At 37.7% G+C, this 461,373-nt stretch carries 400 protein-coding genes, 41 tRNA genes, 4 rRNA genes, 1 other RNA gene, 5 pseudogenes, 3 riboswitches and 8 other annotated features (2 of these 462 only partly in view); of the genes and pseudogenes, 349 read left to right on the top strand and 102 right to left on the bottom strand.

The window, feature by feature from the left end; all coding sequences use genetic code 11:
• On the top strand, nt 1–98 hold the 3' portion of the coding sequence (locus MHB40_RS19485) for a DUF5366 family protein (protein ID WP_342441363.1). The gene continues 466 nt to the left of window position 1, outside the view; only the last 98 of its 564 coding nucleotides appear in the window; the start codon falls outside the window, past its left edge; it ends in the stop codon at nt 96–98.
• Between the two features lie 482 nt (nt 99–580).
• Here MHB40_RS19485 and MHB40_RS19480 read toward each other — a convergent pair whose 3' ends face one another.
• Nucleotides 581–2,431 (bottom strand): transglycosylase domain-containing protein, encoded by a 1,851-nt coding sequence (locus MHB40_RS19480; RefSeq protein ID WP_342441362.1) that lies wholly within the window; start codon nt 2,429–2,431, stop codon nt 581–583.
• A gap of 237 nt (nt 2,432–2,668) precedes the next feature.
• Here MHB40_RS19480 and MHB40_RS19475 point away from each other — a divergent pair, with 237 nt between their 5' ends.
• Together MHB40_RS19475 and MHB40_RS19470 are read left to right on the top strand one after the other, a co-directional pair.
• The gene (locus MHB40_RS19475) at nt 2,669–3,256 is read left to right on the top strand and encodes a peptidylprolyl isomerase (RefSeq protein ID WP_205445186.1); all 588 of its coding nucleotides are present in this window, start codon (nt 2,669–2,671) and stop codon (nt 3,254–3,256) included.
• A gap of 22 nt (nt 3,257–3,278) precedes the next feature.
• A complete protein-coding gene (locus MHB40_RS19470) occupies nt 3,279–3,491 on the top strand; it encodes a hypothetical protein (protein WP_205445184.1) in 213 nt (70 codons plus the stop codon).
• A 48-nt stretch (nt 3,492–3,539) separates the two neighbouring features.
• Here the strand turns inward: MHB40_RS19470 and MHB40_RS19465 are convergent, their stop codons facing one another.
• Together MHB40_RS19465 and MHB40_RS19460 are read right to left on the bottom strand one after the other, a co-directional pair.
• Complete coding sequence (locus MHB40_RS19465; RefSeq protein WP_342441361.1) at nt 3,540–4,964, bottom strand: hypothetical protein; 1,425 nt, start codon at nt 4,962–4,964, stop codon at nt 3,540–3,542.
• Between the two features lie 108 nt (nt 4,965–5,072).
• Nucleotides 5,073–6,245 carry a MalY/PatB family protein gene (locus tag MHB40_RS19460; RefSeq protein ID WP_342441360.1) on the bottom strand — a complete coding sequence of 391 codons (1,173 nt, stop codon included), beginning with the start codon at nt 6,243–6,245 and terminating at the stop codon, nt 5,073–5,075.
• A gap of 72 nt (nt 6,246–6,317) precedes the next feature.
• Here MHB40_RS19460 and MHB40_RS19455 point away from each other — a divergent pair, with 72 nt between their 5' ends.
• The gene (locus MHB40_RS19455) at nt 6,318–6,578 is read left to right on the top strand and encodes a DUF1871 family protein (protein ID WP_004228396.1); all 261 of its coding nucleotides are present in this window, start codon (nt 6,318–6,320) and stop codon (nt 6,576–6,578) included.
• Between the two features lie 79 nt (nt 6,579–6,657).
• On the opposite strand, the gene MHB40_RS19450 is transcribed toward MHB40_RS19455, so the two are convergent.
• The gene (locus tag MHB40_RS19450) at nt 6,658–7,998 is read right to left on the bottom strand and encodes a sodium-dependent transporter (protein WP_342441359.1); all 1,341 of its coding nucleotides are present in this window, start codon (nt 7,996–7,998) and stop codon (nt 6,658–6,660) included.
• A 200-nt stretch (nt 7,999–8,198) separates the two neighbouring features.
• Between MHB40_RS19450 and MHB40_RS19445 the strand changes: the two genes are divergently transcribed.
• From MHB40_RS19445 to yugI, 3 genes are all read left to right on the top strand, one after another.
• Entirely contained in the window at nt 8,199–8,747 is a 549-nt protein-coding gene (locus tag MHB40_RS19445; RefSeq protein WP_205445177.1) for a sigma-70 family RNA polymerase sigma factor, read from the top strand.
• On the top strand, nt 8,740–10,380 hold the full coding sequence (locus MHB40_RS19440) for a hypothetical protein (protein ID WP_342533224.1): 1,641 nt from the start codon (nt 8,740–8,742) through the stop codon (nt 10,378–10,380). The genes MHB40_RS19445 and MHB40_RS19440 overlap by 8 nt, the downstream gene beginning before the upstream one ends.
• An 84-nt stretch (nt 10,381–10,464) precedes the next feature.
• A complete protein-coding gene (gene yugI / locus MHB40_RS19435) occupies nt 10,465–10,842 on the top strand; it encodes a S1 domain-containing post-transcriptional regulator GSP13 (protein WP_004228409.1) in 378 nt (125 codons plus the stop codon).
• A 42-nt stretch (nt 10,843–10,884) separates the two neighbouring features.
• Here the strand turns inward: yugI and MHB40_RS19430 are convergent, their stop codons facing one another.
• A complete protein-coding gene (locus MHB40_RS19430) occupies nt 10,885–12,192 on the bottom strand; it encodes a sigma 54-interacting transcriptional regulator (RefSeq protein WP_342441357.1) in 1,308 nt (435 codons plus the stop codon).
• Nucleotides 12,193–12,337: 145 nt separating this feature from the next.
• Here MHB40_RS19430 and pruA point away from each other — a divergent pair, with 145 nt between their 5' ends.
• From pruA to MHB40_RS19405, 5 genes are all read left to right on the top strand, one after another.
• Nucleotides 12,338–13,882, top strand: coding sequence for an L-glutamate gamma-semialdehyde dehydrogenase (gene pruA / locus MHB40_RS19425; RefSeq protein ID WP_069480049.1), 1,545 nt, complete (start codon nt 12,338–12,340; stop codon nt 13,880–13,882).
• A gap of 250 nt (nt 13,883–14,132) precedes the next feature.
• A complete protein-coding gene (locus MHB40_RS19420; RefSeq protein ID WP_205445172.1) occupies nt 14,133–15,326 on the top strand; it encodes an ornithine--oxo-acid transaminase in 1,194 nt (397 codons plus the stop codon).
• An 83-nt stretch (nt 15,327–15,409) separates the two neighbouring features.
• The gene (locus MHB40_RS19415) at nt 15,410–16,654 is read left to right on the top strand and encodes a Glu/Leu/Phe/Val dehydrogenase (protein ID WP_004233781.1); all 1,245 of its coding nucleotides are present in this window, start codon (nt 15,410–15,412) and stop codon (nt 16,652–16,654) included.
• Between the two features lie 370 nt (nt 16,655–17,024).
• Entirely contained in the window at nt 17,025–18,188 is a 1,164-nt protein-coding gene (locus tag MHB40_RS19410) for an iron-containing alcohol dehydrogenase (RefSeq protein ID WP_342441356.1), read from the top strand.
• A gap of 357 nt (nt 18,189–18,545) precedes the next feature.
• Nucleotides 18,546–19,283 carry a hypothetical protein gene (locus tag MHB40_RS19405; protein WP_205445169.1) on the top strand — a complete coding sequence of 246 codons (738 nt, stop codon included), beginning with the start codon at nt 18,546–18,548 and terminating at the stop codon, nt 19,281–19,283.
• A 53-nt stretch (nt 19,284–19,336) separates the two neighbouring features.
• Here MHB40_RS19405 and MHB40_RS19400 read toward each other — a convergent pair whose 3' ends face one another.
• Both MHB40_RS19400 and MHB40_RS19395 read right to left on the bottom strand, forming a co-directional pair.
• The gene (locus MHB40_RS19400; protein WP_342441355.1) at nt 19,337–20,320 is read right to left on the bottom strand and encodes a cation diffusion facilitator family transporter; all 984 of its coding nucleotides are present in this window, start codon (nt 20,318–20,320) and stop codon (nt 19,337–19,339) included.
• A 14-nt stretch (nt 20,321–20,334) separates the two neighbouring features.
• On the bottom strand, nt 20,335–21,057 hold the full coding sequence (locus tag MHB40_RS19395; RefSeq protein ID WP_205445165.1) for an MgtC/SapB family protein: 723 nt from the start codon (nt 21,055–21,057) through the stop codon (nt 20,335–20,337).
• A gap of 132 nt (nt 21,058–21,189) precedes the next feature.
• Here MHB40_RS19395 and MHB40_RS19390 point away from each other — a divergent pair, with 132 nt between their 5' ends.
• From MHB40_RS19390 to MHB40_RS19275, 24 genes are all read left to right on the top strand, one after another.
• Complete coding sequence (locus MHB40_RS19390; RefSeq protein ID WP_205445163.1) at nt 21,190–22,089, top strand: DMT family transporter; 900 nt, start codon at nt 21,190–21,192, stop codon at nt 22,087–22,089.
• A gap of 271 nt (nt 22,090–22,360) precedes the next feature.
• A 16S ribosomal RNA gene (locus tag MHB40_RS19385) occupies nt 22,361–23,912 on the top strand.
• 181 nt (nt 23,913–24,093) lie between these two features.
• Nucleotides 24,094–27,021, top strand: a 23S ribosomal RNA gene (locus MHB40_RS19380).
• A 160-nt stretch (nt 27,022–27,181) separates the two neighbouring features.
• Nucleotides 27,182–27,297: ribosomal RNA gene (gene rrf / locus MHB40_RS19375) — 5S ribosomal RNA — on the top strand.
• Together the 16S, 23S and 5S rRNA genes with 20 tRNA genes alongside form the textbook arrangement of a ribosomal RNA operon.
• Nucleotides 27,298–27,307: 10 nt before the next feature.
• Nucleotides 27,308–27,383, top strand: a tRNA-Val gene (locus MHB40_RS19370).
• A gap of 3 nt (nt 27,384–27,386) precedes the next feature.
• Nucleotides 27,387–27,462, top strand: a tRNA-Thr gene (locus tag MHB40_RS19365).
• 7 nt (nt 27,463–27,469) lie between these two features.
• Nucleotides 27,470–27,545, top strand: a tRNA-Lys gene (locus MHB40_RS19360).
• 18 nt (nt 27,546–27,563) lie between these two features.
• Nucleotides 27,564–27,648, top strand: a tRNA-Leu gene (locus tag MHB40_RS19355).
• A 36-nt stretch (nt 27,649–27,684) separates the two neighbouring features.
• Nucleotides 27,685–27,759: transfer RNA gene (locus tag MHB40_RS19350), tRNA-Gly, on the top strand.
• A 5-nt stretch (nt 27,760–27,764) separates the two neighbouring features.
• Nucleotides 27,765–27,853, top strand: a tRNA-Leu gene (locus tag MHB40_RS19345).
• 8 nt (nt 27,854–27,861) lie between these two features.
• Nucleotides 27,862–27,938 (top strand) — tRNA-Arg (locus MHB40_RS19340).
• Between the two features lie 9 nt (nt 27,939–27,947).
• A tRNA-Pro gene (locus tag MHB40_RS19335) sits at nt 27,948–28,024 on the top strand.
• Between the two features lie 16 nt (nt 28,025–28,040).
• Nucleotides 28,041–28,116, top strand: a tRNA-Ala gene (locus MHB40_RS19330).
• Between the two features lie 28 nt (nt 28,117–28,144).
• Nucleotides 28,145–28,218, top strand: a tRNA-Met gene (locus MHB40_RS19325).
• 6 nt (nt 28,219–28,224) lie between these two features.
• A tRNA-Ile gene (locus MHB40_RS19320) sits at nt 28,225–28,301 on the top strand.
• A 15-nt stretch (nt 28,302–28,316) separates the two neighbouring features.
• A tRNA-Ser gene (locus tag MHB40_RS19315) sits at nt 28,317–28,409 on the top strand.
• Between the two features lie 53 nt (nt 28,410–28,462).
• Nucleotides 28,463–28,537: transfer RNA gene (locus MHB40_RS19310), tRNA-Met, on the top strand.
• A 3-nt stretch (nt 28,538–28,540) separates the two neighbouring features.
• Nucleotides 28,541–28,616 (top strand) — tRNA-Asp (locus tag MHB40_RS19305).
• 58 nt (nt 28,617–28,674) lie between these two features.
• A tRNA-Phe gene (locus tag MHB40_RS19300) sits at nt 28,675–28,750 on the top strand.
• Nucleotides 28,751–28,755: 5 nt separating this feature from the next.
• Nucleotides 28,756–28,829 (top strand) — tRNA-Gly (locus MHB40_RS19295).
• A gap of 1 nt (nt 28,830) precedes the next feature.
• Nucleotides 28,831–28,907 (top strand) — tRNA-Ile (locus MHB40_RS19290).
• A 4-nt stretch (nt 28,908–28,911) separates the two neighbouring features.
• A tRNA-Asn gene (locus MHB40_RS19285) sits at nt 28,912–28,988 on the top strand.
• Between the two features lie 10 nt (nt 28,989–28,998).
• A tRNA-Ser gene (locus MHB40_RS19280) sits at nt 28,999–29,089 on the top strand.
• A gap of 2 nt (nt 29,090–29,091) precedes the next feature.
• Nucleotides 29,092–29,163: transfer RNA gene (locus MHB40_RS19275), tRNA-Glu, on the top strand.
• Between the two features lie 59 nt (nt 29,164–29,222).
• On the opposite strand, the gene MHB40_RS19270 is transcribed toward MHB40_RS19275, so the two are convergent.
• The 4 genes from MHB40_RS19270 to nadB form a co-directional block, all read right to left on the bottom strand.
• Nucleotides 29,223–29,639: a VOC family protein gene (locus MHB40_RS19270; protein WP_342441354.1), complete on the bottom strand. Its 417-nt coding sequence runs from the start codon at nt 29,637–29,639 to the stop codon at nt 29,223–29,225.
• Between the two features lie 166 nt (nt 29,640–29,805).
• Nucleotides 29,806–30,909, bottom strand: a complete 1,104-nt coding sequence (gene nadA / locus MHB40_RS19265) for a quinolinate synthase NadA (protein WP_342441353.1) — start codon at nt 30,907–30,909, stop codon at nt 29,806–29,808.
• Nucleotides 30,896–31,756: a carboxylating nicotinate-nucleotide diphosphorylase gene (gene nadC, locus MHB40_RS19260; protein ID WP_342441352.1), complete on the bottom strand. Its 861-nt coding sequence runs from the start codon at nt 31,754–31,756 to the stop codon at nt 30,896–30,898. The genes nadA and nadC overlap by 14 nt, the downstream gene beginning before the upstream one ends.
• On the bottom strand, nt 31,713–33,299 hold the full coding sequence (gene nadB, locus MHB40_RS19255; RefSeq protein ID WP_342441351.1) for an L-aspartate oxidase: 1,587 nt from the start codon (nt 33,297–33,299) through the stop codon (nt 31,713–31,715). Before nadB ends, nadC begins: the two co-directional genes overlap by 44 nt.
• Before the next feature lie 100 nt (nt 33,300–33,399).
• Between nadB and MHB40_RS19250 the strand changes: the two genes are divergently transcribed.
• The 23 genes from MHB40_RS19250 to MHB40_RS19140 all read left to right on the top strand — a co-directional run bounded on the left by MHB40_RS19250 (nt 33,400) and on the right by MHB40_RS19140 (nt 38,203).
• Nucleotides 33,400–34,470 carry a cysteine desulfurase family protein gene (locus MHB40_RS19250; RefSeq protein WP_342443770.1) on the top strand — a complete coding sequence of 357 codons (1,071 nt, stop codon included), beginning with the start codon at nt 33,400–33,402 and terminating at the stop codon, nt 34,468–34,470.
• 279 nt (nt 34,471–34,749) lie between these two features.
• Nucleotides 34,750–34,865 (top strand): 5S ribosomal RNA (gene rrf, locus MHB40_RS19245).
• A 10-nt stretch (nt 34,866–34,875) separates the two neighbouring features.
• Nucleotides 34,876–34,951: transfer RNA gene (locus tag MHB40_RS19240), tRNA-Val, on the top strand.
• Between the two features lie 3 nt (nt 34,952–34,954).
• A tRNA-Thr gene (locus MHB40_RS19235) sits at nt 34,955–35,030 on the top strand.
• Between the two features lie 7 nt (nt 35,031–35,037).
• Nucleotides 35,038–35,113: transfer RNA gene (locus MHB40_RS19230), tRNA-Lys, on the top strand.
• Between the two features lie 18 nt (nt 35,114–35,131).
• Nucleotides 35,132–35,216 (top strand) — tRNA-Leu (locus tag MHB40_RS19225).
• 36 nt (nt 35,217–35,252) lie between these two features.
• Nucleotides 35,253–35,327 (top strand) — tRNA-Gly (locus tag MHB40_RS19220).
• 5 nt (nt 35,328–35,332) lie between these two features.
• A tRNA-Leu gene (locus MHB40_RS19215) sits at nt 35,333–35,421 on the top strand.
• Nucleotides 35,422–35,429: 8 nt separating this feature from the next.
• Nucleotides 35,430–35,506: transfer RNA gene (locus MHB40_RS19210), tRNA-Arg, on the top strand.
• Between the two features lie 9 nt (nt 35,507–35,515).
• Nucleotides 35,516–35,592, top strand: a tRNA-Pro gene (locus MHB40_RS19205).
• A 16-nt stretch (nt 35,593–35,608) separates the two neighbouring features.
• Nucleotides 35,609–35,684: transfer RNA gene (locus MHB40_RS19200), tRNA-Ala, on the top strand.
• A 28-nt stretch (nt 35,685–35,712) separates the two neighbouring features.
• Nucleotides 35,713–35,786 (top strand) — tRNA-Met (locus tag MHB40_RS19195).
• A 6-nt stretch (nt 35,787–35,792) separates the two neighbouring features.
• Nucleotides 35,793–35,869: transfer RNA gene (locus MHB40_RS19190), tRNA-Ile, on the top strand.
• 15 nt (nt 35,870–35,884) lie between these two features.
• Nucleotides 35,885–35,977 (top strand) — tRNA-Ser (locus tag MHB40_RS19185).
• 53 nt (nt 35,978–36,030) lie between these two features.
• A tRNA-Met gene (locus MHB40_RS19180) sits at nt 36,031–36,105 on the top strand.
• A 3-nt stretch (nt 36,106–36,108) separates the two neighbouring features.
• Nucleotides 36,109–36,184: transfer RNA gene (locus MHB40_RS19175), tRNA-Asp, on the top strand.
• Between the two features lie 58 nt (nt 36,185–36,242).
• Nucleotides 36,243–36,318 (top strand) — tRNA-Phe (locus MHB40_RS19170).
• Between the two features lie 5 nt (nt 36,319–36,323).
• Nucleotides 36,324–36,397: transfer RNA gene (locus MHB40_RS19165), tRNA-Gly, on the top strand.
• A gap of 1 nt (nt 36,398) precedes the next feature.
• A tRNA-Ile gene (locus MHB40_RS19160) sits at nt 36,399–36,475 on the top strand.
• Nucleotides 36,476–36,479: 4 nt separating this feature from the next.
• Nucleotides 36,480–36,556, top strand: a tRNA-Asn gene (locus MHB40_RS19155).
• A 10-nt stretch (nt 36,557–36,566) separates the two neighbouring features.
• Nucleotides 36,567–36,657 (top strand) — tRNA-Ser (locus MHB40_RS19150).
• Nucleotides 36,658–36,659: 2 nt separating this feature from the next.
• A tRNA-Glu gene (locus tag MHB40_RS19145) sits at nt 36,660–36,731 on the top strand.
• A gap of 269 nt (nt 36,732–37,000) precedes the next feature.
• Entirely contained in the window at nt 37,001–38,203 is a 1,203-nt protein-coding gene (locus tag MHB40_RS19140) for a diaminopropionate ammonia-lyase (RefSeq protein ID WP_342441350.1), read from the top strand.
• A gap of 45 nt (nt 38,204–38,248) precedes the next feature.
• Here MHB40_RS19140 and MHB40_RS19135 read toward each other — a convergent pair whose 3' ends face one another.
• The gene (locus MHB40_RS19135; RefSeq protein WP_342441349.1) at nt 38,249–39,568 is read right to left on the bottom strand and encodes a trypsin-like peptidase domain-containing protein; all 1,320 of its coding nucleotides are present in this window, start codon (nt 39,566–39,568) and stop codon (nt 38,249–38,251) included.
• 176 nt (nt 39,569–39,744) lie between these two features.
• Here MHB40_RS19135 and MHB40_RS19130 point away from each other — a divergent pair, with 176 nt between their 5' ends.
• From MHB40_RS19130 to MHB40_RS19120, 3 genes are all read left to right on the top strand, one after another.
• Entirely contained in the window at nt 39,745–40,506 is a 762-nt protein-coding gene (locus tag MHB40_RS19130) for a MerR family transcriptional regulator (RefSeq protein ID WP_342441348.1), read from the top strand.
• Between the two features lie 75 nt (nt 40,507–40,581).
• Nucleotides 40,582–41,031, top strand: a complete 450-nt coding sequence (locus tag MHB40_RS19125; RefSeq protein WP_342441347.1) for a TraR/DksA C4-type zinc finger protein — start codon at nt 40,582–40,584, stop codon at nt 41,029–41,031.
• Nucleotides 41,032–41,078: 47 nt separating this feature from the next.
• A complete protein-coding gene (locus MHB40_RS19120; protein ID WP_342441346.1) occupies nt 41,079–42,005 on the top strand; it encodes a dipeptidase in 927 nt (308 codons plus the stop codon).
• A 13-nt stretch (nt 42,006–42,018) separates the two neighbouring features.
• On the opposite strand, the gene MHB40_RS19115 is transcribed toward MHB40_RS19120, so the two are convergent.
• Nucleotides 42,019–42,939 carry a 1,4-dihydroxy-2-naphthoate polyprenyltransferase gene (locus MHB40_RS19115; RefSeq protein ID WP_205445146.1) on the bottom strand — a complete coding sequence of 307 codons (921 nt, stop codon included), beginning with the start codon at nt 42,937–42,939 and terminating at the stop codon, nt 42,019–42,021.
• Between the two features lie 247 nt (nt 42,940–43,186).
• Between MHB40_RS19115 and MHB40_RS19110 the strand changes: the two genes are divergently transcribed.
• The 6 genes from MHB40_RS19110 (at nt 43,187) to MHB40_RS19085 (ending at nt 51,404) form a co-directional block, all read left to right on the top strand.
• Nucleotides 43,187–44,572, top strand: a complete 1,386-nt coding sequence (locus tag MHB40_RS19110) for an isochorismate synthase (protein WP_342441345.1) — start codon at nt 43,187–43,189, stop codon at nt 44,570–44,572.
• A complete protein-coding gene (gene menD, locus MHB40_RS19105) occupies nt 44,565–46,280 on the top strand; it encodes a 2-succinyl-5-enolpyruvyl-6-hydroxy-3-cyclohexene-1-carboxylic-acid synthase (protein WP_342441344.1) in 1,716 nt (571 codons plus the stop codon). The genes MHB40_RS19110 and menD overlap by 8 nt, the downstream gene beginning before the upstream one ends.
• Nucleotides 46,277–47,086, top strand: coding sequence for a 2-succinyl-6-hydroxy-2,4-cyclohexadiene-1-carboxylate synthase (gene menH / locus MHB40_RS19100; RefSeq protein WP_342533223.1), 810 nt, complete (start codon nt 46,277–46,279; stop codon nt 47,084–47,086). The genes menD and menH overlap by 4 nt, the downstream gene beginning before the upstream one ends.
• A gap of 64 nt (nt 47,087–47,150) precedes the next feature.
• On the top strand, nt 47,151–47,969 hold the full coding sequence (gene menB, locus MHB40_RS19095) for a 1,4-dihydroxy-2-naphthoyl-CoA synthase (protein ID WP_205445140.1): 819 nt from the start codon (nt 47,151–47,153) through the stop codon (nt 47,967–47,969).
• 687 nt (nt 47,970–48,656) lie between these two features.
• Nucleotides 48,657–50,081, top strand: coding sequence for an o-succinylbenzoate--CoA ligase (locus MHB40_RS19090; RefSeq protein WP_342443769.1), 1,425 nt, complete (start codon nt 48,657–48,659; stop codon nt 50,079–50,081).
• Nucleotides 50,082–50,213: 132 nt separating this feature from the next.
• On the top strand, nt 50,214–51,404 hold the full coding sequence (locus MHB40_RS19085) for a transglutaminase domain-containing protein (RefSeq protein WP_342441342.1): 1,191 nt from the start codon (nt 50,214–50,216) through the stop codon (nt 51,402–51,404).
• Here the strand turns inward: MHB40_RS19085 and MHB40_RS19080 are convergent.
• From MHB40_RS19080 to ytzI, 4 genes are all read right to left on the bottom strand, one after another.
• A complete protein-coding gene (locus tag MHB40_RS19080; RefSeq protein ID WP_342441341.1) occupies nt 51,390–52,442 on the bottom strand; it encodes a zinc ABC transporter substrate-binding protein in 1,053 nt (350 codons plus the stop codon). The genes MHB40_RS19085 and MHB40_RS19080 overlap by 15 nt on opposite strands.
• 109 nt (nt 52,443–52,551) lie before the next feature.
• Nucleotides 52,552–52,785, bottom strand: coding sequence for a membrane protein insertion efficiency factor YidD (gene yidD / locus MHB40_RS19075; RefSeq protein WP_205445135.1), 234 nt, complete (start codon nt 52,783–52,785; stop codon nt 52,552–52,554).
• Nucleotides 52,782–52,943 (bottom strand): hypothetical protein, encoded by a 162-nt coding sequence (locus MHB40_RS19070; RefSeq protein ID WP_342441340.1) that lies wholly within the window; start codon nt 52,941–52,943, stop codon nt 52,782–52,784. The genes yidD and MHB40_RS19070 overlap by 4 nt, the downstream gene beginning before the upstream one ends.
• A 30-nt stretch (nt 52,944–52,973) precedes the next feature.
• The gene (gene ytzI, locus MHB40_RS19065) at nt 52,974–53,120 is read right to left on the bottom strand and encodes a YtzI protein (protein WP_205445131.1); all 147 of its coding nucleotides are present in this window, start codon (nt 53,118–53,120) and stop codon (nt 52,974–52,976) included.
• A gap of 137 nt (nt 53,121–53,257) precedes the next feature.
• Here ytzI and MHB40_RS19060 point away from each other — a divergent pair, with 137 nt between their 5' ends.
• A complete protein-coding gene (locus MHB40_RS19060) occupies nt 53,258–53,575 on the top strand; it encodes a hypothetical protein (protein WP_016992524.1) in 318 nt (105 codons plus the stop codon).
• Between the two features lie 46 nt (nt 53,576–53,621).
• Here MHB40_RS19060 and MHB40_RS19055 read toward each other — a convergent pair whose 3' ends face one another.
• The 4 genes from MHB40_RS19055 to MHB40_RS19040 all read right to left on the bottom strand — a co-directional run bounded on the left by MHB40_RS19055 (nt 53,622) and on the right by MHB40_RS19040 (nt 58,173).
• Nucleotides 53,622–54,293 carry an AroM family protein gene (locus tag MHB40_RS19055; RefSeq protein WP_342441339.1) on the bottom strand — a complete coding sequence of 224 codons (672 nt, stop codon included), beginning with the start codon at nt 54,291–54,293 and terminating at the stop codon, nt 53,622–53,624.
• A 5-nt stretch (nt 54,294–54,298) separates the two neighbouring features.
• Entirely contained in the window at nt 54,299–55,441 is a 1,143-nt protein-coding gene (locus tag MHB40_RS19050) for an amidohydrolase (RefSeq protein ID WP_205445128.1), read from the bottom strand.
• The gene (locus MHB40_RS19045; protein WP_342441338.1) at nt 55,438–56,508 is read right to left on the bottom strand and encodes an amidohydrolase family protein; all 1,071 of its coding nucleotides are present in this window, start codon (nt 56,506–56,508) and stop codon (nt 55,438–55,440) included. Before MHB40_RS19045 ends, MHB40_RS19050 begins: the two co-directional genes overlap by 4 nt.
• Before the next feature lie 63 nt (nt 56,509–56,571).
• Nucleotides 56,572–58,173, bottom strand: coding sequence for an ABC transporter substrate-binding protein (locus tag MHB40_RS19040; protein WP_342441337.1), 1,602 nt, complete (start codon nt 58,171–58,173; stop codon nt 56,572–56,574).
• Nucleotides 58,174–58,391: 218 nt separating this feature from the next.
• On the opposite strand from MHB40_RS19040, the gene MHB40_RS19035 reads away from it, so the two are divergent.
• From MHB40_RS19035 to MHB40_RS18980, 12 genes are all read left to right on the top strand, one after another.
• Nucleotides 58,392–59,354 (top strand): ABC transporter permease, encoded by a 963-nt coding sequence (locus MHB40_RS19035; RefSeq protein ID WP_205445124.1) that lies wholly within the window; start codon nt 58,392–58,394, stop codon nt 59,352–59,354.
• A gap of 2 nt (nt 59,355–59,356) precedes the next feature.
• Nucleotides 59,357–60,223: an ABC transporter permease gene (locus tag MHB40_RS19030; protein WP_205445122.1), complete on the top strand. Its 867-nt coding sequence runs from the start codon at nt 59,357–59,359 to the stop codon at nt 60,221–60,223.
• A 17-nt stretch (nt 60,224–60,240) separates the two neighbouring features.
• Nucleotides 60,241–61,263: an ABC transporter ATP-binding protein gene (locus tag MHB40_RS19025; protein WP_205445120.1), complete on the top strand. Its 1,023-nt coding sequence runs from the start codon at nt 60,241–60,243 to the stop codon at nt 61,261–61,263.
• Nucleotides 61,247–62,254 carry a dipeptide ABC transporter ATP-binding protein gene (locus tag MHB40_RS19020; RefSeq protein WP_342441336.1) on the top strand — a complete coding sequence of 336 codons (1,008 nt, stop codon included), beginning with the start codon at nt 61,247–61,249 and terminating at the stop codon, nt 62,252–62,254. Before MHB40_RS19025 ends, MHB40_RS19020 begins: the two co-directional genes overlap by 17 nt.
• Before the next feature lie 44 nt (nt 62,255–62,298).
• A complete protein-coding gene (locus MHB40_RS19015; protein WP_205445117.1) occupies nt 62,299–63,252 on the top strand; it encodes a DUF1177 domain-containing protein in 954 nt (317 codons plus the stop codon).
• Complete coding sequence (locus tag MHB40_RS19010; protein WP_205445116.1) at nt 63,245–64,513, top strand: ArgE/DapE family deacylase; 1,269 nt, start codon at nt 63,245–63,247, stop codon at nt 64,511–64,513. The genes MHB40_RS19015 and MHB40_RS19010 overlap by 8 nt, the downstream gene beginning before the upstream one ends.
• A gap of 134 nt (nt 64,514–64,647) precedes the next feature.
• Entirely contained in the window at nt 64,648–65,409 is a 762-nt protein-coding gene (locus tag MHB40_RS19005; RefSeq protein ID WP_205445114.1) for an IclR family transcriptional regulator, read from the top strand.
• 11 nt (nt 65,410–65,420) lie between these two features.
• Entirely contained in the window at nt 65,421–66,344 is a 924-nt protein-coding gene (locus MHB40_RS19000) for an aminopeptidase (protein ID WP_342441335.1), read from the top strand.
• A 507-nt stretch (nt 66,345–66,851) separates the two neighbouring features.
• The gene (locus tag MHB40_RS18995) at nt 66,852–67,358 is read left to right on the top strand and encodes a helix-turn-helix domain-containing protein (protein WP_342440642.1); all 507 of its coding nucleotides are present in this window, start codon (nt 66,852–66,854) and stop codon (nt 67,356–67,358) included.
• Nucleotides 67,355–68,197 (top strand): IS3 family transposase, encoded by an 843-nt coding sequence (locus tag MHB40_RS18990; protein ID WP_342440641.1) that lies wholly within the window; start codon nt 67,355–67,357, stop codon nt 68,195–68,197. Before MHB40_RS18995 ends, MHB40_RS18990 begins: the two co-directional genes overlap by 4 nt.
• Nucleotides 68,198–68,592: 395 nt before the next feature.
• Entirely contained in the window at nt 68,593–69,060 is a 468-nt protein-coding gene (locus MHB40_RS18985; protein ID WP_342533222.1) for an NUDIX domain-containing protein, read from the top strand.
• Nucleotides 69,044–69,820 carry a prolyl oligopeptidase family serine peptidase gene (locus MHB40_RS18980; RefSeq protein WP_342533221.1) on the top strand — a complete coding sequence of 259 codons (777 nt, stop codon included), beginning with the start codon at nt 69,044–69,046 and terminating at the stop codon, nt 69,818–69,820. Before MHB40_RS18985 ends, MHB40_RS18980 begins: the two co-directional genes overlap by 17 nt.
• A 66-nt stretch (nt 69,821–69,886) precedes the next feature.
• On the opposite strand, the gene pckA is transcribed toward MHB40_RS18980, so the two are convergent.
• Nucleotides 69,887–71,473: a phosphoenolpyruvate carboxykinase (ATP) gene (gene pckA / locus MHB40_RS18975; RefSeq protein WP_205445109.1), complete on the bottom strand. Its 1,587-nt coding sequence runs from the start codon at nt 71,471–71,473 to the stop codon at nt 69,887–69,889.
• Nucleotides 71,474–71,862: 389 nt separating this feature from the next.
• A riboswitch (SAM riboswitch) is annotated at nt 71,863–71,981 on the top strand.
• A gap of 258 nt (nt 71,982–72,239) precedes the next feature.
• Between pckA and metK the strand changes: the two genes are divergently transcribed.
• Nucleotides 72,240–73,436 carry a methionine adenosyltransferase gene (gene metK, locus MHB40_RS18970; RefSeq protein ID WP_205445107.1) on the top strand — a complete coding sequence of 399 codons (1,197 nt, stop codon included), beginning with the start codon at nt 72,240–72,242 and terminating at the stop codon, nt 73,434–73,436.
• Between the two features lie 179 nt (nt 73,437–73,615).
• Here metK and MHB40_RS18965 read toward each other — a convergent pair whose 3' ends face one another.
• Nucleotides 73,616–74,128: a gamma carbonic anhydrase family protein gene (locus tag MHB40_RS18965; RefSeq protein WP_342441334.1), complete on the bottom strand. Its 513-nt coding sequence runs from the start codon at nt 74,126–74,128 to the stop codon at nt 73,616–73,618.
• A gap of 134 nt (nt 74,129–74,262) precedes the next feature.
• On the opposite strand from MHB40_RS18965, the gene MHB40_RS18960 reads away from it, so the two are divergent.
• Both MHB40_RS18960 and MHB40_RS18955 read left to right on the top strand, forming a co-directional pair.
• On the top strand, nt 74,263–75,069 hold the full coding sequence (locus MHB40_RS18960; RefSeq protein ID WP_205445104.1) for an alpha/beta hydrolase: 807 nt from the start codon (nt 74,263–74,265) through the stop codon (nt 75,067–75,069).
• A gap of 127 nt (nt 75,070–75,196) precedes the next feature.
• Nucleotides 75,197–76,705 (top strand): alanine/glycine:cation symporter family protein, encoded by a 1,509-nt coding sequence (locus tag MHB40_RS18955; protein ID WP_342441333.1) that lies wholly within the window; start codon nt 75,197–75,199, stop codon nt 76,703–76,705.
• A gap of 70 nt (nt 76,706–76,775) precedes the next feature.
• Here the strand turns inward: MHB40_RS18955 and MHB40_RS18950 are convergent, their stop codons facing one another.
• Together MHB40_RS18950 and MHB40_RS18945 are read right to left on the bottom strand one after the other, a co-directional pair.
• A complete protein-coding gene (locus MHB40_RS18950) occupies nt 76,776–77,351 on the bottom strand; it encodes a class I SAM-dependent methyltransferase (RefSeq protein ID WP_342441332.1) in 576 nt (191 codons plus the stop codon).
• Entirely contained in the window at nt 77,348–78,304 is a 957-nt protein-coding gene (locus MHB40_RS18945; protein ID WP_205445098.1) for a TIGR01212 family radical SAM protein, read from the bottom strand. Before MHB40_RS18945 ends, MHB40_RS18950 begins: the two co-directional genes overlap by 4 nt.
• A gap of 236 nt (nt 78,305–78,540) precedes the next feature.
• On the opposite strand from MHB40_RS18945, the gene MHB40_RS18940 reads away from it, so the two are divergent.
• The 4 genes from MHB40_RS18940 (at nt 78,541) to leuS (ending at nt 84,792) form a co-directional block, all read left to right on the top strand.
• Entirely contained in the window at nt 78,541–79,719 is a 1,179-nt protein-coding gene (locus tag MHB40_RS18940; protein WP_342533220.1) for an MFS transporter, read from the top strand.
• Nucleotides 79,720–79,865: 146 nt separating this feature from the next.
• Complete coding sequence (locus MHB40_RS18935) at nt 79,866–80,213, top strand: metalloregulator ArsR/SmtB family transcription factor (protein ID WP_205445095.1); 348 nt, start codon at nt 79,866–79,868, stop codon at nt 80,211–80,213.
• 56 nt (nt 80,214–80,269) lie between these two features.
• Nucleotides 80,270–82,012, top strand: coding sequence for a sulfate permease (sulP, locus tag MHB40_RS18930; protein ID WP_342533219.1), 1,743 nt, complete (start codon nt 80,270–80,272; stop codon nt 82,010–82,012).
• Nucleotides 82,013–82,077: 65 nt separating this feature from the next.
• Nucleotides 82,078–82,288, top strand: a binding site (T-box leader).
• 86 nt (nt 82,289–82,374) lie between these two features.
• Nucleotides 82,375–84,792, top strand: coding sequence for a leucine--tRNA ligase (leuS, locus tag MHB40_RS18925; RefSeq protein ID WP_342533218.1), 2,418 nt, complete (start codon nt 82,375–82,377; stop codon nt 84,790–84,792).
• 145 nt (nt 84,793–84,937) lie between these two features.
• Here the strand turns inward: leuS and MHB40_RS18920 are convergent, their stop codons facing one another.
• The gene (locus MHB40_RS18920; protein WP_279381303.1) at nt 84,938–86,119 is read right to left on the bottom strand and encodes a nucleoside transporter C-terminal domain-containing protein; all 1,182 of its coding nucleotides are present in this window, start codon (nt 86,117–86,119) and stop codon (nt 84,938–84,940) included.
• Nucleotides 86,120–86,495: 376 nt separating this feature from the next.
• Between MHB40_RS18920 and MHB40_RS18915 the strand changes: the two genes are divergently transcribed.
• Nucleotides 86,496–87,017 (top strand): sigma-70 family RNA polymerase sigma factor, encoded by a 522-nt coding sequence (locus tag MHB40_RS18915; protein ID WP_342533217.1) that lies wholly within the window; start codon nt 86,496–86,498, stop codon nt 87,015–87,017.
• Nucleotides 87,004–87,939 (top strand): hypothetical protein, encoded by a 936-nt coding sequence (locus tag MHB40_RS18910; protein ID WP_342533216.1) that lies wholly within the window; start codon nt 87,004–87,006, stop codon nt 87,937–87,939. Before MHB40_RS18915 ends, MHB40_RS18910 begins: the two co-directional genes overlap by 14 nt.
• 36 nt (nt 87,940–87,975) lie before the next feature.
• On the opposite strand, the gene MHB40_RS18905 is transcribed toward MHB40_RS18910, so the two are convergent.
• Genes MHB40_RS18905 through MHB40_RS18875 form a run of 7 tightly spaced genes read right to left on the bottom strand, consistent with a single transcriptional unit; the run spans nt 87,976 to nt 94,620 of the window.
• Entirely contained in the window at nt 87,976–89,232 is a 1,257-nt protein-coding gene (locus MHB40_RS18905) for a permease (RefSeq protein WP_342441325.1), read from the bottom strand.
• A 4-nt stretch (nt 89,233–89,236) separates the two neighbouring features.
• Nucleotides 89,237–89,935, bottom strand: a complete 699-nt coding sequence (locus MHB40_RS18900) for a response regulator (protein ID WP_342441324.1) — start codon at nt 89,933–89,935, stop codon at nt 89,237–89,239.
• Nucleotides 89,936–89,973: 38 nt separating this feature from the next.
• The gene (locus MHB40_RS18895) at nt 89,974–90,729 is read right to left on the bottom strand and encodes a histidine kinase (RefSeq protein ID WP_342533215.1); all 756 of its coding nucleotides are present in this window, start codon (nt 90,727–90,729) and stop codon (nt 89,974–89,976) included.
• Between the two features lie 34 nt (nt 90,730–90,763).
• Nucleotides 90,764–91,756 carry a dipeptide ABC transporter ATP-binding protein gene (locus MHB40_RS18890; protein WP_342533214.1) on the bottom strand — a complete coding sequence of 331 codons (993 nt, stop codon included), beginning with the start codon at nt 91,754–91,756 and terminating at the stop codon, nt 90,764–90,766.
• Nucleotides 91,753–92,766, bottom strand: coding sequence for an ABC transporter ATP-binding protein (locus MHB40_RS18885; protein WP_342441323.1), 1,014 nt, complete (start codon nt 92,764–92,766; stop codon nt 91,753–91,755). Before MHB40_RS18885 ends, MHB40_RS18890 begins: the two co-directional genes overlap by 4 nt.
• 16 nt (nt 92,767–92,782) lie before the next feature.
• Nucleotides 92,783–93,703, bottom strand: a complete 921-nt coding sequence (locus tag MHB40_RS18880) for an ABC transporter permease (protein WP_205445076.1) — start codon at nt 93,701–93,703, stop codon at nt 92,783–92,785.
• A 14-nt stretch (nt 93,704–93,717) separates the two neighbouring features.
• Nucleotides 93,718–94,620, bottom strand: a complete 903-nt coding sequence (locus MHB40_RS18875) for an ABC transporter permease (protein WP_342533213.1) — start codon at nt 94,618–94,620, stop codon at nt 93,718–93,720.
• Between the two features lie 182 nt (nt 94,621–94,802).
• Here MHB40_RS18875 and MHB40_RS18870 point away from each other — a divergent pair, with 182 nt between their 5' ends.
• Genes MHB40_RS18870 through MHB40_RS18860 form a run of 3 tightly spaced genes read left to right on the top strand, consistent with a single transcriptional unit; the run spans nt 94,803 to nt 98,864 of the window.
• A complete protein-coding gene (locus tag MHB40_RS18870; protein WP_342533212.1) occupies nt 94,803–96,362 on the top strand; it encodes a glutathione ABC transporter substrate-binding protein in 1,560 nt (519 codons plus the stop codon).
• Nucleotides 96,363–96,405: 43 nt separating this feature from the next.
• A complete protein-coding gene (locus MHB40_RS18865; protein ID WP_342533211.1) occupies nt 96,406–97,656 on the top strand; it encodes an amidohydrolase family protein in 1,251 nt (416 codons plus the stop codon).
• Nucleotides 97,653–98,864, top strand: coding sequence for an amidohydrolase (locus MHB40_RS18860; protein WP_342533210.1), 1,212 nt, complete (start codon nt 97,653–97,655; stop codon nt 98,862–98,864). The genes MHB40_RS18865 and MHB40_RS18860 overlap by 4 nt, the downstream gene beginning before the upstream one ends.
• Before the next feature lie 222 nt (nt 98,865–99,086).
• Here MHB40_RS18860 and MHB40_RS18855 read toward each other — a convergent pair.
• Nucleotides 99,087–100,222 (bottom strand): IS3 family transposase gene (locus MHB40_RS18855; RefSeq protein ID WP_342532494.1). Its coding sequence is split into 2 segments (ribosomal slippage): nt 99,087–100,000 and nt 100,000–100,222, totalling 1,137 coding nucleotides; the frame shifts between segments, so codons are not numbered across the junction.
• A gap of 225 nt (nt 100,223–100,447) precedes the next feature.
• On the opposite strand from MHB40_RS18855, the gene MHB40_RS18850 reads away from it, so the two are divergent.
• From MHB40_RS18850 to MHB40_RS18840, 3 genes are all read left to right on the top strand, one after another.
• Nucleotides 100,448–101,353, top strand: a complete 906-nt coding sequence (locus MHB40_RS18850; RefSeq protein WP_342533209.1) for a DMT family transporter — start codon at nt 100,448–100,450, stop codon at nt 101,351–101,353.
• A gap of 767 nt (nt 101,354–102,120) precedes the next feature.
• Entirely contained in the window at nt 102,121–103,389 is a 1,269-nt protein-coding gene (locus MHB40_RS18845; protein ID WP_342533208.1) for an OFA family MFS transporter, read from the top strand.
• Between the two features lie 259 nt (nt 103,390–103,648).
• Nucleotides 103,649–104,341 carry an AIM24 family protein gene (locus MHB40_RS18840; protein WP_342533207.1) on the top strand — a complete coding sequence of 231 codons (693 nt, stop codon included), beginning with the start codon at nt 103,649–103,651 and terminating at the stop codon, nt 104,339–104,341.
• A 40-nt stretch (nt 104,342–104,381) separates the two neighbouring features.
• Here MHB40_RS18840 and MHB40_RS18835 read toward each other — a convergent pair whose 3' ends face one another.
• A complete protein-coding gene (locus tag MHB40_RS18835) occupies nt 104,382–105,632 on the bottom strand; it encodes an NAD(P)/FAD-dependent oxidoreductase (RefSeq protein ID WP_342533206.1) in 1,251 nt (416 codons plus the stop codon).
• A gap of 287 nt (nt 105,633–105,919) precedes the next feature.
• On the opposite strand from MHB40_RS18835, the gene asnB reads away from it, so the two are divergent.
• The 4 genes from asnB to MHB40_RS18815 all read left to right on the top strand — a co-directional run bounded on the left by asnB (nt 105,920) and on the right by MHB40_RS18815 (nt 112,057).
• Entirely contained in the window at nt 105,920–107,770 is a 1,851-nt protein-coding gene (gene asnB, locus MHB40_RS18830; protein ID WP_205445051.1) for an asparagine synthase (glutamine-hydrolyzing), read from the top strand.
• Nucleotides 107,771–108,036: 266 nt separating this feature from the next.
• Nucleotides 108,037–109,650 (top strand): polysaccharide biosynthesis protein, encoded by a 1,614-nt coding sequence (locus MHB40_RS18825; protein WP_205445050.1) that lies wholly within the window; start codon nt 108,037–108,039, stop codon nt 109,648–109,650.
• A gap of 10 nt (nt 109,651–109,660) precedes the next feature.
• Nucleotides 109,661–110,374, top strand: a complete 714-nt coding sequence (locus MHB40_RS18820; RefSeq protein ID WP_342533205.1) for a pseudouridine synthase — start codon at nt 109,661–109,663, stop codon at nt 110,372–110,374.
• 165 nt (nt 110,375–110,539) lie between these two features.
• Nucleotides 110,540–112,057 (top strand): GGDEF domain-containing protein, encoded by a 1,518-nt coding sequence (locus MHB40_RS18815; RefSeq protein WP_342533204.1) that lies wholly within the window; start codon nt 110,540–110,542, stop codon nt 112,055–112,057.
• Nucleotides 112,058–112,095: 38 nt separating this feature from the next.
• Here the strand turns inward: MHB40_RS18815 and MHB40_RS18810 are convergent, their stop codons facing one another.
• Nucleotides 112,096–113,265 carry an MFS transporter gene (locus MHB40_RS18810; protein ID WP_342533203.1) on the bottom strand — a complete coding sequence of 390 codons (1,170 nt, stop codon included), beginning with the start codon at nt 113,263–113,265 and terminating at the stop codon, nt 112,096–112,098.
• A gap of 483 nt (nt 113,266–113,748) precedes the next feature.
• A complete protein-coding gene (locus MHB40_RS18805; protein WP_004226074.1) occupies nt 113,749–113,970 on the bottom strand; it encodes a DeoR family transcriptional regulator in 222 nt (73 codons plus the stop codon).
• 357 nt (nt 113,971–114,327) lie between these two features.
• Here MHB40_RS18805 and pepV point away from each other — a divergent pair, with 357 nt between their 5' ends.
• The 7 genes from pepV (at nt 114,328) to MHB40_RS18770 (ending at nt 121,754) form a co-directional block, all read left to right on the top strand.
• Nucleotides 114,328–115,734, top strand: a complete 1,407-nt coding sequence (gene pepV / locus MHB40_RS18800) for a dipeptidase PepV (protein ID WP_342533202.1) — start codon at nt 114,328–114,330, stop codon at nt 115,732–115,734.
• A 27-nt stretch (nt 115,735–115,761) separates the two neighbouring features.
• Nucleotides 115,762–116,616 carry a D-amino-acid transaminase gene (gene dat, locus MHB40_RS18795; protein ID WP_205445041.1) on the top strand — a complete coding sequence of 285 codons (855 nt, stop codon included), beginning with the start codon at nt 115,762–115,764 and terminating at the stop codon, nt 116,614–116,616.
• 223 nt (nt 116,617–116,839) lie between these two features.
• Nucleotides 116,840–117,844 (top strand): NERD domain-containing protein, encoded by a 1,005-nt coding sequence (locus MHB40_RS18790; RefSeq protein ID WP_205445038.1) that lies wholly within the window; start codon nt 116,840–116,842, stop codon nt 117,842–117,844.
• 3 nt (nt 117,845–117,847) lie between these two features.
• Entirely contained in the window at nt 117,848–118,777 is a 930-nt protein-coding gene (locus MHB40_RS18785) for a diacylglycerol kinase family protein (RefSeq protein WP_342533201.1), read from the top strand.
• Nucleotides 118,778–118,874: 97 nt separating this feature from the next.
• The gene (gene trmB / locus MHB40_RS18780) at nt 118,875–119,525 is read left to right on the top strand and encodes a tRNA (guanosine(46)-N7)-methyltransferase TrmB (RefSeq protein WP_205445035.1); all 651 of its coding nucleotides are present in this window, start codon (nt 118,875–118,877) and stop codon (nt 119,523–119,525) included.
• An 11-nt stretch (nt 119,526–119,536) separates the two neighbouring features.
• Nucleotides 119,537–120,400 carry an MBL fold metallo-hydrolase gene (locus tag MHB40_RS18775; RefSeq protein ID WP_205445033.1) on the top strand — a complete coding sequence of 288 codons (864 nt, stop codon included), beginning with the start codon at nt 119,537–119,539 and terminating at the stop codon, nt 120,398–120,400.
• A 127-nt stretch (nt 120,401–120,527) separates the two neighbouring features.
• The gene (locus MHB40_RS18770; protein ID WP_337976850.1) at nt 120,528–121,754 is read left to right on the top strand and encodes an ATP-grasp domain-containing protein; all 1,227 of its coding nucleotides are present in this window, start codon (nt 120,528–120,530) and stop codon (nt 121,752–121,754) included.
• Nucleotides 121,755–122,011: 257 nt separating this feature from the next.
• On the opposite strand, the gene MHB40_RS18765 is transcribed toward MHB40_RS18770, so the two are convergent.
• Nucleotides 122,012–122,326, bottom strand: coding sequence for a hypothetical protein (locus MHB40_RS18765; protein ID WP_205445030.1), 315 nt, complete (start codon nt 122,324–122,326; stop codon nt 122,012–122,014).
• Nucleotides 122,327–122,491: 165 nt separating this feature from the next.
• Between MHB40_RS18765 and MHB40_RS18760 the strand changes: the two genes are divergently transcribed.
• The 9 genes from MHB40_RS18760 (at nt 122,492) to MHB40_RS18720 (ending at nt 132,518) form a co-directional block, all read left to right on the top strand.
• On the top strand, nt 122,492–123,568 hold the full coding sequence (locus MHB40_RS18760) for a M42 family metallopeptidase (RefSeq protein WP_342533200.1): 1,077 nt from the start codon (nt 122,492–122,494) through the stop codon (nt 123,566–123,568).
• Between the two features lie 59 nt (nt 123,569–123,627).
• Nucleotides 123,628–124,149: a DUF84 family protein gene (locus tag MHB40_RS18755; protein WP_342441310.1), complete on the top strand. Its 522-nt coding sequence runs from the start codon at nt 123,628–123,630 to the stop codon at nt 124,147–124,149.
• A 94-nt stretch (nt 124,150–124,243) separates the two neighbouring features.
• Entirely contained in the window at nt 124,244–124,762 is a 519-nt protein-coding gene (locus MHB40_RS18750) for a hypothetical protein (protein WP_205445025.1), read from the top strand.
• A gap of 70 nt (nt 124,763–124,832) precedes the next feature.
• Nucleotides 124,833–125,651, top strand: a complete 819-nt coding sequence (locus MHB40_RS18745) for a DUF1444 domain-containing protein (RefSeq protein ID WP_205445023.1) — start codon at nt 124,833–124,835, stop codon at nt 125,649–125,651.
• A gap of 2 nt (nt 125,652–125,653) precedes the next feature.
• Complete coding sequence (gene ytpR / locus MHB40_RS18740; protein WP_342533199.1) at nt 125,654–126,268, top strand: YtpR family tRNA-binding protein; 615 nt, start codon at nt 125,654–125,656, stop codon at nt 126,266–126,268.
• A gap of 262 nt (nt 126,269–126,530) precedes the next feature.
• Complete coding sequence (locus MHB40_RS18735; RefSeq protein WP_342533198.1) at nt 126,531–129,728, top strand: DNA translocase FtsK; 3,198 nt, start codon at nt 126,531–126,533, stop codon at nt 129,726–129,728.
• Between the two features lie 229 nt (nt 129,729–129,957).
• Nucleotides 129,958–131,271, top strand: a complete 1,314-nt coding sequence (gene murC / locus MHB40_RS18730; RefSeq protein WP_205445019.1) for a UDP-N-acetylmuramate--L-alanine ligase — start codon at nt 129,958–129,960, stop codon at nt 131,269–131,271.
• A 109-nt stretch (nt 131,272–131,380) separates the two neighbouring features.
• On the top strand, nt 131,381–131,884 hold the full coding sequence (locus tag MHB40_RS18725) for a DUF948 domain-containing protein (RefSeq protein WP_004226103.1): 504 nt from the start codon (nt 131,381–131,383) through the stop codon (nt 131,882–131,884).
• A 133-nt stretch (nt 131,885–132,017) separates the two neighbouring features.
• Nucleotides 132,018–132,518 (top strand): YtxH domain-containing protein, encoded by a 501-nt coding sequence (locus MHB40_RS18720; RefSeq protein WP_205445017.1) that lies wholly within the window; start codon nt 132,018–132,020, stop codon nt 132,516–132,518.
• Nucleotides 132,519–132,570: 52 nt separating this feature from the next.
• On the opposite strand, the gene pilM is transcribed toward MHB40_RS18720, so the two are convergent.
• Nucleotides 132,571–134,724 (bottom strand): pilus assembly protein PilM, encoded by a 2,154-nt coding sequence (gene pilM, locus MHB40_RS18715; protein ID WP_205445015.1) that lies wholly within the window; start codon nt 134,722–134,724, stop codon nt 132,571–132,573.
• Nucleotides 134,725–134,897: 173 nt separating this feature from the next.
• On the opposite strand from pilM, the gene MHB40_RS18710 reads away from it, so the two are divergent.
• On the top strand, nt 134,898–135,983 hold the full coding sequence (locus MHB40_RS18710) for a bifunctional 3-deoxy-7-phosphoheptulonate synthase/chorismate mutase (protein ID WP_004226108.1): 1,086 nt from the start codon (nt 134,898–134,900) through the stop codon (nt 135,981–135,983).
• 174 nt (nt 135,984–136,157) lie between these two features.
• On the top strand, nt 136,158–137,162 hold the full coding sequence (gene ccpA / locus MHB40_RS18705) for a catabolite control protein A (protein ID WP_342441303.1): 1,005 nt from the start codon (nt 136,158–136,160) through the stop codon (nt 137,160–137,162).
• 194 nt (nt 137,163–137,356) lie between these two features.
• Here the strand turns inward: ccpA and MHB40_RS18700 are convergent, their stop codons facing one another.
• The 3 genes from MHB40_RS18700 to MHB40_RS18690 are packed head-to-tail and all read right to left on the bottom strand — an operon-like array spanning nt 137,357 to nt 139,821.
• Nucleotides 137,357–138,517, bottom strand: coding sequence for an acetoin utilization protein AcuC (locus tag MHB40_RS18700; protein WP_205445012.1), 1,161 nt, complete (start codon nt 138,515–138,517; stop codon nt 137,357–137,359).
• Nucleotides 138,517–139,164 (bottom strand): acetoin utilization AcuB family protein, encoded by a 648-nt coding sequence (locus MHB40_RS18695; protein ID WP_205445010.1) that lies wholly within the window; start codon nt 139,162–139,164, stop codon nt 138,517–138,519. The genes MHB40_RS18700 and MHB40_RS18695 overlap by 1 nt, the downstream gene beginning before the upstream one ends.
• A 24-nt stretch (nt 139,165–139,188) precedes the next feature.
• Nucleotides 139,189–139,821 (bottom strand): GNAT family N-acetyltransferase, encoded by a 633-nt coding sequence (locus tag MHB40_RS18690; RefSeq protein WP_036078398.1) that lies wholly within the window; start codon nt 139,819–139,821, stop codon nt 139,189–139,191.
• Nucleotides 139,822–140,148: 327 nt separating this feature from the next.
• On the opposite strand from MHB40_RS18690, the gene acsA reads away from it, so the two are divergent.
• The 5 genes from acsA (at nt 140,149) to MHB40_RS18665 (ending at nt 146,373) form a co-directional block, all read left to right on the top strand.
• Complete coding sequence (acsA, locus tag MHB40_RS18685) at nt 140,149–141,870, top strand: acetate--CoA ligase (protein ID WP_342534802.1); 1,722 nt, start codon at nt 140,149–140,151, stop codon at nt 141,868–141,870.
• A gap of 228 nt (nt 141,871–142,098) precedes the next feature.
• On the top strand, nt 142,099–143,133 hold the full coding sequence (argC, locus tag MHB40_RS18680) for an N-acetyl-gamma-glutamyl-phosphate reductase (RefSeq protein ID WP_342533197.1): 1,035 nt from the start codon (nt 142,099–142,101) through the stop codon (nt 143,131–143,133).
• Between the two features lie 56 nt (nt 143,134–143,189).
• Entirely contained in the window at nt 143,190–144,422 is a 1,233-nt protein-coding gene (gene argJ, locus MHB40_RS18675) for a bifunctional glutamate N-acetyltransferase/amino-acid acetyltransferase ArgJ (protein ID WP_342533196.1), read from the top strand.
• Nucleotides 144,385–145,170 carry an acetylglutamate kinase gene (gene argB, locus MHB40_RS18670; RefSeq protein ID WP_342441299.1) on the top strand — a complete coding sequence of 262 codons (786 nt, stop codon included), beginning with the start codon at nt 144,385–144,387 and terminating at the stop codon, nt 145,168–145,170. The genes argJ and argB overlap by 38 nt, the downstream gene beginning before the upstream one ends.
• 72 nt (nt 145,171–145,242) lie before the next feature.
• Complete coding sequence (locus tag MHB40_RS18665; RefSeq protein ID WP_205447050.1) at nt 145,243–146,373, top strand: acetylornithine transaminase; 1,131 nt, start codon at nt 145,243–145,245, stop codon at nt 146,371–146,373.
• A 110-nt stretch (nt 146,374–146,483) separates the two neighbouring features.
• Here the strand turns inward: MHB40_RS18665 and MHB40_RS18660 are convergent, their stop codons facing one another.
• The gene (locus MHB40_RS18660) at nt 146,484–147,365 is read right to left on the bottom strand and encodes an NAD-dependent epimerase/dehydratase family protein (RefSeq protein ID WP_342533195.1); all 882 of its coding nucleotides are present in this window, start codon (nt 147,363–147,365) and stop codon (nt 146,484–146,486) included.
• 135 nt (nt 147,366–147,500) lie between these two features.
• Complete coding sequence (locus MHB40_RS18655) at nt 147,501–150,548, bottom strand: transglycosylase domain-containing protein (protein ID WP_342533194.1); 3,048 nt, start codon at nt 150,546–150,548, stop codon at nt 147,501–147,503.
• A gap of 102 nt (nt 150,549–150,650) precedes the next feature.
• Nucleotides 150,651–150,859, top strand: a binding site (T-box leader).
• Nucleotides 150,860–150,942: 83 nt separating this feature from the next.
• On the opposite strand from MHB40_RS18655, the gene tyrS reads away from it, so the two are divergent.
• Nucleotides 150,943–152,211: a tyrosine--tRNA ligase gene (gene tyrS / locus MHB40_RS18650; protein ID WP_342533193.1), complete on the top strand. Its 1,269-nt coding sequence runs from the start codon at nt 150,943–150,945 to the stop codon at nt 152,209–152,211.
• Nucleotides 152,212–152,262: 51 nt separating this feature from the next.
• Here the strand turns inward: tyrS and MHB40_RS18645 are convergent, their stop codons facing one another.
• Together MHB40_RS18645 and MHB40_RS18640 are read right to left on the bottom strand one after the other, a co-directional pair.
• A complete protein-coding gene (locus MHB40_RS18645; protein WP_342533192.1) occupies nt 152,263–153,066 on the bottom strand; it encodes a cobalamin-binding protein in 804 nt (267 codons plus the stop codon).
• A gap of 133 nt (nt 153,067–153,199) precedes the next feature.
• Nucleotides 153,200–154,405: an iron-containing alcohol dehydrogenase gene (locus MHB40_RS18640; protein WP_036078383.1), complete on the bottom strand. Its 1,206-nt coding sequence runs from the start codon at nt 154,403–154,405 to the stop codon at nt 153,200–153,202.
• 544 nt (nt 154,406–154,949) lie between these two features.
• Between MHB40_RS18640 and MHB40_RS18635 the strand changes: the two genes are divergently transcribed.
• Both MHB40_RS18635 and MHB40_RS18630 read left to right on the top strand, forming a co-directional pair.
• On the top strand, nt 154,950–155,498 hold the full coding sequence (locus MHB40_RS18635) for a MarR family transcriptional regulator (protein ID WP_342533191.1): 549 nt from the start codon (nt 154,950–154,952) through the stop codon (nt 155,496–155,498).
• Between the two features lie 91 nt (nt 155,499–155,589).
• Nucleotides 155,590–156,786 (top strand): MFS transporter, encoded by a 1,197-nt coding sequence (locus MHB40_RS18630; protein WP_342533190.1) that lies wholly within the window; start codon nt 155,590–155,592, stop codon nt 156,784–156,786.
• Nucleotides 156,787–156,874: 88 nt separating this feature from the next.
• Here MHB40_RS18630 and rpsD read toward each other — a convergent pair whose 3' ends face one another.
• Nucleotides 156,875–157,477, bottom strand: a complete 603-nt coding sequence (gene rpsD / locus MHB40_RS18625) for a 30S ribosomal protein S4 (RefSeq protein WP_205444994.1) — start codon at nt 157,475–157,477, stop codon at nt 156,875–156,877.
• Between the two features lie 469 nt (nt 157,478–157,946).
• Here rpsD and MHB40_RS18620 point away from each other — a divergent pair, with 469 nt between their 5' ends.
• Complete coding sequence (locus tag MHB40_RS18620) at nt 157,947–159,830, top strand: GGDEF domain-containing protein (RefSeq protein ID WP_205444992.1); 1,884 nt, start codon at nt 157,947–157,949, stop codon at nt 159,828–159,830.
• Nucleotides 159,831–159,918: 88 nt separating this feature from the next.
• On the opposite strand, the gene MHB40_RS18615 is transcribed toward MHB40_RS18620, so the two are convergent.
• Nucleotides 159,919–160,398, bottom strand: a complete 480-nt coding sequence (locus MHB40_RS18615; protein WP_342533189.1) for a GAF domain-containing protein — start codon at nt 160,396–160,398, stop codon at nt 159,919–159,921.
• 24 nt (nt 160,399–160,422) lie between these two features.
• Nucleotides 160,423–161,217, bottom strand: a complete 795-nt coding sequence (hisJ, locus tag MHB40_RS18610; RefSeq protein WP_342533188.1) for a histidinol-phosphatase HisJ — start codon at nt 161,215–161,217, stop codon at nt 160,423–160,425.
• A gap of 163 nt (nt 161,218–161,380) precedes the next feature.
• Between hisJ and ezrA the strand changes: the two genes are divergently transcribed.
• The 5 genes from ezrA to MHB40_RS18585 all read left to right on the top strand — a co-directional run bounded on the left by ezrA (nt 161,381) and on the right by MHB40_RS18585 (nt 166,470).
• Nucleotides 161,381–163,081, top strand: a complete 1,701-nt coding sequence (gene ezrA, locus MHB40_RS18605) for a septation ring formation regulator EzrA (RefSeq protein WP_342441211.1) — start codon at nt 161,381–161,383, stop codon at nt 163,079–163,081.
• 90 nt (nt 163,082–163,171) lie between these two features.
• On the top strand, nt 163,172–163,639 hold the full coding sequence (locus MHB40_RS18600) for a GNAT family N-acetyltransferase (RefSeq protein ID WP_342533187.1): 468 nt from the start codon (nt 163,172–163,174) through the stop codon (nt 163,637–163,639).
• Nucleotides 163,640–163,745: 106 nt separating this feature from the next.
• On the top strand, nt 163,746–164,897 hold the full coding sequence (locus MHB40_RS18595; protein WP_342533186.1) for a cysteine desulfurase family protein: 1,152 nt from the start codon (nt 163,746–163,748) through the stop codon (nt 164,895–164,897).
• Nucleotides 164,898–166,109, top strand: a complete 1,212-nt coding sequence (thiI, locus tag MHB40_RS18590; RefSeq protein WP_342533185.1) for a tRNA uracil 4-sulfurtransferase ThiI — start codon at nt 164,898–164,900, stop codon at nt 166,107–166,109.
• Between the two features lie 145 nt (nt 166,110–166,254).
• Nucleotides 166,255–166,470 (top strand): alpha/beta-type small acid-soluble spore protein, encoded by a 216-nt coding sequence (locus MHB40_RS18585; protein ID WP_036118875.1) that lies wholly within the window; start codon nt 166,255–166,257, stop codon nt 166,468–166,470.
• 70 nt (nt 166,471–166,540) lie between these two features.
• Here the strand turns inward: MHB40_RS18585 and thiE are convergent, their stop codons facing one another.
• Genes thiE through thiM form a run of 3 tightly spaced genes read right to left on the bottom strand, consistent with a single transcriptional unit; the run spans nt 166,541 to nt 168,754 of the window.
• The gene (gene thiE, locus MHB40_RS18580) at nt 166,541–167,185 is read right to left on the bottom strand and encodes a thiamine phosphate synthase (protein ID WP_342533184.1); all 645 of its coding nucleotides are present in this window, start codon (nt 167,183–167,185) and stop codon (nt 166,541–166,543) included.
• Nucleotides 167,175–167,999, bottom strand: coding sequence for a bifunctional hydroxymethylpyrimidine kinase/phosphomethylpyrimidine kinase (gene thiD, locus MHB40_RS18575; protein ID WP_342533183.1), 825 nt, complete (start codon nt 167,997–167,999; stop codon nt 167,175–167,177). The genes thiE and thiD overlap by 11 nt, the downstream gene beginning before the upstream one ends.
• Nucleotides 167,987–168,754: a hydroxyethylthiazole kinase gene (thiM, locus tag MHB40_RS18570; protein ID WP_342441205.1), complete on the bottom strand. Its 768-nt coding sequence runs from the start codon at nt 168,752–168,754 to the stop codon at nt 167,987–167,989. Before thiM ends, thiD begins: the two co-directional genes overlap by 13 nt.
• A gap of 87 nt (nt 168,755–168,841) precedes the next feature.
• A riboswitch (TPP riboswitch) is annotated at nt 168,842–168,939 on the bottom strand.
• A gap of 190 nt (nt 168,940–169,129) precedes the next feature.
• Between thiM and MHB40_RS18565 the strand changes: the two genes are divergently transcribed.
• From MHB40_RS18565 to MHB40_RS18545, 5 genes are all read left to right on the top strand, one after another.
• The gene (locus MHB40_RS18565; protein ID WP_342441204.1) at nt 169,130–170,713 is read left to right on the top strand and encodes an acyl--CoA ligase; all 1,584 of its coding nucleotides are present in this window, start codon (nt 169,130–169,132) and stop codon (nt 170,711–170,713) included.
• Nucleotides 170,714–170,901: 188 nt separating this feature from the next.
• The gene (gene sppA, locus MHB40_RS18560) at nt 170,902–171,915 is read left to right on the top strand and encodes a signal peptide peptidase SppA (RefSeq protein WP_342533182.1); all 1,014 of its coding nucleotides are present in this window, start codon (nt 170,902–170,904) and stop codon (nt 171,913–171,915) included.
• 12 nt (nt 171,916–171,927) lie between these two features.
• On the top strand, nt 171,928–172,554 hold the full coding sequence (locus MHB40_RS18555) for an RDD family protein (RefSeq protein WP_342533181.1): 627 nt from the start codon (nt 171,928–171,930) through the stop codon (nt 172,552–172,554).
• Between the two features lie 124 nt (nt 172,555–172,678).
• Nucleotides 172,679–173,182 (top strand): thiol peroxidase, encoded by a 504-nt coding sequence (gene tpx / locus MHB40_RS18550; protein ID WP_004226187.1) that lies wholly within the window; start codon nt 172,679–172,681, stop codon nt 173,180–173,182.
• A gap of 89 nt (nt 173,183–173,271) precedes the next feature.
• Nucleotides 173,272–174,201 (top strand): class I SAM-dependent methyltransferase, encoded by a 930-nt coding sequence (locus MHB40_RS18545; RefSeq protein WP_342533180.1) that lies wholly within the window; start codon nt 173,272–173,274, stop codon nt 174,199–174,201.
• Between the two features lie 66 nt (nt 174,202–174,267).
• Here MHB40_RS18545 and MHB40_RS18540 read toward each other — a convergent pair whose 3' ends face one another.
• Nucleotides 174,268–174,717: a universal stress protein gene (locus MHB40_RS18540; protein WP_205444968.1), complete on the bottom strand. Its 450-nt coding sequence runs from the start codon at nt 174,715–174,717 to the stop codon at nt 174,268–174,270.
• Between the two features lie 421 nt (nt 174,718–175,138).
• On the opposite strand from MHB40_RS18540, the gene ald reads away from it, so the two are divergent.
• The gene (gene ald / locus MHB40_RS18535) at nt 175,139–176,254 is read left to right on the top strand and encodes an alanine dehydrogenase (RefSeq protein ID WP_342441202.1); all 1,116 of its coding nucleotides are present in this window, start codon (nt 175,139–175,141) and stop codon (nt 176,252–176,254) included.
• 52 nt (nt 176,255–176,306) lie between these two features.
• Here the strand turns inward: ald and MHB40_RS18530 are convergent, their stop codons facing one another.
• The gene (locus MHB40_RS18530) at nt 176,307–177,395 is read right to left on the bottom strand and encodes a Xaa-Pro peptidase family protein (protein ID WP_342533179.1); all 1,089 of its coding nucleotides are present in this window, start codon (nt 177,393–177,395) and stop codon (nt 176,307–176,309) included.
• Between the two features lie 232 nt (nt 177,396–177,627).
• On the opposite strand from MHB40_RS18530, the gene MHB40_RS18525 reads away from it, so the two are divergent.
• Nucleotides 177,628–178,311, top strand: a complete 684-nt coding sequence (locus MHB40_RS18525) for a metal-dependent hydrolase (protein WP_205444963.1) — start codon at nt 177,628–177,630, stop codon at nt 178,309–178,311.
• Nucleotides 178,312–178,463: 152 nt separating this feature from the next.
• The gene (locus tag MHB40_RS18520) at nt 178,464–179,771 is read left to right on the top strand and encodes a DRTGG domain-containing protein (protein WP_205444962.1); all 1,308 of its coding nucleotides are present in this window, start codon (nt 178,464–178,466) and stop codon (nt 179,769–179,771) included.
• 55 nt (nt 179,772–179,826) lie between these two features.
• On the opposite strand, the gene MHB40_RS18515 is transcribed toward MHB40_RS18520, so the two are convergent.
• Nucleotides 179,827–180,132: a YtpI family protein gene (locus MHB40_RS18515; protein ID WP_205444960.1), complete on the bottom strand. Its 306-nt coding sequence runs from the start codon at nt 180,130–180,132 to the stop codon at nt 179,827–179,829.
• A 90-nt stretch (nt 180,133–180,222) separates the two neighbouring features.
• On the opposite strand from MHB40_RS18515, the gene MHB40_RS18510 reads away from it, so the two are divergent.
• From MHB40_RS18510 to MHB40_RS18475, 8 genes are all read left to right on the top strand, one after another.
• The gene (locus MHB40_RS18510; RefSeq protein WP_342533178.1) at nt 180,223–181,167 is read left to right on the top strand and encodes a bifunctional oligoribonuclease/PAP phosphatase NrnA; all 945 of its coding nucleotides are present in this window, start codon (nt 180,223–180,225) and stop codon (nt 181,165–181,167) included.
• Between the two features lie 22 nt (nt 181,168–181,189).
• On the top strand, nt 181,190–184,273 hold the full coding sequence (dnaE, locus tag MHB40_RS18505; protein ID WP_342533177.1) for a DNA polymerase III subunit alpha: 3,084 nt from the start codon (nt 181,190–181,192) through the stop codon (nt 184,271–184,273).
• Nucleotides 184,274–184,405: 132 nt separating this feature from the next.
• Complete coding sequence (locus tag MHB40_RS18500) at nt 184,406–185,047, top strand: GntR family transcriptional regulator (protein WP_342533176.1); 642 nt, start codon at nt 184,406–184,408, stop codon at nt 185,045–185,047.
• A gap of 24 nt (nt 185,048–185,071) precedes the next feature.
• A complete protein-coding gene (accD, locus tag MHB40_RS18495) occupies nt 185,072–185,929 on the top strand; it encodes an acetyl-CoA carboxylase, carboxyltransferase subunit beta (protein ID WP_342441199.1) in 858 nt (285 codons plus the stop codon).
• Nucleotides 185,922–186,878 carry an acetyl-CoA carboxylase carboxyltransferase subunit alpha gene (locus tag MHB40_RS18490; RefSeq protein ID WP_205444952.1) on the top strand — a complete coding sequence of 319 codons (957 nt, stop codon included), beginning with the start codon at nt 185,922–185,924 and terminating at the stop codon, nt 186,876–186,878. The genes accD and MHB40_RS18490 overlap by 8 nt, the downstream gene beginning before the upstream one ends.
• Before the next feature lie 324 nt (nt 186,879–187,202).
• Entirely contained in the window at nt 187,203–188,162 is a 960-nt protein-coding gene (pfkA, locus tag MHB40_RS18485; protein WP_205444950.1) for a 6-phosphofructokinase, read from the top strand.
• A gap of 26 nt (nt 188,163–188,188) precedes the next feature.
• The gene (gene pyk / locus MHB40_RS18480; RefSeq protein WP_205444948.1) at nt 188,189–189,949 is read left to right on the top strand and encodes a pyruvate kinase; all 1,761 of its coding nucleotides are present in this window, start codon (nt 188,189–188,191) and stop codon (nt 189,947–189,949) included.
• A gap of 202 nt (nt 189,950–190,151) precedes the next feature.
• Entirely contained in the window at nt 190,152–190,541 is a 390-nt protein-coding gene (locus tag MHB40_RS18475; RefSeq protein WP_205444946.1) for an FxsA family protein, read from the top strand.
• On the opposite strand, the gene MHB40_RS18470 is transcribed toward MHB40_RS18475, so the two are convergent.
• Nucleotides 190,525–191,490 (bottom strand): AI-2E family transporter, encoded by a 966-nt coding sequence (locus MHB40_RS18470; protein ID WP_342533175.1) that lies wholly within the window; start codon nt 191,488–191,490, stop codon nt 190,525–190,527. The genes MHB40_RS18475 and MHB40_RS18470 overlap by 17 nt on opposite strands.
• 250 nt (nt 191,491–191,740) lie before the next feature.
• Here MHB40_RS18470 and citZ point away from each other — a divergent pair, with 250 nt between their 5' ends.
• The 23 genes from citZ to rplT all read left to right on the top strand — a co-directional run bounded on the left by citZ (nt 191,741) and on the right by rplT (nt 215,699).
• The gene (gene citZ, locus MHB40_RS18465) at nt 191,741–192,856 is read left to right on the top strand and encodes a citrate synthase (protein WP_004226238.1); all 1,116 of its coding nucleotides are present in this window, start codon (nt 191,741–191,743) and stop codon (nt 192,854–192,856) included.
• 79 nt (nt 192,857–192,935) lie between these two features.
• Nucleotides 192,936–194,198 (top strand): NADP-dependent isocitrate dehydrogenase, encoded by a 1,263-nt coding sequence (gene icd / locus MHB40_RS18460; RefSeq protein WP_342533174.1) that lies wholly within the window; start codon nt 192,936–192,938, stop codon nt 194,196–194,198.
• A 179-nt stretch (nt 194,199–194,377) separates the two neighbouring features.
• The gene (gene mdh, locus MHB40_RS18455; RefSeq protein ID WP_205444942.1) at nt 194,378–195,316 is read left to right on the top strand and encodes a malate dehydrogenase; all 939 of its coding nucleotides are present in this window, start codon (nt 194,378–194,380) and stop codon (nt 195,314–195,316) included.
• 158 nt (nt 195,317–195,474) lie between these two features.
• Nucleotides 195,475–195,915 (top strand): MaoC/PaaZ C-terminal domain-containing protein, encoded by a 441-nt coding sequence (locus MHB40_RS18450; protein WP_004226245.1) that lies wholly within the window; start codon nt 195,475–195,477, stop codon nt 195,913–195,915.
• 52 nt (nt 195,916–195,967) lie between these two features.
• Nucleotides 195,968–196,684 (top strand): response regulator transcription factor, encoded by a 717-nt coding sequence (locus tag MHB40_RS18445; protein ID WP_205444940.1) that lies wholly within the window; start codon nt 195,968–195,970, stop codon nt 196,682–196,684.
• Nucleotides 196,681–198,216, top strand: a complete 1,536-nt coding sequence (locus tag MHB40_RS18440; protein WP_342533173.1) for an ATP-binding protein — start codon at nt 196,681–196,683, stop codon at nt 198,214–198,216. Before MHB40_RS18445 ends, MHB40_RS18440 begins: the two co-directional genes overlap by 4 nt.
• Nucleotides 198,217–198,574: 358 nt before the next feature.
• Nucleotides 198,575–198,943 carry a CidA/LrgA family holin-like protein gene (locus MHB40_RS18435; protein ID WP_016993213.1) on the top strand — a complete coding sequence of 123 codons (369 nt, stop codon included), beginning with the start codon at nt 198,575–198,577 and terminating at the stop codon, nt 198,941–198,943.
• Nucleotides 198,940–199,653: an LrgB family protein gene (locus MHB40_RS18430; protein ID WP_342533172.1), complete on the top strand. Its 714-nt coding sequence runs from the start codon at nt 198,940–198,942 to the stop codon at nt 199,651–199,653. The genes MHB40_RS18435 and MHB40_RS18430 overlap by 4 nt, the downstream gene beginning before the upstream one ends.
• 156 nt (nt 199,654–199,809) lie before the next feature.
• Nucleotides 199,810–200,772: an FtsH protease activity modulator HflK gene (hflK, locus tag MHB40_RS18425; protein ID WP_205444934.1), complete on the top strand. Its 963-nt coding sequence runs from the start codon at nt 199,810–199,812 to the stop codon at nt 200,770–200,772.
• Nucleotides 200,772–201,782, top strand: a complete 1,011-nt coding sequence (locus MHB40_RS18420) for a protease modulator HflC (RefSeq protein WP_342533171.1) — start codon at nt 200,772–200,774, stop codon at nt 201,780–201,782. The genes hflK and MHB40_RS18420 overlap by 1 nt, the downstream gene beginning before the upstream one ends.
• A gap of 186 nt (nt 201,783–201,968) precedes the next feature.
• The gene (locus tag MHB40_RS18415) at nt 201,969–202,385 is read left to right on the top strand and encodes a DNA polymerase I (protein WP_205444930.1); all 417 of its coding nucleotides are present in this window, start codon (nt 201,969–201,971) and stop codon (nt 202,383–202,385) included.
• A gap of 196 nt (nt 202,386–202,581) precedes the next feature.
• Nucleotides 202,582–203,055 (top strand): hypothetical protein, encoded by a 474-nt coding sequence (locus MHB40_RS18410; protein WP_205444929.1) that lies wholly within the window; start codon nt 202,582–202,584, stop codon nt 203,053–203,055.
• A 234-nt stretch (nt 203,056–203,289) separates the two neighbouring features.
• Nucleotides 203,290–205,917: a DNA polymerase I gene (polA, locus tag MHB40_RS18405; RefSeq protein ID WP_342533170.1), complete on the top strand. Its 2,628-nt coding sequence runs from the start codon at nt 203,290–203,292 to the stop codon at nt 205,915–205,917.
• A gap of 12 nt (nt 205,918–205,929) precedes the next feature.
• Nucleotides 205,930–206,802 carry a bifunctional DNA-formamidopyrimidine glycosylase/DNA-(apurinic or apyrimidinic site) lyase gene (gene mutM, locus MHB40_RS18400; RefSeq protein ID WP_342533169.1) on the top strand — a complete coding sequence of 291 codons (873 nt, stop codon included), beginning with the start codon at nt 205,930–205,932 and terminating at the stop codon, nt 206,800–206,802.
• 13 nt (nt 206,803–206,815) lie between these two features.
• Entirely contained in the window at nt 206,816–207,409 is a 594-nt protein-coding gene (coaE, locus tag MHB40_RS18395) for a dephospho-CoA kinase (protein WP_205444923.1), read from the top strand.
• 206 nt (nt 207,410–207,615) lie between these two features.
• Complete coding sequence (locus MHB40_RS18390; RefSeq protein ID WP_342441194.1) at nt 207,616–208,638, top strand: glyceraldehyde-3-phosphate dehydrogenase; 1,023 nt, start codon at nt 207,616–207,618, stop codon at nt 208,636–208,638.
• 187 nt (nt 208,639–208,825) lie between these two features.
• The gene (gene nrdR, locus MHB40_RS18385) at nt 208,826–209,296 is read left to right on the top strand and encodes a transcriptional regulator NrdR (RefSeq protein WP_205444920.1); all 471 of its coding nucleotides are present in this window, start codon (nt 208,826–208,828) and stop codon (nt 209,294–209,296) included.
• Between the two features lie 16 nt (nt 209,297–209,312).
• Nucleotides 209,313–210,677: a DnaD domain protein gene (locus MHB40_RS18380; protein ID WP_342533168.1), complete on the top strand. Its 1,365-nt coding sequence runs from the start codon at nt 209,313–209,315 to the stop codon at nt 210,675–210,677.
• Between the two features lie 27 nt (nt 210,678–210,704).
• Entirely contained in the window at nt 210,705–211,634 is a 930-nt protein-coding gene (gene dnaI, locus MHB40_RS18375) for a primosomal protein DnaI (protein WP_342534801.1), read from the top strand.
• A gap of 565 nt (nt 211,635–212,199) precedes the next feature.
• Nucleotides 212,200–214,131 carry a threonine--tRNA ligase gene (gene thrS, locus MHB40_RS18370; protein ID WP_342533167.1) on the top strand — a complete coding sequence of 644 codons (1,932 nt, stop codon included), beginning with the start codon at nt 212,200–212,202 and terminating at the stop codon, nt 214,129–214,131.
• Between the two features lie 171 nt (nt 214,132–214,302).
• Nucleotides 214,303–214,451: a sequence feature (ribosomal protein L20 leader region), on the top strand.
• Nucleotides 214,452–214,546: 95 nt separating this feature from the next.
• Nucleotides 214,547–215,050 (top strand): translation initiation factor IF-3, encoded by a 504-nt coding sequence (gene infC, locus MHB40_RS18365; protein WP_012295602.1) that lies wholly within the window; start codon nt 214,547–214,549, stop codon nt 215,048–215,050.
• Between the two features lie 31 nt (nt 215,051–215,081).
• Nucleotides 215,082–215,282 carry a 50S ribosomal protein L35 gene (rpmI, locus tag MHB40_RS18360; RefSeq protein ID WP_004226312.1) on the top strand — a complete coding sequence of 67 codons (201 nt, stop codon included), beginning with the start codon at nt 215,082–215,084 and terminating at the stop codon, nt 215,280–215,282.
• Between the two features lie 57 nt (nt 215,283–215,339).
• A complete protein-coding gene (gene rplT / locus MHB40_RS18355) occupies nt 215,340–215,699 on the top strand; it encodes a 50S ribosomal protein L20 (RefSeq protein ID WP_205444915.1) in 360 nt (119 codons plus the stop codon).
• 19 nt (nt 215,700–215,718) lie between these two features.
• On the opposite strand, the gene MHB40_RS18350 is transcribed toward rplT, so the two are convergent.
• A complete protein-coding gene (locus MHB40_RS18350; protein WP_342533166.1) occupies nt 215,719–215,904 on the bottom strand; it encodes a hypothetical protein in 186 nt (61 codons plus the stop codon).
• Nucleotides 215,905–216,348: 444 nt separating this feature from the next.
• Between MHB40_RS18350 and MHB40_RS18345 the strand changes: the two genes are divergently transcribed.
• Complete coding sequence (locus MHB40_RS18345; RefSeq protein WP_016994854.1) at nt 216,349–216,612, top strand: DUF1294 domain-containing protein; 264 nt, start codon at nt 216,349–216,351, stop codon at nt 216,610–216,612.
• A 24-nt stretch (nt 216,613–216,636) separates the two neighbouring features.
• Here MHB40_RS18345 and MHB40_RS18340 read toward each other — a convergent pair whose 3' ends face one another.
• A complete protein-coding gene (locus MHB40_RS18340; RefSeq protein WP_004226335.1) occupies nt 216,637–217,032 on the bottom strand; it encodes a hypothetical protein in 396 nt (131 codons plus the stop codon).
• Between the two features lie 105 nt (nt 217,033–217,137).
• Between MHB40_RS18340 and MHB40_RS18335 the strand changes: the two genes are divergently transcribed.
• The 16 genes from MHB40_RS18335 to MHB40_RS18260 all read left to right on the top strand — a co-directional run bounded on the left by MHB40_RS18335 (nt 217,138) and on the right by MHB40_RS18260 (nt 233,628).
• Nucleotides 217,138–217,623, top strand: coding sequence for a dUTP diphosphatase (locus MHB40_RS18335; RefSeq protein ID WP_205444910.1), 486 nt, complete (start codon nt 217,138–217,140; stop codon nt 217,621–217,623).
• A 94-nt stretch (nt 217,624–217,717) separates the two neighbouring features.
• Complete coding sequence (locus MHB40_RS18330; protein WP_342533165.1) at nt 217,718–218,806, top strand: M42 family metallopeptidase; 1,089 nt, start codon at nt 217,718–217,720, stop codon at nt 218,804–218,806.
• 337 nt (nt 218,807–219,143) lie between these two features.
• Nucleotides 219,144–220,109 (top strand): ornithine carbamoyltransferase, encoded by a 966-nt coding sequence (argF, locus tag MHB40_RS18325; protein WP_205444906.1) that lies wholly within the window; start codon nt 219,144–219,146, stop codon nt 220,107–220,109.
• A gap of 294 nt (nt 220,110–220,403) precedes the next feature.
• On the top strand, nt 220,404–221,300 hold the full coding sequence (locus MHB40_RS18320; RefSeq protein WP_342533164.1) for a LysR family transcriptional regulator: 897 nt from the start codon (nt 220,404–220,406) through the stop codon (nt 221,298–221,300).
• Between the two features lie 142 nt (nt 221,301–221,442).
• Complete coding sequence (locus MHB40_RS18315; protein ID WP_342533163.1) at nt 221,443–222,771, top strand: LLM class flavin-dependent oxidoreductase; 1,329 nt, start codon at nt 221,443–221,445, stop codon at nt 222,769–222,771.
• A 45-nt stretch (nt 222,772–222,816) separates the two neighbouring features.
• Nucleotides 222,817–223,824, top strand: coding sequence for an LLM class flavin-dependent oxidoreductase (locus MHB40_RS18310; RefSeq protein WP_342533162.1), 1,008 nt, complete (start codon nt 222,817–222,819; stop codon nt 223,822–223,824).
• Between the two features lie 13 nt (nt 223,825–223,837).
• Entirely contained in the window at nt 223,838–224,113 is a 276-nt protein-coding gene (locus tag MHB40_RS18305) for a glutaredoxin family protein (RefSeq protein ID WP_205444900.1), read from the top strand.
• A gap of 27 nt (nt 224,114–224,140) precedes the next feature.
• Nucleotides 224,141–225,079 carry an ABC transporter permease gene (locus MHB40_RS18300; protein WP_342533161.1) on the top strand — a complete coding sequence of 313 codons (939 nt, stop codon included), beginning with the start codon at nt 224,141–224,143 and terminating at the stop codon, nt 225,077–225,079.
• 2 nt (nt 225,080–225,081) lie between these two features.
• Nucleotides 225,082–225,969 carry an ABC transporter permease gene (locus tag MHB40_RS18295; RefSeq protein WP_342533160.1) on the top strand — a complete coding sequence of 296 codons (888 nt, stop codon included), beginning with the start codon at nt 225,082–225,084 and terminating at the stop codon, nt 225,967–225,969.
• A 13-nt stretch (nt 225,970–225,982) separates the two neighbouring features.
• Nucleotides 225,983–227,980: a dipeptide ABC transporter ATP-binding protein gene (locus tag MHB40_RS18290; RefSeq protein WP_342533159.1), complete on the top strand. Its 1,998-nt coding sequence runs from the start codon at nt 225,983–225,985 to the stop codon at nt 227,978–227,980.
• Nucleotides 227,981–228,017: 37 nt separating this feature from the next.
• The gene (locus tag MHB40_RS18285) at nt 228,018–229,679 is read left to right on the top strand and encodes an ABC transporter substrate-binding protein (RefSeq protein WP_342533158.1); all 1,662 of its coding nucleotides are present in this window, start codon (nt 228,018–228,020) and stop codon (nt 229,677–229,679) included.
• Between the two features lie 11 nt (nt 229,680–229,690).
• Nucleotides 229,691–230,749 carry an LLM class flavin-dependent oxidoreductase gene (locus tag MHB40_RS18280; protein WP_342533157.1) on the top strand — a complete coding sequence of 353 codons (1,059 nt, stop codon included), beginning with the start codon at nt 229,691–229,693 and terminating at the stop codon, nt 230,747–230,749.
• Between the two features lie 46 nt (nt 230,750–230,795).
• Nucleotides 230,796–231,620, top strand: a complete 825-nt coding sequence (locus tag MHB40_RS18275; RefSeq protein ID WP_342441182.1) for a transporter substrate-binding domain-containing protein — start codon at nt 230,796–230,798, stop codon at nt 231,618–231,620.
• A gap of 24 nt (nt 231,621–231,644) precedes the next feature.
• Entirely contained in the window at nt 231,645–232,349 is a 705-nt protein-coding gene (locus MHB40_RS18270; protein WP_342441181.1) for an amino acid ABC transporter permease, read from the top strand.
• A 12-nt stretch (nt 232,350–232,361) separates the two neighbouring features.
• Nucleotides 232,362–233,069 (top strand): amino acid ABC transporter permease, encoded by a 708-nt coding sequence (locus tag MHB40_RS18265; RefSeq protein WP_342533156.1) that lies wholly within the window; start codon nt 232,362–232,364, stop codon nt 233,067–233,069.
• Nucleotides 233,070–233,115: 46 nt separating this feature from the next.
• Nucleotides 233,116–233,628 carry a GNAT family N-acetyltransferase gene (locus MHB40_RS18260; RefSeq protein WP_342533155.1) on the top strand — a complete coding sequence of 171 codons (513 nt, stop codon included), beginning with the start codon at nt 233,116–233,118 and terminating at the stop codon, nt 233,626–233,628.
• 381 nt (nt 233,629–234,009) lie between these two features.
• Here the strand turns inward: MHB40_RS18260 and MHB40_RS18255 are convergent, their stop codons facing one another.
• The gene (locus tag MHB40_RS18255) at nt 234,010–235,389 is read right to left on the bottom strand and encodes an FAD-linked oxidase C-terminal domain-containing protein (RefSeq protein WP_342533154.1); all 1,380 of its coding nucleotides are present in this window, start codon (nt 235,387–235,389) and stop codon (nt 234,010–234,012) included.
• 78 nt (nt 235,390–235,467) lie between these two features.
• On the bottom strand, nt 235,468–235,677 hold the full coding sequence (gene sspI, locus MHB40_RS18250; protein ID WP_004226361.1) for a small acid-soluble spore protein SspI: 210 nt from the start codon (nt 235,675–235,677) through the stop codon (nt 235,468–235,470).
• 236 nt (nt 235,678–235,913) lie between these two features.
• Between sspI and MHB40_RS18245 the strand changes: the two genes are divergently transcribed.
• A complete protein-coding gene (locus MHB40_RS18245) occupies nt 235,914–236,441 on the top strand; it encodes a sigma-70 family RNA polymerase sigma factor (RefSeq protein ID WP_342533153.1) in 528 nt (175 codons plus the stop codon).
• A gap of 198 nt (nt 236,442–236,639) precedes the next feature.
• The gene (locus MHB40_RS18240; RefSeq protein WP_342533152.1) at nt 236,640–238,772 is read left to right on the top strand and encodes an EAL domain-containing protein; all 2,133 of its coding nucleotides are present in this window, start codon (nt 236,640–236,642) and stop codon (nt 238,770–238,772) included.
• A 43-nt stretch (nt 238,773–238,815) separates the two neighbouring features.
• Here the strand turns inward: MHB40_RS18240 and MHB40_RS18235 are convergent, their stop codons facing one another.
• The 3 genes from MHB40_RS18235 to MHB40_RS18225 form a co-directional block, all read right to left on the bottom strand.
• Nucleotides 238,816–239,007, bottom strand: coding sequence for an H-type small acid-soluble spore protein (locus tag MHB40_RS18235; protein WP_004226369.1), 192 nt, complete (start codon nt 239,005–239,007; stop codon nt 238,816–238,818).
• Nucleotides 239,008–239,019: 12 nt separating this feature from the next.
• The gene (locus tag MHB40_RS18230) at nt 239,020–239,184 is read right to left on the bottom strand and encodes a YfhD family protein (protein ID WP_004226371.1); all 165 of its coding nucleotides are present in this window, start codon (nt 239,182–239,184) and stop codon (nt 239,020–239,022) included.
• A gap of 130 nt (nt 239,185–239,314) precedes the next feature.
• On the bottom strand, nt 239,315–240,724 hold the full coding sequence (locus tag MHB40_RS18225) for a LysM peptidoglycan-binding domain-containing protein (protein ID WP_342533151.1): 1,410 nt from the start codon (nt 240,722–240,724) through the stop codon (nt 239,315–239,317).
• A gap of 152 nt (nt 240,725–240,876) precedes the next feature.
• On the opposite strand from MHB40_RS18225, the gene MHB40_RS18220 reads away from it, so the two are divergent.
• The 3 genes from MHB40_RS18220 to MHB40_RS18210 all read left to right on the top strand — a co-directional run bounded on the left by MHB40_RS18220 (nt 240,877) and on the right by MHB40_RS18210 (nt 244,146).
• On the top strand, nt 240,877–242,226 hold the full coding sequence (locus MHB40_RS18220; protein ID WP_342533150.1) for an FAD-binding oxidoreductase: 1,350 nt from the start codon (nt 240,877–240,879) through the stop codon (nt 242,224–242,226).
• Nucleotides 242,227–242,352: 126 nt separating this feature from the next.
• Nucleotides 242,353–243,144, top strand: coding sequence for an alpha/beta hydrolase (locus MHB40_RS18215; protein WP_205444881.1), 792 nt, complete (start codon nt 242,353–242,355; stop codon nt 243,142–243,144).
• 24 nt (nt 243,145–243,168) lie between these two features.
• A complete protein-coding gene (locus MHB40_RS18210; protein WP_342533149.1) occupies nt 243,169–244,146 on the top strand; it encodes a diguanylate cyclase in 978 nt (325 codons plus the stop codon).
• Between the two features lie 7 nt (nt 244,147–244,153).
• On the opposite strand, the pseudogene MHB40_RS18205 reads toward MHB40_RS18210, so the two are convergent.
• Nucleotides 244,154–244,549, bottom strand: a pseudogene (locus MHB40_RS18205) ((deoxy)nucleoside triphosphate pyrophosphohydrolase).
• 172 nt (nt 244,550–244,721) lie between these two features.
• Between MHB40_RS18205 and MHB40_RS18200 the strand changes: the two are divergent.
• From MHB40_RS18200 to MHB40_RS18185, 4 genes are all read left to right on the top strand, one after another.
• Nucleotides 244,722–245,486, top strand: coding sequence for an RNA methyltransferase (locus tag MHB40_RS18200; protein ID WP_342533148.1), 765 nt, complete (start codon nt 244,722–244,724; stop codon nt 245,484–245,486).
• Nucleotides 245,487–245,877: 391 nt separating this feature from the next.
• The gene (gene pheS, locus MHB40_RS18195; protein ID WP_205444872.1) at nt 245,878–246,915 is read left to right on the top strand and encodes a phenylalanine--tRNA ligase subunit alpha; all 1,038 of its coding nucleotides are present in this window, start codon (nt 245,878–245,880) and stop codon (nt 246,913–246,915) included.
• Nucleotides 246,916–246,927: 12 nt separating this feature from the next.
• Nucleotides 246,928–249,345, top strand: coding sequence for a phenylalanine--tRNA ligase subunit beta (pheT, locus tag MHB40_RS18190; RefSeq protein WP_342533147.1), 2,418 nt, complete (start codon nt 246,928–246,930; stop codon nt 249,343–249,345).
• A 435-nt stretch (nt 249,346–249,780) separates the two neighbouring features.
• Nucleotides 249,781–250,719, top strand: coding sequence for a nuclease-related domain-containing protein (locus MHB40_RS18185; RefSeq protein WP_342441170.1), 939 nt, complete (start codon nt 249,781–249,783; stop codon nt 250,717–250,719).
• A gap of 627 nt (nt 250,720–251,346) precedes the next feature.
• Here the strand turns inward: MHB40_RS18185 and rnhC are convergent.
• Nucleotides 251,347–252,273: a ribonuclease HIII gene (rnhC, locus tag MHB40_RS18180; protein ID WP_205444865.1), complete on the bottom strand. Its 927-nt coding sequence runs from the start codon at nt 252,271–252,273 to the stop codon at nt 251,347–251,349.
• Between the two features lie 135 nt (nt 252,274–252,408).
• On the opposite strand from rnhC, the gene zapA reads away from it, so the two are divergent.
• The 14 genes from zapA to MHB40_RS18110 all read left to right on the top strand — a co-directional run bounded on the left by zapA (nt 252,409) and on the right by MHB40_RS18110 (nt 269,150).
• Complete coding sequence (zapA, locus tag MHB40_RS18175) at nt 252,409–252,669, top strand: cell division protein ZapA (RefSeq protein WP_036128254.1); 261 nt, start codon at nt 252,409–252,411, stop codon at nt 252,667–252,669.
• Between the two features lie 5 nt (nt 252,670–252,674).
• Nucleotides 252,675–253,214 (top strand): CvpA family protein, encoded by a 540-nt coding sequence (locus MHB40_RS18170; protein ID WP_342533146.1) that lies wholly within the window; start codon nt 252,675–252,677, stop codon nt 253,212–253,214.
• Nucleotides 253,215–253,272: 58 nt separating this feature from the next.
• The gene (polX, locus tag MHB40_RS18165; RefSeq protein ID WP_342533145.1) at nt 253,273–254,982 is read left to right on the top strand and encodes a DNA polymerase/3'-5' exonuclease PolX; all 1,710 of its coding nucleotides are present in this window, start codon (nt 253,273–253,275) and stop codon (nt 254,980–254,982) included.
• Nucleotides 254,983–255,000: 18 nt separating this feature from the next.
• The gene (locus MHB40_RS18160) at nt 255,001–257,367 is read left to right on the top strand and encodes an endonuclease MutS2 (protein ID WP_342533144.1); all 2,367 of its coding nucleotides are present in this window, start codon (nt 255,001–255,003) and stop codon (nt 257,365–257,367) included.
• A gap of 22 nt (nt 257,368–257,389) precedes the next feature.
• Nucleotides 257,390–257,803, top strand: coding sequence for a DUF350 domain-containing protein (locus MHB40_RS18155; RefSeq protein WP_008179180.1), 414 nt, complete (start codon nt 257,390–257,392; stop codon nt 257,801–257,803).
• Between the two features lie 447 nt (nt 257,804–258,250).
• On the top strand, nt 258,251–259,945 hold the full coding sequence (locus MHB40_RS18150) for an AMP-binding protein (RefSeq protein WP_205444858.1): 1,695 nt from the start codon (nt 258,251–258,253) through the stop codon (nt 259,943–259,945).
• A gap of 147 nt (nt 259,946–260,092) precedes the next feature.
• Nucleotides 260,093–260,674, top strand: a complete 582-nt coding sequence (locus tag MHB40_RS18145; RefSeq protein WP_016991551.1) for a TetR/AcrR family transcriptional regulator — start codon at nt 260,093–260,095, stop codon at nt 260,672–260,674.
• A 14-nt stretch (nt 260,675–260,688) separates the two neighbouring features.
• Nucleotides 260,689–261,462 carry an enoyl-CoA hydratase gene (locus MHB40_RS18140; protein WP_205444856.1) on the top strand — a complete coding sequence of 258 codons (774 nt, stop codon included), beginning with the start codon at nt 260,689–260,691 and terminating at the stop codon, nt 261,460–261,462.
• A 114-nt stretch (nt 261,463–261,576) separates the two neighbouring features.
• Nucleotides 261,577–262,350, top strand: coding sequence for an electron transfer flavoprotein subunit beta/FixA family protein (locus tag MHB40_RS18135; RefSeq protein WP_131521384.1), 774 nt, complete (start codon nt 261,577–261,579; stop codon nt 262,348–262,350).
• Between the two features lie 47 nt (nt 262,351–262,397).
• Nucleotides 262,398–263,375: an electron transfer flavoprotein subunit alpha/FixB family protein gene (locus MHB40_RS18130; RefSeq protein WP_342441163.1), complete on the top strand. Its 978-nt coding sequence runs from the start codon at nt 262,398–262,400 to the stop codon at nt 263,373–263,375.
• A 138-nt stretch (nt 263,376–263,513) separates the two neighbouring features.
• Nucleotides 263,514–263,746: a binding site (T-box leader), on the top strand.
• A 58-nt stretch (nt 263,747–263,804) separates the two neighbouring features.
• Entirely contained in the window at nt 263,805–265,154 is a 1,350-nt protein-coding gene (locus tag MHB40_RS18125) for an amino acid permease (RefSeq protein ID WP_205444853.1), read from the top strand.
• A gap of 121 nt (nt 265,155–265,275) precedes the next feature.
• Nucleotides 265,276–265,587: a thioredoxin gene (gene trxA, locus MHB40_RS18120; protein WP_004226420.1), complete on the top strand. Its 312-nt coding sequence runs from the start codon at nt 265,276–265,278 to the stop codon at nt 265,585–265,587.
• A gap of 124 nt (nt 265,588–265,711) precedes the next feature.
• Nucleotides 265,712–267,502 (top strand): excinuclease ABC subunit UvrC, encoded by a 1,791-nt coding sequence (uvrC, locus tag MHB40_RS18115; RefSeq protein WP_342533143.1) that lies wholly within the window; start codon nt 265,712–265,714, stop codon nt 267,500–267,502.
• A gap of 108 nt (nt 267,503–267,610) precedes the next feature.
• Nucleotides 267,611–267,789, top strand: a riboswitch (Lysine riboswitch).
• Nucleotides 267,790–267,923: 134 nt separating this feature from the next.
• A complete protein-coding gene (locus MHB40_RS18110; RefSeq protein ID WP_342533142.1) occupies nt 267,924–269,150 on the top strand; it encodes an aspartate kinase in 1,227 nt (408 codons plus the stop codon).
• A 93-nt stretch (nt 269,151–269,243) separates the two neighbouring features.
• On the opposite strand, the gene MHB40_RS18105 is transcribed toward MHB40_RS18110, so the two are convergent.
• Nucleotides 269,244–269,678, bottom strand: a complete 435-nt coding sequence (locus MHB40_RS18105) for a YslB family protein (RefSeq protein WP_205444847.1) — start codon at nt 269,676–269,678, stop codon at nt 269,244–269,246.
• 272 nt (nt 269,679–269,950) lie between these two features.
• On the opposite strand from MHB40_RS18105, the gene MHB40_RS18100 reads away from it, so the two are divergent.
• The 13 genes from MHB40_RS18100 (at nt 269,951) to MHB40_RS18040 (ending at nt 280,195) form a co-directional block, all read left to right on the top strand.
• Nucleotides 269,951–270,559: a succinate dehydrogenase cytochrome b558 subunit gene (locus MHB40_RS18100; protein ID WP_141904737.1), complete on the top strand. Its 609-nt coding sequence runs from the start codon at nt 269,951–269,953 to the stop codon at nt 270,557–270,559.
• A 66-nt stretch (nt 270,560–270,625) separates the two neighbouring features.
• The gene (gene sdhA, locus MHB40_RS18095; protein ID WP_205444846.1) at nt 270,626–272,380 is read left to right on the top strand and encodes a succinate dehydrogenase flavoprotein subunit; all 1,755 of its coding nucleotides are present in this window, start codon (nt 270,626–270,628) and stop codon (nt 272,378–272,380) included.
• Between the two features lie 5 nt (nt 272,381–272,385).
• Nucleotides 272,386–273,165 (top strand): succinate dehydrogenase iron-sulfur subunit, encoded by a 780-nt coding sequence (gene sdhB / locus MHB40_RS18090; protein ID WP_205444844.1) that lies wholly within the window; start codon nt 272,386–272,388, stop codon nt 273,163–273,165.
• Between the two features lie 207 nt (nt 273,166–273,372).
• Nucleotides 273,373–273,834 carry a thioesterase family protein gene (locus tag MHB40_RS18085; protein ID WP_342533141.1) on the top strand — a complete coding sequence of 154 codons (462 nt, stop codon included), beginning with the start codon at nt 273,373–273,375 and terminating at the stop codon, nt 273,832–273,834.
• 187 nt (nt 273,835–274,021) lie between these two features.
• Nucleotides 274,022–274,243 carry a LuxR C-terminal-related transcriptional regulator gene (locus MHB40_RS18080; RefSeq protein ID WP_004226437.1) on the top strand — a complete coding sequence of 74 codons (222 nt, stop codon included), beginning with the start codon at nt 274,022–274,024 and terminating at the stop codon, nt 274,241–274,243.
• Nucleotides 274,244–274,317: 74 nt separating this feature from the next.
• On the top strand, nt 274,318–274,770 hold the full coding sequence (locus tag MHB40_RS18075) for a MarR family transcriptional regulator (RefSeq protein WP_016991542.1): 453 nt from the start codon (nt 274,318–274,320) through the stop codon (nt 274,768–274,770).
• 10 nt (nt 274,771–274,780) lie between these two features.
• Complete coding sequence (gene racE, locus MHB40_RS18070; RefSeq protein ID WP_342533140.1) at nt 274,781–275,578, top strand: glutamate racemase; 798 nt, start codon at nt 274,781–274,783, stop codon at nt 275,576–275,578.
• Nucleotides 275,579–275,713: 135 nt separating this feature from the next.
• On the top strand, nt 275,714–276,463 hold the full coding sequence (rph, locus tag MHB40_RS18065) for a ribonuclease PH (RefSeq protein ID WP_342533139.1): 750 nt from the start codon (nt 275,714–275,716) through the stop codon (nt 276,461–276,463).
• Nucleotide 276,464: 1 nt separating this feature from the next.
• Complete coding sequence (locus tag MHB40_RS18060) at nt 276,465–277,058, top strand: XTP/dITP diphosphatase (protein ID WP_342533138.1); 594 nt, start codon at nt 276,465–276,467, stop codon at nt 277,056–277,058.
• Between the two features lie 12 nt (nt 277,059–277,070).
• Nucleotides 277,071–277,574 (top strand): metallophosphoesterase, encoded by a 504-nt coding sequence (locus tag MHB40_RS18055; protein WP_342533137.1) that lies wholly within the window; start codon nt 277,071–277,073, stop codon nt 277,572–277,574.
• 129 nt (nt 277,575–277,703) lie between these two features.
• Complete coding sequence (locus MHB40_RS18050) at nt 277,704–279,164, top strand: YdiU family protein (RefSeq protein ID WP_342533136.1); 1,461 nt, start codon at nt 277,704–277,706, stop codon at nt 279,162–279,164.
• Between the two features lie 111 nt (nt 279,165–279,275).
• Nucleotides 279,276–279,437: a DUF2639 domain-containing protein gene (locus MHB40_RS18045; protein WP_342533135.1), complete on the top strand. Its 162-nt coding sequence runs from the start codon at nt 279,276–279,278 to the stop codon at nt 279,435–279,437.
• A gap of 59 nt (nt 279,438–279,496) precedes the next feature.
• Nucleotides 279,497–280,195, top strand: a complete 699-nt coding sequence (locus tag MHB40_RS18040; protein WP_342533134.1) for a DUF2071 domain-containing protein — start codon at nt 279,497–279,499, stop codon at nt 280,193–280,195.
• Here MHB40_RS18040 and MHB40_RS18035 read toward each other — a convergent pair.
• Nucleotides 280,192–280,845, bottom strand: a complete 654-nt coding sequence (locus MHB40_RS18035) for a hypothetical protein (protein ID WP_342533133.1) — start codon at nt 280,843–280,845, stop codon at nt 280,192–280,194. The genes MHB40_RS18040 and MHB40_RS18035 overlap by 4 nt on opposite strands.
• A gap of 93 nt (nt 280,846–280,938) precedes the next feature.
• The gene (locus MHB40_RS18030; RefSeq protein WP_342533132.1) at nt 280,939–281,685 is read right to left on the bottom strand and encodes a glucose 1-dehydrogenase; all 747 of its coding nucleotides are present in this window, start codon (nt 281,683–281,685) and stop codon (nt 280,939–280,941) included.
• 221 nt (nt 281,686–281,906) lie between these two features.
• On the opposite strand from MHB40_RS18030, the gene MHB40_RS18025 reads away from it, so the two are divergent.
• The 4 genes from MHB40_RS18025 to MHB40_RS18010 all read left to right on the top strand — a co-directional run bounded on the left by MHB40_RS18025 (nt 281,907) and on the right by MHB40_RS18010 (nt 285,530).
• A tRNA-Arg gene (locus MHB40_RS18025) sits at nt 281,907–281,980 on the top strand.
• A 163-nt stretch (nt 281,981–282,143) separates the two neighbouring features.
• Entirely contained in the window at nt 282,144–283,121 is a 978-nt protein-coding gene (locus tag MHB40_RS18020) for a site-specific integrase (protein WP_342533131.1), read from the top strand.
• Nucleotides 283,122–283,673: 552 nt separating this feature from the next.
• Nucleotides 283,674–283,817, top strand: coding sequence for a hypothetical protein (locus tag MHB40_RS18015; RefSeq protein ID WP_339259362.1), 144 nt, complete (start codon nt 283,674–283,676; stop codon nt 283,815–283,817).
• Between the two features lie 201 nt (nt 283,818–284,018).
• Nucleotides 284,019–285,530: a PIN domain-containing protein gene (locus MHB40_RS18010; RefSeq protein WP_342533130.1), complete on the top strand. Its 1,512-nt coding sequence runs from the start codon at nt 284,019–284,021 to the stop codon at nt 285,528–285,530.
• Between the two features lie 281 nt (nt 285,531–285,811).
• Here the strand turns inward: MHB40_RS18010 and MHB40_RS18005 are convergent, their stop codons facing one another.
• The 5 genes from MHB40_RS18005 to MHB40_RS17985 form a co-directional block, all read right to left on the bottom strand.
• The gene (locus MHB40_RS18005; RefSeq protein WP_342533129.1) at nt 285,812–286,318 is read right to left on the bottom strand and encodes a hypothetical protein; all 507 of its coding nucleotides are present in this window, start codon (nt 286,316–286,318) and stop codon (nt 285,812–285,814) included.
• 27 nt (nt 286,319–286,345) lie between these two features.
• On the bottom strand, nt 286,346–286,900 hold the full coding sequence (locus MHB40_RS18000; protein ID WP_339259356.1) for a hypothetical protein: 555 nt from the start codon (nt 286,898–286,900) through the stop codon (nt 286,346–286,348).
• Nucleotides 286,901–287,881: 981 nt separating this feature from the next.
• A complete protein-coding gene (locus tag MHB40_RS17995; protein ID WP_342533128.1) occupies nt 287,882–289,858 on the bottom strand; it encodes a DEAD/DEAH box helicase in 1,977 nt (658 codons plus the stop codon).
• 445 nt (nt 289,859–290,303) lie between these two features.
• Complete coding sequence (locus MHB40_RS17990; RefSeq protein WP_342533127.1) at nt 290,304–290,906, bottom strand: hypothetical protein; 603 nt, start codon at nt 290,904–290,906, stop codon at nt 290,304–290,306.
• 407 nt (nt 290,907–291,313) lie between these two features.
• Nucleotides 291,314–291,670 carry a helix-turn-helix transcriptional regulator gene (locus tag MHB40_RS17985; protein WP_339259350.1) on the bottom strand — a complete coding sequence of 119 codons (357 nt, stop codon included), beginning with the start codon at nt 291,668–291,670 and terminating at the stop codon, nt 291,314–291,316.
• Nucleotides 291,671–292,046: 376 nt separating this feature from the next.
• On the opposite strand from MHB40_RS17985, the gene MHB40_RS17980 reads away from it, so the two are divergent.
• Nucleotides 292,047–292,664 (top strand): DUF6241 domain-containing protein, encoded by a 618-nt coding sequence (locus tag MHB40_RS17980; protein WP_342533126.1) that lies wholly within the window; start codon nt 292,047–292,049, stop codon nt 292,662–292,664.
• A 518-nt stretch (nt 292,665–293,182) separates the two neighbouring features.
• On the opposite strand, the gene MHB40_RS17975 is transcribed toward MHB40_RS17980, so the two are convergent.
• Both MHB40_RS17975 and MHB40_RS17970 read right to left on the bottom strand, forming a co-directional pair.
• A complete protein-coding gene (locus tag MHB40_RS17975) occupies nt 293,183–294,142 on the bottom strand; it encodes a hypothetical protein (RefSeq protein ID WP_342533125.1) in 960 nt (319 codons plus the stop codon).
• On the bottom strand, nt 294,139–294,741 hold the full coding sequence (locus MHB40_RS17970; protein WP_342533124.1) for a hypothetical protein: 603 nt from the start codon (nt 294,739–294,741) through the stop codon (nt 294,139–294,141). Before MHB40_RS17970 ends, MHB40_RS17975 begins: the two co-directional genes overlap by 4 nt.
• Nucleotides 294,742–295,031: 290 nt before the next feature.
• Between MHB40_RS17970 and MHB40_RS17965 the strand changes: the two genes are divergently transcribed.
• From MHB40_RS17965 to MHB40_RS17920, 10 genes are all read left to right on the top strand, one after another.
• A complete protein-coding gene (locus MHB40_RS17965; RefSeq protein WP_342533123.1) occupies nt 295,032–295,505 on the top strand; it encodes a hypothetical protein in 474 nt (157 codons plus the stop codon).
• Nucleotides 295,506–295,726: 221 nt separating this feature from the next.
• On the top strand, nt 295,727–296,566 hold the full coding sequence (locus MHB40_RS17960; protein WP_342533122.1) for a hypothetical protein: 840 nt from the start codon (nt 295,727–295,729) through the stop codon (nt 296,564–296,566).
• Complete coding sequence (locus MHB40_RS17955) at nt 296,563–296,778, top strand: hypothetical protein (protein WP_342533121.1); 216 nt, start codon at nt 296,563–296,565, stop codon at nt 296,776–296,778. The genes MHB40_RS17960 and MHB40_RS17955 overlap by 4 nt, the downstream gene beginning before the upstream one ends.
• A 112-nt stretch (nt 296,779–296,890) precedes the next feature.
• Nucleotides 296,891–298,026 (top strand): IS3 family transposase gene (locus MHB40_RS17950; protein ID WP_342532494.1). Its coding sequence is split into 2 segments (ribosomal slippage): nt 296,891–297,113 and nt 297,113–298,026, totalling 1,137 coding nucleotides; the frame shifts between segments, so codons are not numbered across the junction.
• Nucleotides 298,027–298,627: 601 nt separating this feature from the next.
• The gene (locus tag MHB40_RS17945) at nt 298,628–300,040 is read left to right on the top strand and encodes a Wadjet anti-phage system protein JetA family protein (RefSeq protein WP_342534800.1); all 1,413 of its coding nucleotides are present in this window, start codon (nt 298,628–298,630) and stop codon (nt 300,038–300,040) included.
• Nucleotide 300,041: 1 nt separating this feature from the next.
• Nucleotides 300,042–300,671: a DUF4194 domain-containing protein gene (locus tag MHB40_RS17940; RefSeq protein WP_339259334.1), complete on the top strand. Its 630-nt coding sequence runs from the start codon at nt 300,042–300,044 to the stop codon at nt 300,669–300,671.
• On the top strand, nt 300,664–304,014 hold the full coding sequence (locus tag MHB40_RS17935; protein ID WP_342533120.1) for an SbcC/MukB-like Walker B domain-containing protein: 3,351 nt from the start codon (nt 300,664–300,666) through the stop codon (nt 304,012–304,014). The genes MHB40_RS17940 and MHB40_RS17935 overlap by 8 nt, the downstream gene beginning before the upstream one ends.
• Nucleotides 303,977–305,251 carry a Wadjet anti-phage system protein JetD domain-containing protein gene (locus MHB40_RS17930; protein WP_342533119.1) on the top strand — a complete coding sequence of 425 codons (1,275 nt, stop codon included), beginning with the start codon at nt 303,977–303,979 and terminating at the stop codon, nt 305,249–305,251. The genes MHB40_RS17935 and MHB40_RS17930 overlap by 38 nt, the downstream gene beginning before the upstream one ends.
• A 188-nt stretch (nt 305,252–305,439) precedes the next feature.
• Nucleotides 305,440–306,636: a hypothetical protein gene (locus MHB40_RS17925; protein ID WP_342533118.1), complete on the top strand. Its 1,197-nt coding sequence runs from the start codon at nt 305,440–305,442 to the stop codon at nt 306,634–306,636.
• Between the two features lie 195 nt (nt 306,637–306,831).
• The gene (locus MHB40_RS17920; protein WP_342533117.1) at nt 306,832–307,239 is read left to right on the top strand and encodes a four helix bundle protein; all 408 of its coding nucleotides are present in this window, start codon (nt 306,832–306,834) and stop codon (nt 307,237–307,239) included.
• A 148-nt stretch (nt 307,240–307,387) separates the two neighbouring features.
• Here MHB40_RS17920 and MHB40_RS17915 read toward each other — a convergent pair whose 3' ends face one another.
• The gene (locus tag MHB40_RS17915) at nt 307,388–309,136 is read right to left on the bottom strand and encodes a DUF262 domain-containing HNH endonuclease family protein (RefSeq protein WP_342533116.1); all 1,749 of its coding nucleotides are present in this window, start codon (nt 309,134–309,136) and stop codon (nt 307,388–307,390) included.
• 218 nt (nt 309,137–309,354) lie between these two features.
• Here MHB40_RS17915 and MHB40_RS17910 point away from each other — a divergent pair, with 218 nt between their 5' ends.
• The 7 genes from MHB40_RS17910 to MHB40_RS17880 all read left to right on the top strand — a co-directional run bounded on the left by MHB40_RS17910 (nt 309,355) and on the right by MHB40_RS17880 (nt 321,329).
• Nucleotides 309,355–309,921, top strand: a complete 567-nt coding sequence (locus MHB40_RS17910; protein WP_342533115.1) for a recombinase family protein — start codon at nt 309,355–309,357, stop codon at nt 309,919–309,921.
• A gap of 190 nt (nt 309,922–310,111) precedes the next feature.
• Nucleotides 310,112–311,842 (top strand): AAA family ATPase, encoded by a 1,731-nt coding sequence (locus tag MHB40_RS17905; RefSeq protein ID WP_342533114.1) that lies wholly within the window; start codon nt 310,112–310,114, stop codon nt 311,840–311,842.
• A 323-nt stretch (nt 311,843–312,165) separates the two neighbouring features.
• A complete protein-coding gene (locus MHB40_RS17900; RefSeq protein WP_342533113.1) occupies nt 312,166–313,101 on the top strand; it encodes a hypothetical protein in 936 nt (311 codons plus the stop codon).
• 305 nt (nt 313,102–313,406) lie between these two features.
• On the top strand, nt 313,407–315,386 hold the full coding sequence (locus tag MHB40_RS17895; RefSeq protein WP_342533112.1) for a restriction endonuclease: 1,980 nt from the start codon (nt 313,407–313,409) through the stop codon (nt 315,384–315,386).
• A gap of 35 nt (nt 315,387–315,421) precedes the next feature.
• Nucleotides 315,422–316,557, top strand: a protein-coding gene (locus tag MHB40_RS17890) for an IS3 family transposase (protein WP_342532494.1) whose coding sequence is annotated in 2 segments (ribosomal slippage) — nt 315,422–315,644 and nt 315,644–316,557 — 1,137 coding nt in all. Because the reading frame shifts where the segments join, the coding sequence is not laid out codon by codon here.
• A 709-nt stretch (nt 316,558–317,266) separates the two neighbouring features.
• Complete coding sequence (locus tag MHB40_RS17885) at nt 317,267–318,115, top strand: Hachiman antiphage defense system protein HamA (protein WP_342533111.1); 849 nt, start codon at nt 317,267–317,269, stop codon at nt 318,113–318,115.
• The gene (locus MHB40_RS17880) at nt 318,108–321,329 is read left to right on the top strand and encodes a DEAD/DEAH box helicase (RefSeq protein WP_342533110.1); all 3,222 of its coding nucleotides are present in this window, start codon (nt 318,108–318,110) and stop codon (nt 321,327–321,329) included. The genes MHB40_RS17885 and MHB40_RS17880 overlap by 8 nt, the downstream gene beginning before the upstream one ends.
• 1,002 nt (nt 321,330–322,331) lie before the next feature.
• Here MHB40_RS17880 and MHB40_RS17875 read toward each other — a convergent pair.
• Nucleotides 322,332–323,000, bottom strand: coding sequence for a VWA domain-containing protein (locus MHB40_RS17875; protein ID WP_257960592.1), 669 nt, complete (start codon nt 322,998–323,000; stop codon nt 322,332–322,334).
• Between the two features lie 291 nt (nt 323,001–323,291).
• On the opposite strand from MHB40_RS17875, the gene MHB40_RS17870 reads away from it, so the two are divergent.
• A complete protein-coding gene (locus MHB40_RS17870) occupies nt 323,292–323,429 on the top strand; it encodes a hypothetical protein (RefSeq protein WP_342533109.1) in 138 nt (45 codons plus the stop codon).
• A 627-nt stretch (nt 323,430–324,056) separates the two neighbouring features.
• Here the strand turns inward: MHB40_RS17870 and MHB40_RS17865 are convergent.
• Nucleotides 324,057–324,611: a hypothetical protein gene (locus MHB40_RS17865; protein ID WP_342441133.1), complete on the bottom strand. Its 555-nt coding sequence runs from the start codon at nt 324,609–324,611 to the stop codon at nt 324,057–324,059.
• Between the two features lie 325 nt (nt 324,612–324,936).
• Entirely contained in the window at nt 324,937–325,116 is a 180-nt protein-coding gene (locus MHB40_RS17860) for a hypothetical protein (protein WP_342441132.1), read from the bottom strand.
• Between the two features lie 284 nt (nt 325,117–325,400).
• On the opposite strand from MHB40_RS17860, the gene MHB40_RS17855 reads away from it, so the two are divergent.
• From MHB40_RS17855 to MHB40_RS17840, 4 genes are all read left to right on the top strand, one after another.
• Entirely contained in the window at nt 325,401–325,622 is a 222-nt protein-coding gene (locus MHB40_RS17855; protein WP_342533107.1) for a hypothetical protein, read from the top strand.
• Nucleotides 325,623–325,770: 148 nt separating this feature from the next.
• Nucleotides 325,771–326,292, top strand: coding sequence for a DinB family protein (locus MHB40_RS17850; protein WP_342533105.1), 522 nt, complete (start codon nt 325,771–325,773; stop codon nt 326,290–326,292).
• A gap of 434 nt (nt 326,293–326,726) precedes the next feature.
• Entirely contained in the window at nt 326,727–328,685 is a 1,959-nt protein-coding gene (locus MHB40_RS17845; RefSeq protein WP_342533103.1) for an LTA synthase family protein, read from the top strand.
• 335 nt (nt 328,686–329,020) lie between these two features.
• Entirely contained in the window at nt 329,021–329,233 is a 213-nt protein-coding gene (locus MHB40_RS17840; RefSeq protein ID WP_342533102.1) for a hypothetical protein, read from the top strand.
• Nucleotides 329,234–329,447: 214 nt separating this feature from the next.
• Here the strand turns inward: MHB40_RS17840 and MHB40_RS17835 are convergent, their stop codons facing one another.
• Nucleotides 329,448–330,359 (bottom strand): LysR family transcriptional regulator, encoded by a 912-nt coding sequence (locus MHB40_RS17835; RefSeq protein WP_342441129.1) that lies wholly within the window; start codon nt 330,357–330,359, stop codon nt 329,448–329,450.
• 334 nt (nt 330,360–330,693) lie between these two features.
• Between MHB40_RS17835 and MHB40_RS17830 the strand changes: the two genes are divergently transcribed.
• From MHB40_RS17830 to MHB40_RS17805, 6 genes are all read left to right on the top strand, one after another.
• Nucleotides 330,694–331,671, top strand: a complete 978-nt coding sequence (locus tag MHB40_RS17830; RefSeq protein WP_342533101.1) for a carbon-nitrogen hydrolase family protein — start codon at nt 330,694–330,696, stop codon at nt 331,669–331,671.
• A gap of 93 nt (nt 331,672–331,764) precedes the next feature.
• Nucleotides 331,765–332,640, top strand: coding sequence for a LysR family transcriptional regulator (locus MHB40_RS17825; RefSeq protein ID WP_342533099.1), 876 nt, complete (start codon nt 331,765–331,767; stop codon nt 332,638–332,640).
• A gap of 466 nt (nt 332,641–333,106) precedes the next feature.
• On the top strand, nt 333,107–334,186 hold the full coding sequence (locus MHB40_RS17820) for a hypothetical protein (RefSeq protein WP_342533098.1): 1,080 nt from the start codon (nt 333,107–333,109) through the stop codon (nt 334,184–334,186).
• 219 nt (nt 334,187–334,405) lie between these two features.
• Nucleotides 334,406–335,119 (top strand): amino acid racemase, encoded by a 714-nt coding sequence (locus tag MHB40_RS17815; RefSeq protein ID WP_342533096.1) that lies wholly within the window; start codon nt 334,406–334,408, stop codon nt 335,117–335,119.
• Nucleotides 335,120–335,360: 241 nt separating this feature from the next.
• Nucleotides 335,361–336,797 (top strand): aspartate ammonia-lyase, encoded by a 1,437-nt coding sequence (gene aspA, locus MHB40_RS17810; protein WP_342533095.1) that lies wholly within the window; start codon nt 335,361–335,363, stop codon nt 336,795–336,797.
• 60 nt (nt 336,798–336,857) lie between these two features.
• Complete coding sequence (locus MHB40_RS17805) at nt 336,858–337,661, top strand: fumarylacetoacetate hydrolase family protein (RefSeq protein WP_342441123.1); 804 nt, start codon at nt 336,858–336,860, stop codon at nt 337,659–337,661.
• Between the two features lie 197 nt (nt 337,662–337,858).
• On the opposite strand, the gene MHB40_RS17800 is transcribed toward MHB40_RS17805, so the two are convergent.
• Both MHB40_RS17800 and MHB40_RS17795 read right to left on the bottom strand, forming a co-directional pair.
• Complete coding sequence (locus tag MHB40_RS17800) at nt 337,859–338,047, bottom strand: hypothetical protein (protein WP_342533093.1); 189 nt, start codon at nt 338,045–338,047, stop codon at nt 337,859–337,861.
• Between the two features lie 343 nt (nt 338,048–338,390).
• The gene (locus tag MHB40_RS17795; protein ID WP_225341045.1) at nt 338,391–338,495 is read right to left on the bottom strand and encodes a YjcZ family sporulation protein; all 105 of its coding nucleotides are present in this window, start codon (nt 338,493–338,495) and stop codon (nt 338,391–338,393) included.
• Nucleotides 338,496–339,054: 559 nt separating this feature from the next.
• Here MHB40_RS17795 and MHB40_RS17790 point away from each other — a divergent pair.
• Nucleotides 339,055–339,585, top strand: a complete 531-nt coding sequence (locus MHB40_RS17790; RefSeq protein WP_342533092.1) for a sigma-70 family RNA polymerase sigma factor — start codon at nt 339,055–339,057, stop codon at nt 339,583–339,585.
• Nucleotides 339,586–340,581 (top strand): DUF4179 domain-containing protein, encoded by a 996-nt coding sequence (locus tag MHB40_RS17785; RefSeq protein WP_342533090.1) that lies wholly within the window; start codon nt 339,586–339,588, stop codon nt 340,579–340,581. It begins immediately after the preceding gene.
• Between the two features lie 94 nt (nt 340,582–340,675).
• Here the strand turns inward: MHB40_RS17785 and MHB40_RS17780 are convergent, their stop codons facing one another.
• Nucleotides 340,676–341,803, bottom strand: coding sequence for a hypothetical protein (locus MHB40_RS17780; RefSeq protein ID WP_342533089.1), 1,128 nt, complete (start codon nt 341,801–341,803; stop codon nt 340,676–340,678).
• A 384-nt stretch (nt 341,804–342,187) separates the two neighbouring features.
• On the opposite strand from MHB40_RS17780, the gene MHB40_RS17775 reads away from it, so the two are divergent.
• Nucleotides 342,188–343,729: a xanthine permease gene (locus tag MHB40_RS17775; protein ID WP_342533087.1), complete on the top strand. Its 1,542-nt coding sequence runs from the start codon at nt 342,188–342,190 to the stop codon at nt 343,727–343,729.
• Between the two features lie 626 nt (nt 343,730–344,355).
• Here MHB40_RS17775 and MHB40_RS17770 read toward each other — a convergent pair.
• Nucleotides 344,356–345,801, bottom strand: coding sequence for a M20 family metallopeptidase (locus tag MHB40_RS17770; protein WP_342533086.1), 1,446 nt, complete (start codon nt 345,799–345,801; stop codon nt 344,356–344,358).
• Nucleotides 345,802–345,814: 13 nt separating this feature from the next.
• A complete protein-coding gene (locus MHB40_RS17765) occupies nt 345,815–347,056 on the bottom strand; it encodes an MFS transporter (RefSeq protein ID WP_342533085.1) in 1,242 nt (413 codons plus the stop codon).
• Nucleotides 347,057–347,194: 138 nt separating this feature from the next.
• Between MHB40_RS17765 and MHB40_RS17760 the strand changes: the two genes are divergently transcribed.
• Nucleotides 347,195–349,216 (top strand): helix-turn-helix domain-containing protein, encoded by a 2,022-nt coding sequence (locus tag MHB40_RS17760; protein WP_342533084.1) that lies wholly within the window; start codon nt 347,195–347,197, stop codon nt 349,214–349,216.
• A 230-nt stretch (nt 349,217–349,446) separates the two neighbouring features.
• Here the strand turns inward: MHB40_RS17760 and MHB40_RS17755 are convergent, their stop codons facing one another.
• On the bottom strand, nt 349,447–350,451 hold the full coding sequence (locus MHB40_RS17755) for a hypothetical protein (protein WP_205444730.1): 1,005 nt from the start codon (nt 350,449–350,451) through the stop codon (nt 349,447–349,449).
• Nucleotides 350,452–350,677: 226 nt separating this feature from the next.
• Here MHB40_RS17755 and MHB40_RS17750 point away from each other — a divergent pair, with 226 nt between their 5' ends.
• The 4 genes from MHB40_RS17750 to MHB40_RS17735 all read left to right on the top strand — a co-directional run bounded on the left by MHB40_RS17750 (nt 350,678) and on the right by MHB40_RS17735 (nt 355,204).
• A complete protein-coding gene (locus tag MHB40_RS17750; protein WP_342533083.1) occupies nt 350,678–352,345 on the top strand; it encodes a spore germination protein in 1,668 nt (555 codons plus the stop codon).
• Between the two features lie 21 nt (nt 352,346–352,366).
• Nucleotides 352,367–353,464, top strand: a complete 1,098-nt coding sequence (locus tag MHB40_RS17745; protein WP_205444727.1) for a spore germination protein — start codon at nt 352,367–352,369, stop codon at nt 353,462–353,464.
• Entirely contained in the window at nt 353,461–354,651 is a 1,191-nt protein-coding gene (locus MHB40_RS17740) for a Ger(x)C family spore germination protein (RefSeq protein WP_342441113.1), read from the top strand. The genes MHB40_RS17745 and MHB40_RS17740 overlap by 4 nt, the downstream gene beginning before the upstream one ends.
• 91 nt (nt 354,652–354,742) lie before the next feature.
• Nucleotides 354,743–355,204, top strand: a complete 462-nt coding sequence (locus MHB40_RS17735) for an SAM-dependent methyltransferase (RefSeq protein ID WP_342533081.1) — start codon at nt 354,743–354,745, stop codon at nt 355,202–355,204.
• 67 nt (nt 355,205–355,271) lie between these two features.
• On the opposite strand, the gene MHB40_RS17730 is transcribed toward MHB40_RS17735, so the two are convergent.
• Nucleotides 355,272–355,967, bottom strand: coding sequence for a LuxR C-terminal-related transcriptional regulator (locus MHB40_RS17730; protein WP_342441111.1), 696 nt, complete (start codon nt 355,965–355,967; stop codon nt 355,272–355,274).
• 126 nt (nt 355,968–356,093) lie between these two features.
• On the opposite strand from MHB40_RS17730, the gene MHB40_RS17725 reads away from it, so the two are divergent.
• From MHB40_RS17725 to MHB40_RS17695, 7 genes are all read left to right on the top strand, one after another.
• Nucleotides 356,094–357,719: an NAD(P)/FAD-dependent oxidoreductase gene (locus tag MHB40_RS17725; RefSeq protein WP_342533080.1), complete on the top strand. Its 1,626-nt coding sequence runs from the start codon at nt 356,094–356,096 to the stop codon at nt 357,717–357,719.
• A gap of 20 nt (nt 357,720–357,739) precedes the next feature.
• Nucleotides 357,740–358,471, top strand: coding sequence for an SDR family NAD(P)-dependent oxidoreductase (locus MHB40_RS17720; protein ID WP_342534799.1), 732 nt, complete (start codon nt 357,740–357,742; stop codon nt 358,469–358,471).
• 32 nt (nt 358,472–358,503) lie between these two features.
• Nucleotides 358,504–359,457: an alpha/beta hydrolase gene (locus MHB40_RS17715; protein ID WP_342533079.1), complete on the top strand. Its 954-nt coding sequence runs from the start codon at nt 358,504–358,506 to the stop codon at nt 359,455–359,457.
• 137 nt (nt 359,458–359,594) lie between these two features.
• Nucleotides 359,595–360,011, top strand: coding sequence for a YugN family protein (locus MHB40_RS17710; protein WP_016991855.1), 417 nt, complete (start codon nt 359,595–359,597; stop codon nt 360,009–360,011).
• 151 nt (nt 360,012–360,162) lie between these two features.
• Nucleotides 360,163–360,324 (top strand): hypothetical protein, encoded by a 162-nt coding sequence (locus MHB40_RS17705; RefSeq protein WP_342533078.1) that lies wholly within the window; start codon nt 360,163–360,165, stop codon nt 360,322–360,324.
• A 44-nt stretch (nt 360,325–360,368) separates the two neighbouring features.
• Nucleotides 360,369–361,445, top strand: coding sequence for a PQQ-dependent sugar dehydrogenase (locus MHB40_RS17700; protein ID WP_342533077.1), 1,077 nt, complete (start codon nt 360,369–360,371; stop codon nt 361,443–361,445).
• A gap of 50 nt (nt 361,446–361,495) precedes the next feature.
• Nucleotides 361,496–361,915: a universal stress protein gene (locus MHB40_RS17695; RefSeq protein ID WP_205444713.1), complete on the top strand. Its 420-nt coding sequence runs from the start codon at nt 361,496–361,498 to the stop codon at nt 361,913–361,915.
• A gap of 582 nt (nt 361,916–362,497) precedes the next feature.
• On the opposite strand, the gene MHB40_RS17690 is transcribed toward MHB40_RS17695, so the two are convergent.
• From MHB40_RS17690 to MHB40_RS17660, 7 genes are all read right to left on the bottom strand, one after another.
• Nucleotides 362,498–363,355 carry a DUF6612 family protein gene (locus tag MHB40_RS17690; RefSeq protein ID WP_342441106.1) on the bottom strand — a complete coding sequence of 286 codons (858 nt, stop codon included), beginning with the start codon at nt 363,353–363,355 and terminating at the stop codon, nt 362,498–362,500.
• A gap of 247 nt (nt 363,356–363,602) precedes the next feature.
• A complete protein-coding gene (qoxD, locus tag MHB40_RS17685; RefSeq protein ID WP_205444710.1) occupies nt 363,603–363,887 on the bottom strand; it encodes a cytochrome aa3 quinol oxidase subunit IV in 285 nt (94 codons plus the stop codon).
• Nucleotides 363,887–364,486: a cytochrome aa3 quinol oxidase subunit III gene (qoxC, locus tag MHB40_RS17680; RefSeq protein WP_342533076.1), complete on the bottom strand. Its 600-nt coding sequence runs from the start codon at nt 364,484–364,486 to the stop codon at nt 363,887–363,889. Before qoxC ends, qoxD begins: the two co-directional genes overlap by 1 nt.
• A gap of 1 nt (nt 364,487) precedes the next feature.
• Nucleotides 364,488–366,431, bottom strand: a complete 1,944-nt coding sequence (gene qoxB, locus MHB40_RS17675) for a cytochrome aa3 quinol oxidase subunit I (RefSeq protein ID WP_205444708.1) — start codon at nt 366,429–366,431, stop codon at nt 364,488–364,490.
• 60 nt (nt 366,432–366,491) lie between these two features.
• Nucleotides 366,492–367,397 (bottom strand): cytochrome aa3 quinol oxidase subunit II, encoded by a 906-nt coding sequence (qoxA, locus tag MHB40_RS17670; RefSeq protein ID WP_342441105.1) that lies wholly within the window; start codon nt 367,395–367,397, stop codon nt 366,492–366,494.
• Nucleotides 367,398–368,225: 828 nt separating this feature from the next.
• A complete protein-coding gene (locus MHB40_RS17665; RefSeq protein ID WP_342533075.1) occupies nt 368,226–369,122 on the bottom strand; it encodes a DUF2785 domain-containing protein in 897 nt (298 codons plus the stop codon).
• A 758-nt stretch (nt 369,123–369,880) separates the two neighbouring features.
• Nucleotides 369,881–370,345, bottom strand: coding sequence for a hypothetical protein (locus tag MHB40_RS17660; protein WP_205444703.1), 465 nt, complete (start codon nt 370,343–370,345; stop codon nt 369,881–369,883).
• 213 nt (nt 370,346–370,558) lie between these two features.
• On the opposite strand from MHB40_RS17660, the gene MHB40_RS17655 reads away from it, so the two are divergent.
• The 18 genes from MHB40_RS17655 (at nt 370,559) to MHB40_RS17570 (ending at nt 393,575) form a co-directional block, all read left to right on the top strand.
• Nucleotides 370,559–371,542, top strand: a complete 984-nt coding sequence (locus tag MHB40_RS17655) for a CDC27 family protein (protein WP_342533074.1) — start codon at nt 370,559–370,561, stop codon at nt 371,540–371,542.
• A gap of 119 nt (nt 371,543–371,661) precedes the next feature.
• The gene (gene tig, locus MHB40_RS17650) at nt 371,662–372,951 is read left to right on the top strand and encodes a trigger factor (protein WP_205444700.1); all 1,290 of its coding nucleotides are present in this window, start codon (nt 371,662–371,664) and stop codon (nt 372,949–372,951) included.
• Nucleotides 372,952–373,629: 678 nt separating this feature from the next.
• Entirely contained in the window at nt 373,630–374,901 is a 1,272-nt protein-coding gene (gene clpX / locus MHB40_RS17645; protein ID WP_205444698.1) for an ATP-dependent protease ATP-binding subunit ClpX, read from the top strand.
• Nucleotides 374,902–375,131: 230 nt separating this feature from the next.
• Entirely contained in the window at nt 375,132–377,456 is a 2,325-nt protein-coding gene (lon, locus tag MHB40_RS17640) for an endopeptidase La (protein WP_342443761.1), read from the top strand.
• Between the two features lie 4 nt (nt 377,457–377,460).
• Nucleotides 377,461–378,042 (top strand): ribosome biogenesis GTP-binding protein YihA/YsxC, encoded by a 582-nt coding sequence (gene yihA, locus MHB40_RS17635; RefSeq protein ID WP_205444696.1) that lies wholly within the window; start codon nt 377,461–377,463, stop codon nt 378,040–378,042.
• Between the two features lie 137 nt (nt 378,043–378,179).
• Nucleotides 378,180–378,353, top strand: a complete 174-nt coding sequence (locus MHB40_RS17630; protein WP_081011007.1) for a YjfB family protein — start codon at nt 378,180–378,182, stop codon at nt 378,351–378,353.
• Nucleotides 378,354–378,496: 143 nt separating this feature from the next.
• The gene (locus MHB40_RS17625) at nt 378,497–380,158 is read left to right on the top strand and encodes a hypothetical protein (RefSeq protein WP_205444695.1); all 1,662 of its coding nucleotides are present in this window, start codon (nt 378,497–378,499) and stop codon (nt 380,156–380,158) included.
• Between the two features lie 201 nt (nt 380,159–380,359).
• A complete protein-coding gene (locus tag MHB40_RS17620) occupies nt 380,360–381,808 on the top strand; it encodes an S-layer homology domain-containing protein (RefSeq protein ID WP_342441103.1) in 1,449 nt (482 codons plus the stop codon).
• A gap of 18 nt (nt 381,809–381,826) precedes the next feature.
• Nucleotides 381,827–384,754, top strand: coding sequence for a VWA domain-containing protein (locus MHB40_RS17615; protein ID WP_342441102.1), 2,928 nt, complete (start codon nt 381,827–381,829; stop codon nt 384,752–384,754).
• 199 nt (nt 384,755–384,953) lie between these two features.
• Nucleotides 384,954–386,318, top strand: a complete 1,365-nt coding sequence (gene hemA / locus MHB40_RS17610; RefSeq protein ID WP_205444690.1) for a glutamyl-tRNA reductase — start codon at nt 384,954–384,956, stop codon at nt 386,316–386,318.
• Nucleotides 386,319–386,501: 183 nt separating this feature from the next.
• A complete protein-coding gene (gene ccsA / locus MHB40_RS17605; RefSeq protein ID WP_205444689.1) occupies nt 386,502–387,329 on the top strand; it encodes a cytochrome c biogenesis protein CcsA in 828 nt (275 codons plus the stop codon).
• 18 nt (nt 387,330–387,347) lie between these two features.
• Nucleotides 387,348–388,280, top strand: a complete 933-nt coding sequence (hemC, locus tag MHB40_RS17600; protein WP_205444687.1) for a hydroxymethylbilane synthase — start codon at nt 387,348–387,350, stop codon at nt 388,278–388,280.
• A complete protein-coding gene (locus tag MHB40_RS17595; RefSeq protein ID WP_342441101.1) occupies nt 388,270–389,031 on the top strand; it encodes a uroporphyrinogen-III synthase in 762 nt (253 codons plus the stop codon). Before hemC ends, MHB40_RS17595 begins: the two co-directional genes overlap by 11 nt.
• A complete protein-coding gene (gene hemB / locus MHB40_RS17590) occupies nt 389,028–390,008 on the top strand; it encodes a porphobilinogen synthase (RefSeq protein WP_342441100.1) in 981 nt (326 codons plus the stop codon). Before MHB40_RS17595 ends, hemB begins: the two co-directional genes overlap by 4 nt.
• Complete coding sequence (gene hemL / locus MHB40_RS17585) at nt 390,009–391,301, top strand: glutamate-1-semialdehyde 2,1-aminomutase (RefSeq protein WP_342441099.1); 1,293 nt, start codon at nt 390,009–390,011, stop codon at nt 391,299–391,301. It abuts the gene before it with no gap.
• A gap of 174 nt (nt 391,302–391,475) precedes the next feature.
• Entirely contained in the window at nt 391,476–391,949 is a 474-nt protein-coding gene (gene tnpA, locus MHB40_RS17580) for an IS200/IS605 family transposase (RefSeq protein WP_036129052.1), read from the top strand.
• 333 nt (nt 391,950–392,282) lie between these two features.
• Nucleotides 392,283–392,729 carry an SRPBCC family protein gene (locus tag MHB40_RS17575; protein WP_342441098.1) on the top strand — a complete coding sequence of 149 codons (447 nt, stop codon included), beginning with the start codon at nt 392,283–392,285 and terminating at the stop codon, nt 392,727–392,729.
• Nucleotides 392,730–392,900: 171 nt separating this feature from the next.
• Nucleotides 392,901–393,575 carry a valyl-tRNA synthetase gene (locus MHB40_RS17570; RefSeq protein ID WP_205444680.1) on the top strand — a complete coding sequence of 225 codons (675 nt, stop codon included), beginning with the start codon at nt 392,901–392,903 and terminating at the stop codon, nt 393,573–393,575.
• Here MHB40_RS17570 and MHB40_RS17565 read toward each other — a convergent pair.
• Nucleotides 393,552–393,746, bottom strand: coding sequence for a hypothetical protein (locus tag MHB40_RS17565; protein WP_036124009.1), 195 nt, complete (start codon nt 393,744–393,746; stop codon nt 393,552–393,554). The two genes, MHB40_RS17570 and MHB40_RS17565, sit on opposite strands and share 24 nt — an antisense overlap.
• A 102-nt stretch (nt 393,747–393,848) precedes the next feature.
• Nucleotides 393,849–394,107 (top strand) — a binding site (T-box leader).
• 81 nt (nt 394,108–394,188) lie between these two features.
• Here MHB40_RS17565 and MHB40_RS17560 point away from each other — a divergent pair.
• The 24 genes and pseudogenes from MHB40_RS17560 (at nt 394,189) to MHB40_RS17445 (ending at nt 415,778) form a co-directional block, all read left to right on the top strand.
• Nucleotides 394,189–396,834: a valine--tRNA ligase gene (locus tag MHB40_RS17560; RefSeq protein WP_342441097.1), complete on the top strand. Its 2,646-nt coding sequence runs from the start codon at nt 394,189–394,191 to the stop codon at nt 396,832–396,834.
• Nucleotides 396,835–397,101: 267 nt separating this feature from the next.
• On the top strand, nt 397,102–397,500 hold the full coding sequence (locus MHB40_RS17555) for a hypothetical protein (protein ID WP_205444677.1): 399 nt from the start codon (nt 397,102–397,104) through the stop codon (nt 397,498–397,500).
• Between the two features lie 134 nt (nt 397,501–397,634).
• Nucleotides 397,635–398,915 carry a folylpolyglutamate synthase/dihydrofolate synthase family protein gene (locus tag MHB40_RS17550; RefSeq protein ID WP_342443760.1) on the top strand — a complete coding sequence of 427 codons (1,281 nt, stop codon included), beginning with the start codon at nt 397,635–397,637 and terminating at the stop codon, nt 398,913–398,915.
• Complete coding sequence (locus MHB40_RS17545) at nt 398,912–400,162, top strand: folylpolyglutamate synthase/dihydrofolate synthase family protein (protein WP_342441096.1); 1,251 nt, start codon at nt 398,912–398,914, stop codon at nt 400,160–400,162. The genes MHB40_RS17550 and MHB40_RS17545 overlap by 4 nt, the downstream gene beginning before the upstream one ends.
• Nucleotides 400,163–400,346: 184 nt before the next feature.
• A complete protein-coding gene (locus tag MHB40_RS17540) occupies nt 400,347–400,991 on the top strand; it encodes a hypothetical protein (protein WP_205444674.1) in 645 nt (214 codons plus the stop codon).
• 98 nt (nt 400,992–401,089) lie between these two features.
• A complete protein-coding gene (locus tag MHB40_RS17535) occupies nt 401,090–401,683 on the top strand; it encodes a Maf family protein (RefSeq protein ID WP_342441095.1) in 594 nt (197 codons plus the stop codon).
• A gap of 33 nt (nt 401,684–401,716) precedes the next feature.
• Nucleotides 401,717–402,250 (top strand): annotated as a pseudogene (gene radC, locus MHB40_RS17530) (DNA repair protein RadC); the annotation flags it as partial.
• A 568-nt stretch (nt 402,251–402,818) separates the two neighbouring features.
• Nucleotides 402,819–404,702, top strand: coding sequence for a reverse transcriptase domain-containing protein (locus tag MHB40_RS17525; RefSeq protein ID WP_342441094.1), 1,884 nt, complete (start codon nt 402,819–402,821; stop codon nt 404,700–404,702).
• Nucleotides 404,703–404,769: 67 nt separating this feature from the next.
• Nucleotides 404,770–404,922 (top strand): annotated as a pseudogene (locus tag MHB40_RS17520) (JAB domain-containing protein); the annotation flags it as partial.
• Between the two features lie 580 nt (nt 404,923–405,502).
• A complete protein-coding gene (locus MHB40_RS17515; protein ID WP_205444671.1) occupies nt 405,503–406,522 on the top strand; it encodes a rod shape-determining protein in 1,020 nt (339 codons plus the stop codon).
• 13 nt (nt 406,523–406,535) lie between these two features.
• Nucleotides 406,536–407,450 (top strand): rod shape-determining protein MreC, encoded by a 915-nt coding sequence (mreC, locus tag MHB40_RS17510; RefSeq protein ID WP_205444669.1) that lies wholly within the window; start codon nt 406,536–406,538, stop codon nt 407,448–407,450.
• On the top strand, nt 407,450–407,974 hold the full coding sequence (gene mreD, locus MHB40_RS17505; RefSeq protein WP_004226656.1) for a rod shape-determining protein MreD: 525 nt from the start codon (nt 407,450–407,452) through the stop codon (nt 407,972–407,974). The genes mreC and mreD overlap by 1 nt, the downstream gene beginning before the upstream one ends.
• Before the next feature lie 27 nt (nt 407,975–408,001).
• A complete protein-coding gene (gene minC / locus MHB40_RS17500) occupies nt 408,002–408,670 on the top strand; it encodes a septum site-determining protein MinC (RefSeq protein WP_205444667.1) in 669 nt (222 codons plus the stop codon).
• Nucleotide 408,671: 1 nt separating this feature from the next.
• The gene (minD, locus tag MHB40_RS17495; RefSeq protein ID WP_205444666.1) at nt 408,672–409,469 is read left to right on the top strand and encodes a septum site-determining protein MinD; all 798 of its coding nucleotides are present in this window, start codon (nt 408,672–408,674) and stop codon (nt 409,467–409,469) included.
• Between the two features lie 93 nt (nt 409,470–409,562).
• Nucleotides 409,563–410,117, top strand: a complete 555-nt coding sequence (locus MHB40_RS17490) for a peptidoglycan DD-metalloendopeptidase family protein (RefSeq protein ID WP_205444665.1) — start codon at nt 409,563–409,565, stop codon at nt 410,115–410,117.
• A complete protein-coding gene (locus MHB40_RS17485) occupies nt 410,107–410,718 on the top strand; it encodes a stage IV sporulation protein FB (RefSeq protein ID WP_342441093.1) in 612 nt (203 codons plus the stop codon). The genes MHB40_RS17490 and MHB40_RS17485 overlap by 11 nt, the downstream gene beginning before the upstream one ends.
• A gap of 45 nt (nt 410,719–410,763) precedes the next feature.
• Nucleotides 410,764–410,841: a sequence feature (ribosomal protein L21 leader region), on the top strand.
• Nucleotides 410,842–410,855: 14 nt separating this feature from the next.
• Nucleotides 410,856–411,164, top strand: coding sequence for a 50S ribosomal protein L21 (rplU, locus tag MHB40_RS17480; protein ID WP_205444661.1), 309 nt, complete (start codon nt 410,856–410,858; stop codon nt 411,162–411,164).
• 16 nt (nt 411,165–411,180) lie between these two features.
• Entirely contained in the window at nt 411,181–411,537 is a 357-nt protein-coding gene (locus tag MHB40_RS17475; protein WP_205444660.1) for a ribosomal-processing cysteine protease Prp, read from the top strand.
• Nucleotides 411,534–411,833 carry a 50S ribosomal protein L27 gene (rpmA, locus tag MHB40_RS17470; protein WP_205444658.1) on the top strand — a complete coding sequence of 100 codons (300 nt, stop codon included), beginning with the start codon at nt 411,534–411,536 and terminating at the stop codon, nt 411,831–411,833. Before MHB40_RS17475 ends, rpmA begins: the two co-directional genes overlap by 4 nt.
• Before the next feature lie 179 nt (nt 411,834–412,012).
• On the top strand, nt 412,013–412,540 hold the full coding sequence (locus MHB40_RS17465; protein ID WP_205444656.1) for a Spo0B domain-containing protein: 528 nt from the start codon (nt 412,013–412,015) through the stop codon (nt 412,538–412,540).
• Between the two features lie 5 nt (nt 412,541–412,545).
• Complete coding sequence (gene obgE / locus MHB40_RS17460; RefSeq protein ID WP_205444655.1) at nt 412,546–413,835, top strand: GTPase ObgE; 1,290 nt, start codon at nt 412,546–412,548, stop codon at nt 413,833–413,835.
• Nucleotides 413,836–413,859: 24 nt separating this feature from the next.
• On the top strand, nt 413,860–414,315 hold the full coding sequence (locus tag MHB40_RS17455; RefSeq protein ID WP_004226679.1) for an ACT domain-containing protein: 456 nt from the start codon (nt 413,860–413,862) through the stop codon (nt 414,313–414,315).
• A gap of 167 nt (nt 414,316–414,482) precedes the next feature.
• Nucleotides 414,483–415,361, top strand: a complete 879-nt coding sequence (gene pheA / locus MHB40_RS17450; protein WP_205444653.1) for a prephenate dehydratase — start codon at nt 414,483–414,485, stop codon at nt 415,359–415,361.
• Between the two features lie 24 nt (nt 415,362–415,385).
• The gene (locus MHB40_RS17445; protein ID WP_342534798.1) at nt 415,386–415,778 is read left to right on the top strand and encodes a thiol-disulfide oxidoreductase DCC family protein; all 393 of its coding nucleotides are present in this window, start codon (nt 415,386–415,388) and stop codon (nt 415,776–415,778) included.
• A gap of 161 nt (nt 415,779–415,939) precedes the next feature.
• Here the strand turns inward: MHB40_RS17445 and MHB40_RS17440 are convergent, their stop codons facing one another.
• Entirely contained in the window at nt 415,940–416,473 is a 534-nt protein-coding gene (locus tag MHB40_RS17440; protein ID WP_205444650.1) for a transcription repressor NadR, read from the bottom strand.
• Nucleotides 416,474–416,614: 141 nt separating this feature from the next.
• Here MHB40_RS17440 and MHB40_RS17435 point away from each other — a divergent pair, with 141 nt between their 5' ends.
• The 7 genes from MHB40_RS17435 to yajC all read left to right on the top strand — a co-directional run bounded on the left by MHB40_RS17435 (nt 416,615) and on the right by yajC (nt 423,068).
• Entirely contained in the window at nt 416,615–417,658 is a 1,044-nt protein-coding gene (locus tag MHB40_RS17435; protein ID WP_342441092.1) for a LysM domain-containing protein, read from the top strand.
• Nucleotides 417,648–418,526, top strand: coding sequence for a phosphotransferase (locus tag MHB40_RS17430; RefSeq protein ID WP_342534797.1), 879 nt, complete (start codon nt 417,648–417,650; stop codon nt 418,524–418,526). Before MHB40_RS17435 ends, MHB40_RS17430 begins: the two co-directional genes overlap by 11 nt.
• A gap of 112 nt (nt 418,527–418,638) precedes the next feature.
• Nucleotides 418,639–419,259 (top strand): Holliday junction branch migration protein RuvA, encoded by a 621-nt coding sequence (ruvA, locus tag MHB40_RS17425; RefSeq protein ID WP_342533067.1) that lies wholly within the window; start codon nt 418,639–418,641, stop codon nt 419,257–419,259.
• Between the two features lie 18 nt (nt 419,260–419,277).
• On the top strand, nt 419,278–420,282 hold the full coding sequence (ruvB, locus tag MHB40_RS17420) for a Holliday junction branch migration DNA helicase RuvB (RefSeq protein ID WP_205444644.1): 1,005 nt from the start codon (nt 419,278–419,280) through the stop codon (nt 420,280–420,282).
• A gap of 17 nt (nt 420,283–420,299) precedes the next feature.
• Nucleotides 420,300–421,340 (top strand): tRNA preQ1(34) S-adenosylmethionine ribosyltransferase-isomerase QueA, encoded by a 1,041-nt coding sequence (queA, locus tag MHB40_RS17415; protein WP_342441089.1) that lies wholly within the window; start codon nt 420,300–420,302, stop codon nt 421,338–421,340.
• 57 nt (nt 421,341–421,397) lie between these two features.
• On the top strand, nt 421,398–422,543 hold the full coding sequence (gene tgt / locus MHB40_RS17410; protein ID WP_036075815.1) for a tRNA guanosine(34) transglycosylase Tgt: 1,146 nt from the start codon (nt 421,398–421,400) through the stop codon (nt 422,541–422,543).
• A 258-nt stretch (nt 422,544–422,801) separates the two neighbouring features.
• Nucleotides 422,802–423,068 (top strand): preprotein translocase subunit YajC, encoded by a 267-nt coding sequence (yajC, locus tag MHB40_RS17405; protein ID WP_205444640.1) that lies wholly within the window; start codon nt 422,802–422,804, stop codon nt 423,066–423,068.
• Between the two features lie 74 nt (nt 423,069–423,142).
• Here yajC and MHB40_RS17400 read toward each other — a convergent pair whose 3' ends face one another.
• Entirely contained in the window at nt 423,143–424,006 is an 864-nt protein-coding gene (locus tag MHB40_RS17400) for a polysaccharide deacetylase family protein (protein ID WP_342533065.1), read from the bottom strand.
• 139 nt (nt 424,007–424,145) lie between these two features.
• Here MHB40_RS17400 and MHB40_RS17395 point away from each other — a divergent pair, with 139 nt between their 5' ends.
• Nucleotides 424,146–424,781: a DUF421 domain-containing protein gene (locus MHB40_RS17395; RefSeq protein WP_205444636.1), complete on the top strand. Its 636-nt coding sequence runs from the start codon at nt 424,146–424,148 to the stop codon at nt 424,779–424,781.
• Here the strand turns inward: MHB40_RS17395 and MHB40_RS17390 are convergent.
• Nucleotides 424,778–426,295: an oligosaccharide flippase family protein gene (locus MHB40_RS17390; protein ID WP_205444635.1), complete on the bottom strand. Its 1,518-nt coding sequence runs from the start codon at nt 426,293–426,295 to the stop codon at nt 424,778–424,780. The two genes, MHB40_RS17395 and MHB40_RS17390, sit on opposite strands and share 4 nt — an antisense overlap.
• A gap of 93 nt (nt 426,296–426,388) precedes the next feature.
• On the opposite strand from MHB40_RS17390, the gene MHB40_RS17385 reads away from it, so the two are divergent.
• The gene (locus MHB40_RS17385; RefSeq protein WP_205444633.1) at nt 426,389–426,697 is read left to right on the top strand and encodes a post-transcriptional regulator; all 309 of its coding nucleotides are present in this window, start codon (nt 426,389–426,391) and stop codon (nt 426,695–426,697) included.
• 346 nt (nt 426,698–427,043) lie between these two features.
• The gene (gene secDF / locus MHB40_RS17380; RefSeq protein WP_342533062.1) at nt 427,044–429,311 is read left to right on the top strand and encodes a protein translocase subunit SecDF; all 2,268 of its coding nucleotides are present in this window, start codon (nt 427,044–427,046) and stop codon (nt 429,309–429,311) included.
• A gap of 107 nt (nt 429,312–429,418) precedes the next feature.
• Here the strand turns inward: secDF and MHB40_RS17375 are convergent, their stop codons facing one another.
• Complete coding sequence (locus MHB40_RS17375; protein ID WP_342533061.1) at nt 429,419–431,107, bottom strand: methyl-accepting chemotaxis protein; 1,689 nt, start codon at nt 431,105–431,107, stop codon at nt 429,419–429,421.
• Between the two features lie 320 nt (nt 431,108–431,427).
• Nucleotides 431,428–431,668 (top strand) — a binding site (T-box leader).
• 100 nt (nt 431,669–431,768) lie between these two features.
• Between MHB40_RS17375 and MHB40_RS17370 the strand changes: the two genes are divergently transcribed.
• From MHB40_RS17370 to MHB40_RS17335, 8 genes are all read left to right on the top strand, one after another.
• Nucleotides 431,769–433,097, top strand: a complete 1,329-nt coding sequence (locus MHB40_RS17370) for a chorismate-binding protein (RefSeq protein ID WP_342533060.1) — start codon at nt 431,769–431,771, stop codon at nt 433,095–433,097.
• A complete protein-coding gene (gene trpD / locus MHB40_RS17365) occupies nt 433,097–434,125 on the top strand; it encodes an anthranilate phosphoribosyltransferase (protein WP_342533058.1) in 1,029 nt (342 codons plus the stop codon). The genes MHB40_RS17370 and trpD overlap by 1 nt, the downstream gene beginning before the upstream one ends.
• Nucleotides 434,125–434,916: an indole-3-glycerol phosphate synthase TrpC gene (gene trpC / locus MHB40_RS17360; RefSeq protein WP_342533057.1), complete on the top strand. Its 792-nt coding sequence runs from the start codon at nt 434,125–434,127 to the stop codon at nt 434,914–434,916. Before trpD ends, trpC begins: the two co-directional genes overlap by 1 nt.
• A complete protein-coding gene (locus MHB40_RS17355; protein WP_342533056.1) occupies nt 434,913–435,527 on the top strand; it encodes a phosphoribosylanthranilate isomerase in 615 nt (204 codons plus the stop codon). Before trpC ends, MHB40_RS17355 begins: the two co-directional genes overlap by 4 nt.
• Complete coding sequence (gene trpB / locus MHB40_RS17350) at nt 435,527–436,738, top strand: tryptophan synthase subunit beta (protein ID WP_342534796.1); 1,212 nt, start codon at nt 435,527–435,529, stop codon at nt 436,736–436,738. The genes MHB40_RS17355 and trpB overlap by 1 nt, the downstream gene beginning before the upstream one ends.
• Nucleotides 436,735–437,526, top strand: coding sequence for a tryptophan synthase subunit alpha (gene trpA, locus MHB40_RS17345; RefSeq protein ID WP_342533055.1), 792 nt, complete (start codon nt 436,735–436,737; stop codon nt 437,524–437,526). The genes trpB and trpA overlap by 4 nt, the downstream gene beginning before the upstream one ends.
• A 168-nt stretch (nt 437,527–437,694) precedes the next feature.
• Nucleotides 437,695–440,013, top strand: coding sequence for a single-stranded-DNA-specific exonuclease RecJ (gene recJ / locus MHB40_RS17340; protein WP_342533053.1), 2,319 nt, complete (start codon nt 437,695–437,697; stop codon nt 440,011–440,013).
• A 35-nt stretch (nt 440,014–440,048) separates the two neighbouring features.
• A complete protein-coding gene (locus MHB40_RS17335) occupies nt 440,049–440,561 on the top strand; it encodes an adenine phosphoribosyltransferase (RefSeq protein ID WP_205444616.1) in 513 nt (170 codons plus the stop codon).
• A 38-nt stretch (nt 440,562–440,599) separates the two neighbouring features.
• Here MHB40_RS17335 and MHB40_RS17330 read toward each other — a convergent pair whose 3' ends face one another.
• Complete coding sequence (locus MHB40_RS17330) at nt 440,600–441,058, bottom strand: MarR family winged helix-turn-helix transcriptional regulator (RefSeq protein WP_205444614.1); 459 nt, start codon at nt 441,056–441,058, stop codon at nt 440,600–440,602.
• 185 nt (nt 441,059–441,243) lie between these two features.
• On the opposite strand from MHB40_RS17330, the gene MHB40_RS17325 reads away from it, so the two are divergent.
• From MHB40_RS17325 to MHB40_RS17300, 6 genes are all read left to right on the top strand, one after another.
• Complete coding sequence (locus MHB40_RS17325; RefSeq protein ID WP_342533052.1) at nt 441,244–442,494, top strand: MFS transporter; 1,251 nt, start codon at nt 441,244–441,246, stop codon at nt 442,492–442,494.
• 114 nt (nt 442,495–442,608) lie between these two features.
• The gene (locus MHB40_RS17320) at nt 442,609–443,700 is read left to right on the top strand and encodes a carbohydrate kinase (protein ID WP_205444610.1); all 1,092 of its coding nucleotides are present in this window, start codon (nt 442,609–442,611) and stop codon (nt 443,698–443,700) included.
• Between the two features lie 4 nt (nt 443,701–443,704).
• Nucleotides 443,705–444,619, top strand: a complete 915-nt coding sequence (locus MHB40_RS17315; protein ID WP_205444609.1) for a pseudouridine-5'-phosphate glycosidase — start codon at nt 443,705–443,707, stop codon at nt 444,617–444,619.
• Nucleotides 444,620–444,824: 205 nt separating this feature from the next.
• Nucleotides 444,825–447,020: a bifunctional (p)ppGpp synthetase/guanosine-3',5'-bis(diphosphate) 3'-pyrophosphohydrolase gene (locus MHB40_RS17310; protein WP_342441078.1), complete on the top strand. Its 2,196-nt coding sequence runs from the start codon at nt 444,825–444,827 to the stop codon at nt 447,018–447,020.
• A 33-nt stretch (nt 447,021–447,053) separates the two neighbouring features.
• On the top strand, nt 447,054–447,494 hold the full coding sequence (gene dtd, locus MHB40_RS17305) for a D-aminoacyl-tRNA deacylase (protein WP_342533051.1): 441 nt from the start codon (nt 447,054–447,056) through the stop codon (nt 447,492–447,494).
• 72 nt (nt 447,495–447,566) lie between these two features.
• On the top strand, nt 447,567–447,782 hold the full coding sequence (locus MHB40_RS17300; RefSeq protein ID WP_342441076.1) for a DUF2642 domain-containing protein: 216 nt from the start codon (nt 447,567–447,569) through the stop codon (nt 447,780–447,782).
• Nucleotides 447,783–447,977: 195 nt separating this feature from the next.
• Here the strand turns inward: MHB40_RS17300 and MHB40_RS17295 are convergent, their stop codons facing one another.
• Nucleotides 447,978–448,154: a hypothetical protein gene (locus MHB40_RS17295; protein ID WP_342533050.1), complete on the bottom strand. Its 177-nt coding sequence runs from the start codon at nt 448,152–448,154 to the stop codon at nt 447,978–447,980.
• Nucleotides 448,155–448,489: 335 nt separating this feature from the next.
• On the opposite strand from MHB40_RS17295, the gene MHB40_RS17290 reads away from it, so the two are divergent.
• On the top strand, nt 448,490–449,896 hold the full coding sequence (locus tag MHB40_RS17290; protein ID WP_205444602.1) for an AbgT family transporter: 1,407 nt from the start codon (nt 448,490–448,492) through the stop codon (nt 449,894–449,896).
• Nucleotides 449,897–450,089: 193 nt separating this feature from the next.
• Here the strand turns inward: MHB40_RS17290 and MHB40_RS17285 are convergent, their stop codons facing one another.
• Nucleotides 450,090–451,676, bottom strand: coding sequence for an SH3 domain-containing protein (locus tag MHB40_RS17285; RefSeq protein WP_342533049.1), 1,587 nt, complete (start codon nt 451,674–451,676; stop codon nt 450,090–450,092).
• Nucleotides 451,677–451,840: 164 nt separating this feature from the next.
• Nucleotides 451,841–452,083 (top strand) — a binding site (T-box leader).
• Nucleotides 452,084–452,336: 253 nt separating this feature from the next.
• Between MHB40_RS17285 and hisS the strand changes: the two genes are divergently transcribed.
• From hisS to MHB40_RS17235, 10 genes and pseudogenes are all read left to right on the top strand, one after another.
• Nucleotides 452,337–453,605, top strand: coding sequence for a histidine--tRNA ligase (hisS, locus tag MHB40_RS17280; RefSeq protein WP_205444599.1), 1,269 nt, complete (start codon nt 452,337–452,339; stop codon nt 453,603–453,605).
• Nucleotides 453,606–453,671: 66 nt separating this feature from the next.
• Entirely contained in the window at nt 453,672–455,441 is a 1,770-nt protein-coding gene (gene aspS / locus MHB40_RS17275; RefSeq protein WP_205444597.1) for an aspartate--tRNA ligase, read from the top strand.
• 139 nt (nt 455,442–455,580) lie between these two features.
• Nucleotides 455,581–455,780, top strand: a non-coding RNA gene (gene ssrS / locus MHB40_RS17270) — 6S RNA.
• A 739-nt stretch (nt 455,781–456,519) separates the two neighbouring features.
• Nucleotides 456,520–457,242 carry a GntR family transcriptional regulator gene (locus MHB40_RS17265; RefSeq protein ID WP_205444596.1) on the top strand — a complete coding sequence of 241 codons (723 nt, stop codon included), beginning with the start codon at nt 456,520–456,522 and terminating at the stop codon, nt 457,240–457,242.
• A 4-nt stretch (nt 457,243–457,246) separates the two neighbouring features.
• Entirely contained in the window at nt 457,247–457,966 is a 720-nt protein-coding gene (locus MHB40_RS17260) for an SIS domain-containing protein (RefSeq protein WP_342533048.1), read from the top strand.
• 86 nt (nt 457,967–458,052) lie between these two features.
• A pseudogene (locus tag MHB40_RS17255) lies at nt 458,053–458,502 on the top strand (PTS transporter subunit EIIC); the annotation flags it as partial.
• A pseudogene (locus MHB40_RS17250) lies at nt 458,441–459,253 on the top strand (MupG family TIM beta-alpha barrel fold protein); the annotation flags it as partial. The pseudogenes MHB40_RS17255 and MHB40_RS17250, both read left to right, overlap by 62 nt.
• 330 nt (nt 459,254–459,583) lie before the next feature.
• On the top strand, nt 459,584–460,345 hold the full coding sequence (locus MHB40_RS17245) for a tRNA threonylcarbamoyladenosine dehydratase (protein ID WP_342533047.1): 762 nt from the start codon (nt 459,584–459,586) through the stop codon (nt 460,343–460,345).
• Nucleotides 460,346–460,485: 140 nt separating this feature from the next.
• Nucleotides 460,486–460,872, top strand: coding sequence for a hypothetical protein (locus MHB40_RS17240; RefSeq protein WP_342441071.1), 387 nt, complete (start codon nt 460,486–460,488; stop codon nt 460,870–460,872).
• Nucleotides 460,873–461,081: 209 nt separating this feature from the next.
• Nucleotides 461,082–461,373, top strand: partial view of a hypothetical protein gene (locus MHB40_RS17235; RefSeq protein WP_205444584.1) — the 5' portion only. The gene runs 227 nt beyond the window's last position; only the first 292 of its 519 coding nucleotides appear in the window; its start codon is at nt 461,082–461,084; its stop codon lies beyond the right edge, outside the window.

Genomic DNA, 461,373 nt, shown 5'->3' with positions numbered 1-461,373 from the left:
TTGAGCTATTTATGTGGACGATTCTTTTAACGCTTGTTATTTATGTTGTGTTGAAACTATACAATGGTATTTTGGCAAGTTTGCCGTTTGCAAATTAATACATACTATTAAAAAGGTGATGTCAACAACGGCAGAAAAAGCAAGTTTGAAAGGCGAGAGGTTGATTTCCGTTCCACCAGCGTCCTTTCCAGAGGGCGTCAGCTGAACCGCTTCACTCACTAACGTTGGTTCCAGGGCCCCATCTGTGACGCTGTTTCCACTCCAATTAACCATTCTGCAAAAGTGTTTTTTCCTTTTCTTTCATACTAACAGTAGTGAAAAATGTGGAGAAGTGATTCGTGACATCACCTCTCCATAAAATGAGTAGTGAATATCTTCACTTTATTTGAAAACCTTTGCTAAATTTGTGGGGAGGAGTGGAGCGGTAGCGGAGGAAGCGGCTCGGCGCTCGCCCACAGGAAAGCAAGTAGCCTGCAACGGAAACCATTTTCACCTTTCACAAAAATTCTATTGATGGTTTTGTTTTTCAACACTATGAAAAGGTAGTAGTCTCAGCGACTACTACCTTTTAGTTGTTTCACTACTCAAGCAAAACATTAAATAATTGATGGTGGATTTTGTATTCCTCTAATTGCTGCATCGACTGAGGTTTATCATATCCTAGCCAAACGGCGGCAGTATAATCATCATTGAGCCCCGCAAGCCAGTAGTCTCGATAGTCATTCGTTGTCCCTGTTTTTGCACCAACGTAGCTGCTGTTACTATAGACACCTTGACCCGTACCGTTTGCTACAACATCTGCAAGGAGTTCACGCATGTATTTTACTGTTTTAGGAGACCAGATCTGATCACGCTGTGTATCCCAACTATAAAGCTCTGTTCCATCTAAAGCTGTAACTTTTCGTATACTATGTGCAAGAACATAAGAGCCATCAATAAAGCTTGTATAAGCATCTGCTAGTTCTAATGCTGTCACACCATAGGTTAATCCTCCTAATGATGCTGCATAGTTATGATCTTTCTCTACAATGGAGCGGAAGTGAAAGCGATTAAGGTAGTCAAAGGCTGTTTCAACGCCAACTGTTTGAAAGAGACGCAGTGCAGATGTATTATAGCTGTGTCGAAAAGCAGTACGAATAGTAACATCACCATACGTATAGCCTCCATAGTTTTGGGGGCAAAAGGAGCCCACACAATAACGACCACCATTGACAATCGAATCAGGTGTATGGGATGTCGTTTCGAAAAATGGTGCATAGACTGCCAGTGGCTTAAAGGCAGACCCTGGCTGCCGTGTTCCTTGGAATGCACGATGAAAATCAAATTTTTCATAGTTCTTTCCTGCATACAGACTGACTATTTCTCTTGATTGGTTTTCAATGACCGCACCTGCTGCTTGCAATGGGCTAGCCTCAAGAATAGCTGACATTTTTTCCTCATCATGCTGCTGTTTAGTTGGATCAAGCGTCGTTTGAATGATGAGTCCATTTTGAAATAATGTATGAAGTCGATTATCTAATTGTACTTTAATGTTTTTCTTCTCTTCCTCATTAACTGTAATGCTTAGTCGATCCGCATAACCTTCTTTTTCTGCAACTAGCCATTTTAGCTCTTGAAGAACATAAGTGCTATACATTGGATAACTTTGAATTTTATCTTTCACATTTAATGTAATGGGAGTAGCCTTATTTTTTTTTGCCTCTTCCTCTGTAATCGCCCCATTTGCTGCAAGGGTATCTAACAATCGTTCCTGCCTCGCTTTAGTTTGATCAAAATTTTTTAAAGGATTGTAAAGGGAGGGGTTATTTGGGATAGCAGCAATGAAAGCTATTTCAGCAATAGATAATTCTTGGAGTGGCTTTTGAAAATAATAAGTGGCTGCTCCGCCAATGCCATAAACTTGATTGCTAAAATAGGATTCATTCAGGTACATTGTTAAAATGGCATCTTTATCAAATTCTTTTTCTAATTCATATGCATAAAAAAGCTCTGTCAATTTCCGTTCATATGTTTTTTCCTCAGATAAATAACGCATTCGAACAAGCTGTTGTGTGATGGTACTACCACCTTGAGAGGTGGTGTTACTATTTGAATTAGCTACAACCGCACGAATAATCGCACTTAAATCAAAGCCGATATGCTCATAAAAATCAGCATCCTCACTTGTGATGAATATTTCCTGGGCAATTTGTGGAATTTCTTGTAAACTTAGTGGCTGCCGCCATTCGACATATTCCTCACTAAATGTTTGCCCATTTCGATCAATAAGGGTAACAGGTAGCTGGGCCTCTACCTCAGGTAAATGTATAGCATTTGTCATTTGTTCCTCATGTGCTTGTGCTATATTGATTTCTGTTTTAATGTTTGTGCTAATCCACCATAAAGCAGGAAGGGATAGAACGATAATAAAAAAACCAAAAGCCTTTTTCATGTGTGCCTCCACTCTTTCTATAAATCCTTCATCAGAATAACATATTTTGGATTGATTCCAAATACTCGCTCGGACCTATTTACTTCGTTTTAAAAATGAATAGTAAAAGTGCAAAAATCGTCAATACTTTGAGGGAGAAAACCAATAAGAAGTATGTTAGACTAAAATGAGGTCAGAAAGGATGCACAGGCATCTTTTTTATTGAAACTGAAATTTATCATTAAAGGAGAGACTTCCATGTTTCCACAATTAACAACAGACGTACAAGCAGGCGAAGTGCTTGTAGAAATGAACACAACATTAGGTGCTGTCAAAATTAAATTATTCCCTGAGCACGCACCAAAAACGGTTGAGAACTTTTTAGGGCATGCTAAATCAGGCTACTATAACGGCATTGTTTTCCACCGTGTTATTCAAGACTTCATGATTCAGGGTGGCGACCCAACTGGTACTGGTATGGGCGGAGAATCAATTTGGGGTAATTCCTTTGAAGATGAGTTCTCAGATCAATTGTTTAACCTACGTGGAGCGCTTTCAATGGCAAATGCAGGTCCAAATACAAATGGTTCTCAATTCTTTATTGTACAAATGAAGCACCTTCCAAGTGATATGCTTCGTCAATTACAAGGGGCAGGCTTCCCAGAAGAGATCATCGAAGCTTATGCTCAAAATGGTGGTACACCTTGGTTAGACCATAAACACACAGTATTCGGTCATGTTGTAGAAGGTATGGACATTGTGGATAAAATTGCGGATGTGGAAAAAGATTTCCGTGATAAACCATTAGAAGATGTGAAAATTGAGTCAATTACAGTCTTTGAATAATACTTATAAGGACGTGTAGAACATGCAAAACTTTATGTATCAATTTTTATATTTCCCAGAAGACAAATCAGGTTATATTCCAGCAGCATTTGAATTTTTAATTATGCTTATTTTATGTATTATCGTGTTTACGCTTTTCAGAAAAATTTCTAAGAAACAAGAATTGAAATCAAAAGAAATTGAAGCACGTATTCTAGCGGATAAGAAAAACACAAACAATCAACAGAATATCTAAAAAAAGGAATCTGCTTGCCACGGAGGGCGAGCAGATTCTTTCTTTGTATCATTTTTTAAAGCGGCGAATACTATTTTGCAGTGTTTTGAGGACAGTGAAACAAACCAGTACGAGTGATAAGCCAATCCCACTCAATGCAGTAATAAAGGCTACCCATTCAAAGAGTGTATAACTACCGATGCTATCGAAATCACTGCTATCTTTCCAACCTTCAATGACTAAGTTCATACCGTAAATACCGGATACAACAGTAAAAACTGTTAAAATAAACAGTAAATTATTACTTCGATTATCAGATTGGTCTTCTTGTATACGATACAAACTGTCCAATGTTGCTTTAGTTTCCAGATAATGTTCATTTATACGGAAATACTTTCGCAGCATTTGAGAAATTTCTCTGCCTTCTGTTCTTACGATGACTTCTTCAAAATAATAGCGTGCAGAGAACTTTGTAATCAGCTCGATTAGTTCATTGATAACCTGCTTATCTTTGCCCCATTTTATTTCACTATACTCATAGGAAAGCTTTAAGAGCATCATTTTATAAAAATAATGAATGAACAAGTTGTAATAGTGCGTACCCATAAATTCTTGAATACTATGAGTACATTTATCAAACGGCCTATTTGTAATTGTCATCTGTGCCTGTGACGAGGTGATAATATAACTATTAGGTGCCCAGCGTGTATGGGCGTGCTCTTGTACATAATTAGAGATATAGTGAGGATTCGTGCTAGAAATAAAGGGCTTGCCATCTGGTGTCCTACCATCAACTTGCCCTAATCGAAATAAATGCTCAGGTAATAGTTTAGCCTCTTCCTCAGCAATGAAATAAGCTGAGGCAAACATTCGCTCATCTTCAAAGAACGGTAAGCCTTCGTAGCTGTGGTCTTGTTGATGTAATAGAAAAGGCTGTAAATAAGGTATAAAATACTTAAATAATAATTCACTTGTAGAAGAACAATGACCAAATGAAAAATGATGACTGGCACCTTTCTCCTCTCGTAGCTTAGCCTCTAATACTCTAAAATAATGAACAAAATTTAATATATCACTTAGATCATGTGATTGATCTGTAATATTTGTTCTTACTGTTATAATGCCATTCCCAAAAGGACATAATGTCACATCGATACTCATCACTTCGTAATTATAATTGATTTGACTTTCTTGAAGATGTAAGGAGCCTTGTGTATAAAATGCTTTCGAAAAACGAATAAAGTCAGGGCTATTCATTTCGTTTGGAAATAGTTTATCCTCCAGAAAAGGATAGAAAAATTGAGCAAGCTCCTCATGTATAATCGTCATGTCACTGTAAAAGGCGTCTTCAAGAGATGTGTTTTTCAAGGTGAAAAAAGAAAAACCTTCCTTTAGTAGTACATCACCAATTTTTTGACGATTTTTTGTGGAATAGGCGAAAGGAAATAGGAATGTCATATAGGCACGTTTAATCGTTAATGGAACGATGTCCATGTAAAACACCTCTTTTAAAATCCAACTGATAAGAAACTTTTCCACAAAATTATGATTTTAAACATAAAAAGGCTATCTCCAAAAGTAGAGATAACCTTTCAACCATTTTTATTCTGCAAAGACCTTTTTAAAACGCTCGACTCCATCTTTCACAGTATCAAATGAACAAGCCAAATTCATTCGTAGGAAGCCACGACCTTCTTCTCCGTATTTTGTCCCTGGTTCTAGTGCCAGCTTGCCGATTTCTAGTAAGCGATTCATGATATCCTTCTCTTCAAGCGCTAGCTCTCGGTAATCAATCCAGATTAGATAAGTGGATTGAGGAATCGTAACACGAATGCCTGGAATCTGTTCTAATTCAGCTTTCACATAATCCATGTTAGCAGAAATATAAGAAAGTAATTCATCTAACCAAGGAGCCCCTTCTGTATAAGCAGCATGAAGGGCAACAGAGGCAAATGTATTTAATGAGCCTTGTCCACTTGCCATATTGATGGCCTCTAGCTGCAGGCGTTTTTTCTTATCTGTTACGATCATATATGACACTTGAATGCCTGCTAAGTTAAATGTTTTAGTAGGAGCCATACACGTAACAATGCGATTGATTTCATCCCCTGCAACTTTAGCTAAAGGTATATGCTTATCCCCATTGATCATTAAATCAGCATGGATTTCATCAGAAATAATGATGACATCGTATTTAGCACAAAGTCGTACAATTTCCTTTAAAGTAGCTTCATCCCATACATAGCCTCCTGGATTATGAGGGTTACAGAATATGTAGGCTTTCACATCTTGTGCTAAAGCCTGCTCGAAGGCTTCAAAATCATAGACAAACATTCCATCTTCTTCAACTAATGGGCAGCTTACAACTTCACGACCATTACTTTTTGGTATGTTAAAGAATGGCGGATAAACTGGTGGTGAAATGAGTACTTTGTCACCAGGATTAGTTAGTGCTACAATGCTGTTAGCTAATGCAGCGACCACGCCATTACAGAATAGGATGGCTTCTTTCTCAATGTGCCAGTCATGGCGAGTACTTTGCCAGTCTACAATGGACTGGATCGCTTCTTCGCTCATAAAACTATAGCCAAAAATAGTTTGTTCAGCATGTTGTTGTAAAGCCTTTGAAACAGCTGTAGGTGCAGCAAAATCCATATCAGCTACCCACATTGGCAAGATATCTGCCGCATCGTTTAGGCCATAAACCTTTTCCATTGCGTCCCATTTTACAGAGTTTGTACATCGACGTTTGATAGTTTGATCAAAAATAGACAAGCAAATCACTCTTTTCTTTTTTTTTTACTATGGTATCATACGAGTATGATCAAAGGATAATAGGTGAGTATTTTGGAAAATATTAAGATGAATCAAGCAGCTGTCCATCTGCTAGAGGAGTGGGATCCATTCCACTTAGGTCCAGACCATTATGATACAGAAACAGCAGATGTAGTAGCAGCCTTGCAAGGAATTGATGATCCATCGACACTTGCAAAAGTTATTCAAGAAACATATGAGCATTCGTTTGAACAATGGATACCGTTTGAAGATTGTGTAGCCATTTCTTACAAACTAATTGCCATTAAATTTGAAGCGAAATGTATTATTTAAAATATTTTGCATATTCCTTATAAAAAAAGGGGTTGTCAATGGACAACCTCTTTTTTAATGGAGTGATTGAGGTTAATACTTATTTAAATAAAGGTAAAATCCCCTGAATGAAAATGACCAAAATGGCGAGTGGGGAGACGTAGCGAATTAAAATGTACCAAATATTAAACAGTAAGCTAGATGCAGCTAATTCCTTACGTGAAATATCCTTAGTATAATAATAACCTGCAAAAATTGAAATCAACAAAGCTCCTATCGGCATACCGATGCTATTGGTCATAAAATCAACAAAGTCAAAAATAGAGCGATCTAATATTTTTACATCGGATAATATACCAAATGAAAGGGCACTTGGAATACCAACGATGAAAATAATGATTCCACCAATCCAAGCAATCTTTCTACGTTTTTCTGATTTATCACCAATGGCGATAGCCACGACAATTTCTAACATGGAAATGGAAGAAGTCACTGTAGCAAAAAGTAACAGAATGAAGAAGATTGTTAAGAATAAGCCCCCAAGAGGTAACTGTTCGAATACAGCTGGCAAAATAATGAATACTAAGCCAGGCCCTTGATCGGGTGTATAGCCAAGTGCAAATACTGCTGGGAAAATAACAAGGCCCGCCAGTAAAGAAATAATAATATTCATGGATGCTACATTTATCGCAGAGTTACCAATCTTCTCTTTTTTAGACAAATAGGAAGCATATGTAATCATAACGGCAATACCTACACTTAATGAGAAGAAAGCTTGTCCTAAAGCCATTAAAAATGTTTCAGCATTAAAATAGGACCAATCAGGTAAAAACATAAATTTAACGCCTTCCATGGCCCCGTCTAAAGTTAAAGAGCGGATAACTAGGACAATAAAGAATATAAAGAGGAGAGGCATCATCCATGTGCTGGCTTTTTCAATACCACCCTTAATACCTGCTGACACAATGACTACTGTTAATAACATAAATAGTCCCTGTACAAGAATGGCTTCAAATGGACTTGAAATAATCTTGCTAAATAAATCGGTGTAGTTGATGTCAGAGCCAGCATTCGTTAGCTTAAATGTAAGGGCACGACCCAAGTAGCTTAAAATCCATCCACCAACAACGCTATAGAATGATAAGATAAGGCCGGCAATCACCATACCACCCCAACCAATCAAATACCATGGCTTTCCTGGCGCTTGTTCCTTAAAGGAAGTGACAGCATCCTTTTGACCTCGGCGACCAATCATAAACTCAGCAATGAGCACTGGTAAACCAATAAAAAATGTACATAAAATAAATAATAAAATAAAGACACTACCGCCATTCGTACCTGCCATATAGGGAAATTTCCAAATGGCTCCCAGCCCTATAGCACTTCCTGCGGCAGCTAAAATAAACCCAATTTTAGTTGTAAATTGATCCCTCGATGACACGAAAATAAATCCTCCTTATACTAAAGTTTTATTTTACCTCAATATTCTCATAACACAAGCAAATATCAGAAAATTGATGATAGATCGGAAGACATTTGATGGAGTAAAAATATAGAATGATGACATATAAGGAAAGACATCTAATTTATGTAACAATTAGGCAGATTGCATCGTTCCATTAACAAAAAGGGGGGATAGCCATGATGGAGGTTGAATTAATAGCAAGGGCACAGCAAGGAGATAAAGAGGCCTATATCGAGCTTATCCGCAATCATCAACGAACCGTTGAAAAGTTTGCCTTTCAATGTGGTGTACATACGAATGATTTAGCTGATGTTTCGCAGGAGGTATTTGTCAAACTGTATCGCTTTTTACATCAATTTAAACAGGATCGATTTACAACGTGGCTCTATAAAATCACATTAAATGCTACTCGTGATTATTATCGTAAGGAACAGCGACAGCAGGCAAAAGAGGACAAGCTACATGCCCAGCAGCAAAAGACCTATTCATCTGCAGAAGAGAATGTTCTTTTGTTTGAAGAGGACAGGCATCTACACAGTGCCATTCAGGCCCTTGATGAAAAATACCGTTATCCTCTCGTGTTGTATTATTTCCACGAATTAAAATACGAAGAAATCGCTGAAGTCTTAAATATTTCACTATCGACGGTGAAAGTGCGATTATTACGTGCGAAGGAAAAGCTAAAGGCAGCATTAATGCAAGATGGGAGTGTTGAAAATGGATGATAAGCAATTTAATCAACGTATGGCACTACTAAAAAAATCCTATGATCGAATGGAATCACAGCTAGACCCACAACGAGTTCTTCAGCAAATTGAAGCTGAGGATAATGTAAGAGAGTCTCTAGAAAGTATGAATACGGTGCGAAAGCCTTCTGCAAGATGGCAAAAATCGGCTGTATGGATCGCAAGTATTGCCAGTGTGCTTTTGGTAGGTATTCTAATTTCGTCTTATATGTTCCATCCTTCAGCACTCGTTCATTCAGATGAAGAAAAGGAGATAGAAAGCAACTATGAAGATTGGTTTTCTAGATTTCAAAAGAAGTATCATGAAAAACGTGAAAAAACACGCCTTGAGCTCAATATACCTGAGGAAAACTTTAAGAAACTAACATTTGTTGTATCTGCTGATTATCTATACAATGATAAAGCTAAAAATAAAAAAATAGTTTTAAACAGAATGGCTGATGATCCAAAATATTTAACACAATTAGAGCAAGAAATAATAGACCGTTTGCAAACACCTCGAGAACTGATAGAGCAAATTGAAACCTACGAAAACCCGATGTCATTTGCCGAATCTAGATATTTCTTTAGCATATATTACTACGCAACGAAAGATGTTTTGACATATTATACAAATGAACTTTCCCAGTTTAATACCGTACTTCCACAAGCAAAGAAAGATTATCCTAAAGAACTAAAAGAATTGATTGAGACGACCAAAAAACAATATTTCGAGTTGTCACATGATGGGAATATCTATAGTTTTAAAACAAATCCTCTATTTATGAAAGATGCACCAGCCTCTATTGACCGTCTTCATCCGGATATCTTAGGCTATTTTAAATATTTGGCTACAGGCTCTTTATTCAATGGTGAGGATTTACGATTTTCTGCGGAAGAATCTGCTCGTATTTTAAAATTATACGAAAGAACATTAATAAATGACCTATCAACATCAGGACTCGATTTCCAATCACGCAATTTAAAGAAAGAGTTTGAAAATGCGTGGCTTGCACTATTAAAAGGTATTGATGATAAAAGTAGATACTCACCCGAACATATAAAGCTATTAAATGATACGGCAAATGGAAAGTATGGAGAATCGATGCGCTTAACCGCACAATTCATCCTCGAAGAATTTAAGGGAAAAGGAACATCCAAAACAATAGACAAACTGACAAGACAGGATATGGGGATAGAGCTTTCATATTTAACTAACGAAGTCTATATAGAATCAGAAGATGGTTCGACAAGCTTACAAATTGATTACCGCTGGATTATCCAAACGGAAGGCCTATACAATGCGTATACGTCAAGCAAAGCTGATACCATCCTAGATTCATTAAATCCAATGAACGTTGTAAGCCTCTTCTTATATGCGCAAGGAAAAGGAGATCAAGAAACAGCTAAACGGTTATTGTCTCAAGATGTAGATTTGAATAAAGTGGTTCAATTTGATGGGATGGAACATTTTATAGTTCTTTATGCCATAGATGCCTCCCAAACAACCATTAAAGCAGGTGTTAAGCCAGAATCAGTTCAGATGATTGGGCAGCATTTAACCTTCCAGTTAGGTACAGTGACTACAGGAAAAGGTGAAAAACGTTACATCATTACAGCCATTTCCGAGTAAGGAGATTTTTTGCCCCGTATTTACACGTATGTTATAATTTAAGCGATATATACGTAGCAAACAAAAAGAAAGTGGGCAAAGGTTATGGTAAAAAAATATGAATTAGGAGACGTGTTGACCGGAAAAGTTACAGGTATTCAACCATATGGTGCATTTGTTGCGCTAGATGACAATACGCAAGGCCTTGTGCATATTTCGGAAATAACATACGGCTTTGTGAAGGACGTTAGTGAATTTTTAGCGGTTGGGCAAGAAGTAGAAGTCAAGATTCTTGAAATCGATGAAGAGGCCGAAAAAATTAGTTTATCGATGAGAGCGCTACAGGATCGCCCAGCAACAGTAAGAAAAAAAGATGCACCACCACGAAAATCATTGCAGGACCGTGTAGATGAATCGGATGCGAATGGTTTTAATTCCTTAAAAGATAAATTACAGGACTGGATTGAACAATCTGGTCAATAAAAAAACGAGGATGCTTTCGAATGAAGGTATCCTCGTTTTTTGCTATTGTTTTTTTATTTTGCGGATTCGATATTGTAGGTTTTGTCTGCTCATACCAAGTGCATTCGCTGCCTTTGTAATATTGCCCTCATATAAATTTAAGACATTTTGCACATAATATGATTCGGCTTCACGCAAATAGGCATCGAGTGGCATGACATTGTGATTTTGATGGAACATAAAAAATTCTGGTTCACGATTGTTTGTATCTTGCTGCTGCACTTTGAAGCGGAAATGTAAAGGTAATAAATCTGAAGTAACAGTGGACTCCGTAGTCATAAATGAAACAATCTCATCCAGTAGTAGCTCAAGTTCCTTTAAATTCCCTGGCCAATCATATTGTAAAAATAATTCCTGTACATCTGGTGCAAGTTCAGTGACTTGGGAGGCAAAGCGTTCTCGATGTCGACTAAAATAATCATCGACAAATGGAAGAATATCTTCTTTTCGATCCGTTAAATTGGGAATGGTAATAGCCATTGTTGCAAAAAAATAATAAAGAGATTTAGACAGCTTTTTTTCGGCAATCAATGTAATAGGGTCACTGCCCACACTTCCAATTAGCATATATTTGGACTGTGGAAGCGAATGCAGTATATCTAAAAGCTGCTCTTGAATGTCTAAGCTTAAAAAATCGATACGTTCAAAGAAAAAGGTATAATCTTTATCTTCTTCTAATAGCTGTTGTAATTTATCAAGCACCGATTGAGCTGAACGGCGACTAACGAGTGTCACAAAGGCGTCAGGGTCGGGGGAAGCTGCGTGGTGAATTCCTTCAGCTACTAGATCTTTCCCTGTGCCAGATTCGCCAATTAATAATACTGGTAATTTTACAGCGGCTGCTTTTTTAGCGTTTTCGATAACCTGCTTCATTGATTCAGAATCAGCTTTAATCATATCAAATGTTAATGGTTCATCGTAACGACGAAGGGGTTGATAAACAAGCTTTTCCAGTGAGGTAATATCACGTGCAAATTCGATTGCGCCAATTAGTTTACCTTCAACAAAAAGTGGAAAAGTATCATTGATTGTTGTAATTTCATGGCCATTTTTATTCCAGTAGGATTGTTTAACATTAATTTCTTTTTTTCCTGTTTGTAAAACACGCATTAATGTACTTTCGTGTTGTCGGAAGGAAAACATTTCAATAATGGAACGATCCGCAAGTTCATCAAAATGAAATCCTTCAATTTCTTTCATTTTTGTATTATAAATAATCGTTTTGCCAGAGAGGTCTACTGCATGAATACCAACGGATACATTTGTTGCAATAAACTCATAAAAAGGTAGTAAAGGTTCAGAATTTTTCATAAAAATGTGCACCTCAAAAATTTTTTACTTGAAATATGCAACGAAATTTTGCATTATAATAAGTGTAAGGATATTTTATACGCAAAGATATTTTGCGTCAATGTTTTTTGCATACCCAAATACATTTCACAAGGGAGGATTAAGTATGATTCCATACAAACACGAACCATTCACAGATTTTTCACAAGAGGCAAACTACAATGCTTATGTAGAGGCTTTAAATAAAGTTGAAGGTTACTTAGGTCAAGACTACCCACTAATTATTGGTGGCGAGCGCATTACAACGGAAGATAAAATCGTTTCGTACAATCCTGCAAAGAAAACAGAAGTCATTGGTCGCGTTTCGAAAGCAAGCAAAGATTTAGCTGAAAAAGCAATGCAAGCGGCAGATGAAACATTTAAAACTTGGAAAAAAGTTGATCCAGCGATTCGTGCAGACGTTTTATTCAAAGCAGCAGCGATCATCCGTCGTCGTAAACATGAATTCTCTGCTTTATTAACAAAAGAAGCTGGGAAACCATGGGCAGAGGCAGATGCAGATACAGCGGAAGCAATCGACTTCTTGGAATACTATGGTCGCCAAATGCTACGCATTAAAAACGGTCAACCAGTAGAAAGCCGTCCAGGTGAGTACAACCGTTATGACTATATTCCACTAGGAATTGGTATCGTCATTTCTCCTTGGAACTTCCCATTTGCAATCATGGCTGGTACAACAGTAGCTGCTTTAGTAACAGGGAACACAGTTTTATTAAAACCAGCTTCAACAACTCCAGTTGTAGCGTATAAATTTATCGAAGTATTAGAAGAAGCAGGTCTTCCAGCAGGAGCTGTTAACTTTGTACCAGGTTCTGGTGCTGAAGTGGGCGACTATTTAGTTGATCATCCAAAAACTCGTTTCATCAGCTTCACAGGTTCACGTGATGTTGGCTTACGTATTAACCAACGTGCATCTGTGTTAAATGACGGTCAAATTTGGATTAAACGCGTTATCGCTGAAATGGGCGGTAAAGATACAATCGTAGTCGATAAAGAAGCAGATTTAGAATTAGCTGCACAATCGATCGTGAAATCAGCATTTGGCTTCTCTGGTCAAAAATGTTCAGCATGTTCTCGTGCTGTTATCGTAGAAGATGTGTATGACCAAGTGGTGAACCGTGTAGAAGAGTTAACAAACGCTTTAACAGTGGGAGATCCAACTGATTTCAGCAACTTTATGGCAACGGTTATTGACCAAGCGGCATTCAATAAAATTACGGAATACATCGAAATCGGTAAAGGCGAAGGTCGTCTAGTAGCTGGTGGTACAGCGGATGATTCAGTCGGTTACTTCGTACAACCAACTGTCTTCGCGGACGTAGAGCCTTCTGCACGTATTATGAAAGAAGAAATCTTCGGACCAGTCGTAGCGATCGCAAAAGCAAAAGATTTCGACCACGCGATTGAAATTGCAAACGATACAGAATACGGTTTAACAGGCGCTGTTATCACAACTAACCGTGTGAACCTAGAAAAAGCGCGTGAAGAATTCCATGTAGGAAACCTTTACTTCAACCGTGGCTGTACAGGTGCAATCGTTGGTTACCAACCATTCGGTGGCTTCAACATGTCAGGTACAGATTCAAAAGCAGGTGGCCCAGACTACCTACAACTGCATATGCAAGCAAAAACAACTTCAGAAATGCTTTAATTTTCACATTGACGTGAGGGCTGTTCAAAGTAAGTAGAAATTGAGGCATTTTGAATGAATTTGTGACACTTCTCTAGGTAACGCTACCCTGGCTATAACCGTAGACATCCATGACGTAGTTTACCTTGGAGAAGTTAGCAAATTTATCGTTTGAATTGTTGTTAAATTCTTAATCATTCTACTTATAGTGATACATAGTCCCTTTCTATTAAAAGTTTTTCATCATGATTTAGTAAGGAGAGAATAGGATATGACAAAAACTCAACAAGTTATTGAACAAACACAAAATTTTGGTGCAGCAAACTATCATCCACTGCCAATCGTTATTTCAGAGGCTGAGGGTGCTTGGGTTAAAGATCCAGAAGGCAACAAATATTTAGATATGTTATCAGCTTATTCAGCTGTTAACCAAGGACACCGTCACCCAAAAATTATCGCTGCTTTAAAAGAGCAAGCTGATAAAGTAACATTAACTTCACGTGCTTTCTACAGTGAAAACCTTGGAGAATGGTATGAGCTAGTAGGGAAATTAACAAATAAAGAAATGGTATTACCAATGAATACTGGTGCTGAAGCAGTAGAAACTGCGTTTAAAGCAGCTCGCCGTTGGGCATACGATGTAAAAGGCGTAGAAGAGGGTAAGGCTGAAGTTATTGCATGTAATGGTAACTTCCATGGTCGTACAATGCTAGCTGTATCTCTATCTTCTGATGAAGAATACCGTCGTGGTTTTGGTCCAATGCTACCAAACGTTAAATTAGTAGATTACGGTAATCTTGAAGCTTTAAAAGCTGCTATTACACCAAACACTGCTGCATTTTTAATTGAACCAATTCAAGGCGAAGCTGGTATCGTAATTCCAACAGAAGGCTTCTTAAAAGCAGCTCGTGAACTTTGCCGTGAAAACAATGTACTATTCATTGCTGACGAAATTCAAGCTGGTTTAGCACGTACAGGTAAAATGTTTGCTTGTGATTGGGAAGAAGTAGAACCAGATATGTATATCTTAGGTAAAGCACTAGGTGGCGGCGTATTCCCAATTTCTTGTGTGGCTGCAAACCGTAGCATTTTAGGTGTATTCAACCCAGGTTCACATGGTTCAACTTTCGGAGGTAATCCTTTAGCTTGTGCAGTTTCAATTGCATCTATTAAAGTTTTATTAGATGAAAAATTAGCAGAGCGTTCACACGAACTTGGTGAATACTTCAAAGGTAAATTAAAAGAAATTAACAACCCTGTTATTAAGGATGTACGTGGTCGCGGTTTATTTATCGGTATGGAGCTAACAGAAGCAGCTCGTCCATACTGTGAAAAACTTAAAGAATTAGGTCTATTATGTAAAGAAACACATGATACAGTAATTCGTTTTGCCCCACCACTTGTTATTTCTCAAGAGGATTTAGATTGGTCAATTGAACAAATTGAAAAAGTATTTAAACTTTAACAAAATGTTCACATTTTAATTCGGAAGTATGTTACAATGATGCCGATAACTATCATTAAAAAAAACAAAGAGGCGATTTAATAATGTCTGAAAACTTAAATCTTTTCACATCAACTCAAGATGTCATTCAAGATGCTCTAAATAAACTTGGCTATGATGAAGCAATGTATGAATTACTAAAGGAACCGCTTCGCATGCTACAAGTACGCATTCCAGTGAAAATGGATGATGGTACAACAAAAGTATTTACAGGTTACCGCGCACAACATAATGATGCTGTAGGACCAACTAAAGGTGGGGTTCGTTTCCACCCGCAAGTGTCTGAGGAGGAAGTTAAAGCGCTTTCAATGTGGATGACATTGAAATGTGGTATTGTCGATCTACCTTACGGTGGTGGTAAAGGCGGTGTCATTTGTGATCCTCGTCAAATGTCTATGGGCGAAATTGAACGCTTAAGCCGTGGTTATGTACGTGCAGTAAGTCAAATCGTGGGGCCAACAAAAGATATTCCTGCGCCAGACGTATTTACAAATGCACAAATTATGGCATGGATGATGGATGAATACAGCCGCATGGATGAATTCAACTCCCCAGGCTTCATCACTGGGAAGCCACTAGTACTTGGTGGTTCTCAAGGTCGTGACCGTGCGACTGCACAAGGTGTTACAATCGTAATCGAAGAAGCAGCTAAAAAACGTGGTATTGATATTAAAGGTGCTCGTGTTGTTATTCAAGGATTTGGTAACGCAGGTAGCTTCCTTGCGAAATTCATGCATGACTTAGGTGCAAAAGTAATCGGTATTTCAGATGCTTATGGTGCCCTTCATGATCCTGAAGGTTTAGATATCGACTATTTATTAGATCGTCGTGATAGCTTCGGAACAGTAACTACTTTATTTGAAAACACAATTTCAAACAAAGAATTATTAGAGCTTGATTGTGACATTTTAGTGCCAGCTGCTATTGAAAATCAAATTACAGCTGACAATGCACACAATGTTAAAGCAAATATCGTAGTAGAAGCAGCAAACGGTCCTACAACTGCTGAAGCAACTAAAATCTTAACAGAGCGTGGCATTTTACTTGTACCAGACGTATTAGCCTCTGCTGGTGGTGTGACAGTTTCTTACTTCGAATGGGTACAAAATAACCAAGGTTATTATTGGACAGAAGAAGAAGTGGAAGAACGTCTATACAAAAAAATGGTTGAAGCATTTGACAATGTTTATACAACAGCTACAACACGTAACATCAACATGCGCTTAGCGGCTTACATGGTAGGTGTTCGCCGTACTGCAGAAGCTTCACGCTTCCGTGGATGGGTTTAAGTAATCAAAAGATAAGATAATGAGTCATTCCTAAATTAATGGGATGACTCATTTTTTTCATTTTTATTCGATTGAATAAGGTGATCTAGGCGCTGTTCTAGTAGCATCTTTTTTTCTTTCCTTATTTTTTGGATTTTGAAAAATCTTAGCAGAAAAAAGCCCAAAATAATGGTTACAGCAGCAATTATAATAATAAGCATGTGCAAAATTTCCTTTTATTTTATGTATTAAATAGTACTATACAACTATTATCTGAACAAAATCTGAACAGTTTGATAAAACCTTTAGAAATAGCAAAGTGTTGCAGCGTTTAATCTTTGCTTTCTCTAGCGCAATTATGAGAAAATCCAACTAGAAAGGGGCGAATTAGATGGATTCATTTACTTTTTTTAACCCAGTGAAACTACATTTTGGTGAGGACGCACTGGAAAAATTACCGAAAGAATTAGAGCAATTTGGGAACAAGGTTTTAGTTGTATATGGTGGCGGAAGCATTAAAGCGAATGGTGTATACAATGCTGTTATAGAGAAATTACAACAGGCGGATAAAACGATTTTTGAATTAAGCGGTGTAGAGCCAAATCCACGAGTAGAAACAGCTAGACGTGGTATTGAACTATGTAAAACAGAAGGAATTGACTTAGTTCTGGCTGTTGGTGGTGGTTCAGTAATCGATTGTTCTAAATTAATCGTTGCTGGTGCAAAATATGATGGCGATGCTTGGGATATCGTGACACGTAAAGTGTTAGTAGAACAGGCCTTACCACTAGGAACAGTGTTAACACTTGCTGCTACAGGGTCTGAAATGAATGCTGGATCGGTGATTACAAATGCTGCTACAGAAGAAAAACTAAGTTGGGGTAGCCCAGCAGCCTTCCCAAAATTTTCAATACTAAATCCAGCATATACAGTGACTGTACCTAAAAACCACACTGTCTATGGAATTGTTGATATGATGTCACATGTATTTGAGCAATATTTCCATAACACAACGAATACCCCAATTACAGACGAAATGTGTGAAGGTGTATTGCGAACGGTTATTACGACAGCTCCAAAATTAGTAGAGGACCTAGAAAATACGCAGTTACGTGAAACCATTCTATTAGCAGGGACAATTGGTTTAAATGGATTCTTATCCATTGGTTCTCGCGGGGATTGGGCATCCCATAATATTGAACATGCTGTATCGGCTGTATATGATATTCCACATGCGGGTGGTTTAGCAATTCTTCAACCACATTGGATGCGTCTAAGTGTACCAGTAAATCCTGCGCGTTTTGCAGGTATAGCAACACGTGTATTTGGAGTCGATGCAACTGGTAAGACAGTTGAAGAGGTTGCTTACGAGGGAATTGATTGTTTATCTGCATTTTGGACATCATTAGGAGCGCCTAATCGTTTAGCTGATTACGATATTGATGATTCGAAATTCCAACAGATTATTGATCATGCTATGCAAAATGGACCTTTTGGAAACTTTAATAAATTGCAAGAGCAAGATGTAAGAACTATTTTACAAAATTCTCTTTAAACATAAAGTATGAGGCTATGTTGATAGCCTCATACTTTTTTATTGCAAGGTTAAGAAAAATTAACGATAAATGTTGAATTTTGTCGTAGAAGTTTCTTTAGTCCTGCAATATAATAAAATAGATAGATAATAAAAGGGTTAAAAATATATTTTTCTTTGTTTTAAGTGAGAAAAGTCACGTTTTTTATTGAGTCATTCAACCTATATTGTCGGTTGTTTTACTATAAGGCGATTTTTGAATGATAGAAATGAACAGTTTTTTGTCGTAATCACTCAACTAATATGTCGATGTTCAGAAGTTGTTCAGTCACCTTTATTAAAATAATTACAATATTAAACAAAGAGGAGAGGGATCAAATGTTGAAACAATTGCTAGAGGACCGTATTGTTACATTAAGTTGTGTAGAAATGCCATTTCAGCAGCATGTATATAAAATGCAGAATTGTGTAGAAGTATTGGGAATTGAAGCGAAATCATTGCAGATTGAAAATGATAAAATAATCACTGGATACATTGTAGATCAAAGTATATTTTTTAAAAGCTTACGTTTTGGGCAAACGAATATTATTTTTTCGGATGGTGTAAATAAAGCAATTGTACAATTATTTGTTCGTCCTTCTGGAGAAATTGTTGTAGAAGTTAAGCCGTATTTGGGGGGTGCTGAAATTGTTCCTGTTTATTATCGAACGATTTTAGCAGATACAGCTATTGCAATTGATTTAAAAGGTGCTTTAAAACATTATTTGGTAGCCCATCAATTCATGAATATAGAAGATTCAATTGCTGAAGTACATTATCAATCCATGCATCCGAATGTATTAAAGGATTCTTTTGCAGGGAATTTCGTGTTGGGTTGTCATGTGGATGGCAGAAACATTCTAAATGCCGAAGAATATGCGTTAGCCAACCGTCAAGCTTCTCTACAATTTTCAAAAATCGTTATTCAACAGAATGGTAAAAGAAAAACGATTGCTTGTAACAAATTACTTACGTTTATGATTACAAACCATGTCTTTGTAGGTTATGAGGATATTCCTAATTATCTAAATGAAGTAAAAATTAATGACGGACGAGATTATTTAAAACTAGTATAATAAATAGCCAACTGCCTGGAATACGGCAATTGGCTATTTATCTTTATAAAGTATTAAATGGAGTTATTTGGCTTTTCACCAACATGTATCCAGCTTGTTTTACCATCATCTTCGTCGAATAATATAGCTACTTTCGATACCCCTTTTTGGCTTAAGATGACTTCTGTTAAATGATCTCGAACATCGTCTAAAAAAGCTAGCGATAAAAGGGGATCAGCTTCAGCTACTAGTTCTACATGTAAAAACTCCCCTTCTTTAACCACTTCAAGGCGCACAATATCTTTAATGTTCGGATCATCCATTACAAGGTGAGCGATATGGTTTAACATTTCCTCATCTGTCTCACCAATGACGCCACGTGCATTATCGAGGAACACTTTACCAACTACATAAAACATCATGGCTCCGATTATCATCGAAACTAGTCCTTCTATTCGACCCCAACCTGTAAAATAAGCAATTAAAATAGCTGCAAAGGCTAAGAAGTTACCCGCAGTAGCAACTAAATCTTCCATAAAAACTAATTTTGTTGCCGGTTTTGCTCGATTTAAATAAGAGAATGCTTTTGGAATCGCTGTGATACCTGCCTTTTCTTGACCTGCTTCATGTAGTACCTCTGCAGCCGCTTTAGCTAGCACGGTTCCTTCTAAAACAATCCCTATGAATAGTACTCCTAGGGCAATCAGTATCCCACTAGACTCACCAGCAGGATGAATAAAATGATGCCAACCTTCTTTTATTGTTTCATAAGAAAGTATAGCTACAATAATAACAGCAAAGAGGCATACTAAGTTGACAATACGGCCAAAGCCACTGGGAAATTGTTTTGTAGGTGCCTTTTTAGAAAGAGCTGAGCCTATATACACAAATAATTGGTTAGCTGCATCCCCTAGAGAGTGCATCATTTCTGCAAACATGGCAACATTACCTGTAAAGAAAAAGGCGATCCCTTTAATAATCCCTAAAAAGGCATTTACACATGCAGCCATTAGAGAGGGTTTATTGCCGTCTTTTAGTAGTTTTAATAGTTCTGCCATAAAAAATCCTCCAACTAGTTTAAAATTTCCATTTCGATTTTTTCTATATAAGATAGTGCTCGTAATGAACGATAAAATGACAACAAATTATCAGAGACAATTAAGGATAGACGTAAATCTAATTCATGTAAAACACTATCATTTTTTAAAGGTACATCTTTGATGCGTATGTTTTCGATGATAATGTTGTTGTCCTTTAAAAATAATAGAAATGATTCTGTATGATTGTCATCATCAATTTGAACTTTTAATAAAATTTCTCGCATACGAATTCGCTTTGGCCCGATTTTCATAAGGAAAGGCGAGAGTACTTCAATACCAAAAACAATGATCACAACAGCTAATGTTGCATCCATGTAAAATCCCGCACCAACTGCAATACCGATACCAGCGGCTCCCCAAATCATGGCAGCAGTTGTTAAACCCGTAATACTGTCATTACCGCGTCTTAGAATGACTCCTGCACCAAGAAAGCCAATTCCGCTAACAATTTGTGCAGCTAAACGAAGAGGGTCCATCGTAATATTGATATCTTCTCTAGCAGGGGTTGAGTAGGCTGTCTCAATGGAGATGATCGTTAATAAGCAACTGAAAGTAGCAATAACTAAACTTGTTTTTAATCCCACTGGTTTTTTCTTTAATTCCCTTTCGATACCGATTACTAAACTTAATGTGGCTGCAATAACTAATTTTATGCCAACTTCATATGTAATCATATTTTCCAATAGTGTTTCCATACACAACCCTCCATTGATATTTCGTATTGCTAAGAGATATGCAAACTGTCATTATTATATGTGCATCACTTTTTTGTATTGTACAACATGAAGTGAGGACATATAAGTATTTTTTCAGGGAGGTGGGGTTTTATGGAGCAGCCTAAAATTCATCCATACATCCCGATAGTTATTGGTGTAATTTCAGTATCTATGTCAGCTATTTTTGTGAAACTAGCATCGGCGGAAGCGGGCATTATCGCATTTTATCGCATGTTATTTTCTGTTTTAATAATGGCACCATTGTTTTTGAGAGGATATACAAAGGAGTTAACTACTTTAAATAGACGTGATTGGCTATTTTCTTCAGTTGCGGGGATTTTTTTAGCATTTCATTTTATATTATGGTTTGAATCACTCAACTATACTTCAGTAGCAAGTTCTACAGTTTTAGTAACACTACAACCCTTGTTTGCATTTGTGGGAACATACTTTTTCTTTAAAGAGAAAATAACGATGAAAACAATCGTTGCAGGATCAATTGCCATAATAGGAAGTGTTTTAATTAGTTGGGGTGATTTTAAAGTAAGTGGAACAGCCTTTTATGGAGATATACTAGCACTCATTGCTTGTGCCCTAGCGACAGCATATTTTCTATTAGGACAGGATGTACGAAAGAGATTATCTTTAGTGACCTATACAATGGTTGTATATGTTGTGAGTACCATTACTTTATTTATATATGTATTGGTTAAAGGGGAATCTTTTGGTCCATACTCTTCGATGGATTGGTTATGGTTTATTTTATTAGCATTAATACCAAACTTACTTGGTCATACTTTGTTTAATTGGTCTATTAAATATGTTAGTACGAATGTTGTTTCAATTGCTATATTATTCGAGCCTGTAGGAGCCGCTCTTTTAGCCTTGTTGATATTTAAAGAGTATTTAATCATGACACAAATCATCGGTGGATTGATTGTATTAGCAGGAATTCTATTGTTTGTAATAGATATTAAAAAGATTTTTAATTTTTTTACGAAAAATGCTTGATTTTTAAAATGCTATATTATATATTATTACTTGTCCTTAACAAGAAGGAACGCTTGAAAAGAAAGTTTTAAAAAAGTTGTTGACTTCTTGTTGTGAATGAGATATGATAATAAAGTCGCTGAAAACGACTTGAAAAAATGAACCTTGAAAACTGAACAAGCAAAACGTAATCAATAAAGTTTTAAGTAGCTAGCTTCGGCGAGTGAACGAAACAAAAATTTTGGACATCAAAATTGATGCCAGCAAAACAATTTGAGCTAATCAAATTTCTTTTATGGAGAGTTTGATCCTGGCTCAGGACGAACGCTGGCGGCGTGCCTAATACATGCAAGTCGAGCGAACAGAGAAGGAGCTTGCTCCTTCGACGTTAGCGGCGGACGGGTGAGTAACACGTGGGCAACCTACCCTATAGTTTGGGATAACTCCGGGAAACCGGGGCTAATACCGAATAATTTGTTTCACCTCATGGTGAAACACTGAAAGACGGTTTCGGCTGTCGCTATAGGATGGGCCCGCGGCGCATTAGCTAGTTGGTGAGGTAACGGCTCACCAAGGCGACGATGCGTAGCCGACCTGAGAGGGTGATCGGCCACACTGGGACTGAGACACGGCCCAGACTCCTACGGGAGGCAGCAGTAGGGAATCTTCCACAATGGGCGAAAGCCTGATGGAGCAACGCCGCGTGAGTGAAGAAGGATTTCGGTTCGTAAAACTCTGTTGTAAGGGAAGAACAAGTACAGTAGTAACTGGCTGTACCTTGACGGTACCTTATTAGAAAGCCACGGCTAACTACGTGCCAGCAGCCGCGGTAATACGTAGGTGGCAAGCGTTGTCCGGAATTATTGGGCGTAAAGCGCGCGCAGGTGGTTTCTTAAGTCTGATGTGAAAGCCCACGGCTCAACCGTGGAGGGTCATTGGAAACTGGGAGACTTGAGTGCAGAAGAGGATAGTGGAATTCCAAGTGTAGCGGTGAAATGCGTAGAGATTTGGAGGAACACCAGTGGCGAAGGCGACTATCTGGTCTGTAACTGACACTGAGGCGCGAAAGCGTGGGGAGCAAACAGGATTAGATACCCTGGTAGTCCACGCCGTAAACGATGAGTGCTAAGTGTTAGGGGGTTTCCGCCCCTTAGTGCTGCAGCTAACGCATTAAGCACTCCGCCTGGGGAGTACGGTCGCAAGACTGAAACTCAAAGGAATTGACGGGGGCCCGCACAAGCGGTGGAGCATGTGGTTTAATTCGAAGCAACGCGAAGAACCTTACCAGGTCTTGACATCCCGTTGACCACTGTAGAGATATAGTTTCCCCTTCGGGGGCAACGGTGACAGGTGGTGCATGGTTGTCGTCAGCTCGTGTCGTGAGATGTTGGGTTAAGTCCCGCAACGAGCGCAACCCTTGATCTTAGTTGCCATCATTTAGTTGGGCACTCTAAGGTGACTGCCGGTGACAAACCGGAGGAAGGTGGGGATGACGTCAAATCATCATGCCCCTTATGACCTGGGCTACACACGTGCTACAATGGACGATACAAACGGTTGCCAACTCGCGAGAGGGAGCTAATCCGATAAAGTCGTTCTCAGTTCGGATTGTAGGCTGCAACTCGCCTACATGAAGCCGGAATCGCTAGTAATCGCGGATCAGCATGCCGCGGTGAATACGTTCCCGGGCCTTGTACACACCGCCCGTCACACCACGAGAGTTTGTAACACCCGAAGTCGGTGAGGTAACCTTTTGGAGCCAGCCGCCGAAGGTGGGATAGATGATTGGGGTGAAGTCGTAACAAGGTAGCCGTATCGGAAGGTGCGGCTGGATCACCTCCTTTCTAAGGATTATTTCGGAATACAAACCTTGGGTTTGTAAGATTACGTTTTGCGTTCAGTTTTGAAGGTTCATTCTTTTGAATGAAACACTTCAAAACTTGTTCTTTGAAAACTGGATAAAACGACATTGAAATTGTAACAAACACATTTATTTTTTTAAGTTTTTTATAGGCTTAATAACTTGGTTAAGTTATTAAGGGCGCACGGCGAATGCCTTGGCACTAGGAGCCGAAGAAGGACGGCACTAACACCGATATGCTTCGGGGAGCTGTAAGTGAGCTTTGATCCGGAGATTTCCGAATGGGGGAACCCACTACGTTTAATCGCGTAGTATCTTGACGTGAATACATAGCGTCTTGAAGGCAGACCCAGGGAACTGAAACATCTAAGTACCTGGAGGAAGAGAAAGAAAAATCGATTCCCTGAGTAGCGGCGAGCGAAACGGGAAGAGCCCAAACCAAGAGGCTTGCCTCTTGGGGTTGTAGGACACTCAATACGGAGTTACAAAAGAGCGAGTTAGATGAAGCGACTTGGAAAGGTCCGCCAGAGCAGGTAAAAGCCCTGTAGTCGAAAGTTCGTTCTCTCCTGAGTGGATCCTGAGTACGGCGGAACACGTGAAATTCCGTCGGAATCCGGGAGGACCATCTCCCAAGGCTAAATACTACCTAGTGACCGATAGTGAACCAGTACCGTGAGGGAAAGGTGAAAAGCACCCCGGAAGGGGAGTGAAAGAGATCCTGAAACCGTGTGCCTACAAGTAGTTAGAGCCCGTTAATGGGTGATAGCGTGCCTTTTGTAGAATGAACCGGCGAGTTACGATTACGTGCGAGGTTAAGCTTTAGAAGGCGGAGCCGCAGCGAAAGCGAGTCTGAATAGGGCGAAATAGTACGTGGTCGTAGACCCGAAACCAGGTGATCTACCCATGTCCAGGGTGAAGGTGAGGTAACACTTACTGGAGGCCCGAACCCACGCACGTTGAAAAGTGCGGGGATGAGGTGTGGGTAGCGGAGAAATTCCAATCGAACTTGGAGATAGCTGGTTCTCTCCGAAATAGCTTTAGGGCTAGCCTCGTGATGAGAATACTGGAGGTAGAGCACTGTTTGGACTAGGGGGCCATCCCGGTTTACCGAATTCAGACAAACTCCGAATGCCAGATATTTATACACGGGAGTCAGACTGCGAGTGATAAGATCCGTAGTCAAAAGGGAAACAGCCCAGACCACCAGCTAAGGTCCCAAAGTAATCGTTAAGTGGAAAAGGATGTGGCGTTGCACAGACAACCAGGATGTTGGCTTAGAAGCAGCCATCATTTAAAGAGTGCGTAATAGCTCACTGGTCGAGTGACGCTGCGCCGAAAATGTATCGGGGCTAAACGATTCACCGAAGCTGTGGATTGACATCTACGATGTCAGTGGTAGGAGAGCGTTCTAAGTGCGTTGAAGTCAGACCGGAAGGACTGGTGGAGCGCTTAGAAGTGAGAATGCCGGTATGAGTAGCGAAAGACGGGTGAGAATCCCGTCCACCGTATGACTAAGGTTTCCTGAGGAAGGCTCGTCCGCTCAGGGTTAGTCGGGACCTAAGCCGAGGCCGATAGGCGTAGGCGATGGACAACAGGTTGATATTCCTGTACCACCTCCTCACCGTTTGAGAAATGGGGGGACGCAGTAGGATAGGGTAAGCGCGCTGTTGGATATGCGCGTCCAAGCAGTAAGGCGTGTGTGTAGGCAAATCCGCACACTGTAACGTTGAGCTGTGATGGCGAGTCCGTATGGACGAAGTTCCTGATTTCACACTGCCAAGAAAAGCCTCTATCGAGGTGAGAGGTGCCCGTACCGCAAACCGACACAGGTAGTCGAGGAGAGAATCCTAAGGTGTGCGAGAGAACTCTCGTTAAGGAACTCGGCAAAATGACCCCGTAACTTCGGGAGAAGGGGTGCTCTTGAGCGTGCAAGCGCATGAGAGCCGCAGTGAATAGGCCCAGGCGACTGTTTAGCAAAAACACAGGTCTCTGCAAAACCGTAAGGTGACGTATAGGGGCTGACGCCTGCCCGGTGCTGGAAGGTTAAGAGGAGTGGTTAGCGCAAGCGAAGCTGCGAATTGAAGCCCCAGTAAACGGCGGCCGTAACTATAACGGTCCTAAGGTAGCGAAATTCCTTGTCGGGTAAGTTCCGACCCGCACGAAAGGCGTAACGATCTGGGCACTGTCTCAACGAGAGACTCGGTGAAATTATAGTACCTGTGAAGATGCAGGTTACCCGCGACAGGACGGAAAGACCCCGTGGAGCTTTACTGTAGCCTGATATTGAATTTTGGTACAACTTGTACAGGATAGGTAGGAGCCAGAGATCTCGGAGCGCCAGCTTCGAAGGAGGCGTCGGTGGGATACTACCCTGGTTGTATTGAAATTCTAACCCATGCCCCTTAGCGGGGCAGGAGACAGTGTCAGGCGGACAGTTTGACTGGGGCGGTCGCCTCCTAAAAGGTAACGGAGGCGCCCAAAGGTTCCCTCAGAATGGTTGGAAATCATTCGTAGAGTGTAAAGGCACAAGGGAGCTTGACTGCGAGACCTACAAGTCGAGCAGGGTCGAAAGACGGGCTTAGTGATCCGGTGGTTCCGCATGGAAGGGCCATCGCTCAACGGATAAAAGCTACCCCGGGGATAACAGGCTTATCTCCCCCAAGAGTCCACATCGACGGGGAGGTTTGGCACCTCGATGTCGGCTCATCGCATCCTGGGGCTGTAGTCGGTCCCAAGGGTTGGGCTGTTCGCCCATTAAAGCGGTACGCGAGCTGGGTTCAGAACGTCGTGAGACAGTTCGGTCCCTATCCGTCGTGGGCGTAGGAAATTTGAGAGGAGCTGTCCTTAGTACGAGAGGACCGGGATGGACACACCGCTGGTGTACCAGTTGTCTTGCCAAAGGCATCGCTGGGTAGCTATGTGTGGACGGGATAAGTGCTGAAAGCATCTAAGCATGAAGCCCCCCTCAAGATGAGATTTCCCATTACGCAAGTAAGTAAGATCCCTCAAAGACGATGAGGTAGATAGGTTCGAGGTGGAAGTGTGGTGACACATGGAGCTGACGAATACTAATCGATCGAGGACTTAACCAAAACGTTTGAACCATTCAATGTATCGTTTATCCAGTTTTGAAAGAACAACACTTTCAACAAGTTTTTAAGATACTATGTATTTTGAAGCTTTTAAAAGGAACTTCTGCTAAGAACGCAACATCCGTGTTGCAACGCAGAAGCCAGCACATCCATGTGCAAGTCTAGTGATGATGGCAAAGAGGTCACACCCGTTCCCATACCGAACACGGAAGTTAAGCTCTTTAGCGCCGATGGTAGTTGGGGGCTTCCCCCTGTGAGAGTAGGACGTCGCTAGGCATAGTACCCAGGAGGATTAGCTCAGCTGGGAGAGCATCTGCCTTACAAGCAGAGGGTCGGCGGTTCGAGCCCGTCATCCTCCACCATATGCCGGTTTAGCTCAGCAGGTAGAGCAACTGACTTGTAATCAGTAGGTCGTGGGTTCGATTCCTATAGCCGGCACCATTTTTTCGAGCCATTAGCTCAGTTGGTAGAGCATCTGACTTTTAATCAGAGGGTCGAAGGTTCGAGTCCTTCATGGCTCACCATTTTTGAAATAATAATAAGCGGGTGTGGCGGAATTGGCAGACGCACTAGACTTAGGATCTAGCGCCGCAAGGCGTGGGGGTTCGACTCCCTTCACCCGCACCATTATTTTCATTGCCAGATAAAAAAACTTATGCACATGCGGAAGTAGTTCAGTGGTAGAACACCACCTTGCCAAGGTGGGGGTCGCGAGTTCGAACCTCGTCTTCCGCTCCAAATGTGCCGGGGTGGCGGAACTGGCAGACGCACAGGACTTAAAATCCTGCGGTAGGTGACTACCGTACCGGTTCGATTCCGGTCCTCGGCACCATCTTAAATGCGCCCGTAGCTCAATTGGATAGAGCGTCTGACTACGGATCAGAAGGTTATGGGTTCGACTCCTGTCGGGCGCGCCAAAAGAACAACGGGAAGTAGCTCAGCTTGGTAGAGCACTTGGTTTGGGACCAAGGGGTCGCAGGTTCGAATCCTGTCTTCCCGACCATTTCCTAAAAATTTATGGGGCCTTAGCTCAGCTGGGAGAGCGCCTGCCTTGCACGCAGGAGGTCAGCGGTTCGATCCCGCTAGGCTCCACCATAAGTAAATTAACCAGTATAAAGATCCTGGCGGCGTAGCTCAGCTGGCTAGAGCGTACGGTTCATACCCGTAAGGTCGGGGGTTCGATCCCCTCTGCCGCCATCTTAAGGACCTTTAGCTCAGTTGGTTAGAGCAGACGGCTCATAACCGTCCGGTCGCAGGTTCGAGTCCTGCAAGGTCCACCATTTATATATTGTAACGGAGGTATACCCAAGTCTGGCTGAAGGGATCGGTCTTGAAAACCGACAGGCGGGTAACACCGCGCGGGGGTTCGAATCCCTCTACCTCCTCCAGTTTTAAATTTTTATAAATGGTGCTTTAAAAACTCGAAACAGCATAAAATTATCGCGGGGTGGAGCAGTGGTAGCTCGTCGGGCTCATAACCCGAAGGTCGTTGGTTCAAATCCGGCCCCCGCAACCAAAAGGTCCCGTGGTGTAGCGGTTAACATGCCTGCCTGTCACGCAGGAGATCGCCGGTTCGATCCCGGTCGGGACCGCCATTTTTAAAATAAAAGTCATGAGAAGCAAAAGAGTGAGCAAGCTTAGCATGGACGAAATGGGTCAGTAGCTCAGTTGGTAGAGCATTAGATTGAAGCTCTAAGTGTCGGCGGTTCGATTCCGTCCTGACCCACCATTTATGCGGGTGTAGTTTAATGGTAAAACCTCAGCCTTCCAAGCTGATGTCGTGGGTTCGATTCCCATCACCCGCTCCAAGGGCCTATAGCTCAGCTGGTTAGAGCGCACGCCTGATAAGCGTGAGGTCGATGGTTCGAGTCCATTTAGGCCCACCATTATTCCGAAGTAGCTCAGTTGGTAGTAGCACCTGACTGTTAATCAGGTTGTCGCAGGTTCGAGTCCTGCCTTCGGAGCCATTTTTATTTTGGGGAAGTACTCAAGAGGCTGAAGAGGCGCCCCTGCTAAGGGTGTAGGTCGGGTAACCGGCGCGAGGGTTCAAATCCCTCCTTCTCCGCCATGGGCCCGTTGGTCAAGTGGTTAAGACACCGCCCTTTCACGGCGGTAACACGGGTTCGAATCCCGTACGGGTCATACTAAAAACAGTAGATGCAGTTGCATCTACTGTTTTTTTATATTCATAGATATAAATTTTACGCTTGATTCAATGCATTTTCGTCCATATAAACTACTTCCCAGATATGCCCGTCTACATCTTGAAAACCCCAACCATACATAAATCCGTGATCTTGTGGTTCACTATAAGGTTTACCACCAGAGGCAAGTGCCTTATTCACTAATTGATCTACTTGTTCTCGATTTTCGACAGAAAGGCATAAGATTGCTTCTGCAGAAGTAGTAGTATCTGTAACTTCTTTCTTACTAAACCCTTTAAATCGTTCTTCCACCATTATTAATACAAAGATATTTTCACTAATAATCATTGAGGCCGTTGTTTCATCACTGAATTGTTGATTGAACTCAAAACCTAATTCCTTAAAAAAGTTGATAGATTTGTTTAGATCTTTCACTGGTAAATTGATAAAGATATTTTTCGATTGAAAAGCCATTTAGTATCACCTCCAAATCGACAGTATCATAGCGCCTTAAGTCATGTCAATTTTAGCATTGTGGGCAAAAATGGCAGACATTTAAATTATTTAAAGCAGATGTTATATCACCATAAAAAACAGAAAGGTTATTTATACAACCTTTCTGTTGATAAAGCCTATCTATTTATCCTCTAGCTAGCATTCTTTCAAGTGAGCTAAGTGCTTCAGCAGTAGTATGTTCATCTACTTGTATACGGTTATGAGGTTGCCCCTGCTCAATACTTTCGAGGCTCCATAACAAATGCGGCAGGTCAATACGATTCATTGTTAAGCAAGGACAAAAGTTTTCATTTAAAGAGACAATATGTTTATCTGGATGCTGCTTAATAATGCGATTGACTAAGTTCATTTCTGTTCCAATGGCCCATGAAGATCCGCTCGGAGCGCGATTGATTGTGTCAATAATGTATTTTGTGGAGCCTGCATCATCAGCTGCTGCTACAACTTCACGACTGCACTCAGGGTGAACAATAATTCTCATAGTTGGGTGTGCTTTGCGAATAATCTCTGTATGTTGAACTGTGAAACCTTCGTGCACAGAGCAGTGACCCTTCCAAAGAATAACCTGAATATTTTCAAGGGGCTCTGTTGTTTCGAGCATGTTCTTATGAGGATTCCAAACAGCCATATTTTCAAGAGGAATACCTAAGTCATAGGCAGTATTTCTTCCTAAATGTTGGTCAGGTAAAAAGAAGATACGCTGTTTTTGTGTAAATGCCCATTGAACAAGCTCCTTAGCATTCGATGAAGTGACACAAGCACCACCATGTCTTCCAGTAAAGGCTTTAATAGCTGCAGTTGAATTGACATAGGTTAGAGGGATAATCGTATCACCAAAGAGTTCTTGAAGAATCGGCCAAGCTTGTTCAGTTTGATAAATGTCTGCCATATCAGCCATTGAACAACCAGCACGCATATCTGGCAAATAGACATATTGTTGTTTCGTTGTCAGCATATCAGCAGTCTCTGCCATAAAATGCACGCCGCAAAATACGATGTGTTCAGCTTCCTTATTTGCTGCGGATAATTGAGCTAACTGTAAAGAATCTCCAGTTGCATCAGCAAATTGAATGACCTCATCTTTTTGATAATGGTGCCCAGGAATAAATAATTTAGGACCTAATTTTTTCTTTATTGATAAAATACGAGATTCCATTTCCTTTACGGATAGTGCCCGATAATGCTCAGGAAGTAGTGTCGTTTGTTGTAATAAACTAGTGATGGACAAGGGAATGATCTCCTTTCATTTGAACGAGTGCACTAATGTCAAAAGCTTTAACTGAATGTGTTAAGGAGCCAAGTGAAATCCACTGAATACCCGATTGGGCATATGCCTTTAAATTTTCAAGTGTGATGCCCCCAGATGCTTCAGTTGCAATAGAAGGAGGGACAGTAGGAAGCCATGCACGTATCTCTTCTGGACTACGGTTATCAAACATAATAATATCTGCTCCAGCGTTGATAGCTTCTTCTAGCTGTTCTTTTGTTTCAATTTCAACTTCGATTTTTACAGTATGACCAACCTTCGCTCTAGCGGATTGAACTGCATTTGTTATGCTACCAGCAAAGGCAATATGATTATCCTTTAGCATGATTGCATCATACAGACCATTACGATGATTAAAAGCACCACCGATTCGAACAGCATATTTATCCAGCATACGCAGTCCAGGTATTGTTTTACGGGTATCGCATATTTTTGCATGCGTACCTACGGTTTCTTGAACGGCAAGATGGGTCGCCGTTGCAATAGCAGACATACGCTGAATAAGATTTAAAATGACACGCTCACCTATTAATAACTTTTGTAAGGGCCCTTTAATCACAGCAAGCACATCACCTGACTGAACCATCTCTCCATCTTTTTTATGAAGAGTGACTTCGATTGATCGATCGAGTAGGAAAAAGCCATGCTCAATAATGAGAGCTCCACAAAAAATCCCGTTTTCTTTAGCATAAAAGGAAAAAGACCCCTGCTGTTCGGCTGAAAAGATAAATTCACTCGATAAATCCCCATCTCCTAAATCCTCATTAAAAAATTGCTTGAGCATTTCCTCGAGTTTGATGATATTCATACAATGAGTTCCTCACTTTCATTTGTCCTTGCGAAAAAATAATCCATCGACTTGCCCATTGTGCATCCATTTCGGATTTATCCGTACGAATGTGGGCACCACGTGTTTCCGTTCGTGTAATGGCTGCATGTGCCATTAATGTTGCGACTACGTGCATCATAAATAATTCCAACTTAGCTTGGTCTAGCCCTTCTAAATTAACGTGAAGAAGAGATTGCATGGAAGGTAATTGCTGAGCAAAACGCTGCAAATCATCAATATTCCTGACAATACCTAAGAACTGCATCATGTGCTGCTGTAATTGCGGTTTGCTAAATAAAGGTGGCATCATATCGGTACATTGTTGGTTTTCAAGTAAAAAGTTTTTTTGATGACACCCTTTTTGAATAATGAATTGCGCCATTTTTTGACCAAATGTAATACCTTCCAATAGTGAGTTACTTGCTAAACGATTCGCACCATGTACACCTGTACAGGCAACCTCACCAACTGCATATAAGTTTGGTATAGTAGTTCTTCCTTTGTCATCAGCAATAACACCACCCATTAAGAAATGACTTCCTGGAGCCACGGGGATTAGGCGATCTTGTAAATGAACTTGATTGTCATGACAAAGCTGAGCAATTGTTGGAAATTTTGCTTCAAAGTCTTGTATGTTTGCAATATCAATGAACGTTTCTTCACCTGCAGCCCGTTTTGTAAATAGTGCTAGTGCCGTAATATGTCTTGGAGCTAAGTCAAGTTGGGCATGCAAGCCCGTCATAATCGGCTGACGTTGTGCATCGACAAAGATACCGCCAGCTCCCCGGACAGCTTCAGAAACTAATCCCTTTGCTTCATTTTTGCACCAAAGCAGACTTGGGTGAAATTGCATAAATTCCATATCACTGATGGCAGCACCTGCTCGAAATGCTAATGCGATCCCATCGCCTGTATTGGTTGGAAAGTTAGATGTACTTGAATAGAGGGCACCTGCACCGCCTGTCGCTAAAATCACATGATGTGCCCAATAGCGTTTTGTACCTTTTTCTCCTTTAGTGAGTACTCCCACACAGTCACCATCTGTATTACGTAAAAGCTCATAAGCCATTTCATAGCAATTTATCTTCGTTTTTGGTGAAAGTTGATGAAGCAAGTAATCTATGAAAACCTGACCTGTACGATCACCACCTGCATGTAGAATACGATGGTGACTATGTGCTCCCTCAAGTCCTAGAGCAGGTTTTCCGTCAACCTGCCGATCAACTGGGAGCCCATTCTTTAGATATTTCTGCATAATTGCAGTGCCGTTTTTTATAAGTGTTTCAACATGTCTTTTCTCATGATGATACTCTCCAGCTTTTAATGTATCAGCAATGTGGTGTTGAATATGATCTTCCTCACTTGTAACAGCAGCAATGCCACCTTGTGCACGATAAGAGCTACTCATATATATAGATGATTTTGTAACAATTTGTATTTGAAAATGTTTTTCAAGCAGTAAAGCAGCCTGAAGTGCAGCAATACCACTACCAATGATAAGGACGTCTGTCTTTACATCCATAGTTATACCTTCTTTACAGTTGTCTTGACACCTATCTTTACATAAAATAAAAAAGAAAACAAGACCTGATGAACTAGAGAGGAAGAAGACAATGATTTATATGGATTATGCTGCAACGTCACCTATGACAAGGAATTCTCTTGAGGCATATGTAGAGGTTGCACAACGTTATTATGGAAACAGTGCAAGTCTGCATGATCTAGGGGGACAAGCCCTTTATTTTGTCCAGCAGTCAAGAAATGTTGTAGCCCATGCTCTAGGCGTAAATAGTGATGGTGTAATTTTTACAGGGAGCGGAACTGAAGGAAATCTCATAGCCATCTTGTCATTAGCGCTAGCCTCTAAAAAAGGAAAACACATTATTTCATCTCAAGCCGAACATACGTCTGTGCATGCAGCTTTGAATACACTTGAGAAAAAGGGCTTTGTTGTAACGAAATTACCATTGCAGAAGGATGGTTGCGTTGATCTGGTCCAATTGCAACAAACAATTCGTGAAGATACAGCTTTGATTACCATTCAACATGTCAATTCTGAAATTGGTTCTATCCAGCCTGTGAAGAAAATTGTAGAGATGGCAAGAAAGTCAAATATTTTCTGTCATGTTGATTGTGTGCAATCATTTGGCAAACTACCTATACCAAAAGGAGCAGATGCGATTACCATCTCAGCTCATAAAATAGGTGGACCAAAGGGGTGTGGTGCTGTTTATCTGAATCCCGCAATTCGTGTACCTTCATTAACACCAGGTGTAACCCATGAGAGAGGGCTAAGAGGGGGAACATTAGATACTCCTGCAATTGTGGCCTTTGCGGCGGCAATTGAAAACTATCAATATGAATTGCAACATTACGAGACTTTAAGAAATTTTTTCAAAAATGATTTATCTGAAACATGTCAACTTGTTGAGTGTAAACAGCAACTACCTAATATTTGTGGGGTAATGATGGAGAAAGTAGAGGGGCAATATGTTCTTTTAAAGTTAAATGAAGCAGGAATTTGTATTTCTACGGGTAGTGCATGTGATATTCATAGTGAATCTGGAACAAAGGCCATTTTATCAATGGGTTTCTCTTTAGAAGCGGCACGCCAATTTTTTAGAATATCTTTTGGTCCTTCCACCACACTTGATGATATTACAAAATTAAAAATAGAGCTTTCAAATATTTAATGAAAAGACGAGTGGAGGATTTTCTATGTTCTTCACTTGTTTTCAAATAGATTATAAGTTAAGAAAATATACAAAATAAAATAATTGTTTTCTTTTGAAACAACAATTGCTATAATATTTTGCAGGGCAATAATTTCTCTTACTTAACAAAAATATCTTCAAAACGTAATAATTTCTTTTTTTTTATAAAAAAGTATTGCATAATGTTAGAAAACGTTATACAATAATTCTTGTCTTGAAGGACAGGTAAACAACTTCAAAACGAGATACATAACAAAGTCTAGTGATGATGGCAAAGAGGTCACACCCGTTCCCATACCGAACACGGAAGTTAAGCTCTTTAGCGCCGATGGTAGTTGGGGGCTTCCCCCTGTGAGAGTAGGACGTCGCTAGGCATAGTACCCAGGAGGATTAGCTCAGCTGGGAGAGCATCTGCCTTACAAGCAGAGGGTCGGCGGTTCGAGCCCGTCATCCTCCACCATATGCCGGTTTAGCTCAGCAGGTAGAGCAACTGACTTGTAATCAGTAGGTCGTGGGTTCGATTCCTATAGCCGGCACCATTTTTTCGAGCCATTAGCTCAGTTGGTAGAGCATCTGACTTTTAATCAGAGGGTCGAAGGTTCGAGTCCTTCATGGCTCACCATTTTTGAAATAATAATAAGCGGGTGTGGCGGAATTGGCAGACGCACTAGACTTAGGATCTAGCGCCGCAAGGCGTGGGGGTTCGACTCCCTTCACCCGCACCATTATTTTCATTGCCAGATAAAAAAACTTATGCACATGCGGAAGTAGTTCAGTGGTAGAACACCACCTTGCCAAGGTGGGGGTCGCGAGTTCGAACCTCGTCTTCCGCTCCAAATGTGCCGGGGTGGCGGAACTGGCAGACGCACAGGACTTAAAATCCTGCGGTAGGTGACTACCGTACCGGTTCGATTCCGGTCCTCGGCACCATTTTAAATGCGCCCGTAGCTCAATTGGATAGAGCGTCTGACTACGGATCAGAAGGTTATGGGTTCGACTCCTGTCGGGCGCGCCAAAAGAACAACGGGAAGTAGCTCAGCTTGGTAGAGCACTTGGTTTGGGACCAAGGGGTCGCAGGTTCGAATCCTGTCTTCCCGACCATTTCCTAAAAATTTATGGGGCCTTAGCTCAGCTGGGAGAGCGCCTGCCTTGCACGCAGGAGGTCAGCGGTTCGATCCCGCTAGGCTCCACCATAAGTAAATTAACCAGTATAAAGATCCTGGCGGCGTAGCTCAGCTGGCTAGAGCGTACGGTTCATACCCGTAAGGTCGGGGGTTCGATCCCCTCTGCCGCCATCTTAAGGACCTTTAGCTCAGTTGGTTAGAGCAGACGGCTCATAACCGTCCGGTCGCAGGTTCGAGTCCTGCAAGGTCCACCATTTATATATTGTAACGGAGGTATACCCAAGTCTGGCTGAAGGGATCGGTCTTGAAAACCGACAGGCGGGTAACACCGCGCGGGGGTTCGAATCCCTCTACCTCCTCCAGTTTTAAATTTTTATAAATGGTGCTTTAAAAACTCGAAACAGCATAAAATTATCGCGGGGTGGAGCAGTGGTAGCTCGTCGGGCTCATAACCCGAAGGTCGTTGGTTCAAATCCGGCCCCCGCAACCAAAAGGTCCCGTGGTGTAGCGGTTAACATGCCTGCCTGTCACGCAGGAGATCGCCGGTTCGATCCCGGTCGGGACCGCCATTTTTAAAATAAAAGTCATGAGAAGCAAAAGAGTGAGCAAGCTTAGCATGGACGAAATGGGTCAGTAGCTCAGTTGGTAGAGCATTAGATTGAAGCTCTAAGTGTCGGCGGTTCGATTCCGTCCTGACCCACCATTTATGCGGGTGTAGTTTAATGGTAAAACCTCAGCCTTCCAAGCTGATGTCGTGGGTTCGATTCCCATCACCCGCTCCAAGGGCCTATAGCTCAGCTGGTTAGAGCGCACGCCTGATAAGCGTGAGGTCGATGGTTCGAGTCCATTTAGGCCCACCATTATTCCGAAGTAGCTCAGTTGGTAGTAGCACCTGACTGTTAATCAGGTTGTCGCAGGTTCGAGTCCTGCCTTCGGAGCCATTTTTATTTTGGGGAAGTACTCAAGAGGCTGAAGAGGCGCCCCTGCTAAGGGTGTAGGTCGGGTAACCGGCGCGAGGGTTCAAATCCCTCCTTCTCCGCCATGGGCCCGTTGGTCAAGTGGTTAAGACACCGCCCTTTCACGGCGGTAACACGGGTTCGAATCCCGTACGGGTCATACTAAGTGCAGTAGATGAATTTACATCTACTGCACTTTTTAATTTACTTAAAAATAGCTAGATAATAATAAACCTTTACAGAAATTAGATCCTGTAAGGGTTTATTGTTTTTCTGGAGGTTTAGATTGGAATTCTCGGTGTTTGTAGGTCCAAAACCAATGTATAACTGATATATTTGCTTGCTCTGACTACCCCTGTTTAATTTTGGTAATAAATTTTGTATTTTAAAGCTAGATCGACTAAGCTATTGGTAAAGGGGGAGATAGGTATGAAGGAAAAATTAAAGTGGGTGCACAATCAGCTAGACAACACAAACCAAGGCTCACCATTACTATCATATTTTACACTGGAACAAGTAAAGAAGGTTGGTCAATTTCAGCGTACATATGAGCGATTTGAGCAGACACCTCTCCATCATCTTGAGGCACTTGCTTCATATATGGGTGTAGAAAAAATCATGGTTAAAGATGAATCTTATCGATTTGGTTTAAATGCCTTTAAAGTATTAGGCGGTATTTATGCAATTGCGCAATATATTGCCAATAAGCTTGGGAGGAATATAAAGGAGCTATCGTTTGAACAGTTAAAATCTCCGGAAGTAAAAGCAGAAGTAGGCGATTTAACATTTATTTCAACGACAGATGGTAATCATGGTCGTGGTGTTGCATGGGCAGCTAGAGAACTGGGTTTTCAAGCGCGAATATATATGCCAGCTGGCAGCGCGGCTGAGCGTTTACAGCATATTAAAAGTGAAGGGGCTTTTGCTGAAATTACGACAATGAATTATGACGATACTGTTCGTTATACCTCACAGCTTGCACAAAAAAATGGCTGGGTTCTGGTTCAGGATACAATGTGGGATGGCTATGAAGAAATTCCATTATGGATTATGCAAGGTTACACAACCATTGTGCAGGAGATTGTTGAACAGATACAGCTAGCCCCGACACATGTATTTTTGCAAGCGGGTGTAGGATCCTTTGCAGGAGCAGTAGTTGCGTTTTTACAGCAATACTATGAGCAGGAAGTTACTTTTGTATTGGTTGAGCCTCATGTCGCTAATTGCTATTATGAAAGCTTTAAAAAAAATACGGATCAATTTGTCTCTGTTGGCGGGGAGATGCAAACGATTATGGCAGGGCTTGCTTGCGGTGAACCGAATCCACAGGCTTGGCAAATCTTAAAAGCCTCCACAAAAATAAGTATCTCCTGCGAGGAAGAAATAGCAGCTACAGGTATGCGCGTTCTTGGCAATCCATTAGACACAGACACTCGCATTATAGCTGGTGAATCAGGAGCGGCGCCATTTGGTTGCTTTTATGAAATAATGACAAATGAACAATATAAGGAATTAAAAAATGCCTTACACCTAAATGAACATGCGAGGGTGCTGTTTATTAATACAGAGGGTGACACAGATAAAGAGAACTATCGACAAATAGTATGGCATGGGAAATATGCGAACCAATAGCAAACTAGTGATGAACTAGCTTGCTATTTTACTTTGTAAAAGGTTTTATTGGTGTATCTTAATGTTGGCAATTTTATAAGCACCATAATCATCCGTAATAACTGTATAAGTTTTATAGCGATCATAGAATTGGTAATTACCTTGTGCATCATAAAAATCAAAAGTTTCATTCATGTCAACATAATATTGACCATTTGAGTATTGTACATCTAGCACATCATTGTTTGTAAAATAGAAGTAATGACCCTGGTAGGCAATCTCATTAATGTATTTCTCCAATTCTTGATATGCTGTACTGCCAGGTGAAAGCATATCAGCTATCCAATAAAAATCACCATCATTGAGTGCCATTTCATAATAGAGACGGAATGCTTGCACGAATTGACCTGCTAGTAAGGCGTCTGTTTCGTTGGTGGGTTTTGTTTCAATAGTAGATTGTTGACTACCTTCATAAACATTCGCAATAGCCCGAACCTCATTTGCAGAAAGTGGTTTAGCAATCCATCCATCAAATTGATCAAGCATACTATAAAGGGGAATGGAAAAGGCAAAGTTAGTACTTGTATCAGTTGTATAAAGTAGTGAGTTAATTCCAATTACTTTGCCTGTATTAACATCAACTAATGGGCCACCGCTGCTACCTTTATCAATTTGTGCATCTACCTGATAAATTTGCTTATAAATAAAATTTTCAAGTTTCATATCACGTTTATTACCTGTTATATAGCCAATAGAAGCCGAATTTTCAAAACCTTGTGGACTACCAAATGCAATGACTTCTAGACCTATAGGTGATTCTGCAGTCTCCATGCCTAATGGCTCTGTGTCTTGGTAGTTAGGCACCTTTATTAAAGCAATATCATAGTGATCAGATATACCGATAACAGTACCTGGAGATTCTTGACCATTTACATTACGAATCATTACATCAACTTCACCTTGGATAACATGAGCATTTGTAATAACATATCCACCCTTTTTATATAGGAAGCCAGAGCCTTGACTATTGTTAGTTAGGACAGTGAAGACTTTTTGTTGTATTTCCTTTATAAGGGTGACACGATCAACCTGCTGTGCATGAGCTTCTTGTTTTTTGGTGAGTTCTTCTGAAGAAACTTGTTGTGCATTTATCTTTTGATTATCGTTAATTTCCGAGTAAGCGGTGGTATAGCTCTTTTTATCATTAAAAAAATCCCAATATGCATAACCTAGACCGCCTATTGCAATAAAACAGATTGAAAGTACGATAATTGCCCATGTTGGGATACCTTGTTTTGGAAATGATGGATTTATGAGCTTATTACCACAATCCGAGCAAAATTTACTGTCTATAAGATTTTCATGCTGACAATTAGGACACTTCACCTTATCACACCCCTGTGAAATATTTACTATTCATATCGGCTTGAAAATATAGCTTTATAGGTATTTATGGAATTATATTAATTCGAAGGGTGTATATGGAATAAAAAAATTTTTCATTCTGCTCTTGACCTTAACGTTGCGTCAAAGCTTACAGTAGCATTAATGGAGGTGATTACATGGAATATACCATTCAGGAGCTTGCTCAGTTGTCAGGTATTAGTACAAGAACATTGCGCTATTACGATGAAATTGGGTTGCTGAAACCAGCAAGAACCAATGAGGCGGGCTATCGATTTTATGGCCAATGGGAGGTCGATATGTTGCAGCAGATTTTATTTTACCGCGCATTAGACATGAAGTTAGTGACGATTCAGGCTATTATTCAGGCACCTAATTTTCAGCATGCCGAGGCGCTTAAAACACATAGAGCAGAGTTGCTTCAACGCAAGGAACAGTTGGAAACAATCTTACAGACAGTAGAAAAAACAATACAATCCATTGAGGAGGAACAACCAATGTCAAATGAAGAAAAATTTAAAGGTTTTAAAGAAAAGTTAATCGAGGATAACGAAAAGCAGTACGGCCAAGAAATCCGTGAGAAATATGGGGATGAAACAGTGGATGCATCTAATGCTAAGCTTATGAATATGACAGAGCAACAATATCAGGCGATGCAACAGTTAGAGCAGCAAATGTTTGAGCGTTTAGCAGAAGCAATGGAGCTTGGAGATACTACAAGTGACATTGCGATGGAAGTAGCAGAGTTGCATAAACGTTGGCTGAGTTTTACGTGGAAAGAATATTCCAAAGAGGCACATGCTGGGCTGGCACAAATGTATATAGCTGATGAACGTTTTACGGCTTATTATGATGAGCGAGGGGCAACAGGAGCAGCGCAATTTTTACATGACGCCATTATAGCTTATACAAGTAAATAAATAGGTCTTCCTTATGCTGACATGTTTTAGAAATCGTAAATTAGGAAAAAATAAAAGCATGAGGAGGAGATTTTTGTGGATCAACAAGTAATGCAACAATTAAAAAGACAACTCGAGCAAGAATTACAAGAAATAGAACAGCGACTTGAGGAATCTGAGCGTCCTCAAGCGACAGAGCTATCTAATTATGATAATCACCCCGCTGATAATGCCAGTGATTTAACGGATCAGTTGACAGAAATGGCTATGGATGAGCATCGTGAAGACACTGTGGAGGAAATTAAAAAGGCCCTTCAAGCAATGGCAGACGGAACATACGGTAAATGTGTTGTCTGCGGTGAAGAGATTCCATTAGGACGCTTAGAGGCTATGCCTAAAGCTCTGACCTGCGTGGAGCATGCAGAGCAGAAAGAAGAAAATTTACGACCAGTGGAAGAAGATGTGCTATCCTCAACCCCAAAATCAGATGATTTCATTGAGCTTGAGGAATTTGGCTCTTCTGATACACCACAAGATAAAATTTAGTAAGTTTTTCCTCACGAAAGCAGTATAATAACTGTAGAGGTGAGGATATGAAGATCATTGATTTACACTGTGATGCACTTTTAAAATTAACTACTCTTGAAACGGCGAATTTTGCTGAGGATGTGCGTATACATGCCAATCAAAAAAGATTGCAATTAGGGCAAGTAGAGACTCAAGTGTTCGCCATCTTTATTGACCCAAAAATCCCGCAAAATTTGCAATTTCTTGAGGTCATGCGTCAAATCGAAGCATTCCATACTCATGTTTTACAAACAGAGGGCATGGTGCATATTACAGATTGGGCACAGTTAGACCAATTAGCTCCACATGAAATAGGAGCTGTTTTAAGCTTAGAGGGCTGTAGTGCCATTGGCGAAGATTTAACGAAGCTAACAGCTGTACTGGATGCGGGCGTGAAATTAGTAGGTTTAACGTGGAATGAAGAAAATGCTGTAGCTCATGGTGCTGAACAGGATGCAACCCTTGGATTAAAGCCATTTGGTAAAGAAGTTATACAATTATTAAATGAGCGCGATATGATTATTGATGTCTCCCATCTAAATGAGCAAAGCTTTTGGGATGTCTTGCCGTTAGCGAAGCATATTATTGCAAGCCATAGTAATGCACGTGCACTATGTGACCATCCACGCAATTTAACAGATGCGCAGGCAAAGGCACTTGTAGAGCATGGAGGACATATCCATGTTGTTTATTTCCCACTCTTTATTGGAAAAGATGCAACACTAGACCATTTAGTGGAGCATGTGGAGCATTTAGCGGAACTAGTAGGTGTAGAGCATATAGGGTTAGGCTCCGATTTTGATGGGATTGATAGGACTGTTAGTGGCTTAGCACATGCAGGAGAAGCGCAAAATTTACTAGAGGCATTACGCACACGTTTTTCAGATGAAGAAGTGTATGGTATTGCAAGTCTAAATTTCCGACGCTATGTAAAAAAAGCAGCAACCCGTTAAGGCTGCTGCATCTTTAATAAAAGAAATAATGAAATAATAAACCGATTCCTAATAGGAAGCCAAAGAATGTATTTGTTTGCGCTGTATATTTCATCGCAGGCATTACCTCTTTGGCTTCTTTTTTGTCTCGGAAAATTTGAATGGCACGTAATGGTTTTGGAATACTTAGGAAGATGATTAAAGCCCAAAATGTAATACCATCAACTGCTACAAGAGCGATCACCCATAAATAGGAGACGATAAAAAAGCCTGATAACACGGAAATTGCATTATCACGTCCTACCAAAATAGCCAAGGTCTTTCGTCCGCCCTCTGTATCACCAACAATATCACGAATATTGTTTGATAGCATAATGGCACCGACTAAAATCATGCTTGGTACAGAAAGCAACACAGCATCCAGTGTTACTGTAAGCGTTTGAATATAAAAGGCAATTAATACAATGCCCATACCCATTACTGCGCCAGAGACAATTTCACCAAATGGAGAATAGGCGATTGGGTACGGTCCACCTGTATATAAGAAGCCAATAAGCATACAAACAAGTCCGACAGCTGCTAACCACCAAGACGTTGAGGCACATATGTAAATGCCAAGAAGCATGGCAATAGCATAAAAGCTTAATGCAATCATCATAATTGTTTTTGGCTGTACACCATGACGGACAATCGTACCGCCAATCCCAACAGAATGCTCGTTATCTAATCCTAATTTGTAATCATAATATTCATTGAACATATTCGTTGCTGCTTGGATAAGCATACTTGCAATAAGCATAGCAAAAAATAGTCCAAAATCAATTGTTTCTTTATCAATTGATAAGGCAATAGCTGTTCCTAGGAATACTGGAACAAATGAAGCGGTTAAAGTATGTGGACGTGTTAAATGCCACCAAACTTTAAAACCCCTATCAGCTTCAATGACTTTGGTCATAAGGTCTTTCTCTCCTTCAAATGTTGTCGACTCTTCTTATTTTAAACGAAGATTGAGAAAATGGGTAGGTTCACAGCTTATTACATACTGTTTAATGAAAAAAAGTGATACAATAGAACATGCATTTATGATCTGAAAATAAAAAAAGAGCGGTTAGCAACAGTACGAATAACTGCGTTGTCGACCAAAATATGATGTGTTTTAACCATCATTCATTATGTACATTGCAACAACGGAGGTAATTTTCATGCAACAGAAGTGGTACCAAGCCACAGAAGTAGAAGTGGACTCTTTGGGCCAAAGCCTTCATTTTTATATGGAAACAATTGAAGTAAGTCGCCTTTCTGCACTGGCGTTCTATGCAGCAGGCGAAGAATGTTATAAAGGTGAACGATTTTATTGGCAAAATAGAGAAAAAACAATGACATTAGTTGGACTAGGACATGCTCATACCATTCAAAACAACGCTAAAGATGACCGCTTTGATGCTGTAGAAGCGGAATGGAAAAAATTAACGAAAAACTGTCTAAAAGGTCAAAGAGAGCTACAACCTATTTTGTTTGGTGGCTTTACATTTGATCCTCAAAATAATGTGGATGGGGAATGGACGGATTTCCCAGAGGCTTATTTTGCATTAGCAACGTTTCAGCTTGTGATACGTGATGATAAAGCATACGTGAGTATTCATCTTTTGACACAAGATCAGCAGGCTGAGGAGCAGTTCGAAGCTCTAAGAAAAGAGCGAGATCATTTAATTCATGCGGCTCAGGTTAAAGAAGTGAAAACGTATACAAAACCTGAAATCACAAGTTATTTTGAGCCATATAAGGAACCTTATCTAGCCTCAATTGATCAAGTGACGGCATTAATTAAGGAGAAAAAGGCAGATAAAGTGGTCATTGCACGCTCGCTTGCTTTGCAATTTAAAGAGTATGTAACTGCACCACAAGTGCTTTCCCAAATTATTCATGAGCAACCAGAAAGCTATTTATTCGGCTTAGAGCATAGAAATTTATTGTTTTTTGGAGCATCACCCGAACGGCTTGTGAAAGTAGAAGAGGGTCGTGCATTTTCTTCTTGTATTGCTGGCTCGATTAAACGAGGTAAAACAGCTGAGGAAGATGAGGCTTATGGACAAAGTTTATTAAATGATCCTAAAAATGGCGGAGAACACCAGTATGTTGTCGATATGATTGCGGATACATTCCGTAAAAATTGCATGGACATGACGGTGCCAGATAGACCACGCTTATTAAAAATACGGGATATTCAACATTTATATACACCTATAGAAGGTCAGTTAAATCAGGACGCAACAATCCTACAACTGACTAAATCATTACATCCAACACCCGCTTTAGGTGGTGTACCACGCACAGAAGCATTGGCGGCCATTCGCAAATATGAGCCGATGAATCGAGGGCTGTATGCTGCGCCAATAGGCTGGCTAGATGCAGAGGGTAACGGTGAATTTGCAGTTGCCATACGTTCAGCTGCCTTACTAAGTGATAAAGCTTATTTATATGCGGGCGGTGGGATCGTCGCAGATTCAGAACCACAATCTGAATATGAAGAAACATTAGTCAAATTCCGTCCAATGCTTCGTGCGCTAGGGGGACAATTGCATGAGTGAACGAAAAATACTAACAGATTATGTTTATAAAATGGTCGCATCGCTAGTGCAGGCTGGTGTAGAAAATGTTGTCGCCAGCCCAGGCTCACGTTCAACACCGCTTGCTTATGCGGTTGCTTCCACTAAACAGGTAAAAATGTATCGGCAGGTAGATGAACGCTCAGCTGCGTTCTTTGCGCTAGGGCTGGCTAAGGCAACTGCTAAACCAGTAGTTCTCTTATGTACATCTGGTACTGCGGCAGCAAATTATTTTCCTGCAATTGTGGAGGCAAGCTATGCACGAGTACCATTGATTATCATAACAGCTGATCGCCCACATGAATTACGTGAGGTAGGCGCTCCGCAGGCTATCAATCAACCTAATTTATATGGTTCACATGTGAAATGGAGTGTTGATTTTCCGTTAGCAGATGGTGCAGAACCAACATTGCCTTTTATTGAGCGTCATCTTGCTCGTGCGGTAGCCATTGCAACGAGTGCACCTTTTGGACCAGTACATATCAATGTACCTTTCCGTGAGCCTTTATTAATTGATTTACAGCAGGATCTACCAGCAGTGACGTTTAAGCACAGCAGTATGGGACAATTAACCCCTACGACTACTGATCAGCAGGAACTTTCCTCTATTCTACAATCAACTAAAAGAGGCTTTATGATTATTGGTGAGTTAGCTCTTGGTACAGATTTATCCATTGTTTGGCAATTTATGCGTCAGCTGAAGTGGCCTGTCATTGTGGAAAGTTTATCGAATATGCGTACATCCGTACCAGAGGATTGTTTACCATATATCGTGACAACCTATGATGCCATTATGAAGAGTGATGACTTCAAAGCACTGGTGCAACCAGATACAGTAATCCGAATAGGAGCACAGCCTGTTTCGAAATTTATTATGCAATTCATAACAAAAACACAGCCCAATGCCTATGTGATTATTGATGAAGACCCTATGTTTAGAGATGCTACGGGCGTATCTACGCATTTTATTCATGCGAATATCGATCAGTGGCTGACAGAATTAGCGATTACTGAAACAGCTATTGAGGAAACCTACTTAGCTGAATGGCAAAAAGCGAATCAGCTCGCTACAATGCATATTGAGCAATACTCAGAGGTAGAAAAAGATGAAGGAGCCATAGTCAGTCGTTTACTCAAAATGATTCCTGACGGTAGTGATATTTTCGTTAGCAGTAGTATGCCAGTACGTGATATCGATACATTTTTATTGGCTACACCGAAAGATCTACGTGTTTTTGCCAATCGAGGCACGAACGGAATCGATGGGGTAGTATCAACAGCTATCGGTTTCAGTCAAGGAAATAATCGAGAAAGTTATTTACTGATTGGTGATCTAGCCTTTTTACATGATGTCAATGGACTGATTGCTTCCAGATATCAGGAATGTAACTTAACGATTATTGTGATGAATAATGATGGTGGAGGTATTTTTTCTTACTTACCACAGTCAACTGTTGAAGATCATTATGAGGATTTATTTGGCACACCAACAGCCCTTGAATTCCGTGATATTGCCCATATGTATGATATGGACTATGTACGTGTGGAATCAATTGACGAGCTTTCCGAGAAATTTTCAACAAGTAAGAAACGTTCTTTACGGTTGGTTGAAATATTTACAGATAGAACCGAGAATGTGAATGCACATCGAGGACTTTGGAATCGAATTAATGCGGAGTTAAAAGCATGACAAAATGGATGATTCGGGGGCTTGAAACCCATGTTGACATATGGAATGAAAATGGTGAACACACGCTCGTTGCGTTGCATGGATTTACAGGTAGTACGGCAACATGGCATAGTCTAGCACAAGCTCTTCCTCATGTTCGTGTTATTGCCATTGATTTAATTGGGCATGGTCAAACAGCTATTCCACAGCACGTACAGCGTTTTTCTATGGAGGAGCAATTACAGGATTTAGAAGAACTATTTTGCCAACTCAGTTTAGAGAAATTTACGCTGTTAGGCTATTCGATGGGTGGAAGAATCGCTTTATCCTATGCCATTACGTATCCAGGTCGCATTCATCAGCTCATTTTAGAAAGTGCTTCTCCTGGCTTACGAACAATCGAAGAGCAAAATGAACGTTGTAAGCGAGATGAAGCACTGGCACAAAAAATAATGACAAATGGTATACGGTCATTTGTCAATGCATGGGAAAACATACCGCTTTTTGCTTCACAGCAACGTCTATCTAAAAGTGTAAGAGAAGCCATTCGAGTCGAAAGGCTTTCACAGAAAGAAGAGGGACTCGCAGGAAGCTTGAGAGGTATTGGGACAGGAGTTCAACCTTCAAACTGGGATAGACTGGAGCAACTAGAAATGCCTGTCCTGTTAATTACCGGGGCATTGGATGAGAAATTTTGTAAAATTGCACTAGAAATGAAAGCGCTCTTAAATACTGTTAAGCATTTAACAGTAAATGACGCTGGACATGCAATTCATGTGGAAAATCCCGCTGAGTTTGCTACAATAGTAGAGGAGTATTTAACGTAATATAACGATTACGTTAGCGCCTCGCTAGAAACGAGACGAATTTAATGCTATAGGAGGCAATTCAATGACACGTCAATGGACTACACTACATACTTATGAAGACATTAAGTATGAGTTCTATAACGGTATCGCAAAAATTACGATTAACCGTCCAGAAGTGCGTAATGCATTCCGCCCAAAAACGGTTATGGAAATGATTGACGCATTCTCACGTGCACGCGATGATAAAAATATCGGTGTTATTATTCTAACTGGTGAAGGTGAACATGCTTTCTGCTCAGGCGGAGACCAAAAAGTTCGCGGTCACGGTGGCTACGTAGGGGATGATGAAATCCCACGTCTAAACGTTCTTGATTTACAACGTTTAATCCGTGTGATTCCAAAACCTGTAGTGGCAATGGTTGCAGGCTATGCAATTGGTGGAGGACATGTTTTACATGTTGTCTGTGACTTAACAATTGCTGCGGACAATGCTCGCTTTGGACAAACTGGACCAAAAGTAGGTTCATTCGATGCTGGTTATGGCTCAGGCTATCTTGCTCGTATTATTGGTCATAAAAAGGCACGCGAAATTTGGTACCTTTGCCGTCAATACGATGCACAACAAGCACTTGATATGGGCTTAGTCAATACAGTTGTGCCTTATGCGCAATTGGAAGATGAAACAGTTCAATGGTGTGAAGAAATGCTTCAAATGTCACCAACTGCACTACGCTTCTTAAAAGCAGCGATGAATGCAGATACAGACGGTTTAGCAGGTCTTCAACAAATGGCTGGTGACGCTACACTTCTTTACTACACAACTGATGAAGCAAAAGAAGGTCGCGACGCATTCAAAGAAAAACGTCAACCAGATTTCGGTCAATTCCCAAGATTCCCTTGATTAGTAAAGGGTGTAAAGCTCGTATCTTTTTGGAGATACGAGCTTTTTGTATGTGCTGGAGGAGGATTGGTGGATAGAAAGCTAAAAGTTGCGGATAGAAGCGGCTAAGCAGTGGTTAAAATGCTCAAAGTAGCGGATAGCATCTGAAATGTGAAGGATAGAGTAGGGTTGTAATAAGAGTGTTGGATAGAAAGCTAAAAGTAGCGGTTAGAAGCAGCTAAGAGGTGGTTAAAAAGCTCAAAGTAGCGGAAGCATCTGAAATGTGAAGGATAGGGTAGGGTTGTAATAAGAATGGAGGATAGAAAATTAAAAGAAGCGGTTAGAAGCAGTTAAGAGGTGGTTAAAAAGCTAAAAGTAGCGGATAGCATCTGAAATGTGAAGGATAGGGTAGGACTTGTAATAAGAGTGTTGGATAGAAAGTTAAAAGAAGTGGTTAGAAGTAGTTAAGAGGTGGTTAAAAAGCTCAAAGTAGGGGATAGCACGTTAAAATGTAAAGGATAGAGTAGGGTTGTAATAAAAGTGTTGGTTAGAAAGCTAAAAGTAGGGGATAGCACGTTAATATGTGAAGGATAGAGTGACTTGTAATAAGGGTGATAGATAGACACACTAAAGTGGTAGATACCCCGTGGATTAATAGACAAACTAGACAGGAAAGCGTTAAGATGTAGGGTGATTGGAGTGACAAAGATGTATCCTAATTGGATTTTACAACGAGCTTATTTAACACCATTACGCAAGGCACTGACTTTTAAAAAGCGAAGCTGGACTTTTCAAGAATTAAATGATGAATCGATAAAACGTGCTCGACAATTAGTGGCACTCGGTATTCAACAGGGTGATCGAATTGCGATCATGGGGCCAAGTAAGCCTGCGCTTGTGATCATGATGTATGCCTGCATGCATTTGCAATGTGAGATGGTGATGCTTAATCGCAGACTATCACAGGAAGAGCTGGCTTATCAGCTAGAGGATTCAGAGGCTGTGGCAGTGTTGATTGCAGATGAGGATGTAGAAAAGCTGCCATCTGAAACAGCCTATCATTTATTTTCAGCGATTGAAGAAGGGGCAGAGGGTGCACTAGAGATAGCCAAGGAATGGCCTCTTCATCAAACAACAACGATTATGTATACTTCGGGTACAACGGGCTTTCCAAAAGGTGTTCGCCAAACGGTTGGAAATCATCAGGCTAGTGCGACTGCCTCCGTTTTAAATATTGGGCTGCAGGCTCAGGATGTTTGGTTATGTGCTGTACCTTTATTTCATATTAGTGGATTTTCCATATTAGTGCGGTCGCTGCTATATGGCAATCAAGTCGTTTTATATGATCAATTTGATGTGGAAGCTATCGCGCAAAATATTATGGATGGGGATGTTACCCATATGTCTGTTGTAGCGGTGACCTTGGAACGTATTCTACATACACTAGAGCAATGCAATGCGAAAGCTTCACCTCATTTTAAGCTGATGCTAGCTGGAGGTGGGCCTGTACCCGTGGATTACTTAGCGAGAGCGCATGCGTTAAATTTAGCTGTCGCACAAACATATGGGATGACAGAAACCTCCTCACAAACAGCCACATTGGCAAGTGAAGACGCTATGCGGAAAATTGGTTCTGCTGGAAAGCCTTTATTTTTTAATCAAATAAAGATTGCTGAGCCAAATGCTAAAGGTGAAGGGGAAATTTGCATTCGAGGTCCTCATGTCACACCTGGCTATATTGGACGTTTTGCACAAAAAAATGCAACGATGGCTGGCTGGCTTCATACTGGAGATATTGGTTATTTAGATGAGGAAGGTTACTTATTTGTCATTGATCGAAGGGCAGATTTAATTATTTCTGGAGGAGAAAATATTTATCCTGCAGAAATAGAAAATGTGCTACTCACACATCCAGCAGTCAAAGAAGCGGGTGTATGTGGTATGCCTGATGAGCAATGGGGACAGGTACCTATTGCATTTATCGTGTTAAATGAGCAGGTATCTGTTGAGCAATTACAAGCCTTTTGTATACAGAAACTTGCTAAATATAAAGTACCTAAAGAAATGATTATCACAGACAGTCTTCCACGCAATGGCGCGGATAAATTACTGAGACGAAAATTATTACAATAAAAATCTTGTGAAAGAAGTCTTCTTACAAAGGAAGGCTTCTTTTTTATTTGAACTTTTAGCATGAAATTAATCATTTATTAACATAATAAAAAAAGAGAGGCATAAACTATTTAGTAAAGGAGAATGACTCATATGAGGAAATATATATATAATGTTGTCATTATATTATTTGTTCTACAAATGAGTCATGTGCAAGTATTTGCAAACTATGAAAAAGAAGATGTAGCAACAGCTCATACAATTGAAACACTACAATCTCTCATTAATAAAGAAGTTATGCAACTATCGTCCGAATTCTCGATTCGTTATACTGGTGATATAGCCGAGATAAAAGATGAACTAACGGAAATTACTAAAAATGCGATTGAAAACTCTTATATTTATACTAATATTTCAAGTTTCCAATGGAAGTACGAAGGGTATAGCAATAATATTGTCATTGCATTTGCATTTACGTACCATCTATCACAAACGGAGGCGGTATTTGTAGAGCAAACCTTGGCGAATATTATTGCGCCTATGCATGGATTAAGTGACGTAGAAAAACTACAGGCTGCACATGATTTTATTGTCTTATCTGCGGAATACTCCAAGGAAACAGAAGGAAGTCAATATTCTCCTTATACATTATTAACGGAGAATAAGGGCGTCTGCCAGGCATATGCTTTAGTGTTATATCGAATGTTAGAAATGCTGGGCTTTGAGGTACAATATGTACCTGGAAAAGTAGGAGAACAGCTACATGCCTGGGTATTAGTGAAGCTTGATCATGCTTGGTATCATATTGATGTGACATGGGATGACCCTTTGCCAGATCGGAAAGGGGAAGTTCGCTATCAATATTTTTTAGTGTCGGATCGCCAATTAGCACAAGATCATACCTGGGACTATGCAAGCTTCCCTGCTGCAACAAGCGAGAAATATACGGAATTGCAGGAAGAAACGAAAAGACAAAGTTTAGCAATGCCAATACAACATCGTTTCAATCAAAATATGGGATTATCAATTATTGGCGAAAATAGGTTAGCAGTACAACAATTAGTGGAACAGCCGATGAAGCTTGTTACACAAAAAAACAATAAGCAAGACACTTTAGTTCAGTTTGACTTTATTGAATGGGCACCGATGCTAGTAGAAAGTAGTATAACGGCCTATGTTGCAATTCAGCCAAAAGCGAAGCATATGACTAAGCAAAAAACAACAAAGTGGCTAGCGTCTTTTTATCGAGCGGAGAAACGAATGCCACAAGAAAAATATGTCATAATAAAGGAGGTGTCCCATCCATTGCGGGGCACCTCCTTACTCATATTATTGAACGCTTAAAGCTTTTTCTAATGTTTGAATATTTTTTTGCATCAATGTGAAATAGGTTTCCTCATTTTTTTCATCATCAGCTGTTAATACACTTAAATTATGCAAGACAAGAGATTCTGCACCTACTTCTTTTTGAATAACCTCTGCTAATTTTGAAGAGACATTTTGTTCAAATAAAATATAGTGAATATGCAATTCATTTGCTTTGTCTACAATCTTTGTTAATTCCTTTTGGGATGGCTCATTTTGTGAATTCAAGCCAGCAATCGGCACTTGAGTTAAGCCGTATTGACCTGCAATATAGCCAAATGCAGCATGTGATACAAAGAATGTTTTATTTTGTGCTTTGTCAGTCATTGCTTTAAAATCTTGATCTAAATCCTGTAACTCTTTTACTAATGCATCATAATTTGTGTTAAAAGTTGCCTCCTGCGCCGGCATTTTTTCAACTAATGTGTTTTTAATAGCCAGTGCTAAATCTTGACTAATTGTAGGAGATAACCAAACATGTGGGTCGATATCGCCATGCTCATGCTCGTCATGTCCATGCTCTTCACCTTCATGTTCGTGCTCATGCTCTTCCTCTGTGGCACCGTGCTCATGCTCGTCATGTGTGTCTGCTTCATGTTCTTCATCTTCCGCATGCACATGCCCTGTGCTGACAGCTAATTTTTCATCTGAAACTTCATCAGCAGTTGCCACCATTGTAACATCTTCGTTCTCTAATGTTTTTTTAGCGTTTTCTACAAAGCCTTCAAGTCCTAATCCAATATAGAAAAAGATATCAGCATCTGCTAATTTCATCATATCTTTTTGTGTTGGCTCGAAGGTATGTTCATTTGCACCAGCTGGATAAATAGAAGATACTTCAACATAATCGCCACCAATGCGCTGTGCAAAATAGCTTAACGGATAAACCGTTGTATAAATACTTAACTTATCTTTTTCCTCAGTCTTTTGGGCTGTGGACGATTTGTCTCCACCTCCACAGGCGGCAGTAAATAAAGCAAGAACTGCGACTAGCAATACTAAATACAGTTTTTTCATATAATAAGATACCTCTCTTAAATAGTAATCATTACGATTTATTTTTTAGAACAGTTATTATGATAACGCACAACTTAAAAAAGTACAAGAAAAAAATGCCCTGCGAAAATTAATTCTTTTTCGAAGGCCATTTTTCAGGCACAGGATCAAAGCCACCAGGATGAAATGGATGGCATTTGGATATACGTGTAATCGTTAAAAGGAAGCCTTTGAATGCACCGTGCTTTTGAAAAGCTTCGAGGCCATAAGAAGAACAGGTAGGATGAAAACGACAAGTCGGTGGCGTCATAGGTGAAATGAATTTTCTATAAAACCGAATGAGCCAAATAAAGGGGTATTTCATCGCTGCTCTTCCTTTTGCTGAGCTGTGATTTGTTCAGGCTTTGGATCAATTGTTTGTGTAAAGATATTATTTTTTTTCTTCATAATGATAATGACGGAAACGCCAAACATTAGCATCATCATGGCAATCATAATGATAATTGGTAAAGGTACGCCCATTGCTTTCACTCCAAATTCAAGTAATGATAATTAATTCTCCTCTTGATGATAGCTTTGCTTCGGTTTTTCATCAACAGTATGTTTAAAGGCATAGGCACGGTTGACACTGATAATCGTCGCAAGGGTGATAAAGATAACGATGATAACTGCGACTATTAAGAGCGTAGTTAAACTCATAGTATTCACTCCGTTCTTTATTCATCATACCTATTATAAATTATCTGGTCCTATTAATTGTGAAGGAAGTTTGACATAAAAGCGAATAAAACAACACCTATCACTCCATACTATGGAAAAAGGAGTGAATCATAAAGATGGATCGTCAGCGCGTATATTTTTCACTTGCCAATAGAACTTATTATACAAATCCATATGCAGGACCATGGAATTTTGAACTGAATGTAGATCGACAAGCATTAGATGTTTTTGAGAGGATCTTTCAGCAAATGCAGCTGTTGGAAATTTCGAATGCATGGCGTGCACAGTTACCGTATATACAGTATCACCTAGATAGGGAAAATGATGAAATAGATAAAAGATTAATGAAAATCTATGCACTTGTTCATGAATATGGGGATGATGATACGAAGGCATTCGTTGAGCAGCTTCCTTATTTTAATAAACGTGTCTAGCGAATAAGGGAAAAGGTCACTAATTCAGAAGTGACCTTTTCTTCTATTAACAAATGGCTTTTAAAATTGTAAAAACCGCCTCTCGAGGGACGATGATGGGGATAGTGAGTTGATCTTTAATCATGTTTTTCATCGTTGTGGAATAGCCCATACAATCAAGGATAAGCAAATCCGCTCCTCGCTCTTCTAATCGTTGTGCATTTGCCAATAAATGTTGCTGATCAAAGTGGTATGGGGAGCTAGCTGAAAAGGTTACATCGAACTGTGCTTTTTGCCATTTCTCTGCAACTGTTCGTTGTTGTTCTGGTTCAGGACCTATTAAACCAATGGCTAATTCTGTATGTAACCCTTTCACTAAATTCGTCATCATACGATCAGGCAGTAAAAGATTTTTATAGGATAATTTATTCGAAAAATCTCCTGTACACATAAGTAGTATCCAAGTGAATTCATGTAGATCATCAATGCATCTCTGAATATAGGGCATAAGCTTTTGTTTACTGAGCTTTACTTGTTGACCATTGGTAAGAAGTGTCACTAACACATCAGTATCTTCACGAGAAGGAGAAAGGGTAGCAATTTCCTCTAAGGAAAGTGAATCCAGTACACCGAATTCATGAACATGTAAACCTGCTTCTCTTAATTGCTGTATATCCTCTGCCATATCTTTGCGTGGTGCCTGACCAATTGTTACAACGGCAATTTTCGAATGTTGCATTGTGCTCACTCCGCTTCGTAATATTTTTGTCCATTTACATAAGTTTGTAAAACCTTTGCTTCTGTTTCAAAAATAGGATGTGACCAAACAACAAAATCAGCATCTTTGCCTTCCTCAAGACTACCAATGCGATGATCTAGCTGTACGAGCTTAGCTGCATTGATCGTAATACTTTTGAGGGCTGTGTCTTCATCTAAACCATAACGAATCGCTTCTGTGGCACAATATTTTAAGTATTGAATTGGTACGAATGGATGATCTGTCATGATGGCGAACGGAATATTATGCTCTTTAAAAATGGCTGCAATTGCTGGAGTAGAATGACGCGTTTCATATTTAGATGGTGTTAACATATAAGGGCCAAGCGTTGCATGAAACCCACTATTTTTAACGGCATCGACAATGAGATAGCCTTCTGTGCAATGCTCTAAATGAAGCTGCACATTAAATTCTTTGGCAATTCTTATAGCTGTCATAATGTCATCTGCTCTATGACAGTGAAGGCGAAGGGGCATGTCGCCTCGAAGTACCTCAATAAATGGGCGTAACTCAGCATTTTGTTTAATTTGTTCTGCTCGTTGTTGTTCATTGAGTTGACTGGCACGTTGGAAACCATCCCGTAAAAGCTGTGCAATGGCCATGCGAGTCATTGGCTTGCGTTTATACTGATTGCCAAAGACGTTTTTCGGATTTTCCCCTAGGGCGCCCTTTAAACCACTTCGTTCTACTAAAACTCGAGAGGCAAGGGTAGGTCCTGCTGTTTTAAGAATACTCCAAATGCCACCAATGACATTGGCACTACCTGGACCGGTTTGTACAGTGGTTACGCCACCTTCTAACGCATGTTGAAAGGAAAAGTGTCGGATATCTACACTATCTAAAGCGTGCATAAGAGGTGTAAAGGGTTCGCTATATTCATTGGCATCATTAATGTCTTCAGTAACTTCAGCCCACGTTCCAACATGGGCATGAATATCAATTAACCCTGGTGTGACATAAGCTCCCTGTAGATCAACTAGCTCTGCTTGTGGGGGGATTTCTTTCGCTGGACCAATATAGACAATACGCCCATCTTCGATCCATAACTGCTCACAAGTATCGTTTTGTTCATTGACTGTAAGAAACTTTGCATGATGATAAATAATCATTGTGTAAACCCTTCTTCCCGTGCATAAACTTTTGTTCCTTTAATATAGGTTGCGACAACCTGTGCATCTAAATCTAATGGATGCTTATCCCAAATCACAAAATCAGCAAAAAGACCATTACAAATAGCGCCTGTTTTGTGGGCGATACCAAGGAAATTTGCAGCTCCTGTTGTTAGAGCATATAGCACGTCCTGACGTGTCATACCTTCTCTTACAGCCAAACAACCTTCTAACGTTAGATGAGAGGTGCTACTAACAGGATGATCTGTACAAAAAACAAATGGAATATTGTGTTTGGACAGCTGGTTATACAGTTTTGGTGATAGCGCCATCATCTCATTATGCTCGATATATCGAAATGTTGGACCAGCAATAATTGTATTGAAGGATGTCTCCTGAAGGAGCGGAACTTCAGTGCCATGGATAATATGAAAATCAAAGATCGAAGCAAATTCTTGTTGAAGGCGGCTAATGAATTCAAGATCAACGGCTTTGTGTGCTCGAATAACGATTTTTTTAATCGACGGTTCTTGCCGCTGAATTTGTTGTAATGTTTCTCTTAAAATTTTGGCGATGCCCATGCGAGTGAGTGGTTTTTTCTTTTCAGCGAAAAATGTACTTTTTGCCTGATGTCCAATAGAGAAGGAATACGCCACATCTTTTGAAATGACCATTTCATCAACGGTTGTATGTGTATGATGAATAATAGCCGTTTTTGCACCGATCAAGCTTTTAGGAGAGGGAACAATATGAGAGGCTGTCACCCCATGAGATATGGCTTTTTGAAATGCAGTATCAAATGGATAAATACCATCAACTACAGAATATTGCAGATGTGAATCAAATTCATAGCTATCATCACCCTCCCAACGAATTCCTATTTCGGCTAAACCGATTTGTGAACAGCTATCGATAAAGCCAGGTGTAATATAGTAGCCATCTAAATCCAATTCTGTTTCGGCTAGGCTAGTAGCGGATTCAAAGTATTGCCCTTGTACTTGAAACGATTGTTTAGTAAAGCTACGAGTCTCGGAATTAAAAACAAGTCCATTTATATATCGAGTCATTGGATCAGATCTCTCCTTATGAAGAGAAAAGCGGAGACGATCATCTCCACTTTTCCAGTTTAATTATTTAGTAATGGATACGTTTGTACCATTCGGATGTACAATTTGTACGGAGTTATCAGCAGAAACCTCAAAGCCCTGTACTTTTTTGTTTACACCTGCAACCGTTTGTGTCGCCTCTAATTCAATACGTGGCACATCAGCTAAAATCAGCTTTAATGCTTCTTGGTATAATTTTGCACGCTCTTCTTGCACCACTGTTTCAGATACGGCACGCTCTAATAATTTATCCACTTCTGGGTTGCTGTAACCTTTACCATTTCCTAACGCACCAATTTGATTTGTATGGAATAACTGATAAAGGAAGAAATATGGATCTGGATACCAAGTCCAGCCACCAATATTCATTGGCGCATTACCCTTTGCGACAGTATCACTGTAAGTACCCCATTCAAGCACTTTAATTTCCACATCAATGTTTAAGTTTTTCTTTAACTGACTTTGGAAAATCGTTGCGTAAGGAACACGTGCTTCTGATACGAAAATGTCTGTCTTGAAGCCATCAGGATAGCCTGCATCAGCTAGTAATTTTTTTGCTTCTTCTGGATTATATTTTGGTACTAAATCAACTAACGATTTATCATACCCCCATGAACCAGGTGGTAATGGTAAGTATGAAACATCACCGCCACCCCATTGGTTAACGCCAGAAATGATTTCCTCTACATTTGTTGCCATATAAATAGCTTCACGAACGCGTTTGTCAGCAGTCGGACCTACTTTGTTATTAAGATCAAGGTAAACAATGGATAGACCTGGATTTGTTAAAAGCTCAAGGTTGCTATCTTGGTTGATGATTTCACGGTTTTGGCCTTTGACATCCATGGCGATATCAATATCTCCAGAACGTAATGCATTCGTCATCATATTTTGATCGGAGATAAACTTCATTGTTAAGTTATCGATATTCGGCTTATCACCCCAATAATTTTCGTGACGAACTAATTTTACCTCTTGATCTTTTTTCCACTCTGTTAATTGGAATGGACCTGTACCAATAAAGTGTTCAGAAAAATTATCGCCCCAGCCTTCAATCTCTTCTTTTGGAATAATGATATTCCCTGCATCCGTTAGCATAGCAAGTAGGGCAGCATTCGGTGTGGCTAAGTGAACCTCTACTTCATAATCAGATAGCACTTTCACCTCTGTCACACCACTTAAACGATTCATAGCGGATTCTTTGGCAGAGCGTTCTAAAGAGTATTTCACATCTTCAGCTGTCATTTCACGGCCATCTTGATATTGACCTTTTTGGAATTTTACACCTTCGCGTAATTTGAACGTGTAAACTAACATATCCTCTGAAACATTCCATTCTGTTGCTAATGAAGGGATGATATCGGATAGATCTTTGTTATAAACAACTAACGTATCACCCATTTGACGCATTACCTGTGATTCATAAACCCCCGTGTATTTGATAGGGTCAAATGTTTTGGCATTGGCTGACAGACCGACATTTAATGTGCCGCCTGAAGTAGCTTCTCCGTCTTTTTCATCTGTTGAAGTACTTTTTTCATTGTTCCCACCACAAGCAGCTAAAACACCAATTAGTAAAGTTAAAAAGAGAAGTAGTAAAGACTTTCTTACGTTTAATTTCTTCATATGCACTAGCCTCCTTAGTTTTTGTTTCACAATATGAACCGTTGATTCAAAAATGGTAGGTTCGAGAATAAAATTAGCACACTTGTAAACAGAAAGTAAATAAAAAATTACAAAGATTCAGAAAAAATATATTTACAAACAATTATTAAGTGGTGTAGTATGTGGTTATTCACAATATGAACCACTGATTCTAATAATGAAAAGGAGGTCTTGCTAAGATGGGCTCATTTATTTTAAAAAGGTTAGTTAACCTCATCCCCACACTGCTAGTAGTAGGGATTATCGTCTTTATTATTACGCGAATGATTCCTGGTGACCCGGCTTCAGTCATGCTTGGACCACAAGCTAGTGTAGAAGATGTAGAGAATTTAAGAGAAGAGCTAGGATTAAATAAATCCATGCCTTCGCAATTTATTTCATATGTAGGAGATCTAGCACAGTTAAATTTAGGATATTCCTATTCTTATAGTGAGTCTGTCATCGGGCTTATTCTCGAAAGGTTCCCTAACACAGTGATACTGGCATTGGCAGCATTGTTAATAGCAGTCGTGATTGGTATTCCAGCAGGAATATTTGCAGCGAGAAAGCAAAATACAATGATTGATTATGTTGTTATGCTTGTGTCATTAGTTGGTGTATCCATGCCAATTTTCTGGTTGGGCATCATGCTTGTTTTATTCTTTAGTGTTAACCTTGGTTGGTTTCCTGCGACTGGGATGGGGAATATCAGCGATGGCCTATGGACCTATTTGAAGCATTTAATTTTGCCAGCATTTGCTTTAGCAACAATTCCAATGGCGACATTTGCACGGATTACCCGTTCAAGTATGTTAGAGGTTATTTCGCAAGATTATATTAAAACAGCTCGGTCTAAAGGTATTAAAGAATATTTAGTGATTGGTAAACACGCATTTAAAAATGCCCTAACACCGATTTTAACGGTGCTAGGAATGCAAATTTCTAATTTACTGGGCGGGGCGGTATTAACAGAAACGATTTTTAGTTGGCCTGGTATGGGTCGATTAATTGTAGATGCCATTGATAAACGTGACTTTGTAGTCGTACAAGGTACTGTTATTTTCATTGCGTTTATCTTTGTGCTTGTTAATTTAGTAGTTGATGTGCTTTATAAAGTGGTCAATCCTAAGGTCAATTTAGAATCGGATGGAGGGAAAAAATAACAATGACTCAAGCAATCGTCAATGAAACGAGAAAAAGAAATACGTTATTGCGCAAGTTGCTAAAAAATAAATTAGCGACAATTGGGTTAATCATTGTCACCTTAATGGGCATTGTTGCTATTTTTGCCCCATTGATTGCTACCCATCCACCGAATGAAATGATTGTCGGTAAATCATTTTTACCAATGAATACAGAGGGACATTTGCTAGGAACAGATAACTATGGCCGTGATCTGTTTAGTCGCTTAGTTTACGGTACACGCATATCGATGATTGTTGGGATTGCAGCGGTGCTATTTGGTGCTGTATTTGGCACACTGTTAGGTTTAGTAGCAGGGTATTTTGGTGGTCGCATTGATTCGATCATCATGCGCACAATGGATGGTCTTTTCGCATTTCCGTTTATTTTACTAGCTATTACGTTAATGACGGTTTTAGGGCAAGGACTTGTCAACGTTATTGTTGCGATTGGTATTGCTAATATTCCAGGTTTCGCACGACTTGTTCGTGGACAGGTTTTAAGTGTAAAAGAGGAAGAATTCGTTGAAGTGACGCATTCTTTAGGTGCTACACATACGAGAATCATTTTTAGCCATATATTACCGAACTGTTTAGCTCCTTTAATTGTCTATGGAACGATGAGTACAGCTGGCGCTATTATTTCAGAGGCTGCCCTTAGCTTTTTAGGATTAGGCGTTCAACCACCGACAGCTTCATGGGGCAGTATTTTAAAAGATGGTAAAGACTTTTTAGTATTAAATCCCCAAATGGCGACATTTTCAGGCATCTGTATTTTATTAACAGTTCTTGGGATTAACCTTTTAGGGGATGGATTGCGCGATGCATTAGATCCGAAAATGAAAGTTTAATGGAAGGGGGTGGAGTCATGACTGAACGTTTACTAGATGTAGAAAACTTAACAGTAGAATTTAAAAGTGGCGGCTCTACAATGAAAGCTGTTAATGGAGTAAATTTACAATTAAATAAGAAGGAAACACTAGGTATTGTGGGAGAGTCAGGATCAGGAAAAAGTGTGACAGCCACTGCTCTCATGCGTTTAATTCCATCTCCGCCAGGAAAAATAACGAATGGAAAAATTCTATTTAATGGCCGCGATTTAATAGGAATTTCTGAAAAGGAAATGCGCAATGTGCGAGGCAATGACATATCAATGATTTTCCAAGATCCAATTACAAGTTTGAATCCTGTATTAACGGTGGGCAATCAAATTATTGAAGTCATTCAAGCACATGAAACAATATCGAAGAAAGATGCAGCTATCAAAGCCGTTGATATGTTAAAAATGGTTGGTATTCCTGAGCCAGAGAAACGATTAAAAATGTATCCTCACGAATTTTCAGGAGGAATGCGTCAGCGTGTCATGATTGCTATTGCCCTTGCTTGTAACCCGAAACTACTCATTGCCGATGAGCCAACAACTGCACTGGATGTCACTGTACAAGCTCAAATTCTTGATTTAATGAAAAAGTTACAACAAGAACACGATACAGCCATCATTATGATTACGCACGATTTAGGTGTGGTTTGGGAACTATGTGACAAAGTAAATGTTATGTATGCAGGTCGTACAGTAGAGTCTACTACAACAAGACAGCTCTATGAAAAACCGTTACATCCCTATACGTGGGGATTATTAGAGTCTCAAATTACAATGGGGACACAAGAGCAACAAAGGTTGCCAGCCATTCCAGGTAGCCCGCCAGATTTAACGATGCCACATAGTGGTTGTCACTTCTCAGCACGCTGCCCTTTAGCAACAGATATTTGTCGTAGTACGGTGCCTGATTTAGTGGAAGTACAGGACAACCATTTTGTAGCCTGTCATTTACAAGCAAAAGATCGAATTGTCGCAAGGAAGGAGGGAATTTTTAATGCAACAGCACAATGAACTTGTCTTAAAGGTAAGTAATTTAAAAAAGCACTTTCCCATTAAAAGTTCAATTCCTTTTAAAAAATCAACACAATTTGTGAAAGCGGTAGATGGTGTAAGTTTTGAATTATATAAAGGGGAGACACTGGGGATTGTGGGCGAATCGGGTTGTGGTAAATCGACGGTTGCTCGTTTAATCAACCAGCTAATCTCACCAACAGAGGGAATGGTTGAATTTAAGGGGACAGATTTAGCAAGCTTAAATACAAAAGATATCCGCGTTGCTCGAAAATCCATACAAATGGTTTTCCAAAATCCTTATGCATCACTCGATCCTCGGAAAACGATTGAATACCTTATTGCTGAGCCACTAGTTATCCATGGTATTGGTGATGAGGCATCACGTAAAAAGCGTGTTATTGAATTACTTGAAACAGTTGGATTAAGTGCATACCATGCAAAGCGCCATCCACATGAGTTTTCTGGTGGACAAAGACAACGCATTAATATTGCTCGGGCCCTTGCACTCAATCCAGATATTGTTGTATGTGATGAACCTGTTTCAGCATTAGATGTCTCTGTACAGGCACAGGTGATCAATCTATTAAAAGATTTACAGAAAGAATTCGGCTTAACCTATATTTTTATTTCACATGATTTAAATGTCGTGAACTACATGTGTGATCGGATTGCCGTCATGTATTTAGGGAAAATAGTGGAAATTGGCACATACAAGGAAATATATGAAAACCCTCAACATCCCTATACACAAGCCTTGTTATCAGCCATTCCTAAGGAAAATCCTTTTGATAAAAAGGAACGCATTATTTTATCTGGCGATGTTCCAAGCCCAGTAAATCCTCCTAGTGGCTGTGCATTCCATAAGCGTTGTCGTTTCGCTACAGAAAAATGTGCAGACGTTCAACCGACACTTGATACAGTAACAGCTACACATCAAGTATCATGTCATTTATTTACGTCAATACAGCAAGAAGTATCATCGATTTAACGAAATGTAAATTTTATTGAAGCAGAAAAAGGAGCGGACTGATTATGTCATTGAAGCATGTTATTGAATTATACGAGGTAATGGATAGTATTTATGTAAACGGAGCCACGATTAAAGAATATTTACACAATATTGATTCCACAGCAGATGTCAAGGTAAAAACTATTCAAGGCGAAAGCGGCTCAACTGATTTTGTTCGCGTCCTCGTGAAAGGAAAGAACGGCAAATCCTCAGGCGGGAATGCACCTACATTAGGAATTATTGGACGCTTAGGTGGTATTGGGGCGCGTCCTGAAATGACAGGCTTTGTATCAGATGGAGATGGCGCACTGGCATGTTTGGCAGGGGCAGCAAAAGCTATTGATATGGCCTTAAAGGGTGATCAATTAGAGGGTGACGTTATTTTCTCCACACATATTTGTCCAACAGCTCCAACCTTACCACATGAGCCAGTGCCATTTATGAACTCTCCAGTGGATATTAGTGTCATGAACGAAAATGAAGTAGAAGATACAATGGATGCTATTCTATCCATTGATACAACAAAAGGCAATCAAGTATGTAACCATAAAGGATTTGCTATTACGCCAACAGTCAAAGAAGGTTACATATTAAAAATTAGTGATGATTTATTGCAAGTGTATACACAATCAGCTGGCATTTCTCCAGTTGTTCTACCGATTACGATGCAAGACATTACACCATATGGTAATGGTTTATTCCATATCAATAGTATTTTACAACCGGCTGTTGCAACATCTAGCCCTGTTGTAGGTGTAGCGATTACAACTGAATCTGTTGTGGCAGGCTGTGCAACAGGTGCAACGCATGTCACGGATGTAGAAAATGTTGTGCGATTTGTATTAGAGGTAGCAAAAACTTATGGTGCTAATAAATGCTCTTTCTTTGATGAAACACAATTTACACATATGAAAGGCTTATATGGTAGCATGAGTCACTTACAAACGAAAGGAAACGAGGTACACACACATGAATGATTTACAAGCACTTAAAGCTCAATTAGTAGATGCAGTTGAAAATCATCAAGATGAATTGATAGCGTTTTGCTCGAAACTTATTCAAATTCCTAGTGTCAATCCTCCGGGGGATACGACTGAAATAACAGCTTTTATCGAAAACTATTTAAATGATGTTGGCATTACTTATCAAAAATATGAAGCTGCAGATAAAATGTTTAATTTAGTAGCTTCCATTGGGAATGGTGAAGGAAAGGAACTCGTTTATTGTGGTCATACAGATGTTGTTCCTGTCGGTGATTTATCAAAATGGGATTTTGATCCGTTTTCAGGAGAAGTGAAGGATGGCTGGATGCTTGGCCGTGGAGCAAGTGATATGAAAGCCGGTTTAGCGGGTATTATTTTTGCAACAAAGCTATTAAAGAAACTGAACATTGAACTACCAGGGAAATTAACTTTGGCGATTGTACCAGATGAAGAAACGGGCGGCGAGTTTGGTGTTCCTTGGCTGTTAGAGCGCGGCTATGTGCAGGGAGATGGTTGTTTAATCGCTGAGCCATCTTCACCTTTAAATCCAACAATTGGACAAAAGGGCTCCTACTGGTTTGAATTAGAAGTGCGTGGGGAACCTGGACATGGAAGTCTATCACCTTTGGCTGGACGAAATGCCATTGTCGATGCTATTCGAGCTATTCAAGAGATTCGTACACTATGGGATGTAGAAATTACGATTCCAGAAGAGGTACAGCCACTTATCGAGGTATCAAAAAAATACATGCGTGAAGTGGAGAAAGATCGCTTGAAATATCAAGAAGTTTTAGAGAAAATTACTGTAAATATTGGTACAATTGAGGGAGGTACGAAGTCCAACGTAATCCCAGATTACTGTAAGGTTCAAGTCGATTGTCGCTTACCATTTGGTATTACACAAGAAGAGGTAACAGAAATCTTGACAAATAAACTAGATGGTTTGGCTATCGATTATTCGATCCAACGTTTTGGCTTCAAAAGTGTAGCCAATTATACGCCTGCTGAAAATCCTGTGTGCCAATCGATAGTGGAAAATATTTCGTACGTCACAGGGCAAGAGGCATATGGTGTCATGCAATGGGCAAGCAGTGATGCTCGTCATTTCAGACAATACGATATTCCTGTATTGCAATACGGCCCAGCTTATTTACCAAGTATTCATGGTTATAATGAAAAAGTGCGTGTTGAGGATATCGTACGCTGTGCAAAAGTTTATATAACTGCTGCTGTTGATTTCCTATATCAAAAGTAAGAGATTAGCTACTCTCTTACTTTTGATAAAGTGATATCAGGTGCTGACGGCTGCTAAATCTGTCGATTATTTCCCCCTTAAGAGAGAGATTTGCAGCCGTTTGTACAGATAAATAGATCAGAAGGATGAGAGATATGCTAAAGACATTAAATTTATCAATTGCGGTTTTAAAAATGTTTACAAAGGAAAAGCCAACATGGGGTGGACGAGAGTTAGCACTGGCGATGAATATGAATCATACAAATTTATATCGCATTCTTGAAACCTTCGAAAATAATGGGTTTATTACAAAAGATCCTATAACGAAAAAATATTCACTTGGTATAGCATTATGGGAAATAGGTATGAATATGTATGATTCATTAAACATAGATCAGCTATGTATGCCAGTTCTTGATAAATTAAAGGATGTCACTGGCGAAACAGCCATTTTTACCGTACTGAATGGACTGGAAGCGTTAACTTTACTAAAAGCAGAACCTGTAAATAAGGTGAAATTTACAGTTTCAAGAGGAAGTAGATCGCCACTTTATGTAGGAGCATCTTATCGTTCGATGCTTGCTTTTTTAAATGAAGAGCAAATTGCAAAGGTCATAGATGAACCGTTAACAGCTTATACGAATAATACGATGACAGATGCTACAGAAATACGGGCAGAGCTAGAAAAAATTCGATCATGCGGCTATGCCCTTAGTAATAGTGAGTATTCTGTTGATGTATTGGCGCTAGCTATGCCTATATTCAATAGTGAAGAACAGGTCGTAGCATCTATTACCGTTTCTGGACCAATCTATCGTTTTACAGAGCAACGTGTTCCAGAGTTTTTGGGACCTCTGACGGAAGCTAGAAATGAAATAGAAGGAATTATTCGTAGATATCATTTGAATTTTAATTAAGGAGTCCTATTATGCAGCATTTACATGACATTGCACTAAATGTTTTAAAAGGCAATTTAAATGTTCAATCATCAGAGTCACTATTAATTTTGACAGATAGTCACAAACAAGACATCGCAAAAATCTTTTATGAAGCTGGACTGTCAATTACAGCAAATACAATGCTCATGGTGATGCCCCTGTTAGACAAATCTGGACAGGAGCCCATCCATGCAGTTTCTGAGCTTATGGCGAATGCGGATGTTACACTTTGTATTACCTCCCACTCCTTAACACATACAATGGCTCGTAAATATGCCTGTGAAAAGGGCGGACGTGTAGCGACAATGCCAGGTGTGACATTGGAGATGCTGGAGCAAGGTGCCCTTCATGCAGATGCACAGGAGATTGAAGCCATGGTAGAAAAATATGTCCTTTTACTTGATACGGCAAAAGATATTCGCATTGTCAAGGATGGCCATGAGCTGACATTTAGTGTAGAAGGCCGTTTAGGAATTCGATCCACAGGTGTTATTCGTCAACCTGGTGAGTACGGGAACATTCCTTCAGGAGAATCATATATTGCGCCAATTGAAACATCTGCAAATGGAGAGATTTTAGTAGATGGTTCTATTGCTAATATCGGTGTCTTAAAGGAGCCATTATTATTAAAAATTAAGAATGGTCGTTTAGAAGAAGCAATTGGTCCTGATGGTCCACGTCTACTGGCCTTACTTGGTGAAGGAAATGGTAGAATCATTGCAGAGTTTGGCATCGGAGCCAATAAAAGTGCCATCCTATGTGGCAATGTATTAGAGGATGAGAAGGTATATGGGACAATCCATATTGCTTTTGGCAGTAATGCGCCATTCGGTGGAGCCAATGCGTCAGATGTTCATATCGACTGTGTTGTGAAAAGCCCTATCGTCTACTTTGACGGTCAGCAAGTAATTTAAAGAAAAGCGTGTCTTCCTAGGAAGCACGCTTTTCTATGTTGTTGAAAAAAGATCATGTCACTAGCAGAAAAAGACCTTTTAGCAAGGTGAGGGGTTGATTTCCGTTCCGCCAGCGTCCTTTCCAGGGGGCGTCCGATGAGCCGCTTCACTCACTTCCGTTCGCTCCAGGGTCTCATCAGTGACGCAAAATCCCCTAGGAGTAACGCTGGCTCCACTCCAATCAACCATTCTGCAAAGTGTCTTTACTATTTTTCATACTAGCATAGCAATCAAATAGCCCAATACCTGTATTCTTAGGGGGATAGGATTTTTATTTTCAATGTGGAGAAGTGATGTATGACAACACCCCTCAATAAAGAGTAGGGAACACCTTTACTTTATCTGAAAACCTTTGCTAAAAAGTTAAATATTTATGGGATTGGAGTGGAAGGCTACTTGACTCCCGTGGGATAGTGAACTGCACCCAAAATATTGGACTTGAAAAATTTAATATAGGGGGTGCAGTTAGTGATTTCTGATGAACAAAAGTTAGCCGCAGTTCTAGCTTACATTGAAGAAAAGGAAAGTACGTATCAGATTGCCAATCGATTAAAGAGGGATCGACAGTACATTCGATTATGGATTGAATTATATCGCTATCATGGCATTGAAGGAATTATTCGTCCTCAAGGGTTCACGAATTACGAAGATTCTTTTAAAATAAAAGTAATTCAACACCTGATAGAGACGGGCGATTCGCTCCTTCAGACTGCTGCGAAGTTTAATATTCCTTCTCGTGAAACCATTCGGAGATGGAAAAAACAATGGATGTCTAAGGCTGGAGAGGTGCTCTATCAAATAGAAAAGGAGCACCGATCAATGCCAAAAAAACAACCACCTTCGTCCGATTTAAATGAAAAAACAACGGAAGAGTTAAAAGCGGAAATTGAGTATTTACGGATGGAAAATGCCTATTTAAAAAAGTTGAAAGCCTTAGTTCAAGAAAAGGAAGCCTTCAAACCAAAGAAAAAGTGAGAGCTGTGTATGAGCTAAGGCTGGAATTTCCACTTCAAGCTCTATTAAAAGTCGCGAAACTTAAGAAAAGTACGTATTATTATCATCTTCAAAAATGGGTAAAACCAGATAAATATCAGGCGATTAAAGAACGAATCCAGATACTTTTTCATCACCATAAGGGGCGTTATGGCTATCGTCGTATTTGTCTTGCCCTCCGAAATGAAGGGATTTTCATCAACCATAAAACGGTCCAACGATTGATGAAAGAATTGGGCTTAAAAGGGACAGTACGCCCTAAAAAATATCGTTCGTATAAAGGAACAGTCGGCTATGTCGCAGAGAATGTCTTCCAACGTGATTTTGAAGCCTCTGCACCCAATCAGAAATGGGTAACCGATGTCACAGAGTTTAAAATAAACGGTCAAAAAATCTACGTATCGGCTGTATTAGATTTATTCAATCGAGAGATCGTTGGATATGAGGTATCAAAATCACCTAATTTTGAGTTAGTTCAACAGTCTTTTAAAAAGGCGTTTATGTATACAAAGTTATCGAAAAAGAGTGGCTTAATCATTCATTCTGATCAAGGATGGTTATATCAAATACCACGTTTTAAAGCGTTATTGGCAACACATGAAATCAAGCAAAGTATGTCACGGAAAGGAAATTGTTTAGATAATGCCGTGATAGAAAGCTTTTTTGGTATTCTGAAATCAGAATTTCTGTACACAACTACGTTTAAAAACTATGTAGAATTTACAAAAGCATTAGCAGAGTATATTTACTATTACAATCATGAGCGGATTAAAAGAAAACTCAACGGAAAAAGTCCCGTTGAGTATCGAAAAGCTTCGTAAAAAAGTTTATATTTTTGGGGTCAGATCATAGCGAGACAGGTGAGCCCCTGCACGGAGCGGTAGCAGAGGAAGCAGCTCGGCGCTCGCCCACAGGAAAGCAAGTAGCCTGCAACGGAAATCCATTTCTACCTTTCAATCGACTGTTTTGTTTTTCAACACTATGGAAAAGCGTGTCTTCCTAGGAAGCACGCTTTTTTACATGCTTTACCAGACTGTAGTTTAGAGTTGCTTGTCTTTGTAGAATTACACTATAGTTATTATAGATAGGAATAGGAATAGGAATAGGAATAGGAATAGGAATAGGAATGATGATTAAATTCTGTCCATAAATATAGAAGTAATGAAGAAGAGAGTAACTTTTGTTTTGCAACAAGAAAGAACGTGAGGTTGAAGAGATGTTAACATTTACAGATTTACATGGCCTACAAGTAGATTTGAGTTTTACAAGAGGCGAATTTAAAGTAGAACCTAAACACGTCCTTGTCCTTTTAAAGCATGAAAATAAATGGTTATGTACGGTTCATAAACGACGTGGTGTAGAAGTACCAGGGGGGAAATTAGAAGAAGGCGAAACATTAGAGGAGGCGGCGATTCGAGAAGTTTTTGAAGAAACGGGTGTTCATGTGAAAAATCTTCAATGGTTCGCAGAGTATGCAGTGCATGATGAAATCGTTTTTTGTAAAACCGTTTTCACTGCACAATTTTTAGCGCAAGAGGACATCGAATTTGATTTAGAAACGTCAGGCATGCTTTGGTTAACAGATGAAGAATTTACCCAGCATCCTAACTTGAGTTTTCATATGAAGGATGAGGGAATGAAGAAAATGCTGGAGGAGTTGAAAGACCGTGACATACAAGGGTGAAATTGTGGAAAAACGTGCCTATCCCTCACCCAATCCAGCCATACGACTAACAGAAATAACCTATCTATCACAGGGCTTACGTATAAAAGGATTATTAGCGGAACCAAAGACAGAAGGTACATATGATGGCTTTTTATATTTAAGAGGTGGCATGCAAAGCATTGGAATGGTAAGACCCTCTCGTATTGCTCAATTTGCGGCGCAGGGCTTTATCGTCTTTGCCCCATACTATCGTGGAAATCGTGGTGGAGAGGGTCGCGACGAGTTTGCAGGGGCAGATCGTTATGATGCTGTCTATGCCGTAGATGTACTCAAGCAATACTGTAATGACAATATCCATGTTTTTGGCTTTTCTCGTGGGGGAATTATGGCTCTTTGGACAGCCATTTTAAGAAAAGATATTACCTCGGTTGTCACATGGGCAGGTGTTTCGGATGCAACGGCCACTTATTGGGAACGCACAGATATGCGAAGGATGATGAAACGCATTATTGGAGGAACACCGAATCGTGTCCCAGAAGCGTATGATGCGCGAACGCCACTATTTGAGATAGAGCAGATAACAGCTCCTGTACTGATCATTCATGGCTATCGTGATGAAAATGTGGATATAGAACATGCCAGACAGTTGGCATTTTTTTTAGAGGATGCAAATAAATCATTCGAAACGTGGTATGATCTTAACTACGCACATCAATATCCACCAGCAAAAAATCGTGAAACTGTTCGTGCTCTTTGCAAGTGGATGAAACAACAATAAAGCATAGAAGAAAACAAAAAGACAAAGGGAACGAATAATTTGTTCCCTTTGTCTTTTATTTAGTCGTTATTTTAATGGGCCACCAAGTGTAGTGATAGCTTCAGAAACGTTTGAGAATTTCTTGAAGTTTTCGTTGAATAAGCCTGCAAGCTCAGCAGCTTTTGCATCGTATGCAGCTTTATCTGCCCAAGCTTCACGAGGGTTTAACACTTCTGAAGGTACACCTTCAACCGCTGTTGGAATGTGTAAACCAAACACAGCATCTTGTGTCGTTTCAACACCTGCTAATTTACCATCGATTGCTGCACGTACCATTGTACGTGTGTAAGAAAGTTTCATACGGCTACCTGTACCATATTCGCCACCAGTCCAACCAGTGTTCACTAGGAATACTTGTGCGCCGTGCTCGTCAATTTTTTGTCCTAACATTTCTGCGTATACTGTTGCAGGAAGTGGAAGGAATGGTGAACCGAAGCAAGTAGAGAATACTGGTTCTGGCTCAGTAACACCACGTTCAGTTCCAGCAAGTTTAGAAGTGAAACCGCTTAGGAAGTGATACATTGCTTGCTCTTTTGTTAATTTACTGATTGGAGGTAACACGCCAAATGCATCAGCTGTTAGGAAGATGATTGTTTTTGGATGACCTGCAACAGAAGGATCAACAATATTTTCGATGTATTGGATTGGATAAGCTACACGTGTATTTTCTGTTAGTGAACCATCATCATAGTCACAAATACGAGTTTCTGGATCAACAGCTACGTTTTCTAAAACAGAGCCGAAGCGGATTGCATTGTAGATTTCTGGTTCTTTTTCAGCAGAAAGGTTGATTGTTTTTGCATAGCAACCACCTTCAATGTTGAACACACCATTAGCAGACCAACCATGTTCATCGTCACCGATTAGCTTACGATCTGGATCAGCTGATAATGTCGTTTTACCAGTACCAGATAGACCGAAGAATAATGCCACATCGCCAGCTTCACCAACGTTTGCTGAGCAGTGCATGGAAAGAATACCTTGTTGTGGTAATAAGTAGTTCATGATACCGAAGATAGATTTTTTCATTTCACCAGCATATTCAGTACCACCAATTAAGATAATTTTCTTTTCAAGTGATACGATGATGAATGTTTCAGAAGCAGTACCATCAACCGCAGGATCTGCTTTAAAGTTAGGAGCTGAGATGACAGTGAAGTCGGCAACATGAGAAGCTAATTCATCTGCTGTTGGACGGATAAATAATTGATGAGCAAAAAGATTGTGCCAAGCGTATTCATTAATGACTTGAATGCTTAATTGTGAATCTTTGTCAGCACCTGCAAAGCCTTTGAATACGAATAACTCGTCACGTTCTTTTAAATATTTTATTACTTTTACGTATAGGTTATCGAACACTTCAGAGGAGATTGGTTGGTTGACTTTACCCCAGTCAATTTGATCTTTTGTGCTTTCTTCTTCTACCGTATATTTATCTTTAGGTGAACGACCAGTGTATTTGCCAGTTTCTGCACGAACTGCGCCATCTACTGTTAACATTGCTTCACCACGAGAGGTAGCTTTTTCTGCTAATTGTGGTACTGAAAGTTGAACATTAATGTTACCGCCGTTTAATAATTCCTTCAGTTCGTTTGCAATTTCTACTGAATTCATCGATTAAATACCATCCTTTTTTATAGTATTCCCTTGATTTAGAGGGATTTTTTCTTAATTTCAAAAATAGTATAACACAATTGCTTAAATAATCTATACTAATTAAGAAATTATTTTAGAGTTTTTATCACTTTTCAATAAACTGACAAAAAATAATGTTTTTCGAGTAGAATACCATCAATCCTACAGTAATTAGGCGCGAAAATTGAGCCACACATATGTTACCACAAGTAGCTAGGTATGTTGTAGGGATTAATTTGCTTCTATTTACATCATCATCCAAGTATGAAAAGTTTTTGTTTAATCTGTTCTTTCCTTTTTATACAGTAATACATAAGAAAATATTTGACAACGTTCGACCTTTTCAGTAACATGAGATTGAACGGATACTCTTATCCCGAGCTGGTGGAGGGTCAGGCCCTGTGAAACCCGGCAACCTGCATGAACTATTTCACGACATGCGTTGGTGCCAACCTGATGCAAGGGAACATCCCTTGAACGATAAGAGTGAAAGGTTACGCAGTCATTATTCCTTTCCTCATGTAAAGTAACGTGAGAAAAGGATTTTTTTATTGTTAAAAATCAATGTAAAGGTAAGTATATGTAGTTCTTTCCTTATTATAATGACGGATCTTTCGAAATCCTCGTGTTAAAAGCAGCAGTAACGGCTTGAGAGTTCAATCCTTAGGAGCGGACTTGACATGGGTAATGAGTACCGTATTCATACACAACTACTTATTGTAAGAGTATTTAGGAGGAAAACCAAATGACAAACCGTCGACTGTTTACATCAGAGAGTGTAACAGAAGGACATCCAGATAAGATTTGTGACCAAATCTCGGATGCCATTTTAGATGCTATTTTAGCAGAAGATCCAAATGCACGTGTAGCGTGTGAAACAACTGTAACAACAGGGTTAGTATTAGTAGCAGGAGAAATTACTACCTCTACTTACGTAGATATTAAAGGTATTGTTCGTGACACTGTAGCAGAAATAGGCTACACACGAGGTAAATATGGCTTTGATGCTGAAAACTTAGCGGTGCTTGTGGCGATTGGTGAACAATCACCTGATATTGCACAAGGTGTTGATCAAGCATTAGAGGCACGTGAAGGCTCTATGACAGATGCGGATATTGAAGCAATAGGTGCTGGTGACCAAGGCTTAATGTTTGGCTATGCATGTAATGAAACACCAGAGCTAATGCCATTACCAATTAGCTTAGCACACAAATTAGCACGCCGTTTAACAGAAGTACGTAAATCAGGTGAACTTGCCTATTTACGTCCTGATGGGAAAACGCAAGTAACGATTGAATATGATGACAATAATGTACCCGTTCGCGTGGATACAATTGTTATTTCAACACAGCATGATGAAGAAGCAACACTTGAACAAATTCAAGCGGATTTAAAAGAATTTGTTATTGCTCCAGTCGTGCCAAGTGAATTATTAGATGCTAACACGAAATACTTCATCAACCCAACTGGCCGTTTCGTAATCGGTGGGCCAAAAGGAGATGCTGGTTTAACAGGACGTAAAATCATTGTTGATACATACGGTGGTTATGCACGTCACGGTGGTGGTGCATTCTCTGGTAAGGATGCAACAAAGGTAGACCGTTCAGCGGCATATGCGGCACGTTATGTAGCGAAAAATATCGTAGCAGCGGGCTTAGCAGAACGTGCTGAAGTACAACTTGCCTATGCAATTGGCGTAGCTCAGCCTGTTTCTATTGCGGTAGATACATTTGGTACAGGTAAAGCGAAAGAAAGTGAGATCGTAGAATGGGTACGCGAGCTATTCGATTTACGCCCAGCAGGTATCATTAAAATGCTTGATTTACGTCGTCCAATTTATAAACAAACGGCTGCGTATGGACATTTTGGTCGTACAGATTTAAATGTACCATGGGAACAAATTGATAAAGCAGATGCACTACGAGAAAAAGCACGTTTATAAACTATTGAACTAAAGTAATGAAGTCGTTAGAAAATTATTCTAATGTATTAATAAGAAAAGGGGCAACATTGCCCCTTTTGTTTTTTTACAAAAAATGCCTCGCTAGGATTCGTGAACAAATTCGTTACACGGAAACGCGAGGGATTTTTTCGTTAGTATTGATTTTTTGTGTATGTTAGTTATTTCTGAAGCGATTTATAGTATTGACCTTTTTCTGCGTATTCTCGTACGATGCGTTCCATATCCTCTTTATCTTCTGCATTTAATTCACGGACAACTTTTGCTGGACGGCCTAATGCTAAACTATTCGGAGGAATGACTTTACCAGGAGGTACTAGGCTTCCTGCTCCAATAAATGCACCTTCTCCAATCTCAGCTCCGTCTAAAATAATGGAACCCATACCAATTAAGGCATTTTTGCGAATTGTACAACTATGTAAAGTGACTTGGTGTCCAACTGTTACCTCATCTTCAATAATGAGCGGATACTTTGGGCTTTGGTGTAAGCAGCAAAGATCCTGGATACTGACACGTTTACCAATAATCGTTGAGGAAACATCACCACGAATAACCGTATTAAACCAAATGGTTGTTTCGGCACCAATTGTTACATCGCCCGTAACAGTTGCGTAATCAGCAATGAAAACGGACGGATCGATCTTTGGCATTTTATCTTTAAATGGATAAATCATGAAAATCGCCTCTTTTCTTTCTATAATGTAGTATTATCGTATCAAATACGCAACTTTATGGAAATATAAAATTAAAATGTGCTATTTATTTCGCTATAATTAAAGTGTAATTATTTTTTAGGAGGACTATGTAAATGTGGAAATGGGAAGCTGATGGACAAGCAAAAGCTGTGATTGCTATTCTTCATGGTGCTTATGAAAATCACCGTTGGTACGCATGGCTGATAGAAAAATTAAGATTGGAAGGCTTCCACATAGTCATGGGAGATTTACCGAATCATGGGGTGGATGCAAGGTTTGCCCGTGTCCATGATGAGGACTTCAAATTGTACAATAAATATACAAGAAATCTGATTGAGAATGCTTTTTCATATAATTTACCAACTTTTGTAATAGGGCATGGGCTAGGCGCAACATTAATTCTCCATACAATGCAAAAGAGGCAATATGAATGTGCGGGTATTATTTTAACATCACCTTGGTTGCAACTAAAGCTATTACCAGGTAAATTAACAAATGCTTTAACGAGTTTAAGTGCATTAACAGCCAATGTCAAATTGACACATGACATTACTTTAGAGAAATTAACGCGTAATGTTGAAGGTAGAGAAGAAATGAAAGATGATGTACCGCTCATGTCTGTTGTTTCTGTGAAATGGTATCGAGAGCTTCAGCAGATGATGAAAAATTTAGTGATGCTGCCTAAAGGTGAAATGCCAAATATGCCTATGCTCATTATGACGGCTGAGAAAGATAAAATTACGGACACACGCCAAACTCGAAACTGGCTACATCAACAAGAATTTACGGAATTTCAGTTTAAAGAATGGGAAAATTGTTATCATAATTTATTTCATGAGGGAGAGCGTGAAGAGATTTTTATGTATATACGTGATTTTATTAATAATGCTCTTCGAAGAATTGGTTATATAATTAAATAGTTTTATACCCTTCCATTTACTAGGTTACTTACTTAAATATTGTTACTTGAAAATAATATTGTAATTTTCTGAAAAGTGTAATACTATAATGACTTAAAGTAAGGTATTTCAAAATTGGAGGGGTAAAATGGATGTAATTGTGGAGAAATTGAATGGGATTTTATGGGGACCATGGTTTATTTACGGTATTTTATTGATTGGGTTATTTTTCTCAATCATCACGAGGTTCCTACAAGTACGACACATCAAAGATATGTTTGTTTTAATGTTTAAAGGGGAAAAATCGGAAAAGGGAATCTCTTCATTCCAAGCAATGTCTATCGCATTATCAGGACGTGTAGGTACAGGTAATATTGCTGGTACTGCGACAGCGATTGGAATGGGAGGACCTGGTGCTGTCTTTTGGATGTGGGCAATTGCTTTCATTGGTGCGGCAACTGCGTATGTAGAGTCAACATTAGCTCAAATCTATAAAGAAGAGAAAGATACAGAATATCGTGGTGGACCGGCCTTTTACATAGAAAAAGGAATGGGCCAAAAATGGTTTGCAGTAATTTTTGCTGTGGCTGCTTTAATTGCAATGTTAGTTTTGATGCCTGGTGTGCAGTCTAATGCCATTGCAGGTGCTGTTGAAAACGCTTTCGGTTTGGATACATGGATCACAGGACTTATTATTGTTGTTTTATTAGGTGCCATTATCATCGGGGGTGTTAAATCAATCGCAAATGCGGCCCAGATTATTGTACCGTTTATGGCATTAGCTTATATCATTATGGCAATTGTCATTATCTTTATGAATATTTCACAAGTACCAACAGTTTTTGGTTTAATTTTTTCTAGTGCCTTTGGGGCTCAAGAAATTTTTGGCGGCATTATTGGTTCAGCGATTGCTTGGGGTGTGAAACGGGGAATTTACTCCAATGAAGCTGGTCAAGGAACGGGGGCTCACCCTGCAGCAGCTGCGGAAGTATCGCATCCTGCTAAGCAAGGAATTGTACAAGCAGCATCTGTGTATATTGATACATTATTAATTTGTTCTGCTACGGCATTTATGATTTTATTTACTGGTATGTACAATGTACACGATGAGAAGGCAGCTGAAGGAGCAGATCCATTTATTCATGTTGGAGAATTTAATAGTGGTGGATTAGCAGGCGATGAGCAAATGACTTTTGCAAAAAGTATTGAAGCAGGTGCAGCGTATACACAATATGCAGTTGACTCATCATTACCTGGCTTTGGCGCTCCATTTGTAGCCATTGCGTTATTCTTCTTTGCCTTTACAACAATCATGGCTTACTACTATATTGCAGAAACCAATGTCGCTTATTTATTTAGAGGTAGTACAGAAAAGATTTTCATTTGGATTGCGAAGATTGCCATTTTAGTTGCAGCCTTCTATGGTACAATCCGTACGTCTGGTTTAGCGTGGGCAATGGGCGATGTAGGGCTTGGTCTGATGGTTTGGATTAACGTTATAGCTATTTTAATTATTATGAAACCAGCTATTGTCGCATTGAAAGATTACGAGAAACAGAAAAAAGAAGGAAAAGATCCAGTCTTTGATCCTCGTAAACTAGGAATTAAAGGTGCAGATTTCTGGATTGACTATAATGAAAAACGTAATAACAAGTAGATAAAGATAAAGAGCAAGGCGATCAACTAGTTTCTATAAAACTAGTTGATCGCCTTTTAGCATGTCATCATTAAATAGGATATTCTTTCATTTTCTCTAATGCAATGACGAATGGTGGATCATTTTGTTGATTAAGAAATGCATATTTTAAGACATGGACATATTTTTGTGGAAGCTGACTTACATATTCAATGACCTTATCACGTTCTTCTTTTCCACCTGGATGACCATGATAAATAACAAGAACAATCAAACCGCCCACTTTCAAGAGCTTCAATAAATTTTCAATTGCTTGGATTGTTGTATTAGGTCTTGTAATAATATCATGGTTGCTTCCAGGTAAATAGCCAAGATTAAAAATAGCCGCAGTTACTGGCTTGTGTACAAACTGTGTGACTTCTTCATGACCTTTATTTAAAACGAGTGCGCGGTGTTCTAAACCATGATCTAAAAGTCGAAGGAGTGTCGCATCAACCGCCTCTTTTTGGACGTCAAAGGCATACACTTGTCCTTCATCCCCAACAAGTTGTGCTAGAAACAACGTGTCATGACCGTTTCCTGCAGTCGCATCAACAACCGTATCTCCTTCTTCTATACTATCCGTTAGTAGCTGCTGGGCATATTGTAAAACGCGTTGTAGTTTCATTTCGTAACCTCAGCCTTATAAAACTTCCCTTGCCAACTACCACGTCGTTCAAGCTCAGCGTCAATGCCATTCAAAACTTCCCATTTATTGACACTCCACATCGGTCCAATCATTAAATCAATTGGTCCATCACCCGTAATACGATGAATGACCATCTCTGGTGGTAAAATTTCTAATTGATCTGCTACTAGTTTTGTATACACATCTTGATCTAAAAATTCTAGCATACCTTTTTCATATTGCTTCACCATGGGCGTCCCTTTTAATAGATGAAGTAAGTGAATTTTAATGCCTTGGACATCTAATTGTGCGACTGCTCGTGCCGTTTCCATCATCATGTCATAGTCTTCAAGAGGCAAACCATTAATGATATGTGAGCAAACACGAATGCCATGCTTACGCAATTTTTCAACGCCTTCTACATAGGTTGCATAATCATGGGCGCGATTAATAAGATTGGCCGTTTTCTCATGCACCGTTTGAAGACCAAGCTCAATCCATAAATACGTTCGCTCATTTAACTCTGCTAAATATTCCACAACATCATCAGGTAAACAGTCCGGACGGGTAGCAATAGAAAGACCTACAACACCTTCTTGCGCTAAAGCAGCTTCAAATTTTTCTTTTAAAACCGGCAATGGAGCATGTGTATTTGTGTAAGCTTGGAAGTAAGCCATGTATTGGCCATCCTTCCATTTCTGATGCATTTTGTCTCGGATTTCAGCAAATTGAACATCGATTGGGTCTACCTTATTGCCAGCAAAATCACCAGAACCTGCAGCACTGCAAAATGTACAGCCACCAAAAGCGACTGTACCATCACGGTTAGGGCAATCAAAGCCTGCGTCTAATGCCACTTTAAATACTTTATGACCAAATTGATTACGTAAATAGCGATTCCATGTATAGTATCTTTTCCCCTCTGAAGGAAAAGGAAAATTCATCTCTGTCATTTATTTCACTCCTCTAACGCTCTATTCTATCATGTGCTTTTCGTTCCGTCATGGGGGAAGGGTATTATCATGATTTGGATGAAGAAAAATGGGAAGGAACAAGAGCAGGGGGCAACTAAATACGAATGAAAATAGGATGGAAGTCTTGTAAAAAAGGTAAAATTATTTTCCTTGTGCTTTTAAGTATTTCAGCATACACTAACTATTTAGAGAAGCGAAATAATGGAGGTCATCCTATGCCAAAACGTGTTTGGTTTTTAATTATCGGAATGCTTGTGAACACAACAGGCAACTCTTTTTTATGGCCTTTGAATGCCATTTATATGCATGATTATTTAGGCAAATCTTTAGCAATGGCTGGTTTTGTCTTAATGCTGAATTCTGCTGCTGGAGTACTAGGCAATCTATTAGGTGGCTATTTATTTGATAGAATTGGTGGCTATAAAGCTATTATGCTTGGCATCCTGTTAACGATTGCTTCATTAGTTGGCTTAACAATTTGGCATGGCTGGCCACATTATGTGTGGTTTTTAACGATACTAGGCTTTAGTGGGGGCATTGTTTTCCCAGGAATGTTTGCCTTGGCTGGAGCTGCTTGGCCAGAAGGTGGACGTAAAGCTTTTAATACTATCTATTTAGCACAAAATGTCGGTGTTGCAGTAGGGCCAGCACTTGCAGGTATAGTGGCAGATTATCAATTTGACTATGTGTTTAAAGTTAATTTAGGCATGTATATTTTATTCTTTTTTATTGCCTTATTTACATTTAAGCGTTTGGAGGCAGGCAGTATTGCACCTAAAAATGTCTTGAGCGAAAGTAAACGAATCGTAAACAAGGCACCTTTCTATGCTTTGTTAATAATTAGTGCATCCTCCGTTTTATGCTGGCTAGCGTATTCTCAATGGAGTGCAACCATTTCATCTTATACACAAGATTTAGGATTAGGATTAAAACAATATAGCCTACTCTGGACAATAAATGGCCTGCTGATTGTCATTGGGCAACCACTCATTGCACCGCTCGTAAAGCGTTGGGAAAACAATTTAAAGCGTCAGTTAGTATTTGGCGTAACGCTGATTGCTTTTTCCTTCGGCATTATTGCCTTTGCGAGTGATTTTAAAATGTTTGGAGTAGCGATGCTTGTCTTAACATTTGGCGAAATGTTTTATACCCCGGCATTACCAACGATAGCTAATCAACTGGCACCAAAGGGTCGACAAGGGTTCTATCAAGGCATTATCAATAGTGCTGCCACTGGAGGACGGATGATTGGTCCACTATTTGGCGGTATTATGGTGGATCAATTTGGCATGATTCCTCTTGTTTTAACATTAGTGGTCATTGTACTATTGGCAATTATTCCATGTCTAACTTACGATTACCCTTTAAAGAAGAACAAAATAGTAACAGATTAATCGTGTCGCAATGAAAAGAGCAAAAACGAGTGTTAAGCACTTGGTTTTGCTCTTTTTTTAATAGTAGATATTGAAAAATTCTTGTGACAGGATTACAATCATACATATTCAAATATTTGAATATGTAGTTATGTGGAGGGGTTTTTATGGAAGAGGGCTTACAACAGTTTAAGGCGGATTTTTTTAAAGCATTAGCACATCCGTTACGCATCAGAATACTTGAACTCCTTGTGGATGGTCATAAAAGTGTCAATGAGATTCAAGATTGCTTAGAGAAGGAGGGTTCCGCAGTTTCTCAGCAATTAAGTGTATTACGTGCCAAAAATATCGTTTATGGCGTGAAGGAAGGAAAAAAAGTTTATTATTCTTTAAGTGACCCAATGATTGGTGCATTACTTGGGGTGGCAAAGGATATTTTTAATAACCATTTGGTTCATACCATTTCGAGATTAGAGGAAATGACAAGTAATGAAGGTGACGAAGAGAATAAGTAAATCAATGATGATGAAAAATTGGGCTTTGCTTATTATTTCGAAGGGAAGATTTATCTATGAAGTCACTGTTTACAGGACGCTTTGAAGGGTATTCAGTTCATCATGTAAAGAAGGATTTATTGTCAGGAATTATTGTCGGAATCGTTGCTATTCCACTTGCCATGTCCTTTGCCATCGCATCGGGTGTGAAACCTGAATATGGGATCTATACGGCATGTATTGCAGGTATTATTATTTCTCTTTTTGGTGGATCCAAATATCAAATAGGAGGGCCAACTGGGGCGTTTGTGCCAATTCTATTGGGCATTGTTCTTACTTATGGCTATGAAGATTTATTGCTTGCGGGTTTAATGGCAGGGATTATGCTTTGTGTCATGGGCTTTTTTAAGCTAGGGACTTTAATTAAGTTTATTCCACGTCCTGTAACAGTTGGCTTTACAGCAGGTATAGCTGTGATTATTTTTACAGGTCAAATTGCCAACTTTTTAGGACTATCAAATGTTAAAAGGCACGAGTATTTTATCGCCAATATTCAGGAAATCATGAAGCAGCTTGGTACGACAAATATGTATAGTATTCTTACTGCCGTCCTATGCTTGGTGACAATATTGATCACACCAAAATTTTTTCCAAAGGTTCCTGGTGCATTAGCGGGTATCGTTGTCTCTACACTTGTGGCAACTTTCTTCTTTTCAGGACAAGTTGCTACCATTGCAACAGCTTATGGTCAAATTCCTAATACATTACCTCATTTTGCCTTACCGAACATCACGCTTGAACGATTACAACAACTTATTGGTCCAGCGTTTGTCATTGCGATGCTAGGTGGCATTGAGTCTCTATTATCCGCAGTTGTTGCGGATGGGATGACAAATAGTAAGCATAACAGTAATCGTGAGCTAATTGGTCAAGGGATTGCTAATATTGTGACGCCCTTGTTCGGTGGTATTCCAGCAACAGGGGCCATCGCACGCACAGCAACCAATATAAAAACAGGGGCAGTATCTCCTATGTCGGGTATCATACATGGTGTGTTTGTTTTAGTCACATTATTGTTATTAGCTCCATATGCATCTCATATTCCGTTAGCAAGTATGGCTCCGGTTTTGATGGTCGTAGCTTGGAATATGAGTGAACGACATCATTTTGCACATATCGTAAAATTAAAATCAGGCGATTCACTGGTGTTATTGATTACCTTTTTATTAACGGTATTCACTAGTCTCACATTAGCAGTTGAAGTGGGGCTTGTGCTGGCTGTGCTATTATTTGCGAAACGCATGAGTGAAAAGCTTGTTGTCACGAAGGTACTTCCAGACCATTCGAATAAAAGTGAGAAGGTACAGCCACATGTTGTGCATCAGCAGCATGATTGCCCGCAAATTAGTATGTACACAATTGAAGGGCCGTTGTTCTTTGGTGCTGCACAAATGTTTGAACAAACAATTGAAAGTACTTTGCATCAGCAACCAAGAGTTTTGATATTACGAATGGGGAAAGTGCCCTTTATGGATTCTACTGGAGAGGCATATTTTAGCAATATCATTGAAAACTATAAGGCACAGGGCGGTACTATTTTGGTAACGGGTGTGCAAGGTGATTTAAAGGATGCTCTTCAGCACAATGGTCTTTACGATAAAATAGGTGCGCAACATTTTTATCAACATACTGGAGAAGCGATTACAAAGGCTTTCAATTATTTAAACGCAAATCAATGTATCGGATGTCAACATTTTGCATTTCATGAATGCAAGGATTTATCAAAGCCTAAGGAAAAAAAGGAATTAATTGTTCAGTAATGGGTAAGCTGTAAACAAAGGCTTGTGCTTTTCAATACTTTCCATTAGAATAAATGCAATATCATGTAAAGACTGTGATGAGGAATAGTAGATTTGTGGTTCTTTTTAGAGAGCTAGCGGTTGGTGGGAGCTAGTAAGAAAGCAAGTTGAACTCGCCTTCTGAGTCTGCCCGCGTGAAACAGCGTGTGTCGTTTCTTCCGCGTTAAGGAAGCTTGAGCCGAGTGTAATCACTAATCTGGGTGGTACCGCGGGAGTACAAATTCTCTCGTCCCTTCTTTAAGAATGGGGCGAGTTTTTTTATTTTTTAAATATTTTGTCAATTATGATGGAGAGCAGCATGATCAATCGAAGGAGGAAAAAGAATGAGTTTTAATCATGAACAAATTGAAAAAAAGTGGCAGCAATATTGGGCTGATAACAAAACATTCAAAACTGAAAATGAAATAGAGAAGCCTAAATTTTACGCATTAGATATGTTCCCATATCCGTCTGGCGCAGGACTCCATGTAGGCCATCCAGAAGGGTATACGGCAACTGATATTCTATCGCGCTTTAAACGTATGCAAGGCTACAATGTACTACATCCAATGGGCTGGGATGCTTTCGGTTTACCAGCTGAGCAATATGCGCTTGATACAGGGAATGATCCAGCTGAATTTACAGCTAAAAATATTGCGACATTTAAACGTCAAATTCAAGAGCTAGGCTTCAGCTATGATTGGGATCGTGAAATTAACACGACTGATCCAGAGTATTATAAATGGACACAATGGATTTTTATCCAGCTTTATAAGAAAGGTTTAGCTTATGTGGATGAAGTGGCTGTTAACTGGTGTCCAGCACTTGGCACGGTCTTAGCTAACGAAGAAGTGATTGATGGGAAATCAGAGCGTGGTGGTCATCCAGTAGAACGCCGACCAATGAAGCAATGGATGCTTAAAATTACAGCCTATGCTGATCGTTTAATCGATGACTTAGAAGAAGTTGATTGGCCTGAGTCTATTAAAGATATGCAGCGCAATTGGATTGGCCGTTCAGAAGGGGCAGAAGTGACATTTACCATTGACGGTTCAGATCAAAACTTCACCGTTTTCACAACACGCCCTGATACATTATTTGGTGCTACATACTGTGTGCTTGCACCAGAGCATAAATTAGTGGAACAAATTACAACAGCTGACCAACGCCAAACTGTTGAGACTTATTTAGAGAAAGTTAAAATGAAATCTGACCTAGAGCGTACAGATTTAGCGAAAGAAAAAACAGGCGTATTTACAGGTGCTTATGCAGTGAATCCGATTAACGGTAAAAAAGTGCCGATTTGGATTGCTGACTATGTGTTAGTGTCTTATGGTACAGGTGCTATTATGGCGGTGCCAGCACATGACGAGCGTGACTATGAATTTGCGACTGAATTTGGCTTAGACATCGTTCCTGTACTTGAAGGTGGAGACATTAGTAAAGAAGCGTTTACAGGTGATGGTCAACATATTAACTCTGAATTCCTTAATGGCTTAAATAAAACAGATGGCATTGCAAAAGCCATTGAATGGTTAGAGGAAAAAGGTGTAGGAGAGAAGAAAACTTCTTATCGTCTACGTGACTGGTTATTCTCTCGTCAGCGTTATTGGGGTGAACCAATTCCAATGATTCATTGGGAAGATGGCACGATTACGCCAGTTCCAGAATCAGAATTACCATTAATGCTGCCAAAAACAGATAATATTCGTCCATCGGGTACTGGTGAATCACCGCTAGCTAATATTGCTGAATGGGTGAATGTTGTCGATCCAGAAACAGGCAAAAAAGGACGTCGTGAAACAAATACAATGCCACAGTGGGCAGGTTCTAGCTGGTACTTCTTACGCTATATCGATCCTACAAATACAGAAGCCATTGCAGATCCAGCGTTACTAAAACGATGGTTACCAGTTGATATTTATATTGGTGGCGCGGAGCATGCCGTATTGCATTTACTTTACGCTCGCTTCTGGCATAAAGTTCTGTATGATTTAGGCGTTGTTCATACGAAAGAGCCATTCCAAAAATTATTTAACCAAGGAATGATTCTAGGTGAAGGTAACGAGAAAATGTCTAAATCGAAAGGCAATGTCGTCAACCCAGATGAAATCATTACGTCACATGGTGCTGATACATTACGTTTATATGAAATGTTCATGGGACCACTTGAGGCATCTGTTGCATGGTCTACAAATGGTTTAGATGGAGCACGCCGCTTCTTAGACCGTATCTGGCGTCTATTTGTCAATGAAGAAGATGGCGCAATGTCAGCAAAAATCCAAGTGTCTAACGATCAATCACTTGAAAAAGCATACCACCAAACAGTGAAAAAAGTGACAGAGGATTATGAAGGCATCCGCTTTAACACAGCTATTTCACAAATGATGGTCTTTATCAATGATTGCTATAAAGCAGATGTGATTCCAACGGCTTATGCTGAAGGCTTTGTTAAAATGATAGCACCAATCGCTCCGCATATTGCAGAAGAACTATGGCAACGATTAGGGCATAAATCAACACTTTCATACGAGCAATGGCCAACATATGATGAAACGAAACTTGTAGATGATGAAGTGGAAATTGCCGTGCAAGTGGCTGGTAAAGTACGTGCGAAAATTGTTGTAGCGAAAGAAGCGTCAAAAGAGGATATCGAAAAAGTAGCGCTTGCTGATGAAAAAGTTCAAGAATACATGGCAGGAAAGAACTTAGTGAAAATCATCGTTATTCCAGGCAAACTTGTCAATATTGTCGTGAAATAAAGAAATATAAATTAAAAATGTACATTACTAAATTCAATTTTAGTGATGTACATTTTTTAATTTGGAGTAACCTTATAGCGATAAATGAGGAAAAAACTACACCCAGCTATCTGAGTGCAGTTCAAATAATAGTTCCTTATTCAATTTAAATAATCAATCCAACAATAATAGCTGTTAGGATACTTACAAGTGTAGCGCCGTACAATAATTTTAAACCAAACCGAGCAACGACATTTCCTTGCCTTTCATTCAAACCTTTTACAGCTCCTGAAATAATACCAATTGATGAAAAGTTGGCAAAGGATACGAGGAATACAGAAATAATGCCTAGTGTACGTTCACTCATGGATTCAGCAACGTCACCAAGGTTGATCATAGCAACAAATTCGTTTGTCACCAATTTGGTTGCCATAATACCGCCAGCAGCAACAGCATCTGCCCATGGGATACCCATTAGGAAAGCGACTGGTGCAAAGATATAGCCTAATATTTCTTGGAACGATATACCAATTATCATATCGAATAGTGAATTGATTAAATCCATTAATGCTACGAAACCAATCAGCATAGCACCAACAATGATGGCTACTTTGAAGCCATCCATAATATATTCACCAATCATTTGAAAGAACGCTTGCTTATGCTCATCTTCAATTGTTAAGATATCTTCTTTTTCATCAACAGTATAGGGATTAATGATGGAAACAATGATAAAACCACCAAACAGGTTTAACACAATGGCTGTTACGACATACTTTGGCTCAATCATCGTCATATAAGCTCCAACAACTGACATCGACACAGTCGACATAGCTGAAGCACATAGTGTATACATACGTTGTGGTGCAATTTTATCTAATTGTTTTTTTACAGTAATGAACACTTCAGATTGGCCAACCATAGCAGAAGCAACAGCATTATAGGATTCCAATTTCCCCATGCCACTTACCTTGCTTAAAAATAATCCTACCCATTTCATTAGGAAAGGAAGAATTTTGAAATGTTGCAAGATTCCAATCAGGACGGATATAAAGACGATTGGTAATAAAACAGCTAAAAAGAAGGGAGATTCTCCTTCATTTGCTAAGCCACCAAACACAAAGGATATACCCGCATTTGCATAAGACAATAAGTGATCAAATACTTTGGTGATTCCTTTGATTAGAACATAACCAACTGTTGTATTGAGTAGTAAAGCTGCCAATAAAAATTGGATGATCAACATAATCACTATATATTTATATTTTATTTCTTTTTTGTTTTTACTCATTAATAAAGCTAAGGCAAAAACAAGTAACAATCCACAAAGGGATATTAAGTATCTCATAAGTTCCTCCATAAGTATCTGTGATATTTTGTCCTGATGTTCCAATTTCAGAAGAACAGCTAAAGATCTTAATTAGTCAGACGTCAGACAAACAATCTCACTATAACAGTTTTTTCGCTAGTTATTCAATAGATAATAGAAAAAAAGTATGCGACATGGCATACGAATAAATTCAGTGTAAAAAATGTTCGTTCTATCTTTGGTAGTGGCTATCCATATTTATGGTTGCCAGAACAATTCAAGATAAAATACCCTTTTATTGTGTGAAGATTTTTTCATTTTATGACCATCGTGTTAATGAAACTTTTTGGTTTTTTTTGAAACCAACTAAGATTGGGTTACGACTATAGAGTGAATGTGAATAGGAGGTGTTTGGGTGAGTGAGCATTTAGCGGCCATTATGGAAGAACACGGAGAATATTGCTTACGAGTAGCTTATCTTTATGTAAAGGACTGGGCAATAGCTGAAGAAATAGTCCAGGATGTCTTTTTTTCTTATTATCGGCAACAGGATCGCTTTGAACAAAGAGCATCCCTAAAGACCTATTTAGTTAAAATCACGGTACATAAAAGTCATGATTATCTGCGAAGTTGGAAAAATAAACGCCATCTACTGTTGGAAAAATTACATATTGGTGCAAGTAAACAAACACCAGAAACGATGTTACTAGCCCAGGATGAGCGGGCAACCATAACGAAAGCGTTATTTGAGCTACCTATTACTTATAGAGAAGTCGTCATTCTTTATTATTATCAGGAATTGAAGGTTAAGGAAATTGCAGATATTCTTCCATGTGCAGAAAATACGGTTAAAACCAGATTGCATCGGGCGAGGAAAATGTTACAGGAACGATTAGCGAATAGTGAGTGGGAGGTGTTAGTGGATGACAGCTTTTAAAGAGAAGTTGGATCAAGAGCTTGGCGAAGCACCACGATTTACGAAGTCCTTACAGGAGGATATTTTACGGCAAGTGCGGCAAACAAAAAAGACAAGACGCTGGTCTTATCCATTGATCATCATAGGCACGATTGTCATGCTTCTATTGTTAATAGAAATGGGTCCGTTAGGGCAGATGGAGCAAACGAAACAGGCTTCAATTGTTCAATTAGCACAGCAGGAGACCATAAAAAAATATACAATGATTTTCAATTCGGATGAGGAAATTTTTAAGGCTGGAAGACCTGGGTGGGTCATTGGTCAACAAGTGATTAAGCAAAGTTCAGAAAAAGCGCTGCTACAACAACTATTACAGCAAGCTACAGTGACACAAACGAATGAGCGCACTTTTTTTAGATTACAGCGTGATGTCTGGGTAGAATTTGAAAAAGGGCAGGTTATTAAGCTGAAGATGTTCATAAACGAGGAGGATATCGGAATTGTTGATTATGACAACCATTCATTTTATAAAGTAGATAATAGAGATTTGGCAAAGGCTTATTTAGATCTTGCTCTCAAAGATGAGGCTAAATTTGGCATGACAGGTTTAATCGTTATGCTAGTTATTCTCTTAGCTAGCCAACTACTTGTCGATAAACTAATGAGGATAAAGTTTAATATACCAAAGGACTACGTCAATAGAGGACATCGACGTGCTGTTTGGGCTATTAAAATTTTGAATATCATTATGCTTCCGCTACTTATGTTAAAAGGATGGATTTTATTTACTGTTATCATCGGAGGATATTTAGCTGTTATCCTTTTCAGCTCTATTTTTATCGACTATTACTACGGTCGAGAGGAAAAAAGACATTATCTTTCCATTAGTTCAGCCTTTATCGGAGTGCTATTCCTAATCCTATTCATTTATTATAGCAGTTAAATAAACGAATAAGCCTGAACCCGAATAATCGCGAGTTCAGGCATTTTTTTCTATAGTTTCAGTCTGAAGCATTAATTGATAAATACTCGAAATCATAAAGCTGGCAGCTAATCCGTATAGCGCATTGAAGCTTATACCAACGCCAATTCCAATGATGATGGATAGCAGGATGACAAGCCAACTATGTTTATGAATACGGCGATTCGTAAATAAAAGGATTAACATAAACGGTAGCAAGGTAATGTGCAGGAAGGCAAAAGAATAAATAACACCTAAAATTGTTAGATCTATAGATAAGAAGCAGGTAAATAAAATCACCATAAGGCCAATCAAATAGAAATAATAGGGTCTTTTCTTTACAAAAAAACGTTTCGTTGCCCGCATGTCTACAAGCAAGGTTGTGATAATGGCTAATAGGACAATGACGAGAAAAGCAAATGTAAGAAATCCAGGCTGTACTTCATATAAAAACGTGAAAATCAGCACTTGAAACTGACCAAAGGATCCGCTATATAAGGCAATCATTAAAATCGCAGTAAATGATAGTGTTAATAACGCTAAAATCACACCTGAGGAAAACAGGCTACGTCGTACTTTTTTGGGCTTAATAAATGCAATTAAATACCATGTTGATTTATCAAAAAATACTTGTCCTAAAACGGCTAGTTGAATAATGACATAGAACAGCAGGATTTCGCTATTTTTAAAATAAAATAAATAAGGGTGGTATAAGCGAATCCCCTCATATACGGTGCTTGCTCCATTTTGTACAAAGTAATAAATGGGGATAAAAATAAGTAACGAAAAAAGAGCAATAATAAATAAAATTTCCAGCCATAGTATACTTTTCACAGACATGATGCGATCAAGAAGTAACATGCCAATTAAAAAGAAGAAAAGGGTAATGGGTACTGGGATATTTAACATAATTTCAGACAATACACTAATACTTATTAATTGAATGAGCCAAAGTTCAATACCTGTCAGCAGGTAAAATAGCCGTATAACCTTTAAATTCATACCAGATAATTTTCGCTGTATGGTAAAGAGCAAAAAACTTTGGGTATGCTGGTGTTGCGTATAATCACTCTTATTCAACAATGAGCCAAGTACGATAAATGAAATAGCTGTTGCTAATGTATAACAAATGCCTGCCATAAAACCAAAAGAAATAAGGGCTGAAGGAGAAGACAATAATAAGTTACCATTAATCCATCTTGCTAAAAGAATAATGACACCTGCTGCTGTGCTTAAACTTGCAAATGGTACGAGCAATGAAAATTTCCTTAGCATACAATCAAATCCCTTTACTCATTTTAGAGGATTTATATTGTCGCGGTGATTGATTATATTTTTTCTTAAACGCTACACTAAAATAGTGTTGACTATTAAAACCACAGCTCTCAGCAATCGCAGACATACTTGCATCCAGATTTTCATTGATTTTCTTTACGGCCATTTCTAGGCGATAATTATTAATATACTCATTAATTCCGATAGACTGCTCCTCCAAAAATTTACGACTTAAATAGCTTGGATTCAAATGAATTTTTTCAGCAATGATATTTAGACTCAATTTTTCATGATAGTTTTCATGGATATAGGAAAGCGCGCTTTGAATCGCATCATGGTTAGAACTCCATACTTTATATTTCTCCACAATCGCATCTAATTCACTTGCAATGACAGGTTTTGTAAGATAATCTTTTACCCCAATCCGCAATGCTTGTTGGGCATATTCAAAGGTCTGATAAGCGGTTACCATAATGATATCTACCTCATAAAGCGCTTTTAATTCCTTGCTCAACGTGATTCCATCTTTCCCAGGCATTTGAATATCCAAAAAGGCGATAGTCATACGGTGCTTTTTAGCTAATTGCAGGGCCTGTGAGGCATCTTGAGCAGTATGGAATGTCCAATTCGGAAAATGTGGCTTTAATAAATAAATCATTTGCTCAAGCTCTAATGGCTCATCATCTGCGATTAAAATATTCATGGTGAGATTCTCCTTTCTTATTCAAATTGATAGAAAGCCTAAGCGGGAACATGGATGGTAACAGTGTAATGCTGTTCATTGTTTTGAATCGAGAATAAAATATTTTCGAGACCATAAATGAGCTCAAGTCGTTTTCTAATATTTTCGAGACCATAACCTTGCTGCAATTCGTCTACTACCTGCTCAGTAGTCATTTCTATTTTTTCTAATGGTTGTGTATTTTTTATTTCTATTAATAAGACATTCTCCATTTTTTTAATTGTAATGGATAGCTCTGCAGCTCCTATATGTTTTTCAAAGCTATGTTTATATGCATTTTCAATAATGGTCTGCAGAATAAATGGAGGTATTTGAACAGATAGCGCTTCATCATCAACATATTTATTTACAGTCAAACGATGTCCAAATCGTAACTGTTGAATATTTAAATAACTATCAACAAATTGTACCTCGTTCTTTAACGCAATTAAAACCTCATGATTATTGTATTTAAATTTAAAGAATGTTGCCAAAGCCTCAATGCCCGCAACCAAATCTTCCTTTCGATTGATGCGGGCTAGGCTAAGTAATGAATTTAATGCGTTAAAAAAGAAATGTGGCTGTATTTGCTGATTTAACTGGAGAATATTCGCTCTTTGTAAATCCTGCTCAAGCTCTAAGTTTCTTTTTTCCTCCTCAAGGCTATCGATTTGTTTTTCGAAAATAAATATAAAAGTAAGCAGAAAAGCTCCAATAATTGGAGCAATTACACATAGGAGAATATATATGTTGAAGGTTTCTAGTTGTAACATCATGACCTCTCCGTTTATTTTATAAGTGTATGATACATTAAACTAAATTTTCTGCGAAATGGCAAGCTACCTTATGTGTTGAAGAGATTTCTCGTAATGCTGGCACTTCTGCTTTACATTTATCTGTTGCGAATGGGCAACGTGTGTGAAAGCTACAGCCAGTAGGAGGATTAAGAGGGGATGGTAGGTCACCTTTTAAAATTATACGCTCCTTACGATGCTGCTTATCAATAACTGGTATAGAAGAAAACAGTGCTTTGGTATAAGGATGATGTGGCTGTGTGAAAAGGGAATGCTTATCAGCAATTTCTACTACTTTTCCGAGATACATCACCATAATACGGTCTGAAATATGTCTAACAACACTTAAATCGTGTGAGATAAATAAAAAGGTTAAATCTAAATCTCTTTGTAGTTGCTTCAGTAAATTGAGTATTTGAGCTTGAATGGAAACATCTAGGGCAGAAACGGACTCATCACAAATAATAATTTTAGGATTAACAGCAAGGGCTCTTGCAATGCCAATACGCTGACGCTGCCCACCAGAAAATTCATGTGGATAACGCTCTAAATACTCAGGACGTAACCCAACAAGGGACATTAATTCAATCATGCGTGCTTCTTGTTGCTCAGGCGGTACAATTTTTTGAATAGACATGGCTTCTGTTAGCATTTTACGAATCGTTCTTCGTGGGTTAAGGGACGCATAGGGATCTTGGAAAATTATTTGAATGTCCTTACGCGCAGCACGAAGCTCTTTTTTGTTCATATTCACTAAATTTTTACCTAATAACAATACCTCCCCAGCAGTAGGCTCATCTAATCTTAAAATAGAACGACCTGTCGTTGATTTTCCACAGCCAGATTCTCCAACAATGCTGAGTGTCTCACCAGGCATAATATCGAAAGACACACCATCCACAGCTTTTACAACTTGCTGTGGACCGAAGAGCTTTTCTTTTTTTAAGAAAAAATGCTGCTTTAAATCATTTACTTCTAATAGTGGTTGTGTGTGTTGCGCAGTTGTCATACTGTCAGCTCCTTCATAAGTGTTTCTCCTTGCCATTCATTACTGTACATCCAGCATCTTACTTTTTTTCCTTGCTCAACAGTCAGAAGTTCAGGCTGTTGTTCACGACATAAATCTGTAGCAAATGGGCAGCGTTCTGCATAACGGCAGCCAATCGGGTAATTATAGGGACTTGGGACAGTCCCATGAATAGTAGATAATTCTTCTTGGTCCTCATATAGCTTTGGTAGTGATTGAATTAATCCATTTGTATAAGGGTGTAACGGTTTTTCAAAGAGACTTTCTGTTGAGCTTTCTTCTACAACCTGCCCTGCATACATAACAGCAATCTTATCGCAGATTTCTGCTACAACACCAAGATCGTGGGTAATGAAGATAATGCTCATGCCTAATTGTTTTTGCAGGTTTTGAATAATATCAATAATTTGAGCTTGAATGGTTACATCTAATGCTGTCGTCGGTTCGTCAGCAATTAACACATCTGGTGTACACGCTAGTGCCATGGCAATCATTATGCGTTGTCGCATCCCACCACTTAACTGATAAGGCTCCTGCTTCGCTCTTTTTTCTGGTGCAGGAATCCCAACGAGGCGAATCATATCGACAGCCTTTTGCCATGCTTCTTTCCGTGACAAGCCTTGGTGCAAACGAATGGATTCAGCAATTTGCTCTCCAACGGATAATACAGGATTTAAGCTTGTCATAGGCTCTTGGAAAATCATCGATATTTTATTGCCTCGAATTTTACGTAGCTCTTCATCTGATAGTTTCAGGATGTCCGTATTATTTAATAAAATTTCACCATTGATGATTTTACCAGGAGGAGATGGTACTAAACGAAGTAATGACAGGGAAGTCATTGATTTCCCACAACCAGATTCACCAACAATGCCTAGTGTTTCTCCTTTTTGAAGAGTAAAGGACACCCCATCCACAGCTTTGGCAACACCTTCACTCGAATAAAAATAGGTTTGTAAATTTTTTACTTCCAACACGGTTTCTTGTTTCATCCGATTTTCCCCCTCCTTAGTTTAAATCCATTCGTTTATTAAAGATTCGGTACAAAATGTCTACAAAAAGATTAATGAAAACAAATATTAATGAGGCAACAAGCACGCCACCTTGAACGACAGGTATATCACGTGTCCGAATGGCATCTACAATCATTCGTCCTAATCCATTCACAGCGAAAACAGATTCAACTAAAACTGTTCCACCAAGTAAACTACCAAATTGTAAGCCTACTACTGTAATAACTGGAATCAAGGCATTGCGTAATGCGTGCTTTAAAATGATAATGTATCCTTTTAAGCCTTTTGCTTTCGCTGTTCGAATATAGTCTTGGTTTACAACCTCTAACATACTAGAGCGAGTCATACGTGCTACGATGGCAGCTCCACCAGCACCAAGTGTGACAGCAGGAAGAATAATATGCTTGGCACTATCCCAACCTGCTACAGGAAGCCAATGTAACTGTACGGAGAATACATACATTAATAAAATACCTAACCAGAAACTTGGAAGGGAGATCCCTAATAAAGCGACAACCATTAATCCTACATCCATAAACGAATAAGGACGGATAGCGGAGATAATACCAGCAATAAGCCCTAAAACAATGGTGATTAAAATACTATAAAAGGCAAGCTCTATTGTAATCGGTAAACGAGACGTAATTTCCCCAAAGACAGGTTGGTTATTTTTTAATGAATGACCCATATCTCCTTGTAGAAGATTTTTAATATACTCTGTATATTGAACGGCTAATGGTTTATTGAGCCCTAAATTTTCACGTAATTCTGCAACCGTTTCTTGAGAAGCTCCTTCTCCTGCTAAAATGATCGCTGGGTCTCCAGGAATCATCTGCATAATTAGAAAAACAACAAGCGTTACACCAAGTGTCACAGGAATAATTTGAGCTAGTCGTTTTAAGATAAATAACGTCATATGTCTTCTCTCCTTTAATTTTTCATTCTTGGATCTAGCGCATCGCGTAAACCATCACCAAATAAGTTAAAGCCTAATACAAGTATGGAAATCATAATACCTGGGAATAGCGCCATATAAGGAGCGGTAAATAGGAAATCACGTCCGTTAGATAGCATGGCACCCCATTCAGGAGATGGTGGCTGAGCACCTAAACCTAAGAATGATAGACCGGCTGCAGATAGAATAGCCGTTGCTAAGCGCATAGACGCTTGTACAATAATAGGTGACAAAATGTTTGGAAAAATATGCTTAATTAGAATTGTCATATCATTTGCTCCAAGTGTTTTGACAGCATCGATATATTCTAATTTTTTTACTTCCATTGTTGAGCCACGTACAATACGAGCAAACATAGGAATAGAGAAAAAACCAACAGCAATTGTGACATTGATAAGGCTTGGCCCTAATGCACTAACAATAGCTAAAGCTAGCAAGATACCTGGGAAGGCAAGCATGATATCTAAAATTCGACTAATAATAGAATCAACCCATTTGCCATAATAGCCAGCAATAAGTCCTAAGAAAGTGCCGATTGTACCACCGAATAAAACAGCTGAAATACCAACACCAATTGATAAACGTGATCCATATAAAATTCGACTTAAAATATCTCGCCCTTTGTCATCTGTTCCCATTAGATGATCTAAGCTGGGTCCTTGTAATTTTTGATCTAACTGCACGTCGTATGGATCATAAGGGGCTAAAATGGGCCCGATAAGAAACATCATTATACATAGAAGAATGATGATGCCTCCTGCGACAGCTGCTTTATTTTTCTTAATTTTGTTTAGGAAAGAAACAAGATTCTTTTTTCTAGATGCCTTGCGTGCATTCACTAAAACAGAATGATCGATAGTAGTTGTTACTTTATTCATATCGAATACTCCTTTTCTATTTGATTTGATTTCAATTTAGTGAAAAGCGTAAAGAATGTAAATATTTTATGGCTTATTAGTCAGAAAATTTAAAAAACACGTAAAGATTTTAAAAAACAAGTGAAATTTATTTCTTTATAATTCGAAATGTAAGGAACAAATCACACAAGGAGGAAATGTTGATGAAGAAAATGAAGTTGTTTTTATTCATGGCACTAATGATAGTACTTATTCTGCAAGCATGTTCTACTGCTAGCAATAATAGTACGGAAGGTTCCAAAGAGGGATCGAAAAGTGTAGGGGGAGAATTAGTCGTTCTAAGAGCAGCAGATGCGACAAGCCTAGATCCTCATTTTATTACAGATATTCCATCAGCGAATATTATTCATGGCAAGGTATATGAAACACTTGTTGCTTTTGATAGAGATCGTAAAATTGTTCCACTACTTGCAAAAGAATGGGAGCAAAAAGATGATGTCACTTGGACATTTACATTGAATGAAGGTATTAAATTCCATGATGGTGCAGATTTTAATGCAGAGGCTGTTAAAGCTACATTCGATCGTATTTTAGATCCTGCAACTGGTTCACCGCAGCGTGATAAATTATCAATGATTAGTGAAGTAGTAGTAGATGATACGTATATTGTTACATTGAAATTAAAAGAACCGTATGCCCCGCTGCTATCTATTTTAGCAAGTCAAGAAGGTAGTATGATGAGTCCAAAAGCTATTGCTGAAGCGGCTGACGAATTAGCAACACATCCAGTAGGGACAGGCCCATTTGTATTTGAATCTTGGAAATCAGGTCAAGAAATTACATTAAATTCGAATAAAGATTATTGGGGAACTGTACCGAAAGTAGATAAAGTAACATTTAAAGTTGTACCAGAGGATTCTACGCGTCTAGCAATGATTGAAAGTGGAGAAGCGCATATTGCTGAACAAGTACCTGTAACAGAGATTGATCGTATTGAAAATTCTTCAACGATGACTTTATTCCGTGCAGAAGGACTTGCAGTAGAATTTATCGGATTCAATGTGAAAGATACCCTATTATCAGATGTAAAAGTACGTCAAGCAATTAGCTATGCTGTTGACCGCGAAGCGATTATCAGCGGTATTTATGATAATGTAGGAACACTTGCGAATTCGGCAATGAGTCCAAAAATTATTGGTTATTCTAGTGAAACGAAACCATATGACTATGATGTAGTGAAGGCAAAAGAATTATTAAAAGAAGCTGGCGTGAAAGAAGGAACAAAAGTTAAATTACTGACAAGTGACCGTAAAGAGCGTATCAATATGGCTGAGGTGATTCAATCTCAATTAAAAGGAATCGGATTAGATGTTGAAATTCAAGTAATGGAATATGGTGCATTTATTTCTGAAATCACGAAAGAACAGCACCAAATATTTATTAGTGGCTGGGGTAATGCTACTGGGGATGCTGATTATAACCAATTTAATCTATTCCACACTGCTTCTATGGGACCTCCAGGAAACCATTTCTACTATTCAAATCCAGAAGTTGACAAACTAATTGAGCAAGGACGCTCTGAAGCAAACCAAGAGGCACGTAATGAAATCTACAAAAAAGCAATGCAAATCGAGTTAGATGAAGCTGTGTATATCCCAGTGCGTAACTATGAGCATTTAGCAGTCCATAGCAATGCTGTAAAAGGTTTCTGGTTAGATGCATCTAACTACACGATGATTAGTGGCGTTGAAATTGTAGAATAATCGAATTTGGTGATAGACGGAAAATACCAATTGGGAGGAAACTATGAGTAAACTATTGCTGAAAAATGTGAGATTAGAAGAAGCATATGAGCGCGAAAATGAACACATTGTTGCAACTCGTACAGGTATTTATGATGTCCTAATCGAAGATGGGCATGTTCAACAAGTGGATAAGAATATAGTGGCTGATGGAGATGTAGAAGTAGTAGATGCGCAACAGCAACTATTAGTCCCTTCATTCCGAGAGATGCATATTCATATCGATAAAACGTATTTTGGTGGAGAATGGCAGGCGCCAAGACCCATTACTAAAGGGATTTTAACACGTATTGAAGAAGAAAGAACGCTACTACCAAAGCAATTACCGACAGCTGCTTATCGAGCTGAGGAAATGGTGAAGTGGCTTATTTCACAAGGACACACACATATTCGTTCACATTGTAATGTTGACCCGCAAATTGGGACAAAACATATTGAAATTACAAAACACGTTTTAGAAAAATATCAAGATCAAATCACCTATGATATTGTGGCCTTTCCACAGCATGGCTTATTACGCTCCAATGTAGAGGGACTAATCCGTGAGGCAATGGCAATGGGAGCAACGCTTGTTGGGGGCGTTGACCCATCCATTGTAGATCGCAATATCGAAAAGTCATTACAAACAACAATGGGCATTGCTCAAGACTATAATGCAGGGATAGATATTCATATTCACACTGCTAACACACTAGGTGAATTTGAATTTTACAAGCTGATAGCGTTAACGAAACAGGCAAAAAAAGAAGGACAAGTCACAATTAGCCATGCGATGGCACTTGCTGATTTAGAACAGTCACGCTTAGAAAATTTAGTTCAAGCAATGGCTGAGGTACAAATAGATGTAACAACAACTGTACCAATAGATTTGAACCGTTCGACGATACCAATTCCTTATCTTTATAACAATGGTGTAAAGGTATCTGTGGGGCATGATAGTTTAACAGATCATTGGTCACCATATGGTACGGGTAATACCATCATGAAATTAAATGTGATGGCGGAGAGATTCCGTTTTATTGATGAATATTCATTAAGTCGAGCTTGGAAATACGCTTCTGGTGGTATCACACCGTTGAATGATGCTGGAGAACGTGTTTGGCCACAAGTTGGTGATAAAGCCAATATGCTGTTAGTGGATGGCGTGAGCACTGCTCATGTGATAGCAAGAAGATGCCCAATTACTACGGTCATTTCACAAGGCAAAATGATTCACCAACAGGATGTAGGAGAGTTGAAAGGAGAATTCAGATGAAGCAATGGCTTACAAATGTTCTACTTGAAACAGGAGAATATCTAAAGGAAAATGACACAGTTGGTACGAAAGTGGAGCTTTTTCACCTTGAAATTATAGATGGCTTTATTTCTCAAATTGTACCTGCAACACAGGCAATCGATTCACCAAATGAAGTTACAGATATGAATGGAAAGCTGCTATTACCTGCCTTTAAGGAAATGCATAATCATTTAGATAAAACATACTTATCTTTACCATGGAAGGCTTGTGTTCCCGTAAAGAATTTAAAGGAACGACTTGATCGTGAAGCACAAGAGTTATCCGTTCTTGCTACAACTGGTAAACAACGTGCAGCTGCAATGATTGAAAAAATCCTTAAGAATGGTGCAAATCATATTCGTACACATGTTAATATCGATCCATACATTGGATTAAAAAATTTAGAAGGTGTACTAGCGGCATTGGACGATTATAAAGATGTCGTGACATCCGAAGTTATTGCCTTTCCACAGCATGGCCTATTAAGAGATGATGTCCCTAAATTATTGCGTGAAGCTTTACGCAATGGAGCGACGATGATTGGTGGCCTAGATCCAGCTGGCATTGATAACTCGATTGAGCCTTCTCTATATGAAGTGATGGATATCGCACAGGAATTTAATGTAGATGTCGATATTCACCTACATGATGGTGGCCACGTTGGGTATTATACAATCGATAAATGGATTGATATCGTGGAGGATGCCAAGTATCAGGGTAGAACGGCAATAAGTCATGCCTTTTCACTTGGTGATGTATCGGTCATGGAACAACATAAAATTGCAGATCGTTTAGCGCAACAACAAGTAAAAATAATGTCAACTGTGCCATTTGATTTGCGACGATTAATTCCACCAATTGAATTACTGACTGAGCACGGCGTGGATGTCCACTTTGGTTGCGATGGCTTTTATGATTCCTGGAGTCCCAATGGCTCAGGAGATATATTAGAAAAAGCGACTACTTTTGCAGACATTTCTCGCAAGCTTGATGAACGTTCGATTCGACAAACATTAAAATATATTACAAATGGTGTCACACCATTGGATGCGAATGGTCAGAAGGTTTGGCCGAATGTGAAAGATGAAGCTAGTTTTGTATTCTTTGACGCAGTATCAAGCGCTGAAGTCATAGCGCGTAAACCATCCAACCGAGTGGTTATGTCTAAAGGTAAGTTTATCAACTAAGTATTAATCTAAATCCCCCTTATGGATCTAAGTCAAGATTCCGGACACATTAAAGTTAAGTTTTTGTTTTGTAGCAACCACCATTTATGGAGTGTTCCACATCCCGAGTAGCCAGTCAAAGTGAAAAGAGCCTTTGACAGACTACTCGGGATGTAGAGCGAGAAATCCATGGAGGTTGCGCATCAAAAATGTGAAGGGGAACATTTCTTGTATTCCAAAATGTTACGCCATAGCTCGGCACATATCTTCACATTCATCAGGCGTTAGAAAGCCTATAGCACCGTGAATTCGTTTGCGATTGTACCAACCTTCAATGTATTGAAATAGTGCCACTCTAGCTGTTTCATAATTTTCATAGCGTGTTCGATAGACTTCTTCTTTTTTCAATGTCGCATGAAAAGACTCGATACATGCGTTATCATACGGGCATCCTTTACGGCTGAACGACGGAATCATTTCGTGTTTTTTTAGTTTTTCTTGAAATGTTTCACTCGTATATTGCGTACCTAAATCGGTATGGATGATTAATCCTGAGGATGGATTTTGAGCTTGTACAGCGTAATCCAATGCTTCAACGACCAAATCTACGGTCATTTTTCGTCCGAATTTATACCCTACAATTTTCTTCGAATGTAAATCAAGAACCGACGCCAAGTAGCACCATCCATCTCGGATTGTATGGATATACGTAATATCAGCTACCCATTTTTCATTAATCGTCGTTGTATGGAAATCTTGTTCAAGTATATTTTCACGTTCTTCCACGGGCTTTTGTGTTGGCGTCGGACGGTACTTTTTTGTGATGTTTGAGCGAATACCAGCTTTTTTCATGAGTCGTTGTACGCGTTTAATACTAACTTTCACGCCTTCTTTGAGTAACTGTGCATGTATTTTCGGCGCACCGTATCGTCCATCACTTTCTTTGTGAATGGCACAAATACGTACTGTAATTTTTTTGTTTTCAACTTCGTACACGCTTGGTTTCTTGTGGAAAGACTGATAATACGTACTTTTGGGTACCTTTAAAACGCGACACATTAATTGAATAGGATAATGTTCGCTTTCGTTTTCAATATGGTCAATGAGTTCTTGTTCTGTTACTTTTTCGCGAATATGGTCATAGCCTTTTTTAAGATTTCAATCTCCTGCTTTAACCGAAGATTTTCTTTTTGAATCGAAGAAACTTCCGCTGCAGTTAATTCTTCTGCACCTTCGATTGGAGAATGTAACTTAATCCATTTATAAATAGTTACTTCAGAAACGCCATATTCGCTAGACAGTTGACTGACTGGTGTACCAGAGTGATAAAGCTCCACAACAGTTTGTTTAAATTCTTTATTAAATCTTTTTTGACTCATAAAAAAGACACGTCCTCTCTTGGTTATAATAATACTTACTTAACCAGGATGTGTCCATGACTCCATTCTACATTCATTATTTAGATAACATAGCAAACTAGAAAATTTCTAGTTTGCTATACTTATGTTTTAATAGAAAAGATGAATAAAGGAAAGGGAAGTAGATTTTTATTAGTTGATCCATAACTTATATAGAAGTCTCTTTATATGCAGGTGCGATAAAATATGAAGCAACTTACAATCTATATGATTTTATTTAGCTGTGTATTTTTTTGGGCCAGTAACTTCATTATTGGCTCTATTTTAATTGAACATTGGGACCCTTTAACGGTCGCCATCTTTAGATTGATTGTCATAGTTCTGTTTTTAGGGGGGATTAGTTGGAAAGCAATTAGCAGAACAACATTTACGCGCAATGAGCTATTGTTGTTGATCCTTGCAGGAATACTGGGTGTTTCCATTAATCACTATAGCTTTTATGCTAGTCTCCAGCACACTTCTCCTATTACTGCGGCTTTAATATTAGCCTGTGCACCGATTGTCACTTCTCTACTGAATAAAATGATTTATCATGAATCACGTAACGGCATATTTTGGTTAGGTGCGATAATTTCATTTGTTGGTGTTGGTCTCATCATTACAAAAGGAGCACTTATCACCATTTCCATCGGTAAGGGTGAGGTGCTGAGCTTAATTACAATGCTAAGCTTTGCTTTGTTCCTCATTATTGTCAATCATCTTAGTTTGAAAATGTCAGCCCAGTCGATTACGTTTTATACAAATTTAATTGGTTTACTAGTGCTTGTCCCATTTTCTTTTACTATTTTGCCACAGACGAATTGGCATGTTGCAATGCCCTACTGGTTTTTGCTCATTTTATCAGCGATTATTATTCACGGGGTAAGTAATTTAATGTGGAATCAAAAAATGAAGGAAATCGGCTCGACGAATGCGTCACTGTTGTTAAACTTTGAGCCGGCTATAGCTATGCTATTGAGTGCGGTATTTTTAAAACAATTCCCTACAAGTGTTCAAATATATGGCTCTTTATTAATTTTAGTAGGAATTTTGCTCTGTATTTATTATAAAGAAATTAAAATGTTGCTTTTGCTGAAAAGAAAAATAAATTAAAAAATGCACTTTTCTGTACAGTATGTTAGAAATGATTTCTAACATGCTGTTTTTTTGTAGGTTGTATGTATTGTTTTTCTGAAAAAATAATATTACTTCAAAAATATCCACTTTTAGAATATTTCTATCATGTAGAAGCAATTGATACTGAATTAATAGAATTTTACCTATAATTTTTTGTATTAAAAATATATATTTGGATAATAAAAATCTTGAGGTATTGAAAGCGTTTTATAAAATATACATCCACTGTATTGTGAAAAATTTGTTTTTTTATTAATTTAAGTAAAAATATATTTGTTTATAAAAAATGCGAACCATTTCTAAATATAAAAATTTCGTCTATTACATTTGTAAAATGCTCTTTTGTTCTATAAATTTCTATATACTATTGATTTACTGTGCTTCTTCTTATGAGAGATACACATAATAATCCTGCTGGCAAAATAAGACGTATACATTTGATGAATGTGAAAATATGCACAAATTTAATTATATCAATATAATTAAATGTTGTTTGTGTAATAGAGCAGAAAAGTAATATTAGCTAAAAGGTGTTATGTTTTCTGTAAGATAAACGTAGTTATACTTAGAGGCTGTAAGGTTTTCTGGATAGAACGTAATAATAAAAAAGAGAAATACTTTTTGGAGAAATAATATTTTTTAGAAAAACATCTTGCATTTGAATAATTCTAAGTGGTAAATTGTTTAACATGGACGTTCATAGAATTTTCACAGGTAGCAAATGAGGGGAGAAATGAGAATTTATGAATAAAAATAGATGGTTAATTGCATTATCTGCAATCGCTATTCACCTTTCAATCGGTGGAGCCTATGCATACAGTGTATACAAGCTACCGATTGTCACAGAAATGGGATGGAGTGAAACAAAGGTAACGATTGCCTTTACCATTATGATGGGGTTAGCTGGTTTCTCAGCCGCATTATTTGGTAGTTTAGTAGAAAAAATGGGACCACGTAAATCGGCGATGGTAGCAGCTGTCTTATTTGGAGCAGGACAAGCTGGTGCTGGTGTAGCCATTTCAATGGATTCTGTTGTCATGTACTGGTTAACATATGGTGTTCTTAGTGGATTAGGAATGGGGATTGGCTATATTGCACCTGTATCAACACTTGTAAAATGGTTCCCAGACCGTCGTGGACTAGCAACAGGTATGGCCGTACTTGGTTTTGGATCGGGTGCACTTATTACAGCACCAGTCGCAGCCAACTTAATGGAGGCAGTTGGCATTTCTACAACATACTTTATTCTAGGGGCAAGTTATTTCACGTTAATGATTTTAGGGGCTTCATATATAGCACCACCTAAGCCAGGTTATATGCCTGCTAATATGAAAGCAGCTGCCAATAATGGCAAGGATGTAGTGAAGAAAGATTTAGCTGTTATGTCAGCACGAGAAGCTGTTAAAACAAAGCATTTCTGGATGCTTTGGTCAATGCATTTAGTTAATGTAACGGCAGGGATTATGATGATTTCTGTTGCTTCACCAATGGCACAGGAGATTGTCGGTCTATCTGTTGCAGGTGCTGCAGCAATGGTAGGAATTATGGGGTTATTTAATGGTGGTGGCCGTTTAATTTGGGCTGCTGTGTCTGATTATATCGGTCGTTCAAATGTTTTCGTTATTTTCTTTACAGCACAGCTAATCACATTTATCGTTTTACCACATACAACTAACGAGATTATTTTCCAAGCACTTATTTTCTTAGTTGTTAGTTGCTATGGTGGTGGGTTCTCAAATCTACCTGCTTTTGCAAGTGATTTATTTGGAACAAAGCAACTTGGTGTTATTCATGGTTATTTATTAACAACGTGGTCATTGGGTGGAGTTTTCGGACCATTGTTAGTAAGCGCAATCAAAAATGCTTATGGAAGCTATATTCCTGTATTCTATGTATTTGCTGGGTTAATCGCAGCTTCGTTAATTATTTCCTTAACGTTACGTGCAGATGTACGTAAGCAAACAGCTTTAAAAGCAGCGCAAAATGTTGGAGACGTTTCCGCTACGCAATAATTTGAACTTTCAATTTACTATATAGGTGTCATTTCGTACATGGCACTTATATAGTTATTTTTTTGAAGTGATTGTTATATAACAATTATGATTTCTTTGTTTAATGTATAACAGCACATGTCTGATGTCAATAACATTACTGGAAATAAAGTGATTTCGTAATTAAAAGAGAAATTTTGTAACGAAATGCACAATCCGTTAAAATTTGAATCTTTTCTCATAGACTAACGTATATAAAGTAACTAGGGAGGGATCAATCATGGGGAAATTTTCTTTAGATGAATTTGTTCATAAAACACAGCAGGATGATAATGAGAATGATTATTTTGAATTGGAAACTGAACGCGTATTAGAGGTTAATCTAAACGGTGAAGTATGGTCAAAAATGGGCGCTATGATTTCCTATACAGGTAATATTAAATTTGAACGTGAGCGCGTGTTGGAACATGGCCTTGGCAAAATGTTTAAAAAGGCTTTAACAGGTGAAGGTACGCAATTAATGAAAGCCAGCGGAAAGGGCCGACTCTATTTAGCTGACCAAGGAAAAAAAGTAACGGTTTTTGATTTGAAAAACGACAGTATTTGTGTCAACGGCAATGATTTACTTGCCTTTGAGCCTAGCATCGAATGGGATATCCGTTTAATGCGGAAAATGGCTGGCATCATGTCAGGTGGTTTATTTAATGTAACACTTCAAGGAACAGGCAAAGTTGCGATTACAACTCATTTTGAACCATTGACATTATTAGTGAAACCAGGTGAAACAGTATATACCGATCCACATGCTACTGTCGCATGGTCAGGCAACTTAACACCTGAATTTAAAACAGATATTAGCTTCCGTACATTTATCGGTCGAGGCAGTGGAGAATCCATCCAAATGGCGTTTTCTGGTGAGGGCTTTGTCATTATCCAGCCATTTGAAGAAGTTTATATGTCTAGTGAAAGCTAAAAAAGCGTGTCCGTCTTCCACGGATACGCTTTTTCTTCTATTATAATGCAGCATGCATTCCTGCAATTCGTCCCGTTACGAGGGCTGAAGTGATGTTATAGCCACCTGTATAGCCATGAATGTCAAGAATTTCTCCACAGAAGAACAGTCCCTCTTTTTTCTTTGAGGCCATTGTTTTGGGCTCGATTTCTTTTACAGAGACACCACCACCTGTAACAAATGCTTTGTCAAGTGACTGTGTGCCGCTCACTGTTAATGTGAAGTTTACTAATAAACGTGCAAGCTGACGGATTTTCTCTTGGGATAATTCCGCACCCGTCAATTGAACATCAATCTGTGCTCGCTCACATAAGAACAAGAGCCATCGTTCAGGGGCTATGCCTTTCCAAACATTTTTCACAGCCTTTTTCGGATCTTCCTTCATTAATTTATTTAAATATTGCAGACATGTTTCTTCATTATAATGAACCAGTGTTTGAATACGCATTGTTACAGGCTCATAGCCAGTCTTCATTAATTCTTTCACAACGAATTGACTACAACGCAAAATAGCAGGACCGCTTAAACCAAAATGGGTAAAGAGCATATCCATTTGATGGGTGACGAGTGTCTTGCCTTTTTTATTTAGCACAGAGACAGCAACATCACGTAACGCTAGCCCTTGAAGTTCACGGTCTTGAATAAAGTCCTCTTTTGAAATAACCGGTACTTCTGTTGGGAATAAGGTTGTGATTGTATGACCGGCACGCTCAGCCCAAGGATAGCCATCACCTGTTGAACCAGTTTGTGGGACTGCCTTGCCACCAACGGCTACAACGACTGCTTGACTACGGACTTCGGAGCCGTCTGCAAGACGTACACCCAAAATTTTATCTTCGTCCATCAGAAGCTTGCTAGCAGCTGTGTGTAAACGAACTTCAATATGAAGACGTTGAAGCTGTCTAATCAGCGCATCAACCACATCTTGGGCGCGATTGGATACAGGGAACATTCTGCCATGGTCCTCTTCCTTTAGGGCGACACCAAGCCCTTCAAAAAATGCGATGATATCTTCATTATTATAAACGGTAAAAGGACTATAGAGAAAACGACCATTACCAGGTATATGCTTCACGATTTCTTCAACAGGCAAACGATTTGTCACATTACAGCGTCCTCCGCCAGAAATGGCCAATTTCTTGCCTAGTTTTGTGCCTTTTTCTAACAATAACACTTTCTTTTTACGCTCTCCAGCAGCAATCGCCGCCATTAAACCAGATGGGCCACCACCAATCACGATTACATCATACATAGTTAGAAACTCACTTTCTGTTCAAATTAGGAATCTTTCCTATTATACATGAAGTCTATATAGAGAGGGGCTTTCTTTGACGTTGAAAATAATAGAAAAGTGTTTTATAATTCTTTATCTCATCTTTCAGGATGAAAGGCATTTCTAGTAGAATGAAACACAATATTCTTTGTTATACAATTGCATTAATGAAAGTTTTCCTTTATTAGCATTGTCGGCATGAAATGAATGTCTTTTCGTGCTATTATGGTAAAGGTTATGCACTAAATTATGAGGTGAAAAATAGAATGTGCGGATTTATAGGTTATATTAATGGAACAAATGTGATTGATCATCATCAAACAATAGAAAATATGATGAATACAATTATTCACCGTGGACCAGATAGCGGTGGTATTCATAGTGACGATAAAGTGACGTTAGGTTTCCGTCGATTAAGTATTATTGACTTATCTGACGTAGCGAATCAACCATTGTATAGTGCAGATGGCAATATTGTGCTTGTATTTAATGGTGAAATTTTTAACTTCCAAGAGCTGCGTGCAGATCTTATTGAAAAGGGTCATACGTTTAAAACTCAGTCAGATAGTGAAGTCATTATTTATGGCTATGTAGAATATGGCGTAGATTTTGTGAAGAAACTGCGTGGGATGTTTGCTTTCTGTATTTGGGATAAAAAGAATGATTTACAATTCATTGCGCGCGATGGCTTTGGAATCAAACCATTGTACTACTCTGAGCATACAACAGACGGTACGTTTATTTTTGGCTCTGAGATTAAATCGTTTTTACCACACCCTTCATTTATTAAAGAGTTAAATAAACAGGCACTACGCCCCTATTTAACGTTCCAATATTCATCTATGGATGAAACATTCTTTAAAGGTGTCTTTAAATTACCACCAGCTCACTATATGCTGATTCAAAATGGACAAAAGCAAATCGTGCAATATTGGGATAAAAAATTCCATGCAAAAGAAGCGCCGATTGAAAAATATATCGAAGAAATTCGTTCAACTGTTAAAGAATCGGTAGAGGCTCATCAAATCAGTGATGTAAAAGTGGGTTCATTCTTATCAGGTGGTATTGACTCTAGTTATATTACATCTTTATTACGCCCAGATAAATCCTTCTCAGTTGGGTTTGCTGACTATGAAGATATGTTCAATGAAACAAATCTTGCAAAAGACTTATCAGATACGTTGAATATTCAAAATGAACGTAGATATATTACTGCGGATGAGTGTTTTGAAGCTCTTCCTAAAATTCAATGGCATATGGATGAGCCACAATCCAATCCATCTTCAGTGCCACTTTACTTCCTATCCGAGCTTGCTTCAAAAGATGTAACGGTTGTCCTATCAGGTGAAGGTGCCGATGAAATTTTTGGTGGCTATGCTTGGTATCAAAACTCAGGAAGAATGCAAAAATACGAAAAATTACCATTAGGTCTACGTAAAACATTACGTGGAATGGCAGAAGCCCTACCGAAAAATCAATACACGAACTTCCTTATTAAAGGTGCTCAAACAGTAGAAGAGCGTTTTATTGGGGAAGCGGTAGTATGGGATGAAGTAGATGCCATTAATGTTTTGAAGCCAGCTTATAAAAATGCGCCATCTGTAAAATCGATTACAAAACGTATATATGATGAAGTGCCTGGCGATGATGATGTGACAAAAATGCAGTATCTAGATTTAAATCTTTGGATGCCTGGTGACATTTTATTAAAGGCAGATAAAATGAGTATGGCGCACTCAATCGAATTACGTGTACCATTTTTAGATAAAGAAGTAATGGAGTTAGCGAAAGAGATTCCATCAAGATACCGTGTGAATGATATCGATACAAAATATGTTCTACGTCAAGCTGCACATCAGGAACTGCCAGAAGAATGGGCAAAGCGTCCGAAACTTGGGTTCCCAGTGCCGATTCGTCACTGGTTACGTGAAGAAAAGTATTACAGCATGGTAAAAGAAATGTTTACAACTGACTTTGCGAATGAATTCTTTGATACAAAACAATTAGTTGGTTATCTAGATGAGCACTATGAAGGGAAAGCAAATCGTGGTCGTTATATTTGGACTGCTTATGTATTCCTAGTATGGTATAAAAAGTTCTTTGTGGACATGGTATAAAGAAATACTTGAATCGGTGGGGATGTTCCATTCCTCACCGATTATTTTAAGGTCTTTTTTCATCAGATTTTCTTTTGAATGAACTTTTTGATGTATTTATGCGTCTCATTTCCTATAAATATGTTAAGATTACAGATGGTTTACTTTTATTGCTCTTAGGGTGACAGCGCTTGCATATATATTAATTTAAAACGAAAAAAGTTTTATAAGTATCCTTTGAAGTGTTACGATAATAATATTGATTTTACAATGAATGGATGGGTATGATGTCCAATTTAATGAAAGGTACTGCGATATTAACAATGGGGATGTTTTTATCGAAGGTACTCGGATTAATTTATATTTTTCCGTTTTATGCAATTGTCGGCGAGAAGAACATTGCGCTTTACCAATATGCATATATTCCCTATTCAATTATGTTGGCAATCGCCATTTCGGGTGCGCCAATTGCCGTCTCTAAATTTGTCTCTAAATACAATGCAATGGGGGATTATCAATCAGGTCGCAAGCTGATGAAATCCGGCATTCTGATTATGATGGTGACAGGTTTCGCAGCATTTATTGCCCTTTTTCTACTTGCAACGCCAATTGCAGGGCTAGTTATTAAGAGTGAGGAACAGGTCTTTACAGTTGAACAGATTGCTTCAGTAATACGATGGGTTAGTTTTGCCTTAATCGTTGTACCATTTATGAGTTTATGGCGTGGCTTCTTCCAAGGCTATGACAAAATGGAACCTACCGCCGTTTCACAATTGGTGGAACAAATTGTGCGAATTGTTGTATTACTTGGTGGTTCGTTCTTAGTGGTTATTGTGTTTAAAGGGAAACCAGAGACAGCCATCTCCTTTGCTGTGTTTGCTGCATTTATCGGGGCAATCGGTGGATTAGGTGTTCTTTACTATTACTGGAAAAAATATCAGCCTGAATTTAACCTATTACGTAGTCAAAGTGTGACTTCCACACAGCTACCGATGTCCAATATTTATAAAGAAGTGATTACCTATTCCATCCCAATGGTGTTTGTAGGGGTAGCCAATCCGTTATTCCAATTAGTCGATATGCTTACGTTTAATGGAGCAATGACGTCCATTGGTTTAGCAGGAGTAACAGATACTTATTTATCGATGATTAACTTTATGACACATAAGGTTGTCATTATTCCCGTTATGCTAGCGACTGGATTCTCAATGGCGCTTGTACCAACGATTACAAAGTATTTTACACAGGGTGAGTATTTAGCGCTACGCCATGCAATGGATAAGACCTATCAAATTTTAATCTTTATTACATTGCCAGCTGTGGTTGGTATTTCTCTATTAGCCAATGAAATTTACTTTATGCTATATTCTGAAAGTGAAATGGGGGCAACCATTTTAGCGCATTATGCACCTGTTGCGATTTTATTTGCGTTATTCCAAGTTACAGCAGCCTTACTTCAAGGAATTGATTTTCAAAAGTGGATTGTTTTCAGCTTATTATCAGGGATTTTCGTGAAGCTAGCATTAAATATTCCATTAATTCGTTGGTTAGAGGCAGATGGTGCTATAGTGGCAACAGCTATTGGTTATAGTGTTTCGATTATCATTAATATGCTTGTGTTACGAAAAACGTTGAATTATCGATCAGAAATGGTTGTGCGTCGTGTCATGCTAATTGCTTTATTGACAATGGCAATGGCCATTAGCGTGCTGATTGTGCATAAATTATTGGAATTACTAATGGGTCCAGTTGATAGTAAATTCTCAGCATTACTATTCTCAATTATTTGTGCGGGTGTCGGTGCGGCTGTCTATGGCTTTTTATCATTACGCCTAGGTTTAGCACAAAAGCTATTGGGTGAACGATTAACCCGTATGATGAGTAAACTGGGATTGAAATAGGAGTGGAACGATGCGTTTAGATAAATTACTAGCAAATATGGGGTACGGTTCTCGTAAGGAAGTGAAGCAGCTATTAAAGCAAAAAGCTGTCACAGTAGACGGTGCTTATGTCAAGGACGCAGCTTTACACGTAGACCCAGAGCAGCAAATGGTATCAGTGTTTGGAGAGCGCGTTGTTTATACAGAATTTGTTTATCTTATGATGAATAAACCGCCTGGTGTTATTTCTGCCACTGAGGATTTAAGAGATGAAACAGTTATTGATTTATTAGAGCCATTACAGCAGCATTTTCAACCGTTTCCTGTTGGTCGACTAGATAAAGACACAGAAGGCTTGCTTTTATTAACAAATGATGGTGTATTGGCTCACAATTTATTGTCTCCCAAAAAACATGTGCCAAAAGTTTATTACGCTCAGATTGAAGGGGTTGTGACAGAAGAAGATGTCGAGAAATTCGCAAATGGTGTTGAACTCGATGATGGCTATGTTACCAAGCCTGGAAAGCTTGTGATTTTAAAGTCTGCACAGCAATCTGAAATAGAGCTAATGATTCAAGAAGGAAAGTTTCATCAGGTAAAGCGAATGTTTGAGGCTGTAGGTAAACGTGTAACATATTTAAAGCGAATTTCTATGGGAAGCCTGACATTAGATGAAAATCTAGCGTTAGGTGAATATCGCGAGCTAACTACAGAAGAGCTAAACGGTTTACAAAACAATCATTAAACATAGTATTCCTCGATGCCTCACATAGCATCGGGGATTTTTATATACAGTAATATAACAGTAACTGTATAATATGAAATGAGTTATTGTGATATAGTCAAAGAACGTATCATGTTCTAAATGTTTACGAAAAGACGATGGTATAAATAAGTAGAGGACAATTAAATGAAGAACCTGCGTATTAAATTATTACTATCTTTAATAGCTTTTGCAGTCATACTCGTTGCTGTTATTTCATATGTGAACCGACAAATATTGATAGCAGAAATTGAAAAGCAAGTGAGTATGAATAAAGTTTTAATTGAAAACCATATTCTTACAGATATGCAAACTGTCGATAATGCCCATTTTTATTTTGATAATAATATTTCAGACAAAATGGAACAGGAGCTTAGACAGTTAAAAAACTATTATCTTGAAAACCCTGCTGTAGCTACTTGGGATTTGCAGCAATTGAAAAAGAAACATGGTATGGATATTTACATAGTGGATCAATCCAATACAGTGGTTTACACGACTTTTGCCAAAGATATTGGCTTGGATTTCTCGCGTTGCTGTCAACGTTTTTCTGCTTTATTAGATGAACGGCGAGCTAGTGGCGAATTTTTTACAGATGGAATTGATATTTCAACATCGACAGGAGAATACCGGAAATTTGGCTATCTGGCAACAGAGGATAAAAAATATCTGCTTGAGTTAGGTTTAGACTTACTGAATGATCCTGTTTTTCAAACCTTTAATTTTGAAAAAACTGCACAGTACTTGATTGGTAAATATGCTGATTTAGTAGAAGTGCAGACGATTAATGCAGGGGGAGTTTTCTTTGATGATTCGTCATTAAAGAAGATTACTGTAAAAGATCAATCCAAACAGTTCCAAAAATACTTTGAGCTGGCAAAGAAAACAATGGAGCCAGTTGAGTATCAAAAGGCTTTAGCCAATGGTTATCTAGAAACACATCGTTTTCTGCCATATGAAGCAGAGACAGTGAGAGGGGAGTCTTCAAAAAGAATTGTCTATGTGAAATTTATCAATTTCACTAAAATGGAAGCACTCCAAAAAAATACGAAACAATTTTGGAGCTTACTGTTCATCGCCTTACTAACATCCTTTATTATGCTGCTCGTCATTAATAAAATTTTATCTAAAACAATACAGCTAGCTACTTTCGATCCGTTAACTGGTGTCTATAACCGTGCTACCTATATTAGAAAGATTGATAATTTATTAAGGAAAAGAAAAATGAATGTGCCAGGTTTATTGTTAATCGATTTGGATAACTTTAAACAAGTGAATGATCAATTTGGGCATGTAGAAGGAGATCACATCCTGATTGAAACAGCGAGAATTTTAAAGCATGTTGTGAAACAAAGTGGTTTTGTCGTACGCTTCGGTGGGGATGAATTTGCCATTGTTTTATACGATACAACAGAGCAACAGATGCAGCACATGGCAGAGGCCATTTTGGCTCAAATAAGGTCCGTTGAATATGATGGCCATGCTAGCGAGAAATGGTCTGTACTATCTGTGAGCATGGGCGGAGCCATTTATAACCATGATGAAGATACAGAAATGAGCTTATTTGAACGGGCCGATAAAGCGCTTTATCAATCGAAAAATGCTGGTAAGGATCAATACTCTAGTTATGCAGAGGTTGCTGCTGACGAAGGTTATAATAGTTAAAAAAACGCCCCATTATATCGATAGCAATGGGGCGTTTATTAATGAGCCGCTGTTTTGGTTCTATAAAAGATACAACTACATAAAACAAGAACAGCGATGACAGGAAACATAGCATTCATATAATGAGTCAATAGCCAACCGCCTATTATGGGGCCAATAAAACCACCTAAATTTTTAAATTGCGCAGCACCTAAGTAGGTTGCCTTTTGAGTATCTGGCGCAATTTCATCAATCATGACATTCATCGTAGGGAAGGCAAAGATTTCACCTATGGTAAAAATAATCATGGCAATGATATAGAGCGTATAATTAGTGGAGAATCCAAACATAAATAGTCCAATAGCAAAGAACAGTACGCCTACTAATAATGTTGCTGTGGATGAAAAGCGCTCTGATACTATACTAATTGGTAATTGTAGTAGTAACACAACCGCTGCATTGAGAGAGATTAATAACGAATAAAGTTTCGCACCTTCATCAATTTTTAATTCGATAATTTGTGGTAGCGTTGAGTCAAATTGCGAGTAGCCGATATTGATTAAAATGGCGCCCAAAATAAAGCTAAGCAGCACACGATTTGTCAAAAGAATCGTGAATGTACTGAGTATCTTTGTTTGAGTGACAGCTTTAGGTTGCTGCATTTGATAGCGATTTAACACAAAAAATAAAAAGACAGCGTAAATAATATACATAATCCCTGTCAGCATAAAAGGGATACTTGGACTGGATAGCTGTGAGATATACACGCCAATAATAGGACCAATAACCGCTGCAATATTGATGGCCGTATAACGTAAGGAAAATAGTCTTTTTCGTTTTTCAGCAGGTGTAAAATCAATCATTAACGCCTGTGTGGAAGGTTCAAAAAATGAACGACAAAGCCCATTCAAAGCATTGAATAGGACAAAAAGCCAAACAACATGAACCGTTGCAAAGCCAAAGAACACAAGACTCCAAACAATAATCGTTAATAGAATAACGCTTTTTCTACCAAAACGATCGGTTAGATAGCCACCAAAAAATCCACCAACTGTGGAAATGAGTGGTGCAATACCAATGGTCAATCCAATTTGTAATGGAGAGGCTTGAATTTCATTATGTAAATAAATAGCTAAAAAGGGCATTGCCATAAAGCTTGCAATACGTGTGAATATTGTTCCACCTAAAATGATCCATACTAATGGATGAAACAACTTTGATAATGTCATATCAAATCCTCCTCTCAACATTTAGAATGTTTCGAGTTTAACGGATTGTTAAGCAACTGTAAATAGTCAAAATTATCTTGAACGAGAACAATGCACCCTTTTTCAGTGTGAACGGTAAAGATAATGGCGCAAATATTTATGTTTCAATGCTACGGAAGTGAGGCACAGATTGAAGAACAGAAGAGTATGATCGCTTTGCGCGGATAGATGAGCGGAAGAGAGAAGAGTATGATCGCTTTGGCCAGATAGATGAGCGGAAGAGAGAAGGGTATGATCGCTTTGCACGGATAGATGAGCGGAACACAGAAAAAAATGATCACATTGCCCAAATAGATGAATGGTAGCGAGCTGAAGAAGGCAGTAAATACGTCTCTTCTTCCAAATAGGGAAAAAATCTAATAATCTTCTAACGACAAAAAAGAATGACCCCGACGAAAGGTCATTCTTTTTCCATACACAATGCTTTACGTACAAGACGTAAAACTAAGACGTCAATTTTACTTTTTTCTTCGTCGTTGTCCATCTGCCTCGACTTGGACTTGTCACCAAATCGTTAAAGGCTAACACGTTCAAATCTCTTTGAACGGTGCGAGGAGTGATACTAAACTCTTCGACTAAATCCTGTGTAGACACGGTTCCTTTGTCTAAAATAAACATGTACACGTCTTTAATACGATTAAGCATTCGATCAGTAGTTGGTTTCATTAAATGAACCACTCCTTCATCTTAATTCTCTTGGCAAAGACTAGCGGACGACAATATGTGCGGAGTGCACTTAGGCTAATAAGTAGCTGCCTTAGACATCCCCTTTTCTAATTTTATAGTCAGAACAATTATTCTGATAACTTTATTATATAGAAAAACGACTTGATTTTCTAGTGAATGCAATAGAAATTTACAATTGACATATAAATTTTATACTGTATTTTGTGGGAATACGTGAAAAACATGCTATATATGGTAGTGACAGTAGAAGTTACTGAAAATAGTTGTCAGAAAGCTGATTGTCATATATGTTGTAAGGTGTAGAATAATGTTAATACTTTGAAGGAGGTACATGGTATGGATTGGTTACAAGCTGCAAAAGAAAGGCAAGATGAATTAATACAAGAGTTACAGGAGCTTGTGCAAATTAATAGTGTGCTCGATGAGGATACAACAACTACTGAAGTACCTTTTGGAGAGGGTCCACTTCAAGCACTGAAATGGTTACTAGCAAAAGGTCAGAATGAAGGCTTGCTCACGAAAAACGTTGATAATTATGCTGGACATATTGAAATGGGTACAGGTGAAGAGTTATTAGGTATTTTATGTCATGTTGATGTTGTTCCAATTGGAGAGGAAGCGGATTGGACATACCCTCCATTCAGCGGCACAGTAGCAGATGGTAAATTATTTGCACGTGGTGCGATTGACGATAAAGGACCTACGATTGCGGCATGGATGGCCATGAAGCTTGTGAAAGATGCAGGTATTCCATTAGAAAAAAGAGTACGGATGATTATTGGTACGGACGAAGAAACAGGATTCCGCTGTGTCGACCACTATTTTAAACAGGAGGAAATGCCGACAATTGGTTTTGCACCAGATGCGGATTTCCCGCTCATCAATGCAGAAAAAGGCATTGCAGAGCTTGTGTTCTCTCAAAATAAAGTTGGTGATGCAACGAAAGAACAACTACTACTATTTAATGCAGGAAAACGCCCAAATATGGTACCTGATTTTGCAAAAGCAACGATTCAGCATGTATCAGCATCATTCGAACAGAATTTTCAAACATTTTTAAGCAAAAATCAGCTAGAAGGCTCTTTATTAATGGAGGACTCTCGCTATATAATAACTATCAAAGGTAAAGCAGCCCATGCAATGGAACCAGATAAAGGTGTCAATGCAGCTGTTTATCTTGCAGCATTTTTACAACAAGAGTTGACGACAGAAGCAAGTAAACAATTTGCCGACTTTATTGCAGATGTTTTTTATCAGGATCATTATGGCAGTCAGCTCGACCTACAGTTTGAGGATGCAATGTCAGGACAAACGACATTAAACCCAGGGATCGTCAGCTATGATGTTCATAAAGGTGGCAGTTTAGTAATTAGTATGCGCTATTCTGTTTCCTATCCATTCGATGAAAAAATAACGGCAGCACAACGCTTAACGGTAGAAAAAGGGTTTTCTCTTGATATTCAAGACGACTCGAAACCACATTATGTCAGGGAGGATGATCCATTTATCCAGACATTAGCAGCTATCTATAGACGTCAAACGGGAGATACAGAAACACCTTTATTATCAACTGGTGGTGGAACGTACGCACGTGTGATGAAAAAAGGCGTGGCATTTGGCATGCTGTTCCCAGGAGAGCCAGATGTAGCGCATCGAGCGGATGAGTTTGTTGTCGTTGAAAACCTCGTGAAAGCAGCGGCAATTTATGCTGAAGCAATTGTTGAACTTGCAGGAAAAAAATAACTCAAAGACGAAAAGGATGAACAAAACATGGCATATTCATTATGGAATGATCAAATTGTGGAAGAAGGATCCATTGCGGTATCACCAGAAGATAGAGGCTATCAATTTGGTGACGGCATTTATGAAGTAATCAAAGTTTATAACGGAAATATGTTTACAGCACAAGAGCATATTGATCGTTTCTATGCAAGCGCCGAAAAAATTCGTCTTGTTATTCCTTATACAAAAGACGTTTTACACAAATTATTACATGAGCTAATTGAAAAAAATAATCTAGATACAGGGCATGTTTATTTCCAAATCACACGTGGTGCCAATTCACGTAATCACGTTTTCCCAGATGCAAGTGTTCCAGCTGTATTAACAGGTAATGTAAAAGCGGGTGAACGTGCATATGAGAACTTTGAAAAAGGGGTAAAGGCTACGTTTGTAGAGGATATTCGTTGGTTACGCTGTGATATCAAATCGTTAAACTTACTTGGTGCAGTATTAGCAAAACAAGAGGCTGCTGAAAAGGGCTGCTATGAAGCAATTTTACATCGTGGGGATATCGTAACAGAATGCTCATCAGCAAATGTTTATGGGATTAAAGACGGTAAGCTTTATACACATCCAGCAAATAACTTCATTTTAAACGGTATTACTCGTCAAGTGATTTTGAAATGTGCAGAGGAGATTAGTTTACCTGTCGTGGAAGAACCAATGACAAAAGCTGATTTATTAACAATGGATGAAATCATTGTATCATCTGTATCTTCTGAAGTTACACCTGTTATTGATGTGGATGGTAACCAAATTGGTGCAGGAGTGCCAGGTGAATGGACGCGTAAATTGCAACAAGCTTTTGAGGCGAAATTACCACTTTCTTTGAATACAAAATAAAAGAATCGTTTAAGAGAACTATCGATAAGGGTAGTTCTCTTTTTTATGGATGTAATGTTTGGTGTCGTCATGTAAAATAAAAAGGATAGTAATGAATAATTTTACAGATTGAAATTTGTAGAATAATTGTCGATGTATTGAATACAATGCCTCTTTTCTACCAAAGCAATCAAGATAAAAAGAGAACTATAGATATGGTGAGTAAGAATGGAGTGACCTTTACATGGCACAATTGGTGAAATTACAAGATTATATTTCACGCTATCAAATTGATTTAGCGAGATACCCAACACAGTTTGTGCGCCTAAAGAAAAACCAATGGGAGCGCATTAAGCGACAGTGGGAATTGGGAGAAGATATTAGCGAGTGGCAACATGTCGACAATGAGGCAGAAGCGGAGGCTTACGAGGAAAAAGAACGATTTTCCTTCATAAAAAAATGGTTTGCTGGACGGCAAAAGGAAATAACAGAGGATGTTGAAGAAGTAGAGATATCAAATGAGCTTGTCAGTGATGAGGATATCATTCCAGAAGAAGAAACGACGCTCACATTTGAACCTAAAATTGTGTATGCACCACAATCCATCCATGAGCTGAAACGAATGTTTATTGATCAATTTTTTCATTTTCAAATGAAATGGGCCAGTTCAACATTACGAGAAAAATCATATGTAGATCCTCGTTTTATGCGTGACTCATTGCTTCGTATGTTATTGCAAACATTACCAGATAATTATCTATTGTTTTATTATCCGATACTACAAATTAGAAAAGCCCCTATAGAGCTGGATGTAGTGTTAATGTCCCCAACTGAGTGTATTTGTATTACGGTCTTAGAGGCTGACAATCAAGCTGTTTACGTAGGTGGCAGTGATCGCTTCTGGATTAAAAAAGTAGGGACGAAGGATTCTAAGGTTTTGAATCCAACGATTAATTTAGGTCGGATGGAATCGGTACTGTCGCAGTTATTTAAACAAGAGGATATTGATATGCCTATCCGTAAGGTTGTGCTAACTCGTAATGGATATTTTGATTATCCTGGTTCACCATTTGGGGTTCGCTTTGTTGATCGTCGAAATTACCATGAATGGATAGAGCATTTAAGAAAAGTTTCCTCTCCTATGAAGCACATGCAAATCCGAGCTGCACAGACAATTTTAAATACAGTCCAAACGACTTCCTTTAACCGAGATATTTGGCAGCAAGCTCCTCAGCCAACAGAGGACTGATGTATGAACATTCTATTTATTGTCAATGAGGCTGCAGGAAATGGAAAAGGAAAAAAAGTTTGGCTCCAACTTCAACAGCAACTAACGATTCCCTATCAAGTGGCTTTTACAGAATATGAAGGACATGGACAGGAAATCGCGCAACAATGGGCACATCAGCAGCAAGATAAAAAGTTACTTGTCGTTGTTGGTGGTGATGGTACCATCCATGAAGTGGCTAGTGGCGTTGTACATAATGAATACATCATAATTGGTGTTGTTCGTGCTGGCTCAGGTAATGACTTTGCACGCTATTTTCACTCATTTTCCAATGCTCAGCAAATCGAGGACTATGTAAAGACTACCTTGGCCAATGTGAGGATGGATGCAGGAATCGTTCAGCTTGGGAATAGAAGAAAAGAAATATTTGTCAATAATGCTGGCATAGGCTTCGATGCCTATGTGACAAAATCAATTAATACTTCTCGTCTTAAGTTTTATCTCAATAAGATTGGACTTGGAAAACTTTCGTATGCTGTCGCTGTTATTAGAGGGCTATTTCGTTTTGAACGTTTTGACATAACGATACGCTCAGGGGAACAGGAATGGCAATTTCAGCAGACATGGTTTGTGGCAATGAGTAATCAACCTTATTTTGGGGGAGGCATGAAAATATCACCTGCCGCAAAAGCAGATGATGGCCAAGTGGATATAACGATTGTACATGGGATTTCACGTATCAAATTATTAGTTGTATTTGTCACTGTGTTTTTTGAAAAGCATACAAAATTTAAGGAAGTTACTTTTTTACAGGGACAGGATTTTGATCTTATCGCAGCAGATAAGGTTGATTGCCATGCGGATGGTAATTATATTGGCATTGTCAATCAAGGGACCAATATCCACTGTACAATACAACAAAATGCTTGGCAGGTTATTAGCAAGGATTCATAAAAAATATCATTGTGCAATAATTTCATGCGAATTATAAGGGAATACGTTATACTATAAAAAAATCAATAATTTCACAAGAAAGAAATGAGGAACAACATTGAGATTAAGAAATAAGCCTTGGGCAGAGGAAATGATTACAGATCATCCAGAGGTGATTATTCCAAATCCTGAAGACTTTAAAGGAAATTGGCAGGCCGTTTTCGGCAATGATAACCCTATCCATATTGAAGTAGGCTCTGGAAAAGGGCAATTTGTGACAGGTATGGCTTTGCAAAATCCTACGATCAATTATATTGGTATTGAACTTTACGATAGTGTGATTGTTTGTGCATTAGAAAAAGTACTAGAGGCAAAATCTCCAGCGAATTTACGTTTACTAAAAGTAAATGGCGCAGATTTATATAAATTCTTTGACAAAAATGATGTATCACGAGTATACCTGAATTTCTCAGATCCTTGGCCAAAAACACGCCATGCAAAAAGACGTTTAACGCACGGGGATTTTTTGAAATTATATGAGTCGATTTTAGTGGATAATGGGGAAGTCCATTTTAAAACGGATAACCGTGGTCTGTTCGAGTATTCTTTAATCAGTGTGTCTGAATATGGGATGTTATTAAAGTATGTATCTCTCGACCTACATGCAAATATGCCAGAGGATAATGTGATGACAGAATATGAAGAGAAGTTTTCTGCGAAGGGGCAGCCGATTTATCGCTTAGAATCGCAATTTATCACTAAATTGTAGGGGGAGTATGGATGGATCAGTTACAGTTTCACAATATGTCATTATCATGGCTAAACGGGGGTGTCACGTGCCTAGATGGTGGTGCGATGTTTGGCGTTGTACCAAAGCCACTTTGGTCTCGCAAATATCCAGTCAATGAAAAAAACCAAATTGAATTACCAACAGAACCGATCCTCATTCAATATGAGGGCAAAAACTACCTCATTGATACGGGTGTTGGTTTCAACAAATTAAATGAAAAGCAGTTACGAAACTTTGGTGTAACAGAAGAATCTTCGTTAGTAGATAGCTTACAAGAGTTAGGCTTAACGACAGCAGATATTGATGTAGTGTTAATGACGCATTTACATTTTGATCATGCTGGTGGTTTAACGCAATGGGAAGGGGATGTACTTGTACCAACTTTCCCGAATGCTAAGATTTTTGTAACGAAAATTGAATGGGATGAAATGCGTAACCCAAATATTCGCTCTAAAAATACCTATTGGAAAGAAAATTGGGAGCCCGTACAGCATTTAGTTGAAACTTACGAAGGATCGTTGGAAGTAGTACCTGGAATCGAAATGATTCATACGGGTGGTCATAGTGAGGGACATGCCGTAATCAAGCTAACGCAAAATGATGAAGTGTTATTGCACATGGCAGATATTATGCCGACCCATGCTCACCAAAATCCACTATGGGTATTAGCCTATGACGATTATCCAATGACAAGTGTATTTGCAAAAGAGCGACTGATGAAAGAAGCTCTAGCGAATAACTATGGCTTTATTTTCTATCACGATGCTTATTACCGTATGATTAGATGGGATGAATCAGGCAAAGAGATGGTGGATAAACTAGAGCGTAGTAGACAAGCTGTTATTACATTTTAATAGAGCAAGCAAAGACGAGGTATTTGGCACATAAAATGTCAATGCCTCGCGTTTTTGTTCGTGAACAAGATAGAAAATATGATACACTTAACACGATACTAAAATACAAAAGAGAGTTGAAATAAACATGGCAACTGAACAACCATTTTTACCAGTTTTACTAGGATCAGATATGAATGCATATGGTATGGCACGTTCGTTTTATGAAGCATATGGTATTAAACCACTTGTCTTAGGACGTTCTCATTTAACAGCAACACAAGATAGCCATATCCTACAATTTCAAGAAATAGACCGTTTAAATGAACAGGATGTTTTTGCACCTGCTCTTGCAGAAGTTGCAAAAAAATATGCTGATAAAAAACTATTATTGTTAGCATGTGGGGACGATTATGCCAAGCTGATCATCAAAAATAAGCCAGCGTTACAAGAGCACTTTACCGTACCTTATATCGATGAATCGTTGATGGATGAAATTTTATTGAAAGAAAATTTCTATAAAATGTGTGATCAATATAATTTTAAATATCCAGGTACAACAACGGTGACAGCTGACAACTATGAAAACTTTACACCACCATTTGCTTACCCTATTATTTTAAAGGCTTCAAACTCTGTAGAATATTGGGCATGTAAATTTCCAGGGAAGAAAAAAGTATTTGTTGCACATGATGAAGCGGAAAAAACGGCTATATTAAAAGCAATTTATAGCTCGTCTTATCAGGATACAATGATTATTCAAGAATTTATTCCTGGGGATGATTCCTATATGCGCGTGTTAAATGCTTATGTAGGGAAAGATGGAAAAGTGAAGCTGATGTGTCTAGGTAATCCTATTCTAGAAGAACATTCTCCTGAAGGGATCGGAAGTTACGCAGCCATCGTGACAACCTATGATAAAGAATTAATGGATCAAGTACGATTCTTCCTAGAGGATATTGGCTATACAGGCTTTGCGAATTTCGATATGAAATATGATATTCGGGACAAGCAATATAAGCTATTTGAAATTAATTTACGTAATGGTCGATCTAGCTACTATGTAACGGCAAGTGGTCATAATTTAATGAAGTATGTTGCGGATGATCATATGTTAAATATCGAGCAAGAAGTCACATATGTGCAGGACAAGCATTTATGGATGATTATTCCGAAAGGTGTATTATTCAAATATGCATCGAATGAAAAGCTCAAACTAGAGGCGAAAAAATTAATTAGTGAGGGCAAATACACAAATTCTCTTTATTATAATGAGGATATGAATGCGAAGCGTTGGGTGAAGTTAACGCTTAATAACTTAAATTATTATCGTAAGTATAAAAAATACTTTAACAATAAAGGTTTATCCGAATAACATAGAGAAGCCATCTCCAATTCGTGAGATGGCTTCTTATGTTGTTGAAATAGATAGTATCACTAGCAGAAAAAGACCTTTTCATAAGGCGAGAGGTTGATTTCCGTTCCGCCAGTGTCCTTTCCAGGGGTCGCCCACAGGAAAGCAAGTAGCCTGCAACGGAAATCCCTTTTCACCTTTCACAAAAATATTTTGTTTTTCTACATTATAAGAAGCCATCTCCAATAAATGAGATGGCTTCTATTGTCTATACATGATTAAACTTCTATTAGTTCCACGACAACACCAGAGCGTGCATCGGCAGCAAATTCGAATGTCTGCATCTCACCTTCATGCATACGCGAGATCCCCCCGCGATATACTGGGATGGTAATAATACCATTTGAGAAATCTTCAGTTTTCATAAAAATCCAAGAACCATCAATCGGCGAATCCTTTTTAAATTCTCTTTTTATGTTTTCAAGTACTTGTCCTGCAGGTACGAACGGAGAAACTTTTTCACTAGCTTCTTTAATAATGACTGCGGCAGCTAAGCCAGTTGCGACACCAATTAAAAAATCACGTAATTTCATACTTTTTTCCTCCTTTTTCTATACCCTTATTTTAGCATAGCCTATGGAGTGAATGCACGTTCACAATTTAGCGGATTTAGGAAATGTATCAATATTTCGAATTCGGAAATAATTGTGTTACAATAGGCAAGGAAGAATATTCTACTTCGTGGGGAGAGAGTCATCATGAATGAGGAAACATTACAATTATTTAAAACATTAACAGAATTACCAGGCGCTCCGGGTAATGAACACGCTGTACGTGCGTTCATGCGTTCTGAGTTAGAAAAATACTCGGATGAAATTGTTCAAGATAATTTAGGTGGTATTTTTGGTGTTAAGCACAGTGATGTTGCGGATGCACCGAAAGTTTTGGTTGCTGGTCATATGGATGAGGTAGCATTTATGGTTACGTCTATCACAGATAATGGGATGATCCGTTTTCAAACATTGGGCGGCTGGTGGAACCAGGTTATGCTTGCACAGCGTGTAGAAGTATATGCGAAAAATGGTGCAATTCCTGGTGTTGTTTCATCCATCCCACCACATTTATTAACAGATGCAGAACGTGCGAAGCCAATGGATATAAAAAATATGCTCATCGATGTTGGTGCTGACAATAAAGAAGATGCAATGGCTATGGGTGTTCGTCCTGGACAATCCATCATACCAATTTGTCCATTCACACAAATGGCAAATCCGAAAAAAATTATGGCCAAGGCTTGGGATAACCGCTATGGCTGTGGTCTAGCGATTGAATTAATGAAAGAAGTACAACACGAAAAACTAGGTTCGCATTTATATTCAGGTGCAAATGTAATGGAGGAAGTTGGCTTGCGTGGTGCACAAGTATCAGCAAACATGATTAAACCAGATTTATTCTTTGCGCTAGATGCTTCTCCTGCCAACGATATGTCAGGAGAAAAAAGTCAATTTGGACAACTTGGCAAAGGAACTTTACTCCGTATTTTAGATCGTACAATGGTTACACATCGTGGTATACGGGAATTTATTTTAGATACTGCCGAATCAAATCATATCCCTTACCAGTATTTTGTCTCCCAAGGTGGAACAGACGCTGGACGAGTGCATACAGCGAATGATGGTGTTCCAAGTGCAGTTATCGGCGTATGCTCACGTTATATTCATACTTCAGCGTCTATTATTCATATTGATGATTATGCGGCTGCCAAAGCGTTAGTTGTTGAATTAGTGAAAAAAGCAGATCGTTCGACATTAGAGACAATTCGCGCTAATGTATAAGAAGTTAGGAAGATGCCTTTTAGGGGCATCTTTTTCTATGGAAAGAAAGTAGGGATTAGATGAAGATAGCAATTGGCACAACCAATAAAGCCAAAACAGAAGCAGTTGAAGTAATTGCTCGAAACTACTTTGAGGGTTCTATCTTTACTCATGTGAAAGCTGCTTCTGAAGTATCAGATCAACCAATAAGTAATGAAGAAACCCGATTAGGGGCAATGAATCGTGCTAAAAATGCTTTGATTTTAACAGGTGCAGAATTATCATTCGGTTTAGAAGGTGGCGTAACTGAAATCGATGGTGACATGTATGTTTGTAACTGGGGTGCCTTAACGGTGTCAGACGGGACAATGTTTACAGCTGCTGGTGCACAAATTATACTACCAAAAGAAATTGCCCGGGAAATAAGAACTGGGGGAGAACTTGGCCCTATTATGGAACAATATACAAAACGCCGAGATATTCGTCAAGGTGCAGGTGCTGTAGGTATTTTTACGCAAGGTTTAGTGAGTAGACAGATGATGTTTGAGCATATTGTATCACTTTTGATCGGACAATATTTGTTCACATTTTCACAAAAATAGTTAAATAGAATTAGTGATAACAGGATAGTTAGGTTGCATCTTATGAATAATTTTTTTAAAATAGAAAAAAGTTCGTAGTGAAAGGAAGAGAGACATGTCGTTTTCATGGCTAAGAGCTATTGGCCTAATGCTTTTACTTCTTGTCCTTTCTGGCTGCAATCAATCTATAGATGATCAAATTGCTAATGGCCTCCAATTAACGGAGACGGTTTTTGCTGAAGAGCCAGAAGAACATACAGTGGAAATTGGGGATATTAAATTATACTTACCTTCAAACTTTAAAGTTGAAGACAGTTCAGATGCTTATAATATTGTGATTTCAAAAGGAAAAGAAAGCTATATTCTTTTTATCAATGATCGTGAAGCACAAGACAGTAAGCTTTATTATAGTCTTTTAAAAGAAAATGAAGCTGACAAAATTATCGAAGAGTCAACTTATGATAAGGACGGTCGTTTTGGCTTCACTGCGGTTCTAAAAACAGACGAAGAAAATGAAATGGAGCTCATTGTTAGTAGTGGTGGTGTGAAGATGACAACCATTTCAAAGGCTAAACAAATTGAAAATAATTTGCGTGAGATGACGAAAATCGTTCATTCGGTTAAGATGAAGTAAATAGAAGGATTGAACAGAACGGTTCACAAACATGTGAGCCGTTTCATTTTGAAGTTAGGATGTGAAAAAGATGAAACAAATGAAGTCCGAACAACTAGTCGAGCTATTAAAAAAGCAATTAACGGAAGAGAAATATGAATTTCATTTTGATAAAAAGCATGATAAATTACGTTTGAATCATAAGACGATTGAAAAAGGAATGGAGCTTTCCTTGCCTGGAATCTTAGCAAAATATAATGAGAAGCAAGAGGCGGCGATTAAAGAAGTCGTATACACGATTGAGCAAACCTTTAATGCGATGGAGCGAGAAAAAGAACAGGGTTTCCAAACGACTACACATATTTATCCAGTTATTCGTGCCACTTCTTATCCCCAAGCATCGAAAGAAGGACATGCCTTTATAACAACTGAGCATACAGCTGAAACACGTATATTTTATGCACTCGATTTAGGTAAAACCTATCGCTTTATTGATGAATCCATGCTAGAAACATTACAATTAACTGTCGAGCAAATTAGAGAAATGGCACGCTTTTCGGTGAAGCAATTACCAACCGCTTATAAAAAAGATGAGGTAGCAGGTAATATTTTTTATTTTGTCAATGTGAATGATGGCTATGATGCTAGCCGTATTTTAAATGATAGCTTTTTGAAAGAAATGCATGCACTAGTGGAAGGTGATATGACATTATCTGTGCCACATCAAGATGTATTAATTATAGGTGATATTCGCAATGAAACAGGGTATGATGTATTAGCACAGATGACGATGCATTTCTTTGCTGTCGGTACGGTACCGATTACGTCATTATCTTTTATTTATGAAGATGGGGAACTAGAACCGATCTTTATCTTAGCCAAAAACAGAGTGAAAAAGGAGCAAGAATAACAATGAACGTATTTTACAACAAAGAGCATGTAGGAGATGTCTTACTAGTTCAACTAGCAACGGAGGCTATTGTGAAAACAGTAGTAGAACGCGCTGGAGATATTGCTATTTTAAAGGAAGCTCAAACAGGAGAAATTAAAGCCTTTAATTTATTTAATGCAAGCAGTTACATCCAAACAGAAGCAAAAGGCTTAGTGGAAGTGACACCAGAATTAGTAGCGCAGCTAACAGCAGCAATCGAAAAAAATGGAGCTAGTATCAATCTTGATGTTGATTTTTCTCCAAAGTTTGTTGTTGGTTATGTAGAGACAAAGGACAAGCATCCTAATGCTGATAAATTGAGTATCTGTTCAGTGAATGTAGGAGATGAGACATTACAAATTGTTTGTGGTGCTCCGAATGTAGAAGCAGGTCAGAAGGTAGTTGTTGCGAAAATTGGTGCCGTAATGCCTTCAGGAATGCTTATTAAAGAAGGAAATTTACGTGGTGTTGATTCTTACGGCATGCTTTGTTCAGCACGTGAATTAGCGATTCCTAACGCACCATCTGAAAAAGGAATTTTAGTATTACCAGAGGATGCTATTGTTGGTAGTGCTTTTGAAGCACCAACTAAATAAAAATTCCTCTATTTTAAAAAGAAATTATTAAAATTTAAATGTTTTATCATGATATTATTCCTTGTATCAAGGTGAAATGCCCTAAATCGTTATGTTACTAATATGCTAGTAGCATAACGATTTTTTTGTTTAGAATGAGCCTCTAAATGCAAGTTTCAAGACCGTTTTTATGGTATGCTTTTTCATGTAGACATTGAGCTATGGAATAATAGAAAACTAGACAATGCTATAAATGAAGTGTAAGAGAAATGAGTGAAACGAAGTGAACTGGTTTAAAAAACAAATTAGTAAATTTATTAATAAAGAAGACGAAGATTATGAGTATGAAGAATATTATGAGGACTATGGAGAAGTACAGTCAGAGCAATTACATACACATAAAGAACCACCAATGGCTAAGCAAAAGACTTTCCGTTTCCCTTTGATTGACGATGATGAAGGTGGGACATCATACACGCCATCAAAAGAAATGTTTGACCAAATGGATGAGGATGATTATGGACAAATTGGAGATTTATCGTTACCAAAGCATTTAAATCATCATATTGTCGACTCTAGTGTTTATGATGTAGAGGTTTCAGGGATTCGGGATTTACTAGCAAACCGCTCTAAACGAACAGGTAGAAAAACAATGATGAAAAGTCAGCCTTTAGAACAGGAATATCGTTCAAGAGCAAGCTTAGTGTTTCGAGATGCACAAAATGAGACTGCTAATATAAACCCTACACCTGCACCAAAAGAAAAGAGTCAGCGGAAAGAACAAAAAGTTGAAAATATTTTACCTGAGAATCGTAAGCGTTTTGTGCCAACAGATGTGCCTTCACCCGTCTATGGTTTTGCAAAACCAAGTCCAATCAAAGAATTATTAGATAAAAGAAAAGAAGAATATGAGAAGCAAGAAACTGATGTACAGGCAGTTGAAAAGATAACTGCTGTAAAGCCTTTAAAAGAAGCGACAACAAATGAGGTAAATGAAAATATACTAGAAGAAAAAGAGCCGGCTAGCACAATCCAAACGGTTGTTACAGAGCATCATGAAATCATTCAACCGAAAGAGCTATCGACAGTAAATGAACCCATTATTTTTGAGGACGAAGTGTTGGTTGAGCATAAAGATGAAATGGATAATTTGTCATCAAATGCAGCTGTACCTCAAACGTCTTCTTTTGCAATGGATTTTGAAGATCAAGTGAAGGAAGCTGTTGTGCAAGGTCAAACTGTTCAACAACTTTCTGCAGATTCATCTGAAATCCATGTCAAGGAAATGATTGTGGAACAAGTACAAATCGAAAATTCTACGATCCATATTGGAGAAGTTACAGTCGTTCAACCGTCAATGGATGACCAATCTCCTGATACTGCATCGAGGGAAGAAAAAAGTCGAATCCCATTTAATGTACTCATGTTAAAAACAGATAAAGAAAGATGGAGAATTCAACAGCAATTAAAGGTGGCCCAGCAGCCTATCCGTGTAGAAAGCAAGCCTGAAGCAGTGAAAAATAGGCTAGTGGGTGTGACGACAGAAGAATCATCTTCCTTAGACAGCATTACAACAAATGAAACTTGCGTAACAAAGCCAGAAGAGGACATTGATTTGCTTATGACAGAGAATGTTCAATCACAAGCAGATTTTCCAGTCCAACTTGATATAAAAGATGATGTAGAAAGTGTCACTTCAAAATACAGTGCTGAAGAGCCTGTAGCTGTGATTACAATGGCCCCTGTTACATCAATGTCAGGTATCTCCACGAAAGAAAGAATAGCAGTCGAAAAAGCAACCGCTGATGAAATTTCAGCAACGATTGAGCTAGAGCCTGAACCTGAGCTAGAACCAGAACCAGAACTAGATTCGGAACTGGAACAAGAGCCAGAACTTAAGCTAGATATGGAACTTGAGGTAGAGCCAGAACTTGAGCTAGAGCCAGATCTTGAACCAGTACCAGCTCCCGACATTGAAGTAGTTTCAGAAATTGTAGAGGCTGTTCCAGTAGAATCGGTTGAGGATCAAGTAGTAGAAATGGAAGCTGTAATAACTGCGAAGCCAGTTCATGTCTATCAAAAGCCAACGGATGAATACCTAGAGCCACCAGAGGAAAAAACACAGGATACGGATTGGATGGAGCAACAGGGCGATACATTAGTCGAAGCATTATCTTATTTCCAAGTTTCTGCTCAAATTGAATCGATTATGCAAGGCCCAGCTGTTACTCAATTTGAAATAACGGTGAGTCATGGTACGAAGGTTAGTAAAATTCGAAACTTGGCAGATGATTTAAAACTTGCCTTAGCAGCAAAAGATATTCGTATTCAGGCACCAATTCCTGGGAAAAGCTCAATAGGTATTGAGATTCCAAATCGAGTATCTCGAGCTGTTCGATTATCTGAGGTAACAAATAGTGCCTCTTTCGTTGAGTCGGATTCGCCATTAGAGGCAGCTTTAGGTCTTGATTTAACTGGAAAGCCTGTTACGTTAGATTTACGAAAAATGCCTCATGGCTTAATTGCTGGTGCAACGGGTTCGGGTAAATCGGTTTGTATTAATTCTATTTTGGTTAGTTTATTATATAAAGCTGCACCTCACGAGTTAAAACTCATGCTGATCGACCCTAAAATGGTGGAGCTGGCGCCATTTAACCATATTCCACATTTAGTTAGTCCAGTCATTACCGATGTAAAGGCTGCAACGGCTGCACTGAAATGGGCTGTAGAGGAAATGGAGCGTCGCTATCAACTATTTGCACATGCAGGTGCACGTGATATTACACGTTATAACGCAATAGCGGATAAAAATAATGAACATAGTCTGAAGTTGCCTTATATTTTAATTGTCATTGATGAGTTAGCTGATTTAATGATGATGTCTCCAGCAGATGTAGAGGAAGCTATTTGCCGTATTGCCCAAAAGGCGCGTGCATGTGGTATTCATTTAATTGTTGCAACGCAAAGACCTTCTGTGGATGTTATTACAGGGTTAATCAAATCAAATATCCCTACACGTATTGCCTTTGCTGTTTCCTCTCAAATTGATTCCCGTACCATTTTAGATGGGCAGGGAGCAGAAAGGTTACTTGGTCGAGGGGATATGTTATATTTAGGTAATGGTATGTCAGCGCCAGTGCGCCTACAGGGAACATTTGTTACAGACGATGAAATTGAAGCGATTATTGAGCATGTTCGTGAACAAGGAGAGCCTGATTATATTTTCGATCAAGAGGAATTATTGAAGAAAACAGAGGTGTCCGCAGAACAGGACGATTTGTTTGAAGATGTTTGCCGATTTGTCTATGAGCAAGGGGGCGCTTCTACTTCATTGATTCAACGAAAGTATCATATTGGCTATAATCGTGCTGCTCGTTTAATTGATATGTTAGAATCACATGGTTTTGTTTCGGAAGCGAGAGGAAGTAAGCCGCGTGAAAGTTACATTACAGAAGAAGATTTAATTACTATGTTTGAATAAGAATTGCATTGTTTTCGTCTAGATTATCTAATTTACGTCGAATTTAGTTTTTTTAGAAAAGTTACACATCTATCCTTATGCATAAAAAGTGCTATAATAGACAAGATGTGTTGAATAGTACGTATTTTTTAACACTTGTGAAGGTATTAATACCTAACCATTCGTAAAATAATACGATACACCTAATAGATGATAGATGGGATATTGAAATTCCCGGGGGGTTTAATTAATGACAGTTTTTCATTTCACAGGCATTAAAGGTTCTGGCATGAGTTCGCTAGCGCAAATCTTATTTGATGCTGGTGAACAAGTACAAGGCTCAGATGTCGATAAATATTTCTTCACGGAGCAACCGTTACGTGAACGTAATATTCCAATTTTTACATTTAATGCAGATAATATTAAAGAAGGTATGACAGTGATTGCAGGAAATGCATTTTCCGACGATCATCCTGAATTAGTACGTGCTCGAGAAATCGGTGTAGAAGTCATTCGTTACCATAAATTTTTAGGTGAATATATTGGCAACTATACATCCATTGCTATCACAGGTGCACATGGTAAAACATCTACGACTGGCTTAATGGCACATGTGGTAGGTGGTTATAAACCAACATCTTATTTAATTGGTGATGGTACTGGTGCAGGTCATGAAAATTCGGATTTCTTTGTCATGGAGGCATGTGAATACCGCCGTCACTTCTTAGCCTATAATCCTGATTATGCTGTGATGACGAACATCGATTTTGATCATCCAGACTACTTTGCTAATATAGAGGACGTATATTCTGCCTTTCAATCATTAGCATTACAAGTGAAAAAAGCAATTATAGCATGTGGCGATGATGAACAGCTTCAGCGTATTCAAGCAAAAGTGCCAGTTGTGTATTATGGATTTGGTGCTGAAAATGATTTTGAAGCTCGTAATGTAGAAAAAACAACTGAGGGTACAAAATTTGATGTTTTTGTACGTAATGAATTTTATAGCACTTTCTTTATCCCGTTATTTGGAGATCATGCTGTTTTAAATACATTGGCGGTGATTACGCTATGTGAATATGAAGGCATTTCACCAGACATTATTCAGGATCGCTTACACACGTATAAAGGTGTAAAGAGACGTTTTACTGAGACCGATATAGGGGATAATGTTTTAATAGATGACTATGCACACCATCCAACGGAAATTCGTGCGACAATTCAATCAGCACGACAAAAATTCCCTGAACGTGAGCTAGTTGCAATTTTCCAACCACATACATTTACACGTACACAAGCTTTTTTACAAGATTTTGCGGATAGTTTGAGCCTTGCGGATACAGCCTATTTATGTGATATATTTGGCTCTGCGAGAGAAACGCAAGGTGCGCTTTCTATTCATGATTTAGCATCACTTATTGAAGGCAGTGCAGTGATTACCACTGAAGGAATTGATATATTAACAAAACATAATGGCGCGGTATTCCTATTTATGGGCGCTGGTGATGTTCACAAGTTCCAAGATGCTTTTGAAGACGTGCTTAAAAACAATGAAACAGCTTAGTCCGTAGGGGTTAAGCTGTTTTTTCTCAAATTTAAGCAGGAATTCCGTTTTTTTTGTCGAAGATAGGGAAAGTAATAGTAAAGACAATTTACTAGCAGGAGGTCAACTTATGGAAGTGATTTTGTATATTGCAGCCATTATTGCTGCAATCGGTTTTTTAATTTTATGTGTGAGCGTGGGCATGACTTTATTCTCACTCAAGTCCATTCTAAACAGCTTAGCTGGGACTTTATCTGGGATTGAAGGCCAGATGGAAGGCATTACACGCGAAACAACGTCTTTATTATCAAAAACAAATAGCTTAGCAGAGGATATTCAACATAAATCTGAACAATTAAATTCAGTTGTTCAAGCTGTTAAAGGTATTGGTGACTCCGTGAATGGTTTAAATAATTCTGTTCAGCAGATTACTTCTTCTGTTTCTAAAAGCGTAGAACAGAACGAAGAAAAAATTGCACAAGTTGTACAATGGAGTAATGTTGCGATGGGTATTGCAGATAAATGGAAAAAACGCAAAATCATTGAGCAAGAATCGGTATCACCTGATGCCTATGCATTTGAGACTGTGCAAGTAGAAGAAACACCAAAAAGAAAATGGGGTCGTAAAAAATGATGATTATTCAGTGAGTATTCCATGCTGACTGAATAAAAATAAAGTCTTAGACATAAGTTGAAGATGCATCTGTGAAAGTAGATGGACAACCAGTCTAGACAAATTTGATAATTAGATGGGGAGGAATTGTTGCATGACAACTCAAAAGCCAAATTTTAACGAAGTAAAGGAACAACAGCTTGAAAGTTCATTGCCTCAGCTTTATCATCCGCAAGACTCGATTTATGAAGAGGAGCGTGTAAACATGAAGGATTTTGTGATTGGCGCATTAGTTGGAGGAATCGTAGGTGCTGCTGCAGGTCTACTGTTAGCTCCAAAATCAGGAAAAGATTTACGGAGTGATGTGGCTGTACAAGCTGTTCAGTTAAAAGATAAGAGTGCAGACTTCTCGACAACTGCAAAAGATAAAACAGTGCAACTTTCTAAACAAATTCAAGAGCAATCTACACAATTAGTGGAGAAAGTAAAAACACTAAAAACGGCAAAAGCACCAACTGTTTTTGATGATGGTACGGTTTCCTTTGAAGGGGAAGAACCGCTAGAGGATTTTCTTCCAAGTGAGGAACCAAAAGCCGAAGAGACGACAGAAGAAACAGAACAAAAAGAAGAGACAAATGAAGAAGTTCGTGCTTAGTGCATAATATAAAGGGATACGTTACAAGATAAAGTTGTAACGTATCCCTTTTTTAAATGATTGGTGAAGTTTCTAATAGTATTTCTAATTGATCACCACCGAATATTTCTGTATCAAAGCTTGCTGGCTGACCATTTCTTAAAATCGTAAAATTCCCCTTAAAGGCGCTTGGTAGCTGCCAATTAGAGAAACGGAAAACATCTTGATAAATCCAACGACTGCGATCCTTTTCTTTAAATACTAAAGTCGCCCCATTTGGTACAGTGGACTGTGGTGACACAACCATTTTATTGACAATCGCTTCATTTGCTGTTTTCCTTAGTTCCAAAACTTCTTGTTGAAAATGAATGATGATTTTATCCTCTAGCAAAAGGTTCATTTGGTCTGCTATATGTTGTACGGTTGGTAAAGATGGTTGTTGGAAGCTAATCACATCTCCATTTTGTACAGCATAGCTCAGTTTGGCTACTTTTCCATTAATCATTAGCTGTGATGAAAATTCTGGTAAATACAAAGGTTGTCCATCAACTTGAATCGTATAGGATTCAAATTGCTTTAATAAATGCCAATTATTTGTGATTTTAAATACATCCTCGATTGTTTCGGCTATGTCAAAAACGACAATATCACGATCGTTTAAAACCGTTTCAAGAGATGCTGAAGAGGTATTCACAGTAATTTTCGGCTCAATCACATATTTGGTATTTTGAATAGTCACCGTCTTTATTGCTGCTTCATCTATAAGATCTCTTACTGTAGCCGTTGCCTGTTGCCCATCTAGCCCTTCTATTAGCTGAATGGCATCTCCAGTTTTAATCAGGCTTTTTGTTGATGCCTGTTGCCCGTTTACAAATATTTCTGCTGGCTGGCCATGCCCACCTGGTATAAAAATATCCTGTCCGTTGACACTGATAGAAAGCCCATGACCTGGTTTTCCATATAATTGCTTTGCGCGAATATTGGCAGCTAAAAAAGCATCTGCCACAGTCATTTCTTTTAGTTCAAAAAGGCGAACCACTTGATTATTGACCGTTAAACTCATATATTGAATCGGCATTTTTTTAGCAGCAATGGCAATACCGATTGGCGTGACTAATTCAGGTGAGGCTTTGATATGTTCTTCCTTTGTTAAGTTTTGAATAGCATCAATACCTCGAACAGCAATACGATTTGCTGGTAAATCCAGAACTTGGCCAAGTTCTGTAGTTAGATTTGGTGTTAAGCTACCTCCACCAACGAGCATAACGGCTTTGGGTGCTACTCGGTTATTGAGTCGTAAAATTTCTTCTCCGATAGACTTTGCCAACTGTTTCACTGCAGGCTCAATCGCTAAAAAAACTTCCTCCTTGGGATAGAACTGATCAAAGCCTAGTATATCTTGAATCAGTATCTCCTCTGCTGTTTGTAGTTGACGTTTTGCCTCTTCAGCTACAGGGAAGTCTAGCAAATAGTGATCGCTTAAAGCTTCTGTTATTTCATCGCCAGCTGTTGGTACCATGCCATAAGCCACAACTGTACTTTTATCCGTAATGGCAATATCCGATGTCCCAGCTCCTATATCAACAAGTGCCACGTTTAAGCGACGCATCGTTGGAGGAATTAGCACATTAATGGCAGCAATCGGCTCTAATGTCAATGCTTCCATTTCTAAATCCGCCCGTTTAAGAGCGGCAATCAGTGATTCCACCACTACCCGAGGTAGAAACGTTGCAATCACTTCGATTTGGGCTTCATCACCCTGTTGATCTAAGAGGCTGCCAATTTCCTCGCCATCCAAGCGATAATAGAGGACTGAGTAGCCTACACAATAATAGTGGCTAATTTTTGCATCCTCTTTTTGTTGCAAGAGTTGTTGCTGTGCTTGTTGCACAGCCTGAAGTTCCAAGCGACTAATATCTTCTTCAGTAAAAATTGGTCGATTACGTATATTGATGGTCACACTAGCCTGTTCCGTTTTCAAAGATCGACCTGCTGCAGCAACACTTACCTTTGTGAGAGGCCCGTGTTTCTCTTCAAGTTCACGTTTTATTTCATTAATTAAATCTGCCACATACATGACATTATGTATTTGTCCATCTACCATGGCACGTTCTTTATGCTCTTTTACTAGAATATCTTCCACATGAAAATGGTCATTTTCTTCTTGTAGAATAATCCCGACCACTGAGCGTGTGCCAATATCAAGTGCGAATAGTTTAGAACTCAATGTAATCGCTTCCTTTCGCGTCATACTTGAAAATAATTTAGCGAGTTGAAGCGCTAAATTAAAAATGCGTGACATTCTGAACAACATTGATTATAATAATGCTATTATCTAAAAATGTAACATACATTTCAGAGTTCTGAAAGTGTCTGTCATGAGGAGAGGAGCAAGAAAGCATGAGCCAAAAAGATTTAGAAAGCTTACGTAGTCAAATAGACGGTTTAAACTTAGAAATTCTTCGTCTAATTAACGAACGTGCAGCTGTAGTTGATGAAATCGGTAAAATTAAAGAAAAACAAGGTGTGAATCGCTATGATCCACTGCGTGAAAGACACATGCTTGATCTTATTAAAGAACACAATCAAGGTCCATTAAACCAAATGACGGTTGATTATATATTTAAGCAAATCTTTAAAACAGCTTTAAAACAACTTGAAGCTGATAAGAAGAAAGAGTTGCTTGTATCTCGTAAGAAGAAATCAGAAGATACAATTATTAATATCAATGGTGAATTAATTGGACAAGGAAAACCATCTTTCGTATTCGGTCCTTGTGCGGTTGAGTCGTATGAGCAGGTAGCAGCTGTTGCCGCTTCTATTAAAGCAAAAGGTGAAAAGTTAATTCGTGGTGGTGCTTATAAACCACGTACTTCTCCATATGACTTCCAAGGTCTTGGGTTAGAAGGTCTGAAAATTTTAAAACGTGTGTCAGAGGAATATGGTTTAGGTGTTATTACTGAAATCGTGACACCAGGTCATTTAGAGGAAGCATTAGATTATATTGATGTTATCCAAATCGGTGCACGTAATATGCAAAACTTTGAATTATTAAAAGCAGCAGGTGCAACAAATAAACCTGTCCTATTAAAACGAGGTTTAGCTGCAACAATTGATGAGTTTATTCATGCGGCAGAGTACATTATGTCTAAAGGAAATGAAAACATTATCCTTTGCGAACGTGGTATTCGTACTTATGAAAAAGCAACTCGTAATACATTAGATATTTCAGCCGTACCAGTTTTAAAACAAGAAACGCATTTGCCAGTATTCGTAGATGTTACACATTCAACAGGGCGTCGTGACTTATTATTACCATGTGCGAAAGCAGCTATTGCTATCGGTGCTGATGGCGTCATGGCAGAAGTACATCCAGATCCATCTGTTGCATTGTCTGACTCACAACAACAAATGGATATCCCAACATTTGACGCATTCTATGAAACACTACAAAAATTCATGAAAAATCATGAAATTCATGCGTAATTGTTAACAGCGAACACCGCTTGCTTATTTCGGCAGGCGGTGTTTGTTATATCGTGACAAAATAATGTCTAGAATAGGACTATTAGTACTTGGTTTTTACGTAGTTCTTCTTGAAAATAATATGAAAATTATCGTATGATAAGGCTATAATAGGAAAAAAGGGAGGCACGTACGATGACTGTTACAATTTATGATGTTGCAAGAGAAGCAAATGTTTCCATGGCAACGGTCTCTCGTGTAGTCAATGGTAATCAAAACGTAAAACCAGCAACACGAAAAAAAGTACTAGAAGTAATTGAACGATTAGAATACCGTCCGAACGCAGTAGCGCGAGGTTTAGCAAGTAAGAAAACAACAACAGTTGGCGTGATTATCCCAGATATTGCAAACAATGTTTATGCGGAGCTGGCTCGTGGTGTAGAGGATATTGCCACAATGTACCGTTATAATATTATTTTAGCCAACTCGGATCAACATGAAGATAAAGAGTTACAGCTACTGGATACAATGCTTGGAAAACAGGTTGATGGTATTGTCATGATGAGTGACGAGGTCACAGAAAAAATGCAGCAAACGATGGATCATTCGCCAGTACCGATTGTGCTTGCAGGCTCTGTGGATGAATCCCAAACAATTGCAACTGTGAATATCGATTATTTTCAGGCAGCTTATGAAGCAATTTCATTACTTATTCAAAATGGACATACACGGATTGGTTTCGTGACTGGCCCACTTTCGTATACAATTAACGGAAAATTCAAGCTAGCAGCCTATAAGAAAGCATTGCAGGATGCTGGTTTACCAATAGATGAAGCATTAATTGCCGCAGAAGAGTCCAGTTATGATATGGGCTTAGAGGCTTGGGAGATTTTATCTACTCTTGAACAGCCGCCAACAGCTTATTTTGCAGGTAGTGACGAGTTGGCCATCGGTTTAATTCATGGTGCACAAGACGCTGGAAAAAATGTTCCAGAGGATATTGAAGTTATCAGCTTTGAGAACTCAAAGCTAGCACGAATGGTTCGCCCACAGCTAACAAGTGTCGCACTACCGCTTTACGATATTGGTGCTGTTGCTATGCGCCTGCTGACAAAGTTAATGAGCAAGGAAGCAGTCGAGGATGAGGCGGTAATTTTACCACACCGTATTGAGCATCGACAATCTGTCAAAAGTAAATAATGATTCCTAACACGTAAATCGCTTCTGAAGGATTTGCGTGTTTTTTATTGATTGATGGAAAGAACATCAGAAATAGAGGATAGCAGTTCAAAAGTGCTGGATAGAACGCAAGAATGGATGAATACACCACCAAAAGCGGTGGATAGCTCTCCGATTCAAAGAAAAAACCCCACGAATATCGTGAGGCAAAGAGGTTAATCTCGTTTTTCATTCCGAATAATATGTAGCGACTTTGCTAACATTTGAGCATTCTTTTCCTCTATTTCCGCTTTACGAGGAATGTGTTCATATAAAGGAATTGGGTCCTCCCATGTTGGAATAAAAGGAACAGGTGCTTCTGGTTGCCAGCGATCAAGCCATGCTTGAGGGAGTGGTCCTGTTGGTAACGCTTGTTCAGTCATTTCCAACCATAACATGGACCAGGCACGAGGCACCACTCGCCAAATATCATAGCCACCGCCACCAACAGCAATCCATCTACCATCACAATACTCATGTGCTAATTGATGAGCAAGCTTTGGAATTTCACGATAAATATTCATGGTTCCATGTAAATGTGTTAATGGATCAAAGTAATGGGCATCAGCACCATTTTGCGTTAATACTACATCTGGCTTGAAAAATTCAAAAATCTCTCGCATGGACTGTTCATAGATTTCTAGAAAGCTTTCATCCTCTGTAAAAGCATCCATTGGAAAATTAAACGAGGTACCATAGCCTTGGCCATTACCACGCTCGGTAATATTACCTGTTCCAGGGAATAGATAACGACCTGTTTCATGAATGGACAGTGTACAAACATTAGGGTCCTCATAAAAGCTCCATTGGACACCGTCTCCATGATGAGCATCTGTATCTACATAAAGTACACGAGCATTGTACTTTTCCTGCAAGTAACGAATAGCAACCGTGCTATCGTTGTAAATACAAAAACCGGACGCACGACCACGGAAACCATGATGGAGTCCACCGCCAAGGTTAAGGGCGTGTTCGGCTTTCCCTTCCATTACATAATCAACAGCCGTTAAAGTTCCACCAACTAGCTGTGCACTTGCTTCATGCATATTTTCAAAAATGGGGGTATCTTCAGTGCCAATACCATAACTTTCACATTGAGCTTCTGATAATTCACCATGTCCTGCTTTTTTCACGATGTCTATATATTTTGGATCATGTGCTAGCAACAATTCTTCTTCCGTTGCAACGCGTGCTGGCACAATATCTACATCATCGAGAGCATTAATATTTTTTAGTAAATCCATAGTTAGCGTTAAGCGTTTATGATTGAAAGGGTGTGTATCTGAAAATTTATATCCGAGTTGTTCCGGCGAGTATACGAATACGGCCTTTTTCATTATAGCGAAACACCTGGTAAATTAGGCCATAGGACATCGAAGCCCTCTTTACGTAGATCTTCAATCATTGCTAAAGGATTTAGTGTTTTTACTCGGACACTTAAAATTTTGTTTTGTGTATTTTCAGAGTCAGGATAAACTAAGACGCTTTGGACATTGGCATGATGTTGGTGAAATATTTTCGTGATTTCAAATAAAACTCCCGGTGTATCTGATACTCGAATTTCGATTTTGGACCCAGGCTCTGTAGCACCAGTCAGCTCTATATAGGTATAGAGTAAATCTGTTGTCGTAACAATGCCTACCAATTTTCCGCCAGAGACAATAGGTAAACAGCCTACTTTTGACTCATAAAACGTAAGTGCTACCTCTTCAACAAAATCTAGTGGATGACCTATAAGAGGGTCTTTCACCATAATTTCCTCTACTTTTGCATTAAAAACAGGAGAGTTTGGTTCATCCTGTAAAGATGAAGGCAAGACCTCTTTAATATCTCGTTCAGTAATTACACCTAAAACGTGGCGTTCGTCATCTACAACTGGTAAATGACGAACCTTTTTTTCACGCATTAACTTCAGAGCCTCATGCACTGTATTGGTAGGAGCTAATGTGTAAGGCTCATCATTCATAATTTCTTCTACAATCATATATGCATCCCCTTTGTATTGGTTTTAATACATGAAACGATTTCTAAAACGAAGCCTATCAAATCTTTCCATTGTCTCAGGAGGCACACGTTTTCCTTCGCGCGCCATAAGGCAATTGGCTGGATGTGATGTAATTTCGGGATCATCCGTGGCAAAATATTCGAAACCAGCGGAGCTCATCATTTTCTCCATCATTTTGCGGTAATCCCAAACATTTAAACCAGTTCCTTTTAAATCCCAATGCCAATAGTACTCGGTAGTAATCACAAGATAATCTTCCATTTCATCTCCCATAAATGAAACGGCTAGTAGTGCCTTACCAGCACCAGTTCCACGGTAGTCTGGTATGACTTCAATGGCGCCTAATTCAATCATGTCATCGATACGATCTTCTGCCCATCGTTCAAGTGGATCAGGATAAAGATAGGTAACATAGCCTACGATAATATCTTCGTTTCGAATAATAATAATTCGGCCTTCAGGAAGTCCTGCAATTTCTATAATGGCCTGCTGCTGTTGTTTTGGAGGTCTGAAGGCAACCAGGCCTTCATGGAATGAATATGTAGCTAATTTTTCTGGAGGCACAGGTCCTTCCACATACACAGTACCATGCTTTGTTTCCTTTGTGACAGAAAAAAAAGTTTTTTTATGTTCCATAATTACACCACCTGAGTTTAATAATTCCATTATAGCTGATTTCTTGCGTAAAAACGCTTATTTTTGCAAAATATACCTGTATTTTTGGAAAAATAAAAATATTGAGACAATCTATCTGAATTCGTGTAAAATAAGATTATATTGCTTCTGTTATTCAACAGATAAAAGTAGTGCTGTTGGGAATTCGAACATTATTACTATGGCTAACTGTTATATAACAAGAGCTACATATCAATTTTGCTTTTGAAATATTTTCTGAATTTCAACAGGGGGGATTGTTGAAATTTAGTCAAAAACAAAAGCGAAGAAAGGGGTATTTTCATGGGGATGAAAATGAAGGAGAAGTTAATGGCTTTACCTGGTCAACACCATTTAATGAATTATGAAGAAGTGGCAGAGTCTCATAATTGGGCAGATACGGAAAAGGCATTTAGCTGGTTCGAAACAGGTTTAGTGAATATGGCGTATGAGGCTATCGATCGTCATACAGAAACACATCGTAAAAATAAGGTGGCACTTTATTTTAATGATGGTAAACGGAAAGAGGCATACTCATTTAATGAAATGAAAAGGTTAACAAACAAAGCTGCGAACGTTTTTAAAACGGCTACTAATTTGCAAAAGGGTGACCGTTTATTTATTTTTATGCCACGTTCACCTGAGCTTTACTTTTCATTATTAGGTGCGTTGAAAATGGGTGTTATTGTTGGACCGTTGTTTGAAGCTTTTATGGAAGGTGCTGTGTATGATCGACTTGCTGATAGTGAGGCAAAAGTATTAGTCACGACACCAGCGTTACTTGAACGTGTACCTTTAGCTAAATTGCCTAAATTGGAGCATATCTTTTTAGTAGGGGAGGATGTTGAGGAAACAGCTCAAATCCTAGACTTTACTAAACATTTAAAAGAAGCTTCAGCTCATTTTGAAATAGAGTGGGTAGACAGAGAAGATGGGATGATTCTTCACTATACTTCAGGTTCAACAGGTGCTCCAAAGGGGGTATTGCATGTCCATAATGCGATGGTTCAGCAATATCAATCGACACAATGGGTACTTGATTTACGCGAAGATGATATTTATTGGTGTACAGCCGATCCTGGGTGGGTTACAGGAACAGCTTATGGCATCTTTGGCCCGTGGTTAAACGGTGTAACAATGCTAATTGTTGGGGGAAGATTCTCACCACAAGCATGGTATCAAGCTATTGAAGATTATAGTGTGACAGTTTGGTACAGTGCACCAACTGCGTTCCGTATGCTGATGGGTGCAGGAAGTGGCTTGCTTGAAAGCTATGATCTAACGTCTTTACGCCATGTACTATCTGTTGGTGAGCCTTTGAATCCAGAAGTTATTCGCTGGGGAGTAGAGGAACTAGGACATCGTATACATGATACATGGTGGATGACAGAGACAGGAGCCCATATGATTTGTAATTATCCTTCGATGGATATTAAGCCAGGTTCAATGGGGAAACCTATCCCTGGTATTCATGCGACAATTGTAGATGATGCAGGTAATGAGGTGCCACCTTTTACAATGGGCAATCTTGCCATTCGTCGTGGTTGGCCTGCCATGATGCGCCAAATTTGGGGCAATCCAGAGCGCTATGAATCTTATTTCTTAAAAGGAGAATGGTATGTTTCTGGTGATTCAGCCTATATGGATGATGAAGGTTACTTCTGGTTCCAAGGACGTGTGGATGATGTCATTATGACGGCTGGTGAGCGCGTTGGGCCATTTGAAGTGGAAAGTAAACTGCTTGAGCATCCAGATGTAATTGAAGCAGGAGTTATAGGGAAACCAGATCCGGTGCGAGGGGAAATCATTAAAGCCTTTGTATCCTTACGAGAAGGTGTTGAACCTTCTGATGCATTAATTGACGATATACGTGATTTTGTTAAGAAAGGTTTATCTGCACATGCAGCACCACGTGAAATTGAATTTAAAGATAAATTGCCAAAAACACGTAGTGGTAAAATTATGCGTCGCGTATTGAAAGCTTGGGAATTAAATTTACCGACTGGTGATTTATCAACGATGGAAGATTAATCATCTCTACTAAGACAACAATTGATATTTATACAACATGTGCATAAAAAGAAGGCAGGGATTCATTCGATGAGCGAAGGGATTCTTGCCTTCTTTTTTCTGAATTTACAAGTGGTGTGAAGGTGAAATAATGTCTATTTAAAAAAACAGGTAATTAAATAAAAATTCAGTTGACTTAATAAATATGCAGACGTATACTATTTTTAACTTATTTCAGAGGTGAGTGCAGTGAAAGTAGGTATTGTTGGAGCAACTGGATATGGTGGACTAGAGCTTATTCGGTTTTTACATAATCATCCAGCTGTAGATCAGATTGATTTATTTACTTCTTCAGAAGAGGGTGTTCTTTTTTCTTCGAAATTTGGTCATCTTGTTAGGATAGCTGATACACCGTTACAAAAGATAACGTATGACACTTTAGAAAAATTTGATGTTGTTTTTACGAGTACACCATCCGGGGTAACAAGTGAGCTTTTACCGCCTTTGGTTGGGAAAGGACCAAAAATAATCGATTTATCTGGTGATTTTCGGTTAAAAGATCTCGCAAGCTATGAAACCTGGTATGGCAAAAAAGCGGCACCGTTCCATAGTGTTCAACAGAGTGTATATGGTTTAACAGAGTGGAATGCAGAGCTTATACGTCAAGCACCACTCATTGCTAACCCGGGTTGTTACCCGACAGCGGTCTTATTATCCTTACTACCACTGGTAAAAGAACGCTTAATTGATCCTAGCTTTCTAGTGATTGATGCAAAGAGTGGCATTTCAGGAGCTGGCAATAAACCTTCACAAACTACCCATTTTAGTGAGACAAATGAGAATTTCTCAATCTATAAAGTAAATACACATCAGCATATACCAGAAATTGAACAGGCACTTTCCATGTTTGCTCAAGTAGAGACAACGCTTACTTTTAATACACATTTGGTTCCCATGACACGGGGAATTTTGGCGACATCTTATGCCCCTATAATGCCGGGTATTACAGAATCGCAATTGATCACTTGTTTACAGGCAACCTATGAAAATCATCCATTTGTTCGGATCGTGACTGATGCATCAAGTTTAGGGACAAATCGTGTCAAAGGATCAAATTATTGCGATATTTTAGTGAAAGTAGATTCCCGTACAAATCGGGCCACAATTGTTAGTGTGATTGATAATCTTGTTAAAGGGGCAGCAGGGCAAGCTATCCAAAATATGAATGTGCAATTTGACTTACCACAAACGACAGGACTAGATGTCGTGCCGTTCTTTATTTAACAGCATGCAGGAAACTGTATGCTTCTCTTATTTATTAAACTAAGGAGGAATTTTGAATGACAGTAATCACTTCAACGAATGTAATGAAAAAATTATCAAGTAAAAATATCGTTTCACCAAAAGGCTTTAAGGCAGCAGGATTACATTGTGGTTTAAAGCATAAGAAAAAGGATTTAGCTCTTTTAGTAAGTGAAGTACCAGCAAGTGTAGCAGGTGTTTTTACAACAAACGCTGTGCAAGCAGCACCATTAAAAGTCACGAAGGAGGTTATTTATACAACTAAGAAAATGCAAGCGATGATCGTAAATTCTGGCAATGCCAATGCTTGTACAGGTAAGCAAGGTGTAAAAGATGCCCAAACGATGCAAGCGCTAGCTGCTGAAAAATTAGGGATTGCTTCAAATTTAGTAGGAGTTTGCTCAACAGGCGTTATTGGGGAAATGATGAAATTAGAGCCAGTAGCGAACGGTATTCAACTGTTAGAGCCAAAGGACAGTTTAGAAAGTGCTATTGACTTTGCACAGGCTATTTTAACGACAGATACTGTCATGAAAAACACGAGCTATAGTACAACTGTGGATGGCAAGGAAGTTATTATCGCTGGTGTTGCAAAAGGTTCAGGTATGATCGAACCAAATATGGCAACAATGCTAGGCTTTATTACAACAGATGCCAACATTGAATCTGATGTGTTGCAGGCAGCTTTATCGACTATTACTAATTTAACATTTAACGCGATTACAGTTGATGGGGATACATCCACAAATGACACAGTGGTGATATTGGCTAATGGCTTAGCAGGAAATGATTCATTAACACCTGAGCATCCAGATTGGCAAAACTTCTATTACACATTGCAAACAGTAGCGGAAGATTTAGCAAAAATGATTGCCAAAGATGGTGAAGGGGCAACGAAGCTCATCGAAGTGGAAGTTGTTGGTGCATTTTCAGACGAGGAAGCACGTAAAATTGCAAAAACAGTCGTTGGTTCACCACTTGTAAAGACTGCTGTTTTCGGCTGTGATGCTAACTGGGGGCGTATTATTGCAGCGGTAGGATATAGTGGTGCAACAGTTGATCCAGATAAAATTACCATCCAAATTGGTGGGGCTACGATGGTAGAAAACGGTGAGCCGATTCCTTTTTCTGAGGATGAGTTAATACAAATATTAAAAATGCATGAAGTAAAAATCTATGTGTCTCTTGGTGTGGGTGATGGTAAGGGGCATGCTTGGGGATGTGACTTAACGTATGACTATGTCCAAATCAATGCATCATACCGCTCGTAAACGTATGGTCATTAAACTTGGGGGCAGTACACTGGAAGGTTTAAATGAGGCTTTCTTTGATAATTTTAAAAGATTACAAGAGAGTGGAGTAGAGCTAATTATTACCCATGGGGGTGGGCCAGCCATTAATCGTGAACTAGCTGCTCAAGGCATACAATCTCATACGTTAAATGGAATACGTGTCACAAATGTGGCAGCTATTAAGGTTGTCCAGTCGACCTTAATTGGCCAAGTGAACCCTGCGTTAGTTCATGAATTAACAACCGCCGGTATAGCAGCCATCGGATTAAATGGCTTTGATGGTCAGTTGATGGTTGCGGACTTTTTGGATCAAGATATGTATGGCTTTGTCGGAGCAATAACAAACATCAATACATCCTTATTAGAAGCTTTAATGGGTGTAGGAATTGTACCTGTTATTGCCTGCGTAGGTGCTACCGAAGCAGGTCAGGCTCTTAATATTAATGGCGATACGGTGGCAAGTGAAATTGCTTTAGCGGTCGGAGCAGATAGCTTATTACTCGTGACGGATGTGAGTGGTATCCGTATTCAGGATGAATACCAAACAATAGCTACACCTTCACTCATTGATCAATGGACAGAACAGGGTCATATATACGGTGGGATGATTCCGAAAGTACAAGGAGCCATCGACTGTTTACGGGCAGGGATCCCTTCCGTACAAATCGTGGGCGCAACATTAATTGGGACGACGATTGTAGCCTCAAGTGAACTTCATTCTTCCTAGTGTTCTAATAGGATAGCTTGAGAAGTATAGTTGTTGAAAGAAACTATTTTAAATGATAGTGGAGATGATAACATGAGTGTTTTATTCGAGAACTACGGCAAGCGTCGTGCACAAATTGTCAAAGGTCAGGGGACAATTGTTGAGGATTCTACAGGGAAGCAATACTTAGATTTTACAAGTGGCATTGCTGTGGTGAGTCTTGGTCATGCCCATCCAGCCGTTGTACAGGCGCTACAAGAGCAAAGTGAAAAGCTATGGCATATTTCAAATCTTTTTGATATACCAGGTCAGGAAAAGGTAGCAGAAAAATTAATTGCTAATACGCACTTTGCCCATGCCTTTTTCTGCAATAGTGGGGCTGAGGCTAATGAAGCGGCCATTAAATTAGCACGAAAACATACAGGGAAACATCATATGATTACGTTCGAAAAATCATTCCATGGTCGTACCTTTGGAGCTATGTCTGCAACAGGTCAAGGCAAGGTACATAATGGCTTTGGACCACTCGTGGAAAAGTTTACGATTTTACCATTTAATGATGTTGCTGCACTTGAAGCAGCCATTGATGATTCTGTGGCAGCCATTATGCTGGAGATGATTCAAGGAGAGGGTGGCGTTAATAGCGTCTCAGCAGAATTTGCTACAGCTATTGCAAAAGCCTGTGAGGAGCAAGGGATACTACTAATTATTGATGAAGTGCAAACAGGTATTGGACGAACAGGAACGCGCTATGCCTTTGAACAAACTGTATTAAAGCCACATATCATGACATTGGCAAAAGGCTTAGGTGGTGGATTCCCTGTGGGTGCAATGTTAGGGACTGCTGAGCTTCATGCTACATTTAGTCCAGGAACACATGGTACAACATTTGGTGGGAATCCTCTTGCGATGAATGTGGCACAAGCCGTGTTGAGTCATGTATTTGAGCCAGCCTTTTTACAGCAGGTACAAGAAGTATCTGCCTATTTTGTGGAACAACTAAAAGCTCAATTACCTTCTAGCTATACCGTTCAAGGACAGGGTCTCTTGTTAGGGATTGGCTGTGGTGACACGGAAGTAGCGCCTTATATCTCGGCAGCAGAAGAGAGTGGTCTTTTGCTAGTGGGTGCAGGACCAACTGTTATTCGTCTCTTACCTCCATTAACGGTCACAAAGGAAGAGATTGATAAAGCAGTAGCTATTTTAAAGAGCATATTACCGTGATAGACTTCAGTTCAGCAATGCAAGTGAAGCATCTGCGGCAAAAACGCTGATGCATAATGGATGAACAAAGAATCTGCTAATTATCTAGCAGATTCTTTGCGTTGTTAAAGCTATTGTAGCTGTTTTACTAATGTTGTCACTAATTTTGGTAGCCAATCTTCAAGCTGGCTAAATGTAAACCCTGCCTTCTCTGCTTTTGCGTTGGACATATACCAATCAGCAGGCACCCCATAAGGCGATGGTGATTCCTCATCGCCACCAATAAGGGAAATTTTTGCACGCTGACCACTCGCTTCTTCGATTAGAGCAATGAGGTCTTTGAGAGACATAGCACCAGATGCGGTAGCATTGTATGGCCCTTCAATAGGCGTAACGCCAGCAAAATATAAAAATTCAGCTGCTTCCTCATCTGTAATATAACTCATCTTTGCATCAATGTTCGGTAAAGTAATCGGCTGATTCTGTAAAATACGTTCAACGTGGAAATGTAAACGACGTGTATAGTCATCCTCGCCCATCACAATGGGGAAACGTATAGCAACGACTGGGAATGAAGCTTCTTTAAATAAGACAGCCTCCGCTTGTCGCTTTCCTTCTCCATAAGAAAATTCCTCTTGATGTCCCATGCGAATTTGATACTGGAATGGATCAAAGTCTTCTTCCTTTTTCATCTTACCATCTACTTCATAGGTTGAAAGAGTAGAAGTAAAGACCAGCTTTTTCGTTTTCCCTTTTAATATCTCGCAAATTGCTTGTGCCTCGTTGGGAGAATAGCAAATATTATCATAGACAATGTCCCATGTTGTATTGGCTAGTGCCTGTGCTAGAGCATCACGATCATTACGATTTACTACTAACTGCGTAACATTTGTACCAAAGGGATTGCCACTTTGACCACGTGTTAAAATCGTTACATGATGTCCATTTTGAATACAAAGATCCACTAGCTTTTTTCCAAAAAAACGTGTGCCCCCTAAAATCAATACGTTCATATATTTCCACCCCTTCAAAATAGTAGTCTTCTTTATAATGACAAAAAAACAGACTTACTACAATTCATAAGTAATATGTAGTAAGTCTGTTATTTGATTATTTAATACAAATGCTTTTTGCTAGGGCATAATGGCTTATCGCCTTGATGTGTCAGGTGGAGGCGTGGTATTTTCTCCTCCGTTTGAGCCATCTCCAGGGTTACCAGAGCCCTCGCCATTGCTTCCGGATCCATTGCCATTATTGGAGCCATTGCCGTTGTTACCAGATCCCTCACCGTTATTGGAGCCATTGCCGTTATTACCAGACCCGTTTCCGTTATTGGAACCATTGCCGTTACTACCAGAGCCATTGCCATTATTACCAGACCCGTTGCCATTCCCATTAGTTGGTGGCGTTGTAGGTGGTATTGGTTCTTGGTCGTTTTCCTCTGGGTCAGGTTCATTTTCACTACCGCCAGTAGAAACAACATTGGATTGAGGTGATGATAAGCCTGTAATATCTACTGCGACTACTACATAAGCTTGTCCACTAGCAACCGTAATGCTTTGTGTTGATTCTAGTACGGATGTTACAAGCGTATTACCGCCATTTGTAACGTTGTAGATACGATAACCAACAACATCATTCGATGACTCTGACCAAGATAATGTAGAGCCATTTACTGAAGCTGAGACAGCTGCTGGTGGGCTGCCATCTGCTGGGAAATCAACAGCTGATACAGATGAATTCGACAATGTTGAATTCTTTGGTAACAGACTAGCAGGGTTACCGCCAAGTCTACCTAACATTCGTTTAATAAAGTCTTGATTAATGCCTGCACCACCTGCTTTGACAAATTCTGCTGGTGTATTTGGCAGCGCATTATAAGTTTTACCTTTAATCGTCACAACACTTGAAGATGCTAAGCTATCATCAGGTTGAGATGGTAAAAATACCTTCGCATTAAATAAATCGGAACGTACAAGACCTGCGCTAGCGCAAGCTGCAGAAGGGGCCATGCCGGAAATACCACAGAATGATGCAGTCACAACATTTTTAGGCGCCTTAAAGCTTGTTGGTGGATCGATTAGCTGAGGGTCCGCATCGTAAACGGCATTCATTAACGTACCCCAAAGCTTATTCACACGAACGCTTGGCTGTAAGTAGGTGTTGTTAAATGCATAAAGTGTACGAGGTTGATCGTAACCCATCCAAACACCAAGAGATACATTTGGGTTATAACCAACTAGCCAAACATCTTTATACTCTTGAGAAGTCCCTGTTTTTGCAGCGAAATCAGAAGAGAATTTTAAGGTATTTCGTGCCATTGTCCCTGTACCTTTAGTAAGAACATCACGTAACATATCTGTCACGATATAGGATGTTTCTGGGCTAAATACTTGAACAGGTTCTACCTCATGTTTGTAAATAATATTGCCTTCTTGGTCTTCGATACGATCAATCATATAGGCATCAATGAATTGACCACCATTTGCAAAAGTAGCAAAGGCATTTGTATTTTCTTCTACAGTAGTCCCTTCACTTAAAGCACCAATACCAGTTGCTAGGTTAGTGAAGTCATCTGGGTGTAATTTTGTGAATCCCATTTTTACTAACAAATCAGCGGGGCGTCTATTAATAATATCATTATATAAACGTAGCGCTGATATGTTTTGAGAGTCTGCTAATGCCTCACGTGCAGGAATAAGTCCTCGCTCATCACTTGTAATATAGTTGCTTGGACTCCATTTACCAATAGAGAATTTCACGTCAACTAATGGGCTACCTGCACCAATAACTCCATATTCTATAGCAGGACCATAAACAAGTAATGGCTTCATTGTAGAACCGTTAGAACGGTAAGCTTGTGTTGCGTGGTTTACTTGAATTGTTTTAAAGTCTCGACCACCGACAAAGCTTAAAATGCGACCTGTGGTATTTTCTATTAAAATACTACCTACCTGTACGGGCATCTCAATATCAATTTCTTCACCAGTAACAGGGTCTTTCCCTTTACCAGTATACGTATGTCCATAATACTGGAAGTCCTTTGCTGCTTTTTGCATCGCATCATACATATCTTTATTAATAGTTGAGTAAATGCGATAGCCCTTAGAACGAACATCACGATCTGCTAAAATCGTATATTTATCCTTTAATTTTTTTTCTGACTTTAAGCGCTCTGGGTCAATCCCATCATCTTTTGCTAGTTTTTCAGCAATAATGTCATTTGCACGAGCTTCAAGCTCATAAGTCAGCCATGGATAACGATCCTCCGCACGCATTTCTGGTCCGCGGAAATCTGCAGCAATATCATAGTTTAACGCTTCATTATATTGCGCATCGTCAATATAACCAGCTTCTTTCATACGATAAAGTACTGTTTTCATACGATCAATACCTGGTTTCAAAGCTTCTTCACTTTTCAGTTCACCTGTATTCGTAAATGGTGTATAAGCAAATGGTGCCTGTGGAATACCAGCTATGTACGCAGCTTGAGGAAGAGACAATTCTTTTGCTTTTACGCCAAAAATCCCTTCAGCAGCTGTTTCAACACCTGCAATATTTCGTCCTGAAGAGTTACGACCATACGGAATAATATTTAAATAAGCCTCTAATATTTCTTCCTTCGTCATAAAATGTTCTAAACGCATCGCCAGTAAAATTTCCTTAGCTTTACGTTCATAGGATACTTCATTTGTTAGTACTTGGTTTTTAATAAGTTGTTGGGTAAGTGTAGATCCACCTGTTTGCGTAGCAGAATTTGTGACATCTTGTAATAACCCACGAATAACCGCTTTTGGTACAATTCCGTTATGCTCTCGGAAATATTCATCTTCTGTTGCCAGAACAGCATTCACAACCTCTGGTGCAACATTGCTAAGCGAAGTTTCACGTCGGTCTAAATCTGTCCGCAATTTCCCAATATAAATATCGTTGGCAAAATAAATTTCACTGGTTTCTTCATAACTAAAAATTTGATCGCGCAGCTCTTCTTTTGAGCGTAGCGGTTCTTCTTTTACAAGAGAAGCAAAATAACCAGCTCCAACTGAACCGACAAATACAGTACCAACCAATGCAAAGACTAAAAATAGTAAAAATAAGTTCCAGGTAACACTACCTGAAATACGTAATTTCTTCATCCATTTTTGTTCAAGTAATTCATCGATCTTTGCATTGATTTTTTCAATCCAATCTTTCAATGTATCGACCTCCTAAAATCTTGTCTATTATAGCACATATTGTTTTAGCACGAACATAGTTATTGACTTTGAAAAAGAATCGTATAGAATTATGTTTATAGTTTTCTGGTGATGAAGAGTTTGCAGTAGTGTCTATATTCCCTGTTTAGAGAGCCAGTGGTTGGTGAAAACTGGTCATAATGTAGAGACGAATTACGTGCTTGGAGCTTAGACGTGCGCGCCTGCGATAAAGGCGATTGAATGAAGTGGAAGGTGGATGACATCTTCAAGCTGGGTGGTACCGCGTTAGTTTGCAACTTAACGTCCCTGCATGCAATTGTTTGCGTGTAGGGACTTTTTTATTTAAAAATGTCCATGCACGTAACGAATTTCAACCATTTTAGGAGGAATGAACATGACAAACGAATTATTACAAGATTTAGAATGGCGTGGTTTGCTCTACCAACAAACAGATGCGGAAGGTATGGCAAAACTATTAGATGAACAATCAGTATCTTTATACTGTGGTGTAGATCCAACAGCTGACTCCATGCATATTGGACATATTGTTCCATTGTTAACACTTCGTCGCTTCCAAAAAGCGGGTCACCGTCCAATTTTACTTGTTGGTGGTGCGACAGGGATGATCGGTGATCCATCTGGTCGTTCAGAAGAGCGTCAATTACAAACGGTAGAGCAAATCGATAAAAACGTTCAAGGAATCCGTAGTCAATTAGAACGTATTTTTGATTTTGCGGAAGATGGCAATGGTGCTCAGCTTGTGAACAATCGTGACTGGATTGGTAATATAAACACAATTGAATTTTTACGTGATTACGGGAAATTAATTAACGTGAACTATATGTTAGCAAAGGATACGATTGCTTCTCGTCTTGACACAGGAATCTCGTTTACAGAGTTTGCCTATACATTAATTCAAGGTATTGATTACAATCATTTATACAATCACTACAATTGCCGTATTCAAGTAGGTGGCTCTGACCAATGGGGTAATATTACAACAGGTTTAGAGGTTATTCGTAAAACACACGAGGAAGAAACGAAAGCCTTTGGGATTACGATTCCATTAGTAACAAAGGCAGATGGCACAAAGTTTGGTAAAACAGCAGGTGGTGCTGTATGGCTAGATAGTAAGAAAACATCTCCATATGAGTTCTACCAATTCTGGATCAATGCTGCGGATGCAGATGTCATTAAATACTTAAAAATCTTCACGTTCCTTTCTCGTGAAGAAATTGAAGCATTAGCAGTCTCTGTAGAGGAGGAGCCGCATTTACGTAAGGCACAAAAAGCGCTAGCTGAAGAAATGACTCGTTTAATTCATGGTCAAGAGGCATTAGAGCAAGCCATTCGTATTACAGCAGCTTTGTTCTCAGGGGATCTAAAAGCACTTTCAGCTGAAGAAATGAAGGATGCTTTTAAAGATGTTCCTTCTATTGAAATGGCTAAAGAGGACAAAAACATTGTTGATCTTCTTGTAGAAGCAGGCATTTCATCTTCAAAACGTCAAGCACGTGAGGACGTATCAAATGGTGCAATTAGTATAAACGGTGAAAAGGTAACGGATTTAGAATACGTAGTCGATGCCAAGGATCGTTTAGAGGATGCATTCGGCATTGTCCGTCGAGGTAAGAAAAAATATCATATGGTGAAATTTGTATAATTTCTATTAGCAAAACCACATTCCCAAAAACGAGGGGATGTGGTTTTTTAATCATAAGAAACTCGGCGGTTTTATTTGTTCATATTCTTTAGGATGCAGTATTTTTGCAAGCTTGATGGCACCTTCAATAAGACGTGGAGAAGGGCGACAATACAGCCATTCTTCCATTACATGAAGCTGTTCCGATTGAACGGCATGTAGCTCTTTGGCATATGGACGTTTTAATAAATGAGCAGGTTGTATACGTTCAAATGCTACACCAACCCAAGCCATCATGATGTAGTCGGGCTTACGTTCAACAACATCTGTCCAATCAGTTTGAACACTGGCAAGTTCTACATCTTGAAATAGATTGATGCCACCAGCAAGAGCACTAATTTCCGTTAGCCAATTTATTTTCCCAGGAGTAAAAATAGGATTTGGCCACCATTCCCAATAGAGGGTAGGTTTCTTCGGGATGGTTTGTGCAATGGAATGCATTTTTTCGATGGAATGTATATACTCTTCAGCAATGTTCTTTGCTTGTTCTTCCACTTGACAAGCCTTACCGAGGGTTATAAGATCCTGCGCAATTTCCTCTAATGAGTTTGCGTTAAAAATAATATGAGGAATATTTCTTTCTTTTAATGCCTCAATGTTTCTTTCCATACCGGGTACACTCAAGGAAGCCAGGACAAGATCAGGCTGTAATGCCTCTAATGCATCCATATTAATCGATAAATCTGGCCCAAGCTGCGGTAACTCTTTAACCGTTGCTGGCCAATCCGAATAATCATCGACGCCAACGAGCTGGTCTGTCAGCCCTAAATAGGCGACTAATTCTGTATTGCTAGGACAAATTGAAATTAAACGCATATCGTTTTCTCCTATTCTTTTTAAGAAAAGTATAGCGAGAGTTTCTAGGATAGACAATGTGTGTATAAAAAAGGTGGAGAAAACATTTGTTTTCTCCACCTTTTGTCATGAGAGGCTTATAGGAAACCTTCGATTAAGAAAGGGCAACTGCTTCGAGTGACTCTTCTTTTTTCACAATAGGTCCCATTGCGTTTGTAATGATTTGTTTGATATCCTCTAGTGTTGCTTTACGAGGATTCGTCTCAGCACACACATCTAACAATGCATTTTTTGCTAGGATCTCAATATCCTCATCTTTTGCACCTAATTCACGGAAGCCACTAGGAATATTTAAATCTTGTGATAACTTCTCAATAGCTGTAATAGCCTTTTCAGCGGCATCGCGCTTACTTAAACCTTCCACATTTTCTCCTAATAATTCAGCGATACGAGCAAAGCGCTCTGTACGTGCTGTTACATTGAATCGGCAAACATGTGGCAATAAAATAGCATTGCACACGCCATGCGGTAGATTATAGAAACCGCCCAATTGATGAGCAATTGCATGTACATAGCCAAGTGATGCATTGTTAAAGGCCATTCCCGCTAAAAATTGTGCATATACCATTTGTTCACGCGCTTCTATATCAGCTCCATTTGCATAGGCACGTGGTAAAAATTCAGGAATCAGTTGAAGTACTTTTTCAGCACATGCATCTGTAATTGGTGTGGCATTCGTAGAAACGAATGATTCGATGGCATGTGTTAATGCATCAACACCAGTTGCCGCAGTTAGAGCAGGAGGTAAGCCAATCATAAGCTCAGGGTCATTAATGGACAGTAATGGTGTTACATGCTTATCAACAATGGCCATTTTCACTTTACGTGCTGTATCTGTAATAATGGTGAAACGAGTCATTTCACTTGCAGTGCCTGCAGTTGTATTGATCGCAATTAATGGCACAAGTGGATTTTGTGATTTATCAACGCCTTCATAATCATGAATGCGTCCACCATTCGAAGCAATAAGTCCGATACCTTTTGCTGCATCGTGTGCGCTACCTCCTCCAAGAGAAACAATAGAATCGCAGTTTTCAGCATGATACACTGCAATGCCATCTTCAATGTTTTGATCTGTTGGATTTGGTTCTGCTTTAGGGAAAATTGCTACATCAATTCCAGCAGCTGTAATGATATTTGCAATTTGTTCTGAGAGACCTAATTTGTGTAGGCCCTCATCTGTTACGATTAATGTCTTTTTCACTTCTAAATCATTTAAGCGCTTACCAACTTCTTGAATTGCTCCAGGTCCAAATAAGTTTGTTTTCGGCATAACAAATTGCTTTAGAACGTCTGACATATTTCCAACCCCTTTTAAAAAATTATTATTGCTTGAATGATGGTGAACCACCTTTCGCAATTCATCGTATTCTATTTTTTGTTAAAGTTCAACTCGTATTTTTATTAAAATTGTTAATTTTATTCATGTTATTATTTTACAAAAAAGTTAAGGGATCAAAGAAGGTGTGAAATGTTGTTTTGTAGTAGAATATTTAATTTAATAAGGTTTGAAAAATATTTTACTATGAAAGTAAAATATATTTTTTGGAAAACAGTTCTATTTTGATGACCTGTTGAATAGTAAATAACTGATATTTTGTTTTTATTATTAAGGTAGTGATTATGTTATTTTGAAACTATGTAATTACTATTTTAAAGTACATAAAATTGTCACAATATGTGGGGATAATTATTGTAGGTTATAATAATTAAGGCAATGCGTCTGCACTAAAAAAGTAGTGGCTTTATTTTGAAGAAATTTGTGGAAATAAAAGTTCTTGCCTTCGATTAAATTTATAGTTAGAATGGTTGATAGTTAGATAATCTAATTAAAAGGTGATTCAATGACAAAAATTAAGAAAACGTACACGAATGAAGATGATTTGCCAGTATTAGGGGTAGAGCCGTATATTGAACTGATTCAGACATCTTCTGCCAGTGATACAAATCAAGAAGATGCGAAATTGGGATTAATATTGTTATGGTTAAGTGATCATGTTTTAGATGTAGTAGACAATGAGTTAGCTCCTTTTGGAATTACAGAAAGTAAATTAGACTTATTACTATTGCTGACACTACATGGAGAGAGACGTGCGACTCCGTCTGCTTTAGCTAAACGATTGGGCATTACGAGAGCATCCGCAACGTCAATGCTTGATTGGCTAGAAAAGAGAAATCTTGTTGTACGGAATCATAGTAAAGAAGATCGGAGGAAGATCTATGTAAGTTTAACGGATGAAGGTCGTATTTTTATTGCTGAAGTTTTACCGACTTATTGGTCGTCATGCGCTTCTAATGTAAGCGATTTGGAACCTGATGAACGACAAGTATTTGAGAAGTTAGTGAGTAAATTATTAAAATCTATACAAAGAAAACTAAAGGTGGAACGTTAAACTGTAGCTATATTGATACAGTTTAATTTTCAGTCATTTAATTAGATTATCTAACTATAAGTTAATCGAACTAAAAAGGGTGATTTATTTAATGAACATTGTAATTTCAGAAAATCGCACAAATTATGCTTTAATGACAACTATTTTATCCTGGACAGGTATGGTAGTGATGTCGAGTCTTTATTTAACAATACCGCTGATTAGTGTATTCAGTGATTATTTTAATATTTCATTGACTAAAGCGGGCTTTACATCAAGTGTTTTTTCACTTGGATTTGCACTAGGGTGTTTTTTCTATGGTGCGATATCAGAAAAATATGGACGTAAAAATGTCATTGTATTCGGGCTTTTTTCATTAAGCATGATAACGTTACTTCTAGGTTTAGTTAATGATTTTTCTTTTATCCTTCTATTAAGAGGATTACAAGGGCTCGCGGCAGCTACATTTTCACCCGTAGCGCTTGCTTATACTCTTGAGGTTTTTCCAAATGATCGAAAAGTTGGGACAGTTGGTTTTATCAGTACGGGATTTCTTGTAGCGGGTATAGTTGGGCAGGTGTTTAGTGGATATGTAAGTGAACATAGTCATTGGCACGTCATCTTTTATGTGCTTGCTGCAGTGTATGTTATGACTGCTTTGCTAGTCATGTGGATCTTACCGAAGGGAATAATTCAGAACGAAACTAAAAATATATGGGCTCCTCTGAAGAGAGTCGGTATTATTTTCACCAATAGAAATTTGATATTTAGTTATCTCATTGCGTTTGTATTATTAATGTCATTTGTCAGTATGTACATTATTTTAGGTGCATATTTAACGAGTGATTCCTTTGGTATGAAAAGTCAGAACCTCATTTACATTCGTGGCTTTGGGATAATCGGAATGGTTATGTCACCATTTGCAGGGAAATTAGCAAAGCGTTTTAATGTGCTGTTTGTACTGAAAATGGCCTTATCTCTATCGATTATCGCACTAATCCTGATGAGCTTTATTTCAACTATAGCTGGTTTAACGATCATTAGTATTTTATTTGTTAGTGGGATTGCACTTGCTGTTCCTTCATTAGTAACACTTGTTAGTCAGTTAGGCTGGAATATGGGAGGGATTGCAGTCTCGATGTATACAGTCATTTTATTTGCTGGAACAAGTGTTGCACCGTTCATATCTGTTTATTTGATACAATCTGGTAGCTTTGCTGTAGCCTTCCTTCTTCTTGCTATAACACTTAGTACGGGATTAGTCTCTGCACTAATGATTAAAAGCGGAAAAAACGTAGGTTCGAATTGATTGTCATAGGAATTAGGATAAAATGGTGAAACAATAAAAAAAGCCCTGAAACCTTGATATACAAGGGATTTCAGGGCTTTTGTTGTCATTAACGAGAGTAGTACTCTACGATGAATGATTCGTTGATTTCAGCTGATAATTCAGAACGCTCTGGAAGGCGAGTGAATGTACCTTCTTTTTTGTCAGCATCGAATGTTAAGTAGTCAGGTACGAAGTTGTTTACTTCGATAGCTTCTACTACTACAGCAAGGTTTTGAGATTTTTCACGAAGAGAAATCGTTTGACCTGGTTTTACGCTGTATGATGGGATATCAACGCGTTTGCCGTCTACTAAGATGTGACCATGGTTAACTAATTGACGAGAACCACGACGAGTACGAGCTAAACCTAAACGGTAAACTAAGTTGTCAAGGCGAGTTTCAAGAAGGATCATGAAGTTTTCACCGTGAACACCTTTCATTTTACCAGCACGGTCAAATAGTGTACGGAATTGACGTTCGTTCATACCATACATATGACGAAGTTTTTGTTTTTCTTGAAGTTGTAAACCGTATTCTGATAATTTTTTACGTTGGTTTGGACCGTGTTGACCTGGTGCGTAAGGGCGTTTTTCGATTTCTTTACCTGTACCGCTTAGTGAGATACCAAGACGACGTGATAATTTCCAAGATGGACCTGTATAACGAGACATATTGTTGTCTCCTCCTTTAAATTTGGTTTTTTTGTTGTAAAACAAAAACCAGTAGTACCCGTTCTTACACGCATTTTATTTTCATGTACTTTCGCCTATGCAGCCGTTAGGTTACGCAATACACCATCTAATTTTCATTACTGAGAATCTCAAGTAGTTGTATATCAGAAAATAGAGGAATAAAATACAATCATAAGCTTATACCACTGCTGCGTTTATTTTACACAACCTCCATTGTAACTGCTTAGGATAAGGACGTCAATTATTTGCTTTTAAAAATTTGTAAAAGAACATAGTAGGAAATTCCTCACTATCTATTTTAAATGATATAGGAATAGTTAATGATACGCTGTGTAATGTAAATTGTAAAAGTAAGGGATAATTACATAGTCAAAATGACACAAATTATGTATAATATATTATAAGTTAATAGTAATTGATTTGGACGTTATATAGAAAAGGTGATTTCATGACAGACCATTTACAAACGCTAAAATATATAAAATCTGATGTTTTGAGCTTTTGGGTGAGTTCTTATGAAGAACAAACTAGTTTTAATGGGTATTTTTGTTCATTGAAACAGTTTCTAAAGAAGCGCTTGAAAATTGACAATGCTGCTTTTCTCAGTTTTGAAGGTAATTCTTTAATACCTATTGAAGAGATGGCTTCATTAACAATTGAAACAAAGCTAAATGCTGTGTCATGGCTGATGATCGAAGCTAGTTTTTATCAACAAAAAGTAGTGAAAATTCCTTATATATTAAAAGCAAGACAAGCCTATTCAATGATGACAGATATGGTGCTTTTCCAAGCAGAGGGCAAAAATCCCATTGGTGTATTACTTGTGGAGGCAACAGAGTCTTGGACAGACTTTATGACCTCGGAGTACGGTGAAGAGTGTATAGAAATACTTTCAAAGGTTCTTCAAATGATTAGAGACAATTTAGATGTCAAAATAAATGAAGACCAATATAGAAAACTATATAACATGACTGATTTATTTCATTCAACAATGGATATTGATTTAATTTTAGAAAATGTATTAAAAAATATACGGGATAATTTCCCTGAATTTAATGTGGAGCTGATATTATCGAATGATCAAGATCGACACACGACCATCGATATTAAGCTTTTTGATTATTTATCTGAAAGACCTGCTACAATTGAAGCCTTTGTATCAGGAGAGTTAACGACAGAGTTAGCGAGCGATTTAAATTGTCGGTTGTTAAATGCACCTATTAAGGGCAGGCAAGCTATCTATGGCATCTTGCAAGTAAGTGCTCCCACGACTTATCTTTTTTCAACAACTGAAAAAGATTTTGTACGGATGCTGGCGCAAGCGTCAGGAAATGCTCTTGAAAATGCAAAATTATATCATCAATCGCATCGCCTCGTAAGTGACTTACAGCTCATTAATGAAACATCGCATCGTTTAAATATGCGAATTGACATTCATGAAATGTTACTTTTCCTACAAAAGCAGTTACTGAAATCTTTTCAGCCAATGGAAGTTTGTTTCGCATTTAAAAAACACGATACATTTGAAATAACAGGTGCAAGTACCTCCTTGTTCCATTCAGAAAATGGTCAAAGTTATATAAAACATGTTGAACAGCATTTTGCTCAAACGAATGATCCACTATTTGTTGCCGATTTCAGCCGTCTAACTCCTAATCAAATTGAGTATCGTTCTATTATGGCGATTCCTATACTTATGGAGGAAAAGATTAATGGTTTTAGTATTGTCTTACATAAAGAGCCATATTTCTTTTCGTTCGATAGTTTCAAATTAATGCAATCTTTAATTCACCATTCATCATTAGCCATTGCAAATTCAATTTTACGAACACAGCTTCAGGAAATGGTCGATTTGGATCATTTAACGAAACTATATGCTCGCAGTTACCTCGATCAGTTTGTAGAAAAATCACTTGAATATGATCAATCTGGTATGTTTTTGTTAATTGATATTGATAATTTTAAACGTATAAATGATACGTACGGTCACCAAGTTGGAGATAAAATTCTTGTACAGATTGCGGTTCAATTAAAAGAGACGATTGGAAGTCGTGGGATTTGCGCAAGATGGGGTGGAGAAGAAATGTCTGTCTATGTGCCTAATATCAATGAAAAAGAAGCTTTAGAATTAGCATCAACCATTGTGAAAGTAATCCCAAGTGCCACAGATCCACAAGTTACAATTTCTGCGGGGCTTATAACATGGGATGAGCGAGATCGACCAGCATTCCAATCTGTGTTTTTACATGCTGATACAGCCTTGTATGAAGCAAAAAATAGTGGGAAAAATCGCTTTTGTACTCATAACGGTTCGTATCAAACAAATTTATAGGTTTGATGAAGCAAAATATAAATAGTTGTTTAAATAAATTACCCTGAAATGACAATATAAAACATTTCAGGGTAATTTTTGTTGTTTATTATAAATGATTGAGTAGTGTTTTAACAAATTCCTCTAAGCCATTGCGATCTTCCTCTGAAAAGCGATTCACAATAGGACTATCGATATCTAATACACCGATGATCTCACCTTGTTTCAGTAGCGGTATAACAATTTCAGACTGTGAGGCCGCATCACAAGCAATATGCCCTGGAAAATCGTGTACATCTTTTACAACAATTGTTTCTCTCGTTGCCACAGCTGTACCACAAACACCACGTCCAATAGGGATTCTAACACAGGCAGGAAGACCCTGGAATGGCCCTAGCACAAGTTCATTATCCTGTAAGAGATAAAAACCAACCCAGTTGATGTGCGTTAAAAACTGATTTAATAGAGCAGAGGCATTACTTAAATTGGCAATTTGATTGGTTTCACCAGTGAGTAGTGCATCTAATTGTTTTGATAATGTTAGATATTGGTCAGCAATGGATCCTTCGTAATTAATTTGTGTAAACATATAAGCACCTCGTTTAAAAATTATTTATATTGGTAATATAACATTATAGTGTTGATGTAAATCCTCTGCGCTATGGGCATCCGAACCAAATACATATGGTAGTTGAATAGCTTGACTATAATTGATAAAGGCAAAAGGTGGATAGGGCTCCTGACAATATTGTTTACTTAAACCAGCACTATTTAAATCTAATTCATAGCCCGCACATTTCATGCTGTCCAATACTTCTCTAATACGTCGGGCATCATCGATTTTTTCGTTGTGCGCCAGTTGGAATTTATGAATAAGTGATGGGTGCCCAATCCGTTTTGGTTTGTATGGACCAAGATCTGCTCTAATTGATTGTAGGACAGTATCATAATATAAATCATAAACCTGTTCAACAGAGCCAACTTTTTTTGAAAAATCAATAAAGCATTCAGAAGAAAAGTCGATACATACAAAGGTATCTTGCCATTTTAAAAAATGAACTGATAAAATAGCGTCATCTAAAAAATGTCCATATGTATCAAGGAGTTGACGAGTTTCTTGTTCGTAACCTTGGATATAGTCAACCTCTAATCCGATACGGATGCGAATATCCTGTGCATACCGTTGTTGCAGGTGTTGCAATTCTTCAATGTAAGGCATGAGATCATCGGGGTTCATGCCACTATCTTGTTGAGGGGTTGGATCAAAAAAACTTTTGGGCAATGGGGCGTGTTCTGTAAATGTTATATCTGTGAAATGATGAGAAATTGCTTTTTCAATATATTGGTTGAATGAGTCCGTAGTGCCATGTGGACAAAAAGGACTATGTATATGCCCATCACGTTTCATAATTTACCACTCCTTTAGCTCTATAGATACGCTATTTAAATATTTCACAATAGCGAAAATACAGTTTTCTGAAAAACACTTAAATTTTAGTACAAAAGGCGAAAACATAGTATATAATAAATACAACTAGCCAATTCGTTTATTGTAGAATAGGAGGCTTACGATGGAGTATATCATCATTCCGATTATCCTACTATTAATTTTAGCCATAGTAGGATTTATGATGCGAAGAAAACATGTTGCAATTATTGCAAAACTTGAAAATGAAAAATTACAAATACAACATAATCCTATAAATGAAGAAATTTCAAAAGTTAAATCTTTAAACATGAACGGTGAAACGGAAGAAATGTTTGAACGATGGCGCAATACTTGGGATGAAGTCATCGATGTACATATGACTAAAATCGATTCTCTTCTATTTGATGCTGAGGATCAAATTAATCGACTTCGTTTTAAAAGGGCAACCTTAATAGAACGTGAAATTGAAGATTATATTGAAAAATGCGACCAAGATAAAAATAATATTTTAGAAGAACTGAATGAATTAATTGGCAGCGAAGAAAAAAATCGAATTGAAATCGAACAATTAAAAGAATACTATCGCTCTGCAAGAAAGACATTGCTGGCTCATCAGCATTCATTTGGTGTAGCACTACCTGCATTGGAGAAAAAGCTGGAGACATTTGTTCAAAAATTTGAAGAGTTCGATGTATTGACAAATGAAGGCAATTATTTGCAAGCACGAGAAATTGTTATTAGCTTAAATCAAGAATCTCAGCAGACATTCGAGTATATTAATGATGTTCCTACTATTTTAACGGAAATTCAAGTTAAGTTACCAGGTGCGGTTCAGGAATTGCGTAATGGTCAGCGAGAAATGGAAGACCAATCTTACTATTTACAGCATTTAGAATTGACAGATGCACTTAATAAATATGAAAAAGAATTTGATGCATTAAAGCTGGACCTTGCAGAGCTTAATTTAAAAGTTGTTAAACCTCGTGTGACAGAAATTAATGAAGAAATCGATCGTTTTTATGATTTACTTGAAAAAGAGGTTATTGCTAAAAATTATGTAGATCAAAATTGTGATCGTTTATTAAGCTCTATCACCAATGTCATTTCTTCTACAAAGTTAGTGAATGATGAGGCAACGTATGTGCAACAAAGTTACCATTTAAATGAAAAGGATGCTGAAATTCCAAAAGCCGCTTTAAAACAATTGGAAGCACTGCAACGTCGCTATGATTTATTAGCCATGCGAGTTAAGGAAGAAAAATCGGCTTATTCTAGCTTACAGGAAGAGTTAATCGAAATTAGTGAAGAGCTAGAACGAATTCATGAAGAACAAGGGCATCTATCGAATACAATGAAGAAACTTCGAATAGATGAAAATAAGGCACGCGCTCAAGTCGAAAACTTAAAGAAAATATTACAAGATACCGATCGTTTATTAAACAAGGCAAATATTCCAGGGATTCCTGAGGAGATGGATGCACGTCTTGATGAGGCTGCAGAGCACATCTATGTTGTCATGCAAAGCTTGCAAGAAGTACCGCTTAATATGGGAACGGTTCATAATAATCTAAATGCAGCAACACTTTGCGTAGAGGATGTTAAAGTAAAGGCACATGAATTAATAGAAAATGTGATGCTCATTGAACGCATTATTCAGTACGGTAATCGTCACCGTGCATCGAACCCGAAATTGAACGGACGTTTAAAAGAAGCAGAAGAGGCTTTCCACCAATTCCGTTATGCGAAGGCTTTAGAAGAAGCAGGTACAGCAGTGGAAGAAATGGAGCCAGGTGCTTTAAAGCGTATTCAAGAAATGGTTGCTGAACAATTCACAGTAAAATAATTCGAATAACATTTTGAGCTGTCTAAAAAGTATAGCGATTACTTTTTAGACAGCTTTCTATTTATTGCATAGATGAGGATGTGATTCAGTGTGAAGCTGTCGATAAAAAAAATGAATGAACAGTTTGCAAGTGATATTTTACAATGGCAATATGCAGAACCTTACGATTTTTACAATAATGAGTTATCGGATGAAAATGTACAAGAAATGCTTGATCATCCCTACTTTGCTATCTTGAATAATCAGGGGGAGTTAATCGGCTATTATTGCACAGGTTTGGCAGCACAAGTGCCAAAGGGACAGGATATTGGTGCATATACAGAATGCTGTGTAGATATTGGAATTGGTATGAAACCAAATCTAACAGGTCAAGGATTAGGAACGGCATTTTTTTCGTTTATTGTACAAACAGTTCAACAAGAGCATCATCTACCACTTCGCTTAACAGTCGCCCTATTTAATAAGCGAGCAATCCATCTTTATGAAAAATTAGGTTTTGTTAAAGCGATCGAATTTAGTACGCCCACAGAGTTTATCACGATGTTGAAAAAAATGTAGGATACCAATTAAAATTTAAAGAATCGTTAAAGTTAGTGGTCAATCGCCAAAGATTGCGTTATGATAAATACCGTTAAATCAACGTTTTGAAAGTGTGTGAAAAGTTATGGTTAATACAATTTATTTAGATAATAGTGCAACAACAAAGCCTTTAAATGAGGTTATGCAGGCATTCATGGCTGTCAATGAGCAGTATTATGCCAACCCTGCTTCCATCCATGCCATGGGTGTTGAAGCAAATGATTTATTAATGCGTGCGCGTGAGCAAGTAGCAGATATTTTGCAGACAGAGGCAAAAAATGTGCTATTTACTTCAGGTGGTACAGAATCAAATAATGCAGCTATTTTTGGCATAGCACGTAGTAATACGCATATAGGAAAGCATATTTTAACGACTGAAATTGAACATCCTTCAGTGCTAGAAACGATGAAACAGCTTGAAAAAGAGGGCTATGATGTTGAATATCTTCGTGTTGATCGAAATGGTGTGATTTCTCTCGATGAGCTTCGTACTAAAATACGAAAAGAAACCATTTTAGTTAGCATCATGCATGTGAATAATGAAATGGGTGCGATTCAGCCTATAAAGGAAGCAGCAAAAATGATTCATGAAATGAGTCGTGCAGCCTTTCATGTTGATGCTGTTCAAAGCTTTGGGAAATTAGCTATATCCTTTAAAGAAGAAGGCCCAGACTGTATTTCTATCTCTGGTCATAAAATTCATGGCTTTAAAGGCTCAGGTGTATTAGCATTCCGTAAACCCGTGAGATGGCAGCCTTTTGCTCTTGGTGGTGGTCAGGAATTTGGAATGCGCAGTGGTACTGTGGCAGTTCCGCAAGCTGTTGCTTTAGCGAAAGCGGCTCGATTGGCCGTTGAAACAATGAACGAACGCACAAATAAATACCGTCAATGGCATGATGAAATTCGAGCTCAGCTAGACGGATATGGAGAAGCAGTCCATGTTTTATCGACCCCACAAGGAGCTGCGCATATTATGTCATTTAGTGTTCGTGATTTAAAAGGGGAAGTTATTATTAATGCTATGCAAAAACGCGGTGTCATTGTGTCAACATCAAGTGCATGCTCATCCAAGCAAACGAAAACAAGCCATGTAGTCGAGGCACTACACCTTGATGAGCATTATAAAAAAGGTGTGATTCGCATTAGCTTTGGCGCACATAACACAATAGAAGATATAGAAAAGTTTAAACAAGTACTTGCAGAAGTAATGTTGGAACTCAAAGGAGAAAATAAGTAAATGATTTGGAAAGAAATTTTAATTCGATATGGTGAGCTTTCTACAAAAGGCCGCAACAAAATGGATTTTATTCGCCGCTTACGTGAAAATATTCGACATGCTTTTGCTGATTTAGGTCAACTGCATATTCGTACAGAACGTGATCGTATGTTTATTGCTATAGAGGACGAAGCACAAATGCAGACGCTAATTACAGGTTTACCTAAAATTTTTGGTATTCAATCATTTAGCCCTGTAGCTGCATGTGAAAAAGAGATGGAAAGTATGAAAAAGCTCGCTATCACGATTATGGAGACATTTAAAGACGAGCAACATACATTTAAAGTAGAAGTAAAACGTACTGATAAAACATTTCCATTAGAATCTCACGCCATCCAACGTGAGATCGGTGGCTATGTTTTACCGCAATTTCAAAATTTATCTGTCAAAGTGAAACAGCCTGATATTGAGCTACGTGTAGAAGTTCGTCATGATGCAACTTATATGATGGCACAAGTTATTCCTGGTGCAGGTGGAATGCCAGTAGGATCTAATGGGAAGTCTTTATTAATGCTATCAGGCGGTATTGATAGCCCTGTCGCAGGTTATTTAATGATGAAGCGTGGTGTGCGATTAGAAGCGATTCATTTCTTTAGTCCACCTTATACAAGCCAAAATTCATTGGAAAAAGTTAAAGTGCTTGCTAATGAATTAACGAAATTTGGTGCTAGTATTCGTTTGCATGTTATTCCTTTTACTGAAATACAAGTTCTTATTAAAGAAAAAGTACCTTCTAACGTATCGATGACAACAACACGCCGAATGATGCTGAAGGTTGCTGATCAGGTGCGTGAGGAAATTGGTGCACTTGCTATTGTAACAGGTGAAAGCCTTGGACAAGTAGCGAGTCAAACGCTTGAAAGCTTAACAGCAATTAATGCAGTAACAAATACACCTATTCTACGTCCGCTGATTTCAACAGATAAATTAGAAATTATCGATATGGCTGAGAAAATCGGCACATACGAAACATCTATTCAGCCGTTTGAAGATTGCTGTACGATTTTTACACCAGCAAGTCCTAAAACAAAACCAAAGCTTGAAAAGGTGGAGCATTATGAAAGCTTCTCTGATTTTGATGAATTGATCGGGCGAGCAGTGAAAAATCGCGAGGTCTATATTTTCCCTAAGAAAGAAGAACAGCAACAAGATAAATTTGCAGATCTATTATAAGGTTTTAAAAGCCGTCTCAAAGCCCATTTTGAGACGGCTTTTTTGCGTGATTAACGGTATTCCAATAGAGGTACAATTTACCTCTAAATTTTTTGTATTAAAAATCTAATATCGCACATTCTATATTCACAAGGAGGTGAGAGACATGACTTCAAACAACAACCGCAGTTCAAACAAGCTTGCAGTACCTGGTGTACAACAAGCACTTGATCAAATGAAATACGAAATTGCACAAGAATTTGGTGTTCAATTAGGAGCTGAAGCTTCAGCTCGTGCCAACGGTTCCGTTGGTGGTGAAATCACTAAACGTCTTGTACAAATGGCAGAATCTCAATTAAAAGGTATGCCAAACAACCAATAAATGCTGATTAAGCATTTATAAACTTAAAACCAGTGACCGTAAAAGGCACTGGTTTTAGTTTGTTTATTGATCATTTATTTATACGACATAAAGACTTAAACGTAGATACTGTATGTTCAATATCTTCGCTTTGACAGATAGCTGAAATCACAGCAATACCATCAGCACCAGCTTGAAATACAGCATGTGCATTTGTACAATTAATTCCTCCGATTGCTACAATCGGTAATTCAGGATGAAGATAATGAGCCTGCTGTAAAAAAGATGTGCCACAAGGTGGTTGTGCATCACTTTTAGAAGATGTTGCAAAGATTGGACCAATCCCTACATAATCAGCTTGATGGTTAATAGCCGTTTGCAATTCGTCCTGTGAATGGACAGAAACACCAAGAATCATGTTCCCAATTCTTTTACGTGCTACTCCAACAGGTAAATCATCTTGTCCGATATGAACACCATCAGCACCGAGTCGCATCGCTAGCTCGACATCGTCATTAACGATAAAGGGTACACTATACTGATGACATCGTTTTTGACATTGGCGTGCAAACTGTTCATAGGCTAATCCAGTTAACGCATGAGGACCTTTTTCGCGAAATTGAAACATTGTAATGCCTGCTTGTAATGCCTTTTCTAGGATATAGATCGATTGTTCATGATGAGGAACATTGCTCGTACCCATAATAAAATAAAGCTGCAAATCCTCACGTTTCATGAATAATCACCTCACAGGCTTCCTTATGCTGTTGATAAGCAAAATGATTTGTGGGTCCATGACCATTTCCAATCGATAAATCATACATAATTGCTAATTGGATAAACTTTTTAGCTTCAATAATGGCTTCTTCCATAGCAAATCCTCGTCCAAGAAAAGCAGTAAGTGCTGCTGAAAATGTACAGCCAGTACCGTGCGTATTTTTTGTTTGGATTCGAGGAGATTGCATCGAAAAAGATCGTCCATTTTTGAAAAATACATAATCAATGGCATATAGTAGATCTGTTAAATGTCCACCTTTGATGATGACACATTGTACACCAAGTTGTAACAAGCTTTGAGCTACTTCTTTCATATCTTCAAAATGATGAATAGATCTCCCTGTAAGTGTCTCTGCTTCGGGTATATTGGGCGTAACAACCGTAGCAAGTGGTAGTAAAGTTGAGCATAGTGCATCGATAGCTTCTTGCTGCAATAGGCTTTCTCCACCTTTTGCAATCATCACAGGATCAACAATCAGTGGAATGTTTAGCTCACTGATCATACTTGCGATTGTTTTGATAATAGCTGAGGAATAAAGCATTCCTGTTTTAATCGCAGTTATTGAAAAATCTTCTACTAAGGCCTCGAATTGTTTTTTTATAAAGGAAACGTCAATTGGGTAAACGCCTGTTACACCCAATGTATTTTGTGCAGTTAATGCTGTAATGACAGAAGTGCCAAACACTTTTAATTCCTGAAATGTTTTTAAATCAGCCTGTATACCAGCACCGCCTCCGCTATCTGAGCCAGCAATCGTCGTTACAATATGCATGAAGCTTCACCATCCTTTGACAAACGATGTATAGCATTAAGTAAGGCGATTTGAAAATCACCGATATCTGCAGTAAATGCTGATGCTAGTACACCTGCTTTTTTATAGTAAGTAAGTGTTTCTGTTAATTGCTGGTAAGGGTTAGGTCCAACACGATAGGCAGCACCACAAATTGCGCTTAGTAAACAACCTGTACCCGTTACTTCCGTCATTTGTGGATGACCGCCAGCAATCCATTGGCTATGCTTACCATCAGTTATAAAATCACGTTCCCCCGTTACAATAACTATGCATTGATAGCGTTGAGCCAATAATGTGGCTTCTGCTTCCATAGCGATGGAGCCATGACCACTATCGACCCCCTTTTGTTGCCAATCTACACCAGCTATTGCAGCAAGCTCGCCAAGATTACAGCGAATCACAGCAAATTGTATGTTCTCAAGTAAATGTTTGACAGTTTCCTTACGATAAGTTGTGGCTCCAACTCCAACAGGATCTAAAATAACAGGAATACCAAGTGCATTCGCTTTTTTACCTGCTAATAGCATGGCGCTTTTTGTACGATCATTAAGCGTTCCAATATTAATTAATAGTGCTTGAGCAATCGCTACCATTTCCTCTACCTCTTGGCTGTCATCAGCCATTACCGGTGAGGCACCTATTGCTAATAAACCATTTGCTTGAAAATTTGCCACTACATAATTGGTGATGCAATGGACGAGTGGTTGCTGTTGACGAATTGTTTGAAATATCATTGTAGTCCTCCTCTGTGGATGGACGTAAGCATGCAAAAAAGGCTCTTTTTGTGTAAAAATGCACGAAAAAGAGCCTTTCATCTGTAAAAAACGATGTCTATTGCTCCCTACGTCAGTATTAACTAACAGGTTCAAAGGGTCAGGTTTTACCTTCTCAACTCTTGCGAGTCCCCCTGCAATCTTGTATTTAGTTGACCAAAATGTACCATACTTTTCATATGTATTCAATAACTAGTTTTCCTATAAACAAAACGTGACTGATGCCATATAGCAAAGTATGATAGTTGTCATGACTTTAACGAAATTGAGTGTAAACCATTGAAAATAATGAAAAAGGAGTTTTATAATGTGTCATAGCAAAAGGGGGCATTTGCCATGAAAAGACAAGATTTAGTTGCACCAGAATGGTATAACATAGCAGAGGAAATTGAAAAATATGCGCAGGATGCAACAAAAAATGCTTTAATCATTTATGAAGAAAATCAAGACGTCCAATTTATTACATATGCACATTTATTGGAAAAAGCGAATCAAGCAGCACATGTTTTCACCAAGCAAGGCTTAAAGAAAGGTGATGTCATTTTAGTGATGGTACCACGTTCAGTGGAAGCCTATATTGTGTATATTGCTGCATTGAAAGCGGGTTTAACCATTATTCCAAGCTCAGAAATGTTAAGAACAAAAGATATTGAATATCGTATTCACCATGCCAATGCTAAAGCGGTTATTGCATTTGAACCTTATATTGAACAATTTGATGAAGTGGGGAATTTACAAGGCATATTGCAATTTGTCATAGGGCATGCACACGAACCTTGGCAGAACATACTTGAAAAAATGCATAATCAACCTACAACCTACATAAACCCTATCCCGACTAAAAGCACTGACAATGCATTTTTAGCCTATACAAGCGGAACAACAGGAAATCCGAAAGCAGCGGTGCATACTCATAGTTGGGGCTATGCACATTTACGAACAACAGCACCACATTGGCTGGGTGTACATGAAAATGATATTGTTTGGGCAACTGCAGCACCAGGATGGCAAAAATGGATTTGGAGTCCGTTTCTTGCTACTTTGGGTAGTGGTGCTACCGCATTTGTCTACAAAGGTAAATTTGAAGCAGCTACTTATTTAGCATTGCTTGAAAAATTCAAAATCAATGTACTATGCTGTACACCAACAGAATATCGTTTTATGGCAGCGCTTGAAAATTTACATGAATATGATTTAAGTGCAATTCGCCAAGCTGTATCAGCTGGTGAGCCTTTAAATAGTGAGGTCATTAAAGTTTTCTTGGAAACATTCAAATTACAAGTACGAGATGGCTACGGGCAAACGGAAAATACATTATTGGTGGGGACAATGGTGGGGATGGAGGCGCGAGTTGGCTCTATGGGGAAACCTACTCCTGGCAACACCGTTGAGATTATTAATGATTTGGGCAAACCCGTTACTGTGGGAGAAGTGGGCGATATTGCTGTGCATCGTGAAACACCAGCCCTCTTTAAAAAATATTTAAATGATCCTGAACGTACAAATTTACAATTTCGTGGGGATTGGTATATTACAGGAGATCGTGCCTATAAAGATGAAGATGGCTATTTTTGGTTTGATGGCCGGGGCGACGATGTCATTATTTCCTCAGGCTATACGATTGGACCATTTGAAGTAGAGGATGCCCTAATGAAGCATCCGACTGTGAAAGAGGCTGCGGTGGTTGCGAGTCCTGATAAAGTCCGTGGAAATATTGTCAAGGCATTTATTGTTCTTCGCAACGATGAAAAAGGTGATGAAGCACTTATTCAAACACTTCAAAGTCATGTGAAATCACTGACTGCTCCATACAAATATCCACGTGCTATTGAATTTGTAGAGGAGCTACCGAAAACATCTTCAGGGAAAATTAGACGTGTCGAATTACGACAACAAGAAATCAAACAACTTCAATCATGATCATTTCCTAGGAAATAATGTCGAAAATCAAAGTTCATGCAAAGGTATGGACTTTGATTTTTTTAATTTTTTTAGGTAAGGTAGGATAAGGAAATAAATAGCATAAAGCTTTTTGCATAGTATTATTGCAAAAAAAATGAAACAAATGTGTAATTCATACGTATTACGTGTTAAGGAGGCGGAAAGACATGAATGTAAAAAGGTGGGTTGCTTTAGTAGTTGCAGGTGTTCTTTTACTATTTTCATTAGGAATTAACACCATTTTTGCGCTCTTTAAAGCAGATTTCCTAAGTAATTTTGATAGTTTAATGGCAGGTAATAATTTAGATGTATATGAAAATGTCATTGAAGGGGAAAATTTTGATAAGCGAATTGCTTATTTAAAGGTAGATGGAGCGATTCAAGATATTGGCTCAAGTACATTGTGGCAACCAGTTGCCTATGATCATCAATTTTTCTTAGAACAATTGGATAATATTTTATATGATGAGTCCATACAGGGTGTTGTTTTAAGCGTCAATTCACCTGGTGGTGGTGTGAAGGAATCAGCAGAAATCTATAAAAAGCTTCTGAAAATTAAAGAAGAACGACAAATTCCAATTTATGTATCAATGGATTCTATGGCAGCTTCAGGTGGTTATTATATTTCGGCACCTGCAGATAAAATATTTGCCCATCGTGATACAATAACAGGTTCTATTGGTGTCATCATGCAATCCATTAACTATCAAGAGCTGGCTGAAAAAGTTGGTGTTAAATTTGAGACGTTTAAATCGGGGGAGCATAAAGATATGCTAAGCCCAATGCGTGAAGTGACAGCAGAGGAACGTGCAATGATGCAAGATATGATTAATGAAACGTACGAAGAATTTGTAGACATTGTAGAACAGGGACGTAATATGTCTGAAGCAGAAGTGAAGAAGGTTGCAGATGGTCGTATTCTTGGTGGTACAAAAGCGCTTGAAGCAGGATTAATTGATGAAATTGGTGATGAAGAAGCGGTCATTGCAGCTCTTCGTGAAGATTATGGACTTGAAGATGCGGCTTTATTTGAGTATTCATATGATATGGGTGGCTGGCAATCATACGTTGGTATGAAAATTGGCTCCATGTTTGGTCCATCTGCAGAAGAGAAAATGCTAATGAAAATCATGACGGACTATAGCGCACCGAAAATGATGTATCTATACGGGGAATACTAAGGGGGGAACACAATGACAAACAATGAAATTGTTATGCAAGGTTCACCCTCTATGGAAAATGGCTTTCTTATGAAGACATCAGGAGAATCAGCAAAGCATAAAAACTATGCATTAAAAACTGCTGGTTTTTGGGTACGATTTTGGGCATTTTTATTAGATGGATTCATTATTTCTGCTGTAGGTGGAATACTCGTTAATCCTATTTTTTATCTGATGGATTGGTCCTTATCTGATTCTGTTTGGTACGCGCCGATTTCTATTATTACAGCAATCTTCTACTATAGCTATTTTGTGTTGATGACAAAGTTCTTTGGGCAAACATTAGGGAAAATGGTATTTGGATTACGTGTGATTTCATTAAAGCATGATCAGCTAACTTGGTCAGATGTGTTATTCCGTGATTGGATTGGGCGTATCATCAATAATATTTTTATGCCACTGTATATTTTGGTAGTGATTTTACCAGAAAATCAAGGTTTACATGATTATTTTGCCGATACAACAGTGGTGCACGAAAAAATCTTTGTTGAAAAGGATTCAACACCAACTGCTTTACCAAAGCAAGAAGAGATTATAGAAACTACTGAACAGGAAGAAAAACTAGAACTAGCCAAGCTAGAGGAAAAAAATGAACAATAAACAAATGGCTGTCTCAAATTAGGAGACAGTCTTATCTATTTCTAAGTATGTAAGCTATCATAGTTGCAATTAATTCCCTTCATTTAGTAATATTATGTACATATGAAGATTAGGAGGCGTTTGTATGGCACAAGTAACATTTAAAAATGGTCCAGTGACACTAGTAGGAAATGAAGTAAAGGTGGGCGATCAAGCTCCAGATTTTACGGTATTAGCGAATGACCTATCACCTGTAACATTAAATGATTCAGAAGGAAAAATTCGTTTATTTAGTGTTGTCCCATCATTAGATACTGGTGTATGTGATGCGCAAACACGTCGATTCAATGAGGAAGCAGCTAATTTAGGTGACAATGTAGTTATTTATACAGTATCTGTGGATCTTCCATTCGCTCAAAAGCGCTGGTGTGGTGCAGCAGGTATTGATGCAGTTCAAACTGTATCAGATCACCGCGACCTTTCATTTGGTGAAGCATATGGTGTGTACATTCAAGAATTACGTCTTCTGACACGTGCAGTATTCGTTGTGGATGCAAACAATAAAGTAACATATGTTGAATATGTACCTGAAGCTACAGATCATCCAAACTATGAAGCGGCCATTGCAGCTGTCAAAGCACTAGCATAATAAGCTGCTTTTAGGCTAAGATAATACTAGACAAAGGGGCTGTGACAAGTGTTTGTCACGGCTCTTTTCTGCGTGAAAGGAAGTTAGATATGGAAAATATCGAGAAGTTATTTGGTTTGCTAAATGAGCATGCCGAAAAAATCGAAAAAGAACACAATATAACGTTACTAGAAGGATTATTAGATGGGTTAGAGGCATGGCTTGATGGCGAAGTTGATTTTTCTCAAAAAGGTGCAACAAAAGAGGATATTCGTAAAGCTATTCAAATTGCTATTTTAAAAGGGATGCGCAAAGGCTCACAACCGAATCATCAAATGACTCCTGATACGTTAGGGTTGTTAGTGGGCTACTTTGTGGAGCAAATTTTTGCAGAGCGTCTTGAAAATGAAAAGATTTCGATCATGGACCCAGCAGTAGGCACGGGCAATTTATTACTAACGGTTATGAATTTATTAGATGGGAAAGTGGAAGCAACAGGTGTAGAGGTTGATGAGCTACTTATTCGCCTTGCTGCGGCTACTGCTGATTTAACAGAACAGCCTATTTCTTTATACCGTCAAGATGCCTTAGAAGATTTATTGGTCAATCCAGTTGATGCCGTTGTTTGTGATTTACCTGTAGGTTATTATCCAAATGAAGAAGTGGCGCTCGATTATGAATTATGTCCAGCAGAGGGGATGAGTTATGCCCACCATTTATTCATCGAGCAATCAATGAACTATACAAAGGCTGGCGGCTATTTATTTTTCCTTGCACCATCTCATCTTTTTGAGTCAGAGCAGTCTAAGCAATTACACAAGTACGTTCAAAAGCATGCGTGGATTCAAGCGATTATTCAATTACCTGATGCCATGTTTGCTAATAAGACACTTGAGAAGAGCATTGTGATTTTACAAAAACAATCGAAGGAATTGAAAGCACCTAAAGAAGTTCTATTAGCTAAAGTGCCAAATATGCAGAATAAGCAAGCTCTTGCGCTATTCTTTGAAAAAGTGAAGATGTGGAAAGAGGGCAAGTAATTGCTCATGAAGTCAATACAAGTAAAAAGGTATCCTATTCAAGGATACCTTTTTATGTATTACAAATTAGTTTTCTGGTGTACGGATAACTAGTACGTCACATTTAGCTGAACGTACAATAGCTTCAGATACAGAACCGATTAGGAAGCGTTCTACTGCATTTAGACCAGTTGCACCACAAATGATTAAATCTGCGTCTACGATGTTAGAAAGCTCTTTTGTTATGATATTTTTTGGAGAGCCATACTCGATGATAAGATTAACATTCGCTAAACCTTCATCTTCAGCTTGCTTTTTGTAACCATTTAATAGTTCTTCAGAAAATGCTTGAGCACGTTCTGCGATGGAACGGTCATATGCTTCGATAGCAGCAAATGAACGAGTATCGATTACATTTACTAGATTTAATACTGCACCTTCGTTTCGTTTTGCAACATCAATTGATTTACGAAACGCGTATTCAGCTTCTTTTGAACCGTCTACTGCAACAACAATGCTTTTATAATGATTAGCCATTTGAAAAACCTCCCTGATTTGTATATGTTGATTATACCAAATGATTTTCTAAAGGAAATACTTTCCGTAAGAAAAATTATGAAAATGTGAAGGCATTTCATAAAGAAATGCTAATTAAATATAATTACTTAATTCCCACTATTTGCAGTGTGCAAACGTTTTTCGTGCTTTTGCAACTGCTCATGAATGAGCCACATTAACTTCTATTTAGTCTCCTTTTTAGTTTCTAAATATAATAATTTATCATGTTATACAACGTTTGAATATTTGTTATTTTGTAAATCTTATAAATTTTATCTGTATTTGCATTAGTTAAAGCTTTTTTTTCAATTGTTTGGTAATATGGAATGGCAAGGGGTGCATCAAATTTAGTTACATAAATGATGCTTATTTCTTACGTTATGGAAGGGGATAGGAAACAATGAAGATTGGTATTCCAAAGGAAATTAAAAACAACGAAAATCGTGTAGCAATGACACCAGCAGGAGTTGTCACTTTAACACATGCAGGTCATGAAGTGTACATTGAAACAGGAGCGGGGCTAGGTTCAAGCTTTACGGATGCTGATTACATTGCAGCTGGTGCGCATATTGTTCAAACAGCTAAGGAAGCATGGTCACAAGAAATGATTATGAAGGTAAAAGAACCAGTTGCTTCTGAGTATGATTACTTCTATGAAGGCCAAATTTTATTCACGTATTTACACTTAGCGCCAGAGGTTGAATTAACTCAGGCACTTTTAAATAAAAAAGTAGTAGGAATTGCCTACGAAACAGTACAATTAGCAAATGGTTCATTACCTTTGTTAACACCAATGAGTGAGGTTGCTGGTAAAATGGCTACACAGATTGGTGCTCAGTTTTTAGAAAGAAACCATGCTGGTAAAGGTATTTTACTAGGGGGCGTATCGGGCGTACAACGTGGGAAAGTCACAGTAATCGGTGGTGGTATTGCAGGAACAAATGCTGCAAAAATCGCTGTTGGTATGGGTGCTGATGTGACAGTTATCGATTTAAGCCCAGAACGTTTACGTCAATTAGAAGATATGTTTGGGCGTGATGTTCAAACATTAATGTCTAATCCATATAATATTGCAGAATCAGTGAAACATTCAGATTTAGTCATTGGTGCTGTGTTAATCCCAGGCGCAAAAGCTCCAAAACTTGTATCAGAAGAAATGATTCAGTCCATGCAAGCTGGCTCTGTTGTAGTCGATATCGCCATTGACCAAGGTGGTATTTTTGCTTCTTCTGATCGTGTGACAACACATGACGATCCAACATATGTGAAGCATGGTGTAGTACACTACGCAGTTGCAAATATGCCTGGTGCAGTACCACGTACTTCTACAATTGCTTTAACAAATAATACTATTCCATATGCACTTCAAATTGCAAACAAAGGCTACAAACAAGCTTGCCTTGATAATGCAGCACTGAAAAAAGGTGTGAATACATTAGATGGACAACTTGTTTATAAAGCAGTGGCAGATTCACAAGGTCTACCATTTGTCAATGTGGATGAGTTAATTCAATAAACCATGCAGGACATAGAAAAAGGAAGCACACTAGTTGCTTCCTTTTTTTGCATTATAGAACGATTAAATCTTTCGGGAACTTTGTTAATACCTCAACGCCATCTTTTGTTACAACAACATCATCCTCAATACGTACGCCGGTTACATCTGATTTATAAATACCAGGCTCAATCGTAAAGACCATACCTTCTTCCATCGTCATTTCATTAGCACCTGTAACAGATGGGAATTCATGCACAGAAATACCAAGACCATGTCCAAGACGGTGCGTGAAATATTCACCATAACCAGCCTCTGTAATTGTATCACGTGCAATTTTGTCTAAATCCATCGCACGAATACCTGGTTTCACTGCTGCGACAGCATTAGTGTTGGCAGCTAAAACGGCATGATAAATTTCTTTTTGAGCTTCACTTGGCTCACCAAAAGCAACAGTACGTGTAATATCTGAGCAATAGCCATCGTAAATAACACCAAGATCAAATAGTACCATATCGCCTTTTTCAATTTTACGTGCACCTGGCTTCCCATGAGGAGAGGCAGTCTTTGGACCACTCAATACCATTGTTTCAAAGGACATTTTACAGCCTTTATCTTGAATGGCACTTTCGATCGCTGTTAGAATTTCCATTTCTGTTTTACCTTCAGCGATTTCCTTGCAACCGATTTCAATTGCATAATCAGCTAACTCTGCAGCTTTACGTAATTTTTCTAATTCACTTTCATCTTTGATTACGCGCATCGCATTAATCTTTTCATCAAGACGCACAAAGCTAGCTTGAGGGAAAGATTGCTGTAAAGCTTCCAAACGCTCAACGATGAGCTGTGCCTTTTCAATAGCAAATGTAGCTGGATTGATTTGACGTGCTACGATGGCCTGGGCAAGAACTTCCATCGAATTTTCTGTATCTTGATGGCCAATCACCTCATAAGACCAACCAGCAGCCTTCGCATCTGGAATCTCCATTTGTGGACAAATTAGAAAAGGCTCCGCATCTTTAAAAATCATGACTCCTAGTAATCTTTCATGTGGATTACTTTTAAAGCCTGAAACGTAAAAAACATTGTCAGGTGTTGTTACGAATGCTGCATCGATGTGATTTTGCTGCAAGTAACGTTGGATTTCTTCAACCTTTGACATCAATATGTCCTCCTTTTATTACATGGAAAATTTTACGTAAGAAAACTTCGACTGCTTAAAAAGTAGCGAGAATTCTTATCTAGTACTGAATAATTGTGCTCTAACAGGGTATAAGGCTGTTAGAGAATACGACGATTATTCTCTGTACAAGCATATCAAAAAAAGGGAAAAAGCGCATGGGTAGCGAATTAAAATGTTGGACTGTACTTTGTTAATCGAGGAGGATTTTAAGATGGAAATAAGTTATCATGGGCATTCAGTTGTCAAAATTCAAACAAATGGAAAAACGATATTAATTGACCCTTTTATTAATGGCAATGGGCAAACAGACTTAAAAGTAGCTAATGAAGCGCCAGATATTATTTTACTTACACATGGGCATAATGATCATGTTGGAGATACAGTAGAGTTGGCGAAGAAAAAAGATGCGTTAGTTATTGCGCCAAATGAGCTGGCTAATTGGATTTCTTGGCAAGGTGTAAAAACACATCCAATGCATATAGGTGGTGCGAAGGAATTTGACTTCGGTAAAGTAAAGTTTACACAAGCCTTTCATGGATCTTCCTATGTAACAGATAATAACGAAATAATTTATATGGGCATGCCAGCTGGAATTTTATTATTTGTTGAGGGATTAACGATTTATCATGCTGGTGATACAGCTCTATTTGGTGATATGAAACTAATTGGTGAACGACATCCGATTGATATTGCATTCTTACCTATTGGTGATAATTTTACAATGGGACCTGAGGATGCAGCTTGCGCAGTTTCGTTTTTAAAGCCGAAAATTGTCGTACCGATTCATTACAATACATTCCCACCAATCGAGCAAGATCCACAAATTTTTGCAGATCTAGTGCAAAATACAGAGGTTCAAATTTTGAAAGCTGGAGAAAAAGTAAACTGTTTCTAATCGTTGGTAATGCTGTACTATATGAATTGACACCACGCTGGTAGTTGAAATGATGGGGAAAGTTAAACAATTTCATCACTTTATATTAAATATTTTCTTAAAAAATATGGTACACTAAGAGCAGAATTGAAGCTTAGGAAATAGGTGATATTTTGTCTACAAAACATGAGAAAATTTTACAATACATCGAATCACTACCCGTGGGCGATAAAATTTCAGTACGTCAAATTGCAAAGGAAATGCAAGTGAGTGAAGGGACGGCTTACCGTGCTATAAAGGAGGCCGAAAATCGTCGCTTAGTAAGTTCGATTGAACGTGTTGGAACAATTCGTATTGAGAAAAAAAAGAAAGAAAATATTGAGCGCTTAACTTTTGCAGAAATTGTCAATATTGTAGATGGCCAAGTTTTAGGTGGAAAATCAGGTCTACATAAAACATTAACAAAATTTGTTATCGGTGCTATGCAATTAGAGGACATGATGCGTTACACAGATGCAGGTAGCTTATTGATTGTTGGTAACCGTATTAAAGCACATGAAAATGCCCTTCGAGCGGGTGCAGCTGTTTTAATCACTGGCGGTTTTGATACAACGGAAGATAATAAGCTACTTGCAGATTCATTAGATTTACCAATCATTTCAACAAGCTACGATACGTTTACGGTAGCTACAATGATTAACCGGGCAATTTATGACCAATTAATCAAAAAAGATATTTTATTTATTGAAGACATTTATGTCCCAATGACTGACACAGCAGCGTTAAAAAATGATGAAACGATCTATCATTTCCAGAAGCTGAATGAACGTACGACACATGGTGCATTTCCTGTGGTCACACACCAAAATAAACTCGTCGGTATGATTACCGTCAAAGACGTTATTGGGCGTGAAGAAAACGAGCTTATCGAAAAAGTGATGACGAAAAATCCGATTGCTGGCTCCATGAAAATGAGTGTCGCTTCTGCTGGACATCGAATGATTTGGGAAGGAATTGATCTTCTACCAATTGTTAATGATGACAATATTCTGCAAGGTGTCATTAGCCGTCAGGATGTGCTGAAGGCATTACAATTAGCACAAAGGCAGCCGCAGCATGGTGAAACGATTGATGATTTAGTGAAAAATGAAATGAAGGTACTAGGTGATGAAGAACTCATTGTTGAGTTTAAAGTCACACCACAAATGACCAATCAATATGGGGCAATTTCATACGGTGCTTTTACAACTTTACTAGCTGAGGTCGGTTCATTTGCATTAAAACGTCGTAAACGTGGGGATGCAGTGGCAGAGAATATGACGATTTACTTTATAAAGCCTGTTCAAATGGAAAGTACGCTTACTGTTAAGCCTCGAATTTTAGACATGAGTCGTAAGTTTGTGAAAATGGATTTTGAAGTGTATAATCAACAAATACTTGTTGGTAAGGCAATGATGATGTTCCAACTATTAGAACGTTAAGTATTGAAAAGGGATGGCCTAGCGCAATTGCTTGGTCATCCCTTTGTTACATATATTATTGATTAATGCGGAATTCTTCCTCAACAAATTGTCCATAATGGCGTGCTTTTTTTATATTTTCTAAAAGAACTAAGATGCCGAGCGCGACAAGAATTGCTACAATAATAAATGTAAATAAGCCCGGGAATAAATAAGCTTGATTTAAAGCAAAGGACAAAATTAAGGAACCTAAGCCGATGTTCGCTTTACTTTTATACCAGTTTTTAGCAATAGGTAATGGAGAACGGAACTGTTTTGTTTTAAAATAAAAATAAAAAACAAAAGATATGATTATCGCAAACACAAATATTAAATTGAGCATAGTAAACCTCCTAGCATAACTAGACATTATTGTAACGATAATTATGTAAAAATGCTAACGGTTCTTACTATCATTTTGGGGGAAATTATTGTGAAAAGACAAATCATCGACACAATTGAGGCCAATGAAACGATCATTATTCACCGTCATGTACGTCCTGATCCTGATGCTTATGGCTCACAGCAAGGCTTAAAAGAGATTATTTTAGCCAATTATCCTGAGAAAAAGGTTTTCGCTGTAGGGGAACATGATACGTCCTTATCTTTTATGGCACAGCCGGATGAAATAGCGGATGAAGTGTATGACAATGCTTTAGTAATTGTCACAGACACGGCTAATACAGAACGTGTTGACGATCAACGTTATACAAAGGGCAAAATGGTGATAAAAATTGATCACCATCCAAATGATGATGCTTATGGTGATCTTTTATGGGTGGACACAACAGCAAGCTCTTGTAGTGAAATGATCTACGAATTATATGAAGAAGGCAAGAAAGTAGCAAACTGGAAACTTTCAGATGCTGCTGCGCGCTTATTATTTGCAGGAATAGTAGGCGATACAGGTAGATTCCAATTCCCAAGTACAACAACGAAAACATTTAAAGTTGCTGCTGACCTGATTACATATGATTTTGATCGAAATCAACTATTTGATGGCATGTACGAAATGGAGCAAAAGTTACTTAATTTACAAGGGTATATTTATCAAAACTTTACAATGAACGAGCATGGAGCTGCCTATGTGAAGCTGACAAAGGAATTACTGGCAGAGCATGATACTGTGCCATCTGAGGCTTCTTTATTAGTAGGTTGCCTTGGCAGCGTTAAAGGTATATGTTCATGGGTTGTGTTCATTGAAGAAGGGGATCAGATCCGTGTACGATTACGTTCAAAGGGTCCCGTTATCAATACATTAGCGAAGGAATTTAACGGAGGCGGACACCCGCTTGCTTCTGGAGCTACTGCTTATTCGTGGGAAGAAGCAGACCTCGTTATTTCAAGATTACAAGAGATTTGTAAAGCGTATCATTAACAGAGAAAAGGAAGGGATTCATTTGACACATGTATATACAAAGATGCATACGAGCGCGGATTTATTGAAAAGCACAATTCGGCTTGAGCAATTGATTCCTTTTTTACAAGAACAAAAGACACAAGCCTGTGCAATCGTTAATACGAAATTGTACGGGCTTTTGCCTTTTTGTAAAGCATTGCAGCAAGCAAATATTCATGCTGTTATTGGGCTTTCGGTTAACATACAGTGGCATGAAACAACGCTTCCCCTCGTACTGTATGCGCAGACGCAGGAAGGCTATCAACATTTATTAAAGATTAGTAGTGCGATATCCATTAGACAAGACGAGGTGCTGCCATGGAAGTGGCTTGAGGGGTATTCAGCAGGCTGTGTAGCTCTACTTTCTGCTAATGATTTAACGGATTTAGATGACTGGCAGGCAATGGTTTCTGCATTGGTTCAGCTATTTGGTCATCAATTTTATATGGGAATTGCTAGACCAGGAGGGGAAAAGACTCAACATGAAGATGAATTCGTTTTCTGGTGTGAAGAACATGCCGTTCCGCTTGTGGCCTCTCAAAGCTGTTATTTCTTGCGTCCAGAAGATCATTTTGCTTATGAAGTAGCAAGAGCAATTGATACAGGGGAAAAGCTTGGAAATACTATGCAAACGGCTGATGTACAAGGCTATTTTGCCCCAACAGCATATGAATGGCAAAATTGGTTTGCTGATCGACCAGATTGGCTTGATTCCAGTATGAAAATGCTTGCTAGCTGTAAAGCTGATATACCTGAAATGCCTGTGCAAATGCCTAAATTTCCTGTACCTGAAGGTGAAACGGCTGAAAGCTTGCTTGTTAAAGAAGCATTTGCTGGATTAGAAGAGCGATTTAAGCAAATCGCAATACCCGTTGCCTACCGTGAACGCCTACAGTATGAGCTTGAAATCATTTGCTCTATGGGCTTTGCTGACTATTTTTTAGTTGTGGCGGATTTCATGCGTTATGCAAAAGAAAATCGAATTTTGACTGGACCTGGACGTGGTTCCTCAGCAGGTTCACTTGTGGCGTATAGTCTTTCCATTACACAAGTAGATCCACTTGCCTATGGTTTATTATTTGAACGCTTTTTAAATCCAGAAAGAATCACTTTACCAGATATTGATATTGATTTTGTTGATAGTAAAAGACATCAAGTAATTCAGTATGTTGCCCAAAAATATGGCAAGGCAAATGTAGCGCAAATTATTACATTTGGTACATTGTCTGCAAAAGCAGTTGCAAGGGATGTTGCGCGGGTTTTTGGCTTTGATGCGGAGATGCTAGAAAAAATTTCGAAGATGATTCCAAATAAGCCAGGAATGACATTGCAAAGAGCTGTGGCTGAGTCACAGGATTTTCAAGGTTGGCTAGCAGAAAATGATAACCATCTGCGTTGGTACGAGGTAGCGCTAAAATTAGAAGGTCTACCAAGAAATTCTTCTACACATGCAGCTGGTATTGTGATCGCTCCATCACCTTTAGTGAATACTGTACCGATTGAAGAAGGGCATGATGGTATTTATAGTACGCAATGGCCAATGGGAGATATTGAAGCGTGTGGTCTCGTTAAAATGGATTTCTTAGGCTTGCGCAACCTTACTATTTTAGAGCAAATACGTTGGTCTATTTATAAAGCGGGGGGTCCTTGGATAGAATTTGAACGAATTCCGATGCATGATGACAAGACGTTTCAGCTTTTACAAAGAGGGGACACGCTGGGGATCTTTCAATTAGAATCAGACGGTATGAAGCAAGCTTTACGTGATATCAGTCCTACAAGCTTTTTAGATATTGTAGCTGTAAACGCACTTTATCGTCCAGGACCAATGGATTTTATTCCTGTCTATGCAAAACGGAAAGCTGGCAGAGAAAAGGTGACGATGCCACATCCTGTGCTAGAGCCTATTTTACAAGAGACCTTTGGTGTGATCGTTTATCAAGAACAAATTATAAAAATTGCATCAGTACTGGCAGGCTTTACAATGGGACAGGCAGATTTACTTCGCCGTGCAGTGAGTAAAAAAAATCGTCAAGTTTTAGAGGAACAACGTACTGCCTTTGTTCATGGGGCGTTAAGCCAAGGCTTTGATCAGCGTGTAGCAGAAGAAGTCTATGAATTGATTGTACGCTTTGCGGATTATGGTTTCCCTAAAAGTCATGCTGTGGCCTATAGTGTTATTTCCTATCAAATGGCCTATTTAAAGGCACATTTCCCTCAAAGCTTTTATGCAGCTTTATTATCCAATGCAACGGGAAATGTAGAAAAGATTCAACAACTTGTCCATGAGGCAAAAGATAAGGGCATCCCATTTTATCCACCTTCTTTAAAAAACAGTACCAAGTATTTTACTGTAGAAAATGAAGGCATTCGCTACAGCTTATCAGGAATCAAAGGTGTGCCCCATACTTTGATAGAAAAAATGCATGGGCTCCGTCAAACAAATCCAGAGGTATTAAATAACCTATTTGACCTGGCGGTTGCCTTAAGTGCACAGCATTTTAAACCAAAAGTGATGGAATCATTAATTTATGCTGGGGCGCTTGATTATCTAGAAAAAGACAGAGCAGTCCTCATCATGACAGTAGACGCAGCTTTGAAACACGCAGAACTTTTACGCCCAACTGAAGACATTGATATGGCGTCGGCTATGGCATTTAGTTTTGGTAAGCCCAAATATATGCAGGCAGAAGAAATGTCCCAGAAGGAAAAATTGATGCATGAGAAAGAGAGCTTGGGCTTTTATATTTCTACACATCCAGTAGCACAAGAAAGACTATACTGGGGGGATGTCAATAGTACTTGCCGAGAGTTAAAGCAGAAGCGTGATGGTACTTCTATAAGAATGATTGGTATGATTGAAGAAGTGAAGAAAATTCGTACAAAAAAAGGTGAGCAAATGGCTTTTGTTCAGCTACAGGATGAGTTTGGAACGGTTTCAATTACATTTTTCCCACAAACTTTTCAATTGGTCCAAGACCTGCTGTTAGAGGAGGAAATGCTGTTGATTGATGGTGTCTTGGAGAGACGTTTTGGCAAGCCACAAATCAAAGTAAAACATGCGCAAACGACGAAAAAGATATAAAATGAAACAAGAATTGAGAAACTGCATTAAATTTTATGCAGTTTTTTCTTTACTTTTGAACAGTTATTTTGTAAGCTAGAGACAACGTTAAAAAGTGGTCAGACCACTTTTTTGATAAGGGGAGTTAGTCGTATGGATAAAAAAACCGAACAAAAGAAAGTGTTTTTAGAAATCGTCCAACAACTACGTCAACTCATTAAATTGGAAAAAATTCAAGCAGGTGAAAAACTGCCTTCAGAACGAGTTCTATCAGAGCGTCTAGGTGTCGGGCGATCCTCTGTGAGAGAGGCATTGCGAAGCTTAGAGTTGCTAGGGCTTATTGAAACGAGACATGGTGGTGGTACTTTTCTTGCGTCCACACATAAGCATCAGCTCGTAGAAATACTGTCGATGTTTATATTAGAAGATGAAAAATCAAAAAAAGATGTCGAATTAACGCGACAAATTCATGAAATGGAAGCAATCCGCGTAATAAGTTGTACAGAGATTCTTCGCACACTACCTGTGTGGGATAGTTTTTTTGTGAAACTAGAAATAGAAGGTACGATTAATTGTCGAGATATTTTGCGAGAATTATTAATTACGACAGGTAATCGTCTTTCATTAAAAATCTGGTTTCAATTAGCAGCTTATGATGGCGACCGTTTAAATCGAAACTCAACAGAAGATGAAAAAATAATCATTCAAACAATGTTGAAATCGATGCAGCTTGGTTACGAAAAAGAAGCATTAAAAGCTTATGAGCAGTGGATGAGTACTGTACAGAGCATTTAGACAACAACAAAGGGGGAGTCGAACATGGCAATACGTAGCTTATTTAGTGGTAATCGAAAAAAGAAAGAGGATGGGCAAGAAAAGGCATTTCCGGAAGGGTTAATGACAAAATGTCCTGAATGTCGTCACATTCAACTGACAAAGGAATTAGAAAAAAACCATAAAGTATGTTCAAAATGTAGTCATCATTTCAAAATGACGGCACAAGAGCGTGTGGAATATTTCTTAGATGAAGGCTCATTCGAATCAATGGATGACCATTTACAAACTAGTAATCCCCTGAATTTCCCAGCATATGTTGAAAAAATTTCAGCAGACCAAGAGAAAACAGGCTTGAACGAGGCTGTTCTAACAGGTGTCGGTACATTAGATGGAGAAGAAATTGTCGTAGCGATTATGGATTCTCACTTCCGTATGGGTTCAATGGGCTCAGTTGTCGGAGAAAAAATTACACGAGCAGTGGAAAAGGCAACTGAACTAGGTGTACCATTTATTATCTTTACTGCCAGTGGTGGTGCCCGTATGCAAGAGGGCGTCTTATCGTTAATGCAAATGGCGAAAACAAGTGTGGCTTTAAAACGTCACAGTGATCAAGGGTTATTGTTTATCTCTATTTTAACGCATCCAACAACAGGTGGGGTTTCCGCAAGCTTTGCTTCTGTTGGTGATATAAATATTGCAGAGCCACAGGCATTAATTGGCTTTGCAGGTCGTCGTGTAATTGAAGAAACTGTACGAGAAAAATTGCCAAGTGATTTCCAAACAGCAGAATTTTTATTAGAGCATGGTCAGCTTGATGCCATTTTCCATCGCAAGGATTTACGTAAACAAGTTTCATTACTTGTAAAAATGCATACGAAAGGCGGCGTGCAACATGTCTAAAAATTTAGCATTTGAAGAACCAGTCGTACAATTACGAGAGAAAATTGATGAATTAAAAACAATTGCTGCAGAAGCAGAAGTAGATATGTCAGGTGAAATTGAAAAGCTTGAAACACGTTTATCGCAATTAGAGCAATCGATTTATGCCAATATGAAGCCGTGGGATCGTGTACAAGTAGCAAGACATCCAGAAAGACCTACAACACTCCAATATATTGAAGCGATATGTGAAGATTTTATTGAATTACATGGTGATCGTACATTTGGTGATGATGCAGCCATTCTTGGTGGGATTGGCATTTTTGAAGGGCAACCAGTAACGATAATTGGACATCAACGTGGTAAGTCTACAAAGGAAAATATACGTCGTAATTTTGGAATGCCTCATCCAGAGGGCTATCGAAAAGCGCTGCGCTTGATGAAGCAAGCTGAAAAATTTAAACGACCAATTATTTGTTTTATCGATACAAAAGGTGCATACCCAGGGAAAGCTGCTGAAGAACGTGGTCAAAGTGAAGCAATCGCTAGAAATCTTGTTGAAATGGCTGGTTTAACTGTGCCCGTAATTAGTATCGTTATTGGTGAAGGAGGAAGCGGTGGTGCACTAGCGTTAGGTGTAGCAAACCGTGTCTTTATGCTAGAGAACTCAACATATTCTGTTATTTCTCCAGAAGGGGCAGCATCTATTTTATGGCGTGATGGTAGTCTTGCAAAGCAGGCAGCGGAAGCAATGCGTATTACAGCACCTGATTTAAAAGAGCTTGGTGTAATTGATGGCATTATTCCTGAAATTATTGGTGGAGCACATCGCAATGTAGCGAAGCAGGCTCTTTCTATTAAAGAATGCATTAGTGACACACTTCATGCATTAAATTCTCTAAATGGAGAACAATTAATTGAAGATCGTTATGAAAAATTTAAAAAAATTGGACAATATACAGAAGCGTAATTCTGTTTGTTCGTAACAGATGAATGTTCTTTACCTTAATAGTGTATAAAAATCTAAAGCTATAAATTTGCTCGTTAAGAGACAGAATTTGTATCTTAACATATTAAAAAGCTATAAAAATGAAAGAAGAAAATAGCGCGAAATAAACGCCAGACTTCTTGAAAAAATGTTAGATTTAGGATGTTTTAAGGTGGAAAGAGTGTGTGAAAGCGCATTCTTTTCATTTTTTATGTAAAAGTTATGTTTTTGTATCCTCAGAACCCTTACATAGTTTGTTTTTTCATGTTAATGTGAATAATAATAGTAACTGCAGGAGGTTCGACAATGAAAAAAATTGCTGTATTAACTAGTGGTGGAGATGCGCCTGGAATGAACGCAGCTATTCGAGCGGTAGTTCGTAAGGCAGCATTTCATGGAATCGATGTTGTCGGAATTAAGCATGGTTATGAAGGCTTAGTAAAAGGTAATATGGAAGAACTTGATTTAGGTGCAGTTGGTGGTATTATTCAACGCGGTGGTACGCATTTGAATTCAGCAAGATGTCCAGAATTTAAAGAAGATGCTGTCCAGCAACGAGGTATTGAAAATTTACGCGCTGCTGGAATTGAAGGACTTGTTGTCATTGGTGGTGACGGGTCTTATCGAGGTGCGATGGATTTAGTGAAAAAAGGCTTCCCTGTTGTAGGTGTGCCTGGAACAATCGACAATGATATTCCAGGAACAGAATATACAATCGGCTTTGATACGGCCCTTAATACAGTCGTAGAGTCCATTGATAAAATCCGAGATACTGCTACATCTCATGAGAATTCTTTCATTGTAGAGGTCATGGGACGGGATGCAGGAGATATCGCTTTATGGGCAGGTCTTGCTGCCGGTGCTGAAACAGTCTTAATTCCAGAAGAAGATTATAATTTAGACGATATTGTCGCACGCTTAGATCGTGGTGCGGCACGTGGTAAAAAGCATAGCATTATTATTGTTGCAGAGGGTGTTATGTCTGGAAATGAACTGGCAAAGCTGTTAAAAGAAAAAACAGGAAAAGAAACGCGTGTTTCAGTATTAGGTCATATTCAACGTGGTGGTTCACCAACAGCACGAGATCGTGTACTAGCAAGTCAGTTTGGCGCACATGCAGTTGAATTACTAATGGAAGGCAAAGCTGGTAGAGCAGTAGGTATTCGCAATCATCAAGTCATTGATTACGATATGCCAGAGGCTTTTGAAAAGAATCACGAGGCAGATGTAAGCCTTTATACACTAATGAAAGAACTATCAATATAATTTGTTATAAAACGGAGTGGGCAAAAATGAGAAAAACTAAAATCGTATGTACAATTGGACCTGCAAGTGAGTCACCAGAAACTTTAGAAAAATTAATCGAAGCAGGTATGAATGTTGCCCGCTTGAATTTTTCACACGGATCTCATGAAGAACATGCAGGACGTATTCATTTAATTCGCGAAGTGGCACAAAAATTAAATAAACCAGTGGGAATTTTACTTGATACAAAGGGTCCGGAAATTCGTACACATAACATGAAAAATGGCGAGCTTCATTTGTCAGCAGGTCAAGTAATAGATATTTCAATGACTGAAGTAGAAGGTACTGAGACGAGCTTCTCTGTCACGTATGAGCGCTTAATTGAAGACGTTGAGCAAAATTCAATTATTTTACTTGATGATGGTCTTATTCAACTACGTGTATTAGCAACAGATATGGAAAAAGGATTAATTCATACAATTGTTGAAAATGCTGGCGTCCTAAAGAATAAAAAGGGAGTTAACGTCCCAGGTGTTTCTGTACAACTACCAGGTATCACAGAAAAAGACGCACAAGATATTTTATTTGGTATCGAACAAGGTGTTGATTTTATTGCCGCTTCATTTGTTCGTCGTGCAAAAGATGTTCTTGAAATTCGTGAATTGCTTGAACAAAATGGTGGTAGTCATATTCACATTATCCCAAAAATCGAAAACCAAGAGGGTGTCGATAACATCGATGAAATCATCCTAGTATCGGACGGTTTAATGGTTGCTCGTGGAGATCTTGGTGTTGAAATTCCAGCAGAAGAAGTACCACTTGTACAAAAGAAATTAATTCTAAAATGTAATCAAGTTGGTAAACCAGTAATTACGGCAACACAAATGTTAGACTCCATGCAGCGTAACCCACGACCAACACGTGCAGAAGCAAGTGATGTAGCCAACGCAATTATTGATGGAACAGATGCTATCATGTTATCTGGAGAAACTGCCGCAGGTCTTTATCCAGTAGAATCAGTACAAACGATGAATAAAATTGCACAACGCACTGAAAATTCATTAGATTATAGATCAATTGTTTCTGCACGTAGTCGTGAGAAAGAAGCAAATATGACAGAGGCCATTTCTCAAGCTGTAGCTTATACTTCTATCAATTTAGGGGTGAAAGCCGTATTAGCACCAACTGAAAGTGGCAATACAGCGAGAATGATTGCAAAATATCGACCAGGAGTGCCAATTGTAGCCGTAACAGGCTCTACAAATACAGCTCATACATTAACACTAGTATGGGGCGTATACCCAATTGTGTGTCAACGCGTGACAACAACAGATGAGATTTTAGAGCTAGCTGTAGATGAAAGCTTAAAGCATAGTTTTGTTACTCATGGCGACGCTGTTGTCATTACAGCAGGGGTGCCTGTTGGTGAAGCGGGTACAACAAACTTAATGAAAGTACACATTATTGGTGATTTACTTGCTCGTGGACAAGGAATTGGAAAAGCATCCGTTGTTGGTAAAACAGTGGTTGCTAAAAATGCAGCTGAGGCACTTGCCTACGATACAGATGGATGCATCATTGTCACAGTTGGTTCAGATCGTGATATGATGCCAGCTTTAGAAAATTGTATTGGTCTGATTACTGAAGAAGGTGGGCTAACTAGCCACGCGGCAGTTGTAGGGCTAAGCCTAGGTATTCCAGTAATCGTTGGCGTAAAAGAAGCAACTACATTAATTCGTCATGGTCAAGAAATTACAATGGACGCTGAAACAGGTGTTATTTACAAGGGGCATGCAAGTGTTCTTTAATCATTAACAAAAAGCTCTAGTGCGGTTTGTTGTACTAGAGCTTTTTCATAAAGGTTGTACACACTCTTTCTGGAAACTATTTAATTCTTCCTCTAACAGAAGTTGCTTTCTCTTTGAATAGGTGTATTCATTTTTTTATGAAACTAAACGGGCTATAATAACGTATAAAAGGTATAGCTTTTCAAGTAGAAAGGAGAAAAATATGCGAAAAATTTTTCTTGGTTTCATTGTCTACGCATTAGCCGAATTGGCGTTATTAATAGTCATTGGACAAAATATTGGCGTTTTAAGTACTTTATTGCTCATTATGGCTACGAGTATTATTGGGATTTATGTCATGAAGAATAAAGGTATGAATTCTGTTCAAAATGTAAAAAATACATTGGCACGTGGAGAAGCGCCAGGAGCTGCATTAGTGGATACTTTCTTAACTTTTGGTGGTGGTTTGCTTTTAGCGTTACCTGGATTTTTAACAGATGTCCTAGGTTTATTCCTACTCATGCCATTTTCTCGAAAAATGTTCCAACCCATTGTCTATTACTGGATGCGTAAAAAAATGAAAAAAGGTCAATTCATTATCGTTCAAAGATAGAGTTTTCCTTAAGTTTTACGGCTAGAAATAAAAAGATAGGGCTCAGCAAGATACCATAAAAGCCAAATAATAGAATAGAGGCAGCACTGATAAAGAATGTATGGAACGTGCGTAGCTGAAGCGTATTGGACCAAAGCATGGAATCAGCTAGCTGCCTTGTTAATTGTACAAATAAATATAGTAGTAAAATGGCTACACATAAAAAGGTATTGCCATTGAAATAAAAATAAATGCTCATTGGCACAAGAAAAACGCCGATTCCGAAAAACGGTAGTACATCTGCAAATGCTACAATAAACGCTTTAATGATGGCTTGTTCAAATTGAAGAATTATAAACCCTGCACAAAGAATGAGTAGGGTAATCGTAAATAATTGAAACTCCACAAATAAGAAGTAATGAAAGAGCTGCATGATTTTTGCAAAATGAGATTGCCACTCTTGCCGATATTTTTTAGGCACATATTGAAAGAACCAATAGCGTGATTTACGAGTTTCTAGAAGCGCAAAGTAATAAGCGACTAAAAAGATGAATACCTCAATGACATGCTTCATTAATAATTGGAAAAGATCTGCTGTGTAGATGATGATAGAATCGAAAATGGACAGTGACTTTTCTTTTAATACTTGTACAAACATGGATTCATATTCACTGAAAAGCGGGAAATTTTGTAGTGTCTCTCGAATTTCTGGAAAGATAACGATAATACTGTTTATCGTTATGACAACTAACAGAAAAATACATGTTAATATCAATACTTCCACAACAATTGCTGCGATCCAATACGCAATCCTACAATATTTATGTAAAAAATTTATGATAGGATACGTTGAAAATGACAAAAAAATTGCAAGTGAAACAGGTAATACAAACCAAAGTATGACTAAATAAAAGATAAAAAACAAAACACTTGTAGTTCTTTCGTATGAAAAATACTTTAAATTCCTCATTTTTACAAATTCACCCCAAACCAATTAATAAATTAATGTCAAAATATACAAAAAAATCTCTTTAGGACAGTTATATAGTCGTTCGGACGTCTTTTTCTTTATTTGGAGGATTTTCATTCACAAAGCTGTCAAAAATGATTATAATAGCAATGTAAGCGATTTACTTAATGGTTCATATGAGCAAAATTCGTAAATGCAACATAAAAAACGCATTTGCAACAAAAAAATAAGTATGAGGGAGCGATAATTTATGTCAGCAACTAAAGGTTTAGAAGGTATCGTAGCAGCGGAATCTAAAATCAGTTCAATTATCGATGACACACTTACATATGTTGGTTACAACATTGATGATTTAGCAGAAAATGCGTCATTCGAAGAGGTAATTTACTTGTTATGGCATACTCGTTTACCAAAAGAGGACGAGCTAGCTGAATTAAAACAACAATTGGCAGACAACATGTCAATTCCGCAAGCGATTGTCGACCAATTTAAAACATACCCACTTTCAACTGTACATCCAATGGCTGCATTGCGTACTGCAGTATCTTTACTTGGTGTATTCGATGAAGAAGCGGATGTTATGGATCCAGAAGCAAACTACCGTAAAGCAATTCGTCTACAAGCTAAAATTGCGACAGTAGTAACTGCATTTGCACGTGTTCGTAAAGGTTTAGAGCCAGTTGCGCCAAAACCAGAACTAGGATATGCTGCAAACTTCTTATACATGCTAAAAGGTGAAGAGCCAGAAGCTATTGAAATTGAAGCATTTGACAAAGCATTAGTATTACACGCTGACCATGAATTAAATGCATCTACATTTACAGCACGTGTATGTGTAGCTACATTATCAGATGTTTATTCAGGTGTAACTGCAGCAATCGGTGCATTAAAAGGACCACTTCACGGTGGAGCAAATGAGCAAGTTATGAAAATGTTAACTGAAATCGGCTCACTTGAAAATGTTGAATCTTACATTCAAAATAAATTAGACAACAAAGAAAAAATCATGGGCTTCGGTCACCGCGTATATCGTAAAGGCGACCCACGTGCTCCGCATTTACGTGTAATGTCTAAAAAATTAACTGAACTAACTGGTAAACCAGAGCTTTATGAAATGTCAGTTAAAATCCATGACATGATCGTAGAACAAAAGAAATTACCTGCAAACGTAGATTTCTTCTCTGCGTCAGTGTATGATTCTTTAGGTATTGATCATGACCTGTTCACACCAATTTTCGCAGTATCACGTACTTCAGGTTGGGTGGCACACATCCTTGAGCAATATGCTAACAACCGCCTAATCCGTCCACGTGCTGAGTATGTTGGACCAGGCATGCAAAAATATGTTCCAATCAGCGAGCGCTAATTTGGAAAATATGCTAGAATGTTTGGGACTGTGTTATCACTAACACAGTCCTATGATTATGAATTTAGGAGGCAACAGAATGTCAAACAAAATTGTAGTTGAAAATGGCGTACTTAATGTACCAAACAATCCAGTAATTCCTTTCATCGAAGGTGATGGAATTGGTCCAGATATCTGGGCTGCAGCATCACGTGTAATCGACGCAGCTGTAGAAAAAGCTTACAACGGTGAAAAGAAAATTGAATGGTTAGAAGTTTTAGCTGGTGAAAAAGCATTTAACCAAACTGGTGAATGGTTACCACAAGAAACTTTAGACAAAATTAACGAATACTTAATTGCAATCAAAGGTCCTCTTACTACTCCAATCGGTGGTGGTATCCGCTCTCTTAACGTAGCATTACGTCAACAACTTGACTTATATGTATGCTTACGCCCAGTACGTCACTTTGATGGAGTGCCTTCTCCAGTTAAACGCCCAGAAGACGTTGATATGGTTATCTTCCGTGAGAACACAGAAGACATCTACGCTGGTATTGAATTCGAATCTGGTTCAGAACAAGCTCAAAAAATCATCAACTTCCTACAATCTGAATTTGGTGTAAACCAAATCCGCTTCCCAGAAACTTCTGGTATCGGTGTAAAACCTGTATCTAAAGAAGGTACTGAGCGTTTAGTACGTTCTGCTATTGAATATGCAATTAAACATAAACGCCCATCTGTTACTTTAGTTCATAAAGGTAACATCATGAAATTCACTGAAGGTGGATTCAAAAAATGGGGTTATGAATTAGCAGAAAAAGAATTTGCTGATCAAACTTTCACTTGGAACCAATACGATGCAATCAAAGCTGAACAAGGTGAAGAAGCAGCAAACAAAGCACAATCTGATGCTTTAGCAGCAGGTAAAATCTTAGTGAAAGATTCTATCGCTGATATCTTCTTACAACAAATCTTAACTCGTCCAACTGAGTTCGATGTAGTAGCTACAATGAACTTAAATGGTGACTATATTTCTGATGCACTTGCTGCACAAGTTGGTGGTATCGGTATCGCTCCAGGCGCGAACATTAACTATGTTACTGGACATGCGATCTTCGAAGCTACTCACGGTACAGCTCCAAAATATGCTGGTTTAGATAAAGTAAACCCATCTTCAGTATTACTTTCAGGTGTATTAATGCTTGAACACTTAGGATGGCAAGAAGCTGCTGACATGATCACTCAATCTGTTGAGAAAACAATTTCTTCTAAAGTTGTTACTTATGACTTCGCACGTTTAATGGACGGCGCTACAGAAGTGAAATGTTCAGAATTTGCTACTGAGTTAATCAAAAACCTATAATTTTCTATTCTACAATAGAATTTATCACTAAAGCGGATGCTTTTTTCTGCCGATATAATTAGGGTGACAGTAAATTTTAATTTAATATTTACGATAAACTTGTTTAAAATGAGGGAGTGAGATGGATGTCTCCTCCCTCTTTTAAAATATATAACCTAATTTTAAAGGAGCGTATTCAAATGTCTCTGAAACGTAAAAAAATCTCAGTAATCGGTGGCGGTTTTACAGGCGCTACGGCAGCATTTTTAGCAGCTCAGAAAGAACTTGGTGACGTCGTATTAGTGGATATTCCACAAGCGGAAAATCCAACAAAGGGTAAGGCGCTAGATATGTGGGAAGCAGCACCAATACAAGGGTTTGACTCTTATGTACAAGGTACTTCCAATTATGCAGATACGGCGAATTCTGACGTAGTGATCATTACCGCTGGTGTTGCACGTAAACCAGGGATGAGTCGTGATGATCTCGTTCAAATCAATCAGGGTGTCATGAAAACAGTTTCGAAAGAGATTGCTACACATTCACCAAATGCTACAATCCTTGTACTGACAAACCCAGTTGATGCTATGACTTACACAGTATACAAAGAAACTGGCTTCCCTAAAAACCGTGTCATTGGTCAATCGGGTGTTCTTGATACGGCTCGTTTCTGCGCATTTGTGGCAGAAGAACTTAATATTTCAGTAAAAGATATCACTGGTTTTGTATTAGGTGGTCACGGTGACACAATGGTACCATTAACACGTTATTCATTCGCAGGTGGTATTCCATTAGAAACGTTAATTTCTGCTGAACGTTTAGAAGAAATTGTTGACCGTACACGTAATGGTGGAGCTGAAATCGTCAATTTACTTGGTAACGGTTCTGCTTATTATGCGCCAGCAGCGGCACTGATAGAGATGGCTGAAGCCATTATAAAAGATCAAAAACGTATTTTGCCATCTATCGCTTATTTAGAAGGCGAATATGGCTATCATGACTTATACTTAGGTGTTCCTACATTACTTGGCGAAAACGGTATTGAAAAAATCTTTGAGCTAGAATTAACGGACAAAGAAAAAGCAGCTTTAGATCAATCGGCAGAAGCAGTTCGTAATGTGATGAAAATTTTAGTGTAAAATTTCGGTTTGAATCTTAAAACGAGTAGGGATTGTTCCTGCTCGTTTTTTTATGTTTCAAGTGTTGAGAAAGGTAAGGTTCTTCTGCTTTTCATTGTACTTTTAGCATAAAATTGATACTATGAATGTAGTATGATAGAAAAGGGGTTGGCGTATCTTTGCTTCAAAAAAATAGTAAACTTGGTCTCACAATCGATGAAATTACAGTTGGCGAGAAGATCCATATAACTGAAAAAATTGAAGATCGGGATCTATTGCTGTATTTAGGGCTTACAAACGATAGTAATCCGCTTTATATTCAACATGATTATGCGGCTATGACACCTTTTCAAAAACCAATTGTGCCGACAATTATGTTAAATGGTATTATTACTTCAGCTGTGTCAAAGTATATTCCAGGACCAGGTGCACGAATTATTGAGCAACATTTAAAATATTTAGGACCTCTCTATCATTATGAACTGTTCGATACGCTATTAGAGGTTACAGCAATCAATAAATATGACAATACCATCACGGTGTCTGTACACTCATATAATGAGCAGAAGCAGCTTGTAATTGAAGGTTTGTTGCTTGTGACGCCACCACTTGCGCTATAGACGTCTTGAGATTTGAAATGGGGGTTTCAAATCACTAACGGAGGCATTAGATATGACAAAAACGATTTTAGTAATTGAAGATGAATTTTCGATTGCAACATTATTGAAATATAATTTAGAACAGGCAGGCTATGTAGTTGAAACGGCTGCTGATGGTCAGGAAGGGCTTGAAAAAGCAATCGATTTACAGCCAAATTTAATTCTTTTAGATTTGATGCTTCCAAAACTCGATGGTATGGAGGTCTGTAAACAAATCCGACAGCAACGTATGAATACGCCAATTATTATGTTAACTGCAAAAGATGACGAATTTGATAAAGTTCTTGGTCTTGAGCTGGGTGCAGATGATTATATGACTAAGCCTTTTAGTCCACGTGAAGTATTAGCGCGTGTCAAGGCTGTATTAAGACGTTTCACGCAAAACGTTGTGGCAGATGATAAGGATGAGCCGCAGGAGAAAATGTATGAGTTTGGACAATTGCGAGTGTTCCCAGAGCGATTTGAAGTATTTTTACAAGATGAGGCACTGGAATTTACACCAAAAGAGTTTGAGTTACTCATCTATTTACTTGAAAATAAAAATCGTGTATTAACACGTGATCAGCTATTAAGTGCTGTATGGAAATATGATTTTGCTGGCGATACTCGAATTGTGGATGTACACATTAGCCACCTTCGCGATAAAATTGAAGAAAATAGCCGTAAGCCGATGTTTATTAAAACAATTAGAGGCCTTGGTTATAAATTTGAGGAGCCGAAAACGACATGAAATCAATGAGCAATCGCTTATTCATGACATTCATGCTTTTACTTGGAACGATACTAGCTGTCCTAATGATTGTTATAGGTCAGCTTTTTCCTGTTTATATCGAGCAATACAATGAGCAAGCAACCACACAAATACGAGCTTCAATGGACCAAGTAATCGATGAACGCAAAATGGATTTAACGCAGGAAGATCAGGAAGCCTTGTATGCAGCCCAGGCTATGGAACAAGACGAATCCTTATTGAACTACGTACGCGCTCGACTTTACGGAGTACTGGCTATTCTTTTCACAATTACTTTGATTTTAATAGCGATTATCAGTCGCTATATGATACGTAATTTTACGGCACCGATTGATAATGTGACAGAAACGGCTCTTGAGCTTGCAAAGGGTAACTATCGTGCGCGTGCCCAAGAAAATGAACATGAACGCATGATACCACTCAGTCATTCCATAAACATCTTGGCACGCAATTTGCAGGATATTACAACGATACGTGAAGTAGAGGAAGAAAGACTGAAAACCTTAATTGAAAATATGGGGAGCTCTCTTATGATGATTGGTCGCGAGGGGAATATTTCCATTGTGAATCGAGTATTTCTAGAGCGCTTTGGGATGCAGCTTGATGATGTGCAAGGAAAGGTATTTCGTACAATAGGCTTACCGAAATCATTAGAGCAATTTATCGATCATGTCTTTCTGACAGAAATGCCCTATCGACAACAAATTAAAATGGAAGTACAGCAGGAGCTTTATAATAAAGAAGTTTATGGGGCACCTGTCATCGGAGACCATGGACGATGGCTAGGCGTTGTTATCGTTATGCATGACATAACGGAACTAGTTCGATTAGAACAAATTCGGAAAGACTTTGTTGCGAATGTATCGCACGAGTTACGAACACCTATTACTTCTATTAAAGGCTTTTCTGAAACTTTATTGGATGGGGCCTATAAAGACGAAAAAATGTTGATCTCTTTCTTAGAGATTATTTATAAAGAAAGTAATCGACTACAAATGTTGATTCAAGATTTACTAGAGCTATCAAAGATAGAGCAGCATGGCTTTACTGTCAATATTATGCCGATGGGCTTACAGGATGTTTTAATTCGTGGAGCAGAATTGACAGCACCGCGATTGGATGAAAAAAATATGAGCTTCCAGGTGGATATCGAACGAGATGTCCAAGTCATGGGGGATGCCAATCGTATTATTCAAATCGTGACGAATTTAATTACCAATGCGATTACATATTCTCCTGAAAACACGACTGTTTCTATTCGATTAAAAGAAAATGAAACACACGGCATCATCGAAATAGAGGATCAAGGAATAGGTATTGAAAAACATGAAATCGCCCGCGTTTTTGAAAGATTTTATCGAGTGGATCGAGCAAGAAGCCGTAATTCTGGCGGAACAGGCTTAGGCTTAGCGATTGTGAAGCATTTAGTAGAGGCTCATCATGGCCGTATTCAAGTAGAAAGTGAAGTCGGCATAGGAACTAAAATGATTGTCACGATTCCGAAAAATTAACAAATCCTTTACATGAACAACATGTTACATTCATATTTGGGCACTATACTTATTACTAGAAACCCCCAATATGATTGTTAAGACGATACCATAAAAATCTAATATACTAGAGGATTTTTAACTGCTTTATATTCGCCACAGAAAGAATTTAGTGTTTTCTTTTAGACACTAGGTTCTTTTTCTGTTTTACAGGGAACGTAAATAGGTGTAAAGTATAGTAGCATAAAAGTTTAACAACCATCTTATAGCGATTGTCTGTTAGACGAACGCTTTTACAGTCAGTGAATCAACCTTCTTTTCATTTGAATCTTGTTTTTCTGACTGTTGAGGCAGAGAAAAAAATGAGAGAAGGATGACCATGAAAATCGTCAAAAGTATCGTGCAAATCGGCTATCTTTACATCCTATTATTAATCGGAAATACTATTGCACGCCTACTTCACTTGCCGATTCCAGGGAGCATAATAGGGCTCGTCCTATTATTTTTACTGTTACAGTTTCATATAATCAAGCTTGAATGGATTGAGTTAGGAGCAGCCGTACTATTAAGTGAACTCTTACTATTCTTTATTCCATCTGCCATCGGTGTTATTGATTATCATGCCTTATTCGGTGTGCAAGGAATGAAGGTTGTGCTGGTCATTGTTGTGAGTGCGATTGTCGTAATGTTTGTAACGGGCTACACGGCACAATGGCTAGAGCAGCGAAAGAAGGGTGATGCTGTATGACGTTATTCATCGCCATTGTCAGCTTACTTGGGACCATTGCTATTTTTTATATTTGTAAAATGTTTTATAAAAAATATAAAAAAGAATGGCTGACACCTATGCTGATTACACCTTTAGTGATTATAGGCATTTTACTGCTGACAGGTATACCTTATAAATCCTACAATTCAGGAGCCAATATCTTAACAAATTTACTAGGGCCAGCAACTGTTGCGTTTGCGGTTCCTATTTATAAAAATGTCAATCTATTAAAAAAACACGCATTCGAAATTTTCATCAGCATTGCTGTTGGTTCTGCAGTTGCTATTGTGTCATCCTTTATGATGGCTCTCGTGGTAGGCTTAAATGATGAGTTGGTGCATAGTTTAGTGCCACGCTCCGTAACAACACCTATTGCGATGGATATTTCAAATATGATTGGTGGTTCTCCTACGCTTACAGCTGTTTTTGTTATGACGACTGGTATTTTAGGGAGCTTGTTAGCACCCATCATTATTAAAGTATGTCGTTTCCATAGACCTTCTTCTAGAGGCTTAATGCTTGGTATGGGGGCCCATGGAACGGGGACATCTAAAGCATTTGAATTTGGAGAGCTAGAAGGTACATTTGCTAGTCTAGCGATGATCGTTGCTGCATTAATTAGCATTGTATTATCCACTACCATTTTCCCTGTATTTGAACATCTAGTTATCAATATCCTGTTGCCATAAAGGTAACAGGATTTTTTTGTATTGCTTCAGAAAAGCTTTTGTGAAGCGGAAAAGAAAGAAGATTCTCTCCTCTACAAGCTTTATATGAAAATATTTTGAAACTTTTTATAAAGGTCCCCCGTAAACAATAGTACTAAGCAAAAGGGAGGAACAGACATGAGTGTGAAAAGGACACTAATGCTAGTTGGACTTGGAATATTTGGAATTATTGCACTTATTACAGTTTTTACTTCATGGTACACGGTAGATGAATCAGAACAAGCTGTTGTTGTTACATTTGGTCGTGCCGATGATATGGTGACAAATCCAGGTCTTCACTTTAAATTACCTTGGCCAGTGCAATCGGTCGAAATTTTGTCAAAAGAAACATTTAGTTTACAGTTTGGCTATAAGCAAAATAAAGCAGGAGAGCTTGAAGCCTATGATGCTGAAACAAAGATGATAACAGGTGATGAGTATATTGTATTAACAGATCTTGTAGTACAGTGGAAAATTACTGATCCTCGTAAATTTTTATTTAACGCACAGAGCCCAGAGGAGATTTTACATAGCGCTACATCGAGCGCGATTCGTTCCATTATAGGTAGCTCAACAATTGATGCTGCATTAACGGACGGTAAAGCAGAAATTGAAGCAAAAACACGTGATCTACTTGTTTCATTAATAGAAAAATATGATATTGGGATTGGCGTGTTAGGTGTGAAGTTACAAGACGTTGAATTACCGAACAAAGAAGTTCGTGCCGCATTCACAGCTGTAACGGATGCACGCGAAACAAAGAATACTAAAACCAATGAGGCAGATAAGTATAAAAATCAGCGCATAAGTGAAGCTAACGGTGAAAAAGATGCCATTATTTCTAAGGCTCAAGGTGCAAAAACAGCCCGTATTGAGCAAGCTCAAGGTGATGTCGCTGTATTTAATAAAATGTATGAGCAATATAAAGGTAATCAACAAATTACACGTGAGCGTTTAATTTTAGAGACACTTGAAAATGTATTACCAAAAGCGCAAATATATATTATGAACGATGATGGCAGTACAATGAAGTACCTACCATTACAAGCATTACAGCCTCAGCAGGCACAAACAGAGAAAAAAGAAGGGAGCGGTAACTAATGGACAAAAAAAATAAGGATCTAGATAAATTCCTCAATTTTTTATCCGGTAAAGGTAAAAAAACTGCTCCTTCAGAAGGTAATTCAGGGGAGAATGTAGTGGAAATGCCAAAAAAAGGACCCCTGAATCCTAAAAAATTTCTTTCTCTTGCTGTTACGCTAACAATAGTTTTTGCAGCGGCCATCATTATATTTGCCAATGTTTATATTGTGAAAGAATCTGAATACGCAGTTGTTCGACAGTTTGGGGAAGTTGTGAAATTTGAACGAGAGCCCGGTTTGAAAATGAAAATACCATTTATACAAAGTGTTACGAGACTACCTAAAAATCAAATGACCTACAATATCTCAGAGGAAGAAATTAATACAAAGGACAAAAAACGTATAATTATTGACAATTATGCTGTTTGGCGTATAACAGATCCGAAAGCGTTGATTTCTAATGCAGGAACACTAAGCAAAGCAGAGTCCCGAATGGAAGAATTCATCTACTCTGTTATCCGAACAGAGCTTGGACAATTAAGATATGATGAAATTATTAATGATGAGGACTCTTCACGAGGTAGCCTAAATGATCGTGTAACAGCGCGAGTAAATGAATTATTGCAAAACGATAAATATGGAGTAGAAGTAGTAGACGTGCGTATTCGTCGTACAGACCTACCAGCAGAGAATGAACAATCCGTATTTACACGGATGATTTCAGAACGTGAATCAACTGCTCAGCTCTATCTGTCTGAGGGGGACGCTCAGAAACGTCGTATTGAAGCTCAAACTGACCAACAAGTACAAGAAATGCTAGCTACTGCTAATAAGGAAGCGGCTATTATTCAAGCTGAGGGAGAAGCAGAAGCTGCAAAGATTTACAATAAATCATTCTCTCAAGATCCTGAATTTTATTCCTTATACCGCACGCTAGAATCTTATAAGAAAACGGTTGGAGAAGATACGGTTATTATTTTGCCATCTACTTCACCATATGCCAATATCTTGTCTGGTTATATAAAATAAACGCAAATTAAAGTCGTCTCTGTAGTGAAAGAGACGACTTTTTTTGTTTCTATATAATTATAACTATCCATTAAATCAGATTATTATAGTATGAAAATAATAGAAATTTATAAGTTTGTATTCCCCAATCAACGATAATTTGATAGAATGATAATGTTTAAAAAAGAATAGTTGGGGGTAAGGGCTTTGAAATTACAAATTAGCAAATGGCTCCAAAATTTAGGGATCGCTTGTAGTATAGCATCGTTATTGACGCTTTTCTTCCGTCTATCCGATTTTTCATGGATGACGAAGAGTGTTTATCATATACCAGTATTTTTTGTTAGTATCTTTTTAGTTAGTATCATTATTGCAGATGATGTAAGAAACCTTTTTAAGAAATTATTTTGGTATGAAAAACGAAAGGTTAAGCGTCCTATTTGGCAAGTTGGAATTGGCTTAATTTTCTTTTTAGCACAAATTAGTACAGTGATGGTATTTAATCAAGAGTTAACACACCCACAATTAGGTGGCATGCCTTTATTCCTCGTGTTTGCCTTTATGAATGCATTTATATTAACTGTCATATATGAAGAAATTTTTTATCGTGCATCAAATCAATAACATCTAATATGGACTTTCATTCAAAAAGCTATTCTTTCTGAATGAAAGTCTTTTTTTATGATTAAACAGCGGTAATTACACTAAGGACAAGTTAGTAGGCTTCACATAGCGGAGATAAATATTTATTTTTTAACCTAATTTTAACCTTCATTATTTATGATAAATGAAATTGCACTTTACTATGAGGAGGAATAAGATGAAGAAAGTAGTATTTGGAAGCGCATTAGCAGTAGGTTTATTATTTAGTGGGGCAGGGCAATCCTCTGCCAATGGCCAAATTCAACCAATTGATATTCAAGGCATGGATCTAGAATCGGCATTACAGGCAGTTCAATCACAACGAGCACAGTTGTTAGAAAACCAACTTAAAGATCAACTAGAGGGTGTTCAACAACGAAATCAACAGCTAGCTGATTTGAATACACAGTTAGCAGGGTTACATCAGGAAAGAGCAGCTATACCTGTAGAAGATCAAGACACACATTCAGCGCTTGATCGAGAAATCCAAGATGTTAAAGGTCAAATAGATGGTTTAAGTAATTCACAGCAAATGGATATGCTACGTTTACAAGGTTTGAGTAATAAACGCAATGAAGCTTTTGATACAATGACGAACTTTATCAAAAAAATGCAAGATAGTCGTTCATCTATTATAGGTAATATGCGTTAATGATGTTAGAATATTTTTAAAAAAGTCAATCGCTATGTGCGATTGGCTTTTTTTGAATGGATAGGAATGCTAAAGTGGCGGATAGACCATTAAAAATGACGGATAGCACTGTAAAAGTGATGGATAGGATATGAAAAGTAACGGATAACCTTGCGAAAGGACGCCTGCTTTTTTTACTTGAAATGTATTGTTATGATAAAGTAGAAGTAGAAGACAACGCAGGAGGATAAAATCATGACCAAGGATAAATTACTATTATTGGACGGTAATAGTTTAGCGTATCGCGCGTTTTTTGCGTTGCCATTGTTAACGAATGATAGTGGCATTCATACTAATGCTGTATACGGCTTTACAACAATGCTACAAAGAATATTAGAGGAAGAACAACCAACGAAAATATTGGTTGCTTTTGATGCTGGGAAAACAACATTCCGCCATGAAACCTTTACAGAATATAAAGGTGGACGTCAAAAGACACCACCAGAATTATCAGAGCAATTTCCTTATTTACGAAAGCTCATTGATGCTTATGGTATCAAGCAATATGAACAAGAATTATATGAAGCGGATGATATTATCGGAACGCTTGCTAAAGAGGCTTCATCACAGGATATGGATATCATCATCGTTTCTGGAGACCGTGATTTAACACAGCTGGCGACAGAGCAAGTAACCGTTTATATAACGAAAAAAGGTATTACTGAAATAGAGAAAAATACACCAGCCTTTATTGCAGAGAAATACGGGTTAACGCCGCTCCAAATTATTGATATGAAAGGCTTGATGGGGGATTCCTCCGATAATATTCCTGGTGTACCAGGCGTCGGTGAAAAAACGGCTGTAAAATTATTAAAAGAGCATGGCTCCGTTGAAGCACTTTATGAAGCAATGGATACATTGAAAGCTTCTAAAATGAAGGAAAAGCTGGTAGCTAATGAAGAGCAGGCCATCATGAGTAAGCAGTTGGCAACGATTTATACGGATGCCCCAATCACGATTTCACTCGCTGATCTTGCGTATAATGGGCCAAAAGAAGATGAATTAATCAGTGTGTGGCGTGAGCTTGGCTTTAAATCACTGCTTGATAAAAGTGACTTTACAGTGCACGAAGAAGAGCAAGCACCTTTCGACTATGACCTTGTTCAGGAAATTCAACCTGAGGACTTACAAGATGTGATGGCTGTGCATGTTGAACTGGAGAATGAGCATTATCACACTTGTCAGCAGCTAGGGATTGCGTTGTCAGATGGAACAAAGACACAATATATTCCTTTTGAAAGTGCAGCAAAATCAGATACTCTCCGTCGTTGGTTAGAAGATGCCACAAAAATAAAATATATGTCCGATTCAAAGGCGGCTCAAGCATCATTGAAGCGAGCAGGGATTCAATTAGCTGGCGTTGACTTTGATTTGCTACTTGCCTCTTATATAAATAATCCAGCATTAAGTGGCGACGATATCGCCACACTTGCAAGAGAATTAGGCTATTATGATGTTCAATTAGATGAGGCGGTTTATGGAAAAGGTGCCAAGCGTGCAATACCTGACTTGGATCAGCTTGCACAGCATGTAAGTCGCAAAGCCTTTGCTGTGTGGTCATTACAGCCGAAGCTGGAAGCATTATTAAAGGAAAATGAACAATTCGATCTTTATAAAAACCTAGAGCTACCATTGGCAGGAATTTTAAGTGAAATGGAAAGTGAAGGGATTACAGTTAACCGTGCTACATTAGAGAAAATGGGGCAAGAGCTTAATGACAAGCTTGTGGTGATTGAGCAAGAAATTTATGCGGAGGCTGGAGAAACGTTTAATATTAATTCACCTAAACAATTAGGTGTGATTTTATTCGATAAGCTAGGGTTACCTGTAATTAAAAAGACTAAAACAGGCTATTCCACTGCTGCAGATGTACTGGAAAAATTACAGTCAGAGCATGCAATCATTGAACATATTCTGTTGTATCGTCAGCTTGGAAAATTACAATCCACGTATATTGAGGGCTTACTAAAGGAAATTCATGCATCAGATAGCAAGGTGCATACGCGCTTCCAGCAAGCTTTAACTGCGACAGGGCGTTTGAGCTCTACAGACCCGAATTTGCAAAACATCCCAATCCGTTTAGAGGAGGGGCGCAAAATTCGTCAAGCCTTTGTACCATCAAAAGAGGATTGGATACTATTTTCTGCTGACTATTCGCAAATTGAATTACGAGTACTTGCACATATGTCAGAAGATAAAAACCTTGTTGAGGCTTTCCGAGAAGGAATGGACGTTCATACACGTACAGCTATGGATGTATTCCATGTATCGGAAGATGAGGTGGATAGTAATATGCGTCGCGCAGCGAAAGCTGTTAACTTTGGCATTGTCTACGGTATTAGTGATTATGGTCTTTCACAAAACTTAGATATCACGCGTAAGGAAGCAGCCAATTTTATTGAAAAGTATTTCGCAAGTTTCCCTGGCGTAAAACAGTACATGGATGACATTGTTCAAAATGCGAAATTTAATGGTTATGTTACAACGATATTAAATAGACGCCGCTATTTACCAGACATTACAAGCTCCAACTTTAATTTAAGAAGCTTTGCAGAGCGTACAGCAATGAATACGCCAATTCAAGGAAGTGCTGCTGATATCATTAAAAAAGCAATGATTGATATGGATGCTCGATTGAAAAAAGAAAAGATGCAGGCCAAACTACTGCTTCAGGTGCATGATGAGTTAATCTTTGAAGCACCTAAGGAAGAGATTGCATTGCTGGAAAAAATTGTACCAGAGGTCATGGAAAATGCTATTGAGCTTTCAGTACCGCTAAAAGTAGATTTTAACCATGGTTCAACATGGTACGAGGCAAAATAAGGAGGGGTTCAAATGCCTGAATTACCAGAGGTAGAAGGTGTCGTCCAGGCATTGAAGCCAAAGGTTGAAGGACGTACCATTCAACAGGTTCAACTTTCTGAAAGAGTACATTTCTCTTTTAGTGAGGGTAAACAATGTATTGTCAAACAAGCAGAGCCTGATACTTTTGAAATAACGATGTCCCAGATGACAATTACCAAAATTGAACGACGAGCAAAATATATTTTCTTTCATTTGCTGAAGGATGATGTTCCATATGTCCTTGTCAGTCACTTAGGTATGACAGGTGCATGGTTCGTTGTGAATTCACCCGATGAAATTAATGAGGCGAAATTTCAAAAGCATATCCATGCAACATTTGAAATGGCAGATGGAGGATATTTGATTTATTCAGATATTCGCCGTTTTGGTGAACTTCGTTTTCTGACAAAAATTGAAGATCATGCGCCATTGACAAAAATGGCACCAGAGCCATTCGATGAGCATGCTTGTGACTTTTTTATAACAAAATCTAAGCTACCAAAGTATGAAAATAAAGCAGTAAAAGAAGTGATTATGGATGGGCAAGTCATTTCAGGCTGTGGCAATATTTATGCAACGGAGGCATTGTTTGCTCAGAATATTCACCCTGCACGCAAAATGAATCGCATTAGTGAAAAGCGAAAGCGGGCATTATTTGAGGAGATTGTTGCTGTCCTACGTCAAAGTATTGAAGCAGGTGGTTCAACTATTTCTGATTATCGAAACATTAATGGGGAAGCCGGAAGTATGCAGAATCGACTAAAAATGTATGGGAAAAAGATATGTCCAGCATGTGAAACGGCAACAAGTCAAATGACAATTGGTGGGCGTACCTCGGTTTATTGCCCAAATTGTCAACATTAAAGGGGATTTAGCAATGATTATCGGACTTACAGGAAGTATTGCAAGTGGAAAAAGTACAGTAGCTAAAATGATGAGCGAACTGGGATTACCGATTGTTGATGCGGATATTGTAGCACGAGATGTCGTAGAACCTGGAACGGAGACATTAGCCCTCATAGCTGAAAGCTTCGGACAAGCTATCTTGCTTGAGGACGGCCATTTAAATCGAACAATGCTTGGAGATATCATTTTCCATGAGCCTGCCAAACGCAAAACGTTAAATGATATTATGCATCCAGCAATCAGAAAAGAAATGTTACGTCAGCGTGATGCCTATTTAGAGGCAGGACATGAGCATGTTGTGATGGACATCCCATTGTTATTTGAGAGTAAGCTGCAGCATTTTGTGGAACGTATCATTGTGGTATCGGTCAGTGAAGAAGTTCAGCTTCGACGCTTAATGGAGCGAAATAATTTAACAAAAGAGGATGCATTGGCACGTATGCACTCACAGCTGCCGATGTCTGTCAAAGAAAAGGGTGCACATGCGGTCATTTATAATAATGAAAATATAGAAAACACAGAAGAACAATTAAAAAAAATCCTGCGCTATTGGGGTGTTATTTAATTGGTTCTTTTACGATGCGTAGCAAGCCAACTTTGCTGCGCATTTTTTTATGGGGAAACGCCATAATAAAGAATAATTTTTCAGAAAATAAGAACTTTTATATTCTCAATATATAATGTTCATCTTTTTTAAAATTGTGTTATACTAATCACCATAAAGTATATAATTAATTAATCTGAGTATGTACTCACAGGAGGATATTTTAAATGACAGTATCAATTGCTATTAATGGTTTCGGACGTATCGGACGTATGGTTTTCCGCCAGGCTATCGTACAACAAGATTTAAACATCGTTGCAATTAACGCAAGCTATCCTGCAGAAACGTTAGCACATTTGATTAAGTATGACACAAATCACGGAACATTTGAAGGTACGGTAGAACCAGCAGGCGATGCTTTAGTTGTAAATGGTAAACGTGTTCAAATTATTAGTGAACGTGATCCATTAAAATTACCTTGGGCGACAATGGGTGTAGATATCGTTATTGAAGCTACTGGAAAATTTAATGAACGTGATAAAGCAGCCATGCATTTAGAAGCTGGCGCGAAAAAAGTAATCTTAACAGCACCTGGTAAAAACGAGGACGTAACAATTGTTTTAGGTGTTAATGATGATAAACTTGATATTGCTAAACATGATGTTATTTCAAATGCTTCTTGTACAACAAACTGCCTAGCGCCAGTAGCAAAAGTATTGAATGACACATTTGGCATTGAAAATGGCTTAATGACAACAGTTCATGCCTATACAAATGATCAAAAGAACTTAGACAATCCACATAAAGATTTACGTCGTGCACGTGGATGCGCACAATCTATTATTCCAACATCTACTGGTGCTGCAAAAGCATTGAAATTAGTTTTACCTGAATTAGAAGGTAAAATTCATGGTATGGCACTTCGTGTTCCAACACCAAACGTATCTTTAGTGGACCTTGTAGTAGATTTAAATACAGATGTAACAGTTGATGCTGTCAATGCAGCATTTGTAAAAGCGGCAACAGAAGGTCCAATGAAGGGTATTCTTAATTTCTCTGTTGAACCATTAGTATCTGCTGATTACAATACAACAACTTATTCTTCAACAGTTGATGGACTTTCTACAATGGTTTTAGGCAACCGTAAAGTAAAAGTACTTGCTTGGTATGATAACGAGTGGGGCTACTCTGCACGTGTTGTAGATCTTGTGAAAAAAGTGGCAAATGCTTTAGAAACGGTAAACGCGTAATAATCTTTATAGAGAGCACATTGAAATCGAAAAGGTTTCAATGTGCTCTTTTTTTGCAGAAACTTTCCTTGTACTTTAGGTGCTTTAGATTTATCATGAGCACACAAACGTGAATGCACTTTTCTTACATGTAGGAAATTTGTTATAATAGATATATTAAATTGTTGTAAACCAGGAGAGTAATTATATGAGATGTCCATCTTGCCAGTTTAACGGAACGCGTGTTGTGGATTCGAGGCCAGTAGATGATAATAAAGAAATTCGTAGACGTCGTGAATGTGAGTCATGTGGCTTCCGTTTTACAACGTTTGAAAAAATTGAAGAGACGCCATTAGTCGTTGTGAAAAAGGAAGGTTCACGAGAAGAGTTTAGCCGTGAGAAGGTACTTCGTGGGCTTATTCGTGCTTGTGAAAAACGTCCAGTGGCACTTGGTGTACTGGAGGAGCTTGTCCTGTCAATTGAAAAAGATCTTCGTCGTATTGGAAATTCGGAAGTACGCTCAGAAGATGTAGGTGAAATGGTTATGGACCGTTTAGCTAAAATCGATGAGGTCGCTTATGTGCGTTTTGCATCGGTCTACCGTCAGTTTAAAGATATCAATGTCTTTATTGAGGAAATCAAAGACATTATTCAACGTCAAACGGAGAAGAAATCATAGCAAACAGAGAGGATGAATGACGTTGATCCATTTATATAAGGAATTGCAGCCTGGCGATCCTTTCGACATTCGTCTACCTCATGCATTTTCTACACAGGAGCGTCAATTAGTTACATTATTGTATCAACCATTAACGGGATCAGAGCCAATTAGCCTCTATCTAACATTATGGGCAGAAGCAGAGCAAATGCCAAAGCAGCAAATGACACATTATTATTTAATGAATGTGCTAGGGTTGCCCATTGGTAAAGTGTTTGAGGCTCGTATTGCACTAGAAGCAATTGGTTTGCTGCGTACATGGAAAAAAGAAGATGCTGGTGAACGTAGTTTTTTATATGAGCTACAGCGCCCATTAGATGCAGATAGCTTTATGAAAGACCCGCTGCTGTCGATGTTTTTGTTTAGCAAAATTGGAGAGCAGGCTTATCGCAATTTACGTCAGCGCTTTATGTCACCTGTAAAGGACACGGCGTTTAAGGATGTATCTCGTGCTTTTATCGATGTCTTTAAGCCCGTACATGCTAATATTCCATCAGATTTACAAGTAGATACGAATCATAAGGATAAACAACAAAAAGTATATCCTTTTTATTTGGAGCAATTTGATTTTGATTTATTGCAAGCAGGTTTGTCCGAGCAATTGGTTCCTTCCAATTTGTTGACATTCGAAGTGCGTGAAGCCATAGCCAAGCTGGCCTTTTTATATCATTTAACAGCCCTTGATATGCAAAAAGTAGTGATACTTGCTTTAGATGATGATTTAGGGATTTCTCAGGAACGTTTACGAAAGGCTGCTGCTGATTTTTATAAATTAACAGTGTCTAAGGAGCCGCCCAAACTTGCGCGCGTTACTGAACCATTACCAGCAGCAGAAGCTGGACTAAAAACCAAGGATCAGGAGCTCCAACACTATTTAGAAACAACAGCGCCTGTCCAAGTGTTACGTGATATAAATAATGGTAAAGAACCATTGCAAACATCTGTTCAGCTTGCGGAAAATTTAATCGTTCAGCATGGCATGCCAATTGGAGTGGTCAATGCATTGTTAGAATACGTTATGCTAACGACAGATATGAAGCTGCCTAAAAAATATGTGGAAACGATTGCTGATCACTGGGTACGAAAAAATGTCCAGACGGCTAAGGAAGCAATGGAACTTGCCCGCCAAGAGCATGATAAATATACAGCTTGGAAAAACAAGCCCCAAACTACCAATAAAACGAATCAACAGACAAAGGGACGTTCAAGATATCAACGTGAAGAAAAAGTGCCTGAATGGTTTTATAAACGGAATGAAAGACAAGAGGAATCTACCTCTAGTACTATAGATTTTGAAAAAGAGCGACAAAAAATATTAGAGATGCTAGGAAAAAGCGAATAGTAAAGAAGGTGAGCAATAATCGAACCTATAAATGGACCATTAAAACGAGCAATTAATGTACCCTCGTTCAAAGAGCGCTATGAAGCCATGCGACGTGAAATTTTAGAACATCCGCATGTGCAGGAATTTTTAGCACAGCATGCAGATGAATTAAGCTATGACAATGTTGAGCGAAATTTACCTAAGCTTCATGAATTTATTAGTCAATCTACTGAGTGCTGTGGCTGTGATAATACAGAACATTGTACAAATTATTTAAAAGGGTTCCTACCGACATTAAGGGTAGTTCGGAATTCTATTGAAATGGACTATGTGCGCTGTGAGCAAAAGATACGGGAAGAAGAACGTCGAGATGTTGCGAATATGATTGCAAGTATGCATATGCCAAAAGATGTGCTACAAGCAACCATTCATGATTTAAGTATTGACGATGAATCCCGTGTGGCGATTGCACAAAAAGCAGCTCAATTTGTAAAATTGACAAAAGAAACTGGTCAATTACCTGCAAAAGGTTTTTATCTATATGGTAAATTTGGTGTAGGGAAGTCCTTTGTACTTGGTGCATTGGCCAATGAATTAGCGTCTATTAAAATTCGCTCTGTTGTAGTTTTCGTTCCAGAGTTTTTACGAGAAATGAAAAATGCCATTGGCGATAACACATTGAATGAGAAAATAGATTATATTAAAAAGGCTCCTGTCTTAATGCTAGATGATTTAGGAGCGGAAACCATGACTGCCTGGACACGTGATGAGATTTTGGGGACTATTTTCCATTATCGTATGGCAGAGCAATTGCCAACTTTTATTACGTCTAATTTTAATTATGATGAATTAGAGCATCATTTAGCGCAGTCACAAAAAGGTGATATTGAGGTAGTTAAAGCGGGACGAATTATGGAGCGAATTAAAGCCTTAACCGTGCCGATCGAAATGCAAGGCAAAAATCGTCGGATGTAACATTGATAGTTGCATTTTTCGACAATCGAGCGTATACTGACTCATATACTTAATATCAATATGCATTGATGAGGACATGAATTTTGTGTATCGGCTTATAGAGAGGGAAGTCAACGGCTGAAAACTTCCTAGTGTGAGCACATCATTTACTACCTACTGAGCAGCGAAAGGGATAATCTTTCGCCGGTCCCTAGCCCGTTAGCTAGCCTTGAGCTTCGTCTGACTTTATGTAAGTCGGAAGGAAGAAGGGTGGAACCACGAGCATACGCTTCGTCCCTTTTGTGAGGGACGGAGCTTTTTTTATTTTTCTCAGATTTCTTTGAAATTGTTGTGAGAAGTGGTGGCTCCGCTCATATAGAGAGGGAAGTCGCTCACGAAGGTGGCTAACCCGCTCCTAGAGAGTAAGAAACCGCTCAGAAAAATGAAGATTCCGCTCCAATCGAGTAAAGAATCGCTCAAAAAAGTAATGACTCCGCTCAAACTAAGCCATCGAGTCATGCAAACAATGGCTCCAGCCAATCATCAAGCATTATGTATTTAACCAAAACGAAGGAGTGCAAAGAATATGTCAGAAATGATTAAATTAACTTTCCCAGATGGCGCCGTAAAGGAATTTGCAAAAGGCACATCAACTGATGACGTAGCATTATCCATTAGCTCAGGCTTACGTAAAAAAGCTTATGCAGGTAAAATTAACGGTGTGTTAGTGGATTTAAAAACACCAATTGAAGAAGATGCAACAATTGCGATCATTACACAAGACGATGAGGAAGCACTTGAAATTTTACGTCACTCGACTGCCCATTTAACAGCACAAGCTATTAAACGTTTATTCCCAGATGTAAAGCTTGGTATTGGTCCAGTGATTGAAGGTGGTTTCTACTATGATATAGACTCACCAACACCAATCACTGCCGAAGATCTACCAGCAATTGAAAAAGAAATGAAAAAAATTATTGCTGAAAACCTAGAGGTGGAACGTAAAAATGTAAGTCGTGCAGAAGCACAAGCACTCTATGAAGAAATTGGCGATGAGTATAAATTAGAATTACTGGAAGCCATTCCTGCAGATGAGCAAGTATCTATTTATTATCAAGGCGAGTTTTTCGATCTTTGCCGTGGTATTCACGTACCATCTACAGGGAAACTTCGTGAATTCAAGCTTTTATCATTAGCAGGTGCCTACTGGAGAGGGAACTCTGATAACAAAATGCTACAACGTATTTATGGTACAGCGTTCTTCAAAAAAGAGGAATTAAAACACCACCTACAAATGCTAGAAGAAGCAAAAGAACGCGATCACCGTAAAATTGGGAAAGAATTAGACCTGTTCACAACTTCTCAAAAAGTAGGTCAAGGGTTACCGCTTTGGTTACCAAATGGTGCAACAATTCGTCGTGTCATTGAACGTTATATTGTCGATAAAGAATTATCACTTGGATATAAGCATGTTTATACACCAGTATTAGGTTCAAAAGAGCTTTATCAAACTTCTGGTCACTGGGATCACTATCAAGATTCCATTTTCCCACCAATGGAAATGGATAATGAGACATTAATTATGCGTCCAATGAACTGTCCTCACCATATGATGGTGTACAAAAACAGCATGCATTCATATCGTAACCTACCATTGCGTATTGCAGAGCTTGGTACAATGCACCGTTATGAAATGTCAGGCGCGGTTTCAGGTTTACAACGTGTACGTGGGATGACATTAAATGATGCGCATATTTTTGTTCGCCCAGACCAAATTAAAGCGGAATTCCAAAAAGTGGTACAGTTAATTTTAGAGGTTTATAAAGATTTCGATTTAAATGATTACTCATTCCGTTTATCTTATCGCGACCCTGCAGATACTGAAAAATACTTCGATGATGATGCTATGTGGGAAAAAGCACAAAGCATGCTAAAAGAAGCAATGGATGAGCTTGGCTTAGACTACTTTGAAGCGGAAGGTGAGGCTGCATTCTATGGTCCTAAACTTGACGTTCAAGTAAAAACAGCAATTGGTAAAGAAGAGACTTTATCTACAGTTCAATTAGACTTCCTATTACCAGAACGCTTTGACCTAACTTATGTTGGGGAAGATGGTAAACCTCATCGTCCAGTTGTTATTCACCGTGGTGTTGTATCGACAATGGAACGTTTTGTTGCCTTCTTAATTGAAGAATACAAAGGGGCATTCCCAACTTGGTTAGCACCGGTACAAGTAGAAGTCATTCCGGTATCAAATGAAGCTCACTTCGACTATGCAAAACAAATTGAAGAGCAACTTACAGCAGCTGGTTTACGTGTGGAAATGGATGATCGTGAAGAGAAATTAGGCTATAAAATCCGTGAAGCACAAATGAAAAAGATTCCTTATATGCTTGTCATCGGAGATAAAGAAGTAGAGGCAAATGGCGTAAATGTTCGACGTTATGGCTCAAAAGATTCCGAAACAATTAGCTTTGAGGATTTCCTAGCAGCTATTAAAGCAGAAATTACAAAATAAGCTTCAACTAGAAACTCTCGCTTGCCAAAGTGAGGGTTTCTGTATAAAATAAATCTTGCATTTGTATAGAATATTTTCATTTTGGTTATGTTAGCAGTGATAAGAAAATAAATATTTGACAGCTTATCATATACATGCTAATATAATTAAGGTTAATGAATACAAAGTTTGTGGTTGAAGTAGAGGCTGCCCGCTTCTCACCTGATACAACGCTTTAAAGGCTGTGAACAGGTATGACACGTTGAATTGTTTTGCGTAGACTTGCGCATGCACATATAGCGGGCGGACATCTTCAAAAATGTCCGTCCTTTTTTTATGGACATGACGAGAGGATGTACCGTTCAACCGGGCAAGGCTTTGCCCAAACCATGTATTCGCGACAACTACTTGGAGGTGGATTACTATTAGCAAAGACATGTATGTAAACGAAGGCATTCGCGCACGTGAACTTCGATTAATCGATCACAATGGTGACCAGCTTGGTGTAAAGACACGTAATGAAGCGCTAGAAATCGCCGCTCGTGTAAACTTGGATCTTGTCCTTGTGGCCCCTCAAGCCAAGCCGCCAGTCGCTCGTATCATGGACTATGGTAAATTTAAGTTTGAACAGCAAAAGAAAGACCGTGAAATTCGTAAAAATCAAAAGGTCATCGTAATGAAAGAGGTTCGTTTGAGCCCAACAATCGATGAGCATGATTTCCAAACGAAGTTACGTAATGCGATTAAATTCCTTGAAAAAGGCGATAAAGTAAAATGTAGCCTACGTTTCAAAGGTCGTGCGATTACACATAAAGACATTGGTCAACGTGTGTTAGATCGTTTTGCTGAAGCTTGTGCTGAAGTATCAACGGTAGAACAAAAACCGAAGATGGAAGGCCGAAGCATGTTCTTAGTTCTTCAACCAAAGAACGAGAAATAATATTAGACGAACAGTTTAGGAGGAATTCGACATGCCAAAAATGAAAACTCACCGTGGAGCTGCGAAACGTTTCAAAAAAACGGGTTCAGGTAAATTAAAATACGACCGTGCTTATGGAAGCCACTTATTCGCAAACAAATCTACGAAACAAAAACGTCACCTACGTAAAGCGAACATCGTTTCATCTGGTGACTTCAAACGCATCAAATCTTTACTTGTTTACATGAAATAATTGACTACAAAAAAATACTAACATTCATTTTTTAATGAAAAGCAGGAGGTAATTCATATGCCACGCGTAAAAGGCGGAACAGTGACGCGCAAACGTCGTAAAAAAGTATTGAAATTAGCTAAAGGTTACTATGGTTCAAAACATACATTATACAAAGTTGCTAACCAAGCAGTGATGAAGTCAGGTTCATATGCATACCGTGACCGTCGTCAGAAAAAACGTGATTTCCGTAAATTATGGATCACTCGTATCAACGCAGCTGCTCGTATGAACGGTCTTTCTTACAGCCGTTTAATGCACGGTCTAAAAGTTGCTGGTATCGAAGTTAACCGTAAAATGTTAGCTGACCTTGCTGTAACTGATGCTGCAGCATTCACTCAATTAGCAGACGCTGCTAAAAAAGCAGTAGCTAAATAATAGTTGACAACATTAACTATTATTTCTGCACTGAAAGCATAGCGACAAGTGCAAAAAATGACTGATGGATTTTTCCATCAGTCTTTTCATGTTGTTGAAAAAAGATGATGTCAATGGCAGAAAAAGCAACTTTGCAAGGTGAGGGGTTGATTTCCGTTCCGCCAGCGTCCTTTCCAGGGGGCGTCCGATGAGCCGCTTCACTCACTGCGTTCGCTCCAGGGTCTCCTCTGTGACACTAAATCCCCTAGGAGTGACGCTGGCTCCACTCCAATCAACCATTCTGCAAAGTGTTTAGAGGGGATAAGCTCTTATTTTCAATGTGGAGAAGTGATGCGTGACAACACCTCTCCATAAAGAGTAGTAAACACCTTCACTTTATTTGAAAACATTTGCTAAAAAGTCAGTGGGTTGAAGTGGAAGGCTGCTTGACTCCCGTGGGATAGCGAGACAGGCGAAGCCCTGCACGGAGCGGTAGCGGAGGAAGCGATTCGGCGCTCGCCCACAGGAAAGCAAGTAGCCTGCAACGGAAATCCATTTCTACCTTTCAATTGACTGTTTTGTTTTTCAACACTAAGAAAAGACTGATGGATTTTTCCATCAGTCTTTTTTGTGTTAGATTAATAGTATCACGTTTTTAAAGGAGTAAGGAATGGGACAAGCATTATTAGCTTATATGGGCATTGTATCAATTGTATTGCTCATTTTAATGGGAATGGATAAATCGCGTGCAAAAAATCATGAATGGCGTATAGCAGAGCGCACGTTATTTACACTAGCCATAGCAGGAGGGGCAGCTGGCGGTGTATTGGGTATGTATTTATTTCGTCACAAAACACGCCACAATCGTTTTGCATTTGGTTTTCCACTACTCGCAGCCATTCAAATTTTTATCATTGTACAACTGTGGACATAAATAAAAATAATTAGAAACACATCCTCATGATGGGGATGTGTTTCGCATAAGCTGTTCAATGGGCTGCTTCCAATTGATTTTGGCGCTTGGGTAGTTCAATAGTATTTCTTGCTGCAAATATTCAAAGTCGCTTTTGCTGAAGCCTTGCAACGTTGCAGCATCTCGTGCACCGACGAAAATGGTAACAACCTCAAATGCATCCTCTGTTGTGCCTAGGTATTTTTCACCTTCAAAAAGCGCACCCTTATAGGAAATAAAGAAATTTTTTCGGACATTTTTAACGTCATCATAGAAATAATACTGGCCTTTTTCATAGGCTTCATCCAGTTTGCGTTTTGGATCGGTTATATAACGAATCGCTTTGTAAAATACATAGATAATAAGCGCTATTACAGCAAGTCGAATTAGTAACGGCAACATGTTTAAATTTCCCCCTTGAAGAAAGGTTATTCTTTCCTATACGATTAGGAAGGTCAAATAGTTTCACTTTATTTAAAATATTTTTTAGAAATTTAGGAGAAAAAAATGAATTTACAACAATTGTTTACCATGCAAAAAGAGCTTGATGATTTTATCGAGCAAACACAAAATGTTCAGCAAGATGTGTTTCAGGAAAAGGGCTTAGCCTTACTAGTGGAGCTAGCTGAGCTTGCCAATGAAACGCGTTGCTTTAAATTTTGGAGTACAAAGGGACCATCTGCACGTGAAGTCATTTTAGAGGAATATGTGGATTCCATTCATTTTATCTTATCGCTTGGCTTATTAAAGGACTATACATCAATTGCAATGTGGCCTGTAGTAGAAGAAAATAGAGATTTAACGACAACCTTTTTAGAAACACAAAGTGTTATTTTAGCATTTATCCATGAACCTACAGAGGAGCGCTATTTAGCTATTTGGCAATACTACGGAGTACTAGCGTATAATCTCGGTTTTACATTTGAGGATGTGGTTGGCGCTTATCTTGAAAAAAACCAAGAAAATTACAATCGTCAGCGCTCAGGTTATTAAATTAAGAAATACACCAATTTTCAGACGATTAAGCTAGGAATATTTCGGTAAACGAAGTATAATAAAATAGATATAAGAAGTAGGAGGCAAAAGGATGACACAACTAGATCCAACATTACAAATGTTTAAAGATTTAACAGACGCAAATGGTATCGCAGGTAATGAACGTGCACCACGTGAGGTCATGAAAAAATACATTGCACCATATGCCGATACTGTAGAAACAGATAACTTAGGTAGTGTCATTGCTAAAAAGGTTGGCGATGAAAACGGTCCTAAAATTGTTGTAGCAGGACATTTAGATGAAGTAGGTTTCATGGTTACACAAATCGATGACAAAGGCTTTATCAAATTCCAAACGGTAGGTGGCTGGTGGAGCCAAGTTATGCTTGCACAGCGTGTAACGATTACTACACGTAAGGGCGATGAAGTGATTGGGGTTATTGGTTCAAAGCCACCTCATATTTTACCTGCTGATGTACGTAATAAGGTAGTAGACATTAAAGATATGTTTATCGACATTGGTGCTGCTTCTAAAGATGAAGTACTTGAGTGGGGCGTATGTCCTGGCGATATGGTAACACCATACTTTGAGTTTAATGTTATGAAAAATGATAAGTATCTATTAGCGAAAGCTTGGGATAACCGTATTGGTTGTGCAATTGCGATTGATGTTATGAAAGCGTTACAAAATGAAAAGCACCCTAATATTCTTTATTCTGTAGGGAATGTACAAGAAGAAGTTGGACTTCGTGGTGCTAAAACTACAACACATAAAATCCAGCCGGATATTGGATTTGCAGTGGATGTTGGTGTAGCAGGAGATACTCCAGGAGTTACAGCAAAAGAATCAACGAGTAAGATGGGGGCTGGCCCTCAAATTGTTGTATATGATGCATCTATGGTTTCACACCGTGGCTTACGTGAATTCGTATTAGATGTAGCAGATGAGCACAATATCCCATATCAATTTGAAGCGATGGCTGGCGGCGGTACTGATGCTGGCTCCATCCACGTAACAGCAAATGGCGTACCAGCACTATCAATCGGTATTGCGACACGCTATATCCATTCACATGCAGGTATCCTACATCGTGATGATTATGATAACGCCGTTAAATTAATGGTTGAAGTCATTAAAAAATTAGACCGTGATGCAGTCAATAAAATTACATTTGAATAATTAGAAGAAATGGACTTGCCCTCTAACTAATTTTGTTAGGGGGCTTTTCATTGTTTTTAGTGTCAAAATTTCTTCCTCTGATACCAATAGTCACAAAGCCCGCAATCTATTCTTTACACATTGTGCCATTCATACATTTTTAGTTCCTTCTTTACTATCGCTAAAAAATAGTCGTGATCTAAATTGAACATTTATGCATAAATATTCTGTATGACGAATTTTTGTCACATTTCATAACAAATGAATAATAATTAAAATTAATTATAAAAATTCAGTTGATTTTATATTTATGCATGATATACTAATTTCAACAGCAACGATATAAGGAGCGAAGGCTATGAAATTACTTGAAGAAGTACAGTTAAAGTTAGTGTCTAGTTTAAAAGGAAAAGATCTTCTAACTTTGCTAGACTATACAAGTCAAGAGGTTCAAGAACTTATTGAACTAGCAACACAGCTTAAAATGATTACAAAAGAGGGGAAATGTCCAAGATTACTAGAAGGAAAGACACTTGGCATGATTTTTGAAAAACATTCAACTCGTACACGTATTTCATTTGAAGTGGGCATGAATCAATTAGGTGGAAAAGGTATGTTTATGCATGCGCGTGATTTGCAAATTGGTCGTGGTGAGTCGATTTATGATACTGCACATGTATTATCTGGCTATTTAGATGGTATTATGATTCGTGCAAATTCTCATGCGATGGTCAAGGAGCTTGCAGAGCATGCAGTAATTCCTGTCATCAATGGATTAACGGATATTTATCATCCTTGCCAGGCATTAGCTGATTTAGAAACGATTGCAGAAAATAAAGGCATGTTAAAAGGACTTAAAATTGCCTATGTAGGAGATGGCAATAATGTAGCACACTCACTTGTAGTAGCTTCAGCACACGTTGGCATGAACGTCGCAGTGGCCACTCCTGAAGGTTATGAATGTGATGCAGAAGTGATTGCCAAGGCACAGGCGATTGCAGCAGCAAATGGCAGTACAATTATGATCACAAATGATCCTGTTGAAGCAGTGTTAAATGCAGATGTTGTCTATGCAGATGTTTGGACATCCATGGGACAAGAGGAAGAGGCAGCAAAACGTTTACAAGACTTTGCTGGCTATCAAATTAATGATGAGCTAGTTGCCTATGCAAAACCGAATTATATGTTCTTGCATTGTTTACCGGCACATCGTGAGGAAGAAGTGGCAACATCTGTTATTGATGGCCCTAATTCTTACATCTTTGAGCAAGCTGAGAACAGACTTCATGCACAGAAAGCGGTTCTTGCATCGATCCTAGCTTAAAAGCTGACATATACTTCTCGGGTTGAGAAGTACGATAGATAGAGTTTACATGGGCAACAGAGGGTGCCCGTGTGAATAACATACAAGTGGTTGGCAGACAGAGGGATGTTCACCACGCGCGATGTTTGTTGTCAAGATGGATGGCTACATCGCTACATAGTAAAGTAACCTGGGAGACGCTAGGTTACTTTTTTTTTGTCAAAAAATTAAAACATAGTTTTCCTATAAATTATAGAGAATATGAAGAATTATTTATATAATAGGATAAATAAGTAATGAAGGGGTGAACTCCTCGTGAATATAGATCATATCGAGGCATTTTTATATGTTGTCCATTACAAAAGTACCCATAAAGCAGCCAATGCTTTGTTTCTATCCCAACCGACTGTAACTGCACGTATCAAATCATTAGAACGAGAGCTAGGGGTTGAGCTATTTTACCGAGATGGACGAAGTGTGAGCGTATCAGAGAAAGGGAAAGATTTTTTACCATTTGCTACACAAATTGTGCAAACATTTCAGCAAGGAAAGAAGCAATTAGAAGAAACGCAGGAGACAGATGAGGTATGTATTGGGTCAAATGGGGTGACAGCCCAGTATTTCTTAGCCTATGCATTGCCTAAGTGGAAAGAGCAATTTCCTTATTTGCGTTTTCAACTAATCACAGGTTCCACAACAATGATTTTAGAAAAACTGCAAAGCCACCAAATTCATCTAGGTTTTATTCAATATGTGCATAGGGATGGCATTGAGAACGAACTTTTATTAAACAATGCCGTGAAACTTGTCAAACACCGTGATCACCCATTGCAACTACATGAACTTATCCAAGCAAAAGAATTAGCCCAACAGAAAATGGTGTTTTTTGAATGTGGGGCGTTTGATTGGAATTATGTGCATAAAATGTTCGAGGTAGAGGGTGTGGCAGCCAATATTGAAGTACGAGCAGATCATTTAGAAGTTGCTAAAGAATTCATTCGGACAAAAGACTATCTAAGCTTTTTACCACATCTTTGCGTCAAAAAGGAACTGGAAAGTGGTGAATTTGTGGAGATAGACGTCAAGCATTTGCTGGATATGAATCAACATATATTTTTAACCTATAAAGAGAAAGACACATTGCCGTCAGCTTTTTGGCAGACGATTTGTGAAACAGCTAGACACTTTGAAGGCATGCGGGAAATGCATTGATAAAATATTTTATCCGAACATAAAAATTTTTCTATTACTGTACCTATTGCATATCGTCTGAAGGAACGGTAATATCATTCTCAATCCAACAAAACATACTTAACCACTATGTTTAGTAAAATAAGATTGAGGAGGAATTGACATGGCTAGACAGGATAAAATTCGATTTGGAGCAATTATTCATGGGGTAGGGGGAAATATTTCAGGTTGGCGTCATCCAAAGGTGGCGAGCAATCAAAGTGTAAGCTTACCTTTCTATATTCAACAGGCTCAGAAGGCAGAGCAGGGAAAATTTGATGTAGCGTTTATTGCGGATGGTTTATTTATTAATGAAAAATCCATTCCTCATTTTTTAAATCGTTTCGAGCCTATTACGATTTTATCAGCTTTAGCTGTAGCGACGAAGAACATTGGGTTAGTTGGCACCGTTTCAACTTCCTATAGCGAACCATTTACAGTAGCACGACAATTTGCTTCATTAGATCATATTAGTGCTGGGCGTGCAGGATGGAATGTTGTAACCACACCATTAGAAAGTACTGCTTTGAACTACAATAAAACAATCGATCAGCATCCTAGCCATGCAGAGCGTTATCAAATTGCAGAAGAATATTTAGAGGTTGTCAAGGGCCTATGGGACTCGTGGGATGATGATGCGTTTATTGCAGATGTCGACAATGATCAATTTTTTGATCCAGAAAAATTACACACATTACATCATAAAGGGCCACATTTTTCCGTCCAGGGTCCACTCAATATTGGTCGAACAAAGCAAGGTCAGCCCGTTATATTCCAGGCTGGGTCGTCTGATGCAGGTATTCGATTGGCTGCCAAGGATGCAGATGCTATTTTTACACATGGTGCATCCATTGAAGAGGCACAAAAATTTTACACAAGAGTAAAGACAGAAGTGGCGGCATTTGGAAGAAACTCAGATGAAGTGAAGATATTCCCAGGAATTTCGCCGATTATTGGCGATACAGTGGAGGAAGCAGAGGCGAAATATCAAGAAATCGTCGAGTTAGTTTCCATAGACCGTGCTCTTGCTTATCTTGGGCGTTACTTCGACCATCATGATTTTACTCAGTATGATGTGGATGCACCGTTTCCTGAACTAGGTGATATTGGGGCCAACAGCTTTAGAAGTACAACAGATTATATTAAACGATATGCTAAGCAAGAGAGACTTACATTACGTCAAGTTGCTTTACGCGAGGCTACACCAAAAACAGCATTTTTTGGGACAGCTGAGCAAGTAGCGGATCTTGTACAGGAATGGTTTGAAAAGGAAGCAGCAGATGGTTTTATCATTGGTGTGACAGTACCTGGTGCTCTTGAAGATTTTGTTGATAAAGTAGTGCCAATTTTACAAGCAAGAGGGCTTTATCGTAAAGATTATGAGGCAGATACTTTGCGCGGGAATTTAGGTTTACCCTTCAAAGAAAGTCGCTATGTCAAACAATCTGTCTAAAAACTTAGTAAATTTATTCGAATAAAAGAAATTAGGAGGTATTGTATGAGTTATACATTAGGCATATTAGATCAAAGCCCTATCATTGAAGGAGCAACCAATGAACAAACATTACAAAAAACGGTGGCATTGGCGCAGCGAGCTGAGCAGTTAGGCTATTCACGATTTTGGGTATCGGAGCATCATAATACAGATTCATTAGCAGGGACATCTCCTGAGGTATTAGTGTCTTATTTACTAGCTAAAACAAAAACAATCAATATTGGATCAGGTGGGGTTATGCTACAGCATTATAGCCCCTATAAAGTAGCGGAAAATTTCCATGTTCTAGCATCTTTGGAGCCAGGGCGAATAGATTTGGGGATTGGAAAAGCACCTGGAGGCTTACCCCTTTCTACAAAGGCTCTCCAGTATGGCACGCTCAATAATGGAGAAGATTTTGAAGAAAGATTAACATTTTTACAGCAATTAATTGAGCAATCCATACCAAAAGAGCACGAATTATATGGCATACAAGCAACGCCGATTCCAAAGAAAAAGCCAACATTATTTTTACTTGGTGCTAGCCCAGAAAGTGCTGCTCTTGCAGGAAAACTCGGCATTGCATTTGTCTTTGCTCGATTCATTAATAGTGATAATAATGTTTTGGCACAAGCGGCTACAACCTATCGCAGTCACCAGCCAAATGGTCATTTTGCGATTTCCATTGCTGCACTTGCTGCTCCAAGCAAAGAGGAAGCGAAAGAGCTAATTGGAGATCAAAAAATTACAAAGGTGCATTTAGCAAGTGGCAGAAGCCTGACATTACAATCAGTAGAGCTAGCGGAGAAATTTGGTCAGGAATCTGGAGAGGAATATACGGTGGAGCAGTATGAGGCCGATATTTTATACGGTACATCAGAAGAAATTAAAGCCATTTTAGATGACTACCATGAGCAATACCAAGTAGACGAATTCATTTTGCATACGCCTATCTTAAAGGATTTTGAACGTGAGCGATCTTTTGAGTTATTGGGTCCAGTACATTTACAGCAAAAAGAAGCGGTAAGCTGAGGAGGAAAACGTAATGACACTAAATAAAGATGTAATCGTTTGGTCGAAACAAGGCTGTAGTTACTGTAATGAGGTGAAAACGTATTTACAAGAAGAGGGTATACCTTATAAAACAGTGGATGTAACGCATAATGATGCTTTCCGTGACATTTTAGATACAAAATATGGAATTCGTTATGTACCTGTTGTAGAAATTGGTTCAAGCGAAGATGGTATCTATCAAGCGGTTACAGAACTTGGTCTTGAGCATTTAAAGGCAGCACTAGCTGGAGAAAAAATACAGTCGTAAAACGCACTATAGAAATGGGGTGTATAAATGATAAAATTAATTGTTAATCGTGGCTTAGTAGCACTATTTGTACTACTAGGTGCCCTTTTTTCAGTTTTTTCAATCAATTATTTTTTACCCACTGATATCGTTGATACATTACTAGCTGAAAATGCTGCAAGTACTGAGGTAGCAGAAAATTTACGTAAAGAATTAGGTTTGGATTTACCATTTACAAAACAATTCTCTAATTATTTAGTAGATTTAATGCATGGTGATTTTGGGCAATCAGCCATTGATGGTGAATTTGTGATAGAAAAAATATGGACACAATTACCTGCAACTGTTGTTCTAACAGTTGCAAGTCTACTTATTGCCGTCATTGTAGGTATTACACTTGGAGTGTTAGCCGCTGTTCATCGCAACACGGTAATTGATTATATTGCACGTTTAGTTGGACTCTTTGGGATTTCCATGCCTACATTTTGGTCGGGAATTTTACTAATTTTAATTTTCTCCATTTCGTTAGGCTGGTTTCCTGCGTTGGGCTCAGATGGTTGGCGTTCTGTTATTTTGCCTGCTATTACATTAGGTCTTCTAGGTGCAGGGTTTATTGTTAGAGTAGTTCGGAATAGTATGCTAGAGGTTTTGAACGAACCTTATATACTGACGCTTAGAGCAAAAGGACTGACAGAGCATATCGTTTTATACCGTCATGCCCTTAAAAATGCATTAATACCTGCAATGACAATGATTGGTGTGCTACTGGGTGATTTTTTAGGTGGGACGGTGGTCATCGAAACAGTATTTGCAAGACAGGGGCTTGGAAGAATGGTGGCAGATGCCATAACAGCTAAGGATCTACCAATCATACAAGGTGTTGTATTTTTTATTGCTATTGTGTATGTAATGATTAATCTATGTATTGATATTTCATATTCCATCATTGATCCTCGAATTCGAAGTAGGCAAGTAAAGGGAGGATAAGGATGCAAAAGTTAGAAACTATTAAAACGAAACCTGTTTCAAAACTTAAATTAAAGCGACTTAGTAAAGGTATTTTTCACCTAGAAAAGATGATGTTAACAGTTGCTATCCTCATCATTATCTTTTTTATTATTTGTGCCATAGTCCCACATTGGGTAGCAATGTATTCACCTACAAAGATGTTTCCTACTGCTATTTTACAGCCTCCATCATTCAAGCATCTATTTGGGACTGATTATTTTGGCAGGGATGTATTTAGTTTAGTTGTGTATGGAAGTAAAACTTCTCTTTTACTTGGCATAAGTGCTGTTGTTGTAGGTGGATTCATTGGTGCTCTTATTGGAACTTTAGCTGGCTATATCGAGGGCATTATTGACATTATATTAATGAGACTGATTGAAATCATACAAACAATCCCAAGTGTTTTATTAGCGCTTGCTATTGCCGCTGTATTAGGTTCTAGCTTTACCAATCTTGTCATTGCCATCTCAGTATCAGCTATTCCGACGTATGCTCGGGTAATGAGAGGCCAAATATTAAGTATAAAAAATCGTCCTTACATTCTAGCGTCAAAATCGATAGGGATTAGTAATCCTGTAATTTTCTTAAAGCATGTCCTACCGAATGCTTATTCACCATTATTAGTTATGGCTTCAAACGGTTTAGGAATGGCCATTTTAACAGGTGCGGGTCTCAGCTTTTTAGGATTAGGTGTGGTGTCAGAAATTCCGGATTGGGGTTTTTTATTATCACAAGGCAGAAACTATATAGCAGCGGGTTGGTGGATTTCAACGTTTCCAGGATTAGCAATCGCACTCTTTGTGTTAGCCGTCAATATTTTGGGGGATAGTTTACGTGATAAGTTAGATCCTAAAAAGCGTTTGTCTTAAGGAAGAGGTGTTTATGATGGATAATTTATTGACAGTGGAAGGGCTAACAGTAGATTTTAAGTCTAAATCTGCTGTTCTAAACGCTGTATCTACTATTTTTTTTACTATAAAACCTAGTGAATCAATTTGTTTAGTTGGCGAATCTGGGAGTGGGAAATCAGTCACCTCGAAAGCAATCATGCGTTTAATTGAATATGAAAATGGTGTGATTACGAATGGGAAAATTACATTAGGCAACAGAGATATTGTCAAGCTTTCAAATCGTGAGCTGTTAAATATACGAGGTAAGAAGATTGCCATGATCTTTCAAGAGCCCTCTATCGCCTTTGACCCAGTGTTTACTATTGGACAACAATTGGTGGAGATGATGCAAAGGCATTTAAATTTATCCAAAAAGCAAGCACATGAACGAGGGATTCAATTATTAACAAGAGTTGGATTATCAGATCCTATCGTACGTATGGGACAATATCCTCACGAATTGTCTGGAGGCATGTTGCAACGAGCCATGATCGCTATGGCTATAAGTTGTAATCCTGATTTAATTATTGCTGATGAACCCACTACCGCGCTTGATGTTACCGTTCAAGCACAAATTATTGCACTACTTAAGGAGCTGAAAGAGGAATATCACACGTCCATTTTACTAATTACACATGATTTAAGTGTAGCTTCGCAGTTAGCTGATCGAATTTTTGTTATGTACGCGGGAGAAATTGTGGAGCAAGCATCAATAGGGCAGTTATTTTCACTGCCTTATCATCCTTATACAAGGGGCTTATTACAATCCATTCCAAATGAACAACATATCAAACGAAAGAGACTGCCCTCTATAGAAGGTACAATTCCAAATCTTGCTGAGATGCCAGCTGGCTGTCGCTTTCATCCTCGCTGCGCATTCGCCACTGAAAAATGTAGAGAAGAGAGACCTCCTCTAAGAAATTTTCAAGGACGGGAAAGTGCTTGTTGGCATATAAAGGAGCTAATTCAGAAACCGGAATGGCTCGTCGAAAACAATTCTGTTATAGAGGATGAGGTAGACTACAGGGAAAATCAAGAGCGTGAAGTATTGCTAGAGATAAAGTCTTTACACAAATATTATCCAATTAAACAAGCAAACAAGAAAATAAAAGCAGTGAACAACGTTTCATTTCAAATTTTTAAAGGTGAGACAGTGGGATTAGTAGGTGAATCTGGCAGTGGAAAATCTACTCTAGGCAGAACGATATTACAGCTAGAAACACCTACTGCCGGAGATGTTCTATTTAATGGTCAATCCATCGTGCATTTAAGAAAGTCGGCTATGCGAGATAGAAGGAAACATATGCAAATGATTTTTCAAGATCCTTATGGTTCCATCGATCCTAAATGGACCATTAAGGAGATTATTGCAGAGCCGCTAAAAGTCCATCTTAAAGGAATTTCGGCTAATGAAATGGAAGATCGAATACAGCAATTATTACAAGTAGTGGGGTTAAATCCAGAGTGGAGCTCTCGTTATCCACATGAGTTTTCTGGAGGGCAACGCCAACGAATTGGTATTGCTAGAGCTATTGCGATCAATCCTAGTTTTATATTAGCAGATGAAGCAGTATCTGCATTAGATGTGTCCGTGCAAGCACAAATTATTAATTTATTGAAGGATTTACAGCAAAAGCTAGGTCTCACCTATTTATTTATTGGACACGATTTGAATATCGTTCGTCATGTTGCGGATCGGGTGGCGGTAATGTATTTAGGGAAAATCGTCGAAATGGCACCAAGTGAGCAGCTTTTCCAAGATCCAAAACATCCTTATACAAAAGCCCTTATTGCTGCTATGCCTAAAATAAATCGTTCCCATAGTACAGAGCCAATTTCACTAGACGGAGAAATTCCATCACCAGCTAATCCACCGTCTGGTTGTGCATTTCGAACACGTTGCCCTTTTGCGACAGAACATTGTAGTCGAGAGGAGCCAGCCTTTGTAGAAATAGCGCCAAACCATAGTGTTCAATGTCATTATGCTTAGAATTAAATCAATGACTTATAAAAAAAGGAAGATGTCTATGTTTAATAAGAAACCATATAGTCTGATTATTACTGTAATGGTTATTCTATTAGCGCTAGCAGGTTGTTCATCAAGCACCTCTAAAACAGAAGTGAGTGTGAATAAAACTACTGATTCAGAAAACAAGGATAAAGAGCAGTCAGTGCAAGCGGGTGGCGATTTTACGTTCGCTTTATCAACAGCACCTGATACACTCGACCCTCATGCAAGTGGTATGGCAGTAGCAACACGAGTAATTAAAAGTATTTTTGAATCACTGGTCTATCAAGAGAAGGATAATACGATAAAACCATGGCTGGCTACGGAGTGGTCTGTATCAGATAACAAAAAAGAGTACACATTCTCATTACGTGAAGGGGTTAAATTCCATGATGGCACAGATTTTAATGCAGCTGCCGTAAAGTATAATATTGAGCGAATTTTTGATGTCAAAACAAAGGCCTTCACAGCTGCTACCTATCTGTCAGATGTTGAGTCTGTTGAGGTTGTAGATACTCATAAGATTAAATTCATTTTAAAGCAACCCTCTGCAACATTTTTAACAATCTTAGCCCATTCTAATTTATCGATTGTGTCGAAGGAAGCGGCTGAAAAGGCTGGAGATAAATTTGGTTTACATCCTATTGGAACAGGTCCATTTAAATTTGTAGAGCAAGTTGAAAATGATCGGATTGTTTTAGCAAAGTTTGAAGAGTATAACGGCGCTTATCCATTTGCTAAACACGATGGTCCAGCCTATTTGGATAAACTAACGTTTAAAATTGTACCAGAGGAGGCTACTCGAGTAGGAAGTGTACAAAGCAATCAATTACAGGCGGCAGAAACGGTGCCACCACAGGATATTTTAGCGATTGAAAAGAGTGGTCAGTTAAAATTATGGGAGGTAGAGACAGGAGGCTTACCATATACACTCTTTGTTAATAATACAACGGCTCCTTGGAATGATGTAAAAGCACGCCAAGCACTAAAGGCTGGAATTGATGTTGAGAGTATTGTGAACACCCTGTACCTAGGTACATATAAAAGGGCCTGGTCTGCACTTACTTCTACAACTTTTGGCTATGATGACAGCTTAGAAGGTAAAGATGGGTTTGATGTGAAAAAGTCTAATCAATTATTTGAAGAGCTGGGTTGGGAAAAGGGGAAGGATGGTATCCGAGAAAAGGATGGCAATAAATTGACATTGCGTATTTTAAATGATGCTGTTAATCGTGAAAAACGCCAAGATATTAGCATTATGGTAAAAGAGCAATTAAAGGCTGTCGGTATTGATGTCATCATAGAAACAACGAGTGAGGCAAGATCAGTCTTAGCGGACGCTGCAGCCTACGATTTACGTGGGAATAGCCGTGTAGCGATTGATCCTGATGATTTACGCTTGTTTTATCATTCCAAGCAAACTACTGATAAAGGTGGCATTAATTTAGCTTGGTATCAAAACGCGGAGGTAGATCAATGGTTAGAGGCGGCAACGACTGAGCAGGATGCTGCAACACGAGAAAATTTGTATAAACAAATTCAAAATAAGCTTATTGAAGAAGTAGCTATTATTCCTATATATGTTTTTCCTTATACAGTAGCAACTTCACTTCAGGTGCAAGATTTAGCATTTGATTCTATTGGTTATCCATTATTTTATGACGTTAATCTTACACAATAAGGAGAGGGATTATGAAATTTATTGTTGGTAATTTGATTAATAATCTACCAAATATAAAAACTGGTCGTATATTAACAACACAGGAGGTTTTTACACATTTAATTGAGCAGGCTGTGCTAGCTGAAAATCTAGGGTTTGATGGATACGGCGTAGGAGAAAGACACGGTGCACCATTTTTATCCTCATCTCCTACTGTGTTATTAAGTGCACTAGCGATGAAAACCTCAAAAATTCGACTATTAACAACCGTGACTGTGTTGAGCGTTCTTGATCCTATACGAGTTGCTGAGGATTATGCAACGCTGGATCATTTATCAAAAGGACGATTAGATGTCGTTATTGGCAAAGGGAATGACCCTAGACACTATCCTTTATTTGATGTCAAAGATGAGGATCAATGGGCAGCCTTAGCTGAAAAATATGAGCTTTTAAAACGCTTATGGAACGAAGAAAATATAAGCTGGCAAGGTAAGTTTCGTTCGAAAGTTGATTCTGTAACGACTGAGCCTCGACCTTATCAGCAACAGATACGAATTTGGCATGGCAGTGCTTCAAGTGAACTATCGACAGAACTAGCAGCAAAAAACGGAGACCCTATTTTTTCCTCCAATACCTTTCATGAATTAGAAAAATATCAAGCCCTTATAGATCATTATCGTAGACGTTTAGATCATTATGGCTTTGATCCACAGCAGGCTGTTGTAGGTGCGGGTGCGAGAGGTTTATACATTGCTAATACCAATGAGGAAGCGATTGAGAAGTATCGACCTTATTATGAAGGTTTTATGAGCACTGAAGCCTCCAAGGTAAATAATTCGCCATTCAAAAACCTAGAGGACCATATTGAGCGTGGCTCCGCATTAGTTGGTAGTCCAGATGCAATTATTGAAAAAATCATCAAGTATCATCAAGCTTTTAAGCATCAAGTCCAGATGCTTAGTGTGGAAGGGCTTGAATTGTCTGAGCAAAGTGAACAATTAGAGCGTTTTGCAACTGAAATCATGCCTGTACTCAAAAAAGAGCTACCAAGCACGATTTGGGACCAAAACAAAGCATTCACACTGCAATAAATACTACTATTCAACTAAGTTTACAATGATAAAAGTGAGGGATAATATGAAAAAAATTATATTTTTAAGTTTGCTATTATTAACGTTGCTTCTAACGGCTTGTGCAGGCACTGAAAAGCTTGAAGGAGATACGAGTAAAAATGATACAGCACAGAGTGGAAAGGATGTTCAAAAAATTATTGTAGGTACAGGTACACAATTTCCAAATATCTGCTTCTTAGATGACAAGGGAAATTTAACTGGTTATGATGTGGAGCTTGTTCGCGCAATTGATGAGAAGCTACCAGAATATGAGTTTGAATTTAAGACAATGGAATTCTCAAATTTATTACTAAGTTTAGAAACAAGAAAAATTGATTTTATTGCCCATCAAATGGAAGTCAATAGTGAGCGCGAGGAGAAATTTCTATTTAATAAAGAGCCTTATAATGTATTTCCATTAAAAGTAACCGTTAATGCAAAAAATAATGATATCCAATCAATTGATGATTTAAAAGAAAAAAATGTGAGTGTTTCTCCAACAAGTAATTCAGCAGTCTTTATTGAGAAATACAATAAGGAACACGATCTAGGTGCTAATCTCGTCTATTCATCAGGGTCAGTGGATGTAAATAATCAACTTGCGACAGGTCGTGTGGATGCTATTATTACAACGCCATTTGCCGTGAAGTATTATAACGAAAACAATGAAGCACAGCAAAAGGTAGTGGGAGACGCATTATTAAATTCAAAAGTATATTTCTTATTAAATAAAGATGAGGTTACCCTACAACAACGCCTTGATGATGCTATTCGTGAATTGAAGGAGGATGGTGTTGTTAGTGAGCTAAGTAAAAAGTGGCTAGGTGATGATTATACGGTAGACTTTTAAAAAATCAGAGAGGATGAAGGAAGTATGGCAAATGACTTTGACATCGTGCTTATAGCAAAAGTACTTCCAATATTACTACAATATTTACCAGTAACATTTGAAATTTTAGTGTTTTCTATTCTTTTTGGGATGCTGCTTGGTATAGCTATCGCTATACCGAAGCTGCTCCATATCAACGTTTTGAGGCAAATAATAACAGTCTATATTTCGTTTATTCGTGGCACACCGATATTGGTACAATTATTTCTAGTGTTTTATGGTATACCCGCATTATTAAAGATTGTGCATATTGATGTAACTAGAATGGATGCCATGTATTTTGTCATTATCACCTACACCTTAAGTAATGCTGCTGCATTTGCAGAAATTTTTAGAGCCTCCATTTTAACGGTGGACCGAGGGCAAATAGAGGCTGCATATTCAGTTGGCTTAAACGGTAAGCAGGCGTTTGTACGGATTATATTTCCTCAGGCTCTTCGTGTTGCCTTTCCAAATATAGCGAACACAATGATAAGCTCCTTAAAAGACACTTCGCTCGCATTTTCAATTGGGGTCATGGATATGGTCGGGAGAGGAGAGACGCTTATTGCCTCCACGACAAGAGCGCTAGAAATCTATTTAGCACTCTCTATTGTCTATTATGTCATTGTGCTGTTGTTAGAAAAGGTATTAAAGAGCAATGAGCGCTATCTTAATCGCTATATGCCGAAGGAAGCTGTATCTAGCTAGGAGGTAAGAGTTATGACCATAGATTTTGCATTTATTTTCGAAGCTTTTAAAGAAATTAGTAAGGTATTGCCGTTAACATTATTTATGACAGCTACACCTGTCTTACTGGGTATTCTCATCGGTGTCATTGTTGCCTTTGTTCGAATTCAGCAAACTAAATTTTTTGCACCGTTATTAAATTTTTATGTGTCTTTTTTTAGAGGTACACCTATTATTATGCATATAATGCTCGTTTATTTCGGAGTACCTATTATAGTGGATGTCCTTGCGAAAGCATTAAAGCTAAATATTCAATCAAGCTCTATCCCCATATTATTTTTTGTTTTACTTGCTTTGACATTGAGTGCAGGTGCCTACGCCTCCGAAATCATTCGATCAGGCATTTTAAGTGTACCTAAGGGGCAGCTAGAGGCAGCTTATGCAGTTGGTTTAACATTTTCACAGGCAATGCGTCGGTATATATTACCTCAGGCATTTAGTAAATCTATTCCTAATTTCACCAATGTATTTATAGGCTTTTTACATGCTACATCGCTTGCTTTTTTTCTTTCAGTGAAAGAATTAACAGGTATGGCAAATATTGTAGCTTCTATAAATTTGAAATTTTTGGAGGCATTTATCGCTGTCGGTCTTATCTATTGGGGTGTTTCAGCCATTGTTGAATGGCTCGCCCATCGCCTTGAAAAAAGAGTAACTTTCTATAATAAGGGAGGCATTTGACGAAATGCCTGTAAATTCGTTTGACAAAAAGAAAGGGGAATAAACAATGACAGTAGTGGAAATAGTGATTGAACAGTTGAAAGAGGAAGACCATGCACGTTATTTAGAGGTTCTTGTAGAGAGCTATTCACAGTATGAGAAAGAATACAATAACCCTGAAGATTGGGCTTCATATTTAAGTGCTATTCGTGCATCTGTAGGCAATCCTGATGCAGAAACAATTTTAGTGGCAAAGCGGGGAAATGAGATTTTAGGAGGGCTTCAGCTATTTACGGATTCTGAAAAGGCTTATGGTTTGCCAGAGCTTATTATACATTCTACCATTGTACGTTTACTTGGCGTACACCCTCAGGGAAGGGGATTAGGCATTGCGAAAAAATTATTACATGAAAGCTTTGCCTTCGCACGCGCTCGTCAAGATCAAGCTTTATATTTACATTCGGGCGATATCATGCAGGTTGCCATCAACCTTTATTTATCATTAGGCTTTGTACGTGATGAATCTAAGGATTTTCGTAAAGGAGATACGCTAGTAAAAGGCTTCCGTTATGATTTGTAATAAAGAGTTAAGTTTCGTACAAATACCTCATTTAAAAGATTATTGACTCGGTATTGCCAAACCGCTTTTCAGAGCCTGAAGTTTTGATTTTAGATGAACCAGAACCCCATTTGGATTTTCAAAAACAAAAACGATGAGCTAGGCAGAGTGAGATTACTTGTATCCTTTCCCCTAACCATGTGTTTTATCTAGCGCATCAGATGTTAATGATGGCGAAAGATGACAAAGGGAAGGATTAAGGGATATTGTGTAGTATGATTAAAATATAAAAGTTGAAGAGGAAGATAATACCACGTAACAGAGTGTGTCAATTGTTCTAGCAATCTTTAATAAAAAAACACACGATTTCGTCTTCATGACGAGATCGTGTTTTTTGCAAGATTACATAGTGAAAATTTTCCCTGGGTTCATAATATTATGGGGATCAAGTGCTGCTTTTATACTTTTCATAACGGCTAAAGAGGTACCGTGCTCAGTGGCTTGATATTTCATTTTGCCAATGCCAACACCATGCTCGCCCGTACAAGTGCCGCCTCGAAGTAAAGCATATTGGACGATTTGCTCATTGAAGCGATCCGCTTTTGCCTGCTCCTCGGTATCTTTTGGATTTAACATTAAAAGTGCATGGAAATTTCCGTCGCCCACATGGCCAACAAGCCCGCCTGCTAATCCAACATGATCAAGCTGTTCACGCGCATATAAAATGGTTTCAGCAAGCACAGAGATTGGTACACAGACATCCGTTGACATAAGCTTCTTACCAGGATAAGCATGAATATAGGCATAGGCCAAAGAATGACGTGCTTCCCAAAGCTTATTACGAGCAGCATTGTCTTGTTCAAATTCAACAGATAGACAGCTAAAATCCTCAAATATTTCTGTAGCAAATGCGATGTCTGCGTGCATACCCGCTTCATTTCCGTGGAATTCTAAAAATAATGTTGGTTTTTCGCTATAGGAAGTATCGTTATAGATATTGGCTTGTTTCATAGAGGCTTCATCGACCAATTCTACTCGACCAATTGAAATACCAGCCTGTAATAAGGCGGTAACTGCACTGACAGCATCGCTAACTGTGTCAAAAACAGCTCGCCCCGCCGTCACAAATTCAGGTATACCATAAACTTTTAACGTTAACTCCGTAAAGCAGCCGAGTGTTCCTTCAGAGCCGACAAATAGGCCATTTAAATGATAACCAGAAGAGGACTTCGCGGCTAAATTGCCCGTATGGATGACAGAGCCGTCTGCAAGGACAACCTCTAAATCACGAACTTGATCACGCATAACTCCGTAACGCACAGCAGTCGTACCACTAGCATTCGTCGAAGCCATGCCACCTAGTGTTGCATCTGCACCTGGATCTACTGTGAATTGTAAACCATGTTTTTTTAACTCCTTATTCAATTGAGAGCGTGTGACGCCAGGCTGAACTTTTACAAGAAGGTCGTCAGGTCGAACTTCTAAAATAGTATTCATTTCAGAGAAATCGATAGAAATACCATGTGCAATGGGAATCGCGTTTCCTTCTAGGCTGGAGCCAACACCGAATGGTACAACTGGTACACGTTGTGCATGCGCAATTTTTAAGATCGCACTGACATCGGCTGTGGAACGGGGAAAGACAACGATATCAGGTAAGCTCATCATATGATGAGATTCATCCTTCCCGTGTAGCTGTCGTACCGTTTCGTTTGTTGACACTTGTTCTTCTAATAAAACCTGTTTGAGTTGATTGACAAGTAATTCTACTGCAACAGTCATTCCAATCCCTCCAAATTTTCTGATAAATAAAACTTTAACACGCATTTATTGGAAATGGAATGCACTGTTCATTAAAAATCAGTTAGCAAATACTTTTTCTAGCTTTTGAACAAATTCATCCTGTTCAGATGGACTGGATTGCTTCCACCATTTTTCAAAAAACACCCCAAGCCCTGGCAGTAAATGCTCTTCTCCACGATTAATGGCATCTTCCACAATATCTTTAAATTCTGCGGCAGATTGACCATGTACATTCGCTGTAATTGCGTCTCTTATTTGGAAATTCAACTATATCGCCTCCTTAGTAGTAATTTGTCCAACTATCGTTTAAATATGTATGAAATACCAAAGAAAATAGATGATTTTTGCCATAACCTAAGAGGATTTTGACTAAATATGACAAGCATTTTATTCATTATGCACTATGTAATGATGAAAATGACTATTCGCTTCAAGTAACGTAACGGTCTAAGATGATGTCACCTAGGAATATTGGACTGTGCATAGTCGATAGGAAGAGTAGAATGTCCATTCAAAACGATCAGAATCTCTCATCGACACAATCTTTTGAAGAAATTTTAGAGGCTGTGCAACCAATGATTACTACCATTCTTACACAGCTTCATATTTACAAGGATTTTGATTACTATCGTCATATTGCTTCCATTGCTGTATGGAGGGCATGGCTAAAAGCAGATCCAGCTAAAGGACAGTTTTCCGCTTATCTTTATTCTTGGATAAAAGGAGAGATTTTAAATGAATTATCAAAGGAAAAAAACTATACAGAAAGAATGACAGTTGTTGATGATGAAACACTCAATTATATTCTTAGTGAGCTGGAGGAAAGGACCAATCAAAAAAATCCTAGCTCCCTTGAAATCATGTTGTCCCAGTTAAAGCAAATAGAAAGGAAAATATTACTCCTTTATTATGCAGAAGATTACAGTGATCCAGAAATAGCCAATGCGCTAGGTCTATCTGTTGCTGCTATCAAAAAAAGAAGGGTTAGGCTCGTCCAGAGGCTGAAACATCAACTTTTCAGAGTGGAATAAAGCACTAAAAATATCAAAAGTATGCTAATATTGAAATAAAATGAATATTAGCATACTTCACATGGATGCATACAAATTCCGATAAAAGTGTTATGATTTGTAAGAAGTCAAAGAAATATACAATTCAAAATTGATTATTCGATATAGATAGATAAAATTTCCTAGTGAATGTTTATATAGTAGTATGGAGGGTTTGGAGTGGAGAGATGGTTTAATCAGATAGAGAAAAAAGAGATTTGGTACATGGTATTACCATTATTACTTGTCATACCATTATTAAGCTTTAGCAATCAAATATATGGTGTTTTCCAGGGTGGCATGTATCAAAATTTAAAATTGGTGATACAAGTTTTAATCATTGTTTTTACAATGGCAATTGCGATCCAATCCTATTTAGTATTTTCACACTTATTATCCAATCAAACTTTATACATAGGAAACATGTTTTTCATTATTGCCTTACTAGAATTAGTCAGCTTGTTCTTTAGCCAATCTAGTGAATGGAGCTTTTTGGACGAGCCCTTACATATATTGATGCGTTTGTATCTATCCATTGGATTTTTACTAATTATTTTATACCCTAAAAAGCGATTAACCATGAATCATCGGATATTGACATATGGTAGTTCTGTGCTTTTCGTATTAGGAACTGTTTTTCTAGCGTATATATTGCCAAAACATTGGTTCGATTATATTGATAATATGGTACACTTATTTGCTATTATTCTTCAAATTATAACCATTGTTATAGTTAGTAAATATGTTAAAAAATTACCGAAGCGTTCTATGTGGCTAATCAGTGCCGCTATTTCTCTTATTGTAAGTGATGTCTTCTTTATTGTTAGTCAAGATCAAAATGCAATATGGGATTTCTCGGCATTGATCTATCAGTTTTTAGCATTCTATTTTTTCTTAAAGGCGATTTATTACACATCTGTGGAAAAACCATTCCAGCAGCTGTTGAAAATTAAGAAGGATCTTGAACAATCTCAACAGGAACTTCGATTTCAAGCTTATCATGATGACATTACACTGCTGCCAAATGAACATTTATTACTTAAGACGTTAAAAGAAAATTTACATGATAATAAAGCACAAAAGGCTATCATTGCCATAGAAATTGATCGCTTTGCGGCGATTCGTTCTTCCATTGGGATAAGCAACTCTAATAAAATGATGAAGCTTGTAGCAGAGCGTATACAAGCGATCGTACCTCCTCATTATTTTGCCACTAAACTTCGTGAGGAACAATTTGTTATTTATATTAACCATGTAAAGACCATCGAAGAATTATTACAATTTTGCTTAAATCTCAAAAGTGCCATGACAGATCCTTTACAGGTACAATTATTTTCATTGAATGGCAATTTAAATATAGGGATTGCGCTCTATGAGGATAAAGGGACGGGTGAAGAGCTATTAATGCATGCACAGTTAGCGATGCAAGAGGCTAGACAAATACCTCAAAGATTTCTTTTCTACAAGCCCTATATGTCTAAAGGCATTGCAGATCGAATTTTGTTAGAGCAAGACTTACATAATGCGTTAGCCAATAATGAATTTTATTTAGACTATCAACCACAGGTAAACTTAAAAACAGGCACAATTGAATCGGTCGAAGCATTGGTACGCTGGCGTCATCCAACGCGTGGCTTTGTTCCACCTGATGTCTTTATTCCTATTGCTGAAGAATGTGGCCTTATTATCCCGCTAGGTAAGTGGATATTAGAAACAGCATGCACACAAGCAAAAACATGGGAGAAACAAGGTTTACCTCCGATGAAAGTGGCAGTGAATTTATCACTTGGACAATTATTTCAGCAGGATTTAGTAGAAATGGTACTAGAGATTTTACAACGTACCAAATTGGATCCGAAATTTTTACAATTAGAAATTACGGAAAGTATGACGATGAATATTGATCAAATGACGCAGCTATTACATGAGTTAAAGGCATTAGGCATTCAAATTGCTGTAGATGATTTTGGAACAGGCTATTCCTCTCTATCTTATTTAAAGGAATTCCCAATTGATTGTTTAAAAATTGATCGAACTTTTGTGAGAAATGTGCCGCATAATCCAAATGATGAAGCACTTGTTTCCATGATTATTTCAATGGCTAAACATTTACGTTTGAAGGTTGTGGCAGAGGGCATTGAAGAAGTGGAACAGTTATCATTTCTAATAGATGGTGGCTGTGATTATATTCAAGGCTATCTATTCAGTAAGCCCATCTCTCCACAGCAAATAACGGAAACCTATAAAGATTTACACCATCGTGTGGATGAAGTGTTAACACAGCTTCAATATATTGACGATTATATTATTTAAAAAGAACCTGCTTATTGATATTGAATAAGCAGGTTCTTGCTGTTTAGTGAACGAGATATTCTTCCTTTAACTCGGATATAGCTACTTCAGACCGCTCTTCTAAAGAACGGCGTAGGTGAACGGTCGCTGTTTTTTCATCATCATGAAGTTGATCAATCCAGATGGAAACGCCATTATAGCTCACTTCAAATTCTAACGGTGAGGCGACAATTTCTTGTGCTCGCTGAAAATCCAACTGAAGCCCCCCTTATTTTTTCTGCTTATTCTTATTTTGCGTGACTGTATTAATTAGCTCCATAAACTCTTGAGAAAATTCCTCACTCACCTTATTTGGTGCAATTTTTTGGTTTTTTGGTGTTTGAGGTAACGAGCCTTTATTATTGCTTTGACCTTGTTTATTGTCTCTTCCCATGTGAGTTGCTCCTTTCCTGTTGATATCATTTAATATGGCTTTGAAATGAATTTTTTATCCCGTTATCACAGATAGCACTTCACATGGAAAAGTCGCATAGCTCTTTGTTTTTTGAGAACAATAATGCGCATTAAGATTTTTTAACAGAAAAATTATCGTTTAATAAAACCCAATTTTGAGGGAATGGGAATCCTAATGCCCAGTAACTAATGCCTCTCAGGTTATAATGTTTAGTCATGTCAAATTTGGCTTGTGCACTTCTTGCGTCCTCAAACCATACCTCATGATTCCTTCCTTGCTCATCAACATATCGATAAAAAGGAGATTGTGCAGTTGGATCAAATTGGATTGTTGCCCCGTACTTGATGGCTCGATTGAGAGCTTCCTGAGGACTAAATGTTTCGGCTTCTTGGCCTTTGACATGAGGTAAGAGCCAATCACGCGCATACAACTCAAAACCCAATAAAATTTTATCTGCTGGTATTTCAGTTAAAGCATACTCCACAACTCTTCGCATTTCATTAATGGGGGAAATGGCTTGTGGGGGTCCAAGACGATATCCCCATTCATAGGTCATTAATACCAGAAAATCAGCTATTCTTCCATGTGCCTCGTAATCATGCGCTTCATATAATGTTCCAGTTTGTGAAGCACTTGTTTTAGGTGCAAGCGCTGTTGACACTAAATAGCCCTTTGGATGAAGTGTATCCACAGCTAATTGAATAAAGGCATTGTAATTTTCGCGATCAGTTGGCAAAACATTTTCAAAATCAATATTTAATACTTGGTACCCTTTATCTTGCATCACCTGTAACACATTATTCATGACCTTTTTCCGTAGCTCTGCATTGGACAAGACGACATGTGCTAAATTAGAGCCTTCTTCTGTAGAAGTAAAATTAGTGAGCGTTAACATAGGGATGATATGTTTAGCTTTTGCTGCCGCTATCATGTTTTCATCATTGATGGGCTGTAATGTACCATCTTCCTTCATCTTATAAGCAAATGGACTAAAATAAGTGAGTAGATGACCAACAGCATTAATGGAATCTACAGCTTCTTCAGAAGGCTGGTAGGAATAAGCATTGACCTCAATCATCGGTAATTCTCTTGGGATCATCAATTGAGCGCCCACATAAAGCATATTGGGGTTGTTTATTTGATTTTCTACAGCAATGGCTTGAATAGTCGTACCATATCGCTGTGCTATTTGCCATAAAGTTTCTCCTGGCTGCACGATATGAACAATGGGTGGAATAATTAATTTCGTTCCTGGTGTTAATTGATCGGGATTAGTTAGATGATTCTCTAATATGATAGATTGCAAGGGAACGCTAAATTTCTGTGCGATGGACCATAACGTATCTCCCTTTTGAACCGTATACATTGTATAAGGAGAAGGGATAGTCAGTGATTGTCCGATGGCTAGTTGATCGGGAGTAGCTAATGCATTTAATTGACTAATAGATTGAACTGGTACAGCATAACGATTGGCGATTTGCCACAGTGTTTCGCCAGCACTCACTACATGAATAAGCATAGAACACCTCCAACACAATATTATTAGTGCATCATATGTTTCAATTGTGAAAATGAGTATTTTAGTGTGTGTCCAATAAAATAGTTGAAACTTCAAATTCTTTTTAAATGAGTTGCATAGGATAAGTATCATTGTGAGGAAGGGGCTTGATATTGAAAAAGGCAAAGCTCACGGGTAGAATCGTGACTCCTGAAGATTCGGATTATGAACAAGCGAGAACGAATAATAATTTAAATAACCCGAAATATCCGAGTGTCATTGTGTTTTGTCAAGAAACGAAAGATGTGGTTAATGCATTAAAATGGGCAAGAGAAAACAATGAGACTTTTAGAATTCGAAGTGGTCGTCATAGCTATGAAAATTTTTCCTTAGTAAATAAGGGTCTTGTCATTGATGTAAGTGACATGAATAAGGTTTCGATTAATCTTCCAGAAATGACAGCTAGGATTGATGCTGGAGCCAATATGGGAAAAGTCTATCGTACATTATGGGAACATGGTGTCACCATTCCTGCTGGCACAGAAAGTAGTGTTGGGGTGGTCGGTTTGACCCTTGGCGGGGGTATTGGGATGTTATCACGTCCCTTCGGTTTAACTTGTGACAATCTCATTGAAATCGAAACGGTGGTTGCTAGTGGACATGAAGGTGCTCAGGTAATCAGAGCAAATAAGCAACACAATAATGATCTTTTTTGGGCAAGTCGTGGTGGCGGTGGTGGCAATTTTGGTATAGTCACTTCATTGACATTCAAGTTACATGCGATTAAGGAGGTATCACTCTTCTCCATTACATGGGGATGGAATGATTTTGAAGTGGCCTTTGATGCATGGCAAAAATGGGCTCCTTATACAGATAAGCGTCTGACTTCACAGATTGAGTTAAAAACAAAGGAAGTAGGTGAAATCGTTGCACAAGGTGAGTTCATAGGATCAGCAGCTGAATTAAAGAAGTTGCTTCGCCCTCTTAGAAAGGCAGGTTTGCCAACAAGTATTTGGATAAAGGAAGTGCCATATATCAAGGCAGTAGAATTTTTTGATTTACCAAGTGGCAACCAGCCTGCCCTTCGAAAAAGATCAGGGTCATTTTTGGAGAGACCGTTTCCATTTAAGGCGATTCAGCGAATGAAAGAATTTTTAGCTCATGCACCTAATTCAAATACAACGATCTGGCAACAATCTTTAAGAGGAGCGGTCAGTGAAATTGCTCCAAATCATACAGCCTATTACTATCGCAATGCGTTAATAGCGCAAGAATATAATACTTCCTGGGAAAATTCGAATGAGGAAGAACAAAATATGAAGTGGGTAGAAAACTTACGACGCGCTTTATCACCTTATACGTCTGGTGATTATGTGAATTTTCCAGATCGATTTATTCAGGACTGGCAGACAGCCTATTACGGTCGCAATTTTAGAAGGCTGCGAGAAGTGAAAACAAAATATGATCCGTATAATGTCTTTCAATTTCCACAGAGTATCCCACCTATTAGAAAGTGGCTGTAGACTGAGTATTGAGCAGAGTGCAGAGACATTACTGCTCCTTTTTGTTTTTCATGTTTTAGCTTGATAATTACTGTATAAGGGGTCACAATAAACCTATTACATATATTTCTAAAAGGAGTAATTAGAATGGAAAATATTGTTGTTCGTAATAATGTAAAAGTATTCGGACAAGGAGACCAACCGATTATTTTTGCACATGGATTTGGCTGTGATCAAAACATGTGGCGTTTCATTACGCCTGCATTTATGGACAAATATCAGATTATATTATTCGATTATGTCGGCTCAGGTAACTCAGATATAGGTGCCTATTCATCTGAAAAATATCAAACATTACAGGGCTATGTACAAGATTTATTGGACATTATTGAAACGCTATCATTACAAAATAGTATTTTTGTAGGGCATTCCATTAGTGCCATGATAGGACTGCTCGCATCTATCCAGCATCCTAATTATTTTAAAAAGTTGATTATGATTGGTCCTTCTCCATGTTATTTAAATGATGATGGTTATCGAGGGGGATTTGAGCGAAGTGATATTGCGGAGTTATTAGACATGATGGAAATGAACTTTGCAGGTTGGGCTAGCTATATGGCGCCTATTGCAATGAGTAATCCTGAACAACCAACATTAACACAGGAACTGAAGCAAACCTTTATAGCAGCAGACCCTATCATCGCAAAAGAATTTGCTGAGGTAACATTTTTATCTGATCATCGAAGTGATTTATCAAAGGGAACAGTTCCTTCGTTGATTATCCAATGCTCGGAAGATAGTATTGTGCCAATTGGTGTTGGAGATTATTTACATCAGCATCTCAAAAACAGCACGTTGCAATTAATGAAAGCGAAAGGACATTATCCACATATTAGTCACCCGAATGAAACAATACAGTGTATTACAGATTTTTTGTAGGGAACAATGAAAGGATTATCAACAATGGACAAACGACTCAATAACGCACCATGTGGTTTTCTTTCCATCACACATGAAGGGCTTATTTCAGAAATCAATCAAACCCTGCTAGATTGGCTCGGCTATGGACAAGAGGAATTATTACAGAAGCATCTAGAAATTCTTCTATCTACGCCCAATAAGATGATTTTTCACTCTTATTTTTATCCTACGATTAATTTAGAGGGACAAGTAGAGGAATTATTTATTCATCTCAAACAGAAGGACGGGATGTCAGTTCCATTTTTAATGAATGCTAGATTGTACACGGAGGATAGGGTAGAACGAATTGATTGTATTCTAGTAAAGATGAAAAAGCGCATAGATTATGAACAGGAATTACGATCAGCCAAAAAACTACTGGAGGCTGCCTACCAAGAAAAGGATCGAGCATTAGCTAATTTGGAGCAAATTCATGTAGAAATAGAACAACAGCAGGCGAAATTATTAGAGATGAATGCTGCTTTAGTAGAATTATCGATGACAGATAAACTGACTGGTTTGAAAAACAGAAGATTTTTCCAGGAAAAACTTGAACAACATTTCAATTATTTTCACGAGACGGCAAAGCCTTTTTCGTTATGTATTTTAGATATCGATCATTTTAAAAAGGTTAATGATACATACGGTCATCAAGTTGGAGACGATGTCCTTGTTCAATTGGCGCAGCTATTACAGCAACAAGTACGTACAGAAGACACCGTCGCTCGTTACGGCGGTGAGGAGTTTATCATCATCTTACCCACGACCGAGAAAACTGTGGCAAAAGAAATCGGCGAGCAAATTAGACACACCGTGGAGCAGGATGATTGGCCAACAGGTTGTATTACGATCAGTATGGGGATTGCCACAGTAACGTCAGAAGATACAGACACGACATTCATAAAAAAAGCAGACGAAGCATTGTATGTATCGAAAGCGCATGGACGAAACCAAGTTACCCATTTTCATGAAATGAAGTGAATAGCTTTTACATTTCGACTAACAATTTTCGAATGGAAGGCAGATCTGCTGGAGCAAATGGAAGGTCGAGCAATTGCTTGCGGGGAACCCATCTTGCTTCAGCATGTTCCAGTATTTGGGGTGTACCTTTTATAATAGAAGCTTTGTATGTTTCTAAGTGAACGAAAAATTGCTCGTATTCATGGAGGGTTATTTCAACTAGCTCACCTACTTGAATCGTACAGTTAAATTCCTCAAGGATTTCACGATAAAGCGCCTGTTCTGGTGTTTCACCTTGCTCTATTTTACCGCCAGGGAATTCCCAATAATTTGCTAGTACCATTTGTGGATTTCTTAAAGCTCAGAAAATTTCATGTTGTTCATTTTCAATGATGGCTCCGACTACATGTATCGTTTTTTTCATCTATTTTCCTCTCTCCTTGTTTTAATTAGATGTGTATGATTATAGCATGTTTAATTGGTTCCTCACTTGCCACCAAAAGAAAATAACAGTTTTCTCACTTAGCTATGAAATTTGCCATTTCCTAAGGTATAATAGTGGTCAATATATAGGAAAAAGGCGGTAAGAGGTAGCGATGAAGAGAATCGAATCTACGCAAAATGCGTTAGTGAAATATTGGAAAAAATTAGCGACGACAAGAAAAGAGCGTGAACGTTCAGGTGAATTCCTTATAGAGGGCTTTCATCTTGTTGAAGAAGCATTAAAAAATAAAGAGCAAGTATTACAAATTATTGTACGTGAAGGTATAGATTTACCAATGTTGTGGCCAATTGATGATGTAGCTATTGTAGAAGTATCGACTGCGGTAGCGAAGGAATTCGCGGAAACAGAAACTTCTCAAGGTGTTTTTGCTGTATGCAAACAGCCAATTTTAGAGGATAAGGTGATGACCACTTGGCGAAAAGTGTTATTAATTGATGCTGTCCAAGATCCTGGTAACATTGGAACAATGATTCGTACAGCAGATGCAGCAGGTTTAGATGCTGTAATTTTAGGAAAAGGCAGTGCCGATCTTTATAATCCTAAAACACTACGTGCTGCCCAAGGCTCGCATTTCCATATTCCAGTAGTCCGTGGGGATTTAGCTGAATGGGTAGATTTACTACAGGATCAAGGTGTACCCGTATTTGGCACCGCTTTAGATGAGGAGGCAGTGCCGTATAGCGACATTCAACATACAGGTGCATTTGCGATTATTATGGGGAATGAAGGAAGCGGCATTCAACCTCAAATATTAGCAATGACAGATCAAAATATGATTATTCCTCTTTTTGGACAGGCTGAATCATTAAACGTCGCAGTGGCAACAGGGATTGTTTTATATGGCTTTGCCAAGTAATTGACGGATCTTTGTGGGACACAGGCAGTTGTCTCTTGATTTGCTACAGTTCATTATTGTATAATCTATTCTAAAATGTATGTTTAAATAGTAAATGCTTTGACCGGGAAGTAGTAAAGATTGTGAATGGACGACAGGGAGCGTAGGCCAGAGATTGAGAGCCAACGCCGTACCAATGCAGTTTTGAATTCAACCTGCGAGCAGCTACCGGGACCAGCGTCATGCTGTAAAGGTGAGCCGGCTTTATCAAGTCGTTATGTCAATGAAGTGATTGTAAGGCGCTTGCCTTGCGATAACTAGGGTGGTACCGCGAATATGTCCTCGTCCCTTTTTAGGGGCGAGTTTTTTTATGCCTAAAATGCAGGCATTTATTTTCTAAGGAGGTTTTAACATGGAAGAGCAATTAAAACAATTAGAGCAAGAAGCACTTGCTAAAATTGAAGCAGCTGCAAATTTAAAAGAATTGAATGAAGTACGTGTTGCATATTTAGGAAAAAAAGGACCTATCACGGATTTACTAAAAGGGATGGGAAAATTATCAGCTGAAGAACGTCCAAAAATGGGAGCTTTAGTGAATAATGTTCGTGAAAATGTAACAGCAGTATTAGAAACAAAGGTAACGGTTTTAGAAGAAGCGGCCATTGCTGAAAAATTAGCAAGTGAGTCGATTGATGTCACATTACCAGGTCGTGAAATTAAAGTAGGGAACCGTCATCCTTTGACGCGTGTCATTGAAGAAATAGAAGATTTATTTATCGGAATGGGCTATGAAATTGCTGAAGGCCCAGAGGTTGAGAAGGACTACTATAACTTCGAAGCACTAAATTTACCAAAAGGGCATCCAGCTCGTGATATGCAAGATTCATTCTATATTTCCGAGGAAATATTGCTCCGTACGCATACTTCACCAGTACAGGCCCGTACAATGGAAGCCAAAAAGGGTGAATCAATTCGTATTATTTGTCCTGGTAAAGTATTCCGCCGTGATAATGATGATGCAACACACTCACATCAATTTATGCAAATTGAAGGTTTAGTCATTGGCGAAAATATTCGTATGAGTGATTTAAAAGGGACATTAGATACTTTAGCAAAAAAAATGTTTGGTGCAGACCGCGAAATTCGACTTCGTCCGAGCTTCTTCCCATTCACTGAGCCATCTGTAGAAATGGATATTTCTTGTTTCAAATGTGGTGGTGCGGGCTGTAACGTATGTAAGAGCACAGGCTGGATTGAGATTTTAGGAGCAGGTATGGTGCATCCAAACGTATTAGAAATGGCTGGTTATGATCCGAAGAAAGTTTCTGGTTTCGCATTTGGTATTGGTGCAGAGCGTATTGCGATGTTGAAATATGGTGTTGACGATATTCGTCATTTCTATACAAGTGACACTCGCTTCTTATCACAATTCGAGCGAACAGAAGCGTAAGGGGGATAAAACATGTTAGTATCATTAGAATGGTTAAAAGATTATATCAATACACAGGACTTAGCACCTGAGCTATTAGCAGAAAAAATTACACGCTCTGGAATTGAAGTAGATGCAGTCATCGATCGGGCTAACGCTATGGATAAAGTTGTAGTTGGTTACGTTGTGTCTAAGGAAAAACATCCAGAGGCTGATAAGTTAAATATTTGTCAAGTTGATGTTGGAGAAGCAGAGCCACAACAAATTATTTGTGGTGCACCAAATGTCGATGCTGGCCAAAAAGTCATTGTTGCTCGTCCAGGCGCCCATTTACCAGGTGGCATTAAAATTAAAAAAGCAAAACTTCGTGGCCATGAATCGAACGGGATGATTTGTTCCTTACAAGAGCTTGGAATCGAAGGGAAGCTTGTTCCTAAGGCATACTCAGAAGGCATCTTCGTCCTACCAGCAGATGCAGAGGTAGGCTCAGATGCACTGGCTATTTTAGGCATACGTGATACAGTGTTGGAATTAGGACTAACACCAAACCGTTCAGATGCCCTTTCGATGCTTGGTGTAGCCTATGAGGTAGGTGCCATTCTTTCAGAGGAAATCAAATATCCAGAGATTGCCTATCAAACTGCTAGTGAAAAAGCACAGGATTACCTAAAGCTTCACGTAGAAGATCTACAAGCAAATCCAATGTATGTAGCAAAAGTGGTGAAAAACGTAAAAATTGGTGAGTCCCCAATGTGGCTCCAAAATCGTTTAATGGCAGCGGGTGTACGCCCACACAATAATGTGGTGGATGTAACCAACTACGTATTGATGGAATATGGTCAACCACTGCATGCTTTTGACTATGATAGCCTAGCAACAGGTGAAATCGTTGTTCGTAAAGCAACAGAAGGTGAAAAAATTACAACATTGGATGACCAAGAACGCACATTAAAAGCTTCAGATTTAGTGATTACGAATGGCAAAGAACCAGTAGCGATTGCTGGTGTAATGGGTGGTGCTAATTCTGAGGTAACAGATTCTACAACGACTGTTGTCATTGAATCAGCCTATTTTGATGGTTTAACAGTGCGTCAAACATCTCGTCATCTTGGCCTACGTTCAGATGCATCGGCTCGTTTTGAAAAAGGGGTAGACCCGAACCGTGTCTTACCCGCAGCTGAACGTGCTGCCGCTTTACTTGCTGAATTAGCTGGCGGTGAAGTGTTAGAAGGTACATGTTTAGTAGATGAGTTAGATAAAACACCAGCGCGAGTAGTCGTTTCCCCAGATTTTATTAATGAGCGCTTAGGTATGAAGATTGCATTAGAAGATATGCTTTCTATTTTAGAGCGTCTAAAATTTGGTGTAGAGGCTGCAAATGGTTTATTAATTATTGATGCACCAACACGTCGCCAAGATATTAAAATTGAAGAGGATATCGTCGAGGAAATTGCTCGTCTTTATGGTTATGATGAAATCCCAATGACATTGCCAGAGGGTGCAACACAAGTAGGTAATTTATCACCTTACCAAGCAAATCGCCGTGTAGTTCGTCATTACATGGAAGGGGCTGGCCTATTTCAAGCGGTGACATATTCATTAACATCGGATGCATTGTCACAACGTTTTGCCTTGAAAGCAGAGCCAGTAACTCGTTTACTCATGCCGATGAGTGAGGAGCGCTCTACCTTACGTCAAAGCCTTCTTCCACATTTAATCGAAGCAGCTGCGTATAATGTTGCACGTCAAGCTGAAGGCGTGGCTTTATATGAAATTGGTTCAGTGTTCCTTGGTCAATCAGACGAGGGGCAACCGTATGAGGAAGAGCATGTGGCAGCAGTACTAACTGGCAAATGGCTAGACCATGCTTGGCAAGGCGAGAAAAAAGCCGTAGATTTCTTTGTGCTAAAAGGTATTGTCGAAGGTGTCATTGTCAAACTTGGCTTAGAAAATCGCATGACATTTGTGAAATCACAAGTGGATGGCTTACATCCAGGACGTACGGCTAGCATTTTATTAGATGGCGAGCAAGTCGGCATTATCGGTGGACTTCACCCAGCAGAGCAAAAAGCATGGGGTGTAAAAGACACGTATGTAATGGAAATGAATTTAGTGGCTCTGTTAAATGCAACGGCACAAGAAGCACCACTTGCCTACACACCAGTGCCTCGCTTCCCAGCTATGTCTCGTGATATCGCCCTTATTATGGACCGTTCAACTACTGCTGGCGAAGTAATGGAAGCTATTGACGCAGCGGGCGTGAAATTATTAAAAGATATCCGCGTATTCGATGTTTACGAAGGAGAGAAAATGGAACTAGGTAAAAAATCGGTTGCCTTCTCTCTCACATACTTTGATCCAGAACGTACTTTAACGGACGAAGAAGTAGTGGCCGCACATAACAAAGTGTTAAAAGCCATTGCTACGATTGCAGGTACAGAAGTACGCTAATAGATGTGAAAAAAGACTGTCTAACGAGGCAGTCTTTTTTTGTTTGAGAATGTGAAGGTGAATGTGATTTGAGAGAGGGTGAGTCTGCTCAAAAGAGAGTGAGAGGTGATCCCGAAAGTGTGGAACCCGCTCAAAAGGAAGTGAGAGGTGATCCAAAAAGAGAGGAATCCGCTCAAAAGAGAGTGAGAGGTGATCTAAAAAGTGTGGAACCCGCTCAAAAGAGAGTAAGAGGTGATCCAAAAGGTGAAGAAGCCGCTCAAAAGATAGTGATTCTAAAAGAATCGAAGCTACTAAAAATATAGAATGAAAGATATCCACAAAAAATTATTAAAAAACTATATTTAGAGCAGCAAAGTTGATCAAATAAATAGTTTCACAAATAGTCTAGGAATGGTTAATTTTCCTTGCTATAGTCTTTTAAAAAGGAGTGTTGAGATGTTTATTAAACCGTATGAGGAAGCAAAAATGACATTAGGTTTGCGGGCTTTAGTTAGAAGACTCCCAGCAAAAAATCCTTTATATGATCAAATGGCAAGGGAGCTATTACAGGCTGAAGCAGGGGAATATGGTGAAAAATATATTTTGAAACAACTGGAGAAATTATCTTTTACGAAGAATTTTCAAGTTTTACATAATATCACTATTCAGCATCCATTCTCATTACAATTAGATGTTGTGGTGATAACGCAATATGAGGTAATAATTATTGAAAGTAAGAATATTCGAGGGGACGTGGAATTAAAAAACCGACCACGTCAAATGATTCGGACTCTTGATACGGGTGAACAGCGCGTATTTAATCATCCTGAAGTCCAACTTGAGGAATATGTATATAATTTAAAGGACTTTTTCAAGCAACACCAAATTGAAGTACCTATCAACGGTATCATTGTTTTTCCTTTTAATAATGCTCGAATCAATTATGAGGATGGATTATTTCCAGTGTTAATGGCAAGAGAGTTAACGAGCTTTTTGCAACAACGTCCAATGAAGTCAAAAACTATAGATTGTCAATATATTAGTGCATTACTTGTGCAACACAACAAACCGTATGAGGGCTTCCCGCTTTGTCGTTACTATGGGATAGAGGTTGATGCGATTCAAACCGGTGTGATCTGTCCAAAATGCGAATTTGGACAGATGCATTGGTTGAAGATGAAGTGGACCTGTTCTAGCTGTCTTTATTCTAGTAAAAATGCACATTTATCTGCTCTACAAGATTATGGAATGCTCATTAATAAAAATATTACGAACGCACAAGCACAGCGTTTTTTACAGTTAAACAATCGCCATACGATAAAAAGAATGCTAATGGCTAATTGTTCTCGGAAAACGGGAGTAAAAAGATCAAGAGATTACCAAATTTTTTTATGACGTTAATAAAAATGCTAGAAGCGGTTTATCTAATTGGAGGCCCGCTCTGAAAGGTGCCTGAAGCGCTCACCCCAAATAGGAAACCGCTCTAACTTAGTAACGAAGCGCTCAACCCGAGTAGAAAGGCGCTCTAACTTAGTAACGAAGCGCTCACTCCAAGTAGAAAGGCGCTCTAAAAAGGTAACGAAGCGCTCACCCCAAGTAGAAAGGCGCTCTAAAAAGGTAACGAAGCGCTCACCCCAAATAGGAAACCGCTCTAACTTAGTAACGAAGCGCTCAACCCAAGTAGGAAACCGCTCTAAAAAGGTAACAAAGCGCTCAACCCAAGTAGAGAGGCGCTCTAAAAAGGTAACGAAGCGCTCGCTCCATGCAGAAAAAAGCTCCAAAATGTATCTGAAGCACTCACGCTTCTCAGGAACCCTAAAAAACCCTCACCTTACTTAACTCTCACAAAAGTACCTCACCATTTTAAACAACCAATAATACTATTTATTTCATCTTCCATGCTTTATCGATATGGGCAAAAGGCCATTTTGTTATGGAGCGTAGAAATTCTTCGCCTTGATTACGCCAGATTTGAGCTGCTTGCATATCTACCGCACCATTTTAAGCCACCATTAATACTATTTATTTCATCTTCCGTGCTTTATCGGTGTTGGCGAAATGCCATTTTGTTATGGAGCGTAGAAATTCTTCGCCTTGATTACGCCAGATTCGAGCTGCTTGCATGTCTACCTTGTTAGAAGCGCCCTTCATTAATGTAAGCCCTGCGATGTCACTCAAACGGTCCATTTCCTTTAAAAAGGCAGCACGAGCTAAAATAGATGCTGTAGCCACAGCTACATGTAGTTGTTCTGCTTTGGTAGAAAAGTAGACGTTTTCTTGTACAAGCTCACGTTCATTTTTTAAGTAATTATAATAAACACCACGTTCGGCAAACTGGTCAATTAAAATAAATTCAGGTTTTTCAGGTGCCATTTTTGATAGCGTGTTTTGTAGGGCCTTGTTATGCATCATAGCTTTCATCTTACCTTGGGAATAGCCTTTTGCTTGTAAGCTGTTATATTTCTCATTGCGTAAGACGAGGACACTATGGACACAGGCTGCACGTAAATCAGGTGCAATCTTCCGCATATAATCATCTGTTAGCATTTTTGAGTCTTTTACGCCAAGCTCATTGATGAGTTCGATTTTGGAGGTAGGCACATATACTGCTGCTACTGTGATAGGACCAAAAAAATCACCTGTACCTGTTTCATCTGAGCCTAAGACAGACATGGTTGCGAAATTGTTAGGCAGTACATCACCTTTTGCCCCGATAGCTGAGGCGGACGGGGTAGCTGTTTTTTCAATAGTTCCCCAACGCGCCGCCTCGCGTTCAGCACCGCCCCCTTGGAACATTAATTTTCCTGATTTATACATAGTTATGGCTGTATCTGGTAGTTTTGCAGCAAAAATGACACCAGGTGCCTTTCGCTCTATAAAATGTGTTGCATAGTAAGTCATCACCTCTTTTTGAATATTTGTTGAAATGGAAAGCACAATATTTGCCATTTAATCGTTCCTTTCTGTCCTCATTGTTCACAATTTTATACCTTTCATGGTATGATAATAAATAGCTTTTTTGTGTGATGGTGCTCACAGGCCTCTAAAATCGTGTGTGCATCGAATTTATAGGAGGGTGCGACTATGGAAAAACAAGAAAAGAATAAAATTTCTGTGGAAATATATGGTCATACATATAAAATGGTCGGCTCAGAATCCATTGGCCATATGCGACTTGTTGCTTCGATTGTTGATGACCGGATGCGCGAGATGAGCGTACATAATCCCTCACTTGATAGCACAAAACTTGCTGTTCTGACAGCAGTAAATACAGTACATGATTATTTACTGTTAAAAGAACGAATGGAGCAATTAGAAGAAGAATTGAAAAAATTAAAGGGTTGAAGAGAATGTTAGATTTAATCATATTAGTGGTACTGTTAGCTGGAATTGGCATCGGTGCAAAACGAGGTTTCATTGTACAAATGATGCATATTGTCAGCTTTGTAGTAGCTCTAATTGTTGCGTATATTTATTATAAGCCATTAGCACAAAAATTTGTATTTTGGGTTCCGTATCCGGGTGTCACTGATACAGGCAGCCTTGGCGTTGTTATTGATAGTCTAGATTTAGACCGCACCTTTTATCGGGTGATTGCCTTTGCTGTTATTTTCTTTGCAGTAAAAATAACGTTGCAAATCGTGGCATCGATATTTGACTTTATTGCGTATTTACCTGTGCTAGATACAGTAAATCGTTGGCTTGGGGCGCTACTTGGCATGATTGAAAACTATTTAATTATGTTTATTTTGCTATACGTGTGCGCCTTATTACCAGTAGATGTCATTCAAAATTTAATGTCGAAGTCATTGTTAAGTGGTCTCATGTTGGAGCATACGCCGATTATTACAAAGATGTTCCAAAACTGGTGGTATATTTATATGCAATAGTAACTGTGCACTTCTCTCTGTCTTGAGGGAAGTGTTTTTACGATAGGAGGAATTACCAATGAATAAAAAAACAATTATTCGCACGCTCGAAAAAATTGCTTTATATATGGAATTACAGGGAGAAAATCCATTCAAGGTATCGGCCTTTCGAAAAGCTGCAGCAGCACTTGAGGGGGACGAGCGTTCATTAAGCGAAATGGATGATGTAACAAAACTCAAAGGTATTGGCAAGGGTACTGCGGCTGTTATAGAGGACTTAATGGCAACAGGTGAATCGAGCTTGTTAAAGGAGTTAGAAGAAATTGTACCTAAAGGGTTACTGCCATTGTTAAAATTGCCTGGCTTGGGAGGAAAAAAAATTGCGAAACTTCACCAAGAGTTAGGCATTGACTCAGCAGAAAGCTTGAAGGCAGCATGTGAAGCAGGGAAAGTACGTGAATTAGCAGGATTTGCAGTAAAAACTGAGGAAAAAATTTTAAAGGAACTAGCCAATTTAGCAAATCGTTCAGAACGTCTACCAATTTGGCAGCTAGAGCCTGTGGTTTTACAAATTGAGGCGCTTCTAGGTAGTATGAAGGAAGTAGAACGTTTTTCAGTGGCTGGCAGCTTCCGTCGAGCGCTAGAAACAAGTAAAGATATTGATTTTATTGTCGTGACAGAAGAAGTTGAGCAAGTACGCGAAAAGTTGTTAAAGGGCTTGGCCATTCAAGAAGTAGTGGCAGCAGGAGATACTAAAATTTCAGTGATTTTAGAATTAGAAGAGCCAGTTAGCGTTGATTTCCGATTAGTGAAGGACAATGAATATGCAACTGCCCTACATCATTTTACAGGTTCCAAAGATCATAATGTCCGTATGCGACAACTTGCCAAAGCACGTGGTGAAAAAATAAGTGAATATGGTGTGGAACAGGAAGATGGTACTGTTTTGACGTTCCAAGATGAGGCAGCATTTTTCGCTCACTTTGATCTACCTTGGATTCCACCAAGCTTACGGACAGGAACAGTGGAATTTGATAAAACAAACACGATTCAAAACTTAGTTCGACTAGAAGATATTAAGGCTGATTTGCATATGCATACGACATGGTCGGATGGTGCATACTCTGTTGCAGAAATGGGCGAGGCGTTACTAGCACGAGGCTACCAGTATAGTGTTATTACAGACCATTCACAATTCTTAAAAGTTGCAAATGGTTTAACGCCAGAGCGTTTAGAAAAGCAGCGTGTAGAAATTGAAGCGTTTAATGCGGCACATCCAGAATTTCATTTGTTTAAAGGGACAGAGATGGATATTTTACCAGACGGCTCCCTTGATTTCGAAGATCAGGTGCTAAAAGAGCTAGATTTTGTTATTGCTTCAATTCATTCTAGCTTTACACAATCACAGGATAAAATTATGGCACGTTTACTAACAGCTATGCAAAATCCCTATGTCCATATGATTGCCCATCCAACTGGTCGAATTATTGAAGACCGTGATGGCTATAATCCAGATATGAAACAGTTAATTGCCTGGGCGAAGGAATATGGTAAAATTTTAGAGTTAAATGCAAATCCGTATCGTCTCGATTTATGTGTAGAACATTTAGAAATGGCTTTTGCTGCAGGTGTGCCAGTAGCTATCAACACAGATGCTCATGATATTGCACATTTACGTTTTATGGATATTGGGGTTCGCTATGCAAATAGAGCATGGTTACCGAAAGATATGATTGTGAATACATGGACGCGTGAACAGTTTGAAGCGTTCATACGACGAAATAAATAGGTTGAGGAGGTGTTCTCAGTGATTGCAGAACGCGCATTGAAAACACTAGAATACGATAAAGTTAGGCAACAAGTGGCTTCCTATTGCACTTCTTCCATTGGTAAATCTGCCATTGAGGAGCTTGTGCCACAAACAGATTTTGATAAAGTAGTACAATTATTAGAGGAAATGGATGAGGGATTATCCATTTTGCGTGTTAAGGGCAATGTGCCAATGGGAGGGATTTTTGATGTCCGCCCATCTGCCAGACGTGCTCAAATAGGAGGCATGCTAGCAGCAGTAGAACTAATGGAAATTTCGAGCACGATTCGAGCGAGCAGAATTCTACGCAATTTTATTGAAGATATAGAGGCTGATGAAGTAATTGAAATTCCCCATTTCATCTCCAAAAAGGAAGCGATACCTGTCTTAACAGGATTGCAACATGAAATCAATAACTGTATTGATGATAATGGAGCTGTCTTAGATTCTGCTAGTCAAACATTGCGCTCTATTCGCCAATCTTTGCGTGCTGAAGAGGGGAAAGTCCGTTCTAAGCTGGAAAGTCTAATTCGTGGAAGTAATGCTGCGAAAATGCTTTCTGATGCACTTGTGACAATTCGTAATGACCGCTTTGTCATTCCCGTAAAGCAAGAATATCGTCATCATTATGGTGGGATTGTCCATGATCAATCTTCTTCTGGTCAAACCTTATTTATCGAGCCAGATTCTGTCGTCCAAGCGAATAATGAAATTCATCGCTTGAAAATGAAAGAGCAGGCGGAGATTGAGCGTATTTTATTAGCTTTAAGTGCAATGGTGCAAGAAGTAGCATCAGATTTATTTAACTTAGTGAAGGTTTTAGGCGATATCGATGTCATTTTAGCAAAGGGTAAATATGGACAAGCGAATAAATGTACAATGCCTAAAATGAATCAGGATGGCTATATCCGACTAGTACGTGCACGTCATCCACTGCTACCAATGGATTCAGCTATTCCGAATGATATTGAATTTGGCAAAGAGATAACAGCCATTGTCATTACAGGTCCTAACACAGGTGGTAAAACCGTGACATTAAAAACGGTTGGCCTGTGTACATTAATGGCGCAAGCTGGATTACCAGTGCCGGCATTAGATGGCTCAGAGCTTGCAGTATTTGAGCAATTGTTTGCTGATATTGGTGATGAGCAATCAATTGAGCAGTCACTTTCTACGTTCTCATCTCATATGGTCAATATTGTAGACATCCTACAAAAATTTGATCATGAATCACTTGTTCTTTTTGATGAGTTGGGCGCAGGTACTGATCCACAGGAAGGGGCAGCCTTAGCTATCTCAATCTTAGATGAAGTACATGGACGAGGTGCTCGTGTAATGGCGACAACTCACTATCCTGAACTTAAAGCATATGGCTATAATCGTCCAGGTGTTGCTAATGCCAGTGTCGAGTTTGATATTGAAACTTTGAGCCCAACCTACCGTCTACTTATCGGAGTACCTGGGCGCTCTAATGCATTCGAAATCTCCAGTCGTCTTGGTTTACCTGAATCCATTATTGATCGTGCTAAAGGCTTTACTGGGACAGACCGACATGAGGTTGAATCCATGATAGCCTCATTGGAAGAAACACGTCGCCAATCCGAAGATGATGCAGAACGTTCGCATGCATTACTGTTAGAATCGGAGACATTACGTCAAGAGCTTCAAGATAAAGTACAAGCCTACGAGGAGCGGAAAGAGGCGCTTGATAAGAAAGCGAAGGAAAAAGCACGTAAAATTGTTGATGAAGCGAAACGAGAAGCGGAAGCGATTATTGCAGAGCTTCGAGAAATGCGTAAAAATGCTAATCAAGTTGTCAAGGAGCATGAATTGATTGAAGCACGTAAACGCTTGGAAGAAGCAACACCACTTGAAGACAATAAAGTGCTGAAAAAAGCGGCACAAGTCAAAGCCCGCGCACAAAACTTAGTTGTCGGAGACGAGGTAAAGGTGTTAAGCTATGGTCAACGGGGTACTTTGTTAGAAAAGGTGTCGAATACAGAATGGGTTGTCCAAATGGGGATTTTAAAAATGAAAATCTCGGATAGTGATTTGGAGTATATTAAACCTGAAAAAGAGCCTATATTACGAACAGCTGGTGTGAAAAATCGAAATAGTCATGTGAAATTAGAATTAGATTTACGTGGTGAACGCTATGAGGATGCAATATTAAGAACAGAGAAATATATTGATGATGCGTTACTCTCTAATTATGGTCGTGTGTCCATTATTCATGGCGTTGGTACAGGGGCGTTACGTCAAGGTATTCAAAGCTATTTGAAAAAGCATAAGCGCGTAAAATCCTTCCGTTTTGGTGAAGCCGGTGAAGGGGGCTTAGGCGTCACAGTTGTTGAATTGAAATAAGCTATAAAGGGGACGGAGAAAAATGCTGAATTCTGGCTTTTGGCGATATCCAATTATCGAAACGGCAGGATATTTTAGTGTTGTAGTATTATGTTTAGTCGTCTCGATGGCATTGTTCGAAGTCGTTACGAAATATAAAAATTGGGAAGAAATTAAAAAAGGTAATGTCGCTGTGGCTCTTGCAACAGGTGGGAAAATACTCGGGATTTGTAATATCTTTCGCTTTTCCATTGCTCGTCATAGCACATTAAGTGAAATGATCGGCTGGGGTCTTTTTGGCTTTACATTATTGATTGTAGCCTATTTTTTATTTGAATTTATGACACCTCGTTTTAACGTTGATCAAGAGATTGCCAATGATAATCGCTCAGTTGGTTTCATTTCCTTTACCATTTCAGTCGGTCTTTCGTTTGTAATTGGGGCAAGTATTGCATAGGAGTGTCATGACATGGAAAAATTAGCAAAAGTACTAATCGTTGTCTGTATTGCATTTTTGGCAGTAGGTGTCTATTATATGTTAACGGTTTAAACAAAAAACGTATTCTCTTTGTGAGGATGCGTTTTTTTGTTTACTTAAGCTGCGTGAATTTCTACTAAAACCTATTAATTTTCTCCCATATCACTCTACTGTAGGGTAGAAAAAATATTTTTATAATATAGAAATAAGCTAACATTTTTGTATGGAAGTTACTTAAGAATGAATGAGTATTCATAAGGTCTGCTCAAACAAATCCCGATAAATACCAATCATATTAATGTTGTGAATTGCATAATAATTAATCGAAAATGCATTTATTTTCTATTTTCTGTTTGAAACTGTATTTCTTTTTCATTATAATAAATATAAGAATTGACAAAGTTTGGGACAAAGGGGAGAGGACGTATGACAGCAAAACCATGGCTAGCAAATTATCCTGAAGAAGTACCATCGTCTTTAACGTTTGAGGAAATTCCAGTGCAAGAGTTTTTGACACGTGCCTATAAAAAGAATCCATCCAAAGTAGCGATTCATTTTATGGGAAAGGATTTGACGTACACCGAGCTATATGAGTCAGCTTTAAGGTTCGCAAACTATTTACAAACACTAGGTGTGGAAAAAGGAGATCGAGTAGCGATTATGCTACCTAACACGCCACAAAGTGTAATCGCTTACTATGGTGCCATGTATGCAGGTGCTGTTGTAGTACAAACAAATCCACTTTATACTGAACGAGAGCTTCAATACCAAATGGCTGATTCAGGAGCAAAGGTTATTCTCGTAATGGATATTTTATATCCAAGAGTCATGAAAATTATGAAAGAGACGTCACTTGAAAATGTCATTGTAACAGCTATTAAGGACTATTTACCATTCCCGAAAAATTTAGTCTATCCATTTATTCAAAAGAAGCAGTATGGCTTTAGTGTTAAGGTTGAACATAGCGGTCAAAATCACCTATTTTCAGAAATAATGCGCTCTGCACCGATTAAGGTGATTGACAATATTCCATTTGATTTTGAAGAGGACCTAGCATTGCTTCAATATACGGGTGGAACAACAGGCTTCCCAAAAGGGGTTATGTTGACCCATAAAAATTTGATTGCCAATACGACAATGTGTGATGCATGGATGTATAGATGTGTGCATGGTGAAGAAACCATTATGGGCATTCTGCCATTCTTCCACGTCTATGGTATGACAACTGTTATGCTTTTATCTGTATTCACTCAAAATAGAATGGTGCTTTTACCGAAATTTGATGCAGAAACGGCATTAAAAACGATTGATAAACAAAAACCAACACTGTTCCCCGGTGCACCAACCTTATACATCGGCCTTTTAAATCACCCAGACATTGCGAATTATGATTTATCATCCATTAAGGCATGCCTCAGCGGTTCTGCTTCATTGCCGATTGAAGTGCAAGAGAAGTTTGAAGCCGTTACTGGCGGGAAGCTAGTAGAAGGGTATGGGTTAACTGAAACCTCACCTGTAACACATGCTACGCCAATTTGGGGTAAGCGGGTGATTGGCTCGATTGGTTTACCTTGGCCAAATACAGAAGCGGTTATTTTACGTACAGGGGATACGGAAGTGCTACCCATTGGTGAGGTGGGTGAAATCGCTGTTAAAGGACCACAAGTGATGAAAGGCTACTGGAACCGTCCAGAGGATACAGCAGCGACATTTGCCGACGGTTGGTTTTTAACAGGTGATCTTGGTTATATGGATGAGCAAGGCTTCTTCTATGTAGTAGATCGTAAAAAGGATTTAATCATAGCAGGCGGCTTTAATATTTATCCTCGTGAAGTGGAAGAAGTGTTATATGAACGTGAAGAGATTCAAGAGTGCGTAGTGGCAGGCATACCTGATCCGTATCGTGGTGAAACAGTAAAAGCTTATATTGTTTTAAAAGAAGGATATTCGATTACTGAGGACGAATTAAATAAATATTGCCGTCAGCATCTAGCGGCTTTTAAAGTTCCGCGTTATTATGAATTTAGAGAAGAGCTGCCAAAAACAGCTGTTGGGAAAATTTTGCGTCGTACTTTAGTTGAAGAAGAAAAAACAAAATTAGCGAATAAAGAAGCGAAATAAATACGTGTGAAAGTATTGACAAGCGATGCCGTAAAATATAATATGAAAATATGAATGAATGACCATTCATATTTTCATATTTTTTTAGGTTCACACGTCATATCGATCATATAGACGTGCGCATGTTTTTTAGGTGGTGATATATAAGTGAAACGAGATAAGCCAAAATATAAACAAATTATTGATGCAGCTGTCATCGTTATTGCGGAAAATGGGTATCACCAAGCGCAAGTATCGAAAATCGCCAAACAGGCAGGGGTGGCCGATGGAACAATCTATTTATATTTTAAAAATAAAGAAGATATATTAATTTCTGTCTTTAATGAAAAAATGGCTGTTTTTGTAGAGTCATTACAAGATATAATAGAAAATGGGAGTACGTCTAAAGACAAACTTTCACGAATGATTGAAAATCATTTTAATGTTCTAGCGACAGATCGATACCTAGCAACTGTCACACAATTAGAGCTTCGCCAGTCAAACAAAGACTTACGATTAAAAATTAATTCGGTATTGCGTGAGTATTTACAGCTACTCGATCAAATTTTAATCGAGGGTATGCTTACAGGTGAGTTCAATCAGACGATGGATGTACGCTTGGCACGACAAATGGTTTTTGGAACAATTGATGAAACTATTACGTCGTGGGTTATGAATGACTATCGATATGATTTGATGGAACAGGTTCCAAAGGTTCAGGCATTAATCCTGAACGGCATTAAAGCTTAAAAGGATGTGGAGAAATGGAATTTCTAAGTTGGAAAGTAGAAGATGGAGTAGCGATTATTACAATTGCACGTCCACCAGCAAATGCATTATCTCGCGGTATTATTGCAGAAGTTAACGCTGTGCTAGATGCTGTAGAACACGATGATGCTGTAAGAGTCCTTGTACTTCATGGTGAAGGCCGTTTCTTCTCTGCAGGGGCAGATATTAAAGAATTTATTGGGGTAGAATCTGGAGAGGAATTTACAAAGCTAGCTAGCAACGGGCAGCAGGTTTTTGAGCGTGTTGAATCATTTTCTAAGCCTGTAATTGCAGCCATCCATGGTGCGGCATTAGGCGGAGGGCTTGAGTTAGCAATGAGCTGTCATATGCGATTTGTCACTGAATCTGCGAAACTAGGTTTACCTGAATTACAATTAGGCCTTATTCCTGGTTTTGGCGGTACACAGCGCTTACCACGCTATGTTGGTGTAGCAAAGGCTGCTGAAATGATGTTTACAAGTGAACCAATCTCTGGTACCGAAGCTGTTCAGTGGGGCTTAGCGAACCGTTCATTCTCAGACGAAACACTACTAGAAGAAACGTTAAAAATTGCTAAGAGCATTGCTAAGAAAAGCCCAATCGCTTTAAAAGCGGCTATTCAAACATTGCAATATGCAAAGCATGCATCATTCTATGAAGGCATTGAAGCAGAGGCGAAATCCTTTGGGACAGTATTTGTTACAGAAGATGCCAAAGAAGGAATTCAAGCATTCATTGAAAAGCGTGAGCCTGTGTTTACTGGCAAATAATTTTCCAAATGTCGATAGCAACGTTAAGTATGTTATCGGCGTTATCGAAACTGAAAATATATAATATTTATAAGTTTACTTAGAATTATAAAACGTTCCAGGAGGTATGGATATATGAACATTTTTGCATTAATTAAACGTACGTTTGATACAGAAGAAAAAATCGTTGTGTCGGGTGGCAAAATCCAAGAGGACGGCGCAGAATTCATTATCAACCCTTACGATGAATATGCCATTGAAGAGGCAATCCAAGTTCGCGATGCTGCTGGTGGTAAAGTAACAGTAGTGACAATTGGTGGCGAGGATGCAGAGAAGCAATTACGTACAGCACTTGCTATGGGTGCTGACGAAGCAGTGCTTATTAACACAGAAGATGATTTAGATGAGCTAGACCAAAATGCAGCAGCTTATCTATTAGCTGAATACTTAAAAGATAAAGATGCAGATTTAATTTTAACAGGAAATGTTGCGATTGATGGTGGTTCAGGGCAAGTTGGTCCACGTGTTGCTGATTTATTGGATATGAATTATGTAACAACGATTACGAAACTTGAAATTGACGGAACATCTGCGAAAATTGTTCGTGATATCGAAGGAGATTCAGAGGTAATTGAAACTTCTTTACCGTTATTAGTAACAGCTCAGCAAGGTTTAAATGAGCCACGTTACCCATCTCTACCAGGTATTATGAAAGCGAAAAAGAAACCGCTTGCAGAGCTTGAGTTAGATGATTTAGATATCGATGAAGATGATGTAGAAGTGAAGATCGAAACAGTAGACATCTTCTTACCAGCTCAAAAAGCAGCAGGCCGTATTTTAGAAGGCGACCTTTCTGCACAAGCAAAAGAATTGGTAAATCTACTTCACACAGAAGCAAAAGTAGTTTAATTATTTGATGTCAATCGAATCTTAAAGGGTAACGGAGGGAATATGCTATGTCAAAAAAAGTATTAGTATTAAGTGAAGTTCGTGAAGGAAGCTTACGTAATGTTTCTTTCGAAGCAATTGCAGCTGCAAAACAAATCGCTGATGGTGGCGAAGTTGTTGGGGTACTTTTAGGGGATGCTGTAGCAAGTTTAACAGGTCCATTATTTGAATACGGTGCTGATCGTGTAGTAACAGTGGAACACCCACATTTAAAACAATATACATCTGATGGCTATAGTCAAGCACTATTAGCTGTTATCGAGCAAGAACAACCAGCTGGTATTGTCTTCGGTCATACAGCAAATGGGAAAGATTTATCGCCAAAAATTGCAAGCAAATTGCAAGCAGGTCTAGTATCTGATGTCACTGCTATTGAAGGTGCAGGCGATGATGTAGTATTCATCCGACCAATTTACTCTGGTAAAGCTTTTGAAAAAGTGAAAGTGAAAGAAGGCGTTGTTTTAGCTTCTATTCGTCCAAATAACATTACACCTTTAGAAAAAGCAGAAGGTAAAACAGGTGATGTGTCTGCAATTACTGCAGAGATTACAAACCTTCGTACAATTATTAAAGAAGTTGTTCGTAAATCTTCAGAAGGTGTAGATCTTTCAGAGGCGAAAGTAGTTGTTGCTGGTGGTCGTGGCGTGAAGTCAGAAGAAGGCTTCGAGCCATTAAAAGAGCTAGCAGATTTACTAGGCGGTGCAGTTGGCGCATCACGTGGTGCATGTGACGCTGAATACTGTGATTATTCGCTTCAAATCGGACAAACAGGTAAGGTCGTAACACCAGATCTTTATATTGCAGCTGGTATTTCGGGCGCAATTCAACATTTAGCTGGAATGTCCAATTCAAAAGTCATTGTTGCCATTAATAAAGATCCAGAAGCAAATATTTTCAAAGTAGCGGATTACGGTATCGTTGGAGATTTATTTGAAGTCATTCCGCTTCTAATTGAAGAATTTAAAGCATTAAAAGTGAACGCGTAAAGCAGATGCAGGAAGGGATAACTCTTCCTGCTTTTTTATATGGTTTTCTTTACAAGCAGCACTATTTGAAAATTATTGCAAAATAAAATATTGACATAATTAACGTTAGACATTATAGTGATGGATACAATAATGATTTGAAACGCAAAGATTAGGAGTAGTAAAAGTTCATTATTCGGTAAAGAGAGCTGCGGGTTGGTGCAACGCAGACCAATAAGACTTTGAACTTGCCTAGGAGTGGTAACACAAATAGAATTATCAGATTATTCTATTTGTTTGACGGTTAACCTTCGTTACAAGGTTTTTAAGCTGGGTTCTCAAGAACCAATTAGAGTGGTACCGCGGTTTGCTTATAGCATATCGTCTCTTCTTTCATTTGATGATGAAGGAATAGACGATATGCTTTTTTGATTTTTAGGAGGTAAGAAAGTGGAAAACAACAAGCAACAATTAACAAGAACAATGACCTCGCGTCATATCACGATGATGGCGTTAGGTGGTGCCATTGGTGCGGGATTATTTAAAGGAAGTAGTGCAGCCATTGATATGGCAGGGCCATCCGTGTTGATTGCCTATTTAATAGGTGGCATTATTTTATTATTTGTCATGCAAGGCTTAGCAGAAATGGCCGTTCGTAATAAAGAAGCAAGAACCTTTAGAGATTTAGTGCAATCAGTGTTAGGCAAATACCCTGCGTATTTCCTGGATTGGATCTACTGGAAAATGTGGGTTTTAAATATTGCAGCAGAGTCTGTCGTTGCTGCTATTTTTATTCAATATTGGTTACCAGAATATCCAATTTGGATACTCGCACTATCTGTTTCAGTGTTAGTAACAGCCATTAATTTATTATCCGTAAAAATCTTTGCAGAAACAGAATATTGGCTAGCATTAATCAAAATTACCGTTATTATTGTCTTTATCATTGCAGGACTTATTTTATTGCTTGTTACGTTTGGAAACCATAGTGCTGTTGGTTTTGCTAACTTAACGGAGCATGGTGGTTTTTTCCCTAATGGATCAAAGGGATTAATTGCTGCTATGCTTGTAGTTATCTACTCTTATGGTGGTACAGAAATCATCGGGATTACATTAGCTGAAACGAAAAATCCTGAAAAAGTAGTACCGAAAGCTGTTCGCAGTACATTAGTACGTATTGTTACTTTTTATTTACTGCCTTTCTTTATTATCGTAAGCTTGATTCCTTGGAATGAAGTAAATGGGGTTCCTGAAAGCCCATTTGTCATGGTTTTTAAAATGGTTGGTATTCCAGGGGCAGACCATATTATGAACGCTGTTGTTTTACTGGCCATTATTTCATCGATGAATTCAGGACTTTATGGTTCATCACGTGTACTATATACACAGGCTGTAGACGGACGTGTGCCTAAAGTCTTTGCTCATTTATCGAAACGAAAAGTACCGGTATATTCCATTTTAATGTGTACATTAGCGATGTATTTAGGCGTCATTTTATCTTTATATGCTGGAAGCAAAACCTTTGATTTCTTAATGGGATCACTTGGTTATACTGTGCTATTTATTTGGTTAATTATTGCGATTGCTCATTTAAAATCACGTAAAAAACAAGCAGAGAATACAAGTGCCTATGAAGTAAAATGGTTCCCTTATACCACTTGGATAGCCATACTGGCGTTAAGTGCGATTCTCATTGGCATTATTTTTACCACATCTATTATCGTGACAAGTATTACGTTATCTATCTATCTTTTTATTACGTTAACCTATGTATTGAAAGGTCGTTATCAAGTCAATTAATGGCTGTAATTTAATTTTTCAACACAGTTTTGCATAAAAAATACATTGTAGGCAGATTGTTCGCTCAAGTGAATTTATCCATGCTATACTACAATCATAGTAAGTTTAAGGAGGATTTCAAATGGCAATTGTACATGCAACAGATGCTACGTTCCAGGACGATATTAAAGAAGGGTTAGTACTAGTAGACTTTTGGGCTGCTTGGTGCGGACCATGTAAAATGATTGGGCCAGTTCTTGAAGAAATGGACGCTGCAGGTAGTGCGGCTAAAATTGTAAAAGTTGACGTTGACAATAACCAAGGTACTGCAGCTCAGTATCAAATTATGTCAATCCCGTCTTTACTATTATTTAAAGATGGAGAATTAGTTGACAAAACTGTAGGCTTCCAACCGAAAGAAGCTTTAGAAGCATTTATCGCAAAACATGCGTAATGAATGAAGTTCACAAAGCCGAGCCATCAATAGATGTGTTCGGCTTTTTTTCGTTATATAATAAAGAAAAATAACTAATAGGATTCATTGAGGGGAATTTTTACTTAGGGGGGGCAGGTAGGTAATGAACGATTTAATAAAGCGAAAACTGGATATTTTACCGGATCAGCCTGGCTGCTATTTGATGAAAGATCGACAAGGGACAATCATTTATGTCGGTAAAGCAAAAGTTCTGAAAAACCGTGTACGCTCCTATTTTACTGGAACACATGAAGGGAAAACTCAAAGACTTGTAGGTGAAATAGAAGATTTTGAGTATATCGTGACATCATCTAATATTGAAGCACTTATTTTAGAGCTGAATCTCATCAAGTTACATGATCCAAAATATAATGTCATGTTAACGGATGATAAGACCTATCCATATTTAAAAATTACGAATGAAAAACATCCTCGTCTGATTACAACACGGAGGGTAAAAAAGGATAAGGCTAAATATTTTGGTCCTTATCCGAATGCCTATGCAGCGAGCGAAACGAAAAAACTATTGGATCGATTGTATCCGTTGCGCAAATGTGTACAATTACCCTCCAAGGTTTGCTTGTACTATCACATGGGTCAATGCTTAGCACCTTGTGTTAAGGAAATTGATGGTCAGGTTTATCAAGAGATGATTGAGGATATGACGAAGTTTCTCAATGGTGGTGTGGAGGCAGTCAAAAAAGAGCTTGAAGTTAAAATGCTTGCAGCCGCTGAAAACCTAGAATTTGAACGAGCGAAGGAATTTCGAGATCAAATTGCCCATATTGATACGGTCATGCAGAAACAAAAAATAGTATCAAGTGATACAACAAATCGCGATGTATTTGGCTATGCCGTTGAAAAAGGGTGGATGTGTGTTCAGGTTTTCTTTGTACGCCAAGGTAAACTGATTGAGCGTGATGTCTCGATTTTCCCGATCTATCAAGATGCAGAGGAAGAATTCTTAACATTTGTTGGGCGCTTTTATGAAAAGCCAGAGCATATTAAGCCAAAAGAAATTTTTATTCCACAAGCCATTGATGCAGCCATCTTAACGGAATTATTAGAGATCAAAGTTCTCACACCAAAAAGAGGTCAAAAGAAGGAACTGGTTGAATTAGCAACCAAAAATGCCGAAATTGCTGTGGCAGCTAAATTCCAGCTGATAGAACGTCAGGAAGAACGTACGATTGGCGCTTGTGAGGCACTTGGTGAAGCAATGGGTATTAGTGCACCTTTACGAATTGAGGCTTTTGATAATAGTCATATGCATGGAACAGATGCAGTATCTGCCATGGTTGTTTTCATTGATGGGAAGCCTGCGAAAAAGGAATACCGAAAATATAAAACGCGTACAGCAGCCAAGCATGATGATTACGGTGCAATGCAGGAGGTTATACGTCGGCGATATATACGTGTTTTAAAGGAAGGTCTACCATTACCAGATTTAGTGTTAATTGATGGTGGTAAGGGGCAAATGGAAGTAGCCCGTGAAGTACTAGAAGATGAGCTTGGTCTTGTCATACCGATTGCTGGCTTAGCCAAGGATGACAAGCATAATACATCTCAGCTATTGTTTGGTGATCCGCCAGAGGTGATTGCCTTAAAACGTACAAGTGATGGCTTTTATTTATTACAACGAATTCAAGACGAAGTCCACCGCTTTGCTATTACCTTCTTGCGTCAACAGCATGAGAAGCATGCCATTCAATCTGTACTAGATCATATTGAAGGGGTAGGACCAAAACGTAAGCAACAGTTGCTTAAATATTTCGGATCAGTCAAAAAAATTCGAGAGGCGAGCGAGCTAGCTTTACAGGAGGCAGGGATGCCCGCTAATTTAGCAAGCCAAATTTTTAGCTATTTTCAGCAAGAATCATTGTCAAAGGAATAGGCATGTGCTATGGTTGTAAATAACATTGTTTTCAATGTTATGGAGAGATAACTGGCGTGACTAGCTTGTTTACGCTAAGGCTTAATGAATTGAATACATTCACTTTAAGGTGATGATAGAGGTGCAAGATTCAAGAGTAACACAATGGAGGATGGACAAGTCCAGAGATATTGTGTGAAAGGGGAGCTTGCCGAAGTACAGCGTTGTTGTTTCCATTGCTGTACTGGTTTTGCATTTAAGAAATGTAAGACTGTCGATTCTAAACGTTTCGGAGAGCTATCACACATGCGCAAGTTACGATTATTGTACATGTTATAGGCAGCTTTCACGTTATGTGGATGCTGCCTTTTAGTTTTTCTAGAAACGGTTTTGTCTCCTGTAATTAGGTGAAATACATGGACTGGAAGGGAGAACGAAAGAAATGGCTAAAATCGTGATGAAGTTTGGAGGAGCTGCATTAGCTTCTACTGAACAAATCCAACGGGCAGCTCGGAAAGCGATTGCTGAAAAGGACAGAGGATTTGATGTAGTGGTAGTTGTTGCAGCAATGGGACATACTGCCAAAGAAATGAAAATGATGGTACATCAACTAACTGACGATGTGTCAAAACGAGAATTAGATGCAGTTTTGTCTACAGGCTCTCAATTATCTAGTGCTTTATTTGCCATTGCCTTACAGGACGCGGGCTATCAGGCTGTGTCTCTGACTGGATGGCAGGCAGGTATTCATACGGATGGTATGTATCGGCATGCGCGTATCGACTATATTGATGTTAGTCGAATCGAAGAACACTTTGCACAGGGACAAATTGTAGTCATTGCTGGGGAACAAGGGGTTGACGAAGATCACAATATCACCATGCTTGGGAAAGGTGGAGCTGAAACGGCAGCTGTAGCGCTTGCCATCGCATTGGAAGCGGAGCGAGCTGATATGTATACAAATGTGGACGGTGTTTATACAGCAGATCCATGTTATGTGACATATGCCCAAAAGCTACAGGAAATTTCCTATGATGAAATGTTGGAATTATCTCATTTAGGATCTCATGTCATACATCCACGTGCGGTGGAGTTAGCAAAGAAATTTCAAATGCCTGTTATCATACGCTCAAGTTTAGTAGAGTCGGTAGGCACTTTATTGAAGGAGGAAGTGGAAATGGAAAAAAACTTAGTTGTTCGTGGCGTGGCCTTTGAATCAGATATTATTCGTTTAACAGTAGGGTATGATGCTTTCTCTAATGCTTCATTAGCAGATATATTTACTATTCTTGCTGAGAACCGCATTAATGTAGATATTATTGTTCAAGCCATTATTGATGGGCTGAAACCAACTGTTTCGTTTTCCATTTTAAAAGAGGAATTTGCAGAAGCATTACGTGTTCTAGAAGATAGTAAATTATCACTCGGATTTAGTTTTGCAGACTTCGAAATAGGGTTGGCGAAAGTTTCCATTATTGGTTCAGGCATGGCCTCTAATCCAGGTGTTGCTGCTCGTATGTTTGATCGGTTACGTTGTGAAAATATCCCTGTAAAAATGGTAAGTACTTCTGAAATAAAAGTTTCTGTTGTTGTACCACAGGATGATATGATCCAAGCAGCTAATGCACTGCATGATGAGTTTAATTTAGAGCAAGCACTTTACATATAATAATAGAAGAAACAGCATTTTATGTAATTGTCCGAAATTAAAGGAAGAAAAAAGAAGGATTGTCATCCCGTTAGGGGGAGACAATCCTTTTTATTACTCTGAGGGAATGGTATTCATAATACGTTCTTTGACGTCCCATTTGACTGTAAACATGACGTATTGTTGCTTTTCTCGCTTTTCATTATAGCATTCTGTAAGATAGCCTTTAGCTAGTTGAATTTGCTCTGCTATAAATCCTGCTTCAAGTTTAAAGCTACGTTGTTTAATTTGCAGAATTTCAGGGTCGTTTGTCAACTGGAAAATGCGTCCATCCTTTGATTCCTTCATAAGCTCTAATGTACCCCAGCAGGCATCTGCGAAAAATGCGATAAGTTCATCTTGACTTTTACATGGGAACTTGCGAGCAAGCTCTTTACCTGCCCAATAAAGGACATCATCTTCATGTTTACCGAGTATAGAAGATAGAATATGATCACGAATGATCTCATAGCCAAATGATGAGATTGTAGGAGATGGAGTGTTTAACATTGTTATCCTTCTTTCTTAGAATTTTCTTAAAATTTAAGGGTAATAAAGTAATGATAGATTTTTCGAGAAAAAACGACGCATCATGTACTAGATTAGTTCTTTAATAAGCTCTATGAAAAACTCCGAGTTGCCTTGACGCTCGTAGCTCTTGAGAGTACAATAAACATGTCATAATATTGTACCATGATGAAATACACAGTCAATGAAGTATCATTTACAAAATGATGACTTCTTTTGTTGTGCTATTTTAAGTACTAAGGGGGGTAACAGTCTTGTCGAAAGATCGAGAGTTTTTATGGCGTCGCTTACATTCTCTACTTGGGATCATTCCAGTAGGTCTGTTTTTAACGATGCACCTGTTCATTAACTTTACAGCAACAGGCGGGGCAGAAAGTTACAACGATGCTACCGCAGTAATGGAAAAGATTCCATTCCTTATCCTAGTTGAATGGATTGTCATCTATATTCCATTAATGTTCCACGCATTCTATGGTGTCTACATTGCATTCACTGCTACACCAAACACAGGACGTTTCAGCACGTACCGTAACTGGATGTTCTCTTTACAACGTTTTACTGGTGTATTCTTAGTGATATTCATCGCATGGCATATTTTCCAAACTCGTATTCAAAAAGCACTTGGCACACACGTTGATTACGACATGATGGCGAATATCGTTGCTAATCCATTCATGCTTGGATTCTACATTGTTGGTATTTTATCAGCAACTTTCCACTTATCTAACGGTTTATGGGCATTCCTAGTAAGCTGGGGTATTACACAATCTCCTCAGTCTCAAAAGATTGCTACTTACGTAACAAACATTATTTTCGTAATTCTAAGTGTAGTTGGTGTGGCAGCTATTTTAGCTTTCGTATAATTCAATAGAAGCTACGATAGAGCACATGCAATCATTGCAATTTTTTAAGAGGAGTGAGAAATAATCATGGCGAAAAGCAAAATAATTGTTGTCGGCGGTGGTCTTGCCGGTCTGATGGCAACGATTAAAGCAGCTGAAGTTGGTACTGAAGTTGATTTATTCTCATTAGTTCCTGTAAAACGCTCACACTCTGTTTGTGCGCAAGGCGGAATTAATGGTGCGGTAAATACAAAAGGTGAAGGGGATTCTCCATGGATTCACTTTGATGATACAGTATATGGTGGGGACTTCTTAGCGAACCAACCACCAGTAAAAGGTATGTGTGACGCAGCACCTGGCATTATTCACTTAATGGACCGTATGGGTGTTATGTTCAACCGTACACCAGAAGGACTTTTAGATTTCCGTCGTTTTGGTGGTACTTTAATGCACCGTACAGCTTTCTCTGGTGCAACAACTGGTCAACAATTACTATATGCGCTAGATGAGCAAGTTCGTTCTCATGAAGTAGCTGGTTTAGTAAATAAATATGAACACTGGGAATTCCTTGGTGTTATTATCGATGAAGACGGCGTTTGCCGTGGTATCGTAGCGCAAGATATGCGTACAGAAGAAATTAAATCATTCCGTGCAGACGCTGTTATTATGGCGACTGGTGGCCCTGGTATTATCTTCGGTAAAACAACAAACTCTGTTATTAACACAGGTTCTGCTGCTTCTATCGTTTATCAACAAGGTGCTTCATATGCGAATGGTGAATTCATTCAAATTCACCCAACAGCGATTCCTGGAGATGACAAAAACCGTCTAATGTCAGAATCAGCTCGTGGTGAAGGTGGTCGTATTTGGACTTATAAAGACGGTAAACCTTGGTACTTCTTAGAAGAGAAATACCCAGCTTATGGTAACTTAGTACCACGTGATATTGCAACACGTGAAATTTTCGACGTTTGTGTAAACCAAAAACTTGGTATCAATGGCGAAAACATGGTATACCTAGATCTTTCACATAAAGATCCACATGAATTGGACGTTAAACTTGGTGGTATCATCGAAATCTACGAAAAATTCGTAGGGGATGACCCACGTAAATTACCAATGAAAATTTTCCCAGCAGTTCACTATTCAATGGGTGGATTATGGGTTGACTACAATCAAATGACTGAAATTCCTGGTCTATTTGCAGCAGGTGAATGTGATTACTCTCAACATGGTGCAAACCGTCTTGGTGCAAACTCATTATTATCTGCTATTTACGGTGGTATGGTTGCAGGACCAAACGCAGTAGATTATGTAAAACATCTTAAAAAGCATGCTGAAGATCTTCCACAAGAGATTTACGATGCTCGTGTAACAGAGGAACAAGCGAAATGGGATGCTATCATGAAAATGGAAGGCACAGAAAACGCTTACTTACTGCATAAAGAGCTTGGTGAAATGATGACTGCTACAATGACTGTAGTACGTTACAATGATCAGCTTGAAGATACATTGAAAAAACTTGATGAGCTTACTGAGCGCTGGAACAACATCAACATCAATGATACGCAAAAATGGAGCAATCAAGGCGCGCACTTTACACGTCAGCTTAAAAATATGTTAGTGCTTGCAAAAGTAATGACAAAAGGTGCACTATTACGTAACGAATCTCGTGGTGCGCACTATAAACCTGATTTCCCTAATCGTGATGACGAGCAATTCTTGAAAACAACAATGGCGAAGTTTGACCCAACTACTGGTAATCCAATCATCACGTACCAAGAAGTCGACGTTTCTTTAATCCCACCACGTAAACGCGACTACTCTGCGAAAGGAGACTAAAAGTTATGCAAATCTCAGCTAATACTGGAAGAATGGTTAAAGTAGAAGTCTTACGTCAAGATACACAGGGCGGCGATAGCTACTGGCAAAAATTCCAAGTGCCTTACCGTCATGGTATGAACGTAATTTCTATTTTAATGGAAATTCAAAAAAATCCTGTTACTGAAAATGGTGAAAACACATCGCCAGTATCATGGGATATGAACTGTTTAGAAGAAGTTTGTGGTGCATGTTCAATGGTGATCAATGGCCGTCCACGTCAATCATGTTCAACACTTGTTGACCAATTGACTGAACCAATTAAATTGGAGCCAATGAAGACATTCCCTGTTATTCGTGACTTACAAGTTGACCGTGAACGTATGTTCAACGCGCTTAAAAAAGTTAAAGCATGGGTACCAATCGATGGTACGTATGATTTAGGTGAAGGTCCACGTATGCCAGAAGGTAAACGTCAATGGGCTTATGAATTATCTAAATGTATGACTTGTGGTGTATGTATGGAAGCATGTCCGAACGTATCTGAAAAAGCTTCATTCATCGGGCCAGCTCCATTATCACAAGTACGTCTTTTCAACACTCACCCAACTGGTGCAATGATTAAAGACGAACGTTTAAATGCGATTATGGGCGATGGTGGCCTTGCGAACTGTGGTAACTCTCAAAACTGTGTTGCTGCATGTCCAAAAGGGATTCCTTTAACAACATCAATCGCTTCATTAAACCGTGCTACTTCAGTGCAAATGTTCCGTAACTTCTTCGGTTCTGACCACTATGTAGACTAATATACGGACAAGCTAAACTCCCTTACACTTTGTGTGAGGGAGTTTTTTATAGTTATAGAAATGAATAGTCAACAAGATGATTATTCGTGTTTTTTCTATGATAATATAGCATTTTCTTTTATAATGAATATGGATTCATTTTGTTAACCGTCATCATAACTCGGTTGATGATCAGACGGGCAATTATATGACAGGGGATGGTATATCATGAAGGCAAATTATATCGATAATTTTCAAGAGTGGGAAAAGGGATTTTCATTTTATAGTGAGGTACGCGTGCGATTTTCAGAAACAGACATGTATGGTCATATGAACAATACGATTAGCTTTACATATTTTGAGCAAGCAAGAATTGATTATTTCCGACATTTAGGTATTTTAATGCCTTCTGCAGGGGATGATATACAATCTATACCAATAGTAGCCGATTTACAATGTGATTATGTAAAGCAGGTTTTCTTTGATGATGTTCTACGCATTTATACAAAAATCGCACAAGTTGGGAATTCGTCGATGGATATTCATTATCTAGCAAAAAATCAAAAGGACGAAATTTGTTTCACTGGTCGTGGAACGATTGTGCAAATGGACCCTCGCACAGGTAAAAGTGTGCCGATCTCAGAGGAAGAAAAAACGAAATTAATTCAGTTGGCTATTCTACCTCACTAGTTCAATATGTAACTATATGTAAATTTATTAAAATAGTAGGAATTACATTTTACGTAAAATTTACGAATGTATCTATGTAATTTTCGAAATTTTTAAGGAAACATGGAATAATCATGCAAATAGCCGTCACCGCTTCCTGCCCCTTAACATAAGTTACAATACGTGCGGGGGAGGAGGGTGTAACTGAATGAATGGCTCTCATCATCGTTCTCTTTTAACAAACCGAGAACGTGAAATATTTGCGCTTTTATTAGCTGAAAAAACAACGAGAGATATTGCAGAGCAGCTTGGTATTAGTGAAAAAACAGTGCGAAATCACATTTCCAATACAATTCAAAAGCTAGGTGTAACGAATCGATCTCAGGCGTTAATTGAGCTGTTACGCTTGGAAGAATTTAAATTAGACTAATGGACACTTGCTATTTCGTGAAAAAAACGACAAAATAGAACTATTCAACGTATTTTTAGGAGTGAAATAGTTATATGTCGGATGAAGTAACAAAGCACTCACCTGAAACCGTTGCAACGGTTGAAAAGGAATTACGCTATATAGCGGCCATCGTGAAGCAAAAGGGAAGAGAAATTGTTTCCGATTATGCGATTACGCCGCCACAATTTGTTGCATTACAGTGGTTAGAAGAGCTTGGTGATATTACAATTGGCGAATTATCAAACCGTTTATATTTAGCTTTTAGCACGACAACAGATTTAGTGGACCGAATGGAGAAAAATGAATTAGTCAAGCGTGTGCGTGATGAAAATGATCGCCGTGTCGTTGTCGTTCATCTTCTCGAAAAAGGCGAACGTATTATTCAAGAAGTTATTGAAAAAAGACAGCAATACTTGCAAGAGATGCTTGTTGGTTTTAATGAACAAGAAGTCGCGCAATTATCAAGCTACTTAGAGAAACTACATGTACACATGAAACAGGATTGAGGCGGAAAGTATGAATGCCCCGATAGGCGTTATTGACTCAGGAGTAGGCGGTTTAACCGTAGCAAAAGAAATCATGAAGCGATTGCCAAACGAAACGATTTATTATATTGGCGATACAGCAAGGTGTCCGTATGGTCCAAGAAGTCGTCAGGAAGTACGGAATTTTACTTGGCAAATGGCAAAAGCACTCGAAAAAATGAATGTTAAGATGCTCGTTATAGCTTGTAATACAGCGACTGCAGTAGCACTCGAAAGTTTACAAAGAAATATGCCTTTTCCGGTACTAGGTGTTATCAATGCTGGCGCACGTGCAGCTGTAAAGAAAACGAAGCGACATGAAGTCGTTGTGCTTGCAACAGAAGGAACGATTAAAAGTGGGGCGTATGAAGAAGCCTTGTTGTCACTCAATACGTCAACACATATTATTCCACTAGCTTGTCCAACATTCGTGCCACTTGTAGAAAGTGGCGAATATAAAGGTGACTTTGCAAATAATTTAATAGCTGAAGGCTTAAAGCCGTTGAAAAATCGACAATTTGATACGGTTATTTTAGGGTGTACACATTATCCTATTCTACAAAAACAAATTGAAGCTGTTGTCGGAGAAGATGTGAATGTATTATCTTCTGCGGAGGAAACAGCAAAGGATGTTCAGGAAATGTTAGCTTATAACGGCACTTTAGCAAATGCAAATGCGGTGCCTGTTCATAAATTTTTTGCAACTGGTTCTGTTCCAATTTTCCGTTCGATTGCTGAGAATTGGTTAGAGCAAGGTACTCTCGACATAAAACGTATCACATTAAAATAAAAAATCAGCTTAGCAACAGGCTAGGCTGATTTTTGCCGTTTTCAGCATTGTACATAAGCCACCATCGAGTACTTTTTTGATGGCACAAATTATGATAAGATGAGGGCGCGAAAGTTTTTAGGAGGAACGAAAAATATGACAAGATTTGATGGTAGAAATGCAGATGAGCTAAGACCTGTGAAAATAGATAGTGAGTATCTATTACATCCAGAAGGCTCCGTATTAATTCAAGTAGGCAATACAAAAGTAATTTGCACAGCAACGATTGAAGACAAGGTACCTGGCTTTTTACGTGGGCAAGGGAAAGGGTGGATCACAGCCGAATATTCCATGCTGCCTCGTGCAACCGCTCAACGTACACAACGTGAATCCTCTCGTGGGAAAGTCAATGGACGTACAATGGAGATTCAGCGCTTAATTGGGCGTGCATTACGTGCTGTAGTCGATTTAGAGGCGCTAGGCGAACGTACTGTATGGATTGACTGTGATGTCATTCAAGCTGATGGTGGTACTCGTACAGCATCCATTACGGGAGCATTTGTTGCCATGACACAGGCCATTGCTAAATTTGCTGAAGAAAAGCCATTCGAAAAATTCCCAGTAACAGACTTTTTGGCAGCAACAAGTGTTGGGATTGTAGAAGATCAAGGTGCTATTCTCGATTTAAATTATGTAGAAGATGTGGCTGCAGCTGTTGATATGAACATTGTGATAACGGGCGCAGGACGATTTGTAGAATTACAAGGTACTGGAGAGGAAGCTACCTTTTCTCGTCAAGAACTAAATGAATTGTTAGCACTAGGTGAAAAAGGCATACAACAATTAGTTGAACTTCAAAAAATAACGCTTGGTGAACTAGCAAACAAGGTTGGAGGGAATCAATAGTATGAAACAAGTAGTCATCGCCACAAAAAATAAAGGAAAAGCAAAAGATTTTGAAGCATTATTTGGCCCACTTGGTTATGAAGTCGTGACAATGTTTGAAGTGGCACCAGAAATGGAAATAGAAGAAACAGGAACAACATTCGAAGAAAATGCCATCTTAAAAGCAGAAGCATTAGCGAAGGAGCTTGGTACCATTGTTATTGCAGATGATAGTGGTTTAGCAGTAGATGCATTAAATGGTGACCCAGGCGTGTATTCTGCTCGCTATGCTGGTGACCATGATGATGAAGCAAACATGATCAAACTGTTAGAAAATTTACAAGGTGTCGAAGATGACAAACGATCAGCACGTTTTTGCTGCTGTATTGCAATTGCAGGGCCTGATTTTGCAACAACAACGGTATTTGGCACATGTGAAGGTGACATTGCCCATGAAAAGCGTGGAACGAATGGCTTTGGCTATGATCCAATCTTTTTCGTGCCAAGCTTAAATCGTATGATGGCAGAGCTTTCACCAGAGGAAAAAGGCTCTATTTCTCACCGTGGCAATGCCATCCGCAAGTTAAAGGAGCAATTACCGAATCTTATCAAATAAGAGGTGATATCCATGAAAATACTTGTTATGAGCGATACACATGGTGATAGCCATGTCATCGAAAAGGTTAAAGGTTTTTATCCTGAAATAAATGTTGTGATTCATTGTGGAGATAGTGAACTTCCCTACTCACATACGGCATTAGAAGGATTGAAAAAAGTTCGGGGAAACTGTGATCATGAGAAAGCTTTCCCTGAAGAAGAAATTTTCACTGTCCATGATGTAAAGATTTTTGTGACACATGGTCATTTATTCAATGTGAAAAATTCCATTTTATCATTATCCTATCGTGCAAAAGAAGTAGGTGCACAGATCGTTTGTTTTGGTCATTCTCATATTCTCGGTGCCGAAATGATGGATGATATCTTATTTTTAAATCCGGGCAGCTTATTAAAACCACGTGGTCGTAAAGAGAAAAGCTTTGCTGTTGTGGAAATCAATGCAACATCTTTTAAAGTCGATTGCATGACAGATGACAATCAATGTATGGCTACATATACATTTGACCGACAATAATAGGAAAAATCCGCATGACTATCAAAGTATGCGGATTTTTATTTGGGCTGCTGATAATGGTAAAATTGACTAGGAATGATTAATGCTGAAATAGCAAAAATAAATCGTAAAGGCAATAAAGGAGAAAACATGGAAAAAACAATTGGCTGGCATTTTGATAATAGTTACGTTCAACTACCAAGTATTTTTTATTCCGACATATCGTTAAATCCTGTTCGTTCACCAAAATTGATCTTGTTAAATGAAGCAGTTGCAGCATCACTCGGATTAGACATTCAGACTTTAAAGAGTGAGGAAGCTTTAGTCGTTTTAGCTGGTAATACAATCCCAGAAGGTGGCGAACCGATTGCACAGGCCTACGCAGGGCATCAATTTGGTCATTTTAATATGCTAGGTGATGGTAGAGCTCTATTATATGGGGAACAAATCACACCTCAAAACGATCGATATGACATCGCTCTAAAAGGATCAGGTAGAACACCTTATTCTCGTGGAGGAGATGGACGAGCCGCATTAGGTCCAATGCTAAGGGAGTATATCATGAGTGAAGCGATGTTTGCGTTAGGGATTCCCACTTCACGCAGTCTAGCAGTAGTAACTACAGGTGAAATGATTATCCGAGAAACGGAACTACCAGGCGCTATTGTCACACGAGTTGCAAGTAGTCATTTGCGAGTGGGGACCTTTCAATATGCCGCGCAATGGGGGACAGATGAGGAGCTACAGCTCTTAGCTGATTATGCATTAGAACGACATTACCCAGCTAATATTGGCGGTCAAAATCGTTATCTTTATTTGCTACAAGAAGTCATGAAGAAACAAGCGTCCCTTATAGCCAAGTGGCAGTTAGTGGGCTTTATTCATGGCGTCATGAACACAGATAATATGACCATTAGCGGTGAAACCATTGATTATGGTCCTTGTGCATTCATGGACATCTATGATCCCGCGACTGTGTTTAGCTCTATTGATCGCCAAGGACGTTATGCTTATGGAAATCAGCCCAACATTGGTGGCTGGAATTTAACTCGCTTAGCTGAGTCCTTACTACCTTTAATTGATGATGATCAAGAAAAAGCCATTCAACTGGCACAAGATACGCTACAACAGTATCCAAAATTATATGTAGAAAATTGGTTGGAAGGAATGCGTGCAAAGCTAGGCATTTTTAATGAGGAGCAAGAAGACATCAAGCTTGTTGAAGAGCTTCTTCAGCTTATGCAGCAATACCAAGCTGATTATACCAATACATTTATCGCCTTAACGTTTGAGCAATTGGAGGATTCTCCATTATTTAATGCCTCAGCTTTTAAAGACTGGCATCACAAATGGCAAGCTCGATTAGCAAGACAGCAGCAAACAAAAGACATGTCACAACAATTAATGCGTCAACATAATCCAGCTGTTATTCCACGTAATCACAGGGTAGAAGAAGCTTTGGAAGCGGCTGTTGAACGAGGCGATTATAGTGTGATGAACAACTTCCTAAAAATCCTTGCTCAGCCCTACGCTCATACGAATGAACAACAAGAATACGCTTCATTACCTGAACCGACGAATCAACCATATCGTACGTTTTGTGGCACATAAGTAAAAACGAGAGCTATTTATTCTCTCGTTTTTATTTATTTGTATAAAGGCACTCTCCTGTACTCAAACGCATATTCTATGTATGAATAAAGAAAAAGGAGAATAGGGTCGGTGTATAAGTATTCAAAGGGTTGGTTTGTCAAAGTATTACGTGCTCATGGAATAATGGTTCATCCTCAATTTAAAAATCATTTAGGCTTATATAAAGAATCTGAATTACGAAATTTATATTATCGTTATGTCGAAATAGAGTCTGCTGAGCAGGATCAATAGACCGTTTGTTTGAATAACTCCTTTCTAGGAAAAACTAGTGATTAGAAAGGAGTTTTACTATGTGGATGATGACTCAAACATGGCAAGATGTTTTATTTTTACATTGGCCGATAGCCCCTCAAGAACTCGAAAAACATGTACCTCAAGAACTGAAGCTCGATCTATTTGAGCAAAATGCTTGGATCAGCGCTGTCCTTTTTAAAGTTTATCGTCATCGGCTACGCTTTCTACCACCTCTTCCTGGGATGAACACTTATTTACAATTGAATGTCCGAACATATGTGGAGTACAACGGCATGAAAGGTATCTATTTTTTTCATTTAGATGTGACGAATTATTTCCTATCAAAAATCACTGCAATAGGGAGCTTGCCATATCGCCATTCCAACATCTTAGTAAAACAAAGAGGGGATCACTATTCATATACAAGCCATTACAAAGTAAGTGATGAAAGATTGAGGGTTACTTGTACAATAGGAGGCAAGACCAATACTAATTTCGACCAATGGATTGTAGAGCGTTATCATTCATGGGCGAAATGGAAGGATACACTTTTCCGCATTGATATTCACCACTCCCCATGGGAATTAAAGCGAGCGACAGTAACGATTCAAAGCAATACATTAGCTTCTTTTATGAAGGGGAGCTTCCAAGGCATGCAGCCTCATGCACATTATGCCAAAAACAAAGTGGCGAGAGTTTTTCCTCCAGCAGTTGAGCGTAAAATGGTCATAAATGCATCAAGATTTTTACATTAAAAGAGGTAACAAAATTGCATCACGATGGCGCTGGCAATCATATCTGACATCGCAAGTGCCTCTGCTTCAATTTCATCAAATACATCGACATCTGCCTGATAATCTTTTTGTATCATGGTGACCGCTTCATTTTTCGTTAAAGCTAAATGCGTATAAAACATTTTTTGTACTGCCTCTCTACTTAGGTATGGATTGATTGTATGCAAAAAGAAAGCAATATCATCTGCATTACGATACCATTCCTTCTCTTTTGCTTCCGCTGTGGTAGCGTCTCCTTTTGTTGCAGCTGTCACTAATTGAGCCGCAATTACCAGATGCTCTTTAATTAAAGCTGCATAATGATCTGCCACGGAGTCGCCGTAAAAGGGGCGTAGACAATTCCCTAAATCGGTTGCATTGCGTAGCAAACGCTGCTGCACAAAGGGTAAATCAGGCAAATTAAATACAATGCTAATAATGGTCATCCGTGTCCAATTCACATGCTCCATCCAAAGTAAGCGGTTCATAGCCATAAAATCCGCTTCGCCTTTACTAATACAGCGTCGGTAATCATTATTAGACTGTAAAAAGTGACGAATCGGAGCTGTATAGTGCGTATAGGGAGCGTGATACAGTTGGCTTAATGAAAAACCATTTGCATAGGGGTACAAGGCTTCACTCCTTCTTGTTCTTTTTCCTACAGTAGCATACTCCAAGGTATTACTGAATATGAAGAACAAGAAAGAAAAGAAGAGACGACAAAATTACGCTTCATACATCATTTTCTTCGTCATGCCACCATCAACTGTAAGATTAATCCCTGTCACAAAGTTATTCATCGGGTTTGTTAAATAGAGACAAGCCTGTGCAATATCTTCAGGCAGACCCACCCTGCCTGACAAATGCTGCGCATGGTCGATTGGCCGTAGTGTCTCGTAATCACCTGTTTCAATCCACCCAGGTGAAATACAATTCACAGTAATTTGATCTGGCCCTAAAGACCGCGCTAAAGCATGTGTTAACGCCACAATCCCACCCTTTGTAGCCGCATAAGCTTCTGTATGAGGCTCCGACATTTCAGCTCGCGTTGAGGCCAGCGAAACAATGGAACCACCCTTAGCATTATGTCGCATCACTTTTGCAGCCTCTCTGGCACAGAAAAAGGTACTCGTTAAATTCGTCTGCAACAAATCATGCCACTCATCAAACGTCACCTCGTAAGGAGATTGATGCTGAAACTTCCCAGCATTATTAATTAAAATATGAATGGTCCCATATTGCTCAACAGCTCGCTGCATCAAATGAATGATATCCTGTTCCTTTGTCACATCCGTTGGAACAAATAATGCAGAGTAGCCCTGAGCAAGCATATCCTGTGCTAACTGTTGACCTAAGCCTGCATTCAAATCAGCAATCACCACTTTTGCACCTTGTTGTGCATATGCAAGCGTAATGCCCTTACCAATTCCTTGTGCACCACCTGTGACAATAACGACTACATCTTTAAACATCCGCATACCTCCTACTTTTTTATCGCCAATAGTGTAGCAAATATTTTGCTATTCGTCCTGTTAAGAGGGTGAAGAAATGGTATAATGGATGCTGTGGCAGCATATGATAAAAAATATGAGGCAAACCTTGCCTACATAGTAAAATTAATGTTGACTTTATGCTATAAATTACATATAATAAGTATTGTCCTTCCTATGGAATACATAAGAAACGACATCATGTCTCAGTAGCTCAGCAGGATAGAGCAACGGCCTTCTAAGCCGTCGGTCGGGGGTTCGAATCCCTCCTGGGACGTCTTAAAAGCAGGTCTCAGGCCTTTAGGGATAAGGGTTTGAGAGAAATTAGGGATACGGTCAGGGCTTCGGTCCGAGAGGTTGAATCCCTTTTTTCGTTCCTCAAATATTTATGAGTTTCCGAAATCATCTTCCAATCAAAATTTTGAATGGAGGATTTTTTTATGACAAAAAAGTCTGGATTGTTTGAAGTAGATATTGATTTAGCTTTATTAAAGCTTGAGTCAGAAATATCGGTTGAACCTAAAAAAGAAGCATCGAAAAAGATTGATGAAGCGGTTGAAATTGTGATTAAACAAATGGAATCTAGTGGCTATCGACCTCGTACCATAATAGATTATGAAACGATTGTGGGAAACTTTAAGAAAGCCCAAGCTATCGAGTATTTATCAGAAATCACACTAGGTACTATCTATAACTGGCTGGACCAAATGCAAGTGTGTAATCAAACAAAACAAACACGATTAAAGGCTCTGAAATCATTTTTAAGTAAGTGTTTTAATAATGGTTGGTACAATACAAAGTTTTGGCAGACAGTTAATGTGAAGGTTGATAAAAAAGTAAAGAGTGGAGCGAATGAGAGTGATGTGAAATTATTGTTATCACTTTTGGATGTGAATACATTTGTGGGATTGCGTGATGCAGTTGCCATTTTGACCATGTATAAAACAGGCATTCGTATTAATACATTAGGGCAGTTAGAAGAAAAGCATATTGATTTAGAAGAGGGATTACTAAAGCTTGATGGTGACATTTTGAAAAATCATAAATTACTAAAACTACCTATTGATAATCAATTACTCCAGCTATTTAAAGTACTTATTCACCAAAACAATAAAATTAGAAATCATTATGGCGAGAAAAATGAAAACATCTTCGTTTCTAATAAAGGGACGCCAATAAATACAAAATCAACGAATAATGCTATCTCCAAACAACTCACTAAATACAGTAAAAAATACGGTTTGAAGAATATTAATGCACATGCTCTAAGACGTGCTTTTGCGAAAAACTTATTGAATAAGGGTGCGAATATAGCATTAATTTCTAAAGCTTTAGGCCATTCAAATTTGGAGGTAACGACGCAATATTTGGATTTAGATGTTGAGGAAGTTGCGAGTAATCTACGAGATTATTTGTGATTTGTAAATTAAAGTAAATTTGGTAAATGTGTTATCAATGATAATTCAGGTTATATTATTATTCCCAACTGCGACAAATTGTTTCAATAAAAGATTTTTTTGCCTTGTTGTCAGAACATAGCTCTGTCGTCGGAGCAAAGCAAGGGGAACAGGAGAAACCTCACGGATTTACCTGCTTTTTCGTGTAGAGGGCACGATGGTTTGATTTATAGCCAGTCGGCTATAGTAGTAATTTTTATATTGATAGATTACGAGATGAAGAATTAGCATCCTATATTGGCAATATATAAATGGATGCATTTCTAACAGCATTTGTCGGGCATTATACAAATGACTTTTTAAACTCATGTAAAGTGTGATTTGCACAGAAGAGAGAAATAGTTGGACAAAGCTTTTTGTACGATACACTCCTCAAAACAGAAGCACATTGCGACATCTTTAATGCTCCAATTTAAAGATACATCTAAAGCAGTTATTCGAAATGAAGTAAGTAGTTGGAAAGCGTAAGAAAAAGCAATCACTAGAATCCCTATTTACTGAAAGAAAAGAGCAATGGTTAAAGTACTATCTAAACATCTAATAGCTACACGTAAAGAATTAAGCAAAGTCAACTATAGTTTGTACGCATGGTTATGGATTCATGAACGCAAGTGGTTTGATGAAGTGATACCGAAAGGTCAACGTAATAATGTGTGAATGTTAAATGGAGTGTATGTTGTGTTAGCAATGATGATATCTTCAAAGAGTTGAAAACACCATTGGTAAGTTTGAAGCACCAAAGTATAAAAAATGGTGGATAAAAATGGCGTTTTTGAATCGGCCTTGATATAGTTATAAGAAGAGATATTACATTTAAAATGTAAGATTATTTAAATATTGATAGGTGGCTGAAATGAAATGGCGGAAGTAAATGAGGTATCTAGTTTAACTGATTTTATTAATAATGATAGTTGTTGTTTGATTTTTGATACAAATATTTATCTTAATTTATATGAATATTCTCCAGAAACAACTGATTTCTTTGTGAAATTGTGTGAGCATATCAAACATAAGCTATATTTGCCAAGTACAGTTAAAAGGGAGTTTGATAATAATCATCATTCTTCTTTAAGTAGACAAAGAAATAAATTTAGAAATGCTGTATCGAATTTAATTAATCCATTGAATCAGATGGAAGCTAAATTAAGCCACCAATTTGAGATTTTAAGGTCATTTAATTTTCCGAGTATAGATGATTTACAAGAAACTGTTAATGCAAATATAGGAACTTTAAATAGGACTTTAAACACATATATTGATTCACATCAAGAGTTTGAAGAGATAAATAGTCGATTTTTAGATAGTGACATTGTAAATGAATTGATTTGCGAAATAATAGAAAATGACCGTATGCTAGAAGCTTTTACAATTGAAGAAATATATCAACATTGTAGTGACGGGGAGAAAAGATACAAAAATAAAGTGCCACCAGGATATAAAGATGATGAAAAGAAAAAAGGAATTAATGCCTTTGGCGATTTTCTAATTTGGAAAGAAGCTTTAAATTTTTGCCAAGCAAATAATAAGAACCTAATATTTGTTACAGATGATGTTAAAGAAGATTGGTATAGGATGGAAAATTCTAGAAGAATCGGATTCAGAGAAGAACTCGTAAATGAATTTAAGAGGATAACATCTTGTGAAGTAATAGGTGTTACTTCGAGTGAATTATTTAGTGAACTAGCAGAAGTTTATGGAGAAGAAATTCCATCAACTGCTGAATGGATTATCGGATACGATGTGGAAAATTATTTGGATGCGGTTAAAGATTCAGGCATAGATATGGATATTGAAGAGTTATTGTTAAATTCTTTAGAAGGTTATATAGATACGTCATCATTATCTAGCTATGATGGGACAAATTTTGAGTATCAGGATGATTCGTTTGAAATCGCATATATTTCAGGAGCTTTTGAAGGGTATGATGATGGAACAGCAGAATATAACCTAACATTTGATATAAAGGCTAAATGTGATACTAATGAATATTACGGGAGAGATGGAGATTCTAAAGAAATCCTCCTTTCACCAACAAGGACTCATGATATAGAGGGAAGGTTTGAGGTACGATTAGTTAGAAGGATTGATTCATATTTAGATTACTGGGATGATGTAAATCTGTATGATGAAATTGAGATAATTGATGGTTTATTTGTGGAAACTTCAATTCTTAGAAGTGAAGATATTTGTATTGAGTGCGGTGTACGGAGAGGTATTTATTTAGATTATAATCAAGAGCCTATTTGTGAAAGATGCATTGATAATAACGAACATGGAGAGATATGTACAAGTTGTGGTTTTAAATATCCTGTAGAGCATATGTTTGATGAAAGTACTTGTTATGGGTGTTCTTCCCGTGAATTTGATTGAACCTTAGAGATTTGCCCGTTTTCCTACTATGTTAGAGCATAACAAACTTGCGCAAAATTAGTACAAAACTTGCTACAATGTAAGATTAGAGCTAAAGTAAAGAGACTAGGACAAAAGAAATTTAACAAGAAAAAACCCCGGACTATATTACGGAATATTAATTCAATATTTCGTAATATAGTTCGGGGTTTTGGTTTATATGTTTCGTTAATTTAAAAAATTATCCGAATTTTATAACGGTTTTAGTTATGTCCTTGTCTCTTTTTTTTGTGAGAAATACATTAAATGGCTATTCGATTTCTTTTTTGTCTTTGTTCCTCGAAACGCCATTTTGTTAATGCTTCTGCTTTTACGCCACTAACTACGTGTGTAATATCTGTTTTTAATAATGTATAAACGACTTTTAAGCATAAATTTATATCATTGGTTGTATAAGGAGCTGGCGGCTCATCACCATGTGCGGCGGGATTTCTTAAATCTCTATAAATTACCGAAAATCTTTTGCATTCAAATTCAGTAAAGTACCCTTTTGAGTTACTTAATGCGGATAATCTAAAACTAAAAGGTATATTTTCCTCGTGTTTTGTATAATCTATTTTTCTATTTACTATACGTTCAGTTATGCTACCTGTTAAAAGGAAAATTGTTAAATAATCTTTATTCCAAATGGCATTCTTTAGTGATTTTTTATAACTCCATTTCTTTTTATTTAATATTGATAGAGTAGTGGGATTTGCATTTTTTATTGCATTATTAAATTGCTTTTTCAATTGTTTTTTCTTTAACATTTTGAATACCTCCCTGTTTATTCTATATTAAAATTCGTCTTTTTTTACCATCTTTATAATTTCCTTTAAGCCAAAACTGTACTCTATAAGGTCAGTATTTCGCTCATAAAAATTGTTTGTCGCGTCATTTAAAGAATCAAAATAACTGAAATCAAATATTATATCACGTTCTCCAAAATAAAGAGCTGTAGCATATTCTTCTTTACTGATTTCAATTAAGAGAACTGCATCTGCTATTGGAGTGAATTCGTCTTCGTCAGTTTCGTATTCCTCAATATTAATATCTAATATTTTGTAATTCGTATTAGTTTTTTTTAATTGGGCATGGATTTTATCCTTAATATTTTCTGATACATATCCATTGTCTATTAAGTATTGTTGGAATTCAGAATCTGCTGTGGCAGTCTGATATTCTTTTCTAATTAAGTTACTAATAGTATGGGTTCTATTGCTTGTAACATTAATCAGATAATCGTTTTGTTTTTCTATTGAGTAAATATTATAGATGGTTAGGTAGTCAAGTTTTTCTAAATCTTCTTCAGATAGTCTGAATCCAGTTACTTTATTTTCGGGTTTTTTCATAAAATATTTGCTCCTTTCCTATATGTTGTTATAAAGTTAACATTATAACAACATGCAGTCAATGTAAAAGTTAACTTTATAATTATTTTATTGAAAGTATGCTATTTGTTTTTATATAGATAAAGCCATACATAATGCATTGGTTTTTTTATGTGGAAAATTATACAAAAAATGATGTCGTTTAATGTGTAACTTCTGTTAACAAAAGTTAAGTGTATGAAATTTTAAAGGTGTTGGCCAGTTGAGTTGAGGGGATTTAAAGTCTCTAAAAATTGAACAGTTGAAAGGGGAAAGCTCTTTCAAGAATCAAGCCGATAAAACCAAAAAGGGACCGTCTACTTAAATAATTTGATGGCAGATATTGCAGATTATATTGAAACACTACCAGGGAGTGAGGTGAATCTGTTCCAAAATAACGAAATTTATATTACTAAGTATGATAAAAAATTAAATGAATAGGCTACTAAAAATTTTTTAGAAGAAATCAGAAAAAATGAAGGATTATAAAAATTTAACCATGTATCGAAGTTAGTTTTGATACATGGTTTTATAGTATTACTTTTCTGAGAAATTCTTTGAACTTGAAATGCATTGCATACTTAGAAAGTATGGCAATCCACCAGATTTGAAGAAAGAAGCTGTAGAGACTGTTACCAAGCATACGGAACTGATGGCGCTCCTTTTTTTGTAACGGCTGAATTGACACTATTCGATAAAAACTTATCTGATTTGAATGCCGTCTTGCAAGTTTGAACTAAATTAAATCTGAGACAGAAAAGACGGCAAATCAATTTATCGTGAAGTATTAAATGCCCATCAATATAAAACCTTATAACTATTTATTGTGAAAAAAGTAGACGTTTTTTTTAGTATATATTATATAAAAAGTTTGAAAAAGTGTATACCTTCTAACAGTAGAATAAAATAGTAAAAAGCGAAACAAACAAATCTCCAAATAAGGAGACTATTTCGCTTTTATTATTAAGCTTCGAATGTACATAAAACTGTTTCTAGCTGTACAAGTAGAGCAGTTTTATTTTTAGTATATTCTTTTTGAATGAACATTTTTAATATATCGTGAAGCTCATGTAGTTCTAGGTTGCCGAAGTCTGCTAAATTATAGGGTGTTAATTTATTTATAATACGGTAACGAGCAACTTTCTTTGATTTAAATTCCACATGAAAATATTTTTTCACCATTTTGTTTAGGTCATTATAATTTGTAAATTCAAGTTCGGAACTAATTGTATTAAGTATCTTATTATATTCGTCTTTGGACAATGAAACATTACAATATTGTTCTAACTTTTGTATAGCAACTTTTGTTGGTACAATTTGCTTAGTAACATCCCACAATAATAATTGAATATAACCATCTAATTTTGTTTTTAATTGATTAACTTTTTGAGTAGAATCTAAAGATGGTACAATTTTTAAAAATACCTCGTACGCAATATACGGTCCGATACTAAGCAATACTTTTGCTTCTAGTTTTGTGAGAATGCTTTTAGTACGGATTTTGTCCCCGTTATCAAATTTTGTCGTCAGCTCTTTATATTTCTCTGGAGATAATCTCTGTTGAAGAGGAATGGATTTTAATTCTGCTTCCGAAACTTCTAAAAGGTGGTTGTATGTGTCGGTCCAATCATAAGACAAATAAGTTAATTCATTATGAGTGAATAGATTAGCAACATCGCAAATAAAAGAATTTCTTTTGCGTTCATATGCGTATTCTTTTACAGTAATTAGTTTATTACAAATGGCAAATTTGTCTACCTGTAACAGGTTATTTTCAATCGTTAGAAAATTGTTTTGTTCTAATATAGATAACGTTTCAAGGTGAAAATATCCAATATCCTTGTTTAATAGAGCTACTAAATGAGAGGTTTTGTTTAGTAACAAATCATAGATTTTCTGCGTATTATGAATTTCTTCATCTATATCACATTTTTGATATAAGATAGTAAATTGTTCGAATTGTTGACGGAAACGATGACTCATTTGCTCAACTGTAGTTAAATTGAATAATCGGGAATTGTGGTTAGCAACTACGACTGTTTCAAACAAATCATTTGATACATTTTCTAAGCTAACACCTTCTGCTATTACTGAAGTGGCAAGTATTACCTCATAATTTTCAGGATATAATCGCTTGTCTTCAATTGTTTTATAGGCAGGCATTTCTTTTTTTTCTGAATCAATTACTGCCGTTTTTATATTGAGTTTATTTAGCAATAAAGCTACATGTTCATTTACGTCAATGGATTGGCAATAAATTAATAATTTATGCTGCGGTAAACGTGTTAAAACATAATTTACTATAGCGTTCACCGCATCTAACTCCATCGGATAGGATACAGCAACTAAATTATTGAAATGTGGTGAATCAGGCTTTACAACGGTGATGATTGTTGTAAATTCATCTTTAGGAATTTCACTTGTGGTGCCACTAAGTGCTATCATAGATTTTGCTGTTTTTTGAATAGAATACATATTTGAAATGGTTTGATAACGAAAATCAGTCTTATAATCCAGAATAAGTCGGTGGAACTCATCAATTACTAGATGATATATCATTTCAGGACGCTCTGCTTTTAGGGTATCTATCAAAAATGGCAGTTTGTCATATGTGCAGATAAAAATCCGATTTCCTTCCGCTAGATGATGAGTAATCTCCATTTTTAAATGGTTATTACCACCCTGTACTAAGAGAGAAGACTTAGTATGTTTCTGATAAGATTGTGAGCCAATAAAGCGAGTGGGGGTCGTGAGAATAAAGAATTCGTCTTTTGTCTCATCTGATAGTTTTTCAAATGCATTTAGAATACTAGTAGTTTTCCCAGAATTAGGAGGCGAATCAATTAGTATTCTTTCGTTGCGTGTAATCCATTCTACTGCTAGTTTTGTTGGGATTTTCCCCTTTTCTAATTCCGTTTGTTTGATAATTTCTTTTTTCATTGGTTAGTCCTCCATTAATGAATGTTTTTTGGCATACAAGACGATTCAAAAAAATGAAGTAACTATGGCTTCTGATATAAAATATCGTTATAATTGAGTTAGTTTTTATGGTTAGCACATAGCTACCGTATTTTGAATGATTGTCATTGGGGAATGACAGTCTTATAGTTGAACCTCTACGTTGGCGCTTAGAGGTTTTTTATTTCCCAGATATTATAATGCAAATTTTGATTTGAAAAATCGAAAACATGTTCTAGCCTGTGTTGAGTAATAGTAACATGGTGTTTCGTATATGTAATGAGAAAAAATAACTATTTTATAGTATAAAATACTCATATGTTCAGAAGTGAACATATGAGTATTTTGGTGTTTGAAAGATAATGTATAAAAACCCGTTCTTATTTTGTTTAATGTTTGAAAGTAAACATTTAAGGAAGAAGAATGTTTATATTTTATTAAAATAGATTTCCCCTCCATTATGCCAATCAATAATTTTATTTGGGTGAATATGCGATATGACATTAGTTGCAAGAATAGGTGAATTGGTATGATATCCACCGCTAGTGTTTTTTTGAATGATGTTACTTTCTAAACATTGAAGCCAATCTACAGAAATATTTGATAATGGAATATCAATAGAAAAAATAGTAGGAATACCATGATTCTTTAATAAGTCATGGCTCAATAAATCAGCAGCTACTGCTTGTATAAACTCACTTCCATAAATCATATAGTGTCCAGAATTCAGCAATTCTTCGATGGAAACAGTGAACCAAATACCTTCTTCGGAAGAGAGTTCCGACTGCCAACGTTTTTCAAAAGCATTTCTTATTTTTTTATCGTCAATGTAGGTACCTTTCAAGCGATGAAGTGTTTCTAAAAGCATATCATTCTTAGTAAGCGGTTTTATCCCATTTAAATAATAGGTCTCAACATCTAGTGGTCGGCAGCCGTGATATCCTCGAATATGGGTATATTCCTTGGACAAATTAAAAGTTGATGTTAATTTTGCTTCAGCCAATTCTTCAATAATTGCTATCCTTTTCAATTTAATTTCCTCCTTCAAAATATAAAGTTCATTAGGTGTAGCGATAGACTTCGGGGTTCGACCACTTTTCATCCACAAAGTCTATTATTTCTCTTATACTCAATATATCAAAATAGAAAAGTTGATATTTATGGAATGTAAAGATTTTAATTAGGCAGTACAATATTGAAATAGGGCAGAATGTGCAATGATAATGCTAGTTAAAGATACGGTAGGGGTTTGGACAAACGTTTTTGGTTGCAATTAGTAGGATGCCTAGCATAGCAAGTTTTTTGATAGCGTTATAGGGGAAAAAGTTAACTTCCTAGCGCAATTTATAACAACATGTGAATTAACGTGATAATCGATAGCCTACTTTGATTCTACAAAAAAAGTAACCAGGAATACCGGTTACTTTAAGTGGACTATTATTGATGAACAGATAGTATAGCTGCATTTATCATCATTTCTTTTTGTTCTTCTGTTAAAATTTTCCCTTCGTAATACAATTCCTGAATTAAAAAGAAATCTCGTATCTCTAGTGGTTGAACCAGCATTGATTGCAACTGGTCATCTAAAAATAGGTTTGGATTTGCATTTAGTGCTTTGCAGATTAATGAGAAAATTGCCAAACTCATATTTGTATGAATTTCATTTTCTAATTTAGATAAATACGATGCGGTGACGCCAGTTTTGTTTGCTAACTCTCTTAAAGATAATCCACGGTCTGAACGTAAAATTCGTATGATGTTACCACAGCTAAGTTTTCCAATTTCTTTTGACATAGATATTACCTCCAATAATGTCTCGGTTAGAGAACCCCTTTTTTCTCGAAAGATTTTTCATTATAGATAAAAGTGAAAATAATTATTCCTATGTATAAAAGAATTATTGAAGATTTATTAAACTGTTATAAAAGTATTAAATGCTATACGTTAGTGTACTTTATTAAAGATTTTAATAAGAATTAATGTATTGATAATTATGAGCTACTAAAGAATTATATACAAAATCACCACCTATGATGGCAACCATTAGTTTTCTAATTTAAATTGCCTTGCGGAAGGTCTGTAGTTGGGGGCTTCTGTTTTTGTGCTTATGTTTACATAGTAGGGTCTATATGGTAATTTAGAGGTAATTATTAATAAAGGTGGTAAAAAAGTGAAGTCGATTCATGTTTTGGGCATCGTTATTTTAACAGCAATATTGAGTATAAGTGGTACGTTTTTGATTATGAAAAAGAACTCTGACAACGAAACTACTAAAACCGAGAGAGAATCAGATAGCGGTCAATCAAATTCAAAAGGCACTGCTAAAAAAGAGTTTGTATCAACAGTGGATACAAGCGGTATGGGGTGGGAAAATGCTACTTATTCCAAAAGGATTGATGAATGGAAAAGTGGAGATGAACCCTTCGTTGACAATCTAGTATCAGAAGTGCTTCAACAGATGGCGCATCAAAAGATTATCGCTGAACTGAAAGAAGGTTCTATTATGATTACGCCAGAAAGAATCAACATTCTATTACAGATGGTCGAAGCAAACAAAGATAACTATGAAAATTATGAAACGTATCTTGATATATTACAACGTTGGAAAAAGGGTGATTTTTCAACAGTTGATGATGACCATAATGTTTTGATGCGTAAGCAAGGGGGCAAACTCCCAGAAGGTGCAGCGACAGGTATTGCTTCAGAAGAACAAGAGAAGGATTATATATTCCAAGTCTTTTCTAAAGAGGTAGATGCAGTTTTTGGAACGACAGAAAAGCGTAATTAAATTATGTTTTTTCATAAGAAAGGCAGTAATGACAAGGGTTTATTCTTTGCTATTACTGCCTTCTTCTAATGGCAAGTAAAGTAACAATGTATGAACATGAATAAAACTTTAAAAAAAAGGTTGTTAAATCGAATAATATTCCCCTTAGGAGGATAACCTCTCTGCTATTCTGCTTCCTCTCACGTGGAAATATTGTTTAACGGTGTATGAAGGTCAATTGTACGTTTTAAATATCTTATATTCTCATCATTTGATAAGGAAGAGGTGAATCATAATATAGTTATTTGTGCGATATTTAATCCTTTAATATACATTAGTTTCTTCTGAATCTTTCTAGAATGGCAGTTTTACAAGGTTAAATATAACTCACCAATTAAATGTTTTTTGATTGTCATTAATTTAGTGACATGTGACGTTCTTAGCGTGATTGTAATATCACTTCCTTTTAACATGTGAATAACAACTACTTTTTTGTCAGATTTCGACATTGTATACAAATGAGTAGTTAAATATTACAGCTATTTAAGTAGATGTACGCCACCAAATACATCGTTTAATATATTTAGATTCAGGATTTCTATTTCATCTAAAACAAGGTTCTCTACAAAGTTTTTATATTTTTGATTATTCCTCAATTTATTCTCCAATTGCATATCTTCAACAATAAGTTTGAACTGAATCGTAAATCCTTGAGGTGTGTCTAAAAGATAACTAAAGTATTCACGGATTTGTTTTAAGTTTTCTTCTAACTTTGGAATGTAGTTATATTTTTGATTGATATTGAAAATATAAATAATAGGGCCATGAAAGCTAACACGAGATTCAACTTTATTTTCAATGACCCAACCACCGAGGTAAATATCCCGCGCTTGCATAGCATTCAAATTGAAATTGTAGTAATAAAGTGGCTTTTCGATTGCCTTAACGTTTTGCAATTTTTGTATATTTGTCAGGCGTATACGCTCTAACTCCTCAATTTCAAATCTAATTTTCTCCCAGCTATGCTTATATGATTGTATGCTTAACAGTTTAGTCAAAATATGATGGTTTGATTTATCTTTAGCTAAAAGAGTAGTTCTTTTAGCAATCTCCTCAATATACAGGTCTAACGATTCTACAACTTCTAGTTGCATAAGATTGTACAATAATACTGCATTGATATAGGCGCTTTTAATCGCTTTTGATGTAGTAAAAGTAATACTGGCTACAGACGCTCTTTCTTTACATGTTAAATAGTAAATAGCAAATTTTTTTAAACGAATGATATGACGATTACAGTAACGATGAATATGAATAATATCTGCATCTGTTAAATCCTTTAGAGCAAGAATGAATTCTTTTTCAGATATTGCAAAAAATTGCTGTAGGTATTGTTTTAATTGTGTACGCCACATGATGCCTTTTCCTAGATGGTAAATGATTTTTAAAATGTCACTGTATTGTTTAGCGACTTCCTCTTTCTTTTGTATTGTTATCATACAGATTCCTCCTTTCTATTTAAGTAGTAAAAATCTACTGGACAGTTAACCATCTCTGCAAATATCTTTTTGGCTTTAATGTCTTTCACTGAATAATTTGACGTAATAACCTCGTAAAGACAAAGCCTACCATCCAATATATATCCTCCATCTGTTGGGCTAATCTGCTTACTTCGGATTAAGTCCTCGATTTCATCAGCTCGTGCATATTGTTGTGTTTCTTCATAAATCTTTAACGTTTGGTACAAAACATTTTGAAGTTCCTTTTCTGTTTGCCAATTCAGACGCACTCCTAATGGCAAATTCATATATTTTTCTGCAACAGCTAAATCATGTATTACAGATGAGGAACGATAGAATTTTGTAATATTAAATTGTTTTGCTAATCTTTGTCCTCTCTGCGTTAATGCATAGATAAAAGTAGACATATCTTTTTTTACAAATGTAGCTGTCTTATTTATATAACCATTTTTAATGAAGGTTAGTAACCGGTGATTTGAGATGTACTGAAGAATATGCTCTTTTAGCAGCACACCACATGACCGTAAAGCTTGAAGCAAGTAAATGTCGTTTTGGTAGATTGAATGAATATTTTTCATTTGCATGACCCCTTTCTACTTAGAATGAGAGCGTGGAAAATGTGAAGACCTGCATTCCCACACCTGCGCTCCTGTTATTGATAGAACGCCATATTCTATACAAGTATGGGGGTAGATATAACATCTCTTCCTGAAAAACATGGGAAATTATGTGTTAAATAGAGTTTATAAATGTTTACAACCGTACGTTTTTGTATTAATTTAAAACATTTTTTGATGAAAAAAAGTAATAATTTGTAGTGACTTTGTATACGATGAAAAAACTTATTTAGAGAGGGAGGGAAATAGGGTTGGAAAAATTACAGTATAAAATGTTACCGATTGAAGAAAAGTTGGTATGGCTTAATGAAGAGTTACGAGAAAAAGAACTCAAGCAAGTTGCTAGTGAAATAGGAATGTCGGCCAGCAGCCTAACAAAAGATATTTGTATAGCAGGTTATCGCTTTGACAGAACTGCTAGACAATATGTTGTTGCAAAAGTGAAAGAGGAAGACGCTACTGATGAAGTGTTAGCTTATATAATGCAGCACTTTAACGCTATACAAGCTTTAATAGAGGAAGATAGGAATAGACGGAATCTATGTTTAGAGATAGATAATCGTTTATACGCTGCGCCAACAGAAGCATATCAAACTAGAAGTTTTAAAATACATCAAGAAATTTACAATGAGTTTGTTCAACTGTATGAGGAACAATTTCGACATTTAAAAATGCAACATGTGGTTTCGTTAGCGATTACAGAATTTGTGAAAAGGTATAAGTAGAATTGATTATTTCTGAATATAAATAAGAGCCAAAAGTGTAATGAAGTGAACATTTTGAATATAACAGCGTTATTTAAAAAGGGAATTTTTCTATTAAAGTTTATTTAAAATCAAACTGGAAGCGGGAGCAATTTCTAAAATGAGGTTGCTTTTTTTAGTTGGAATAATTATGGTAATAAGTTACAATCTGAATTAAGGATAAGGTTGGAGGGGTTAAAATAATGGGAGATAAGTATTTACCTCTATATCAGTATTTAGCAAATAGAAATGATGCAACAGTAATGCTAGATTTCGAAAAAATCGAATCAATCATAGGGTGTAAATTGCCTAATTCAGCTTATCAACATCCAGCGTGGTGGGCTAATCAAAAAAAGCGCCATAGTCAAACAGGTGCATGGATGGATGCAGGTTATTTTGTCCAATCTGTTAGTTTTGGCAAAACCGTAACGTTTGTAAAAGAGGCTGTTTCCATACAACTAACAAAGAAAAATGTAAGTGAGACCAATACACAGCACCCTATGGATAAGATAGCGTTAAAAGTTAGTGCACTAAAAACTATAGTAATAGAAGGAACTCCTAAATTTGATGGAGAGAATCTAGATGAACAGTTCCATTTCATTAGAAAATTGTCTCGTACAATTGGGAATATAAGCAATGATTTAAGTTATTTGAGTTGTCATTATATAGAGGCATTTTTAAATAAGAACTTTAAGATGGATTCTTGCTCAGTCTTAACAAAAGCACAAGGAGCAGCGGGGCTAGATGTAGATGAGATTACTGTTGATGGACAGAGAATTATAGGTGAATTAAAGACCACATATCCATACGCAGAATATGATTTGGGAGCAGCTCAAAAAACGAATTTCAAGAAAGATTTTGAACGTTTGAAAACTGTACAAGCAGATTTTAAATATTTTTTTGTCATTGAAGAAAAAACATTTGAAATACTAAAGGAAAAATATCGGCATTTGTTGCAAGGTATTACATTGGTCTTGTTACCAGATGCACTAGATGACTATAATGCTGTTGTATTGATAAATGAACAGGAGGGGATTAAATGAAATTTGTATATTATAACGATACAGGGAGAAATGTTTCTATCCATTCGGCGACCAAAGAAACTTATAATGTAGAATGCGATATGAGTGCTATTCAGCCCTTGCAAGAACGTATATTTTATTTGCCAGCTAACACTTACCCTTGGGTTAAAATGTGGGATTATGGAGAGAAACGAGGTCTTAGTATTATAGTAATACCACAAACTGATGAGTAATCTAAAAATGCCTCATCTTATTTAGCCTAAGGATGCTGAATGTAGAATGGAGTCATGGACACATCCTGGTTAAGTAAGTATTATTATAACCAAGAGAGGACGTGTCTTTTTTATGAGTCAAAAAAGATTTAATAAAGAATTTAAACAAACTGTTGTGGAGCTTTATCACTCTGGTACACCAGTCAGTCAACTGTCTAGCGAATATGGCGTTTCTGAAGTAACTATTTATAAATGGATTAAGTTACATTCTCCAATCGAAGGTGCAGAAGAATTAACTGCAGCGGAAGTTTCTTCGATTCAAAAAGAAAATCTTCGGTTAAAGCAGGAGATTGAAATCTTAAAAAAGGCTATGACCATATTCGCGAAAAAGTAACAGAACAAGAACTCATTGACCATATTGAAAACGAAAGCGAACATTATCCTATTCAATTAATGTGTCGCGTTTTAAAGGTACCCAAAAGTACGTATTATCAGTCTTTCCACAAGAAACCAAGCGTGTACGAAGTTGAAAACAAAAAAATTACAGTACGTATTTGTGCCATTCACAAAGAAAGTGATGGACGATACGGTGCGCCGAAAATACATGCACAGTTACTCAAAGAAGGCGTGAAAGTTAGTATTAAACGCGTACAACGACTCATGAAAAAAGCTGGTATTCGCTCAAACATCACAAAAAAGTACCGTCCGACGCCAACACAAAAGCCCGTGGAAGAACGTGAAAATATACTTGAACAAGATTTCCATACAACGACGATTAATGAAAAATGGGTAGCTGATATTACGTATATCCATACAATCCGAGATGGATGGTGCTACTTGGCGTCGGTTCTTGATTTACATTCGAAGAAAATTGTAGGGTATAAATTCGGACGAAAAATGACCGTAGATTTGGTCGTTGAAGCATTGGATTACGCTGTACAAGCTCAAAATCCATCCTCAGGATTAATCATCCATACCGATTTAGGTACGCAATATACGAGTGAAACATTTCAAGAAAAACTAAAAAAACACGAAATGATTCCGTCGTTCAGCCGTAAAGGATGCCCGTATGATAACGCATGTATCGAGTCTTTTCATGCGACATTGAAAAAAGAAGAAGTCTATCGAACACGCTATGAAAATTATGAAACAGCTAGAGTGGCACTATTTCAATACATTGAAGGTTGGTACAATCGCAAACGAATTCACGGTGCTATAGGCTTTCTAACGCCTGATGAATGTGAAGATATGTGCCGAGCTATGGCGTAACATTTTGGAATACAAGAAATGTTCCCCTTCACATTTTTGATGCGCAACCTCCATGGATTTCTCGCTCTACATCCCGAGTAGTCTGTCAAAGGCTCTTTTCACTTTGACTGGCTACTCGGGATGTGGAACACTCCATAAATGGTGGTTGCTACAAAACAAAAACTTAACTTTAATGTGTCCGGAATCTTGACTTAGATCCATGCATTTAAAATTAATGTTGCTTTTTATATATTTAGTATGTTAACTTTAAAGAAGTACTTTTAACATTTTTTTAGAGTTGTTAAAGTAGTTTCGAATAATTAAGAAAAAACAATGTTTTGTTATTTAGTGGTATGATTAGAATGATTATATAAGTATTATAGAAAATATATTAAATAAGTATCTGTGCATATATGCAAATGGTTTTAAAAAAAATCCATTTGTTGTTTATATGTAACAGATACTTTTTTTATTGTCTTATAGAGAACACAATTTCATTTTTATGTAAATATATGTAAATTATGAAGCTTGCTAGTTTTGAGACACATAATCTTTAAATAATTAAAAATTGTATTTAATATCAATTATTGTGTAAAATAATGTAAAAATATGTTTGGTGGTGATGAAAATTAGTCTTAATTTGTTTACAAACATACCTAATAACTTCTTTTCAATCCTCTCAGGAAATCTAAAAGAAGTCCATACGGATTTGCTTTATTTAGTTTACGAACATTATAAAAAAACGATTTACGTCATCGAAAAAGATGTTGTTATTGATTTATTTGTCGAGTATTTAGAAATCAATGACGATACAGATAAGTATACAGAAAATGAGGAGTTTATAAAAGACTTACGTGAAAGAGCGCACCATTATCTTCTGAAATTTTGTCAACATGGGTGGTTGTATCAAGAACAATATTTAGATTATAGATATAGAATTTCTATACCAGATTACTCTATAAGACTCCTAGATACCTTTGAGAAAATTTCATCTGGATACCAAATGGAGTTTAGTGGAACTGTACTTGCAATCTATCAAAATTTATCGGGAGAAGCGGGTAGTTCTTATTATGCCATTCAGCAAGCATATGAGAATACCGTTTCATTAATAAATGGTTTAAAGGAACTCAATCACAACATCAAAAATTATATAGAAAAGTTAATGGAGCAAGATAATGCTAAGGAAGTATTAGAGCAACTATTCAATGAGTACAACGAAAAGGTATTAGGAAGACATTATTATAGGTTGAAATCCTCGGATAATGTATCAAAGTATAGGACAAAGACCATAGATAGAGTGAGGAATTTAAGGCATCAGCTACATAATATTGAAGACCAAGCTCAGATTATGGTCAAAGAGCAATTTGCTAATACAGTAACAGAAGCTGAAAATATGTTATTTGATTGGTTAGAAGCTATTGAAAATGCCTTTGAAAATATCTATGCAATAATGAGAGAAATTGATGAAAGGAATAGGAAGTATCATAGAGCTGCTATTACACAAATTAATTTTCATCTTAATAAATCCGGCAACTTTACATCAATGGTAAATAACATTTTATGCTTTTTAGCTAATGCTTCAAAAGAAGGAGATAGTTCTTTTAAAAATCAAATTGAGGATGAATTAGAGCAATTTATTGAGTTATATACTCAACAGTATATAGATGGAAAAAGTATAAAAACTATTAATAAAAGAAAACAAGTAATTCAACAGACTCCTATGAAAAATAGAACAGTTAGTGAAGATGTAAAAAACAAAAAAATTAAAGAATATAAGCAACAATTACAAAATGAAATCACAGTACAAAAAGTTAATAAATATGTAAATACAATTTTAACGGATAGGTCTAGTCTAAACTTATCAGATTTTCCTTTCAATAATAAAGAAGACTATATCAATATGATATTTACTGTACTACACAGTACTAACAATAAAGCTACTTATTTAGTGAAGCTGAAAGATGAAAAAATAAAACATTTAGATGTTGAAAAGGGGACTATTCCAAATATGGAAGTAGAAAAAAGGGAGGAATGAAATGGTGGAATGGGTAGAAGAATATTCGAATTTGACTGAGAAGGAAAAATCAATGTTTGAAGATTGTGCTAATAGATTATTGGCGCATTCAATATTGGTTGCTAAAAAGGATGAAGATAAACCATATTATAGATTTTGCGAACGACATCTTGAAATTTTTAAAGGGTATTTTTTAGTTGCCGGATGGATATTAAATTGTTCGAATAGCCGGGTAATATCCCTGAAAAATAAAACAGGAAAAAATCGAGTACAACTATCGTTATCAGAAAGTATTATGCTTTTTATTGTATGTAAATTATTTTATGAGAAATCTAGAGAATTAAAGCTTACGAATGGAGTACATATTACGAATTTAGAAATCAGAGAACAATATATGGCACTGCAAATCAATAACCGCTTACCGGCTAGAGACGAGGTTAAAAGGGTGCTGAAAAGATTTCAACGACATTCATTAATTGATTTGGTTAGTGGTGAGTGGGGTGAAGAAAATGCCGTAATAGTAATATTTGATTCCATTACTGAAGTAATAACAACAAAATCACTCTTTGAAATGGAGAAATGGATAGATGATATGAACGGAAAAGGAGAGGATGATGTAGATGAGAATAGTTTCGAGATTGAAAATGATTAGATGGCATTATTTTGATAATCAAATTATAGACTTTAAAGGAAAAAGTACGATTCTAACTGGAGATAATGCCTCTGGCAAATCAACAGTTATCGATGCAATGCAAGTGATATTAATCGGGCATTTAAAAGAAATAAAGTTTAACTCTTCTGCCCATGAACAGAAGACAGAAAGAACATTATTATCATATTTAAGAGGGAAAATTGGAAGTGGTTCTTATGCAGAAGAAGGAGATTATTTAAGAAATGAAGATTTTACTTCGTATCTAGCTATAGAAATTGAAGTGACTAATAAAAAATCAAATTCACCTCAGTATTACATATTAGGGGTAGTTTTTGATTATCATTATAAAAGTAATATAGAAAGCCATAGTTTTTTTAAGATAGACGGGCAGCAGCTAGACGATAGTTTATTTTTTATTGAACCAAATCTTCCAAGAACAAGAGAACAATTTATGTTCTATTTAAAGAATCAAGGATATGATTTTGAAAAATATCAGACGATAGAAAAGTATAGAAATGATATACGACACTTGCTAGGAGGCGTTAAGGATACTTTTTTCACTCTTCTTTCTAAAGGTATTTCATTTTCTCCTATAACCAATTTACGAAAATTTGCATATGATTATATACTAGATGCTCACGAAATAGATATTTCTTTAATGCAAGATTATGTAGAACAGACAAATGAATTAGTTGATAGTATTAAAATAGCAGAGGAACAAATTGACCAGTTAAAAAAAATAAAAAATAAATTCGATGAGATAGAACATATTAATAATGAGATATTAATTACGAATTATATGCAAAATAAAGCTGAACTCGAAATATTAGCGGAAGAAATAAGTAAATTAAAACAGCAGCTATTAGATGAAGAGCAATTATTAATTGATAATAATAAGGTTAAGGACGATTTACTAGCTGAACGAGAAAAGTTGGACAATAGAAATACTCTACTTAGTAACGAACTAAATAAGCATGATATTAAATTAAAGCAAACCTTTTTAAATGAACAAATTGAAAATCTCATTGCGAAAGTAGAAGAGTTTAAAAGGAACAATAAAAATATAAAGCATAAATTGAAAAACGAATTGATTGAACTTGAAGAAATGATAAAAATATTAAAATATGTTGAAATAGATAAGCAAGTAGTGATGGAGTTATCTAGACAAAAATCACTGTTTGAAAATGTAGTTAATAGTTCTGAGTATATTACGTGGTCAAGCGAAATGTCTGAATTTAATAAACATTGGGAAATCGGTTATCGATTTATTTTACAAAAACAAATTGAATGGAATTCTGAAATCGAGAATTTACAAACAAAGAAGAAAAAAATTGAATTAACCATCTCAGAGCTGAATCGTAATCAAATTTTATCTTCAAGTTCATCGCAAATGGTATTGAAAAAATTATTAAAAAATGAGTTTAATTCAATGGGGCATGATATATCTGTGGACTTATTGTGTGAAGTAATAGATGTTAGAAGGCCAGAGTGGAGAAATGCTATTGAAGGTTATTTACACACACAGAAGTTTAATATCTTAGTTCCACCTAGTTACTTTAATCAAGCTTTAAATATATATGAAAAAAATAAATATAAGTATAATCTTGAAAGTGTTGGCTTAGTGGATACGGATAAAGTACTAAAAAATATAAATGGACGAAAAATAAATAGCTTGGCAGAAGAGATTGTTGTAGACATCACTAAGGATTATGTAATTGCTTATATTGATTATTTATTAGGCTCTTTGATTAAATGTGAGAATGTCAATGAATTAAGGAATTATAGTAGAGCGATAACCAGAACTTGTATGGTTTATCAGGGATACACGGCACGACAAATCCCTAAAAATAGGATTGAACAATTTTATATAGGTAAAAATGCAATACAAGCAATGTTAGCAAAAAAACAAATCGAGCTTATTGAAGTAGAAGCTTCTATGAATTCTGTAACTAATAAGCTTAAACTTATTCAAAATGTTTTGGGCTATACTTCATCAAAACACGATAGATTAATCCAGTGGAAGAATAGTTGGGTAGAGGAAGCTGAACTAATAAGTTTAGAAGGAGAGTGTGAAAGGCTAAATAAAGAATTATTTAGTTTAGATACTTCGGAAATAGAGGAGTTAGAAAAACAAATAAAAAATAATAAGGTTAGATTAAATGAAATTGCCACAATGTCTGAGAGTATTAATAAAAAGATTTGGGATAATGAAACTGCAATTGCTGGTATGAAATCAATGATAAAAACAAATTTAAATGAATTAGAAGATAAAGAAAAAGTATTCAATGAATTTTGTTTAAAACAAAACGAATCTATATTAGCAATTGCATGTGAGAGATGGGTTAAAGAAGAGAAAAACCCATTGTTAATTTTAACTAAATGTAAAAATAGTATAAATAAATTAGAAAAAAATAAGTTGGAAGAGAGGACAAATTTAATTGAGGTTAGAGTAAATTATAATAAGGATTTTAGATTTTTTGCTGATGTTAAGAATGAGAGTAATTATGAATACAATGAAATGTTAAGAATATTGGAAGAGTCTGAAATTACAAAGTATAAGGAGAAAGCTGAGGAAGCACGATTAAAGGCACAACAATCTTTTAGAGAAGATTTTATAGCCCGGTTAAAAGACCAAATTGAAAAGGCTAAAAGTGATTTTAAAGAATTAAATAATATTTTAAGAGGGCTTAAATTTGGAACAGATAGATATCATTTCAGAGTCTCCCCAAATGAAAACTATATTGACTATTATAAAATGCTGACAGATTCTAATTTAGAAAGTGGCTATTCGATATTCAGTGGCACATTTGATGATGAATATGGACATATTGTTGAAGACTTATTTGAGAAGATAAGTGGAGAAAACAGTGAAAAGAATCTAGATTTACTGGATTATAGGACTTACTTAAGCTTTGAATTAGAAGTGACTGATAATAGTGGGAAAATAACTCGATATTCTAAAGTAGCCCTTGAAAAATCAGGAGGAGAAACACAAGTACCATTCTATGTATCAATTTTGGCGTCATTTTACCATACGTATCATATGGGGAGAAAAGATGATTCTTTTAGATTAGTGATTTTTGATGAAGCGTTTAATAGGATGGATGCTAATCGTGTAGATGAGGCTATTCAGTTCATTAAAGATTGCGGATTCCAAACAATTATAGTTGCTCCTACAGGTAAAGTAGCTCTGTTAGCACCACACTTTGAGAATTCAGTAATAGTTATGAAAGAAAATTATCATAGTTTTGCAGTACCTGTAGCTATTAATGAATTACTAGAATTTGAAGTAGAGGAAGATTATCATGAACCTTTCCAAGACGCAGAAGTTACTATTAAATGAGTTAATTGATAAGTACGAAAAAAAGCAAGGATATGGAACAGAACAAGCAAATAAGCGTGGCACTATTATTGATGTTAAAAAATTTTTTAAGAATTATACTCATGTAAGTAATAGCATATTTAAAAATGAGATTAATTTTGAACTTGTAGATTTAGAAAAAAAGCAATTCATAAAATTACAATGGGAAAAATATTATGAGGACGAATATCTTGAAAAAGTTTATTTAAATGAAGCCATTTTAAATGAAATATACAGTGTTTTGGGGAGAGTTCCTAAAATAGAAAAATGTAAGGTGATGCGGCAAGTATTATTAGACTTCAGAAAGACAGCGATGGAAACATTATATACTTTCATTGATGCTAATATCGAAAAGTTAGAGAGATTTGAAACACCTAATACAATGATTGATTTAGATAATATCTCATTAAGCTTAGACCTTTTAAAAGGATTATCTGAGCTAATAACACCAAAAGATAAAGAAATAAGTAAAAGACAATGGAGTATTCTATTATATAATGACTCCAAAAGATGGGAAGCTTTAGAAAGTAAAATAATTTCAGTTGTAAAAAAAGAGATATATCCTGAATATGATGGACTTACAACAGGCACCATCTTGGGAGAGTTTGGTATTATAGAAAATCCTAAAGCAATAGATATATGTGGGTATTGTGTTATGAGTAAAGATGGAAAGGAGGTAGATTTTTCGATTGATGAAAATGGGATTGGTATGTATCCATCTTTCTTTAGACACTGTGAGATAGTATCAATCGAAGTTGAAAGAATCGTAACGATTGAAAACAAAACTAGTTACCATGACTATCTGGCTTGCTTCAAGAATAGTAGAAAAAAAGAGTTGGTGATTTATCTAGGTGGTTTTCACAATCAAATAAGAACTACTATTTTAAAGAAGCTCTCTAAATTTGTTCAGATGAATAATTTAAATATCCCTTTTTATCATTGGGGAGACATTGATTTAGGAGGTTTATCAATACTAGTCAATTTAAGAAATAAAATAGGTGTTGAATTCAAACCTCTTTTAATGGATGAAAAAACATATTTGGAAAACATAGAGTATGGTAAGCAGGTTAATGATAGTAGCTATTTTAAAAAAATTGAGAGCTTATTAGAAAGTGAGCCTTATAGGGAATTTAAAGATTTAATAGAGCTGTTACTACTAAATAAGATAATAATTGAACAAGAGAGCATCGATATTGAAAAATCTCTTGATGAAAAGTAAATAATAAATTTATAGAAGCTAAGTAGCTAAGAGAGTTGAGTTTTTAAATTCAACTCTTTTATTATATCGTTGTGAAATGCCTAATAATGTAGATATAGAAAGAATATTTCCAGGAATAGAAGTCTCATTAAAAAACGTATTAGAGCGTAGTCTCTTCAAAATCAATAGATAAGATAGGGTGATATGGTGTGAAATTGAATTTTCCAGGACCAGTGACAAAAGATGAGTTTTTAAATAGAATGTATTCTTTTTTATCTGAATGGGGAAATGATTCTTCAACTAGAGTAGATGGCAAACAATATGATGTAATCGGAAAAGATAGAAAAGAAGCTGTTTTTCATATTGGTTTCGAATCAGAAGAAGTGAATGAGGAAGATTCTTCGGTTTTAGATGAGAACCAGCCGGAAAACGAAGATTGTTTCATAGAGTTGGGTGAACTGAAAGAGTGGATGTTTATCAAAAGCTTTAACGTTTTGAGTGATATTGAAGATGAACTAGTATATGTTGGTGATACGAAATGTCTATATGATGATAGGGTTCTGCCCGTTTATTCAATTGAAACTTATTGTCATAAAAGAGGTTTGGCTTTTATTAAAGAAGTAGATTACACATATGTCCAGAAGGCTGTAGCAGCTGAGTTGATTTCTAAGGATTTGCTAAATACTTTGAAAACTACAGCTATCTACTTAAAAGATGGCTTGGAGGAATGCATAAATAGAATTGAGCTAGAAGAGGCGTTGGGGGAAAAAATATATACTAGCCTTCCAAAAGATAAATCCCTAGTAACTATAGATAATATTGTTAAAATGACTCCTTACCTTAATATAAAAAGTTCTATTGGTAAATTGTACAGACGTTTCTATAAAGTTACTGAATATAATTGGAATTGCTTCGAAAACATCTATGATTTAAATTCCCTTATGGAGGAAAATTCCCTTAGTTTTTTGTCCGAGGAAGAATATAATAAAAAACGTTTTATCGAATTTATATCTTCGCAGGATTTAAACGCTTTTCCTAAAAAAATGCAAGTTAAAGAAAAGGCTGATGTTTTTGGAGGTAGGATTGAAAAGTCGACTTTTGGATATGAGGTTAAACCTTTCTTTAGACTCGACCAAATTCTTAATGACTATTCTGATATTTTATATAAGGAAGTATTAATGAATGAGCACCTTTGTTGTCCAATACGCTATTTACATAAATTAAAACAGATAGCGAATAAAGAGGGGTTCGAGTACAATAATCTACTTCCACTTGGAGTCATGACACATAATCATTTAGTTTTTGATAATATTCCAACTGGTATAAAAGTAAAAATGGAGCAGTTTCTTAATATAAAAGAAATGCAAAATGAAATCGAGGCGCTGAAAAGAAATTTTTATAAATAGTTGGATTTGTAATTATTATTTTACTATATTTCCATTTTGAGAGAGTCAGTCTTTCTAGAACCGTTTTTAGAAGGGGTAGAACACAATTTGACTCCCAACATATTGATTTTATTATAAAATATAGTTAGAGCTTGTTTAGAAACAAACTGATGATGAATAATACTTAGAATCTACTATTAAATGGAGGAAAATAAAATGGAAGTCATAAAAGAAATAAAAGTCATAAAAGAAATAAAAGTGAAAAATCCAAGAAGTTTAACAGTCTATAAAAAGTGTATGGACCTAAACAAAATGGTATATCAACTTGTGAAGCGATTCCCTAATGAAGAAAAATATAGGATGGAGTCACAAATTATACGGTCTTGTACAAGTATAGGAGCTAATTTGACAGAAGGAAATGGGCAAATTTACAGTGCGAAGGAATTATCTTTCCTAAATAATAGCCTTGGTAGTGCTCAAGAGACAATTTATTGGTTAGAGTTGGCCAAAGAGAATTCTTATATCTCTTCTGAGCAATTTAAAATTGCTGAAGGGCTTACGCAAGAAATTATGCGAATGTTAATTGGAATGATGAAAAAACTAAAAAGTGAAGAAATCGCTTAATTGATATTTACTTTTTTTACAATTGTTCATTTATAAATAGGCTTGGTTTGCTGGAATTGAACCAAGCCAATTTTTTATTTAAAGTAAAAACATTGAGAGATATTTTGTCTAGCTTTTTTAATATATGTTTTGTATAAAGGAATCCTTATTATTTGCCATCAATACTCCAAAAGGATTGAGCAAAATTTATAAGGTGTTCGGTACGAGTATTAATTTTTTGATAATCCCAATCTGAATATAGCTGACCAATTTCTTTAGCTGCATTTATATCAGATGAATTATAAATTTCAACCTTTGTTTTAAAATCAGAATTACTAGCTTTAGAGTTAAGTCTTGATGGCAATAAAATTAGATTACCTAAAACATGTCTGTAATAATCCTTATTTTTTATTACTTTACCTTTCCAATTATCTGAGTCTTGTTGAGGGTAAATATGTTCTATAGTATTATCTATATTTTTACTCCAGATAATATCCCAATTTTTCTCCGAAAAATAAAAATTTTGATTTTTAGATAATTCTTTTTCATAATGATAAAGAAAATATCTCAATTCTGAGTTCCATATACCATATGACTTTTCCTCTTTTAAAATTCTACCTATATCCTTCAATGGATGTTGGTGTGCTATTTCAATTAATTTTTCTTTAGTTTTTACAAATCTTGCATTTGCATATTGATTTGGTGTTGTATCAAATCCCATTATAAAGTGACCTGAACGAACATATTCTCCAACCAAATGTCTACTATCTTTCCTATAAAGACCAAATACTCTAAAAGTAGTTAGTTCCCAAATTTTAAGTAATTCATCTTCTTCGGCTGGTGAGATATGGCTAGAAAGTTTAATTGCAACTTGAAGAAAACGAGCTTGAATTACTTTATTAACGGCTTTTTTCTTATTATTTTGTTCAATTAGTTTTAATTGATGTGTTACATCGTAAAGCCATTTTGATACTTCTAAAACATTCTCAACATCTTCAATACAAACTGATTTAAGGTATTCCATAGCGGCATCTATTTTCATAATTTTGCTATTTTGATGTGGATTGTATAATGTTGCAGTAAAAGTAACTATATCTTTGCCATCAATATTTAAGACGCCAATTTCTTCATATATTCTTGTCCAATATTCACGTAACCAATGCAGTTTATCTTCAAGCATAATTCTATTATTATTAGATTGTTCAAAAGCAATACCCATTAACATACTCTTACATTTATCTAACCAATCTACTGCCAAACCTCTACTATTTAGAACTTCAAACACAGTATAAACTGTTGCTTCATCTTCTATTATATGTAGTATAAAATACAGGTCGTTTCGTATTAGGATTAATAAATCTGTAATTTCATACTTCTCACACCAGTCATCAACAAATGATTCACAGTCTTTAAAACCACTATTCAACGCTTTTGCAGCATGAGTGTTAATTTCTCGAGGATAGGTACCTTGTATTAAGTATTCTCTTAAAATAGTGGAACTTGAATGATTAGTTTGGATTAATACTAACCTTTTATTATCATCTTTCACCAATATATCCCGAATATAATTTAAAGACCTATTATACTTATTATCCTGATTTATAGCATCTAACTTTTTTTCTATTGCCTTAAGTAAAATTATTAAAGTAGTTATACGTTGTTGTCCGTCTACAATATTTACAACATTATATAGTTCAGTATCATATGTTTCGTTTCTATTATCATTATGGCACACTACCGTTGCCATAAAATGACTTTTTCTTTCGGTTGTATCATTTGAATTATGTAATTTTTCAATGTCATTAAATAAATCTTTACGTTGTTTAGTGTCCCAGCTATATGCTCTTTGATAACTAGGTATTTCAAAAAGTCTTTTTTGGAGCAGTTCATCAAAACTTAGGTATTTAGGTGTTAACATTGGGAACCCCCTCAAATCTATATTTTTATATCATTATAACATAATTTGGTAAAATATTTCCGAATTATATAAGTCTATTTAACCTTCGTTTAGTAGACAAATTGAAGACTGAGCGTAAATTAACGTTTATGCTCTCTTTTTTTATTGTTTTCGTCTATAAACTCGTCTATTATCTAGAGTATATAAAACGTATGAGAAAATAGAAAGTGGTGTAGATATTGAGCAGAATTATTGGATATTGCCGTGTAAGTACCGAAGAACAGAACTTAGATATGCAGGAACGAGCTATTCAAAATTATGCAGAGCAAAAGAAATTAGAGCTTGTGCTATATGTAGAGAAAATTTCAAGTCGTAAGAATGAACGGACTGAATTAATAAATGCAATGAAGGCAGCTACAAAAGGTGATTTGTTTGTGGTGTATAAGTTAGACCGCCTAGCGCGGAGTACAAAGGAGCTGTATGAGCTTACAGACCATTTAAAAGAAAAAGAAGTAGATTTTGTTTCTGTGCATGATTCATTCGATACTTCAACACCTACTGGTAAAGCTATGTTTGGAATGCTTGCTGTTTTTGCGGAGTTTGAGCGTGATATTATCCAGCAACGAACAATAGCTGGGTTAGAAGCTGCTCGTAAGCGTGGGAGAGTAGGAGGAAGACCAGCGATTGATGATAAGGTAAAAAAACATGTAAGAGCATTGTTCAAAGCGGGGGAAAGTGCTACAGATATTGCAAAGGAATATGGGATTGGTAGAGCTACTGTTTACAAAATTGTTAATGAAGGTTAAAAAACGAGTGGTTGTATTTATGTAGTTGGAAATTCATTAATTATATCTTATTTAATCTTTTGAAGTTAATTTGTCTAGTATTATATTATCTAAGAAATGAAATAACTACTGAATTACAGCTTTAATAATTAAGATTCAGTATGTGTGAATTGGGATATATGGTAAAATAATACTAAAAGGGGTTGATTTTGTGAGATTAATAAAATTTAGTGTTAAAAATTATAAAGTTTTTAAAGATACCTTTACCATGGATTTTTCGAAAGACTCTATTGCAATTTTAACAGGAAGAAATAATACAGGTAAATCAACTATATTAGAAGCTATCAACTGTTTTTTTCAAAAGGAAACTAAACCAAAAACTATTCCTAACGATTGTTTCTCTGAAAGGCATAAAGAAATAATTTTAATAGCTACCTTTGAGTCAGATGAAGAATTTACAATTGTGAAGAAATATAAAGAAGAAGCTGCACCGAGTTTTTACGATGAAAGTGGTATTGAAATTAAAGGGTCGCATGCTTTGAAAGATAAGCTAGAAGAAATCCTAAATAATAAGCCTTTTTACATTACCCCATCAATGCTGCCGGATGATATTAATGGTTTAATTCAAGAAATTTATTCAGAAATAATAAAAAATGATTTGAGAAATATTGAAGGGTTTGATATTGAAAATGCTACTGAAGAAGAGAGAGACTTGTTAGAATTAGCAAATGAGTATTCAAAAATCAGAGAATCTTACCCGAAATTCTTAAAGAAACTTAAATCAAATACCGATGGAATCCTTGAACAAATAAGCAGTGATGTTTCTGACAATATAAAAAATTTATTTTCAAACGAATATTTATCATTAAAAGTTATTGGTGGCGAAAGTGCAGGGTTTTCATCAAATGATATTTTAAAATCAACAAATTCAAGTGTTTGCATTAATAGTCAAAAGCAATCAGAAATGCCGTTAGCTAATCAAGGCACTGGTTTGCAACGAATGAGCTTAATATATCTCATTCAAAATATGATAGAAAAAAAACTCATGGGAGAAAGTGATGAGAAGCTATTATTAATTGATGAACCAGAAGCTTTCTTACATCCAGAAGCCGTTCGAGCCCTTAGTAGTTCTCTTTATAGCATAGGAGAAAAGATGCCCCTCATGATTTCAACACATTCTCCTATATTAATAAATTTATCTGAGAATCATACATCTATACAAGTTTTCCGAGTTGGTGAACAAGAAGCCATTGAACTATTTGTATCTCATAGTGAACAATTTGAGAGTGATGATATTAAGAATATGAAGATTTTAAACTACGTGGATTCGTATGTTAATGAATTTTTCTTTGCGGATAAAATTGTTATTGTTGAGGGAGATACTGAGTATATTGCTTTTAAACACCTTGCAAAGGTAGAGAATGAAAATGTGCACATAATTCGTGCAAGAGGTAAATCTACAATTGGAACATTAATGAAAATTCTTAATCAGTTTAAAACAAAATATGATGTTTTGCATGATGCTGATAATCATTTAAGGTACGCATCTACCACGTTAAAAGCTCAAAAAACAAATTGTATTAACATATTTAAGCTAAAAAGTAATAGTGAAACAAGAATCTTTACGTCATTATCTAATTTTGAGAATGCTATTGGTATTGGAGATATAGAAAATGATAAAAAAACTCAAACAATATATCAAATTTTACATGGAACTAGTGATGAAGATGGTTTCGGCGAAGCGAGAAAATTAATAAAAGACTTATTCAAACATATTATAAATCGTGATGAAGAAACCGTTATTATTGGAGGATTTAGAGAAATATTCAATGAAACAGATTACGATGATTTATTTAATGAATTGATTGAACTAAAGGTTTCAGAAGAACAGGAAGCGAAAAGGCAAAAAGAGAAGGAAAAAGAAGGCTCTCCTCAAGGATAGTGCGGAAGGTCTGAATAGTTACGGCAATTGCATAAATACCTCTCTCATTAAAGAAGTTTCAGAGTGTTGTTAAAAACTATGGGGGAGGTGTATTGTTCGAGACGAGGTATTTAACAAGGGCATACATATATGGATACCTCAAATGACGGATTCATGAACGAATGCAAATGTCTTGTTCCTAGTACAATATTTCTTGTTTTAGAGACTTAGACAATATTTTTAGCTCCAAATCCTTAGCCTCAACTCTGATTTCAAGTCTTGAAAAATGCCCTTATAAATGTTCTATATATGGAATTAAATATAAATATAAAGGAGAATTTTTAATGAGTAATTGTCCAGTTTGTAATTCTAAAGCAAATGTTCATAGTACGGATGCTTTAAGTAGGGTAGACGTTGTTGAATGTGAACTTTGTGGTAGATATGTTATAACCGAATTTGTTCATGATGAATTGGGTGATAATAACAAAAAAAGATGTAAATTAAAAGCTATATTGCGTGAAAGAAGTTTAAAAGGTTATGAGCCCATTGCGATATATAAAGATAAACCGAAAGAAGCAACAGATTATAGGAATACACCTATCGTTGTTTTAGATGAATTATTAAAAACATTTCCTAAAAATATTTTTGAAAAATTTGATAGAACATTATTGAATTTTTCTAATTTGATTGCACATCCTGGGGATACAGTTTACATTGAAGAAAAAGATAGTAGTTTATTTTTTGTTGAAACAGAAGATGAGTATGAACTAGTAGGTATGATTACATATATGGTTGAAAATGGTATGATTTATGGTTCCAAAGGGTATCCTGACAATTTTAAAATTACTATAAAAGGTTGGGAACGTTTAAATGAACTCAACAGTTCGGAAGTAGATAGTAAACAAGTTTTTGTAGCAATGTGGTTTAACGAAGAAGTTGAAACTGCATATACTAATGCTATTGAACAAGCCATTAAAGATAATGGGTATGAACCAATTAGAATAGATAAAGTGCAACACAATAATAAAATAGATGATGAGATTATAGCGAATATAAAGAAAAGTAAGTTTGTTGTTGCTGATTTTACGGGGCATCGTGGCGGTGTATACTTTGAAGCCGGTTATGCGATGGGACTTGGATTACCTGTTATTTGGTGTTGCAGAAAAGACCACTTAGATGATTTACACTTTGATACTAGACAATATAGTCATCTTGTTTGGGAAACAGAAGAAGAACTGTATTCTTTATTAGATAATCGAGTTAAGGCAACTATTAAATAACAGCTATAAATTTAGTCACAATGATGTTGATGTAAAAAATGTTGTTGAGACAAGGTTTTAAGAATTAATTATAGCAAGGAACGGCAAAAATATTTAAGGAATCTTTTAAGGTAAAGGGTAATAAAAAGAGTGAATGAAATTGATAAAATTTCATTCGTTTTTTATTTCCAAACGTCGGGTCTAATTCCATCGTCTTTAGATAGTATCAACTTTTAGCCTTTATGGGATGGGTAATAAAGTTCTTTTGTACTTTATGGAAATGTTAAAATAATACATGATATATGATTTTAAAAGGTGGATAAAGAATGAGTGAATATGATTTTTTAGTTCTTTCTTCAGATGAGTTTGAGTTATTTTGTAAGGATATATTAGAAATTGAATTAGGTATCAAATTAGAAAACTTTAAGACAGGAAAAGATGGAGGAATTGATTTAAGATATGCTCCATCAGATGATGATGTTTTAATAGTCCAATGTAAAAGATATAAAGATTATAGTAGTTTGTTTAGTACATTGAAAAAAGAAGTAGCAAAAGTAAAAAAATTAAAACCAGATAGATATATCTTAATGACTTCGGCACCTTTAAATCCAAATGAAAAGATTTCTATAAAAAACTTATTTGAAGGATTTATTAAAAGCACTGGATATATATATGGAAAAGATGAATTACAAACAATCTTAAAGAATCATCATAGCATTGAGCGTAAACATTATAAATTATGGCTATCTAGTACAAATGTGTTAAGTACTATTCTACATAGTGATGTTTTAAATCGTTCAAAATTTACTGAAGAGCAAATAAAGGAAAAGATTAGTTTATATGTTCCGAATGAAAGTTTTGATTTAGCATTAAAACATTTAGAAAAGAATAGAGTTATAGTATTGTCAGGAGGACCAGGGGTAGGTAAAACAACACTTGCAGATATGTTATATCTGGAATATTCAGGGCAAGGCTATGAATTTATTGAGGTATCAGATGATATTAATGAAGGAGAGCAATTATTTAAACCTGAGATGAAACAAGTATTTTATTATGATGATTTTTTAGGGAGGAATTTCCTTAATGATAAATTAACAAAAAATGAAGATAGAAGAATCGTTAATTTTATTACAAAAGTAATGAAATCTGATAATACAATTTTTATAATGACCACACGAGAGTATATATTAAATCAAGCACGAATTAATTATGAATTATTAGATGATAAGAGAATAGATATTAATAAAGTTATCTTAAACGTAGAAAATTATACAATAAATGTTAAAGCTAAAATTCTTTATAATCACTTATTTTTTTCAGATTTACCTGAGGGGTTTATTCAAATTTTAGTAAAAGAAAGAGCATATAAAAAGATAATAACACACCCTAATTATAGTCCACGTTTAATTAGTAGAATGACTAACGAATTGACCTATTCTAACATTTCTAATAAGGAGTACATTAATTCTTTTATAAATGAATTAGATTATCCCTACAGCACTTGGAGACATATATTTGAAAATCAAATAAATGATTATTCTAGATGGATTTTAAAGTTATTAATGATTATGGGAGACAACGAGGTGCTTTTAACAAATCTGGAGAATAATTTTAATGCGTTAAATCTATATCTTGGTAGACGATTTGAAAGTATAGCCTTTAAACAGGGAATAAAAGAGTTGGAAAAGTCCTTTGTTCAAGTACACAAAAGTCTATTTTCGGGTAAAGAAATAATTGTTTTTTTTAATCCATCAATTGTTGATTTTTTAGTTCAATATAATACTAACAATATAGATATTACTGCTTTATGGAATACTACAAAATATTTCCATCCGATGTTTGATGTATTCTCATTTTCAAATGTTCAAGGAAAACTTCTAATTCCTGAAGATTTAAAAAGAGAATATATAGATATAATAATTAAAAGATTAGATGAATTTGAAGACTGTCAAAATGTAGATGGAAAAATTCAAGCTATTAGTAAATTAGATAAATTTGTAGATTTTAGGACAGGAATAGCTAAAGAAGTATTGATAAAGGCTTACGATAATTATAGTATTGATTATTCAGAAGAATTTGTTGACCTATTAATTAAATATAAAGATATTCTTACTTTAGAGGTAGATATTGTGGGAACACTAACAATGTTGATTGATAACACAGGAAGTTATGATAGAGTTATCAATCTCATTAAATTGTATGATTTTTATCAAGACGAATTAAAAGAAATCTTTAATAAGATTGATAAGCAAAAGATGTTGGGAATGAATGTAGAATGGAGTCATGGACACATCCTGGTTAAGTAAGTATTATTATAACCAAGAGAGGACGTGTCTTTTTTATGAGTCAAAAAAGATTTAATAAAGAATTTAAACAAACTGTTGTGGAGCTTTATCACTCTGGTACACCAGTCAGTCAACTGTCTAGCGAATATGGCGTTTCTGAAGTAACTATTTATAAATGGATTAAGTTACATTCTCCAATCGAAGGTGCAGAAGAATTAACTGCAGCGGAAGTTTCTTCGATTCAAAAAGAAAATCTTCGGTTAAAGCAGGAGATTGAAATCTTAAAAAAGGCTATGACCATATTCGCGAAAAAGTAACAGAACAAGAACTCATTGACCATATTGAAAACGAAAGCGAACATTATCCTATTCAATTAATGTGTCGCGTTTTAAAGGTACCCAAAAGTACGTATTATCAGTCTTTCCACAAGAAACCAAGCGTGTACGAAGTTGAAAACAAAAAAATTACAGTACGTATTTGTGCCATTCACAAAGAAAGTGATGGACGATACGGTGCGCCGAAAATACATGCACAGTTACTCAAAGAAGGCGTGAAAGTTAGTATTAAACGCGTACAACGACTCATGAAAAAAGCTGGTATTCGCTCAAACATCACAAAAAAGTACCGTCCGACGCCAACACAAAAGCCCGTGGAAGAACGTGAAAATATACTTGAACAAGATTTCCATACAACGACGATTAATGAAAAATGGGTAGCTGATATTACGTATATCCATACAATCCGAGATGGATGGTGCTACTTGGCGTCGGTTCTTGATTTACATTCGAAGAAAATTGTAGGGTATAAATTCGGACGAAAAATGACCGTAGATTTGGTCGTTGAAGCATTGGATTACGCTGTACAAGCTCAAAATCCATCCTCAGGATTAATCATCCATACCGATTTAGGTACGCAATATACGAGTGAAACATTTCAAGAAAAACTAAAAAAACACGAAATGATTCCGTCGTTCAGCCGTAAAGGATGCCCGTATGATAACGCATGTATCGAGTCTTTTCATGCGACATTGAAAAAAGAAGAAGTCTATCGAACACGCTATGAAAATTATGAAACAGCTAGAGTGGCACTATTTCAATACATTGAAGGTTGGTACAATCGCAAACGAATTCACGGTGCTATAGGCTTTCTAACGCCTGATGAATGTGAAGATATGTGCCGAGCTATGGCGTAACATTTTGGAATACAAGAAATGTTCCCCTTCACATTTTTGATGCGCAACCTCCATGGATTTCTCGCTCTACATCCCGAGTAGTCTGTCAAAGGCTCTTTTCACTTTGACTGGCTACTCGGGATGTGGAACACTCCATAAATGGTGGTTGCTACAAAACAAAAACTTAACTTTAATGTGTCCGGAATCTTGACTTAGATCCATAAATTTAGTTAGTGATATAATTTTTAATTTAGACGACCAAGGCTCGTACTATTCGACAGAAGTAGTTGGAGAGCTAGGTAGGATATTTGATACAAGTGTAGAAAAGGAAGTGGGAGAAATCCATGAAAAATGCGATGAAATTTCACAAGCACTTGAAAATGTATCTGATGATGATTATATATGTCTTCGTAGATATAATAATTTAGATATTGATGATGTCTATGTAGATGATTTATTCGAGAGTTTGATTTAGCAATAGATATCGAGGGAGTATATTATTATTTGTCTCCTATCAAGGCTAGTGAACCATTATTTGGGTTTGGTAATGATGTAAAACACCCCTTCACCTGGGGGATGTTACAGGATAAAATGTGCTTTGATTGTATTCGAATGTATTATTACTATGAAAAGTGTATTTAAATTATACTAGCAAAACCTAACTTACTAGACATGGTAAGTTAGGTTTTTGTTTGGTAAAATTTAGTTATGTATTTGTAGGGAGTGATTAATGATGACAGAGAACCTTATTGTATTTTCGCATTTAGATAAACACCCAGAAGAAAATACGTTTTTTGCGGATTGGCTCATATCTGAAGATATTTTTATTGAAAATGTGGATAGCACATATAAAATACATCGTAAATTAAATGTTAGGCAGGATGTGGAGAACCCTTTTGATGAATTTGTATCTTTAATAAAGAAACATCATATTTCGCCAGAAAGAATGGCTTCCTTAGAAAGGAAAAAAAGAGTATTAGATAAATATGCTTATGGAAAGTATTTAGAAGGTCAGCAATTACTCCCAAAAAGTAAAAAGACTCAGAGGGGAAATTTAGGTGAGATACTATTAGGTGAATATCTCGAAAAAGTTACGCCTAATAGATTATTTATCTATAGGCTTCGTTATAACACAAATGTAGAGCAATCAATGAAAGGCGACGACGTATTACTTTTAAATAAAGAAGCGCCTTTTTCAAAAGTATATACAGGAGAGGCGAAATTTCGTACTACACCAAATCAACAAGTTGTAAATGATATATGCGATGACTATGGTAAAAGTATTGTGCGCCCATTATCTTTGGGGTTTACAATTGAATTGTTTTACGGCATGGGAAAAATCGAGGAAGCTGAAATCCTAGAAGAATTGTTAGATAAAGTTGCCAAGAGTGAAGTGGAGATAATCAATATAGGACTATTATTAAGTAACCATAACACTGCTAGAATTATTGATACTCATATGAAATCTAAAAATAAAAATTTTGGAATTATTTCATTAAGTATGATGGACCCGGCTATATTTGCAGACATCAGCTATGATAGAGCATTTAAAAATTTAGGAGTGGATACAGATGACTAAAGTTCTAGAAAACTATAATCGAATTAATAGTGACGATTATTTTCAAAATTTAATTGCTCAATCATATTCAAGAGCCGTTCTTAGAGATGTTAACGAACCACCTGAAAATTATCCAAAATATGATGAAGACCTAGATACAAAATTAATAGCTATATTCCAGATGTATTTAAATACAGCATTAAGAGTTGATTTTGATGAAATGGATTATGAATTAATCAGTATAAGAAATAACTCGTTTAAAATGGCAGCGGATATTCTAAAAAATATGTACCATTATGGAACTAATAAAGCTGAAAAGGACTATTATTTACTTATTTCTTCGATGGCGTACTATATTTCTGGAGATTATTCAAAATCATTTGCAATAATGAGGTATTTCGATGAGAAAAATGAAATTACGAAAATGGTGGCTTATTATCTGAAGAAAGAGTATAACCTTTTGTATGAAGAAGTCTTGTTTAATATGAACATACAGAAATCTGATTTCGATAGTGACATTGAAAGGGATAGCCATATTTATTTAGGTATACTTTCGATTGCGATGAATAATTATTTAAGATATATAAGTACAGGAAATGACGAATTTATTTATGCAGCTATAGAAAATACTGCTGATTTGGTAGAACTGAGTGAAATAGATAATGATGTTTTTGCATGGTATATTTTTAAACTATTAAATTACTTATTTAAGACCTTTCATAGAGCATCTTTGTGGAAAGTAATACCACCTTTGATACAAGACAGTGAAATAGTTGAAAAGTTTATTTTACAAAATTTATTTAGTTCACCAAGCATTGTTGAATTATTTCCTTTTCAAATTGATGCTTTAGTAAAAAGCATGAATCCATCGGGTTCAGTATTAGCCTTACCTACAAGTAGTGGGAAAACTAAGATAGCGGAAATAAATATACTGAAAACAATAGTAGAAGAGCCTACTGCAATTATCATGTATTTGGCACCATTTAAATCTTTAGCTTTTGAAGTAGAAGAGACATTAAAGAAAAATTTAAGTAGTTTAGGAATAAAAATTTCTAATATGTATGGCGATGGTACAGAGTCTTTATTTGATGAATTTTTAATAGGTGATTCAAACGTTTTAATTGTTACCCCAGAAAAAGCAAAAATGATTCTTAGAAATGATAATGACATTAAGGCTCGACTTAAGTTGATTATTTTAGACGAAGGGCATTTAATTGGCGGAGATATAAGATTTACTAGGAATGAATTATTCTACGAAGAACTCAAATATTATGTGATGAAAGTGAATGGTAAGTTTCTTGTTTTATCAGCTATCTTGCCAAATTCTTCAGAAGTCGCAAAATGGATTACCCAAGCTGATGGTAACGAGTATGTGTTAAATCAGTCTATAAATGAGAAGAGATATGGCGTTCTTTTGTTTAAAGGAAGCAATGTCACTATTAAATGGAAAGGTGAAAATAATCCTTATAATCATAACTTTGTAGAAAATATAAATCTACCAAGAAAAGTTGTTTTGCCTAATGATAAAAGAACTGCTGTGATGCTAACTGCACTAAAGTTTTCTGATTCAGGAAAGGTATTGATATACCTAGCTAGGAAAAACATGGTGAAGGGGTACATTCAGTGGTATCAAAGAATTCTAGATTATATTGAAGACCATACGTGGGAAAATATTTTCTGGGAAGATTATTTATTTTCTTTAAAAGCGTATTATGGGGAAGACAGTATTTACGAGAAAGCTGCTTTGAAAGGAATAATAGTTCATCATGCTTCTTTACCAAACGATTTGAGAATTGCTACTGAAAAAATCCTTAGATATTCAAATCCAAAGATTATTGTAGCAACAAGTACCTTGGCTCAAGGTGTTAATATAGGTGTTTCAACCGTTATAATTGCTCATTACCGAATGACTAGAGACGTAATTACTAATGGTGAATTTCACAATATCATTGGTCGTGCAGGTAGGTCTTTTATAGATGTTGAAGGCAGGGTGTTATTTGCTATAGATGGAACTAGGGGAAATAGCAAATGGGAAATAGGGATTTTTGAAAGTTTTATAAATGGGACAATCGAAAGAGTAGAAAGTGGAGTTTATGATGCTTTAAAAGATATTTATGACATTGCATTAAACAATGGTGTTGAATTTGAAATATTGCTAGAAATTATTTCAAATGAAGAAAGATTTGAAGATGATTTGAATTTATTTGTCATCGATGATACTTTATTGGCGATTTTAAATGAAGAGAATTTTGAGCTGGGTAGCTTAGATGAATTTATTACAAATAGTTTTGCGATGATATCAGCTGGAAATAAAGCAGGCGATTTTGACGAAGAAAAATTAAAAAGAATAATAAAAGCTAGAGCGAATTATGTTAAAGCAGCATATCAAAATAGCGAGAAAAAAGAGCTCTATTTACAATCGGGCATTGCTTTATCATTCATAAGGTTACTAGAAGGAAAAATACCTGTTCTTCATGACATCCTAATGAAAGAGGACTTTAAAGATGATTTAATTTCTTTCTTATTAGATATAGCGAATTCTAAATTGAATATGTATCGAAGCGATAATAGAGATATAGTATTTGAACAAATAGCTCAGTGGATATCTGGTGAGAGATTAAATGAAAGAACATTTGATAATTTTAATTGGTCTAAATTATATTATGAGTTGCCTTTAATAGTTAATACTTTCTCTAAAATTTGTGCATATAGTAAACTTGAGGAATGTAATGTAAAACTTCTTGAATTTAACGAACTACTAAAATATGGTCTGCCTAACTTGGAAGCGGTGAAGATTTATTTAATGGGACTAAACTCAAGAGAAGTAGCTGCTAAAATTTCCAACAAATATCGCGATACAATCAGGGTGTATGATGATAAGCTGATGCTTAAAATATTTTTGATTAGAGTTTCGTCTAGTATTCTTGAGGAATTCAGAGAAACTGAATATTTTGCTTTGATAAAATCGTGGTATGAGAATGAGTTATCGAATAAAGCAGTTAAAGATAAATCATTTAGTTACATATTGAAAAATATCCCTCATGAAATAAATGAATTCCGTTTAATCAAAAATGATGGAATGTATTATTTGGTAACCCTGGATTTAAAAAATAAATATAAATTAAACTTATCAGTTGATGAGATGAAGGAAAAAGAGTTTGCTATAAATAACTTTAAGTATTCATTAAAACGGAATAGTGATGACATATTTGTATTGAAAATTTATGGTAACTAAATTTACATTTTCTCTGTAAGTAGTGGTATAGAGGGAGTAGAAAAAAGTTATTTTTAAAGTTACTGCAATAACAACTATCAAAAATAACTGCTTAGAACGTTGGTATGACAGTATGTACAATTTATAAGGGGTATAATCCACCGTCTCCATACATAAAGTGGCTGTGGATTGGCTCCTGGTATTGTTATGAGTATGAAATGAATAGATGTATTAGTTTGTCCTTATATATGAATTAGGCAAGGGTTATATAAAATGTGATTAAATGTGTGATTAAATTATTGAAAGTACTATATGTATTGAAATGAAAATGAATTTACAGAGGGCCTTTTTAAAGGTTCTCTTTTTATATTTGTGAAAAATTTAAGGGCATTATTTTAAAAATTTCGGATAAAATTGTGAATGAGAATTAAGTGAGAAGGAAGAATCCCTAGTGATTTTTACTATAAAGATAAGAGATAGAGTAAATAATGATAAGCAGAGTTTGGGGAAAAAGTCAGGAAAGAACTTGATAAATTTGAGAAACGCGTGATGTGCGATTTAGATAATGTACTTTCAATGGGCGAGATATGATGATAATATGATATTAAAGATGATTTCGGTCCGAGTTCGTAAATTGAACGAATCCCGCCTTGAGAAGAAAAGACCTTTTAACCCGCACCATTACCGCTTTTGTAGATGATAAAGTAGTGGAACCTCTATAGAGGAGTTCGGGGGTTCGAATCCCTCCTGGGACGTCAAGCAAAGCCTTACAGCCACAACGGTTGTAGGGCTTTTTATTTTTATACATTGATGTATAAATCTCCTGATGGTGCCCAAGTCACTTTTTTTCATCGAAAAGTTTATCAAAATGAGAACTAGCCCGTTGATCTGTTTCTTGTAAAAAGTGTAATGAAAAATTATTCTTATAATGAAACAGTATATGTAGAAATTTGATTTTAACATAACACAAAGCCCAGGTACTCATTAATTTGAGCCTGAGCTTTTTTGTTTCAAGGTTAGTCATTATGCCAATATTCCTTTTTCCTTTGCTTCTTGTAGCCAAGAAGGGAACTCATCTAATAGGTTTTCGTATAGCTGTTCATCGGATACTGTTTCGATGTCTTCGAAGTGGAAGAAGTTTGCGTTGTCGATGTAGCGTCCTTCCATAGTATCTAACTTACGTAATACATCAAAATTAGAATCGCCGATGCCCACAAATTGCCAGAAGATTGGTTTCGTTGAGGATTCCACAATGAATTTTTTAATGCCAGCTTTACAACCTCCATCATTGATGAAAATCAGGAAGACAGGTACATCACTAGGTTCTTCAACTGTATACTTTTTGATTACATCAGCCATAACTTGAGGTTCATCGTTTCGGCCGAATTTATGGACCTCATCATTATTAAGGATGTTTTTTTCAACATAGCCTAGTAAGTTGTACTCGGTTACTTCAGATAGACGGGAGAATTCATTATCATAGACCCAGATATCTAAAGCACCATCGTCATCAAACTGGGAAGCTACTGCTGCGATTCGCTCTACTGCTTCTTGAACCTCGCCAATTTTGTACAAGCGTCTCATTGAGCCTGAGATATCCAATACTAGACCAACTTTTGCACGAACACCGGTTAACTTTTTCTTTGTGAGTACGATTTTTACTTTATCTTTTCTAAGTGAAATAGTAGACATTTCGTTCCTCCTATGAATTGTAATGAAAACCACTTTTATTTACATATATACCATAACATAACTATACGAATTTTGAACTATAATCGATTGACGATAAAAAATATTAAATGATAAATGTCGTCATTTTGCTAACAGAAGGTTAATGAAACAGTATATTTTAAAAAGATTTGATTTGTTACGAAATAAGTTTGAGAAACCTTATAAATTCACGCTTTAGAGGGGTTTTTAATGGTTGGAAAAATATAATAAAACACCAAAAATCGTTAGAATTAGGAGACAACTAAAGCAGCAATGCGTGATTACGTTAAACAGGCTGTAGATAAAGACAAGATTGATAAATCGAGGCTTTGTAAATTTGATTCAGGTATCATGAAAAGTGGCGATTTCGAAGGTTTGAAAATCATTATTACACAGAGATATACAGTTTGAATAATATTTCATATACGAATAAGAGTAAATTTAATAAGCTATTAAATTAAAGAAACATAGCAATGATTAGACTGCATTATACTATACTTTAATTCGGTCTTATTTCGAGAACTATAATATTGAATTAGCTTAAAATACAACGATTATCTAAATAAAATTTAACTAGGTAGGGGGTTCGAATCCCTTTTTTCGTTGCTCAAATATTTATAGAGTTCCCAAATCATCTTCCAATCAAAATTTCGAATAGAGGATTTTTTTAAGACAAAAAAGTATGGGGTGTGGAAAGTAGAAATTGATTTAGCTTTATTAAAGCTTGAGTCAGCCAGAAATATCAAATGTTCAGGGATTAAGGAAAATCACGAGTTTATTTATTGGTGAACATTTATTGTCCCTCTATCATACAGAGCTATCGAGATAAAAAGAGGTGCTAAAATTAGAATATAGAGAATTGCATAATTAAGAATTAAAATGAATAAACAGGTGTGAAGTGCTGAGGAGCACCTTCACACCTGTTTTATCTTTAGAGAAGCAATCTAATAAATAACTACTTTTTTATTAGAAAACCATAGGTATTGCTGAAGTGATACTTTATGATACATAGCGTAGACAGTCCTGCTAAGAATGTTTTTAAAATAAACTAGAAAAGAAATTTTTCGTAGTATTAACAATTGAATTAAAAGTAGAGGAAATGAAATTAACAGCAGCACTTATTGCATTTTTTACAGTTTCCACAACTTTAACAAAAACATTTAAAACTTTATTCATCATATCTTGTATAAAGGCACCGACTTTATCAGCAAGAGTAAGGATTAATGTTTGGGCTGCAGGATGCTCTTCACCAAAATCTATCAACGAATCGTAGTATTTATTGATCATGTCTTCAGACTTTTTTAAAGCTTCATCTTTTTTCTTACGCATATTTTCAAAAAAAGCTGTTTGGTTTTTATCATTTTCTAATTGCTTAACATTTTCTTTTAAGTCTATTTCTTCTTGTACATAAAAATGATTAACATTCTCTTGATATTCTTGTGTTAGTTTGTGCAATTCATCAGGTGTGTCTGATAATGAAGGAGCTTGAAGTCCAATGAACGCTGCTAAAGAAAATTCTTTGGTTTGTTCTCCCGTATAAGCATCTCTCATTTGGTTCATAATACTACTAAAATTTTTTACAGCTACTGTCATAATAATTCCTCCTAGTAATTTTAATATTGAAACAAATATAGATTACCAATAAAAGGTTAAAATTAGGTTAAAAAACATAAATTTCTTTTTTTACCTTAATATATATATTGACGATGATATGAGCTAATAAAATAGTATGGATTTAATAGATAGATGAAAGACCACTCTGTTAGGTCCTACCCCCTTAAAGTAGATTTCTGACTCTAACTTTAGGACCTTATGGATGGTCTCAATTTTTTGTATGATGATACATGATGAGGAGATAATTAAAAAGACCACCCATAATAGAGTGGTCAAAATAGTTAAAACGCTAAATTGTCTTATCTTATAATGAAGTTGACTTACCTTTTTTCTCATCAATTATAAGGTCTTCTTCACGTTGTGGGCGTGGGGCTTCCGTATATTCTTTGCGCCCATTAGGTTTTTTGGGGTCTGCTCCACTAGCAAATGATTGTTTTGTTGGCTCGTCTGTTGCAAACTCTGTATTTTTTTTATCTCGTTTCATGTCAACACCTCCTAAAGATATTATTTAACTTATCCTATAAAATATCCCTTGTTTATTTCAACTTCATACTTAAAATTTCAGATCATGCCAAGATAAATTGATTAAAAAAATGTAGGATAAACATTCAAGCTGTAAACAAAAGCCCATTATTCTAATAGGCATTTTCTGGTGTTAGGATTTCATATAAAATAATTGATTATTTAGAAAAAAAGAATTTTTATGTTAAAATAAACCAAAGAAAACATTTTAGAAAAGTATCGGCGCTTTGATTGGAGGTTGAACAGATGGATGAGAAGAAAAAGGGGAAATTACAAATCCTCGTCATAATTTTAATGCTATTACTTTTGGTTGCAACGTTTGTTTTATTTTTCATAGGTAAATATATGGTGGCATTTATTTTATTTGGAATTTTTATGCTAATACTAAATTTTATTAGTAGCTGGAAAAACTTAGATAACGCAGATTACGTTTATAGAAAAATTCATAATAGTAACCAAAAGTGGTAATTACTAGACGTTGCTCTTAGGAATGTTGCTATACTTATGTTACTTGCAGTGCTTATTTGGTTATCTGAAAAGAGCAAAGAAGGAATCCTCACTTTATATGAAGAAATAGTGAGTTATAATATTTTTCAACAACTACGGAGGTGCTTTTTTGCAACTATTTTTTAAATATAATTGGCTAGTTCGGGAAGATTGGTTTCGTTGGTGTGAAGAGTTGACTGAAGAAGAACTTTTGCAAAACCGAACTGGAGGAATGGGCAGTATATTACACACACTTTTCCATATCATTGATGTTGAATGGAGTTGGATTCGTCTATTACAAGGGAAAACAGATTTTCAGGAGAGCTTTGATGAATATAATAGCTTGGAAAAGGTTCGTAAATTGCAAGCTGCATTTCATTTAGATGTCGAAAGCTTTGTAAATCAATGGGATGACAGTACGGAAGAGCGTTTACATCATAATCCATTAGCAGATGGTAGTATGGAGACGCATACATGGGGTGAAATCATTCGTCATACCATTGCACATGAAATTCACCATATAGGACAACTATCAATTTGGGCGAGGGAAATGGGGAGAGCACCTGTTTCTGCAAATTTAATCAGACGAGGTCTTTCTTCATCATTGAAAGATTCAGTAGGTGCTCAAATAAATATAGAAACATCTAAATAGAAGAAATGTATAAATGCTAGAAAACGATGTCATAGAATCCATTGTTTTTAGCCAAAAGTGAATAGCGTATCAGAATATCTTCCAATTCATTTGATATGGGAGATTTTTTGATGCCCAAATAAGAGAAATTACGAGGCAGATTTCATACAGACATTTAAAGAACCAACCACCTCTATTATGGCTTAAAATACCCAGTAAATTTTAGTTAAAAACTAATGTTTACTGGGTATTTTTTGGACAATATTTAGGTTAATTAGAAATATTTATATGAAGAATAGCTAACAACTTGACAGAAGTTTAAATGGGGAGTACTATACATTGGTCGCGAAAAAAGCTATTGTAACGTAACATTTGTTAAAGTGCAATACAGTCCTTATCATTTAAGTTCATATACATCTAGATTTTAATTTAATCAGTAAAAGGTAGGTGCAATAATGAAAAATCTAGTAAATAAAAAAGATAACCTATTACACAACTTTTTAGGAATTTATATAGTAGCAGTATTAATGTTATGGATTAAAACATACATCTCTCAATTATCACAATTTGACTTAGGTGTAGAAGGAATCATTCAACAATTCCTTTTACTAATAAATCCACTAGGCTCAGCAATGCTATTTCTAGGATTTTCATTTATATTTAAAGGAAAAAGAAAATACACATCACTCGTTGTAGTTTACACATTGATGTCCATTGTTTTATATGCCAACATTGTTTATTACCGATTCTTTAGTGATTTCATTACATTACCTACACTTTCCCAAACGCAGAACTTTGGGGATTTAGGCGGCAGTGTTCTTTCTTTACTAAAACCTTATGATATCTTATTTTTTGTGGATGTATTTGTTATGTTTTATCTACGATTCTCTAAAAGAATCCAAAAAGATACGAAGCGTTTTGGCTATAAAAAAGGAATGGCAATCATTGCCTTTGCATTAGCGGTATCGGTCCTTAATTTAGGACTAGCTGAATCTAATCGTCCTCAACTTTTAACACGTGGTTTTGATAGAAACTATATTGTGAAATATCTAGGAATGTATAACTATACGATTTATGATTCAGTTGAAACGATGAAAGCATCTTCTCAGAGAGCTTTGGCGGACAGCAATGATATTACAGAAGTCATTAACTATACAAAATCAAACTATGCCAAACCGAATGCTCAATATTTTGGTGCAGCAAAGGGAATGAACGTTATCTATTTACATTTAGAATCATTCCAAAACTTTTTAATCGACTATAAATTAAACGGTGAAGAAGTAACACCATTTTTAAATTCATTAGCAAAAGATAAGAATACATTGTATTTTGATAATTTCTTCCATCAAACAGGTCAAGGTAAAACGTCTGATGCAGAATTTATGCTTGAAAACTCTTTATTTGGATTACCACAAGGATCTGCTTATATTACAAAAGCACAAAATACGTATCAGGCAGCACCGAGTATTTTAAAAGATTATGGTTATACATCGGCTGTATTCCATGGTAATAACGGAAGCTTCTGGAACAGAAATGTGATTTATAAATCATTTGGATTCGACAAATTCTTTGATGCTAGTTACTACAACACAGGCACTTCAGAGGACATGGCTGAATATGGTTTGTTAGACAAACCATTCTTTGAACAATCTCAAAGTCTTTTAAGCTCCTTACCACAACCTTTTTATACAAAATTAATTACGGTAGGGAATCACTATCCATATAAAATGAATCAAGACTTAGTGACAATTGATAAAGCTAATACAGGCGATGCAAGCGTTGATAATTATTTCCAAACAGCTCGTTATGCAGACGAAGCAATCCAACAGGTCTTCCAACAATTAAAAGAATCAGGTTTATATGATCATTCGATGATTGTTCTTTATGGTGACCATTACGGTATTTCCGATAATCATAATAAAGCGATGGAACAAGTCATTGGAAAAGAAATTACACCATATGAAAGTGCTAATTTACAACGTGTACCATTATTTATACATGTTCCAGGCATACAAGGTGGTACTAACCATAGCTATGGTGGCCAAACAGACCTACTCCCAACGTTATTACATTTACTAGGGATTGAATCACAACAATTTGTTCAATTTGGTTCAGATTTATTATCAGAAGAGCATGATGAAGTTGTACCATTTAGAAATGGCGATTTTGTCAGTCCTACGATTTATTCAATTAATGAAAAATTTTATGATAATAAGACAGGCTTACCATTAGACGAGAGTCAAGTAGAGGAAGCGAAAACGATTAAAAATGAAGTAGATCATAAATTGGCGTTATCTGATAGAGTCGTAAATGGTGACTTATTGAGATTCTATACGCCAACAGGTTATACGCCAGTTGATCCTTCTCAATATAATTACTCTCATGATGAGAATGAGAATGTAGAATCTAAATAATTTAAGTAATTTACTTTGGCAGTTCAAGGAAATGTGTAAGATATCAGCGTGTATATGATATCTTACCATTACCTTGAATTGCTTTTTTTAACGTTATTTTGAGAAAATATTGAGAATTTATATTCCTCCTTGGGACATATCGAGGTTCAAATAGAAAAGTTGGACTAACTGCAAAAGCGATTCAAATCCTTTAATAGTAAGGGGTTGAATCGCTTTTATTAAGGAGAGGCAAGAATAACCATTAGGGTACTCTTCATCCTTCCTTATTTCTTTTTAAAGAATAATTTATATGAAAAAAGGAAAGAAATAGGTGTAAATTGTAGGAGTTGATTGTGATGGAATTTTATAAGGATATTGTCATTTACTGTTACAGTTGTCGTAAAAGGACTGTGTTTACATGTAAAGATACGCATGAAAAAAAGGGTGTCGATAGTCACTGCAGTGAATGTACAGGTATTTGGTTTGAGTGGCAAAACCGAGCTGTAGAGAGAGAAATGGAAAAGTGGGTTGCATATAATAAAGACTTAGTAAATAATATGAACCATTGATCTGTATTTTTTACCCGAAAGTTGTGTTGAATTCTCCTAGATTATGAAGCGGAAAATTAGAGAAAAAGCTATTTTTCAAGTAAGTACGATGAGGCGTTGAAAGAACCATTTTCATTTAAGAGAGTGGTTCTTTATCTTTTAGGCACATTCAGATAAAAAGAGGGTTTGATCGACAAACACTCTAGCATCTTAAAATACTGTTATAAAATCTAAATTAATCTTCAAAACTTGAATCTATATCATTGTATACTTGATTAACAATTTTAAGAAACGCTTTTAACGCGAAGGTTTGATATGATTTTCCATTAGTAACGACTCCAATATTCCATTCAATCGTTGGGTTAGTGAGTGGAATGGATACAATATCAACATCATTCAATTTACTAGCTAAGATTTTGGGAATTAGTGTAATCCCTAACTGGGCAGAAACTAATTCGATGATCAAATCCCATTGCTCACTTTCAAACGCAACTTTAGGAATAAATCCTACATCCTTACATGCATTGACAACTAGTTCATGTAATGCCCATTTCTTGGAGAAGAAAATAAAGTTTTCATCTATTAGATCGACTAATGATACAATCTTTAAATTTGATAAAGGATGTTTAGACGAAACACATAATACAAATTCATCATTGTAGATTGGAGTATGTTTTAAATGTTCGTTCTTCTTTGTCAATACGACAAATCCTATATCCACCAGTCCCCTTTCGATATGTTTTTCAATTACGAGTCCACCTTCCTCAAATATCTCTAATGTTACTCCTGGGAATTTATTTACATATACTTGGGCTACTTTGGGAAAGAATAAAGTTCCAACTATATGGGATACACCCACTTTTAAATTTCCAGTTACTAATTCTGATAAATCAGCAATGGAAGTAGAGATACTTTCTAAAGTTGAAAGGATAGCTTTACTTTTCTCATAAACAATCATTCCAACCTCAGTGAGACGTAATTTTCTATTGGATCTATCAAATAAGGTTACATTTAGTTCCTTTTCTAATTTTTGAACGGATTTACTTAATGAGGGCTGCGCAATAAATAATACCTCTGATGCTTTTGTGAAGCTGTTGTGTTCAGCTACTTTCACAAAAATATCTAAGTCTTTTAGTTGAATTTGCATGTATTATCACTCTCTTAATATTCTTTTTTAGAATAGTTTGTATGATGATTATGTATTTTACTAAATAGTAGGGCAAATGTAAAATTAAAATGCAATTGTATACACCTGAGTCGCTTTCTATATAAGAGTGAATAAGACCAACTTAGGTTATTCAAAAAAATACTTTAAGAAAGGATAAGATAAATTAAAGAGCACTCATTCTTAGATAGGACTTCTTTGAAAAAGCATATGGAGTAAATAGAGTTTGACAGTTTACTATGTTGATATAAGGAGCATAATTTCAATAGTAAATTTAAAAGACTGAATATTCTTATATTAATAGGGGGAAAATAAAATGACTAAAAAAGAGAACAATGTACGAGTAGCGGTGATCCAAGCAGCATCTATATTTATGGATAGTGAAGCATCGACTGAGAAGGCAGTCTCATTAACTATGCAAGCAGGTGAAAAGGGAGCGAAAATTGTTGTATTCCCGGAAGCTTTTATCCCTGGTTATCCAAGGGGATTCTCTTTCGGCACAAAAGTAGGAAGTCGTGCTCCTGAAGGGCGAAAAGACTGGCTACGTTATTGGGAAAATTCAATTCTAGTTCCAAGTGAAACAACGGATAGATTAGGAGAAGCTGCACGGGATGCAGGTGTATATCTCATTATTGGAGTAATTGAAAGAGATAATGAATCAAGTGGAGGCACCGTATTTTGCACCGTATTATTTTTCGGACCAGATGGGACTTTACTTGGGAAACATAGAAAATTAAAACCTACTGGCGCCGAACGATTAATCTGGGGAGAAGGCGATGGAAGCACACTTCCTGTATTTGATACACCCTATGGCAAAATAGGCGCTTTAATTTGTTGGGAAAATTACATGCCATTAGCTCGAGCAGCGATGTATGCAAAGGGTGTTCAATTATATATTGCCCCTACAGCAGATGCAAAGGATACATGGCAGCTATCGATTCGTCATATTGCTTTGGAAGGAAGATGCTTTGTTTTATCATGCAATCAATATTTCACAAAAGATATGTACCCTACAGACTTAGCCTGTTATGACGAATTAGAAACTTTTCCAGATGAAATGTGTATGGGCGGGAGTGCGATTGTTGGTCCATTAGGGGATTATGTGAAGGAACCTGTATTCGGCAAGGAAGACATTTTAATTGCTGATCTTGATTTACGCGATATAGCCTACAGTCAATTTGATTTTGATGTGGTTGGGCATTATGCAAGACCTGATGTATTTAAGCTAATTGTAAATGAGGAAAAAAAGGAAAACATAGAATGGGAAAATAAAGGCTATTCGAACAGTAAATAAGAAAATAAAATGGGGCTGAAAAGGAGAAGGCAATGATTCTAGGAAGATTGTTTTCTCCTTTCTAGATAGATAGGAAGATAAGAGGTTATTCAAATGAATATAGAGAATATTGAGGCATTCATTTACGTATGTCAGCTAGGAAGTTTCAATAAAGCAGCTGAAGCTCTTTATTTAACTCAACCATCTATAACTGCACGAATTCAGTCTCTTGAACGAGATATTAATTTAAAACTTTTTCATCGAAATGGAAATAAAATTTCTTTAACTGATAAAGGCGAATACTTTCTTTTACACGCACAAAAAATACTCCAATCGTATAAGGAGGCGAAGTACGGCTTACAGCAAGTAAATATCCCTTATGATTTAGTAATTGGAAGTGCTTTATCAATTTCGAATAATGTTCTTCCAGATATCTTGCCGGCCTTTATTTCAAAATTTGAGAATGTTCGAATTAAGATTTTAACAGGACATTCTAAAGACATTTTAAACAAGGTCATAAATAAAGAGGTAGATTTTGGTATTGTGCGAACGGAAAATCATCCCCAAGTAGAATCTATTCGTCTTTATAATGATCCAATTCGTCTTTTTGTTCCTAAAAATCATGTATTTTTAAAAGAAGAAAGTGTAACAGTTGAAGATGTTAGTAAACAACCACTTATTTTTTTTGATTATGGTTCTATAGAATGGCTTGCCATACATCGACTATTCTTAAATAATAATCTAAATCCAAATATATATTTAGAAGTGGATAATATGGAAACAGCAAAAAAACTTGTACTCCAAGGAGGAGGCATCTGCTTTCTACCTGAGCATTGTGTAAAAAAGGAATTGGAAAACGAAGAGCTTTTTCGAGTTGAAATGACGCCACCTGTGAAAACAAATATTAGTATTGATTTTATTCATTTAAAAGGTAAGGCTGAATCTGTGTTTATGGATTTCTTAAAGGATAAAATGTTTGAACAGCACTAAACCATCAAAATTTGTTGGTTTAGTGTTTTTTTATTGTTCTGATGTACATTTCATTGTCCCATATAATTCCGATTGATATCTTCTATAACCATATAACTTACTTCTATAACTCAACTTGCTGAGGGGATTTTATAATGAATGAAACTTTAAGAAAAATTCAATTATTATACATGATTTTGTCTCTTCATTTGAATGTTCAAATGAAGATGACATGTTTAAACCGAGAGGCACTTTGATGTCGTTTTGTTGAACTTATTGAATAACAAAATGAAAGGGGCTGCAATACCGTATGAGCCCTACTTTTTACTTTAAAGGAGGTGACTAGATTAGAAATTAGAAATTTAAGTGTTATCAGATGATAGAAGTCCAAAGCTTTTAGATATTTAAAGGGGGACATCATAACTATTTCAGAAGAATTTTCTTGATTTAATTATCTTAATATTCAAAATAAAATGGAGGTTTTTTTATGAGAAAGAGTATTCAAATTGCAGGAGCGTATATTGGTACAATTGTTGGTGCAGGATTTGCTTCCGGGTTAGAGGTTTTGCAATTTTTCACTAGTTTCGGATGGCTTAGTTTTTTCGGAGTAATAGTGGCGACATTACTATTCGCATTTTTAGGAATGAATATTACACAAATAGGAAGTAGGTTACAAACACATTCTCATAAAGAGGTTGTCTATAGTATTTGTGGAAGATACTTAGGAATAGCCGTGGACATAATTATTACTTTTTTCTTATTCGGCGTAGCTGTCATTATGTTCGCTGGAGCGGGATCTACATTCCAACAACAATTTGGAATCCCGAGTGCTGTCGGAAGTTTATTCATGGTGGCATTAACAATTACGACTTGCTTATTTAATGTTGAAAAGGTAATCAATATTATCGGCAGTATTACGCCTGTACTTATTGCTTTTGTATTAATCATTGCCATGTATGCTTTGTTTACAATGGATACAAGCTTTACAGAGCTTGATAAAATAGCTCAAATGCAAAAATCTTCAACATCGAACTGGTTTATATCTGGTTTATTATATGTATCATTCAATATTACTAGCGGAGTTGCTATGCTGGCTGTTATGGGAGGGACAACAAAAGACGACAAAGTTGCAGGGTTTGGCGGTATTCTGGGGGGCTTAGGTCTAGGGTTAATGCTGATTTTAATTAACGTTGGTATGTTCACTAGAATTAATGATGTTGGAAGTTTGGATATTCCAATGCTTTATCTTGCAAATGAAATATCACCTATAATTGGTGTGGGCATGACTATTGTTCTTTTGGCAATGATTTTTAACACGGCTGTAGGTATGCTTTATGGATTCTCCGTTCGAATTGTAAAACCTTCTAGCCTTAAATTTAAAGTGTTTGTTCCGATAATTGGACTAGTAGGTTTTGCTGCAAGCTTTGTTGGTTTTACAAAGCTTGTAGGAACGCTATATCCTATTACTGGATATTTAGGGTTTACGTTAATAGCAGCCATTATCATTGCTTGGGTTCGAGGAAAACAAAATTCACATATTCAAACAATAGAAAATAAGGCTATATAATTATTACTCCAGGAATAACAATTTATTTGTTAATCCTGGTTTTTTTGTGCCATATCTCTTACTAGAAAGTAAATTATGAAGCATATAGATAGCACTTTCATTAATAGTAATCCATTTATACTTTCTATTAGTGTATAGAATGTTTTTATAATTCAACATCTAGCTTAAAAATTATAATAAAGTAAAGTTTCAAAAATATATGAAAAAGAGATGAAGAAAATGAAAAAAGTAGTTGGAATTATTGGTGGGATGGGCCCATTAGCAACTGTAGATTTAATGAATAAAATTATTCTTTTTACACCAGCAAAGAAGGATCAGGATCATCTTCATATTATCGTGGACAATTATTCTCAAATACCTGATCGAACAACTGCCATTTTAGGTAACGGTACAGACCCTACCCCATTCATTGTTCAATCAGCGCAACGATTAGAAAGTGCAGGAGCAGATTTTCTTGCCATTGCATGCAATACAGCACACTTTTACTTTCAATCAATAAAAGACTCTGTCAGTATTCCGATTCTACATATGCCTTTAGAGACAGCTAGCTATTTACAAGACAATAGTATTAATAAAGTAGGTTTATTAGCTACTGATGGAACAATCAATACTAAACTATACCAACATAGCTGCAAAACTTATGAGGTTGAAGTCATTGAACCTCATATGAAAATGCAAAAAGATGTGATGGAAGGAATATATGCTATAAAAGGAGGGGATTTAGAGAAAGGTCTCTTATATCTTTCGAAAGTAGCAAATAATTTAATCACTAGAGGGGCAGAAGCTATAATAGCAGGTTGTACAGAGATTCCTCTAGTACTGAAGTCAACCCAAAGTATTCGTGTTATTGATCCAACAGAAATTTTAGCGAAGTCCATAATTAATAAGGCATCTGGTTTAAGAAAGAAAGCCCATTCTGAAAACAAATATTAGTATTATTCCATTTATCTAAATAAATTATATGTTCAAACGACACTAAACACACAAAAATTATTTGGTTTAGTGTTTCTTTTTATATTTAATTCCAATTTAATACTTCTATAACATGATAGGTTTCTTCTATAGTTCAAGAGATTAAAAGAAAATTATAATAATCTAAACTGAACTTTAACTAATTTAATCAATGGGTATCGCGTAATGAAGTTAGGTGATTTTTAAATAAGGAGGAACCATCATGATAAATCCAAAAGAAAAACGAGCTGTACGAACTGAGAATGACTTTTTAGGGTCAAAAGAAATTCCTAAGCACGCTTATTATGGAATACAGACATTACGTGCTGTGGAGAACTTCCCAATAACAGGATATAGGGTTCATGAAGAACTTATTAAAGCTTTAGCAATAGTGAAAAAGGCTGCAGCTCTTGCTAATATGAGCGTGAAACGTTTAAATCAAAAACTTGGCAAAGCAATTGTTCAGGCAGCAGATGAAATCATAAAAGGGAATTGGCATGAGCAGTTCATTGTTGATCCTATTCAAGGTGGAGCAGGCACATCCATGAACATGAATATAAACGAAATTATTGCTAACCGTGCATTGGAATTGCTTGAGTATGAAAAAGGGTCATATAGAACGCTAAGTCCAAATAGTCATGTAAATATGTCGCAATCAACAAATGATGTATTTCCTACTGCTATCCATATTGCAACACTTAATTTATTAAATAGACTGTTAAAAACTATGACCAGTATGCATAGTATATTTAAACAAAAATCCAATAAGTTTGACCATATAATAAAAATGGGACGTACCCATTTACAAGATGCTGTCCCTATCAGACTTGGTCAAGAGTTTGAAGCATATAGTCGAGTAATAGACCGAGATATTAAACGAATTAAACAATCAAAAGAAAATTTATATGAGGTAAATATGGGAGCAACTGCTGTAGGAACAGGATTAAATGCAGATCCTGCTTACATTGAAAATGTTGTAAGTAACCTTGCACATTTGAGTGGGTTACCATTGCAGGGCGCAGATCATCTTGTTGATGCTACTCAAAATACTGATGCTTATACAGAAGTTTCAGCTACATTAAAAATTTGTATGATTAATATGTCTAAGATAGCGAATGATATCCGATTAATGGCGTCTGGTCCTCGTACAGGATTAGCTGAACTTATCTTACCTGCACGTCAACCTGGCTCATCTATTATGCCTGGAAAGGTTAATCCAGTAATGCCTGAAATGATTAATCAAGTAGCTTTTCAAGTAATCGGGAATGATCATACTATTTGTCTAGCTTCAGAAGCGGGTCAGCTTGAATTAAATGTTATGGAGCCAATTCTAGTATTTAATTTATTACAGTCAATCAGTATAATGAATAATGCATTTCATGTTTTTACAGAACATTGTTTAAAAGGAATTGAAGCAAATGAAACACGGTTAAAAGAGTACGTTGAAAAAAGTGTAGGCATTATTACAGCTGTAAACCCACATATTGGATATGAAGTAGCAGCAAATATTGCAAGAGAGGCAATTTTGAATGAACAATCCGTACGGGAGCTATGCTTAAAAAGGGGTGTATTAACTGAAGAGGAGATGGAATTAATTTTAAATCCTTTTGAGATGACTAAACCTGGAATTTCAGGAGCTTCTTTAATGAATAAGCATTGAATAATCAAGTAAGACTAAAAAAGTTATAAATAGCATTAACTATAGAAAGAGTAGGTTTATATGATAAAACAAGTACAACAAAAAATACAGAAAATTGTTCGCTATCTGAATCCTGACGATCAAATATATTATGGAATTGTTGAAGGGGAAGAAATTTTACAATTGACTAGTAATTTTACTGAATTAATAAATGATGAATTGAAATTTGATGGTTTAAAATTTAAGTATAAAGATGTTAAAATTTTGGAACCTGTAATACCCTCAAAAATCATTAACTTTGGCTGGACATATGCTGAACATGCAAAAGAAACTGGAGGTAAGCCTTTTCTTAAGGAACCATTTCTATTTTTAAAACCAACATCTTCATTGATACCAAATGAGGGCGAAATTATTCTTCCTTCCAGTAAATTAACTAAACAGGTCGAAATGGAAGGAGAATTGGCTCTCATTATAGGGAAACGTGGAAAGAATATAAAAGAAGAAGAAGCAATGGATTATATTTTTGGCTGTACCATTTTCAACGATGTAACAGCGAGAGATCTTACAAAAACTGATCCTCAGTTTACACGTGGTAAAGGTTTCGACACGTTTGGTCCATTGGGTCCGTGGATTGTAAAAGGTATTGATCCTACGAATTTACGAATTGTTACAACCTTGAATGGCAAAGTTGTTCAAGAAGGGAATACTAGTCAGATGTCATTCTCTATCCCTTATCTTGTTAGCTGGATTTCACAAGTTATGACCTTAGAACCAGGAGATGTTTTGGCTACAGGATCGCCATCTGGGAGTTGCCCAATGAAGTCAGGTGACATTGTATCTGTTGAAGTAGAGAATATAGGTAAGTTAAGTAATTATGTAATTTAATCGTATTTTAAATGATCTAAGTGAAATAGGGATAGGGTCAGGGCCTCAACTAAATGACTTTATCCCTTTTGTATAATAAGATAAATTTTACAATCAATTCTTGAACGAGAATCTTTTTGTAGAATGCTCAACAAAACTTGCCCTTGCCTCAATCGTATTGGTACAAAAAATCAAATGATATTCTTTTGAGCAGTTTTTTAATTAAAAACTTCTCCAATAAATCTTCCAATCCCTCTAAACAACCAATAAATGATTCTAAATGGGAGGAAAAGCAATTCTGGTATCCAACCAAGTACGTCAAGAAATAAGTCAAATAATGAGTATTGATCATTCCTTCTCTTAACGCTTCTCTTTTTGTGTTTCCTTCCTTGCCACCATTCCTTCATAGTACTCTACTCCTTTTCAAAAATAGTTCTGATAAATATACGATTCAACGTTTTAGTTGGTTTCATTTTAAGAACTTTATGGAGCAAAAGCGAAAATGGGGCGTAATTTGAAGTGAAAGTGTTGGATTATTATATTTTCCCTAGCGTTCTGTAAAACCGAAGATGTGGTAGATGGAGAATTTAAAATTGAACCAGATGAAGGGTATACAGGTTTAAAAAGGGTCACTAGGCTGGGAGTGACCCTTTTTTGCTATTGAATGTGTGGATGTATCGACATTATTGTTAGCTGCCAATAATGAAGATCATCCCTTTTTCATGTTTTTTCACGTACTATCAATAAATATTAATATTCTTTTTGCACGAATGCTGCGCCTACAATAATGAGAAGTATGAATAGTACAACGATTAAAACGAATGTTGAACTATTATTCTTGCCGCCATAGTCCATACCACAACTCATGCTATAACCTCCGCTATAGTCATTACCATAGCCTCCATAACAACAATTGAAATTACCCATGTTTCCAAAGTATCCCATCAAAATCTCTCCTTTCTTCAGTTTATTGTATGAATGCCTTTGAAAGGGAAAAGGGTATTCGTCTAATGAATCGTATTTCGGTAATTTTAAAAAGGGTCATGAGCGAATGAGGAGTATCACTAAACACTTGATATGAATAAAACCCAACGATGCTTGTTACAGCATGAAGATTAGTTGTAATCCATGATTGTGGCCTTCTCGTTTAGCCTATCATTGAGAAATGGGAACGTCATTGCCAATCCACTCATCGTTATTGTCAGTAGCTTTTATTAGGATTTGATAATAATTTTTTTTATGAATAACGGTGGAACAGGTTTAAAACAGTAAAATTCATGTTATTCCGTTTCTATTTTTAACTACATAGCGCTGTGGAAAGGAATCATTTATATTTTTAATTAAAAATAAAGTGAGAGTTTTCTTTCGTTTGCTCGTTATTACTTGTAGAGAAGAAAGGAGGTTTTCTAACTTCGTGTATTCATTAATTAATCAGCTACAAAAAAAGGATGAACAAGCTTTAAGAGAAGTGATTAACAGATATGGAGGGTATGTTAAAGCCATTGTGTTAAAAGTGTTACAACCTAACCATACAGCTATTGAAGAGTGTATCAACGATGTATTTCTAACCATTTGGCAAAAGAGTACGCAATTTACTGGTGATGAGGTTGATTTTAAAAAATGGATTGGTGTTATTGCAAAATATAAAGCGATTGATACATACCGAAGCCTTCAAAATAAACCAAAAACAGTCGAGTTACTCCCATCAATTTCAAATAACAAGGACCTTCCAGAAAGCATCATAGAACGAAGAGTACAAAAAGAGCAGCTATTTATCAGTATTTTAAATTTAAATAAAAATGATCAGGAAATTTTTCTTTTGAAATACTACTTAGGATATTCGAACAGAGAAATCGCAGAGATATTTGGTCTAACTAAATCAGCTGTTGAAAATCGTTTATATCGAGGGAAGTTAAAGTTAACAGAAGAGCTGGGAGGTATCTAAATGAACGAAAAGGACTTTATCAAATTAGATGTTGAAGAGATTGAACCAGTTGAATTATCTGATTGGGAAAAGAGTAATATTGAAAAAAGTGTTTTACGATCAACTTCAACCAAGAAGGATGCACTTAAAAAATGGAAATGGGTTAGTGTGGTCGCCATGTTGACATTCATTTTTACTAGTAGTGTCATTTGGCTACCAGCCGTGGCTAATCGTTTACCGATTGTACAGCAGCTATTAAAAAGCAATGATAATCCTCAATTACAAGTATTTAATGATTATGCAACAATCATTAATCAAATAGACGAAAGTAACGGCACTTCCATTGAATTAGCTGAGGCTTTTTTCGATGGAACGATTGTATCGGTTAGTTATGAAATGAAGCACGAAGAACCGATAAATGAACCTCCGCTATTTTGGAGTGGGGATTTAGAAGTCAACGGAAACAAATTAGACGTACGTAGTCATCAAATCATTAAAAAGAATGATGATACTTGGATTGGTATGTTTACGGCGAGAATTTCAGACAAAGTGATTGATGAAACGATAAATGTTCAATGGCGTCCTAAAGATTTTAAAGGTATCGAGAATACGACCCTTGTGGAAGGATCATGGAACTTTCAATTAGAACTTACACCAACCGGAGCCTATTCGAAAAAAGTAAATATACCATTTGGTAATGAACAATACCAGTTATTATGTAATCAAATAACAGCAGGAAAATATATAACCACTCTTTATTTTGAGGGCAATCTAGATTGGAATACAGAATTTTTAATGGTGGACATACAAGATAATCTTGGAAATATATATGAAAATGTAGGAACAACAACCATCAAAAGCGATTCAGGGCGAGTAAAGGGCTATATTGAGGTTTTTATACCTGATCCTTCTATTCGAACGCTAGTCATTACACCCACTATAAGAATTGTAGATGAAAAAACATTAGAGCGGAAAGAGCTAGTTCCGCTCCCCAGTATTAATATTTCTCTAGGGTAAACCATCGATTAACATGACTATTTCAGGGATAACATGACAAAATTGTCACTTCAAAAAGGGCCACTCCTAAACCAATAGGAGGGCCCTTGAAATTTTATTTAGTTTGTTCTGGCTCTGGAAGTAAATCTTGCCCGTTAAATGTTAATTTAGATGCTGAGATGAGAATTTCTCTATTAGCTTCGTAGTAAGGGTCTAAAATTTTGTAGAAGGCTTCCCATTGCTCGCCAGCTTTTTCATCTTCACCCTTTTGTTCAAGGGCAACTGCTTCTTCATAGTGTTGTTTTAATTTTGCGTAATCCGCATTACTAATGCTGAATTCGATATCTGTCATATATTCCTCGAAGGGAACAGGTTTAAAGTGTGGGCGAAGTATTTCATAGAATTGATCCCATTTCTTCATGGCCAACTCATCGTCATTATCTTTTTCAGCTTTTTGTGCCTCTTCATAGAGGGTTTTAAGTTTTGCAAGTTCCTCTTTTGTTAAATCGACGTTCATATCTGCCATGTACTCTTCAAAAGTTAATGGAGGATATAATTCTTGGTAATAAGGTTCAAGAATAGTGAAAATTTTATCAATGTTTTCTGATGCCTCATCCGTTTTATTTTCTTTTACATACTTAATCCAGTTACTATAAAGTGTTTTTAGCTGTTCTTTATCTTGCGCTTTGATAACGATATTTTTTTCAGCGAATGCCGCTTCATTGATAAATTCTTCAAATGGCTCAGGTTGCCAATTTGCTAATTCATAAGGTCTTGTGATGTTATCCATCGCCTCATAGATTCGTTCCATTTCCTCATAATTCTCTTCTTTTTCAGCCTTTTTTATGTCAGAAAAGAGCTTTTCTAGTTGGACTAATTCTTCTTTTGTGACTTCTTTAGGTAAGCTTTTTTTATATACTTCAAAGGTAAAGAAGTCTGAGTAATCTTTCAAAATACTACCCTCAACTGAAATTTCCTGCCCCTCCCTTAGCTTTAATTGCTCAATTTGCTTATCAGAGAACTTATACAAACCAATGAAGTAGTTTTTTCCATCTGTTCCTTTAAGGGTAATGCTACTACCATCAAAATATTTAATGGTACCTGTTATTTTTTGTTCTATTTGAATCGTTATATTATTGGTTGTATCAACAGATGTTGCACCAGCTTGAAGCGGTGTTAATACGGCCATCCCAAGTGTTAGTGCTGAAGCCAATATCCATGTTTTTTTAGCAGGTTTTTTCATATTTATCAATTCTCCTTTAGGTTAACTTCTGTTACCAATTATTAGACGTTTTACCAATTGAAAAAGTTTTAATTTTTTTAGAAATTTTTAAAAAGATTGTTTTCCGAAAAAGTATAGATTACATGTATTTCATTTTTTATTACCCGATTTCGTTGAAAATAGTCATTATTTACAGTACATAATGCACAACAGAGGGGAACTTATTTTGGTTTATATAGCTAATGACGGTATATAATGAAAAATTTACAATAGTGACAAGAAAGCGCTTTCTATGAAATGAAGAAGTACAATGCGTTTACTAGATGTGCACATTCATCCTTTTTTGCTAAAAGTGGGAATAGGTTTATTTGAATTACTCAATACACGAGTAAAGGGGAGATAAACATGAATCAAGTGTCATTTAAAGAAATGCTTTGGAAACGAGGCGATTGGGCAGGATATTTTGGTTTATTAGCTAACAATTTAACGAATTTGTTGACGATGGCTTCACTACTTTTATTTGTTGTAGGTTTTCCAGATGATCTTGTTTATGGAAGGGTTGTCCCTGCATTTGGCCTGGCCATTTTCCTTGCGAGCATTGCCTACACTTGGTTTGCGCAGCAGCTGGCTAAGAAAACGGGGAGAACCGATGTCACGGCTTTACCATCTGGGCCAAGTGCTCCATCTATTTTTACAGTTACGTTTTTAGTATTGATTCCCGTCTTTAGAGAAACTGAAGATGCTAATCTTGCTATTCAAATTGGCTTAGTTTGGTGTTTCTTTGAAGCAATGATTTTGGTTGTTGGGTCGTTTCTAGGAGACTTACTGCGTAAACTAATTCCTAGAACAGTGCTGTTGTCCTGTTTATCGGGACTAGGTTTATTATTGCTAGCTATGAACCCCATGCTACAGTCATTTGAAACACCTATTGTGGCATTTGTTGTATTAGTGATTATTTTTATCAATTGGTTTGGAAAATCACCGATCTTTAAGAAAATACCAACAGGGTTTTTACTGCTTGCTTCTGGGACTGCTCTTGCGTGGGTGTTTGGCTTACAGAGTCCTGAGGCAATTACAGCAGCCCTTTCAAATTTAGGCTTTAATCCGCCAGAGGTACATATTGTCGGGTTATTCCAAGCAATTCCCTATGCTTTACCCTATTTAGCATCTGCCATTCCTTTAGGTTTAGCAAACTATATTTTTGATTTAGAAAACATCGAAAGTGCTCATGCGGCAGGGGACCCCTATAATACGCGCAATGTGATGTTAGTGAATGGCGTGGCTTCAAGCATTGGCGCTTTTTCTGGAAATCCATTTCCTGTTACAGTCTACATTGGACATGCTGGATGGAAGGCAATGGGAGCAGGCATCGGTTATACAATTGCCTCAGGCTTTACAATGCTCATTATTTGCTTGTTTGGAGTTGGAGAATTACTACTAGCGATAATACCAGTGGTAGCCATTGTACCAATTCTTGTTTATGTAGGAATTGTGACAGCGAACCAAGTAGTCCGCGAAACACCAAGTTTAGAAGTACCTGTTATTTTCATTACATTATTCCCTTGGATTGCCAACTGGGCCTTAACAATGGCTAATAATATTTTTTCAGCTGCAGGAACATCAGCGGCTTCTGTCGGTATAGATACACTGCTAGGGAAAGGCGTCTATTATAATGGACTAATTCATTTAGGTAATGGTGCACCACTTAGTAGTTTAATTTGGGGCTCAATCACCATTTTTGCTATATTAGGTAAGCCATTACGTGCTGCAATATTTGCCTTTATTGCCACAATACTATCCTTCTTTGGAATTATTCATGCACCTACAGTAGGAGTTGCTCAACCTGAACTGATGCAGTTTGTCTATGCATACTTAATGGTTACAGGCTTATTCCTTTACAAATATTTTGTTGATCGGAAAGACCCTGCACAAAATTTAAGTGAATAGAGTGCCTATAAAAATAAGACTTTCTATCAAACAATAGAAAGTCTTATTCTTAGTGTTGAAAAACAAAACAGTCAATTGAAAGGTAGAAATGGATTTCCGTTGCAGGCAACTTGCTTTCCTGTGGGCGAGCGCCGCTTCCTCCGCTCCCGCTCCGTGCAGGGGCTCGCCTGTCTCGCTATCCCACGGGAGTCAAGTAGCCTTCCACTTCAACCCACTAACTTTTTAGCAAAGGTTTTCAAATAAAGTGAGGGTGCTCACTACTCTTTATGAAGAGGTGTTGTCACGCATCACTTCTCCACACTGAAAATAAGAGCTTATCCCCGTTAAGAATACAGATAATGGGCGATTTGATCGCTATGCTACTATGAAAAAAAGTAAAGACACTTTGTAGAATGGTTGATTGGAGTGGAGCCAGCGTCACTCCTAGGGGATTTAGCGTCACAGAGGAGACCCTGGAGCGAACGTAAGTGAGTGAAGCGGCTCATCGGACGCCCCCTGGAAAGGACGCTGGCGGAACGGAAATCAACCCCTCACCTTGCCAAGTTGCTTTTTCTGCCGTTGACATTATCTTTTTTCAACAACATGAATAAGACTTTCTATCAAACAATAGAAAGTCTTATTGACAGTTATGCCATGATAACAGCTGTTGCTTGAATTGCTTTAGGGGGCACTAAGTCTTGAGGAATTAGGGCTTCATACGTTTCACCATCAAGACGCTCCACTAACTCGGCCTTTGCGTCTTCGATTAATGACGGATTTTCCAGAGCTGAGATCGCTGTACAAGCAATCGCCTTGCCAGCAAGCAGTGTTGCCTCATGAGCATAGGCTGATTTTCCTTGTGCGACAGCCTGCCATGTATGGAATGGTGTTCCGAATGCCCATGTGGCTGTCGTGCATTGGGCAGTTGGAACATTCCAGCTGACATCCGCCACATCGGTTGAGCCACCCATGAAAAATGGTTCTTCTGGAAGGGGGGCAAGAAAATCAACAATAGGCTTGTCAATGAGAATTTGCGCCGCTTCTTTACCAACCTGTAAAGCTGCTACATTCTTTTCTTCGTCGGAGAGTGTATGATAGATTTCCTTAGCAAAATGAATATCATCCTCTGTGATTTTAGCGCTACCTAAGTCCTCCATATGCTGATGCATAACCTTCTCCAATGTTTTGTTAGGAATTAAATTATGGCAAGATCCCACAATTTGCTCTTCTACCGTTGTATCGGTCATTAAAGCAGCACCCTTTGCACAATTGAGGACACGTTGATATAAGTCTTTTACTTGATTTGGTTTTGGTGCGCGAATCAAGTAAGTCACTTCAGCCTCAGCTTGTACAACATTTGGCGCAAGTCCACCTGTATTGGTCACGGCATAGTGGATTCTTGCTTCATCTACGATATGTTCTCGTAAATAATTTACTCCAACATTCATTAACTCTACTGCGTCTAATGCACTTCTTCCTAAATGAGGGGAGGCAGCAGCGTGTGAACTGCGTCCTTTAAATTTAAATGTAGCGTTAATAACCGCATTGGCTCTAGCATGCATAATGGCATTGACTGTGCCAGGATGCCAAGAAAAGGCAACATCTACATCTTTAAAATACCCATCTTTAGCCAAAAAGGATTTGCCGTAGCCACTTTCTTCGGCAGGGCAGCCAAAATATTTTACAGTTCCGGCTAAGTTATGTTCCTCGAAGTACTGTTTTGTAGCAATGGCTCCTGCAAGTGCCCCGACACCTAATAGGTTATGACCACAGCCATGACCATTGCCATTTTGGATGATTGGCTCATAGTTCGCGCTCCCTGCCTGTTGACTTAACCCTGCGAGTGCATCATATTCACCAAGTATAGCGATCACTGGCTTTCCATTTCCAAAGGTTGCAATGAAGCCTGTTTCAAGATTTGCAACACCTCTTTCGACTTGAAACCCTTCATTCTCTAATGTTTTACATAATAAATCGGCAGAGCGAACCTCATCAAATCTTGTTTCCGCATAGTCCCAAATGCGATCGCTTACATTTTTATATAGCCCGCTTTTTTGATCAATATAGTGTGCAATTTTGTCTGTTAAACTCATAAACTATCACTCCTTAGTCGATGATTTCATTTATAGAAGGGGAATTCAACACAACCGTATTTTTATTTGGGCGGATCATAAATAATGACACAGCACACACAATTGTAAAGCCAATCAGCATCGTGAATGCAGCACTATAAGAACCACCAAAAGCTTCCACTAAAAAACCAATCAGCATTGGTGTAAGTACCCCTGCGAATTGAGCGCCTGTATTAATAAAGCCATTTGCTGTTCCTACTACTGCCTCTGGTAAAATTTTCAGTGGAACAGATGTTATTAAAATAATATTAAAGGACAGCATGACCGTCACGACACTTTGACATATCGTAAATATGAGCATGCTTGGTGCATTCGCCATGAATAATAGCCCTATACCTGCAATAATGGCAAAAATGCCAGCGACCAGCTTATCTCGTCCTTGAGGCATTTTATCTAGCACATAACCGCTACAAAGCATAGCGAAGATCCCAATAAATGGAGGAATAGCTGAATAGATACCAACAGCAGTCAATTCTAACCCTTTTACTTTAGATAAATACGTTGGCATCCAAGATGTTAAGCCCCAGTTCACTGCATAAATACTGAAATAGGCAATAAACAGCTTCCAAATCATTGGTGTCTTTAAGACGTCTCTTAATGGAGCTTTTGAAGTTTGTGCCTTTACTTGCTCTGTCGCAGGTGTATTTTTTTCCTTTACTAAGAAGAAGAAACTAAGTGCAACAACAATACCTAGTGCGCCTACAATGTAGAAAATATCTCGCCAACCAAGTGCTAGCATTAGGTATGTTCCTACAATCGGTGCCACAACGCCCATAATTGAGCCAGATGTTAACATAATAGACATGGCTTTACTACGTTCATCAACCGGAAACCAATTGGCAATGCCCTTAGAGGCAGCTGGGAAATAGCTTCCTTCACCTACACCGAATAGGAATCGAATTACAATGATAGATAGAAACGACCATGCAGCACCCGTTAAGACAGTGAAGATGGACCAAACTAAGATCGTTGATATGAGCACCTTTCGATAGCCAAATCGATCAGCTAACCAGCCACCTGGAATTTGCATTAAGGCATAACCAGCAAAAAAGCTACTTAAAACAATGCCCGTTAATGATTCAGTCAATTGTAATTCCTTTGAAATATCGAGAATGGCGAAGTTAATAATGAAACGATCAAAGTTCCCTAATGACCACCCTAGAAACAACATAGCAATTACAAGATATCTAGCATTTTTAGCAGTTGTTGTTGTCATTGTTTTTTCCTCCTAGCTATAGTGGATTTGTTTATATTGCAAAGTATAAAAAATTTAGACTTTTCTAACAATGTGTGTTTTCATATAATAAATCTAATAAATGTAGATGTTTATCCATATAAAGTGAGGTATTTCAGCATGACGATAGTAGATAGACTACAACAATTCCTCTTTGATTTTTGCAAGTTAACACAATTTCAAGTATGGAAAAATATTAATGAGGATCGTTTTTCTCTGGTGCTTTCTCAAGGGGTAGAAAATCATCTGCCACCTTCTTATGACAAGAAAGTGGCAGATTTTCATGATTATTTCTTCGAATTCCATGAAAGGGGACGTTTGGTCATTCGGATTAATAGAGTGCTATTAGCAACGGAGCAACAAATTATCGAAACAGTACTTCATGCATATTACTTAGAATTAATGCTGGAGAAAGAACAATTTATTCGGGAGAAAATGATGGAAAGTATACGGGAAATTTCCGTTTTAAACGATATTCATATTCTACTGACCACGATTTTAGAGAATGCGCTATCTGTTATACCGGCTGCAGATTTTGGGGTACTGTGGATGTATGAGGAAAGCGAAGCAGCACTTGTACCAAAAGCATGGGCAGGGGGACCTGGTGAGGACATTAAAAATATGCGCATGAAGGTCGGAGAAGGGATTATTGGAAAGACCTTTAAAGAAAACCAGTCCATGATTTTGACTTCGTATACAGACGTGCTAAAAGCTTCTTCATCTGTAACAGAAGAGAATCTACGTCATTTATTAAACGCCTACACGTTTGAGCATTTACAATCGGTTATTGCTGTTCCGATTGTGGTTGAGGAGCAAACACTATGTGTGGTCATTATTTATCAAAATGGGGAACATGCATTGCTAACAACAGAAGATAAACAGCTTTTAGAAAGTTTTTCTGATCAGGTATCTATTGCATTGACGAATTCAAAACTGTTTCAGCATTTGAAGCTTCAAAATGAATTACTACTGCAACGAGATCAAATTCACCATACTTTTATGAAGCTTTCTTTGCAAAATGCTGGTATGCAAGTCATTGTCAATGAAATAAGACATATGCTGAATTTGCGACTCGTCATTAGAGATTTAATGGATGACTCCATTTATGCAAGTCCACGTCATTGGATAGACAATGATGATGTAGACATATTACGATCTTCCATTCATTTAAAAGAATCTCCAGCATTTTATACAATTGAAATCGAGAATGAATGGGTGGATTACTATATTCAACCGATTGTTGGTGTAGGTCAAATCCTTGGCTTTCTACTTATCGAAGTAAGTGAACAGGAGCTAGAATCGATTCATAAATTAATTATCGAGCAAGCTAGCTCCGTTATTGCTCTAGAAATGATACGGAAACAAACAGTTGTGGATTCGTTTTATAAAAAAACACATGATCTATTTCATGATTTTTTAATGTGTAAGGATCCTGGACAGCTTATGAAAAAGGGTGAAGAGCTCGGACTTGAGTCAAATACCTATTATGCTGTCGTTTTAATTCAATTATCATCGAGTATGGATAGTCAAGTGATGGATAGGCAAGTTCATCTATTAATTGGGGAAATTAAAAAACATTTTCAAGAGCATGCACCAATAGTATTTGGCTTTGGCCATAAAATAACAATTCTTTGTCAATTTAAACGAATGGGTAATGAAGTGCTGCAACTTGTAAAGCAATTGCAAGCGAACTGGGAAAAAGTAAAAAGCAATACGTTGAAAATTGGAATCGGTTCATTATATCTGGGCATGGACCATATAGCGAAAAGTTATCATGAAGCGGATAAAGCACTGTCGTTTTTGATCACTCGTCAACGCTGGGGCATCATGCATTATCAGGAGATTGGGGTGAATCGACTCTTTATTCATCAAACACAGGAGGAGCTATTGAGTTTTGTGAATGAAGTGTTCCAACCATTGCGCAATGAAAAAACAAAACATCAGCTGCTGGAAGAAACTTTGCTGGTATATATTAAGCAAAACGGCTCTGTAGGGGAGACAGCTAAACAACTACACATTCATGTCAATACGTTGTATCAGCGTTTGAGAAAAATCGAAGAAAAGCTAACCATATCTTTTCAAAATGCTGAAGATGTCCTAAAGCTTCAGCTTGCCTGTTATTTAAGGGGGATGGTGCCTTAACAAGAAGAGGATAAAGTAATAGATGAATTTTAGTGTTTTAAGCAAAAGATGATTGTGTAAAGAGAAGTTGTTTTCCGTTCCGACCAAGTGCTTCCCTGTGAAGCTTAATGAGTTTCTCACAAGAAGCTTTACTCTGTACGAAAGCGAGGCGTCAATGGCAAGCATATAGCCTGGAACGGAAATCATTTACTTATTGTTAAATTCGTTGATAAAAATAGGAGGTACCTTTTCTACTGTTCATCCTGAAAATAGATTTTATAGAATTTGCGATTCGTTGCCTCATCATAGCCTACTTCAATTAATTCATCTATCTGGTCGATATGCTGAATATTTACTTGGATTTCAATATTGGAATCGAGTTTAATTTTACGTTTGTATTTCTTTTCAGCCTTTTCTAAAGCACTATCAGAAATGACCGTCTCATAGGGTTTGACCGAGTTAATGATGACATCTTTTTGGGTAGTGTCCGCTTGCTCAAAAACGGTTTCGATATAATGATTTACCTGAAATTCCTCTTCATTTCTAAAGTAATCCAGTGTTTTATTCAAAAGCCCAAGCTTTTCTGTGCTTGTATAATTTTCTTCCTTTAAAATAATTTTTTTGCATTCTGTTAGTGCTAAATTGGTTTTATAATAATGCGCATCTGCTGCTTGTATTTTTAAAAATCGTTCTTGCCAATAAACGATATCTTCTTTCCGTTTTGTTTTGATATACACAGCAGGAAATTGATCAGGTCCCATATCAATAATAATAGCCATATTATTAATTTTCTTGACGTTAATGCCATCCACGCCATTAACAATCATTTGATTGTGTTCATTTTTTACATCTAAAAACATTTCTTTTTCATCAATTTTGACAATGGCGATAACCTTTTTAGCCTCATTCAATAGTAAACAATTTTCAAATAGGCCAATAAACAGTTCTCCGCTTTTGATGTTTGGGTGCTGTGACACACTATGTAAGTGCTTGGCTATATTTTGTGATTGTTCGAGGAAGTTACTTTCCTGTTCGAAAATGGCTTTGGAATACGTAAAAACTTCATTGAGTGCAATATTGCTTTCATGGAAAAATTCATATTGCTGTTCCATATCGATTTTATTAAATGCAAGCTGCGTAAAGGCTGCTTCTAACATAACTTCAGGTTGTGTAAAAACTTCTTCTCCTAAAATAAGCGTCTCACTCAAAAAATGCAGACTATATTGTGCTAATTTACTTTCACTGACTTCTAGCATAAATTTCACCTTCTAATTTTTCATAGTAGCTAGTATACCATAACCTAAAGATTGCTTTTATAAGTACCAGTACTCAATTTGAGGCTGGATTTTTTTATGTCCAGCAAATATTAGTATCTTGTTATGAAAGAATGTTGAGGATTAGAAGTTTAAAATACGGTTGCTTAGATAATGATAAAAACATGTAGATATACTCTGTACAAGTGTACTAAAGAGGGTGATCAATATGTGGGAAAAGGTAATTTCCTACATGCCGCATTGGCAAGTTTTTTTACAAGGCTTTTTAGCATTTTTTATTCCATATTTAATTTATAAATTGTTTCATGTTTTTTTATTTGTTAATAAGAGCAATGGCAAAATTGATATGAAAGAAAATAGTGAACAAAGTGAGACAATACAAATACCTGTTCAAAAAAAGTTAGAGCAATTTACAGGTGATTACAGTGAAGATTTTTTACAAATGAAAAAAGAGCTTGGTCATAATTGGGATATCCATTTTAGAGAATTTCAAATTGGGAATACGGATAATCGTGCAGCCATCGTTTTTCTTAAAGGTTTATGCGATAAAGAGTTGATTGACAAACATATTTTGAAATCATTAATGAATGGACTTTCAGAAAGATCCACTTTGATAAGAGGTTATGAGCTACAGCAATTGATTGTAAATGAAATCCTACCAGTGAGTGATCTGCTAGAGGAAACGAAAGTTATGAAAGCTGTTGGGAAAGTATTAACGGGATCCACTGTATTAATTGTGGATGGGATACAGAATGTATTTATTATTGGTACTGCACATGGAAAGACTCGAAATCTTGAAGAGCCCGTTTCTGAGGCATTGGTACGTGGACCAAGAGTGGGCTTCACGGAAAAATTAAGTGTGAACACTTCTTTATTAAGACAACATGGAGAAAATCGAAATTTATCCATAATTGAGATGGAAGTGGGCGAGCGTACAAAAAAAGAGTTGGTTATAGCCTATATAGATGAGATTGTGGAGCCTAATCTCGTCAAAGAGGTGAGAAAACGAATTGAAACAATCCATTTGGATGATGTAGCTGAATCAGGATATATTGAGCAATTAATTGAGGATAATTATCTTAGTCCGTTTACGCAAGTACAGAGTACCGAGCGTCCTGATCGTGTTGTTGCCGCTTTACTGGAGGGACGAGTGGCAATTTTATTAGATGGAACGCCCTTTGCGCTAATTGTGCCAGTCACGTTTAATATGTTACTGCAATCACCAGAAGATTATTATGAACGTTGGTTGTCAAGCTCACTTATTCGCTTGCTTCGCTACTTTGCTGCCGGTATCTCCTTATTTGGACCATCTCTGTACATTGCTTTTGTATCATTTCATCAGGGATTAATTCCCACTAAACTAGCCTTGTCTATGATGGCGACAAGGCAGGGGGTACCGTTCCCAGCATTAATTGAAGCCCTCATTATGGAGGTTGCCATTGAAATATTAAGAGAAGCGGGACTTCGCTTGCCGAAGCCAATCGGTCCGACAATGGGGATTGTGGGAGGGCTTGTCATTGGAGAAGCAGCAGTACAGGCAGGAATTGTTAGTCCGATTATGGTCATTGTTGTTGCACTAACAGCGATTTCTTCTTTTGCTATCCCTCAATACAATGCTGGAATCACGCTACGAATGCTGCGTTTTGTCGCCATGTTTTCTGCAGCTTTATTTGGACTATATGGCATCATCCTGTTTTTCTTATTCCTTTGCAGTCATTTAGTGAAGCTAAAGAGCTTCGGTGTATCATATCTAAGTCCTACTGTTCCGTATCGAGCAGGTGATTGGAAAGACTTTATGGTTCGTATGCCGTTCAGGATGATGAAACATCGTCCTAGATTGTTAAAGCCAAAAGATTCTATCCGTAAAGGGGAATAAGAGGAAAGGAGAAAAACAGTCATGAACAGCAGTTTGAAAGATAAAATAACGACCTCACAAGCAGTTGTTATTATTATTAACTATATTCTTGCCACTGGAATTCTTACCTTACCTCGTGCCTCTGTAGAAAAAGTAAAGACCCCGGATGTTTGGATTAGTGTATTTTTAGGTGGAATCGTTGCGATGATTGCAGGGGTAATCATTGTCAAGCTAAGCCAACAATACCCTGATAAAACATTTTATCAATATAATCAAGACATCCTAGGGAAGTGGTTAGGCTGGTTCTTAAGTACGTGTGTAATAGTCTACTTTTTTACCATTTCTGCATTTGAGGTTCGCATAATGGCTGAAGTAACCTCCCTCTTCTTATTAGAGGGTACCCCTACATGGGCCATTATTCTTCCTTTTTTATGGGTTGGGCTTTACTTAATAAGTGGTGGTATCAATACAATCGCTCGTCTATTTGAAATCATTTTTCCTATTACCTTTGTTATTTTTTTACTTGTGGCCTTTTTAAGCTTAGGGATTTTTGAAATCGATAATCTTAGACCAGTATTAGGCTTGGGCGTTGTACCGATGTTAAAGGGGATCAAAACAGCGACACTAGCCTTTCTAGGACCTGAAATTATGTTGCTCCTCGTGGCATTTATGTACCCATCAGATAGATCAAAAGCTGTAAAGGTTGTGCTGGTGGGCATCACCATTCCTCTGCTTTTTTATGTCATCACGGTTGTGATGGTCATCGGTGCTCTATCCATTGAAGGGGTTATGACAAGGACATGGCCAACGATTGAATTGATGCGAAGTTTTGAAATTCCAGGATTAATTTTTGAACGCTTTGAGTCGTTTCTTCTTGTAATTTGGATTATGCAAATATTTGCTACCTTTACGATTACTTATTATGCCGCTGCTTTAGGATTAGCCCAACTTTTTAAAAAAAGTATGCATCCTTTCTTATACGGATTGTTGCCAATTATTTACATTATTGCGATGACGCCAAAAAATATTAATGATCTTTTTACATTTGGCGATAAGATTGGTCATGCTGCATTGATTTTATTTGGTGCCGTACCTATCATTTTACTCCTTATATCGAAATGGAAAGGAAAGAAAGCATGAAGCGAAAACATCGATATAGCCAATACCTTCTAGTAATGACTGTACCCTTCTTTCTTACTGGATGCTGGAGTAGTAAAGAGATTGAGGATTTAGGTCTCATTGTAGGTACATCCTTGGATTTAGAAACGGGTGATGTATCTTCTGAGGAGCAACAAGATGCTAGATATGCAAATAGGGAGCTGTTAACGATTACCAATCAATTTGTTACGTCAGAGACAACGGTTTCTGGAACAAGAGAGGGAGCATTGCCAGAAAAAGCGTATAAAAATGTTTCTGAGACAGGTGATGCGGTTTTACCAACTTTACGAAATATGCTTTTAAAGGTTGATAAACATTCCTTTGCTGAACATTCCAAAGTGATTATCATTGGAGAAGAATTAGCCAGCACCGTCAACCTGCAACAAACACTAGATTTTTTTCTAAGAGAATTAGAAATACGACCTAGTGGCCTTCTCCTTATTGCTCAAAATCAGGCAAGTCAGGCACTTGAAACGAATGAACCAACGAAAATTCCAGCCTTTCAATTAGTAGAAATGATGGAGGGGCATGAAAGGACGACTAAGATTTTACCACCGATGACCGTTGCAAAGCTAGAAGGGAAGCTATATTCAGATTCCAGCTTTTTATTGCAAAATGTGATAGCGGAAAATGGAGAAGTAAAATTTGCAGGCGCTGCTATCATTGAAGGGAAAACCAAAAAATTACGAGGGTTTTTAAATGAGAGTGACATAGAAGGAATTGCTTGGATGTCAGGGGATGCAAAAGGTGGCCTAGTCAAAGGGTTTGATGAGGAGTCAGGTGCACCCATTGTATATGAAATTATTTCAACTAAAAGTAAAATTATTCCACATGTGAAGGGGGATCAAATCTCCTTTACGATAAAAATTCAATCAGAGGGAAGAATTGCTGAACATTGGGTTCTATCAGATAAAGCATTTGACAATCAATTTTTGAAAAAAGCAGAGAAAGTATTTGAAAAAGAGATTGAGCGATTGGTGATGAAAGTTTTAGAAAAAACGCAACATGAATTTCAAACAGATGTTTCAGGGTTTGGCAATAAACTCAGAATCAACTATCCGAGAGTATGGCAAAAAATAAAAAAAGAATGGGATCAAACATTTAGTGAGGTTCCGATTACATGTGAAGTGAATGTATCCATCAAGGATTATGGCACATCAGGTGATTAACATCGTTAATCATCTTTTTTCCTGTCTATTTAGTATATACTGGCATTAAAGACCGTATAGTAGACATTCGAAAAGATGGGGGATAAAAGGCATGCAATATACCGTTCAATCAATCGCTACAGTTCGTAACAATCGGCAAATGATAAAAGATGATCATTGGGGAGAGATTATTTCAACCATTGAACTTGCTGCTCATATCCAGGAGGCATCCTTAAAAGGAATAGAAGATTTTTCTCATCTAGAAATTATTTTTTATTTTGATAAAGTTACAGACGATCAAATCCAATATGAGGCTAGACATCCTAGAAATAATCAAGATTATCCCGAAGTGGGTATTTTCGCGCAAAGGGGTAAGAATAGACCCAATAAATTAGGAAGTACAATCGTTGCGTTGTTAGAGGTCAAACCTAGAGCATTAATCGTTCAAGGGCTAGACGCCATAGATGGTACACCTATACTAGATATAAAGCCTGTGATGAAAGAATTTTTACCTAAAAAGGATGTTAAACAGCCCGCGTGGTCAATAGATTTAATGAAGGCCTACTGGGAGTAATAAAGTTGTTAAAGCGAAGACAATTGTGGATTTCTAACAAAGGGGAGTGACATGCTCCCCTAATTTTTTATAGAATAATTCCCTCTTGATAAAGAATGCTAATGGCATGGGAACGATTTTTGGCACGCAATTTTTTGATAGCCGATTTTACATATTGTGTAATGGTTAATTCACTTAAATTCATAACATCTGCTATTTCCTTTGTACTATCTCCCTGCGCTACCTGTCTCATTACCTCTAGCTCACGTTTGCTAAGAAAACCCTCTTTTTTACTATTTCTAGCTTGCATGATAAGCTGTCCAATCATATGTCCAAAGGTCGTCATATCATCTAATAGCTTTTCATTTACATCGATTGCCTCTTCCAATTGAGTACTACAAATATAACCAAAAACATATTGCCCTATAAAAATAGGAACAATTAAAAAAGAATTATTTTGCGAGGGAATAGAATATTTAATACTGATATTTTTTAAATAGTCCATTCCTGTACAAAATTTAGCCTTCTTATCTTCAATAGCAGCATAAATAATAGGGAAGCTGCGAATCTCCTCACGAATTTCACCGATATGACTACCACCCGATTCATTCAAGAAAATGATTCCTTCAGCGACAAAGCCTATTGGAGAATACCTTAATAAATAGGCATCCTTGATAGGAAAAGAATCTAAATATACCTGCAAAATGTGTATCAACAACTCTTCATGGTTGACATAGCTTTGTACCGTGTCGAAACGTTTTTGAATGGTATAAAGATTGGACATGACCTATCCCCTTTTTTAAGTATATACTACGCTTAAAATAAGGAATGTTCAATATTTTCTGTAAGTTGTAGTATTTAAGTTAAGTAAATCCATATTTTCCTATTTTGGTGTGAGGGGGAGCGGCAGATGAGTAGTCAAACAATTAAAGAGGTGGATGCAGTTGTTCTAGGTGCTAGGTTTGCAGGTCTGTATATGCTACATCAGTTGAGGAGTAAAGGCTTTTCGACCATTGTATACGAGGCTGGAGATGGTGTAGGTGGTGTTTGGTATTGGAATCGTTATCCTGGTGCTAGATGTGATATTGAAAGCATCTATTATAACTACACGTTTTCAAAGGAATTATATGAAGAATGGACTTGGACATCTAGATTTCCGGAACAAGCGGAAATATTACGCTATTTAAATTACGTAGCCGATCGCTTTCAATTGCGAGCAGATATCCAATTTAACACAAGAGTCACTGCGGCTCATTTTGATGAAGAACGACATAAATGGATAATTCATTTAAACGATGGACAGTGCATTTTAACAAAATATTTTATTACAGGAATAGGCTGTCTATCTGCTGCAAATGTTCCGAACATCCAAGGATTACAACAGTTTAACGGAAAATGGTATCACACGGGGCATTGGCCACATGAAAAGATTGATTTTACGGGGAAGCGTGTAGGAATTATCGGGACAGGCTCCAGTGGTATTCAAGCAATACCTGTTATTGCAAAAGAAGCAGAGCAGCTCACGGTGTTTCAACGCACACCGCAATATACGATTCCCGCTCGAAACCATGCATATGATGAGGACTTTATCAAAGAAACCAAGCAAAATTTCGAAGCGATAAAGCATTCCATGAGAAATTCTGTTTCAGGTACACCTTTTGCACAAAATCAGCAATCTGCAATGGAAGAACGGGATGATAGGAGACAGGCGGTTTTTGAGAAAGCATGGGCACAAGGCGGCTTTGCCTTCTCAGCTACTTATCATGACTTGTTAACGAATGAACAGTCCAATGAAAAAGCGGCAGAATTTATTCGCTCCAAAATACGACAGATTGTGAAAGACCCTGTGGTACCAGAGAAATTATGTCCAAAGTATATGTATGGCACGAAAAGACAGGTTTTAGATAGCGATTATTTTGAAACCTATAATAGGGAGAATGTTTTACTGGTTGATGTCAAAGAATCACCCATTCAAAAAATAACAGGAGAAGGTATTCAAACGGCGGATAACCATTTTGATTTAGATATCATCATTTTTGCGACAGGCTATGATGGCATGACAGGACCTTTATTTAAGATTGATATCCAAGGAAGGAATGGCGTGTCATTAAAGGAGAAATGGGAGGATGGGGCAGCGGTTCAAACCTATCTTGGACTCACAACAGCAGGTTTTCCTAATTTATTTATGATTACGGGACCAGAAAGCCCTTCTGTCCTCGTGAATATGCCAATAGCTATTGAGCAGCATGTCGAATGGATTGCCGAGTGCATACAATACTTGCGTGAGCATGACATTGACCTTGTGGAGCCAGCTATAGAAGCAGAGGAAGCTTGGAGCAAACATTGCCGAGAGGTTGCTAATGCAACACTCTACGTCAAAGGTGATTCTTGGTATACGGGAGCTAATATTGAGGGCAAACCTCGAAGTTTTTTAATTTATCTAGGAGGATTTGATTATTACACAAAACATTGTAATGAGGTGGCTCAAAACAATTATGAAGGCTTTAAGTTAATGAAATTAAAATCTATATCATAGTTTGTGAGAGAGGAGCATATATCAATATGGAGCAACAAGTAGTCATTATTACAGGTGCAGGAAGTGGTATAGGAAGAGAGACTGCAAAATTGCTTGCAACTAAGGGCAAAGCATTAGTTTTAGTGGATTTTGATGAAAAAAGTGGACAAGACACACTACATGCTGTGAAGGAACATCAACAACAAGCAATTTTTGTCCAAGCTGATGTTTCACAAAGCCAAGATGTCAAAAAATATGTGGACGCTGCAAAAGAAACATTTGGCAGGATTGATGCTTTTATTAATAATGCAGGCGTTTTAAGCTCACCAGCACTACTGGGAGATTTAGAAGAGGAGACGTTTGATAGAGTGATCTCGGTCAATCTTAAAGGGGCATTTTTAGGCTTAAAATATGTGTTAAAAGAAATGGAGCAACAGCAATCAGGTGTCATTGTGAATACATCCTCAGCAGCTGGTATACAGGGACAACCTTATCTAGGTGGCTATGCGGCAAGTAAGCATGGTGTAATTGGGTTAACTAAAACGGCAGCCATTGAATATGGACCTAAAGGTATTCGAGTGAATGCAATTTGTCCTGGTGGCGTGATGACAAACATGACGAAGGGATTGACATCGAGTCCAGAAGAAAATGGACCATTACGAAGATTAGCAGACCCTACTGAAATCGCAAATGTAATTGCTTTCTTAATTTCGCAAGAAGCTTCTTATGTGAATGGCGCTGTCGTTCCAATTGATGGCGGTTTAACATCGTAAAAAACATTTTAAATAAGAGAGGAAGAATTTTAATGGAACATCGTATTAATTCAGAACTAAAAGAAACGTTAGCAATTTTTCCCCCATTAGATTTGGATAATGTACAAGCTACAAGAGAAGGAATGGCAGCCGTTGCTGTACCAGCTCCAATAGAAGAGCATATCACAGTAGAAAATAAAGTGATTCAAGGGCCTGATGACAACGATTCTCTTCGTATTCGTATCTATAAGTCAAAAGAGCAAAATGAAATTTACCCAGGCCTGCTATGGATTCATGGTGGGGGCTATGTCTTAGGAGCTCCCGAGGGAGATGATGTGCTTTGTCAGCGTTTTGTCAATGAAGCGAAATGTGTTGTTGTATCTGTAGACTATCGACTTGCACCTGAGCATCCTTATCCAGCCCCACTTGAAGATTGTTATGTAGCGTTAAAATGGGTAGCGGATCATGCAGACGAATTAGGGATTGATCCTTCCCGTATAGGAATTGCTGGAGCTAGTGCTGGTGGGGGGCTCACAGCTGCACTTGCATTACTTGCTCGTGATCGAAATTATCCGAAGCTTAGTTTCCAAATGCCGCTCTATCCAATGATTGATGATCGTAATAATACACCATCATCATTAGAAATCACAGGCCACATGATCTGGAACCACTCACTCAATCAAAAGGGGTGGGAAATGTATTTGAATGGAGAAAACGGTAGCGACAATGTGCCACCATATGCCGCAGCAGCTAGAGCGGATGATTTATCAGGTTTACCATTTACGTATACATGTGTTGGTCAACTTGATCCGTTTCGTGATGAGACTTTACAATATGTAACCAAGCTATGCCAGGCTGGAGTAGATGTTGAATTCCATTTATACCCGGGCTGCTATCATGGCTTTGAGAGTATTGTGCCCACAGCCATAGTCAGTCAAAGAGCTGTCACTGAGTATGTAGAAGCCGCTAAATATGTGTTGCATCGAAATATTTCAGTGCCTTTATAAAAAACTTACGAAAATCCCGAAACCATAAATTCCTCAGGTTTCGGGATTTTTTTTGTTAAGCAAAATGATCTTATAGCTAGTTTGTAATATCCTCTTTTAGGTTAAACTTTTATCGAGTGAAAGGAGGAGAATATAAATTGTTACAATTTGATTCAAAAATTGTTGGAAAAGAGATAGGGTTTGGCTATTTACGAGATAAAATTGCCAATCGAGGTTTCACGATCGGCGGGAATTGGGAGTATTATAAAGGTAGCTTCGACTCGGTATTATGGAAAGAGGCAGGAGAAACGATTTATTTACGCGTCCCTTTTATCGTTACATCAGGGGAGCTTGATAATGAAGATGCTCAAATTCGTTTTCAAAAGCCATTTGTCATTAAGCATGTTGAAAATATTGGTCTAGATTATGATGAGGGCTCCTTACTAGATGCAACTGGTGCTAGCCAATTTCAAACCCCGCTTGATAAAGACGGATACATTCATGATAAAAGTAGATGGATTCAAGCAGGTGAACAAGCTGTAGAAGAAAAAGTACTACCATTTTTCATTCACTAGTTAGATAAATTTAAATAGCTGCTGGAAGAAATCATAAGTCTTTTATCCTTGTTATTTTGGGAACTTGTAATCAAAAATACAAATAGAATTGTCGTAAGAATTTTCCAACATTATAATGGTGTTAGCATGTACTATTATATGAGGTGAGTTTATGGACAAAATAGCTATAGATGATTTTCAGCATTCCTATCAGAAATTGCACCAAGAACGACTCATCCATCGTAAAGAAGCCTATCTAGAGGTGCTAGAGAAAACAAGAACATTTGGTGAAATAATCCTGTTTGAAAGTATAAAAAGTAAGAGAGGCGTCTAGGTGGCGTCTCTTTCTATTTTTCATAAATGAGAGGATGATTAATCATGAGACGTTACATGCCTTTATTACTGCTAACGATGATTTTTTGTGTTGCTTGCACATCAACGAAGGATAAGAACAATAAAAGGTTAGAAAGTGAGGAAAATCACCCTATAGATTCAATGAATTCCTCTATTGAAATAATAGCAGATCAATTGCAGACACCTTGGTCGATTCAAAAAAGTGGTGATGTCTTTTACCTAGCAGAAAGGCCAGGAAGTATTGTAAAGATTGCAGAAGAAACCGTTGATAGGCAACAGATTATCCTGAAAAAGGAGCTTTCATCCGCGCCAGAAGCTGGTTTATTAGGGTTTGTACTAGCCCCTAATTTTCCTACCAGTCAGATTGCCTATGCGTATTATACGTATGTTGAGGAAGAGGAACAATTTAATCGAATTGTTACGTTAACGTTAAGCGATAATAAATGGCTAGAACAGGATCTTATTATTGATCGAATAAAGAGTGGTACATATCATCATGGTGGACGTTTGAAAATAGGTCCTGATGAGAAGCTGTATGCAACGGTAGGAGATGCGACACAACCTTCTTTAGCACAGGATGTGGATGCTTTAGAAGGGAAAATTTTGCGCATCAATTTGGATGGCTCCGTACCGAATGATAATCCTTTTCCGCAATCCTATGTATACAGCTATGGGCATCGAAATCCACAAGGTTTAACATGGTCTACTGATGGTACGATGTATGCCAGTGAGCATGGCAATGCAGCAAATGATGAAATTAATATCATTGAGAAGGGGAAGAATTATGGTTGGCCACTTATTGAAGGAACGGAGAAAGAGCAAGGTATGATAGCACCTCTCTTTACATCCGGTGCTTCTACCACATGGGCACCATCAGGCATTGCCATTGTAAATGATCAATTATATGTCGCCGCACTAAGAGGTACGGCAGTCCTAGCATTTGATATAAATAAGAACAAACACAATGAACTACTATCAGAATTTGGTAGAATTCGTGATGTCTTTGTGGATGAAAAATTTCTTTATTTTATTAGCAATAATACAGATGGCCGTGGAAACCCGCAACCGCAGGACGATAAACTATATCGAACGCCATTGTGATATAATATTTGAGAAAACATGGAATGGTATGATGAATGGGGAGGACGAACATGGCTAATTATCTTAAAATCGCAGTAGCAATTGATTTCTCAGAACAATCATTAAAAGCATTGGACAGAGCGAGTCAATTAGCAAGAGAATACAATGCTATTTTGCAATTAGTGAATGTAATTGATACGAAATCGTTTGGAGCAGTTTCAGCATATGACTTAAAATATGCGGAGGAATTGAAGAAGGAAAACATTCTTAAAATGGAAAAGCTAGAAAAAGAGGCATTACAGACAGGGGTCAAAGCGGTAGAATCAACGGTAGAAACAGGTTCACCAAAAGGTATTTTAACACAATTACCTCAGGTTGATTTAATTGTTTGTGGTGCAACAGGATTAAATCGTATGGAGAAAATGATGTTAGGCTCTGTTGCAGAGAAAGTCGTACGACATGCGCTATGTGATGTGTTAATTGTTCGTTAGTTTTTAAAATAGTTTAGAATAAAAGAACCTGCTTGCGCTAGTTAGCACATGCAGGTTTTTAGTGTTGAAAAACAAAACAGTCAATTGAAAGGTAGAAATGGATTTCCGTTTCAGGCTACTTGCTTTCCTGTGGGCGAGCGCCGAATCGCTTCCTCCGCTATCGCTCCGTGCAGGGTTTCGCCTGTCTCGCTATCCCACGGGAGTCAAGTAGCCTTCCACTTCAACCCACTAACTTTTTAGCAAAGGTTTTCAAATAAAGTGAATGTGCTCACTACTCTTTATGGAGAGGTGTTGTCACGCATCACTTCTCCACATTGAAAATAAGAGCTTATCCCCTCTAAACACTTTGCAGAATGGTTGATTGGAGTGGAGCCAGCGTCACTCCTAGGGGATTTAGCGTCACAGAGGAGACCCTGGAGCGAACGCTAGTGAGTGAAGCGGCTCATCGGACGCCCCCTGGAAAGGACGCTGACGGAACGGAAATCAACCTCTCACTTGCAAAGTTGCTTTTTCTGCCGTTGACATCATCTTTTTTCAACAAAAAGAACCTGCTTGCGCTAACTAGCACAAGCAGGTTTTTAATTATTCGATTGTTTGAGCGTTATCAATAATGCTTTGGGGAATATCGATTGTTTTTAGATGATTAAATTCAGTATACGTAACGACTGATTTTGTATTCATTAACAATTCGTCACCTTCTACGGCCATTTTTAAATCAAAATTCATATCCATTTTGTTCGTATCGAAAGTCTCTTTATCGATGTGCAGCACATAATTGATTTTTTCAATTGTTAGTTGATCCAGAGGGTTTTCTTCTAGACCCATATCTTGCATAGACTTATTAATTTCAGAATCGATAAGCTCTTTGAATTTATCGCCTTTTGCATCTAATGTAAGGACATATTCATCATCCGTTTGTTCAAATGTAAAGTCATTAATGAATTTTTTCAGTTGTTCTAGCTGTTCCTTCGCGTCAGCAGAAGCCGCCGTTTGATCTAAAATAGCATCAAAGTTCTCATCAGGAAGCTTTAACCAGCTGTCTGTCGTCATATCTTTCATAAATAGGCCAGCATCTTTTTTCATATACATTTCTATTGGCATGTCCATTGTTTCTTCGCCTTCACTCATCATATCTGGCATCGACATAGACCCTGATAAATGCATTGCAAGTGGGTCAACGATGATATCCATCTCCATTTTAGAGTCGATCGAAAACTCCATTGCCTCTTCACCAGATCCAACCTTTGTCACCTGTGTCATATCCATTTTCGCACTTGCACTTTTAATATCAGCCTGACGATCCACTGCTTTGTCATACACTTGTTCTAAAGTGAGTTTGCTTTTATTCGTTGTGTCTTTCGTAGGCGTAGCACTTGAATTACAAGCGGCAAGTGTCAACGCTAGTGTTCCGACTGCTAATACTTTAAAAATTTTCTTCATTACTTTCATCTCCTATTCTTGGTAAAAAACACTATCTACTACTATACGCACTAGAAAAGGAAAAGTTTCATAAATTGTTAGAAAAGAACTAATTTTTTATTAAAAAAACGACATTTTCCCTACTTCTTTTAGCGGTAAACGTGAAAATTATCAAATGAATAAGGATAAAACAAAAAAGCTGTCACGAACTTATCGTACAAAGACGATAAGTTGGGACAGCTTCTTGTTTACACCGAGGCGTAATGGATCAATTATAACCCCAGATCATAGCAAATAATGTACCGATGATTGTCACAACACCTACGAATACTGAGTATAAAATCGTTGTATATAACGTTTTCTTATCTTCAGATTCACCGATGTGCATGAATAATACTAATTGTACAGTTGCTTGTGCAAGGGCAGTTACTAGTAAAATTCCAAATGCCATATTAAGAGACATATCGAATTTAACAACTGCTAAAGCTATAATTGTTAGTAATAGTGAGAAGCCGAAGCCCATCACATGTTGTTTTGGGAATAATTCCTTCATCAGCTAATCAGTCCTTTCAAGTAGACGAAGCTGAAGATGAAAATCCAAACAACGTCTAGGAAATGCCAGTACAATGAGAAGATAAACGCTTTGTTCGCTGTTTGTGGATTTAAACCACGTTTAGCTACTTGGATTAAAATAGCTACGCCCCAGAAGAAACCAAATGTTACGTGGGCACCGTGCGTTCCAAGTAGAGTCATTAGTGACGATAAGAATGCGCTTGTTTGAATCGTCGCACCTTCGTATACATAAGTGACAAATTCATCAATCTCAATAGCTAAGAAGCCAAGACCTAGTAAAAGAGTGATGATAAAGAATGTCATCATCGCTTTTTTACGACCGATACGCATTGCATGAACACCAAGACCAATTGTGAAACTACTTGTTAATAATAAGAATGTTTCCCATAGAACTGGAGTTAATTCGAAAATTTCGGCACCATTTGGTCCACTACCTGTACGTGTATGAAGTGTGAAATACACTGTAAATAATGTGGCAAATAACACGATTTCGGCGCCAAGGAAAATCCAAAAACCAAAGATTTTTAGACGGTTTTCCTCTGTACTATATTCTAATGGAAGTGAAGAATCGATTTTCATATTATTTATCACCTCTCAAGCTTTTCTCAGTTGCCATTACTTCCTCAACTGAAATGTAACGACCATGATCTTTTTCGAATGAACGATGGATCATGAAGCCAAATACACCAAGCATACTGATGATGGCTGGAATCCATAGATTGAATACAGCGAAGAATGCTGCAAGGAAGAAGAATCCACTCATCCAGAATGGTGTGCCTGTATTATTTGGCATGTGAATTTTTTCGATTGGACCTGCAGTAATATCGCGACCTTCTTTTTTGGCGAACCAAAACTCATCTAAGCGAGTAACAGTAGGCACTACGGCAAAGTTATATTCTGGTACTGGAGAATGAGTAGCCCACTCAAGTGTACGACCATCCCAAACATCTGCCTTTTCATTGCGAGGCATATGTTTCCAGCTGTAGTAAATGTTATAGACAATTAATGCAAAGCCGACTGCAAGTCCTAGCGCACCGACGAACGATAACATGTTCAATGGACCATAACCAGTAGACTCAGAATAAGTGTACATACGACGAGCATAACCATCTAAACCTAAAATGAATAGTGGGAAGAATGTTACGTTGAAGCTGATGGCAATGAACCAGAAACCAGCTTTCCCTAATTTTTCATTTAGACGGAAACCGAACATTTTTGGCCACCAGTAGTGGTAACCTGCAAGCACACCAAATACTGTACCTGGAATTAATACATAGTGGAAGTGGGCAACTAAGAACATCGTATTATGATATTGGTAGTCGGCACTTGCCATCGCGAGCATAACCCCTGTAACCCCACCAATAGTGAAGATAGGAATAAAGCCAAGTGCATAAAGCATCGGTGTTGTAAATTGAATTTTCCCGTGCCTCATTGTGAGTAGCCAGTTAAATATTTTAACACCAGTAGGAACTGCGATTGCCATTGTTGTAATAGAGAAAACACTGTTAACCATTACACCGTGACCCATTGTATAGAAGTGGTGGGCCCAAACTACGAATGATAGTAGGGAAATGACCACCATACTCATCACCATTGATTTGTAACCGTATAAGTTTTTACGTGCAAATGTTGCAATGATTTCTGAGAAAATACCGAAAGCAGGTAGGATAACGATATAAACCTCAGGATGTCCCCAAACCCAGAATAGGTTGGCCCAAAGCATATCCATACCACCGTCTTGCATCGCAAAGAATTTTGTGCCAAATTGACGGTCAAACATCATAAGTGCAAGCGCTACAGTTAATACTGGGAACGCGAATACGATAATAATGTTTGTAATTAAAATAGACCAAGAAAACATTGGCATTTTCATTAATGTCATACCAGGGGCACGCATTTTAATGATCGTCGTGATAAAGTTAACACCTGTCATTAAAGTACCAATACCTGATAATTGAAGTGCTAAAGAATAATAGTTATTCCCTACAGTCGGACTAAATTCCGTACTTGCAAGAGGGAAGTAGGCTGTCCAACCAGCGTCTGGTGAACCACCGATAATGAATGATAAGTTTAATAAACCAGCACCTGCTGCAAATAGCCAGAAGCTGACAGCATTTAAACGTGGGAAAGCAACGTCACGTGCACCGATTTGAAGTGGAATGACAATGTTCATTAACCCGATGACAAATGGCATCGCCATAAATAGAATCATTAATAAACCGTGTGTTGTGAAAATCTCATTATAGTGTTGTGCATCAAGAAGTCCGTTATCTGGAACGGCTGTTTGTGCACGCATTAATAGTGCATCGATACCACCGCGGAATAGCATTAATAAGGCTACTGCGATATACATAATCCCGATTTTTTTATGGTCAACAGTTGATAGCCAGTTTTTGTAGAAATAGCCCCATTTTTTGAAATAAGTAAGGCCAGCTACGATAACCACTGCACCAACTACGATACTAATAGCTGCCGCTAAAATCATCGGTTCTTGCATTGGATGGAATAATTCTTCCATACTCATTGGATGCGCTCCTTTCAGAATTAAAAATTAAGTCTCGATTCGTTCAAAGTTAAATTCAAATTAATGACCAGAATGTTCATTATTCATGTCTTCCTCAGACATATCCCCATGATCCATATCATCCATATTCATGTTTTTACCATGTTCCATTGGAGCTGGACTGAAGTCTAAGTGTGTAGATGAGAAGCTTTGGCGACCAACATGTTCTGCCTCTAGAAGCTCATCAAATTTTTCTTCTGTTAATGGTGCTTCTTTTGCTTTTACATCAGCAACCCATTTATCGAAGTCTTCTTGCGTCATAGACTGTGCTTCAAATTCCATTTCAGCAAAGCCACGTCCATTAAAGTTAGAGTTACGTCCCATAAATGAACCAACTTCATCTGCCGCAAGGTGAATTGTTGTTAACATATCACTCATGGCATACTTTTGACCTGCTAATTGAGGAATCCAGAAACTTGTAATTGGACCAAATGAGTAAAGTTTGAACTCGATTGGACGATCCACCGGAATGTTTACATAGTTAACTGTTTCAACACCTTCTTCAGGATAACTAAAGTGCCATTTCCAGTTTGATGATGATGCATAAATAACTAAAGGTTCCTTATCGTCATAACCTGCTGGTTGAGCTTCTACTGTAGATGTTGTTCTTACAGTCACAACAGCTAAGAATGCTACGATAATAATTGGAATTACTGTCCATGTAATTTCAAGAAGATGGCTTCCTTCTTCATGAGGAGGCTCATAATCAGCAGATGCTTTTGATGCACGATACTTAGTAAGCATAAAGGCTAAAAGCACATACACGACTAGTAATATAAAGGCCATTGTAATAATGGATAAGATAATTGTGTTTGATAATGTTTCAGCATTAGGTCCTTTTGGATTGAACACTGTTAATGGTTCACAACCAGCAAGAAGAGCAAGCGCACTCAATGCTACTAACATTAAACTTAATTTTTTCTTCATGTTTGACTCCTTTCTATAGAACGGCTATTCATAAAATTCATGTGTTTTTTTGTCAGTGTCACATTTACAAATAGTAGATACTGAGGTCACCTCTTTTATCTTGGCGTATCAATCAACAACATAAGAAATTACAATGGCATGGTTCAATATGAAACATAAAATCTAGTGTTGACTGATCTGATGCAAGCGTTAGCAAAATCAATGACTTGCGCAATCGTTTTAAATACGTACTTGCTTAACTACGATTGTCACAATCTCTCGTTGTTTGCACATTGGATTATACGCCCTGTTTTTAAGAAAAAACATAATTTTGTTATGAAAATGATAGTATAGTGGTGTTGAATTTGAACATTTTTTGAACAAAAATCGTTATTTTAGTATTGGTATTTATAGGTTTTAATCATTAAACACTGTGGAAACGTTGAAAATACTGCATTCCTAATGTTTACCTAAGTAAATAATTTATATTGTGAAAAATGGCATTTCACATTTTAGACGCTGTTTTGTAATAAAATCATTGCCATATCAGACGTAATGAGATTTTTTATTTGCCTTTTATTAAAAAAAGGAGTACACGTAATGACGTTTTATGGAAACAATAGGTTGAATTTTCAATGAAAGGAATGAGTGGAGAGGGAATAAATGGTGTGGATTATTAATTATGTTAATATAATAATCAATTTTCTTCGGAATCCAAATTTTTACTTTGTTTGTTTTATCTGAAAAGTAAAAAGCAAACTAAGAGCTGTCTTAGTTTGCTAGTATTTTAGAAAAAAATTATGTTATGAAGAATTAAGTGGAGTTAATCAGCATTTTTAAGATTGCTTGTCAATCACCAAGCTTCAGCCATTTGGCTACTTGACCATAAATCGTATTTTGTAGTTGAGGAGCTTTATTATTCATCTTTAAAGAAAAATATAATGTTTTCATAAAGTTCAACGTACAAGTGCGTCCACTAAAGAAGAGCTCATTATAACCTTGTGTCATTAAATGCATTTCAAATTTATCAAAAGCCTGCTCAACAAATTCAATCAGTGCTTCCTCTGAGTAATGTTGAAGTAATAGCGAATCCACGATATTGATTAAACGTTCCTCTTCGTCATTAACAAAGACGGTTTCTTTCCAAGTGACAAGTTTTAATGCATGTAAGATGGATGGTGCATACTGTAAATCGAATTTTGGATGTTTTATTGTCGTTGCAGCTAAATCTGCACCATGTGCAATACTGTGTGCCCATCCTTTTTCCTGAACAAAACCTCTCGTATCTTGCTCTAATAACAAATAGCGGCCAATTTTTTTAAAGAATAGTTGCAAGTCTTCATCACTTAAAACGAGTAATTCAGCATCCTTTGCAAGAAGCCCTGCAACAAGTAATGCAGAAAACGAACGAGTAAAGACACTATCTGTTGCTTTTTCTCCAATATGTAAATATAAAAAATCATCACCCGTAACTGTTTCAAACAAATATTGAAGTTGTTGAGGGTTCAATAAATTATCACTAAGTAAATCAACAAAGGTACGATAAATGAGGTGGTCTCGTAATTCAGCATCAACTGAGCCAATATGCGCTAACATCTCCTGTAATAGCCAATCACTATGCTGCAACATAAATGCTTGGCGATCAGACAGTGTCATTGTAGAAAAAGATTGTAATGTTTCTTTAATATCCATGTTTAAGAAAGCCTCCATCATCATTTTTGTACTATTATTATAGCGCCATTTCATTTCGAAAGGATAAATTTGAAACCCCCATTAAATAAGAACTGTTAGAATGCTCTCTTTAAAACATAACTTTTACAATATTATTTCCAGAACCTATAGAAAGTTGTTATGATAGAAACGCAATAAAATGGTAAAACTTAAATGTGAATAAAAAAAGACATACCTATTTAAGTATGTCTTTGCTTAGTGTTGAAAAACAAAACAGTCAATTGAAAGGTAGAAATGGATTTCCGTTGCAGGCTACTTGCTTTCCTGTGGGCGAGCGCCGAGCCGCTTCCTCCGCTCCCGCTCCGTGCAGGGGCTCGCCTGTCTCGCTATCCCACGGGAGTCAAGTAGCCTTCCACTCCAACCCACTGACTTTTTAGCAAAGGTTTTCAAATAAAGGGAAGGTGCTCACTGCTCCTTATGAAGAGGTGTTGTCACGCATCACTTCTCCACATTGAAAATAAGAGTTTATCCCCTCTAAGAATACAGTTAATGGGCGATTTGATCGCTATGCTACTATGAAAAAAAGTAAAGACACTTTTGCAGCATGGTTGATTGGAGTGGAGCCAGCGTCACTCCTTGGGGATTTAGCGTCACAGAGGAGACCCTGGAGCGAACGTAAGTGAGTGAAGCGGCTCATCGGACGCCCTCTGGAAAGGACGCTGGCGGAACGGAAATCAACCCCTCACCTTGCAAAATTGCTTTCTCTGCCGTTGACAACATCTTTTTTTCAACAACATGAAAAGACATACCTATTTAAGTATGTCTTTGTCTAGCTAAATAATGACTGCTGATTTGATGCCAATTGGCCATTCGGTAAGCGTGTGTTGATTTGTCTTTAACTCGACAAGAATATTGGCGTTTTTGATTGCATCAATGAGCCATTCACAATAATGACGATTTGGTTCAGGATGTTGTAAAATTTGCTGCATATCTTTTTTATCAACATGTAACAGCTTGTAGTTGCATTCAATGTTAACTTTTTGAGGAATAATGGAAAGAGACTCGTTTTGATGACCAAGTGCAATAGAACCAGGAATACACCCTTGAATTCTTAAAATATAGGTGCTGGCTTCTTGTGTGTAGACGTCGATTTTGGTGCGTGTTAAAAGTTCAAATTCTATCGGCATATCTTGAAGAGGGCCGTTCGTTGTAGAAATTGAAATGACTTTAATCGATAATGCCTCGAATGCAGATGAGATACAATGATCAAATTCTGTAATTGTATCAAGTAATTGCATGGATTCCACTCCTTGTTAAGAACTTGATTTTCTTGATGCAGACAATAATAGGGAACGTCTGCGAATTGTGATAAATTTTAGACTATTCTAATTATAATACAATTTATTACAAAATATGAATGCAAAAGCAATGATTTTTTGTTAAAAACAAGAAACTTGTGGATTTTTTTAGTAAATAATAGAAATGAAAATTAGAATAATGAGGTGAGAAAAATGACAAAAAGAAAGCGTCATGTCATTAAACATGACAATATTGTTGTTTTTCCAGGCGCTGTCCAAACTTTAATACGTGAAGGGCATATGTTTGCTGAAAATTTTCAGTATGATAAAGCGGTGGCAAGTTTTGAAAAGGCATTTGCATACGAAGCTGGAGATGAGTTTGCTCTTAGTGCCTATGCTTTTGCTTTGTATGAATTAAAGGACTATAGCAAGGCAAAAAATGTTTGTGAGCAATTATTTTCGGTGGGTACAACACTTTATGTAGAAGTCATGGAATTGTACATTACCGTATGCATGCAGTTAAAAGAATATCATCAAGTAGAGTCATTAATTACAACCCTACTTGAAGAAAATGTTTTGCCTCAGGATCAAATTGAAAAATTTGAGCGATTAAAAAATTTGAATAGTGAAGTGTCTAAGAATCTAGAAAAAAAAGAAAATGCACAACGTTTAATAGAGGAACAAGAGTATGATCTTGAGAAATTTTGTGCACTTACTCCAAATGAACAATCCATTCGCTTACATCGTCTTATGGATACAAATGTAAGACAATTAAAAGAGGCATTAAAAGCGATCATTGAATGTTCAACGGTTCATCCTTTTGTCCAGAGCTTAGCATTAATATTATTAGTGGAACAAGAAGTAGCTATTGATGTTACAATAGCCAAATTCAACCAAACAAAAACCGTTAATCCGACTGAGCTAGTATTGCCTAACCAGTTACCTCAGTATGGAGAAATAAAAAATATATTGGAAATGAAGCTAGAACAAGACCCATCTACGTTGGAAATGGTACAATATTTAATGGCAAAGCATGCCATTGTAACGTATCCTTTTGAATGGCAACCGTTCGAAGCAGATGATGTTGCCTATAGTTATATTGATTTTGTCTTAGCCATGCTAGGAAATGTACAAGAAATGGACTATGAAATCATCGACTTTTTACAAATGTTAGAAAAGCTAACAGAACTACATTAGGTATGAAATAAGTTGAAACTATACACATCTATGTTATACTAAAATGGTTGTCAAAATCGTAGTTACGAATGAATTGTCTAACATCTAAACTTGATTATTTATTTTGGAGGTATTTATACATGTCAGCAAAATGGGAAAAACAAGAAGGTAATATCGGTACTCTTACAATCGAAGTACCTGCTGCAGAAATCGATGCAGCAATGGACCAAGCGTTCAAAAAAGTTGTAAAACAAATTAACGTACCAGGTTTCCGTAAAGGTAAAATGCCTCGTAAAATGTTTGAACAACGTTTTGGTATCGAATCTCTATATCAAGATGCATTAGAAATCATCGTTCCTGAATCTTATGCAAAAGCAATTGATGAAGCTGGAATTATGCCAGTTGATTACCCAGAAATCGCTGGTACAGAAAACTTTGTACACGGCCAAGATTTCACATTCACTGCACAAGTAACAGTGAAACCAGAACCGAAGCTAGGTGACTACAAAGGTTTAGAAGTATCTAAACTGCCAGTAGAAGTAACGGATGAAGAAGTAGATGCTCAAATTCAAGATCAATTAGCTCGCAAAGCAGAACTTGAAATCAAAGAAGACGAAGCAATCGTAGAAGGTGATACAGCTGTGATCGACTTCGAAGGTTTCGTAGGTGAAGAAGCTTTTGAAGGTGGAAAAGGCGAAGACTATCCACTAGAAATCGGTTCAGGTTCATTCATTCCAGGTTTTGAAGAGCAACTTGTTGGTGTTAAAACTGGCGAATCTAAAGATGTTGTTGTGACATTCCCAGAAGAATACCATGCAGCTGAATTAGCTGGTAAAGAAGCTACTTTCAAAGTAACAGTGAAAGAAGTAAAAACAAAAGTTCTTCCTGAGTTAAATGATGAATTCGCAAAAGAATTAGATCCAGAAGTTGAAGGCGTTGAAGCTTTACGCGCTAAAATTAAAGAACAAACTGCAGCTCAAAAGGCAACAGAATCAGATGCTGCTCTTCGTGATGAACTAGTAGAGAAAGCTGCTGAAAATGCTGAGTTTGAAGTGCCAGCAGGTATGATTAACTCTGAAACTGATCGTATGTTACAAGAATTTGGTCAACGTTTACAAATGCAAGGTATGAACTTAGACCTTTACTACCAATTCTCTGGTCAATCAGAAGAAGACCTACGTGGTCAAATGAAAGAAGAAGCAGAAAGCCGTGTACGTGTTTCATTAACACTTGAAGCGATTGCTGAAGCTGAAAAAATTGAAGCATCTGAAGCTGATATTGAAGCAGAATTAGAAAAAATGGCTGCTCAATTCAACATGACAAATGATCAAATCACAAGTGCTTTAGGTGGTACAGCAGTACTTGAAAACGACATCAAAATCCAAAAAACAGTTGAATTTTTAGTAGAAAACGCTAAAATTACTGAATAAGATTTTGTGTAATTAGATAGCCCAAAAAAACAAGGTACGGCATGAATCCGTGCCTTGTTTTATCACATAAACTCTTAAAAATCAGTCCCCTTAACGTTTAATTCACTTTATACTTCACTTATACATAGTATTGTTTTAGTTTTTATCTTCATTCAGCAGCTGTTTTTGTACCCAAAGCATAACGTCAGGTACAAATGACGCCCATCTCACATAGATGGTGAACTGTATGCCTTTTTAACCTTTTTAGTGTGTGTTTAAACCACGACTGAATGAAGATAGAGCCTGCTGGCAGGTGTCAAGGATTGATGTCCAGACGCTATTTGAGTCAAGGCGAAATTGATACGATGCTAAACTTAACTTCATTCAGAGAGGTCATAATAAATAAAACTTATTTTTTGAGTGATATATACCCTTGGTTGATGAATGTAGTAGATTTATAAATAGAGATCAGTAGTTTGTAGTGTGTCGAAAGTGAATAAATGTAACTTTATAGCAGTATAAGGTGGCGGAGTAAGCAGGTTTCGATAGCATGCTTCGTAAGGCAAATGAAGTAAAGTACATGACGATACGTTATAATCTATACATGCATAAATGCTGAGGCGTAAATGATGCAGACAATTTATTTGATAAAGGTTCAATAATCTTGTAAGATTGTTGCTTGAATAGGGGTGAAACATATTGTTCAAATTTAATGATGAAAAAGGCAATTTAAAGTGCTCATTTTGTGGAAAGCCACAAGAACAAGTGCGTAAATTAGTTGCAGGTCCGGGTGTTTATATTTGTGATGAATGTATCGAGCTTTGTTCAGAGATCGTTGTAGAGGAACTAGGTGTAGAGGAGGAAATTGAATTCCAAGATATTCCGAAACCTAAAGAAATCTTAACGATTCTAGATGAGTATGTAATTGGACAAGAGCGTGCTAAAAAGGCATTGGCAGTCGCAGTTTACAATCACTATAAACGTATCAATACGAATAGTAAAATTGATGATATTGAATTAGCAAAATCGAACATTGTGTTAATCGGCCCAACTGGTAGCGGTAAAACTTTATTAGCTCAAACGTTAGCACGTATTTTAAATGTTCCATTCGCAATTGCGGATGCTACCTCCTTAACTGAAGCAGGTTATGTTGGTGAGGACGTTGAAAATATTTTATTAAAGTTAATCCAATCAGCTGATTATGATATCGAACGCGCTGAAAAAGGGATTATCTATATTGATGAAATTGACAAAGTTGCACGTAAGTCAGAGAATCCATCTATTACACGAGATGTTTCTGGCGAAGGTGTTCAGCAGGCACTCCTAAAGATTCTGGAAGGAACAGTTGCAAGCGTTCCACCGCAAGGAGGACGAAAACATCCTCATCAAGAATTTTTACAAATCGATACAACTAATATTCTTTTCATTGTGGGTGGTGCATTTGATGGCATTGAAACCATCATTAAACGACGTCAGGGTGAAAAAGTAATAGGATTCGGTTCAGATCCGAATATAGTAGATGTAGATGAAGGTTCTATTATGTCCAAGCTGATTCCTGAGGATTTATTGAAATTTGGTTTAATACCAGAGTTCATTGGTCGATTACCTGTACTTGCGAGTCTGGAGCAATTAAACGAAGCTGCACTAGTACAAATTTTAACAGAGCCGAAAAATGCACTAGCCAAGCAATATCAAAAAATGCTTGAATTAGATGGTGTTGAGCTTGAATTTGATGAAGGTGCTCTTGTGGAAATTGCTAAGGAAGCGATTGAACGTAAAACAGGTGCGCGTGGTCTTCGTTCAATTATTGAGTCAACAATGCTTGATGTAATGTACGAATTGCCTTCACGTGAAGACGTAAAAAAATGTATCATTACAGCAAAAACAATTACGGATAAAGAAAAACCGAAATTGCTTCTTGAAGATGGCACTGAACTCGATGAAGGTAGCGACACTAAAACTTCAGCATAATGAATAGACGTGGCTGTCTACCGTTGTGAGATAGAGAGTAATTAGCTGACTTCGATTGTGCAATGTTCGCACATATCGACAGTCAGCTTTTTATTCATTCCTACATAAAGCCAGCTGTAACTTGAAGAAATTTTTGGCTCGCTTCAATAACTAGTGTGAATCAACTTTTTAAACACATACTAGTAGCGCGGGATGTTAACATGAAAATTTTGACGGAGGTGAATGCCCGCATGGTGACAATACAAAAAACAACAAATGTACCATTATTGCCTTTGCGTGGACTTTTAGTATTCCCATCGATGGTGTTACATATTGATGTGGGTAGAAATCGTTCTGTAGCGGCGCTTGAGCAGGCAATGTTAGAGGACCAAATGATTTTATTGGTGACACAAAAAGAAATGCACGATGAACAGCCTGAAGAGCAAGATCTGTATTCAGTTGGTACAATTGCTTATGTCAAACAAATGCTAAAATTACCAAACGGCACGTTACGTATCCTTGTAGAAGGAGTTGCTCGTGCAACGTGGGAAAACTATCGTGCATTAGAGAAGTATACAGTTGTGGATATTGATATGAAAGAGGAGTCAACAGAAAAAGATGTAGAAACGCAAGCATTGATGCGTACATTGTTGACGTATTTTGAAAAATATGCAAAATCCTCCAATAAAATTACGACTGAGACGATCAATACTGTAACGGATATTGAAGAGCCTGGCCGTTTAGCAGATATTATTGCTTCTCATTTGCCATTTAAAATGGCCGACAAGCAAGAAGTATTGGAAATGCTTAGCGTTAAAAAACGACTAGATCATTTAATTATTCGCTTACATGATGAACAGGAAGTATTGGATCTAGAAAAGAAAATTAATTCCAAAGTAAAGCAATCAATGGAACGCACGCAAAAAGAATATTATTTACGTGAGCAAATGAAAGCTATCCAAACGGAGCTGGGCGATCGCGAAGGGAAAACTGGAGAAGTTGCGGAATTACGTAAGCGTATCGACGAAGCGGGTATGCCTGAATCAACAAAAGAAGCGGCACTGAAAGAATTAGATCGCTATGAAAAAATACCTGGAGCTAGTGCAGAGAGCGGTGTTATTCGCAATTATATTGATTGGCTTATCTCATTACCATGGACAACTGCTACAGAGGATCGCATGAATATTGCGCATGCTGAAAATATTTTAAACCGAGATCATGATGGATTAGAAAAAGTCAAAGAACGTGTTTTGGAATATTTAGCAGTACGTCAGCTGAAAAATTCACTGCGAGGACCTATTTTATGCTTAGCAGGACCTCCAGGAGTAGGTAAAACATCATTAGCTCGCTCCATTGCGGAAAGCTTAGATCGTAAGTTTATTCGTATTTCTTTAGGTGGTGTGCGGGATGAATCGGAAATTCGTGGTCATCGACGTACGTATGTTGGTGCAATGCCAGGACGTATTATTCAAGGAATGAAAAAAGCAGGTACCGTTAATCCAGTATTTTTATTAGATGAAATCGATAAAATGTCTAATGATTTTAGAGGTGACCCTGCAGCAGCCATGCTTGAAGTCTTAGATCCTGCACAAAACAATACATTTAGTGATCATTATATTGAGGAACCATATGATTTATCAAATGTGTTATTTATTGCCACTGCCAATGACTTAAGTAGTATCCCTGGACCATTATTAGATCGTATGGAAGTAATTTCTATTGCAGGTTATACTGAAATTGAAAAATCTCAAATTACGAAAAATCATCTGATACCAAAGCAGCTTAAAGAGCATGGTTTGAAAAAAACACAAGTAGTAATTAAAGATGAAGCTGTCACTGATATTATTCGTTATTATACACGGGAAGCAGGAGTTCGCGGTTTAGAACGACAAATCGCTACGCTTTGCCGTAAAATCGCCAAAATAATAGTATCTGGTGAGAAAAAACGAGTAACGGTTAACTCAAAATCGTTACAAGATTTACTGGGTAAACATCGTTTCCGTTATGGTCAGGCTGAAAAGGAAAATCAAGTAGGTGTAGCAACTGGACTTGCATATACAACAGTTGGTGGAGATACATTACAAATCGAAGTATCATTAACACCAGGTAAAGGGAAGTTACAACTTACTGGTAAGCTTGGTGAAGTAATGAAGGAATCTGCTCAAACAGCATTATCCTATGTTCGCACGAAGATGGAGCACCTCAATGTGGATGCCGAATTTTTTGATACACATGATATTCATATCCATGTGCCAGAGGGTGCTGTACCTAAAGATGGGCCATCAGCTGGTATTACAATGGCAACAGCTATCGTTTCTGCTATTTTACATCGCCCGATTCGCCGCGAAGTAGGTATGACAGGTGAAATTACCTTACGTGGCCGTGTATTACCTATCGGAGGCTTAAAAGAAAAAACACTAAGTGCTCACCGTGCAGGCTTAACGACGATTATTTGTCCAAAGGATAATGAACGTGATATAGAGGATATTCCTGACAGTGTACGCGAGCAACTAACATTTAAACTAGTGACATCGGCTGATGAAGTATTAGCCTATGCACTGGACGGAGGTTTTTAGAAAAATGAAAGTCCATAATGTCGAAATGGTCATTAGTGCGGTACGACCAGACCAATATCCAGAAGATGGACTGCCAGAATTTGCATTAGCTGGTCGTTCGAATGTAGGGAAGTCTTCCTTCATTAATCGAATGATCGGGCGTAAAGCTTTAGCACGTATTTCATCTAAGCCTGGTAAAACACAAACCCTTAACTTTTATAAAATTGAAGAGCAGTTATTTTTTGTGGATGTTCCGGGTTATGGCTATGCAAAGGTTTCTAAATCTGAGCGTGAGGCATGGGGAAAAATGATTGAGCGCTATTTTACAGGGCGCCAGGAGTTAAAAGCAGTCGTACAAATTATTGATTTGCGTCATCCTCCAACAGCTGATGATCGCATGATGTATGATTTTTTAAAGCATTACAATATTCCTTGCATTGTTATTGCGACGAAGGCAGATAAGATACCAAAAGGTAAATGGGATAAACATAAGAAAATTGTCAAAGAGACATTGGAGATGGAAAAAAGTGATCCACTTATTGTCTTCTCTTCCGAAACGGGTCTTGGCTTTGAGGAAGTTTGGAAAACAATCGAAAATAAAATGTAATAATAAACATCTATTGTGTCTAAGGCGTTAGGACAATAGATGTTTTTGTATTTTCAATAGGGGGATGTGTAGAAAATTAGGGAAAATACTTGATGATGAAACTATTTGTCCGATAAATTAGATAGGAGGTGGACTAAATGGATATCGCAGCTTTATCGATGGCAATGAATCAAGCAACACTAATGCAAAATGTATCTTTAGCTGTTACGAAACAGGCAATGGAGATGCAACAGCAAAATACAGAACAGTTAGTTGAAATGTTAGATGCTCCACATCCGACAGCCGGACATACAATTGATATTCAAGTATGAAGCAGGCAAGGTAGCTTGAAGTTAAAAGCTACCTCAACTTTTTTCATTAGAAATAAATTCAAAAAGGCCTAAAATGTAACTTTTCGAATAAGAAAAACTACCAATAATACGATATACTAATAATTAGTAAGGAGGCAGGTTTTTTGAAAAAATATTCATACATACTTATGATCGTGTTACTGATGATAGTAGGTTTTTCCTTTAACCAAACTGCTAAAGCAGCCCAATTAGTGACTGGGACCTTTGTCGATGTAACATTTTCAGAATATACAAAGCCAGATGGCACGATAGAAAAGCAGCTTAGTAAAATAACATTGGAAAATGATCGTGGACGAACAGTGACATTCAATATTAATAAAAACACGCGATTATATATTAATAATACGTCAACGACTATTGAGGGCTTTAAGATGGGAATGGAAGTCGAGGCTGAAATTTCTCTCAGAAGTGTTGTTGAACTTCGCGGTACCTCTAATACACCAACAGAAACAAATGTACCATCAACTGGAAGTAGCAACGGTAAAACGATGGCTGGTGTCGTAACGAGTATTGATCCAAATGGATTATTTATTATGGTCAAACCAGATGTTGGTGCAGAAACGACTTATTATTTAAACAAAGAAACCAATTATCAAAAAGGTTCTTCTGCAACGGATATTAGTGCATTATATGTTGGGGATCGAGTTAAATTAAGTTTTAAAAATAAAACCTCCTCAGTCCTATCAAAGGTAGCTATCAGTGAAACAGGTACACTAGTAGAAAACTTATATAAAGGTGAGATACAAGCGGTCAATCCGAATGCCAATAAGCTAACCGTGAAAAATCAACATGCTTTTGTTAACTGGCAATTTGGCTCACAAGCAACAAATGATCTTTCAACAATGCCTTTTACATCTAAAGTACCAATATATGTGGGGAATACGAAAGTCGAGAAAGGTCAGCTGAAAAATTATATAGGCAGCGAAGCATACTATGCGACCGTTAAACAATTCGGTAAGGAAGTAATCGAGAAAATCGTCGTATTGAAAAATAACGAACGAACATATTACGAACCCATGCTGTCTGTAGATACAGATTACCAACTACTGAAACTGAAAACAGCAGGTACCATGTACTTCCATAATGGAACTATTTTAATTCGAAATGGACGTTTAATTGAACCTACTGGTCTAATGGCATATGGTACTGCTTTTGTCGTGGCTGATGGTGCTACGCGCGACCATTATGCACAAGTTATACAAGTAACAAGTGATAGCTTCATGTCACCTAATTTAGCTGGCCATGAATTATATTATGGACGCTTATCTCAAGCTGATGGATATGTAATTGAAATTGACGATGCTATGAAGATTGAGTCAAATGTTTTCAAAAAAGCAGATCGTACGGTATTGTCGGTTAGTAATTCCACAAAAGCGATGGTAGATGATGGCAATAAAACCTATAGTGTCATGCCTGATATTGAACTTTACTTATCTGAGGGCGACTATGGATATTTCTATGTGAAGGAAGGCCATGTACAGGCTCTTCATATTTTAGACAATGCTAAACCTGTTGCGCCTCTAATGCTTGCAGGGAAGCTACAATCTGTGAAATCTACGTATCCTGCTGTGATTAATGTCAAGAGTGTTAGTCAATGGCAAAATGGTCGTTGGTATGAAGCAGGTGAGATGGTTAATATGAATATTGACCAAGCGACACTGATAAAAGCAGGTAAGGTGATTCAAGCTTCTGACTTACAGCCATCTGATCGTTTAGTAGTATTATCAGATCGATTTGTGAAAGCTCATTTTATTTTGGTAGATTAGCATAAATAATTAACTAAAAAAAATCTGCGAGTCTAATGCGAATAGTATTTGCAAAAGAGCGATGTTTCTTATCTAAAAAAGAGGAAGGTTACTTCGCATAAGCTATATTGTGCATACTTTCGCTAGACGAGCAGATTTTTTAGTAGTATTAGAACAAGCTTCATTCTGCACGCCATGCACAGTGAAAGAGAGGAAAAGTGAATGCAAAAAAAATTATCTAAAATTATGTTCATCGTTCTTGCTATTTTTTTGATTGGAACTACTATTCCGTTCAATGCATCAGCCGCTTCATTAGAAACAACGGGTGCTGTAAAAAACGAGTATACATATGAAGAAGCCGTGTTCCTGTCAGGGACACCTGTTATTTTTAAAGGGACAAGTAAAGATATTAAAATTGCACAAAAAGAATCAAAAGGTAAATTAACTGAAACGTATAGTATGAAGTTAACAGCAAGCAATGGTGCTACATTGACAAGAAATATTGCCTACGAATCAGATGTAGTAGATTATGCAGTTCTTGGTCAAAAAACATCTAATGGTGAAGTAAAGAAATACACTGAAAAAATTACAATTGGCGCCATTACGTATTCATTAGTCGATTATCAATTTTCACAAGGAACAGTTACTGATAATCGTGCAGCCTCAGATTATTACTCAGGAAATATTATTTCTAGGAAAACCTATGCTTTTGAAACAGGAAAAGGGAAAAATGCTGTTCAAAACACAGTAACAATTGAAACAGATAGTCGACATGCAGGCTATGAGAACTTCTGGGGTGCGACTGAAACTCAAATCACAGAGTCTGTTTATTCCTATAGTGATGGCAAGACAAGCCATGTGAAAAATCGTTTATCTACAAGTAAATCACGTGTCTTAAATTATGAAGAAAATCTCGGTAGCTTAGGGAGTTTTGAAGGGGGATATGCAGTCGTTAGTGAAAAGGATGTTATTTCTGAATATACATACGACTTATCTTCAGGGCAAAAAGGAACGCTAGATTTAGATACAGAGTACATGCCAACAATTGAGCGTCTCATTATTCCTAAATTCAGAGATTTAACAACCCATTACGCGAAAGAAGCAATTGAAAAACTTTATTCTCTAGGTATTTACTCGGATTCAAGTAATTTCTTCTCTCCTAATACGCCAATGAAACGTATTGATTTTACGACGGCTATTGGGAAAGCAGTTGACTTACGTGTGTTTGAAGAAAAGAAATCAAAAAAGACACCTACTACAAGTGTTTTTAAAGATTTGAAGCGTTCTATCAAAGATTACGGCTATATTGAATCAGCATTAAATAAAGGGATCATTAAAGGTGTATCAGCTGACTACTTTAAGCCAGATAATGCGATTACTCGAGCACAGGCTGCAACAATTTTTGTTCGTGCCTTAGGACTTGAAAATAGAGCACCCGATCCTGGCTACTTAACTAGATTTACAGATGATAAACAGATTCCGAATTATTCAAGAGATGGCATTTATATAGCGAATGAACTTGGCTTAATGATTGGTGATTCTGCTGGTCGCTTTAATCCAAATAAACCGCTAACTCGTGCGGAGGCATCAGTCGTTCTAGAACGATTCTTGAAATATTTGGAAGATGACTTAAAACAAAACTATCGTGATGACATATTGTTCTTTAACTAAAGAAAGGATGGAACAAAAATGACATATGTAAAAAAGGCATTGCTTGCTATGCTTTGCTTCATGTTACTACTGATGACAGCGACACCCACTGTCACTCAAGCAGCTACAACCATTAGAGATGTTCCAACAAATAGCAATAATTATAAAGCTATTTCCTGGGCGGTCGATAATGACCTGATGTCCTTAAATAGTGCAAGTAACTTTTTACCGAATGAGCAAGTGACAGATCGTGAGCTTGTCCTGATGTTTGCCAAGCTAGATCGTAACTATGCGTTATCTTATGTAGATAGTGTTGCTTATAATTTCTATAGCGATTTTTATTTACCATTTAACGGCACACATGTGAATACGAATCGAACAAAAGCCGTAACGCGCGGCCAATTTGCCCAAATTTATGCTGCTTTTAAAGGCTTAGATTTAGATGAGCCACAGGCAGTGCAATATTTATATTCAAATGATTTATCTACAAGTTCTACAGGCAAAAAGACATTTGCTAGCTTCAATCCATCTACAAAATTAACACGTGGTGATGTTGCTGAATTCTTATATCGTGCTGTTCAAAATAGCACTTTTGCAGTACAAGGATTAAAACGTAGTCCAGCGGGTCGTGATAATGATAGCATTACGTTACCTCCAGGTTTTATGGGATCTAGTAGTGCTGATTTTGAAGAACCGAAGGATAATTCAAATGATTTTACTGGACCGAACAATGTCAATAATGCACTGCAAAGTATTGTGGTGGAAAAACCTGATTTAATTGCAAATAATGTGGATACAACACTTGTTACGGTGTCTTTAAAGGCTTGTAATGGTGATCCTATCGCAGATGATAAATCCTATTCATTCCGCGTGAAGGCATCCTACGGAAATATTGTTGATACTTCAGGTGAAGCAGTTGATATTGTCCAATCGGATGGTTCAACTGTGTCCGCTATCGTTGTAGCACCAAAATTAACTAAATCGGTACGTGATACCATCACTTTTGAGCTAATTAATAATACAGACCCAGCAATGAAGTGTCTTGTTGGAGAGAAATTAAATGCAGAAGTGCGTTACGCACCACAGCCTGAATTGCGTATTGATTACCAAGTATACGACCCAGGAAATACGGATGATAATGGCAGCGTGATACCTGAATTTCCAAAAAGTGAAGATATCCCAGAGTTCTTTACGCAAAACCTAATTGATGTGTATAGCCCAGTTCCTTTTGACTTTGATGGGGATAGAAAGCTATTTAGTATTGGACAGCAAACAAATGTAACAGATGTTTTAGGAAATGTGCAAAACATCTATTTACGTTACGGTGGATCTGATCCTAAATATCCAGCATTAGGTTATGAAAATGCTATTCTACAATTTGAAAACTATGATATTTCTGTTCACTTATTTGAGGAACTTTTAAAGACGCGTTTCCAAAACTCTGTTACAACTAAAGATAATACAGCTATAACGGAAATCATGTATATGATTGCTGACGATGGTCGTCCTATTTATCGCGTTCAAGGCATTGATGATGATATTGCCTCACAGGTAGAAAACATTAATCCAGTCGGCGCTATTATTCAACTTATGAAAAAGATGCCAGACGAAAAGGATTTAACATTAGAGCATTATGATAGTGTTATGAAGATTTATACGATCTTCACAAACTTAAGTAACTATGACCGTACAGTATTATTAAAATATCAAGGCGGTAAATTACTTGGGCAAGTAGAGGCCTATAAAAAACGAGTAGAGGCATTAAAGGAAAGTGCCGATGCGGCATCAAGACCATCAGGAAAAGATCGTTATACAAAAGTGATGGTGACTTTAGTGCGCCCAGGTGGAGAGCCTATTACGGATTATCAAGGGACAGTCAAAATTAAGTATGATGGAGTGGAAAAAACAGCTTCATTCATTACGAACACTTCAGACCCATTGAATAATACAGGGAATCCAGGTACTGCCGTAGCCTACTTTGATTCAATTATTTATGGAAAATCTAAAGTGGAAGCAATACTTGTCAATCCAATAGACCCACGCTACGCAACATCCTTGAAGGGTTTAAAAGATAAAACAGTAACGAAAGACATTTTTGCTAATCCATACTTCAGTAAAAATTCTTGTTCTTTAGCAACAGAAATTGCCTATGTAGTGGATTATTCCTCTTCCATGAAGGCCGTTGATCCAACAAATTATCGTGGAAAGAAAATGATTGAACTAATCAATCAATTAAAGGCTAAAAATAACATAGTCATTGAAACGAATACAAAAGCAACGGTGCTTGGAGAAGGTACAACAGAAAATGTGCTAAAAAAAGATCTTTATAAAGCATCAAAAGAGAAGGGTGCAACTGATATTTTTGCAGGCATTGATATTGCTTTAACAAAATTCTCGAATGATTCGAAAACATCCAAAGCGATTGTCGTTGTATCTGATGGTAAAACAAGTAAATCAAAAATGACAAAAGTTATAAATGAAGCGAAAAAGCAAGGTGTCAAAGTATACACAGTAAGTATGGGCAAGAAATCACAAGTAAATGATGCCACTTTAATGCAACTATCTTCAGAAACGGGTGGAACGTATTTCCATGCAATTGATAATTTACAATTGCATCAAGTATTCCAGAAGTTAATTGATACAATTTTATGTAAAACGCCAGCTTCAAGTTGTATCAATCCAGAAGATTTATTTGAAGAAACGAGCGTTTCTCTACGAAAAGGCTATATTACAATGAGCGCACGAGTCGATGGTAACTGTCAAAATGTTGCCAAGATGAATGTACGTTTTAATTCGATCAGTGGAGATGTCCAATTTGATTTGCAAAAGCGTAGTGATCATGTTTATATGTTAACGAAAACCGTCCAAACTATGCAGGATTTTAAAGTGAATGATGAGATTGAGTTTATAGCATATGATAAAGATGGAAATATGATTGCATTAAAGACTGTCTCAATAACAAATTAATGAGAGAAAACTGCCTCCGATTGTGGGGCAGTTTTTTTAATTTGAAACAACACGTATAATTTGTTACACTTAGTTTATAATAATTCTAATGTAGATGACGAATTGCAGTTCTTCATGACATGTTCACAAATTAATGATGAACTATTGTCGAACTGTGCTATAATGAGATTTGTGAATTAGAACGTGTGAGGTGTTATTCATGCATGCCATCGTAGTAGGCTTGAATTATAAAACAGCGCCTGTTGAAATACGTGAGAAGTTATCATTCATTGAGAGTGAACTGCCACAAGCAATGGAAGCGCTGCAAAAGCAAAAAAGTATATTAGAGAACGTAATTGTTTCGACATGTAATCGTACAGAAATATATGCTGTTGTGGATCAATTGCATACTGGACGTCATTTTGTGAAACAATTTTTAGCCAACTGGTTTGATTTGCCTGTGGAGACATTTTCTTCGTATTTAACAATTCGTGAAGAAGATGAGGCAATCGAACATTTATTTAAAGTGACAGCTGGAATCGATTCAATGGTTCTAGGTGAAACACAAATTTTAGGGCAAGTAAAAAAAAGCTTTTTAAGTGGACAAGAGATTGGCACAACAGGAACGGTATACAATCAACTATTTAAACAAGCAGTAACATTTGCAAAGCGTGCACATAATGAAACAGCGATCGGTGAAAATGCGGTATCCGTTTCCTATGCTGCCGTAGAATTAGCAAAGAAAATTTTTGGCTCATTACAACGCAAGCATGTAGCTATTTTAGGTGCAGGAAAAATGGGGGAACTTGCGATTGAGAACCTTTATGGTAGTGGCGTAGGGAAAGTTACTGTCATTAACCGTACATTTGAAAAAGCAGAAAGCTTAGCGGCTAAATTCCATGGTGAAGCTAAATCAATGAAGGAATTACAATGTTCATTGTTAGAAGCGGATATTTTAATTACTTCAACAGGTGCAACAGATTATGTTATTGATTACGAGCTGATGCAATTTGTGGAACGTTTACGTAAAGGAAAACCATTATTTATGGTAGATATTGCGGTTCCTCGTGATATTGATCCACGAGTTGGCGACCTACCAAATGTTTTCCTCTATGATATCGATGATTTACAAGGTATTGTCGAGGCGAATTTAGCAGAGCGTGAACGTGCTGCTGCTGATATTACCGATATGATTGGCAAAGAAGTTGTGCAATTTAAAGACTGGGTAGCAACGCTTGGGGTAGTTCCAGTCATTTCAGCATTACGTAAAAAAGCGAGTCGTATTCAAGAAGAGACAATGATGAGTATCGAAAATAAAATGCCAGATTTAACGGAACGTGAACGTAAAATTTTAAGCAAACATACAAAATCTATTATCAATCAATTGTTAAAAGAGCCAATCTTACAAGCTAAGGAAATGGCTAATTCTCCAAAAGCAAATGAACAGTTACGTTTATTCCAACAAATTTTTGGTATAGAGGATGCTGTGGAAGTTGAAGTTCATGAGATGACAAAGCAAGAGCTTGAGCGCAAAGAACGCTCACAGGTATCTCAGACTTCTACTGAGCCAAAGTACTCTTTCTAAAATATCTATTGCGCTTGCGTAGACAAATGTGGTTGTACATGAGTATTATGCGCAATTGGATTTTCTACTGATATTACACGAGGCGTTTTCGTATCTGTATGGTAAACTTAAGATACGAAAACGTTTTTTTGTTTTCTATGCTAGAATAGCTTAATTAATTTCACGACAAAGAAGGGATGTCTATTGGCTGATTTGACCATGACGAGGTTGTATGAAGTGATGATCGTCTTGTATGCGATCAGTCTAGTTTTTTACTTTACTGATTATTTTTATAAGCAAGTACGAGCAAGGCGTATTGCTTTTTGGCTTGTTTCATTTGTATGGGTGATTCAAAGTGCCATTATCATTTTAACGTTTGTGGAGACGAAGCGTTTTCCGATTTTATCCTTGTCTGAGGGAATTCTTTTTTATTCCTGGTTACTCGTGACGTTATCCATTTTCCTTCATTGCATAGCAAAGGTGGATTTACCTGTGTTTATTATTAATATACTAGGATTTTTATTCGCTAGTATATTTACATTCATGCCGAAGCGTCCTACAGGAGCTGTCGGGGATACATTAATTTCGGAAATGCTTTTTATTCATATATCATTTGCAATATTGTCCTATGCAGCGTTCACTTTAACATTTGTGTTTGCCATTTTGTACCTCGTTCTATATCGTTTGCTGAAAAAGAAAAAGTGGTCACACTTATGGACAAGGTTGCCTTCCTTACAGCAGACGAGTAGCTGGATGAATATTTCATTTTTTATTGGGATACCAATGTTATTTATAAGTTTAATATTAGGGTTTGAATGGGCACTATTAACATTAGAGAGTCTTTCGATTTTCGATGCGAAAATCATAGGGTCTTTCATTATTTTAATTTTGTATTGTTTTATCCTATATGTGAATCGCAAAAGCAAGCTGATAGGTACAACTTATGCGTGGGTACATATTTATGCCTATCTGTTAGTTGTTGTAAATTTCTTCCTAGGAAGTAGTTTGTCGCGATTCCATTTATGGTATTAGAAGAAAGGTTGGAGACTGTTGAGAAAAATTATTGTAGGTTCTAGGAGAAGTAAGCTAGCGCTAACTCAAACAAATTGGTTCATTAATGAATTAAAAGCGGCTGGTGTACCGTTTGAATTTGAAGTAAAAGAGATTGTAACAAAAGGTGATCAAATTTTAGATGTACAGCTTTCAAAAGTAGGTGGAAAAGGATTGTTCGTGAAAGAAATTGAACAAGCCCTATACGATAAAGAAATTGATTTTGCTGTTCATTCTATGAAAGATATGCCTGCTGTATTGCCAGATGGATTAGTGATTGGTTGTATTCCACCACGTGAAGATGCGCGTGATGCATTTATCTCGAAAGGTCATGTTAAATTTGCTGACCTTCCTGCGGGAGCAGTTGTTGGGACAAGTTCTTTACGTCGTAGTGCACAGCTTTTAACAGTACGTCCTGATATCGAAATTAAATGGATTCGTGGAAATGTTGATACACGTTTAGCTAAGCTCGAAACAGAAGAATATGATGCCATTATTTTGGCTGCGGCTGGTTTGAAACGTCTTGGTTGGAGCGATGATGTAGTCACTGAGTTTTTACCTGTAGAACAATGTTTGCCAGCTGTAGCACAAGGCTCTCTAGGCATTGAATGTCGCGCAGATGATGCGGAGCTATTAGCCGAATTAGGAAAGCTCACTGATTCATTAACATGGCAAGAGGCGCATGCAGAACGTGCATTTTTGGCAGCAATGGATGGTGGTTGTCAAGTACCAATCGCTGGGTATGCCACTTCTAATGGGGAAGAAATTACATTAACAGGACTTGTTGCTGCTCCAGATGCATCTGTTATGTATAAGGAAACAGTTGTTGGTACAGATGCACAAAAAATTGGAGAAGCGCTAGCTGCTATTTTAACAGAACAGGGTGCTTTTGATTTAATTCAGCGTGTAAAGGCAGAGCAAGATGCTAAGTAATTTACCTTTAAATGGTAAAACGATACTTTTAACAGGTACATCTAAGACAACAACCATTGTCGATAACATAACAGCTTTAGGTGGACAAGCAATCATAGCCCCATTAATTGAAACGTGCGAACGATTAGACAGTAATGATGCTGAACGATTGAATTGCGCCCATCAATATGATTGGATTATTTTTACTAGTCAAAATGCTGTCGATGCTTTTGCTAGTAAAATGCTTCGGCATCAATTGAATGCTAAGCACTTCCAAGGGAAGATTGCTTCCATTGGGACTAAAACAACGACAGCATTAGAAAAGTTAGGATTTCAAGTGAGCTTTATGCCTTCCGTATTTAGTGCTGATATTTTCGTCAAAGAATTTCCAAGTGTAGCAGGTAATCATCCGAGATGTCTGTTTATTCGAGGAGAAAAGGCGAAAAGTACACTGAAGGATGGGCTGCCCTTTGAATTAAAAGAATGGACAGTCTATGAAACGATAGAACGACATGATCAAACTGCGGCTATTGTCAGTTGCATCCAGCAACATCAAGATGTCACGGTGATTTTTGCTAGTCCTTCAGCTGTTGATGTGTACGCAATGGATGTAGTGCCGCATGTTGGGTGGCAAGCAACGCGCATTGCAGCCATCGGCCATATTACGGAAGCAGCTCTTGAACAATACGGTGCTACTGTGGATATTATGCCAAGTGTATATACAATGCAAGCAGTCATCGAAGAAATTATGAAAGTAGGGGACAAATCATGACAAAACTACAATTTCAAAGACATCGTCGTTTGCGTGCCAATGCAACGATGCGATCAATGGTAAAAGAAACATACTTACATAAAGAGGACCTGATCTATCCTATTTTTGTAATGGAAGGCGAAAATATAAAAAATGAAGTACATTCAATGCCTGGCGTTTTTCAATTTTCATTGGATAAACTGGAAGCAGAGGTTGATGAGGTTGTAGCATTAGGCATTCCTGCAGTTATTTTATTTGGCTTGCCAGCTGAAAAGGATGCGGTTGGAACAGGTGCATTTCATGATCACGGCATTGTTCAAGAAGCGACGCGACTCATTAAAGCACGTCATCCTGAGCTACTAGTCATTGCAGATACATGCCTATGTGAATTTACAGATCATGGACATTGTGGCTTAATTGAGGGCGATCAAATTTTGAATGATCCTTCATTAGATGTTTTAGCCCGCACGGCGATATCACAGGCAAAAGCTGGCGCAGATATTATTGCTCCATCTAATATGATGGATGGCTTTGTAGCTGCAATTCGTGCTGGTCTAGATGAAGCTGGTTTTGAACATATTCCGATTATGTCCTATGCAGTCAAATATGCATCTAGCTACTATGGACCATTCCGTGACGCTGCAGATGGCGCTCCACAATTTGGTGATCGTAAATCCTACCAAATGGATCCATCGAACCGTCTAGAGGCATTCCGTGAGGCAGAGTCAGATATCGAAGAAGGCGCAGATTTCTTAATCGTAAAGCCGGCCTTAAGCTATTTAGATATTATTCGAGACATGAAAAATAACTATCCATTACCGCTTGTTGCGTATAATGTTTCAGGTGAATATGCAATGATTAAAGCGGCTGCTATGAATGGTTGGATTGAAGAGAAAAAAGTTGTGCTTGAAACATTATTAGGCATGAAACGAGCAGGCTCTGATTTAATTATTACGTACCATGCAAAAGATGTTGCACGTTGGTTGGAGGAGAAATAAATGACACGTTCTTACGAAAAATCAAAACAAGCCTATGCTGAAGCTGTTCAATTAATGCCAGGTGGTGTTAGTAGCCCAGTACGTGCATTCAAATCAGTGAATATGGACCCGATTTTCATGGAATCTGGCCATGGTGCGATTATTAAAGACATCGATGGTAACGAGTATATTGATTATGTATTGTCTTGGGGTCCACTCATTCTAGGACATACACATCCAGAGGTAGTGAAAGCAATTGCAGACACAGCAGCCAAGGGTTCTTCCTTTGGTGCTCCAAGCTATACAGAAAATCGTTTAGCTCAATTGGTATTAGATCGTCTACCAGGTATGGAAATGATTCGTTTTGTCTCTTCGGGAACAGAGGCTACTATGTCTGCATTACGTGTAGCACGCGGTGTTACAGGGCGTGATAAGATTTTAAAGTTTGAAGGCTCTTATCATGGTCATGGTGATTCATTATTGATTAAAGCTGGTTCAGGTGTTGCCACACTAGGCTTACCTGATAGCCCTGGTGTACCTGCAGATATCGCACGCAATACGTTGACAGTTGCCTACAATGATTTAGAAGGGGCAAAAGTGATTTTCGACAAGTTTGGTGCAGAGCTAGCAGCAGTCATTGTGGAGCCAGTTGCAGGAAATATGGGTGTTGTACCACCACAGCCAGGTTTCCTTGAAGGATTACGTACGCTTACTGCAGAGCATGGTGCATTATTAATCTTTGACGAAGTGATGACAGGTTTCCGCGTAGATTATGGCTGTGCACAAGGGTATTTTGGGGTAACACCTGATATGACGACTTTAGGAAAAGTGATTGGTGGCGGTCTTCCTGTAGGTGCGTTCGCGGGGAAAAAAGAAATTATGGAGCAAGTTGCACCAGCTGGACCAATTTATCAAGCAGGTACATTATCTGGGAATCCATTAGCGATGACAGCTGGTTACGAAACGTTATCACGTTTAGATTATGGCACATATGACTACTTTAAAAAATTAGGTGATCAGCTAGAAGCTGGTTTCCGTGAAGCAGCATCCAAATATAATATCCCACACACTGTTAATCGTGCAGGTTCTATGATTGGCTTCTTCTTTACAAATGAAGATGTCATTGATTTTGCTTCTGCTAAAACGTCTGATTTACAATTGTTCGCTGAATACTTCCGTTTGATGGCAGAAGAAGGTATTTTCTTACCGCCTTCTCAATTCGAAGGATTATTCATCTCAACAGCTCATACGGAAGAGCATATTGCGAAAACGGTGGCTGCATTCGATAAAGTATTTGCACAATTAGCGCAATAAAATTTGATAGAGCATGCTAGAATGATTTCTAGCATGCTCTTTTTGTGTGCTTTGAAAACCCCCTGCTATGCAGGGGGTTCCGGAAAGCTTTTAGCTATGGACAATAAAAAAACTCCAAACGTACAATAAAGTCAGGTCTAGTCAACCGACTTCGTACGAAAGGAGCCACCATAAATGGATAATAAAAGTTTAGCACATACAACGTGGAATTGTAAGTATCATATCGTCTTTGCGCCAAAGTATAGAAGGCAGATTATTTATGGTCAAATTAAAGCAGATGTTGGAAGAATATTGCGCCAATTATGTGAAAGAAAAGATGTAGAAATCATAGAGGCAACAGCCTGTCCTGACCATATTCATATGTTGGTAAGTATTCCTCCGAAATTGAGTGTATCTGCGTTCATGGGTTATTTAAAAGGGAAGAGTAGTCTAATGATTTTCGACCGACATGCAAATTTAAAGTATAAATACGGTAATCGTCAATTCTGGTGTCGAGGATACTATGTGGATACAGTCGGCCGAAATAAGAAAAAGATACAGGAGTATATAAAAAATCAATTACAAGAAGATATCCTGCAAGATCAAATGACGATGAAAGAATTCATTGACCCATTCACAGGAGAAGAAATCAAGAGAAAGAAAAAATAAGTAAGCCGCTTTAGCGGTTTGTGTGAAAACGGAGTGCGGTTGACGGACCATTCAGAATGTCTTTAGACATGGGCCAGTACCCCAGCGTTTCACGCGCAGAGCAAACCACCAGTTATACTGGTGGTTCTGATTTGATGGATAAAGCAGAAAGCATTATAGTGCTAGAGAAATGTATGGACAAAAAGGGGGAATAGCATATATTTACTAGTAAACAAGATCTTCTATACTGGATGAAGGACCTGCTTTTGTCAAAATTACATCTTTCAGCATAGCCAAATTGTGGGCGATTTCGTTTATAATATAGCTATTCATAAAAGAAAGTAGTGAATTGATATGGCAACAGGCACACACACGGTCGAAGTACCCGTAAGGATTGAACATGTATGGGATTTCGTTAGTGATATGGAAAAATGGGCAAAGCTTGTCCCAGGTTATAATGCACACGAAATGATTGATGACAAACACTCCACTTGGACTTTTAAAGGCAATGTTGGCGTATTGAAAAAAACAGTAGAAGTAGAAATTACAATCTTAGAATGGTTGGCACCTTCAAAAGTTACATTCGAATTAAAGGGTCTTTCTGATAATTTCACAGGAAATGGTTATTTCCTTGCAGAAAGCATCGATGCTGAAAATACAAAAATGACAGGATTCTTAGAAGTCGTTGCTGGTGGGTTAGCTGGCCCTGTTTTAAATCCGATTTTTAAACCGATCGTACCAAAGGCAACGAAAATGCTAACAGATCGTGTAGCTAATAAAATTAAATTAGTAAATGTTTAATTAAGACGAACATCCATGAAAGTGGCATGCTAGAATACTACTTCTAGCATGCCATTTTTCTAGTAGTATCTATTTTTAACTCTGTTCAACTTGAAACACCCTAGCATACTATCCTTCCAAGCGTCATATGATGCAGAGGGAGGGATTATTATCGAACACAAAACTTGGAATATGCGCGAAACATTTTGTTTTCCTGGATACGGCTGCCCAACAGAAATAGCAGCTGTACAAATTAAGCCTCAGTGGCAGGCAATGCAGTTAGAGGATTCACTTCGACTTATGGGCATCTATCATATCACCGCACACGTTCGCTTTGATTTTCAAGATATGCAAGCATTTACAGATAATGAAGATTTAATTACAATTGATGCCCTTGATATCCAAGGAGATACTGGTTATTTTGAGTATGCCGTACCTTTACATGTTGATTTACCAAAAGAATCGGATGTCAAAGATTTAATGGTCAAGGATATTCGCCCTAGTCTGGCAAATCAGATGTGTCAGCTTGAGTGGACAGTCACAAGTGCTTTCAATGAATATGAACCTGTTGTTGAAAGAAATATGTTAGACAATCCACACTTATCAACCCATGCTTTCGAACAAGAGGAAACAATGGCAGTAATCGAAGAAAGTGTTCAAGTGAAACAACCTGCCGCAGTAGCAGCAGCTTCACGCCAAGAGAACTCTACAACAGTTGACCAAAAAGCTGTATTGAGAGAATCCTCAAGCCATATTGTTGTACGTGAATCCAGTACTTGGCATGAAGTGCCTTCTATGATTTGGGATCTAACAGAAGAATATACACCGCTTAAAGTTCGTGTTTCAAATGATGTCTTTCAAAAGTAAATAGCAGAGAAGTAGCAGGAGTAATAAGAAGACTAAATCACCTGATGTTGGCACAATAATGACACGGATAAACTGAAAAGCACAAATCGGCACGATAATGGTTCTGCAATAAAAACGAACTTGCCGTAGCCAAGGTGGTAAAAGCCAAGGGTTATACTTGCGTCGACGCATTTGAATTGTCACTTCCTTTTCTATTTACTTTCCTCTTACTAAAAGATGACTAAATCACTTGAAAAATGACACGATCCTGCGGTACAATAAGGAAAATCAAATACAGATGCTATGATAGGGAAGAGTAAATTTTGTCTACATTTTCAGAGAGGAAACGGTAGCTGAGAAGTTTCTATTTGTACTGAATTGAAGGTAGCCCTTGAGCAGCTTTAGTGAACTAATAGTAGTTAAAGCCGGTTAAACACCGTTACCGAATTGAGAGCCAGTAGGGAAGGCTGAGAAAATGTGTCATTTAACATTTATCTTAACCACTGCTGGAATTAAAGGTGGTACCGCGAACTAAAACTCCTTCGTCCTTTTAGACGAGAGGAGTTTTTTTATTGGGTAAAAAAATGAACAGCATTTCTTTACCAACAGTTTTCAAACAATAGGAGGAGTCAATATGACAGAAAACATTTCAATGCCAACTAAATATGACCCACAGTCCATTGAAGCTGGTCGCTATGAATGGTGGTTACAAGGGAAGTTTTTCGAGGCACAGCCTGAAAGTGGGAAAAAACCCTATTCAATCGTTATTCCACCACCAAACGTAACAGGTAAATTACACCTTGGTCATGCTTGGGATACAACATTACAAGATATCCTCATTCGTATGAAACGCATGCAAGGTTATGATGCCCTTTGGTTGCCTGGTATGGATCATGCGGGTATTGCAACACAGGCAAAAGTAGAAGCAAAGCTGCGTGAGGATAATATTACACGTTATGATTTAGGACGTGAAAAATTCCTTGAAAAAACATGGGAATGGAAAGAAGAATATGCTGGACATATTCGTGATCAATGGGCAAAGCTTGGTCTTGGATTAGACTATACGCGTGAACGTTTCACACTAGATAAAGGCCTTTCAGATGCGGTAAAAACAGTTTTTGTTCAGTTATATGAAAAAGGTTTAATTTACCGTGGTGAGCGTATCATCAACTGGGACCCAGCGGCGAAAACAGCATTGTCTGATATTGAAGTAATTTATCAGGATGTGCAAGGTGCCTTCTATCATATGAAATATCCATTAGCTGATGGCTCAGGCTATGTAGAAGTTGCTACTACACGTCCCGAAACAATGCTTGGTGACTCTGGGGTAGCTGTTCACCCGAACGATGAGCGTTACCAGCATTTAATTGGTAAAACCGTTATTTTACCGATTGTAGGTCGCGAAATCCCGATTGTTGCTGATGACTATGTTGATATGGAATTTGGTACTGGGGTTGTAAAAATGACACCAGCCCATGATCCGAACGACTTTGAAGTTGGTAATCGTCATAATCTAGAGCGTATTCTAGTAATGAATGAAGACGGCACAATGAATGATCTTGCTGGTAAATATAAAGGAATGGATCGCTTTGAATGCCGCAAGCAAATCGTTGCTGATTTACAAGAAGCAGGCGTGTTAATTCGTATTGAAGAGCATATGCATTCAGTAGGACACTCTGAACGTTCTGGTGCTGTTGTTGAGCCATACCTTTCAGCACAATGGTTCGTTAAAATGCAACCACTTGCTGACGCTTCCCTAGAGCTACAAAAGGATGAAGAAGGGAAAGTAAACTTTGTTCCTGCTCGTTTTGAAAACACATATTCTCGCTGGATGGAGAATATTCGTGATTGGTGTATTTCTCGTCAATTATGGTGGGGCCATCAAATCCCAGCTTGGTACCATAATGAAACAGGCGAAATATACGTAGGTAAAGAAGCGCCAGCTGATGCAGAAAACTGGACGCAAGATGAAGATGTACTAGATACATGGTTCTCTTCAGCACTATGGCCATTTTCTACAATGGGCTGGCCGGATGAAGCAAATGAAGAATTTAAACGTTACTATCCAACCAGTACTTTAGTAACAGGTTATGATATTATTTTCTTCTGGGTATCTCGCATGATTTTCCAAGGCCTTGAGTTTACAGAGCAACGTCCATTTAAAGATGTACTCATTCATGGTTTAGTACGTGACGGTGAAGGACGTAAAATGAGTAAATCACTTGGCAATGGTGTTGATCCAATGGATGTTATTGAACAATACGGTGCAGATTCATTACGCTACTTCTTAGCTACTGGTTCATCACCTGGTCAAGATTTACGCTATACAACTGAAAAAGTAGAAGCAGTATGGAACTTCTCCAATAAGATTTGGAATGCATCACGTTTTGCGCTTATGAATATGGATGGTATGACATATGATGAGATCGACTTAACTGGTGAAAAATCAGTTGCTGACAAATGGATTTTAACACGCTTAAATGAAACAATTGAACGAGTAACTTCTCTTGCAGAGCGTTATGAATTCGGTGAAGTGGGTCGTGAATTGTACAATTTCATTTGGGATGATTTCTGTTCTTGGTATATTGAAATGGCAAAATTACCACTTTACGGAGAGGATGAAGCAGCTAAAAAGACAACTCGTTCTATTTTAGCTTACGTACTAGATCAAACAATGCGTCTATTACATCCATTTATGCCTTTCATTACAGAAGAAATCTGGCAGCACTTACCACACGAGGGTGAATCTATTACAGTGGCAGCATGGCCAACAGTACGCACAGATCTTCATTTTGCAGATGAAGCAGATAATATGAAGCTCCTAATGGATATTATACGTTCAGTACGTAATATTCGTGCGGAAGTAAATACGCCAATGAGCAAAAAAGTACCGTTGTTTATTTCAGCGAAAGATGCGGCAACAGCAGCTGTACTCGAAGAGAATCAAGCATATTTAGAAAAATTCTGTAATCCTGACACTTTAACAATTGGTGAAGGTTTAGAGGCTCCAGGTCAATCGATGACGGCTGTTGTTACAGGAGCACAGGTTTTCCTACCTCTTGTTGGACTGATCAATCTAGAGGAAGAAATTGCTCGCCTTGAAAAAGAATTAGAAAAATGGGCAAAAGAAGTGAAGCTTGTTACAGGTAAGCTATCGAATGAGAAGTTCGTATCGAAAGCACCGGAAGCGTTAGTCAATGCAGAACGTGAAAAATTAGCAGATTACGAAAGCAAGCATGCGGTTGTTTTAAAACGTTTAGATGAATTGAAAAATATGTAAAGATAAAGCAATGGATGGCGAAAAAGTCATCCATTGCTTTTTTTTTATGGATCTAAAGATATGCATTGTTTTAGGAAAAAATATATAGTATTATTTAAAATAAATTAGTCTAATAGATGATAATTGGCACTACACTAGTAGGAAACAAAACCTAATTTCATATTATTTAGCCGTGAAAAACCAAAGCTAAGATTGTGTGAATGGATATTTTTTTAAATAGACAGTCTTTTTAATGAAAGAAAATAAGAGTCAATGGAGGTGTTGAGAATGTCAGGAAATATTGCAACTATTATTACAAAAGTCAACAAAGCATGTGATGAATTAGACTTTGTAAGCGCGAGAGTATTGATCGAAACGAATCTCTTGAAATTATCAGAAGCAAAGTATTATCGTTTATTAAATACAAGTGGTCGCGTCCTTATTAAGCACATATTAGCAAATAGTAATCCTCAACAGGATAGCGCTAAATTATCAAGGACCGATTTATTAACGATCCAAAAAATAAATGAGTATTGCTCAGACTTTGATATATCTATGTTAAAAAGAACGTTAAAAAACGCTTTTGAATTAGTGCAACGTCCAGATGTTCATCCGTTATTAAATAGTGATGCAAAAACTATTTTAAACAATATGGGTGCTTTATTAGGTGCTCACAAGGTACACTAATCTAATATTAGTACGAACACGCAGTCGCTAGCTGCGTGTTTTTTGTATTTTGTCATTTTGCTATGTTATTAAACGTTACTTGTACTAAAATAAAGATATTGCAGTAAGAGGGAGTGTTTATTTTGTTTAACACAATGAACGAATGTACAAAATTTATTTTTACATTAAAAGCAGTTGATCATAAACGTGCGCCACTTGTCCTTATGCGTGAAGTATTAGGACATTTAGATGAACCTCACAACAAACTACGAGTAATCCATGTAGCAGGCTCAAATGGTAAAGGCTCTACGGTGAACGCATTAAGAGAAATGCTACAACATGCAGGTTACACTGTAGGGGCATTTACGTCCCCACATTTAGAGCGAGTCAATGAACGGATGACCATTAACGGCCACCAAATCTCGGATGAGCAATTTCTTTACTACTTCAATAAACTTGCAAAAATTATAGAAGAGCACTACAATGGCGATTTTCCAAGCTTTTTTGAGGTAGTTACACTGATTATGTTTCAATATTTTGCACATGAAGGAGTAGATATAGCGCTTATTGAGACAGGGCTTGGAGGACGTTTGGATGCGACAAATGTCGTAACGCCGATTGTAGCTATTATTACAACGATTTCGCTAGAGCATACAGCCTTTTTAGGTGATACCTTCGCAAAGGTTGCCGCTGAAAAAGCTGGCATCATCAAAGAAGGCATCCCGGTTGTTGTAGGCGTTAACAATGAGGAAGCATTGGCTGTCATTAAAGCCACTGCAGAGGAACGACATGCATCATGCTTTGTTTTGGGGCAGGATTTTACGGTGACAAATAGTTGGCAAAGCATTGACAATCAGCACTTTACATATGAAAAGGACCATGTCTTGATGAGGGATGTGCCCTTAAAAATGGCTGGCTCGCATCAAATGAATAATGCAAGTCTGGCTATCACGGCAATGCTAACGTTACGGGAGAAGGGGGCAATTGCAATCTCTGATGATTCAATTCATCGAGGTCTACAATGTGCGCAATGGGCAGGTCGCTTCGAGCAAAGGCCGAATCGTATTGTGCTAGATGGTGCTCATAATTCCGAGGGCACAGCTGCTCTTATCCAAACACTAAAAAACGTCTACCCAACTAATAAATATCGTTTTATTTATGCTGCATTAGCAGATAAGGATCATGCCAACAGTATAGAACTAATGGATGCTGTTGCCACCTCCATCGCTTTTACAGAAATAAACCTACCGAATGCAATGCCTGCTGAAAGCTTAGCGATGTTGTCGACGCATGCGAATAAAACGCATCATAAAGAATGGCTAAAAAGTCTTCAAACCGTATTACAAGAACGCCATGAAGAGGATATTGTTGTCATTACAGGCTCTTTATACTTTATAGCAGAAGCTCGACAGTGGCTACAGGAGGAAGGACAATGATTCCAAACTTTGATTATTATAAAGAGAAATGGCAGGTCAAAAGTGATGATGTGATTAAACCAGGTCTTGCAGCAATTGAAGAGGCTTTATCATTAGTAGGTAATCCTGAGCAAACTTTGCGTGTCGTCCACTTAGCTGGTACAAACGGGAAAGGCTCTACTTTAACGTTTCTAGAGGCAATTGCGCAAGAACATGGCTTACGCGTGGGCAAATTTATGTCACCATGTATCGTCGATGTTCATGATCAAATTCAAATAGCTGGTCAACCTATAACAGAAGCTGAAATGGATCGAGTGTTTCAACAGATGCGTGAAGCTGGGCTTAGTGGCAAACTAACAGATTTTGAATTACTGACGGTGGCAGCATTCTTACATTTTGTGAATGGCCAAGTAGATATTGCACTGATTGAAGCGGGAATGGGCGGCTTACTGGATAGCACAAATGTGGTCACACCCATTGTCTCTATTATCCCAAGCATAGCTTTAGAACACACAAAGTTTTTAGGGGATACGCTTGAAAGCATTGCACGCCATAAAGCAGGTATTATTAAACAACAACGGCCAGTCATTATGGGTGATTTGCCAGATGAAGCAAAGCGTGTTGTTGATGACGTAGCCACTCAAAAAAATGCCCCTATATTTGCATTAAATCATCATTTTGCTATTGAGCAAGCAACTGATGGAGAAAGCTATACGAATGACGTACAGCAGTTTCAAATAGCAAAACTAACACGTTCTATGAAGGGAGCGCATCAGGCGAATAATATGGCACTCGCCATTACTGCATTTTTGGAAGTGGCATCAGTATTAGGTGTGTCTACGGATAAAACTGCCATTCGTCAAGCTGTGCAAAAGGCCTCTATTTTAGGACGTTTTGAAGAAATAATGCCTTTCGTTATTTTGGATGGCGCACATAATCCTGCGAGTGCCGAAAAATTAGTAGAAACGATTCAAAGTGAGTATCCAAATGAGCAGATAACATTTGTTATTGGCATACTAGCAGATAAAGATGTTCAGCAGATTCTTCGACTTTTAGAGCAGGTGAGTGATGATTTTTATTTCGTGGATTTTGATAATTCTCGTGCAATGACAGCTCAACAAATGCTCAAGCTTTCTCATGCAACATCAAAAACAACCTTAGTTGATTATGCATCCTTTATACAGGCGCAATCACATAGACAGCAAAGAACAATTGTATCAGGCTCGTTATATTTATTAACAGAGGTTCGTAATAGATTAAAAGAATGAAAAGACTAGGACTCTTGATAGCGAGTCCTAGTTTTTTTATGGTAGCAAATTTAGATTGTAATGAGTTCCGTATCAAAAAATAATAAATTCGCATTTACACTTCGGAATCTACATATACTTATATCATATTATGTTGGCAACGTTACTAGTGCATAGATAGGTGGAAGGATGAGGTGATAGTTGAATGAAAATTGTAAGTCATGTGATGAAAAAACAAATATTTCGAGCAATGATTATTGGTGGATTTGTTGGTCTATTAGGTGTAGCGATTTTTTTGGGCGTTTTACAAGCCAGTACACAGTTACCTTTAAATAAAAATGGTAGTGAAGTGGCAAATAATCAATCACAAACAGAAACGATTCCAACTGCCGGTGAGACAACCAATACATCTAATGCACCGATGTTTTATGCTAGCCAAGCTGGCGTGTATTCAAACTATGAGAGCGCTAGTTCATTTGTTGCTGAGTATCCTGCCTTAAAAGAGAGCGCGATTGTTCAAGTTGATGACAAGTTTTACGTATGGACAAGCATGGTGACGGAAGAAAGCCAGCTACAATTTTTACAGGACCCTGCTACCTTTAAAAAGGCGTTTAGTGTCAGCGGTGAAAGCTGTAAAGAACCGACCCTTGCAGAGATACCAGCTGCTTTAGCAGATAAAAATGCCTCAAAATTAAATTTTAAGGAAAATGGTAAGGATTCAACGCTCCCTGAAGATTGGCAGTCTATTGGGGCAGCTGCCTCTACTATTTCCAACGATGTTAACATCATTCGTTTGCATGTTTTTGCCCATTATCAATCTAAAAATACGTGTCTTCAGGTGAAATTTTAACCATAAATGTTAGCGGAATCATCATTATCTTGTTTTTTTGAAAATTTTCAAATTGTCCATTCTTTTGTATCATAAGGATAAGGAGGAATGGTCAGATAATGTTGAAAACAAATCATAAGCTTGTCCTTGCTTCTGCTTCCCCTAGGCGCAAGGAATTGCTTAACATGTTAGCACTTCCATTTGAAGTCTTAACAAGTGAAGTGGAAGAAACAAGTGTACAAGCTCATACAATGCAGGATTATGTAAAAGAAGTAGCTTTATTGAAGACGCGTGATGTAGCCAAAAAAGCAACGAATGCGACGATTATTGGTGCAGATACAATCGTAGTTTACAATCAAGAGCTACTACATAAACCAAAAACACGTGAGGAGGCTATTTCTCACTTATTACGTTTGTCAAATAACAAACATAGTGTGATGACAGCCGTCGCTATAATTGAACCGAATGGAAAGGAAACGACCTTTGTAGAAGAGACCCAAGTTGTTTTCCACCGTCTAACGCAGGAACTAATAGAAGCTTATGTAGATTCAGGAGATCCTTTTGATAAAGCGGGCGGTTATGGCATTCAAACGATCGGTACACTATTAGTTAAACGAATTGAAGGAGATTATAACAATGTTGTAGGTCTACCACTTGCAGCTTTGTTTTCGCAATTGGTAGATCTACAGATAGTCCAATTTGCGAAGGAGTGAATATTTTTGCTTGAAGACGCTTTACCAACTTTGATGATACGTGATGTCAATATTGAGGATCGCCCCCGTGAACGATTATTACGACAAGGGGCTAAAAGTTTATCCAATCAAGAGCTACTCGCGATTTTATTGAGGACAGGCACAAAGGAAGAATCTGTGCTTGTTCTCGCAAATAGGGTTTTAAATGTTTTTGAACGACTTCATCATCTGAAGCACGCAACCATTGAAGAAATGATGGCTATTAAAGGAATAGGTGAGGTAAAAGCCATTCAATTAATAGCTGCCATTGAACTTGGTAGAAGACTGGCCCAAAAACATAATGATGAGAAATTTACGATACGTTCTCCACAAGATGCAGCAACATACTTAATGCCTGATATGACTTCGCTTAACCAGGAGCATTTTGTTGTTCTTTTTTTAAATATTAAAAATCAAATTATTCATAAGCAGACGATTTTTATTGGCAGTTTAAACGCCTCCATCGTTCATCCTAGGGAAATCTATCGAGAAGCTGTCAAAAGATCTGCGGCTTCTATTATATGCGCTCACAATCATCCGAGTGGGGTGCGCCTGTAATGTGCGTAAACTTAGTGTTTCCTAAGGGAAATTAGAACTTCTCACAACGTTCTATGGTCAGCGTCTTACCTTGAGAGGAAACTCACAGAGGGAACATAGCATGACGTGAAAAGGGGGAAAGACGACAAAGCTATCAGAGTCGAGTCAGTCCTTCAGACCAAGTGATGTATGGTAAAAGCTATACTGCCTGAATCCTAGACAGATGAGCGATGGGTGCGCCGTTACCTACGATAGTTATTAGGTAATGAGGATAAAATGGGAGACACAGAGTCAGAGTGTCTATTAGAATACGCCACTTTCTTGTCCATAGTGAGATTTGTCCTTCAATCCTTTATAAAAGGAAAATGTCGAAAGGGATACCTAACCATCACGTATCTAAGTTTATGTGTAATACAGGGATTACCTAAGTGTGAATGCCTTCGTGGCTATAACGTGTAGAAGTTTGAAAATCACATATGGTAACGGAGTCTTCATAGTACCCAACGTTTGCTTGTAATGAGTTTAGCATGGGAAAGGAAGACAGGTTGTTTTAACGTTAACAAAGAAAGGAGTCATGAATATGGCAAAAAATCCATTTCAGCAGTTAGACGTTATAAGGAATGCTTCATATCATAATCGAAAAATAAAAGACTGCTACCGATTACTATACCATAAAGATTTATGGATAAAAGCATATGCAAAGTTATACCCAAATGCGGGCAATCTAACGAAAGGCACGACAGAGGAAACAATTGATGGCTTCAGTCTTGGGAAAATTGAACAGATAATTGAAGAATTAAAAGAAGGTACATTTCGCTTTTCTCCTGTGCGTAGGGTTTACATTCCCAAAGCAAATGGAAAGAAACGTCCTTTGGGTGTACCAAATTTTAAAGATAAATTAGTTCAAGAAGTAATGCGAATGATTTTAGAACAAGTTTATGAACCGATTTTTAGTAAACATTCGCATGGATTCCGACCAAACTATAGTTGTCATACAGCTTTATCTGAAATTAAAAACACGTGGAAAGGTTTGACATGGTGTGTTGAAGGTGATATTAAAGGGTTTTTCGATAATATTAATCACAATACGCTGTTAAAACTAATTGCTCAAAAAATTGATGACCATAGATTTCTATTACTTATACACAATGCGCTAAAATGTGGTGTAATGGAAAACTGGCGTTATGAAAAGACCTTTAGTGGAACACCACAAGGAGGAATCATTTCCCCCTTACTTGCAAATATATACCTTCATGAACTAGATATATTCATGGAAAAAGAAATGCAAGCATTTGAAAAAGGTAAACTTCGTGAACGTAATAAAGAATGGATTGCAATCCGTGGACACATCCGAACAATTCAAAATAAAGTTAAACGTTTAGATTTAAGATACGAGCATAAGGATTGGCTAGAAAGAAACGACCTAGTTGAAGAATTGCGTATTCTAAAAGCTAAACAATTAACAATTTCATCAGTTGATCCAATGGATGAAAATTATCGAAGAATGAAATATGTTCGTTATGCAGATGACTTCGTTATTGGAATTGCTAGTTCTAAAAATGATGCAAAACAAATAAAACAAATAGTCACAGATTTTTTATTAGATAAGCTTCAATTAGAATTAAGTGAGGAAAAAACGGTTATAACACACCTTGAAAAAGGTGTCCCATTTCTAGGTTACGAGTTCAAAACATGGAATCAAGAAAAAATTACCCGTGTTCAATACAAAAATCACAAACATCCTATAAAGAAACGTACACTCTCTGGTGCAATTAAGTTAGAAATACCAACGAAAAAGATATATGCATACGCAATAAAAAATGGATATGGTAATTTAGAAAATTTTAAAATTACTCACCGAAACAAACTGCTTAACAATTCGGAATTAGAAATATTAATGACCTACAATGCAGAATTACGAGGCATAGCAAATTACTACAAGCTAGCGAATAATTATCATCACTTAGATAAGCTATTCTATCTAGCTGAAAGTAGTTTTATTAAGACGTTAGCTGTTAAAAGAAGAAGCACATCAAAAAAAGTCGCAACTAGTATGAGAAAGCATGAACAAGGAAGGCTTTCAATCGTTTCAAAGAACAAAAAGGGCGAAGAAGTTGCTTATATGTTTGTGAAGCTAAAAGATATGCCTAAACCAAAGGGAGCTATACGTACTAGTAATAGCGAGATGGATAATATCCCAAACACGCTAAAATACTCAGCGAGGACAGAATTTGAAAAACGCTTACTTGCAAATAAATGCGAAGCATGTGGAAAAACAGAAGGGCAAATGGAAGTACATCATGTACGGAAATTAAAAGACCTTAAAAACAAGAAAAACTTAAAGTATTTAGACAAGATTATGATAGAAAGAAATAGGAAGACAATTGTACTCTGTTATGATTGTCATCACATGCATCATGAAAAACGCATTCCGATTGAACAACTGGCGAGCCGTATACATTGAAAGGTGTACGTACGGTTCTGTGGGGGGGATTGTGAAATCGACTATGGCAACATAGTACGGCGCATTTTCTCTACCCAACGTGCCAACACCGAGCACAGAGGATATTGAAGTAACAAAGCGAATTGTTGAAGCTGGTTATATTATAGGGATTGAGTTAATTGATCATGTTATCATCGGTGATCATCAATATATTAGTTTAAAAGAAAAAGGGTATTTTTAACTCTGCATACAATATGCAGAGTTTTTTATGATGAATCTGTTTTGTTGTATAGAAGATTCATTTATCTATCATGGTATTATTAATTATCTTGTCATAAAATTTTTGTATTTTTTTGTGGTATATTGGCGAACCTTTTTCCTTACATATCGTTAATGTATTCATAGAAATGCAATTATCTTCACAAAAATTGGTAGCCTGATACACATTGTCTTATGGGAATAAAAATTATATGCTAATCTATACGTACTATTTTTAGTTTAAGAGGGAATTAAAATAGTATCTTTTCTGTGAGATGAAGTATGTGATACTATAAATTCTTGCGTTTTTCCGTTATAATGAACGGTATGAATTTTATCTTTATTCAGGAAAGACTCCCATCGAAAATGGTGGTGAGGTGAATGAGTGTGTATTTTTTTCAAGGTGTATATCACCAGCTGATGAAGATAAAAAATTTTGACAGGTGTTATGGACTTTGAAAGGAGTCAATTGTGTATTTACACAATTCAAATTCCTATACATTGATGTCAAATATATTGGATGTCAACGAAAGTATGGCTTATATAGAAAGGGAGTACACAATTTGTTTGGACTAGGAAGCAAAGATGTCGGGATTGACCTCGGCACAGCGAATACATTAGTGTTTATTAAAGGAAAGGGAATCGTTTTACGTGAACCTTCAGTTGTAGCAAAAAATACAAAAACAGGGGATATCGTTGCTGTTGGTAATGATGCGAAAAATATGATTGGTCGTACACCTGGCTCAATCGTAGCGATTCGTCCTATGAAAGATGGCGTTATTGCTGACTTTGATATTACAACAGCAATGATCGAGTATTATTTAAAAGAAGCATGTAAAAACTCCGGAGGTAACTGGAAAAAACCAAATGTCATGATTTGTGTGCCTTATGGTATTACATCAGTGGAGCAACGTGCGGTTATTGATGCTGCACGACAAGCGGGTGCAAAAGAGGCGTTCACAATCGAAGAGCCATTTGCAGCAGCAATCGGTTCAAATCTTCCTGTATGGGATCCTACTGGGTCAATGGTTGTTGATATCGGTGGGGGTACAACAGAAGTAGCCGTTATTTCTTTAGGTGGTATTGTAACGAGTGAATCGGTACGTGTTGGTGGAGATGCTATGGATCAATCCATCATTTCGTATATTCGTAAAACGTATAATTTAACAATTGGTGAACGTACAGCGGAAGCCGTAAAAATGGAAATTGGTACGGCATTAGCAGAAGGACCAGAAGAACGAATGGATATTAGAGGTCGTGACCTGTTAACAGGTTTACCGAAAACAATCGAAATTTCTTCACAGGAAATTTCTGAATCATTGCGTGAAGCGGTTGCCTCTATTATTGATGGTGTTCGAAAAACATTAGAACAAACACCTCCTGAATTATCTGCTGACGTAATGGAGCGCGGTATCGTGTTAACTGGCGGTGGTGCCCTATTAACAAATTTAGACAAAGTAATTAGCCAAGAAACAAATATGCCAGTATTTATCGCAGAAGATCCTTTAGACTGTGTAGCAATAGGTACAGGTAAGGCCTTAGATCATATCGACTTAATTCGTCAACAACAAGTTAAAGGGTAAGGAGGTTTAGGCAATGCCACACTTTTTTTTCAATAAGAAAGTAATTTTGCTGCTCGTAGGCATGGTTTTTCTTGTGGCATTGATTAGCTTCTCATTACGTGATCGGACGAATGCAACTTTACCAGAGCAAATTATTAAAGATACTGTCGGCGTCGCACAATCGCTTGTTGCGAAGCCGGCGAATTATATTAATGGTATTTTTAATAGTATTGACTCCCTCTTAAACACGTACGAAGAAAATAAACGTTTAAAAGCACGCTTAGAAGATTTTGCAGTTGTACAAGCTGAGGCTACGGATTTAAAATCAGAGAATAACAAGCTTCGAGAGCTTTTGGATAAAACCGAGAGCTTAAAGGCGTTTAATCCAATTCAAGCAACAGTGATTGCTAGAAATCCTGACCAGTGGGAAGAGAAAATCATTTTAGATAAAGGGTCTTCTCATGGCGTCAAAAAAAACATGGCAGTTATGACGGCGAAAGGCTTAGTGGGGAAAATTACACTAGTTACACCTTTCACATCTGAGGTAGAGCTTTTATATACAAATAATCCAAACTATCGTGTTTCTGCGATGGTGCTTGGAGAAAAAGAAGCATACGGTTTAATCGAGGGCTTTGATGAAGAACGTAATGAACTCATTATGAAGCGAATCGATTCTAGCATGAAGGTTAAAGTAGGCGAGCAAGTAGTTTCTTCAGGTCTTGGTGGTATTTTCCCTAAGGGAGTGCCGATTGGAGTAATTACGGAGGTTAGTACAGATGATTTTGGTTTAACAAAAATGGCTTATGTCAAACCATCTGCTGATTCTTCAATTTTAGAGCATGTTGTGATTGCACAGCGAACATCCACAAGTATTGATGGATCAGATGGCAACGCAACGAATGAGGATTTATCGAATCCGCAAGAGGCGAGTGAAGAGGAGGCGGAGTGATGGTTCGATTTCTCATCCCCTCTGTGGCGGTATTACTATTCCTTTTAGAACCAGAATTTGCCATGCTTTCCCCGATTGAAATTAAAGGGGAAGTCTATTTTCTGGTACCGCGTTTTTTAATCTTATACCTAATTTTTATATCCATCTATTACAGCCGTCAACGAGCGGTAATGTATGGACTTTTTTTTGGTGTCTTGTATGATGTGTTTTACATTGATATTATTGGATTATATTCAGTACTTTATCCACTTATTTGTTTTTTAGCAGGGTCTATCGTGAAAGTTATACATCAGCACTTAGTTGTAACAACCACAATTTCAGTTGTGCTAGTAGCTATTTTAGAATTTATTCTCTATCAATTCTTTTTCCTAATCGATTTTACAGCAATTCCTTTAGCGGATTTCTTACGTTCACGACTACTACCAACAATCATTGCCAATGCTTTATTTTTAATGATTCTTGGGTGGGCCTTCAAGTATCTAATTAATGCGCGTGTCTTACAGAGAGCACGTGAGGTTTCTTAACAAAGAACAACGTGAGGTGAGGCATTCATGAAAAAACAGTTAGTTAATATGAAGGGAACGAAGGACGGTTTTGTACTACGCCTAGACGACCAATGTGCGTATGGTGAGCTAGTGGAAGAATTAAAGAATAAGGTTTTAGAGGGCGGTATCGATGGTAAAGTTGATGTACAATTATACTTAGGCTATCGATACTGTACTGAAGAACAATTAAAAGAACTTATAAAAATTATAGAAGAAACAGAGCAGCTTATTGTATCGAAGGTGCAAAGTGAAGTACTGACTGTCCACGAAAGCAACCAGAAGATGTTTGAAAGTCAACAAGATACATATATAGGAGTGGTCAGGTCAGGACAAGTTCTGCGTTCATCAGGGGACATTACCATCATAGGAAATGTGAATCCAAACGGTCGTGTTGAGGCTGGAGGTAATGTATATGTCCTAGGTAGACTAAAAGGGATTGCACATGCTGGTGTGCAAGGCAATAAAGAAGCAATCATTGCAGCATCTCGATTTGAAGCCACACATATCATGATTGCCGATCAAGTGCAGGCAATGTCAGATGAACATGTAAAAGCGTTAAATCAAGTAGAAATGACTTGTGCATTTATTGGCTACGATGGACGCATTACGTACGATCAAATTCATGCCTTAAAAAATATTCGACCATTGTTAAATGTGTCTAAGGGAGGAAGCTAGTGTGGGAGAAGCGATCGTCATAACTTCAGGTAAAGGCGGTGTCGGTAAAACAACGACAGCGGCTAACCTTGGGACTGCATTGGCTCTACAAGGTAAAAAAATATGTTTAGTGGATACAGATATTGGCCTACGTAATTTAGATGTGATTTTAGGTCTGGAAAATCGTATTATTTATGACCTGGTTGATGTGGTGGAAGGACGCTGTAAAATTCATCAAGCATTGATTAAGGATAAGCGCGTAGATGAGAAACTATTTTTATTACCTGCTGCTCAAACAACAGATAAAAATGCTGTTACCCCTGAGCAAATGAAGAGCTTAGTAGAGGAATTGAAAAGAGACTATGATTATGTTTTAATCGATTGCCCTGCTGGAATTGAGCAAGGCTATCGTAATGCTGTTGCTGGTGCAGATCATGCGATTGTTGTCACAACACCTGAAATTTCTGCTGTTCGTGATGCAGATCGTATTATTGGTTTACTGGAGCAGGAAGAGATCACAGCACCTAAACTCATCATTAATCGTATTCGACAACATATGATGAAGAATGGTGACACATTGGATGTCAACGAAATTACAACTCATTTATCGATTGATCTATTGGGCATTATTATAGACAGTGAGGGTGTCATCTCATCTTCTAATAAAGGTGAACCAATTGTGATGGACCCTTCAAATAAAGCGTCATTAGGCTATCGAAATATTGCACGTCGTATCCTTGGTGAGTCTGTGCCATTGATGGCTATTCACGATGAGCAAAGAGGGATGTTTTCAAAACTTAAAGCCCTTTTTTCAAAATAAATTAAAACCTTTTCGTGCAATCGTACGGGAAGGTTTTTTCTTGTGCATGTTTGGACATGCAATCTCATATAGTGAGGAAAAAAGGATGAGGGCTTGTTTAAAAAATGGAAATGGTTCGTCACGATACTTCTTGTGGCGGCGATTATGCTTGTAATTCGTTTAGAGGATCAAGGCGTCGTAGATACACCTGTTCGAAAACTTGTGACAACCTCTGCTGATTTAACGTATTTAAGTGAGCTCGGACAAAGTTGGTTTGAAAAAGAAAAAGAGACCATCATGGTTTCTAGTGATGTAGGGCAAGCAGATCTTTTAACATTTGCGAATGCCCAAGTATTCAAAGAAGGCTATCTATTGCAGTATGATGTAGGCTTACCCATCTATGCGGGGCAGAATGGATTAGTCGTTTTTACTGGCCATACAAAGTACACAGGCAAGACCATGACGATCAGCTATGAGGATGGTACAACGGTATCCTATGGTATGTTAGATAGTTTAGCCCAACTACCCTATACATCTATTCAAGCAAATGATTTAATTGGTATGAAAGAAGCGGGTCAACTTTATGTGTCCATTGAAAAGGGAGATGCTCATTATGATTTAGAGCAAATTGTACAATGGCTTGAAACGACGGAGACCAATGAGAATTAAATTACATCTTCTGTGTATCCCTCTTGTATTTGTCATGATTTTTAGTGGCCAATTAGCATATTACGCTATTATTTTATTTTCATTGCTATGGCATGAGGCTGGTCACTTAATTGCGGCAGTATTGTGTGGAGTGAAGGTGAAATCCTGCGTTATTACACCATATGGGGGAGAAATTCAATTTGAAAATCCAGCGGTTGTGCAAGCTTCGTCACTCCTATGGATTGCATTAGGAGGACCAATCGCTACCATTATTGGGATTGGCCTCGCTTTTTTTATGCCTGATTTACTCGCTATGAAACTTATAAATGTACAATTCGTGTTATTGGCTGTAAATCTTGTACCCATCATACCGTTAGACGGTGGGAGGATCTTGTTAGCCTGGCTATTTTTAAAATATCCAAAAGCCCAAGTGGTTGAGCTATACTATTGGTTATCCTTCATCATTGCTACAACACTATTACTAGTCACTTTCAAGTTCTTGCCACAATCTATTTTTTTAGCCATCATAAATTTATTCATTTGGTTGCAAGTATTGAAAGAATGGCGTTATCGAAAATATCGAGTTGCTTTTGAAAAATATGTTATGAATAGATTGACTTAAAAAAAATCGTGTGGTAATATTTTAATGTTATTGTTTGTAGCACCCGTGCTACTACAACCGCTCTGTAAAGGTTTAAGTATCTGATAAGATCACCTTAAAACACAGGCGAGTCTGAGTCTAAGAGGAGGTGCAGTAAAATGTACGCAATTATTGAAACTGGTGGTAAACAAGTCAAAGTAGAAGCTGGTCAAGAAATCTATGTTGAGAAATTAGGCGTAGAAGCTGACGAGGTTGTAACTTTTGATAAAGTTTTATTCGTAGGTGGCGAAAACGTTAAAGTTGGCGCTCCATTCGTAGAAGGCGCTACTGTAACAGCTAAAGTTGTTAAAGAAGGCCGTGCGAAAAAAATCGTTGTTTTCAAAATGAAAGCTAAAAAGAACTACCGTCGTAAACAAGGTCACCGTCAACCTTACACAAAATTAGTTGTTGAAGCAATCAACGCTTAATTGTGAGGTGTAGCGAATGATACAAGTTACGATTCATCACGATGAAAATAGACATGTGTCAGCATTCGAATTTTCAGGACATGCTGGTTACGATGAATCTGGTAAAGATTTAGTATGTGCAGGAGCATCAACTATTGCCATTGGTACAGTAAATGCTATTTACGCATTATTACAAATTCAACCCGAAATCGAACAAGCTGCTGAAGGTGGAGGCTATCTCAAGGTAAATCTACCATCAGATTTAGAACCTGAAGTAGATGCAAAACTACAGTTAATTGTTCAAGTAATGACTGCCCAAGTGTATTCTATGGTGCAAAATTACGGACAATACATCCAAATCAACTACAACCAAGTAGGAGGTGGAACTCGATGAAATTATTATTAGCATTAGATCTTCAACTTTTCGCATCGAAAAAAGGGGTAGGTTCTACTAAAAACGGACGTGACTCTGAGTCTAAACGACTTGGTGCTAAACGTGCTGATGGCCAATTCGTAACTGGTGGTTCAATTCTTTACCGTCAACGCGGTACAAAAATTTACCCAGGTACAAACGTAGGTCGTGGTGGTGACGATACACTATTTGCTAAAGTTGACGGCGTTGTTAAATTCGAACGTTTAGGTCGCGATCGCAAACAAGTATCTGTATACCCAGAAACACAAGAAGCTTAATCTTTTATAAGATAACATAAAGCGGAGGACTGCATTTATTGCAGTCCTTTTTTTGGCTAAATTTCAACAAAGCAGATTTCAGACGCAATGACGCCAAGGTATAATTGATTAAAGAATTAAGGGAAAAATACAGCAAAACTTGTTATACTAGTAAGGATAACTTTATTGGAGTGAATGGGATGAACAATCAATCACTAACCATTAGTGAAGTATTACGTTTTGCAAATCATGATTATGTGAATCAACTGCAACTGATTCGCATGAATTTAGATTTAGGTAGAATCGACGAATCGAAGAAACTTATTCAACATTATTCAGAACAATTACGAGTGTTTTCTATCCTCAATCGACTACAATTACCCCAAACAATTGAGTGGCTACAAACAGCAGGATGGCGTTATCCATCATTAGCGTGGAAGCTAAATGGTGAGATAAAAAAGCCTGTGACCAATGAGATTGATCAGGAAGTTGTAGATTATTTAAACAAAACAGTTATGCATGTTTATGATACATTAGATCCATTTACAGAGCAGATCCTAACGCTTGATGTACGTGTTGACGATCATACATTTGCCGTGACATTCACGCTAAATGGGTTATGGAGTGCTGATGCATTCACCGAAAAAGGTTTGAAACAATTCGACATTCAAACAATTGAGCAGACAACTACACGCTGGCAATATGTCTTGAGTGCAAATAGGGAGTGAATTAAATGTTTGTCGATCACGTAAAGATTTATGTTAAAGGTGGCGACGGCGGAGATGGCATGGTTGCCTTTCGTCGAGAAAAATTTGTACCGAATGGTGGTCCAGCTGGTGGAGATGGTGGACATGGCGGTAATGTCGTATTTGAAGTAGAGGAAGGCTTACGAACGTTAATGGATTTCCGCTATAAACGCCATTTCAAAGCACCGCGTGGCGAGCATGGTATGAGTAAAGGCATGCACGGTAAAAATGCGGAAGATTTAATTGTTAAAGTTCCACCAGGTACAGTGGTTATGAATGAAGAAACAAATGCCGTTATTGCTGACTTAGTCGAGCATGGGCAACGAGCTGTTATTGCGAAAGCAGGCCGAGGTGGACGTGGTAATTCTCGCTTTGCTACACCTGCCAACCCAGCGCCAGAACTTTCTGAAAAAGGTGAGCCAGGACAAGATTTAAATGTTATATTAGAGTTAAAAGTTTTAGCAGATGTAGGGTTAGTTGGTTTCCCAAGTGTTGGTAAATCAACGCTTTTATCAGTAGTTTCTGCTGCTAAGCCAAAAATTGGTGCATATCATTTTACAACAATTGTACCGAACTTAGGCATGATTGAAACGGATGATCATCGAAGCTTTGCAATGGCAGATTTACCTGGGCTTATTGAGGGAGCACATGAAGGGGTTGGATTAGGCCACCAATTTTTACGACATATTGAACGTACACGCGTTATTGTCCATGTTATTGATATGTCAGGAATGGAAGGCCGCGATCCATATGAAGATTATTTAACAATCAATGAAGAGCTAAAACAATATAATCTTCGTTTAACAGAGCGTCCACAAATTATCGTAGCCAATAAAATGGATATGCCAGATGCAGAAGAGAACTTAACAGCATTCCGTCAGAAGGTAGGAGAAGACGTTCAAATCTTCCCAATTTCTGCTGTTTCACGTCAAGGGTTAAAAGAGCTACTGTTTGCCATTGCAGATCTACTAGAAGTAACGCCTGAATTCCCGCTATATGATGAAGAAGAGGAACAATCAGATGCAACGGTTATGTACAAGCATGAGGCAAAAGGTGAAGATTTCGAAATCACTCGTGAAGATGACGGTACATTTATTATTAGTGGTTATGCCATTGAGCGTTTATTTAAAATGACAGACTTCAGCCGTGAAGATGGTATTCGTCGTTTTGCTCGTCAATTGCGTGCAATGGGTGTGGATGAGGCTCTGCGTGAGCGTGGAGCACAGGATGGCGATACAGTACGCCTACAAGAGTTTGAATTTGAATTTGTCGATTAAGACATGAGTTTTAGGGGGAAGCGTATGAAGAATGTTGCGAATCAGCGATATTATTTAGTTCGTGAGGATGTTTTAACGGATGCAATGCAAAAAACTTTGGAGGCGAAACACTTACTATCAAGTGGTTCAGTATCTTCCATTTGGGATGCGGTAAAGCAGGTGGATTTATCGCGAAGTGCGTTTTACAAATATCGTGATGCGGTTTTTCCTTTTCATTCAATTGTGCAGGAACGCATTTTAACAGTCTTTTTACAGCTTCAAGACAGAAAAGGAACACTTGCCAAGCTTTTAGAAACTGTGACAATTACACATTGTAATGTATTGACGATTCATCAAACAATCCCTATTCAGGGGCGTGCGAATGTTACATTGTCTTTAGATGTAACAAGCATGACCTGTGATCTTGATGATCTTATCCAGCAATTAAAGCGCTTAGATTTTGTGGAATCAGCGGAAGTGATTAGTTCTGGAGCATTATAATCACAGTGTAGTGTTCAATCCTTTAATTTTTGACAAAATGACAAGCATCGTGTTGAATAAGCCCAATAGGGTAAAAATGCGATAAAGAAGCTCAAGTAAGGAGCTGTCCCAAAAGTGATTGATCATGAGGGACTGCTCCTTATTGTGCCATAAAGGAGGTATTTGCAATGACAAAGCAACAATGGGAAAATCGAATTGCCTACTTAGGACCAGAAGCATCATTTACATACTTAGCAACAAAGGCTATCTTTCCAAATGAGTGGCTTGTACCGTGTGCAACGATTCCAGAATGTATAGAGGCTGTTGCAGAGGGAAAGGTCGATTTAGCTGTCGTACCACTCGAAAATGCGTTAGAGGGCTCTGTGCCATTAACATTAGATTACTTATTCCATGAGGCAACACTTTATGTGACGGGTGAATTATTGCTGAAAATCCAGCAACATTTAATGGTCAATAAAGCGCAAAAGAATCATTGGCAGGCAATCGAAGGCGTTTATTCCCATCCACATGCACTAGCTCAATGTCATAAATATTTATTTTATCGTTTCAGTCATGCGCCATTACATCAAACAACTTCTACAGCAGCTGCAGCGAAATATGTATCAGAAAATCCACAAGAGTGTATAGCGGCAGTCGGCAATGCAGCAGCAGCAGAAAAGTATGGTCTTGAAATAGTCGAACAGAATATCCATGATTTTCATTTCAATCATACACGTTTCTTTGTACTGTCTAAGCAAAATAAACGATTGCCACAAGAGCTATCAGAGGGGCAAGCAAAAACAACATTTATGATTACCTTACCGACAGATCGTTCAGGGGCTTTACATCAGGTGCTTTCTGTTTTTGCATGGCGTCAGCTGAATTTAAGTAAAATCGAATCTCGGCCACTAAAGACAGGACTAGGTGATTATTTCTTCATGATTGATGTATTAGCAGATGAAAAGGAACCGATGATGCGTGGGGCAATGGAAGAACTAGCTGCACTAGGCTGCAAGGTAAAGTCACTGGGTACCTACTTTACTTATGTAACATCAGACGAAGCATAGTAATTTGAAGGAGGAGAAAAGGTGATGGGTGGGATTATTTTATTCGATGGTGTCTGTAATTTTTGTGATAGCACTGTTCAATTTATCATCAAACATGATCAAGCTGGCTATTTTCAATTTGCCTCGCTTCAAAGTGAGATTGGTCAATCACTTCTCACTCAGTATCATATACCAAAGAATATAGATAGTGTGATTCTCATTGAACAAGGGAAAGTATCTGTGGAATCTACGGCAGCATTAAATATATGCAGGAAATTCGATGGACTTTGGCCTTGCTTCTACGCCTTTATCCTTGTGCCACCATTTTTACGCAATGCATTATATCGCTTATTTGCAAAGCATCGCTATCGTTTATTTGGGCAAAAAAGTGAATGCTTATTGCCTACACCTGCTCAACGGCAAAGATTTCTTTCCTGAAAAGGGGAGGGCGCGATACTCGCGGAATGAAGTGAAATACCCGGGATTAAGGACATGATACTCGCGAAGAGAAGTGAAATACCCGCGCTCAACAACATAATACCCGCAATAAGAACAGAAAGCACCGTATGAAAGCATTTTTCAGACGGTGCTTTTGCTATTCATTGATCTGTCACTAAGTAGCCCTTTTTTTGTAAAGCTTGCTCGATTAAGGCTAAAACTTCAACAGAGGGTGCTGTGATGACATGTAGATGGATGCCACCAGTGAGAGCGGATAAATAATTGGCCTGTGTTGCATTCACACGTTCGATAAATTGTTTCACCTCATGGCGGTTCGAAACCATAATAGAAGCTGTAAGTTCACCATAAATCGGATGTTCGACAATGACATTTTTGACGGTTCCGCCACAATCGACAATCGTCATTAATTCATCCTCTGTTTGCTCTGATGTATGCAAACAAGGGAATGTGCGTTCAACGGTTTGCTGTAGTTGTTCCTGATGCATATAAAGATAGCCTTGGCTAGTTGCAATAATGGGCTCATTTCTTGCCTTTAATAAAGTCATATCATTGACGATTACTTGTCTAGAAACATTGGCGAACTTAGCTAGGTCTGTCCCAGTTATAGGTGCTTTATTTTTTTTTAATTGCGCTAATAGTTGCAGTCGGCGTTCTTCGCCTAACATTTTTTTCATAAGAGATCACCCCTGCTCGTAATAAAGGAATCCGTATTCCTTATGAATTAGTGTACCATGAAGCATTTCTAACTTGCTGAAATTTTTGTATCCAAATGAAACATTGAACATATGATACGTAGAGAGGAAGGGAGGAAAAAATTGCGTATTCATATTGTTCAAAAGGGAGACACATTGTGGAAGATTGCGAAAGAGTACGGCATTTCGTTTGAAGATTTGAAGCGGCTCAATGTCCATCTTGCCAACCCAGATTATATTGTTCCAGGCATGGAAATTATACTGCCTGAAAAAATAAACAAAGAGCCGCATAGAGATTCGCATAAAGAAATGCCGAAAAAGGAAACACAAGTGCATAAGGAGACACCGAAGGAAAGTCCTAAAAAAGAGGTACAGCGACCGATGCCGCCACCACCGCCGGTTGTATCGCCGCCACCAGCTCCTATGCCAATGCCAGAACCACAAATGATTCCGATACCAATACCGATGCCAATGCCAATGCAGATGCCACAACAACCGATGTGGGTACCACAGCCTGTGGAAATGAATTGGCACCAACAATTGGTGATGCCACAAATGGAGCAAACTGTTACAATACCACCTGTGCAAATACAGCCACCGCCAGCACCTACACCGCAACCACCACCTGTAGCTAAACCGAAGCCAATGCCAATGCCACAACCAGCACCACATCCACCAATGCATATCATGCCACAAATGCCTGCCGTGCCACATTGTTCAAGTTGCCATCAGCCAATCTATCATCAAATGTGGTGGCCGATGCCAATGCAGCCGCAGGTGGAGCATTATACGATGCCACAGCAGCCAATGTCCTGTGACATGCCAGATCATAAAGTGGGTGGGATGGAAGACTTTTTAGAGTCCACGTCACCATTCTTCCATACACAAAATCACCAAATGCAGCCACAAATGGATATGATGCCTGATATGAATATGGGGCAGCCCTGTGGTTGTGGTACACAACCAATGATGATGCCTGATATGAACATGGGTCATTCCTGTGGCTGTAATACACAACCAATGATGATGCCTAATTGGCAAATGGACCCTTGTCATTGTCCGCCACCCCCATGCCCGACACATTGTCCACCACCGTGCCCATCAGCAGCAGGACCATGGATGTCACCGCACTATTTCCCAGGCGGGATGACGCCTTATCGATGGTGAAAAAGCGTATATTGTAGAAGAGGTAAAGCCAAACATTTGGAAATATAAGTATCAATCGAATAATTATTTTGTCAAACGTGCAAAGCAAGTAGAAATTGCGGAGAAGGTAAGAACCATTCATCGCCAGTTAGGACGTATGGACCCTTCTTTGATCTTGCCATTAGTTCAGAGCGATGATGAGCAGTTAATTGTGCAAATGTGGCAAGAAGGAAGCCATGGTGCTAACTTTGCGCATAAAAAAGATCGTAAGGAATCTCTTAGATTATTAATAGCTTTACATGACACACATAAAAAAATTGCTTGGCAGCGCGTGCCAGGCTTGCATACCTACTCACAGCTTTTAAAATGGCAAATGCGTCATATGCGTTTTAAAAGTAGAAGAAATGAGCTTCGAACATTTTTAACGAAAGAAGAAATCGATCAAATACTGCATTATAGTGATAAATCATTACAATTGATTGCATTAGAAGATGCACCTGAAAAAGAGATTACGCTATTACACGGGGATGTAGTCCATCATAATTTCTTATGGTGCTCTGATGGACAATTGCGATTAATTGATTTTGATTTAGCGCACCTTGGTGAAGCGGATGACGAGTATATTTTATGGTTACATCGTGTGTTGCCTGCTGTAGATTATGATCTTGGAAAGATTTTTGCAGAGTTACCTGAGCTGAAACGTCTGGATAAAAGAAAGCTTCATCGTTTGAAATATCCGAATGAGTTATTACGAGAATGGCTTTTTGCTATAGATTTACCACTAGAGCAACAGCTAGTATTTTTAGATTATTTAGTGCCATTTACAAAACGAGCTCTCACCTATTGGCCAAAACTGTGGTACGATATTGATAGATTTGTCAAGAAATGACCGTCATTTGGCGGTCATTTTTGTCTGCGAACGGCGTTTTTGACGCTACTTTTTGTCGAGCATTCGTTCGCTATATGCTATAATCGAAGACGATGATTGTGAGGGATTATAGATGTATGATTATTTAAAAGGACAAATTACTCGTATTACACCTGAATTTATTGTGCTAGAACAACAAGGGATTGGCTGGCAACTCAATACGCCCAATCCATTTGCTTTTCGAACTTCTGCCCTTGAACAACAGATATATGTTCATTTGCATGTACGAGAAGATGCACAAGTTTTATATGGTTTCCCTAATCTAGATCAGCGTGAGTTATTCCGTAAGCTTATTTTAGTGTCGGGAATAGGGCCAAAGGGAGCACTAGCTATTTTAGCTACGGGCAATCCACAACAGGTTATTAGTGCAATCGAACGGGAGGACGAAACATTTTTAGTGAAGTTCCCTGGAGTCGGAAAAAAAACAGCACGTCAAATGATCCTCGACTTGAAGGGTAAGCTAGGCTCATTATTAGATACATTGGAGTTACCTAGTGCAGAAGATGAGTTACCATTGTTTGGTGTGAATCCTTATAAACATGAACTAGAAGAAGCCTTACTTGCTTTAATGGCACTTGGTTATTCTGAAAAAGAGCTCGAAAAAATTAAACCACAGCTAGAGGATAACGACAAACTGGAAACGACAGATGCCTTTATGAAACAAGCATTGCAACTACTGCTAAAATTAAAATAAGGAAAGGAGGGAAGGTGCATGTCTGAACGTATGATGGCAAGTGAAGCAGGTAGCTATGATGAGCAGTTTGAATTATCTTTACGCCCTCAAAAATTAGCGCAGTATATTGGGCAACATAAAGTAAAGGAAAACTTACAAATATTCATTGAAGCGGCAAAGCTTCGCCAAGAAAGTTTAGATCATGTGTTGTTATATGGACCTCCGGGACTTGGTAAAACGACATTAGCTGCTGTTATTGCGAATGAGATGAATGTCAATGTACGCATGACAAGTGGACCCGCGATTGAGCGTCCTGGAGATTTGGCAGCTATTTTAAGTTCACTAGAGCCTGGGGACGTTTTATTTATAGATGAAATCCATCGACTCCCCCGTGCTATTGAAGAAGTTTTATATCCAGCAATGGAAGACTTCTGTTTAGATATTGTGGTGGGGAAGGGCCCTGAAGCACGTTCTGTACGACTTGAATTACCTCCCTTTACCCTTGTAGGTGCAACAACAAGAGCTGGTGCATTATCAGCTCCTTTAAGGGATCGTTTTGGAGTGTTACTACGCTTAGAATATTACGATGATCAATCGCTTGCCGAAATTGTTGTGCGAAGTGCTCATTTGTTTGAGGTAGAAATTGAGCAAATAGCAGCAACGGAAATGGCGAGGCGCTCACGTGGAACACCTCGAATTGCCAATCGTTTATTGAAACGAGTGCGAGATTATGCACAAGTGCTTGGAGATGGTATGATAACGGAGGGTCTTGCACAGCAAGCGTTAGAGCTGTTACAAGTAGATCCTAGAGGGCTTGATCATATTGACCATAAACTTGTAACCAACATGATTGAGCGGTTCCAAGGAGGTCCAGTAGGCTTAGATACACTTGCTGCATCGATTGGTGAAGAACGAGTTACAATAGAAGATGTATACGAGCCTTATTTGATGCAAATTGGCCTTATTCAACGTACACCAAGAGGAAGAGTGGCCACACATTTAGCCTACGAACATTTTGGATATGAGTATCCCCAACAAACATAAAGAAGGAAGTTATTTTCATGCGTGTAGAAGATTTTGATTTTGAATTACCAGAGGAGCTTATTGCCCAAACGCCTTTAGTCGATCGTACAGCGAGTCGATTAATGGTCGTGACACCAGGCTCAAATAAAGTGGAGCACCACCATTTTGCTCATGTTTTAGAGGAGCTACATGCTGGAGACTGTCTTGTACTAAATGATACAAGAGTTTTACCTGCTCGCTTAATGGGTGTGAAGGAGGAAACAGGGGCACATATAGAAGTATTACTATTAAAGCAATTGGCTGGTACAGATCAGTGGGAAACACTTGTAAAACCAGCAAAGCGTGTAAAAGTAGGAACAGTCATCACATTTGGTGACGGTTTATTAACAGCTACTTGTACAGGTGAGCTTGAACATGGCGGACGTACATTTGAATTTCATTATGATGGCATCTTTTATGAAATATTAGAGCAACTTGGTGAAATGCCGTTACCTCCATATATTCGTGAAAAACTAGAGGACAAAGATCGTTATCAAACCGTTTATGCCAAAGAGCGTGGCTCGGCTGCAGCACCTACAGCAGGACTGCATTTTACAGAGGAGCTATTAGCACAAGTGAAGGCTAAAGGGGTAGAGGTTGTCTTTATTACGCTACATGTAGGTCTGGGCACTTTCCGTCCCGTTAGTGTAGATTCGATTGAGAACCATGAAATGCATGCGGAATTCTATAGTGTTACCGAACAAGCAGCAGATACGATTAATCGAGTAAAGCGTAACGGCGGCAAGGTTATAGCTGTTGGGACAACCTCTACTCGTACATTGGAGACAATTGGTTCGAAATATGAGGGAGAAGTGCGAGCAGAACAAGGTTGGACGTCTATTTTCATTTATCCAGGCTACAACTTTACGGTGGTAGATGGGTTAATCACAAACTTCCATTTACCAAAATCAACACTGGTCATGCTTGTCAGTACGCTAGCCACACGAGAGACCATTTTAAGTGCTTATCAGCAAGCTGTAGAGGAAAAATATCGCTTCTTTAGTTTTGGCGATGCTATGTTTATACGTCCAAAAAAATAATAGTGGATAAAATCGGAGTACTGTTTTTACTTCAGATAAGAGAGGATTATTTATTTTATGACACAACCAGCAATTCGATATGAACTACTTCATACATGTAAACAAACAGGAGCACGCCTTGGCATCGTGCATACACCGCATGGCTCCTTTGAAACACCAGCATTTATGCCTGTTGGCACACAAGCAACGGTTAAGACCATGTCACCAGAGGAATTAAAAGAGATGAATGCCGGCATCATCCTGTCCAATACGTACCATTTATGGCTTCGTCCAGGTAATGATATTGTTAAAGAAGCAGGCGGGCTTCATAAATTTATGAACTGGGATCGTCCAATTTTAACGGATTCAGGTGGTTTCCAAGTATTTTCACTTAGTCAATTCCGAAAAATTGAGGAGGAAGGCGTTCATTTCCGTAATCACCTCAATGGCGATAAACTATTTTTGAGCCCAGAAAAGGCGATGGAAATTCAAAATGATTTAGGCTCTGATATTATGATGGCCTTTGATGAATGTCCACCATATCCTGCAACACATGACTATATGCTGCAATCAGTCGATCGTACAACTCGTTGGGCAAAACGCTGTAAGGAAGCACATCAGCGTCCAGAGGAGCAAGGTTTATTTGGGATTATTCAAGGCGGAGAGTACGAAGATTTACGCCGCCGCTCAGCTGAAGCGTTAGTGGAACTAGATTTCCCTGGCTATGCGATTGGTGGATTATCTGTCGGTGAACCGAAAGATGTGATGAACCGCGTTTTAGAATTTACTACGCCAATGATGCCTGAAAATAAACCACGTTATTTAATGGGTGTTGGCTCACCAGATTCTTTAATTGATGGGGCCATTCGTGGGATTGATATGTTTGACTGTGTATTGCCAACACGTATTGCACGTAATGGAACACTGATGACATCTGAAGGACGTCTAGTGGTGAAAAATGCAAAATATGCACGTGACTTTGGTCCAATTGATCCTAACTGTGATTGCTATACATGTAAAAATTATTCTCGTGCCTATGTTCGTCACCTTATTCGCACGGAAGAAACGTTCGGTATTCGTTTAACATCTTATCATAATCTACACTTCCTATTGAAATTGATGGAGCAAGTACGTGAAGCAATTCGTCAAGACCGCCTTGGTGACTTCCGTGAAGAGTTCTTTGAAAAATACGGCTTTAATGGGCCAGACGCAAAAAACTTTTAAGCTAGACGGATATGATCATTCCATGCGCTAAATCAAATGAAAAAAGGACATTAGGCATCCCCTAATGTCCATAATCAATAGCAATAGTTTTGCAAATCATTCAAAACTTTGTAAAAAGTGAATATTTCTAGCAAAATATTGTCAATCATAGAAAAAATATTAGTAAATGAGAAAATTTTTAGGCTTGTCCATCGCTTTTTAATGGTGGAATAGTCTATACTAAAAAAGTGAGATTTGGAAAGGGGGCAAGATGCTATTATGGATCAATTACTAGGATTAGCACCAATATTATTAATGTTCGTTGCAATGTGGTTTATCTTAATCCGTCCTGCTAAAAAAAGACAGCAGGAAACACAAAATATGCAAACTAGTTTGCAACGTGGAGATAAAGTCATTACAATCGGTGGTTTACACGGTGTTATTGATGCAATTGAAGACTCAGCAGTGACATTAAAAATCGCTGACAATGTACGAGTAAAATTTGACCGTCAAGCAATTGGACGAATTGTCAATGACAATCAGTAACAAAGAAGAAAAGGCTTACAATAGGCAATAGCTATATTGTAAGTCTTTTTTATATAACTGATGGTTAGTGCTGTCTATGCTGCTTGCTTATATGTTTTTTCAGGTGTAGCTTTTAATTTATGAATGAAGGCTTCACCAGTATCATTGCCATTAATAGTGATTCTGCTTAACGTAAATATGGCATCGCCCTTTTTCACATGTTTATTTTGTATAACAAAGGCCATCTTAAACCCAGCTTCTTTGGCTATTTTTAAGGTGGAGAGTGAATAAATCCCATAAGGATAGCTTATAGCAATTGGCTCATAACCTAATTTTTCTTTAATTATTTTTCTTGAGCGAATAAAATCATTTCTAACTCTGTCTTCATAGGCATCCTGACTTTCTAGCTGCCCATTCACAAAACTAGGGCCGAATACAGCGCCATTTAGTTTACCGTTTTCTGAAGGTAATTTATAATGTAAATCCCAAGTATGACTCTGGATTGTAATATAATCCTTCATTTCCTTCAATTGATCCCAACTCATCTTTGCTGATTCATTTGGATAGTGATTGTTTTCGTTATTCCCTAGGATTCGGCTTGCAATCACGAAAATTTCTGCATGCATACCATATTTTTTCAATATCGGGTAAGCTTTTTCATAATTACTAAAATAGCCATCGTCAAAGGTAATTAATACAGGCTTTTGAGGTAACGGTGTTTGGCCGTTTAAGTAATCATATAATTGCTGGGCAGAAATGGCATGATACCCTTCCATTTTAAGTAATTTCATTTGATTTTCGAAGTTTTCGGGTGAAATAACTGTATTATTGTTTATATTTTCCTCTAAATGATGGTACATAAGAATAGGTATTTCCTGTTCGTGGTACCCATAAATAGAATAAGGCTTAATAAGAAAAAGAATATAAACAAAAACGAAAACAATTATTTTCCTTGTCATGTTCTCACCTTGTTTGCATGTTTATAGTGGTAAGCATCTAGCTCTTTGTTAGTGTGTACGAACAAGTAGGAACTATTCCTTGAATACTGTATAAAAAACAATAAGTAAGGTCACCTTGATAGTATGGGGGTGTGTTTCTATGGAAGAATATTACCATATTATTTTTAGAACTTGCTTTTTATATGTGTTTATCATCATCGTTTTCCGTTTAATGGGCAAACGAGAAGTAGGTGAATTATCAGTCATCGATTTGGTCGTATTTGTATTAATTGCGGAAGTGGCAGCCTTCGCCCTAGACGATTATAAAAATCCTCTCTTTAATGCGATACTACCTATCATTATTTTGCTCTTTATTCAAATATTAAGTGCCTTTTTGTCATTAAAGTTCAAAAAAATACGTGACTTAGTGGATGGTGACCCTGCTTTATTAGTAAAAAACGGTGTTATTTTAGAGAGTGAGATGAGAAAACACCGCTATAATTTAGATGATTTATGTCAGCAATTACGAGAAAACGGAATCGCATCGGTGACAGATGTAGCCTTTGCGTATTTAGAGCCTTCAGGCAATCTTTCTGTCTATAAAAAAGATGAAAAAGCCTTTGTGTACCCATTGATTATCGACGGTGATATCCAAGAAAGACATTTATTTACCATGCATAAAGATGTGGAATGGCTAATGGGTGAGCTAGCAAAAAATAATATTACTGACAGTGAAACGGTATTTTTTTGTATTTGGGAAGACAATAAGTTGCATATCCAATTAAAGGAATCCTAAACTTTCTTCGCCAATTTTTTGATGTAGCGGAAATCCGTAATACGCAACTGATTGGTAAATAATAGAAAAGTGAATAGTAAAAATAATGTGACACCACTATTTAAAATAAATGGTAGTGACAGTATTGGGATGAGGAAATACTGTACGACGCAAACGGCGATAAAGCAACTATAAGGTACGACAAACATTCTAAAGCCTGCACGCAGGTTTTTTCGTTGTCTCACTGTTGCAATATGCAAGAAGGACGTCAGTAAAACACCAAAGCCAATGGCTACAACAGCACCTTTTTCCTGGATACCTGGTTGAGAGGCAAGTACAAACATCACAAATAGTTTACCTAGCCCACCATATATGGAGTTCATCATGGCTGCTCTTGCCTCACCAATCGCCTGTAAGATGGAATGTAGAGGGCTTTGAATATAATAAAAATAAAAAATAGGTGCTAAAATTTTAACGTACCCACGATTTTCTTCTAAATGGAAAAGCTTCATGGCTAATTCATCTCCGTGCACAAAGAAATACGTAGCAGCAAAGCAACCTACTAAAGAAGATAATCTTAGGGACACCGAAATTCGTTCCTGTAGTAGCGGGATGTGCTGACGAGCGACGGCATCACTCACAGCTGGAATGAGCACAATCGATAAGGCTGTTGATACAAACGCAGGAAATAACAGTAATGGCACCAAAACACCTGAAATGACACCATATAAAATAGTGGCAGCAGATGCAGTTAAACCGGCAACAGTCAAAGCTTTTAAAAAGATAATCGGCTCTAAAAACCAAGTGAAAGAACCAAAAAGCTTACTACCTGCAGAGGGAAGGGCAATACGCAACATTGGTGATGCTGGATACCCTTCAATTTTAGTTTTTCGTGTCAGTAATTTCTTTTTCGAGACGATATAGTGCAGCCATAAATACAGGAATGCTACAACTTCAGCAAGAAGCGTAATGCCCATTGCCGCAGCAGCTGTAACAGCAGCATTATTGTAATTAGCTACATAAGGTAGCATTAAAGTAATGAAGCTAATACGTACAATTTGTTCAATCATTTGTGCCCATGCAGTCGGTGTAATTTTAGCGACACCTTGTAAATAAGCACGTAATAAGCCAGATCCAACTGATACTGGTACAGCAAAGAGTGCAATCCATAGTGTAAATGTTGTCTGTTCATTATGTAATAGCGTTGTAGAAATATATGGTATTGTTAGTGCAATGAGTGGCATAAAAATGATCATGCCAATGAATGACCAAAGAATGGCTGTACGCATGACACCAAAGATGTTCTCACGTTTATTTTTTGCTAGTAATTCAGCCACTATTTTAGCCACAGCGATAGGTAGTCCTAGTTGAATGAGTGAGATGAAGAAAATAAATGCTGGATAGACGGTCATATAAATGCCGACAGCTTCTTCACCAGCAATCCGCATAAATTGCATTCTATAAAAGAAGCCAAAAAGTTTAGATAAAAAAATCACAAACATTAAAAATAATGTACCTCGTACAAAAGAACTCATGCCATCCGTCCCTTCTCAAGCCGCAAAAATTCATTTACACTATTTGTATGCAAGCATGTCTTACGTTACGACTTTGATTGGAGATGATTCAAAATGAGTATGCAGTATGAGCAACTATTTGAAAAGATTCGTCCGGCAATTGATAGTAAGATAGCAGAGTTCCAGCATTATCAATACAATGCTATTACGGCAGAAGAACTTTGGCGCTACTGTATTGAAAAAAAATGGCGTAAAAAGAAAGTTGAACAGCTACGTTTACATGAAGTCATTTCTACCATTTTTTCGGTATCACCATCTGATATCGTCTCATTTAATCAAGTAGAGTTTTTACAAAGTAATAATTGGTTTGGAGAAGTCAATACAGAAGAGTTACAATTACTGCTTGGTCCAGTCAGAACGTAATCAATGCTGTGTCAAATTTTACAATAATTCAAAGAATCCTATATGTGTTGAATTGACACCAAGCGCAACCTGTTTCATAATAAGTGTGTTGCGCTTTTTTTATTTTGAATAAGTTCTTACTTACATAAGTCTCCTATGCTTTTATTGACATTTGGAAGACTAGTACCTAATAATACAAAGATAAACTTGCGCGTTATGAACGATTGAAATAAGTAAAGCAACCTTTTTGAAGCACAGGTAACACGATTCTAGATGCAAAGGAGGATTAAACGTTTCAAAAGGTATTGCTAGTTACTTGTTTGGCGTGTAAGGACAGCCCTTACACCAATTCGAGGAGGATTTATTGATGAAACTAAAAAGTCGTATAGTTGCATTCTTATTAATTCTAGTGCTTTTTGCAGCAGGAATTAGTACGACTGTAAACGGCGTCTTAAAGGACATCAAGCTTGGTCTTGACTTACAGGGCGGGTTTGAAGTGCTTTACGAGGTAAAAGAATTAAAAGAAGGACAAAAAATTACACCAGAAATTGTCACAGCAACATCCACTGCACTTGGTGAACGTGTAAATACGATGGGGGTTAGTGAACCGAGTATTCAGGTTGAGGACAAAAATCGTATTCGCGTGCAATTAGCTGGTGTTGAGGATCAGGAATCGGCACGTAAGTTATTGTCCACTTCTGCGAATTTAACATTCCGTGATGTTGATGATAATTTATTATTGGATGGAGACGATTTGAAAGCAAACGGTGCTAAAGGCTCTTTTGACCAACAAAATCGTCCGATTGTATCCTTAACTTTAAAAGATGCGAAAAAATTTGCTGATATAACAAGTAAAATTGCGGCGAAACCTGCAGGCCAAAATTTACTGGTTGTATGGTTAGACTTTGAAGAGGGTGTTGATTCCTATAAAGCGGAATCACAAAAAGCAAAGCCTCGCTATGCATCTGCAGCAACAGTTAGTCAAACATTAAATACAACAGATGTTATGATTAGCGGTAATTTCTCTGTTGAAGAAACTAAAAATTTAGCTGATATTTTAAATGCTGGGGCATTACCTGTAAAGCTTGATGAAATTTATTCAACTTCTGTTGGTGCTCAATTCGGTGACGCAGCATTGAAAAGCACTATTTTTGCTGGGATAGTCGGCGTAGTCATCATATTCATATTTATGCTATTCTACTATCGTTTACCAGGCTTTATTTCCATCATTACACTGGCTGTGTTCACATTCCTAGTATTGGTAGTCTTTGACTGGATTAATGCGGTATTAACGCTTCCAGGTATTGCGGCCATTGTGCTTGGTATTGGGATGGCTGTAGATGCCAATATTTTAGCGGCAGAACGTATTCGTGAAGAGCTTCGAGTAGGCTATTCTGCTAAACAAGCTTTCCAAATTGGTTCTAAACAATCTTTATCAGCCATTATCGATGCACAGTTGACAACTTTATTAGCTGCAGCAGTATTGTTTCAATGGGGAACAAGCTCTGTTAAAGGATTTGCTACAACATTAATTATTAGTATTTTATTGAGCTTCTTAACAGCAGTTTGGGGTTCACGTGTCCTATTAGGGCTACTTGTTAACAGTGGCTATTTCAATAATCCAGCATGGTATGGTATTGCAAAATCAAAACAACATAGTCTGGATGAAAATATTGGTGCATTAGATTTATCAACGAAATTTGATCGATTTGATTTTGTTCACAACCGTAAGAAATTCTATACATTCTCATTAGCCATTTTAGTGGCTGGTTTAGTAGTTATTGGTATTTTCCGTCTAAACCTAGGAATTGATTTCTCAAGCGGTACTCGTGTCCAAATTGAATCTGACCAAACATTAACGAAAGAAGAAGTATCCAAATATCTAGATAGCATTGATTTTTCATCAGAAGATATCATACTCTCCGGTGAGAAAAGTAATACAGCAGTCATTCGCTATAAAGAGGACCTTACACAAGCAGAAATTTTAGAATTTAAAAAAGTAGCTGGCGAAAAATATGGTCATGAACCAGCTGTAAGTACCGTATCGCCTACAGTTGGTAAGGAACTTGTAAAAAATGCGATTAAGGCTTTATCTCTTGCTGCAATAGGGATCATCATTTATGTGGCAATTCGCTTTGAATGGCGCATGGGTATTGGTGCAATTGTTTCATTATTGCATGATGTATTCTTAATCGTGGCTGTCTTTAGCTTCATGCGTTTAGAAGTAGATATTACGTTTATTGCGGCTGTGTTAACAATTGTTGGTTATTCCATCAATGATACGATCGTTACCTTTGACCGTATGCGTGAAAACTTAGATCGTTATGATACAATTAACGATCGTGAAGTATTGGCGAATATCGTGAATAAATCGCTACGCCAAACAATGGGACGTTCGGTTAATACAGTATTAACTGTTATTATCGTTGTAATAGCCCTATTAATTTTTGGTGCGCCATCTATTCAAAACTTCTCTATCGCGTTATTGATTGGTTTAATTACAGGTATGTATTCTTCAATCTGTATCGCAGCTCAAATCTGGTATTCATTAAAAATTCGTGAGATGAATAAATCAGATGGACAGCTACGCAAAAAAGAGAAAAAACAATGGGGTACAGACGAACCTACTGTATAATATAGTGAGCAGAGAATGGAAAACGAATGGTTTTCTATTCCCTGCTTTTTTTGCATGCAAAAAATCTGCTAACTTTTATAAAAAGCAGCAGATTTTTCGTATAGTATTTATAATTTAAATTGCTGAATGAAGCCTTGTAGCTGTTGCGCATTTTCACTTAATTCTTCTGCAACAGCATTTACTTGCTGCATTGTTGCAACTTGCTCGTCAACAGATTCTGCAATCATTTGAGAATTAGTTGCTGATTGATTAGAGACATTGGCAATTTCCGTGACAGAGGCTGCAACCTGCTCAGCACTGGCAGAGATTTCTTCAGATGTAGCAGAAATTTCTTCAATTTGCTCTGTGAATGCTGCAACCGCAGAGGTGATGGAGTAGAAAGCATCTCCAGCCTCATGAATTTTGGCTACGCCATCCTGTACAGAAGCTAAACCATTGTCGACAGAGGCAGCAACATTTCGTGTATCTGTTAGGATTTCTTTCGTAATAGCAACGATTTGATTGGCAGATTGATTCGATTCCTCAGCAAGTTTACGTACCTCATCTGCTACTACTGCAAAGCCTTTCCCATGTTCTCCAGCTCTCGCTGCTTCAATGGCAGCATTCAGTGCCAGTAAATTTGTTTGCTCTGAGATAGCTGTAATCACTGTTGTAATTTGTCCGATTTCTTCTGATTGCTTACTTAGTTTTTGCGTTAAGGTTGCAATGTCAGAAGTTGCTCGTGCAATCATATCCATCTGTTCTTTTGCTGTTGTAATGGTTGCTCCGCCTGTGAGGGCAAGCTGAGTCAGATTTTCTGCATTGTGGTGAAGACTTTGGGTCGCCTCCGCAATACGTTGAACTCCTGATGCTGTTTCATCCATTGCCACAGCACTTTGCTGAGAGGCACTAGCAGAAGAAGTGACATGTGTTACGTTTTCTTGAAGTCTTTGAGCAATATCATCAGAGGTTGTGGTTACTTCTTCTGTACTAGCAGAAAGCTCTTCTGAGACAGCTGATAAATGGGATGCGCTATCTTGTATGTTAGTCATTAGGCCAGCTAGATTTTGTTTTAATGTATTGACTGCATTTGCAAGTGTGCCGATTTCATCTTTTGATTGATGGTCAAGCTCAGTGATCGTTAAATCACCTTGTGCTAATGTATCTGCTGCTCCAATGGCTTTCCGTAGTGGCAGGACAATGGAGTTTTTGACAAAATACATAAAATATAAACCGATTATGATACTAGCAATTAGAAGGCTCATAGCAATGACAATAGCACGTGAAACGGTATGATTAATAGATTGATCCACCTTTTGAAGCTGTTCATCGTGATAAGCTAATAAATCGGTTGTTAACTTGAATATGTCCTTATTGTATTTTGTGACATCATGGTTAACAATAGAGAGCGCTAAATCTGTATCGCCATTATTAAACGCTTGCAAAGCTTTCTGTGAATTTGATAGTAACTCTTTTTGCAATTCTGTGATTTGCTGCATAATATTTTTTGTATAATCTGATCGAACAATAGTAGAAAGTTCATTCACTGTTTCAGGTAACAACTTTTCATAGCGCTCTAAATTGGCCTTAGCTGTTTCATCCTGATTATTTAAAATATAGGAGCGTAAAAATAAGCCTTGAGACGCAAGTTGTTGTTGTATTTTATCCGTTAATTGGATTTGCACCATACGATGCTTCAATACTTCTTCTAAATCATTCTGTGTTGTTTTAAATTGAATAAATGATACGATGCTTGAGATAAGAAGTAAACAGGTTAAGGAAATGAATCCTAGATTTAATTTTTTGCGAACGGACATAAACTTCCTACTTTCTTTTATTATATGGAAAAAATTGATGCTCTGAAATTACTATAACTTGATATATTTACATGGTCAATACTCAAGGGATTTTCAATAGTAGGAAATATTCTTCTCTAATAAATTTTTATAGAAGGATAATATACCTACTTTTGATTGTTCTGATAAAATAGGTATTTAAACTTTTTTCGTCAGAATTGATTGACAATAGTATTGGATTGGCATAGAATTAAGGCTAACTTTTTGTTCGGTCAAGGTAGAAGGTCTCGGGAGCGAGGTCAGCCAAAGAACAGATGAGCTGAGTTTAGATGAGAATAGCTGAGAAATTGTTGAATAAGAGTAGTAGCATAAGTGTGTAATAAAGAGAGTCAGTGGATGGTGTAAACTGATTTACAGCTTATGTGAATGGACTTATGAGAGTCGCTTATAAAAAGCGAACGTGATTCCCCACGTTATAGGGGTGCTTTCAAGGTGTGGTTTAACATACATATGATGAAAAGCACAAAAGTGAGAGCATATGCTCTAATATGAGGTGGCAACGCGGTCATAATCGTCCTCTGCAATTAGGAATAATCCTTTTTGCAGAGGGCTTTTTTATTTTCATTCAGCATTCGTCTAAACATTAGCTAAAGGAATCTTTGAAAAAAGGAGCAAAATAGCTATGCAAACAACGAGTTCAAGAACAAAAATGAAAACCATCAATGGCGATTCCTTAACACCTATTTTAATTTTCAGGCGTTTACAGGGAAAACATAAATTTTTATTGGAAAGTTCTGCTCAACATGAAGGAGCAGGAAGGTATTCATTTATTGGTGCCAATCCACGAAAAACATATAAAGGAGTGGGCGAAGAAATCCAAGAGGTTTCCTATAAAACAGGGAAAACATATGTGCATAAAGGTGAGCTCTTTGTCCTTCTTAAACGACTCATGCCACGCATCTCCAATACGACACAATTTCCTTTTTCAGGTGGTGCTGTCGGATATATAGGTTTTGGCGGCACAACGATGTTCGTAGACAAGAAAATAGAACTGCCTGATGCTCATTTTCATGTCTATGAAACAATCATTGTATTCGATCATCAAACAGATGAAGTGACATTGATTCATACAAATATTGATGCAGAAAAACAACAACCTGATTTGGAAGAATTGGCTCAACAAATAGTAAATGGGCAGATCAGTGACGAAGCATCTTATCGTTATCAACCACTTGATGCTACAACAAATGAATCATTTGCAACGGTTTTACAGACAATGCAAGCCAATTTACATGATGACATAACAAGAGTAGTTCTGCCGAAGCGTGATGTAGCCAACTTTCAAGGTGATACGTTGGCTTTGTATCGGCAACTGCGCAAAAAAAAGCCTGCATCTTATCTGTATTATGTAGAATTTGAGGATCATGTTGTGTTAGGTACTTCTCCTGAAAGTTTAATCCGAGTAAAAGGTGAAAGAGTTATTGCGACGCCTACAGAGGGAACATGCCCACGAGGGGAGACAAAAAATGAAGATTTAGAAAATGAACGCCAATTATACAACCATGCGAGCATTAGACAATCGCATGCACTTCTTGTTAGTGCTGTTCAGCAAGAATTACAGTCGGTTTGTTTCCCGGATTCTGTTCAGGTCATGGAGGCTATGCGTATCCAGAGGTCAAAAAAGGCACTGCATATGACATCTAGGATTGAGGGAAAGCTCTTACCAATGCTGCATGCCCTTGATGTTTTAGCAGCAACTATATCACCAAGTTCAGCAACGGATTTTCCGCATACAGCTGGTAATTTTGGTGCTCTTGGCTTTATTGGGTTTAATGGTCATTTGGATTTTGCCTTAACAGGGCAATCTATTGTGATTAAACAGGATACTATGCATATGCAATCAACAATAACTATGACCAAGTATACAAATGTGGAAAACGTTTTACAAAAAGTGCAAGCGGAAGAACAGGCATTTTTACAGTTACTGGTGAACAATGGAGGGCGAAACTAATGGAGCAATTACAACAGAAAGTACTGCAGGGAACACATCTCATATACGAAGAAATGTTGCAGGCAGCCCAATGGTTGTTTCAGGATGACACACCTAAAGAAGAAATGGCCAGCTTTTTAACAGCTTTATCTGCGAAGGGAGAAACTGCACATGAAGTAGCAGCATTAGCGACCACTATGCGATCTTTTGCTCTCGATGTAGCCGTAAAGGAAGATCACTATATGGATAATTGCGGTACAGGGGGAGATGGTCTTCATACCTTTAACATAAGTACAGCTTCTGCTTTCGTGTTAGCTGGAGCAGGTGTCAAAATTGCCAAACATGGGAACCGTAAAATCTCTTCCTCCTCTGGTAGCTCAGATGTGTTAGAAGCACTAGGTATTCATACAGCAATTACCATCCCACAAACAGTCGATTTGCTAGAGAGAGAGGGAATCGCTTTTATTTATGCACCGAATGTCCATCCGAAATTAAAAAGAATTGGTGAAGTTCGCCGTTCATTAGGTAAACCAACGATCTTTAATCTTGTTGGCCCTTTAACAAATCCAGTCCCATTGTCCACACAATTTACGGGCATTAATCGACCGAATTTTGTTATGGAATATGCCTCAGTCTTACAAATGCTTGGACGTGAGCGGGCCATTGTCGTTTCCGGACCACAAGGCTTAGATGAGGCTTCATTAGCAGGGCAAAATACATTGGTTTTAGTAGATAAAGGGGATCTAATTCCCTTTTCCCTAACTGCAGAAGATATCGGTCTTCAAACGGCACCTTTAGAGGCCATCCGTGGTGGCAATGCAGATGAAAATGCAGTGATTATGCAAAAAATATTGGCTGGGGAGCAGAGTCCTTATTTAGATACAGTAGTATTAAATGCTGGTATCGGCTTATTTGGTTATGGTCAAGCAGAAACCATTAAAGAAGGTGTAGCCATGGCAAAGGAAAGTATTTTTAGTGGGCGAGCACGACAAAAATTAGAAGCGGCTGTTACCTATAGCAAGCAAATTAAAGAAGTGGAGGTAGGGTAATGAATATACTCAATAAAATTTTACAGCAAAAGAAGATCGAGGTAGGCGCTTTATTAGAGCAGCCAGATCCTTTAGCAAATTTTACTGAAACGCCACGTCCATCATTAGTTGAGACATTGCGTCAAGCCCATACACTACAAGTCATTGCTGAAATGAAGCGTGCCTCACCTTCCAAGGGATTAATTGCTGGTGGGGCAGACCCAGTTGCTCAAGCACAAGTCTATGCACAAGCAGGAGCAGCAGCTATTTCAGTCTTAACAGACAAGGAGTTTTTTGAAGGCTCCTTTGAAGATTTAGCAGCAGTTGCTCGTGCAGTCGATACGCCTCTTCTTTGTAAGGATTTTATGATTGATCGGGTGCAAATTCGATTTGCGAAGGCAGCAGGTGCATCCATTATTTTATTAATTGTAGCGGCTTTAACAGACGATGCCTTACGTGATTTATATAGCTATGCAACGGGCTTAGGCCTAGAAGTTTTAGTGGAAGTACACGATCGTGTGGAGCTTGAACGTGCACTTGCAGTAGATGCAAAGTTAATTGGCGTGAATAATCGAGATTTACGTACCTTTGAAGTAAGCCTAGAGCGCACAAGAGAAATTGCCGATGTGTTTCCATTTGATGAGGAGCGAGTATTAATTAGTGAAAGCGGTATATGGTCAAAAGAAGATGCGAAGCAAGTAGCCTTGATGGGGGCTAGTGGTGTCCTTGTAGGTGAAGCATTAATGCGGAGTGGGGATGCGGGGCAAGCACTACGCCAATTGCAGGTAAGTAAGGAGGGGGCATCAGTATGACAAAGGTCAAAATTTGTGGATTACAGGAACAAGCACATGTCAAAACAGCGATTCATGCTGGTGCAGATGCTATAGGTTTTGTTTTTGCACCGAGTAAACGTCGTGTATCCATTGAGCAAGCCCAACAGTTAGCGAAGCATGTACCACAAGGCGTTTTGAAAATAGGTGTCTTTGTCAATCCAACGCCAGCTGAATTAAAGGAAGCGGTAGAGCGAGTGCCTTTAGATTATGTGCAATATCATGGGGAGGAAACGCCAGCATTTATTCAGGAGCAAGGCTATCCTGCCATCAAGGCATTGTCGATACGAGGACAAGAGGATGTTCAAGCGGCTGCTAACTATCAGGTAGATTATTATTTATTCGACGCGCCTGGTACAGAGTTTAAAGGCGGGAGTGGTCACACTTTTGATTGGACACTGCTTGAGCAAGTAGGTATTCCGAAAGAAAAGTTACTATTAGCGGGTGGTCTCAATGTAGACAATATTGAAGCAGCTATTACAGATGTAGGTCCTTTTATGGTGGATGTATCGAGTGGTGTGGAAACAGATGGAATCAAGGATTCTACCAAAATACAAGCATTTTTACAGGCAGTAAAGAGGGGGAGCAGATGATGGGAATATCAATAGCAAATAGTGTACCGACAAAGGAAGGACGTTTTGGGCAATTTGGCGGACGATTTGTGCCAGAAACATTAATGACAGCTTTGCTAGAATTAGAAATTGCCTATGACGAAGCATTAAAAGATCCAGTATTTACAGAGGAGCTGTCCTATTATTTAGAGGAGTATGTTGGACGTGAAACACCGCTCTATTACGCAGAAAATTTAACAAAGGCACTAGATGGAGCAAAGATTTATTTAAAGCGCGAAGATTTAAACCATACAGGTGCACATAAAATTAATAATGCGATTGGGCAAGCACTTCTAGCCAAACGCATGGGCAAAAAGAAAATTGTTGCTGAAACAGGAGCTGGTCAGCATGGTGTAGCAACGGCTACTGCATGTGCATTATTAAATCTTGAATGTGTTGTTTTTATGGGTGCAGAAGATATCAAACGTCAGCAGTTAAATGTCTTTCGTATGGAGCTGCTTGGCACAAAAGTTCAATCGGTGGAAAGTGGTTCTAAAACATTAAAGGATGCTGTGAATGCTGCACTACGCTATTGGGTGACAAATGTTGAGGACACCCATTATATTTTAGGCTCTGCCTTAGGTCCACATCCATTCCCGAAAATTGTCCGAGACTTTCAGCGTGTCATCGGGGTAGAAACAAGAAAGCAAATCATGCAAAAAGAGGGTCGTTTACCAGATGCAGTTGTTGCCTGTATTGGAGGCGGGAGTAATGCAATCGGTATGTTTCATCCATTTGTTGATGATGAATCAGTTGCCTTATACGGTGTGGAGGCGGCAGGAAGTGGTCTTGAAACTGGGAAGCATGCAGCGGCCATCGCAGGTGGACAATTAGGTGTATTGCATGGCGCCTACATGTATTTATTACAGGACGAAAACGGCTTTGTCCAAGAAGCTCATTCTATTTCGGCTGGGTTAGATTATCCAGGGAAAGGGCCAGAGCATTGTTATTTACATGATATTGGTCGAGCACAATTTGACTCCATCACAGATGCTGAAGCACTGGAAGCCTTACAATTATTAAGCCGAACTGAGGGGATACTACCTGCGCTTGAAAGTTCCCATGCCATTGCTTACACAGCAAAACTTGCAAAGACTATGACAAAAGATCAAATTATTGTGGTGTGTTTATCTGGTCGAGGAGATAAAGATGTTCACACAGTTCGAGCAGCACTAGGAGGGGATGTTAAATGACGACTTTACAGCAAGCGATCGAACAAGCAAAGGTTGCAGGACATAAAGCTTTTATACCTTATATCATGGCAGGTGATGGAGGGCTAGAGACCATTAAGCCGACTATTTTAAAACTGCAGCAATTAGAGGTAACAGCTATTGAAGTAGGGATTCCTTTTACAGATCCTGTCGCAGATGGTCCAACGATTGAACGAGCAGGAGAACGAGCACTTGCAGCCGGAGTGACATTAAGAAACGTATTGCAAACACTTGCGTCATTTAAAGATGAAATAACAGTGCCTCTCGTAGTCATGACTTATTTCAATCCAGTATTAGCGTATGGCTTAGAGGCCTTTGCGCAAGCCTGTGTAGCTGGGGGAGTGAAGGGATTAATTGTACCAGATGTCCCATTGGAAGAAAGTGAGTTGTTACGTGAGGCATTAAATCCATATGGCATCGATGTTGTGCAACTCGTCTCATTAACAAGCCCACCTGAGCGAATCGCTCGTATTGCTTCAGCAAGTCAGGGCTTTGTTTATGCAGTGACCGTCAATGGCATTACAGGCGCAAGGTCGCGTTTTGCCGATAATTTAGAACAGCATTTTGCAAGCCTACGTCAAGCAAGTCCAATTCCTGTGCTTGCAGGCTTTGGCATATCAACACCCGAGCAAGTGAAAAAGATGGGGGCTTTGGGAGATGGCGTGATTGTCGGTAGTGCCATTGTTACAGCATTGCATGAAGGGGATTTGGCAACAGTGGAAGCATTGGTAGCCGCTTCAAAAGGTATGTTAGAGAAGTCTACTCTTTAGGGGAGTAGGCTTTTTTTGTAGTGATGTGGATAGAATGCTGTAATTGGCAGATAGATATGGAAAAGTGACGGATAGAAATTAAAAAGTAATGGATAAAACTATCAATCTGACGGATAGTGCGTAACCTATAGAAATTCGGTATAATAGCTTTCGTAAGGAAGTGAGAAGATGATTCTATCGAAAAAAAGATGGCAGGTGGAGCGTCCAGACGCAACACTTGTACAAGCATTACAAAATGACTTACAACTTTCTGCGATTGCAGCAAAAATTTTAGCAGCACGAGGCTGCGAAACAACAGCTGACGCAGAAAGCTTATTAAATATGACTGAGGCAAATATCCATGATCCATTTCTTATGCATGGTATGGCTGAAGCAGTGGCACGAATTGAACAAGCACTAGATAATGGTGAGAAAATTTTAGTGTATGGTGATTATGATGCAGATGGTGTGACAAGCACAACCGTTATGTTACATGTTTTACTAGATCTAGGAGCGGACGTCTCCTTTAAAATTCCGAATCGTTTTATCCATGGTTATGGTCCGCATGAAGCCCTATTTCGGGAGGCCTATGAGGAGGATGTACAGCTAATCATTACAGTGGATAATGGGATAACTGGTATCGAGCCTATTCGAGTAGCAAAGGAGCTTGGCATGGATGTCATTGTGACAGATCACCATGAACCAGGTGAGGAGCTACCGCCAGCAGATATTATTCTTCATCCTCGAATACCAGAAGGACAATATCCGTTTGGCGAGCTAGCGGGAGTAGGGGTTGCCTTTAAGCTGGCACATGCTCTATATGGTGAACTACCAAGCCATTTAATTGAATTTGTGGCGATTGGCACTGTAGCAGATTTAGTCCCTTTGGTGGACGAAAATCGTTATCTCGTGAAGCGGGGTATACAGGAAATGCGCCGTTCTCTTAGCCCATGGGTACAAGCGATGTGTAACATAGCCAGTACAGAACAGACAAAAATTACGGAAGAAACGATTGGCTTTTATTTTGGGCCGCGATTAAATGCCGTTGGTCGACTTGGTGAAGCGGCTCCTGGCGTGGAATTATTAATGGCAGAGGATAATGCTAAAGCAACCGCATTGGCAAAACAGTTAAATGCCTGCAATACCGAGCGCAAAGATATTGTGAAAAGTATTACGGATGAAGCCATTGCACTGATTGAAGCAGATGAAAAAGTCGGCAATTCCTTAGTTCTTGTTGTTGCTGGCGAGGGCTGGAATGCAGGTGTTGTGGGAATTGTAGCCTCACGTCTCGTTGAACTATATTATCGTCCAACGATTGTGCTGTCACTCGATCCCGAAAAGGGCACAGCAAAAGGCTCTGCTCGAAGCATTGAAGGATTCCATCTATATAACGAACTAGCTAAAAATCGAGATATTTTACCGCATTTTGGTGGACATCCTATGGCTGCAGGTATGACCTTATCATTAGAGCATGTGGATGAACTACGTAAGCGCTTGGATGCGCAGGCCAGAGCCTGCTTAACAGAGGAGCAATTAACACCGATCGTGCATATTGATATTCCGCTCAGCATTGACGAAATTTCAGCAGATGCTATTGAGGAAATTTCAACATTAGGACCATTCGGCACAGATTTCCCGAAGCCTGTTTATGTGCTTGAGGATGTAGAAATCGCCTCCATGCGTAAAATTGGAGCGGCCGAGAATCATATTAAAATGGAAATAACAAACGGCTATGACAAATTGGATAGTGTTGGTTTTAATAAAGGGCATTTACATGATGAATTAACGTATGGCATCAAAGTTTCCTTTATAGGTGATTTGCAAATTAACGAATGGCAGGGACGTAAAAAAGCCCAATTTATGATCGAGGATGTCCAAACAACAGAATGGCAACTATTTGATATTCGTGGTATCCGCCAAACAGCTCGATGGCTGAATACGGTACCGAAGGACGAGGCACAGTTTATCGCCTTTCGTCCAGAAACGATGACCTATTATCAATCATTAATTGGTGCACCTATTACATTGGTTGACCCAACCCTTTCAAAAATTGAACAAAGTGATTACATCGTGCTCTTAGACTTGCCACACCATGTTCAAAAGCTAGAAGACGTTTTACAGAAGACAACACCTTCACGTATTTATGCACATTTTTATATGCCCGATTCGCAATACTTTAGTGGTTTACCTACTCGTGAACAATTTGCTTGGTATTATAAATTCTTGAAAAATCGACCAGCCTTTCCACTTGATATGCATATTGCAGATTTAGCGAAGCATACGGGCTGGCCATTAGAAACATTAAAATTTATGACACAGGTGTTTTTTGAGCTTGATTTTGTTAAAATGGAGAGTGGACTGACGACTGTCAACGTGAATGCCCCAAAACAAGCACTAACAGAGGCACCGTCTTACAAACAACGTTCAGAACAGATTGAAATGGAGCAAAAGCTTGTCTATGCACCTTATATAGAATTAAAACAATGGTTTGATGAACGATTAACATAAACGGACGTATAACGTTTCGTAGGAGGAGCAAGAACATGGATTTAAAGCAATATGTTACAACGGTTGAAAACTGGCCAAAAGAAGGCATTACTTTTAGAGATATTACGACAATTATGGATAATGGATCTGCTTACAAATATGCAACAGATCAAATTGTAGAATATGCAAAAGAAGTGGGAGCTGAAATTGTGGTTGGCCCTGAAGCTCGTGGGTTTATTATCGGTTGCCCAGTTGCCTATGCACTTGAAATTGGCTTTGCACCTGTTCGTAAACCAGGTAAATTACCACGTGAGGTGATTAGTGCGGACTATGGTCTAGAGTATGGAAAAGATACATTAACAATGCATCACGATGCGATTAAGCCTGGTCAAAAGGTGTTAATCTGTGATGATTTACTAGCTACTGGGGGAACAGTTGAAGCAACAGTGCGTTTAGTGGAACAATTAGGTGGTCAGGTAGTCGGCTGCGCATTCCTAATCGAACTTTTAGAATTAAATGGTCGCGAGAAGCTTGGCGATTTAAATATTAAAACACTTATTCAATATTAAGAGCATTGAAAAAGCGCCCTACACTGTGGGCGCTTTTTTTATACTTCGTCATATGCTTGAATAATTTTTTGCATTGTTCGCAAGGTATCGTAGAAATCTGCGTATTTTTCGGTTCCAATATCCTCGATGATTCTATCTTGAATTCCTTGCCAAATAGGTGCGGCTTCATGTAGCTTTTCTAAGCCTTCTTCAGTGAGCGTAATTTTTTTTGTGCGAGCATCATTTGTATCTCGCTTTAATTCAACATAGCCATGTTGCTTTAATAGATTAATATTACGTGTAACAGTGGTTTGATCGAGTTGTAATATTTCACCTAAACGGCTGATTGACACAGCTTGTTGAAGGTCGATATGTGCAAGCATCGAATATTGTGTAACTTTTAAACCAGTAGGCTGTAGCAGCTTATCATATAATTGCGTGACAACCCTTGTTTTCTTTCTAAGGTTTGCACAAACACATATTTGTGTATAATCAATATTTTTAAGTTGATTCTTCATCGACAGTACTCCTTTGAAGGGATTCTACTTATTGTTAGTATACACCCAAAAACTAGAAATTACTTCTTGACAGCTTTATGAACGATTACTATCATTATACATGTATATACATATAAATGAAATGAATAGACTTAAACATGTATATACATGTTTTGCGGTCTATCATAAGAAAAGAAGGTGTTAGGGTGAAGCGTGTTCATTATAGTTGGTTTATTTTGATCGTCACATTTTTCTCGATTATTGTCGCAGGGATTACGATGTCATCATCTGGTGTGTTTATCGATCCCCTTGAAAAAGAATTTCACTGGGATCGTTCAACCATTGCTTTAGCTTTCGCTGTAAGTTTGTTTTTATATGGCATATCTGGACCATTTATGGCTGCACTACTTGAAGTCATTGGCTTAAAGAAAATGATGCTCAGCGCCATGGCCACTTTAGTAGTAGGAATGACTTTAACATTTTTGATGAGTCAATCTTGGCAGTTAATCGTTATTTGGGGAGGCATTATTGGTCTTGGAGCGAGTCTATTTTTAACGGTGCTTAGTCCATATGTTGCGAATCATTGGTTTGTAAAACGCAGAGGGTTAGCAGTTGGTATTTTAACGGCAAGTACAGCCACGGGTCAGTTAATTTTACTGCCAGTGCTAGCTATCATCATCGAACACTATTCTTGGCGATGGGCTATCGCATTAATGCTACTCCTTAGTACAATAATGTTCTTCATGATTGCTATTTTTATTAAAAATAAGCCCCAGGATATTGGTTTGACACCTTATGGACAAGAAGAGACTATAGAAGAACATCTAATACAGCAAAAAAAGAATCCAATAAGCATGGCTTTTTATGGTTTATTAGAGGCGATTAAGGTTAAAGCGTTTTGGTTACTAGCAGGCAGCTTTTTTATTTGTGGTCTATCGACAAGCGGATTAATTGGTACTCATTTTGTCTCTTATTGTATTAGCTTTGGTGTTCCTTTAGTTACCGCTGCATCACTTCTTTCCTTTATGGGCGTTTTTAATTTATTAGGCACGACTGCCTCTGGCTGGTTATCTGATCGCTTCGACAATCGTTGGTTGTTGTTTTGGTATTACATGTTAAGAGGCGCTTCTCTTTTATTACTTCCTTATGCACTCGCGCAAGGGTCTTTTGTTTTACTAACGATTTTCACCATCTTTTATGGACTAGATTGGATTGCTACTGTGCCACCAACCATCAGTATGACACGACAAATTTTTGGTATGCATAAAAGTAGTATTATCTACGGCTGGATATTCGCCTCCCATCAAGCAGGAGCGGCGGTTGCTGCGTATGGTGGAGGGTTGATTTATAAATTTTTTAATTCCTATACGTGGGCTTTTTTCCTTGCAGGGATGTTTTGTGCAATGGCCAGTTTATTCGTCATCATTGTTAAAAAGCAAACACCCCAGCAAGCATAAACAAATAAAAGTTGAACCTCGGTATGATGAGGTTCAACTTTTTTAATAAAGAATCTTTTGACATAATACAAACAAAAGTTTATAATATAAACAAATATAATAAAAGGTGATGCTATGAATGAAAGAGAACAGGCGGTGCTTGCTTTAATTCGCCAGAATCCGTTTATGTCTCAGCAAGAAATGGCAGATACAATGAATCTGTCACGTCCCGTGCTTGCTAATTTAGTGTCTAGTTTAACGAAGCAAGGAAAAATTGTAGGTCGTGCTTATATTTTACCCGAGGAAAATGAAATTATTTGCATCGGTGGAGCTAATTTAGACCGCAAATTCCATGTAAAGGGCAATGTTCAATTTGGAACATCTAACCCTGCCAGTTCTTCCTTTAGTGTAGGTGGTGTTGGTCGAAATATTGCTGAAAACTTAGGCAGATTAAACCACCAAGTGACGTTACTAACAACGGCAGGGAAAGATGCTGATTGGCAAGTGATCCAAGAAGCTTCGGAATCCTTTATGAATCTACGTTATGTAGAGCAGCTAGCAGAGGCTTCTACGGGTTCTTATACTGCCATAATGGATGAACAAGGTGAGCTAGCACTAGCTGTAGCGAATATGGAGGTTTATGACCTTCTGTTACCTAGCTTGTTGAAAAAACATGAAACAATGCTAGTGAACGCGGGATGTTTTATTTTGGATTTAAACTGTCCAAAAGAAACAGTGGCGTATATCCAGCAAGTAGCCATTGCTCGTGCTATTCCACTTGTCATTGTGCCGGTATCTTCGCCAAAAATGAATCGACTACCTGAAACATTACAAGGCGTAACTTGGTTTATTTGTAACACAGATGAAGCGGAAACGATTGTTGGACATAAAATTGAAAACGCTACCCATTATGAAAAAGCATTACAACAGCTTCTACAACTAGGTGCTGAACATGTCATTATCACGGCTGGCAGTAAGGGCGTTTATGCAGCATCTACAACGATTGCGCCTCATCAATTTGCTGCCAAAGTGATTGACAAAATTGAAGATGTAACAGGAGCAGGAGATGCCTTTGTCAGCGCTGTCATTCACAGTTGGTTGACTGGACAATCTTTTGAGACATGTATTGATGCTGGATTAACCAATGCAAAAAATACATTGGCATCTCCTTATACAGTAAGACCTGAATTATCAGTAGATTTGTTGAAAAATGAAATGGAGGAATAACAACATGAAAGAATTCATCGTATTATCAGAAGAAGTAAAAGCAGGACAAGCAAAAGGTCTACCAATCGTTGCATTAGAATCAACAATTATTTCACACGGTATGCCATACCCACAAAACGTGCAAACTGCGCGTGAAGTTGAGCAAATTATTCGCGATAATGGTGCAGTCCCTGCAACCATTGCATTAATTGATGGAAAAATTAAAATCGGTCTATCAGATGAAGAACTAGAAATGTTCGGTAATGCTCAAGGTGTTGCGAAAGCTTCACGTCGTGACTTAGGTTTCTTACTAGCAACGAAAAAATTAGGTGCTACAACAGTTGCAGCGACAATGATCTGTGCAGAGCTTGCAGGTATTGAAATCTTTGTAACAGGCGGAATTGGTGGTGTACACCGCGGTGCTGAAACAACAATGGATATCTCTGCTGACTTAGAAGAATTAGCACAAACAAATGTTGCCGTTATCTGTGCGGGCGCAAAATCAATTTTAGATATCGGTCTTACACTAGAATATCTTGAAACAAAAGGTGTGCCAGTGGTTGGTTATGGTACGGATGAATTACCAGCATTCTACACACGTCAAAGTGGTTTCGATGTAAACTTCCAATTGGATACACCTGAGGAAATTGCAGCAATGCTATCTGCGAAATGGCAATTAGGCTTAAAAGGTGGCGCAGTCATTGCAAATCCAATTCCTGAGGCGGAAGCATTAGAGCATACATTTATTACAAACATTATTGAAAAAGCTTTAGTTGAAGCGGAAGAGAATGGCATTCAAGGTAAAAACGTTACACCATTCTTACTTGGCAAAGTGAAAGAATTAACAGAAGGTAAAAGTCTTGATGCCAATATTGCATTAGTGAAAAACAATGCAGTAGTCGGCGCGAAAATTGCTGTAGCTTATAATCAATTACATTAATCCATTTGTCGAAACAAGGACTCTTTGTGACGTGAAGTCGCAGAGGGTCTTTTTTATTAAAAAGAAGAATATTTTTTCCATTTTTCGAACTGTTCACGAGATTAACTAAACTAAATGATACAGTCTCTTTACAATAGGCTACAATATTTTATACAATTAAGTTTATATCTAATCTGAAAAATTTGACGAGCAAGGTGGACATGTTATGGCGAAAGAGCAAATTTTGACTCCTGAGGACGTTTTTGAGTTAGTCAAATCCTACATGAATGATGAAAATGTCGCATTCGTGAAAAAAGCATATGAATTAGCAAGGGATGCCCATATTGAGCAATTCCGTAGCTCTGGTGAACCGTATATTATTCACCCAGTACAAGTAGCAGGTATTTTAGCTGAATTACAAATGGACCCAGAAACTGTAGCGGCAGGTTTTTTACATGATGTTGTCGAAGATACGGATTTTACGCGGGATGATTTGGTACGTGAATTTGGCGAAGAGGTAGCTGTGCTTGTTGATGGTGTTACCAAACTAGGGAAAATTAAATATTTATCAAAAGAGGCGCAGCAGGCTGAAAATCATCGGAAAATGTTTGTGGCTATGGCACAGGATATCCGTGTCATCCTCATTAAGCTAGCAGATCGTCTTCATAATATGCGTACGTTAAAGCATTTACCTGCTGAAAAGCAACGACGTATTTCAAAAGAGACGCTAGAGATTTTTGCACCTCTTGCTCATCGTCTTGGAATATCGACTGTAAAATGGGAGCTTGAAGATACAGCACTGCGCTATTTAAACCCACAGCAATATTATCGTATTGTCAGTCTGATGAAGAAAAAACGTGATGAACGTGAAGCTTATTTAGAAAATGTGATGGCTGAGATGAAATCACAACTGAATGAGGTTGAAATTGACGCAGATGTCTATGGTCGACCAAAACATATTTACAGTATCTATCGAAAAATGGTGCTACAAAAGAAACAGTTTAATGAAATTTATGATTTATTAGCCATTCGTGTTCTTGTCGATAGTATTAAAGATTGCTATGCCGTATTAGGGATTGTGCATACACTCTGGAAACCAATGCCAGGGCGCTTTAAAGACTACATTGCTATGCCAAAACAAAACCTGTACCAGTCCCTGCACACGACCGTTATTGGACCTTATGGTGACCCATTGGAGGTACAGATTCGCACGAAGGAAATGCACAAAATTGCAGAGTACGGGATTGCGGCACACTGGGCGTATAAAGAAGGCAAAAACGTCGATCATCAAAAGCAGAATGTCGATCAAAAATTAACGTGGTTCCGCGAAATTTTAGAGTTCCAAAATGAATCTTCCAACGCAGAAGAATTTATGGAATCCTTAAAATTTGATTTATTTTCTGATATGGTTTATGTATTTACACCTGAAGGCGATGTCATTGAATTGCCAGCAGGTTCTGTTCCTATTGATTTTGCTTACCGTGTCCATTCAGAAGTCGGAAATCGTACGATTGGGGCGAAAATCAATGGGAAAATGGTACCGCTTGATACACCATTAAAGACAGGTGATATCATTGAAATTTTAACTTCTAAACAATCCTTTGGTCCGAGTCGCGATTGGCTAAAAATAGCACAATCCTCTCAGGCGAAAAATAAGATTAAGCAATTCTTTAAGCGACATCTACGTGAAGAAAATATTATCAAAGGTAAAGAAATGATTGAAAAAGAAATCCGTGCGCAGGATTTCGATTTAAAGGAAACAATGTCTTCTGAAAACCTCAAACGTGTATGCGATAAATTTAACTATACAAATGAAGAAGATTTGTATGCGGCAGTTGGCGTGAGTGGCATTACAGCGCAGCAGATAGTAAATCGTCTAGCAGAAAAACGTCGTAAAGAGCGTGAGCAGGAAGAAGCTTTAGAGAAAATCGAACAAAAAATGAAAAATCCAATTCCACAAAAACGGACGGAATCCGGTGTTATTGTAAAGGGCATTGACAATATGCTTATTCGACTTTCTCGTTGCTGTACACCTGTTCCTGGTGATGATATTGTAGGCTTTATTACGAAGGGTAGAGGTGTTTCTGTCCATCGTGAGGACTGCCCAAATATTCAAATAGAGGATGAGCAGGAGCGCTTAATTGAAGTGGAATGGGAGCATGGTGTCATTCCTGAGAAAAAAGAATATCCAGTCGATATCGAAGTATCAGCCTTTGATCGACCTGGTATATTAAATGAAATTATGCAAATCGTTAGTGAGACAAAAACAAATATTTTGGCAGTCAGTGGTCGTGCTGACCGTGATAAAATGGCAACAATTCATTTAACAATTTCTATTTCAAACATCTCACATTTGCATAAGGTTGTTGAGCGAATTAAACAAACACCTGATATTTATTCAGTGCAGCGTGTCATTAACTAATTGATAGGCAATATAGAATTGGGGTTTTAATACATGAAAGTAGTATTACAGCGCAGTAAAGCTGCCTCTGTAACAGTGGACGGAACTGTTACAGGAGCGATTGATCATGGCTATGTTCTTTTAGTGGGGATTACAAATGAAGATACACATGAGGATGTTGCCTATTTAGCAAAAAAAGTAGCCAATTTACGTCTTTGGGAAGATGCAGATGGAAAAATGAATCATTCGATCTTAGAGCATGGAGGCGCTATTTTGTCCGTCTCACAATTTACGTTGTATGGGGATGCAAAAAAAGGGAATCGTCCAAGTTTTATAAATGCAGCTAGACCAGAAGCAGCTGAGCCGCTGTGGGAGGCCTTTAATCAAGCATTACGCGAGCACGGCTTACATGTGGAAACAGGTATTTTTGGTGCAATGATGGATGTAGCACTAATTAACGATGGTCCAGTCACAATTCTTCTAGAGTCAAAATAATGGAACGTTTCCTATAATTCCTTCATATACTAAAGAGTATGGTTAGTTTTATAGGAAGGGGTGTCTATGAACATGACGCAGACGAGAAGTATAACCAATCCATATTTATACGAAACGCTTAACATGATGATTGGTCAGGCAGTAGTTGTGCAAACAGAAAAAAATATTCAAAAAGGTATTTTATTATCCATACTACCTGACCATATGATCCTTGAGATGAATCGTACGCCTTTCTTCATTCGAATGGAGGAAATTGTATGGGTTACATTGGAAACTACAAAAAAATGAGAAAGTATGAACCTTCCAATCATAATAGATGATAGAAGGTTCTTTTTTTATCTGTTTATGGTAAATGAAAATGTTTGAATGACAAATAGTAGTGATCCTGCAAATGTTTTTTTGGAATAATATAAAAGGTGTTTCTACCTCTCCTCCTCATTCATTACCTTCAGCAAACGTATTATTAGCAGTTCAATCCCTTCATTATGAATGCAATGAAAATAAAAGCATTCCATATACAATCGACTTATATTTGCCCGCTAATTTGACAGTTAACATGCTTATTTTAAATTGGGAATTATGGTTAAAAGCGACAACAAACCATCCATATTCAAAATGCTTATCAAACACATTGCTGTCTTCACCACAGACTATACCCATCTCTTGATTGAACAATGTGAAACGAACATCATGTGTATGTTAGATGACGACAATTAGATTGATAATTTTATTTTAGAAAAATAATGAATTTAACATTAATAATCTGTGGATGTACATTATTATCCGATTACTCGTGTTTGTGGGGAAGGAGGATCTTTATAGCCAAGGTCAGCCAAGAAGCTTAATAATAAGGTAACTATAAAGTATGCTTGCTAAAATAATAGAAAATTAATACTTTACAATAAATTTAAACTCATGTATATTTATTTTCAATTAGCGACAAATAGCGACAATGTTGTGAAAATGTCTAAATAGAGAAAAAGGAGCGTGGTTTAATGGAAAATGAACAGGGGATAAAGAAGAAAAGCTGGTTGAAGGTACCTCATACATATACGATTATTTTTGCCATCATTTTTTTAGCAGGTATTGCAAGCTACATCATACCAGCAGGTGAGTTCGAACGTGTAGAGGATGAGGAAGGGCGAATGCTCGTTGTAGATGGAAGCTATCATCATATTGAGAGTGAGCCAGTTTCCTTTTTCGAAATGTTTACAGCCGTTCCAATGGGTCTTGAAAAAGGGGCTCAAATCATTTTCTATATTTTTTTAGTCAGTGGTGTGTTTGGCATTATTCGTTCTACAGGTGCGATTGAGGCTGGTGTCTATAAAGGAGTAAAAGCTTTAGAGGGAAGAGAAAAATTACTTATTCCTTTATCGATGATTTTATTCTCTGTTGGTGGTTTTACAATGGGGATGGCGGAAGAAACAATTATTTTCGTGCCGATTGGTGTGGCCATTGCACGTGCAATGGGCTTTGATGCTGTAACAGGAACTGCCATGATCACTCTTGGTGCTGCCAGTGGATTTTTTGGAGGAATGCTTAATCCCTTTACAGTAGGTGTTGCGCAATCATTAGCAGATGTACCATTATTCTCAGGAATTGGCTTCCGTGCAGTAGTCTATGTTTTTGTTTTAGCTTTTGCGATTTTCTATGTATCTCGTTATGCTTTTAAGGTGAAAAAGAATCCACAGGCAAGCGTTATTTATGAGATTGAGCAAAAAGCTAAATCCAATGTATCTGCGATTGACATCCCAACATTAACAGGCAAGCATAAATTTGTATTTATTGTCATGGCTTGTGGGATTGGCTTTAATATTTATGGTGTCTTTAATTGGGGCTGGTTCTTGACGCAGCTAACTGCATCCTTTTTAATTATGGGGTTAATTGCAGGACTAATTGGTGGTTTAAAACCTGCCACTATTTTTGATTCCTTTATTGAGGGAGCTAAGGCTGTAACGTTTGGAGCTTTAATTGTAGGTTTTGCTCGTGCTATTACGGTTGTTTTAGAGCAGGGGAAAATTATCGATACGATTGTTTATGCGGCATCTGAAACAATTGGACATTTGCCACATGCTATCAGTGCAATCGGCATGTTACTTATCCAAGCCCTTTTGAATTTATTTATTTCATCTGGTAGTGGACAGGCAGCTGCAACAATGCCAATTATGATTCCAATTACGGATTTATTAGGATTAGAACGACAAGTGGCTGTTTTAGCCTTCCAATATGGAGATTCCTTAACGAACTCTATTATCCCTACTTCGTCTGCGTTAATGGCGTATTTAGCCGTTGCAGGTATCCCATATGAAAAGTGGATTAAGTTTATCTGGAAGATGATTCTTGGATGGGCAGTGATTGCGTGTCTAGCGTTAATTGCTGCGGTAGCATTAGGAATATCTTAAAATATGAAAAAAGATCAGGACACTAGCAGAAAAAGACCTTTTGGCAAGGTGAGGGGTTGATTTCTGCAAAGTGTCCTTACTTTTTTTCATAGTTGCATAGCCCCAATATCTGTATTCTTAGGGGATAGGATTTTTATTTTCAATGTGGAGAAGTGAAAAAAGCTGTGGATGTTATCATCCGCAGCTTTTTTGCTTATTCATCTTGTTCATTAAAGTAGTTGAGAATCCCTTGATAAATACCAAGAGTCGCTTGTTCACGGAATTTCGCCGTTGTGATGACGCGCTCCTCACTTGAATTGCTCAAGAAGCCTAACTCAATGAGGACTGCCTTTTGACGATTTTCTCGTAGGACTAAATAATTCCCTTGTTGTGCACCACGATCTCTCAAATCTATTTTACTTGATAGTCCATCATGAATCGCCTCAGCAAGCCCTTTTTGATTGCTATTCATATAGTAAGACGTGAAGCCGTTAATGGAGCTATCGTCTGTTGCATCGTAATGAAGGCTAATAAAGGCATCTGCCTCATATTGATGGGCAATCGATACACGTTTACGCAATGCCACATATTCATCTGATTCTCTCGTCATGACCACGTTCGCGCCAGCAGCACTTAGCTTGGAAGCAAGCAGCGTGGCCGTTTTCAAAGTAATGCCCTTTTCCTCTGTACCACGTTGACCAGTTGTACCATGGTCATTCCCACCATGACCAGCATCAACAACTATCGTTAACCCGCTTAATGTCCCTTTTTTACGGGGCTCTTCTTTTTCTTTCTGTGAATTTGGCGCTTTATTGGAACTTGTTGTGACTACCCAGTTCGCGACAAAAGCTGTTTTTTCGTCGTCTAATTGTATTTCATAAAAATCATTTTTAACGCCTACAATCGGGTAATTTACACCAGCATCTACACGTTCAACCACTTCAGCTGCCGTTGAGGCATCCGTTCGTAGATTTGTCCCATTATAGATAATGGTAACAGACTCCAACTCTTTGGAAGTTGACGTTTTTGAGGTGCTCTTTACTTTATTGGAAAATGTACCGTAAAAACTATAGACCCAACCCGTTTTTTTATCATTGTACTGAATTTGTACCCAATTATGCTCATGCGCCAGTACTTTAAAGGCTTGACCTTTTGTTGCTGTGCCGATTTTTTTAGCGTTCAAGTCTGGTTTTTTTCGGATATTTAGGACGTCCACTAAAATGGTAAAGGTTGTATCCTTGTTGGCAGGTGTTGCGGTTGTAGTAGTTACTTCAACAGCATCTTCTTTGGGTTCTGTTTCTTTTTTAGGATTATCGTTGATCGTGACATAATCCTTCGAAACCCATCCTGTTAATCCATTCCAATCAATTTTTGCCCATTCTCCATTTTCTTCAATGAGGTTTGCTTGGTTACCCGTAGAAAGTTGACCAAGAACTGCTGAAGAGATGTCTGGTTCTGTTCGAATATTTAAACGGTCAACTTGTGAAATGACGGTTTTATCGATGGCTTGTTTAGCATTTGTAGGTGCGGTCAGCCAAGAGGCAACCCATCCTTCGTAGTTACCTGCTTTGACTTGATACCAATCACCTTCTCGACCGATTGAAGTTAAAGGGTCACCTTCTTCTAAAGTCGTAATAATGGGATAAGACAATCCAGGACCCTCACGCAAATGAAGAATCGTTCCCGCGACTTTTAGATCACTGGTATCAGCGGAAGCTCTTTGAACAAAGTTCTTATTGGGAATCGCCATCGTTACCATTAGTACGAAGATGATTATACTATGTAAAATTTTTGTCCTCATCAGATTCCTCCTATTCCTTGTGCTATTTTACCATGCTTTTATCATAAAATTCGTGGTAAAATGGTAACAGAATTGGTTATTTTCAATATAGACTGATGAAAAATACAAAAATAGTTGACATTGCCTTAGCTAGTGACTAACATAAAGGGTAATCGAAAAATGATTAATCGCTTATGACCAAGCAAGTAGCGTATACCACTATTGGAAAAGAGAGGGAAAGACTTAGGCTGCAATCTTTCCTACAAAAATGTATCACGCGAATAACACTTGAGAGGCTTTTTTCTGAAAGGCAGTGCCTAGTAGGAAAAAACGGAATCGGCCGTTATCCGATTACGAGGAGGACACATGTAATGATTTGTGTCAACTAGGGTGGAACCGCGGAAGCTTATACAGCTCTCGTCCCTTGCAATAGCAAGGTGACGGGGGCTTTTTTTGTTGTCCAAAAAGTAATGCGTTCATTCGAGGATGGTTGTTTTTGCTCAGAGAAGAGGGGAAGGCGCTCCTAAAAAGAGAGAAAGTGCTCCAACTAGAGTGAAAAGTGCTCATCAAAGGTTGCTACCCGCTCCAACTGGACAGAAAACCGCTCAATCGAAGCATGCCTTCGCTCAAAGTGGGACGACAGCTGCTCTATCATAAGCAATCGATATAGGAGGGAATTACATGAGTTTTAAAGTGCCACGAGGGACACAAGATATTTTGCCGGGTCAATCTGAGAAATGGCAAAAGGTTGAAGCGATTATTCGTGATATTTGTCGTGTTTATCGCTATAACGAAATTCGCACACCAATTTTCGAGCAAACGGATCTATTTGCACGTGGTGTTGGGGAAACAACAGATGTTGTGCAAAAGGAAATGTATACATTTGAAGATCGTGGGGGGCGTTCATTAACACTACGTCCAGAAAATACGGCTGGTGTCGTACGTGCCTATGTGGAGCATAAAATGTTTGGTGCTCCAGATCAGCCAGTTAAGCTTTCTTACTTAGGACCAATGTTCCGCTATGAGCGTCAACAAGCTGGTCGTTATCGTCAATTTGTACAGTTTGGAGTAGAAGCAATTGGTTCAGCAGATCCTGCCATTGATGCAGAAGTCATTGCTCTTGCAATGGACGTCTACGAATCAGCGGGTTTAAAGGATTTAAAATTAGTAATTAATTCACTTGGTGATAAAGAAACGCGTGATACGCATCGTACAGCGTTATTACAGCATTTTGAGCCACATATTCATGAGTTTTGCTCAGATTGTCAAAGTCGTTTACAAAAAAATCCATTACGAATTTTAGATTGTAAGGTAGATCGTGAGCACCCATTAATGCAAACGGCTCCTGCGTTAACTGATTTCTTAACAGAAGAATCAGCTGCTTATTTCGCTCAAGTGAAAACATACTTAGATACATTGGGTATTTCTTACGAAGTTGACCCAAATCTTGTGCGAGGACTTGATTATTACAATCACACAACATTTGAAATTATGTCCACAGCATCTGGCTTTGGGGCCATTACAACATTGTGTGGTGGTGGACGCTACAATGGATTAGTGCAAGAAATTGGCGGTCCAGATGTACCAGGTATTGGTTTCGCACTAAGTATTGAGCGTTTGTTGCTGGCACTTGAAGCGGAGGGCGTTGAATTAGATACAGCTTCAGGGCTAGATGTTTACATTATTGCAATGGGCGATGAAGCGAAGCAAAAGGCCGTTGAGCTGACAAGTACTTTCCGCGCGAAGGGCCTTGCGACAGAGATGGATTATTTAGACCGTAAAATGAAGGCCCAAATGAAATCAGCGGATCGTCTAGGTGCAAAATATACCCTTGTTCTTGGTGAAACAGAACTTGAAGAGCAGGCAGCTGCTGTGAAACATATGGAATCTGGTGAACAGCACAAAGTGACATTCTCAGAGCTAGTGAACTATTTAACACAACAAGCATAAAAACAGACAGAGGGCATTTGTAGTGAAATGCTACATAAATTGAAGATATTTTGGAGGAATTTAACAATGGCTACAAGAACACATGCTAGTAACGAGCTTTCAGAAGTGTTACAAGGCGAAAAAGTCGTATTAAAAGGTTGGGTACAGCGCCGTCGTGACCTTGGTGGTTTAATTTTCATTGATTTACGTGATCGTACTGGTATTACGCAAGTCGTTTTTAGTCCAGATGTGGCAGAAGCACATGCATTAGCAGATAAAGTGCGTAGTGAATATGTGATCGAGGTGGAAGGTACAGTCATTCTTCGTACAGAGGATCAAATCAATCCAAATGTGCCAAACGGTAAAATCGAAGTGGAAGCAACAAAATTAGTCGTCATTAATACGGCAAAAACTACGCCATTCCAGATTGAAGATCGCACAGACGTATCAGAAGATTTACGTTTGAAATATCGCTATCTTGACTTACGTCGTCCCGTAATGTTCGATACATTCAAAATGCGTTCTGATGTGACACGTACAATTCGTAACTTCCTACAAAACGAAGGTTTCTTAGAAGTAGAAACACCAATTTTAACAAAATCAACGCCAGAGGGTGCTCGTGACTATTTAGTACCTTCACGTGTTCATGAAGGTGAATTTTACGCATTACCACAATCACCTCAATTATTTAAACAATTATTAATGGTTGCTGGCTTTGAAAAGTATTTCCAAATTGCGCGTTGCTTCCGCGATGAAGACTTACGTGCTGACCGTCAACCAGAGTTTACACAGGTGGACATTGAAACGAGCTTCTTAACACAAGAAGAAGTATTAGAAATGAATGAACGCTTAATCCAAGCGGTAATGAAAGAAGTAAAAGGAATCGACATTCCTGCACCATTCCAACGCATGAAATACCAAGAAGCAATGGATCGCTATGGTTCAGATAAGCCAGATGTACGTTTTGGATTAGAGCTAGTAGCGTTAAATGATATTTTTGAAGGCTGTAATTTCAAAGTGTTTGCCGATACGGTTGCACAAGGTAAACAAGTAAAAAGTATCAATATTAAAGGTGCAGCTGACAACTATTCTCGTAAAGACATGGACGAGTTAACGAAATTCGTTGGTATTTACGGAGCAAAAGGTCTTGCTTGGTTAAAGGTTACAGAAGAAGGCCTGAACGGTCCAATCGCGAAATTCTTTGACGAAGCGTTAGCAGCAGCATTAATCGAGCGTATGGGGGCAGAAGTTGGCGATATTCTAGTATTTGTCGCTGATAAAGCAGCTATTGTAGCAGCTTCTTTAGGTGCTCTACGTACGAAATTAGGACAAGATTTAAACCTAATCGATGAATCACAATTTGCTTTCCTTTGGATTACTGACTGGCCATTATTCGAATACTCTGAGGAAGATGGACGTTACTATGCTGCACACCATCCATTCACACGTCCGTTTGATGAAGATATAGCGTTAATGGACACAGACCCTGCAGCAGTACGGGCACAAGCATATGATATCGTTTTAAACGGCTACGAACTTGGTGGTGGTTCATTACGTATTTATGAACGTGAGCTACAAGAAAAAATGTTTGAATTACTTGGCTTCTCAGAAGAAGAAGCACAAGCACAATTCGGCTTCTTATTAGAAGCGTTTGAATATGGCGTACCACCACATGCTGGTCTTGCCTTTGGTCTTGATCGCTTCGTGATGCTATTAGCAGGTCGTACGAATTTACGGGATACAATTGCATTCCCGAAAACAGCTAGTGCTAGTTGCTTGATGACAGAGGCACCAAGCGAAGTATCTCCTGAACAACTAAGTGAATTAAGCCTGGCCATCAAACCTTTTAGAAAATAATAGATAATACAAAATACCTGGATTTTCTAGCAAATACTGTTGGAAATCTAGGTATTTTTTGCGTTTTCTTAAAAAATTATAGATTATTAGAGAAAATCGTTTGAATTATCAGAAAAGTAGTGTTATGATAACTGTAATACGAATCCTGATGTGTTTGTCTAACTGCTAACTCTACTTCACAGTTTTGACCGAACACTATAGAATCGGGAGCCTTCATTTTGTAGTCGCAAACATGCCCCATGCAAAGCGGGACGTTTAAAGCTGCAAAGCGGGCACCCACCTGCAAATTGCGGGTTCAAAACGAATGTTTCTTGGCATTACGGCACAATTGGGATTCGTCCTATACATAGGATTGAAAGGAGCTTAACAATAGCTCCTTTTTTTATGCGTTAAATTAAACAGGAGCAGAATGATGGATTAGGAAAGTAAATACAGTTCAGGGCATAGCGATTTAAAAAAGAGCTAGTATAGCATTTTAAATAAATAAAAATTTAGAAAATACGAAAGATTACTTTTTATTTCTGTTGGAGAAGCATATAATTGGTATAGACAACTATACCTTCTTTGAAAGAGGCAATGTTATATAAAGGGAGACGACGATTACACAATCCATAACCAAAATTGAAAGCGCTTAAGTCCATGAGGCTAAATTTAAACAGAGCAATATAATTACTGGGTATTTAATGTAGAATATCCAATTGTTTAGAAAATGTGAGCTAATGCTTAGCCAATAGAGAACAGAATGAGTCCATCGATTAAACAATTTGCTAATTAGCAAAAGATGAATATTCATGCTATCTAACAAAAGGGGTTGCTTCAGAAAATGAAGATGAGTTTACGTTACTCGAAGCATTTTTCGTTTATTGGTCACTCAGATGCTACAATAATAGAGGAAAGTCCATTAGGCATAAATCAAGTGACCATTTATATAATCAAATGCGTCCTTTTCATCACTATGATACACATGTCAATGGTGGACATAATTTAGCTTTGCTTAATCAATGCGACATACAAAAAACGATCTGACGAGGTAAAGTTGTATTGAGAAATCATAAAGGCGATAAGGAAGGTGCAAGAATTGTTAGAGAAAAATTCTCATATACCTATTTATATACAAATAGAAGAGATTATTAAACAACGAATTTATTTAGAAGAATACAGAATTGGTGAGACCATCCCATCAGAACGAGAGCTTTCTGCACAATTTGATGTAAGTAGAATGACTGTACGTCAATCCATTACCAATCTAGTAAATAGTGGTCTATTATATCGAGAAAAAGGGAGAGGTACGTACGTTGCGAATCCCAAATTAGAGCAACCGTTACAGGGATTAACGAGTTTTACGGAAGATATGCGAGCAAGAGGGATGGAACCAAGCAGTAAAGTGTTACGATTTGAGAAAATCATACCACCCGTGGATATTGCAAGGGATTTAATGATAGAGCCTGGTGAAGAAGTATTTTTTGTAGTGCGCATTCGAAATGCTGATGCTCAGCCAATGGCAATTGAAAGAACGTACATCCCAGTTAAGATTTATCCGGAGTTGGATGAGAAGCAAATAATGGGCTCACTTTATGCCCTAATCGAAGCAAAGTTCCATCAAAAGATAGGGAATGCCGTACAGCAAATGGAGGCAGCCATCGTATCAAAAGAGGATAGTAAATTTCTACAGATTAATCAAACAGCACCTGTTTTAATTATCAAACGTACAAGTTATTTATCAGATGGTAAACCATTTGAGCTTGTACGTAGTACGTATCGAGCTGATCGTTATAAATTTATAAGTGAAATTAAAAGGTGATTTTATGCATGCATATTTTTCTGAAATCGAAAAGCTCATCCAGGTTGTAAAGGAAAAGGAGACAGCTCATATAAGTGAAGCGGCACAAATCATTGTCCAACGCCTCCAAAAAGGTGGGATTATTCAATTATTTGGTTGTGGTCATTCTCAGCTGCTGGCACAGGAGGCATTTTATCGAGCAGGTGGATTAGTACCCGTACGTCCAATATTTATTGAACCTTTAGCTTTACATGCTGGCGCATTAGCTTCTTCAATCAATGAGAAAGATCCGAACATTATTGAACAGCATAAAGAACAGTTTGACTTTCGTGAAAATGATGTTTGCATCGTTATTTCAACCTCAGGGAGAAATGCAGCACCTATTGATGCTGCTTTGCTAGCAAAGGATTCAGATGTATTTGTGTTATCCCTCCAATCGCTCCTCTATCAGGAACAGGCTACACGTCATCACAGTGGGAAGCGGCTAGAAGATGTGGTAGATTTTGTGATCAATACACATATCCCTATTGGTGATGGTGTACTGAATATACATGAAATGCAGTATGCACCAGCGTCCACTGTTATTGGTTCATTACTATTAAATGCTTTGTTCAGTGAAATCATTGAAACACTAGCAAAGTCCTCAATAGAGTTACCGATTTTTGTCAGCAATAATGTGGATTCAGATTGGTCGCATAATGAGAAAATGATTGCCAAATATCAACATCGGATTGATTTTACGTAAAAGAATGGAGGGATTGTGGATGAAGAAAATGTATAAAATTTCATCTCCTGAAGGTATTCATGCCAGACCTGCTGCATTACATAGCACTTATCATTGCATTTTTCATATTTGCTAGAAAGAATAAGCAATATAATACAGTTGGGAAATTATCTGCAGCACCTGGGATTTTCAATATTAATGAGCCATTACTTTTTGGGTTACCAATTGTATTAAATCCGGTTTTATTCGTACCGTTCATTTTGACACCAATGATAAATGTAACCATTGCATTTTTTGCAACGAAATGGGGCTGGGTGCCAGCTGCTACCGTCTCACCACCATGGACAACACCGCCGATTATTAATGGATTTTTAGCAACTCAATCTTGGCGTGGTGCTGTTTTGAGTATGGCCTTAATTGTCATCACTGTTTGTATTTATCTGCCATTTATCTCGATGGCGAACCGTAATTGGCTATTTAAAAGAACAATTTTATTTGGCAGCATTACGTTTAGATATGGGATTTTCAGGCCAGGAAGAAGCATTGATGTCACTTGATGCAAGTAATCTAAAAATAGAATTAAACATTAGTAATGGTACGAAGTATGTAGACAATATTCTCTCTTATCAGCCCAATAAGGAGAACATGATCGGCTGTCATAATTTTTATCCAAGACGCTTTACGGGGCTATCTCGTCAGCATTTTTTACAAACGTCTCAACACTTTAAAACGCACAATGTAAGAACGGCAGCGATGATTTCCTCACAGCATGGTCAATTTGGACCTTGGGAACAAACAGAGCACGGTTTACCTACCTTAGAGGAGCACCGTCATCTCCCAATCACTGTACAGGCGAAAGATTTATGGCATACAGGGCTAATTGACGATTGTATCATTGGCAATATGTTTGCTTCTGAGGAAGAAATACGTGCGTTAGGTCTCTTAAATCGCAATAAGCTTGAGTTAAGGGTTGTTCAGTCAGAAGACACGAGTATTTTAGAGGAAACGATTCTTTTGAAAGAGCCCCATTTTAATCGTGGTGATGTTTCTGAATACGTGATCCGTAGCACACAATCCCGTGTGAAATATAAAAATGGAGATTTTCCTGTGCATGATATACGGCCATTAAAAAGAGGAGATATCACGATTGATAATAATTTAGATGTACGTTATAAGGGAGAGCTACAGATTGTGCTAAAGGACATACCGAATGCTGGATCGAGTAATGTGGTCGCAAGCGTTGTGGAGGAAGAACAATTTTTATTAGCACATATTCAACCATGGTCATCATTTGGTTTTACTAAGTAAAGAAGAGTGAGAAAGAGATTGAGTGATCAATCTCTTTTTCATATTGTTGAAAAAAGATGATGTCAATGGCAGAAATAGCAACTTTGCAAGGCGAGGGGTTGATTTCCGTTTCACCAGCTTCCTTTCCTAGTGGCGTCCAAAGAGCCGCTAATTGACGCTGGCTAACGAGGTAGAAATTGATTAATTCTACATATTGATGTAGGCAATTTTGATTTTTTCTTTATATTTTTCTCTTGAACAATAACGTGATAAAATGTAAGATAGGTTTTGATTTTATCTTAGTATATAACTAGGTTTACTAATAAAATTTCATAGATGGAGAGTGTCAGGATGTTACATCAATTTTCACGTAACGAGCTCGCTATAGGAACAGAGGGTCTCGAGAAATTAAAAAATACAACGGTCGCTATACTTGGTGTAGGGGGCGTTGGGTCATTTGCTGCTGAGGCATGTGCAAGAAGCGGAATCGGTCGTATTATTTTAGTCGATAAGGACAATGTAGATATTACAAATGTCAACAGACAACTTGTCGCATACCTATCGACAGTTGGTCAATCAAAATCAGCAATTATGAAAGAGCGTATTGCAGATATTAATCCAGCATGTGAAGTGATTGACATGCATATGTTTTACACAGAAGAAACCTATGAAGAATTTTTCGCGCAAGGCATTGATTATGTGATCGATGCAAGCGATACAGTGATGTATAAAATTCATATAATGAAGGAATGTTTAAAACGTAATATTCCTATTATTTCAAGTATGGGTGCAGCAAATAAAATGGACCCTACTCGCTTCCAAATTGCAGATATTTCAAAAACACATACAGACCCATTGGCGAAAGTCATTCGTACAAAGCTACGTAAAGAGGGCATTCATAAGGGTGTTACGGTTGTATTTTCAGATGAAAGTCCAATTGTCGTTCGTCCAGATGTTGTCGAACATGTAGGTAAGCCTGATGCAGCAATTCGCAAAGCAAAGATGCCGCCTTCATCCAATGCCTTTGTACCGTCCGTAGCGGGTTTAATTGCTGCCAGCTGGGTAGTCAATACCATCCTAAAAGATGTAATAATTACGCGCGTACAAGGTTAGTACTATATACAGGTTTGGGTAATTTTCAATAAACAGCATAAATGTTCATTTTCGTAGAAGTAGCTGCCTTAATTGTATTTAGAGGTAGCTACTTTTTCTATGTTACAATTAGACCGTTGTAAAAAAGGAGGCGTATACAAATGGAAAAAATTTATCAAATGGAGTATAGAGGTTTAAATCTTTTGGATGAAATTAGCACAGTAGAGTTAGCTATAGATGAAGAAAAGCAAACTATACATATTTTTGATGTTGGACAAGTTGTCAGCCCCATTTTTAATTTTGATGTATCAGCCTACGAATTGTCAGATGGTTTTTATAAAATGGCTGATGTTCTGCGACATAAAAAAATCTTAACGAAGCAACAAACAGGTAGTGATTTAACATTAAGTGAATGGTTAATTATGAACAATGCTTATTTTTATATACCTCAAAAGCGCATTAAAAAATATGTAAATGGAAGTATTATCGAAATTGTTGATCGAGCAAAGGAACCATGGTTATTTGATGATTATGTACAAAGGTTATAATTTTACCAAAATAGTTCCTCTTATGTACATAAAATGCTATTAATTCACGAAATTGTCTTATTTTTTTCATGTCCACACTACTTCATATGGTTTATTGCTATAATTTGAATCATCCATTAGATAATCGATCAGTTTGTTTGGGATGCTTGGTGCTACGCAGTGAATAGCCAAGAAGTTAAACAGCAAATGACATATGGGAGAGTGGGAAAATGGAAATTCAAGTAATTCGTGATCATTTAGATATTGTTAAACTTCAAGAGAAAATGAATGCCATTGTATTTGACTATTTGGATACATCCAACAATTATCCAAAAGCCATGAGAGAATTAAATCCTTTATATATACAAGTCACAACCTATTATAAGGAATACGTTAATCAGCGAGCAGGGGAATTACCAAAAGCAAATACGTATTGGCATTTATTTATCGATTGTTGTGCAAAATTATGCTACTTTTTAGCTGCATCAACCTATTATTCTTCGAATGCTTTACAAGAGACAC

The sequence above is a fragment of the Lysinibacillus sp. FSL K6-0057 genome (assembly GCF_038630885.1).
GTDB lineage: Bacteria > Bacillota > Bacilli > Bacillales_A > Planococcaceae > Lysinibacillus > Lysinibacillus fusiformis_F.
This window is presented reverse-complemented; position numbering and strand designations above follow the sequence as displayed.

Excerpts from the sequence above, each read along its gene's own strand:
- MHB40_RS19480 (WP_342441362.1), bottom strand. The coding sequence starts at position 2,431 with ATGAAAAAGGCTTTTGGTTTTTTTATTATCGTTCTATCCCTTCCTGCT.
- MHB40_RS19475 (WP_205445186.1), top strand. The coding sequence starts at position 2,669 with ATGTTTCCACAATTAACAACAGACGTACAAGCAGGCGAAGTGCTTGTA.
- MHB40_RS19470 (WP_205445184.1), top strand. The coding sequence starts at position 3,279 with ATGCAAAACTTTATGTATCAATTTTTATATTTCCCAGAAGACAAATCA.
- MHB40_RS19465 (WP_342441361.1), bottom strand. The coding sequence starts at position 4,964 with ATGGACATCGTTCCATTAACGATTAAACGTGCCTATATGACATTCCTA.
- MHB40_RS19445 (WP_205445177.1), top strand. The coding sequence starts at position 8,199 with ATGATGGAGGTTGAATTAATAGCAAGGGCACAGCAAGGAGATAAAGAG.
- MHB40_RS19440 (WP_342533224.1), top strand. The coding sequence starts at position 8,740 with ATGGATGATAAGCAATTTAATCAACGTATGGCACTACTAAAAAAATCC.
- yugI (WP_004228409.1), top strand. The coding sequence starts at position 10,465 with ATGGTAAAAAAATATGAATTAGGAGACGTGTTGACCGGAAAAGTTACA.
- MHB40_RS19430 (WP_342441357.1), bottom strand. The coding sequence starts at position 12,192 with ATGAAAAATTCTGAACCTTTACTACCTTTTTATGAGTTTATTGCAACA.
- pruA (WP_069480049.1), top strand. The coding sequence starts at position 12,338 with ATGATTCCATACAAACACGAACCATTCACAGATTTTTCACAAGAGGCA.
- MHB40_RS19420 (WP_205445172.1), top strand. The coding sequence starts at position 14,133 with ATGACAAAAACTCAACAAGTTATTGAACAAACACAAAATTTTGGTGCA.
- MHB40_RS19415 (WP_004233781.1), top strand. The coding sequence starts at position 15,410 with ATGTCTGAAAACTTAAATCTTTTCACATCAACTCAAGATGTCATTCAA.
- MHB40_RS19410 (WP_342441356.1), top strand. The coding sequence starts at position 17,025 with ATGGATTCATTTACTTTTTTTAACCCAGTGAAACTACATTTTGGTGAG.
- MHB40_RS19405 (WP_205445169.1), top strand. The coding sequence starts at position 18,546 with ATGTTGAAACAATTGCTAGAGGACCGTATTGTTACATTAAGTTGTGTA.
- MHB40_RS19400 (WP_342441355.1), bottom strand. The coding sequence starts at position 20,320 with ATGGCAGAACTATTAAAACTACTAAAAGACGGCAATAAACCCTCTCTA.
- MHB40_RS19395 (WP_205445165.1), bottom strand. The coding sequence starts at position 21,057 with ATGGAAACACTATTGGAAAATATGATTACATATGAAGTTGGCATAAAA.
- MHB40_RS19390 (WP_205445163.1), top strand. The coding sequence starts at position 21,190 with ATGGAGCAGCCTAAAATTCATCCATACATCCCGATAGTTATTGGTGTA.
- MHB40_RS19270 (WP_342441354.1), bottom strand. The coding sequence starts at position 29,639 with ATGGCTTTTCAATCGAAAAATATCTTTATCAATTTACCAGTGAAAGAT.
- nadC (WP_342441352.1), bottom strand. The coding sequence starts at position 31,756 with ATGAATATCATCAAACTCGAGGAAATGCTCAAGCAATTTTTTAATGAG.
- nadB (WP_342441351.1), bottom strand. The coding sequence starts at position 33,299 with ATGGATGTAAAGACAGACGTCCTTATCATTGGTAGTGGTATTGCTGCA.
- MHB40_RS19250 (WP_342443770.1), top strand. The coding sequence starts at position 33,400 with ATGGATTATGCTGCAACGTCACCTATGACAAGGAATTCTCTTGAGGCA.
- MHB40_RS19140 (WP_342441350.1), top strand. The coding sequence starts at position 37,001 with ATGAAGGAAAAATTAAAGTGGGTGCACAATCAGCTAGACAACACAAAC.
- MHB40_RS19130 (WP_342441348.1), top strand. The coding sequence starts at position 39,745 with ATGGAATATACCATTCAGGAGCTTGCTCAGTTGTCAGGTATTAGTACA.
- MHB40_RS19120 (WP_342441346.1), top strand. The coding sequence starts at position 41,079 with ATGAAGATCATTGATTTACACTGTGATGCACTTTTAAAATTAACTACT.
- MHB40_RS19115 (WP_205445146.1), bottom strand. The coding sequence starts at position 42,939 with ATGACCAAAGTCATTGAAGCTGATAGGGGTTTTAAAGTTTGGTGGCAT.
- MHB40_RS19110 (WP_342441345.1), top strand. The coding sequence starts at position 43,187 with ATGCAACAGAAGTGGTACCAAGCCACAGAAGTAGAAGTGGACTCTTTG.
- menD (WP_342441344.1), top strand. The coding sequence starts at position 44,565 with ATGAGTGAACGAAAAATACTAACAGATTATGTTTATAAAATGGTCGCA.
- menH (WP_342533223.1), top strand. The coding sequence starts at position 46,277 with ATGACAAAATGGATGATTCGGGGGCTTGAAACCCATGTTGACATATGG.
- menB (WP_205445140.1), top strand. The coding sequence starts at position 47,151 with ATGACACGTCAATGGACTACACTACATACTTATGAAGACATTAAGTAT.
- MHB40_RS19090 (WP_342443769.1), top strand. The coding sequence starts at position 48,657 with ATGTATCCTAATTGGATTTTACAACGAGCTTATTTAACACCATTACGC.
- MHB40_RS19085 (WP_342441342.1), top strand. The coding sequence starts at position 50,214 with ATGAGGAAATATATATATAATGTTGTCATTATATTATTTGTTCTACAA.
- MHB40_RS19080 (WP_342441341.1), bottom strand. The coding sequence starts at position 52,442 with ATGAAAAAACTGTATTTAGTATTGCTAGTCGCAGTTCTTGCTTTATTT.
- yidD (WP_205445135.1), bottom strand. The coding sequence starts at position 52,785 with ATGAAATACCCCTTTATTTGGCTCATTCGGTTTTATAGAAAATTCATT.
- MHB40_RS19070 (WP_342441340.1), bottom strand. The coding sequence starts at position 52,943 with ATGGGCGTACCTTTACCAATTATCATTATGATTGCCATGATGATGCTA.
- ytzI (WP_205445131.1), bottom strand. The coding sequence starts at position 53,120 with ATGAGTTTAACTACGCTCTTAATAGTCGCAGTTATCATCGTTATCTTT.
- MHB40_RS19060 (WP_016992524.1), top strand. The coding sequence starts at position 53,258 with ATGGATCGTCAGCGCGTATATTTTTCACTTGCCAATAGAACTTATTAT.
- MHB40_RS19055 (WP_342441339.1), bottom strand. The coding sequence starts at position 54,293 with ATGCAACATTCGAAAATTGCCGTTGTAACAATTGGTCAGGCACCACGC.
- MHB40_RS19050 (WP_205445128.1), bottom strand. The coding sequence starts at position 55,441 with ATGATTATTTATCATCATGCAAAGTTTCTTACAGTCAATGAACAAAAC.
- MHB40_RS19045 (WP_342441338.1), bottom strand. The coding sequence starts at position 56,508 with ATGACTCGATATATAAATGGACTTGTTTTTAATTCCGAGACTCGTAGC.
- MHB40_RS19040 (WP_342441337.1), bottom strand. The coding sequence starts at position 58,173 with ATGAAGAAATTAAACGTAAGAAAGTCTTTACTACTTCTCTTTTTAACT.
- MHB40_RS19035 (WP_205445124.1), top strand. The coding sequence starts at position 58,392 with ATGGGCTCATTTATTTTAAAAAGGTTAGTTAACCTCATCCCCACACTG.
- MHB40_RS19030 (WP_205445122.1), top strand. The coding sequence starts at position 59,357 with ATGACTCAAGCAATCGTCAATGAAACGAGAAAAAGAAATACGTTATTG.
- MHB40_RS19025 (WP_205445120.1), top strand. The coding sequence starts at position 60,241 with ATGACTGAACGTTTACTAGATGTAGAAAACTTAACAGTAGAATTTAAA.
- MHB40_RS19020 (WP_342441336.1), top strand. The coding sequence starts at position 61,247 with ATGCAACAGCACAATGAACTTGTCTTAAAGGTAAGTAATTTAAAAAAG.
- MHB40_RS19015 (WP_205445117.1), top strand. The coding sequence starts at position 62,299 with ATGTCATTGAAGCATGTTATTGAATTATACGAGGTAATGGATAGTATT.
- MHB40_RS19010 (WP_205445116.1), top strand. The coding sequence starts at position 63,245 with ATGAATGATTTACAAGCACTTAAAGCTCAATTAGTAGATGCAGTTGAA.
- MHB40_RS19005 (WP_205445114.1), top strand. The coding sequence starts at position 64,648 with ATGCTAAAGACATTAAATTTATCAATTGCGGTTTTAAAAATGTTTACA.
- MHB40_RS19000 (WP_342441335.1), top strand. The coding sequence starts at position 65,421 with ATGCAGCATTTACATGACATTGCACTAAATGTTTTAAAAGGCAATTTA.
- MHB40_RS18985 (WP_342533222.1), top strand. The coding sequence starts at position 68,593 with ATGTTAACATTTACAGATTTACATGGCCTACAAGTAGATTTGAGTTTT.
- pckA (WP_205445109.1), bottom strand. The coding sequence starts at position 71,473 with ATGAATTCAGTAGAAATTGCAAACGAACTGAAGGAATTATTAAACGGC.
- metK (WP_205445107.1), top strand. The coding sequence starts at position 72,240 with ATGACAAACCGTCGACTGTTTACATCAGAGAGTGTAACAGAAGGACAT.
- MHB40_RS18965 (WP_342441334.1), bottom strand. The coding sequence starts at position 74,128 with ATGATTTATCCATTTAAAGATAAAATGCCAAAGATCGATCCGTCCGTT.
- MHB40_RS18960 (WP_205445104.1), top strand. The coding sequence starts at position 74,263 with ATGTGGAAATGGGAAGCTGATGGACAAGCAAAAGCTGTGATTGCTATT.
- MHB40_RS18955 (WP_342441333.1), top strand. The coding sequence starts at position 75,197 with ATGGATGTAATTGTGGAGAAATTGAATGGGATTTTATGGGGACCATGG.
- MHB40_RS18950 (WP_342441332.1), bottom strand. The coding sequence starts at position 77,351 with ATGAAACTACAACGCGTTTTACAATATGCCCAGCAGCTACTAACGGAT.
- MHB40_RS18945 (WP_205445098.1), bottom strand. The coding sequence starts at position 78,304 with ATGACAGAGATGAATTTTCCTTTTCCTTCAGAGGGGAAAAGATACTAT.
- MHB40_RS18940 (WP_342533220.1), top strand. The coding sequence starts at position 78,541 with ATGCCAAAACGTGTTTGGTTTTTAATTATCGGAATGCTTGTGAACACA.
- MHB40_RS18935 (WP_205445095.1), top strand. The coding sequence starts at position 79,866 with ATGGAAGAGGGCTTACAACAGTTTAAGGCGGATTTTTTTAAAGCATTA.
- sulP (WP_342533219.1), top strand. The coding sequence starts at position 80,270 with ATGAAGTCACTGTTTACAGGACGCTTTGAAGGGTATTCAGTTCATCAT.
- leuS (WP_342533218.1), top strand. The coding sequence starts at position 82,375 with ATGAGTTTTAATCATGAACAAATTGAAAAAAAGTGGCAGCAATATTGG.
- MHB40_RS18920 (WP_279381303.1), bottom strand. The coding sequence starts at position 86,119 with ATGAGATACTTAATATCCCTTTGTGGATTGTTACTTGTTTTTGCCTTA.
- MHB40_RS18910 (WP_342533216.1), top strand. The coding sequence starts at position 87,004 with ATGACAGCTTTTAAAGAGAAGTTGGATCAAGAGCTTGGCGAAGCACCA.
- MHB40_RS18905 (WP_342441325.1), bottom strand. The coding sequence starts at position 89,232 with ATGCTAAGGAAATTTTCATTGCTCGTACCATTTGCAAGTTTAAGCACA.
- MHB40_RS18900 (WP_342441324.1), bottom strand. The coding sequence starts at position 89,935 with ATGAATATTTTAATCGCAGATGATGAGCCATTAGAGCTTGAGCAAATG.
- MHB40_RS18895 (WP_342533215.1), bottom strand. The coding sequence starts at position 90,729 with ATGATGTTACAACTAGAAACCTTCAACATATATATTCTCCTATGTGTA.
- MHB40_RS18890 (WP_342533214.1), bottom strand. The coding sequence starts at position 91,756 with ATGACAACTGCGCAACACACACAACCACTATTAGAAGTAAATGATTTA.
- MHB40_RS18885 (WP_342441323.1), bottom strand. The coding sequence starts at position 92,766 with ATGAAACAAGAAACCGTGTTGGAAGTAAAAAATTTACAAACCTATTTT.
- MHB40_RS18880 (WP_205445076.1), bottom strand. The coding sequence starts at position 93,703 with ATGACGTTATTTATCTTAAAACGACTAGCTCAAATTATTCCTGTGACA.
- MHB40_RS18875 (WP_342533213.1), bottom strand. The coding sequence starts at position 94,620 with ATGAATAAAGTAACAACTACTATCGATCATTCTGTTTTAGTGAATGCA.
- MHB40_RS18870 (WP_342533212.1), top strand. The coding sequence starts at position 94,803 with ATGAAGAAAATGAAGTTGTTTTTATTCATGGCACTAATGATAGTACTT.
- MHB40_RS18865 (WP_342533211.1), top strand. The coding sequence starts at position 96,406 with ATGAGTAAACTATTGCTGAAAAATGTGAGATTAGAAGAAGCATATGAG.
- MHB40_RS18860 (WP_342533210.1), top strand. The coding sequence starts at position 97,653 with ATGAAGCAATGGCTTACAAATGTTCTACTTGAAACAGGAGAATATCTA.
- MHB40_RS18850 (WP_342533209.1), top strand. The coding sequence starts at position 100,448 with ATGAAGCAACTTACAATCTATATGATTTTATTTAGCTGTGTATTTTTT.
- MHB40_RS18845 (WP_342533208.1), top strand. The coding sequence starts at position 102,121 with ATGAATAAAAATAGATGGTTAATTGCATTATCTGCAATCGCTATTCAC.
- MHB40_RS18840 (WP_342533207.1), top strand. The coding sequence starts at position 103,649 with ATGGGGAAATTTTCTTTAGATGAATTTGTTCATAAAACACAGCAGGAT.
- MHB40_RS18835 (WP_342533206.1), bottom strand. The coding sequence starts at position 105,632 with ATGTATGATGTAATCGTGATTGGTGGTGGCCCATCTGGTTTAATGGCG.
- asnB (WP_205445051.1), top strand. The coding sequence starts at position 105,920 with ATGTGCGGATTTATAGGTTATATTAATGGAACAAATGTGATTGATCAT.
- MHB40_RS18825 (WP_205445050.1), top strand. The coding sequence starts at position 108,037 with ATGTCCAATTTAATGAAAGGTACTGCGATATTAACAATGGGGATGTTT.
- MHB40_RS18820 (WP_342533205.1), top strand. The coding sequence starts at position 109,661 with ATGCGTTTAGATAAATTACTAGCAAATATGGGGTACGGTTCTCGTAAG.
- MHB40_RS18815 (WP_342533204.1), top strand. The coding sequence starts at position 110,540 with ATGAAGAACCTGCGTATTAAATTATTACTATCTTTAATAGCTTTTGCA.
- MHB40_RS18810 (WP_342533203.1), bottom strand. The coding sequence starts at position 113,265 with ATGACATTATCAAAGTTGTTTCATCCATTAGTATGGATCATTTTAGGT.
- MHB40_RS18805 (WP_004226074.1), bottom strand. The coding sequence starts at position 113,970 with ATGAAACCAACTACTGATCGAATGCTTAATCGTATTAAAGACGTGTAC.
- pepV (WP_342533202.1), top strand. The coding sequence starts at position 114,328 with ATGGATTGGTTACAAGCTGCAAAAGAAAGGCAAGATGAATTAATACAA.
- dat (WP_205445041.1), top strand. The coding sequence starts at position 115,762 with ATGGCATATTCATTATGGAATGATCAAATTGTGGAAGAAGGATCCATT.
- MHB40_RS18790 (WP_205445038.1), top strand. The coding sequence starts at position 116,840 with ATGGCACAATTGGTGAAATTACAAGATTATATTTCACGCTATCAAATT.
- MHB40_RS18785 (WP_342533201.1), top strand. The coding sequence starts at position 117,848 with ATGAACATTCTATTTATTGTCAATGAGGCTGCAGGAAATGGAAAAGGA.
- MHB40_RS18775 (WP_205445033.1), top strand. The coding sequence starts at position 119,537 with ATGGATCAGTTACAGTTTCACAATATGTCATTATCATGGCTAAACGGG.
- MHB40_RS18770 (WP_337976850.1), top strand. The coding sequence starts at position 120,528 with ATGGCAACTGAACAACCATTTTTACCAGTTTTACTAGGATCAGATATG.
- MHB40_RS18765 (WP_205445030.1), bottom strand. The coding sequence starts at position 122,326 with ATGAAATTACGTGATTTTTTAATTGGTGTCGCAACTGGCTTAGCTGCC.
- MHB40_RS18760 (WP_342533200.1), top strand. The coding sequence starts at position 122,492 with ATGAATGAGGAAACATTACAATTATTTAAAACATTAACAGAATTACCA.
- MHB40_RS18755 (WP_342441310.1), top strand. The coding sequence starts at position 123,628 with ATGAAGATAGCAATTGGCACAACCAATAAAGCCAAAACAGAAGCAGTT.
- MHB40_RS18750 (WP_205445025.1), top strand. The coding sequence starts at position 124,244 with ATGTCGTTTTCATGGCTAAGAGCTATTGGCCTAATGCTTTTACTTCTT.
- MHB40_RS18745 (WP_205445023.1), top strand. The coding sequence starts at position 124,833 with ATGAAACAAATGAAGTCCGAACAACTAGTCGAGCTATTAAAAAAGCAA.
- ytpR (WP_342533199.1), top strand. The coding sequence starts at position 125,654 with ATGAACGTATTTTACAACAAAGAGCATGTAGGAGATGTCTTACTAGTT.
- murC (WP_205445019.1), top strand. The coding sequence starts at position 129,958 with ATGACAGTTTTTCATTTCACAGGCATTAAAGGTTCTGGCATGAGTTCG.
- MHB40_RS18725 (WP_004226103.1), top strand. The coding sequence starts at position 131,381 with ATGGAAGTGATTTTGTATATTGCAGCCATTATTGCTGCAATCGGTTTT.
- MHB40_RS18720 (WP_205445017.1), top strand. The coding sequence starts at position 132,018 with ATGACAACTCAAAAGCCAAATTTTAACGAAGTAAAGGAACAACAGCTT.
- MHB40_RS18710 (WP_004226108.1), top strand. The coding sequence starts at position 134,898 with ATGAGCCAAAAAGATTTAGAAAGCTTACGTAGTCAAATAGACGGTTTA.
- ccpA (WP_342441303.1), top strand. The coding sequence starts at position 136,158 with ATGACTGTTACAATTTATGATGTTGCAAGAGAAGCAAATGTTTCCATG.
- MHB40_RS18700 (WP_205445012.1), bottom strand. The coding sequence starts at position 138,517 with ATGAAAAAGGCCGTATTCGTATACTCGCCGGAACAACTCGGATATAAA.
- MHB40_RS18695 (WP_205445010.1), bottom strand. The coding sequence starts at position 139,164 with ATGATTGTAGAAGAAATTATGAATGATGAGCCTTACACATTAGCTCCT.
- MHB40_RS18690 (WP_036078398.1), bottom strand. The coding sequence starts at position 139,821 with ATGGAACATAAAAAAACTTTTTTTTCTGTCACAAAGGAAACAAAGCAT.
- acsA (WP_342534802.1), top strand. The coding sequence starts at position 140,149 with ATGAAAATGAAGGAGAAGTTAATGGCTTTACCTGGTCAACACCATTTA.
- argJ (WP_342533196.1), top strand. The coding sequence starts at position 143,190 with ATGACAGTAATCACTTCAACGAATGTAATGAAAAAATTATCAAGTAAA.
- argB (WP_342441299.1), top strand. The coding sequence starts at position 144,385 with ATGACTATGTCCAAATCAATGCATCATACCGCTCGTAAACGTATGGTC.
- MHB40_RS18665 (WP_205447050.1), top strand. The coding sequence starts at position 145,243 with ATGAGTGTTTTATTCGAGAACTACGGCAAGCGTCGTGCACAAATTGTC.
- MHB40_RS18660 (WP_342533195.1), bottom strand. The coding sequence starts at position 147,365 with ATGAACGTATTGATTTTAGGGGGCACACGTTTTTTTGGAAAAAAGCTA.
- tyrS (WP_342533193.1), top strand. The coding sequence starts at position 150,943 with ATGACAAACGAATTATTACAAGATTTAGAATGGCGTGGTTTGCTCTAC.
- MHB40_RS18645 (WP_342533192.1), bottom strand. The coding sequence starts at position 153,066 with ATGCGTTTAATTTCAATTTGTCCTAGCAATACAGAATTAGTCGCCTAT.
- MHB40_RS18640 (WP_036078383.1), bottom strand. The coding sequence starts at position 154,405 with ATGTCAGACGTTCTAAAGCAATTTGTTATGCCGAAAACAAACTTATTT.
- MHB40_RS18635 (WP_342533191.1), top strand. The coding sequence starts at position 154,950 with ATGACAAAAATTAAGAAAACGTACACGAATGAAGATGATTTGCCAGTA.
- MHB40_RS18630 (WP_342533190.1), top strand. The coding sequence starts at position 155,590 with ATGAACATTGTAATTTCAGAAAATCGCACAAATTATGCTTTAATGACA.
- rpsD (WP_205444994.1), bottom strand. The coding sequence starts at position 157,477 with ATGTCTCGTTATACAGGTCCATCTTGGAAATTATCACGTCGTCTTGGT.
- MHB40_RS18620 (WP_205444992.1), top strand. The coding sequence starts at position 157,947 with ATGACAGACCATTTACAAACGCTAAAATATATAAAATCTGATGTTTTG.
- MHB40_RS18615 (WP_342533189.1), bottom strand. The coding sequence starts at position 160,398 with ATGTTTACACAAATTAATTACGAAGGATCCATTGCTGACCAATATCTA.
- hisJ (WP_342533188.1), bottom strand. The coding sequence starts at position 161,217 with ATGAAACGTGATGGGCATATACATAGTCCTTTTTGTCCACATGGCACT.
- ezrA (WP_342441211.1), top strand. The coding sequence starts at position 161,381 with ATGGAGTATATCATCATTCCGATTATCCTACTATTAATTTTAGCCATA.
- MHB40_RS18595 (WP_342533186.1), top strand. The coding sequence starts at position 163,746 with ATGGTTAATACAATTTATTTAGATAATAGTGCAACAACAAAGCCTTTA.
- thiI (WP_342533185.1), top strand. The coding sequence starts at position 164,898 with ATGATTTGGAAAGAAATTTTAATTCGATATGGTGAGCTTTCTACAAAA.
- MHB40_RS18585 (WP_036118875.1), top strand. The coding sequence starts at position 166,255 with ATGACTTCAAACAACAACCGCAGTTCAAACAAGCTTGCAGTACCTGGT.
- thiE (WP_342533184.1), bottom strand. The coding sequence starts at position 167,185 with ATGAAACGTGAGGATTTGCAGCTTTATTTTATTATGGGTACGAGCAAT.
- thiD (WP_342533183.1), bottom strand. The coding sequence starts at position 167,999 with ATGCATATTGTAACGACGATTGCTGGCTCAGATAGCGGAGGCGGTGCT.
- thiM (WP_342441205.1), bottom strand. The coding sequence starts at position 168,754 with ATGATATTTCAAACAATTCGTCAACAGCAACCACTCGTCCATTGCATC.
- MHB40_RS18565 (WP_342441204.1), top strand. The coding sequence starts at position 169,130 with ATGAAAAGACAAGATTTAGTTGCACCAGAATGGTATAACATAGCAGAG.
- sppA (WP_342533182.1), top strand. The coding sequence starts at position 170,902 with ATGAATGTAAAAAGGTGGGTTGCTTTAGTAGTTGCAGGTGTTCTTTTA.
- MHB40_RS18555 (WP_342533181.1), top strand. The coding sequence starts at position 171,928 with ATGACAAACAATGAAATTGTTATGCAAGGTTCACCCTCTATGGAAAAT.
- tpx (WP_004226187.1), top strand. The coding sequence starts at position 172,679 with ATGGCACAAGTAACATTTAAAAATGGTCCAGTGACACTAGTAGGAAAT.
- MHB40_RS18545 (WP_342533180.1), top strand. The coding sequence starts at position 173,272 with ATGGAAAATATCGAGAAGTTATTTGGTTTGCTAAATGAGCATGCCGAA.
- MHB40_RS18540 (WP_205444968.1), bottom strand. The coding sequence starts at position 174,717 with ATGGCTAATCATTATAAAAGCATTGTTGTTGCAGTAGACGGTTCAAAA.
- ald (WP_342441202.1), top strand. The coding sequence starts at position 175,139 with ATGAAGATTGGTATTCCAAAGGAAATTAAAAACAACGAAAATCGTGTA.
- MHB40_RS18530 (WP_342533179.1), bottom strand. The coding sequence starts at position 177,395 with ATGTCAAAGGTTGAAGAAATCCAACGTTACTTGCAGCAAAATCACATC.
- MHB40_RS18525 (WP_205444963.1), top strand. The coding sequence starts at position 177,628 with ATGGAAATAAGTTATCATGGGCATTCAGTTGTCAAAATTCAAACAAAT.
- MHB40_RS18515 (WP_205444960.1), bottom strand. The coding sequence starts at position 180,132 with ATGCTCAATTTAATATTTGTGTTTGCGATAATCATATCTTTTGTTTTT.
- MHB40_RS18500 (WP_342533176.1), top strand. The coding sequence starts at position 184,406 with ATGGATAAAAAAACCGAACAAAAGAAAGTGTTTTTAGAAATCGTCCAA.
- accD (WP_342441199.1), top strand. The coding sequence starts at position 185,072 with ATGGCAATACGTAGCTTATTTAGTGGTAATCGAAAAAAGAAAGAGGAT.
- MHB40_RS18490 (WP_205444952.1), top strand. The coding sequence starts at position 185,922 with ATGTCTAAAAATTTAGCATTTGAAGAACCAGTCGTACAATTACGAGAG.
- pfkA (WP_205444950.1), top strand. The coding sequence starts at position 187,203 with ATGAAAAAAATTGCTGTATTAACTAGTGGTGGAGATGCGCCTGGAATG.
- pyk (WP_205444948.1), top strand. The coding sequence starts at position 188,189 with ATGAGAAAAACTAAAATCGTATGTACAATTGGACCTGCAAGTGAGTCA.
- MHB40_RS18475 (WP_205444946.1), top strand. The coding sequence starts at position 190,152 with ATGCGAAAAATTTTTCTTGGTTTCATTGTCTACGCATTAGCCGAATTG.
- MHB40_RS18470 (WP_342533175.1), bottom strand. The coding sequence starts at position 191,490 with ATGAGGAATTTAAAGTATTTTTCATACGAAAGAACTACAAGTGTTTTG.
- citZ (WP_004226238.1), top strand. The coding sequence starts at position 191,741 with ATGTCAGCAACTAAAGGTTTAGAAGGTATCGTAGCAGCGGAATCTAAA.
- icd (WP_342533174.1), top strand. The coding sequence starts at position 192,936 with ATGTCAAACAAAATTGTAGTTGAAAATGGCGTACTTAATGTACCAAAC.
- mdh (WP_205444942.1), top strand. The coding sequence starts at position 194,378 with ATGTCTCTGAAACGTAAAAAAATCTCAGTAATCGGTGGCGGTTTTACA.
- MHB40_RS18445 (WP_205444940.1), top strand. The coding sequence starts at position 195,968 with ATGACAAAAACGATTTTAGTAATTGAAGATGAATTTTCGATTGCAACA.
- MHB40_RS18440 (WP_342533173.1), top strand. The coding sequence starts at position 196,681 with ATGAAATCAATGAGCAATCGCTTATTCATGACATTCATGCTTTTACTT.
- MHB40_RS18435 (WP_016993213.1), top strand. The coding sequence starts at position 198,575 with ATGAAAATCGTCAAAAGTATCGTGCAAATCGGCTATCTTTACATCCTA.
- MHB40_RS18430 (WP_342533172.1), top strand. The coding sequence starts at position 198,940 with ATGACGTTATTCATCGCCATTGTCAGCTTACTTGGGACCATTGCTATT.
- hflK (WP_205444934.1), top strand. The coding sequence starts at position 199,810 with ATGAGTGTGAAAAGGACACTAATGCTAGTTGGACTTGGAATATTTGGA.
- MHB40_RS18420 (WP_342533171.1), top strand. The coding sequence starts at position 200,772 with ATGGACAAAAAAAATAAGGATCTAGATAAATTCCTCAATTTTTTATCC.
- MHB40_RS18410 (WP_205444929.1), top strand. The coding sequence starts at position 202,582 with ATGAAGAAAGTAGTATTTGGAAGCGCATTAGCAGTAGGTTTATTATTT.
- polA (WP_342533170.1), top strand. The coding sequence starts at position 203,290 with ATGACCAAGGATAAATTACTATTATTGGACGGTAATAGTTTAGCGTAT.
- mutM (WP_342533169.1), top strand. The coding sequence starts at position 205,930 with ATGCCTGAATTACCAGAGGTAGAAGGTGTCGTCCAGGCATTGAAGCCA.
- coaE (WP_205444923.1), top strand. The coding sequence starts at position 206,816 with ATGATTATCGGACTTACAGGAAGTATTGCAAGTGGAAAAAGTACAGTA.
- MHB40_RS18390 (WP_342441194.1), top strand. The coding sequence starts at position 207,616 with ATGACAGTATCAATTGCTATTAATGGTTTCGGACGTATCGGACGTATG.
- nrdR (WP_205444920.1), top strand. The coding sequence starts at position 208,826 with ATGAGATGTCCATCTTGCCAGTTTAACGGAACGCGTGTTGTGGATTCG.
- MHB40_RS18380 (WP_342533168.1), top strand. The coding sequence starts at position 209,313 with ATGACGTTGATCCATTTATATAAGGAATTGCAGCCTGGCGATCCTTTC.
- thrS (WP_342533167.1), top strand. The coding sequence starts at position 212,200 with ATGTCAGAAATGATTAAATTAACTTTCCCAGATGGCGCCGTAAAGGAA.
- infC (WP_012295602.1), top strand. The coding sequence starts at position 214,547 with ATGTATGTAAACGAAGGCATTCGCGCACGTGAACTTCGATTAATCGAT.
- rpmI (WP_004226312.1), top strand. The coding sequence starts at position 215,082 with ATGCCAAAAATGAAAACTCACCGTGGAGCTGCGAAACGTTTCAAAAAA.
- rplT (WP_205444915.1), top strand. The coding sequence starts at position 215,340 with ATGCCACGCGTAAAAGGCGGAACAGTGACGCGCAAACGTCGTAAAAAA.
- MHB40_RS18345 (WP_016994854.1), top strand. The coding sequence starts at position 216,349 with ATGGGACAAGCATTATTAGCTTATATGGGCATTGTATCAATTGTATTG.
- MHB40_RS18340 (WP_004226335.1), bottom strand. The coding sequence starts at position 217,032 with ATGTTGCCGTTACTAATTCGACTTGCTGTAATAGCGCTTATTATCTAT.
- MHB40_RS18335 (WP_205444910.1), top strand. The coding sequence starts at position 217,138 with ATGAATTTACAACAATTGTTTACCATGCAAAAAGAGCTTGATGATTTT.
- MHB40_RS18330 (WP_342533165.1), top strand. The coding sequence starts at position 217,718 with ATGACACAACTAGATCCAACATTACAAATGTTTAAAGATTTAACAGAC.
- argF (WP_205444906.1), top strand. The coding sequence starts at position 219,144 with ATGAAATTACTTGAAGAAGTACAGTTAAAGTTAGTGTCTAGTTTAAAA.
- MHB40_RS18315 (WP_342533163.1), top strand. The coding sequence starts at position 221,443 with ATGGCTAGACAGGATAAAATTCGATTTGGAGCAATTATTCATGGGGTA.
- MHB40_RS18310 (WP_342533162.1), top strand. The coding sequence starts at position 222,817 with ATGAGTTATACATTAGGCATATTAGATCAAAGCCCTATCATTGAAGGA.
- MHB40_RS18305 (WP_205444900.1), top strand. The coding sequence starts at position 223,838 with ATGACACTAAATAAAGATGTAATCGTTTGGTCGAAACAAGGCTGTAGT.
- MHB40_RS18300 (WP_342533161.1), top strand. The coding sequence starts at position 224,141 with ATGATAAAATTAATTGTTAATCGTGGCTTAGTAGCACTATTTGTACTA.
- MHB40_RS18295 (WP_342533160.1), top strand. The coding sequence starts at position 225,082 with ATGCAAAAGTTAGAAACTATTAAAACGAAACCTGTTTCAAAACTTAAA.
- MHB40_RS18290 (WP_342533159.1), top strand. The coding sequence starts at position 225,983 with ATGATGGATAATTTATTGACAGTGGAAGGGCTAACAGTAGATTTTAAG.
- MHB40_RS18285 (WP_342533158.1), top strand. The coding sequence starts at position 228,018 with ATGTTTAATAAGAAACCATATAGTCTGATTATTACTGTAATGGTTATT.
- MHB40_RS18280 (WP_342533157.1), top strand. The coding sequence starts at position 229,691 with ATGAAATTTATTGTTGGTAATTTGATTAATAATCTACCAAATATAAAA.
- MHB40_RS18275 (WP_342441182.1), top strand. The coding sequence starts at position 230,796 with ATGAAAAAAATTATATTTTTAAGTTTGCTATTATTAACGTTGCTTCTA.
- MHB40_RS18270 (WP_342441181.1), top strand. The coding sequence starts at position 231,645 with ATGGCAAATGACTTTGACATCGTGCTTATAGCAAAAGTACTTCCAATA.
- MHB40_RS18265 (WP_342533156.1), top strand. The coding sequence starts at position 232,362 with ATGACCATAGATTTTGCATTTATTTTCGAAGCTTTTAAAGAAATTAGT.
- MHB40_RS18260 (WP_342533155.1), top strand. The coding sequence starts at position 233,116 with ATGACAGTAGTGGAAATAGTGATTGAACAGTTGAAAGAGGAAGACCAT.
- MHB40_RS18255 (WP_342533154.1), bottom strand. The coding sequence starts at position 235,389 with ATGACTGTTGCAGTAGAATTACTTGTCAATCAACTCAAACAGGTTTTA.
- MHB40_RS18245 (WP_342533153.1), top strand. The coding sequence starts at position 235,914 with ATGTCCATTCAAAACGATCAGAATCTCTCATCGACACAATCTTTTGAA.
- MHB40_RS18230 (WP_004226371.1), bottom strand. The coding sequence starts at position 239,184 with ATGGGAAGAGACAATAAACAAGGTCAAAGCAATAATAAAGGCTCGTTA.
- MHB40_RS18225 (WP_342533151.1), bottom strand. The coding sequence starts at position 240,724 with ATGCTTATTCATGTAGTGAGTGCTGGCGAAACACTGTGGCAAATCGCC.
- MHB40_RS18215 (WP_205444881.1), top strand. The coding sequence starts at position 242,353 with ATGGAAAATATTGTTGTTCGTAATAATGTAAAAGTATTCGGACAAGGA.
- MHB40_RS18210 (WP_342533149.1), top strand. The coding sequence starts at position 243,169 with ATGGACAAACGACTCAATAACGCACCATGTGGTTTTCTTTCCATCACA.
- MHB40_RS18200 (WP_342533148.1), top strand. The coding sequence starts at position 244,722 with ATGAAGAGAATCGAATCTACGCAAAATGCGTTAGTGAAATATTGGAAA.
- pheS (WP_205444872.1), top strand. The coding sequence starts at position 245,878 with ATGGAAGAGCAATTAAAACAATTAGAGCAAGAAGCACTTGCTAAAATT.
- pheT (WP_342533147.1), top strand. The coding sequence starts at position 246,928 with ATGTTAGTATCATTAGAATGGTTAAAAGATTATATCAATACACAGGAC.
- MHB40_RS18185 (WP_342441170.1), top strand. The coding sequence starts at position 249,781 with ATGTTTATTAAACCGTATGAGGAAGCAAAAATGACATTAGGTTTGCGG.
- rnhC (WP_205444865.1), bottom strand. The coding sequence starts at position 252,273 with ATGGCAAATATTGTGCTTTCCATTTCAACAAATATTCAAAAAGAGGTG.
- zapA (WP_036128254.1), top strand. The coding sequence starts at position 252,409 with ATGGAAAAACAAGAAAAGAATAAAATTTCTGTGGAAATATATGGTCAT.
- MHB40_RS18170 (WP_342533146.1), top strand. The coding sequence starts at position 252,675 with ATGTTAGATTTAATCATATTAGTGGTACTGTTAGCTGGAATTGGCATC.
- polX (WP_342533145.1), top strand. The coding sequence starts at position 253,273 with ATGAATAAAAAAACAATTATTCGCACGCTCGAAAAAATTGCTTTATAT.
- MHB40_RS18155 (WP_008179180.1), top strand. The coding sequence starts at position 257,390 with ATGCTGAATTCTGGCTTTTGGCGATATCCAATTATCGAAACGGCAGGA.
- MHB40_RS18150 (WP_205444858.1), top strand. The coding sequence starts at position 258,251 with ATGACAGCAAAACCATGGCTAGCAAATTATCCTGAAGAAGTACCATCG.
- MHB40_RS18140 (WP_205444856.1), top strand. The coding sequence starts at position 260,689 with ATGGAATTTCTAAGTTGGAAAGTAGAAGATGGAGTAGCGATTATTACA.
- MHB40_RS18135 (WP_131521384.1), top strand. The coding sequence starts at position 261,577 with ATGAACATTTTTGCATTAATTAAACGTACGTTTGATACAGAAGAAAAA.
- MHB40_RS18130 (WP_342441163.1), top strand. The coding sequence starts at position 262,398 with ATGTCAAAAAAAGTATTAGTATTAAGTGAAGTTCGTGAAGGAAGCTTA.
- trxA (WP_004226420.1), top strand. The coding sequence starts at position 265,276 with ATGGCAATTGTACATGCAACAGATGCTACGTTCCAGGACGATATTAAA.
- uvrC (WP_342533143.1), top strand. The coding sequence starts at position 265,712 with ATGAACGATTTAATAAAGCGAAAACTGGATATTTTACCGGATCAGCCT.
- MHB40_RS18110 (WP_342533142.1), top strand. The coding sequence starts at position 267,924 with ATGGCTAAAATCGTGATGAAGTTTGGAGGAGCTGCATTAGCTTCTACT.
- MHB40_RS18105 (WP_205444847.1), bottom strand. The coding sequence starts at position 269,678 with ATGTTAAACACTCCATCTCCTACAATCTCATCATTTGGCTATGAGATC.
- sdhA (WP_205444846.1), top strand. The coding sequence starts at position 270,626 with ATGGCGAAAAGCAAAATAATTGTTGTCGGCGGTGGTCTTGCCGGTCTG.
- sdhB (WP_205444844.1), top strand. The coding sequence starts at position 272,386 with ATGCAAATCTCAGCTAATACTGGAAGAATGGTTAAAGTAGAAGTCTTA.
- MHB40_RS18085 (WP_342533141.1), top strand. The coding sequence starts at position 273,373 with ATGAAGGCAAATTATATCGATAATTTTCAAGAGTGGGAAAAGGGATTT.
- MHB40_RS18080 (WP_004226437.1), top strand. The coding sequence starts at position 274,022 with ATGAATGGCTCTCATCATCGTTCTCTTTTAACAAACCGAGAACGTGAA.
- MHB40_RS18075 (WP_016991542.1), top strand. The coding sequence starts at position 274,318 with ATGTCGGATGAAGTAACAAAGCACTCACCTGAAACCGTTGCAACGGTT.
- racE (WP_342533140.1), top strand. The coding sequence starts at position 274,781 with ATGAATGCCCCGATAGGCGTTATTGACTCAGGAGTAGGCGGTTTAACC.
- rph (WP_342533139.1), top strand. The coding sequence starts at position 275,714 with ATGACAAGATTTGATGGTAGAAATGCAGATGAGCTAAGACCTGTGAAA.
- MHB40_RS18060 (WP_342533138.1), top strand. The coding sequence starts at position 276,465 with ATGAAACAAGTAGTCATCGCCACAAAAAATAAAGGAAAAGCAAAAGAT.
- MHB40_RS18055 (WP_342533137.1), top strand. The coding sequence starts at position 277,071 with ATGAAAATACTTGTTATGAGCGATACACATGGTGATAGCCATGTCATC.
- MHB40_RS18050 (WP_342533136.1), top strand. The coding sequence starts at position 277,704 with ATGGAAAAAACAATTGGCTGGCATTTTGATAATAGTTACGTTCAACTA.
- MHB40_RS18040 (WP_342533134.1), top strand. The coding sequence starts at position 279,497 with ATGTGGATGATGACTCAAACATGGCAAGATGTTTTATTTTTACATTGG.
- MHB40_RS18030 (WP_342533132.1), bottom strand. The coding sequence starts at position 281,685 with ATGTTTAAAGATGTAGTCGTTATTGTCACAGGTGGTGCACAAGGAATT.
- MHB40_RS18020 (WP_342533131.1), top strand. The coding sequence starts at position 282,144 with ATGACAAAAAAGTCTGGATTGTTTGAAGTAGATATTGATTTAGCTTTA.
- MHB40_RS18015 (WP_339259362.1), top strand. The coding sequence starts at position 283,674 with ATGGTTAAAGTACTATCTAAACATCTAATAGCTACACGTAAAGAATTA.
- MHB40_RS18010 (WP_342533130.1), top strand. The coding sequence starts at position 284,019 with ATGGCGGAAGTAAATGAGGTATCTAGTTTAACTGATTTTATTAATAAT.
- MHB40_RS18005 (WP_342533129.1), bottom strand. The coding sequence starts at position 286,318 with ATGTTAAAGAAAAAACAATTGAAAAAGCAATTTAATAATGCAATAAAA.
- MHB40_RS18000 (WP_339259356.1), bottom strand. The coding sequence starts at position 286,900 with ATGAAAAAACCCGAAAATAAAGTAACTGGATTCAGACTATCTGAAGAA.
- MHB40_RS17995 (WP_342533128.1), bottom strand. The coding sequence starts at position 289,858 with ATGAAAAAAGAAATTATCAAACAAACGGAATTAGAAAAGGGGAAAATC.
- MHB40_RS17985 (WP_339259350.1), bottom strand. The coding sequence starts at position 291,670 with ATGTCAAAAGAAATTGGAAAACTTAGCTGTGGTAACATCATACGAATT.
- MHB40_RS17975 (WP_342533125.1), bottom strand. The coding sequence starts at position 294,142 with ATGATAACAATACAAAAGAAAGAGGAAGTCGCTAAACAATACAGTGAC.
- MHB40_RS17970 (WP_342533124.1), bottom strand. The coding sequence starts at position 294,741 with ATGAAAAATATTCATTCAATCTACCAAAACGACATTTACTTGCTTCAA.
- MHB40_RS17960 (WP_342533122.1), top strand. The coding sequence starts at position 295,727 with ATGGGAGATAAGTATTTACCTCTATATCAGTATTTAGCAAATAGAAAT.
- MHB40_RS17955 (WP_342533121.1), top strand. The coding sequence starts at position 296,563 with ATGAAATTTGTATATTATAACGATACAGGGAGAAATGTTTCTATCCAT.
- MHB40_RS17945 (WP_342534800.1), top strand. The coding sequence starts at position 298,628 with ATGAAAATTAGTCTTAATTTGTTTACAAACATACCTAATAACTTCTTT.
- MHB40_RS17940 (WP_339259334.1), top strand. The coding sequence starts at position 300,042 with ATGGTGGAATGGGTAGAAGAATATTCGAATTTGACTGAGAAGGAAAAA.
- MHB40_RS17935 (WP_342533120.1), top strand. The coding sequence starts at position 300,664 with ATGATTAGATGGCATTATTTTGATAATCAAATTATAGACTTTAAAGGA.
- MHB40_RS17930 (WP_342533119.1), top strand. The coding sequence starts at position 303,977 with ATGAACCTTTCCAAGACGCAGAAGTTACTATTAAATGAGTTAATTGAT.
- MHB40_RS17920 (WP_342533117.1), top strand. The coding sequence starts at position 306,832 with ATGGAAGTCATAAAAGAAATAAAAGTCATAAAAGAAATAAAAGTGAAA.
- MHB40_RS17915 (WP_342533116.1), bottom strand. The coding sequence starts at position 309,136 with ATGTTAACACCTAAATACCTAAGTTTTGATGAACTGCTCCAAAAAAGA.
- MHB40_RS17900 (WP_342533113.1), top strand. The coding sequence starts at position 312,166 with ATGAGTAATTGTCCAGTTTGTAATTCTAAAGCAAATGTTCATAGTACG.
- MHB40_RS17895 (WP_342533112.1), top strand. The coding sequence starts at position 313,407 with ATGAGTGAATATGATTTTTTAGTTCTTTCTTCAGATGAGTTTGAGTTA.
- MHB40_RS17885 (WP_342533111.1), top strand. The coding sequence starts at position 317,267 with ATGATGACAGAGAACCTTATTGTATTTTCGCATTTAGATAAACACCCA.
- MHB40_RS17880 (WP_342533110.1), top strand. The coding sequence starts at position 318,108 with ATGACTAAAGTTCTAGAAAACTATAATCGAATTAATAGTGACGATTAT.
- MHB40_RS17875 (WP_257960592.1), bottom strand. The coding sequence starts at position 323,000 with ATGTCTACTATTTCACTTAGAAAAGATAAAGTAAAAATCGTACTCACA.
- MHB40_RS17870 (WP_342533109.1), top strand. The coding sequence starts at position 323,292 with ATGCGTGATTACGTTAAACAGGCTGTAGATAAAGACAAGATTGATAAA.
- MHB40_RS17865 (WP_342441133.1), bottom strand. The coding sequence starts at position 324,611 with ATGACAGTAGCTGTAAAAAATTTTAGTAGTATTATGAACCAAATGAGA.
- MHB40_RS17860 (WP_342441132.1), bottom strand. The coding sequence starts at position 325,116 with ATGAAACGAGATAAAAAAAATACAGAGTTTGCAACAGACGAGCCAACA.
- MHB40_RS17855 (WP_342533107.1), top strand. The coding sequence starts at position 325,401 with ATGGATGAGAAGAAAAAGGGGAAATTACAAATCCTCGTCATAATTTTA.
- MHB40_RS17845 (WP_342533103.1), top strand. The coding sequence starts at position 326,727 with ATGAAAAATCTAGTAAATAAAAAAGATAACCTATTACACAACTTTTTA.
- MHB40_RS17840 (WP_342533102.1), top strand. The coding sequence starts at position 329,021 with ATGGAATTTTATAAGGATATTGTCATTTACTGTTACAGTTGTCGTAAA.
- MHB40_RS17835 (WP_342441129.1), bottom strand. The coding sequence starts at position 330,359 with ATGCAAATTCAACTAAAAGACTTAGATATTTTTGTGAAAGTAGCTGAA.
- MHB40_RS17830 (WP_342533101.1), top strand. The coding sequence starts at position 330,694 with ATGACTAAAAAAGAGAACAATGTACGAGTAGCGGTGATCCAAGCAGCA.
- MHB40_RS17825 (WP_342533099.1), top strand. The coding sequence starts at position 331,765 with ATGAATATAGAGAATATTGAGGCATTCATTTACGTATGTCAGCTAGGA.
- MHB40_RS17820 (WP_342533098.1), top strand. The coding sequence starts at position 333,107 with ATGAGAAAGAGTATTCAAATTGCAGGAGCGTATATTGGTACAATTGTT.
- MHB40_RS17815 (WP_342533096.1), top strand. The coding sequence starts at position 334,406 with ATGAAAAAAGTAGTTGGAATTATTGGTGGGATGGGCCCATTAGCAACT.
- aspA (WP_342533095.1), top strand. The coding sequence starts at position 335,361 with ATGATAAATCCAAAAGAAAAACGAGCTGTACGAACTGAGAATGACTTT.
- MHB40_RS17805 (WP_342441123.1), top strand. The coding sequence starts at position 336,858 with ATGATAAAACAAGTACAACAAAAAATACAGAAAATTGTTCGCTATCTG.
- MHB40_RS17800 (WP_342533093.1), bottom strand. The coding sequence starts at position 338,047 with ATGAAGGAATGGTGGCAAGGAAGGAAACACAAAAAGAGAAGCGTTAAG.
- MHB40_RS17795 (WP_225341045.1), bottom strand. The coding sequence starts at position 338,495 with ATGGACTATGGCGGCAAGAATAATAGTTCAACATTCGTTTTAATCGTT.
- MHB40_RS17785 (WP_342533090.1), top strand. The coding sequence starts at position 339,586 with ATGAACGAAAAGGACTTTATCAAATTAGATGTTGAAGAGATTGAACCA.
- MHB40_RS17780 (WP_342533089.1), bottom strand. The coding sequence starts at position 341,803 with ATGAAAAAACCTGCTAAAAAAACATGGATATTGGCTTCAGCACTAACA.
- MHB40_RS17775 (WP_342533087.1), top strand. The coding sequence starts at position 342,188 with ATGAATCAAGTGTCATTTAAAGAAATGCTTTGGAAACGAGGCGATTGG.
- MHB40_RS17770 (WP_342533086.1), bottom strand. The coding sequence starts at position 345,801 with ATGAGTTTAACAGACAAAATTGCACACTATATTGATCAAAAAAGCGGG.
- MHB40_RS17765 (WP_342533085.1), bottom strand. The coding sequence starts at position 347,056 with ATGACAACAACAACTGCTAAAAATGCTAGATATCTTGTAATTGCTATG.
- MHB40_RS17760 (WP_342533084.1), top strand. The coding sequence starts at position 347,195 with ATGACGATAGTAGATAGACTACAACAATTCCTCTTTGATTTTTGCAAG.
- MHB40_RS17755 (WP_205444730.1), bottom strand. The coding sequence starts at position 350,451 with ATGCTAGAAGTCAGTGAAAGTAAATTAGCACAATATAGTCTGCATTTT.
- MHB40_RS17750 (WP_342533083.1), top strand. The coding sequence starts at position 350,678 with ATGTGGGAAAAGGTAATTTCCTACATGCCGCATTGGCAAGTTTTTTTA.
- MHB40_RS17745 (WP_205444727.1), top strand. The coding sequence starts at position 352,367 with ATGAACAGCAGTTTGAAAGATAAAATAACGACCTCACAAGCAGTTGTT.
- MHB40_RS17740 (WP_342441113.1), top strand. The coding sequence starts at position 353,461 with ATGAAGCGAAAACATCGATATAGCCAATACCTTCTAGTAATGACTGTA.
- MHB40_RS17735 (WP_342533081.1), top strand. The coding sequence starts at position 354,743 with ATGCAATATACCGTTCAATCAATCGCTACAGTTCGTAACAATCGGCAA.
- MHB40_RS17730 (WP_342441111.1), bottom strand. The coding sequence starts at position 355,967 with ATGTCCAATCTTTATACCATTCAAAAACGTTTCGACACGGTACAAAGC.
- MHB40_RS17725 (WP_342533080.1), top strand. The coding sequence starts at position 356,094 with ATGAGTAGTCAAACAATTAAAGAGGTGGATGCAGTTGTTCTAGGTGCT.
- MHB40_RS17715 (WP_342533079.1), top strand. The coding sequence starts at position 358,504 with ATGGAACATCGTATTAATTCAGAACTAAAAGAAACGTTAGCAATTTTT.
- MHB40_RS17705 (WP_342533078.1), top strand. The coding sequence starts at position 360,163 with ATGGACAAAATAGCTATAGATGATTTTCAGCATTCCTATCAGAAATTG.
- MHB40_RS17700 (WP_342533077.1), top strand. The coding sequence starts at position 360,369 with ATGAGACGTTACATGCCTTTATTACTGCTAACGATGATTTTTTGTGTT.
- MHB40_RS17695 (WP_205444713.1), top strand. The coding sequence starts at position 361,496 with ATGGCTAATTATCTTAAAATCGCAGTAGCAATTGATTTCTCAGAACAA.
- MHB40_RS17690 (WP_342441106.1), bottom strand. The coding sequence starts at position 363,355 with ATGAAGAAAATTTTTAAAGTATTAGCAGTCGGAACACTAGCGTTGACA.
- qoxD (WP_205444710.1), bottom strand. The coding sequence starts at position 363,887 with ATGAAGGAATTATTCCCAAAACAACATGTGATGGGCTTCGGCTTCTCA.
- qoxC (WP_342533076.1), bottom strand. The coding sequence starts at position 364,486 with ATGAAAATCGATTCTTCACTTCCATTAGAATATAGTACAGAGGAAAAC.
- qoxB (WP_205444708.1), bottom strand. The coding sequence starts at position 366,431 with ATGAGTATGGAAGAATTATTCCATCCAATGCAAGAACCGATGATTTTA.
- qoxA (WP_342441105.1), bottom strand. The coding sequence starts at position 367,397 with ATGAAGAAAAAATTAAGTTTAATGTTAGTAGCATTGAGTGCGCTTGCT.
- MHB40_RS17665 (WP_342533075.1), bottom strand. The coding sequence starts at position 369,122 with ATGAAATGGCGCTATAATAATAGTACAAAAATGATGATGGAGGCTTTC.
- MHB40_RS17660 (WP_205444703.1), bottom strand. The coding sequence starts at position 370,345 with ATGCAATTACTTGATACAATTACAGAATTTGATCATTGTATCTCATCT.
- MHB40_RS17655 (WP_342533074.1), top strand. The coding sequence starts at position 370,559 with ATGACAAAAAGAAAGCGTCATGTCATTAAACATGACAATATTGTTGTT.
- tig (WP_205444700.1), top strand. The coding sequence starts at position 371,662 with ATGTCAGCAAAATGGGAAAAACAAGAAGGTAATATCGGTACTCTTACA.
- lon (WP_342443761.1), top strand. The coding sequence starts at position 375,132 with ATGGTGACAATACAAAAAACAACAAATGTACCATTATTGCCTTTGCGT.
- yihA (WP_205444696.1), top strand. The coding sequence starts at position 377,461 with ATGAAAGTCCATAATGTCGAAATGGTCATTAGTGCGGTACGACCAGAC.
- MHB40_RS17630 (WP_081011007.1), top strand. The coding sequence starts at position 378,180 with ATGGATATCGCAGCTTTATCGATGGCAATGAATCAAGCAACACTAATG.
- MHB40_RS17620 (WP_342441103.1), top strand. The coding sequence starts at position 380,360 with ATGCAAAAAAAATTATCTAAAATTATGTTCATCGTTCTTGCTATTTTT.
- MHB40_RS17615 (WP_342441102.1), top strand. The coding sequence starts at position 381,827 with ATGACATATGTAAAAAAGGCATTGCTTGCTATGCTTTGCTTCATGTTA.
- hemA (WP_205444690.1), top strand. The coding sequence starts at position 384,954 with ATGCATGCCATCGTAGTAGGCTTGAATTATAAAACAGCGCCTGTTGAA.
- MHB40_RS17595 (WP_342441101.1), top strand. The coding sequence starts at position 388,270 with ATGCTAAGTAATTTACCTTTAAATGGTAAAACGATACTTTTAACAGGT.
- hemB (WP_342441100.1), top strand. The coding sequence starts at position 389,028 with ATGACAAAACTACAATTTCAAAGACATCGTCGTTTGCGTGCCAATGCA.
- hemL (WP_342441099.1), top strand. The coding sequence starts at position 390,009 with ATGACACGTTCTTACGAAAAATCAAAACAAGCCTATGCTGAAGCTGTT.
- tnpA (WP_036129052.1), top strand. The coding sequence starts at position 391,476 with ATGGATAATAAAAGTTTAGCACATACAACGTGGAATTGTAAGTATCAT.
- MHB40_RS17575 (WP_342441098.1), top strand. The coding sequence starts at position 392,283 with ATGGCAACAGGCACACACACGGTCGAAGTACCCGTAAGGATTGAACAT.
- MHB40_RS17570 (WP_205444680.1), top strand. The coding sequence starts at position 392,901 with ATGCGCGAAACATTTTGTTTTCCTGGATACGGCTGCCCAACAGAAATA.
- MHB40_RS17565 (WP_036124009.1), bottom strand. The coding sequence starts at position 393,746 with ATGCGTCGACGCAAGTATAACCCTTGGCTTTTACCACCTTGGCTACGG.
- MHB40_RS17560 (WP_342441097.1), top strand. The coding sequence starts at position 394,189 with ATGACAGAAAACATTTCAATGCCAACTAAATATGACCCACAGTCCATT.
- MHB40_RS17555 (WP_205444677.1), top strand. The coding sequence starts at position 397,102 with ATGTCAGGAAATATTGCAACTATTATTACAAAAGTCAACAAAGCATGT.
- MHB40_RS17550 (WP_342443760.1), top strand. The coding sequence starts at position 397,635 with ATGAACGAATGTACAAAATTTATTTTTACATTAAAAGCAGTTGATCAT.
- MHB40_RS17545 (WP_342441096.1), top strand. The coding sequence starts at position 398,912 with ATGATTCCAAACTTTGATTATTATAAAGAGAAATGGCAGGTCAAAAGT.
- MHB40_RS17540 (WP_205444674.1), top strand. The coding sequence starts at position 400,347 with ATGAAAATTGTAAGTCATGTGATGAAAAAACAAATATTTCGAGCAATG.
- MHB40_RS17535 (WP_342441095.1), top strand. The coding sequence starts at position 401,090 with ATGTTGAAAACAAATCATAAGCTTGTCCTTGCTTCTGCTTCCCCTAGG.
- MHB40_RS17525 (WP_342441094.1), top strand. The coding sequence starts at position 402,819 with ATGGCAAAAAATCCATTTCAGCAGTTAGACGTTATAAGGAATGCTTCA.
- mreC (WP_205444669.1), top strand. The coding sequence starts at position 406,536 with ATGCCACACTTTTTTTTCAATAAGAAAGTAATTTTGCTGCTCGTAGGC.
- mreD (WP_004226656.1), top strand. The coding sequence starts at position 407,450 with ATGGTTCGATTTCTCATCCCCTCTGTGGCGGTATTACTATTCCTTTTA.
- minC (WP_205444667.1), top strand. The coding sequence starts at position 408,002 with ATGAAAAAACAGTTAGTTAATATGAAGGGAACGAAGGACGGTTTTGTA.
- MHB40_RS17485 (WP_342441093.1), top strand. The coding sequence starts at position 410,107 with ATGAGAATTAAATTACATCTTCTGTGTATCCCTCTTGTATTTGTCATG.
- rplU (WP_205444661.1), top strand. The coding sequence starts at position 410,856 with ATGTACGCAATTATTGAAACTGGTGGTAAACAAGTCAAAGTAGAAGCT.
- MHB40_RS17475 (WP_205444660.1), top strand. The coding sequence starts at position 411,181 with ATGATACAAGTTACGATTCATCACGATGAAAATAGACATGTGTCAGCA.
- rpmA (WP_205444658.1), top strand. The coding sequence starts at position 411,534 with ATGAAATTATTATTAGCATTAGATCTTCAACTTTTCGCATCGAAAAAA.
- MHB40_RS17465 (WP_205444656.1), top strand. The coding sequence starts at position 412,013 with ATGAACAATCAATCACTAACCATTAGTGAAGTATTACGTTTTGCAAAT.
- obgE (WP_205444655.1), top strand. The coding sequence starts at position 412,546 with ATGTTTGTCGATCACGTAAAGATTTATGTTAAAGGTGGCGACGGCGGA.
- MHB40_RS17455 (WP_004226679.1), top strand. The coding sequence starts at position 413,860 with ATGAAGAATGTTGCGAATCAGCGATATTATTTAGTTCGTGAGGATGTT.
- pheA (WP_205444653.1), top strand. The coding sequence starts at position 414,483 with ATGACAAAGCAACAATGGGAAAATCGAATTGCCTACTTAGGACCAGAA.
- MHB40_RS17445 (WP_342534798.1), top strand. The coding sequence starts at position 415,386 with ATGGGTGGGATTATTTTATTCGATGGTGTCTGTAATTTTTGTGATAGC.
- MHB40_RS17440 (WP_205444650.1), bottom strand. The coding sequence starts at position 416,473 with ATGAAAAAAATGTTAGGCGAAGAACGCCGACTGCAACTATTAGCGCAA.
- ruvA (WP_342533067.1), top strand. The coding sequence starts at position 418,639 with ATGTATGATTATTTAAAAGGACAAATTACTCGTATTACACCTGAATTT.
- ruvB (WP_205444644.1), top strand. The coding sequence starts at position 419,278 with ATGTCTGAACGTATGATGGCAAGTGAAGCAGGTAGCTATGATGAGCAG.
- queA (WP_342441089.1), top strand. The coding sequence starts at position 420,300 with ATGCGTGTAGAAGATTTTGATTTTGAATTACCAGAGGAGCTTATTGCC.
- tgt (WP_036075815.1), top strand. The coding sequence starts at position 421,398 with ATGACACAACCAGCAATTCGATATGAACTACTTCATACATGTAAACAA.
- yajC (WP_205444640.1), top strand. The coding sequence starts at position 422,802 with ATGGATCAATTACTAGGATTAGCACCAATATTATTAATGTTCGTTGCA.
- MHB40_RS17400 (WP_342533065.1), bottom strand. The coding sequence starts at position 424,006 with ATGACAAGGAAAATAATTGTTTTCGTTTTTGTTTATATTCTTTTTCTT.
- MHB40_RS17395 (WP_205444636.1), top strand. The coding sequence starts at position 424,146 with ATGGAAGAATATTACCATATTATTTTTAGAACTTGCTTTTTATATGTG.
- MHB40_RS17390 (WP_205444635.1), bottom strand. The coding sequence starts at position 426,295 with ATGAGTTCTTTTGTACGAGGTACATTATTTTTAATGTTTGTGATTTTT.
- MHB40_RS17385 (WP_205444633.1), top strand. The coding sequence starts at position 426,389 with ATGAGTATGCAGTATGAGCAACTATTTGAAAAGATTCGTCCGGCAATT.
- secDF (WP_342533062.1), top strand. The coding sequence starts at position 427,044 with ATGAAACTAAAAAGTCGTATAGTTGCATTCTTATTAATTCTAGTGCTT.
- MHB40_RS17375 (WP_342533061.1), bottom strand. The coding sequence starts at position 431,107 with ATGTCCGTTCGCAAAAAATTAAATCTAGGATTCATTTCCTTAACCTGT.
- MHB40_RS17370 (WP_342533060.1), top strand. The coding sequence starts at position 431,769 with ATGCAAACAACGAGTTCAAGAACAAAAATGAAAACCATCAATGGCGAT.
- trpD (WP_342533058.1), top strand. The coding sequence starts at position 433,097 with ATGGAGCAATTACAACAGAAAGTACTGCAGGGAACACATCTCATATAC.
- trpC (WP_342533057.1), top strand. The coding sequence starts at position 434,125 with ATGAATATACTCAATAAAATTTTACAGCAAAAGAAGATCGAGGTAGGC.
- MHB40_RS17355 (WP_342533056.1), top strand. The coding sequence starts at position 434,913 with ATGACAAAGGTCAAAATTTGTGGATTACAGGAACAAGCACATGTCAAA.
- trpB (WP_342534796.1), top strand. The coding sequence starts at position 435,527 with ATGGGAATATCAATAGCAAATAGTGTACCGACAAAGGAAGGACGTTTT.
- trpA (WP_342533055.1), top strand. The coding sequence starts at position 436,735 with ATGACGACTTTACAGCAAGCGATCGAACAAGCAAAGGTTGCAGGACAT.
- recJ (WP_342533053.1), top strand. The coding sequence starts at position 437,695 with ATGATTCTATCGAAAAAAAGATGGCAGGTGGAGCGTCCAGACGCAACA.
- MHB40_RS17335 (WP_205444616.1), top strand. The coding sequence starts at position 440,049 with ATGGATTTAAAGCAATATGTTACAACGGTTGAAAACTGGCCAAAAGAA.
- MHB40_RS17330 (WP_205444614.1), bottom strand. The coding sequence starts at position 441,058 with ATGAAGAATCAACTTAAAAATATTGATTATACACAAATATGTGTTTGT.
- MHB40_RS17320 (WP_205444610.1), top strand. The coding sequence starts at position 442,609 with ATGAATGAAAGAGAACAGGCGGTGCTTGCTTTAATTCGCCAGAATCCG.
- MHB40_RS17315 (WP_205444609.1), top strand. The coding sequence starts at position 443,705 with ATGAAAGAATTCATCGTATTATCAGAAGAAGTAAAAGCAGGACAAGCA.
- MHB40_RS17310 (WP_342441078.1), top strand. The coding sequence starts at position 444,825 with ATGGCGAAAGAGCAAATTTTGACTCCTGAGGACGTTTTTGAGTTAGTC.
- dtd (WP_342533051.1), top strand. The coding sequence starts at position 447,054 with ATGAAAGTAGTATTACAGCGCAGTAAAGCTGCCTCTGTAACAGTGGAC.
- MHB40_RS17300 (WP_342441076.1), top strand. The coding sequence starts at position 447,567 with ATGACGCAGACGAGAAGTATAACCAATCCATATTTATACGAAACGCTT.
- MHB40_RS17295 (WP_342533050.1), bottom strand. The coding sequence starts at position 448,154 with ATGGGTATAGTCTGTGGTGAAGACAGCAATGTGTTTGATAAGCATTTT.
- MHB40_RS17290 (WP_205444602.1), top strand. The coding sequence starts at position 448,490 with ATGGAAAATGAACAGGGGATAAAGAAGAAAAGCTGGTTGAAGGTACCT.
- MHB40_RS17285 (WP_342533049.1), bottom strand. The coding sequence starts at position 451,676 with ATGAGGACAAAAATTTTACATAGTATAATCATCTTCGTACTAATGGTA.
- hisS (WP_205444599.1), top strand. The coding sequence starts at position 452,337 with ATGAGTTTTAAAGTGCCACGAGGGACACAAGATATTTTGCCGGGTCAA.
- aspS (WP_205444597.1), top strand. The coding sequence starts at position 453,672 with ATGGCTACAAGAACACATGCTAGTAACGAGCTTTCAGAAGTGTTACAA.
- MHB40_RS17260 (WP_342533048.1), top strand. The coding sequence starts at position 457,247 with ATGCATGCATATTTTTCTGAAATCGAAAAGCTCATCCAGGTTGTAAAG.
- MHB40_RS17245 (WP_342533047.1), top strand. The coding sequence starts at position 459,584 with ATGTTACATCAATTTTCACGTAACGAGCTCGCTATAGGAACAGAGGGT.
- MHB40_RS17240 (WP_342441071.1), top strand. The coding sequence starts at position 460,486 with ATGGAAAAAATTTATCAAATGGAGTATAGAGGTTTAAATCTTTTGGAT.